This window comes from Roseivirga ehrenbergii (assembly GCF_001593005.1).
GTDB classification, from domain to species: domain Bacteria; phylum Bacteroidota; class Bacteroidia; order Cytophagales; family Cyclobacteriaceae; genus Roseivirga; species Roseivirga ehrenbergii.
The window spans coordinates 115,343-576,715 of sequence record NZ_LQZQ01000045.1; the positions used below are offsets into that span (position 1 = coordinate 115,343).

Here is a 461,373-nt window from a genome sequence, read left to right on the forward strand (position 1 = left end):
GCTGGGTGAAAACGGCCATGGCCTCATGAATGGCGGTGATGGGTACATCGGGGTAAGTTTTTTGCAGAAAGCTTTGCAGCTCGTCTTCCAGCACCACTTTTTTTAAATCACGGCTGAGGCTATTGCCCATACGGTAGGTATAGCCCAAGTTTTCTAGCCATTCAATGGCGGCCTGTTGTACGGTGCTTTCTTTCATTTACTTACATTATGGATGCCAGACTTTGTTCTGCCTCTTTTACCCGCACTTCTCCGCTAATCAATTTGGGAAGTAAGGTGTCGCGGAGAGCCATTAGGGATTCATTTTCTAAAACATTTTGCTTGAGTTGGTCAAATAAAGGGTCGATCTCTCTTTTCAAATTTTCTATAATAGAAGTCGGTGGAACTACAACATTGGTTGATTTAAAAGTTGAGGTAGTAATTGTATCGAAAACGGAACCGTAAGCCATCCTTTTAAACTGTTCTATTAATTCGGAAAACATTAAATAAACCAAACCTTGTGAATACTCACCTTTTGCAAACAGTCCATAACATGATTGATTCATTGCCATTTCCTTAGCGATCATGCCATACTTACCTACAGAACCTCTAGCAACTAATATAACCGTATCCTCAGGTAATATCTTCGTTGCGCTTTTTGACACCCCTAATTCTGTAATCTTCTTTTCAGTATCATTAATGTACAAGCCTCCATTTCCAATATCCTTTGCGGATACCCAGCATATGTCACCATTCCAATATTCATCCATAGTAGTTTTTGGAGTCCCCCCACTTAACAAATCTACTATCTCCAAAATGCCCTTCACTTCCCAACCTTCAGGAATTAAGCCCAATTCAGAGTCTACAAACTCACCGTCTTTAAAAGGCCCAAAATCTACAAACCAATGTTTGTACAAGGTCATGGCCATTTCTTCCAAGGTTTTGTTCATTTGAAGGTTCAGCTCTATTTTATCGTCTAAGGAAGAGAGAATGGACGCGATGGCTTGTTGTTCGGGGAGAGGGGGGAATGGAATATCTAAAGCTTCAAGAACGGGGATCCTTAAATTCGATACAGTTGAACCAGTCCCTTCATATATCATTATTTGATTCTGTACTTCTTTCGCTTGAATCGCATATAATAAAAAAGGGTTATCCACTTTTGAAGATGGTCTTATCAAAACCATTCTTTGCCCAAGACAACATTTTAATCCTTCAGGCAACATACAAACTTCACCCATAGGGGCTTCTCTTGTTATAACAAGGTCACCTCCCTTTGGAATAGCTCTCCGAGTTCGTTGTTTATAATGTTCTTCATCCGTATAAGACTCCTTTTCAAAATTGAGCTTTCCGTTTCTTATGTTGTTGCTTCTTAGAACTGTCACTCCACTATCCTTCCATTTAGGAGTTGAGTGAGGACAGTCTACAATCAAATCGCAAATTTCTTTGAGCTTATGTGTTTTCCAGTTGTTGGGCATTAGGCTAGTTCTTTCTTACTGTATCCTACAAACATTTCAATATCAGTTACCTCCAATATACCACCGCGCTTATTCTCATTATCATGTACTAGTCTTTGCCAATGTTGATTTCCTTTCAGTTCCTTAATTTCTTCAGGTAGGTTACTATCAGTATATATTTTAAAATCTTTCTCTACATGTTCTACATAAAGTGGATAGACATTTTGAAGAACTAGCCAACGAAAAAGCTTATCAGAATCAAATGTTTTTCTTTCTGCAATTAGGGTATCTCTATATACATTATACTGATTGGCTAATCTTTTAATGCTTCTAGGATTTGATTCAATTAAATCGTGATGGCTCTGGAGTATATGTTTAATATCTTCTTGATCTTCATTCAACATTTCTAGGGCATAGTCAGTAACCTCTGATTCTGTGAGCCCTAGTTCATTACCAATTTGCTCATACTGGTCAGTTTTGGCGTAATCTTCTTTGCTGTATTTGTTTTTAAATTCTTGCTTTAGCTCTCTATCTTCTTCATCTGTCCTTTTTAGTTTTGTATTGTCCTCCTCTTCTACATTTGAATTTCCTTCTGGGAACAATATAAAATTCCAATAATCCTTTTTAGTTTTTTCTGAAACATGAGGTAATCTTACTGAAAGTTGAAAGGCTTTTTCAAGGAACAAATACCCTAATTTTTGAGCAGGCTCTTTAATCACTGGCGTGAATTGTTCATAGTGGCATTCAAAACAGGTGCTTATCCAATTTTTATCGCCTGCTACAATGTAGAGTACTTTTCTATCCTTATATAGTGTTTGGATTCCTTCCAATAACTTCACATTAAATTTGGCATCGCATCTGTCAATGTCATCGATAAAAATCACCAACCTATAGCCAAAGACCTCTAAATTATTGACCATTGATTCAAAGTGCTTTTTGACCTTCATCATTGGGTCGGCAACCTCTTCCATGAAAGTTTTGGCTGTTTCAGGAGACCTTAAAAAGAAAGGCCGAATTAGAAATTGAGAAAAGGAATAAAAAAGGCCAACTAAAGCAGCAATTGCCCCAACAATTTTACCAAAATTCAATAAGTCTTCACCCTCACTTGTTATTGCTGCATCACTCGGATTTTCTTTAAAGAAATCTATAACAAGGGGTAGAGACTTGTAACTAAAAAATAGAAGCACCAATAATATTCCTGTTACTAACAATCTACTTTTTAACTTCAGGTTAAAGAGCCGTCTGTATTGCTCAAGAATAAAAAAACTGGCTCTATTAATTCCGAGTTGTTTGATCGATTGTTTATAGACTTGATCTAAAAAAGTCCACCATGGTGGAGAAATGTGCTGATTTTGCCAAGCGTTAAATTCGACAACTACCCATTTGTTATTATCACTTGGTAGGTTTTTTTTAATGAGATTAAAAAATGTAGACTTACCATCACCCCAAGCGCCTTGCAAGTGAATCATAAATGCATGCCTGCTTCTTTTTTCAGTGATTATCTCCTTATGTTTTTTTCTAATCCAAGAAGTAGTTTTATTTTCCACCCACTTCTTTGTTATCCAATTGAGCGACACAATACACCATCTTTTGTGAAAAGGCTTTCTTAATGGGGATGAAAATATTTGCTTGTTCAAAAGTCGGGTAATCGACTTGGCTACGGGCTCTCTATTTAATCGATCCGTATCTTCTACTTGATCAAGATGGAAGGGGATGTTGTCAATAGTGGATTCAACTGTTGGCTGACTAGCAGTTGGTTTGGTTTCTGTTTGAAATAAGGAAGGATTTCCAAGTTCTGTAATATTTATGATTTCATTGAAGACCTCGAATGGTATGATGCTAAGATCTCTCATTTTAACATTTGGAGATAGCCACTCATCAATAACTTTATTTTTGTTAAGCTCATTAGTTATTATTCTATTACTGAACCTGTAAATGGGTGTGGCCTCTATTTCCGAGCCTCTGATGCGTACAACTTCAAAAAGACCAACCAACATGTTATCAAAAAGCGGGCTATAGGCAACTATCAGTATTTCACCTTTTTTTGGTTTTAAATTATCAGAATCTTCATTAGGGAAAATAAAGTTGTTTTGTCCTTTAAGATTATCCTCAGCCCAATTATACCTCATATCACTTATCCACCAAAAACTAGAGCCAGAGGCTTTATTTATCTTAATTTTTGTTTGAATTTCGAGCAGATTTATATTTGTGAATATTCTAGAATCCTTTAATTTTTCAATAATAGAGGACAAGTTTGGATAAGAAGCTAAGACCCTTCCCAATATTTCATTAATATAGTTTTCAGTTATTTTCTGAAATGTGCTTCTATACTGTGAACCAAACTCTAAATCAATCTTTTCAGGAAAACTGAACCAGTTTACTTTTAGATTATGACCATCTCTTGGGTTGTCAAGCACTACACCTATTGCCCTGAAAGTAAGCATGCCTTGAGATTTGCCTTTTACCCAAGTGGTTTTAGCAAAGAGAATGTCACCAACGTTTGCTGAGTTTACAGCATTCGTCTGTTTGTCTGCATGACCATTTTCCCAAATGCTGTTTTCGATAAATCTCGGTAATTGATCGACATTATCCCAGTCATGGCCAGCTACATAGAATGCTCTTTGGAGTTTAGTGAATTGGTTTGTTCGAAGATCTTCAATCTCGAATTCCTGTTCTGAAGACCTGTGTTCATTCCAATAAGCAATTTGAAACTCTATTGAATTTTTTGAATTTTCATCGATTGATTCCGGTAATGAAAAAACGAACTCATAAGGTTGAAATGAAGAATTTATGGTTTTGAGTGCCGAAAGCGTAATTGTAAAACTTGTTAAGAAGTCCAACCCACCTGCTCCAGTACCCATTAAAGGCATCCAAATGGATTTTTCCTTTATAGCTTTTTGATAGTTACTTAATGCTGAGTTTAAGTTTTTTTTTAGATTTTTCTGAGTCGAATCGCTGCCAATGGTTACTATAAAAATGATAATATTGTGCTCTGATTTTTGTAAGATGGCATGCCCGTGTGTAAGGTATTTTTCTGTTGGAAGGTCTTTTTTTGTAAAGCCCCGTGCTTCTAATACGCTAATATTTAAATCACCAGGAGTTCCATATGAGTCTATAGAAACAAAAGCTACTTCCGCTTTACTAGATGGATATGCAACTTGCGAAGAGATTAGAAAAGGAGCTGCCATTTTATATTCTTTCTAGGTTTTCTTTAATCCTTTCCTGCAACTCATTGCTTTTCTCGAACTGCGCCATGAGTTGGCTTTTTAAGCCGTCCATTTTTTCTTCAAAAGGAATTCCATCGTCTTCTTCGGCTTCTGTGCCTACATAAATGCCAGGGGTCAGTTTGTAGTCTTGCTTTTGTACTTCGGCTAGGGTGGCGGCTTTGCAGAAGCCGGGTTGGTCTTCATAACACAGCCCACTACCGGCAACCCTTTCAAGAGGGGGCTCCTCATCAGATGATGTTTGTGAATTGCTTTGAGATTGCTTCGTCATTCCTGCGTCATTCCTAGATTGCTTCGCTTCGCTCGCAATGACGGATCTCCAAGCGTGGTAAGTTTCGCCAATGGTTTTGATGTCATCGTCAGAGAAAACGCGCAGCTTGCGGCTGGCCATGGTGCCCATTTTAGAGGCATCTATAAATAGAATTTCATTGCTGCGTTCGCGGTGGAGGCCGTCACGGCCATCTCGGTTTTTGCTGAGAATAAACAAGCAGGCAGGAATGCCCGTGGTTAAAAAGAGTTTGTCGGGTAGGCGCACAATGGCGTCTACCATGCTATTGTCCACCATATGTTGGCGCACATTCTTTTCTCCTTTGGTATTAGAGGTCATTGCGCCATTGGCCATTACAATACCGGCTGTGCCCGTATCGCTCAGGTGGTGCCAGAAGGTTTGCATCCACATGTAGTTGGCGCTGCCATCGGTGGTGTATTCTTCCTTAGGGCCAAATAAGCGGGGGTCGCCATCTGGTAAATCTTCAGGATGCCAATTGCTCACATTAAAGGGAGGGTTGGCAATGATAAAGTCTGCTTTTAGCGTAGGGAATTTATCGTCTAGTAAGGAGTTGCCCAGCTTAATATCAAAAGACAGCTCGCGCAACATCAGGTTCATTAGGCAAAGCCTTAAGGTCTGAGCCGTCATTTCTTGTCCGTAAATGGAAATGTCGCTTTTATTGCCGCCATGCTCTTTTACAAACTTTAAGCTCTGCACAAACATGCCACCGCTGCCACAAGCCGGGTCGAAGATGCGGCCTTTATAAGGCTCCAGAATTTCTACCAATAGGCGCACAATGCTGCCTGGTGTAAAGAATTGTCCGGCACCGGAGCCTTCGGCCATGGCAAAGCGGCCAATGTAGTATTCGTAAATACGGCCTAGAATATCGCTTTCTGGGTTTTCCTTTTCAGAAAACTTAGGGTGGGAGAGTAAGTTGATAATCCCGCCCGTTTGCTTGGCAGATAACTCACTTTTCACAAAAATACGCGGCAGTAGGTTGGTAAGCTGAGGATTAAAGGCCGTGAGCAGTTCTTGGATGACATCGAAGGCATCATCTACAATTACTTTAATATCGTCTTGCTCGACATTGTCTTTTAGGTATTGCCACGAAGCGGTATTCGGTATTTTAAAAGTATTGCGAGAACGGTACTCATCGGCATCGTCCAATACATAGCTAATCTCTTCCTTGTCGATGGTGTAATACTCTGATTTCGGGTCGTTAAGTAATTCTTTGAGTTCTTCGTGCACCATTTCGTAGCGCTCGCTCATGTGCTTTAAAAACACCAGCGGAAGAATGTAATTCTTATAGTTGTTCTCAGATACTGCGCCCCTTAACTCGTTCGCTGCGTCCCAGAGTTCTTTTTCAAAATCTATATCTGCTTTTGCCATTTAGTAATTGTTCTTATTCATTAGCTGCATTCCACTCTAACCTGAGTTTATTGAATGTGCCTATATCAAAAAATAATATTTTGGTAGTTTCTTCAACAATATAAGCGAATGTATTTATAATTGGCTTATTGAAGTATGTGAATTATGTAATAGGTGTCCTGTTTTTGGGTGGGGTTAGAAGTTGGGAGTTAAGCGGTGGGCACCGCAGTTCATTCCGTCTGTATCGCAGATTAGTTGGATTACGGGATTACTCTGATTATAAGGTGGTGTAGAGAAGGTTTAGGCAGGCATCTGTGCTATCCTTTAATCCTTATCATCTGCGTTTCTACTTTTTTTGTCTGTATCGCAGATTAGTTGGATTTCGGGATTGCTCAAAGTGTTCTACCTAAAGCCCGCCTTTGTTGTGTGTTTCTAATAGTTTTACTTTCCAATACAGAACTTGCTAAAAATATTCGCTAATAAATCATCGGTGGTGATTTCTCCGGTGATCTCACCGAGGTAATGGAGGCTTTGGCGAATGTCCATAGCGACAAAATCATTAGTCACTTGGTTATCAATACCTTCTATAACCGCAGTTAAAGCATTTTTAGTTTGTAGTAGGGAGTCGTAATGACGAATGTTGGTGACTACGGTATCGCCTTTTTTGAACTTATCGAGGTTGACGAGTTCGAGGATACGTTCTTTGAGTTTTTCCACTTGCTCAGGGTCTTTGGCCGAAAGAAACAGCATATCGGAGTGTTGACCTTGAAGCGTTTCAATAAAGGCTGGATCGGCTTTGTCGAGTTTATTGGCGAGCTTTAAAAAGGGCACGCCAGCGTTTTCAAGTAGGTTAATTTCTTTGTTCACTTCCACAATAGATGTATCTGCCAAATCGAAAAGATAGATGATCAGCGAGGCGGTTTTCATTTTCGCTTGGGTACGCTCCACACCCATGGCTTCAATCACATCGGTAGTCTCTCTCAAACCGGCCGTGTCGATAAAGCGGAAAGCGATGCCACCAATAATGATTTCGTCTTCGATAAAGTCGCGGGTAGTACCAGCAATGTCAGAGACTATGGCTTTTTCCTCATTCAGCAAGGCATTCAGCAGGGTAGACTTGCCTGCATTGGGTTTGCCCGCAATTACGGTCGGTACTCCGTTTTTGATCACATTGCCCAAGTCAAAACTTTGGATCAGCGCATTGATCACTTTCAGAAGTCGGTTGACCAAATTCGTTAAATCTTCACGGCTGGCGAATTCTACATCTTCTTCGCCAAAATCGAGTTCAAGCTCAATCATGGAAGCAAAGTGAATCAGCTCTTCGCGCAAGCGTTTAATTTCATCAGAAAAACCACCACGCATCTGGTTAAGCGCGGTTTGGTGGGCTGCTTCCGAATCTGCATTGATTAAGTCGGCTACGGCTTCGGCTTGTGCCAAATCGAATTGGCCGTGCATAAAGGCGCGCTTGGTAAACTCACCCGGTTTGGCAGGTCGTGCCCCTTTACGGATTAACAACTGAATAATCTGGCGTATAATATAACTCGATCCGTGGCATGAAATCTCAATAACGTTCTCTTTGGTAAAGGATTTTGGCGCAATGAAAAGCGAGATAAGCACTTCGTCTAGAATCTTATCACCATCGCGGATTGTGCCAAAATGAATCGTATGTGATTCCTGTTTCGTAAGATCTTTCCCCTTAAAAACCGTATTGGTAATGCTTATGGCTTCTTTTCCAGATAAACGGATTACGCCAATGGCACCCACGCCTTGTGGTGTAGCCAATGCAATAATGGTGTCTTCGTTTTGAGCTAGTGCGCGCATAGGGCAAAGGTAATGTAATTTGATAATTAGGTATGCTCAAGTTGACTTCAAAACGATCTCTTTTGGCAACCTCTATATCTTCTGGATTATGTTGTGAAGAGATTTAGCAAATAACCTTCTCTGAGTTTCTGTTCAACCGTGAGTTTCATTTCCGAATTTTCTTCGAAATGGTCTCTTTATCAATTGTAGCTTAATCAAGCTTCAGAAAGTAAGATATTCTCCGCAACGGTGGGGGAAATGGTAATCGTTTTCTTGCCGTCAATGGTTATGTCTACCGAACCGTCAAACTCCATTCTGTCCACAATCTGTAATCTTGTACCGATGGAAATGCCCACCTTATCCAAATACTTTAAAAACGAAGCACTGGAGCCATTCACGCCTACCACGATACTAGCAGTACCTACTGGAAGTTGAGCTATTGGGTCTTTACGCTTTTCTATCAGCTGACCATTTTCATCAGGAATTGGGTCGCCATGCGGATCGAATTTAGGGAAGCCTAGAAACTCGTCCAGTCGCTGAAAGAGTAGGGGAGATTTGATGTGCTCTAACTGTTCGGCCACTTCGTCCAATTGATCCCATTGAAAGTTGAGTTTTTCTACTAGAAAAACCTTCCAAATTCTGTGTTGACGAATGACATGCAGTGCTTTGATCTTACCCTTTTCCGAAATATTTACACCTCGGTATTTTTGGTAATCCACCATTCTCTTTTCAGAGAGTCGCTTAATCATGTCGCTTACGGAAGCAGGGGCGGTCTTCATTTCTTCTGCCAATGCGTTGGTATTCACAGGGCGCTTCCCAGCTTCTGAAAGATGGTAAATGGCCTTTAGATAATTCTCTTCGACAAAGCTTAACATAAGAGTGTTTGGGGCTAAGGGTAATGATTGATTACAGTGCAAATATAGTATTTAGATTGATCTAATAAAAAAATATGCATCAGCTAAATTTAGTAAAAATGTATATTTGTGACTTATTTACAGTGAGTTGGTTTTTAATAAATTATTATTTCGATTAATCTAAATATTTTAACCGCGAAATTGAGCTATGAAATCGAGTAGCTTATATTCTTCACTTTCCCATAAACTAGATTTGGTGTTTCCTTGGGTATAGAAGCTAGTATTCTTCATTAAAGCGAGTGTCTCAGTAGGGTCGAAATGATTAGGGTTTATTGGTATGGCAGCATTGAATTCATTACAGAATTTAACCCAAGTAGGATTGTTCAAAAGGAGTATAGGGAGCTTATTGGCAGAGTATTCAAATAGACGCGTCAATATTTTGTCATCGTTTATACCATTGTTTGGTTTTTTGAGCACAAAGCCAAAGTCTGCGTTTTTGATTTCTTGAATAATCTGCTGGTGAGGAACAAGGAAGTCACCTCCAATTAGTTCTATGTAGTCTTTGTCCGAAATGGCTTCTTGAAGTTCTCTAAGATCTTTTTTGAGTGCACAGTATCCAATAATTCGCAACCTTATGTTTGAATCAAGCTTATGAAGTTCATCAGTAATTTTAATGGCATCAAATACTCCGTTCGATGCTGAAATCGTTCCTGAATATAGTAAAACGGTATTTTCTGAATTGGTTCTTGACTCGTTGTCAGCCACTTCAACGGGCATAAACTTGTTTTCAATCACGATGGATTTATGGGGAGGAACAAAGCTCAATTGTTTAGTATAAACTCTTTCGGCCATGATAAAACCGTCAAAAAGAGGTTTGGTCATTAATTCTTTTGCTCTCACATAGGCTGCAATAAAAGGCCTAAGTATAGGATTGAAAACGTTAGTGTTTTGAATGTTTTTTACATAGTTTTCCCTCACATCATAGATAATTCGACCGCCAAATAATATTTTGTATATAGATGTAACTATCAGTAATTCATGAGTATTACATATAATTACTTTAGGCTTTACTTTAATGTATGTTTTAAGGGTTTTGAACGGATTTGCAACTCTATCGAAGGACATTCTTCCGAAGGGCCCGTGTGGGAAAAAATGAATTGAATTGTGGGTTAACGTATTTTTTGACGTAAAGCCTATGATATTAACCTCATATTCGTTTGTTTTCGCCAATGAAACGCCAAACTTCTCGTACATGCGAGAATCGTCAATCGGCTTTAACGTAGAAGCAATTAGAAGTTTGGTATTGTTCATGAACATTCGAATTTATTGAAAATTTCTAATTACTAATGGAGGCATTACAGAAGATCATTGAAGCGGCTTGGGACAACCGAGAATTATTAAAGGAGAAACAGACGGTTTTGGCCGTAAAAACGGTGATCGAAGATCTTGATCGTGGCGATATAAGGGTCGCTGAACCGACTGCAGATGGCTGGAAAGTTAATGAATGGATCAAAAAAGCAGTGATTCTGTATTTCCCGTTGCAGAAAATGCAAACTATTGAAGTAGGTCCTTTCGAGTTTCATGATAAAATAAGGTTGAAAACTGGTTATGCGAGCAAGGGTATCCGTGTTGTACCGCATGCTGTGGCACGCTATGGTGCATACATTAGTAGCGGTGTAGTGATGATGCCGTCTTATGTGAATATTGGAGCATACGTAGATGCAGGTACTATGGTCGATACTTGGGCTACAGTGGGTAGTTGTGCTCAAATTGGTAAAGATGTACACCTTAGTGGAGGAGTTGGTATTGGAGGAGTTCTAGAGCCTGTTCAAGCCGCACCAGTAATTATTGAAGATGGCGCCTTTATTGGCTCACGTTGTATTGTGGTAGAAGGGGTGAGAGTTGGCAAAGAGGCTGTTTTAGGTGCAAACGTTACCTTAACAGGAAGCTCTAAAATTATAGATGTAACAGGCGAAAAGCCAGTTGAGTATAAAGGTTATGTACCCGAAAGGTCTGTGGTAATCCCTGGTTCTTATGCAAAAGAGTTTCCTGCTGGAACCTATAATGTTCCTGCAGCTCTGATTATTGGTAAGAGAAAGGAAAGTACTGATAAAAAAACTTCCTTAAACGAGGCCTTACGTGAAAATAATGTTGCCGTGTAAAAATGGGAATATATTTCTCGTTCTGAGAAGAAAATCAACAAATAAAAATATTTAAACCACTGAATTTCAGTGGTTTATTTTTTGGTATCAGCTTTGTATAATAACAGGTGTTGTTTTGAGTTGACCATATTATGGTTGGGTAGAGTGCTTTCACGCTACCTAAAGAAGGGCCTTCGGGCCCTTCTTCTGTTAAAAACATTGTTGTATTCGGTTTAAACAAATACTTTTGCAGCCTTTAAACCATTAATGGCTGAATCAATCTTAAACACTGTTTGAAACGGATTCATTCTTTAAAATTACTTACATCGTATTCAATGAAAAATCGTTTATCTCTTTTGGCCTTAGTTCTCATTACTTTCTTGTTTTCGTGTAACGATGATGTTACTAGAAAGGGAGACCAGCTTTATAATGAAGGGAATTTTAAGGAGGCGGTTGACGCTTACTCTGAATATCTTAAAACCAATCCTAAAGACATTAAATCTCTTTACAATCGTGGAAGGGCGTATGAAGAATTGAAGCAGTTGGATAAAGCAAAAGCCGACTTTATAGCTGTGTTAGATGTTGATGGAGATAACCTAAATGCTAATTTGAGCATGGGTAAGTACTGGTACAATCAAAAGGAATTTAACAAGGCTATCATATTTTTTGACAAAGTGATCGAACTGGATGGTTTGCGCTCGGATGCTTACATGCTTAGAGGTCGAAGCTATCACCAAAAAGGCGACTTTGACAAAGCAATGGAGAACTACAACCAAGCCATCAACTTTGATAATGATAACGCTGAAGCATTTCTTTACAGAGGAGCGCTTAAGATTGCTTTAAATCAATTCAAAACTGCTTGTCAGGATTTCACTCGATCTCAAGCTTTAGGTTCTTCTGAGGCTTCTGAGGCCTTGGCAAAGCACTGTCGTTAATTTTGAAGTAATCAGGTTAAAACCATTTCGAAGTCATTAAACTACTTTCCAATGCGTTTTCCAGTTCGTCTGAAATGCCAGGAAAGAAGTCTAACCCTGTCAGTTGTTCTACACTGTCGATTGTGACAACGAAAGAGGATAAAGGGGCTGAACTTGCTTCATTCTTCATTAAGAAGGCAATGGCTTTAATCTCTGGTTTTCTCATGTCCAGAATAATTTTGTAGTAATATTCAGGAACGGATACCTGATTAGAGCCAATGGTTCTGTATTTCTTGTTTAATACAGGGCCTGTTACTACATAAATCTGATCGTTTTCCATGGCCCAAGTTCTAACTTGGTCTTCTAGTTTCTTCCAAAGCCCGCGATTAAAAGATGGATCTTGCGGACTCATGTTACTCATAAAAAAGGATTGACTCAAGGCAAATTCACTATAAGAAAAATCGGCTGCTGGTGCCAGATGTCCACGGTCATAACCACTTTCTTTATAATCATTTAAGCTAGCTGAGCCTGTTTTTACTCTACTGTCTTCTCTAAAATCATCTTTTCTTTCGAATGTAGTTTGTCTTAAACTGTCAGCAAATAGGGCATAGGCTACCCATACGGCTTGCTCATGTTCTTCGCTATAACGCAAAGTGTAATAAGGTCTTTCTATTATGGCCTGCGATGTCTCATAAGCTGGCCAAGCAAAATCAAAGGCTTTGGTGAAGTAGAGGTCGTAAGTATCAAAATCTACTTTGCTTTCTTCCTGCTTTGAAGGGGGGGCTTTTTCAGTCTTTGGAATTTCCTGTTTAGAATCAAGTTCTTCAGGTGCTAAAACAGGAGTTACTTCTTCATCAAAAAACGAAGGAATTAGCTTTTCTTCTTTAATAGCCAGATAGCCATAACCCAAGGCGATAAGGATAATAAGCCCTAAAGAGAACTTCCAAAGGCTAAAACCTCCTGATTTTCCCTTTCTTCCCGAAGTTGTTTTCTTCTTTGATGTACCCCTACTTGAAACTGCTGCCTTCCTTTTTGCCATGCCCTATTTTGATTTTCCGCAATGATAAAGATATTTTTCTTGAGCGGACTTTTTTTAATTCACTAAATTACTTTCTGCTTTATGAACCAAATTAACCACAATACATGAAAGAAGTTATAATCAAACCACAGACAAAGTGGCAAAAGCACCTGTATTGGTGTCTACTTTGCTTCGTATTTATGTCCTTAAGCTTTACTTTACATGCTAACTATCATTGGCAAGAGAATAAGCAAGATACAACAGGGCAAACTAAGTTTAAAGACTTACCTCTGAAGGCCGAACGAACATTAGAATTTAATACTTCGGAAGGCACTTGGCTTTCTCTAGATATTAGTCCCGATGGCCAAACCATTATTTTTGATATGTTGGGTGATATCTATACCATTCCATTTAAAGGAGGTCAAGCTACTCGACTTACAGATGGAATGGCTTACGATACGCACCCCAAATTCAGCCCCGATGGAAAAAGCATTGTATTCACTTCCGATAGAAGTGGTAACGATAACATTTGGACAATGGAATTGGAATCGAAAGAAACCAAGCAAATCACTAAAAGTGAAAACGAGAATTTCCAGTCTGCTGAATGGTCGCCTGATGGAGATTACATTGTAGCCTCTAGGGGAAGAAGAAATCTAAAACTGTACATGTACCACAAAAATGGTGGTGGGGGATTCGAGTTGATTAAAGAACCTGCGGGATTGAAGCTTGTTGAGCCTGCTTTTAGTGCTGATGGCCGATATATCTACTATTCGCAACGAAATGGCGCTTGGAACTATAATGCTCAATTGCCTCAATATCAGGTAGGAATGTACGACAGAGATAACGGAGAAAGATCAACAATTACCTCGCGTTATGGATCTGCATTTACACCAACTTTATCGCCAGATGGAAAGTATTTGGTGTACGGTTCGCGCTACGAAGAGCAAACAGGCTTAGTCTTACGAGACCTTAAGTCGGGTGATGAGCGTTGGTTGGCTTACCCAGTTCAGCGTGATGATCAAGAGTCTATTGCTCCTTTGGGCGTTTTGCCAGCTATGACATTTACCCCGAACAGCAAAGAATTATTGGCGTCTTATGGAGGTAAAATTTGGAGAATCCCTGTTGCCGGAGGTAATGCCACAGAAATTCCTTTCAACGTAGACGTTGAACTAGAAATGGGGCCTAGGTTAAAATTTAACTATCCAATTTCTGATGATGAAAATATGTTGGTCACTCAAATTAGAGATGCCGTGCCTTCTCCTGATGGAAACACGATGGTATTTACGGCCTTGAACAGAATATATGTAATGGACATTCCTTCAGGAAGCCCAAAACGAATCACGAATTTTGAAATGACAGAAGCCATGCCTACATGGTCGCCAGATGGTAAGTCTATTGCCTTTGTCACTTGGTCTGAAACTGAGGGAGGAAGCATTTATAAGCTGTTGATGGATGGAAAAGCCAAACCAGTGAAACTCACCAAAGAGTCTGCGATTTATACTGCACCCGCTTGGAACAAGAATGGAAAAATTGTTTTTACAAAGGGGAGTGCACAAAACATGAAAGATGCGGAAGGGCCTTCGGCACCAAGAGCTACCGAAGATTTGGCTTGGATTAGCGAGAATGGAGGCGAGGTTAACTTTATCATGAAAACTAATGGACGAGGCAATCCGCATTTCGTGAAAAATGATGACAGAATTTACTTGAGCAGCGGAAAAGGTTTAAGTTCTGTAAGATGGGATGGAACGGATGAAAAGAACCTAGTGGCCATTACAGGGATAACAACTTATGGTTCGAATCCGGTGGATGATCACTTAGGTATGTCGACTGAAAATACCATGTTAAGTGAATCTGATAACTGGCGCGAAAACAATCCTCCTGCCCGTGCTAGCGAAATCTATATGGCACCAGAAGGGGATAAGGCCATGGCGGTAATTAACAATGAAATTTACATCGTCACTGTTCCGAAATTGGGTCAAACACCAACCATATCTGTAGCCAATCCTGAATCTGCTCAATTTCCAGCTAAAAAACTCACTGAAATAGGAGGTGAGTTTGCCAAGTGGTCTGCCGATGCAAAGAAGGTACATTGGAGTTTGGGTAGCGCTCATTTTATTTATGATTTAGAAAAAGGAGAAGCCTATGCCGATTCGGTAGCAGCAGCCAAAAAAGCAAAAGAAAGAGCGGATAAAGAGAAAACCGAAGAAGAAAAGAAGGCAGAGGCCGAAGAGAAAAAAGAGGAAAAGAAGGAGGAAGCTAGCTTTAAACCAACAGAGTTTAAGGTCGAAGTAAACGTAAAGAAGGACATTCCGAAAGGCACGGCCCTCTTAAAAGGTGCTCGAATCATTACCATGAATGGTGATCAGGTAATCGAGAATGGAGATATTCTAATTGAAAATGCCAGAATCAAAGCAGTGGGCGCTTCGGGTACGCTTTCTATACCCAGAGGAACGGAAACTATTGATATGTCGGGTAAAACCATCGTTCCCGGTTTTATAGATACACATGCGCATATGTGGCCAGCGTGGGGTTTAGAGAAAAATGAGGTTTGGGTTTACGCAGCCAATTTGGCCTATGGTGTTACAGCCACGCGAGACCCTCAAACAGCTACTACCGATGTGTTGACCTATGCAGACATGGTTGAAACGGGACAGATTCCTGGTCCAAGAGTATACTCTACAGGCCCAGGAGTTGGTTATTGGGCATATAATCTAAAGAGCCTTGAACAAACCCGAAAGGTCTTAAAGCAGTATTCGGAATATTACAATACCAAAACGATTAAAATGTATTTGGTAGGAAATAGAAAACAGCGTCAATGGGTAATTCAGGCCGCGAAAGAGCAAGAACTGATGCCAACTACCGAAGGTGGGTTGGATTTCAAGCTCAACATGACCCAAATGCTTGATGGCTACCCTGGGCACGAACATTCGTTTCCAATTGCACCATTGTACAAAGATGTAATTCAGTCGGTGGCTCAGTCTAAAATGGCTTATACATCTACTTTACTGGTGTCATACGGTGGGCCTTGGGCCGAAAACTATTATTACTCTAGAGAGAATCCGTATCACGATCCTAAATTGAGTTTTTTCACGCCATACAATGAATTGGCGGCTAAATCCAGAAGAAGACCAGGGTGGTTTATGGACGATGAGCATGTATTTAAAAAGCATGCCGTAGGAGTGAAAGACGTAGTTGAAAATGACGGTTTGGCTGGTGTTGGCAGTCACGGTCAGTTGCAAGGCTTGGGTTATCACTGGGAATTATGGTCGGTTGCTTCAGGTGGAATGAGAAATATTGATGCACTAAAAACAGCTACAATTCTTGGAGCTACAGCCCTTGGTTTAGAAGGTGATTTAGGGTCAATAGAAGCAGGTAAACTTGCTGATTTGGTGATTTTAGATAAAAATCCTTTGGAGAATATTCGTAATACAAACACCATTATTCAGGTAATGAAAAATGGAAGGCTGTATGATGGAAATACTTTAGATGAGGTGTATCCTAGAAAGAAGAAAGCGGGGCCATTTAATTGGCATACTTCCAAACCAGTAAACTTGCCTGGTATCAAAAAATAAAGCGAATGCTTCATTAATTTAAAATCTAAACCCCAGTTGAAAAGCTGGGGTTTTTTAGTGCCTCATCTCTTAATCTTTCTTAATTTCAATTTTTGAAGATGAAGGGGTTGTCTATTCGTTTTTTAAATTGATAGTCGGTTCCTTTTAAATAACCATCGTAAAAAATACACAATGCGAAAAATATCAATTCTGTTTGCCTTAGTCGTACTCATCATCGCTTCACCATTAACGGCACAAACTGATAAAGTCGAGAAGAAACTGATTCAGTATGTAAATGACCATAATGATGAATATTTGAGTTTGCTGAAAGAGTTGATCAACATCAATAGCGGCACCATGAATTTTGAAGGTGTGCGTCAGGTAGGAGATGTGCTCATGGAGAAGTTCAAGGCTTTAGGCATGGAAGTAGAATGGGTAGATGGATCGTCATTCAATCGGGCTGGCCATTTAGTAGCGCGTATTAAAGGTGGAAAAGGAAAGAAGATTTTAATGATCGGTCATTTAGATACCGTTTTCGAACCCGACAGCCCGAATCAGAAATGGTCTCAAGTAGATGAAAACACCATCAAAGGCCCGGGCATTGCCGACATGAAAGGTGGCGATGTAATTATTCTTCAATCGTTGGCGGCTTTGCATAGTGCTGGTTTGCTGAAGGAGATGAACATTACTGTAGTAATGACAGGCGATGAAGAACTTTCAGGAAGTCCCCTTTCTGAATCTAAAAAGGCATTGGTCGAAGCTGCTAAATGGGCTGATGTTGCTTTGGGTTTTGAGAACGGAGATGGAAATCCTGCTACTGTAAACGTAGCCAGAAGAAGTTCTTCAGGTTGGACATTGACAGTAACGGGTAATGCTTCACATTCTTCACAAATCTTCAAGCCAAAAGTAGGGGCGGGTGCCATTTATGAAGCCTCTAGAATTCTATACCAGTTTTACGATGAGTTGGCAGGAGAAGAATATTTAACCTTCAACCCCGGAATGATTGCAGGTGGAACAGAAGTGAGTTACAACAAGTCGGAAAATACTGGAACTGCGTTTGGAAAGAATAACGTAGTGTCGAAAGATGTAACGGTAACAGGCGATATTCGTGCATTAACTCCAGAACAAATTACCAGGACCCAAGAAACCATGAAGCGAATTGTGGCCAATCATCTTCCAGGCACCAACGCTACAATCACTTTTGCTGAAGGTTATCCGCCTTTTGCACCAACCGAAGGGAATTATCAACTTATGAACTTGTTCAGTAAAGTGAGTCAAGATTTGGGTTTTGGGGAAGTGACAGCAGTTAATCCTGCCGATGCTGGTGCAGCCGATATTTCCTTTACTGCAGGTCATATCGAAATGGGAATTGATGCCATGGGAATGTCAGGCGCTGACGATCATACCATTAATGAAACTGGTGACCTTCGTGCTTTGCCAAAGCAGTCGAAAAGAGCAGCCGTTTTGATTTACAGACTTTATAAAGGGGTGGATTTGAAAACGAAGAAATAGGCAATATTGAATTAGCAAGTTTTTGGAGGCTGTAAGAAAAAGCGGCTTCCGAAAGCTTATTTGGCAGTCTTGGGTCTTAACCGAACTAAACCCAAAAATATTATTCCAATACCAATCCCTAAAAGAGCTCCACTGAAAAAGTCTGTCGTAGAAGCAAAGTGTGTTATGAATTGACTAGCAACAATAACAGACATGCCAGCAACAATGAGTATAAGTGATTTCTTTTTCATTTTTCTTCGTTGTTTCTATATTTCAATCTAAAGTAAAAAAGGTGCTGTTCTTTAAAACTGAACCTTTAATCAGGTTCGTCAGCATCGAGCTGACTTCGCCCCATCAGTTTTACAATAAGGTCAGCATCTGGAATCTGTGCCAATATTACTCTGGCCAATACAATTAAAGGCACCGACAGTAGCATTCCAGCAATTCCCCAGATATATCCCCAAATTACAAGTCCTAAAATAACGGCTACCGTATTTAATGCTACTTTAGAACCCATCATCAGCGGTTCTACAACATTACCCCAAACAAACTGTGTGGCAATCAGAAGCAAAATGAAAAACAGATAATTGGAACCATTGTCAATTTGAATAAGGCCTAACAGAACAGGAGGGATGGTGGCCATAATTGACCCAACAGTAGGAATGAAATTCAGCATAAAAGCCAAGAAACCCCAAAATAGGGCGAAATCTACTCCAAAACCCCAACAAATCAGTCCAAAGAAAGCCCCCGTGCTCAAACTGGTGAAAAACTTCACCTTCATATAACTGGCTACAGCATCTTTAATTTCTACAAAGGCCTTGAGCAAACGTTGTTTGCCAATGTCATCGTCACCTTCTAAATAGTTAATGTATTTTTCATACTTCACAATACTACCCAAAACGGCCACCAAATAAATAGCCGAAAGCACAAGGTTAAATACAAAATTACCCACCTCAGTGGCTACCATTCCTGAGGTGTTTAGCATCATTTCAGGAGAAAGAATTTGGTATAAAGTTTCAGTGAAGTCTCGTTCTTTTAAGGCAGAGAATCCCGGAATACTTTCAAACTGAATTACCAAGCTGTTAAGCTTATTCCCAATTTGGGTTAGGAGTTTATCCTTCTGATCTACAATTTGTAAGCCCGTATCGAACACGATTAAGCCGACAAGAAATACAAAACCTAAAGTAAGTACCGTTATTACCGTAATGCTTAGCATGTAGGGCCAACCTTTTCTGTCCAGATAAGCAATAACAGGCTGTAGCAAAATGCCAATGAAAATGGCAAAGGTCAATGGAATTAGGAGCGCAGATAATTCTTTGATTACGAGCACTATGACGATGCCCATAAAAAGTAACAGTATGTTTTTAATCGTTACAATGTTGTTATCGGGAAGCATATAACGGGATTTACCGAAAAGTACGGAAAAATGAAGAATTGACCTGACTTCATCGAAATTTTCATTCTCTTATAAGGTGGGCATGGGTTTATATATTAAATTTGTACATTGAATCAACTAAACTAATGCTTTTGGAATTCGAACAACCAATTGTCAGACTTGAAGAGAAACTTGCTGAAATGAAAGAGCTTGCTGAAAACAGCAAAGTGAATGTAAGCGAGGACATAAAATCTCTAGAAAAGAAAATCCAAACCCTCAAGGAGGAAACTTATAAGAACCTAACCAGATGGCAGAGAGTACAGCTTTCCCGTCATCCAGATAGACCTTATACACTGGATTATATATATAGCATTACCGATGACTTTATCGAACTGTTTGGAGACCGAACGGTGAAAGATGATAAGGCAATGGTGGGCGGTTTGGGTACCGTTGATGGTCAAACAGTAATGTTTATTGGCCAACAAAAAGGTAGAAACACCAAGCAACGCCAGATGCGTAATTTCGGTATGGCCAACCCAGAAGGTTATAGAAAGGCACTTCGTTTAATGAAGATGGCCGAGAAATTCAACATTCCCATTGTTACTTTAATTGACACCCCAGGAGCGTATCCAGGTTTCGAAGCAGAAGAGCGAGGCCAAGGCGAAGCTATTGCTAGGAATATCAGAGATATGTTTATGCTCAAAGTGCCTGTCATCTGCATCATTATTGGTGAAGGTGCATCGGGTGGAGCTTTGGGTATTGCTATTGGCGATAGAGTTTTGATGTTGGAAAACACTTGGTACTCTGTTATTTCTCCTGAATCATGCTCTTCTATTTTATGGAGAAGCTGGGATTATAAAGAGCAAGCTGCCGAGGCGTTGAAACTTACCGCTCAAGACATGAAGGGCTTTGGTTTAATTGACGGAATTATCAAAGAACCGCTTGGCGGAGCACACCGAAATATTCCGTGGATGTGTAACGAACTTAAAAAGAATATTCTGGAAGAACTTAAAGCGTTAAGCGCCATGGATGCGAACGAGCGTATTGATTTACGTATTGAGAAGTTCTCTGACATGGGCTCAGTAATAGAATAAAAAACAAAAATATTCTGATTGAAGAACCACAAGGCCAGCGCTTTGTGGTTCTTTTGTTTTTAGCTACTTTCAGTTGTAAATATTGTTGTATGGCTAAAAGTAAAATCAACTGGCGCAATCATTTTATCGAGCTTTTGGTGGTGGTTATCGGCATAACGATTGCCTTTGGAATGGAGAATTGGGTCGAAAAAAGGCGTGACAGAGAGAGTCAAATTAATTATTTGACTTCGTTAAGGGATGATATTACCAATGATGTTATAGAGTTGAACCATATTATGGATTCATCCAAAGTGCTTAATCGTAATATCGATTTCCTTATGCGCTATGTTTATGCCAGTGGGCCTTTAGAAGATTTAAAATATAGTCACATCACAAGTACTTACTCAGCACCTTATTTCAATGCCAAAGACGGAACCTACCATTCGTTGGTTAATTCTGGTTCATTAGACATGATCAGTAATTATAAGCTGAGGGCGTCTATTACAGATCTATATAATTTTCATTATGACGAAATTTCTAAAGCAGATGACTTTATTCATGACTTGGTCAATGGGCAAATCTATCCCTATATGATTGAAAACATTCAGTTTGGAAGCGCTCAATTTGGTCAAAACGAAATACTCGATGATAAGCCTTTAAAAAATAATAAGGTAAGAAACATGGTTGGAAGCTATACCAACCTACTTAAAGAAAGAGAAGCGATTTACCGTTTAACTTCCGTTAAGTGCGATAGCTTACTGATAGATATAAATGCTGAGTTGGCAAAATTGAAGTAGATGATTTAAGCTTTGAACGAAAGCAAAAAAAGTACGACCTTTAAAAACGGTTCAAATCAAGATTTCAAGAATAAGGCAAAACAAACAACATGCAACTCAACCTCATTGAAGAATTTTTATTAATAGCCCTTGATGACGAAAAAGGTCAATTCGTTATCGACTCCACTCATTTGTACTTTGGCTTTGCAGGAGCCATTCTGCTAGAAATGGCACTTCGCGAAAAGATTGATGTATCAGGAGATAAGCTTAAGCTTATTCATGACGAATATGAAGTAGAAATGGTCATTAACAAAGTGATAGATCAGATCAAGGATTCAAAGCCTCGCAAACTGAAAAAGTGGATTGAGGTTCTGTCAAAACAGGCCAAGGAGCTTAAAGAGGATACATTATTTGGACTTCAGAATAAAGGTATTTTACGGAAGGAGGAGCATAAGATTCTCTGGATTATTCCGAACAATAAATACCCAACCACTAATATTACTCCAGAAAATAAAGTAAGGCAACGCTTGAGTGATGTCATGCTTCGAGGGGCTAAATCAGAAGCGCGTGATGTAATGCTTTTGAGCTTAATTGATGTTTCAGATCTTACCAAAGAGGCTTTTCGAGATAAGGAAGAGTACAATGTGGTGAAGAAGAGGATCAAAGAAGTGACGCAGGATATTAAAATTAGCCAAAGCGTGAACAAAAGTATCCGTGAAATTCAGGCGGCCATTATGGTAGCCATGATGTCGGCTATTATTGTAACGACTGTTACGCCTAAATAATCAAACATTTAGTAAATCTTTTGACGCTTTTACTATGCAATCGCTGAAGTCCGAATTTCCGATTTTTGAGACTGCAAGAAAAGAGGGTAAGCCTCTGATTTTTTTAGACAATGCTTCCACCACCCAAAAGCCTCACTGCGTAATTGATGCTATTTCTGGATTCTATACTGGTTATTATGCGAATGTAGGCCGAGGCTTATATTGGCCGGCCACGGCTGCTTCTTCTAGTTATGATCAAGCCCGTGAAAAGGTGAGATCATTCATCGGAGCCTCTTCTAAAAAGGAAGTGATTTTTACTTCAGGAACCACGGATGCTGTTAATAAAGTAGTCAACTCATTTCTGTTACCACAGTTGAAAAACGGTGATGAAGTGCTGGTTTCAGAAATGGAGCACCACAGTAATTTTGTTCCTTGGCAGCAGGCTTGTGAATCGAAGGGAGCGCAACTGAAAGTGATTCCGCTAGATGCTGAGCTGAACTTAAACCTTAGCCAGCTAGCTTCCATGTTGACAAGCAAGGTGAAAATTTTGGCCATAACAGCAATTTCCAATACGCTGGGGGTGAAGAATGATTTAAAGAGTATCATCAATTTAGCTCATCAACATAACATCAAGGTTTTTGTAGATGCCGCACAATTGCCGCTTTCAGAAAAGATTGATGTTCAAAAAATTGATTGCGACTTTTTGGCTTTTTCCGGGCATAAGGTTTTTGGTCCAACAGGAATAGGTGTATTGTATGGAAAGCAGGCCTTGCTGGAAAACATGTCTCCATTAGCGTATGGTGGAGGAATGGTGCAGAAAGTGAGTATCGATGAAACGATCATGGCGGATCTGCCATCCAAGCACGAAGCTGGAACCCCCAATATCGCTGGAGCAATTGGTTTAGCAGCTGCAATTGACTTTATCAATTTAGTCGGAGTGGAGGAAATCGGTAGGTACGGTGCTGAGTTAAGAAAATACGCAGTGAAGCGTTTATCAGAAATCGAAGGCTTAACTCTTTTGGCCAAAGAAGCAGAGGGTACTGCCATACTTTCTTTTACCATGGAAGGCATTCACCCCCATGATATTGCTGCATTTTTAGCCGAAAAAGGTATTGCAGTTCGTGCAGGCCACCATTGCACACACCCTTTAATGCACAAACTTGATATTGGCGGAACTGTCAGGGTTTCATTCAATATTTATAATTCTACAGAAGAAGTGGATTTGCTCAAAAATACCCTAGACGAAATCAAAAGCTTCTTTTTATGAACGACCGTCTAAAAGCACTTTACAAAACTCAAATACTGGTCCATGCCAAAAGTCATTTTAATGAAGGTGTTTTGGAGGATTATACACATAAGCTTCAAGCTTATAATCCAGTATGTGGCGATCAATTTGACCTGTACTTAAAGTTCGAAGACAATATTATTCAGAATACTTCCTTCAAAGGCTATGGGTGTGCTATTTCAAAGGCCTCAACTTCCGTATTGACAAAACACTTGTTAGGTAAAACTAGGAGCGAAGCAAAAGCATTGATTGAGCTGTTTTTGAAGGTTATTGATCCTGAGAGCAGTGAATCACCCGAATCGTTAACTTCTGACGAAGAACTTTTGGCCTTCGCTTCCGCCCGCGAATTCCCAGAGCGCCTAACCTGCGCCAACCTAGCCTGGAAAAAACTGAAGGAGGTTTTATGAGGTTTGTTTCAGTTGCCTCTTAGCTTCCTTTAGTATTTGTATTTCTTCATATTCTAACTGTAGCCCTTCGTAAGTTTTATTAAGTGGAAGATAGTCATTATAGTAAAGGCTCTTTACCAAGTTTCTATACTGAACTAAATGAGAAGGTGATTCTAACCTAAAGCCAAATTTAAAATACTCGTCATTATATTTGAAAGATATGTAACTATCTACACCGGCTGAATAAGCTGGCCCTCCATAATATCTATATTTGTCAAACAAGATATCGTCAAATAGTAGTTCGTTTAAAGTATGGCCGACTTTATATTGTAAATCTTGAATTTCGGGCCAACTATAGATTTTTTCATTAATGGCAATGCCATCAGTTGTGATGGATAGATATCCTTCTAATTTCCCGTACTTATACTCTTTTGCATGATATCCCCAATAACTAGCAATAGGCATTAAAGAGAAGAGAATAATAAGAGTGAGTGTAACCGTGTAATCATAGTATGCATTTAGTTCAAAATAGGAACTAGTAATTACGATAAGCATAAAACTGAGCCAACTGAAATTCATTAATCTTCGAGAAGTGATTTTCCAAGAGATACCTTTCCCTGGTGTAAATAATTTAGCATTGAAGCTGATAGTTCTCATTATTTAATAAATACAGGTATTTAAGTTTTATTTAAACCAATCAATGAAGTTAATACGATCACCCAACCTTTCCCTATTTCGTCTAACATTTTAATTCATTTCAAGTTAACTTTGGAGCAAGCATAAAACGCATGGATTCAGCAGTAAGCGCAGTAAAGAAATACTGCAACAGCCTAGTAAAATACAGTCGAAGAAAAACCATTCCCGTTCAGGTGGGCAGTGTAACCATTGGAGGCGATGACCCTATTGTGGTGCAGTCGATGACCACGATTGATACCATGGACACCATGGGGTCGGTGGAGCAAACTTTGCGCATGGTGGCTTCAGGTTGCGAACTGGTGCGTATTACAGCCCCAAGCTTAAAAGAAGCCGAAAACCTTCGCGCTATTAAGGAAGAACTGAAAAAGCGCGGTTGTAATGTTCCGCTTGTAGCCGATATCCATTTCACTCCAAACGCGGCAGAATTGGCGGCCAAAATTGTAGAAAAGGTAAGGGTGAACCCAGGCAACTATGCCGATAAAAAGAAATTTGAAAATATAGAATACACTGACGAAACTTATCAGGCGGAGTTGGACAGAATTCGTGAACGCTTTACGCCTTTAGTAGAGATTTGTAAAGCGCATGGAACTGCCATGCGGATTGGGACTAATCACGGTTCGCTTTCGGATAGAATCATGAGCCGCTATGGCGATACTGCTCTAGGCATGGTGGAATCGGCACTTGAGTTTTTGCGTATTTGCGAAGACTTGGAGTACTATAATATTGTACTTTCCATGAAGTCGAGCAATACACAAGTGATGGTGGAGGCCTATCGTTTGTTGGTGCAGAAATTAGATGAAGAAGGCCTAAAACCTTATCCATTGCATCTGGGTGTAACCGAAGCAGGTGAAGCCGAAGACGGTCGAATCAAATCTGCAGTGGGTATTGGTACTCTGTTAGAAGATGGGCTAGGAGATACTGTCCGTGTTTCTTTGACAGAGGAACCAGAATTCGAAGCCCCAGTAGCGCAAAAGCTAGTTGATCGTTATCATAACCGACATGAACATAAAACCATAGCTGAGATTGACGAAAACCCGATTGATCCGTTCTTGTATCACAAACGTCAGTCGAGAGAAGTAGTAAATATTGGCGCTTCTAATGTGCCACGCGTCATTGCCGATTTGAGTCAGTTTGAAGAAATTACCATTAAAGATTTAAAGAACGTTGGACACTTCTATTTGCCAGAACCTGATAAATGGCGAATGAATGACCAAGGTGCAGACTACGTTTATTCAGGCAATAAGGCGATCGATTTTATGCTACCGAATGGCTTGAAGGAGTTGGTCGATTACCCGCAATGGAATGATTTAGAAGATAAGGCAAATCGTTTTCCAGTTTTCACTTTCGATCAATTGGCCGAAGCAGAAAATGCTGATGATCAGCTCAATTTTATAAAGCTAAAAGCCGATGAATTGTCGGAAGATGTAATGTTGGTGTTGGAGGCTTCTAACTTGGTTGTGATCCTCGAAACTGAGAATGAACATGCCATGCCTGCTTTGAGGCGCTTCTTTTTCGAACTGGTGAAAAGGAAGTTGTCGGTTCCGGTCATCGTGTCTAGAAACTACACCGTTACTGATGCCGAGGAGTTCTTGATTCATGCGTCTACCGATTTTGGTGGTCTGTTAGTCGATGGATTTGGAGACGGTGTAATGCTTCAGGTAGATAAACAGTCCGATAAGGAAACTCAACTGGCTGATTTAAAGTTGAAGAACGAGACAGGCTTTGGGATTTTACAAGCGGCTCGTACGCGAATGACCAAAACCGAATATATTTCTTGTCCGTCTTGCGGAAGAACCTTGTTCGATTTACAAGAAACCACGGCTATGATCCGAAAACGCACCGATCATTTGAAAGGTGTGAAAATTGGAATCATGGGCTGTATTGTAAATGGTCCAGGAGAAATGGCCGATGCAGATTACGGTTATGTGGGTTCGGGCAAAGGAAAGATTACCCTGTACAAAGGTCAGGAAGTAATGAAAAGGGGAGTAGCCTCTGAAAAGGCTGTGGACGAATTGATTGACATTATTCGCGAAGATGGTAAATGGTTAGAACCCGAATTGGTAGGTGCTGAACTTTAAAATAGAAATGTGATGAGTGAAGAAATTAAAAATGAAGAGCAAAGGGATTCAAAGCTAACAGCCAAAGAAGCTTTTGATTTTGGCCCTGTTTTGGGATATTTTTTCAGAAAGAAAGATCCTTCGCGGCCTACCAATTTCAATATCAAGGCCATGCACACCATCAATAAAATTTCGATCATTATGTTTTTAATCGCAGTTATTGTGATTGTGAGCAGAGCGATTGGAAGGATGTAAGTATAGTCTCTCCTTATTTTTTAAACTATGTACATTGATGAATTCAGAGAATATTGTATTGCTAAAAAGGGGGTGACGGAACACACTCCTTTTGGGCCAGATACATTGGTGTTAAAAGTGATGGACAAAATGTTTGCACTCACAGGCCTCGATGTATACGAATACATCAATTTAAAATGTGATCCTGAATACGCTGCTGAACTCAGAGAAAGAGAGCCTGGAATTACCCCGGGCTGGCACATGAACAAAAAGCATTGGAATTCTGTAAAAACCGATGGTACAGTTTCAGAAAGCTTACTAAAAGAACTGATAGATCATTCCTATAACCTTGTGGTGGAAGGTTTACCCAAGAAGGTTAAGGAAGAATGGCTGTCGCTAGAGTAAGAGCCTTATTAAGACTATACCATTTTTTTAAAATAACTTTTGCCTAAACCATTTGCTTGGTTACCTTTGCTCTCGATGTTGAAAAACATACATATCGCTTCTACTTATGCACCTCATGTGCATCATTTCCACCATCTCTCGTAAGAGAGATATATATAACACCCTACCCGGCAGGTTCTGTCGGCACATTCGATTCAATTTATTACACCTTTCAGTTTAGCAGTTAGCTTATGCTCGCTTATCTGAAAAAACTCAAATCAATTTCTAAACATTTAGGGTTAGGTATGCTTTAAACTTTGATTTACCTGAACTCAACAAAAACATACAGATGAAAAATACTTTGCGCATAGCAGTACAGAAAAGTGGCAGATTGAGTGATGACTCGCTCGCATTAATAAAAGAATGTGGCATTAAAGTAAATAACGGCATGGGTAAGCTTAAGGCCGAAGCTTCAAACTTCCCTATGGAGTTTCTCTTTTTAAGAGATGACGATATTCCGGGTTACGTACAAGATGGAATTGCTGATATAGGAATTGTTGGTGCTAACGAAGCTGAAGAAAAGGATAAGCAAGTAGATTGGGTTAAGAAGCTCGGTTTTTCAAAATGTCGTCTTTCTTTGGCCATCGACAAAGCGGAAAGCTACAATGGAATTCAAGACTTTGAAGGGAAGAGTTTGGCCACTTCTTACCCGAAAATTTTAAGCGATTACCTCAAAGCGAATAACATCAATGCCGACATTCATGAAATCAGTGGTTCAGTAGAAATTGCCCCGAGTATTGGTTTGGCCTATGGAATCTGCGACATCGTTAGTTCTGGCTCTACCTTAATGAGCAATGGCCTAAAAGAGGTAGAAGTAATTTTCAAGTCGGAAGCTGTTATGCTGGCCAATAAGAATCTTTCAGCGGAGAAAAAGGAAATTCTTGATCGACTTATTTTTAGAATTGATTCTGTACAGACAGCAAAAAACAATAAATACATTTTATTAAACGCACCAAACGATGCTTTGGAGAGCATTATCAATATTCTTCCTGGAATGAAAAGCCCAACAGTTTTGCCGTTGGCGACTGAGGGTTGGAGCTCTGTTCACTCTGTAATACAGGAGGATGATTTTTGGGAGATAATTGAAGAGCTTCGCAATGCGGGTGCGCAAGGAATTTTAGTGGTGCCAATTGAAAAAATGATTCTATGATCGTTTCCATTAACCCAAAAAGAGAGGAGCGGGAAGCTTTATTAAAGCGGCCTACGATGGAATTGGAAACCATTGAGGCCATTGTGAAGCCAGTAATGGAAGCGGTAAAAGCCGATGGAGATCAGGCTCTAATTGACTTCACCAAGAAGTTTGATGGAGTGGAAATCACCAATTTCGAAGTGTCTTCGGCTGAGATCGATGCCGCGGTAGGTTTGGTGCCAGAAGAATTGAAAGCGGCTATTCGTATTGCAAAACAGAACATTGAGACTTTTCACATTGCCCAAAAAGGGGAGGTATTGAAGGTTGAAACCATGCCCGGTGTGAATTGTTACCGTAAATCTGTGGCTATTGAAAAGGTTGGTTTGTACATTCCAGGAGGGACAGCTCCCTTATTCTCTACTGTTTTGATGTTGGCCGTTCCTGCGAAAATTGCAGGCTGCAAAGAAATTGTGTTATGTACACCTCCAGATAAAAATGGAAATGTTAATCCAGCCATCTTGTTTACAGCACAACTGGTGGGCGTAACTAAGATTTACAAGGTAGGTGGAGCCCAAGCCATTGCAGCTTTAACTTTTGGAACCACCACTATTCCGAAAGTGAATAAAATTTTTGGCCCTGGAAATCAGTTTGTCACTGCTGCTAAACAACTGTCAACCAAGTATGGTTTGGCCATTGATATGCCTGCAGGCCCTTCGGAGGTAGCGGTGTATGCCGATGAAACAGCCATTCCAGCTTTTGTAGCTGCCGATTTACTCTCGCAAGCGGAACACGGTGCCGACTCTCAGGTAGTGTTGGTAGCTTCTTCTGAAGAAATTGTTAATGCGGTTCAACAAGAAGTGCAGACGCAATTATTAGCTTTACCAAGAGCAGACTTGGCTTCCAAGGCCTTGGAAAACAGTGTGTCAATTGTGTTAGAGAATAGAGATCAGGCCATTGATTTATTAAATGAATACGGAGCGGAACACTTGATTCTATGTGTTGAGAAACCATGGGAAGTAGCTGATCAAATTATTAATGCAGGTTCTGTGTTTATTGGGAATTATACGCCAGAATCGGCAGGTGATTACGCTTCGGGCACGAATCATACGTTGCCTACCAATGGTTATGCGAAAATGTACAGCGGTGTTTCCTTAGATAGTTATGTAAAGAAGATTACCTATCAGGAAATCACTAAAGAAGGACTTAAGAACTTAGGCCCTGTAGTGGAAATTATGGCCGAGGCTGAATTGCTTGAGGCACATAAGAATGCGGTTACTTTGAGACTTAAATCGTTGAACAATGTTTGATCCGAACGCACTCTTAAGAACGCACTTGCAAAAGTTAGTGCCATATTCGTCTGCCAGAGATGATTACAAGGGTAACGAAGGTGTCTTTTTGGATGCCAACGAAAATCCACTGGGTTCAATTACGGAAGAAGATTGGAACCGCTATCCTGATCCATACCAAAAGGAGTTGAAAGCTAGAATTGCTCAAATCAAGGGAGTGAGGTCAGAAAACATCTTTTTGGGAAATGGCAGCGATGAACCTATTGATTTATTATTCCGAGCTTTCTGCGAGCCAGAAAAGGATAATGTGATCATCAATCCGCCTACCTACGGTATGTACAAGGTAAGTGCCGACATTAATAATGTAGAGGCACGCGAAGTATTGCTGACAGCCGATTATGATTTAGACGTGGAGGCAATTAAATCGGCCGTTGACGAAAATACGAAAATCATCTTTATCTGTTCGCCCAATAATCCCACGGGAAATGATGTTTCCTTGGATAAGATCGAAGAGGTATTGCAGTTTTTCAAAGGTATTGTTTTGGTAGACGAGGCTTATGTAGATTTTACAAGTAGACAAAGTTTTGCGCTGAGGCTTGAAGAATTTCCCAACTTGTTGGTGCTTCAAACTTTCAGTAAAGCTTGGGGTTTAGCGGCCCTAAGGATAGGAATGGCTTTCGCTTCGGAAGAGATATTGGCCATTTTGAACAAAATTAAAGCGCCTTATAACCTAAGTGGTTTAGTTCAGAAAACAGTTTTAAAAGCATTAGAAAACCTTGAGAAGAAGGATAAGATGGTAGATCAAATTCTGAAAAATAGAGAATCTTTAGGTGAAGCTTTAAAGCAAACGCCTATGATTAAAACGATTTGCCCCACCGATTCAAACTTCTTTTTAGTGAAATTAGAGAATGCTTCAGACGTATATAAAAAGCTAATCGAACAGAAAATCATTCTTCGCGATCGGTCTAAAGTGGCGCTTTGCGAAGGTGGAATTAGAATTACTGTGGGCACTGAAAAGGAAAATGAATTACTGATTAAAGCACTCAAGAACTTAAATTAAACCCGTCATTGCGAGAAACGAACCATGCGAAAGCAATGGCTCGTGACGAAGCAATCTCACTGTACCTTATAAAGAGATTGCTTCGTCACCTTTCTTTGCTATCGCAAGAAAGCCTCCTCGCAATGACGAACAACCTATTTAACCAAATGATGAAAAAAATACTCTTTATAGATCGTGACGGTACGATCATCGTTGAACCCAAAACCGACTTTCAAGTAGACTCTTTAGAGAAACTTGAGTTTTTACCAGGTGCTATTTCTAACCTCAGGAAAATTGCCGAGCAGCTAGACTATCTACTTGTGATGGTGACCAATCAAGATGGATTGGGAACAGATTCCTTCCCAGAAGAAACTTTTTGGCCAGCGCAGAATAAAATGCTCAAAACTCTTGAGGGCGAAGGGGTTGTTTTTGATGAAATTATCATCGATCGTACTTTTGCACACGAGAACGCACCAACCCGTAAACCTGGAACGGCTTTGCTTACTCAATTTACTAATGGTGATTATGATTTGGCAAATTCTTTCGTGTTGGGCGATAGGGAAACCGACATTCAATTGGCAGAAAACCTTGGGGCTAAAGCCATTTTTATTGCTGAAGAACAAAATCCTAAAGCAGCATTAACCACAAATAGTTGGGATGAGATTTTCAGGTTCTTGCAGATGCCTCAGAGAAAAGCAGAAGTACATCGTGTAACCAAAGAGACGGATATTTTCATTCAGTTGAATTTAGATGGAACAGGCCAATGCAATAATGAAACTGGTTTGGGCTTTTTCGATCACATGCTCGATCAGTTGGGGAAACACTCTGGTGCAGACTTAACGGTGAAGGTGAAAGGTGACTTACACATTGATGAACACCACACGATTGAAGATACGGCTTTGGCCTTGGGTGAAGCTTATGCGCTAGCCATAGGAGATAAAAAGGGTTTAAACCGATATGGCTTTTTATTACCAATGGATGAAGCTTTGGCGCAAGTAGCCATCGACTTTAGCGGTAGGCCTTGGTTGGTTTGGGAGGCCGAGTTTAAACGTGAAATGGTGGGCGATATGCCAACAGAAATGTTTATGCATTTCTTTAAATCCTTTTCCGATGCCGCCAAATGCAACCTGAATATTAAGGTAGAAGGCGATAACGAGCATCACAAAATAGAGTCGATTTTTAAAGCTTTTGCTAAGGCCATTAAAATGGCGGTAAAACGAAATCCAGATGAAATGGACATTCTGCCGAGTACCAAAGGCGTACTTTAACCTGTCAAAACCGTTTTTTACAACAGCCGAGTTGATCTCGGTTGTTGTATATTGATGATTATGTACCTATTGGCTTTCCATTTTAAAATGACGCCCCAGATTAATGTAAAATTTTGTTATTTCGAGCGATGAAATTTTTAATGACTTTTTTCGCCTTGTTATTGTTTGGGCAAGTTCAAGCTCAGAATTTAGATTGGTGGGATCAACTGCATAATTACCCAGATGCCGCAGGACCAGATCGCTTGGATTACATTTCTATTTCACCGGGTTATTTAGGTCCTAATGCACTTAGAATGCCTGTTTTGGGAAATGTGATTATTGATAATCATATTTCATTCGATATTCGCTATGAATATCATCAGGGCAATGGCGACATTACAAACAATGCCTTTTTACAATTGAACCTTCCTATTAAAAGAGATAAAGCCATGTTCTATGTAAACAGCATTCCTCTTGAAAGCTGGAATGTAGACGCCTCAACACGGGATGAGCGCAGAATGATGGGCATTTCTGGAAAAGGAAAAACTACAGGAGATATCGCTTTCGGAATTATTTATAAAATTTTTACTGAGAAGAAAAACTGGCCATTCAACTTTGCCATGCGGGCTCATGCAAAAACAACTACTGGAGGTAATTTGGCCAATGCGAGGTATACAGATGCAAGCATGTTGTATTGGGAGGGGAGCTTTAGTAGGTCGTTTTTCGAGCAAGAGAACTCTCGTTTTTTAGGTAAAATGATGTTGGGTTTTTACACTTATCAAACTAATGTTAACCGTTTGATCAATGGCGCTACGGAAAGGCAAAATGATGCCCCTTTATACGGTTTAGGTTTAGAGTATCATCACTCAAAGTGGCAAATAGATACTGATTGGTCAAACTATCAAGGTTACCAAAAGCACCGAGATAACCCTTCTTTTCTTCGCTTTAATTTGACTAGGCAACTGAATGGCGGAGCCATAAGTTTAGGCTATCATCACGGCTTGAGGCAGTGGGATTGGGATACTTTTTCAATCAATTATAGAATTCATGTAGCCGAAATTTTAGACTAGTTTCTTGCTCAATTTAAGTCAGTAATCTTAACTGATATAAGTCATCTTTTTATCTAAGCGTCATCAGTCCTGATGCATTGTATTGCCTTTATCTTTGATTTAAGAAAAAGGAAATATGATGGAATATACCACAGCCGAAAAGGCAGTTGAATTGATAAAATCAGGTGATAGGGTGTTTATTCATACCGCAGCAGCTACACCTCAAGCCTTGGTTCAAGCCATGACCAAGCGTTCGCATGAATTGCGTAATGTTGAAATATTTCATTTACATACAGAGGGCGAAGCTCCGTATGCTAAAAAGGAGTTTGCTGGTAGCTTTCATACAAACTCATTATTTGTTGCAGGAAATTGCAGAAACGCCATACATGAAGGGGATGCTGACTTCATTCCCTGCTTTTTAAGCGAAGTACCCATCATGTTCAGAAGAGGGGTGCTTCCTATTGATGTGGCCTTAATTCAAGTTTCACCACCCGATGCCCACGGTTTTACTTCTATGGGAGTTTCCGTAGACGCAAGTTTGGCTGCAGCTGAAAGTGCTAAAACGATAATCGCTCAAGTGAACCCTAATATGCCCAGAACCCATGGTGATGGAATGGTTCATATCAGAAACTTTGACGCGATGGTTTGGAGTGAAGAACCAATTTTTGAAGCTAAAGCACACCAATTAACAGATGCTGAGGTGAAAATTGGGGGTTATATCGCTGAAATGATTGAGGACGGCTCAACATTACAAATGGGAATAGGGTCAATACCCGATGCTGTTTTGGCTTCGCTAGGAAACCATAAGGATTTGGGAGTGCATACCGAGATGTTTTCCGATGGGGTAGTTCCTTTAATGGAGAGTGGAGTAATCAATAATAAGTACAAAAAGAAACATCCTTATGCATTGGTGTCTGGATTTATGGTGGGGTCGAGAAAGTTATATGATTTTGTAGACGATAACCCATCGATTAGAATGCTGGATATTGAATACGTAAACGATACCCGCGTAATTAGGCAAAACCCCAAAGTAATTAGTATCAATAGTGCAATAGAAGTGGATCTTACGGGTCAGGTTTGTGCCGATAGTATTGGTACTAAAATTTATTCTGGAGTAGGTGGGCAAATGGATTTTATTCGTGGAGCCTCGCTTTCAGAGGGAGGAAAGCCAATTATCGCATTATCGTCTGTAACTAATAAAGGAGAAAGTAAAATTGCTTCTTTTCTAAAGCCAGGGGCAGGTGTGGTTACCACTAGAGCCCACGTGCATTATATTGTTACCGAATATGGTGTGGCTAACTTATATGGTAAATCATTAAGGCAAAGGGCCAAGGCGCTGATTGATATTGCGCACCCAGATCATAGAGAACGTTTGGAGCGTGAAGCTTTTACCCGATTTGTGCATTTTTAGATATGTGTAGACTTTAGAGTAAGGGTAATTTTTTCTTTAGGTGTTATTTGAACGAGACATTTTGAGGAGAAAATAGCTTCACATTAACTACCTTGAATTCCAGCTAAACACTGGAATTCGTTTTTTTAAGGCCATTCCGATTATGATCAAGTCCTACTTAACTCTCTTATTTATTTTTATTTCAACTTTTGCTTTTGGCCAAAAAACGCTAAACGAATATTTTCAAGAAGGCCTTGCCGCCTATGAGGCCAAAGATTACAAGCAGTATTTAGAGGCTATGGAAACGATTGATGAAATCAGACCTAACAATCCAATAGTGGTTTATAATCTGGCGGGTGCTTATGCTTTGAATGGAAGGAAAATTAGAAGTATTCAAAAGCTCAATCAATTGCTGTTGATGGACGCCACTTATGATTTCGAACAAAATGAAGATTTTGACAACATAAGAAGGAATAAAGGCTACGAAGAATTAATTGCCCTTCAAGCAAAATTGAACAGAGTAGAAGAGCATGATGAGGTTTTTAGAATTATAGATGCTGGGGAAATTCACCCTGAAAGCTTTGTAATTATGGATAATGGCGATATTCTACTAGGAAGTATTCGCGAAAAGAAAATCATTCGGGTGGATCCCGATGGTAATAAAATTGATTTAGTGAAAACGGAATATGCTGTGTTGGGAATGCACATTGACCCGGCTAATGGATTGCTTTGGGCAGCCACCGCAGCCTTACCCGAAATGCTAGATTACAACTCAACCGATAAAGGTAAAAGTTTGATTATGCAAATAGATCCAACTTCGGGCGAGGTAATTCAAGGTTTGGAATATGATGAAGGCACAATCATCGGTGATGTGGCTATTGATAAAGAATCAAGAGTTTGGCTTTCTAACTCGCTAGAACCTACTTTGGGCAGAGACAATACAGATACAACCGATTTTACTGGTGCTTTTATCAGAAAGCAATTCGACTTATCGAATGGCTTTTTCAACCTACAAGGTTTGGCTTTAAATGAAGACGAAAAGTATCTCTATTTGGCAGACTATATTACAGGAATTCATCGCATTGATACCGAAACGGATGATGTAGTAAAAGTCTTCGCTCCAGAAGAAATTTTGTTGAAAGGAATTGACGGACTGTATTACTATGAGAACAGTTTAATCGCGATCCACAATGGGGTGAAACCATATAGGGTAATGCAATATTTTTTAGACGAAACTGGCCAGTATATTTTGTTCGGAAGAGTGATTAATCAAGGAGGACCCTCATTAGGTGACCCCACTTTGGGACAAGTGAAGGGTGGTTATTTCTATTATTTGGCCAACAGTCCATGGATTGCTTACAATGAAGACAGGGAACTTGATTTAAGCAAAGTAAAGCCCATTGAAATTAGAAGGATTAAGTTGAATTGATAGGAATTAGAGGGAGGGTTGTCGTCATCAACAAACACTAAATTCGATCAACAAAAAAGCCCTGCGTTCTTACAAATACAGGGCTTTTTAGTGAGGTTAAACTCGGTTTATTTATTCTCTGGACCAGAAGTTTTGTTAATCAAAACAGGTTGGCCAAAGCCTAATTGCTCCATTTTCTTCAATTGGGTTTTAGCATCGCCTACCACCAACCAAATCATTTTGTCTGGATCGAGGTATTCTTTAGCCAAACGCTGAATCTCTTCTACAGTCATGTTTTTCACTATTTCCTGCTGCTGTTTTACATAGTCAGCACTCCAGCCGTACTCACTCATGTTTTCGAGCATATTTAGTTTAGCACCCGCGGTTTCAAAAGCCCTTGCTCCACTTTTAATCATAAAGCTTTTGGTGGTTTCAAGGTCTTTTTCAGTATAGGTTTCACCATAATTGGTCAGTATATCCTTTACCAATTGAGATGATTCATAACTAACATTGGTTCTTACTCCGCTAGAGATGGTAAAAGCGCCCCTGGTTTTACTTCCTGAAAAACCAGATCGGATGCCATAAGTATAGCCTTTATCTTCTCTTAACTCTTGAGTTAACCTAGAGGCAAAACCACCACCACCAAGAATGTAATTCATTACCGTAGCAGGGTAGTAATCTTCGTCTGTAACGGCTAAAGCTGGGTAACCAAAGTTTAGTACAGACTGTTTTGCGCCTGGAATATCAAAGAAGTAAAGAGTGGCTTCAGTTGGCCTTGCTGGTGGGTCGTAAGTTGGGATTTGCACCGCTTTAGCTTCCCACTTAGAATTCAAGTCGCGCAAAGAAGTCATTACACCAACTGTATTAATATCGCCTACAACATGCAATTTGGCCACGGAAGGAGAGATGTAACTATCGTAATACTTCTTCAAGTCTTCCATAGTGATCTCATTCACCGACTCTACAGTACCTAAAATATTCTGAGCTCTGATGTTTCCTTCGCCATAAATCAAGCGATTATAAGCGTTTTGAGCCACTGAATTAGGGCTGGCTTCTTGTTGTCTTATTCTGGAAATAACGGCTTGTTTGGCTAATTCAAATTCGCTGGCGTCCCACCTTGGTTCTAACAAAATCTCTTCCATTAAGTCCACTACCGCGTTATAGTTACGCTTTAATGTATTCACCGAGATATTGATGCTCTCCGTTGATGCTGATACTCTGATGGAAGCACCAAGTTGCTCAATGGCTTCTTCCAGCTGCCCCGTAGTTTTAGAGGCCGTGCCTTTCGTCATCATTTGTGCGGTAAGGTTGGCTACACCACCTTTGTTCGGGTCGTCCAATAATTGGCCACCATCGATCACCAAATTGAGTTGAATTAAAGGAACCTCTTTACTTTCAATTCCATACACCTTAAGTCCGTTTTCAAGTGATTCTTGCCATACTTCAGGAGTTTTTACTTCTGGTGCATTGCCACTTGGAGGCTCCTTAGATCGATCAAATGTAGAAGGCGTTTTTTCGTAGGTAGCTGCAATTTTAGGGTTGAAATCATCTTCGGCACCTTCAACGATTTTTTCTTCTACCACTTCAGCCATTTCAGAATTTTCTAGAGCTAAATCTTTTTGTCCTTTAGGTACAAAACTGGTAGCAATATAATTTTTGCCTTTGATGTATTTATTGTAGGCATTCATTACATCTTCAGTAGTTACAGCAAGAATATTCTCAATGTCTTTGCTGATAAAGCCCGGGTCGTTGGCGAAAATGTTGTATTGTGCCAATTGGAATCCCTTACCCAAAACACTAGAAAGGCTGTTATAAAAGCCTGTTTCCTGTCCTGCTTTAATTCTTTCTAAATCCTTTTGCGGAATGCCTTCTTTTTCAAACTTGGCGAAACCTTCTTCTATCGCTGTTAACACTTCGTCCAAATCCGTATCGGCAAAAGCCCTTACAGAAACTTGTAACTGACCTGCCAATTCAGAAGTACGATTAAACATGCTTACACCAGAGGTGAGTTTTTTATTTTCTACCAGTACCTGATAAAGTGGAGCCGATTTACCATTAGAGAGGTAGTTGCTTAATACGTCTAGCGCATAAGCGTCTGCACTGTATTGCTCCACTGTAGGCCAAGTTAAAGTAAGCGCAGGCACACGGGCAAAGTTATCTTCGTGATACAGTCTTTTGGTTACCGCTACTTTTCCCGGACGAGGAGAGAGCGGTTTCACTGGTTCACCCGTAGGAATTTCGTCAAAATATTTTTTTACCCAAGCTTTGGCTTGTTCAGGGTCAAAATCACCTGCAATGGTAAGCGTTACATTGTTCGGTACGTACCAACGGTTGAAAAAGTCTTTTACATCTTGCAGCGTAGCATTTTGCAAATCTTCTAACGAACCGATAACCTGCCAGTTATATGGGTGGTCTTCTGGGTAAAGATTTTTATCGATTACGTAAGAAGTATGGCCATAGGGTTGATTATCAACTCCTTGTCGTTTTTCGTTTTTAACTACTTCTTTTTCTTTGGCCAATACGGGTTCGGTTACGGTGTTGATAAACCAACCGAGTTTATCAGCCTCTGCCCAAATCATTTTTTCAAGCGCATCGTTGGGTACGGTTTGGTAATAATTGGTTCGGTCTCGACTGGTAGAACCGTTCGCGCCAGAGCCTCCAATTCGTGCACTCATTTTATCAAGTCCACCCTTGCCTAGGTTTTCAGACTCTAAAAATAACAGGTGTTCAAAAAGGTGGGCAAAACCAGTTCTTCCCTCCACTTCCCTTGCAGAACCCACATGGGCAGTAAGGGCTACCGCTACAACAGGGTCAGATTTATCTACATGAAGAATGACCTGAAGGCCATTGTCGAGGGTGAATTTTTCATAATCGACTTTAAAATCGACTTTCGGCACTTCGCTTTTTTGGGTACAAGCAAAGGCTGATAAGAGTAATACAGCTACTAGGGTTATTTTTTTCAACATAGTTGTTAAATTATTTAGTACCGATAGTTAACTAAATAATCTGCTCAAAGCAATTTTGAGTACTATGTATGGTGTAAAATATACCTAATTAAATTTCGGTTGAAATTGTCTTGGACGCCTTTCAGTATAGCCCTTCTTTAATTGAAAATAAAGAATTGAACCCATCACAGGGGAGAAAAGAATAATCAAAAGCCATATTAAATTGGCTCTGCCCGACTTAAACCTTGATTTAGACAAGTCCACCAATGCCCAAGCCCATAATACTATAGCAAGCAAAATTACTGCGGGAACTAATATGTCAGTGATTTCCATAGAAGCAATTTAACTATTTATGATTGTAGAGCAAGTGTGTTTAGGAGGATTGCCTAAATATTTATTTTACGAATACCTCTTTTGAGGTACATCGCAAGGTTTGTTATGTACTATATTTGGAAACATGAAACGGCTATTTGTTGAACTATTGTATTGATTGAATTAAACCATCATTTATAAAAGTTTTGACGACTGACTGGTTTCTATTTTTAGAATATTTAATCAACTCAACCAAATTACTATGAAACGATTTACGCTTGGTAGCGCAATGCTTATTGTATTGACTACCTGTTTTTTATCTTGTAAGCCTACAAAAGAAGAGGCCACGCCAATTCCAGAATATGTTGTAAATGTTACTCAGGTAACACAACAGAATGCCCCAGCACTACAATCTTATGCCCATGGTGTAAATGGAACAGATTGGCTGCTTTTTGCAGGTAGAACTAACCGAATTAATGATGATGGTGGACTACATGACTTGAATGCCAATTACACAAATACTTCTTTCTTACCGCTTTCTTATAATGACGACATCTTCGTTTACAATGTGGACAAGGATGAAGTTTCAGCTTTATCTTTTAATGAAATGGTGAGTGAAATCAGCAGTTTTACACCTGCTAGTGGTTCAACCGATGCCGCTGCAATTAGTGCATTGCTCCCTCAAATTGCTTCGGCTTTAAAAGCTAATGGAACTGTATTTAGAGCTACCAATCCATTGGTGATGCAAGAAGGAGAATATATGTATGTAGTAGGAGGGTATGGTACTCCTTTAGATCAAACGGACAATGGTAATGCTTATATTACTTTTGATCAGGTGGCCAAAATTAATGTGCCTTCTATGATTAATGTGATCAAAGGAGACTTGAAATCGTTGACTTTGGCAGACTGGAAAAGCTTAGTTTCTTTCGGAAAGGATAGTAAGCTAGTAAGTACCGGAGGTGAGTTGTTTAAAATAGGCTCCACTTTCTATTTGGCTGGTGGACATAACTTTACGGCCAACAGTCAGCAATATGTAGATGCTGTTTATCCTTTTACAATGTCCGTTTCAGCAAGTAATCCTTTGGCCTTAGATATTACTGTTAATGCTCCCATTACAGATGTGCCTACCACCATAGGAACTCCAGCGGCAGATGCTACTTCAAAATTTAGAAGAAGAGATGGCCCAATTGTTTCGGCCTTGTATATGGATTCTAATAAGAATCTCACTGAAGGTTTAGCCTTTTATGGAGGCGTTTTTCAACCTGATAGCGTGGTGATTGTAAATAAAGATACCACTAGCTATTTACGTGCATGGAATACTGCCATTTACGTAACTCCTAGTTTGTCAGCTAAATACACAATTGATTCAGATTATAATCAGAAGAATTTCAATGTATATGCTTGTGCTGATTTCGAACTTTACGATGCTGTTTCGGGAACAGTAAGCACGTTTTTAATGGGCGGAATTGGTGATGGAACCTACCAAGGTCCGAACACCCTTTCTCCTTTTACCAATAGTCTTACTCAAGTGCGTTATGATTTGAACACTGGAAAGAGCTCGCCAAAAGTAATTGACCAGAATATTTTTGGAAGTAGTTCATTTTACGGTGCCGAAACAGAATTCATCTTTAACAGCAATCAGCCTATTTCATTTATGACGGTGAATGGTGACGCGACTGAAGTGATTGACGCAGATAAGACTTTCCAAGAAGGGCAAGGCTTTGATTTGGGCTTTATCTACGGAGGTATTGAGGCTTTTGAGAATACTCCAGGTACTTTTGGGAGAGGGAAATCCGCTGCTTCGAATAAAATTTGGAAGGTAACGGTGACTAAGAATACTGTAAACAATTAGAATTTTCATCTTAGTTTATAACCCTCCAAAAGTTAAGAATACAACCTCTGCTTGTGCCCTTTTATCAGATAAAAAATGGGTAATAACTTTTGGAGGGTTGACTAAGGTTGTTTAATTCTGAGAGTATATAACAGAGATTTTTCTGCCATATTGAAGGGCCTTTGAGAGCAATCTCAAGGGCTTTTTTTATGCGCCATGTTGAATAAGGGAAATTATGGCTTTGGCTTTTACCATACATTCTTCATACTCTTTTTCGGGTATAGAATCGTAGGTAATGGCACTTCCTGCTTGAAAGGAATAGGTCTTTGAAGCACTGTTTAAAAATAGGCTGCGGATCAATACATTAAAATCGAAATCGCCATTGGGGCTGATATAACCCGCGGCTCCAGAGAAAGCTCCACGCTTAGTACTTTCATATTGTTCAATAAGCTCCATTACTTTTACCTTTGGTGCACCCGTCATGCTGCCCATAGGAAAAGCACTTTTGATGACTTCAAAAGCACTCACATCTTCACGCTTTTCTGAAACAATGGTGGAAATCATTTGATGCACCTGCTGGAAAGAATAGATGCCGAAAATCTCTTCTACTTTAACGCTTCCTATTTTAGACGAACGTGCCAAATCATTTCGGACCAAATCCACAATCATCATGTTTTCGGCCAATTCCTTTTCGTCTGATCGAAGCTCTTTTTTTAGTGCCTCGTCCTCAACTTTAGACTTTCCTCTAGGACGCGTGCCTTTAATCGGTTGTGAAATGATTTTATCACCTTCTTTCTTCATAAACCTTTCTGGCGAAGCCGAAAGAATATAGTGGTCGTTATGTTTTTGAAAAGAAGAAAAGGGGCTAGGGGAAAGTTTATTAAGGTCTGAATAAAGTTGAATTGGGTTAGTGCATTCTATTTCACCATGAAACTCCTGACAGAAGTTGATTTCATAGCAATCGCCTTCTTCAATATGTTGGCGTAGCTTTTCAATAATGTCCAAATAAGCTGCTTTCGTAATGCTGGCTTTTGGTACTGTCAGTTTACTTTGTGGTAAATTGATTTCCGTATTTTCAATTTGCCCTAAAACATCTTCTTCCGACCGGATTTCAACTTCGTTTCCCTTAAATAACAACAGGTGTTGAGCTTCAAAAAATGAGATTTCAGGAAATTGAACATGATCGGAATTACTACTCGATAGGTTTTCGGTATCATTTTTTAGGTCGTAGCCCAAATAGCCAAACAGCCATTTGTTTTGGTGGAATGCGGAAAGCGCCTCAAAACGGTCGTTTTCATTGGGTTTAAAAATGCGCTTTGCTCCAACAGCCAATATTTCATTAAAACCTTGATAAGGGTAAGGAATTCCGTTGGATTGGAAATAGGCACAATGCGAAAAATTATTCGCCCAGTGCAGCGCCTTTTCTAGGAATTGCGGCTTGTTATTAATGGAGGTTGTTTTCAATGCGTTTTACTAAAGCGATGCAAAGTTAGTAAAGCAATGTGCATAAAAAAGGGAGCCAAAAGCTCCCTCATTATTCTGTTTCAATTTTTTAAAGCGCTGGCTTAGGTGCTGTTTCAATTTCAAAACCAACATTAACTGTGTTGTAAATGAAGTCGTCTTTCAATTTTTCAGCAAGAGAAGCTCTTTCTTTGAATGTTAAACCCCATTCGGTTCTGTCGATATTGAAATTAGCTTTGGCTTTCACCATTCCATTTTCCATAGTTACGGTAGCAGGAAAAGAGATGTTTTTTGTAGTGCCACGCATGGTCAAGTTTCCTGAAATGATGTGAGTAGGGTTTTCTACCATAATGTCACCCATTGATGCAGGAGTATTATCAGTTTTAGGCTCATCTAGGTCAGAAGTAACTTTAGAGGCATCAAACTTTTCTGCACCAGTCATTTCGAATGTTGCAGTTGGGTGGTTTTCAGCATCAAAAAAGTCAGCAGACATTAAATGTCCCTTCAATTTACCATTGTACTCAGAATCGGCTGGTAAATCCAACACTACTAAGTTGGTGATGTCCATTTGGAAATTAGCGGCTACAATTTCCGTTCCTTCCACCTTAACTTCACCTTCGCTAATTGGAATAGTGCCATTGTGTTTTCCAGCAGGCTTACTTCCAATCCATGTGATCATACTGTTTTCAGTATTGATGGCCAATGTAGTTGCGTTTTCGGCAGAAGCTACAGCTTTGGCATCAGATGTTTCAACTGTTTTTTCCTTCGGTCCACAAGCTGCTACAAGTAGAACAGCGGCTAGAATTGACAAAGTCGATTTCAAAGTTTTCATTTAGTTAAATTAATTATTGTTAATTGCTTTTCAAGATGTAATAGGTAATCGATTTACTACCCATTTTGTTTATCGAATGCAAAACTACATAAGGAAGGTATAAGTTCAATGTATGTACATATAATTTTATTCAATGGCAGTAATTAAGGCAATAAAGGGCGTACAGCCTGTTTTTGGTGAGAAATGTTTTTTGGCAGACAATGCCACGGTAGTGGGCGATGTGCACATGGGCGATAATTGCAGTGTGTGGTTCAATGCGGTAGTGAGAGGAGATGTTTGTCATATTGAAATCGGAGATAATTGCAATATTCAAGATGGAGCGGTGATTCATGGCACTTTAAATATGTCGAAAACCGTGTTGGGTAAAAATGTGAGTATTGGCCATAATGCCATTGTGCATGGCTGTATTGTGGAAGACAACGTGTTAATCGGAATGGGCGCCATCGTAATGGACAATGCTGTAATTGGCACAGGTTCTATGGTTGCGGCTGGGGCAGTAGTGTTGGCCAATACCGTAATTGAACCCAACTCACTTTATGCAGGAACACCCGCCAAAAAGATCAAAGAAATAGATGAACGACTAAGGATGGTAATCGATAAAACGCCTGAAAACTACATTATGTACAGTGGTTGGATCGAAGACCTTCCAAACCCATGATCATTCATTTATTCTTGTGCCTTTTTCAAAAAATAAATTACCTTGAAGTATGATTTCTCTACCTTCAAAGGGTGAATACGACCCTTTTTATCAGACCTACATTAGCCAACTAGAAGGCCAAAATGTTTTAGATCGCATTAGCGTACAGAAAAGCGAAGTAACCGAATTATTTAACTCTATTTCTGAAGAGAAATCGAATACGACTTATGCTGAAGGAAAGTGGACGGTTAAAGAAGTGCTGAACCATATTAATGATGTGGAGCGCATTTTTACTTACCGTGCTTTGGCCATTGCCAGGGGTGACAAACAAGCACTTCCGGGCATGGATCAGGATACATACCAAGCCGCGGCAGCTAACCCATCACGTCCGTTAACCAGCTATTTGGCCGAGTTTGAGGCCATTCGGGCGGCTTCCATTTTGTTATTTGAAAACCTTAAGGAAGAGGAAACTATGGCGGAAGGAATTGCCAGTGGCAATAAAGTAACGGTTAGGGCGCTTGCCGCCATGACAGTAGGGCATGCAGCTCATCATATTCAAATCATCAAAGAAAGGTATTTATAATGTTTATCATCGATCCCAATTTCAATTATCCTAAAGAGACAGAATCTAGAGTATTGATCCGTTTTCAGGATTGCGACCCGCTTCGTCATCTGAATAATGCCAAATACTTTGATTATTTTTTCAACGCCAGAGAAGATCAAGTTCCGAAAATTTATGGGGTTGAAATGCGGGAAATCATCAAATCATTCGATGCCGTTTGGGTAGTGTATAATCATCATATTGCCTACCTAAAACCGGCAAATATGGCCGAATGGGTTAGAATAGTGAGTAGAGTGATTTGGTATAACAAAAACACTTTGGTTGTGGAGTACTGTATGTACGATGACTCTAAGAGTTATTTGAAAACATTGATGTGGACTACCTTTAAGTATGTAGGTATGAACACCAGTAGAACGGTAGAACATTCAGAAGAAGTAGAGGCTTATTTAAAGGCAATATTGTACCCTGGTGTGGATTATCATTCTGGCAAATTTGATGAACGCGTTTATCAAGTTAAGAATGAGACACGCTCAATCTTTTGATTTCTCAAAATAGAAGATTATCTTATTAAAGATTCGGACTGGCTATTATCTTGCCACCTTAAAATAGAACTGTTAATTTATTAGTACCGTAGCCATGGAAAATCAAGGGTTTGATCCAAAGGAAATCGAAAAGTTTAAGGCCAAAATAAAGGCCACAGGAAATTCATATGTTGTAATCGAGTCGGAAGATAATTCTGATGATTATATGAACTTCAATTTTGTAGGCGACTATGACGGTAAAGAAGTTGTGTATGATGTAGCCTTATATACTTTAAAGATTCAACATGCCAGTGAAATTTATGAGTTGGCTGAACATGAAGCGGCAAAGAAATTCCCTGAGTACAAAGCCATAGCTTATGAAGAAGACGAAAATGGAGATATCGCTCCATTGGGTGATTTGGAAGAAGAAATTGGGCTATACATGGCCGAAGTAATGGAAGAACTAGAAGAGGAAGATGCTGTTAAGGTTCAGGAGCACGTAGATATTGACGAAAATATCGACTTTGGTGTAGGTTTAGATGTAGGCTTGAATGTAGAGAAAATCACACATGAAGTGATTGAGAAATTCATTAAAGACTTCACTAACGATACCTTGGAACTTGACCCAACCTACTTCTCTTTCCAAATGGATAATGAGGACGATGAAGATGACGAAGAATAAGAATTGATTCTTTACTAATCATAGAAAATCCCTAACAGTCGCTTGGTAGACTTTTAGGGATTTTCCTTTTTATCAGCTTTGCAACAAACAATTTAGTTCGGTTTTTACTTTTTGCGGTATGTTAAAAATAGCCTGGAAAGATATTTACGCACACGTTTTACCAGCGAATCATCGCTTTCCGATGGAAAAGTATACGCTGCTACCCGAACAGCTTTTGTATGAAGGAACCATTTCCGAAAGCAATTTTTTCACCCCTGAGTTATTGAGTGAAGCGGCCATCGTAAGAACACATAATGCAGACTATTGGGAAAAGCTTAAGAACCTTTCCTTATCCAGAAAAGAAGAACGTAAAACAGGTTTTCCACTTTCTGCAGCTTTGGTGGAAAGGGAACGTGTAATTATGCATGGTTCGGTAATGGCAGCGCGCTTTGCTGTAGAAAATGGAATTGCGATGAATATGGCAGGAGGCACACACCATTCGTTTACCGACAGGGGAGAGGGCTTTTGTTTACTGAATGATATTGCCATTGCTGCCCATGATTTGCTAGATAATGGATTGGCTAAGCAGATTTTAGTAGTGGATTTGGATGTGCATCAAGGTAATGGAACCGCCCAGATATTTGAGAACGAACCAAAGATTTTTACCTTCAGTATGCACGGGGCTGCCAATTATCCACTGCACAAAGAAAAATCCGATTTGGATGTTGGGCTTAAAGATGGAACGGATGATAATACTTATTTGAGCTTATTAGATGCCAACCTAAAAGCCTTAATGGATACGGTTCAGCCTGATTTCGTTTTCTTTCAGTCGGGAGTAGATGTATTGGCGACCGACAAGCTAGGACGTTTGGGAATGACCCTTCAAGGCTGCAAGCAGCGCGATAGGATTGTGCTAGAAACTTGCAAACAAAACGATATTCCGATTATGGCTTGCATGGGCGGTGGCTATTCCGAAAAAGTAGCCCATATTGTTGAAGCTCACGCCAATACCTTTCGCTTGGCTCAAGAGATTTTTTTCTAGGTAAAAGCAGTAGCCCATTTTCAGCATAACGCTCATTTTTTTCGTCATTGCGAGAAATGAAACCTGTGTTAATAAGGTTTCATGACGCGGCAATCCGTTTACTTTAAGTTCCTTGTAATAGTCTTCACTTACAAGCTCCCTATGAGTAACTTATTGGCATACTCCTTTTCATCCTGAGTGGCACCGCGTTCGCAGGAATTTTAGCGGATGAGAATCAAAGGAACGGAAATAGTCAAACCTCAAACAGATTGCCGCGTCACAGCCTTTCGCTACCGCGAAGTCTGCTTCTCGCAATGACGCTCCGAATTAACTACAGACTTAAAATAACCAGGATGTCTAACAGTCTAAATTTTGATTAGATAGCAAATCAACCAGGTATTCTCTTACTTCTTTTTGGTATTTCTGTAGAAGTAATTAATGCCGTCAGAATTGCTTTCAATAATGTCCAATCTTTTGTCATTATTTAAGTCGGCTAGAATGATGTCATAAGTAGATTGCTTTTCATCTCTGAGCATAATTTCCTTCCACGAAGTCCCATTGTCGAAATTGAGGAAGACTTTGTTGGCTTCTCCTGAATTTGCTACCACAATATCGATACTTCCATTTCCATCGATATCGCCAAAATCTAAAGAATAAGAGTTTCCATTGGAGTTGTCAAAGGCTACTTTTCTGCTGAAATCCATTTTCCCATTACCAAAGTAAATCACATTAGCTTCTCCAATGTTGGCGGTAATAATGTCCAAGTGTCCGTCATTGTCAATATCAATTACCCCCACCGATCTGGTTTCGTCTTCTCCACTTCCAAAAGGGATTTTCTCAGAAAAATTGAGCTTTCCATCATTTAAATAGACAAAGTTTTGCTGCCCGTCTCTATTGGCTAAAATCAAATCTTTATGTCCATCCTTATTGATGTCGACTACATCTACATCAATAGTCGAGTCATCGTTTGAACCAAATGTGAGTGTTTGGGTAAAAACTCCTTTGCCATTGTTCAGGCATATTTCATTTACTTTCCCTCTGTTCGTGATCAGAATATCAATGTCGCCATCCGAATCAATATCAGTTGTTCTTAAGTTTCGGGTGGGTGCATATAAATCACCAAAATGACCCAGTTTTGAAAAGTTTCCAACTCCATCATTCAGGTAAATGGTGTTTGGCGCCATGTCATTGCCCACTGCTATATCTAAATCTCCATCCCCATCAAAATCAGCCAATTCTGTGGCGTAACTGGTCTCTTCGATATTGTCAAGTAATCTTGATACCGTGAATATTCCAAACCCGTTGTTAAAGAATACCTTATTGGCTTGCGGCCAATGCCTGCCGTTGGCCACTACTAAATCTACATCACCATCGTTGTCTACATCGCCAGCACTTATTGAGGCAGACCTGTCCTTGTCGATGCCTAAAACCAACCTAGAACTTGTGACAAAGTCGACCTCTTGTGCAATCAATAAAGATGGCATTAATAGACAAAAAAGGGATATTAATTTCTTCATGGTCGGTTTAGGTTATTCTTTGATGTATGGGCAGTGACCCTAGATTAAAGAGTATTGTCAAAATCTTGTCTTCCAATAATAGTCATGATTTCTACCACGCCATTATTTACTCTGAAGTAAATACTATCCGAACTACAAACGCATAGTCTGTAACCTGGTCTTATAAAATCAACTGATTCAAAATAAAGTGGACGTTCGGTTATCATATCAAAATATTTGAAGAATGTATCGAAGTATTTATCAGCTTGGCTAATACCAAACCTATTTACACCATATTGATGAATTCTAATCAAATCCACTTTAGCTATATTACTTAACTTGTAATTAGCCATTAAGTAATGACTTTGATTCGGCTAGTATCTGGGCTTTATTATCATTTGTGAATCCGCTTTTTTCAGCATTTTCCAATTTTGTAGCAATCCAATCAATTTGCTTTTGTTGCTTTCTGGCCTGTCTAATCAAATCGTTTACAAGTTCACTTTTGCTAGCATACTCTTTACTATCCACTTGGGATTTCAACCATTCATCATTGGGCTCTGTAAGTGAAATACTTTGTCTTGCCATAAGGATTATTTTTGATTCGAATTTACATCAAGTTTGCACCAATGGCAATTGTGTTATAGTTGCAAATAGAAGTAGATAAGCTCGCTTTATAACTATAAGTAACAAAGCTAAAGTTTACTCACCTTAAGAACTTTATACACTTTTTCGCTTTCTGAGTTTGCTTCTTTTAAAGAAAAATGGATGCCTTCTTCGGTTACAAAAGCATTGTTTAAAGCCACTTGATCTATTAATTCTTCGGGTAATTTGATGACCCCAGATTTTTTGGTTTTGGTATCAAAAACGATCAATGACGCCCCAAATACTTTTGGTTCTTCTTTATTGGTTTCTGGGTTAACTCTAGGTTTGGTGCCATGTACCAATACCCTGTAAATCATCTGTTTGTCCGGACTAGTATGCAAATTTCCTACAAAATGAGGCGGCTGAGTAGGGTTGGGGCCAATAGAAACACTATTTTCCGTTCTGGTAACAATGGATAACATAAAAAAACCATCGAGGTCTGTGGATTTAATTTCTGGGTCTCCGGCAAAGTAGGTTTCTTTAAACTCGCTATTTTCAAAATAGTAAAGGCTGTCGCTTATTTGAGATGTTCCATATAGGTTTTGATCGTCTCCGGCAAAAAGAAAGCCTAGCGAGGTAATGCCTCCAGTTTTCGCCATTTCTCTAGTTCGCTCAGCTTTTTCTTCAAAGTCGGGAATAATGGTTCTTTCATCTAAGTAATACTTGTCAACTTCCCCTTTCTCGAAGTCATAATTGGCCCTTAACCAGCTGGTGTCTCCTTCGGCAGTAACAAACGAAGTATTCGATGTGTAGAGCTTTCCATCTTTAAAAGTTGTACTAGCGTCCAAAGAAAGTCTGGAGTCACTAAATGAGAAATTTTCATGAGATTTAACTCTTTTGAGCACTTCGCCTTCTTTGTTGATTTTATAATAAAACTGCATAGTGTTGACAAAAATATTGTCAAAATCATGCACCCAATATTCAAAGAAACCATAAGGATAGATGACTTCGTTGGGGCCATCTTCGGCAAGTTTGATTTTGTGGGCGATTTCACCTGTTTTATAATTGTAAAAATAGATGTGTCGATTAGGCCGATTGAAAAAGCTGTAATAGCCCACGCCATCTACAACAACATATTTGGCATAAATTCCATCAACAGAAGTTTCGTCATCCAGCATAAAGACTTTGTCTTCTAGCTGGGTAAGTTCGTAACTTACATTTTCTGCCTCTGATTCCTTATTTGAGGAAGTGCCACAAGCGGATAAGGTAAATAATAATGCAAATAGGAGTGTTTTGACCGAGTTTTTCATAAGTAGATTTTAACCTTCAGTTAATTCGTTTTCTTCTTTTTCGTCTGGTGAAAAGCGAGCGATTAACATTGGACTTAAGATACAGGCAATTCCAATCACAGTCAAAAAAGTATTTTTTTCAATGAAATTCATAACCACTAAGTAGATGCCGCAGGCTATAAATATGCCTTTCAGCCATTTGTTTGTCCATGCTAATCCAGCAATAAAATAGGCGATACCTAGTAGGCAGAACATGCTGGTATTGAGGATTTGATTTATCTGATCACTGAAATTTAGAAACCAATTCAATACTTTTCCAATCAATACCGTGAACAGCGCTACTTTAAAAATGATAAAGGCTAAATTTTTCACACTTTAAAATAGTTTATTCATGTTTGAACTGCTACTCATTATGAGATTAATTTGTTGTTAGTGGTAGGAGGGTAGTCAGTGTTGAGTATCGGTTAAAAGCCAATTTGTTGTTCATCCTCGATGCAATGGAGGTTATGGTGGGGAGTTCTTCACTTTTGAACACCACAAAAAAAGACCTGCAATTTCTCGCAGGCCTTCATATTCATTAAAGGTTATTTCTAATTAATTACCGTCAGGTAAATCCATATCAACATTGTTTCTGTAATCGCCTAGCAAATGCTCTGCAAAGAAATACCACATCAATTTTTCGTAGTAGTTTCTCTTGCTGCCATAACCATGTCTTGAACCAGGAATTGGCATATAATCGAAACGTTTGCCCTCTTTCATCAACTCATCAGCTACACGCATACTGTTTGCTGGGTGTACGTTATTGTCGATTGTACCGTGAGTAAGTAAAAGATGTCCTTTTAAATTACTGGCCAAAGATTGGTTGGTTTTTACCTTTCCATCCCAAGTAACTGTGGTGGTTTCGTTACCATCTTTGTCTTTCTTCGTTTTCTCCTTTTTGATCACACCATTGTGCGTTTCGCCCCACCATTTATTATAAATGTTGTTATCGTGGTTACCGGCAGAAGAAGCCGCAGCAGTATAGAAATTAGGGTAGGTAAGCAAAGCCGCAGTAGACATAAATCCACCACCTGAGTGGCCGAAAATACCTACGTTATCAAGGTCGATCCACTCGTGTCTTTCAGCCAATTGCTCTAAAGCACGCTTATCATCTGCCAAAGCATAATCTCTTAAATTCTGCCATCCGTAAGTGTGGTAGTATTTAGAACGCATTGGCGAACCACCTCTGTGGCCCATACTTACTACAATAAAGCCCAATTGCGCCATGGCGGTTTGGTAACCACCAGTAATGGTAAAATCATTCGTAAATGATTCTACTTGTGGGCCAGGGTATACATAAGAAATGATTGGGTACTGACGTGTAGAATCAAAATCGAAAGGCTTGAACATTACACCGTAAAGGTCGGTAATACCGTCATCGGCTTTCATGGTAAAGCGCTCAGGTTTTTTCCAACCAGCTTGCTCTAATAAGCTCAAATCAGCAGTTTCTAACTGCATAATTACGTTTCCGTTGTTGTCTTTTAGGGTTGAAGTTGGCGTAACATCTACCGCTGAGTTATTATCGATGTAGAATTTATTAGATTCCGACATGCTGATTCTATGATTACCATTTTCGATAGAAAGCGCTTTAAAGCCTGTGCCATCAAAATTCGATTTGTATATCAAAGAATAATAAGGATCGATACCTTCTTCTTTACCAAAAGCTTCGAAATACACTTTTCTTCCTACCGTATCAATGCTTTGTACGCGGCCTGTTACAAAGTGACCAGAGTTGGTGATTTTATTTTTCAAAGCGCCTGTTTGGCCATCATAAAGGTAAAGCTGTCCGAAGCCAGTTCTTTCCGACCACCAGATCAGTTCTTTTCCTTCTTCAAGAATAATTAATTGCTGATAATCCCAGTTGAAATAAGGGTGGTCTACATCTTGGAATAACACTTTCAGCTCACCATTGGCAGTATTTACAACGCTCACGTCTAGGGTGTCGCTCGTACGGTTCATTCTGGTCAAGAAAAGCTTGTCAGAAGTTTTTCCCGGTAGGTATGCACTAATAGTTTGGTCAATGTATTTGTCAATATCAACGATGATACGCTCTCTCGTTTTTGGATCGAAAATCTCTAATTGCTCTTGCGGAACATTTTGGTCGCCCGGCATGGCATATTTGTAAACCTCTAATTTTGGTCTCGGATTGTTCAATTCATTGATTACGAAAAGCTCTTCCACTTTTCTAGAGTCAGAACGGTTAACGAAGAATTTTGCTTCGTCCTCAAACCATCTTACTCTCGCTCTTGTACGTTTGTCTTTTGTGGTATCACCAGCATCGCCCGCATAGCTAAACCATCTTTCGCCATCTTCAGTCAGCTGAATTTCGGTAGAGTCGGCATCGTCCGCCATCATCATATACAGGTTATGATTTTTAGCGAAAGTGATGTAAGTACTGTCTGGAGAATAAGAAGCCCAGTTGTTTCTTTTTTTACGTTTTTCTGTAGAATCACCTTTAGAAATTACCTTGGTATTTAAGTTGAAGTGGTAGTCGATACTGTCCACCATAAACTTAAGTGTAGTATTGTCATCCTCTAATTTCAAACCCTTTAAATCAAGGTCGTTGTGGTTCCAAGGCTTGCGAGTAAGTTCGCTCAATTGTGCTGCAAAGTCCTTGTTATCGAACATTTGAGTTTTGGTTTTCTTCACTGGGTCTACCACGTAGAATTTCTTTCCAGAAGTAGTGGTGTAAGTGTACCAAAATTTGTCGCTGTCTTTAAACCACTGCGGAGAAACGCGCGTGCTTTTCAGCATTTTGCTCAAGTTATCTGAGCTAAACTTTTCCGCTGCCTTAAAATCAGCTTTGTGCTGCTGTCCCGAAAGCTGTATAACAGCGAAGGTCAGCAGGAGTGTAAAAATCTTTTTCATGCATGTAAGGTTGTTTGTGCCAATAATAAGCCCAAAGCATCTGAAATACAACGGCTTTATTTTACACTCACTATAGAAGGGATAAGCGGAAGGGTGCTGTCAGGATTGATGTGAACTTTGATATAAGAGTCATTGTGCTTTGTCACCTCCCTGACCCTCCTCTAGGAGAGAATGCCTTAGTGGTTGCTTAGAATTAATGGAGCTTAAAATTAGCACGGTACTATTTCCCTCTACTAAGAGGGGTTAGGGGAGTGTTTATATAAATCCATTTCAGTGAAGGCTTAACCGCAAAGAACTCAAAGTAGCGGAAAAGTTAAAAGCCCAATGGATATTACTGTTTTATCAATAAATTTCACTAAAATAGCACTTGTTAAAAGATGCCTATAGCGCAGCTATTTCCGTAGCTAACGAGAACTTTTTACTAACTATTGGAAATATATCGTGCATAAAAGTGCGCGTTACATAACGTTGTGTGTAAGCAAAACAAATAATATGAAATTTAGAAAAATAATAGCATTAGAGCTTACTCACAATAAAAAAGGTGATTTGTTTTGTCGATTAATGTCCGACCTCTTTCATGCTTTGGGCTATGATGAACCTAGGTTTGATGTTCATAAGTCAGGAAGAGAAATTGATTTGCAGACTGTACATAGAATCGAAAATAAAATTGCGATTGCGGAATGTAAGGCTCATAAGGCTACCATTGGAGGTAGTGATATAAATAAATTTGTAGGTGCTCTAGATGCTGAAAAAAGAAAGCACTCTAAATCAGATTTATACAAAGATTATGATGTTACTGGATATTTCGTCTCCCTTTCAGGATATAAAGAAACTGCAATTGAACAAGAATTGGACAATAATAACGACAGATTAATTCTTTTAAAACCAGAACAAATTATTGACGAATTGGTGAAAGGGAGAATAATAGTCCCTTTAGAAAAAGCTGTTGCCTCAGTTAACTCCAATGAACTCACCCTTGAAATGTCAGCAGACCTGATAGCATACAATAAAGGCTGGGTATGGGCTATATATTATTCGAATGGTCAAAGAACAACTCATGTAGCTTTTGTACATGCTGAAGGAAAGCTTTTAGTTAAAGAACTTTCAGATGAAATTATAAAACTCGATAAAAAGTTAGATAAAAATTTTACTGACTTGGAAGTTATATGCAATAATGATAAGCTTCCAAAGATTTTAGAAACACAAAAGAAATATTTTAAATATTTAGAGAATGAATGCGGTGAAATTCATTTTGAAGGGTTACCTACTGATAAGGATGCTGGTTCTGTAAAAGTAAGGTTGGAAAATATTTTCATTACGCCAAGCTTAGAAATCATATCAAATCAACAAAAGGAATTTAATGATATTATAGAAGATGAACGAATCAGTATAGGTAATATCTTAAACATGAATAGTAGGTTAGCCATTCTAGCAAAGCCTGGAGGAGGTAAATCAACCTTAATAAAACGGTTAGCCATTGCTTATGCATTCCCATCTAGAAAAAAACTTATTGACGATAACCTTCCCAAGGAAAAATGGTTCCCTATATTTATTAGATGTAGAGAATTGGGAGAAAAAGTCACTTCTAGTATTACTGAGATTATTCATAATATCCCAAATCGTGCAGAAATAAATGATTGCTCAGAAACATTTGTCAATATCATTTCAAACTCCCTACAAAAAGGAACAGCACTTTTATTAATAGATGGACTTGATGAAATCTCTGATGATCGAAATAGGATTTCATTCGTAAATCAATTACGAACTTTTATAGCTACCTATCCTAATATTCATATTGTAATTACATCTAGAGAAGCAGGATTTAGAGCTGTAGGCGGAATACTGGCAAACTATTGTGCCAACTATAAATTGTCACCACTTAATTCGGAAGAAATTGAAAGTTTATCGATAAAGTGGCATACTGAAATAGTGGATAATTCAGAGAAAACTAAAAAAGAAGCTGTTAACCTAGCTAAGATAATTATTAATGACAATAGAATAAAAACATTAGCTGAAAACCCTCTTTTATTGACAACCTTACTTTTTGTAAAAAGATGGGCTGGATATCTACCAACTAGAAAAAGTGTTCTATATCAAGAAATGATTAAACTGCTAATGGTTACTTGGAATGTTGAGGGACATGAGCAATTAGACATAGAAGAAGCAGAACCTCAATTAGCATATGTAGCCTTTTGGATGACTTCAAAGGGAGAACAAACAATTACATTAAATGACCTTAAAAAGTGTCTTTTAGATGCCCGAAAACAAATGCCTGATATTTTAGGTTATACCAAGATTAGTATACCTGATTTTATCAAGAGAGTTGAGTCAAGAAGTAGCTTATTAATAATGTCGGGGCACAAAAAAGTTGATTCAGGTGAAATTGTACAGATTTATGAGTTTTTACATCTCAGTTTTCAAGAGCATTTAACAGCTAAAGCAGTTGTAGAAAAATTCCTTCCTATTTCCGAAAACAGAAAATCAACTCTTGACATTATCAAACCCCACATAGAAGATGAAAGTTGGAAAGAAGTTATTCCTTTAGTTGCAGTCTTGTTAAGAAGAGATTCAAAAGAGTTAATCGAACATTTAATCGAATTATCCATAATATCGCAAGATGATGATATTCAGCATGTAAATAGAAAAAGAAATTCTATTTCACCTGCCGAGCTTTTAGGAAGCTGTATCGCTAATGAAATTCAAATCACTCCTGAACTACTTGATAATGCAATTGAGTGGTACTCTAAAAACAGATATCGAATCCGAGATAAATCTTCGACAGAAACTATTCTAAATAGTAAATTTAGAGAAGCATTCAAAGATAAAATCCATAATTTATATTTTGAGGAATTCAATGATAAATTCTCAAGCCCTATTGGTAGTTTAATTGGAGAAGTGTACATAAATGAGTTAAAAAAGAGCGAAAAGGAAGTTCATAAAACAATATTAGCGGATATCAAAACCCCAAACAGAGAAACACAGGCCACTTCATTATTTGGATTAATGATTTTTTGTTTTGAAAATAAGTTACATGTTAATCAAACAAAAAATGCTAAAATCAAACAATATGATTTTACAGAAATAGTTGAAAAATTATTGACTATTATCAAGTCTGACGATAAACACCTTTGCTTTCCGGCTTTGTGGAGTATTGCTTGGTTTAATGAATCATTTACTTTTTCAGAAACTTTACGAGTAGATATCCTGAAAAGTCTTCTTGAAATATGGAATAAATATGACGATTCAAAAAACCTTAATAGAGTGTGCACATGGGCAATAAAAACACTTCTTAGCCCGAATATTCAGATCGATAAAAAATTAGTGGGTATTGATAATATAGAATCTATTATCTTAAAAAGATTCAACTCTCCCTTGAATGAATACGACAAATTAGTTTCAGTTTTTCTTAGTGTTCATTTAAGTTTATCCTTTGATAAAACGGAAGTAGAAAAGATATTAATAGAGGAAAACAAAAAGCATAGGAGCTCTAATAATCAGATCGCAGAATATGCTGAAAGACTGGGTGTGAAATTCAATAAAAAAGAAAGCCAACACACAACAAGGGCTAAAAAATCATAGCTGCCCTTTGAGCCAGCAACGTTTTTTAGCCAAACGTTAAACCCCACAAAAAAAGCACCTCTCGGTGCCTTTCAATTCTTAGTTAAGTTTTGTTTACCACTTAATTGGCATTTCGGCAATGGTGTTTTCCCAGCCTACCATAAGGTGCGTACCGCCTTCCACTTCTTTAAATACCATAGAAAGGTATTCAATAGGCTCGTCAGACTTGCTAACTGGGCCATCTACTCTCGCTACTTCTTTGCTGTCTTTTAAAGTGTAATTACCCCAAGTGTTCAATTTGCTATGCAATACAAAAGTCCATTTGTCGGTATTAGGAATTGCAAATAGGGTATAGGTTCCCGCTTTTACTTTGGTATTGCCTACGGTTACATCCTGGTAGAATGTGATTTCATTGGCTTCGTTAGCCCCTAAACGCCACATTTGGCCAAACGGAGCAGCTTTTTCTCCTAGCATTGTTCTGCCTTTCAATTGAGGACGGCTATAGTAAATTTTGATTTTAAGGTCTTTTACTGGCCTGCCCATGACTTCGTCTAATGGTTGTCCGTCAGGAAAATAAGCAGCATCCATTGGGCTTGCATCTGGCCCTGGGAATTTCTGTGCTTGCGCGTTAAAGGTGACCAATAAGGCCGCAATAGCAAAAAGAGTAGTGATTGATTTTTTCATGGTTATGGTTTTGTTTGTTTAATGAATGCTTTGAACTCCAAATTAAGGCAATAGGTTTTCCCAGCCTCAATAGAAAAACAGATAAGCGATAAAAATTGCTGCAATTACGCCCACAAGGTCGGCTATAAGACCAGCGGTAACCGCATACCTAGAGTTTTTAATATTCACCGAACCGAAATACACGGCCAGTACATAAAAAGTGGTTTCGGTAGAGCCTTGGAACACGCTTGATAGGCGGCCAGCAAATGAATCAGCCCCGAAAGTATTCATAGTTTCTACCATCATAGATCTTGAGCCACTACCACTCAAGGGTTTCATCAGGGCGGTAGGAAGTGCGTCAATAAACTCTGTATTTACACCAATAAATGAAAAGCCAAACTTCAGGCCATTCGTAATTAAATCTAAGGTGCCTGATTCTCTAAACACGCCTATGGCAACAAGCATGGCAACTAAATAGGGGATAATTTTAATAGCAATAGAAAAGCCTTCTTTTGCGCCTTCAACAAAACTTTCATAAACGTTAACCTTCTTCTTTAAAGCGAGAATGATAAAGGAGATGATGATACTGAACAATATAAGGTTACTCGAAATGCTTGAAATGACTTGTATTTGAGCTTGAGAAATAGTGTTGAAATACAGAATTAAACCAATGATTCCAGCAGTTAAAGTACCTAAATAGAGAAGTACAGTTTTGTTGAAAAGGTTAATTTTCTGATAAATAGATACGGTAATAAGTCCAGCCAAAGTAGAGAAATAGGTAGCCAATAATATTGGAAGGAATATGTCAGATGGGTTGGCTGCTCCAGCAAGTGCCCGGTAGGCCATAATGGAAACAGGAATTAGCGTTAAACCCGAAGTGTTCAATACCAAGAACATAATCTGGGCATTGGAAGCGGTGTCTTTATTAGGGTTAAGTTCTTGTAATCCGTCCATGGCTTTTAGGCCAAGCGGAGTGGCGGCATTATCGAGCCCTAAAAAGTTCATCGAAAAATTCATGACCATAGGACTAAATACAGGATGGTTCTTCGGGATTTCTGGATATATTTTGGTAAACAAGGGGCTAATGAATTTAGCTACAATGGCCACAATACCGCCTTTTTCTCCGATTTTCATGATGCCTAACCAAAGACAAAGTACGCCAGTTAAGCCTATAGATAGATCGAAACCAGTCTTGGCCATGTCAAAGGTGCTCTGCATCATTGTCGGAAAAACTTCGGTATCACCAAAGAAGATCAGTTTGATGAGCGCGACCACAAAGGCGATTAAGAAAAAGGCAACCCAGATGTAATTTAAAGCCATGGGTGAATTTAGAATTAAGATTGACGATTTACAATTTTGTTGGTCGAGATGCTATTTTGAATATGGAGTTTCAAACCAAATTCATCAAATGCACTGCAGCCATACCAGCCGTTTCGGTACGTAAACGGTTGGCGCCCAAACTCACTTTTACAAATCCCGCGGCCAAGGCCATCTCCACTTCGCGTTCGCTGAAATCTCCTTCAGGGCCAATCATCACTAAGTTTGAAGCCGAACCGACCAGCTTGTCTTTCAATAAAGCTTCGTTTTCAAAATCCACATAAGCGATAAACTTATAGTCGGTTTGAACTTGCTTGATAAAGTTTTTGATGGAAGTCAGTTCATCGAGTTGCGGCATAAACGCCTGACCCGATTGCTTCATGGCACCAATGGCCTTTTTTACGATTCTATCCAGCTTCAATACTTTTCGTTCCGAATGGTCACCCAAAAGGAATGAGATTCGGTCTACACCCAACTCCACTGCTTTTTCCACGAACCACTCGGTGCGGTCCAGGTTTTTAGTAGGGGCGATGGCCAAATGTCTGAAAGTGGAATGTGGCTTGACCTCTTCTTTGCTTATAATTTCGAAAGCGCATTTTTTATGGTTCGCCTCGGTAATGTTGGCGGTATAAAAACTGCCTTTGCCATCGGTAAGTTGAATGCTATCGCCTGATTTTAAGCGCATAACTTTAACGACATGTCTCGACTCTTCGTCATCTAAATGCAAAGTGCCTGCGGGAATATCGGGTTGATAGAATAAGTGCATAACGGGTTTGGTCACTAAAATAGGAATAGATGCCTTGATTTCAATTATATTCGTTGCGAATGAAGGCAGAGAGAATTTTTTCACCCCAACAATACCGCTGGATTCAGTTGGCCATCAACCTGCTTTTTATAGCGGTTTGGTTCTTTGCCAACGAAGGCCTTTCGTTTTGGGACGATTACACTTACCTCAATTTTGCCAATGAAATCAATCAAGGCAGATTTGAAGTAACCACCAACCATTTTACGAGTAGATTAGCCCTGATTTACCCCACTGCTTGGTTTATTGACCTGTTTGGGGTTAATGAATACAGCATGGTGATTTTCCCAATGCTTTGTGGTTTGGGTCTTATAAACCTCTTTTTCTTTTTGGGGAATAGGGTGAATTACTGGATCGGGCTTTTGGGTGGAATGCTCATACTCTGTGATTACCACATGATCAATTTTGCCATTCACCTTTTTCCAGAACTGCCATTAACGTTCTGCATTTTTATATTTCTGGTGGGCTATTATTTGGTACTGAAAAATGAAGCAGATTATCGACTGACTGGATTTATTACGGCCACTGCCTTATTGGGTGCATTTCTGATCAAAACCACGGTGTTTCTGTTGTTGCCGCTGCTGGCCTATCTCTTTATTACTGACAGAATTAATAGAAGGAATAAAGGCTTTTGGCGCATCTTCATCAGTTTAGGTATTTTCTATTTTCTACTCCACGGTTTTTGGTATTTAGAAACCAAAGGCAGCTTTATGTACCGCTTCGAAAATATTGCCAACAACCATGTAGCCACTGTAAAAACCTTCTTCGATAAGGAATCTCTACTTTGGAAGCGCCTGACTTATTTACCGCTGATTACCTTCACCAAGGGCGGTTATTTTATTCCACTGCTGTTGGCTTTGCCTGCCATAATTGGCTTAAAGCGAAAGGATTTCAACCTAAAACAAGCCGATAAATTTTGGCCCATTGCCAGCCTCATTTTAATCCTGAGCTATTGGTTCTTTTCTACCAACTGGCGGTATTATAGTCCGCTACCGCTCGAAACACGACACATCGCTTTTTTCATTCCCGCTTTTATTATGACGGCTGTTACTTTCTGGCCTCAGCATCGGTGGTTCGAATTATTGAAACCCAAAGCGGTTCTGATTGCAACAGTACTTGGCTTTTTAATGATTCCCGCATACACCATTTATAAGTCCGGCAATCGAGGTTTTAAAGCAGAGCAAAGCATTGTACAGCAATATTTGGTGGAAGATAAAGCAGCCCAAACCGTGATTACTGATGGACTTAATTCTTATGGCTATCCTTACTTCTACAACTTCCACCAAGGAGAGGATAAGTATCTCTGGTTCTCAGAAATGGATTTCTCTCAAATCGAAGTTGGTGATTATGTGCTGCTGAATGAGGCTTACTTCAATGAAGAGTATAACGACACCGCCAACTTTGCCGCCTTTAAAAAGGTCGTTGCTGAAAAACAATGGCGCCTTGATTTAATTGAGGAAAAGGGCAGGGTGAAGCTTTATAGAATTGCCGCTAACCTCTAACCCTTTTTACTTTGAGTCGATTTTTGGATTGATATAGAGCCTGAGAAATAAAGCAACAACCCTTTCCCTGCTAAGTAAGGGCTATACTTTTACTCAAATAATTCGTTAATTTGAAATATGGACATTCAAGCAGAAAAGCGAGATTTAATTCAATGGTTGTCAGGACTCAATGATCTTCGAATGATCAAACTTGTAGGGACACTAAGAAAGGCATCTGAAGCAGGTTCAGGTTCAAAACTCACCAAAGCTGAAATATCCGCTATCGATCAAGGCTTGAAATCCATAAAAGAAGGAAAGGTTAAATCTCATGAGGATGTTATGAAACTCACAAAGAAAGAATTCCCAAACCTTTTCGAATAGTCACCATGGAAGTCATTTGGTCAGATGATGCTTTTGAAGACTATTTAGAGAATATCAGATTTCTAATCAGACGGTGGTCTGAAAAATCAGCAATTAATTTTATTGACGAGGTAGATACTATAATTGACCTTTTAAAATTAAACCCTGAAGCATTTCCATTAAGCAATTATAAGAGTATTAGAAGGGCTGTTGTAAGGAAGCAAATCACACTTTTCTATAAGGTAGAAGATGAAACAATCATCTTGGTTCGCTTCTGGAATACTTATAAAAACCCAGAATCCCTTAAAATCTGACTTCATAGAAAAGGGCAGGGTGAAGTTGTTGACAGTTTCATCTGTTTAGATCATATTTTTAGTTTTAATGTCTAAAAAAGTTAGTTGCACTAATTATTTTGGTTTTTCTGTGTTAGCTTTGATTCTACTTTCACAGCAAGCTGCATATGTCATTTGATAGAATTAAGGAGAAGTTGAATATACTGGCCGATGCCGCCAAATATGATGTTTCCTGCTCGTCTAGCGGAAGCAAGCGCACCAATAAAGAGAAAAGTTTAGGGAACTCCTCGGGGATGGGGATTTGCCATAGCTACACTGAAGACGGTAGGTGTGTTTCGTTACTCAAAATCTTAATGACCAATCACTGCATATTTGATTGCGCTTATTGCGTTACGCGCAGAAGCAATGACATTAAGCGAGCCGCTTTTAAAATTCAAGAGGTGGTTGACCTTACCATCAACTTCTACAGAAGAAATTATATAGAAGGCCTGTTCCTTAGTTCTGGAATTTTCAAAGATGCTGATTACACCATGGAAAGGTTGGTGGCTGTGGCTAAGAAGTTAAGGTTAGAGGAGAAGTTTAATGGTTACATTCACCTCAAATCTATTCCAGGGGCTTCAGATGAACTGATGCGAGAGGCTGGCCTTTATGCAGATAGGCTGAGTGTGAATATAGAAATCCCTACCGTTTCGGGTCTCAAACTTTTAGCGCCAGAGAAAGATCACAAAGATTTCTTAAAGCCCATGGAGAAGGTGAAAAATGAAATCATTCAGTATAAATCGGAAAAGAAGATTATTAAAAGCACACCTAAGTATGCGCCTGCTGGCCAAAGCACACAAATGATTGTGGGGGCAACAGGTGAGACCGATCAGCAGATTCTTCTTACTTCAGCGTATTTCTATAAGGAATTTAACCTTAAACGGGTTTATTACTCTGGCTACGTGCCTGTGATTGCAGATGAACGTTTGCCGCAATTGGGCACGCAAGTACCGATGTTGAGAGAAAACCGGCTTTACCAAACCGATTGGTTAATGCGATTTTATGGCTTTGATGTCCGTGAGATTGTTGATAAAAACAACCCTAATTTAGATTTAGAAGTAGATCCGAAACTGGCTTGGGCGCTACGTAACCTGCATGAGTTTCCCGTGAATATAAACAAGGCTGATAAATTCATGTTACTCAGAATTCCTGGGGTGGGCGTCAAATCGGTGAGCAAGATTATTAAGGCCAGGCGATTTAGAAAACTCAATTGGCAACATTTGGCTAAACTTGGGATTGCCTCTAATAGGGCCAAGTATTTTATTACCTGTGAGTCTTCTGAATTTGAAAAGAGAGACCTAACGGCCGAACAAATCAGAGGATTCATTCTTCAAAATTCATCTTCAAAATTTCGCAAACTCGTATCTCCACAATTAAATGTATTCGGATAGTCTCAATTTAAATTTAACGGATTGCATTCTTGAATACGATGGGAGCTTCGATGGCTTTTTATGCGCTGTGCATGAGTTTTACCTTTTAAAGCTTAATCAGGTTGAAATTCAAAAAGAGGGAAGTGCTCAAGTGGCTTTGTTCGCTAAAAGAATCAAGGTAATTACCCAGTTGCCGCTGGCCGAAAAAGTATGGAAACGATTTAAAATAAGGATTGGAGGTTCAGGTTGTAGTCAAATTTTCCGTGCTTTTCTGAGTGAAGAGATAGGGGTTGAAAATACTTTGCTTCGTTATATTCAGCATGCTCTGAGCGCAACTCGGCCAATTCATTCAGATTTCTCTCATCCTGATGTGCTCAAGGTGTCGCAAATGGTAAAAAGTGTGGGCAGAGAAAAACATAGGATGGAAGCCTTTGTAAGGTTTAGACGCACTAAAGATGGAATTTATTTCGCCCATATAGCCCCAGATTTCAATGTGCTTCCATTAATCTCAAAGCATTTTCAAGAGCGCTATGCAGACCAAAAATGGATGATTTATGATGAAAATCGCCACTATGCACTTTATTATGATTTAAATAAAGTGGAAGTTGTTGAACTGCGCTTGAAAGAAAAACTTGAGTTGCATAAAAACCCCGAGGGTATATATGATGAACAAGAAATTGAATTTCAAGAGTTATGGAAGGACTATTTTAAAAGCACGAATATCAAATCGCGTAGAAACGATAAACTGCATACACAGCATGTACCCAAACGCTATTGGCGGTACTTGACTGAGAAGCTTTCTGATATTTAGTTATTATTAAGAGCTGGATTAATCACCCTCTAATCTCTAGCGCTTTATTCTTCAATTCAGTTTTTGCACTGGCTTCTGCTGTGCTCAATGTTCTATTCAATAGGTTTTCGGTTTCATAAGGATCGTTTTCTAAGTCATAGAATTCTTCATTTCCATTGGCATAAACGATCAATTTGAATTTGCTATTTCTAATGGCATAGCCAGCAGAGTTAGCTTCAATAGATTCAGTGTAAATGACATCCCTTCCCTCTTGATTAGCCTGAGAGAACATAGCCACAAAACTTTGACTGTCGTTGATTACCCTGTTTTCAATGCCCGTTAGGTTAGCAATAGTGGCGAACAAATCAGTAGAGTTTACCAATGCCGTTTCGGTTGCTCCAGCCCTGGTTACGCCTTTTCCCGACACGACCATGGGGACATTTACACCGCCTTGGTATAAGGTTCCTTTGGCTTTTTTACGGCTATAAGGGGATTGAGCAACACGGTTCGGAGTTCCGTTGTCGCCAATGAAAATTACGATTGTATTGCTTCTTTCTTCTTCAGGTATTGTGGCCAACAAGCGACCAATCTCCGTGTCCATGGCCTCTAAGGCTGCCATATAATAGGGAAGGGGATTTCTCGCAATAGACCTAGTGTCGGAGGATAGACTTCCTTGATGATGCAAATCAGCGGGCGGTAAATGGAAGGGCGTATGCGGGGCATTGTAGGCCATCCATAAAAACCAAGGTTGGCTTTGAGCTCCAAGCCAGTCAATGGCCAAATCGGTGAGTTTAGTTGTGGTGTATTCTGTGTTGGTGGAAGTTTTACCATTTTCAGTTAACGGCCAGCTGGTGTAAGATTGAACCGTTCCACTTAAGATCCCAGCATAGTAACCTACTCCCATGTCTGTAGGGTTTGACGCATTATTGGACAAATGCCACTTGCCAATTACCGCGTGTGCATAATCGGTGGGGGCTTTTTCGTCAATGTATTTTTGCAAAGAAGTTTCTTTGGTGGTGATTCTATTCCCCACACTTAAAATCCCGGTATTCACTCCATATTTCCCCGTTAAGATGGTCGCTCGGGTGGGGGTGCAAAGGGGTGCAGACCAAAAATTCAAGAAAGAAACGCCCGAGTTCATCAATGCTTCTAGGTTGGGCATATAAGGTTTTACACTTCCTTCGGGAAAACCAGGCATAGCATCTAAACCCATATCATCGGCAATAATCAGCAGAATATTAGGAGGGGAGTCCTGCTGCTTCACCTGAGCATAAGTATCCGCCTTGCAAATGCTTAATACTAGGCCCACAACCAGAATACGAAATGCCTTTGTTATTGTCATGCACATTCAGACCGCAGTGGGTGAATAAGGTTTAATACGGGGTTATGATACCACGATAGGTGGTGTATGCTTAGCTTCCTATGTAATCAAAATGTAGAAATCTGTAGTTTGAAAAATGGAAGCCCTTTCAGTTGAGGTTATACTTTTACTCAAATAATTCGTTAATTTGAAGTATGGACATTCAAGCAGAGAAGCGAGATTTAATTCAGTGGTTGTCAGGACTTAATGATCTTCGAATGATCAAACTTGTCGGGACACTAAGAAAGGCATCTGAAGCAGATTCAGGTTCAAAACTCACCAAAGCTGAAATAGCCGCAATTGATCAAGGTTTGCGATCCATAAAAGAAGGGAAAGTTAAATCTCATGATGATGTTATGGAACTCACAAAGAAAGAATTCCCAAACCTTTTTGAGTAGTTACCATGGAAATCATTTGGTCAGATGATGCATTTGAAGACTATTTAGAGAATATCAAATTTCTAATCAGACGGTGGTCTGAACAATCAGCTACTAATTTCATTGGCGAGGTAGATACAATAGTCGATCTTTTAAAACTAAACCCTGAAGCTTTTCCATTAAGTAATTATAAGAATATTAGAAGGGCAGTGCTCAGAAAGCAAATCACACTTTTCTATCAAGTGGAAGAAGAAACAATCACCTTGGTTCGCTTCTGGAATACCTACAAAAACCCAGACGATATCAACCTTTAGCTCTCTGGTGCTCACTTGCCCACTACGGTAACTGGTGCTTCCCTCTGGCGAGTAACAATTTTATTATGCAATTTGAGCGCATAATTTAGAACATAACAGAAAGACCAGCTTTAGAAACAAGGCTGGTTTTTTATATATTAAGCGTTGATAAGGGGGTAAGACCAGTCCGTACTGCAAGTGCTAATTGGTGGGAATCATTTCGTACTAGTTAGCAGAAAAATTACTACAGAAAAATTAAAGAAACTTTCAAATGAAGATCAAAAATAACCATTACGCCATTTTCATTATATTCTATACACTATTGACTTTAGGCTGTGATTCTTCATCAAGGAATTTAAAAATCAAAGAAGATCTGACTGATAAAGTAGGTACTCGTTTAAATATTTTAGATACTAATTTTAGACATAAACTTGAGGTATATTCTAAAGGAATAACTTCATCTATTAAGGTTGATAGTTTATTTTACTCTCTTAATACTAATCAAAATTTGAGTCTAGAGAAGGTTAATGAGAAAATTTCTGAAATTTCTTTACCTCTCAATCTTAAACCTATCAAAATAACGGAACAGGATGACTTTGAATTGGTTCTCCTTCTAAATGAGTTGTTGATTTTGGATGAACTGATTTTTCGATCACAGGTTTCGAGTACATTTGGCTCTGTGAAAGCTTCGGTCTTCATCAAAAATGAAACTAAAGAAGAAATAGAGTACTACATAGGGGTTACAGCCTATGATGAGTTATTCAATCCAGAAATAGAAGCTTTTTCTAAATCTGATACTTTTCCAGTTTATGTCGATGATGATGGATTCGGTCACTTTACTCTTAAAAAAATAACTCCTAATCAGAAACATTCATTTTCAGGAGATGTAATCATTTATTCCTCCGATGGAAAGAAGGAAAGGTTGCCATTTAAACAGTAAGTACCTCTGACGAGTATCTATTTTGTAATGCACTTGTAGTGCATCATTTCTTTCTAAATAGAACCAAAAAAAGAGTGCCTTTTCAGACACTCTCAATTTCTAATTTGGAAAGTAATTTCCTTATTTCTTAAACTGCTTTGAAACAATCAAGTCTTTGGTGCCGTGGCTCCAAGAGTAGAAACCTTCGCCAGATTTCACGCCTAAATAACCAGCAGTTACCATGTTCACCAATAGCGGACAAGGAGCATATTTCGGGTTGCCGAAGCCTTCGTAAAGCACATTCATAATAGAAAGGCAAACGTCTAGCCCAATAAAGTCGGCCAGTTGCAATGGCCCCATCGGATGCGCCATGCCTAGTTTCATTACTGTGTCAATTTCTTCAACACCCGCCACGCCTTCAAACAATGAAATGATGGCTTCGTTGATCATTGGCATCAAAATACGGTTGGCCACAAAGCCAGGGTAGTCATTTACTTCCACAGGCACTTTGCCCAATTTCTTTGAAGTTTCCATTACCAAAGCCCTTACTTCAGCCGAAGTAGCATAGCCGTTGATCACCTCTACCAGTTTCATGACTGGAACAGGGTTCATAAAGTGCATTCCAATTACCTTGTCAGGTCGGTTGGTGGCGGCACCAATTTTAGTAATTGGAATAGAAGAGGTGTTGGAAGCCAAAATACATTCAGGCTTGGTGAAGGCATCTAAATCGCGGAAGATTTTAAGTTTGATGTCTACGTTTTCGGTAGCCGCTTCAATCACCAAATCGGCATTGGCTACGCCAGTTTTAAGGTCGGTGTGGGTAGTAATATTTGCTAAAGTCGAATTTTTAGTGGCTTCGTCAATTCTTTCTTTGGCCACCATTCGATCCAAATTCTTTTCAATGGTCTTTACGGCTTTCGCTAAAGCGTCAGCAGAAATGTCTACCAAATTTACAGCAAAGCCGCTTTGCGCATAAACATGAGCGATTCCGTTGCCCATTGTACCCGAACCAATTACTGATATATTTTTCATAACCTATGTTTGATTTTTCTATCCTAAGCACAAATATAAAAGGGTGTTTAAGAAAATTGTTTCATCAGCGGGTTTATTGCCAAAGCTATTTCCATATTTGCCCTATGCTACTTGAAATTTGTGCCAATTCCATAGAATCTGCCCTCAACGCCCAAAACGGTGGAGCCGATAGAATCGAACTCTGTTCGCACCTCGAAGCCGATGGACTTACGCCCAGTCACGGTTTGATTAAACTGACCAGAGAACTGCTCCAAATTCCTGTGTATGTGTTGATCCGTCCGCGGGCGGGTAATTTTGTGTATTCCAAAATGGAAATGGAACTGATGAAAGAAGATATTCGCCATTGTGCCGAAATGCGTTGCGATGGCGTGGTGATTGGTTGCCTTAATGAAGACAGAACCATTAACGAATATCAAACGGCAGAACTGCTGGAATGTGCTGGCTTTCTAGATGTTACTTTTCATAAGGCTTTCGACCAAGTGCCCAATCCATTCGAGGCACTGGAAACATTGAAGGAAATCGGGGTTCAGCGTATTCTTACTTCGGGCACTGCCCCAAATGCTTTAGAAGGGCTTGATATGATAGGCGAGTTGATTGAAGAGGCCGAAGGCGAAATGATTATTATGCCGGGCGGAGGCGTAAGGCCTAACAATTTGGAACGCTTATTTGAGACTGGCGCTACGGAATATCACAGTGCGGCCATTCCGAAAAACGAGAACACCACCAGTATAGAAATGGTGAGGGAATTGAAGGAGCTTTTAAGAAGGTCTAACAACGCGCTTTAAAGACTTTCTTAGGTTCTTTGTCAATTGTGAAATTCCACAGCCTCGAAACCTACGGAATGACTTGCAAAACGGGTTATGTTTTACCGCAAAGAACGCTAAGTAACGCAGAGGAGATTTGAGCCCGCCATTGCGGGGGCAACCGAGTAATGGCTAGTTTTGGCCATTATGATTCTATGTTGTTAGCACCAATCGCCTATGTTAAATCATCCTGCTCTGCGACTTCGGAGGTCTTATATAGTAACATAGATGGGTACGACTTGGGAAGCGCGAAATTCCGAAGCTTCTGAGTCAACACATTTATTTGTAAGCCTGAAATGACAGTGGAGTATCTGTTTGCTTTGTCAACCTTACTAACCCCCAATCATTACAGTAGAAGCACCTACTACGATTGATCCGCCATGTGCGGTAGTATCTCCCACACGGGCCGCTGGCATTCCTCCAATCATTACGGTTGAAGATCCTTTTATTATTGTATCATGTGGGCCAACACATACGAGCATATCACCTACACGCGCTGCTGATAATTTTTCAATCAATACAGTTGGTTCTCCCGGGCCTGTAATTGGGCCCCCAACATGAGGTATTGGAGAGGGCACTGCTGGGGTTTGCATTGGGCATTCATGAAAATCTGTTAGTCTTGCTGCTAGTGGCATATTTTCCTTTTTTAGTTTAATTAATCATTACCATCGCTCCTTTAAGCGTCAATTCTCCTCTGGCTTGTACTTGAGCTGTCTGGCTTCCTTCTGCAGAAAATTCCCTTTGAGCAGTGGTGTTTATGTTTATCCCTTTGGTTTGTACATCACCACCAGAGGATTCAATAGAAACTCCTTGTTGACCCTTTATGACCACTTGTTGATCGGCCTCAAATGTGATGTTTTTAGCGCTTTTAATCAAAATGCCGCTGCTTGACATTGCAATGCTATTTTCATTCTGATCTTTGATTTTAATTTGTCCGTCCTTATCGCTGCATACGATTTGATTTTTTGCAGGTGTGTTTAAAGTTAACTCCTTATTTTCATCATCAAATTCAAGGGTGATCCCTGATTTAGATACTATCGCCTTTTTGCTGTTCTTTTTATTTGGATTTAAACCCTCAAAGGGCTTATTACTTGGATTACTATACAAACTGCCTAGAATGATTGGGTATTTTGGGTTGTCATTTAAAAAGCCGACTATCACCTCATCGCCAACCTCGGGCATAAAGAATACGCCAGCACCAGAAGTAGAGTAGAAGTTGGTCAAGCGTGCCCAAATGCCTTCTCCATTTGTATCCAACAAGGGTAAATCAACTAAAATGCGGAGTTGGTTATTTGGGTCTTCATTTATTTGTTTTACGGTGCCGTTAATAAGCCCTTGTACTCTTGGTACCAAGCCTGAAGCTGGTGGTGCGAGTACCTCGGGTTTCTTGATTAACCAATCTGGCGATATACCAAATGATGCTTCTGTCGTCCAGCTTCCACCTGCAATCACGTGGTGAACAGATGAAATGATATGATCACCATTAAAGCGATCGCCAAGGCCGCCCAGCGTGATATATTTCCCTGGGTCAGCTAGGTTTGTGCCTTGGAATTTTACTTCGCCTTGAATTTTAGAATAAGTACTTTTCGCTAAGGTATTTTTCGACCAATCCGCTAATTCAGAGGATGTTAATGAAGCTGAAGTTTGCAATTCATAGGTTGTGAGTCCCACCACCTCAGATAGTTTTTCTGTAGATAAATTTCCTGAGCCAATTATATCATTCGTTACTAGCTCTGAAATCATCTCTTGATTAACATAATCCCATGCGCTTGCTTCGGCACTAGCTATTTGCGTAACAGCGTCTAATGCGGCATTAAACTCTAGTAAATTGTCGCCATACTTAACCTCTAATACAGCAGTAGTATCGGTACTTGGCGGAAATACAGAAATGTTTCCATTAAGTGCAGTAACAATCATTCCATTGGCTTCTGCTCTAGTCAGTATAAAGTCCCAATCAGAGGTGTAGTATTGTACTTGTTCTGGGTATTCGGTGGTGGTTGCAGTTATATTGTGACTTACACCTGAATAGTTTCCTATGATGCTATTAATTATATCGCTGTCTTTCTTTTTGGAATAGGTAATACTTTTTCTTCCTACAGCCATTTTGACGGTTTCGTCACGGCATTCTACTTCCAATACAGACCCCACAGTTTCCGTAATACGGATGCTCTGTTTAGTGACTATTCCCTTAAAGATTAACTGGTTTACGGAATCGTAACCCGCTTCTATGGTGATGGAAACCCCGGGAACAAAAGTATTAGAGGAACTAACCTCAAAATTACTTGTACTTGGTGAACTGTCTAGAATGATGATTTTTACAGTTGGAATGCTGTTAATTCTTTTTTCTACGTCAATAGAAAGAATTTCAATCGTATCAGAAATAGCTTTTCCATTGGTTTTAATACTGAAGGTGACAAGACTGCCATGATTAATATTTGTAGTACTCATATACCTTGATTTTATTAAGGAAAAAATGATAATTCCATGTAATTTATAAAAAAGTGAGTATGATTTGACTTTCAAAACGGGTTATGTTTAACCGTAAAGAACGCAAAGACCATCACTTACCGCCATTCTGATGAGCCCGGAGTGTAACGAAGGGTGAAGTAAGAATCCGTCTGCTTATGGCGGTCGTGCAGACGCTCTGAATTAGCTTTTTAAGGATTCAACGTTTCACAGAAAAGAATTAAAAAGAAGTAATGCCTTAAATTCAAATAATACCCATATCATTGTTTAATATATAAAGCATAGCGCATGAAAAAGTTGTTGATTTTATTCTTGTTTCCGATCCAAATCATGGCACAAGAACTTCCGGGTTCAGTAAAATTTTGGAATACATTACAAGCGCATTGTGGAAAATCTTATGAAGGTGAAATCATTGCCGGAGGGGTAGAGGGAGATGGTTTTATGGGAGAGAAACTCGTAATGCATGTGCGTTCCTGTGAAGAAAACACAATCAGAATTCCATTTTTTGTGGGAGAAGATAAGTCTCGAACTTGGGTTTTTACGATGACAGAAAACAAGCTAATACGTTTAAAACACGACCATAGGCATGAAGATGGTACCGAAGATAAAGTCACACAATATGGTGGGTTAAGCTCCAATACAGGATTGGCCAACATTCAGTTTTTCCCAGCAGATCAAGAAACTTCAGACCTGATTTCTTACGCCTCTAACAATGTTTGGTGGGTGACAGTAGATGACAAAAGCTTTACCTACAACCTAAAAAGGATTGGAAGTGATCGCGTGTTTTCAGTAAAGTTTGACCTTACCAAAGAGGTGAGTACCCCAAGCGCCCCTTGGGGGTATTAAGGGTTTTTGTTTTTTAACTGCAAAGAAAGCAGAGGATAATTTTGAGAAATACCATAATTGCCTGCGATAAGTCACCCTGTAAGGGTCTTTTTCAGTAACAAAAGGAGGTGACTTGTGAGTCGTGAAATTCCAAAGCCACGAAACCTACGGAATGACTTGAGAAACAGGTTATGTTTAACCGCAAAGACCATCACTTACCGTCACCCCGAACTCGTTTCAGGGTCCGTTTGCTACTATTGAAAACATCAGAACTTTAAAACTCGCACGGATGTCCGCCCTCGGGGGCGGTAGGTGGGGGATTTATGCTAAATCTTGACTTTAGAAACGCAGAAGTGATTGACTTAAATAACGTGAAAAGATTCCTACGGAATGACGTGCTAAATGAGTTTGTTTCGCCTTGATCCGGAACTTCAGTATCAGCCTACTTTGTGTTACTCCGTGCCCTTTGCGGTTTAGTAAACTGTGAGATTGCTTCACGTAGGTGCTTACACTTCAATGTGTATTTGCAGGTTTGCAATGACGGTTGAGTAGGTGTTTATGGCACAAATGTTTGAGTTTTGTGGTGAGCCATCGGTCACCGTCATTGCGATGAATTAGCAGCCGCTAGGCAAGAATTCAGAAGCAATCTCTTTAATAAGCTATATGTACGCAGTTCAATTTGCAGTGTATGCATTTTATAAACTTTGCGAAGCTCCGAGTCCTTTGCGGTTTAGTAATCATTGAGATTGCTTCACGTAAGCTTCATCACTTCGATGTGCACTTGCGGGTTCGCAATGACGCTGCGAATAGACCTTTGCGGTTAAAGTAGTCATTCCATTTAATTACCTCATTTGTATTTCAATCTATTACTTATAACTTTGTATAACATACAATGTATATCTTATGAAAAACAAGGGGCTAGGTGAGTTCGAAGAGTTGGTGCTTTTGGCAGTCTGTATTTTAAAAGGGGAGGCTTACGGCATTAATGTAAAACAGGAAGTAGAAAAGCACAGCGGTCGCTCCATACTTTTGGGGGCGGTGCACATTACCCTCTATCGTTTGCAAGACAAAGGTTTGCTCAAATCTGAAATGGGCGGCAACACCGAAAAACGAGGCGACAGACGAAAACGCCTTTTTGAAGTCACTCCTTCGGGCATGCGCCAATTAGAAGCCGCTCAAGATGTTCGCCAAAAAATGTGGCAATTGATTCCGCAACTTAATGCAGGTCACTAATGCCTAAGAAGAAATTCAATACGCCTAGATTCGCCAATTGGTTGGCAGCTAAGTGCATCAATAAAATGTACTTGGAAGAGTTTTTAGGGGACTTACAAGAAATTTACGAAGACAGAATGCTGGTCAAAGGCAAGCGGTATGCGCGGTTCATGTATTGGATCGATGCCCTCCATTTGCTTATAGGATTCTCTTCTTTTTCACTTTTCAAAACTCAAAGTAATAACACCATGATGATCAAAAACATGTTTAAAATTGCCTGGCGGAATGCCATCAGGCAAAAGCAATTTACCGTGCTTAATCTGCTCGGTTTAATGATCGGAATCAGCATTTCGCTCACAATCGGTCTTTTCATTCACCATGAAACTACCTACGATACTTTTCTACCCGAGATAGATCGAGTGTATCGTGTTAACCAACCCAACATATGGTCTGATTGGACCGCACAAATGTCGAATACTGGGCCCAATGTGGCGGTGGCTTTGCGAGAAGAATTGCCGGAATTCGAGGAAGTCACACGAATCATGTCTTTGGGCTCACAAATCACCAATTATAAAGCCGAGGCTAAAAAGGACAAGTCCTTCGAGGAAAGTGCCTTTTTCGCTGTGGAAAACAACTTTTTCGAAGTTTTTCCTTTTGAGTTTTCAGAAGGAAATCCGAAAACGGCCATTGAAGCACCCAATAGTATGGTGATAACTCAAAGCACTGCCGAGCGCTATTTTGGTTATGAAAGTGCCATAGGAAAAACGCTTGAAGTAAAACAATGGGATAATACCTGGCAAAGCTTTGTGGTGACGGGGGTTTTGGTGGATGTACCAAGTAAATCTCACCTACAGTTTGATGTTTTAGTGTCGCTGAACAGCTACCAAGCCCAAATGGACCGTGACGGTTGGAAATGGATTTGGACGGCTTTTGGTACTTATGCAAAGGTAAATGACGGTACGAATATGGCTGCCTTGAGTGATAAGATTCAGGCGATTCCCCCTAAGTATGCCCCTGCAACCACGGAACGAATTTTCAACCAGAGTTTTGAAGAATTTACGGCTGGTAATCCTTGGAAATTGACTTTACAGCCTGTAAAGGAGATTTATTTGTCGGAAGAGCCTCCATATAATGCTTTTGGTCCTGTGGGTAATCCGCAAATAGTAAAGGTGTTTATGGCCATTGGTATTCTGGTCTTGGTGCTTTCCTGCATCAATTTTATGAACCTTTCCACGGCCCGTTCTTCCAATCGCGCCAAGGAGGTAGGCATCAGAAAAGTGCTGGGTTCCGAAAGGGGTACTTTGATCAAGCAATTCATCTTTGAGTCTACCCTGTTTGTGGTGGTAAGCACAGTGGCAGCGCTCTTTATTGTCAATTCATCTTTGAGCTGGTTCAATGCTATTTCGGGGAAAGAATTACTGCTTACACCTTATTTAAGCCAACCCGCTTTTATTGCGGTGCTACTGGTTTTCGTTTTACTCTTGGGTTTTATTGCAGGCAGTTATCCCGCTTTCTATCTATCTTCTTTCAAACCGATTCAGGTATTGAAAGGTAAAATGAGCGCAGGCTTTAAGGGGAAGGGCATTCGAAATGGGTTGGTGGTTTTTCAATTCACCATTTCCATGACGCTGATTATTTGTACTTTCTTCGTACAAAAACAGCTGAATTATACTTCGAACTTAGACTTGGGCTTTGCCAAAGAGAATGTTTTGCAAATCGGCAATATTGAGCAAATGGGCTTCGATACCGAACGCCTAAAGACTGGGTTGGCCACTATGCCAGCCTTTACCAAAGTAGGAAAATCCTTTGGTGTACCGCCTTATGTTGACTCGGGTGATCGGTATAAATCTACGGAGCCAGAGGCACCTGTGGTAGCTTTGAGCAACTTACGTGTAGAAGCGGATTACCTGGATGTATTGGGCTTAGAGTTTTTGGCAGGTCGTAACTTTGATCAAGCACTGACCACCGATCAATACAAAGTGATTTTGAATGAGGAGGCTGTAAAAGTATTGGGTTGGGGAGGAGATGATCCGACTGGTGCCGTAGGTCAATTTGTGGCTTTGGCATCGGGCAGCGAGGATAAATTTGAGGTGATTGGTGTGGTGAAAGATTTCAATTTCAACAGTGTTCGTCAAGAAATTGCGCCTCTAATTTTCATTAATATTGACAATGATAAGGTATGGGATTATGGCGCTGGTCTTTCTTTCTATTCTATGCGTTTGAATCCTCAAGTTGTCGCCAGCCCTGAAGATTTACAGGCTGTACTTGAACAAGTTGAAGCAAGTATTAAGGAGGTGGATGCTACTATTCCTTTCGAATACAGTTTTCTGGATGAAGATTTTGAAAACACATTTCAGGAAGAAAGCCGAATGAGTTTGGTGCTCAATATTTTTACTGTAATGGCCTTAATCATCGCCTGTTTAGGCTTATTCGGTTTAGCTGCTTTCTCTGCCGAACAAAGGCTGAAAGAATTGGGGATTCGTAAAGTGTTAGGTGCGAAAATTTCAGAATTGGTGATGTTGTTTTCTTCTGAATTCACCAAGCTATTTTTAATTGCCATGTTATTGGCATCACCTATTGCTTACTTCTTAGTTGATCAATGGTTGAGTGATTTTGCTAACCGTACGCCTATTCATATTTGGGTGTTTGCGGTGTCTATGTTAGGCACCTTGGCCATCGCCATTGGAACGATTAGTTACCAGTCGCTTAGGGCTGCCCACAAAAATCCGGTGGATACTTTAAGGAGTGAGTAAAGGATAATTTGTATCTCAGGTCTTATTCTTCTCAGATCTGAGATCCAAAATCATTTTATATATGGGAGGTATTTCTTAGCGAAGAGAGCGGTTTGTTCAATTGCTTTATTCAAAGAGATCATCTGTTACATAAAAATAAAACTCTCGAGTACGAGCTGTTCTATCGTCATCCCAAGGTCTAAATTTATTCCAAGCTTTGTAGGCGGATAAATCGATTTTGGCTTTGAGTGTATCCCCATCTATTATCTTGTAAATCCTCAAATAGTGAATTTTCGAGTTGAGTTCATCTGGCGTCATTGCGGTTTGGCTACCAAGAGAAATATGCTCTAGAATCTTATGTTTAGACCCACCACCATACTCATTGTCATATCGCTTTCCAAGTAATACAGAGTCGGCCTTTACGGTACTTAGAATCTTTAAATCACTATTGTCTTCGTTTTCGAAAATTTGATTTTCAGTGCTATATGAGATGTAAATCGTGTCTGGACTCTCATTTTGAATATATGCGGTTTGATCGGTATAAAGTATATCAGGGGATGTGTCTGTGCAGGCACTAAAAAGAAAAAGTGAGAAGCTAAATGCTATTATATTTTTCATTGAGTATAGTTATATCAGTGGTAAATATAATTATTGTATTTCTATTTATGTTAGTTTGAATAGATTGGCCTTCGATTTTTTCTAAATTGGCTATACAAGTTTAAGTGTGATAAATGGGGTGAGAAATTCTTTAGGTCAGAATTATCAATATATGCGGCTGCGATTTTCCTTTTAGACTGTACTTTTATTTTCATTATGGAGGTCTTATCTTGTAAGGTGAGAGAGTTCATTTTTTGACTCATACTAGCTTTTCATAACCTTATAGAATGAGATTTTTTTTACGCCTAAGCCTAATTTTAGTTTGTTGCTTTTTTGTTCAGAGGACTGACGCTGAACAATTGGAGCAAAACCAATTTTCTAAATACAGTCAAAAAATTGCAGGCTCAGATTTAGTCATTCACATGGTCCCGATTACCGGAGGTCAGTTTAAGGCTGGAAGCCTATTGACTGAAAAGGGAAGAAAGGAAGATGAAGGGCCTGTTCATCAAGTTTCCGTAGATGATTTTTGGATGGGAAGCTACGAGGTAACCTGGGACCTGTTTGAGTTATTTTTGTATCGTGAAACCGACCATGAAATTTCGGAAGGAGATAGGGAAGTTGATATTCAAATCGATGGAATTTCTGGAGCAACCATGCCCTATGTAAATTTCAATAAGCCGGGTTATCCATTAATAAATGTGACCCAATACGCTGCTGCCACTTTTTGCAAATGGCTAAGTGCCAAAACTGGGCATTTCTACAGACTGCCTACTGAAGCAGAATGGGAATATGCAGCTAGAACCAATAGTGAAAAGGCATTTCCTTTTGAAGCTAATGCCATTGATGATTACGCTTGGCACAAAGGGAATAGTAGTGAAAATCTACAAAAGGGAGGCCTGAAAGCTTCAAATAAATGGGGTTTGTATGATATGTATGGAAATGCATCCGAATGGGTTTTGGATAGTTACGACCCCAACTATTATAAAGAAATTGGGGGAGCTAAAAACCCAGTTCTATTTACCGATGAATTATACCCAAGGGTAGTGAAAGGAGGCTCTTTTAAAGACGATATCGATAAATTAAGACCAGCAGCACGTGGTTTTTCTGACAAAAGCTGGAAAAAAAGAGATCCACAAATTCCTAAAAGCCTTTGGTGGTTAACTGATGCTACTCATGTTGGGTTTCGCATTGTAAGACCTAAAGTAGCTCCTCCTAAAGCTGAATGGGAAAAGTATTGGGGTAAACCTATTAAAGAATATTAATCGAAATGTTATGAAAGACTTTACTGAAACAAACTTTACTACCAGAAGGAAATTTCTTGAAACTACCGCACGAGTGGCAGGAACGGGCGCCTTGTTAAGCGCACTGCCCATTTCAATGAGTGCCTTTGTGGGCGGAGCAGCTGAAATTAAAGTAGCACTTGTAGGTTGTGGTGGAAGAGGCACAGGCGCTGCTTCCCAAGCCATTGAAGCCGATCCTGATGTGCGTTTGGTGGCCATGGCCGATGTATTTGCCGATCGACTTGAAGAAAGTTTTAAAGGCTTGTCTGCCAAATACGAAGGAAAGGGAAAGATAACAGTAACAGAGGCCTCTAAATTCACAAGTTTCGATGGCTATAAAGAAGCCATTGATATGGCAGATGTGGTCATTCTAACAACACCACCAGGCTTTCGCCCCCAACATTTTGAATATGCAGTACAGCAAGGTAAGCATGTGTTTATGGAAAAACCCGTTGCTACCGATGTAGTAGGGATTAAGCGAGTATTGGAAGCAGGTAAGCTAGCCCGTCAAAAGAAGCTCAATGTGGTAGTAGGACTTCAAAGGCATTATCAGAAGAACTATAGAGAAGTAGAAAAACTAATAAAAAATGGCAGTGTTGGCGATATCGTTTCGGGGCAGGTGTATTGGAACAGCGCAGGTGTTTGGACAAGGCCGCGCGTAGCAGGACAAACCGAACTTGAATACCAAATGCTCAACTGGTATTACTTCACTTGGATTTGTGGCGATCATATTTTAGAACAACACATCCATAACATAGATGTGGCCAATTGGTACATCGGTGCACGTCCAATTTCAGCGCAAGGTATGGGAGGGCGAGAAACTAGAATTGGAAAAGATACCGGCCACATTTTCGATCATCATTTTGTGGAATTTGTATACCCAGAAGGTCAAGTAATCTCTAGCCAATGCAGGCATCAGCGCGGATGTATGAACAGGGTAGAAGAGGTATTCCAAGGCACTAAAGGAAATATTACTGTGAACGGTGGAAACATTGGAATTGTAAAAGGTAGAAATGGTCAGTCCATTTTAAACTACAATGGACAGAACGATATCAATCCATATCAGCAAGAGCATAATGAATTATTTGCGGCTATAAAGGCTGGAGAGCATCGTTTAGATGATGTTGATTATGGAGCTGAAAGTACCATGACTGCCATCATGGGCAGAATGGCAACTTACTCTGGGCAAGTGATTACTTGGGATGAAGCCATGGCCAGCGATTTAAAGTTAGTTCCAGATCTCAATTCATTTAATGATGAAGCCCCAATTTTACCTGACGCCAATGGAGTTTATCCTGCCGCTGTTCCGGGCAAAACCAGATTCTTTTAAATCTAGACTATGAAACGTAGAAACTTTTTTAAGACGGGCCTACTGGGTGCATCAGCCGCTTTGGTTGCAAACCCATATAGTGCTTTTGCCAATACAGCAAGCCAAAATGGAACGTTTAAACTGAATTATGCGCCACATTTTGGAATGTTTAGAAGTTCGGCTTCTGGGGGTGTTTTGAACGAATTAGACTTTATGCATGAAGCGGGTTTTAGGTCTATGGAAGACAATGGAATGAAAGGTCGAAGCGTAGATGAACAAAAGCAAATTGCCAGTAAAATGGAAAAGCATGGAATGACCATGGGCGTTTTTGTGGCGCATACCATTTTCTGGACGGAACCAAACTTGACTTCAGGTAAACAAGACTGGAGAGATCAATTTCTGAAGGAAATCAAAGAATCCGTAGAAGTGGCCAAAAGGGTGAATGCCAAATGGATGACGGTGGTTCCCGGTCATGTAGATTTACGTAAAGACATGGGCTATCAAACTGCCAATGTGATTGAGTCATTAAAACAAGCCGCAGCTATTTTGGAGCCGCACGGTTTAACCATGGTGCTTGAACCGCTCAATTTCAGAGATCACCCGGGGCTTTTTCTTACGAAATCTGCTCAGGCTTTTGAAATCTGTAAAGCGGTAGACAGCCCTTCATGCAAAATTCTATTCGATATTTATCATCAGCAAATTCAAGAAGGAAACCTAATTCCCAATATAGATTTGAGTTGGGACGAGATTGCTTATTTCCAAGTAGGAGATAACCCGGGAAGAAAAGAGCCAACCACGGGTGAAATCAACTACAAGAATGTGTTTAAGCATATTCATTCTAAAGGGTTTAAAGGAGTAGTAGGAATGGAGCATGGCAACTCTATGTCTGGAAGAAAGGGTGAGGAAGCGGTGATTGAAGCTTACCGCCAGAGTGATAGCTTTTGACTTTAGAAGAGGCCTGCTTTGCGTGTAATGGAAAGTGATAGATTGAGTTATGATCTCTTACTTTCCAGAAGCTGCTTTATCTAAAAACCAACTCAGTTCACCATGGGTTGGTTTAATGTAACTGGCAGGGTAATGTTCGCAGTCGCCAGTAAGGTTGAGAATTTCTCTTACTTTTTCAGCTTTGGCTTGGCCGGTTACCAAAAAGCAAACTTCTTTGGCGTTGTTGATGACCGATCCCGTTAGGGTGATTCGCTTTTGGCCAGATGTAGGGTGTTCTGCCACTTCGCATACTTTCTTTGAAGTGATTAACTCCATTTGATGAGGAAAAATTGAAGCGGTGTGGCCGTCTTCCCCCAAACCAAGTATTATCAAATCAAATTGTGGTAAACCGTTAATCGGAGGTAGGTTTTCAGATATTAGTTTTCCATACCGGACAGCTTCTTCATCTGGGTCGCATTCACCGAAAACACGATGAATGTTTTCTTCAGAAATATCTAAATGCTGAAAGAGGTATTCGTGCGTCATTCCATAATTGCTTTCTCCAGAAGTAGGTGGTACACAGCGTTCATCACCCCAGTAGAAATGGAATTTAGGCCATTCAATTTTGTCGGAGTATTTATGTACTAGAATTTCAAATAGAAGTTTTGGAGTTGAACCACCGGAAAGTGCAATATTCAGCCTATTCACCTCTTGCTGTATTTCACTCAGGTAATCTGCAAAGGCTTTAGCTGTAGCTTCGGGGTTTTTAAAGGTTTTTATTTCCATGGAATTAAATCTTAATTCTTATTCATATTGGTAACTTCAATAGCCGCTGAAGCTATTTTTAATTTGCCATTGCTTGCCTTAATGGCTTCTAAAATTTTAATGTAGAGCATATCTTTTGTGGTTCTACGCATTTTGTAATTCACAATGTAGCGTAGCGTAAAAGTCATCCAACTTTCATCAAACGACATACTTACCATAGGTGTGATTTGTGCATTTTCTACATACAAACTCTGGGTCATTTTATTCCATGCATCTTGAGAGTTTTTGGCAAAGTCTCCCAATGACTCTTCCATAATATTTAGGAAAACTTCTTTGGCATATTTGTAATCCGATTCGGTTTTGAGCGGAATCTTCATTTCATCCCATAGAAAAGGAAAATCAGCTGAATAGTTGAAAACAGGCTCTTTGAACACAAAGCTGTTTGAAATTCTTACAATCCTACCGTTGTATAAATCTCCATTTACCCATTGGCCAACTTCCATAAGGGTGGTGCGCAAAACACCAATGTCCATTACATCGCCTTTAATTCCGCCAAGCTGAACACGGTCGCCAGTTTTATAGAAGTTTCCAAATACAATGGCTAACCAACCCGCTACACTTGTAATTACTTCTTGCAAGGCAAAGGCAATTCCAGCCCCAGCAACTCCCAAGGCTACTCCAAAACCACCCAAACGATCGCTGTAGATGGTTGTGATAAGAATGATGGTAAGAAAATAGCCAATGAAGCTTGTAAGTTTCTTAGTTCTGTGTCGATTATCGGCAGCTTTTATTCTTCCAATAAATCTGCTCTGAACAAACTTGATTAAGATCCAGATAACGGCAATACCTAGAAAAAGCATGACCAACTTACTTATTGTAGGGTCATAAAGAAGTTCTTTGATGTTGTTTTCCATAGGGCAGGAACAAGTGCATGGTGAAAATACTTAATGTAAATCAATTTTGGTGAAAATGCCCCGAATCCTTTTTTAGCTGCAATTCAATTCTACTTACGATGGAGGATAATTTGTCTGTAGCGTTAATCTTGATAGCGTTTTTTGGTATTTCTAATGTAGCTAATTGTGATTGAATTAAACTAGCATGCATATAATGTTGCTTTCTATTTGCTAGCCTAGCAGTTGCTTCAAATTCAGTGACCTCCAAAAACACCCAAGTAATTGCTAACCTTTGTGAAAGGTAATCTCTATAGGATTGCTTTAATGCCGAGCAAGCTAAAATGAATTCCGACCGGTGTGCATTTAAAATGTGTTCTACAATAGAGGCTAGCCAAGGCCATCGGTCGTCATCTGTTAATGGAGTTCCGCTGCTCATTTTCATTAAGTTAGCCTTTGAGTGGAAATCGTCTGCATCCAGGTATGGGAGGTGTAGATTTTTAGATAGTGCTTCGCTAACGGTGCTTTTTCCTGCTCCCGAAATCCCCATTATTACAATAATTTGTTTCATATAACCCTTCAAATTTACCGAATATCAGAAATATAAAGGCTGCCCATTCTGTTTGGTTTTATTAAAGATGTATAAATCATTTTTATGCTATAAATTAAGGGTAATGAAGAGCCTGCTTGTAGCCATATTAATTTTTGCCTGTCTGCCTACCAATGCACAGGGTGTTGGAGAGCCTTCTTATATAAGGAGTGTTTTTTTTAGAGGGGGAAGTTCTTATGTTAGTTCTCAGGACTCTAAGCAGTTACTGGCATTCCTTGACTCCATTCCAAGCGTACATAACTTTATGATTACAGTGCATAGTCATACTGATGATGTGGGCGGAAGTGAATACAATGAAGTGCTTTCTGAGGCTCGAAGTCAGTCGGTTATAAAAATACTATTAGAGAATAAAGACATAAAAAAGGAGTCTATAGAAATTAAAGATTTCGGTCTGTTCAACCCTACTTACGACAATTCTACAAACTATGGTAGGCGCATGAATAGGAGGGTGGACATTATTTTTTGGCTCACTATTTAGTACGTTTTATTATCTGTATTCCGGGTTTTCAAAGCTCCATCGGTTGCCATTATCCCAATCCTTTCTCGAGTTACCATAAGCAGAATAACCACCAGATTCTTTTAACATTTTACCCAAATGTAACAGATTATAGGTCATGAAAGTGGTGTTACGATTAGTGAAATCATTTTGACTGGCGTTTGATTCTTTGTCTAAATAACTCGGTCCTGGCCCAATTTCACCAAGCCATCCGCAATCTGATTGAGGTGCTATAGAATAACCAATATGTTGTAAAGCGTAAAGAATTGACATGGCATTGTGTTTTACTCCATCTTCATTACCTGTAATTACGCATCCGCCTACTTTACCATAAAAAAGGTATTGGCCCTTATCGTTTTGCATGCCACTCATGGCGTATAGGCGTTCAATGAGTTTTTGAGCCACGGATGATTTTTCACCCAGCCAAATAGGAGTTCCAATAATGAGAATATCGGCATCTAGAACTCGCTTTACCAATTCTGGCCATTCGTCTTTTTTCCAACCATGTTCGGTCATATCGGGGTATACACCAAAGGCCACATCGTGATCTACCAATCGAATGTGATCAACAGCAACTCCTTCCTTTTCCATAATGTCCATCGAAACCCTCATAAGTCCATGAGTGTGACTTTCTTCTGGAGATTTTTTTAGAGTACAGTTGATATATAATGCTTTTAATGATGTGAAATCTATATCGTTCATAATGGTAGGGGCTTGTGTTAATTAATGTAACTGGTTTGGTAAGGATATGTTAAAAACTTGCTTAGTAGTAGGTGATTTTGCTGATAAATTTGTTTACAGAGTTCTACAATTTGAGCAGTTATCGCCACGTGATATTTTTGCTAAATCATTGATTTACAGGTGTTAAATTTTTGGTATAACAATGGGGTTAACATGATTGAACTAAATTTTATAATGATGAAAAATATGCCAAGAATCAAGAACGAAAAACAATACGAAGCCTTGAGAGACAAAGGAATGAGTAAAGAAAAGGCTGCTAGAATTGCCAACACACCCGATAGCAGTGTAAAAGGAGGTAAAGCAAAACCCTATGAAGAGCGAACCAAGTCCGAACTATATGAGAAAGCCAAACAAGTTGGAATTGATGGTCGATCTAAGATGAATAAGCAGCAATTAATTGACGCACTTCGCGAAGATTGAAAAGGAAAGAGGCACCCTAAAAGCAGAATATTAAACCAAAAACCTGACATCCACTTTACAGGTAGCCCCTTAAATTTTTGATGATAAGCTGTTTAGGCCGTTTGTTCCTCGTGTTTACCTTCAGCCACTTCTTCAACTACTTTTGCATTAAAAGCCTCTAGGTCTTCTGGACTTCTTGAAGTAACGAGTCCTTCATCAACCACTACTTCTTGATCTACCCAGTGTGCTCCTGCGTTTTCTAAATCTTTTCTGATGGAAGAGAAAGATGTCATTTTACGACCTTCTACTACTTCTGCCTCAATGAGTAACTGAGGTCCATGGCAAATGGCAGCTACAGGTTTATGCGCTTTAAAAAAGCTTCTGATAAACTCAATAGCTTTGTCATTTCTTCTTAATAAATCAGGGTTAATAACTCCCCCTGGTAAAACAAGTGCGTGGTAATCGGAAGCATCTACGTTATCCAAAACGGCATCTACATCTACTTCTTTACTCCAATTGCCATCTTTCCAACCTTTAATAGTTCCGCTTTCGGGGGCAATCACATGGGTAGTTGCTCCTGCTTTTTCCAAAGCATTTTTCGGAGACGTTAATTCTGATTCTTCAAAGCCATTTGTAGCTAAAATGGCTACTTTCTTTCCTTTTAAATTTTCCATTTTTTGATTTATTTTTTGGTGTTACGCATTGTTTAGAGTTAAACAAACCGATCGTACACCGTGGGTTAAACATTAAAATATTGATGTCGTTGGAAAGCCCAGTGGATTACTCTACTGGGCTTTTTTAGGTTTAAAGGGAGTCAATGAATTTTTTTACTGATTCTTTTGACTCACCGGTTTTCTCTTGAATTCTGCCAATTAATTCGTCTTCTTGGCCTTCGGCATAAGTCAAATCGTCATCGGTAAGATTACCATATTTTTGTTTCACTTTGCCTTTAAGTTGATTCCAATTTCCTTTGATTTTATCTGTTGTTGCACTCATGATTTTTATTGTTTAGTGATGCTTACCATGTTGCAACAGCCGTTCCGTTATTTAAGAGATGTTCTTAAAAGTCTGATAATTAGTGCGTTGAATATTTTTATTTAAAAAGCTAAACTTATGTTTATGTGAGGCTTTTCTACAAGGCATGGATTTTATTGCACATGTTGTGGGTCATGTGGGTATAAATAAAAGCTAACCTTTGTAACCTTTTAGCAAGTCTTGAGTATATTGTTTACAAAAGTGATGATAATATAAATCCAATGAGAGGAACGCATTTGGGAGAATTCGAAGAACTTGTGCTTTTGGCGGTTGCCGCACTTAATGATAACGCTTATGCTGTGGTGGTGAAAAGTGAGATTGAAGAGAAGGCCAATCGTAAAGTAAACATCAGTGCCATTCACACCGCCTTATATAGGCTGGAGGAAAAGGGCTTTTTGGAATCCAGCGTAGGGGGAGCTACAAAAACAAGAGGGGGGAAGAGTAAGCGTTTTTTTAAGGTCACCGCTTACGGCTTTAAATCCTTGAGAGAAGCCCAATCACTGCGCCAGTCTTTTTGGAGTATTATTCCACAATTATCAACTCACGAATGAAACAACAAGCACCTCCTTTACTACTAAGAAGACTACTGAAACAAATAATTGCCTATGAAATCTACGATGAGGTAGAAGGTGATTTAGCAGAACTTTTTCATGAACGATTGAATGAAATGAGTTTAGCAAAAGCTAAATGGCTTTATTTCATCGATGTGCTTTGCTCGCTTCGCAACTTCAACTTAAAACGAAAACTCACATTTTATAATCCACTGGTCATGTACAAAAACTATTTTAAAATCACTTTTCGCAATTTGCTCAAACAGAAGGGCTATTCTTTTATTAATATTTTTGGGTTAGCCTTAGGTATGGCCTCTTGTCTGCTCATTCTTCTTTTTGTAAACAACGAGCTCAGTTTCGATGGTTTTCATGAAAAGAAGGACAATATTTATCGGTTAGACGAGGTGCAGAGCTTTGGTGCTGTTTCAGAACAGAAAGTAGCCTTATCTATGTATCCCATGGGGCCAAGCCTGCTGCTGGATTACCCAGAAGTGATTGATTTTGCCAGATTTTGGGGAACGAATAGAACTTTGTTGAAACATAATAATCAACCCTATTATGTTGAAAATTTAGCTCGTGTTGATACTTCGTTTTTGAAAATGTTTGACTTCAAACTGGTTGAAGGAAATAAGGTAACTGTTTTTGAAGAACCCAATAATATCATCATAAGCGAATCACTGGCTAAAGTGATTTTTGGTAATGAAAACCCTATGGGCCAACTGATTGATGTGGATGATGACAGAGAAAATCAGATGAAAGTTGCTGGTGTTTTTGCCGATACTCCTGATAACTCTCATTTACAATTCGATGCCTTGGTCAGTACAACACTTTGGGACGAGGAAAATAGAGGAAACTGGGGGTGGAATTTTTTAAATACCTACATTCAGTTGGCAGATAATGCTGACGCTGAGAAACTAGAAGCCAAGCTTGACGATTTCTTAGTGAAGTATTTGGGAAAGGATATTTTGAATGCATACTCTTTATTCCTTCAACCTCTATCTGATGTTCATTTAGGTTCAATGGACATAACCCACGATTATTATAACCATAAGAAATTCGACCGTAGTTCAGTGAATATATTTCTGATACTTGCCTTTTTCGTTTTGCTCATTGCCAGTATCAATTTTATGAACCTTTCTACAGCCAGAGCGGCTACCCGATCTAGAGAAGTAGGGGTTCGTAAATCAATAGGTGCCTTTAAAGGACAAATTACTGGGCAGTTTATGATGGAGTCCATTATGTTATCTTTCATTGCGCTAATTATTGCTTTTTTATTGAGTTGGGCAGCAATAGCTCCACTCAATGGTATTATTGATAGAAATCTTGATCTGAGTCTCATTTTCCAGCCTATTAACCTAGTTCTTGTTTTGATTGTAACTACAACGATAGGGTTACTTTCAGGTGTTTACCCTGCTTTGGTAATGTCTAGATTCAATACAATAATGGCTTTAAAGGGGAGTGGAATGAAATCGGGAAAGTCGTTTTTTAGAAATGCACTGGTGGTTTTTCAATATGCTATTGCCATTACAATTATCATTGGTACCGTTTTGGCCACTGAACAGCTAAATTATATGCAAAATCTAGACTTGGGTTTTAAAAAGGATTTAGTCGTTGCTGTAAATATGTATAGCGATACAAATACTAAATATGATGTGTTGAAAACCGAGTTAATGAGTCAAAAAAACATTACCAATGTAACGGCTACCAAACAACGCTTGGGCAATAATCTACATCAAAACGGAATGCAGTATAGGTCAGATACGGCATTAATAACGGGAGTTACTTCTTCGGTAGTAGTAGATCATAACTTTATGGACTTCTATGAGATGGAAGTGGTAGAAGGAAGGGCTTTGAGTGAAGAGTACGCTAATGATAAAGCAGGTTTAAGTTTTGTAGTAAATGAATCATTAGCAAAAGAACTGGGAGCTGGCGGTAAAGAGGTATTGGGTATGGCCTTTCATTACGATGGTATGGATACTTTGGGGACTATTGTAGGAGTGGTAAAAAATTTCAATTACAATAAACTAAACCTGAAGGTCGACCCGCTCTTTCTTTCCTATCAAGAATGGGGTTGGAGTGAGGTGAATGTTAAACTCAAGGCTGATAATATCCAAGAAGGACTTGCTGAAATAGAGTCGGTATGGTCTACACTATTCCCTCAGCGTCCATTCGAATACCAATTTTTAGACGACCACATTGATAAAATGTACAGGTCTGAGCAGCAGCTTACCAAAGTAATCAGCATTTTGTCTGTCTTGGCCATTATTATTGCTTCTTTAGGGCTTTTTGGTTTGGCTTCATTCACTGTAAAGCAAAGGTTAAAAGAAATGGGAATCAGAAAAGTTTTAGGCGCTTCGGTAAGTGAAATAGTAATGATTCTTTCAAAGAAATTCACAGCCCTGGTTTTGATTGCATTTCTTATTTCTGCCCCAATTACTTACTACTTAATGGAGGGATGGTTAGCAGGCTACGCTTATAGCGTAGGTATTGGAGCTGGTATTTTCTTGCTTGTTGGCGTAGGTTCTTGGTTGATTGCCTTACTCACTGTCAGTTTTCAGTCTTATCGTGTGGCCAGTTCAAACCCTGTTGAAACTTTAAGGATAGAGTAAGGCATTGAATTAGTCTTTATATCTTTGGGCATGCCCCAAAATATAGCTGTTATTGGAGGAGGGGCGGCAGGTTTTTTTGCCGCCTTTTCTTGTAAAACCCATTCACCCGATACTAGGGTTACCATTTTTGAGAAGACCGGAAAGTTGCTCTCTAAAGTAAAGGTTTCTGGAGGTGGGCGCTGTAATGTAACGCATGCCTGTTTTAGTAATGGTGACTTGATTAAATTCTATCCAAGAGGGGGCAAACATTTAAAAAAAGTATTTGGACAATTTACCACAAGCGACACAGTGGCTTGGTTTGAAGAAAGAGGAGTAGAGCTGAAAGCTGAGGCCGATAACCGAATGTTTCCGATTACGGATAACTCGCAAACGATTATTGATTGCTTTTTAAAGGAAGCGAATAAGCTTGGTATTCAAGTGGTAGTTAACGCCAATGTAAATTCTATTCAACCTAAACACCCTGGTTTTGATTTGAAAATTGGAGACAAAACTCAGCATTTCGATAAGGTAATAGTCGCTTCTGGTGGAAGCCCAAAAGCACAAGGCTTTGACTGGCTGAAAGTTTTAGGACATGAAATTATTCCTCCAGTTCCTTCACTGTTTACTTTCAACATGCCTAAGGAGCCTATCAAGAATTTAATGGGACTGTCGGTCCCAAATGCTACGGTGCGAGTTCAGGGTACTAAATTGCAGCAATCGGGGCCATTATTGATTACCCATTGGGGAATGAGTGGTCCAGCCATATTAAAGACTTCTGCTTGGGGAGCTCGTGTGCTTTCAGATCTTAATTATGATTTTAAAATTCAGGTAAACTGGTTGGGTTCAATGAATGAAGAAGAGTTGAGGACTTGGTTTATCAATTCTCTTCAAACCATAGGAAAAAGGAAAATTAGGAATAAGAATCCATTTGAGATACCTAATCGACTTTGGGATTTCTTTTTAGAGAAAGTAGAAATTGATGGAGAGGGTATTTGGGCAGAACTGGGCAAGAAAAGCCTCAATAGGTTAATTAATCTACTGCTCAATGATACTTATGAGGTGAAAGGAAAAACTACTTTTAAGGAAGAGTTTGTTACCTCGGGAGGAGTTGCACTTTCTGATGTTGACTTTAATTCAATGGAGAGCAGAAAGTGCCCCAGTTTATTCTTTGCAGGCGAAGTAATTGATGTGGACGGTGTAACCGGAGGTTTCAATTTTCAGGCCGCTTGGAGTACAGGGTTTGTGGCTGGTAAAACTTCCGAATAGATTTATAAGGCACAAAAAAAGAGCTCCTGATTTTTCAGAAGCTCTTTGAGTTGATAGTTTCAAACTCAATTTAGATTTTCACAAGCTCAGCTTGAATGTTATACTTGTCAATAATACGTTGAGTGAACTGCATGCTACCGTGCGGCACATAAATCTGAAATTCACCACTTTTCATTTTAGCCAATAGCTCAAGTACTTTCCATTTGCTGGCTAATTCGCTAGGGTCAACATCTTTCTTAGAGATTTCGAAATAACCTTTACCTCCCCATTTTTCACCTGTAATATCAGGGATCAATTCAGATTCGTGATTTTGGCCTACGATACTTGCAGGTGCTTCATAAGGTTCAATAGTGGCTTTAATGTCAGTGTAACCTCTGCGCAAAAGCTTACTAATTACTTCTTCAATTTTCTCATCGTACTTTGAACCTTTAGATTCTGCTGTCATAACTTCTTTTTTGGATTAGAAATCCGTTCAATTAAACAATATATTCAAAAAAGCAGGATTGATGTTTGTTAATCAAACCCTACCTTATATAAATTCTAATAGATTTTAATTTCCCTCCGGTGGGGTAATCATAATATGAGCCCGGTGTGTTCCAGGAAACATCAACCAAGGATGGCCAGGGCCATTTGGTCGTAGGGGTAATCCTGTCGAGGCCTGAGTGGCTTTAGGCGTATAGATCACGTATCTATAACTCGCGCCTTCTATCTCCTCCGTATCAGGATTATATTTGGCATTTTGGCCATAATAGATATGAAGTACAGAGCCGTAGTTAGGCATTTTTAAAGTCCCAGCTTCGGCTTCGGCTTCTCTCATTGTCAGTACTTCTGCTCGACTTTTACCTTTCGCCTTTAAATCACGTCCGCGTGCCATAAAGGGCTCCGCATCAACACCGTAACAAACTACCTCAAATCCTTCTTGATTTGGATCGTCTGATCGAACAATGAAACCGTTTGTTCCTTCACGTAGGGTGATAAACTTTCCATCTTTATCAAATCCATATACATGAGCCCCGTCTCTTACTTCAACAGGTGCAGCAAGTAATGCCATTTTTATTTGATCTTCCTTATTGTCTTGAGCATTGCAGCTGACACATAAGGCTAGTAAAAAACAGAATGAGATAAACTTTAGGGGTTTCATTTGCGCAGATATGCCGCAATATACAAATTGTCTAGCATTTAACAGAATATACTGCTCAATAGAATTAATTAATAGTAAATAAATTGTTATGTTGGAAGGTTTTTCTAAAAATAGAAAGCCTGAATTTCGTGCTTTAAACCTTAATAGCACAGAATAGGTGTGGGCTAACTTGAAAAGTTTCCTCATCTTTAGCCCTATTGAGAATATCGTTATATGGAAAGATCAATTTACCGCACTGTTAATTATTCTAAAACTCTGATTACGGAATTAATGATTCCTTCTTACGCTAATTTTGGAGGCAAAATTCATGGGGGAACGATTCTGTCTTTAATGGACAAGGTGGCTTATGCCTGTTCGGCCAAGCATGCCGGTGGTTATTGCGTTACGGCTTCAATGAATGTGGTCGATTTTTTAGCACCTGTTGAGGTAGGCGACTTGGTTCATTTACATGCTTCTGTAAATCACGTAGGTACTTCTTCTGTAACGGTGGGAATAAGAGTAGAGGCGGAGAGTATTATTACGGGGGAAATCAGACATACAAACTCTTCATACTTTACTATGGTGCGCTTGGATGCAACTTCTAAGAAGGCAATTCCAGTTCCTGGTTTGATACTTGAAACCAGAGAAGATATGAGACGATTTTTAGAGGCGATGAAACGCAAAGAATTGGTGCAGGAATACAAGGCCAACTTCAAGAATACTGTGGATAGCTTAGACCTAGATCATATTGAAGAATTGTTGAAGGGGCAGAACTGCCAGATTCAAGGGACTTGAGCCAATTCTACTCAGCAATAAAAGCCGCACAACGTACCGCACTCAAGTTTTGACTTATAGTAGTCCAATGCTGGCCTTTGTCCATCGAGGCATAGAGGTTACCATTGTTTGTGCCGAAGGCCAAAGTATTACCTTTAATGTCCATTGCATCGCGCAAAACCAAATCAAATGCAGGGTTAGGAAGCCCATTTTCGAGCGACCTCCAATTTTGCCCAGCATCTTTTGTATAATAGACGGCTAATTTTTGATGGTGAGGGATCCTTAAATGATCGCTTTGTGCCGGAATTACCCAAGCCTCTAAATCATTGTCATCCGCAATGGCCATCGCAAAACCATACACTGCTTTCCCCATATGGTCAGTAATGTCTTGCCAAGTTTTTCCCAGGTCTTCAGAGCGGTAGATTCCACAGTGGTTTTGTTGCCAAAGCACATTGGGGTTCAATTTTGATTGGTAAATCGTATGCGGATCGTGGCCTACTACACTTTCTGTATTGGGTAAAAAGAAGGCTTTGAGCCCTGTGTTTGTTGGTTGCCAAGTAATGCCGCCATCATAAGTTTGGAAAACTCCCGCACAACTAACGCCCACCGTTAAATGGTTTTCATTTTCCGAATTGGAAAGAACGGTATGTAAAAATGGGGAGTTGCTTCCTTTTCCACCACCTTGCCAACTCGAGCGAGAAGGATGGTTGCTGAGGCCATTCATTTCGTTCCAACTTTTGCCTAAATCATCAGAATAAAATAAGGCAGCGGGTTCAGCGCCAATATAGAGACGTTGAATATTGCCAATATTCTGAGATTCAATCGTCCAAATGGATTTTAGTGTAAAGGGGCTTTCCGTTGAAAATTTGGGGCTGCTCACTTCAGTAAATGTTTCGCCCATGTTTATTGAAACATAAACCTTTGGCCCCCAGTGTTTGTGGTTGATGGCTACCCACCAATGTTGATTTTTATCTGCATGAAAAGCACCAATAGGCATTCCTATAAAGTGGATATCGGCCAAAACCCATTCGCTGTTTACTGCTTGCTTGAAAATAAGCAAGCCCTTGTCTGTGCCTACTGCTAACTTCATTATCCTCCTGATATGGCTTGTATTATATGAATCTGAGCCGATTTCGGTAGTTCTGAATGTACCTTCTCGTTATAAGGTTCATCGTCAATATAGAACTTTACGTGTTCTCTGATCTGACCTTTCTCGTCAACCAAATAGCCTTGTATTCCTTGGTGTTTTTTCTCTAGTTCCGAAAGAAGTGTTTCAATGCTGTCCGCTTCAATGTATTCTTCCTTTAAGTTAGGGAAGAAGGTTTTGAGGGCAGATGTAAACATTAAATGAGGCATAAACTCAAAGCTATTAAAATCTGTAAGAATTCAATTCAAAATTAAGCTTGGCCAAAATCACTTTTCCCGCCTGTTTTCTTGATCAAACGGGTGTTTTCAATTTCGATGTTATGAGAAAATGCCTTGCACATATCATAAACCGTTAAGGCAGCGACTGAAGCGCCTGTCAAAGCTTCCATTTCAACCCCAGTTTTTCCAAAGGTTCTGGCCTCGCAGGTAATTTCAACCCGAAGATTTTCTAACAGTTTAATGTCAATTTCAACTTTGCTCAAAGGTAGATTATGGCAAAGTGGAATCAATTCAGAAGTTCTTTTGGCTCCTTGAATGCCGGCAATAATGGCGGTTTGAAAAACAGGGCCTTTTAAAGTTTTGATTTCACCTTCAGCAATATGAGCCTTCATTTCTTCTGGCAGTTGAACAATACTTTGAGCAATGGCGGTACGTTTGGTCTCCGCTTTATCGCCAACATCTACCATGGTGGGCTTGTTCTTATCTATATGGGTGAATTCTTTGCTCATGATTTAAAACAGATTTCTAAAAGGTACAAAATCGTAGACTTCTCCTGCTTTGAAATCTGACTTTTCAGCAGGTAGAATTACGAAACCATCGGCCACAGCAAGATTAGCGAAATCTCCCGATCCATGTCCGATAAATGGTGAAGCCGTTAAGGTTCCGTTTTCATCAATGGCAATGGCGCATTCTAAAAAGTAGGTAAGTGGAGGAGGGAAGTTGACTTCTTTATTAAGTTTCACTTTAATGCTTTTTGATTCAGTCTTCAGCGAAGCATTTACCCAGGCTTGAATATATACCGAGGCACACATGAATGAAGAAACTGGATTGCCTGGCAAGGCAAAAATGGTGGTTCCATTGGGTGCAGTACCAAACCAAAAGGGCTTTCCTGGTCGCTGATTTACTTTGTGAAAATGCTTCTGAACTCCCAATTCCTCTAAAATTTCTGGTAGATAGTCAAATTTTCCCTTCGACACACCTCCCGATAAAACAATGCATTGATAGGTTTTGATCAAGGCTGCCAAATCTTCTTTCATCACAGCCTTGTTGTCGTTCATGTGATGCATGGAGGTTTCTATGCCATATTGATTAAGCAAGGCTTGCACTCCGTAATTACCAGACCTCCTAATTTGATGCGCTTCAGGTGTGGTTTCTATAGGTACTAATTCATCGCCAGTGGTAATTATCACAGCTTTGGGCGGAATAAGTACCGAAAGTTCAGCCTTTCCAATGGCTGCTGCAATATTCATTTCAGGAGCACCTAATCGGATTCCTTTTTTAAGAAGGGTATCACCCGATTGTTTATCCATTCCCTTGAAATGGACGTTTTGTTGAGGCTTAACCGTTTCAATATTAACGGTTGCCGTATCATCTGTAATCGTTATGTCTTCGTAACGAATAACGGTATCCAAGCCAATGGGCATCATGGCACCCGTCATAATTTGCACACATTTAGCTGCATTCTTGACGGTGTATTGTGGTGTGCCTGCCGGAATAGTTTTTTCGATTTTAAAGCTGCGTTGCCCTTTTTCGAACTCGGAAAATGCAATGGCAATTCCGTCCATTGTTACTCGGTCAAAAGGAGGGAAGGGACGATCGGCTTTGAGGTCTTCGTTTAAAATTAGGCCTACACAGTCCTTCAACTCCCTTTGTTCAACCAAAGGAACGAAAGGGTGACTTTTAACAATATTAAGTGCTTCTGTAAACTGAATGAATTCCATAAGGTGATTTTATCCGCCAATGGTGGCCATTGATTCAAAAGGGTTTGATGATTTTTGTTGAGCTTCGAAGCCGTCTTTTGCTCTATTGTTGAACAGCGTTCTGAATTGATTTCTAATTTCTTCATCCGTAGCACCAGCACGCATAAAGTCTCTAAAACTGAAGCTGCCACCATCGTAAAGACAGGTTTTTAGTTCGCCTTTTGGCGTTAGCCTTATTCTGTCACAGGAATGGCAAATGGTACGTGTATAGGCCGGAATGATTCCGAAACTTCCTTTGGCATTCGGTAATTGATAATTGAGTGAAGTGGAACTTTCTGGGTCAGGAAGTTTTTCAACATTAGGATGATGACCTTGAATATGAGCCAGAATTTGTCGGGCATTCCAGGTGATTGGCGTGAACTTCTTTCCACCCCCGTTGAAAGGCATTTCTTCAATAAAACGAACGCTTACCTTGTGCTGTAAAGTGAGTTCGCACATAGGAATGATGTCATCAATATTGTGCTCTTCCATCACTACCATATTGATTTTGGTGGTAATTCCCGAGTCCATCAGCGCATGAAACGAATCCATTACCTGATCAAATTCGTCCCTTCTTGTGATTTTTAGAAACCGCTCTTTATCCAAGCAATCGAGGCTAAGGTTGATCGCATCAATGCCTATGGCTTTGAGTTTGGGTAAATGCTCAATCAAGCTGGTTCCGTTGGTAGTAATGTTTACGGAATCAATGCCTTCAATAGCGCTGATATTTTCAATCAACTCCATTATGTTCTTACGAACGAAAGGTTCACCACCCGTAATTCTCACCTTATTGATCCCCATTTCTGCCAGAATACGCGTCAGTCTTTCCATTTCTTCAAAAGAAAGAATTTGGCTCCGATGGCTGAAATTCAATCCTTCTTCGGGCATACAATAAAAGCAGCGTAGGTTGCACCTTTCAGTTACGCCTAATCTCAAATATCTGAGTTGTCTGCCGTGATTATCGTAAAGCAAGTGTATCTTCGTTTTTAGGGTGAATAATGGCCAGCAATGATTGATATAGTTTCAAGTATACGCAAATTAAACAGAGAAGGGCAAACTCTTGCCATAGCTTCGGTAATCAATACATGGAAAAGTTCGCCAAGGCCAGTGGGCTCTGCATTGATTATTTCTGAAAATGGAGAAATGACGGGCTCGGTGAGCGGTGGTTGCGTGGAGGGCGCTGTAGTGAAAAAGGCAGTCGAAATTATTAAAAGCCAGAAGGCTGAAGTGCTTCATTTTGGTATTTCCGATGCTGATGCTTGGGAAGTAGGTTTGAGCTGCGGTGGAGCATTGGATGTGTTTGTTCAACCTTTTTATCCCGAAGCCATTTGGCATGAAATGGATGAACTTTTAAATCAAGATGAAGGCTTTGTACTTTTGTCTACTTTGGAAGAAAATCCTCAATATTCCATCGTAAAAGCCAATGGAGAAACCACTGGAGCCGCTTTTGAAAAATCACTTTTGCCTGAACTGGAGCAGGCTTTCTATGAAGGAGACAGCAAAGTGCTAAGTTCAGGGAGTCATTTCGTTCAGGTGTTTCCGAAAAAGCCTGTCATGTTACTAATTGGTTCTGCACATATTACCGTAGAGCTGACGGAGCTCGCGCATATGTTTGGTTTCGAAACCATTTTAATAGACCCCAGAGCTACTTTTGCAAGTAAAACCCAGTATAAGGTAAAACCGCAAACCATACATGTGCAATGGCCCCAAGAAGTGTTGCCTCACTTAAAATTGGACAAGAATACTTATGCTGTAATTCTTTCTCACGACCCGAAAATAGATGATGAGGCTTTAAAACTTTTGCTAAAATCTGAGGTGGCTTATATCGGTGCTTTAGGCAGTCGAAAGACCCATGCCAAGCGCGTTGAAAGGTTAAAAGAATATGGGTTTAGTTCCGAAGAAGTAGATAGTATTCATGCCCCAATTGGAATCGATATTGGCTCCAAACTACCAAGGGAAATCGCTCTGAGTGTAATGGCAGAGGTGATTAAAATGAAGAATGGGAAGTAAATTAAGTCGTTTTCTTTCTAAAGTCTTCCTCCAATTTATTTAGCTTTTTTACAATCAAATCTCGGTTTTTAGAGGACTTGACCCATTGCGGAAGGTTGGTAATCATGGAGTATTTATGTCGGTCATTGTCTTCTCTTAGTTTTGCGCTTACATAGTCCCTTAAGTAGTTAAGGTGTTTGAGGTTATAAAACCACAGTACATTTTCTTTTATATCAACTTGTAGCCAAAGGTCAAAGCCAAAATAGGGGTCGGTAGGTTTATCGGACCTGTACCGGTACCATGCAATCTCATATTCTCTTGTTTGTTGGCAGGTTTCACAAGTCACGTTTGAGTTTTGATAAGGTTTTTTGGTGGGTTCTGTAGAATGACAAACTTTAGTTCCGCAATGGCCACAGCTTTGATTTACAAAACCTTGCAGATAACCAGCCCATTGGTCATTTCCTGATTGATGAAAGCCGCAGGAACTACAAGTGCATTTCGATTGATGATTTAAAGGAAAAGGCATGCTGTACCTCCTAGGTTGGGAACTGACCAAAGCGGGTTCAGTACATTTTGGGCATTTGATCCAAATGTTTTCACTGAAATAGACAGTAGGGTAGGCTGGCTGATTAAATTTCATTCTTTATTAACTCAAGAGGAGAAAAAGGTATGAATATATCTTCAATTGAATGTAAGGAGAAAGAAAAAATGTCCGACAGCAGCTTTGTTAAGCCATTTTCGGACATTTGATGTATAGTTGATTCTTACTTTGAAACCAGCTTATATTTCGATTTTAGCATCCATTACTTTTAAGAATTCTCGGATAAAGCTTGGGTGTGCTGGCCAAGCTGGAGAGGTAACTAGGTTTCCATCTACATAAACGCCATCTGCAGGAATGGATTGGAACTCTCCACCTGCTAATGTCACTTCAGGGCCAACAGCTGGGTAAGCGGTGAGTTTCCTTCCTTTCACTACATTGGCAGCGGTAAGAATTTGAATACCGTGGCAAATTGCTGCAACAGGTTTGTTAGTAGTGAAAAAGTGCTTTGTGATTTCTATAATTCTCTTATTCAGCCTCAAATACTCAGGAGCTCTACCACCAGCAATTACTAAGCCTTGGTAGTCTTCCACATTTACCTCGTCAAAGCTATAGTTCAATGCGAAATTGTGCCCAGGCTTTTCAGTGTAGGTTTGATCTCCTTCAAAATCGTGGATGGCCGTTTTAACTATGTCGCCTTTTTTCTTATCAGGACATACGGTATGCACTTCGTAACCCACCATTTCAAGCATCTGAAAAGGGACCATTGTTTCGTAATCCTCAGTAAAATCTCCAGTGAGGAATAATATTTTTTTCATTGTCTTAGGTTTTAGATGATAAAAATTAATGTCACTATCTTCTCTATGGTTGTTGTAATAGAGAACATTGCAATCCTTAATTTAAGGAAATATTACTTAGTAGCAGAAGTATGTTATTTATGAAATTGTTACGGTTTTGGATACAGAGGATATATGAACAGATTCGAGATTTTATCTGATTTTGATTATTCCATTTCTGTATAAATCCAACGCGCTCTGTAGAAGCGTTTCTATGGTGTCTTTAGGTAAATTTGCATTGGGGTTTACCCTGAAAATTTTCATTCTAGCGCGTGTACCGGTTTCTAACTTTGGGTGATCTAATAATTTCCCTTCCACAAAAAGAATATAGGGTTCGTCTGTTTTTTTATCTGTCCACAAATAGCAAAACATTTTCTTCTTGAAGCAGAAACAAGGCATTCCGTATTTTTTTGTTTCAGTAACATCTACGTCTTGTTTCAGAATAAGGCTTCTTAGAGCCAATAAACAACTTTTGTTCGGCTCTTCTTTGTTCAAATAATAACTATCAAAATCACTGATCATGTTTTTTGCTTTCAATGGCTTGGCGTAAACAAAGTATGGCGAGAGTGGCGGTTACAATGGAAAATGACTTCTCGAAAGAGGTTTCGGCAAGTGCATTTCCTAAAGTATTGAGTACAAATATTACGAATAAAACCCAGAGGCAAATACGTGCTAAATTTTTGAGCTTTGGAGCTTGTATGCGGTTTGAGTGAATAAGCACTGCCATGATGGATAGGGTCGTTACGAAAAATGAAATAAACTCGAAGCCTAAGAGTTGGCTTTTTGTTTCCATTCTTCCACCCCATAAAAACTCAATAGGCGCGTAGTCGAAAAGAACGATACCAATGATGATAGCCAAATGAAAAAGAGCCAGCAGGCTGAATATTACCAGACTTAGTTTTGTGGCTGTTTGAAAACTGATTATTTTATTCATTTCTAAGATGAAGAAGAATGGGGTAGTTACTACGTTTTAGTTGAATAATACAGACCCATATTTTGACAACAATCTAAGAAGTTTATGATTTGATTAAAAGCGGAAGGCTTATAAGCCTTTCCTTTCTCCATTGGCCAATAGGCGATAGTATTGCCCTTCCGTTACGAGTAACCCTTCTGAGTCTTTACCAGGCCAATTTTTATGGTAATCTTTTGAGTGCTTCACATCAATCCCAATGACTTTTCCATTATAGAAATTTTTTACTTTCGACTGAAGCGTATGGCCAACGATAATGGCTTTGGCATTGAATTGAGTCAAAGGTTTTTCGACTTCTTCTTGTGTTAAATCATCTTTGAAATAACCTCGGTACCAGCAAATTCCTGTTTTTGTAGAGAGCAAAAGGTCGGTTTTACTTTTAATGGCTTTAGGGTAAGGGGCGGTATAGTAATTAGCCCTTAAAAAGTCATTGATTTCATCCAAAGACATACCCAGGTTGGCGATGTCTGGGTGCAAGCCGCCATGCGCAAAGAGGTTTCCATTAATCGATTCGATCACATTTTTACTGGCCATCCATTTCCCCAAAACGGAATTTGAATCATATAAATTGGCTTGTGTTTTTCCTAACATAGCTGCCACATAGGTGTATTTAAGTTCTGTAGCCTCATAGTCGCCATGCATGTTTTTTAACTCATGATTGCCAATAATGAAATGCACATTGCCACCCTGTTTTTCAGCGCCTTGCTCTAGTTTATAGATGAACCAAAGTAGCTGTGTGGTAGAGAAACCTCTGTCTACAAAATCACCTACCAATACTAAATGCCCTTTCCCAAATGTCCAGTTAAGGTTTTGATCGATCACCTTGTTGTTAATAAGAAAATCGCGAAAGGTTTTATATCCACTTTCTAAATCAGAAATGGCGAGGATAGGATTGTTATCGTTATAAGTGCTTTTTGGGGTTTCAAAATCGGCCCTGACCGTGAAATTGAATGTTGTAGTGTCCAATGCAAAAAAGGAACTGACAGGGATTTCTTCCTTGGTGGAATAATCCGCTTGGTCCAAATAGAAACCATCATCTTTATTTCCTTTTATATAGTTGACATTCAGGACGCTATCGTTTTTGTAAAAAACGTAAGGGCCTTCACCATCAAAAGACATGCTCAATGGATTATGGCCAAAACTAGCACTTGCGCCATGGTATAAGCCAAATGCAATGGCGAGGAGTGCGAGTACTAGAAAGGTGAGGGATACGTGCTTTAAATAGCGGAAAATTCTTTTTTTCATCTTGGTAAATTTTAATAGATATTGAGTTTTTGATTGGTGAATATCTATTGAAGATGTGTGACACTTAAATTTATGTGATCAGTGTCGTGGATTTGAGGATGTAATGTTCTGTGGTTGATACATAGGTGTTATTTGTGCTTCGTTGGTTGTATGCCCCTGAAAAATGAATGTTCATCACATTTTAGCGCGGTTTTCTTTTAACCTGCTTATTTTTCAAAATGATTTCAATGCTGAAACGGAATAACTGGCTCTTAGCTAAAATTATAATCTTCATTACGGTGGCCATTCCTTTGGGAATCACGGCCTATGAATTGACAATAGGCGGGAAAGAGTCTGTGATTTTTCTGGGTGATTACCCACCTGCTTTGAGCGTTGTCGTGATCATCTACTATGCAATTCTACTCATGGCTGGAATCATTTGGATCATTCTGCAGATAAAATCTGTATTGAAGTTGAAGCATGAAAACACAAAAAACGAGTTACTCCATTTGCAAAGTCAGGTAAATCCACACTTCTTTTTTAACGTGTTAAACAACCTCTATGGCATGGTGGACAAAGACATCGATAAGTCGAAACAGCTGATTCTAAAACTATCCGACTTGATGCGCTACAGTATTTATGAAGGAGAGAAGCGTTTGGTGTCCCTCAAAGAGGAGGTCGCTTATTTAAAGAACTATATTGAACTTCATAAAATGCGTTATCATAAAAGCATTGACATAGAATTGAATACCGATATTGATGATGAAGAGACCAAAGTAATGCCCTTAATCTTCATTATTTTATTGGAGAATGCGTTCAAACATGGGGTAGAAAACCTAAGAGAGAATGCCTTTATCAAAATTCAATTAAATTCGAATAGGGGCGCGGTGGATTTTGAAATAGAGAATAATTTTGATGCTGCCGAACTTCCCGAGCAAAGCGGAATTGGTTTGAAAAACCTGAAACGCAGACTCGAATTGGCTTATGTTAAAAAGCATGAGCTCATATTAAGTAATGAAAACTCCGTTTTCAAGGCACAACTGCAATTGCGAAAATGATTAAATACCTGATCATAGACGATGAACACATGGCCCATGAAATTATCAAGGGCTATTGTGACATGCTGCCGAATATGTCACTGGTCAAACATTGCTATGATGCTTTAGAAGCCCTCGACTGCATGAGGGAAAACACAGTGGACTTAATTTTTCTGGATTTGAATATGCCCAAATTGAAGGGCTTCGATTTCCTGAAAACGCTAACCAATCCACCCAAAGTGATTGTTACGACTGCTTATAAGGAATATGCGCTCGAAGGTTATGAGTTAGAAATTGCTGACTACCTCTTGAAGCCTTTTGGTTTTGAACGCTTTTTAAAGGCAGTGAACAAAGCTACTCAGGTGAAAGCAAGTGTTCCTCCAATCACTCCTCCAGCAGAAAATACGCAACCGGAACATATCTTTCTGTATAGCGATAAGAAGCATGTTCAAGTGAAGGTAGCAGATGTGCTCTATATTGAAGCCGCAGGCAATTATGCCAAGGTTGTTTTAAGAGATAACACCCTATTGGTCAGGGAGAAGATCTCAGATTTATTAGTGCGATTGGCTTCCTCTGATTTTATCCAAGTGCATAAATCCTTTGTTGTCGCTAAAACACATATTCTTAGTGTTGAAGGCAACAGAATTCAGGTAGCAGGCCACTCTGTGCCTATTGGCAAGCTTTACCGCACAAATGTGCTGGAGTTGTTAAAGGAGTAGGGGGAGCGCCTTTGTTGGTGTTGTCACCAACAAACTGTCATGGTTATTCGTCAGCCGAAGAATTATTCAATACAGCATTTTCTTCATCGCTGAGTAACCTCGATTGAATGATGAAACGGAAACCCAAAGGGATTTCCAAAGAGAAACTTGAGCCTCTGCCTTCTGTAATATCAACTGTCAGGTGAGTGTGCTTCCAATACTCAAATTGGTCTTTATTCATATAGTAGTCTACACCAGCTATTTGACCGAGAAACACATCGCTATCATCTAAATACATGTCTCCCTTTTCGAAGATCATGGGGGCAGAACCATCGCAACAGCCACCACTTTGGTGAAAAATAAGTTCACCGTGTTTCTCTTGAAGCTGCTTTACAAGTGCTGCGGCTTTTTCTGTTATGGCTACTCTTTCTGGTTTCATAGTTTTCAATTTTAGGTAATAAAAAGGCAAGCCTCAAATTTGGCTTGCCTTTGATTTTAATGTTGAACTACTAAAAGAAGCCTAATTTATTCTTGTCGTAAGAAATCAACATGTTCTTAGTTTGACGATAGTAATTCATCATCATTAGATGGTTCTCTCTACCGAAACCTGATTTTTTATATCCACCAAATGGCGCATGCGCAGGGTATGCATGGTAACAATTCACCCAAACTCTACCTGCTTTAATGGCTCTTGGAATTTGATACAGCTGATGCGCATCTCTTGTCCAAACACCAGCACCTAAACCATAGAGCGTATCGTTTGCGATTTCCAATGCTTCGGCTTCATCTTTGAATTTGGTTACACAAACCACAGGGCCAAAGATCTCCTCTTGGAATACCCTCATTTTATTGTGGCCTTCCAAAATAGTAGGTTGTACATAGAATCCATTAGCGAACTCTCCATCCAATTTACAAGCCTCACCGCCAGTCAATACTTTGGCGCCTTCTTCTTTTCCAATTTTGATATATGATAAAATTTTCTCGAATTGATCATTAGAAGCCTGAGCGCCAACCATGCAAGCGGTATCGTATGGACTAGATTGTACGATCGCTTTGGTTCTGGCGATTACACGTTCCATGAATTTATCATAGATGTCTTCTTGCACCAATAACCTTGAAGGGCAAGTACAAACTTCACCTTGATTGAAGGCGAATAACACGGCTCCTTCAATGGCTTTGTCAAGGAATGCATCATCTTCATCCATTACACTGTTGAAGAAAATATTAGGCGACTTACCACCCAATTCCATTGTTACAGGGTTGAGGTTTTTAGAAGCATACTGCATTATGAGCTGTCCCGTAGTGGTTTCGCCAGTAAAAGCTACTTTGTCCACTTCTGAGCTAGATGCCAATGGCTTACCCGCTTCTGGGCCAAATCCGTGAATTACATTCACCACACCTGGAGGAAATACCTCAGCAATTTTTTCCATTAATAAAGTGGCTGAAGAAGGCGTTTGTTCTGCAGGTTTTAAAACTACGCAGTTACCAGCTGCCAACGCAGGAGGAAGTTTCCAAGACAACATTAAGAGTGGGAAATTCCAAGGAATAATCTGCGCTACCACACCCAGTGGCTCTTTGATGTTCATTGAAAGCGTATTTTCGTCTAACTCCGTAGCCGAACCTTCTTCTGCTCTAATTACTGCCGCAAAATATCGCCAGTGATCTACAGATAATGGTACATCGGCATTTAGAGTTTCTCTGATAGGCTTACCGTTATCGCAAGTTTCTACCAAGGCAAATTCTTCAAGATTGGCTTCAATAATATCGGCCACTTTATTGAGTAGTGCGGCTCTAGTGGCTGCTGAGGTATTGCCCCAAGCTTCTTTGGCGGCATTGGCAGCGGCTACTGCATTTTCTACATCGGCTTGCTTAGACCGCGGGTACTTTGCTATTAGTGAGTTGTCGACAGGGGAGGTGTTGTCGAAATATTCGCCATCGACAGGGGCAACGAACTTGCCATTGATGAAATTCCCATATTTTTCCTTAAATTTTGGTTTACTGTAACTCATATTGTTTTTCTTTAGATTTAAACACTGTTTAAAACCCAAGCTCGTTTAAAACTATAAAATCTGATAAGACGATAATCTTAGAAAATGAAATGAAAATCTGATTCTACCTTAAACTATGGAAAGACTACTCCAAAAGCATAAGCGGGAAAGAAAATTAGCCACACTGGTTGAGAACTATACGGTATATAACTCGGCCTATTCGGAACTGAATATTTTTGAAACCCACCAAGCAGCTGAAAAGGTTAGTTTAACATTTGATTACCCCGTTTTGGCCAGCATGCTTACGGGTAAAAAGGTAATGCACCTCGAAGACATGACGTCCTTCGATTTTTTTCCAGGCGAATCTGTCGTGATTCCTAGTGGTAAAACGATGCTGATCGATTTTCCTGAAGCCACAAGGAAAACACCTACCCAATGTTTGGCACTCACAATTGATCCGAGTAAAATAAATGAGGTAGTAGACTCTTTTAACGAAATGACAATTATTGATTTGCAGGAGAACGGTAATTGGGATTTGGCAGAAAATTCATTTCATTTAGATAACCACAAGGGAATTCAACAGTTGGTAGACAGGTTGGTGTTTACGTTTACCGAAGATCATACTTCGAAAGATATCTTTATTGATGGCATTATTAAGGAGTTGATCATAAGGTTATTACAGTCTAAAGCCAGAAACTCTTTACTAGAAAGTACTGAAAACTTCTTGAGCGATCATCGAATTGCCTATGCGATTGGTTACATCAAGGCGCACCTTACAGAGAACATCTCTATTGATAAATTGGTAGACAAAGCCTGTATGAGCAAGTCTCATTTTTTTAAGATTTTCAAAAACACCTTGGGCATATCGCCCATAGATTATATTACCTGCGAACGGATTAAGCTTTCTAAGAAGCTTATAAAAAGCACGAACCACCAGATTTCTGAAATAGCTTACCTGTCGGGTTTCAATAATCCGAGTTACTTCGCTAAGAAGTTCAAAGAATATGAATTAATCACTCCTGGTGAGTTTAAACAGATTCTTAGTCAGAAATCTAGGGTCATACATTAAAGAGTAAACCTAATTATCACTTATTGATGACCATACCGTGCCATCAAGGGTGGTTTTATTCCGAATATGCGCCAGAAGAATAAGTCAATTCATAACTGTGCGTATAGATTTCAAACACAATCCCGAAAGGATCTTCTACATAACACATTTTGAAAGGCTTGTCCTTTGGATAATACTCTCTGATGGGCATTCTCTGCTTTCCACCGTGGGCTAAAATCTTATCGATAAGCTCCTCAATATTTGGGTCTTGCACACAGAAATGAAAAAGGCCAGTATTGAAAGGGTTGAATTCTGGGGCTTCTTTAATTCCGTGTGGGAAAGAGAACAGTTCTACTCCAATTCCATCTGAGGTTGCTAAATGTGCAATTTCAAATGTTTCCCAATCCTCGCCAAATACGTCAATGCACATTTGTCCGATGGCAGTTTCCTTTTCCTTTTTAACAATTGAGGGCTCCATAATCACATACCAACCCATTACTTCTGAGTAGAATTCAACTGCTTTATGAATGTCTGGTACGGTAATTCCTATGTGTGAGAATGACCTAGGGTAATTATCTTTTTTCTTCATGGTTTTTATTAAAATTAACGCACTGCTGTTTCAACAGGAGTTTCACCCGATATGATTTCGAAAGTCTGGTTTTGCATTACACCGTCTTCCAATACTTCCACCAAGGTTTGGGCTACATCGGCCCTTGAAATACTGCCCTGCGTGTCTAGTTTTTCTTTAAGCTGAATTTTGCCTGTGCCTTCATCATCCGTAAGGCTCCCCGGCCGTACTATGCTATACTCCAAACCGCTATTGCGTAGATGGTTGTCGGCATTTTGTTTTGCTTTTAAGTAATCTTCGAGATCATCGCTTACCGAAGGATTATCTGCGCCCATGGAGCTTAGCATTACATATTTGTTAACTCCTGCTTTTCTTGCAGCATCCGTCAAGCTTTTGGCTCCTTCTTGGTCTACGGCAATTACTTTTTTGCCTTTAGAACCCGCAGCAAAAATTACTTTATCAACTCCAGTTACCGCATGGCTCAAATCTTTTTCCAGATCGGCCAACACTGCTGCCACTCCCTGTTTCTCAAAAGCTTCTTTTTGGTCTTCTTTTCTAACCATGGCGATAGGTCTATAACGGTCTGAGGTTTGGAGTAATTCAACAATAATTTTACCTGTGGTGCCGTTTGCTCCGGCTATTAATATGTTTTGTTTTTTGTTTGTCATGTCTTTCAATTTTAATCAAAGTGAATATTTGCACTAATCGTTCCGTCTGAATAGGACAACCTTATCAATCTTCCCAATGTCATGTTCCTTAAGTGTTGATTTAGTCAACTAGCTGCTTTGTCAACACAGAATCACCAGATATGTTCCGGGAAATTCTAATAGACTAATAAGGAACGAGGTTCTGGGTGAGCGAGGGTAGTAAATAAAAAAGACATGGATGAATAGTTCATGTCTTCGGCTAGTTTGTCGATGACAACCAACTGTATTTGTTATGAGCAACCGAAAAGCTATTCATTAACTCGAGTAATAGAACTGGACATAACCATCAGCTGACACGCGTTTTAGCTTCAACGGATTTATCTCGTAGCAAATGGCTTGAGTACAAATAGAGAGTGACGCACTTCTCTAATTATCGTCAATCTATTTTTTATTAAAAACAAGGTAAATTAATATTGAATATCTTTTAAATAAAGGTAATGCCTATTATTAATAATACCTATTTAGTAGTATCTATAAAAGATATACTATGTGAATATTTGTAATGTAATTAAAGACAAACTTATTCGATTAAGTAGCTACGATTGGTTTTTGATTACAAAGGCGTTTTCCGAAAGCCTATTTTAAAAGTAGGAAAGTCATATTAAACAAAAATCGTATGTCAACAATTAATGTTTTAATCGCAGTAGATGGTGCTAAACTCGCACAGCAAGTAGCAGATGGTTCAATCAAGCCGGGCTCAGCAAATGCACCAACAAATTTAGGTTCTTATGGTTCATCAGATGTGTATGTATCTATGATAGCACCTAACAGTATGGTGAGTAATGGTACTCAGGGAGACTCTGAATTGCAGATCAGTGCAGATGGAGGTGATAGCGTAGAATGGGCCATAACAACGTTTGACAATAACTTTGATCAAACTCCATTTTTGTATGCAGCATCGTTTAATCCAGCAAATGCTATAAACACACCCTTAAGCTATGCTTCTGGTGAAGCTTACGCGTATTTAGGGACGGGGAACCCTGCTTCAACTACACCTACAAAGTTTGTTAATCAAGTAAGTACAGTTACAGGGACAATTTTGAAAATCGGTCTTAAGATCCAGTACACACTTTCGTTTGTATTGGTTGACAATCACACAGGTAATACCATTGGGTATTTTATGTGGGATCCGTTCATCAATGTAAATTAATTTAACTTAATGGCACACGTTTTTGGCGTGTGCCATTTTATATAAAAATGATAGTTTCATATCTATTGGTATTGTGATTGATACACTGTTATCTATTTCAAAACGAACTAATTGTGTGTTAATAAGTTGAGTTCAAGTTTCCTTTCCCAGGTAGTAGAAAATATTAATTAACATCAATTTACCCTTTGCAGGGTTTTCAGAAGGATGATTTCTTATACTGTTAAAGAATAAATCAAAAGTAGGTTTGTTTGTGTGGCAAATAAGAGAGAAACCCATGTCAGGGCGAAAAATTAGATTAAAAAGAGCCATGAACTTACAGCGCACAGCTCTTCTAATGAGTATATTAAGTATTTCACCAAATCTTGATTCTTTCCTCTACAGGTTTGTAATTGGCATCTCCCGGCTGAACGTCAAATGCTTCGTAAAAAGGAGTGAAGTTCATTAAGGGGCCGTTTACGCGCCACATTGGTGGAGAATGGGAATTGGTTTTTACATAGTTGCGTAAATACTCGTCTCGGGTTTTTACACGCCAAATGCGCGCAATGGACATAAAGAAACGTTGGTCGGGTGTATATCCGCCAATCTTTAATGTGTCTTGGCCTTGCTTGGTTAGTTTAAAGGCATCGTAAGCAATTGAAATCCCACCATTATCTGCCGTGTTTTCTCCAACGGATAATGCACCTTTTAAATGCAAACTGTCCAACACAGTATAAGAACTGTATCGGTCAATGATCAATTGAGTTTTGGCCTGAAACTTCTCGTAATCTTCGTCAGTCCACCAGTTTTTCACATTTCCATCTTTGTCAAATTGAGCACCTTGATCGTCAAAAGCATGGGTCAATTCGTGGCCAATCACCATTCCAATTCCACCATAATTAATGGCATCATCGGCTTGCAAATCAAAGTAAGGGAATTGTAAAATGCCTGCCGGGAACACAATCTCATTGAGGGGAGGGTTGTAGTAAGCGGTTACAGTTGATGGCGTTGTACCCCATTCATCTTTGTTGGGAGCTTTATTCAGTTTATCTAAACCGTATTGATAGTCGTTTTGTCTAAGTGCCACTACGTTTTCAAAGTACTTGTCTTTTTCAATGTTTACATTCCCGTAGTCTCTCCAAACATCTGGATAGCCAATTTTCTTGGTAATTGTGTATAATTTCTCTTTCGCCTTAACCTTAGTGGTATCACTCATCCAGTCGAGTTGATCAATTCTAGTTTCAAAAGCTTTTTGAAGGTTGTTGACCAAATCTAATACCCGACTTTTGGCTTCTTCATTAAAATATCTTTCTACGTATAATTGGCCTAGCGCAAAACCAAGCTGTCTATCAACCTTGTTTACCATGATTTGAGCGCGTGATTGTTTCACCGCTTGCCCAGAAATGATTTTTGAATATTCGAAAGCTGCCGTTTCAAAAGGTTCGCTTAAGATGTCCGCATAATTAGTCAATACTTTTGCTTTTAAATAGGTCTTCCAATCGGCTAAAGGAATGGAAGGAAGCATGGTGTTGAGTTTCGCATAATAAGCAGGTTGAGCGATATCGACAGAATCGGCTTCTGCACCAAAATAATTTAGCAATTTGGACCAACCTACATTGGGTTGATTTATATTAAGGTCTGCTACTGCGATTTTATTATAATTAGCTTTCACATTTCTTCGCTCTATGCGCGTTTTATGCGCTTCTGCCAATTGCTTTTCGATGCCATAAGCAGTTGCAGTACTTTGAGCTGCATTATCATTTCCTGTTAATTCAAAAAGCTTGGTCAAATAGGCCTGATATGCCTCTTGGATTTCAAGGGTAGATTCGTCTGTTTTAAAATAATAATCACGGTCGGGCAAGCCAAGGCCAGTTTGACCAAAGTGCAACATGTTTACGCTGCTGTTTTGATCGTCTGGAGAAACCCCCATACTGATCAATGAACCATTTCCTGATTTGAACTCATTGGCCACAAATTGCATCATTGCTGGAACAGAATTGATGACGTTGATTTGATCTAACAAAGGTTGAATGGGTTCAAAACCACGTTCGTTGATGAGCGCGGTATTCATTCCTGAATTATAAAAGTCGCCCACCATTTGATCAGCGCTGCCTTTTTCATGAGTTCCGCTAGAAACTTCTACTAGAATGTTTTCTAAAAGTACCTTCTGAGGAATATTTAAGAAGCTATAAGAACCAACACCTGATTGGTCGTCTGCGATTACAGCGTTATCGTACCAAGTTTTGTTTACGTGGAGGAAAAAATTGTCTCCCGGTTTGATGCTTTCATCGATTCCATCGAAATCGAATTTATTGGCTTCTGCCTCTTTTTCCTTACCGCAGGAAACAAGGGTAAATAAGGCCAGCGTGAAATAAAGTAGTTTTTTCATAGATCTTTTGTGGTTTCTAATGAGGGTGAATACGATACCGCACTCCATCATTAAATTGATCATTCAATCTAATCGTTTTAATTTAATTGGAGTAACCTACTGTGTAATAGGGGCAGAAGGGTTTCTGAAACCAAGAAGTAATTAAGGGATTTGAATAAGTCTAATACTTATCCAATTCGCCATTGAGCCACGCCCATAATCTGCGTAGCCCTTTTTTAGGTTCTTGCTTTTTAACAGGTGCTTTGACGACTTTTTTAGGTTGCTCTGTAGCTTGGGCAGTTGCTGGCTTTGACTTCTTTTTCTTCGGTGCGGTGGCTTTTAGTTTGGCCTGCACTTTTTCTTTGTAGTGCTTTTCTTTTAGCGCTTTAATACGCTTTTCTTCAGCCAATTTTTTACGCTTGGCTTCTTGTTCAGCCTTTCTTCTTTCTAATTCAACTGAGTTGGGTCTGCTGCGCTGATTTTGTCTTTTTCGGTCGTGGGTAGGGGTATTTCTGTTTTGTCTAGGTTTGCGCTGGGTTTGCTTGTCAGTAGTTTCTTCTACCTCTTCTGTTTTGGCCTTTTCTTTTACTTTAGGTTCAGGTAATTCAATTTTACCCAAAACTTTTAAGCCCTCTAGTTTTAGCTTAGGTGCCTTTATCAATTCAGCATCTTTGTGTTTTTCTTGCGCTTCCTTTTCTAAACTATATACTTTAGGTGTTTCAGTTGGTTCTTTTTGTTCTACTGCTTTTGGCGCTTCTTCAACGGTATCTGGTGTAATAACTTCTTCAGTGGGAGTTTCTATATCCTCAGTTACCTCCAAGGGTTCTTCAACGGCCTCAACTACTTCAACTTCTGCTTTTGGACTTGCTACAGTGTTTGATTCTATAGAAGGTTTGGGCATTGGAACGATTGAAAGAATAAGATTTTCCTGTTCTTCGGTCAGTTTAAAATTAGGGTCGTTTTCAATCTCATGTCCGTTTTTTGATAAAATACTGATCAACTGCTTGGGCTGGACTTGGAGTTTACGGGCTAATTGTCTGAGGCGCATTGTCTTAATTTAAGCTTGCAAATATAGTAAAGTGCCTTGTGGTAATGCAAAAATTATAAGCGTAGTTCCTGTAAGACCTTAAAAAGGAAATGTTTTGATGTCATCCAACTGTAGCAAATCATAAATCTAGGTAGTTGTGAAAGCAATCATACAGGATGATTTGCTTCTTTTTCAGAAAGCAAAATAGTTTTACCGTTCGTGTAGAAACTAGCGCAAAACCTCTTTTTAAGAACTTAATTCAAACACTTCTCATTGTAGTTCTGTTATATAATTTGAACCTTTATACTTGAATTAAACGAAATGGATATGATGAAAAAACAGATCAACGGAATGCTACTAATTTGTGCTGTGGCAGCCCTGACTTTTGGATGTTCTCAGAGTAAAGAAAAATCTGAAGAAAAATTAGATTCGCCTACGGAAACGGCTGAAGAATCGTTGGAAAGCGTGATTGTAGACTTGGAAAGTAAAAGTGATAGTCAATTAAAGGGTACGGTTATATTCAAAGAATTGGCCAACGGAAAGATCAATATTGACGTGAATTTGATGAATATTGAACCGGGCGACCATGCCGTACACATTCATGCTATTGGTGATTGTTCTGCTCCTGATGGAACTTCGGCCGGAGGCCATTGGAATCCTATGGGCGTAGATCATGGAAATAGAGCCGAGGGTGGTGATTTTCACCAAGGTGATATTGGAAACCTTACCGTTAGAGAAGATGGAAATGGTTCTCTTTCTATGGATGTAGAAGGTTGGACTATTGGCGGTGACGAAAGCACCAATATTTTGAACCACGCGGTGATAGTTCATGCTGGTCCAGATGACTTTACTTCTCAGCCTGCTGGTGCTGCTGGTCCAAGAATTGGATGCGGTGTAATCACATTAAAATAAAAATTAAATCGATATAACTTGAAAGAGCTTAGTGTTTATCTAAGCTCTTTTTTTATGCCCTTTAATAGCGTTTTAAGAGCCTTTTTAAGGCTTAATGTCTAATTAGCAAATGTAGCCTGCAACTTTTTAGTCATTATTTCGACTAAGCTTAAAGATTATTTTTTAATGAGGTCTAAGTGTATTTATCATTTCAATCGTCATTAAAGTGGTTAGTCCATTTTAGGTCTAATTTTTTTAAACAAACAACAGGTCAAAACTCTAATTTAATTATGCGCAAATTTTTACTTACGACATGTGTCGTATTGTGTACTGTTCTAGCATCTGCTCAAGAAAAGGTCACCTTGAACGGATATGTACGAGATGCTTCCAATGGTGAGGAGCTGCTCGGAGTCACGGTTTTAATAGTCGAGATAGCGAATGGAGTAGTTTCCAATAATTACGGTTTCTATTCCATTACCCTTGCCCCAGGAAACTACACGGTTAAGTACAGTTTTATTGGTTACAAAACCATTGAAAAGAAGATTACTCTGGACAAAGATATTGAATTGAATATTGCCCTTCCAGAAGAATTAACAGAATTGGAAGAGGTAGTTGTAACAGGGGAGAGCCCAATTGCAAATGTGTCTAGCATCCAAATGAGTAGGAATGATTTGGACATTAAACAGGTAAAGAAGTTACCCGCACTTTTTGGTGAGCCAGATATCATTAAAACCATTCAGATGCTTCCAGGGGTGATTTCTGCAGGAGAAGGTACTTCCAGTTTCTTTGTTCGTGGCGGAAGCGCAGATCAGAACTTGATTTTAATTGATGAAGCCCCTGTGTATGATCCTTCGCATTTATTCGGGCTTTTTTCGGTGTTCAATGCCGATATCATCAAGGATTCAGAGCTTTACAAAGGTGGAATTCCATCTCGTTTTGGCGGAAGGCTGTCTTCTATCTTGGATGTAAGAACCCGTGATGGAAACAACAAGGAATTTGAAGGCGAAGCGGGAATTGGCCTTTTGGCCAGTAGTATTTCGGTGGAAGGGCCAATTAAGAAAGACGAAAGCTCCTACATATTTTCCGCTCGTAGGTCTTATGTGGATCTGTTTTTACGAGCTGCCAACAATGATAACTTGGTCTATTTTTATGATGTTAACGCCAAGGTGAATTGGAGAGCGAATAATAAGAACCGCTTCTTTTTGTCTGTCTACTCAGGGCGAGATGATTTTTCTTTTGGTGAAGATTTTGGATTTGATTGGGGAAATAAAACAGCCACCTTTCGCTGGAACCACCTTTTTAGCGACAAACTATTTTCTAATACTTCGCTGATTGCTTCAAGCTTCGATTACGGTTTAGGGATTGAAGATCCAGTTCAGGGAATTCGTTGGGATTCAAACCTACAAGAATATAGCTTCAAAAATGATTTTAATTATTTCGCCAGTCCACAATTCGAATTAGATTTTGGCTATCACGTAACTTATAAGCGTTTCGCTCCAGGGAAAATCACACCTTCAAGCGATGAGTCTATTTTCAAAGCAACGGAATTGCAGCATGAATACGCTCTGGATCATGCATTCTACTTGGGAGCCCAACACGAACTATCTTCCAAACTGACCATGAACTATGGTGCTAGATTATCCGCTTTTCAGAGCATAGGTAAAGGTGATGTGTATTTATATGAAAACCCGAAAGACAATATTGACCCAACACGCACCGATACGCTTTCTTTTAAAAGTTTCGAGCCTATCAAAACCTATTTCAATTTCGAACCTCGTTTTTCAATGCGCTATATGCTCAATGAATCTAGTTCTATGAAGATGAGCTATAACCGAATGGTTCAGAATACGCATCTGATTTCAAGCGGTACGGTGCCCTTGCCTTTTAATACGTGGGCGCCAAGTAGCTATTACCTTAAACCTCAAATTGCCGATCAGGTGGCTTTGGGTTACTTCAAAAATTTAAATGATAATATGTATGAGTTCTCTGTAGAGGCCTATTACAAAACAATGGACAACGTAACTGATTTTGCGGATAACGCGCAGGTTTTCTTTAATACAGATTTAAGTACAGAGTACCGCCAAGGCGATGCTGAGGCTTATGGTATGGAATTCTTCTTACAAAAAAAGGAGGGAGCCCTTACTGGTTTTATTGCCTATACCTTGTCTAAAACAGAGCGTACGATAGATGGTGTAAATTTGGGAAACACCTTTTTAGCCAATTACGATAGACGACACAGTCTGAACATGCTTGCTACCTATGATTACAGCGATAAATGGTCGTTTGGTGCCGGTTTTACTTATGGAACTGGAAGGCCAACGACTATTCCTTCAGGAACTTACGAATGGGGAGACGGATATTCTGCCGATGTAATTACCGAAAGAAACGGATACAATTTGCCTGCATTCCATAGACTTGATTTGAGTGCTACGCTAACGCCAAAATCGAATGCCAATAAGAAGTGGAAGACCTCTTGGGTATTTTCATTATACAATGCTTACAGCCGTAAAAACCCATTCTCGCTATACACCCGAGTTAAGCAAGATAAAGATGGAAACATCATTGGCGATGGGAATGAAAAGGAAGCGAGAATGATTTACCTGTTCCCAATTCTACCTTCAGTTACTTATAATATCAAATTTTAATCGAGGCATATTAAGATGAAAAATCTATATAAATACATACTATTTTCTTTGACTGTTTTCTTTGTTTCCTGCGAAGAAACCATCGATATCGATACCATTACCTCTGAACCTAAGGTGGTGATTGATGGGGTATTAACGAATAATTCTGAACTCAACTTTATTAAGCTTAGCTATACAAGAGGTTTTTATTCTCTTGATCCAAATCCTGCCATTACAGATGCAGTAGTTACCGTTACAGATGATGCAGATAATGAAGTGGTTTATCTACATAACCCAAACAATGACCCATCGAAGAAAGGTTATTATTATCCGCAAACGCCTTATGCCGGGAATATTTGGACAACATACCGCTTAAAAGTGACTGTTGATGGTGTGGATTATACCGCTTCAGAAACCATGCTGCCCGTAACAGAGATCGATTCACTGACCGTTATTATTGATGAAGAGGAAATGGAAGATCCTGACGAAGAGGGTGAGTTTTATGAGGTATTGTTTTATGCAAAAGAACCTCAGGATAGGGTGGACCATTACCTTTTTAAATTCTATAAGAATGGTTTAACACTCAGGGATTTTGAGGGAGATATTTATTTTGCGGACGATGATTTTTTGGGGGAATCCATTAGTGGTGTTCCCACAGCTGGTTATTATAAATTAGGTCAATATGCTAAAGTGGAAATGTATAGCATTACCAGAGAGGCATTTATTTACTATAATGATTTATCGAACTTGCTCAACAATGATGGGGGAATGTTTACTCCGCCACCTGCAAACCCAAGAACAAACCTTTCGAATGGGGCGTTCGGATACTTTCAGGTAAGTGCAGTAGATATTATGGAGATTGAAATAAAAGATCCGAATTAAAGAAGAACAATATAAACTTAAGTAAAATGGGACTGTCGGATAAGGCAGTCCCATTTTTGGTTTAAACAATCAAATCAAAGTTAAAGCCAACTTCTCAGGTGAATAGGGGAGTCCTTTTTGGTTGGGTGATTAGGCCAACGATACATATACGGGCAAACCTATTTAACTAGATTTAGGCATTTTAGAATTTCCTTCATACTGTTGGATTGTCCAACACTTCGAGGTCTGCTTCATCACTAATTCAAACTTATGTTTTTGTGTAAATAACTGTTATTCAGTTGGTTGTTCTTTTATTTTCCTTATGGCATGTCTTTTTCAATAAGAAGGGTAAAACAATTAATTCAACAAAAATTATAAAGTTATGAAAAAGGCAATTTTAAGTTTACTGGCTATAGCCACTTTAAGTTTCACATCTGTTGCATTCACAAACGTAGGAGAAGCTGCTACGGTGCTTGTTCAGCAAGAGAAGAAAACAGAAATTCTGATGAAAAATCTTCCTGAAGAAGTGAAAAAAGGATGGGAAGAAGCAGAATACAAAGATGAAAACGTAGAGAAAATCTACAAAGTTGAAACACCAGCTCCAGAGAGCGAAGAGTACATCGAGTTCATCGTGAAAAAAGAGACTGGTAAAGTAGCTGTTCACTTTGGAATGGACGGAACGTTACTGAGAGAGGTAGCTATTGACGGAAAACAGTAATCAGTTTTTGGTTGAGTATTCACATAAGTGACCCTTTGTGTTAGTAGAGAAGGTTATCCGGACGGGATAACCTTCTTGATTTTGTACTCAATTTTAACGCATTTTATCACGCTGATTGTATTCCTTAATCTTCACATTCAAAGCCTTGAAATCTAATTTGCCCTGAACCTCAGTAAGGTGATCTAGAATAGCCAACCCTTTGTTCAATTGGCTGTCTATGTTTTTTACTTTCCCCACAATGTAAATGAGGCTACGTTGCTTACCAGGAGTAAGAGAATGGAAGAATTTAGAGCCAACCTCATCTTGATCTAGCAAAACGCTAAAGGTTTCAGGCATTGGCATTCCATATTCTGAATTGTCCTTTTCAAGCGTTACTTCCACCTTATCGCCTTCATTTATATTCAGTTCGGTTCTTATTTTTTGGTTGACGAGAATATAACTTCCCTCATCAATGGGCATCAAAGCTGTATGAATAGTGATTTTGTTATTGATCAGGCACTTTACTCGTCTGTTATTGCCATTGGTAAACTGAGCCGTAATCTCTGGGCTTACAGGCAAATGGTAGCTCCAATGTTCATAATGAAATTGAGCTAAAGTGGTAGTAAAGCTGGCCAATGGTTCAAATTGTGAGTTTAATTTTCTGGGTTGGCCGTAAGCTTCAATACATAAATCAGTGGCCAAAGTTTACCAGTTACGAGTAAAGACTTAGTTGATTCATGCCAAGCAATTCCATTTAAAACATCAGCATCTGGGTTAAGCAATCTGGTACGATAGGTCAAGTCCGAGAGGTCTAAGAAGCCTTGCACTTCGCCTGTGTTGGCATCAATCTTAGCAATTTGGTCTTTTAAGTAAATGTTTGCCCAAATAAAGCCATCAACGTACTCAAGCTCGTTTAGGCTACTTACAGCTACACCCTTATAAGTTACATTCAGCTTTTTTATCGGAGCTAAACTGGCAGTGTCTAAAAACGAAAGTGAGTTCGACCCGTCTGACATAATCAGATTTTTTCCATCATGGGTTAATCCCCAACCTTCATTATTGTATTTGAATTCTCTTAACTGTTCAAAGGTTTCTAAATCGTAAACAAAGCCTACTTTTTGCTGCCATGTAAGTTGGTAGATTTTATTATTCAGAATGGTAATGCCTTCTCCGAAGAATTTGTCGTCTAGTATTACCTTTTTGTCTGGTTTTCCAGTTGAAGGATCTACAATTCCGACCCACGAACCTTCTCTGCCAGTACTCTCGTATATTTTTCCTTTATGAACCAGTAAACCTTGCGTATAGGCAGTAGAGTCATGCGGCATAGTTTGCTCCACCTTGTAGCTGATCAATTCAGGGTTGGCCAAAGAATACTTGTCTTTTTTAGAAGGAGTGCATGAAATAATACTTAGGCTCAGTGATAGGATGGAAAGTTGTAGAAATCTCATGAAGGATCGTCAATGTTTATTTACAAAATAGAAACCAATCGATAATCGATTTGGCTTGAATTTAATAATTGCCTTATTGGCACATAAACTTAACGAACATCCCTTTATTTCTCAGCCAGCTTTAGCAAATATTTCTTGAAACGTTTGGTGTCGTAATTGGCCATTCCTGTTTTACTTACTACAATTTTACCTTCAGGAGAAACTACAAAAGTAGATGGAACAACTTCGGTTTCAAAAACATCGGGTAGAGGAGATGCCAATTTGAATACAGGAAAATCGAATCCTTTGCGCTTAACCCAAGATTGGGCAGTTCGCATTTCATCATCGTGCGAAATCATCAAAAACACGATGTCGTCTTTGTTTTCAATTTTATTGTAGAGGGAATTGATGTTAGGCATTTCAGCAACACAAGGCGGGCACCAAGTAGCCCAAATGTTAATGAAAAGGGTTTTCCCTTTTAAATCGCGAACGTCTATTTTGTTGCCTTCCTCATTTACCAAACGGAAATTGTAATCGGCATCAACCACTTCATCGGCATCTAAAGCAGTGGCATTGGCAACGCCTGTCACTAATACTGCCTGCTGCACTTTCCCGAAAACTTCGGCCTGAGAACCCGTCAAGTAGATCACCAGAAAAACCACCACAACAATGGATAGCTCAATGATATCTCGTTTGGTTACGCCTTTCTTTTTCTTACTTTTTTCCTCCATTGCTGAATTCTTTGCGCTTCAAGTTAACTAAACTTATAAAATAGTATGTACATGCTATTCACTCCAATGTGTTGAGAATGGAATCAAAGGATAAATGGTTCATATAAGTTTTTCTGAAATGGTAATCTCCATAATAAGTTAATGAAAAGCCCCTCCTTATTTATTAGAGAACTTTCTTATGGCTTCTTCTAGTGATTCAGAGAAGTTGATGTGCCCTAATTTATTACTTTCAAAAATGAAATTCTGAAGGCTCTTACTCTGGTGTGTTGCAAAATCTCCGATTATGGCCAGCTTAACCCTGTAGTTGGAGAATTTCTGAAGTATTTCGCCAGCAATCCCAGTTTTAAGATCGAAGAAATTAGGCGTGATGTTGGTCTTGTAAAGAATTACATGATCAAAACCGTGATAGTACAAATTGCCAAGAAGGTCTAAGCCTTCTTCTTTATCATTAATAACAAAGCCTTCGGAGGTTACTTCTGCTATTTGAAACTCTCCGACTTCATGAATGTTAATATCCATTATTAGTAGTTCTATTCTGATGAGCTAGTTATTGAGCATTCCTTTAAGCGACTCGTTTTTGTTTCTTAGGTCTATTCCACCCTCATATACTGACTTTAGATTCAATAGAAAGAAAGCCCAACCAGAAGCACAGCCCAACCTTATTCCTTGTTTTGAGTTATCATCCGTTGGGATATTTTTTTGGGTAAGCTCAACCATTACAGCACCTTCAACTTGGGTGAGATGAATATCTACTAGGCATTCACCCGCGAAAGTGAATTGTAAAAAATCAGTACCGTTGGCTTGGGTGATTCTCCCTTTTTCTATATCGTCATATAAAAACCACTGCCATTTGTAAGAGCCGGCTTGAGTTACTTGCTGGTCAGCCGCTAACGCTTCGCCAGTTGAATTGTAAAAAGTAGCCTCACTTAAAAACCACTTTTCTATTTTCTCCGAAATCGTCCAAGCATCGTATAATTCTGAAATACTTGATTTTACAGCTATTTTCTGTGTGAACGACTCCCAGTTAAAATTTTTCATTGTTGTGTTTTTGATCCTTGAAGTGAATTTGATTAAAAGTTTTGGAACAAGCAACAAAGAGAAGGTTACACGTTTGGTGCTAGGCTTCTAATTTGAGAATATCGTAAGCATGCTGTTTATACTGACCCATGATTTCATCTTTTTTAGCAGCATTTTTTTCCATGCATAAATAATAGTAGGCGCCTTCTAAGATGGTATAAATCAAATTTGCGGTTCGTTTTGGATTTTCTAGTTTCAGTGACCCCTCTTCTATACATTCCACCAAATGAGATTCTAACCAAACTCGCAGAGAGTCATGGAGGTCTTTGTATTTAGAGCGAATCACATTGTTTCTAAAAATCAAGCTGTAACAACTGTAATAGACATCATCGCTAATCAGAGCATTCCATTTTCTGGAGAAAAGGTTGTTGAGTACTTCCCTTAAGTGATCAATTGCAGAACCTTCTTTTCTAATAGTATAGATTTTTTGGTAGCGACTTAGAATATAATCTATAAGGGCAAGCACTAGCTCGTCTTTGTTCTTAAAGTTATGCAAGATTAAGCTAGGGTTAACATCCATGGCTTCTGCAATCTTAGCAATAGAGGCATTTTGAAGCCCTTCTGCCTTGGCGGTTTTATAGAATGCTTTTACTATTTCTTGTCTCCTGAGGTCTTTAATGTTCTTTCTTCCCATTGAATTTGTGTGTGATTCTGAGACTCAAATATGTGGAAAATAAATTGAACGACTATTCAATTAAAATTAAATCGCGGTTAATGATGGGGTAACATGCCGCGCCTACATTTGACAATCTAAAATCTGCTCTAAAACTAAAACAAAACTTATGAAAGGATTAACATCCACGATTTCAACCCAACATAGGCAGCTTCGCAGAACTTGCCTCATGTTGATGTGTTTATGTGTGTCTGCGCTGGGCTTTGCCCAAGAATTAAATGTTAGAGGTCTGGTCTCAGATACTGAAGGACAGCCTATTTTTGGTGTTACAGTTTTTGAAAAAGGAACTACAAATGGAATGGTTACTGGTGCTGACGGAAAGTACAGCATCAAAGTAAAAAGCCAAGAATCTGTAATTGTATTCTCATTCGTAGGTTTTATTTCTCAAGAAGTAACCGCAAATAATCAATCTACAATTGATATTACCCTCCAAGAAGACATTAAAGAACTTCAAGAGTTTGTGGTAGTAGGCTATGGTGTAGAAAAGAAGGTGAACCTTTCTGGTGCTGTAGACCAAGTAGATGCACAGCAATTAGCGAAAAGGCCAATCAGTAGCGTGACTGAGGGGCTTCAAGGGGTTATTCCTAACCTAAATATCGATAGCAATTCTGGTGCTCCGGGTTCTACTCCTAATATTAATATTAGAGGTGTGACTTCAATCAATGGTGGAAATCCATTGATTTTGATTGACGGTGTACCTTCTGATGCCGTGGAGTTAAACCGCATTGCACCTCAAGACATTGAAAGCATTTCAGTAATCAAAGATGCTTCTTCGGCAGCCATTTATGGTGCAAGGGCAGCATTTGGTGTAGTAATCATTACTACAAAGAATGGAGCTGATAAAATGAGAATCAGCTACTCTGGTTATACGTCAATGAATGAAGCCACAGTTATACCCAACAAAATTACTGACCCTTATATCTACTCAAGGTTGTTAGAAACTTCAACCGACAATACACCTTGGGACAATATCAACTTCAGTGATCAGTATTATGCCTGGGCCAGAGATCGCTCTAACGATCCTTCATTACCAGGGGTAAGAAAAAATCCAACTAACGAAGCCGCTTGGGAATATATGGGTGGTCAAGATTGGTCTCGTCATTTTATGAAAGATCAAACTACATCAAGTAACCATCAGCTTTCTATTAGTGGAGGTGACGATCGTGTTAATTATTTGCTTTCAGGTTCATACAGTCATCAAGACGGGGTTTTGGCCATTGCCGATGATTACTTTGATCGATACACAGTCAGAAGCAAGGTTTCATATAAAGCCAACGATTGGCTGACCATTAGCAACAACACCTATTTGACTACTACGGAAAGAAAAGAACCTTCGTATTTCGATATTACGTCAATTTATAATATAGCTCCTACATCATGGAATATTAACCCTGACGGAAGTTGGGCCAATTCTGAAGCCGGAATAATTTCTGCTCAACTAACGGATGGTGGAGAAGACATTACAGAGTTTACTAGTGTTCAGTCGCAGTTTGGCGTACAAGCAACATTGTTAAAGGATATCCTGACTTTTAACACTGACTTCACCTTTAGAAGAGGCAGGCAAGATAGAAACTGGTATCAAACAAAATATAACATTGGTTATGGCCCAAGTGATATTAGAGAACAGGGCAATAATTCAGCTTACCGATCAAGCTCAGTAGAAAACTACTATGTGTTGAATAGCTATTTAAGCTACAAACAACAATTTGGTGATCATGCATTAAGCGGAACTTTAGGTTTTAACCAAGAGCACAACCGCTGGAACTCGTTTAGCGCGCAGCGAAACAATGTTATTTCTGCTTCGCTACCTACCATAGCACTGGCAACAGGCGATCAGTTTGTAGGTGAAAGCGTGTCTGAATGGGCAGTTAGAGGTGTTTTTTACCGATTGAACTATATCTATAATGACAGATATATTTTTGAATTGAATGGCCGATATGATGGCGCTTCTAAATTCCCTTCTGATAATCGTTATGGATTTTTCCCTTCGGCTTCATTGGCTTGGAGAGTAGATGAAGAAAACTTTATGGCTGGAATGAGAGACTGGGTAAGCCAGTTTAAACTCAGAGGTTCTATCGGGTCTTTGGGTAACCAAGCTATTGGCCCTTATGAATACATTTCAACCATGAGCGCATACCAAGGTAATTACCTGATTGACGGAAAGTTGCCGCTAGAAATTTCTTCACCTCAATTGGTATCAAATAACTTTTCTTGGGAAGAGGTAGTAACCAAAAACTTTGGTGTAGACTTAGGCTTTCTTGAAAATAGAGTGTCTGCATCATTCGATATTTACAGGAGAGATACCAAAGGGATGTTGACTTTGGGTAGAGAATTGCCAGATGTTTTGGGTGCAACGGAGCCAAAAGAAAACGCTGCTGATTTGAAAACTAATGGTTGGGAATTCTCTTTAGGTTACCAAAACGAAGTGGCTCTTGCTGGCAAGCCATTAAACTTTAAAGCGGGTTTCAACTTATCTGACAGCCGTTCTTATATCACTAAATTCGATAACCCAACAGGAAGCATAACTCAGTTTTATGAAGGAATGGAGTTAGGCCAAATTTGGGGACTTCAAAACGATGGTTTCTTCAGATCTGCCGAAGAAATCAACGCACTAGATCAGAACTCGATTGTGCCTTGGGGTGCTATTTCAATTGTTGAGGGATGGCCAAAGTACAAAGACTTAAATGGAGACAATAAGATTACAAAAGGATATACTTTAGACGACACCCATGATCTATCAATCATTGGTAATCAATCACCAAGGTACCGTTATGGAATAAACCTTTCTGCCGATTGGAATGGATTCGATTTAAGCGTTCTTTTCCAAGGCGTAGGGAAGAGAGACTATTATCCTTTAGATTACTTGTATTGGGGATTTTATCAGCAGCCTTATGCAGGTGGTTATCCGCATTTGAACGATTTCTACCGAGCTGAATCAGAAACTGGTGCCGATAGAGACAGACATTCACAATCGTATTTAGATGCAGGTTTAGCGGACCAAAATTTGGATGCTAAATATCCTCACTTACAATCTTGGTTGGCCGATAGGAATTTGGGAGAAAGAATTGATCAAGCGCAAGGTTTGGCCATTCCTCAAACAGATTATTTGTTGAGCGCAGCTTATTTAAGGCTCAAAAACTTAACCATCGGATATACTTTACCAGTCGCATTAATGTCTAAAACAGGCCTTTCAAGTGTAAGGATTTATGCCAGTGGCGAAAACCTTTTCGAGTGGTCGGCATTAAAAGACTTCTTCGATCCAGAAGCAGTAAACAATGCTATTCAATATAACCCTGCTGTAAGCGGAGGAAGAGGAGTAGGTAAAGGTTACACTTACCCTTTCCAAAGAAGGTATGTATTGGGAATCAACATCACTTTGTAATCATCTGATTTTTAAACGAATTCAAAATGAAAAATTTTAAAATACTGATTGCACTCTTCTTAATTGGTTTGGTTACAGCCTGTAACGACAACTTCTTAGATGTAGTGCCAGAAACCTCGATTGGCGTAGAGAACTTCTTTAACACAGAAGAAGACCTTAATATTTACGTCAATAGCCTTTACAATTTCCCGGGTTCGGGGATTTATTATGCCGATGGTGGAACAGACAATGCTGCCACTACGGGAAATACTGAAATCAAAACCATGATGGTTAGTACTGCATCTTCCTCTACCATTACATCGGGTTGGAATTGGGGTACGCTAAGGTCAATCAATTTGTTTTTAGAAAACTTTGACAAAGCGAACATCTCTCAAGAAAAGCTGAATCATTTTGAAGGCTTGGGAAGATTCTTTAGAGCTCAGTTTTACTATGACAAAGTGAAAAGGTATTCGGATGTGCCTTATTACGATTATGTAATCGAAACGGGTGATACTGAAGCCTTGAACAAGTCGAGAGATTCGCGTGAAATGGTGGTAGATAAAGTTTTTGAAGATTATCAATTTGCCATTGAGAACATTTTCGAGAATCAGCCTGATGGCGCAGTAAACAGATGGGTGGCAAAAGCCTTTATGGCAAGAAACGCGCTACACGAAGGTACTTTTAGAAAGTATCATAGTGAATTAAATCTTACTGCCTCGGCTGATAAGTATTTGAAGTTAGCGAGAGATATTGCCAAAGACATCATGGATAATGGGCCTTTCAGTATTAAGAATACAGGCAATAGCGCAACTGACTACAGCAGCTTGTTCAATAGCACTGATTTAGAGTCAAATCCTGAAGTCATTTTAGGAGTATATAGCCTAGACCAAGTGAAAAATAGTGGTTGGTCCGAAACCGTATTTGGTAACTATGAAACCAGCCCAGCGAAAGATTTATTGCAGTCTTACCTAATGGCAGATGGTTCTTATTATTCGAACCAAGCCAACTACGATGAATTTAGTTTTGTTCAAGAGTTTCAAAATAGAGACCCTAGACTGTCTCAAACTTACGCTTATCCAGGCTTTGTGTTGGTAAACTCAAGAACTTACAGCCAAGGTGCGGGAATGTATGTTCAGCAATTGGCAAAGAATTTCTCGGGCTATCATCAGCTGAAAGGTTTTGTGAATGTAACAGATCAGGCCACTATTAATAACTTGGACTTTCCGGTATTGAGGTTTGCCGAAACGCTTTTGATTTATGCTGAAGCTAAGGCTGAACTAAATGAAATGAATCAAGCTGTACTAAATGAGTCGATTAACCTGTTGCGCGATAGAGCGGGAATGCCAGCTTTAACCATGGGCGTTACTGTTGACCCAGTGTTGCAGGCAAAATACCCTACGGTGTCAGATCCAGTTTTACTTGAAATAAGACGAGAAAGAAGAGTTGAATTGGCCTTAGAAGGGTATAGGTTCGATGATTTAATGCGTTGGAAAGCGGGTAAGTTATTAGAGGAAGAGCCAAAAGGTTTGTATTTCAGTGGTTTAGGTAGGCACGATGTTACGGGTGATGGAATTGAAGACATTATTCTATTAGATGCTTCAGCATCAATTCCTGATACCAAAGAGCGAAATGCTTTAGATGTTCCTTTTGCTTATTACAGAGTTGGAAGTTTTGGTGAAAACGTAGGGGTGTTTTTATCAGACGGTAACAGCGGACATATTTTAACGGTAATTGAAAGAGGAACATTTGACGATCCGAAGTTCTATTATCGCCCTGTACCAGCTGCTCAAGTAGCATTAAACCCAAATTTGACACAGATTTTCGGATGGAATTAGATTAGGTTGCAAATGTTGAAATACCGGATGAGGCCCTTAGCCTCTTCTGGTATTTTCTTCTTTTCCACTAACTTAAACCCAACCACTCAACTAACCCGACAAAACTAACATCATGTTGAAATCAATAAGTATACTTTTTTTAGCCATTGTAATGGCAGCATGTGGAACTGCACCTGAAAAAAAGGTGATGATCATCTTAGTGGATGGTGTTCCTACTGACGTACTTGAAAGTGTAGATACTCCAATTTTAGATCAAATTGCTGCACAAGGTGGCTATACTCATGCGTATCAAGGTGGAGGAAAGGATGAATACACACAAACGCCAACCATTTCGGCTCCAGGTTATATGAATATGATTACTGGGGTTTGGGGGAACAAACACAATGTTTGGGGCAACAGTGTTAGAAACCCGAACTATAACTACTGGAATATCTTTCGTACCGTTAAGGCGGTTAACCCTGAAATGACCACGGCTATATTTTCAAGTTGGGAAGATAATAGAACAAAGTTAGTAGGAGAAGGAAAAGCAGAGGCTGGGAATTTCATGTTCGATTACTCTTTTGACGGTTTTGAGTTAGATACAGTGGCTTTTCCACATACAGCCGACCGTAGCTTCATGTTTAATATTGACGAAAATGTTTCGAAAGGAACAGCCGACTATGTGCTTACTGATGCACCAAATTTGTCATGGGTGTATTTAGAGTTTACCGATGATATGGGGCATATGTATGGCGACAGTCCACAAATGATTGAAGCCGTAAAAGGTATGGATAACCAAGTGGGTAGAATTTGGGCAGCTATTCAGCAACGCGAGAGAGAATACAATGAAGATTGGATGATTGTAATTACTACCGACCATGGTAGAACTGAATCCAATGGTAAAGGTCACGGTGGTCAATCAGAAAGAGAGCGTACTACCTGGATTGTTACCAATCAAAACAACCTGAACAAAAGGTTCGAAAATAACCCACCAGTAGTAGATGTCGCGGCTAGTGCTCTAAGGTTTTTAGGTATTGAAGCCCCTGAGCAAATCAAGGAAGAAATGGATGGAATTCCCTTCATCGGTGATATTTCAATAATGAATGCTAAAGCTAAAAAAGAAGGAAACGAGCTTATCGTTTCTTGGGAGGTAGCTGATGCATCTGGCAGTGTAGAAATCTACCAATCTTCCACAAACAACTTTGCCAAAGGAGGAAAGGATGAGTACTCACTTTTAGGCAAGGCAGACGTGAAAAATGGTCAGTTTAAAACTGATTTTGTTTTTCCTGTAGGAACTACCAAGCTCTTACTAAAGGCGCCTTATAACTGGACAAATGTTTGGGTAATCGTTGAATAAGCTGAAAAAATGAACAGACGGAATATTTTAAAATCAATAGCCTTAGCTGGTACGGGAGCTTTAATGGGAGGTGATTTAACTTCTATTCAACCTAAAGCGAAAAGAGTTCTACGCCTTGCTCACCTTACTGATGTGCATTTACGTGATGCGGATAATGCGCCTGATAAATTTATCAAGTGCTTACATGTTATGCAGTCGTTGAAGGATAAACCTGACATGATTTTTAATGGGGGTGATACAATTTTCGATGCTTTAGGTACCGATAAAACAAGTGTAGAAAACCAATGGCAACTTTGGGATAAAGTCATTAAAGCAGAAAATGATTTGCCTGTAGTTAATTGTATTGGCAACCATGACGTATGGGGGGCTGGAGAAAAATCAGATCCGCTTTATGGCAAAAAGTATGCTTTGGAGAAAATGGGTTTAGATAAACCGTATCATTCTTTCGAAAAGGCTGGATGGAAGTTTATTATTCTTGATAGCACACATCCCGTAGGAGAGGGCTGGTATACAGCTAAGTTAGATGATGAGCAATTCGATTGGTTTGAAAAAGAATTAGAGGCTACACCTTCAACTACACCTGTTATGGTAATGTCGCATATTCCAATTTTAACGGCTACTGGCTTTTATGAAGGTAATGAGAAGAATGGAAACTGGACAGTGCCTGGTGGATGGATGCATATTGATTTCAATAGAATCAAAAAACTTTTTATGCAACATGCCAATGTAAAACTTTGTGTAAGTGGGCATATGCATTTGTTGGATAAGGTAGAATACAATGGCGTAACCTATTGCTGCAATGGTGCAGTAAGCGGAGGTTGGTGGGGTAACGAAATGTACTACGAAACCCAAGCTGGTTTTGCTACTGTCGATTTATATGAAGGTGGTGAATTTGATGTGCAATACCATACTTACAGCTGGAGTTAATGAGTGTTAATCAGAAATTAAGCTTTCTGGGTGAAATCGTTAAATGCTTCCATAACAAAGCTTTTTTAAAGACTATTGCAATGCTTTAGTTTTTAATAGAATGGTTTATATGGTTTCTCAAACTCTAATAAGTTACAGTGTTCAAACTTTAGGGTGGCTTGGTACGCTACTTTTTATTGTGAGTTACATTCAGCTAAATCGTGGAGTTTGGACCCTTCAGGATACAAGATTTCACGTTTACAATATCTTAGGAAGCGTATTTTTAGTGATTGACACCGTTTATGATTTCTCCTATGCTGCGGCTGCGGCCAATTTCTTTTGGGGAATTGTAGCCTGTTACGGCTTGATTAAATTTAGAAATCAAGAGAAAGTCAAAAGTGACGAATTTATAGAAAGTAAAAAGCCCAACCTCATCTGAAGTTGGGCTTAATTTTTTGGTCTGAATTTCTATCCAAAAACCATTTGATCCTTTACGAAAGGAATTTTATAAAGTCTGTTTCCGGTGGCTTTGGCCATGGCATTAGCCAGAGCACCGCCTGCAGGTGGCAAAGAAGGCTCACCTAAACCAGTTGGATCGTTCAAGCTTTCTACAAAATGAACATCTACGGTAGGTGCTTCTTTAGTTCTTATCAAACGATAATTGTTGAAGTTAGAAGCTTGCGGGGTTCCATTGATGAAGGAGAAATCTCCATAAAGCGCATGTCCCATTCCGTCTACTACGCCACCTTGAATTTGATTAATGGCAGCATCAGGGTTAACTACAATTCCGCAATCTACAGCAACCGTTACATTTTTCACGATCGGATTGCCATCCTTCATAATCACATCAGCCACTTCGGCCACATAGGTATTGTGCGAATAATACGCACTGAAACCTTTACTTACACCACTTTCGGCTTTACCCCAATTTCCTTTTTCGGCAGCCAATTTAATCACCCCAATCATTTTTTCGGGTTCGTAATCAATCTCCCCAACTGGGTTGTTTTTCGCCCGTTCAAGAATGTCTAATCTTAATTGAACCGCATCTTGTCCCATTTCAGCAGCTAATTCATCGAAGAAGCACTGCTCGGCTACGGCCAAAAAGTTGGTGATTGGAGCTCTCCATGCTCCTGTAGTAATATTACTATCTACATAACTCGATTCTATTAAGTAGTTTTCAATGCCGCCTGCCGGAAACCAATCTGGACGAACCCAGTTGTTACGTCCTATTCCTGCACCAGATAAATGGTAGCCCGTAAGCTTTCCATCTTTAATGGCAGCTCTGAATTTATATTTAGACGCAGGACGGTATGTGCCCGCGGTCATGTCGTCTTCCCTTGAAAAAACTACCTGAACAGCTTTGTTGGCTTTCTGAGAAATTTCGGCAGCTTCTAAGGCAAAGTCTCCATAAAGTCTTCGTCCAAAACCACCACCCATTCGGGTCATTTCTAGTGTAATATCATCAGGGCTTTTTTCAAGCAGTCGGGCTATTTGCCCACGCGTACCCGCTGGTGTTTGAATTGGCCCAACCAACTTCACTTTGTCGCCTGTAACATCGGCAAAGAAATTCATTGGCTCCATGGTGTTGTGTGGTAAAAAAGGAGCCTCGTAGGTTTTTTCAAATACTTTATCTGCCGAAGCCATTGCTTTTAAAGCATCACCATCGCTACGACTTGGTCTTTCTGCTCTTTTATTAAGCAGTTTGTTCATTTCACTATCGTGATAAGGCGTGTCTTCAAGCCTTCCACTCATGTCCCAATCGGCCACTAAGGCTTTTTTACCCTTCATGGCTGCCCAAGTGTTGTTACCTAAAACCGCTACTTTATCTCCAAATTGAATTACATCAGTTACGCCATTTACTTTTCTGGCTTCTGTGTCGTCAAAGGATTTTAGTTTAGCGCCAAATGCAGGTGGACGAAGCACCACGGCATATTGCATTCCTTCTTGTTTGTAGTCAATTCCGAATACAGGCTTACCGGTAATGATTTCATCTAAATCAACATTTTTCTGACTCTTACCAATAATGGTAAAGTCTTTAGGCTCTTTTAAAGTAACTTCTTCTGGTATTTCTATACCTACGGCCTTTGAGGCTAACTCTCCATAACTTAATTTTTTATTGCCATTCAGCACATAACCACCTTTGGTGGTAAGACTGTTGACGTCTACTGCCCATTCTTTGGCGGCAGTTTCTATCATGAGCCTTCTAGCAGTGGCACCTGCCATTCGCATGCTTTTCCAACTACTTCTAATGGACTGACTTCCGCCTGCTACCTGACGTGGGAATGCATTATCGAGCGGTGCTTGTTTTACGATTACATCTTTCCAGTCTACATCTAATTCTTCAGCAACAAGCATCGGCATAGATGTTTTTACATTCTGTCCAATTTCCGGGTTTGGCGACATAATCGTGACTTCACCATTATCGGCAATGGTCAAATAAGCATTGATATCGAACCAAGCCGATGCTGGGTCTTTTACTTCTGCCGAAGGCGAGCAAGCCCAATTGAAACCGATCATTAATCCTCCTCCAGCAAGAGCAGAAGTTTTGAGGAATGATCTCCTGTCTACTTTTGTTTTAATAACTGTCATTTTTCCTTGATTTGGAGGTTATAGATTAGATGCAGCCGAAGAAATGGCGGCTTTTATTTTATTGTATGTACCACAACGGCATAGGTTTCCGTTCATAGCGGTTTCAATTTCATCCATAGAAGGGGAGCTGTTGCGTTGAAGTAAAGCTGCCGCATTCATAATCTGACCAGCTTGACAATAGCCACATTGAGGAACATCATGTTCTACCCAAGCTTTTTGTAAAACATGGTCGGCTTTTTTAGAAAGACCTTCAATGGTGGTGATTTCAGCATTTGATACTGCGGATACAGGAATAGAGCAAGAGCGAACGGCATTGCCGTCCATGTGAATGGTACAAGCACCACACTGCGCAATTCCACAGCCGAATTTTGTACCCTTAAGGTCTAGGTGGTCGCGCAAAACCCATAGCATTGGGGTGTCCGCATCAGCCTCAACGGTTTGTTGCTTGCCATTAATCGTAAGTTGGTAAGTTGCCATAATGGATGATTTTGAGTGGTTTGAATTGATGAATATATGATTTATGAGTTCAAAATCATAGTTAAAATTCATGAAGAGCTGCTTCTCTATTTTAATCAATAATGTTAACCTTGTTTTTTTCTGACCTTATGCCTTATAATTCCTTTTTCTACAGAATAGGGGTTACTTTTGCGGCCAAATTAAACGTGACGGAATATGTGGTTCGCGAATGCGATTTTCGCAATTAAGCCGTTACGTTTTCAGAGTGTTTTACCAAATAATTAGAAACGAATGAAATACAGATTTTTAACCGTGTTAGTGCTGATGGTTGCGCTATTGATAACAAATAGGACTCAATCTTTTGGGCAAGAAGAAGTTCAAGAAGAAGTAGTTAAAACAGATTTAATAAGCCAGTTGGAATCGTTAATTGAGTCTTCAGGAACCTATGTAGATAAGAAAATTATTAGAATTACAAGTTTGGACGAATTTAGAAGTACTCTAGGGGATAGCTTGGCTAGCTATACAAATAGTATAGAAAGCTTGAATACCGAGAAAAATAGGATTGAACTTGAAGTTAATGCTTTAAGGTCAGAGTTGGAGTCGGTAAAAGCTGAGTTAGAAGACAGTAAAAAACTGAATGATAATATGTCATTCTTTGGTATTCTTTTGAGCAAGTCAGTATATAATATTATTGTATGGTCTATAGTGGCGTTTTTGATTGGGGTAATCATAGTAATGTTGACCCGAATGAAAAAGGTGGCGCAATCTGCAAAGCGAATTAAGGGTTCATTTACTCAAGTAAGTGAAGAGTTTAGAGCATATCAATTTGAGGCAAAGGAAAGCCAAATTAAGATTAAACGTGAACTTCAAACTGCATTGAATAAACTAGAATTGAATAGATAGTTTCAATTCGACAGAAGAACCATCACTGTCAAATTTTACACCTCACAAAAACACTCATTTAAAATAAGAAAGGCTGCCTCATACGAAGCAGCCTTTTCTGTTTACATTATGTTTTGTAATTCAATTAAACGTTTGCGCTTACTTTAGGCGCTCCCGCTAAAATTTCCTCACTGGCGTTTTCTTTGAATTTCTCAAAATTCTCATTGAATTTAATCGCCAATTTATTTGCTTCTGCATCGTATGCCGCCTTATCCGACCAAGTGTTTTTAGGGTTCAGTATTTCAGTTGGAACGTTAGGGCATTCATTTGGCATTGCCAAACCGAATACATTGTGAGTAGTATACTCTACGTTATCAAGCTTGCCTTCTAAAGCAGCTGTAATCATCGCTCTTGTATATTTCAGTTTCATTCGGCTACCAGTACCATAAGCACCACCAGACCAACCAGTGTTTACTAACCAAACGTTTACACCAGCTGCTTCCATTTTTTGGCCAAGCATTTCGGCATATTTAGTTGGGTGTAAAGGCATGAATGGAGCTCCGAAACAAGCAGAGAAAGCCGAAACTGGCTCAGTAATGCCTGCTTCTGTACCTGCTACCTTTGCTGTATATCCAGAAATAAAGTGGAACATGGCTTGGCCAGGTGTCAACTTAGAGATTGGAGGCAATACACCTGAAGCATCGCAAGTAAGGAAGAAAATATTCTTAGGGTTAGCACCTACAGAAGATTCTTGAATATTATTGATATGGTAAATAGGGTAAGAAACTCTAGTGTTTTCTGTGATTTTACCACTTGTATAATCAGGCTCGTTAGTGCCTTCTTTGAAAGTAATGTTTTCTAATAGAGCTCCTGGCTTAATTGCGTTCCAAATGTCTGGCTCTTTTTCTTCAGAAAGGTCAATTACTTTAGCGTAACAACCACCTTCAAAGTTGAAAACAGTGTTTTCGCTTGTCCAACCATGCTCATCGTCTCCAATAAGTTTTCTGTTCGGGTCGGCAGAAAGGGTCGTTTTACCTGTTCCTGAAAGACCAAAGAAAATTGCAGTATCGCCATCTTCGCCAACGTTAGCAGAGCAGTGCATTGCTAAAGTGTCTTTTTGATGAGGCAAGATGAAGTTTAAGGCAGAGAAAATACCTTTTTTCATTTCACCAGTGTAACCAGTACCACCAATTAAAGCGATTTTTCTTTTAAAGTTTAAGATGGCAAAGTTGTGCTGTCTTGTTCCATCTCTATCCGGAACAGCCATAAAACCCGGAGCACACATTACTGTCCATTCTGGAGTAAAGTCTTTTATTTCTTCTTCCGTAGGACGTAAAAACATATTAAATGTAAATAAGTTTGACCAAGGGAATTCAGTCACTACTCTTACATTAGTTCTGTATTTCGGGTCTGCGCAAACGTATGAATCGCGTGCATAAATTTCTTTTCCAGAAAGGTAATCTGTTACTCTGTCATAAAGCGCATCGAATTTAGCTGGCTCAAACGGGATGTTAATATTTCCCCACCAAACCGAATCTTCGGTGATTTCATCTTTAACAATAAACCTGTCTTTCGGTGAACGACCAGTGAACTCACCAGTATTTACGTTTATGGCACCAGTACTGGTTTCTTGTGCCATTCCTTTTTCCACAGAAATTTTCGCCAGTTCTTCTGAGGATAGGTTCCAATGTACAATTGCATCTTTGATGCCCAATTCTTTCACACTCGCTTCGTTGGATTTAAGCCCGTTTTCTTGCATTTTCTTAGTTTTTAATACTCTGTTTTGCAAACGATTGCATTCTATTTAGGGGTGCAAAAATAGGGAAAAAAACTATTGATTAGAATTACATGCACTAATAATAAAAAGACTCTTATAAGTGGTTCAAAAACTCTGTTCGATGGTCATTAACATAATCACATTTGTAAATACCCTTTTACCGTAGTAGTTTTATCGGTATTGAACTAAACAAAAATCAGAATCTATGTTGGATAAAGGAACTATAGAAGGTCCGCAGATGATGGGGCATCCCAAAGGTCTGTTCTATCTTTTTTTCGCTGAACTTTGGGAAAGGTTTAGCTTTTACGGAATGAGGGCATTGTTGACCCTATACATGGTCAACGAAATTTTTGAAGCTCTTACCTCTAGAGATTTAGCCGCTGCTGCGGTTTATGCTTCTTATGGCTCTTTGGTTTACGCTTCTACTGTAGTTGGCGGAAGGGTTTCTGATACGCTTTTGGGTTTCAGAAGGTCGATTATGCTGGGTGGGGTTTTAATGTCACTTGGCCATTTTGTTCTTGCAGTAGAAAACGAGTATACATTCTATCTAGCACTTGCATTAATTGTAGTGGGGAACGGTTTCTTTAAGCCAAATATCTCAACTTTCGTAGGTTCTCTTTATAAGGATGGAGACACCAGGAAAGATTCTGGGTTCACCATTTTTTATATGGGAATTAATATTGGTGGTTTTGCTGCACCGCTTTTGTGCGGTTGGTTAGGCCGTGAATATGGCTGGCATTATGGTTTTGGCCTTGCCGGTATTGGTATGCTTGCCGGACTGATTGTTTTTTGGCGTGGAATTAAAGCAGGGGTATTCTTAGATAAGGGAATGGCACCGAGTGTTGAAAGGCTTGAATCAAGAGTTTTAGGTATTAAAAGAAAAGTGTTTGTGCCAATTTTGGCTTTCTTAGCAGCACCTGTAATTGCAATAATGCTATCTTCTTACGGAGCAATTGGTGGTGGCGATACCTTTTTAGGTGACCAAAATGTAGTGACATTAATATTCAAATTGCTTGGCTTCGCTATTCTCATCTATATGGCAGTAATCATGTATCAGGCTACCGCTTCTGAAAGGAAGAAGTTAGCGGTAGCATTAATGATTACTGTTTTCATGAGTATTTTTTGGGGGTTTCATGAACTATCGGGCTCTGTAATTACACTGTTTGCTAGTAGAAACGTAAATCTATGGTTGATTGACGCTGCTCAAACCAATGCGCTTAACTCGATGTGGATTATTATTCTTTCTATTCCAATATCGTTGTTGTGGGGCTTTTTGGCCAAGAAGAAGTTAAACCCTAGAACTCCTTATAAGTTTGCTTTGGGGCTTTCTTTGGCAGCCATAAGTTTCTTTGTATTGTCTTTAAGTGGAAATGCTGCTGATTCTGAAGGAATGGTGCCTTTTTTCTATCTGATGGTAATGTACTTCTTGATTTCAGTTGGTGAGTTATTCATGTCACCAGTAGGCCTTTCTAAAATCACAGATCTGTCACCTCAAAGAATCGTAGCATTTATGATGGGTGTTTGGTTCTTGTCTTCTGCTTATGCTTTCCAAATCGTTGGTTTTATCGGTAAGCAATTGGCGGTAGAGAGTACAGATAAGGACGTAAGAGGTTTTGAATCTTTAGACACTTACATTGGTGGCTTTGAACTAATTGCTAAATATGCATTCGGTGCAGCGATTATAGTGTTTATACTAGGTCCAATAATGAAAAGATGGATGCAAAACGTTCATTAGAAAGTTGTGTATGAAATTAGAAGCCGCTCTATGAGCGGCTTTTTTTATACCCTTACCAGCATAGCACCACTGGAATAACCACCGCCAAAAACAGTTACAACAGCCAGTTCACCTTTTTGCATCGAACCGAAGACCTGAGAATAACCGATAGAAGAACTAGCTGAGCCTGTATTACCAAATTCAATCATATTGATAACCACCTTTTCAATAGGGAAATTTAGAGTTTCAGCAACTTTATTGATTATCCTCATATTGGCTTGGTGTGGAATGAGGTAGTTTAAATCCGCTAGTTTGCAGCCACTTTTTTCTAGGATACTCTCCGTTTTTTCTGACATGTATTTAATGGCATTGTAAAAAACATCTCTACCATCGGGCATAGAAATACCGCCATCAAAAGGCTTTAAACAGACACCATTTGGCCCTCGTCCAATAGTGGCATGGCCTTCAGTATTTACCCCAAGAACTTCATGGTCTTTATCAGTAACTCTTTGGCTTGAAAGAAATACAGCAGAAGCTCCATCTCCCCATAGGTGTGCAGAAATAGGGTCTGATTCGTTTAAATAAGCCCAATTGTGTTCTGAAGTTACGATTAAAGCCTTTTTAGCTTTTCCCATGGCGAAATAACCTTCAGCAATTTCAATGGCATTGACAAACGAGCTACAGGCAGAAGAAACGGAAAACACAATAGCTCCGCTGATGCCATACTTTTGTTGAACCACATGAGCCAGTGTACCAACCGTGTCATAGGGTGAATAAGTAGCACCAATGATCAAATCAACTTCGGTGATATTATAAGGTAGATTATTCAATCCATTTTCAATGGCCGAAATGGCCATAGTATTTACATTTTCGTTTGCCGAAGTTCTTCTGCGGTTTTTAATTCCTGATTTACGGACGATAGTTTCATCGTCCATTCCATTTTTATCAAAGAAATAACTGTTGGGAATTATGTTTGAAGGTATATAGTGTGATGCTAGATTAATGTACATGGAATCCTGTTACGGGTGGTTGTTTTAATATGTTGAGTTTTGCCTTCGAAACTAGTACATATTTCGGTAACCTCTGTTAAAATCGGTGTTATTAGGCAATATTGAATGCATTGAGATAGAGGTTAACCTAAAATTGATTTTACACTTTCCTGTAACTTTGGAATGACTTCTTCTTCGAACCATTGATTTTTCCTCATCCAAATTCCATTCCTAGGCGAGGGGTGAACCAAGGGGAAGAATTCTGGTAAATAATGGTCGTAATTCTGAACTGTTTCTGTAAGAGTTTTCTTCTTTCGTTCTCCTAAATAATAAGCTTGGGCATACTGGCCAATCAAGAGTGTTAGTTTAACTTCTTTGAGAAGGTCTAAAATTTGGTTGTGCCATAGTGGAGCGCATTCTGGCCGAGGAGGTAAATCGCCTGATTTTCCTTTTCCCGGATAGCAAAAACCCATTGGTACAATGCCAAAAAGGTTAGTGTCATAAAACTGTTCATTGGTTACACCCAACCATTTTCTAAGGTTCTTACCAGAAGCATCGTCCCAAGGAATTCCCGATGCGTGTACTTTGGTGCCTGGCGCTTGGCCAATCACTAATATTTTTGAATGAGCACTAATAGATATTACAGGTCGCGGCCCAAGTGGTAAATGTTCGGCACAAACCCTACATGCTTTAATTTGGCTTAGTAAGTCTTCAAAGTTTGACATAGAATTCCAATTTAAAACAAAAATGCTAGAGAGAAATAGGCATGGATTATTGACTGTATTGGAAATGACAAATAGATAATGAAGCTGAATTAGTGGCATTCGATTATCTTCGCCCAAAGTTTAATTGAATGAGTACCCAAGAATTAGTTTATTTTATTGATTTAGGAGGAACCCTCGTGTTTGCAATTAGTGGGTGGTTAGCCGCTTCTAAAAAGCAAATGGATCCTTTTGGTGCTTCTGTAATTGCTTTTATTACCGCAGTTGGTGGCGGCACTTTGCGTGATTTGTTAATCGGCAGTCAGCCTGTAGGATGGATGGTAGATCAGAACTATTTACTCATGATCGCTGGTGGAATTGGGCTTGGCTTTTTGTTCAAACGCTATTTAGAAAAGCTTCGAAAAACGATGTTCCTGTTTGACTCTATTGGGATTGGTTTGTTTACCATATTAGGAATAGAAAAAACGCTCTCATTTGGTTTAACCCCCGTAATTGCGGTAATGATGGGTACGGTGTCAGCTGTTTTTGGTGGGGTTTTGCGTGATACTTTGGCCAATGAGGTGCCTTTAATTTTTAGGCAGGAAATTTATGCAACAGCTTGTTTAACGGGAGGTATTCTATTTCTTGTTTTAGGTCAATTTAATGTGAATGTGGATGTAAGAATCATTCTTACAGTGATTTATATTATCGCGCTCAGAATTGTTTCGGTAAAATATAAATGGTCGTTTCCAACTATTAAATAAGACTGGTTATGAAAATCATTCATTCAACCAGCGCCCCAAAGGCTTTAGGGCCATATTGCTCAGCCATTCGTACGGGTAATTTGCTTTTTTGCTCAGGCCAGACGGGAATTAATCCATTGACGAATAAAGTAGAATCAACAACAGTTGAAGGACAAACGAAACAGGTATTAGCAAATTTACAGGCCGTTTTGGCCTCTGAAGGGCTAGGAGTGAAGGATGTTGTGAAGTGTAATGTTTACCTCAGCGATATGGAGCATTTCGAAGTAATGAACTCTGTGTATGGTGAATTTTTCGAAGGCCACACACCCGCAAGAACCACTGTGGCCGTTGCAGGCTTGCCTTTAAATGCCCTTGTAGAAATTGAGTGCATCGCTGAAATTAAATAGCTGTTCTTCCCTTTCTAGGCCTTAGCCAATTTGGGTTGTTTTTTCTTATACAATGCAAAAACATTACCTACAATAAGCATTAGCATTCCAATAATGGTATACTCCGTAATTATAAACCCTTCGAAAATAGTAGAAATAATAACCGCAACAACTGGAACTACAACGATGGTATAAGCTGCCTTTCCTGCTCCAATTTTGCTGATAAGTGTGAGGTACATATTAAAAGCGATGATTGAGCCAAAAATCACTAAATACAGAAGTGAAAATATGTAAGAACCAGACCAGTCGATGGTGAATGGCCTGCCGAGCGCTACGGCAACAATAAGCATTGCAATTGCTCCATAAACCATAGCAAATGCGGTGGATTGCATTACAGGGATTTTCAATTTTGAATTATAACCTGAAGTTACATTACCTAGGCTGGCAATCATTACAGAAGAAACGCATAGAATTAACCCTGTAAATGACTCGTCCGCGGCTGTAAATGCCATTAACTCCCTTTTAAAAATAACCATAGTTCCAAGTACACCGAACAGTGCTCCAATGAATACTTTAGGTATAATGGGTTGTTTTAGGAATATGGAACCGAAAATCATATTGAAGAATATGATGAGCGAAAATCCAACAGCTACTAGTCCGCTAGTTAGGTATTGTTCAGACTGGTAAACCAACCAATAGTTGAAGCTATGGAGAAGGATGCCTTGCAGGGCGATTCTTAAATGAACCTGCCATGTGAAGGAAAGATTTTTCGACCTAATTTTGCAATAGGCCAAAAACAGCAAACCAGCCAAAGCAAACCGATAGCTTACTGACATTATTGGATCAACGCTACCCAGTTGAAAAGTGATGACATACCAAGTAGAGCCCCAAATAAGCGCTGGTATAGCAAAAAGCACAAAATTATTCGATTCCTTCATGAAATTTGAAAGCCCGAATTTAGCGAGATGGTTCAGTTTTCAGTTGCTGGATTACTAGTTTTTTTTCAAGTGGATGAGAGGAGTGGAGCTCGCTTATTTTTTGTTTAAGTAAGCTTTTAAATCAGCAATACTATCGAGTTCGTAAAACGAAAAATCACCAATGGTGTGTTTGTCAATTTTTTCGTGTACCCAAGTATCGTGAAAGGGAATATGAATGGCGTTTCCTCCAATTTCGCAAATAGGAAGAATGTCCGATTTGAGTGAGTTCCCGATCATAAGAAAATCTGACGGACTGATTTGATAACGGTCTAAAATTGTTTGGTAGGTAGATGCGTTTTTTTCGCTTAAAATTTCAATATGATCAAAGTAGTCTGCTAAGCCCGATCTAGCAATTTTTGTTTCTTGATCCCATAAATCGCCCTTGGTAATTACAATCAGCTGATAATGGTCTTTGAGCCATTCGAGATTCTCTTGAATTCCAGGTAATACTTCAACAGGGTGAGTAAGCATTTCTTTACCCAAGTTGATTACATTTTGTATGTCGGCACCGGTTATTTTATGCTGCGTTAGTTCAATGGCCGATTCGATCATGGAGAGCATAAAACCTTTTATTCCGTAACCGAAAAGCCTAAGGTTTTTTAATTCTACTTCGTAAAGTTGATGCTCTAAATTGTTATCAATTTCAAAGTACTTAGAAAGAATAGTTTCAAACTGAAGTCTGGTTTTAGTGAAAATCGGTTCGTTTACCCAAAGCGTGTCATCGGCATCAAAAGCGATGGTTTTAATGTGCTTCATTTGATTTTTATCTAACTGCAATTTACTGTTCAAAATGAAAAATGTCTCCACTGAAAAGCGATTGCCAAATCAGTGGAGACATTGAATAATCTAAGGTGTGTTTTACCAACCTGTTCTATACTCTCGTTTTACGTATTGATTGGCTTCATCAAAATTGGTAACCCTCATGTTTTTAGCGTCCCAATGCAACCTCTTTCTGCCATGGTATTTTGTACCACCCCAGAAACCTTGGTTTTTTGCGTTTGGATCTACTTCAAAATATGCTTTTAAGGCAAGATTCCCTATAAGAATACTTTCAGTGAATGGCCCAGCGTAGTCAAATGAAGAACTTGTTTCAGCGTTTCCGTACCCAGCTATACATGCGTTTACCCACTGTAAATAGTGCCCTTCAGGAACTCTAGCAATAGTTTCTTTTACCGATACCTGCTCATTTAAAGATAAAGGAAGTAGCCTCGGGTTAGCGCCATAACAATCCGCTAAAAGCTTTCCTTTAGTTCCAATAAAGAGTACTCCGCCATCCCAATTGCCAAATGCTTCATCATCACCAAGCTCTTCTGGCCTTTCGGGCATTATGCCTCCATCCATCCAAGCAACTTTTATATTTCCTTTACCATCTGTTCTTGGGTAGTTTAAATGAATTTTACTTGCCGTAGGAAAGCTTTTTGGGAAATCGAGTGTTTCAAAATTAGCTTTGAAAGCATCAACAGCACTACATTCTACTTGGTCTGGATATAGAATTGGTAGAATTCTATACACAGGATCCATAATGTGGCAGGCCATATCTCCTAATGCGCCAGTTCCAAAATCTGACCAACCTCTCCAGTTAAATGGTAAGTAAGCATCATTGTAGTCGCGTTTTTCGGCAGTGCCCAGCCATAAATCCCAATCTAATTCTTTCGGAATATTATCTTTTCGGGTAGGAGTTGCCAGTGCCATAGGCCAAATGGCTCGGTTTGTCCAGCATTGTACAGTATGGACTTCGCCAATTAATCCGGCATCATAATATTCTTTCATCTTCCGAACACCATCTCCCGAAGCACCCTGATTTCCCATTTGGGTGACTACCTTATATTTTCGAGCGGCTTCTGTCAATTGCCTAGCTTCAGCAATATCGTGAGTAAGGGGTTTTTGAACATAAACATGTTTGCCTAATTCCATAGCCGCCATGGCCTGCACTGCGTGCATATGGTCTGGAGTAGAGACGGACACAGCATCAATGCTGTTTTTATTTTCTTCCAGCATCTTGCGGTAGTCTTTGTACATTGGCGCATCAGGGAAATTTTTTACAGACTCCTTAGTACTTCTCTCGTCTACATCACAGAGGTAAGCTATTTTTACATTCGGGCTTTTGGCAAAAGAGGCTAAATCGCTTGTGCCTTTTCCTCCTGCTCCAATCCCTGCTATATATAAAGTATCGGAAGGCGCTACAAAGCCTTTGCCTAGTACATGTCGTGGAACAATGGTGAATGCGGCTCCTGCAAAGCCTAATGTTTTAATAAAATTTCTTCGGGTGGTTGAGGTTGAGGACTCCTTTTTTTCTTCGTTAGCTGACATAATTAAGGTTTATATCTAAAAAGTAAGTTTTGAATCCCTTGAATTTATGAAATCGATTTGAAATTGACTAGATGATTATAAAAACATTGTTTAGCTAGAAAAGCTAGGTTGAGGAGTTTAGTTAAACAAAAAAGGCAGCTTCAATGGCTGCCTTTCTATATATGTGAGGTAAAAGCTTACTTTACTTCTATCAAAGTATGCTTTTTGTCTTCGTCCATTATTTTATAGTGAGTCTGATTTAAAATGAAAATATTCTCACTCGTTTCAAATATTTCGCCTGAGGTGCCAGTGAAATAAATAATGCCTTTGTCGAAGTTTTTGGTTTTGTATTTTCCTTTTTTTAATTCACCAATAGTAATGTTTTCAACTATTTCTCCCTGCCCATAAGCATTAAGCTTTACATCGAATTTTGCTCTAATTTGCCCGTTTGGAAAGTACTCGGTAAAGTTGCCATATAGCTTACTCATATAATAGGTGCGCTCGCTTTTGATTTCACCTTCGGGAAAAAACTCTTTGGCTACACCATTTAATCGGCCATCTAATACGGCATATCGAAATTTCAATGTTTCGTTCTCGTAGTAATCTACAATGTCGCCATTAAATATCTTGTCTTTAAAAAAGTAGACTCCATCCTTATACTCAATCTCGTTAATTCTCACAGAGTCAGCTAGTTTATTGCTTTTAAACGAGGTGAACGATATTAAGAAAGTTAAAACGAAGGTTGTTATTTTCATGTAGTTATTAGGTTAGTTTGCTTCAAAACAATTTCAAAGATACTTTACTATAAAAATCAAGCCAAACTTTGGTAAGAATCTTTTTGAATAATTTCTTCATTTCTTTTCATATACAGTATTTCAAAATTATGTATGTCTATAATTGCTAGACAGTAATTAAAATGAAAGGGTTGGAATGAAGTTAAATTATTAAGGCAAAACACTCAGTTTCTGATTCTCTTTAGAGCTTAGACTTGAGTGATACTAGAAATGTGTAATTTCGCCTGATTTATGAAATTCAAACATTACTCTTCTTGAAAACGAAAACCTTACTTGTTACTTTACTCATTTTGGTTGTGTCTGCGGCAGTCGGCTACATCTATTTTTTTGAGAAAGATGGCGACACCGAAATACAAAAATTGATACCAGCCAATAGTCTCGCATTAATAACAATCGACAATGTTTCGAACGCTATCGATGAGTATTCAGATTTTCCATGGTGGGACGAAGCCGGTTCTTTGCCTTTTGTTAATGCGCTCACCGAGGCCAATACTAAAATCGATTCATTGGTGAAGGCTGGAGTGTTACAGTCTAAAATTAATGAGAACCCTGTTTATGTGTCCTTTCATTTGACTTCAAATAACAGCATCGAACCGCTTTTTTTCATTGGTTCAGATGGTTTTGAATGGTTACCTACAAATATTAAGAAGCTGGCTAATCTATGGTTCAATAAAGAATTACTATTTGAAAGCCGAATATTTAACGAGAAACTCATTTATGAAGCGGAAGTACAGCAGTCGAAATGGGGTTTTATAAGCTTGGGTAATTATCTGGTGATTTCTACAAATTCAGTTTTGCTAGAAGATGTAATACGTGCTGAAGAAGATGAATCTAACCGACTGGTTAAATCAGAAATGAAGGTTGATGAAAACCAAAAAGGAGTGAATTTATTACTCAATACAGACCGAATTGGAAGGCTCAAAAATGTGTTTACAAGTAGTACAGAGCCTTCCCGACATCAACTAAAAGGACTGATAAATATTACCGTAGAGCCGTCAAATGAAGGACTTACTTTCAATGGTATTAGTGTTACAGGACAAAATTTAGATCAGCGTTTGCCTTCCAATGCAATTGTTAATGTTGAAAATTTCATACCTAGTTCTGCAAGTTTTGTTCGTTGGTTTGGTGTCGAAGAAGATCAGAATGCTTCGCTCAATGGTTTTGATATTGCTTCTTTTCAAAAGCTTCAAAACTCTGAACTGTGCGAGGTGAATATAGTACTTGGAGCAAATACCATGTCTCAGGTGCTTTTATCTGAGGTTGCTGATGTACCAGAAATATCGAAAATGCTTGAAGATATTTCGAAAGCCAGCAGGGCAGAAGGTGATACCTTGTTTACCGAAAGTTTTATCAATAATGAGATTAGGTTTGTGAACGATGCCCAGTTTTTAGGAAAAGCCTATGGAGAGCGATATAAGAAATCGGGCAAGCCATACTATGCATTTTTCAATAATGTAATGCTGATTAGCGATAATATTGATGCATTAAAAACGGTTTTAATTGATTACGATGCCGAAAACACATGGGGGCGAATTCCTGAAAAAAGGAGGTACTTAGATAATCTGGTTCAAGAAGCCAATATTACACAACTCAATAATTTTGAATACTATTTAGACCCGCTCGTTAATTCCTTCAACCCTAAATGGAAAGCCTTTTTTAAAGACCATATTCAATTATTTTCTTCATTCGATAATTTCAATTTTCAAATCAATGAGGCTTCTAATCGATTGATTGTGAGTGCAGAACTTACTTTTAACGAGTCGGTAAAAGGCACTGTAGCTCGAAATACCAATAGCGATACGGAGCCAGTCAATCGCGAAGTTGGTCTGAATTTAGTGACCAATGCTTATGGAAACAGTAAGCTGATTACTAAGCCGTATATCGTTAAAAATCATGTGAATAATGAACAGGAAATCGCTTTCCAAGATGAGCTTCATCAACTCTATTTGGTAGATAGAACGGGCAATATTTTGTGGAAGAAACAACTTGAAGGAAAAATTAATGGGGCGATTGAACAAGTGGATTTCTATGCAAATCGTAAGCTTCAGTACCTGATTTTTACCGATTCTGCAGTTCATTTAATTGATAGAAATGGAGATGACGTAGAGGGTTTTCCTGTTCCATTTAATGCGGAGCTTCCTGTGGTTCAATACTCAGTTGTGGATTACGATAACAGTAAAAACTATAGGTATGCTACTACGGATAGAAGAGGTAACGTTTATTTACTGAGTAAAGAAGGTGAAATGCTGGAAGGCTGGGCGCCAAAGGTGATAGGCTCGGCATTGCGTGCTGCACCAGAGCATGTTAGAATTAGAGGAAGGGACTGTTTTGTAGTTGTGGAGACTAACGGAAATGTGCATCTGTTGAATCGTAGGGGTGAAGAATACCCAGGTTTTCCTTACAATACCGACAAACGAATTTCCGGAGATTACTTTATTCAGCAAGGGCCATCGTTTAATGAGTCGTATATTAAAATTTTAAGTGAAGATGGAGAATTGCTCTCCCTTGATTTCAATGGAACTGTTAAAGGGCGAAATCAAATGGTTAAACCGTCAGTATCTAGTCGTTTTATAGCCGTAAGAGATAAGTTGAATACTGGGTTGTTAACCGTAAGAAAAGACAACAATCAGTTTACGGTGTTTGATGAAAAGGCGCAGCGCAAATTTGATCATGACTTTAAGGGCCAAGGAGATTGGGTTTTTGAATATTATAATTTCAGAAATGATAGTGAGTTATATGTTGCTCAAAATCTAGCCACTGGAGATTTGGTAATTCTAGATGATCAAGGTAAGGAGCTATTTTCTAAAGAAGCTTTTTCTACAAATCCAGTGGGTATTCTCTACTATCAGAACAAAAGGGAATATGAGCTTTTTGTTAATTTCGACAATCAAATGGCTATTTATACATTTACCAAATAGGTTAAATCACCATGAAATTAGTTTTTTCATTTCTATTACTAGTTGCAATTTCAGGAGTTTCAATTGCTCAAAACGACAGTTTGCCCGATCGTTTTAATTCTCCTTACGATGCCATTCTGAATCACCTTAAGTATTTGCAGGAGGATAATTATAATCCTACTCAAGCTGCAAAATCTTTGCGTCAAGCTGATATGTCTCAAGAAGAAATTGAGAATGTGTCAGTAGAGCTAAAGCAAATATTTGATGGCTCTGGTAGCTACGTTTATTTAGACGATGTTCCGAAAAATCCTGATTATTTAGATAGTGCCACCATGAAAAAGCGGTATGTGCTTTTTAGCGAGTTTCCTGAAATTTACGTTCAGAAGGAAGCTGAGGGTTGGTTTTATTCAGGTAAAACGGTTCAAAGTATTGACTTAATTCATAAGTCGGTTTATCCTTTTGGTACAGATCGCCTTTTGAATTTGCTACCGAAATTAGGCTCTAAAAAGTACATTGGGCTACACATGTGGCAGTTAATCGGTGGTCTAATCATCATTACTGTTGCTTATGTATTGCATTTGCTACTCACAGTGTTATTGAGGGTTGTTATTTTCAGGCTGCTTCATAAGTACGGAAAAGTCGATTTGGCGAATAATCTCATATTGCCCGTGGCAAAACCTTTTAGTTTGGTCATTGTATTTGCTTTCGTAAGTATTCTAATTCCAACGCTACAATTACCCATTGCTATTTCTAAATACTTGATTTTAGGAGTAGGTGCATTACTTCCGCTTTTCGCTACCATGTTCTTTTATAAAATGGTGGACGTTTTGGGGGCGTATATGAAAAAAGTGGCAGAAAGAACACAAAACACCCTAGACGACCAATTGGTACCATTGGTGCGTAAGATTTTAAAAACATTTGTGATCTTGGTGGGAATCATGGCCATCCTTGACGGGCTTAAATTCGATATTTGGCCTTTAATCACAGGCTTGTCCATAGGAGGATTGGCAGTAGCTCTAGCTGCTCAAGATACCCTTAAAAACTTCTTTGGTTCTGTTATGATTTTCATTGACCGCCCATTTCAAATCGGAGATTGGATTACTTCTGACGATGTGGATGGAACGGTAGAAGAAGTAGGTTTCCGTTCTACGCGAATTAGAACCTTCAGAGATTCATTAATGTATGTGCCGAATAGTGTGATTTCTAACAGAACTGTAGATAATCACGGTAAACGTCAATACAGGAGGTATTTCACCAAACTGGCCATTACATACGATACTCCAACTGATTTAATCGAAGTGTTTGTGAAAGGGGTAGAGAAGATTGTTTTGAATCACCCTCATACTCGCAAAGATGCTTACAATATTTTCCTCAATGATTATGGAGCTTCTTCCTTAGATGTTATGCTTTATATTTTCTTTAAAGTGCCTACTTGGAATGAAGAATTAAGGTGCAGACAAGAGGTGATGTTAAGTATAAATCGTTTGGCTGAAAAACTAGGGGTGAGGTTTGCCTTCCCAACACAAACACTTATGGTTGAACAATTCCCTGGAAAGCTATCTTTAACACCTAACTACAATCAGAGCAAAGAGGAAATGCGCAAAGAAATGGAAGACTTCTTTGCTAAAAACGAAAACAGGGATGAAAAAGGAGATAAGCAATAAGTTTGGGACTAAGGCGGTTCATGCTGGAGTAAAACCTGACCCTGCTACAGGGGCAATCATGACGCCCATTTATCAAACAACGACCTATGTTCAGCGTTCACCAGGCGATAATAAGGGCTTTGAATATTCAAGAACACAAAATCCTACTCGTTCTGCATTACAAGAAAGTATTGCTGCGCTAGAGAATGCAAAATATGGCTTATGCTTTGGTTCAGGAATGGCAGCAATCGATGCCGTAATCAAACTTTTAAGCCCTGGTGATGAAGTAATTGCTGGTGATGATCTTTATGGCGGAACCTATAGAATTTTCACTCAAGTATTCGCTAAATACGGAATCAAATTCAACTTCATCTCTTTGGAAGATGTATCGAATATCGAAAAGCATATTACTCCAAATACTAAATTAATATGGATAGAGACGCCTACAAATCCAATGATGAACATTGTTGGTATCAAAGGAGCTGTGGCCATTGCCAAGAAGCATAAGGTTATGCTAGGGGTGGATAACACCTTTGCAACTCCTTATCTTCAGAATCCATTGGATTTAGGTGCAGATATTGTAATGCATTCCGCAACTAAATACTTATCGGGTCACTCTGATGTAGTAATGGGTGCTTTGGCTACTAATAACGATCAGTTAGCCTATGATTTGGCATTTATTCAAAAGTCGTGTGGAGCTGTGTGTGGTCCGCAAGATTCATTTTTAGTGTTAAGGGGAATTAAAACTTTGCATTTGCGTATGCAAAGGCATTGCGAGAATGGCGAGAAGGTGGCTAAGTATTTGGCTGCTCACCCTAAAGTAGGAAAGGTCTACTGGCCTGGTTTCGAAAGTCACCCAAATCATGAGATTGCAAAGGAACAAATGAGAGGCTTTGGTGGTATGATTTCTTTCGTTTTTAAAGAGGATAATCAACAGCAAGCTTTTAGAGTATTAGAAAGATTGAAATTATTTGCTTTAGCCGAATCTTTAGGCGGTGTAGAGTCGTTATCTAACCATCCAGCTACAATGACTCATGGGTCAGTTCCTAAGGAAGAAAGGATGAAAGTTGGACTGTTGGATTCATTAATTCGATTAAGTGTTGGAATTGAAGATATAGAAGATTTGATTAAAGATTTAGAGCAAGCATTGGCTTGACCAAATATTATGTCTGTTAAAAAGCCCGCCCCAAGCGGGCTTTTTTGTTAATAGCACTTGATTCAGAATATTATTCTGTTAACACTTCTTAATATGTGGGTAATAAAAATATTATACTTTTTTTTCAGCAAATCATAAACTTTTGTTGACCTTTGTCGTCTTAAAGGGAGTAAGAAGAAAACAACAAACAAACTGATAATTCTTACGATCTGACACATAAGTGAAAAAGAGTAGAAAAGTGAAGAAAAAAACAGAAAAACAACAAACACAGGTCATGAAACACGCATTAAAAAAACAAAAAACGCTGTCCGCCTTTGTGGCATTTGGTTTAGCAGCAGTAATTACGCTTTTCGCAGCTTCAAATTCATTTGGAGTTCCTTCTCACGAAGATATTTCAGACATCGATGCTAGAATTGACATGGAGCTTTTAGCAGAGGCAGTTGCTGAAATTGAAAAAGACATGTATGCATTCGATTTCGAAGTTGATGATACCAGAAGCATTAAGGTATTCAATGCTGATAATAAACTTGTAGGTGAAGTGTCATTAAAAGGTAATGAAGTAATCGAGGATAAAGATTTACAGGTACTTGTAAATCGCTCAGAGTTTCTTTCGAGCTACGGAAATACCACTATCTATAGAATTTCAGAATAAAGTTAGTAGTTTATTTGAACATAGTCGAAAAGCTGACCTGAATGGTCAGCTTTTTTTGTTTATAAAAACATTGATTTATAGGTAGTTATATAAACAATGTAGCTCGTTTTACGTAAACGTGAAGACCTCATTAATTCTTAATAGAGGTGAAACTAATTTAGTTGAAAACTTAAAAGGTAATGTCATGAAAGTACGTAATTATAATAAAATACTCTCCGCATTAGCCATAGTAGGAATAACTGTTTTAATGGTTATTCTCATCAAAAACAATAGCGGTTCATCTAAGTCTAAAAATCACAGTTCTGAATCTGTTGATATAGTTCAAGTGGCTGCTAAGGAAGCTTTTGAAACTGTAAGCAATAAAGGGGAAAAGATTAAAATTTTTGATACTTCCGATACTCTAATTGCGGAGTTTGTAGAAGGAGAACCTGTGAATATTGAAACGCTCAAACTTTATAGGCAGGCAGATTTTCTTTCTAAATTCAATAACCTAGCCATCTATAAACTGAGTGAGTAAGATTTCTTAGACTCTTTTCTTTGGAAGATTATATGTATAGCTTGTTAAGTCTATTCAAATGTTCCCATTCATATAAAATGTGAATTGATATCCCTGTTTTTCATTTGTTGTTTTTATCTTTTGCTCTTGAGCAAACCGTCAAAAAATATATGACGGAGAACAAAAACCACAACTATGAACAGATTAAAAACTACTATCAACCATTTTGGCTTGTTGGTTCTTATCGGTTTGGTGTTTTTTGCCTTTGATACACAAGCGCAGAGAAACCGAAAGAACACACCGCCACCACCGCCTAAGCAAGACTTGCAGGCGCAAATCTATAACGATATTCAATGGCGCTCTATTGGCCCGTTCAGAGGGGGAAGAGCATCTTCAGTTACTGGTGTTCCAGGTAAACCGAACCTCTACTATATGGGAGCCACCGGAGGAGGTGTATGGAGAACTGAGAACGGAGGAGAAACCTGGGCGAATATTTCTGATGGTTATTTCGGAGGTTCCATTGGAGCTGTTGCTGTAAGCGAATCAGACAATAAGGTGATTTATGTAGGGCAAGGAGAGCAAACAGTTAGAGGTAATGTGTCTTCTGGGTTTGAAGGCATGTGGAAGTCTACCGATGCTGGTAAAACATGGCAGAACATTGGTTTAAAAGACGGAATGCATGTAGGTCGAATTAAAATTCACCCAGAAAACGCTGATATCGTTTGGGTAGCAGTTATGGGAGATTTGTTTAAATCGTCTGAAACCAGAGGTATTTATAAGACTACGGATGGTGGCAAAAACTGGAAACGTGTATTGTTTGCAAACAAAGATGCTGGGGCTGTAGACATTAGTCTAGACCCGAACAATCCCGATTTTATGATGGCTAGTACATGGAGAGTGAGAAGAACACCGTATAGTCTTACTTCAGGAGGAGAGGGATCGGCAATCTATAAGTCAACTGATGGTGGCGAAACTTGGATGAATATAATTGAGAATCAAGGTATGCCAAAAGGTCCAATTGGAATTAGCGGTGTTACCATTTCTCCAGTAGACCCTAGTCGTGTTTATGCAATGATTGAAGCCAATGATGGTGGAGTGTATCGTTCAGATGATGCTGGCGAAACTTGGAGAAAAGTTAACTCAGATAGAGGCTTACGCCAAAGGGCATGGTACTACACAAGAATTTATGCAGACACCAAAGATGTTGACAAACTATATGTATTAAACGTAGCTTATCATACATCAACAGATGGAGGTAGAACTTTTAGAGGTAGAAATGCACCTCATGGAGATCACCATGATTTATGGATTGCTCCTGAAGATAACGAAAGGTTAGCCATTGCAGATGATGGTGGTGCTCAAGTTTCTTTTAACGGAGGAGATGATTGGTCGACTGATAACAATCAGCCTACGGCTCAATTTTATAGAGTGACTACCGATAACCATTTTCCTTACAGAATTTATGGTGCACAGCAAGATAACTCTACAGTCCGAATTAACCACAGGTCTTTTGGGGGAGCAATTACCGACAACGATTGGGAAAGCACAGCTGGAGGAGAAAGTGCACACTTAGCGCCAGATCCGAAGAATCCCGAGATTGTTTATGGAGGTAGTTATGGTGGGCTTTTAATTCGCCAAGATCATACTAAAGGAATAAGTAGAAATGTGAATGCTTGGCCAGATAACCCAATGGGGCATGGTGCAGAAGATTATAAGTACCGTTTCCAATGGAACTTCCCGATTGTATTTTCTCCAAATAACCCGAACAAGCTTTATACAGCTTCTAACCATTTACATGCCTCTACAAATGAAGGGCAAAGTTGGGAATTGATTAGTCCGGACTTAACAAGAGCAGAACCAGACAAGCTGGGTAAATCAGGTGGGCCGATTACTTATGATGATACATCTGTGGAGTATTACGCAACCATTTTTGCCGTTACAGAATCGCCTTACGAAAACGATTTAATATGGACCGGTTCTGATGATGGTTTAATTCATGTTACTAGAGATGGAGGTAAAAACTGGGAGAACGTAACTTCACCAGACATGCCTAAGTACTTAATGATCAATAGTATTGATGCAGATCCGTTTGTGAAGGGTGGGGCATATGTTGCAGGAACACAATACAAATTAGGGGATTACCAACCATACCTATACAGAACAAAAGATTACGGTAAAACATGGACGAAAATCACCACAGGAATCCCGAATGATTATTTCACTAGGGTAGTTAGAGCCGATCCTAAGCGAGCAGGGTTGCTTTATGCAGGAACGGAACGCGGTATGTTCATTTCATTTGACGATGGAGATACTTGGAAGCCTTTCCAAATGAATTTACCAATTGTGCCTATTACAGACCTTACCATTAAAGATGATAATCTAATTGCGGCTACTCAGGGTAGGGCTTTTTGGATGATCGATGATCTGACAATCATTCATCAACTTTCGGATGAAGTAGCTTCCAAATCAGTACACATGTTTAAGCCGATGGATGCTTATAGAATCGGAGCAAGTTTCAGAAGAAGGGGGGGGGCAGCAGGAACGGATGCAAACTTACTTTCTGGTGAAAACAAACCAGGTGGGGCGGTAATTTACTACAACGTAAAAGAAGCATTAGCGAAAGGCACTAAAGTTTCTATGGAAATTTACCGTAATGGTGAAAAAATTGAAACCGCTACTCTTAGACCAGAAGTTGGATTAAACTCTTACAACTGGAATATGATGTTCGAGAATGCTGAGAACTTCGAAGGGAATATCATGTGGTCTGGATCATTGCGTGGACCAATGGCGCCTCCAGGAGAATATACCGCAAAGTTGATTGTAGGAGATGAGATACAAGAGCAAAAGTTTAAACTTTTGGCCGATCCTCGTTATGGCTCAACAGATGAGGAATTGGTTCGTCAGTTTGATTTCTTAATAACCGTTAGAGATAAACTGACAGAAACGCACAGAGCGATTAAAGACATAAGGGAAGCAAGGTCTCAGATGAATGACCTCATGTCTAAAATCAAAGGTGAAGATCGCTATAAAGAAGTAGTAGATGCGGGTAAAGCCTTAATGGACAAAATGACTAAAATTGAAGAAGCACTTTATCAAACCAAAAATGAATCAGGTCAAGATCCTTTGAACTTCCCCATTAGGTTGAACAACAAACTTGCAGCATTAAACGGTGTAGTCGGAAGTGGCCATTACCCACCAACGGCTCAAGCTGAAGAAGTTCGTGTGGAGCTTACCAAGCAAATAGATGCTGAATTAGCCAAGTTGAAAACGATCATGCAAAGCGATTTGCCCGCCTTTAATGATTTAGTAAAGCAGAAGTCTGTTGATGCTATTGTAATCAAAAAGAATTAACAAGAACAAGACGTTTTTCCGTCTTCATTACCATAATTAAAAATTAAACCCGTTATTTATTGACGGGTTTTTTTATTAATTTTTGAAATAGTTATTTTTATCCACAGAAAACGATGCTTATGAAAAAGATATTAATGCTAATGCTGTGTTTTGGATTGTTGGCTCCGTTAGCGGTTAATGCTGCCGATGTAAATCCTGATGAAATTGAAGTTGCCAAAAATTTTATTATTGTAGTAGGGCAGTATCCAGCAAAAAGCAATGCTGACGATTTGCTCAAAAAAGTAAAGCCTGACTATAAAGATGCGGGTGTTTTTTACGATGATGTTGAAAAGAAATACTACGTTTATATTGAAACTTATTACTCTAAATCAGGTGCAGACTATGCCGTTTGGTGGATGAAGAAAAACCGTCCAGCATTGCCTATTGTGTGGGCAAAGACCATTGAAGTTGATTAATAGCCCTACATTAATGATTTTTTTAAATATTATCCGGTACAAAGGTCAAGTTTACACTTGGCCTTTTTTATTTTGACGAAAATAAATTCAATAAAAATTACCGATAAAAGTTAAACTGCTTGATTTAGAGAAGTTTAAATTACTAGCTTTATTCTCTGAAATTAACTTATTCTATGAAAACACTATTGAAACATCGACTTGTAGCATTCTTGTCGCTCGTATTTGTTCTTTCCGCCTGTACAGGTGGTGGAGAAGAAAAAGAGAGCGCAGAATTTAAATTGGATTATGATAAATACACACTAGACAATGGTCTAGAGGTGGTAGTTCATAAAGATAACTCTGACCCTAAAGTGGCAGTAGCGGTATTGTACCATGTGGGTTCTAATCGTGAAAAGCCAGGAAGAACTGGTTTTGCTCACTTTTTTGAACACATGCTTTTCCAAAACTCAGAAAACGTAGGGGCTGGAAACTTTATTAAAAACGTAAACGACTTAGGAGGAACCTTTAATGGAGGAACTTGGACTGACGGAACCATCTATTATGAAACAGTGCCGAGCGATGCTTTAGAGCAAATGCTTTGGATGGAATCTGATAGAATGGGGTTCTTTATCAATACTATTTCTGACTGGGGACTTGAAAACGAAAAGCAAGTAGTAAAGAATGAAAAAAGACAAGGTGTTGACAACAGACCATATGGCCACAAAGAATATGTGAAACTGAAAAACCTTTACCCTGAAGGACACCCTTATAGCTGGGATGTGATTGGAAGTTTAGAAGATTTACAAAACGCCACCGTTGCCGATGTTAAAGAATTTTACAATAAATGGTATGGCCCAAACAATGCTACTTTAGTAATTGCTGGTGATGTGGATGAAGCTGAAGTTAAAACACTAGTAGAAAAATACTTTGGCGAATTTGAGCCAAGAGCTGAAATAGAAGCGATAGAGCCACAACCAGCTGTTCTTGACCAAACTAAATTATTCTACCACGAAGACAAGTTTGCGAACCTACCAGATTTGCAAATGACATGGCCAACCGTAGAACAATATCATCCAGATTATTGGGCTTTAAATATGCTTGGACAGGTATTAACTGACGGAAAGAAGTCTGCTTTGTATAAGGTAATTGTTGAAGAGAAGAAGTTGGCGCCTAGTGTTTTTGCTTATAATTCTTCAGCTGAAATCGCTGGAACATTTTCGATTGGGTCTAGGGCTTTTGATGGCGTGAATTTGAATGACTTGAGAGCTGCCATTTTTGAAGGTTTACAAAGGTTTGAATCGGAAGGCTTTTCTGACGCTGACTTAGCAAGAATCAAAATCGGTCAAGAAACAGGCTTTTATAATGGTATGTCAAGTGTATTTGGTAAAGCATCGTCTTTGGCTCAGTACAATACTTTTGCAGGCGATCCTGGTTTCATTGTTGAAGATTTGGAGAAATCTCAAAATGTGACTCGTGAGGACATCATGAGAGTGTATAACAAGTACGTTAAAGATAAAAACTACTTAGCTACCAGCTTTGTGCCCGTTGGGCAGACCCACTTGGTTTTAGAAGGCTCAGAAAAAGCTTCGGTTGTTGAAGAAGCTATCGTTCAAGGCGCTGAAAAAAACCCTTATAGCCAAGAAGTAGCCTTTGAAAAAACACCTTCAAAAATTGACCGAAGTGTTGCCCCTCCATTAAAAGGTACGCTTAGTTTCGATCCTCCTGCCATTAATAATGATCAATTGGCCAACGGAATGAAAGTATTCCATATTTATCAAGATGAGTTGCCAATGGTGCAGTTCAGCCTTAGAATTAAGGGAGGGATGTTCTTAGATGAACCTACAAAAATTGGTACGGCAGCTTTGTTAGATAACATGTTGATGGAAGGAACGGCCAATAAAACTGCATTAGAACTTCAAGAGGCTATCGGCCAACTAGGTGCTAGAATCAGTGTTTTTGCTTCCAAAGAGTACATCACCATCAGTGGTAACTCATTAGCCAAAAATTATGATAAGGTATTGGACTTGGTAGAGGAAATCCTTTTCCAGCCAAGATGGGATGAAGGAGAGTTTGACAGAGTTAAAAAATCCGCTTTAAACTCAATTCAGCAAAGTGCTGCAAATCCAAATGCAATTGCTTCGAACGTCTTCAATAAAGTGCTTTATGGTAAAGATCATATTTTTGCTTACCCAACCTCGGGAACGACCGAAACGGTTAGCAATATTACCTTAGACGATTTGAAAGATTATTACAATAAGAACTTCTCACCATCATTGGCTTCATTCCATTTTGTGGGCGCATTAGATGAGCCAACTGTTATGGCTTCTTTAAAGAGGTTCGATAAATGGGAAGCAAAAGATGTGGAATTCCCTGAGTATGAAATTAAAACTGCAGACGAAGGTTCTAGAATCTATTTTGTTGATTATCCAGATGCTAAACAGTCAGTGATTAATATTGGCAACATCAGCATGAATGGTGATAATGAAGATTTTGCTGCTGCTGAAGTGGCCAATTATCGTTTAGGCTCTGGTTCTGGTTCTATTCTCTTTAAGCAGTTAAGATTAGAAAAAGGATATACTTATGGCGCTTACTCTGGTTTCAGTAGAAATATGAATGGAGCACCGTTTACAGCTTCATCAAGCGTAAGAAGTAATGTAACTAGAGAGTCGGTTGAGCTTTTCAAAGAGATACTTGATAACTATGGAGAAAATTTCTCAGAAGAAGACATGGAAAACACAAGAACTTCAATTTTGAGAAGTAACACGCAATCATATGAAACTCTTGGAGGCTTGGTAGGAATTCTTCAGAATATCTCTACTTACAATCTTCCAATGGACTACATTAAAAAGGATGAAGAAAGATTAAAGTCAATGACTTCTGAAGATGCAAAAGAGATCATTGGAGAATATATGAATCCAGATAAATTGATTTATGTAGTAGTTGGAGATGGCAAAACGCAGCTGAACCTTTTGAACAATACAGGTTTAGGAAAGCCAATTGTGGTCAATCCAAAAGATGAAAAATTAGAACTTAAGAAGAAATAGGCTTCTTTAACTTTTACATAGGGCTCTCAAAATCTATTTGGGAGCCCTTTTTTATTTAAAAGATTTCGATATCCATCAATCATTTACTACTCCTTCTCGCAAATAACATTTGATAATTGCTTAAGAACATAGAACTTCGAGCTGAAATATGAAATACTATATCATAGCAGGAGAGGCCTCGGGCGATATGCATGCTGCCAACTTAATGAAGCAGTTAAAGCAGCGCGATACCGATGCTTTTTTTAGAGTTTGGGGTGGCGATAAAATGCAAGCGGAAACCAATGAAATGGTGCGGCATTTTAAGGACTCTTCCTTTATGGGGATTTTCAATGTTCTTTGGAACATCAGAACCATCAAGAAAAACTTCACCCTCTGCGAAAATGATATCATGACTTTCAAACCCGATGTATTGATTTTGATCGATAATTCGGGTTTTAATCTGCGTATTGCTAAATATGTACGGTTATCAAAACTTCCTACTAGAATTTACTATTACATTCTTCCACAAGCTTGGGCATGGAAACAAAAACGCGTACACACCATTCACCAATGGTGCCACAGGGTTTTTGCTATCCTTCCATTCGAAAAGGAGTTTTATAAGTCTTATGGCTATGATGTAGATTATGTTGGTCATCCGATTTTGGATGTTATGGAACAGCGTAAGCCTAGTTTGTTAGGTTCGGACGAACTGAGGAAGGAATTCAACCTTTCTGAAAAACCTATTATTGCCCTATTGCCGGGCAGCAGAAAACAAGAAATAAAAACGAAGCTGCCTGCTATGCTCAAAGTGGTCAAGCATTTTCCAGATTACCAGTTTGTAATTGCCGGTTCAGAAACCATTGATTTGAGCTTTTACAAAACCTATTTGGATACCGATGTGAAAATCATTTTCAGTCGTACTTATGATATTCTCAACAACGCCACAGCCGCCTTGGTGACTTCAGGAACTGCTACTTTGGAAACTGCCTTATTTCGTGTGCCACAAGTGGTGTGTTATAAGCCCGGCTATGTAACCTATCATTTATTATCAGGAATTGTTAAGATCAAATATATCTGTATGGTCAATTTGATTTTAGACCGAATGGCCGTGCAGGAACTTATTGAAAGCGACCTTAATGAAAAGCGAATGGTTAAGGAGCTGAACCTGATTTTAGAAGGGGATAGGCGAGTGCAAATACTGAAAGATTATGATGAACTGGAAGTCAAGATGGGCGGTCCAGGTGCTTCGTCCCGTACTGCGGAGTTGATGTGGGAAGATATTTCACGATAAGGAATTCCACATCATTTGTTTCGAATTTTAGTATTGTCCACCGAGAATTCAATTAGGGCCTATTAGTGAACCAACTGAGTCTTCATGTTCTTTGGATTGAAAAATTAACGATTCTGAAGCCCTTCGTTCCATCTTCTGACAAACTCTTCAGACCAAGCTTCCCAACCAATTGTATATAGTGTCCAAATAGTAACCCCTACAATGATTAGGTTTAAGATAATACCAATAATAGCAAATACCCTTGCCTTCTTGATTTGACGAATATTAGCATACACCTCAGGTTGCTCTTCATTTAGTTTCAGGGCCTTTTTGGCCATAAAAAAAGCGATGACAGCGAATACTATAGCTATGCCTCCAAAAAAGAAAAGCACACAGCTTAACAGTGCTAGAAAATAAGTGAGTCCTGAATACGGTGGTTTTGTAGTAGTCATTTAAGAGTAGTTGGGTTAACTTATTTTTTAAACATAAGGAATTTATTAGAATTGAGGGTAGCAGTCTTTCTGAAATTTATAGCCCTTTTAAATGTTCAGATGGCTTTCATTTTGATTAACAATTGTTTACCGATCATTCAAGCCCTTACCTTCAAATATCCTATGAGTACATTTTTCTATTCTTGACTCACGGGTTTTGGATTGCTTGGGTTGAGAAAAATGGAGTAAGTACCCTCGTTGTCGCCCTGGGGTTAGGGCTTCGAATGCTGTTTTTAGATCAGGGTTTTCGTCCAATGCCTTTTGAAATTCTGCTGGCATGTTATACTCAGCTGTCTTTTTTAGCTCCACTTTCAATCCAGCCTTTTCTATTTCAATCGCCTCATAGATATAAGCCTTTAGAATGTGCTCCATTTCCATGATTTGACACGCATTGGTGAATTTTATTAGACGAGCCGCTTGGGTGTTTTCTCCGGGTTTATCTAAAATGCCATTTGTATCTTCAAGCAACGCCCCTTTGAAAAAGCTAAGTGAAGCGTATTCTTTAAATGCGCTTATCACCCCAATATTGTTTCCCTGAAATATGTAGCATGGAACACCCCATTTCGATTCTTCGGTGAGTCCACAGTCTAGAACAATCCTTCTCAGTTGATTTAACTCTTGCGGCCAACGATTGACTTTACAATCGGGAGTGCCACCTAGTGGGCAGCGGCCACAACCCTCGGTAAAATATAGGTCAACATTAGTATTCATGCTGTTCAAGTATTGTATAAATGGAATTTACCGATCATTCAAACCTTTGCCTTCGAATATCATTGGCTTACATTTTTCTATTCTGGCCTCTCGGGTTTTTGATTGCTTGGGCTGAGAAAAATGGAGTAGATATCCTCTTTGTCGTCCTGGGGTTAGGGCTTCGAATGCTGTTTTTAAATCGGGGTTTTCATTTAATGCCTTTTCAAACTCTTCTGGCATGTTAAACTCAGAAGTCTCTTTTAAAGGAACTTTCAATCGAGCTTTTTCTACTTCGATGGCTTCATAGATATAGGCTTTCAAAATAGTTTCTTTTTCTGTAATCTCTTCAAGGCTTGTAAAACGAATCTGGCGTGCCGATTGCACATTCTCCGTTTGCTGAATGAGAATCTTTTCAGTGTCCTTTAGTAACACACCTTTGTGAAATAAATAGGCACAGTACTCTTTAAATCCATGAATCAAAACAATGTTAGCCCCCTTAAATGTATAACAAGGACATCCCCATTTCAACTCTTCTGTTAAGCCGCATTCGAGTACAATATTTCTCAAATGTTTATACTCAGCCTGCCACTTAGTATCTTTTTCGAAAAACCAATCGACTTCGGGATTCATAATTTTACTTTAGAATTCAAGAAACAATTTTTCATTCTACTGGCCTAAAATACCAAGAAATTACGGTTAGTACTATGAGTAATGTAGGCCCAAAAAGCTCTTTAACACTATCTCCAACAGCGATATGTGAAATTACTGCACCTGACATGGCAAAGAAAAATCCTGCATAAGCCCATTCTTTAATTACTGGGAATTTGGGAAGAAGCACAGCGGTTACTCCCAATATCTTCCAGATTCCGAGTATGGTTAAAAAGTATATGGGATAACCCAAGTTAGTTATCATATCTACTTCTTCTTCCATTCTAATGAGCTGTACAATTCCTGTAGAGAGCATTCCTAATGAAAGCCAAATGGTAGAAACCCAGAAGACGATTTTGTTTCTTTTTTTCATGTGTGCTTATTTTAAAGTTTTGGCAATTTCTTGTAGTCGATTATGGGCCATGTTTAACCCTTGAGCAAATGGCAATTGGAGTATCTGATCCCTAATTTCGACAGATCTGTAAACCACATGCATAGTGAGTTTGCTGGTGTTATTAGTGAGTTCTTCAAACTCCAGAAACTCTAATTGTACTCCGAAATTGGCACTTTCCATTTCAAATGTTCGGGTGATTTTTTGGTTTAAAATAAATTCATGGATTGTGCCATTGAAACCATATTTATTGCCTTTAGGGGCAGTGGTTTCAAACTGATAACTGCCATGGTTCTTGTTTTCAAGCTTCAGTACTTTTGTACCCATCCATTGTTCGACTATTTCAGGGATTTCATAAGCTTTAAAAAGTAGGGCCAAAGGCAAATCAAACTCTCGGGTAATCACTAAATCTTGCTTGCCATCTTGGGCATTGATTTTTGTCTTTGATTCCATGGTTCTTAATTATCTGTTTTATACTGTTTCATTATAGCTTCTAGTTTATTGAATCGGTCGTCCCAAAGTTTACGGAAGGGCTCAATGAAATCTGCGATTTCTTTCACCTTTTGTGGATTGAGATGATAGTTGATTTCTCGTCCAATTTGCTCTTTCTCTAGAAGTTCGCATTCAGTTAGAATTTGTAAATGCTTTGAAACCGTTGGTCTAGCAGTATCAAAATTTGAGGCGATGGCGCCTGCTGTCATCGACTGTGAGGCCACCAAAACAAGAATGGCTCTTCTTGTTGGGTCGGCTATGGCCTGAAATACATCTCGTCTTAAATTCATTATGTAGCTATTTGGCTACAAATATATATGTAGTTATTTAGCTACGCAAATTTTGACAAAAAATATGGATAGTGTGAAAATTAAGAGAGCTCCATTTTCATCAGCGGTAAAAACCTACCTTTGGGTAAGCTTTCTTTTTGAGCATACGTGACAAAGCCTTGACTGGCATAGAATGCTTCGGCATTGGGGTCTGCTTCTACGATAATGGGTTTGTTATTGAATACTACTTTTTCAATGCAGAAGGAGAAGAGCAGTTTACCAAAACCATTACCAATGTACATTGGTTCAACCCAAAGGTTCGTGACATCATAAACTTCGGTTGATTCTTGAATGGCGCAAAAGCCAATAATTCTTTCATCCAGTACCAGTTTGTAAATCTGCTGTTTTTCAAAATCAGTTTCGGTGAGTAAGAGGTCGTCTCTCCAAAGCTCCATCCATTCTTCGGGGTAGCCCCAATGCTTTTTAGATGCAAAAGAGACACAATTGAGTTCATTAATGTCTTCGATTTGGGCTAGTATGATTTCAGTAGAATTCACCGGTAGCTGATAGAGAATAGTAAATCGTTACTTTCTTTAGTGTACTTTTCGTTGTACTGTCTTTCCAATCCGATTTTCTGTAATAGACGTTGAGAAGTGATATTTTTTGAACTTGTAATGGCCAAAATGGTCTTAAATCCCAGTCTATTTTTTCCATAGTCAAGCATGGCTTTGGCCGCTTCGGAAGTGTAGCCTTTGTCTTCGTGTTTGGGCAGAATCGCATAACCGATATCAGGATGATCAAGGAAATCGCGCTGCAAAAACCCACACAGACCAATAGGGGAGTTGTCTTGTTTTAAAATGACTTTGTACAGCCCAAACCCCATCTGCTTATAGCTTTTGGTTAGTGTATTATGAATATAGTTTTCGGCATCGGTTAGCGATTCAATTCCACGGTCACCAATAAATTCAATCCAGTTAGGACTGTTCAATAAAGTGAGAATAAATACTTGATCGTCAGGAGTACCTTCTTCTAAACGTAAACGTTCTGTTTCTAAAACAATCATGTTAAAAATAATGTCGTTTTAATATAACAGATACATTTCAGAAATGTGGTATTCCAGTTATACGCGTTGACACTGTGTCCACTTTTGAATGCTAAATAATGCTAAATATTTCCCTCAATCTTTGAATGAATTGGAGAAGTTAAATGGTTAAAGTAGTTTTCGGTATGAACAGTCGTTTGCCAAAGCTGTATTGGGTGTTTTTCTTTATTACTTTAGGAATACCTGCTTATGGGCAATTGGAGGAATCAATTGAAGCGGATGTAATGATTGAATGGAGTGAGTCTCGTCCGTTAGAATGGAAAGATTACACTTATAGGCGCATTCGACTTAAGGGAAGTATGGCCTTAACTATGGTAAAACATTCTGTGAAGGGATATATGAGAAATGGGTTGCCAGAGTTTGAAATCAAAGTACTTTTTAGAAAACCCCACTCTTGGACATCGGACACTACTAACTTAGAACTTCTAGGGCATGAACAATTGCATTTTGATATAGCAGAGCTTTACAGAAGGAAAATAGAGCAAGAAATCATTAAGCTTCAACAGAAACAAGAAAAAAATGCCACTGTTTATAAAGCAGAGATAAAGCGTATTTTGGCTGAATTTAATGCTTATTCAAGACGGTATGATAGGGAAAGTAACCATGGAAAGCATAAGTCTGAACAAGCCCGGTGGAAACAAGAAGTATTAAACAGTTTGAAGGGTATTCAAATTAATTAATTAAAATATGAATGTATTTAAATATGTTTAATTAATAACTTGTTCTGATTTATTTGTTGAACGCTTTGAACGGTAGGCAAAAAGCGAGGCGATGATATAGCCAGAGAAAATATCCCAAACACCCCACCAAGCAGCAATAAGCGCCATTGGTCCATTTCCGTCAAAGAAATTAAAGATGAGCACCAGCGCAAGACCTCCATTTTGAACCCCGGTTTCTATAGAAATTGTTCTGCAGTCCTGTTCGTTATTTTTGAAGAGCTTTCCAGTGAAATAACCAATTCCTAGAGCCATCAGGTTGTGGAGTAATACCAGCGCAACTACATAATGAATGTAGTTTTTGAAAACATCTAAGTTATCTACAGTAGCAACTGCAATAAAAGCCATTAGGATAACAAAGGAAATTACTTTTACAGGTTTTTCTATCATGCCTGCAATTTTGGGTGCTTTGCTACTTACAAGCAGTCCAAGCAGGAGGGGAAATACTAAAATCAGAAATACCGTTTTAAACATGTCTGTAAAACTCAGGCCTATGCTTTTTATGATTTCAGATGTTTCTGGCGATAAATTACCCCAAAAACTAAAGTTAAATGGAGTAGCAAATGCAGCAACAACGGTAGCAATTGCTGTAAGCGTAACAGATAATGCGATATTTCCCTTTCCTACCATTGAATAGAAATTAGAAACATTACCACCAGGGCAGGCAGCTACTAAAATCATTCCCAAGGCCAATCCCGGATGGGGCTTAATTAAAAAGATCAATAAAAAGGTGAAAGCCGGAAGCAGGATAAACTGACTTGCCAAACCAGTGAAAACAGCCTTTTTGTTATTGATGAGGCTAATGAAGTTGTCTTTTTTAAGGTTTAGGGCAACGCCAAACATGATAAACCCTAGACAAAAATTCAGAAGGCCAACGCTGTCATTGCTAAAGTTAATTCGGACTTGTTCGAGTGTAGACATCCGCCAAAACTAAAGAAGAACACGGTGATAACAAATTTGATTTCGTGAGGTGAATAAACTTAAATTCTACTTTCCTTATAAAGAAGAATTCACCAATTTCGCATCAAATTAAAAAGCTATGTTGATTATCGGTTTTGTATTGGCCCTTTTTGTATTTGCCATCATTTCGCCATCTATTCTTCCTAACAAGAAAGTAAGTAATCATAAGAAAGACTGGGAGGTTTAAATTACACCTCTTTTTCTACTTTATTTCTTCTCTTCCGTCTGCATGTAAGGCAAAGCGACCTCTCCCTTGCTCATGGGTGTGATCGTGTTTAGCCCAAGGCCAACCACCAAATTGAGTGTTTTGGTATTCATTCATGGCCTGCTGAATTTCTGCATTACTATTCATTACAAACGGACCGTATTGTGCTACTGGTTCGCCTATTGGTTTTCCTTGCAACATCAACAGTTTAGACTCTTCTTTTCCATTCAGTAGCGTTGTGGCTTTTGTAGGGTCTAGTTTAATCATGTTGCCTCTTTTCACGGTGCTTCCATCTATTTCCATGTCTTCACCAGCGTAGAAATACAAACTTCTATTGACCCCAGCTGAAGCCGTTGGTAATTGCCACTCCGCATTCGGAGACAACACAATTGTTAAAATAGCTACTTCGTTTTCAGGGTTGGCTGCCCAAGAATCTGGTGCAGGAGAGGGTGATGTATAGTTCCCAATCTTACCATTGATGACATTCACCTTGGTTGTGTTTCCTTGAGAGTCGATATGATTGAAAACGGGAATGTCTTCGTGCCAAAGCATAGCGAAATGCGGCTCCACCATTTTATTGGCTTTTGGCAGATTCAACCAAATCTGAAAAAGCACCAAAGGATTTTCCTCAGTTTCATTCAGCAATGGAAACATTTCTGAATGCTGAACACCTTTGCCAGCCGTCATCCATTGTACATCACCGTTACCAAATCGGCCAGCAGCACCAAGTGAATCGGAATGATCTACTAATCCTTTTTCTGCTATGGTTACGGTTTCGAAACCACGATGGGGGTGAGCAGGAAAACCAGGTACGTTTTGCCCGTGGTACATACTCCAGCCATCCTTTCCTGCAAAGTCCGAACCTAAGTTCCTCCCTGAAAGGTTTGCATTTGGTCCCATTTGACCATTCCCTTTTGGGTAATTGTCTTTATGAAAAGCACAGAAAAGAAAGGGATCGCTTGTTTGCCATGGGAATGTCAAAGCTTGTACGGATAGAATAGAGTTGCTCATAATTTCTTATTTAGATGTACCAACATGTAAATTATTCAGAAGGTTTCCTTTTTGTTTTCAGTAATTAAATTCTGAATGAATACAGTCAATATACGCTGATATCCATGCCTTAAATGATAACAATTGTTATCTTCGCGCCAAATTAAAATCGAATGGACAAGTTAGTTGGGTTTATAAGAACGGCAAGTTATCTCACCTTTTTGGCCGCCCTTATCTGGGCTTATGCTTCTTTGGCAGGTCAGGTCTCTTATAGGTTCGATGGTGATGGGTCGGCCCTACAACTTGTAGATAGAAACACTTTCTTTTTTTCAAGTGTAATTATCTTTCTGGTGGCCAATGTAATCTGTGTGTCATTTATCAAAGTGCTTAAGAAAATTAAGACCTCAGATGAAGGTGTTGGGATTCGAAATAAAGGACTTAAAACAGATATAATCACATGGGTAAGAGGTTTTGCCGGAATCCTGAATATCATGTTCACCACAATTGTATTCTTCATAGGCTACATGAATATGAACGAACTCAAACTAGATGTTTTAAGCATTTATCTTTATATAGGGCCAATCCTGTTGGTGTTTTGGTTTTTCTACTTGGTTAAAATTCTTTCGGTACGAAGAAACTAAAAGATAAAAATAACTCACCTCATATTTATCTTTACTTGACTTTCAATTCCTTAAACTGTTTTAAGGTTTTTATAGGGCAAAGTCAATAGTGACTTTTTAGTTTTTATATTTTAACTTCCGCCTTAATTTGTGCGGAACAGTACAGAATTTCTACTTGAATCTTATTGGAGTTTTTGAATGGCGAATGAAGTAGCAAACTACACCGAGGATAGTATTCGGTCCCTCGATTGGAAAGAACATATCAGACTTAGACCAGGAATGTACATCGGTAAATTGGGAGACGGTAGTGCCCAAGACGATGGAATTTATGTACTAGTAAAAGAAGTAATCGATAACAGTATTGACGAACACATGATGGGCTTTGGTAAAACCATCGATGTGAAAGTATCTGAACTTAAGGTGGAAGTCCGCGATTACGGTCGTGGTATTCCGCTCGGTAAAGTGGTCGATTGCGTTTCAAAAATCAACACGGGTGGTAAATATGACAGTGGTGCTTTTCAAAAGTCTGTTGGACTTAACGGAGTGGGTACAAAAGCCGTAAATGCACTTTCTAGTTTTTTCAAGGTACAATCTTATCGCGATGGCCGCACCAAAGTAGCCGAATTTGAAAGGGGAGAAATTAAGAATGATGAACCCGAAACAACGAGCAGTGGCCGAAACGGAACCCTGATCGTTTTCAGGCCCGATGATACCATTTTCAAAAATTACCATTTCATTCCAGAATACCTCGATGATTTGATTTGGAACTACAGTTTCTTGAACGCTGGACTCACTATAAATTTCAACGGAACTAAATACCATTCAGAAAAAGGGCTTTACGATCTGCTTTTAAGAAAAACCAATGCCGACAGTTTAAGATATCCTGTTATTCACCTTAAGGGAGAAGACATTGAAATCGCTATGTCGCATAGCAATCAGTATGGTGAGGATTACTATTCGTTTGTAAATGGGCAATATACCACTCAGGGGGGAACGCATCAAGCGGCTTTTAGAGAAGCTGTTGTGAAAACCGTTAGAGAATTCTATAACAAGAACTTTGAAGCCACCGATGTTCGCGCCTCTATCGTAGGTGCGATTGCCGTTAGGGTACAAGAACCTGTTTTCGAGTCGCAGACCAAAACCAAACTAGGTTCACAAAATGTGGCGCCTGATGGCCCAACCATGAGAACTTTTGTAAACGACTTTGTTAAAAAAGCACTTGACGATTTTTTACACAAAAACCCAGACACTGCTAACCTGCTACTAAAGAGAATTCTTCAGTCAGAACGTGAAAGAAAGGAGATAGCAGGAATTAAGAAATTGGCGAATGAAAGGGCAAAGAAGGCCAATCTACATAATAAAAAGCTTAGAGATTGCCGTATTCACCTCGATGATAAGAAGGGTGATGATGACTTGAGAAACGCGACTACATTGTTCATTACCGAAGGGGATTCTGCCAGTGGTTCAATTACAAAATCTAGAAATGTGCAAACTCAGGCCGTATTTAGTTTGAGAGGAAAGCCTTTAAACTGTTACGGATATTCTAAAAAGGTAGTGTATGAAAATGAAGAGTTTAACCTTCTTCAACATGCACTAAATATTGAAGATGGACTAGAAGGTTTACGCTATGATAAAATCGTAATTGCCACCGATGCCGATGTAGACGGAATGCATATTCGTCTGTTACTCCTTACGTATTTCCTTCAGTTTTTTCCTGATTTAGTAAGAAGAGGTCATGTCTATATTTTAGAAACACCTTTGTTTAGGGTTCGAAATAAGAAGGAAACAATTTATTGCTATAGCGAAGAAGAAAAGCAGACGGCTGTGGCTAAGCTTGGCAATAAACCTGAAATCACACGATTCAAAGGTTTAGGGGAAATTTCGCCCGAAGAATTCAAAGGCTTTATTAATGCCGAAATGCGTTTAGAACCTATCATTCTAAGAAAGGATACCAGCATTGAGGAGTTGCTTAAGTTCTATATGGGTAAAAACACACCAGATCGTCAAAACTTCATCATCGACCGCCTAAAAGTTGAGAAGGACTTGGTGACAGAAACTGTTTAACGATTTTTTAACCGCAATGAACGCAAAGAGACGCGAAGAATGACTATTGAGGATATTATATCGAACGATGTAATTGGAGCAGCAATTAGAGTCCATAAGGCTTTGGGGCCTGGTTTATTGGAATCGGTTTACCAATCTTGCTTATGTCACGAGTTGAGATTGATGGACTACAAGGTTGAATTAGAAAAGCAATGCCAATAGTCTATGATAGTATTGAACTAGATTGTGGCTATAGGCTTGATCTAGTTGTAGATGAAACTGTAATTATTGAGGTGAAATCAGTTCAAAAGTTAAATGAGATTCATTTAGCACAAGTACTTACTTACCTTAAACTTTCAAATTTGAAACTTGGACTTTTAATTAACTTTAATTCCTTATTGCTTAAAGACGGAGTAAAAAGAGTAGTAAATAACCTTTAACCCTTAGCGGTTCTCTGCGCACTTTGCGGTTAAAAAGAATACCATAAATAAATGACTGAGAATACTGAAGAATTGAACAACGGAGAGGAGAGAGGGCTACAGGAAGTAAGGCCGGTTTCTGGCATGTACGAAGACTGGTTTCTCGATTATGCTTCGTATGTAATTTTAGAAAGGGCTGTGCCGGCCATTGAGGATGGTTATAAACCTGTGCAACGTAGGATTCTCCATGCCATGAAGGAGATGGACGATGGTCGTTTCAATAAAGTGGCCAACGTAATTGGACAAACCATGCAGTATCACCCGCATGGAGATGCTTCCATTGGTGATGCCATTGTAAACATAGGTCAGAAAGATTTACTGATTGAAACTCAAGGAAACTGGGGCGATATCCGTACAGGTGACAGTGCAGCTGCGGCAAGGTATATTGAAGCCAGGCTTTCTAGATTTGCGTTAGAAGTTGTTTTCAACCCACAAACTACCAACTGGCAGCTTTCTTATGATGGACGTAAAAAGGAGCCGGTTACATTGCCTGTTAAATTCCCAATGCTTTTGGCGCAGGGGGTTGAGGGAATCGCAGTAGGCCTTTCTACCAAAATTCTTCCACACAATTTTATTGAGCTTATTCAAGCCACTATTAAGGTATTGCAGGGTAAAAATGTAAAGCTGTACCCTGATTTCCCTACGGGTGGTATGGCCGATTTCTCAGAATACAACGATGGTTTGCGAGGTGGTAAAATTAAGGTAAGAGCCAAAATTCATGAAGAAGATAAGAAGAGCCTAATTATTAAAGATATTCCCTTCGGAACAACAACAACGAGCGTGATTGACTCGATTATTAAGGCCAACGACAAAGGGAAAATCAAGATTAAAAAGGTAGTAGATAACACTGCCGAAGATGTAGAGATCTACATCGAATTGGCACCAGGTCAGTCGCCTAATATTACCATTGATGCACTTTATGCATTTACCGATTGCGAGGTGAGTATTTCACCAAACTGCTGTGTAATTATTGAAGACAAGCCTCATTTTATTGGGGTTACAGAGGTACTGAAAATTTGCACCAATCAGACGGTAGATTTATTAAAACGAGAGCTTGAAATTAGAAAAGGCGAACTCCTCGAAAAGCTTCTTTTCTCTTCATTAGAAAAGATTTTTATTGAAAATAGAATCTACCGCGATATTGAAGAATGTGAAACTTGGGAGGCTGTAATTGCTACAATCGATAAAGGTTTAGATCCATTTAAGCCTGATTTCTATCGTGAAATTACTGAAGAGGATATCGTTCGACTTACGGAAATCAAGATCAAACGAATTTCAAAATTCGATGCTTTTAAAGCTGATGAATTGATGAAACGTCTTCAAGATGAACTGGCTGAGGTAGAATATAATTTGGCTAACCTGGTAGAGTATGCGATTGCTTACCACGAAAAATTACTAGAAAAATTCGGGAAGGGCAGGGAGCGTAAAACAGAAATCAAGTCATTCGAAAGTATTGCAGCAACCGTTGTAGCGGCCAATAATGCCAAGCTCTATGTAAACCGTGCCGAGGGTTTTATCGGTTACGGAATGAAAAAGGACGAGTTTGTTTGCGATTGCTCCGATATTGATGATGTCATCGTATTCCGTAAGGATGGGAAATTCCAGGTGGTTCGAATCTCTGACAAAATATTTGTAGGTAAAGATATTATTCATGTGGCTGTGTTCAATAAGAATGACGAACGCATGGTATATAATATGATTTACCTCGATGGAAAAACTGGCCGAAGTATGGTTAAGCGATTCCAAGTGTTGGGCGTTACCCGCGACAAGGAATATGACCTCACGAAAGGTGAACGAGGATCAAAAGTGCTTTACTTTACCGCCAATCCAAATGGCGAAGCTGAGCTTGTAACGATCTACCTTACCTCTGGTTGCAAAGCGAGAGTCAAAGTGTTCGACTTTGATTTTTCTGAAATTGAGATCAAGGGAAGAGGTGCTGGAGGAAATATAGCAACCAGATACCCCGTGCGCAAAATTCAACTCAAAATGGAAGGTAAATCTACTTTGGGTGGTTTAGACATTTGGTACGATGATTCAATAGGGCGTATTAATCGAGATGAACGCGGAACCCATTTAGGCAATTTCCAAAGTGAGGATAAAATTTTGGTGATCTACGATACCGGAGAATATGAGCTCACTTCATTTGAGTTGACCAATCGCTACGAAGCAGGTAAAATTATGCTGATTGAAAAGTTCGATCCAGAAGGTGTTATTTCGGCTATTCACTACGATCCCGATGCCCAATATCATTTGGTAAAACGTTTTCAAATTGAAACCAGCACAATGGATAAAAAATTTGGTTTCATAAGCGAAGATAAAGGAGCCAAGTTGCTTTTAGCCACTACAGTGCCGCAGCCTCAAGTGGAGGTAACTTACACAGTGAAAGGGGCTAAGGAAAGACAAACCATGACTGTTGATTTGGACATGGTGATTGATGTGAAAGGCTGGAAGGCCATGGGGAATAAAATTTCTCAACATTCAGTGAAAAAAGTGACTTTGCTGAACAGCAAGGATAAGGCGAAGGCCAACAAGTCGGAGGCCAAAACACAAGCGGATAATCCTGACCAAAGCCCAACGCCAAAAGCAGTTGACCAAAATGAGGTGAAAACTGAAGCACCGAAGTCAGATGCTCCAAAGCCAGAACAGACCAAAGAAGATAAGCCAAAGGGTAAAGAAGGCGGTGGTTTTAATGTAGGCGAAACCATCGATCTATTTTAAAGAATAGGGGTAAATCCCTGAACAACTGTTTTTTAGCTGTAAGCATGTTAAAACGTGCCAAAGGTTGAAGGATATTGTTTGTGAAATTAAAAGCTATCAGTAAAACGCTGGTAGCTTTTGTTTTTCATTACTTTTGCGATCTAATTCAATAAGTGTTTTGCAGGCAGAACTTATAAAAATTCTTGAAGAATTCGTTACCGAGAATAAGGTCAACCTTATTAATAAGGTGCTTTCTGAACGTACAAGGCATTTAACCGTGGTGTTAGAAGATGTCTATCATTCGCACAATGCCAGTGCAGTTTTAAGAACTTGCGATTGCTTTGGAGTACAAGATTTACATATCAGTCAGAAACTTCACGACTACCACGTCAACCCAAATATTGTGCGTGGCGCATCCAATTGGGTTACATTGCACAAATACGACAGGGGAGAACAAAGTAGCTCGAACTGCTTAAACGATTTAAGAGAAAAAAAATATAGGCTAGTTGGTACAACCCCAGACCAGAATTCTACATCTATACATGAGTTAGATATTACTGAAAAAACCGCCATCATTTTCGGGACTGAATTGGAAGGTATTTCAGACAATACAAAAAATGAAGTAGATGAACTGGTTCACATTCCCATGTACGGCTTCACAGAGTCATTTAATATGTCGGTAAGTGTGGCTATGGTTTTACAAGATTTGGTCAGAAGACTTCGCGAAAGCGATGTGCAATGGCATTTGACAGAAAAAGAAAAAGAAGACCTTAAATTCGAATGGTACCAACGCATTGTGAAGAGGTCAGATCTCCATATAAAAAACTATATGAAGGAACATTCTATTAATAATAATGGTTGACGACAGAATATGAATAGGTCAGTATACTTTTTAAGCCAACCAGCGTTAAGCACTAATAACCTCAGAAACTCAAGAGTTTGAAATCAAAACATATTTTTACACTGCTGCTCTGCTTTACCACAAGTTTGGTCTTTGCGCAGCAAACCATTATTCGAGGTAAAGTAACCGATGCCGAAACTGGTGACCCAGTACCCTATGCTACTGTGGTTATTCAGGGAACCCAGATAGGAATGGCTACCGATTTTGACGGTAACTATGAACTTAAAGGGGAAGCCGAATCAGATACTGTCCTTTTCTCTTATGTGGGTTACGAAACCCGAAAGAAACTCTACGAGAAAGGGGTTACGCAAGTAATCAATGTTCAGTTGCAACCAAAGGCCACCAGTTTGGCTGATTTCGTAGTGCTGTCCGATAAGGCCGAAAACCCTGCCTTTGAGATTATGCGCAGCGTAATAGATAACAAAAATAAGAATGACAAAAGAAGACTTGAGGCATACGAATACGAGTCGTATAACAAGATTGAAATCGATGTAGATAATATTACAGAAGAGTTCAGAAAGAAGAAGTACATGCAAAAAGTGACTTCAGTACTCGATAGTATCGACATTATTGCTGGCGAAGATGGCAAGCCAATTCTGCCGCTTTTTATTTCAGAATCACTTTCAAAATTCTATTTCAGGTCTAACCCTAGGCTACAGAAAGAACAAATCATTAAAACTAAAATCACCGGAATCGGAATCGAAGACGGTTCACTGATTTCTCAAGTAATAGGTTCATCATTTCAGGAATATAATTTCTACCAAAACCGAATGAACATCGTGGAAAAAGAGTTCGCCTCACCAATAGGAGATGGCTGGCGATTGATCTATGATTATGATCTAACCGATAGCGTGAGTTTAGAGGGTGAGTTCTGCTACGTGCTTGATTTCAAGCCAAAAAATGATCAGGAATTGGCCTTTATAGGCACCATGTGGATTGCCAAAGCAGATTTTGGTTTGAAGCGAATGGACGCGACTATGCAACCTACAGCCAACCTGAATTTTATAGAAAAAATCAAGATACAACAGGAGCTTGAGCGAATGGAAGGCGGAGCTTGGCTTCCTGTAAAGTCAAGAATTTTGATTGATGTATCAGAAATCACAAAGAAATCAGCTGGTTTTTTGGCTAAGTTCTATTCTTCAAATAAAAACCTTGCGCTTACAGAACCTAAACCCAATAAGTTTTTTGAACGAACAATTGAATTAGAAGAAGATGCGCGAATTTCTGATGAACAGTTTTGGATAGAAAATAGACACGACTCCCTGACGACAACCGAGATCAGTGTAATTGCAATGATCGACTCCTTGAAGCAAATTCCCATTGTAAAAACTTGGACAGAGTTGCTCAAAACATTTGCTAGAGGTTATGTAGAAGTGGGACAATTAGACTTAGGGCCTTGGCCAGTGTTGGTTTCTTCAAACGATGTAGAAGGGTTTAGAACCCGCATTGGCGGAAGAACAAATGAACATTTCAGCTTAAAATGGCAACTCAATGGATATTTGGCTTATGGTTTCAAGGATAAAAATTTTAAATATGGTTTAGGAGCAACTCATTTTATTTCCAGAAAAAAATGGACGACCATTTCGGCCAACTATAGAAAGGATATCGACCAGCTAGGCTTGCAACCAGATGGAATAACAGACTTTGATGATGCAAATGCTTTTGTGGCATTAAGCCAGCTGGGGAATCTTATTCGCCCATTTGCCTATGAAACTTTTCAGGTGGATTTGACCAGTCAATTGTCTAAGCCTTTCTCTTTCAGTTTAAGGTTAAAAAACCAAGACTTCACTCCGCTGTATAATGGCTTTAGCTATTATACCGAGCCTTCGGATATTACCTCGCCAACTGGAACCGAGTTTACCAGCACTGAAGCTACTTTAAAGTTCAAATATGCTAAAGACGAAACCTTCATCATAAACGATAACAGTAGAATTAGTTTGGGAACTGTACGTTGGCCAACTTTTATTTTGGGGTACACGCATGGCTTTAAAGGCCCTTTAGGTGGTGATTTTGATTATAATAAACTCGATGTCGGAATTTCTCAACGGCTGAAAATGGGTTTTTGGGGTATTTCGCATTATCAAATTACGGCCAGTAAGGTTTTTGAAGACGTTCCGTATCCTTTGTTAACGGCTCATATTGGTAATGAGCAACCGGTTTATGCCAGTTTTGCTTTCAATACCATGAATTTCTACGAATTTGTAAGTCAGCAATATGTTTCCATGCGTTATCAGCATTTCTTCGAAGGCTTTATTTTAAATAGAATCCCGCTTTTGAAAAAGCTAAAGTGGAGGTTGGTGGCCAGCGGAAATGTGCTGTATGGTGACATCAGTGAGAGTACTTTGGCCGCGCAGCCCACGGTTGATTTCTTGAGCCTAGATCCGAATAAGCCGTATTCAGAGGTGGGAGTAGGGGTGGAAAATATCTTTAAATTTTTTAGAGTCGATTTTTTCCAGCGCCTTACCTATCTTGATAATCCAGATATTAAGAAAAGGCAAATAAAGGTGAGTTTTAATCTTTCACTTTAAACAAGCTCTTCATAAATTCTTTACTAAGAATTGATTGAGATTTGAGGCTTTGCCCAAAGGATTAACCTAAATAATATTGCATATTTGCGATTCGAAAGAATCATGAATCAAATCCAAATGGTTTGTAGCATTTGGTGAAATTAATTATGAGTGCAGAAAGTATAAAGATCACCCTTCCAGACGGAACTGTAAAAGAATTTGCCAAAGGAAGTTCAGCAATGGACGTAGCCTTAAGTATTAGTGAAGGTTTGGCCAGAAATGTATTGGCAGCCGAAGTGAATGGCGAGGTAAGAGATGCCAATAGACCTATAGAATCCGATTCGGATGTAAAACTATTAACGTGGAATAATGATGAAGGAAAGGCAACTTTTTGGCATTCATCTGCTCACTTAATGGCAGAAGCGCTAGAAGCTCTTTATCCTGGTATTAAGTTCGGAATTGGTCCATCAATTGAAAATGGTTTTTATTACGATGTTGATTTTGGTGAAGATCAAGAGTTTGACCATTCTCATTTAGAAAAAATTGAGGCCAAAATGTTAGAGTTGGCCCGTCAGAAAAATGAATACAAAAGATCAGAAGTAAGTAAAGCAGATGCAATTGCTTACTTCAAGGAAAAGGATGACGAATATAAGCTAGACCTTTTGGAAGGTTTAGAAGACGGTTCAATTACATTCTACCAACAAGGTAATTTTACTGATTTATGTCGTGGGCCTCATATTCCAAACACTGGTTTTATAAAGGCTGCTAAGGTGTTGAGTATTGCCGGAGCTTACTGGCGAGGTGACGAAAACAACAAGCAACTCACACGTTTGTATGGAATTACTTTTCCTAAACAAAAGGAATTGACTGAATACCTTCATATGCTGGAGGAAGCAAAAAAACGTGATCACAGAAAACTAGGTCAGGAATTGGAGCTCTTTACTTTTTCACAAAAAGTAGGATTAGGGCTTCCGCTTTGGTTACCTAAAGGAGCTAAGCTTCGCGAAAGACTAGAAACTTTTATGCGTAAGGCACAAGTAAAAGCTGGCTACGATCCTGTGGTTACTCCTCATATCGGTCATAAAAACTTATACGTGACTTCCGGTCATTATGAGAAATACGGAGCTGATTCATTTCAGCCTATAAAAACGCCTAACGAAGGCGAGGAGTTCTTGTTAAAACCAATGAACTGTCCTCATCATTGCGAAATATATAAATCAAAACCACGCTCATATAAGGAGCTGCCAGTTCGCTTAGCCGAATTTGGTACTGTTTATAGGTACGAACAAAGTGGAGAGTTACATGGTTTAACTCGTGTAAGAGGTTTTACTCAAGATGATGCTCATATTTTCTGTACCGAAGATCAGGTAAAAGAAGAGTTTATTAAGGTAATTGATTTAGTGCTTTATGTTTTTGAATCACTTGGTTTCGAGAACTTTACGGCTCAAATCTCTTTAAGAGATCCAGAAAATAAGCAAAAATATATTGGTAGCGATGAAGCTTGGCATAAGGCAGAGTCGGCCATTATTGAAGCAGCTGCAGAGAAAAATCTTAATACCGTAACCGAATTAGGTGAAGCCGCATTTTATGGCCCTAAGCTTGATTTTATGGTGAAAGATGCGCTAGGTAGAAAGTGGCAATTAGGAACAATTCAGGTAGATTACAACCTTCCTGAGCGTTTTGAATTAGAATACACTGGCTCAGATAACCAAAAGCATAGGCCGGTGATGATTCACAGAGCGCCTTTTGGTTCGCTAGAAAGATTTGTAGCGGTATTGATCGAGCATTGTGCAGGAGAGTTTCCACTTTGGTTAACACCAGATCAAGTAGCAATTCTTCCTATTTCTGAAAAGTATGCCGATTATGCTCAAGAATTATACAATAGGCTTCAGTCGGAAGATATTACAGGTTTTGTTGATCACAGAGATGAAAAGATTGGAAGAAAAATCCGTGATGCTGAAGTGAAAAAGATACCTTTGATGCTTATCGTTGGCGAAAAGGAAAGAGATAACAACGAAGTGGCCGTGAGAAGGCATGGTCAAGGTGACGTAGGTACTATGAGCATAGAATCATTTATTGATTATTTTGCCAAAGAGAAAGCCAAGTCGCTAAATATTCAATAATTTTACCTGCTTAATATCGGAGTATTGATTATTAGAAAATTATACCGATATTTGCAGTCATTTTAACAAAAGAAGGAGGTTAACATCGCAAAAATGAGGAGAAAATACCCCCCGAGAGGCAGGGTAGAAGAGCCATACAAAGTCAATCTTAAGATTCTTGCACCTAAGGTGCGGGTAGTTGGCGAGAACGTTGAAGTAGACGTCTATGATATAGATAAAGCACTTCAAATGGCTAGAGATCAAGGACTTGATCTGGTAGAGATTTCTCCCAAGGCAGACCCGCCTGTTTGTAAGATTGTTGACTACTCTAAGTTTAAGTATGATCAGAAGAAGAAGCAAAAGGAAATAAAGGCCAAGGCTTCTAAAACTGTGATTAAAGAAATCAGATTCGGTCCGAATACGGATGATCATGATTTCAACTTTAAGCTTAACCATGCTATAGGGTTTCTAAAAGACGGTTCAAAGGTTAAGGCCTATGTTCATTTTAGAGGAAGAACTATTGTGTATAAGGAAAGAGGTGAGATTTTATTATTGAAGTTTGCCCAAGCCTTAGAAGAATACGCAAAGGTTGAGCAGCTGCCTAAATTGGAAGGAAAAAGAATGTTTCTTTACCTTACTCCTAAGGCCATAAAAAAGTAGAACCAGTATTTATTAAATAAATTTAAAATGCCTAAAGCAAAAACTAAATCAGGAGCTAAAAAGCGTTTCAAATTGACAGGGTCTGGCAAGATCAAAAGAAAGCATGCTTTCAAAAGCCATATCCTAACCAAGAAAGAAACGAAGCAAAAACGTAATCTTACCGGCACAGGACTTGTTCATAAGTCGGATGAGAATAACGTTAAAGCAATGCTCAACATTTAAGACCCATTAAGGTTATTGTTTCACCAGATGTTTGGTTTTAAGTACTCAGTAAAATGAGGCGCCAAAGGTCAAAAAAATTAAAATTATGCCAAGATCAGTAAACGCGGTAGCGTCAAGAGCAAAAAGGAAAAGAATACTCAAAATGGCCAAGGGCTATTTTGGTAGAAAAAAGAATGTATGGACAGTAGCGAAGAACCAGATAGAGAAAGGTCTTCAGTTTGCATACAGAGATAGAAAAGCAAAGAAAAGAGAGTTTAGAAAACTTTGGATTCAAAGAATCAATGCAGGTGCAAGATTGCACGGGATGTCATACTCTCAGTTGATGGGAGCTATTGGTAAATCAGGCATTGAACTTAACCGTAAGGTTTTAGCTGATTTAGCTATGAATCATCCAGAAGCTTTCAAAGCAGTAGTAGAGAAAGTAAAGTAAGTTAAACTCCGTAAGATATATAGAGTGGAAGACCCCGGCCTAGGCTGGGGTTTTTTATTGTCCAATCTTTAATGGGAATTCAACCTCATGACACTTATTAAGTTTGGATAAAAAATAAAGCCCAGCTCATAAATGAACTGGGCTTTTCTGTAGCGAGGACGGGAGTTGAACCCGTGACCTCAGGGTTATGAATCCTGCGCTCTAACCAACTGAGCTACCTCGCCTTCAAAATCGGAGTGCAAACATACGAATTAGAGTAAAGAAAATGCAATAGGAATTGAAGAATTTTACGCAACTTTATTCAAAGGTTTTAGAGTGCTAAAAAACGAGTGATTTAACAACCCAAAAGTGAGGTAAATTAATGCTCAACCTACTTAATTTCCTTTGTCGACTTTTTAGTTTGTGGTATTCCTTTATTAGTTCTATATTATCGAAATAAGTTTTTCAATATGTCAAAGAATAAGTTTGTAACAGAGTTTGAAGTGAATGCCTCTCAAAAGATACTTTTTCCGTATTTGAGTACGGCAAGCGGGTTGGCACAATGGTTTGCTGAAGATGTAAATATCAATGAAGATAAAGTCTATAGCTTTTTGTGGGATGGAGAAGAGTTTAAAGCGACTAAGGCCTCTCAAAAAACAAACCACTTTGTTAAATTCGAATTCCTTCCAGAAACCGAAGAAGATGAAGAAGATCCTTCATATATAGAACTAAGGCTGATGATTGGAGAATTAACCCAGTCTGTATTTATTCAGATCACTGATTATTCAGATATTGACGATCCAGAAGAGCAGCAAGACCTTTGGGAAAATACTGTCCATAACTTGAAAGAGATTATTGGAGGCTAACCCAGTAGGTTTGTTTGGGTATTTGCTTTTGGTTCTGCAAGGCATGATCTTTGTGAGCAAGGCCTGAGATCGCGAAGAATGAAGAAGATTGATAAATTGGTGTTTGGCTCGTTCATTGGGCCCTTTTTACTTACTCTAATTGTTGTAGATTTTATTCTGCTCTTAGTAACTCTGCTCAAGTATTTCGATAAGATCATGGGTAAGGGTTTAGAGTTCTCTGTTTTTGCAGAACTCATCGCATATTTTTCAATATCTGCTTCGCCCGATGCTTTTCCTTTAGCTGTGCTCCTTAGCGCTATTATGACCTTTGGTAATTTAGGAGAACACTCAGAGCTGACAGCTGTCAAGAGTTCCGGGATATCTTTGGTTAGATCTTTAGCATCCATTTTCGTTTTTGTACTCTTCCTTACCGGCTTTACGTATTATTTCAATACCCAGCTTGTTCCTAAAATCAACCTTAAGACTTACAGCCTTCTTTGGGATATGCGTTCTAAAAAACCTGCTTTAGACATACGAGAAGGAGTTTTTTATAATGGAATTCCAGGCTACAGTATTAAGGTGAACAAGAAAATTGATGATGAACGCTTGCTCGATATCATTATTTATGACCATACAAACCGGAGTAAAAGAGGGAATAAGGAAGTGATTTTGGCAGATTCTGGCCGCATGTACACTTTTATGAATCAAAGGTACTTGGCCTTAGAACTCTATAATGGAATCAAATATGATGAAGGGAGTAATGATAAATACGACCAAAAAATTGATGGAGGCCAGTTCGTAAGAAACCGCTTTGAAAAAAGTATTATAAGGTTCGATCTTTCCTCATTTGATATGGGTGAAACCGATCAGAATGCTTTTAGCAGAAGTCGACTGGTGCAAACAAGAGATGATTTGAAGGTTGGAATTGACTCTATGAGTTTGGACATCTTAAGGAGTAAAAAAACGCTTTTTAGGCAAGTGGGAGCTAAGTTTTCGTACCATATTCTCAGGGATGTAGAAACCCCAAGTCAAATAGAAAAGGAACTTAGTTTTTATGACTCTCTTCGAACTGCGAGAAAAAAGGTTGTAGCTGAAAATGTGGATGTTGACACAGGTTTGTCGGAAGTAGAAGACTTGAACTCAAGGGATATTCCAGTGGATGATCTTCCAGAAGTTGCCTTTATGAGAACTCCTGCTCCCCCGAGTGTAGAGAAAAAAACTGAAGTTAAAGGAAGGGCAATGTCAGATGATGAAGTAATTATGGCAGTTGAGGCTTTTTATAATACTCGGGCAAAAAAAATGAATGTCTATGCAACAGCACTCAACAGTGCGAGGGGGAGTAATGCTACTATCAATGCTAATATTAGCACATTGGCAACCGTTCAGAGAGATAAGAACAAGTTTAGGGTTACTAGAACGCAACAAATTTCAAGGTCTTTTGCCTGTTTGGTAATGTTCTTAATTGGAGCCCCAATAGGTGCTATTATTAAAAAAGGAGGCCTTGGCTTACCAGTTATCATCTCAGTAGTTTTCTTTTTAATCTATTATACTTTAAATACTCTCGGAGATAAATGGGGTAAACAGGGAGTTGTAGATCCCTTGTTTGCCATGTGGTTGTCTAATATTATTCTTTTGCCGTTTGGTTTTTTCTTTTTGCGTCAAGCCAGTAAAGATGCCCGTTTATTCGAAGCCGATTTTTATGCGGTATGGATAGAGAAAGCAAAGAAATTCTTCTCAAGGAAGAAGGAATTAAAAACGGCCTAACTTGTTTACTAGTCGCATATAAATTATCTTTGCGGCTGTTTTTAAATTTTAATTATCAAATTTTAGCTAAGCATGTATTTATCAAGCGAAAAGAAAGTTGAGTTGTTTGAGAATCATGGTCGGTTAAAGGCAAAAAATGACACAGGATCTCCTGAGTCTCAAATTGCACTTTTTACCTACCGTATCAATCACCTTACAGACCATTTGAAGAGCAACAGAAAAGATCACTCTTCAAGAACTGGACTACTTAAACTAGTAGGTAAAAGAAGAAGATTGTTGGATTATCTTATCAAAGTTGATATTGAGAGATATAGAGCAATCATTGCTGAATTGAACTTACGTAAGTAATACAAGTAATTTAAAGAAGGGAGTTCAATGTGGATTCCCTTCTTTACTTATTCGCATACTGCTGGTTGTTTTTGATCTCCCCGCGCTGTACTACACAAAAAATATTTTATGCTGAATGTAATAACTAAAACCATCAAAATGCCTGATGGTCAAATCATAACGATTGAAACGGGTAAGCTAGCGAAACAAGCCGATGGTTCGGCTGTAGTAAGAATGGGTGACACCATGTTACTCGCCACAGTAGTATCTGCTCAAGATGCTAAAGAAAATGTCGACTTTCTTCCTCTCTCTGTCGACTATCAAGAAAAATTTGCTTCTGCAGGAAAAATTCCTGGAGGATTTTTGAAAAGAGAAGGTAGATTATCAGACCATGAAGTATTGATTTGCCGTTTGGTAGATAGAGCGCTTCGTCCTCTTTTTCCAGATGATTACCATGCCGACACACAGGTAATGATCTCAATGATCTCTTATGATAAAGATGTACAGCCTGATGCACTTGCTGCACTTGCTGCTTCTGCTGCTCTATCTGTTTCTGATATTCCTTTCAACGGACCTATTTCTGAAATTAGAGTGGTAAAACACGAAGGTCAGTTTAAGCTAAACCCAAGCAAAGAAGTTGCTGAAGCATCTGAGCTTGAGATTATCGTAGCTGCCGATATCAATAATATTATGATGGTAGAAGGTGAAATGAGCGAAGTCTCAGAAGCCGATATGCTTGAAGCAATGAAAATTGCTCACGATGCCATTAAAATCCAATGCCAAGCTCAAATCGAATTAGCTGTTGAAGCTGGTAAAACAGAAAAGCGTGAATATTCTCATGAAAACAATGATGAAGCGCTTTACGAAAAAATGAAGTCTGAGCTTTATGACAAGCTTTACGCTTCAGTAGCAAAACAAACTGCTGATAAGTCAATTAGAAGTAATGATGTAAAAGAAATCAAGACAGAGTGGGTGGACGCTCTTCCTGAAGATCATGAGTATGATTCATTCTTGATTGGCCAATACTTCAAAAAAATACATAAGGCTGCTGCTAGAAACTTCGTTTTAGATTCGAGCAAAAGACTTGACGGTAGAGAATTCAATGAAATCAGACAAATTTGGTCTGAGGTAGATTATTTACCTTCTGCTCACGGTTCCGCAGTATTCACCAGAGGTGAAACTCAATCTTTGACTTCTTGTACATTAGGTACCAAGTTAGATGAGCAAATGATTGATGGTGCTACAGAGCACGGTACAAACAAATTTATTCTACACTATAACTTCCCTGGTTTCTCAACTGGTGAAGTAAGACCAAACAGAGGTCCTGGTAGAAGAGAAGTAGGGCACGGTAACCTTGCAATGCGTGCATTGAAAAAAGTATTACCTCCTGCGGATAAGAATCCTTACACCATTCGTTTAGTATCAGATATTCTTGAATCAAATGGTTCGTCTTCAATGGCAACTGTTTGTGCAGGTTCATTGTCATTAATGGATACAGGTGTTAAGATTTCTGGTCCGGTTTCAGGTATTGCTATGGGTATGATCTCTGATGCTGAAACAGGAAAATATGCTATTCTTTCTGATATTTTGGGTGATGAAGATCACTTAGGAGATATGGACTTTAAGGTAACTGGTACTGAAAAGGGAATCACTGCTTGTCAAATGGACATTAAAGTAGATGGACTTTCATACGAAGTACTAGAGAAAGCCTTGAACCAAGCAAGAGAAGGTAGACTTCATATTCTTAACGAAATGAAGAAAACCATAAGCGAACCAAGAGAAGACTACAAAGCTCATGTTCCTAGAAGTGAGAAAGTAATTATCGCAAAAGACCAGATCGGAGCGATTATCGGGCCAGGCGGTAAAGTGGTTCAAGAAATTCAAAAAGAAACAGGAGCAACCGTTATTATTGAAGAAGAAGCTAACAACGGTGTGGTAACAGTTTTTGCTGATAGCAAGGAAGTTATGAATGCTGCTTTGGCTAGAATTAAGGCAATTGTTGCTATTCCAGAGGTGGGTGAAACTTACGAAGGTAAGGTGAAATCAATCATGCCTTTTGGTGCCTTTGTTGAGTTTATGCCAGGAAAAGATGGTTTACTTCATATTTCTGAAATTAAATGGGAACGCGTTGAGAAGATGGACGGTTTAATGGAAGTAGGAGAAGAAATTACCGTTAAACTTGTAGAGGTTGATAAGAAAACAGGAAAGTATAGATTGTCTAGAAAGGCACTTCTACCAAAGCCTGCAAAAGATTAATTAACTAAAGCAGAATAAAGGCGTTAATAATAGAGGAACTTTTCATAGATTCCGTGATGTTTAGTTCCTTGTCACAGTTTTAAATCACAATTAATTGAATGAGACAGCTTAAGATTAGTAAGCAGATAACGAATAGAGAGTCTCAATCTCTAGATAAATACTTACAGGAAATCGGTAAGGTAGATCTTTTGACTCCCGATGAGGAAGTAACACTTGCTCAAAGAATTCGTGAGGGAGATCAATTGGCGTTGGAGAAGCTTACTAAGGCAAACCTAAGGTTTGTGGTTTCGGTAGCAAAACAATATCAGAACCAGGGCCTTTCTTTGGGCGATTTAATCAACGAGGGTAACCTTGGTTTGATTAAAGCAGCACAGAGGTTTGATGAAACCAGAGGTTTTAAGTTTATTTCTTATGCCGTTTGGTGGATTCGTCAATCTATTCTTCAGGCACTTGCCGAACAATCTAGAATTGTAAGGTTGCCTTTGAACAGAGTAGGTTCTTTAAATAAAATCTCAAAAACTTTTTCGGAGTTAGAACAAAAATTCGAACGTGAACCATCTCCAGATGAGCTTGCGGAAGTATTGGAGGTAACTACCAACGAAATCGTTGACACCATGAAAATTTCTGGCCGTCACGTATCAATGGATGCTCCATTTGTTCAAGGTGAAGAAAATAGTCTTTTGGACGTTCTCGAGAATGACATGGATGAAAAGCCAGATACTGGTTTGATGAATGATTCATTAAGAAGAGAAGTTCAAAGAGCGCTTTCAACACTTACTCAAAGAGAAGCTGATGTTATTTCTTTATACTTTGGTTTGAATGGTGAGCACTCAATGACCCTTGAGGAAATTGGTGAGAAATTCAATTTAACTAGAGAAAGAGTTCGTCAGATCAAAGAAAAAGCAATCAGAAGATTAAGACATACGTCACGAAGCAAAGCTTTGAAACCTTATTTGGGTTAAGTAGAACATACATTATTTTAAAGGTCTCTTGAGAAGGAGACCTTTTTTATTTGGACTAGGGAACAAGGATTGCCCAAGTGCTGTTAATCGTTTAGTTTTGAAAATCAAGCAACAAAAAAATGACTGAAGAAAAAGTAAAAGTATTAATCATTGGTTCGGGTCCTGCAGGTTATACTGCAGCCATTTATGCTTCTAGAGCAGGTTTAAACCCAGTTTTATACACGGGTGGCGAACCGGGCGGCCAACTTACCACTACAAACGATGTGGAGAATTATCCTGGTTACCCAGAAGGAGTGAATGGCCCTCAAATGATGATCGATTTTCAAAAACAGGCAGAAAGATTCAATACCGATGTCCGTTATGGTTTAGCTACAAAAGTTGATTTTTCTGGCTACCCTCATAAAGTTTGGATCGATGAAGGCAAACATTTGATAACTGCTGATGCTGTAATTATAGCTACAGGTGCTACTGCAAAATACTTAGGCTTAGAATCAGAAAAAACTTATGCCAATAAAGGCGTGTCTGCCTGCGCAGTATGCGATGGGTTTTTCTACAAAGGAATGGATGTAGCTGTTGTTGGAGCGGGTGATACTGCTGCCGAAGAAGCTACTTACTTGGCCAATATTTGCCCGAAAGTGCACCTTTTTGTAAGAAGAGACGAAATGAGAGCGTCTAAAATCATGCAGAAGCGTGTATTGAATACTAAAAACATTGAAGTACACTGGAATACCGAAGCAGAAGAAGTTTTGGGCGATGATACTGGTGTAACAGGTGTAAGGGTAGTAAATAACCAAACTGGAGAAAAGAAAGAGATTGATATCAAAGGTTTCTTTGTGGCCATTGGTCATAAGCCAAACACCGATATTTTTAAAGGCTTCCTTGATATGGACGAAACAGGTTACTTGAAAGTGATTCCTGGAACTTCTAAAACCAATATTGAAGGTGTATTCGCTACTGGCGATGCTGCGGACAGAGTGTATCGTCAAGCTGTAACTGCTGCTGGTACTGGTTGTATGGGAGCTTTAGATGCGGAGCGATTCTTGACTGCGAAAGAAGAAGAGCTGGAAGAGGCAAAAGGATAAAAATGAATTGATAAAGAGGGTTTGAGTTTGGTCAATCCCTCTTATTATTTTAAAGATTATGAAGTTAGATATTCTTGCCCTCGCTGCCCACCCTGATGATGTTGAACTTTCATGTTCTGGCACATTACTTAAAGCAATTCTTAACGGTAAAAAAGCAGGCATTGTAGATTTTACCAGAGGTGAATTGGGAACACGTGGTACACCGGAAATAAGGCAACAAGAGGCAAATAAATCGGCTGAGATTTTAGGTTTGAGTGCAAGAGAAAATTTAGGCTTTCGCGATGGTTTCTTTAAAAATGATGAAGAACACCAGCTAGAAGTGATTAAAATGATCAGGAAGTATCAACCAGAAATCGTTTTGGCCAATGCTTTTGATGATAGACATTCAGATCACGGAAGAGCGTCTCAATTATCTAAAGAAGCTTGTTTTCTTTCTGGTTTGAAGAATATTAAAACAGAAATAGATGGTGTAGAACAGGCTGCGTGGCGCCCAAAAGTGGTATATCACTATATTCAAAGCATTCCGACACAACCAGATTTTGTAGTCGATGTTTCAGAAGTTTGGGAAAAGAAGATTGCTTCAATCAGGGCCTTTGCTTCACAATTCTTCGATCCGAATAGCAACGAAGCTAATACCTACATTTCTTCTCCCGAATTTATGAAGATGGTAGAAGCCAGGGCCATCCATTATGGTCATGAAATTGGAGTGCAATACGGTGAAGGCTTCAATGTGGAGCGAATGACAGGAGTGGGAGACGTTTTTGACTTGCTTTAGGAACTACTAAAACACCCTCATTACTCAATGAAATACTATTAATTTGACCGAAACGGCCTGATTTGATCAAAGAACTCATCTCTGTTCTTGTCTTTTTTTATCAAGTAAACACTAATGATAGATGTCTTATGCTCCGTGGCTTCGTCATTATCATTGAGCCACTTTAATGTGTATTTAAAGTCCTTTTCAAAATAGAAATCACATTCGATTAACTTTTTGTTGTGCTTCACATCAGCGCATCCAACGCGAAATTTATCTTCCCACGGCACATCATAGTATCGGGTTTCTAATTGGCCTAAATCTTTGTCTTTTTTTACAATAGTAAAAGAGTTGACGGTGATGGATTGACTTACTAAACTCTCATTTTCAAACATGTCTTTTATAAGCCGCTGACCTTTGGTTTGATTTAAAAGCTTTTGGATTTGAGGATAGCTGCTTGATTGCGCTTTTGATACCCCGCTAAAAGAGAGCAGGAGGATGCAGCATACATAAAGGATGTTTCGGTTCATAATCATTAGGTTAAGAGTAAATTGATTAATCCAGGAAACCTCCCCAATAAATGCGCTACTACATAGCGGTGATAATCTTTAAAATAAAGATGAGTAGAAACTTTGGAATAAAAATCGTTGAGGGTAAGATTATTTACGATCAAGTATTCTTGTTTGATTGTAACTCGGTTTAGAGTTCACGGACATTGAATCAAAGGGAATGGAGTTCTGTACTCAATTGGAATCAGCCCTCATATTGGTAGACTTTTTTGACGATTCCATTCTCAAATTCAATAAAGAGAAAACTAGGATCAATATTGAGTAAACCTGGAAGAACTCCTAACCCATAGGCAAGGCTGTCTTCATTATTCAAATAGTATTTATCGCCTAGAATGGTAATGACCTCTTCTTTCGTTTTACCAACGAGCATTTCGCTTTCGATAATGTTTTTCGACATCTTAAAACGCTCTTCTGTATTTGATTGCCAAATTTCTTGATTGAAATCTATTGTTGAATAATAGGAAATGGAAAATACCCAAAGCGTTATAATTACTACATAAATAAGTGGGCTAAGCACTATCGTTGGTAATACGGCTATGTACTTCCTATTTTTATCGTTTCCAAGCTTTAATCTTCTTAAAGACCACTGACATACCATGTAAATAGGTATTGAAAGGATGAGAATGAATAGAAAAGCCATATAACTCATTTTACTTAATAAAGGGTAATCAAGGCGCCATTCTAAAAGTAGACCAGTCTTCATTCTCTAATTTCTGGTACATAATTCTATCATGAAGTCTGCTTTGGCGTCCTTGCCAAAACTCGAAAGTTTCTGGAACAATACGGTAGCCACCCCAAAAATCAGGTAAAGGTATTTTCCCCTCCATAAATTTGGCTTTCATTTCCTGAAGCTTCATTTCTAAAATACTTCTCGACTTAATCACCTGACTTTGGTGAGAAACCCAAGCACCTAACTGGCTGCCATGCGGGCGTGAAGTGAAATAAGCCAAAGATTCCATTTTAGTAACTTTTTCAATTCTTCCCGTAATAGCCACTTGTCTTTCGAGCGCATACCATGGGAAAAGAATCGAAACTTGAGGGTTCGCATCAATCTGCTGGGCCTTTCTACTTTTGTAATTGGTGTAAAAAACAACCCCAGTATCGTCTAAAGCTTTCATTAAAACTGTTCGCTGAAACGGTTTACCGCCCTCGGCCACAGTGCTCAATACAAAGGCGTTAGGTTCTAAAACCTCACTTTTGATTGCTTCATCAAACCATTTTCTGAATTGGGTAAACGGTGACGGGGCAACGGTGTCTAAATCCAAACTGGCTTTGGTATATTCCTGTCTTAAATCAGCAATGTTAGTCATAGAAAAAAGCTTCTGTTCTTACAAATATAACAGCCTAATGACGAATCTTTGTTTTCTAAATTAGGCATTCCAAAATTCGTTCTATAAATTCAAAACTCACAGCAATGAGATTAGAATACGATAAAAATATTCCCGACCCACAAAACGGAGACCTTCTGATTTCCGAACCTTTTTTGCATGACCCCAACTTTGACCGCACGGTAATTTTGGTGTGTGAAAACGGAGAAGAAGGTACCTTTGGCTTGGTGGTCAATAAAATGACAGACTTGCTTTTGGATGAAGTAATGAACGAAAGTTTTGATCTAAACGGTTTTAATGGCCGGCTGAACCTTGGTGGGCCGGTAGAACAAAACACGCTGCATTATATTCACAGAATTCAAACCCCAGTTGAAGGAGCGATAGAAATAGGAGAGGGCTTGTACTGGTCGGGTAATTACGAGCAAATAAAAGCGATGATCTCTAATGGAGAGGTTGCTGAAAATGAGATTAAGTTTTTTCTGGGCTATTCGGGGTGGTCAGAAGGACAACTGAGAAAAGAGTTGGACAGCCAATCTTGGTTTGTGAAGCCAAAAGCTACTGCCCGCCAAATTTTTGATCTGAATGAAGACGAACTTTGGAAGTCTATTCTGAAAGAAATGGGCGGAAAGTATAAAGTGTTCTCAAATTACCCCGCAGACCCGCGTTTGAATTAATAGTTTTGTTAACTTTGGTTTGTTACGGAGCGACCCTGAGGTCGATTAGAATTTATGAGTGAAGAAAAGAGTATGCAGACAGGTGATCAGAATATCGAAAATTCGAAAACTGATAAGAATACCGAAAATTTAGAAACCCCTCAAACGGAAGCAGTTTCTGAAACAGTAGAGGAAGGTGCTGCCGCATCAGCCACTGAAGTTAAACCTGAGGTTGATGTTCCTCAAGAAGAAACTAAGGTTGAAGAACAACCTGTCGTTGAAGCTAAGGAAGAAGTGTCTGCTGACACTGAAGTAACTCCAACCGAAAATGTAGAGGAAGTTTCCACGCTAAAGGTTGAATCTGAAGACACTGAATCGGCCTCGGAAGAATCTGATGAGGTGGATGCGGAGGAAGATAACGACCATGATGATGAAGAAGATCATCAAATAATTGATTATTCGAATCATACTAGAGAACAGCTGGCCGAGGTGATTGAAGAATTAACTTCTGAAACCAACTTCAAAAAGATTGACGCAATTCTTGCTCAAATTGAGCCATTGTTTCAAGAAACAGAAGATGCTGCTCGTCAGGAAGCACTAGATAAATTCATTGCTGATGGTGGTGAAGAGGCCGATTTTGAATACCGCCACGATAAATTATATAATCGCTTTGATGCTTCTTTGCGCCTAATCAAGGATAAAAAGCATAACTACTATAAGGAACGCGAAGCCACAAAAGAGAAAAATTACCAAAAGAAGACTGAGCTTTTAGACAAACTTCGAGAATTGGTAGACGAAGAAGCGACTACCAGCTTGAATCCAATTAAGGAAATTCAGGAAGAATGGAAAAAAATAGGGCAGGTACCAAATCAGCATAACCGCACACTTTGGGCCAATTACAATGCGCTTATTGACAGGTTCTACAATAACCGTCATATCCTTTTTGAACTTAAAGAATTAGATAGAAAGAAAAACCAAGAGGCCAAGACTGAGCTTTGTGTAAAAGCTGAAGCGCTTGATCAAATGGATAACCTTAAGGAAGCGATCATTCAATTGAACGAATTTCATGAGGAGTACAAAAACATTGGCCCTGTACCAAAAGAGGTGCAAGAAGAACTTTGGCAGCGTTTTAAAGCTGCTTCTGACAAGGTTTACCATAAGCGTAAAGAATATTTAGACAGCCTGAAAGGGGAGCTAAATGAGAACCTAGAGAAGAAGAAAGTGTTGGCAGCTGAGTTGAAAACCTTTACAGAGTTTGATTCAGACCGTATTAATAAATGGAATGCCAAGACCAAAGAAATTCTGGCTTTACAGAAAAAATGGGATGCTATTGGTGGTTTGCCACGAGAGCACGCCAAAGAAGTGAACAAGCTTTTCTGGACAGACTTTAAAAAATTCTTCAGTAACAAAAATGATTTCTTTAAGAAGTTGGAAGGCATGCGCCAAGAAAACTTAGAGAAGAAAGAAGCTTTGATACAGAAGGCTATTGAGTTGCAAGAAAGCACTGATTGGGATTCAACTGCCAATAAGTTAAAGGCGCTTCAACAACAATGGAGAGATATTGGGCCAGTTCCGGAAAAGGTAAGAAACTCAATTTACGAGAGATTTAAAGCGGCTTGCGATGCTTTCTTTAATAACAGAAGAGCAAACCTAAGTAAAGCAGATGCTGAGTATGCAGAGAACCTAAAGAAAAAGGAAGCTATTATTCAGTCTATTTTAGATGCAGCGGCTAAAGGTACAGGCTCCGAAAAAGAAATGGATGAATTCTTAGCCCAATGGCAAGCCATAGGCTTTGTGCCGAGAGGTGCTATGAAGTCTATTGAACAAAAATATTCTGAGGCACTTGCTAAGTACGTGAAAGGACTTGATGTAGAAGGGCAGGAAGAAGAGCAGTTGATGATTAAGGTTGAGCTGGGTGGCTTGCAAAATGGCCCGAATGCCGATCGAAAACTGAACAAGAAAGAAGGAGATTTGCGTAGACAAATTCAAGAGATTGAAAATAACATCGCACTTTGGAATAACAACCTTTCATTCTTTGCCAATTCTAAAACTGCCGATAAATTGAAGGCAGAATTTGATGAAAAAATAGAGAAGGCAAAAGAAGAAATGGACCATCTGAAGAAGCAATTGAGAATGGTGCGCAGCATGTAATTTTGGCCTCTGAAATTAATTTTGAAAAATTTCAGTTTCACTTTTGCATTATAAAAACAGAGGCCTATATTTGCACTCGCTTTGAACGAAAAGCATCTCGGAACCTCCTTAGAAATCGCTAGTTTACTAGTGTTTGAGTACCGAAAAAAAGAGTATTGCCTCCTTAGCTCAGCTGGTAGAGCAACTGACTTGTAATCAGTAGGTCATTGGTTCGATCCCGATAGGAGGCTCAAAAAGGACAAGCGTTAAGCTTGTCCTTTTTTATTTTAGTGTCATTGGTTCCCCCGAAGTTTCGGGGCCGATAGGAGGCTCAAAAGAGTGGTCACGTCCTGAAATAGGTTGACACAATTAATTAATAACTGTCAACTTAAATCAGGACGAGACAGTCGCAGAAATGTGACTCTTTTTTTATGCCCAAAGGTGTATAAGGTCATTGGCTCCTCCTAAACTTCGGAGCTGATAGGAGGCTCATTAAAGTTAGTCATAACAACTAGTTTTTCTAGAGTATTGATTCTCCAAAATTTCACTGTTACTCATTATGAAAAAGTAGTATTTTAAATAACTCAGAGCCTCTTAAAATAACTTTTAAACTAATAGTACATAGGTAGTGTTCCACAACCACAATGTGGCTAGCTTTAAATATTCACTGAGAACCTATCAAATGCAAATAACAAGAAGTTGGAGAGAGCAAAGAGTAATGCTTAAAAGTAGATTTTCTGTGCTAAGCGATGCAGACTTCGAATTTGAGGATGGACAAAAAGAAAGTATGATGGAAAAACTTTCTGTGAAACTCAAAAAAACGAGGTCAGAACTTGAATTGCTTTTTGCTGAACTACAAACTTATTAATTAGATCCCCCAAAATACACGTATTCCTTTAATCACTTTCTAGGAATTAACAGATTACAGTCAAGCCTGTTTCCGTTAATTGATTTCCAAATCATCTGACATTTTACGTCAATTGCCCTATTGAACCTGCCTGTGTAGCTGAATAGCTTTGTTGAATCCAACAAACAACGTAAGGTTCACCATGAAAAGAATACAGCTCACAATTATAATTGCTTTCATTCACTTTAACCTTTTCGCTCAAAACAGTACTGAGTGTGTGAAAGGCGACTGCCAGAATGGTTATTCATTTTCCAAGCTTTTAGGAGCCGATGGCAAAGATTATGGCTATCAGGTAGGTTTCTACGAAAACGGAAAACTCAATGGTATCGCTAATCAGACAGGTGATTTTGGTAAGTTTTGGGGCACTTTTAAAGATGGAAAAAGGCACGGGTTCTTCAGTTATGAAAGTGATGGAAACCTGTATGCCTTTGGTCAATATATAGAAGGGAAGAAGGAGGGACTGCACGTGGTCAGAACTAAGGCGGGTTATGAGTTTAAAGACTATAAAAACGATGTTCACGTGAGTAATAGCCCTTTACCAACAACTGGCACCGCACCTTGTGTTATGGGAAATTGCGCTAACGGAAAAGGAGTTTCAATCAACGGAAATGATGCGGTGTATAGCACTTGGAAAAACGGGAAAATGGATGGAATGACCATGCAATTTCTAATGTCTGAAAGTAAAATCATTTTTGCGGAATACAGCGAAGGGATAGTAAATGGAGTTCAAATGACTTGGTATTTCGACCAAACCGCGGAAATCGTTCAAATGAAGAACGGCCTGAAGCACGGAAATTTATTGAAAAGAAATACGGACAACAAGCACGAGGCGGCAACCTACATGGACGGTGCTCAATTAAAGTCATTCTAAGGTCTCGCGTTATTTACAAAGCTTAAAATTCACTCACTATGAAAAGATATTTCACATCCATCGCCCTTATTTTATTTTGCCAATTGGCTAATGCTCAGGTAAGTGTTCCGCCTGCACAGATAGAAGCTCACCCTAGTTACGCGGCCTTTCAACAAGCCAAGCAGTCAAAAAATATCAGTGCTAAACTCAATGCTGCAATCGATCTGTTAGAGGTTTACCCTGAAAACTCTCAAGCCTTTATTTTGGCTTCTACAGCCCTTTATGATAATAGTAAGCCCACCAATGCAGTCTATTTGGCCCAATGGTCGGTGGCTTATAACAGCTACGATATTGCCAATAGCTATTACGGGTTTATTTACGCTGTTTTTGCAGATCAGCCAATAGAGGCAGAACGATTTTTAAGGAATATGCAAGCGATGGGGGCGGACGCTACGACCATGCAAAGGAATTACGAAAACCTAAGTGCTTATGTAAACTCCCTTTCAAATTATCCTCAATTAACCAATTCGGTGCAAAGGGCCAGGGCTGCACTAACAAACTTTAGCCAAGAAAGTGTGGCAAGGGCCAAAGCTACTTTCGAAAATTTGGCTTCTAGTCTTGGGGCGAGTTACGAGGGTATAGCGAAGAATGAAATTGCGGATAAAACCTTGGCCGATTGGATAGCTGCTGAAGCTGCAGTGAAAGAGGGATTGATTTCCAGGTCATTATATGCAGATGCATTTGTGAGTATTGCCAGTATGGCCGAAAAAGTGAATTTTACTTTCGGGCAAAAGTTAGAACCGCATTTAGAAAAGATCGTTTTCGATCAGGCCAACTATAGTATTGCTTCGCGCTACCGTGCATATGTAAAGTTAGCTAGTCTTCAAGCATCTTTAAAGCGTTGGGATAAAGTTGAGTCTGCCAGCAACCTAATGCTGACCGACTTGAAAGGCAACATTCCTTCTAACGCAGTACTGGCCAAAATTTACTTTTACCTTACTATGTCGCTTACCGAGCAGCGAAAGCTTGCAGACGCTTCGGGAATGGCCGATGCCTATGTGAATATGTTACCGAAGCTAAAATCGCCAGAGTATTTGGCCGAGGCTTATTATGTAATCTTAAGAGCCTATGCTTTCAATAAGGAAGTGGAAAAGGGTAAGGCCATCGTTCAGCGTGCCGAAAGTTTCCTTAAAATTCCAGGGGTCGACAAATACGACTATGTCAATTTTGCGAAAAACGGGATTTCTACCACGGCCAATATTCTCGGAGGAGAAGGAGGCGCGGAACTTACAGGCGATCCTTATAATGATGGTGTTCGCTTGATGGACGCTAAACAATATGCCGAAGCAGTTGTGCAGTTTGAAAAGGCCAGAGCAGAAGAAATTGCTGCTTTGGAAAAGTTAGATCCTTTGGCGCAACGTGGTTACCTCGATAAATTCCAGCGTATCAACGGATTTTTGGCTTCTACCTATTACGAAACCAAGCAGTTCGATAAAATCTATGACATGATTGAATCCAACCGATCTTATTCACTTTTGAATGATAAAAGGAGTGAGAAGAAACAACTCAGTTTAAAGGAACTTCAGGCTATTCTGGGGGGAAAAGAAGCCTACCTTTCTTTTATCGATGTCTCTAAAGGCACCACTTACGAAGGCACCTACTTAATGTGTTTGGTGACCAAGAATGAAGTGTATACCCGATACAACAGATCGGCTGGTGCGTTTGTGGATTTATTAGAGAGTGACCCCGAACTGATTGTTTTAGAGAAGGAACTGGCACAACAAGAGTTTAGAAGTCCGAACCTAGATTATTTAACGGGCGAGAAAACCCGCAAACCCAATATGTTTGCACCGGGCGAATTTAAACTAATGACCCAGTATTTACGCAAGCATATGGAAGCCAAAGTGGTGGATGGCCAGTATGTGTTCTTCCAGAAAGAGAAAATGCCTGACTTATTGAAACGCTTCCACATTACGTTTATCGATGGTTTGGAAGAAAAACTGCAAGGCATTACCAAGCTCACCATCAGCCCAGAAGGCTTAATCAGTACTATTCCTTTCGATGCGCTAATCGACATTAACGGACGCTATTTGGCGGAACGCTTTGAAATTGGTTACATTCCAAATGCTGCATTACTTGCTACTTTGAGAAGTCAACCGAAAAAGAGCTATGAGAAAAGCGTATTGGGCTTTGGTGGCGCAACTTACGCTAACTACACCGCTGCTAAGGCACCTTTAAACTCATTGGGCGATTTGGAAAAACTACGATACCGTGTGCGCGAAGATTTGCAAAAAAACCAACCGCTAGATTATGCTTTTGCCACTTTTCAAGGAGAGGAGCCTATGGCATATTTGCAGGGAGGAAGAAAAGAGGTAATGGTGATTAACGACCTTATTCCAAATGGAGAAACCCGCTTAGACGATATGATGACTGAGCAGGAGCTGAAACGCATGAGTAAGGCGAATGAATTAGGCAGGTTCAAGGCTGTGCACCTGTCGAGTCATGCCAGCGTACACCCTTATGTTTTTGATTTAAGTTCCATTGCCATGACGGTAAAACCAACCCCAGTAAATGGAGAGGACGGAATGCTCGTGGTGGGTGAATTAGAAAAACTGAATTTGCCTGTTGATTTTGTAATGCTCAGTGCCTGCCAAACTGCGCTAGGAGTAGAGTCGCCAGGGGATGGGATCAAAGGCTTGAATCAGGCCTTATTCAATGCGGGTGTAAACAGTAGTCTTACTTCTTTATGGAGTGTAAGTGATATAGGTACCATGTATTTAAGTGTAGAGCTTTATCGCAGAATGTTCAATCAAAAAATGGCCACCACAGCCGCTTTGGCCGAAGTAAAACGTAATTTCATTACAGGTGAATACGGAGATCAAACCCACCCGTACTTCTGGGCACCATTTATTTATACAGGGTATTGAAGTTGGTTTAGGGTTTAACATTTAAGGATTTGCCGTGGGCTTATAGCTCACGGCTTTTTTGATTTGGGTCATTGCGAACCTGCTGCACTTCCTCGGAGTGATGGTGTTTACGTGAAGCAATCTCACTGTCTCGTTAAGCAGTCTCAATTTCATATTGCATAAGCTGCTTGCTAGAGACTGCTTCGTTACAGCCCATTGCTATCGCATGGTCTGCTTCTGCGCCAACGCTGAAGCTAAGGCGTAAGCGTTCGCAGTGACGCTCCGATTGGGCATTTGTGGTGATTTGCATTAAATAATAATGTGTGATTGAGACTGTTGTTAACCGCACATATCTGCGTTCACCGTCATTGCGAACTTGCTGTACTTCTTCGGAGTGATGGTGTTTACGTGAAGCAATCTCACTGTCTCGTGAAGCAATCTCAATTTCATATTGCATAAGCTGCTTGCTAGAGACTGCTTCGTTACAGTCCGTTGCTATCGCATGGCCTGATTCTGCGCCAACGCTGAAGCTAAGGCGTAAGCGTTCGCAGTGACGCTCCGATTGGGTGTTTGTGGTGATTTGGATTCAGGAATAATCTGTGATTGAGGTTGTTACTAACAGGAAATACCTGCGGTTACCGTCATTGCGAACTTGCTGTACTTCTTCGGAGTGATGGTGTTTATGTGAAGCAATCTCACTGTCTCGTGAAGCAATCTCAATTTCAAATTACATGAGCTGCTTGCTAGAGACTGCTTCGTTAAAGTCCATTGCTACCGCATGGTCTGTGCCTCGCAGTGACGCTCCGATTGAATGTTTGCGTAAAGCAATCTCACTGTCTCGTGAATTAATACTAGAGATTGCTTCGTCATGAGCTTTCGCTACCGCGAATCTCATTCCTCGCAATGACGCTCCGAATGAGCTATGTCAGTTGAACCGTCTAGCAATAAAACATTATCCTATTCCCCTGATCCACCGATACCCTGTTTCACAATCCCCAATCCCCAATGACTAATGACCAATTAACCATTGACCAATCCCTAAACTTACGTCAATTGCCTTATTGAACTGCTAGTACTTCCGAAATAGCTTTGTAGAACATTAAATTCTGGAAACTCATGTACAAAAAGCTTTGGTTCATTTGCTTGTTTATCTTCACTTTATCGTTTGTCGCATGCGATACTACCGATGATAGCGACCCTACTCAAGGATCGCTGGCTAATATTTCCTTCAAGAAGATTATGGAGCTTTCTCCCTTTGCTGCTGCTGAAAACATCAGTGTAAGCCCTAATGAGAAATACATGATATTTTCATACCGAGAGAATACCTCAGTAAAGAATTATTATTCCAAAGATGGAGGGGAATCAGTTCAGGAGCTGTTTATCTATGGTAAAGACAAGGACAAGCCGATTCAAACCAATATTAGTAACAGCGGCTTATTTGTAACTTCCGATGGCGGAGTTTATGACCTCAACAATATCAGGTCAGGTTCTGCGGCCGTGCATTATGCCACTGGAGTAACGGATTCTGGAAAGCTAATCTACATTCAGAATGATGGTGCCAATGGCAAAACTTTCTTTATCGACAATAATGGCACTTATGAAAGTACTGGAGTTCAGTTAACCATGAACGAGGATTACTACCTTGGCACTTCGGGTGAGAAAATGGGCTTTTTCGATAGTTATAATAGAGTGATAGGTGAGTTTGATGTAGTTACAAAAACCTTCACCCAAACTACTTTAACCAACCTCAATTATTCACAAGTGTATGGCAATGGGCTCAGTAGAAACAAAGTGAAAACTGCTTATAGCTACGGTCACTTTGCTTACGCAAAAGAGGGCGGAGTAATCATTATTACTCCAAGCCAAGAAATACGGTATTATAATTACCCAGCCGATTATCAGATTTGGCAAAACACCGAAGGCGGTATGAAGCTTTTTGGCGACCATGCTTATGTAAATATTTTCGATAGATGGGGCGCGAAAAAGGTATATGTAGCTTCAGGCACTACGGTAGAACCAGTTGACCATGATTTTGCCGTTTGCCGAGTAGGAGATAAGGTATATAGCCAAGGGTTTTTAGAAAATGGCTCTCGTTTTAAAAGCGGAATTATTAAGGAATCGAATGGGACGAAGTCTTATCTGCCATTGGAGTACGACTTTCAATATGCTTCAAATCAGATGTTTGGAAAAACTTATGTATTGGGCAATTACGCCTATGTGAGCGATAAAGTATACGACATTGGTGCTAAAACTTATGCCACTTCGCCCATAGGTGAAATAGTAAGCATTTATCATGACGAAAGTAAAACACTGGCTTACACTTCAAAGGGGATTTACACCAGTACTGATAACAGAAACTGGACAGAGGAATCTACCGATCTTGTAAGGCCTAACTTGGTGACCAAAGGCACCGATGGAAAATACCATGCGCTAACACTGGTTCAGCAAGTGTACATATCGCCAAGTACCCAAGCTAGAACATATTCGGTCGATATCCGTGCCTACGAGTCTATCAATGGTATTAGTTGGAACTTTGTAACCGGATCGGCCACAAACCTGTCAGGTACCGGGCCACGATTTATGAGCTCTGATGGTAAAGTTCAGGCTATAAACAATAATGTGGGTAGTGCAGGTATGTCCTCTTTTAGTGAAAACTTTGGAGAAAGTTGGGTGAGGATTGTCAACGGTGTGAATACAACAACTGGCGAAGAAGTTCCAGCTGGTTTTAAAACCAGTGAATTTGAGACGAGCAACGGTAAGTTTTTGTCAGTGCAATTTGAATTCAACGGACAGATGTTCCTGAACTCTTGCGCAACTTCTACAGGCAATTGTACCGAAATAGAAATTGTTCCAAGTTTCAATGCCGAAAGTATGTACCAGTTCGATGATGGTAGCACCACTTTAACCAGTAAAGATGAATTGGTTTTCAATACGTTAGATGGTATTTACTTATCGAGCAGTATTCGCTAAGGCTAATGAAAGAACAACTTCCTTTAGCGCCTGAAGACATTAAGAGGCTGAGAAAGCACCTTATTCCCATGATGATTTTTCCAATCATGGTGGTAGTTATGTTTGGCCTTTTTGCCTCCTTTGTTTTCGAAGATATTTTTGAAACTTTCGGTAGCGACAGCAGCGGAAAAATTATACTGGCTGTATTTGGCTTGTTCTTTTTTGGCATTATCGGTTATATGATATGGTCGGCTTCTGTCGATTTAAAAAGAGGTGTTAAATATAGAATTACTGGTAAAGTTACCGACAAGCGCTTAAATGTAACCACGTCAACCACCACAGGCAGTGGTGGTTCAAGAGGGTCGAGCGGAACTAGTACTAAAACCACCAGAAGCTACTTTTTATACATCGATGGAGAGGAGTATTCTGTAGAGTATAAAGAATATACGCGAACCAAAGTTGGTTCTCAAGTGGTACTAGACCAAGCGCCAAAATCTAAACTTACTTTAAAACTGACCGAAGTACAGCCTGTAGATTTCGACCAACAAGTAGCGGAAGAGCAGAAAACCGAGAATAGAAAATTTTTAGAAAGCACAGTTCAAGAAGTTCGCCTCAGCGACCGCGACCTAGAGGCCATAAAGGGTATTTATACTGCCGAAAAGAATAGACGGTTTATGTTTATGGGGCCTGTGCTAATTTTTGACCTGATGCTAATCGCTAATGGTTTATAGACATTCGTGTTGGTGATTTTTCCGCTTCTGCTTGTGCCATTATATCAGTTTTATAGGGTGTTGAGAAGTTACATGAGGTACAACAATGCAAAGCTTTACGGATACAAAATAGGGCACACAGCCTTGGTAGAAGATAAATTGACTTTCACTTCTAACCGTTCGGGCAATGTTAATAGGGTAGTGACTACCAGAGGCACTATTAATGTAAATACCCTTCTTTACGATAAGCTTTCCGTGGGTGATAAAGTTATTTTATTCGCTCCAAAGCAAGGTAAGCGCTACTTAAGTCTGATTACTTTAGACAAAGAAGAGTTTCATTTGGGGTAGAGGGAAGGGTTAAGTACGAGACCCGTACGGCAGGTGGTGGCGTCTATGCTGAAGCTTCAGCGCAAGCATGTGAGAGGCGCACCGTGGGCTTATGGCCTACGGACGTCTATTCGATTATGCAGGGTTTTTTTGTCTTTTTATCACTTTATCCAATCGTTCTAAGTCCTTACTTAATTTCTGTTTCAAACTTTCAACAACATCGAACATTATTGACTGGTCGTCAAAGTTCGAGACAAACTTTTTGTCATTTTTTTCCTGACTTTTAAGGTAATCTATGAAAGATTCAACCGATTCCTTTCGCTGTTGAAGATCACGATTTCCATATTCATCAGAATCAGGAAAAACATTAATTAATTGACCAAATGAATCTTCAGCATAAATAGGAGTGTCTTGAAGAACTAAGTCTATATAGTGAAAACGACTAACTAATGATTTCAAATAGTACACGCCAACCGAGGTAATAGAAATCATTGAGTTGGAGTCTAGTGAAGTTTCTTCTTCAATATCTTCAGTGTATTCAGATGTTGATATTAGTTTATAGTCAAACAACTCTTGAAGCTCTTCTTCAATTACATCTATTGTATAACCAGCTTTTAAGAATTGCTCCGTTACATCCCCAACTTTGAAATAGTCGTACTTTTTTGAAGACTGGCTTAAGCGATTAAATAAATAATTTAAAATTCGTGTTTTAGTGAAATGATTGGTATTGTTCTTACTAGGGTAAAAGAGATTTATAACCTTGCTTTTACTGGCTTCATAGTAATAATTTGAATCCAATGCGACAGATTTGAAAAATTCCCAAATCGGAATACCATCACCTACCCCATAATCAAAGGACATATACTCCGTAATCTTGGAATGGCCTGAAAGAAGAAAGCTTTTGAAATTTTCTAATCCTTGTCTAGTATTAGGATAAGAAGTTTCTTCCAAGAACTCCATGACTTCTGAGTTTTCTTTACTAAACAAAGTATCATATAAGTTTTTGAAGAGGTGTTCTAAACTTCCTTTCTGAAACTTTATACTCTTGTTTGCTGCACTCAGATTTAGTTCTTGGAAATCAAACTTTGTCATCACGTAATTAATTCTCCTTTTCAAAACTTCTCTGTAAGGAGGAGCTGTAATGTGATAAACAATTGATTGATATGCATTAAATGGTGGTTTATCTTTCCATTTGTAGAAATACCCTTCTCTTAAAGAAATAATGGATATACATTTCAAATTTCTATTTAGTCCATTACCGAGGAGAAAAACTTCCTTTTGATCTGCTTCATTGAGCTGATCTGCATTGTCAAATAGAACGCAAATTCTTTTGCTGCACTTGTGAAGCAAGTATTTCGAAATTGCCTCTAAATGTACAAGAGGGTCAGATTGTTTTGATTCAATAAATTTTGAAACTTCTTCATCCAGCCTACTGATATCATTTACAATATGTGCCCAAACACCATCCTTCTTTTTCTCGATATCCTGCTTATATATAGTTTTTAGAATATTTAATTTCGAAAGGTTGAGTTCGGGATATGTGTTTTCAAGTTGTTCAATGATATTTTGATAAATGTACTTAGTATCACGTATGGTTTGACTTGTATATAAGCGAAAATCTAGGTATACAAGAGGGCGATTTTTCTTTTGTTTTTTGGATAGAAGTACTTCCGTAAAATATTTAATGAAAGTAGTTTTTCCTGCACCTGCTGTACCAATCAAAATGATGGGGTCGGGCAAAACACTAGTGTCAACAAATAGCTGATCTGTTAACTGTTCATGAGTGCTATCAGTATTTTGAACTGGAACAATTCTGCTATCAAATGTTGGTGGTGTGTCTGAAAAAATAAATCCCAGTTCAGAGTTGTATTTTTTTACGTCCTTGTTTCGTACGTAACATTCTTCTAGAATCTTTTTTGCTTCCAAGGACTCGGTGTTATAAATCTCCTCAAAAACTTTGTTGATTACAGGAATTAGATGTTGACTGATTTGATTTCTTACTAATTCAAAATTTTTACGCTTCAGGTTAGAGTCTTTCACTATTGTCTTTCCAATATTGGACGACTTAGTAATCTTAATTTTTCCGTATTTACCAACATACTCTCTAGAAAGTAAATCATAGAATTTGTCGAAGTTCTTTTTAATGTCTTCCAAATCTTTGAAATACAAACACTTTTGCTCTTTCCAGTCTGCACCTTGAGTGTTTGAAAATTGGCCTATAATGAATTGTGTTCCATTTGTTATGACACCGAAAGCTAATCCTCTTTCAAACAAATACTGTCTTATTTGATCAATGACATCTCTATTTCCGTCATAGATTGTTTTTGCCTTTACTTCATTACCCTTTGAAGGAAGCTTGAATTCTTGAAAGTTCTTCTTGGCTTCAACTACGAATTGAAAAGTAGCAGTCTTTATTTCATAGTCAAAAAAACCAACTCTAACCCATCCTTCTCTTTCAATGTCAAATTCTGTCCACCCAAGAACATCAATTATTATTTTATCAAGAATCTTGCTTCTAGTGTCAGATTCAGATAAGTCTGACTTCAAAAATTCATTCGACTTCTTCTCAAATTCAACTAGCGCTTCAAAAGATTTATCGTAGTCTGTCATATTGTTCTTTTAATCCTGCACAACGTTAGCTATCGTTCAATTTTATGCATGATATATTTTCAATAATTTACGAAAAGTGCACGATAGCTAACCAACGGGTACTGTATAACGTGCATTTTTTGAATTTTCTAGAAAAGCACAGGGGGTTAAAAAGTATATGTGTGTTTTTCTTCTCGGAAGAAAAGAATTTAAAAGAATAATTACAAGAGAAGGTTGGTTTGTAGGTAGCAATTAGTCGGCTGAGCAATTGTCACCAACACAGTCCTGAGTTTCAGCTCTAAATCCGATTAACCAATAACTAATACACCAATCACCGATTTCCCTAGTCAAGTGCAAGGCTGTGAGAGATGCTGAAACAAGTTCAGCATGACGTGCTGCGGTTGCTTTTGAGGTATCCGTCATTGCGAGAAATGAAACCTTGTGCTAACAAGTTTTCATGACGAAGCAATCTGCCCGCTTGGAAGTCTACTGCCCAGAACTAATAGATTGCCGCGTTACAAAATTCCACTGCGTTCATTTTGTGCCTCGCAATGACGCCTGGAGTTGGTTCTGCTGCTATTGACAGACAATATCCCGAATACCAAGCACTAATTTTCTTGGCAGGCCTCTCCGCTACGGTCGAGGTGAAAAGGTGGGTGACCATGTCTAGCACAGACCTTAACCTCCCCACTTGGGAAAGTTTATATGAAGGCTTTTGAGTATGTGCGAAACTCTTGGAGATTCTTTGCTCCGCTCTGAATGACGTGGTATAGTTGACTTTTGCAGTAACCCCAACTTTTAACCATAAACCATAAACTAGGAACTGTTTCCTGCCCCGAGACTTCGGGGTCCGATTAACTGATAACTGATAACTGATAACTAATCCCCCAATGACTAATGACCATTGACCAAGTTTACGTCAATTGCCCTATTGAATGCCGTAAGCAAGCAGCCTAAGTTTGATTTATAATTTAGATTAAAATAGGAGGTACATTATGAATAGGAAATTATGGTTGTTTATGCTAGTCGCGATGTTTGCTGGCTTAACACTCAAAGCGCAATCAGTTGGTGAAATTAAAGTGAAAAAATTAGGACCCGCTAACCTGAATTATCGCAAGAGTCCTAAACGAGTTGCCATTTCTGATTTTCAGGTAAACTATCAAACAGCACTTACTTTAGAAGATGAGAAAAAGGGCGGAAAAATGTGGCGAGGTGGAATTAAAGGAGATGCCAAAGCCTCACTTACCGTAGTGCTCGATGGTTTGAACCCAGATGATTTGCAAAAACTGACTGACCAGCTATATGCCCAGTATGTGAATGATTTAAAAGCTCAGGGTTTTGAAATCGCTTCCATTGATGAAGTTTGGAACCACAATGCTTTTGTGAAAAACCGTGAGAAAAGATGGGAGTTAAAGGCAGGTGAAGGGCCCGAGCAGGGCAAAGCCTTTGGTGTGATTCTGACCAGACCATCTACGCAAAAGTTTGTTGTTCCGCTTAAAACATTCGATAAGAATAAGCCAGGTATAGCCAGTTTGGCCGATTATGTAGAAGGTACCGAAAACAAAGTGGTTAACCAGAAGCGTGACTTTATTTGGAACAAAGTAGTGATTGAGGTGACTGTTTTTGAAGATGGCCAAGGCGAGATGTCTAAAACGCTAAACAGACATGCAGGTTCGGCACAGGTAAAGGTGGAAACCAATTTTAAGGTGAATGAAGCCAGCACAAACAGATTTGATATGGGGACTTTCATGGCTCGAGGCGGAGTGGAAATCCAGGATGTTTTGGAAAGACAAAAGTTTGAGGCAGGTATGAATGCCGACAGAGATAAATTAGGAACAGATTATGGTGTTTTGAGAGTATGGAGTGTTGAAGATAGAGAGAAAACCAATTTTGCTACCGTGGTTTGCGACCCTTCTAAATACTTAAAAGGTGCTGAAATGGCAGTAGACGCATTCTTAAAATCTACTGTTCAGGAAATGGCCGCTAAAGCCAATTGAGAATACTTTTTATGGTGATGTGCATAAGCTCGTTGGGTTCTCAATTTATTCAGAACTCGCGGGCTTTGCCTTTTGAGTTTCTATCGCCATTTCTAATTTCTCTTTCTTTTTGTATGATTGTGTTTGTGCTTTAAGCGCTTTTTAGGAAGAAATTCAGGCATGTTTCAACCCAAAACTTGTGAATAATCAAATTGGCTACATTCTTATTAAAGACTTGATCTGATTGTGAATAAAAAAATATTTGAAATACTTTAAAGCCTAACTCTTCCAATTAAAATTCTTCTCTATTTTTATTCCATGCGTTCATTCCATAAACTTCGTTTTCTAATAGCCATTTCGCTGTTACTATTTGCGACTGTCTGTTTACAGGCACAGAATACACCTCAATCGGTTATCGATGCCCTTAAAGATTCACTCTCTCTGAAGAGTGGAAAAGAGCGAATTGAGTTTTTAGGAGATATCGGTTTTAAGTACCGAACCATTAATAAAGACAGTGCATGGCATTACGTTCGCCAGGCCTATAAAGAAGCAGAGGCTTTTGGAGACAAAGATCTTCAAGGTAGAATATCAATGAATTTGGCCATTCTGAAAACCGAGGCCGGAGATTACGAGGATGCCATTAAGTCTTATAAACTCGCCATGAATTTGGTAGACTCTACCAATGGTTCGCAAACGCTGAGTTTTGTATATCACAATATGGCCAATGCCTATGAACGCACTGGCGTTATAGATACCGCTATTTACTATTCCTTAAAGGCACTTAGACGATATGAAGTTGCCAATGATTCGCAGAGAATTGCATCGGTAAAGCTGAATATTGCCAGTCAATACCGAACCATTAAAGAGTATGAGTTGTCGGAAAAGGTGAATATGGAATCGTTGGAAATGTATCGCGCTTTGGGCGATGTGTTTTTTCAGGCGGCAATTGAAAATAATTTATCCTTGCTCAATAATGATCAGGAACGATACGAAGAAGCACTTCAGCATGCAGAAAAGTCACTGGAATTATGGCAGTCTATTGGGCAAAGGTTGGTCGTAGCTTACAGTTATACCAATTTAGGTATTGCGCAAAAAGGACTGGGTCAGTTAAATGAATCTGAGCAATCTCTTAAAAACGCCTTGGCACTTCAGCAAGAAAGGGGAGATAGATATGAGGTAATATTCTTGAAGATGCATTTAGCAGATGTATTAAATAAGAGGGGAAATTATACCGAAGCGGCAAACTTAGGTAAAGAAGCATATCAAGGAGCCGTGGATGATGACCTGCTTATCTTTCAACAAAAAACAGCACTCACGCTTTCTAGCATTTATGAAAATGAGCGCAACTACCAAAACGCATTAGTTTACCTGAAAAAGAGTAATGCGGCTCAGGATAGCCTATTTATTACCGATAAGGCCAAAGAAGTTTTAAAACTAAAGCAACAATACGAAACAGAACAAAAGGAAAACGAAATCCTTCGTCAACAAAATGAACTGGTTGAAAACGAGCTGATTATTAAAAAACGAAACAACTTGCTTTTGGCCAGCGGTGGCTTAGTGATACTTATTCTTGTGATAGGTTATGGGGTTTTTAGAGATCAGAAGTTGAAAGCACAAGCGCAAAAACGAGAGGCTGAACTGCAAAAGGCCATGGTAGAAGCCCAAGCACAAGAAAATTTAAAGGAACAACGTATTCGTATTGCCCGCGATTTACACGATAATATCGGATCTCAACTTACCTATATTACCTCAATTACAGATACCGCAAAACGCAATATCGATAAAGGGGAGGTGTTTATGGCAGAGAAACTAACCCAAATGAAGCAGTTCACTTTAGTTACCATTGCTGAATTGCGCGATACCATTTGGGCGATGAATAAAGATGAAATCAGTTTAGAAGATATTCAGGAGCGTACAAATCAATTGGCGGCTACGATTCACGATGCCACCGATGATGCCATTAGCGTACGCACAGTTGGCGAAAATAGCGATAAAGTACTGAATGCTTTTGTGGGAATGAACCTGTTCAGGATTATCCAAGAATCGATCAATAATGCCGTAAAACACTCTGAAACTAGAGAGGTGGTGGTGTCTTTTAAAGAGGTTGGAAGCAAGATGGAAATTGTGATTGAAGACTTCGGAAAGGGCTTTGACACCAAAACACAGTCTGCTGGAAACGGACTTTATATTATGAAAAGTAGAGCGGAAAAAGCCGGGATAGAATTTAAGCTAAGCAGTAAAGTAGGAGAGGGAACAAAAGTAGAATTGACTGTGGAAGCCTAAAATATAGAAATTAAGACAGTTAGAAGTATGAAATTAAGATTGGCTATAGTAGATGACAATACCTTTTTAGCGAGGGCGATTAATGAGAAACTGTCTCCTTACAGTGATTTAGATATTAAATACACTGTACACAACGGAAGCGAATTTCTAGCCAAATTGGAGAAGAACCATAACCTTGATTTGGTATTGATGGACATTGAAATGCCTGTGCTCGATGGTATTGAAACCGTCAATATTGTCAAGCAGAAATACCCACATATCAAGGTGCTTATGCTCACTGTTTTCGATAATGATGAGAATATTTTTAATGCCATTCGTGTAGGGGCAGACGGCTATTTACTTAAGGAAATTGAAGGGGATAAACTTCATAAAGCCATTATAGAAACCATTGAAGGAGGGGCAGCCATGAGCCCATCCATTGCAGTAAAAACACTAAAACTGCTTCGTTATCCCGAAAAACAAGACTCACTCCGAATAGAAGAAGATATTGTAGACTTAAGTACACGCGAACAAGAAGTATTGGAGCAGTTGGCAGAAGGGCTTAGCTATACGGTAATTGCCAATAACCTATTCCTTTCGCCCAGTACAGTAAGAAAGCACATCGAAAACATCTACAAAAAACTACAAGTGCATAACAAGCTAGAGGCCGTTCAAAAGGCCAGAAGACAGAGTTTGATATAGAAAACTTAAAGTCAAAAATTTCCTTATCGTTTAAGGCTTTTGTTACTTTAGAAGCAGATCTAAAGTAATCCAAAATGAACGGTAAAGTGGTTGATAATTCCAGAAGAAAATTTTTGAAAAACAGCGGTTTAGTCACGCTGTCTACCTTTCTACCGCTTTCAATCTATGCCTGTCAACCAGACAAGACTTCGAAAATCAGATTTGGCCTCACTACCGATTCACACTATGCCGATCGTGAAAACTCTGGCACTCGCTACTACCGCGATTCTATTGCGAAAATGAATGAGTTTGTGGAGGTAATGAACAGCGAAAAAGTCGACTTCGTTGCACATTTAGGTGATTTTAAAGATGAAGACCTGAATCAGGAAGAAGCAGATACGCTACGCTATTTAGAAACGCTAGAGAATGCTTATGCAAAATTTGATGGGCCTCGTTTTCACTGTGTAGGCAACCACGATGTAGACAGCATAAGGAAAGAGCAGTTCCTAAATCATACAGAAAACACGGGTATTGATAAGTCGAAGAGTTATTATTCTTTCGATAAAGAAGGCTTCCATTTTGTGGTATTGGATGCGAATTACCATGCCGATGGGAGAAACCAATTTTACAAAGAAGGAGCAGATTGGCAGGATGCCAATATTCCTGAGGTTGAATATGATTGGCTCAAGCAAGATTTAGAAGAGAATGATTTGCCTACGATTGTTTTCTGTCATCACCCGCTTTATGAATTCAATAAAGAAGGTGCTAAGTTTCATGTCAACGATTACCAGAGATTTCAGCAATTGTTCGAAGCCTCAGGTAAAGTATTGGCCGTATTCCATGGTCATGTGCACGCAGAGGAACACACTCAAATCAATGGAATTCATTATGTCACCCAGTTAGGCATGGTTGACTACCAAGGCTTGGAGAACAACAGCTTTGCCATTGTAGAAATTGATGACCAAGCCATCCATATCAAAGGCTATAAAAGGGTAAGCGACCTGACGCTGGAGTTTTAATATTATTGGTGGCTTTTGTAGGGTAGGAAAGTGAGTGCCAGAACGCAGTAGGGTTAATCAAGTGTTGAAGATCAGCAAAGCGAAAATGCTCATTTTCTTTCCCTGAGGTACGAAGGGTCTAAAAAACAAAGAGTGCTGTCTTTGATAATAAGCAGACATACGTTTGGAAAGCCTGCGGCAGTGAAAAGTGTGAAAGGATGCTTACAGCATGACTTAGCTTTGGGTATTGTGCCAACGCCATTTCTGTATCAGGTAAGTTGGCTTGAAAGTCACTCTGCTCCAAAACTTCAGAGGTCTTTTTCAGTAACATAGATAGAAACACTGAACTGAGAAGGATGCCGAGATTTACCGAATTAAATACCCCAAAATGCCATGTGAATATTCAAGTGTTGAAGATCAGCAAAGCGAAAACGCTTGTTTTCCTTCCCTGAGGTACGAAGGGTCTAAAAAAACACCATGTTTAAAATAACGAGTGCAGTTCTTGATCAATAAGTAGTCACAGGTTCGGAGAACCTGCGACAGTAGAGACAGTAGATTCAGAACCACAGAAAGAAACGTTAAGTAGCAAAGGTCACGAAGGTATTAGAACGGTACGTTCAAAATACGGTACCGTTAGGCTCGCTTATACTCCAAATACTAACCTGACTTAAGTCAGGTTATTCATTGACTCCGGTCATTAGGCGAGTAGAATAATCAAGGTACATTTGTTTTAAATAAAATAGACATGAAGAAGATTTTACCCCTGTTTTTACTCTGTTTTCTGGCACTTAGTTGCTCAGAAAAACTATATGTAACCTCCGACCAAGAAAAGGACATTGACTTTACTCAGTATGAAAGTTTTGCATGGGCAGAAGGTCAAGAAAAACCTGGTAAATCGAATCCAATGTTTGATAATGAGCTCAATCGTAAGCGAATTATGGAGGCGGTAGAAGCTGAAATGGAGATACTGGGCATTGAGAAAACAACAGGAACGCCTGATTTAGTACTTGATTTTCATATTGTCATAGATCAGAAAATAAGTTCTCTGACGCATAACGATTACCCCTACAATGTGAAATATTGGTCAGACTATCAGGTGGAGTCTTATACTTTTAACCAAGGTAGTATCGTGATTCATATGGTAGATAATCAAAAAGAGCTTTTGGTTTGGCAGGGCATTGGCAGTAAAACCCTCAATGACGTTCCGCCTAAGGACGCAGAAGAAAGAATCAAAAAAGGAGTAAAAGCTATTATGGCCAAATTTCCTACAGCGAAAAAATAATTAACTCTATTTTAAAAATGCCCTTGTTGATTTTGATCAGCAAGGGCATTTTTGTTACAAATCATTTAGCGCTTACCCTCGATTTTTTTTTAACAATAGTAGAGCGAGCTGATTTTAATCTTTGAACTTATAGGTACTTACATAATCATTGACTTGCCCATTGTATAACTCTATGTGAGTAATCTTCTTCACAGGATGCCCCTTTTTATGATATTGGTAAGTGTAGGTGTTTGTGCTAGATACTTCACCCTTGTTGTTTTTTATTAGCATTTGACCAGGATTATTCTCACTCAACTTTATAAATGGGTTGAATGGATGAATTGAGAACATATTGTCTCCATTGATTCTGTCATCATACCCACTATAAGAGAAGGTGGTGAGCAGTTTGGCTTCAGCTCCATTGGTAGTATAATAGTACAGACGTTGTTCGGTAATATTACCATTTGCATCGTAATCGTAGCTTTCTCCGCTTACAGGAATTACACCACCTTCTTCTGGAATATCTTGATATGTAGTAGACTTGGACAGTCTTCCTTGTTCATTGTATTCAAAAGTATGGAATTGATTGTGTGTAGAGAATACGTATTCATCAGTCCTTACAATCCTATCGCCATCGTAGGTATAAAGCATTCTCCAACCATTGTCAACATGAGATTCTGTTAATACACCTTCATCATTGTAGAAGTAAATTTGAGTAGATTCCCCCCAGCTTTCATCTGAGTATTTGGAAACCATGTAAATTCTGATCAACCTATACTGGCTATCAAAATAAAGTGTTCGACTATAGTTCAGCTCCGAATAGGTTTCTGGTAATAAACGCTTGTCGGGTACCGCACTATCATCTGGTGAGCAGGATGAAATGAAGGCTAGCGTAAATAAAAGCATCAGCCTAAATGACCATTTAGTGGTATGCATAAAAATTAAATTTTGAGTTTTCGACCTGTTAATTCTTGAAAAATAAACTAACAATGATCCCTAGACCCAAAATCGAAATACAAGGTTGGAGAGGAATAAAAATATTTTGTAAAGGTGCTTACAAGGCCAAGGCCTTTTACGTAGCGAAGAAATTGAGGTAAGCAGAATATAATGCTTTCTTACTTTACGCAGTGATAGACCCTTCGTTTCTCTCAGGGAAAGAAACAGACGGATGACTGACATAATTAACTAAATCGGCAAGTTCATCCCCTTATGTACAGAGACTCTAGTGATTCTGGAAACTGATTAAACCTAGTTTTCTCCTGAGTGCAGCAAAGAAACTAATAACACATCTTCGGATTTTTTGTAATGAGGCTACATCAAGGCAATAGAAGAATATTCATTTTACTTCACTTCAATAGAGTCCTCTATTTGAATCTCTTGAACTACTCCGCCTTGCATTGTAGTTATAATACCTCTTATTATTTTAGTGCCTTTAGATTTTGGTGTGTAGTCAAATAGAATATTTGTCTCTGAATTAATATGTTCTTCAATTTCTTTGGTGTCTTGATCTATAATATCAAACTCCACAAGATTTTTTAAGGTAGATAATCCTACGGATAGATAAACTCTTCCGCTTGTAGCTTTTCCTTTTTGTAAACCATTTGAACCAAAATTCACTTGGGCAAAGGCCATATCTGATAGTAAAAAATAATCCATTAATATTTGGCTCGTCTTCGCTATCAGTAGATTCTCCTTAATAAATAATGATTCGTGGTCTGTAACTTTGGCGTCAAAAAAGGTTAAATCCTTGCTTAGGGAAGGGTTTAATTTTCGGACCTGTTCTACAATCAAACTCAATTGGTTCTTATAATCGTTATAATCACCATAAATGATGGCTGCTTTACCTAATTCTCGGGCTTTTTTCAGTGCTTCGATTGGCTCCCTAACAAAATCAATATGGCCAGTGACTTGTTGTTTGTTTAATAAGTAATCTAGTGCTTGTTGGTTTGTAATATCTAGTAGCGATAAGGGTTTACTTGCCGAATCATTTTGACATGAGAAAGCGAATAGACAAAAGGCGATCAGAGAGAGTGTTTTCTTAATCATAGTTTTATTGTTTAAATAACGGCCTCCCACAACACTTCCACCGGATGTTTGGCAATTCTACTCGTACCGTCTTTGATTTGATGACGGCAACTTGTTCCTGCAGCAGCAATAATGACTTCTTTAGGTTGCTGGCGCACGGTAGGGAAGAGCACCAATTCGCCAATTTTCATAGACACCTCATAATGCTCCTTTTCATAACCAAACGATCCGGCCATACCACAACAGCCCGAAGCAATCATATGCACGGTAAAGTTCTTGGGTAACGAAAGCATTTTCTTGGTGGGTACCATAGACGAAAGCGACTTTTGGTGGCAATGACCATGTACTTTAATCAATTTGGTTTCGGTGCCAAACTGCTCGGAAGTAATATTCCCTTTGTCAATTTCTTGTGCCAAAAACTCTTCAATGGTAAATACATGTGCTGAAAGTACCTTTGCTTTTTCCTGCATTTCGCCCCGCGTTAGGCTGATGTATTCATCTCTAAAGGTCAGAATGGCTGAGGGTTCTACGCCAATTAATGGTGCATTAACATCGATCAGCGCACTGAATTGTTCAACGTTCTGTTCTGCCAAAACTTTAGCTTCATCCAATAAGCCTTTAGAAAGCTGCGGACGACCAGAGTCGGCATGAGGAACAAACAGAACTTCATAGCCCAGTTGGCTTAACAGAAGCACAGTGGTTTTTCCAATTTCAGCATCATTGTAATTGGTAAACTCATCGCAGAAAAAATAGACCTTACGATTTGAGGTTCTCGGCTTAAATTCCTTTTTCAACCACTGGGCCAAAGGCTGCTTGGCCAATGCGGGCATGCTTCGTTCTTTCGCAAAGCCCGCAATCGACTTGGCAATATTCCCTGTAAGGCGATTTCCAAACACTAAATTATAAGCCCAAGGTGCCTTGCTGGCCAGTTTCATGCTTTTAGAAAAGTGGGCAATCTGTTTGGTGCGAAAAGGAATTCCGTTGCTTTTGTGGTACTGATGCTGCCATTCTCCTTTTAGCTTGGCCATGTCTACATTAGAAGGACATTCTGAAGAACAGCCTTTGCACGACAGGCATAAGTCCATTACCTCCTTAATCTCTGGATTATCAAAGGGGTTGGCCTCTGTAGAATGGGTAAGGATTTCGCGAAGCATATTGGCCCTGGCGCGTGTAGTGTCTTTTTCATCACGTGTGGCCATGTAACTCGGGCACATCGTTCCGCCACTTAATTCTGTTTTTCGGCAGTCACCCGAACCGTTGCACAATTCAGCGGAGCGCAAAATGCCTTCATGTTCTGAAAAGTCAAAAACGGTATCAAATTCAGGCGTGATTTGATTTTTCTCGTAGCGCAAGAAAGTGTCCATCGGAGGAGTGTCCACAATCTTATTGGGATTGAAAATATTTTCTGGGTCCCAAATGCGCTTCATTTGCTTTACCAGTTGGTAATTATGCTCACCAATCATTTGGGGTAGAAACTCACCGCGCAAACGCCCGTCACCGTGTTCACCCGAAAGCGATCCTTTATATTTCTTTACCAAAGTGGCAATTTCTTCTGCAATGGTGCGGAAGAGTCTTTGGCCTTCTTCCGTCTTTAAATTAAGAATAGGGCGCAAGTGCAATTCTCCCGAACCCGCATGCGCATAATGCACGGCAAACAGTCCATACTTCTCAAGAATTTGGTTGAACTCACGAATGTAGGCGGGCAAATCCTTAACATCTACAGCAGTATCTTCAATCACAGGTGCAGGCTTGGCATCGCCTGGAATATTGGATAACAGTCCTAAACCTGCTTTTCGTAAATCCCAAACCAGTTTAATGGCATCACCTTTTACCACAGGGTAGGCATAGCCATGGCCAGTAGTTTTCAGCTCTTCAATAAGCGTCAATACTTTGGCATCGGCTTCATCCGCTGTTTCTCCATTAAGTTCCACCACCAAAATCGCCTGTGGGTCGCCTTGAACAAAGAAGCGATTGGCCTTGTACATGGCGTTTCGCTTGGTGGCTTCCAAAATATAATGGTCCATCAACTCACAAGCCGAAGGTGCATATTTCAGCGCAACCAAATTTGCCCGAAGGGAATCATCAATAGTTTCGGAATGAATACAGACCAAACGTTTGTGATTGGGTGGGAGTGGAGTAAGCTTTAGTTTGGCTTGGGTAATAAAACATAAGGTACCTTCCGATCCCGCTATTAAGCTGCTAAGGTTAAAGGGGCTACCGTTTTCGCTAAATGGCTGTTGCCGCAAAAGCATATCGAGCGCATAACCGTTGTTTCTTCTGGGTACATCTGGTTTGGGGAAGCCATCAATAATCTCCTTTTGGTTAATGGGTTGCTGCAACATTTCGAGTGTTTCAGCATAGATTTTACTCTGAAGCGATTTGTTCTGCTGCTTTAACTCATTTACCTCCACAGGGCCAAAATGGGCTTCACTACCATCGGCTAAAATGGTTTTCACTTCAAGTAAATGCTCTCTAGTACTTCCGTACACCACTGAATTTGAACCGCAAGAATTATTGCCAATCATTCCACCAATCATGGCGCGATTGGCGGTAGAGGTTTCTGGTGCGAAAAACACCCCATATTGCGCTAAGTGTTTGTTCAGGTCGTCTCGAACAATTCCAGGTTCTACCCATGCATAGCCTTCTTCAGTATTTACTTCTAATACTTTGCCGTAGTGTTTAGACAGGTCTACTACTATGCCATTGCCCACTACTTGACCCGCTAATGAGGTGCCGGCAGTTCTTGGAATCAGTCCTGTTTTATTTTCCCGAGCAAAATTAACTAGGGTGATAAGGTCTTTCTGGCCTTTAGGAACAGCTACTGCTAAGGGAAGCTCACGATAAGCAGAAGCATCTGTGGCATAAAGTTTTCGTGTAGTGGTATCGGTAAATAATTCGCCTTGAAGAGCAGATTGAAGGGTATTCCAGTTCATGAATGCAAATTAATTGATTCGCTTAGAACTGAACTGTTTGTTTGAAGGAATTAATTGAGCCTATTAACTTATTTTTTCTGAGGCTAAACAATTGCATTATACTTTAGTTTCAACCCTATAATCCTTGATTTTGCCAACTCAACTCAAATATCTCACATCAGAAACGCCCATTGAAGAAAGGATAGCAATGCTATTGGCTGACCGTGATAGAACAGCTGTTCGGCTCATATACCAAAACTATTCGCCCATTTTGCTAAATGTAATTTTAAGAATAGTAAAGTATGAGGATGTCGCCAAAGATGTACTTCAAGACGCTTTATTAAAAATTTGGCGTAATTCTACTAATTTCGATGCTTCAAAGGGAAGTTTGTTTACTTGGTTAGTAAGAGTCTGCCGTAACGCTGCAATCGACAAGACGAGGTCTAAAGATTTTAAGCAAAGGCAAAAATCTGAACAATCGGTTGACCTCGTATTTGTTTCGGAAACGTTTGGGAACGAATCAGAGGTAAATGATCAGTCGGTTAGAGAATTAATGTTTCAACTCCCCGAAAAACAGCGTACGCTTATTAGTATGTCGTTTTTTGAGGGATACAGCCATCCAGAAATTTCTGAGCGACTAAGTATTCCTTTAGGAACAGTGAAAACGCGCATTAGAATGGCGCTACAACATTTAAGGTCAGTAGTAGAATGAATATTCAAGAGTACATAGCATCAGGTATTTTGGAGTCTTATTGGGCAGGTGAGCTCAGTGATGAGGAAATGCAGGAAGTAGATGCAATGGCAGTTCGTTATCCAGAAATAGCCGCAGAACTCGATGAATTAAGGAATGTACTTATCAGTTTGGCCAATAGTCAAGCGGGTGCTGAAGATTCAGCCGTACTTGATTTGGTAACGAGTACCATTCGGGACGAGGAAAAGGAAGCTTTTTTAAGGGCTATTGACGAACCTGAAACTCAAATCAAGAAAATTAGAGTAATTCCTAGATGGATAACCGCGGCAGCTGTTTTGTTGTTTTTGAGCATTGCATTCAATGTTTATTTCTTTTTAAGAATGCAAAGCGCAAAAGACGATGTGCGTAGAATTGCTGCAGAGAATTCAAAAATGGCTTATAAAATTGAGTCTACTCAACAAGAATTAGACTATGCCGAATTACGTGTAGCTCATTTTTTGAATGATGATAATATACATGTGCGATTGGATGGTTCTGAACTCTCTCCAAAATCATTTGCCAATGTTTTCTGGAATAAGAACACCAATGCTGTATTTATCAGTGTAGATAATTTACCTGAGCCACCAAAAGGACATCAATATCAGCTTTGGGCCATCAAACCTGGGCAAGCTCCAATCGATGCCGGAATTTTTGACCATAACCAATTGGTGCAAGAATTAAAAGTGATCAAAGGAGAGGTGCAAGCTTTTGCCATTACGCTCGAAGAAGAGGGAGGTACACCTGTTGCTACCGTAGATCAAACCTATGCCAGAGGTTTTTTGAAAAAAAGTTAGGCATCAAAAATCTATAGCCATCTCTTTGGTCGTAGTTAGAGTGAATTTAAACTAAAACACGTTCAAATCATTCTAATTATGAAAACTCAAAAATTAAGAAATCTAATTTTAGGTACAGTTGTAGCTTTATTTGCTACTATCAATGTTGTTAAAGCGCAATCTAACGACATTGTTGATTTAGCAGTAGGAAATGACAACCTAAAAACGCTAGTAGCCGCTGTTAAAGCTGCTGGCTTGGTTGAGACTTTGAAAAGCACTGGTCCTTTCACTGTTTTTGCCCCAACCGATGCCGCATTTGCCGCTTTGCCTGCCGGAACGCTAGATATGTTATTAAAGCCAGAAAACAAGGATAAGCTAGTAGCAGTGTTAACCTACCACGTTGTTTCGGGTAAAGTAATGTCAACCGACCTTTCCAATGGTCAGGAAGCTGCTACCGTACAAGGGGAGAAGGTTAAAGTGATGATGGCCAATGGTAAAGTAATGATTAGTGGAGCTACTGTAGTGGCTGCTGATGTGAAAGCTAGCAACGGAGTAGTGCATGTAATTGATAAAGTGATTTTGCCTCCGAGCATGATGAAATAGTTCATCGTTCATTTTGGTTATGTTGTTTGGCCCTCGATGAAAATCGGGGGCTTTTTTTGGAAATGGTGTATAGCCGATGTTACCAGCTGCCTTTTTTTATTCTTCAAATCTCACATAATAGTGTGACTGGAAATTTTTGTTCTCCAAAGACTTTCATGTGATTGTCAAGGTCATCGAATATACTTTCAAACCTGTCAAATGAGGATTCATAACCATATCCACCATCTTTTTTAAAACTCTCTTTTATCTTTAGTTTGCCGACAACTTCAAACTTGTCCTTAAATGTGATTATATCCCTGTGTGTTACTAAATGATAAGAAAGGCCAAAAAAGAAATTGTCTTGCTTTGTATATCGCCAAATTTCGTCAACGTTGGGTTGTTCGGATAAAGTTGTTTTGGAGTCGTATCCAGACCCAATTTTTAGTCCAGCAATGGAGTAATTTTTTAGTTCATCAATTGTCGGCTTTGTTTTGCCTTTATAAGTTGTTGCTACAAGGCCATAAGTGCATTGTCCACGCTGTTGAGTTACTTTGGCACAAATTACAGCGTAGTAGTTTTTGTCGGAAAGTTGAAAAGTCAAGATATCGTCAGGTTGAAAATAAAAGTTCTTTCTTAGCTTATATTTTTTTCGTTTTCTGATTTTTTGATTCGGTTCGGATATTTTCTTTAAAAGCTTATCAAGTTCGTTTTGACGTTTCTTGCCTTCATTATCATCGCATTCTTCTGTCCAAATTTTAACCCCCGCTTTTAAGTCAGTAACTCGTTTTACTTCATTGAGCATTTCATTTGTTATTTCTCCGATTTCCCAAAAAGCCAAAGCGTAAGTTGTCACAAAAATTTCGTAATAAAAGTCGGTGTTAGGTCCGTAATCGTCCTTTACAAATGGAACTTCCTTTCTTATGGTTTCAATGTTTGCATCACTGTCATACAAGTCCATGATTCGGTCGTATGTATCTCTCGCTAAATCTCCGTCAATTATTTTAACTCCGTCTGTTGCCATTGTCTATGGTCTCGATTTTTTAGGTTGCCGCTAACGGTTTGGCTATGCACAGTGTCCCGAAGAGCACTATTGCTTATAGATTTTGTTGTGTGTAGTTTTTTTTTATTTCATATTCAAATTCGAGAACTTTCAAATTCCATAAAGTCAAGGTCTGTGTCGCACTAATTTTATCATTTATGCTTTTTACGACTAATTTGTCTTTGAAGGACTTGATAAATTTACTCCATAATTGTCCTTTAGAATCCCTAAGCAAGAAGTAGAATCCACTATTTCCAATTCTTTGTCCCGAAGAATCTAAAATGAGTTCTCCATTTCTGCCAACACTCGGAGTCAATATCACTGTTGCGTTTCCATTTGGTAAAGGAAAAATGGCCTTGATACAAATCTGTTTGTTTGGTAAAGAGCAGGTCTCATATACTCCTGAGTAAACAACTTGACCTGTCGATTTCAAAGTCCTGAGCCAAATTGTTCGTTTAACTTCATTTGTCTTAGTGTCGACTAGTTTAATTATTTCATTCGTTAGTCCTGATGCATCTTTGAGGTTTTCAATTGGGACATTAAGTTGTTCAATTCTCTTACTGAAAACACTTTTTACTACGATTCCGAAAACTTTGAAAAATGGGTTCCATTTTGCCTTTAGAAGCAGGTCATAATTTGATGTGCTTTCATAGAAGTTAATTACGTTTGGAGACAATCTTTTAAGTTCATTTTCAGGCAGTCCGAGATTTAGAATTGAATCAAGTAGTCCTTTGTTTTTTCTCTGTGTATCAATTACTAAACTCTCATTTTTAGCTAACTGCTCAACGAATTTTATCCCGATTTCTTTTGTCCCGCCAAATGGGCCTAAAAGCCATTGGTGTTTTTTATTGTTAATTCTTTGTCCAAATAGTATAACCCATTGTTGAGTAATCCAATCCTGTATGCTTTGATTTTCCCTAGCTATTCCCATCTCCGCAAATAAGGGTTAATTCTTTAGAATAAAATTCGATTGACCTTTCCATTCTCCAAACTCCGCTAAAGGCTTAAATCGAAGTGTGGTAAACTCAAAATGAAAGTCTTTTCTTTCCCTTTCTTGCATTGCGTTAGAATGCCTTTTTGGTTTTTCAACTTTACTATGACCATGCACCATATCGGTCATTTCTTTTTCAGATTTCCAAATTGAAAAGGTCGAGACTGTGTTAGGGAACTTAACTGAGGCTAGCGAGAGAGTTGTTCCTGGGTGGTCTCTAACGAGCTTCTCAACGGGTCTTCCCCAATGAATAAATCTAGGAACAGCTAAAGGTTTCATTCTTGCTATCGTAACAGTAACAACAGGAGAGTTTGGACCTTCTAATTGGTCTTTATCATTTGGTAATTTAAATCCGCTAAACTTTCCCCATTCTCTGACAAACGACAAACGCACATGCCAACCTTTTGCTAAAGTTCTTCCAAAACTGTCCTGTTCCAAATAGCTTTCAAGTGCATTTTCATTTTCCCATTGCATAAAGACCGCTACTTGTCCTATTAAAACTCGAGAAGTCGAAAAGATGGGAGACCCTAAGGTCATTGCAGTCATGTATTCGGAATGGATAAGTCCTTTAGTGTCTTTGGCAATTGGACTTGAGAATATTCTCCTTACTGCTTCAAAAAATGGAAGTTCAATTAAATGATAAGAGAATATGCTCACTTTGTCTTTGATTGAATTGTTAGTTCTTTAGGTTTCTTCAAATTACACACAACATATCACTATACGCAACTAGTTGCGTATATATCTTATGTAAGATATTAAAACTTCCTTATAGCACATAAATGAGTCGTTATATGTAAGCCATATAGATGGCTTGCTGTAGAAGAGGACTGTGATCGAGTGTATTTTGGGGGATTTTAATTTTATCGCTAAACTCGAAATTCATAATGAATGGAGTTGGTTCATAAAGTGATCCTTTAATTTCCGAATGATTTGTCTTAAATAGTAAGTTAATTCACACTTATGAAAATAATTGAATGCCCAAGGGATGCCATGCAGGGCCTCCATGATTTTATACCTACAGAAACCAAAGCGGCCTACATTAATCAATTGCTCAAAGTTGGTTTCGATACCATCGACTTTGGAAGTTTCGTATCGCCTAAAGCCATTCCGCAATTGCGCGATACGGCTGAAGTTTTAAGTCGGTTGGATATGTCAATTACCAAGTCGAAATTACTGGCCATTATCGCCAATACAAGAGGGGCGGAGGACGCTGTGAATTTCGAAGAAATCACCTACTTAGGATTCCCGCTTTCTATTTCGGAGCAGTTCCAAATGCGGAACACAAATAAGTCCATTGCTGAAGCTTTGGTGCAGTTGGAAGCCATCCAAAATCTCTGCATCAAACACAACAAAAAACTGGTGACTTACATTTCTATGGGCTTCGGCAATCCTTATGGCGAAACCTTTAATGCCGAGATTGTAGCTGAGTTTGTGGAAAAGCTTGTCCAACTCAAAGTTGAAATTATAAGTTTATCTGATACGATAGGAGTAGCTGAACCACAACTGATTAAAGATATTTTTAAAAATAGTATAACCGCCTACCCAACTACAGAAATAGGTGCGCATTTCCATTCTACGCCTCAGAAGATTGTTGAGAAAGTGAGCTCTGCTTACGAAGCGGGCTGTCGCAGATTCGACACGGCCATGAAAGGTTTTGGCGGTTGCCCAATGGCTACCGATGCACTCACGGGTAATATCGATACTGAAGTTTTGGTCCGTTATTTTGATGAGCAAAAAGTGGAGTTAGGCTTAGGCCGAAAGGCCTTCTCGGAAGCTATGTTGATGGCCAGTAAAGTGTTTCCAGCTTAGCTTAAACTTTCAATAAATTGATGAAGTATTCAAGCTTGATATATTCGAAAATGATCCGTAATATTTTTTTATTAACCAGTTTAGTTCTGGCCTCTTTTTCTTCCATGGCTCGGCAAACAGACTTTCAGGTAAAGGAGAAAACGCCTGTAAAGGTTGAAAGCATTTTCAATAAATTAGTTGATGGCAAACCTGAAGAAGTTGGGATCAATTCGGCTGCTTTGGAGGCAGGTATCCAATCCATCATTCAACAGGCTTTAGATTCTGCTGCTTTTCCTGGCTGTCAGCTATTGATTGCCAAAGATGGTATTGTGTTCTACGAGAAGTCGTTTGGCTATCATACTTACGATCAGTCCATCGAAGTCAAAAACAGCGATATCTACGATTTAGCTTCCGTAACCAAAACTACCGCAGCTACTTTGGCCCTTATGAAGCTTCATGATGAAGGGAAATTCGGTTTGGAAGAAACCTTCGGACATTACTTTCCCAAAATAGCCACAGGCGAAAAGGCTGATTTACCGATACGGAATGTTCTGGCGCATCAGGCAGGATTAAAAGCATGGATTCCCTATTGGTCTGAGGTGCAGCGCAAGAATGGCAAATACAAGTGGAATACAGTGAAATCGGATTCCTCAAGAAGATTTCCATATCGCATTTCTGAAACAGGCCTTTTTCTACACAAGGATTTTAAAGAGAAGAAGATTTATAAAATGATTAAACGATCGAAAGTGAGCGATGATAAGAGCTATCTCTACTCTGGTTTGCCCTTTTATTTATTTCCCGAATTGGTAGAAAGGGAGTCTGGAGAAGCCTTTGACGAATTCTTGAATAACACTTTTTATAAACCTTTAGGGGCGGAAACCTTAGGTTTTAAGCCCAAGGAAAGGTTTTCCTTAGATCGAATTGTTCCTACCGAAGTAGATGACTTTTTCAGAATGGAAGCATTGCATGGAGATGTGCATGACGAGGGAGCTGCCATGATGTTGGGGGTGTCGGGCAATGCTGGTCTATTCTCTAATGCCAGAGATTTAGCTAAAGTGTATCAAATGCTTTTAAATGGGGGAGTTTACGATGGAAAGGAATACTTGAGCGCTGCTACGATCAAGGAGTTTACCGATTGTCAGTTTTGCGAAACCGGAAACCGCAGAGGTTTAGGCTTCGATAAGCCATTGATTGATTACAGCTTCTCGGCTTCTAGTGTGGCGCAACACGCCAGTCCAGCAAGTTTTGGACATACAGGCTATACAGGAACTTTCGTTTGGGCAGACCCTGCCACTGGGCTCTTATTCGTCTTTCTTTCCAATAGAGTCAATCCTACAAGAAATAACAGCAAAATCTATCAACTGAATGTGCGTCCGAATATTCACAACTTGGTGTATAACCTGTTAGAGGAGGGGAGCTATGGTTTAGGGCAGCGGTGATTGAGTTTTATGTTAACCGCAAAGAACGCTAAAGCTCGCTAAGCATAAATTAGGATCGTCACTGCGAGGCGTAGGCCTTTAGTTCGAAAGCCAAGATTCAGGTGGCAACCAGCCTTTGTTTATTTTTTCAATTAATTTGATTAGAAGCACTTTCGTGTTCCTTTTAGTTGCATCAATGCAAACTACCTGATTAAGATCAAATTTATCATCGTGCGCAACTGCAGATGAGAACCAAAAGCCCTCTTCAAAGTCTCGATGTGCAGTCGTTATAAGTATTGAATTATTGCCAAATTCATTTTCATCAATACTCCGCCATAATACTTCTTCGTCAAAATAATCCTCAGTTAGATCAGCTAGTTCTCCTGAACTACATGTGTAAGAGACATTTTTGTCGATACATTTTTTGACAATTGGTGGGATTAATTCTTCATCCTCTTTATGAGCTATAGTAAATGCAATCCAGTCATTTTTAGGTAATGAGTTAGCCCATTCAGGGTGGCTTCTTACTTGTAGGTAATAAATTTTCCTTTTACCAACTCTGCCTAAAAACTCCATTTTATCAAAATTATCATTAACTGAAAATGTCTTGTTTGCAAATTGAGAGTTAAAGTCATCAAGCTCAAACCAACCTAAACTCTTTTCCCGGCAAAGGCTTAATGTAGCCAGCAAACTCCATTTGTAATAGCAGAGAAGCCAATGTGCTCATGTTTAATTGACTTTGCCAACTGAGCTTATCAATGTGCATTTGTTGCCCGTTTTTTAGTAAAACCTCAACGATGGTCTTTTCATCACCTTGTAAATCCTTGTACTTTAATTCTGGGGTCTTGGCTTGCGTACTTTCCTGAACATCCCAATTAAGCGCTTCCACCACGTCTTGAAAAGAAGTGAAAATGGCAGCCTTCATGTTTCTGATCAATAAATTACAGCCTTCGGAATAAGTATTGCCAATTTCTCCAGGTACGGCAAAAACAGGTATGTCATAGCTGTCGGCAATATTCGCTGAAATTAAAGCGCCTCCTTTTTTGGCAGCTTCCACTACAATCAGCGCATCCGACATGCCTGCAATTACTCTATTTCTAGCAGGAAATAATCGAGGGTCGGCTTCGGTGCCAATAGGATATTCGCTTACTAAACCACCATTCTCTAGCATTTTTAGGGCTGTGTTTCTGTTTCCAGAAGGATAGATTTTATCTAACCCACAGGCCATAGCTCCAATGGTAGGCAATTGCTGCTTCAAAGCGGACTCGTGTGCTTTTACATCAATGCCATAAGCCAAACCTGAAATGATGGTGGCTTCCTGCGGTTTTATTTGTGCTACAATGTCTTCAGTGATTTGTGAACCATACTTTGTTGCCCTCCGTGTTCCAACAATTCCAATGGTTCGTGGTGGGTTAAGGTCTACTTTACCAATAGAATACAACAAAATGGGAGCGTCAGATATGTTCATTAACCTTTTCGGGTAGTGCGCTTCTTTGTAGTAATGAATCGATATTCCTTTTTTGATGGAATCTTCAATGATCTTTTCTGCTTTTACCAAAAGCTCCTTTTGGTTTGGAATCAGTGCAGAAAGCTTTGGGCCAACGCCCGGTATTTTTGAAAGTTTGCCCTTGGTAGCATTAAACACCTGCTGAGGGGTAGAAAAATAGTTAATGAGTTGCCTTGATAGAGAAGGGCCAATTTTAGGAATAAGCGACAAGGCTACTTGGTGTAGCTTGTCTTGAGTCATGGCAGTTGGCTTTTCATTTCTTCTAAGAAACCACGGATTTTCTTCAAAGAAGTAATCATTTCGGCATCGGTGCTTATCGTTTCTTTATGGTTTTTAATATGCTCTTGCGCACCTTGTAGGGTATAGCCCTTCTCCTTCACCAAATGGTAAACTAGCTTGATCTTTTTTAAATCTTCTTGAGTGAACTTTCGATTGCCTTTTTTGTTCTTTTTCGGACTGATAAAGGTGAACTGACTTTCCCAAAATCTAATCAATGAAGTAGCCACGCCAAGCTCTTTGGCTACTTCACCAATTGTGAAGTATTTCTTTTCTATAGGTTTCTCTTTGTATGGCATATCAATGGGTTATGAAAAGAAGTAAAAGAATTACTTTAAGCTAAACAAAAGGTCGCTATTTCAAATGTAAGGAATTTGAATTGAATATTTAAACCCAATTAAATTTGAAATAGTGGCCTAAATTTAACGGTAAGAATATGAGCCTAGCGACTGATTTTCTATAGAAGAAAGTCTCAAAATCTCTTCATACTCAGCGGCATTCAAATCTTTAAAGAAGTAGTTCACAGGGTCTTTAGCCACTCCGTTAATGTGTACTTCATAATGCAAATGAGGCGCAGTAGACTTTCCTGAGTTTCCAACATAACCGATCACTTCACCACGTTTCACCTTTTGCCCCGGACGAACTGCAAAGCGACTCATGTGTCCGTAAAGTGTTTCGTACCCAAAACCATGATCAATAATGATGTGCTTGCCATAGCCAATTGTGCTCGATATGGTTTTAGAAACCACACCATCGCCAGTGGCATAAATAGGAGTACCTTGTTCTGCAGAGAAGTCAGCTCCGTAATGCATTCTTTTTACTTTAAAAATAGGATCGGTTCGGTAGCCAAAGCCCGAAGAAAACCTTCTTAAATCTTTATTTGAAACCGGCTGTATGGCAGGCATTGAAGAGTATAAACGTTCTTTATCCAAAGCAAGGGCCATAATCTCGTCATAAGACTTGGTTTGGATGTACATCTTCTTTTTAACGTTATCTATTTTCTCTAACGCGCTAACCACCAAGCTCTTATTTTCCATGTCGCTCTCAAGAAGCTCACGGTAACGCAATGCGCCACCAGTTCCTGCTTCTCTTACTGTTTCAGGAATAGGCTCAGCCTCAAAAACCACGCGGTAAACGTTATCATCTTTCTCTTGAAGTACATCTAGCATGGCATCCATTCCATCTACCTGATCTTTCATCAGGTCATAATAGAGTTTCAGTTCGCTATTTTCTTCTTTTAAAGCAGCTTCTTTTGGAGAATCGAAATATTGACCGAGTACCACAATAATGCCCACAGAGAGCATTAGAGCTAAAGATAGGAAGCCGAGTGCGTTAATAACTACATCGCGCTTTTTGACCTTTATGCGCTCGTATTTACATGTCTCGGTGTCGTAGTAATATTTTATTTTTGACATTAAGAATCCTTTTTGAAATTCTCCTAATTTTGTGCCCTTACGATTGGAAACACAAAGTTTCCTTCAAAGGTACAAAATTAAGCTTTAGCTTAAACGCAAATAATTCATCTGAGATGCAATCCAAAGAAATTAGATCGAAATTTATCGAATTTTTTAAGTCAAAATCACACCAATTTGTGCCTTCAGCACCTTTGGTAATCAAAAATGATCCAACCTTGATGTTTACCAACGCGGGGATGAATCAGTTCAAGGACCTTTTCTTAGGCAACTCAAAGGCTGATTATAACCGTGCGGCCAATAGTCAGAAGTGTTTGCGTGTATCTGGAAAACACAACGATTTAGAGGAGGTAGGAATTGATACCTATCACCACACCATGTTCGAAATGCTGGGGAACTGGTCGTTTGGAGATTATTTTAAGAAGGATGCCATTACTTGGGCTTGGGAATTATTGACCGAAGTTTACAGTCTGCCAAAAGACAGATTGTACGTTACTGTCTTTGAAGGTGATAAGTCTGAAGACCTTGATTTTGACCAAGAAGCATTCGATTTATGGAAGCAATACATAGATGAAGCCCGCATTTTGGGTGGAAATAAGAAAGATAACTTCTGGGAAATGGGAGATACAGGGCCTTGTGGGCCTTGTTCCGAAATTCATATCGACCTTAGATCAGAAGAAGAAATTGCTAAAACACCTGGAAAAGACCTTGTAAACAATGACCATCCACAAGTGGTGGAAATTTGGAACTTGGTTTTTATGCAATACGATAGAAAGGCTGATGGACATTTAGAAAGCCTTCCTGCACAGCATATCGACACTGGAATGGGCTTTGAGCGTCTTTCAATGGCTTTGCAGCAGAAGGAGTCTACCTATGATACTGACGTATTTACGCCACTGATCGATTATATCGCTAAGCAATCTGGAATTGCATATGGCACTTCTGAAAAAACAGACATTGCCATTAGGGTAATCGTAGACCATATTCGCGCAATTTCCTTTGCTATTGCCGATGGTCAGTTGCCTTCAAACAACAAGGCTGGATATGTGATCCGAAGGATCTTGAGAAGGGCTGTGCGTTACGGTTACACTTTCCTCAATTTTAAAGAGCCTTTCTTATACGGCTTGTTGCCAATTTTGGCAGAGCAGTTCACTGGTGTTTTCGATGAACTTGTAAGTCAACAGGAATTTATTGCTAAGGTGATTAAAGAAGAAGAGGCTTCGTTTCTCAGAACGCTTGAAAACGGCCTTAAACGATTAGATCAAGTTCAGGCCAACATGAAGGCTGAAGGTGCTGATGTCATTGACGGCAGAATAGTTTTTGAACTGTACGATACTTTCGGGTTTCCTGTAGATTTAACAGGCTTGATTGCAAGGGAAAACGGCTTGAGTATTGACGAGAAAGGCTTTACAGAAGCTATGGCGGTGCAAAAGCAACGTTCAAAAGCAGATGCAGCTCAAGTAAAGGGCGATTGGATTCAAGTGTCGGAAGAAGAAACCTCTGAGTTTGTAGGCTACGATGAAGTAGCCGTAAAAACCAACATCATCAAATACCGAGAAATCAAAGAAAAGAAAGGGACGGTATATCAGTTGGTGCTAGACCAAACGCCTTTTTATGGTGAAAGCGGTGGACAAGTAGGAGACAAGGGAGTGTTGAAGAATGAGACCGAAACCATTAAAGTGTTAGATACACAGAAAGAAAACGACCTGATTGTTCACTTTGTAGACCGTATTCCAACTCAACCTCAAGCTGAGTTTGAAGCTGTTATCGATGCTTCAAGAAGAGAATTGATAAAGAACAATCACTCTGCCACTCACTTATTGCATTCTGCTTTGCGTCAAGTACTTGGCGATCACGTGCAGCAAAAAGGATCTTTGGTTTCAGATAAGATATTGCGCTTCGATTTCTCGCATTTTGCGAAAGTAGAACCTGAACAAATCGAAGAGATTGAAAGAATTGTAAACGACCATATTCGTCAGAATATCAAGTTGAACGAGCAAAGGAACGTACCGATTGAAGAAGCTAAGAAATTGGGCGCAACGGCCCTTTTCGGAGAGAAATACGGTGAGTTTGTTCGTGTCATCACTTTCGACCCAAGTTATTCTGTTGAACTCTGCGGAGGAACTCACGTGGCCGCAACAGGCCAAATAGGCATGTTTAAAATTACTTCGGAAGGAGCCGTAGCGGCAGGTGTGCGTAGAATTGAAGCGGTATCTGGCCCTAAGGCTTTCGATTTGGTTCAGGAGCAAGATAAGTTGCTAAAGGAAATCAAGGAGATGCTGAAAAGCCCGAAAGATGTGGCCAAGGCCATTTCTTCTCTCATGGAAGAAAGGCAAAAGCTGAACAAGGAATTGGAAACTTTACATGCCAAGCAATCTGGTCAACTGAAAGAGGAGTTGGTGAAGAAGATAATGGCCGAAAAGGGGCTGAATGTGATTATTGAAAAAATCACGGTTCCGAATGCAGATGCCTTGAAAAAAATCTCTTTCGAGCTAAGAAACGAAGTAGATAACCTATTTGCTGTTTTGGCGGCTAATGTGGGTGGAAGTCCGCAAATTGCGATTGTACTTTCCGACAATGTGGTAAATGAAAAAGGCTTGAATGCTGGTGTAATGATCAGAGATTTGGCCAAAGCCATCAAAGGTGGAGGGGGTGGTCAGCCTTTCTTTGCAACTGCTGGTGGAAAAGACTTGTCTGGTTTGGATCAGGTAATTACCGAAGCCAAAGCAAAACTTGCCGGTCTTGAGTAGTATCCAAGAAAAACTATATCAATCAGGTTATAAGTCGGTTATAGGGCTTGAGGTTCATGTTCAGTTGAATACTGAATCGAAGATTTTTTCTTCCGACCCAAATGACTTTGGTGCTGAACCCAACACCCATGTAAGTGTGGTTTCTTTGGCGCATCCGGGTACTTTGCCTGTGTTGAATGAGGCCGTTTTAGAAAAGACGATTAAGATGGGATTGGCTTGTCAATCTCAAATTACCGAAGTAAATCACTTCGCCCGAAAACATTATTTCTACCCAGATTCCCCGAAGGGTTTTCAAACCACCCAAGACAAAACACCAATTTGCGTAGGAGGGAAGATTGAGTTGTTTGGAGAACAATTAGAAAAGCCATTCGTGCAATTGCACCACATTCATTTGGAAGATGATGCGGGGAAATCTATTCATGATGAAGGTCCAGACACGCTAATCGACTTGAACAGGGCGGGCACTCCACTGATTGAAATCGTAACCGACCCAGATATGAGCCTTTCTGAGGAGGCTGCGGCTTGTCTTCAGGAAATCAGACGTTTAGTGCGTTATCTCAACATCAGTTCAGGAAATATGGAAGATGGCGAATTGCGCTGCGATGCCAACATTTCCATTATGCCGATCGATGCCAAGGAGTTCGGAAACAAAGTGGAGGTCAAAAATATGAACTCCATCAGTAACGTAAAGCGAGCCATTGACCATGAGCTTGAAAGGCAATTGGAAATGGCTTTAACAGGTGAAACCATTGCAGTAGAAACCAGAACCTTCGACCCAGTAACAGGAACGACAGCTGGAATGCGTTTTAAGGAAACCATGAACGATTATCGTTATTTTCCATGCCCAGATTTGGCTCCAGCGATTGTCACTCAGGAGATTCTGGATGAAATTACCTCAGACATGCCAGTGCTTCCTTCGGCACTTAGAAGAAAGTTTACAGAAGTTTATGGATTGGCTGCATACGATGTGCTTTTGCTTACAGAAGAAGCCGAAACCGCTTATTACTTTGACGCGTTATGCAATGGAAATTCAGCGTATAAAGCGGCTGCCAACTGGATGAATGGCCCAATAAAAGGCTTATTGAACGAAAAAGGTATTGAACTTTCCCAAACCCATTTGACGGTTGAGCGACTTAGTGGCTTGATTAATTTGGTGGAAAGTAACCAAGTAAGTTTTTCAATAGCCTCACAGCGTATATTGCCGCGTCTTTTGGAAGAAGAAACCACAGCCTTGGAACTAGCGCAGTCGCTTGATTTGTTGATGGTGGCTGATAGTGATGAGCTGTTAGACTTGATCAAAGAAGTCTTACTATCTTTGCCCGACAAGGTGAAAGCCTACCAAAGTGGTAAAAAGGGTTTACTTGGGTTATTCATGGGCGAAGTAATGAAGAAAAGTGGGGGCAAAGCAGATCCTAAAAAGTTGAAACAATTGTTAGAAAAGGAACTTTCATAAGTATGACATTGAAGAAAAATATTGCGATTGTATTGGTATTATTGATCATAAGTGCTTGTTCGGCTTCCAAAAATGATGGAACTGTAAAAGTATCGGGTGTGATTAAAAACCCGATTCCGCAAGGAGAAATCATTTTAGAAAAGTTTGAAGTTGGTCAAGTGGTGCCTGTAAAAACTGTTAATGCAGATACTGACGGAAATTTCGAAATAGAAACCGAAGTAACTGAGCCAGGTTTTTACCGCATTAATGTATATGGCCAGCAATTTGAAATTCTAGTGTTGGATAAAGAAGATATTACCATTACTGCCGATGGCCAAGGCGGACAGATGATTGAAGCTAAAGGTTCAGAAGACCTGAAACATCTAGCTCAAGTACAGGATTATATGGAGCAGTATTCTTACGTAGTACGTGACTTTAACGAGCGTTACAGCAAAGCACAACAGTCGGGTGATAACCTTAAAATGGAAGAGCTTGTTGAAGAAGGAACCGCTTTAGAAGCCGGAAAAGTGAAAAAACTGAAGGCCATGGCTTGGGAAATGGATGGTTCAATTGTGCCTTTAATGGTTACGGATTATTTTCCAGACAAATCAGAAGAGTATAAATTTTTAGATAGTCTTGGGCAGAAATTGCAGAAAGAATTGCCAGGCTCAAGTCAGGTGGAAATGTTTGTGAATAACTTGGCTTACTTTAAACCCGCAGTACAAATGGGTGATGTTGCGCCAGATATTTCATTACCTAACCCTGATGGAACAATCATGAGTCTTTCTGATTTAAGAGGAAAGTATGTTTTGCTCGATTTCTGGGCAGGCTGGTGTGGCCCTTGCCGCAAGGAAAACCCAAATGTGGTGGCCATGTACAACAAGTACAACAAAGATGGATTTGAGGTGTTTAGTGTATCCTTAGATAGAACCAGAGATAAATGGTTGTCTGCCATTGCCGAAGATGGTTTAGTATGGCCTACGCACGTTTCTGACCTTAAGTATTTTCAGTCAGAAGCTGCTATGACCTACAAAGTGAATGCGATTCCTTTTGCATTGCTTTTAGATCCTGAAGGCCGCGTAATTGGGAAAAACCTAAGAGGTAGAGCACTCCAAAACAAGCTTGCGAGCATATTTGAGTAAATAGACTTCTCTTATTAAAAGAAAATATCAAAACCAGTTTTCCCGAATATAGGGAAGGCTGGTTTTTTTAGTTTGAATGAATATCGACCCAAAACCCGCAACAATAATTGTATAAATCGTTAACTTTAAAACGAACAGAAATAGTTGGGTATGGACATATCAGTGAAATACAGAATGATATCAGAAATCATCAACAGCACAGATGACAATGTTTTGAATGCCGTTAAATCGCTTTTGAACATAGAGGAAGAGACTGATTTTTGGGAAGAACTGAGCGCAGAAGATAAGGCTGCTATTAACGAAGGTCTAATCCAGTTGGACAAAGGACAGCATGTTTCCCACCAATCTGTCCGTGAAGAGATCAAAGACCGCTTTAAATTCTAGTTTTGGCATTGCAAGTCCGCTATTCTCTCTGTGCTAGACATGAGCAAATTGAATTGCTAGAATACATTGTCCAAAAATTTGGCAGGACAACAGCACAAGAAGTTTATGAGAGGATCGAAAAAGTACTTGATTCAATCTCTCAGAAACCAGAAATATATCGTGCCTCCAAGAGGCAAGCAGACCTCAGGAAATGTGTCTTAAGCAAGCAGACTAGCATTTACTACCGTATTAATGAAGGTTATATTGAAGTTGTTAGCTTCAGAGCTAACCTAAAAAATCCAAAGAACTTTAAGATATGAGCGTCCTTCGTCTTAATACTCCCTGATTCTTTCCATATCTCAACTTAATAAAAATACACTTTATTAAGATAGTATCAAGATATGAGCGTCTCTCAACTGGTCGTTGCGTCTAGCTGCGAACCTATTAAGAAAGTAGAGAGCCCATTTCCCAAACCATTTAGAAAGACTAATCTCACCGAAATTTGTTAGTCTTCTGCCACTCAAATCATTTTGCTTCACAGACCAAAAGAAATCATCTAGTTTAGTACTAGACCTTAAAAATCAATTATGAAAAAACAATGGAAACCATTACTCCTCGCAGCATTTTTTGTCCTCGTTGCGTGTGAGCCTAAACAAAAAGAGGTAGGAGATATGACCGAAGCCGAACTAACAGAATATGCGAAAGGAATTCACGAGCGAGTGATTACCCTTGATACGCATGATGACATCAATACTTCGAATTTTACCGCTGAAAGGAACTATACACAAAGACTTTCAACTCAAGTAAACCTTCCTAAAATGGAAGAAGGAGGACTGGATGTAGCTTGGTTCATCGTTTACACTGGCCAAGGAGAATTGACGGAAGAAGGTTACGCTAAAGCATATGAGAATGCTGATGATAAGTTTAATGCAATTCACAGGCTAACAGAAGAAATTGCGCCAGATAGAATTGGTTTGGCCCTTACTTCTGACGATGTAAGAAGCATTGTAGCTTCTGGAAGAAAAGTAGCCATGATAGGTATTGAGAATGGTTACCCAATTGGAACCGACATTTCTAGAGTAAAAGAATTCTACGACAGAGGTGCACGCTATATGTCTTTATCGCATAATGGACATAGCCAATTGAGCGACTCGAATACAGGGGAGCGCGATAGCGTTTGGTTACACAATGGCTTGAGCGATTTAGGCCGTGAAGTAATTGCAGAAATGAACAAATGGGGAATCATGATTGACATTTCGCACCCTTCAAAGGCCGCGAATATGGAAATGATGAAGCTTTCAAAAGCACCAGTAATTGCTTCGCACTCGTCTGCACGTGCATTGAACGATGTAAGTCGTAACCTTGACGATGAACAATTGATGATGTTGAAAGAAAATGGTGGTGTTGTTCAAACAGTAGCCTTTAGAAGCTACTTAAATACAGATAAAAATAGCGCTAATAGACAGAAATCTAATGAAGTGAATGCAAGAATAGCTGAGAGAGAGAACTTTGAGATTAAGCCGGGAGGTATGTTTAGAGCAATGACCGGAGGCGCCCAGTCTGATTACTTAGAGGCTTACAGAGCTTTCCAAGAAAAGCATAGTGCGGAAATAACTGAAGCCATAAATGCTGAAGCTCCCCCAGTAGATGTTGTTGACTTTGTTGACCACATTGATTACTTGGTAAATAAAATTGGTTTAGAGCACGTTGGAATCAGTTCTGATTTTGATGGTGGTGGTGGAGTTGAAGGATGGAGCGATGCTTCCGAAACCTTCAATGTGACATTAGAGCTAGTGCGCAGAGGTTATACCGAAGAGCAAATCGGAATGCTTTGGAGCGGAAACTTACTTCGCGTTTTAGACGAAGTCCAAGCCGTAGCTAAGCAGATTCAAGGAAAATAAGAATCATTTTTGGTTTATAATTGTAAAGGGCAACTGTGAAAACGGTTGCTTTTTTTATGCCTCAGTGATTTTGGGATTACTCACCTCCCTGACCTTCCTTTAAGAGGGGATACTTTTACGGTTGTAATGGTTGGTGGATGTTTGCTTGAGTTAGGTCGTAGATACTCTAAAGATGATGAACTATGTCTCGTCCTGAAATAGGTTGACAAGTATCAATCCAGTCTCAAAAAATTAACTCAAAACTAGTTCCTTCGCTGCTCGATTTAACTGCAATACTGCCCTTGTGTAGCCCCATAATCTGACGAGAAAGAGAAAGGCCAATGCCGGAACCGCTTTGCTTTGTGGTGTAGAAGGGTACAAAAATATTATCTAAAACCTCATCTGGAATTCCTGGGCCATTATCTCGAACAGACAGAATCACTTTATCCTGTTCAAGGCGAGTGCTCAATTGAATAGATTTATAAGGTTGATCCTTAATCGCTTCAATGGCGTTTTTCACCAGATTGATCAGCACTTGATCTAAAAGGTTCGCATCGGCATTGACTTCAAGGGTTGGATCTACCTTTACTTTAAAGTCGATATTAGCTGCTTCTAAGTCGGGTTTAAATAAGTTTTCAATGCGATTGACCAAGGGGAGAAGCTGCACTGTGCTGAACTCAGGTTTTGATACTTTAGTGAGCTGATCGTAAGTATTTACAAAATGGGCCAAGCCCTTGCTTCTAGCTTCAATGGTTTCCAGTCCGCCCACAATATCCTGATAAGCTTCTGCCTCGGTTTGGCTGCTGTTCTTGGCTTGTACCTCTGTTTTAAATACCTGAAGAATTACTTCTGAAAGCGTTGAAATAGGGATTACAGAGTTCTTGATTTCATGGGTGAGTACACGAATTAGGCGTTGCCACGATTCTATTTCCTTTTCTTCCAGTTCGCTCTTAATGTCTTGGAAGGACACGAGTTTGTAGTCTTTGTCCTGAAGTTTGAACGTGGTGACTTGTACAGAAAGGTTGAGCAGCGTTCCTCCAACCTTAACTTTTACCAATTCTCTTTCGCCCGATTTAAGTTGCTCAACTTTGCTCGCAACTTCTTCAGATACTTTTGCCAAAGAAGCAATCGAACTGATATGGTCTTTCTGGAAAAGCTCCTTTGCAGCTTTGTTTGACAGGGTCACCTTATCGTCTTCATCGAAACAAAGCACTGCCACCCGAACATGTTCCACCACCGTTTGCAAATAGAGGTAATTCGATGCCTTTTCATTTCTAAGGTTTTTCATTACCTGATTGATTTCATGAAAAGCAAAATTCAGTTCATCGGTTTTTTCATAGGGAAATGAATTACTAAAATCATTCTGTTTGATGGACAGGAGAAAGTAAGTTAAATCCCGTCTGGAGCGCTCTACATAGCGAATAAGGCTAATGAGGACAATGACAAGCGCTAGAAAAAGCCAGAAGGAAACCAGCCAGAAATGAGTTTGGGTAAGAATATAGAAGCCAGAATAACCCAGAACGAGTAGGGCTAAAATACGCAGTACTACGTTTAATCGAAAGTACTTATATCTCATTCAACTTCTTTTACTTGGTAAAAAACGAGCAGTTTTAGTTTGGTTCGAAGCATTTTTGAACAGCCCCATCGCACTCCAAATCGGATAACCATAGTGGCGTCTTTTTCATAAGTGTAGAGCACTGTGGTAGCTTTAAAACCATCTATTTCGGTTTCTAGACTGTTTTTGTCGCTTGAGCCAAAAACGTAACGTGTTTCTGGGTCGCGTACGTCAAAATAAGTAATACAGTCTGTTTTGGCCAGTAAATACATTCTTACCGTAGTTCCAGCTTCTATGTTCAGCCTATAATCACCGGAGTTTTGAGTGCCTGCTACTTCGAAGTTGAGTGTACCGAAATGTTTCCACTTATAGTTTTCATCCGCTAACTGATTGTCTTTAATTCTGTCGTGTATTTCTTCCAAGCTTCGCTGCCCCATGCTATGGGAGCGAATTCCAATCAGACAGATTAAAATTAGAAGAATACGCATATTTCTGAATAACAGACACATCTCAGTTAGATTCATGTATTATTCAACAGTCTGTAAATAAGTATGTTGAATATGTTTTCTTTAATCAAATTCTAACGAGAAGAGTAAGTGACTTAATGTTTAGGTTTATTAAAATTGAGGTGAATCTAATCTATTTATATTGATTATCAGAGTCCGTACTTGGTCATTTTTCTATATAGCGTACTTCGACCGAAGCCTAATTCTTTTGCTGCTTGGGTTAAATTTCCTCCCGCTTTACGCACTGCATTTTGAATGGCCATTTTTTCCATCACCTCAATATTTAATGATTCTGGTTGGTTAGTATTAACGCTATCATCTTTTAAAAGGAAATCCTCAGGGGCTAAAAGGGGAGAATTGGCCATAATTACAGCCCTCTCAATGGCGTGTTGAAGTTCGCGAACATTGCCTGGCCAGCTGTATCCAAGAAGTTTATTCAATGTGGTTTCATTCAATCGCATTTTTTCCTTCTGATACTTTTTGGCATAAACAGTCAGAAAATGTTTGGCCAAAGGAGCAATATCTTCTTTTCTTTCTCTTAAAGGAGGAAGCTTAATTTCCACCGTATTTATTCTATACAGTAAGTCCTGTCTGAACTCATTGTGCTTCACCATTTCGTAAAGCGGCATATTCGTAGCGCAAACCAAACGAATGTTTAAGGGAATTACTTTATTAGACCCAACTCGACTAATTTGTTTGAACTGAAGGGCCGTGAGTAGTTTTGCTTGTAAAGGCAAGGATAGGTTTCCAATCTCATCTAAGAAGAGCGTTCCGTTAGTGGCCAACTCAAACCTTCCCGGTCGATCTTCTCGCGCATCGGTAAAGGCGCCTTTTACATGGCCAAACAACTCAGATTCAAAAAGTGAGGAAGATATGGCGCCCAAATCTACTTTAATGAAATTCTCATTAGCGCGTTTCGATTGGTTGTGAATCTCTCTGGCGATAAGTTCTTTGCCCGTACCGTTTTCACCCAAAATAAGCACGTTAGCATCTGTTTGAGCCACTTTTTCGATGGTATGAAAAATAGGTTTCATGGCAGGGCTTACAGAAATGATATCGCTAAATTCTTTCTGCTGATCCTTCATCAGAATTTTCTGACTCGACTTTAATTCTTCAACTTCTTTACGGCTCTTGCTCAATTCATAAATGGCTTGAACAGTCGCTAATAACTTTTCTTTCTGCCAAGGTTTTACCAAGAAATCAACAGCCCCTTCTTTCATGGCTTCCACTGCAATGTCAATATCGCCATAGGCAGTATTCATCAGTACATGCGCTTTAGGATCCTTCTCCAAAACTCTTTTCAAAAGCTTGATTCCTTCTTTTCCTCCGGTCAAACCATAGGAGAAATTCATGTCCAATACAATTACATCATATTCGTGCTGGTTAAGTAGAAAGTCCAATTTGGCAGGGTCTTTCTCTGTAATTACAGTTTGAAAGTGTTGCTTTAAGATCATATTGGCTGTGTAAAGCACTCCTTGATCATCGTCTAGTACTAGAATCTTGGCGTCAATTTTTGACATTGGTTATTGTGGTTCTGTGATGGAGGTTAAAGGTAAGAAATGTATCATTGTGATACATTCATTTGTTCCATAATGGTACGAATTAAATGATAAGCGGAAGACTTAATTCTGTAAGTCGTTATATTTTAGCGGGTTGTGTATTCGGCATGGTTATAGGCTAATGTCTCATGTGTCCGTTAAGGGTTTGAAGTGATAGATATAAATGAATAACTAAGAGATGATGATCAGGAACCACATCAAAATGTCCTTTAGAAACCTTTCTAAACGCAGGTTATATAGTGCTATAAACTTCGTGAGCCTGTCCATCGCTGTGATGATTGGCCTTCTGGTTTTCGTATTTGTAAAAGATGAGTTGAGTTATGATGGTTTTCATGCCAACGGGGATAATCTGTTTCTTCTCTATAAAACAGATTTCAAAACTGACGACCCAAAATTGGAGCCTGGTTGGTTTGATGCCACACCAGACAAAGGAGTTGAGAAGAGCATTTCTCATAACCTTCCATTTTTGGAACTTGTAAAAGAAAGTGTACCTGAAATTAACAAGGTAATTAGGGTTGAAGGAAATTTTATAAGTATCAAAAAGGATGAAAAGCAATTGTCGGAGTATGTAAACTATGTTGATTCAGACTTCTTTGAACATTTTAGTTTTAATTTTTTGTATGGCGAATCAAGTACGGCACTAAAGGAGATTAAAAGTGCTATAATTACAGATGACATGGCCATGACCCTTTTTGGAAGAGTGGACGTTGTCGGTGAAACTTTTTCGAGTGGGACAGGAGAAGCCAATATTTACCTTATTTCTGGGGTAATAGAAAAGCCAGTAAATTCTTCTTTGGAATTCAATATAGTACTGAACCTGGCGAATTCTTACTATTACAGTGAGCATTCAGATGACTGGCGTTACAATGCCATTTCATGCTTTCTACTTCTTAATAATCCGGAAGATGCCAGTATAGTAAGCCAAAAGATAAGTGAAATTTATACTGAAAGATTTGCGGATGATATTTCCAGTCAACGCAAAATGCTTAAGTTATCAGCATTCAATCCTGTTGTGCAGTATGGCTTAAAGAATATCCAAGGTTTATACCTTGACCCGAGCATAAGTTATGGAAAGAGTTCTTCTCCACTTTATTCTATTGTACTCATTGGCATTGGGCTACTCATCCTCCTAATCGCTTGTATCAATTACCTTTCTATTAACGTGGCTTCTTCGGGCAGCAGGCAGCTTGAAGTGTCCGTAAGGAAAGTGATGGGAGCAAGCGGAACACATTTACACGTCCAATTCTATTTAGAAGCACTGATTATTTCTGCATTTTCCGTTCTCGGTGGATTCACATTGATGCAATTGCTTTTACCGAAATTCAATTTATTAGCTGGTAAAACAATAGGGCTAAGCTTATCTGAGAATATTCAAATACTAAGTATCAGCCTTCTTTTTGCATTAGTGTTGGCTTTTTTGGCTGGAATTTACCCGGCCCAGATTTTATCTCGATTTAAAGTGGTGAATGGCCTTAAGGGGAATACTACCTACAAAATAAAACCGCTTTTGATAAGGTCTATGGTGGTTTTTCAATTTGTGCTTTGCCTGTTCTTTATTTCCATGGGCTTGATGATGACACGTCAATTCAATTATATCAATGACAAAGACTTAGGATTTGACAAAGAGCAGATTGTTTATGTGCGTGGGCTTTGGGGAAAGACTCAATTGATGAAACAGGAGTTAGCTTCGAATACAGAAATTGAATCAGTGACTGGAGTAAATGGAATTTTCACTCCTTCAACCAGCAGGGGTGGTATTGTGATTAACAACATTCAATATTGGGTGCAGAGCGCCAGAGTAGATTTCGACTTTTTTAAAACCTTTAGTATTCCTCTTTTGGAAGGTGAATATTTTAGTGAAGAGATGGGGGTAGATGCATTAGTAAATCGATCAATAATTAACAAAAGGCTCTATGATCTTTATAAGTCTGATACGGCAATGTATAATCTTGTGCAAAAGGACATTCAGGGTGTTGTCAACGATTTTCATTTTGAATCACTTCAGAAATCCATTGGGCCATTTCGCTTCAATGTTGCCAATAGCAATAGTCTTTCAGATTTGTTTGTGAAAATCAGGCCAGGAAAAACTGAAGCAGGGATTGCCGCCATTAAAGCTGCCTCAGAGAAGATTGTTCCTGAAAGGGAAATTGAGGTAAATTTTCTTAATGATTACCTCAATAGCCGCTACAAGGACAGCCAAAAATGGAAAGAGATCATTAATGTGGCTTCAGTATTGGGGGTTATTATCGCTTGTATTGGGCTCTTTGGGCTAACGGGGATAAACATGGCCAATCGAACCAAGGAGATTGGTATTCGAAAAGTATTGGGCGCTGGTTTCTCTGATGTACTCATTCTTTTAAACCGACAAACCATTTGGTTGATTGTATTGAGTACAGCCATATCGCTACCGATATCCTATTATTTTATGGAGCAGTGGCTTTCGGGCTTTGCCTACAGCACTTCTATTACGGCCGATATCTTCTTGCTTTCCACATGCATATGCCTTTTGGTGGTTGCCTTAACTGTTTCTTTTCACTCGGTTAAATCAACCTTATCAAACCCAATCGATTCTCTTCGCTACGAATAAACTCAAAACCGATGTTTAAAAACTATTTTAAAACAACATTAAGGTCATTAAGAAAGAACAAGACTCTTTCCGTAGTGAATATTTTAGGTCTTTCTATTGGCCTAGCTGCTTCCATATTCATTTTAGAGTATGCTTTTTTTCAGCTAAGTTTCGATAAATATCATAGCAAATCTGACCAAATTTATCGGGTAATAAATGAGCGTTTTGAAGGCGATCAATTACTTCAGCGAGGTCAGATTACCTACTCGGCCGTTGGGCCGCAAATGGCAGAAGATTATCCAGAAATTCTGAATCATACAACTATAAACCCCTTTGTAGAAAATGTATTCCTATATGATAATAAGCCTACGAAAATAGCTTCATCATTTTTAGTTGAGCCCTCTTTTTTCGAAATGTTCGATGTAGAGGTGTTGGCAGGAAATCCAGAGACAATGGTGAGTGAGAATTACCAGATTATTTTGACAGAGTCGATGGCAGAGAAGATATTTCAAACTTCGAATGCCAATTGGACGAGCTACTTGGGTACTGTTTTAGAGATGGGTTCACAGAGGTCTAAATGGCAGCTTTCTGGAATTGTTGCGGACCCTCCAGCTAATTCAAGTCTTCAATATGAAGCACTTCTTTCGAGAGTAACACTTTTTAGTCTTTGGGGCGAATCTGCCCGCTTTAGTTGGACTAATTCTGACTATTACCATTATGTAGAACTGTCCAAGAATGTTGACTACAGGAGATTTCAAGAGAAGTTCGTTTCTTTCTCAGAGAAGTACTTGAGGGGCGGTGAAGGAACCCAAACGGTAGAGAAATTTCACCTCCAACCATTGTCAGATGTCCACCTGTATTCAGATTATGAGTATGAAATTCATCAGACATCCGATGGAAGGATGATGTGGATTCTTATCATCATTGCGGGCTTTATTATGATTATGGCTTGGGTGAATTACGTGAATTTGACTACTTCTAAATCGTTGCAAAGAGCTAAGGAAGTGGGGGTAAGAAAGGTAGTGGGTGCAAGCCGACCTCAACTCATCAGACAGTACCTTACTGAATCCATCATGCTCAATTTATTGGCTTTCGTATTGGGCATTACCCTTATTCAAGTCTTTCAAATCCCATTCAATAATTTGATCGGAGAAAGGCTGTCTTTGCTGGAGTTTGCAACCATGGAGATTGGATCACTTTCTATGATTTTTTGGATGATCCTAGTTCTATTACTTGGTGCACTAGGCTCGGGCATTTATCCAGCCTTTGTACTCTCTGGGATTAAACCATCCGAAACTCTAAAAGGAGAGTATGGAAAAAGTACGCAGGGGCGGATTCTGAGAAAGTCCTTAGTCACTTTTCAATTTATTCTTTCCACAGCCTTGATTGCAGGTACTTATCTGGTGATGAAGCAAACACAATTCATGAAAAGTCAGGATTTGGGAGTAAATATGGAGCAGGTAATAACTGTGGAAGGACCTTCATTGGCGAATTTCGATACAACTATTGTATCTCATATGAATGCCTTTCTAAATGAACTTGAACAAAACGCACATATCATAAAAGCAGGCACCTCTTCGAATGTTTTTGGAGGGCGTATGCCACGAGTTTTTGATGTGAGAAGGCTGGGGCAAACGGAAGAACATATGCTTAATCGGCTGGGAGCTAACTATGGATTCTTTGATGTTTACCAAATCAATTTTTTAGCGGGAAGACCTTTCCGACCAGAAGATCATAAAGAAGATCCTAGGCTAATTGATGCCGCAATAATAAATGAGAAGGCATTAAAAGTTTTAGGGTTTAAAACTGCGGAAGAGGCTGTGAATAAAAAACTATTGTTCTTCGGACAAGAGTGGACTATTGTAGGCATAACAGATGATTTTCATCACCGCTCGCTCAAGGAGTCCATCGAGCCTATGCTAATTCTACCTATTTACTTTGGCTATAGCGACACTTATCAAATCAGGGTGAATGCCGATAATATGTCGCAAACAATAGCATATATTGAGCAAACCTACAATGAGTTCTATCCAGAAGATGTTTTTGAATATGGTTTTATGGACGCTCGATTCAATAACCTTTATAAGTCTGACGAGCAATTTGGAAAGATTTTCAACTTGTTTTCATTGTTGGCGATAGCCATTGCTTGTCTTGGTCTTTTTGGTCTTGTAGGGTATACAGCCGTTCAGCGAACAAAAGAAATAGGAATCAGAAAAGTGTTGGGGGCTTCCATTGCAGATATTTTACAAATGCTTTCACGGGAGTTTTTATGGCTGATTCTATTGGCCAATTTTATTGGTTTGCCTTTGGTGTATTTTGCTGCCCAATCTTGGTTAGAAGGGTATGCTTTCAGAACAAATATTGGTTGGCTTTTCTTTGTATTGCCAGTAGTAACAGTGGCAGTTATTTCATTAGGAATTGTCATTGGGCAAACCCTCAAAACTGCCCGTATGAACCCCATTAGGTCACTCCGTTACGAATAAACTCAAACAACATTATTACATATAAAAGTTATTACCATGTTCAGAAACAACCTAATTGTTGCCATCAGAAATATAAAGAAGAGAAAGTCTTTTGCCATTATAAACATCTTTGGTCTTACCGTGGGCATGACTGTCTGTTTTCTGATTCTGACTTACGCGAGGTTCGAAATGAGCTATGATCGATTTCATCCTCAAGCGAAAGATATCTATAGAGTAACAGTTGATTTATATGCAGAAGGTACTTTTCAAACTGCCGATGCACAATGCTACCCTGCCGTAGGCCCAATGGCGATTGAGGATTTTCCAGAGATAGAAGAATTTGCTATGGCGCGCCATATTGGTCGTTTTTTGTTTAAAAATGAAGAAAAGGCCTTTAATGAAGATCGAGTATACTTTGCTAATCCTGGTTGGTTAACTGTTTTTGATTGGGGAATGACTCAAGGCGATAGCGCTTCGGCATTGAATGAGGTGGCTAAAATTGTAATAACTGAAAGTGTTGCGGAAAAATATTTTGGAGATGAAAACCCAATGGGCAAAATTTTAACAGCAGTACCTGGAGGGGCCGAAATTCCCATGCAGGTGACTGGTGTGGTTAAAGATGTTCCAGAAAACGCCCACCTTAAATTTGATATCCTAATCGCTTACCAAACCGGTGTTCAATACCTGAAGTGGGATTACAATAACTGGAATGGAAATAATGAATTCATGTATTTGAAAACGAATGGAGTAAAACTCGATAATGCTTTTGCAGAACGTTTTAATAAGAATTTTTTAGCCAAAACAGAAGAAGACAGGACCGAGAAACTCGTTATTCAGCCCTTAACAGATATCCACCTTCATTCAGACAAAACCTTTGAAGCCGATGTGAACGGAAGCCAAGCAACTGTCAACATCTTATTGGTTGTGGCTTTATTTGTATTGGTGATTGCTTGGGTAAACTATATTAACCTATCCACTGCAAAGGCTTTAGAAAGGGGTAAAGAAGTAGGAGTAAGGAAGGTTTTAGGGTCTAATAAGGGGGCTTTATTAAGTCAGTTTTTGACAGAATCTTTCCTCATTAACTTTTTGTCCTTGATACTTACACTGACTCTGATTCAAGGCGTTTTGCCTTTCTTTAATCAGTTCTCCGGCCTGAGCTTAAGCTTCAATGTGTTTTCAGACCTAGCGCTTTTTGGATTTGTGATGGGGCTACTTTTTATGGGTACACTGGCTTCTGGCGTTTACCCAGCTTTGGTGATATCGAACTATAAACCGCTTGAAGTTTTAAAAGGCAGTCTTGCAAGTTCCAAAAAGGGAGTGTTACTCAGAAAGGGACTGGTAGTATTTCAGTTTATGATTACTATGGTGCTTTTGGCAGGAACCATGGTGATTTATGCTCAGGTGCAAGAAATGCGAGACCAAAAGTTGGGAGTAAATATTGATCAGACCGTGGTAGTTCGGTCGCCATTGCTGGCGGATGCTCACGAAACCCAATTGCACAAACGTAAGGCATTCAAAACCGAACTAAAGAAGTTACCACAGATAACCAATGTGGCTTATTCCGAGACTTTATTTGGCCAAGGTACCGTTGAAATGAATACTGGAACGGGTGTTTACGCGCAAGGCCATGAAGAAGGCAAAAGCAATGTATACTTCTTTTATAGAGTGGATGCTGAGTTTGTACCAACATTTGGTTTTAAGGTACTTGCTGGAAGAACTTTCGACAATGATAGAGATATTTCCGCGAGTGAGGACTTAACCTCTATAATGGTGAATGAAACCGCCAGAAGAATGTTAGGCTTTAATTCAAATGAAGAAGCAATAGGGGCAAAGGTCCATTTCTGGGGTAATGAAGTTAAGGTGTTGGGCGTGTTTAACGATTACAATCATCATTCATTGAAAACAAGTGTTGATCCTACCATTTTTTGGTTCGATAAGGAAGGAGACAATGGTAATTATGCTTCTGTAAAATTGAATGCAGAAAATTCAGGAGGATCATATAAAGAGATGGTGGCTAAGATTGAAAGTGCGTATCGAACTGTTTATCCGAATAGTGATTTCGATTACTTCTTTCTGGATGAGAAATTTAACGAGCAATACAAAGCAGATCAACAGTTTGGAGCCGTTTTCGGGGTTTTTGCTTCCATCACAGTCTTTGTGTCAATACTAGGATTATTCGGTTTAGTGCTTTACGAGGTACAGCAGAAAATAAAAGAGATTGGTATTAGAAAGGTTCTGGGGGCAAACGTTTCTAGCATCATACAAATGCTGTCTACAAACTTTATGAAGCTAATTCTTCTTTCCGTAATAATCGCCCTACCAATCGCATATTTGGGTGCTGAAAAATGGCTTCAAACTTTCTCTTATCAAATTGATTTGGCTTGGTATATCTTTGCTATACCGGCAGTTTTAATCCTTGGCGTTGCTTTTTTAACGGTAGTTTTCCAGGCCATTAAAGTAGCCAGGCGAAACCCAATAGAGGCATTGCGATACGAGTAAAAGTGTTTATTCAAAAACCTAGGCTTAGGCAGTTTTATCCCTAGGTTATATTTAACTCTAATCTTTCTATTCGAAAAATCTTCTGGATTTATATGATAAATTTCGGCCTAGATAGAATGAGATGGATATATATGAATCAATGGGTTTACTAGGAGCAATTTTGAGTAGCCTGACTTTTTTACCTCAAGTTATTCGCACATGGAAAATTAAAAGTGCGGAAGATTTGAGTATGGGAATGCTCATTATTGTTTTTTGCAGCACTATTGTTTGGCTTATTTATGGTTTTGCTTTGTGGCTGATTCCAGTAATTATTGCCAACTCAGCAATATTCGTTCTGAGCCTTACCCTAATTTACTTTAAGGTTTCTTTTAAAAAGAGAAAAGCAATTAAAACAGCATAGTGCTTTCATTGTTGAGCATAAAAAAACCCGATACCATTTAGATAACGGGTTTATAACCACTTAAAAACAAACTCTATTCTTGTCCGCCTCGGCCACCGCCACCGCCTCTTCTTCCTTGAGGTTGAGGATTTTCTTTCTTCCAAGTTTCATATGCAGTCCATTGAGTTGCACTGAATATCTTCTTTAATTCTATGTCTTGCTCTTCTTGCATTTTAGTCATTGCAGCTGTCATAGCTTCACGATCCATAGTGCCGCTACTTCTTAGTTCAGTCATTTTTGCTGTTTGCTTTTCTGAAGAAGCTATAAGAAGATCGTAAACTTTTGTACGTTGTTCATCAGACAGACCAAATTTTTCTTGCCATGTGTCTGCTGTGGTTTTAGCTTGAACTTTAGGGTCAGGTCGTTGTCCACCTTGTCCTTGTCCGCCACCACGTTGAGCGAATGCTGTTGCTGCTACAGCAAAGAATATCGCCACAATTAATAGAGTTCTTTTTCTCATTTTGATTTTGTTTTGGGCATTTGACATACAAAGTTAAAAATGGTTTAATCTAACCTTGGCTTTTACATTAGGGGTTGCAAACGGTTTTGAATCGCAGTTTTCTTATTTGAAGTCAACTTCACTATCCCTGATATTTCTTTCATAAAGCATATGCATTATGCCATCTTTCAAACCTACATCGGGCACCAATATTTTTCGGCACTTTGCCGACTTCATTACATGCATATAAATATGTGAGGCAGGAATGATTACATCGGCCCTATCGGGGTTAAGTTGAAGCTTATGAATTCTTTCTTCTAAAGTAAAGCCCGCTACATAAGATTGGACGTCCAATACTTCTTTTAATGTTAAAATACGATCGATTTTACGCTTATTCGCCAATTCGTAGGTTTTGTTGATGTTTCCCCCCGTACCAATGGCCGTAATTATTTTATACTTACCAATTACATTGGCTTTCACCCAATTGTCTATTTTTTCAAGAATATCAGAAGTGCCCAACTGTTCAATACTTCTTACAGATCCGACTTTAAAAGATTGAGAAGCCACTTTCTTTCCATTGGAAATTAAGTTGAGTTCAGTACTACCGCCACCCACATCAATATGTAGGTAATTCTCATTATCGAGCTTTTTAAGAACTACCTTATTAATGAGCTCGGCCTCCGCATCTCCACTAATGATTCTGATTTTAAGCCCTAAAAGTTGGTTAACTTTCTCGGCTAGCTTGTAGCCATTTTCTGCTTCTCGCATGGCTGAGGTGGCACAAGCATAATAATCTTCTACTTCATATAAGTCGATCAGAAGTTTAAAAGCGTGCATCAGCCTCAAGAATTTATCTTCCTTTTCTGGTCCAATTTTTTTGAGGGTAAAAACATCTTGCCCCAATCTTAAAGGAAACCTCACATATTCGAGTTTTTTAAAGATGTGCTGACCCTCATAACTCAACACATTAGTGACTTGAAACCTTATGGCATTCGAACCAATATCAATTGCTGCTAATCTTAGACTACTCATAGATGGGCATTAAATTAGAGAATATTCTTGTTACAAGGTGCATTCAAGCGATTTTTATAAAAAACGGAACAATAGATTTTTCTGAAATATTTAGATCAAGCAGCTTCGGTTTAATCTTTATTTACTTTCTTTGCATCACTTATCAAGAAAGACTGAGGGACTAGGCCCTGTGACGTCTTAGCAACCTGTAAAAGCTGGTGCTAATTCCTAGCCTCGAATTTATTCGAGGAAAAGATGAGCCTGCAAAACTCTCCCTGCCTTTCTTGATGAGCATTCTAAATGCAAATTATGTCAAGAAATATTAAGGAAATTCTCAAAGAACGAATCTTGGTTTTGGATGGTGCAATGGGCACTATGATTCAAAGGCACCCTTTAGAGGAAGAAGATTTTAAAGGAGATAGATTCAAAGATCATCCACATTCTTTAAAGGGGAATAATGACCTGCTTTCCATCACCCGACCAGAAATCATTAAAGATATCCATCTCCAATATTTTTTAGCGGGTGCTGATATTGTAGAAACAAATACCTTCAGTGGTACTACAATCGCTCAAGCAGACTATCATTTGGAAGATGCGGTGTATGAAATCAACTTTGAGTCGGCCAAAATTGCCAGAGAAGTAGCTGATGAAATTACAGCGCAAGAACCCCATAAGCCTCGCTTTGTAGCAGGCTCCATAGGGCCTACAAACAGAACCGCTTCTTTATCTCCAGATGTAAATGATCCTGGTTTTAGGGCCATTACTTTCGATGAATTAGTTCAAGCCTATAAAGAACAAGTAATTGCGCTTACTGATGGTGGTGTAGATTTACTATTAGTCGAGACGGTGTTCGATACGCTGAATGCTAAGGCTGCACTTTTTGCGATTGAAGAAGTTTCTCAAGAAAAGGGAAAAGAATGGCCGATCATGGTTTCAGGAACGATTACCGATGCCAGTGGCAGAACGCTCTCCGGACAAACCACTCAGGCTTTTTTAATTTCAGTTTCTCATATTCCTTTGCTCTCAATCGGACTTAACTGCGCTTTAGGAGCCAAACAACTTCGTCCATATTTAGAAACGCTTTCAGAAAAGGCTAATTTTTTTACCAGTGCGCATCCCAATGCTGGTTTACCAAATGAATTCGGTCAATATGATGAATCGCCAGAGGAAATGGCAGAGCAGATAGAAGACTTCCTTTCTAGCAATTTCTTGAACATTGTAGGGGGCTGTTGTGGTACCACGCCAGAACATATTAAGGCTATTGCTGAAGTGGCTGCCAAGTATCAGCCGCGAAGTTTGGAACGTCAAGTAATTCAAGATTAATCCAATCAACGACTATTGACTTACATAATATGAATAAATATAATTCAACACTTGAGCTTTCAGGCCTCGAACCCTTAATTGTTACCCCCGAATCTAATTTTGTGAATGTAGGAGAGCGAACCAATGTAACGGGTTCTAAGCGCTTTGCACGATTAATTTTGGAAGAAAAGTTTGATGAAGCCTTAGAAGTAGCTCGTGATCAAGTGGATGGAGGCGCTCAGATTCTCGATGTCAACATGGACGAAGGAATGCTTGATGGAAAAGAGGCGATGGTCAAGTTTTTGAACCTGATTGCTGCTGAACCTGATATTTCCCGAATCCCAATTATGATCGACTCTTCTAAATGGGAAATCATCGAAGCAGGTCTTAAGTGTGTACAAGGTAAGTGCGTAGTAAATTCCATTTCTTTAAAGGAAGGAGAAGAAGTTTTTATTGCTCATGCTAAGAAAGTAAAACGTTATGGTGCAGCCGTTATCGTTATGGCTTTTGATGAAGAAGGTCAAGCCGATTCATACGAAAGAAGAATAGAGATTTGTAAACGTTCATATGATATTCTGGTCAATGTTGTCAAGTTTCCGAAGAACGATATCATTTTCGACCCCAATATTTTCCCTGTGGCGACAGGTATAGAAGAGCACAATAATAATGCGGTTGATTTCTTTAAGGCTACCAAATGGATCAGAGAGCATCTGCCTGGGGCCCATGTGAGTGGCGGTGTAAGTAATGTGTCTTTCTCATTCCGGGGGAATAACCCTGTTCGCGAAGCCATGCATTCGGCCTTTCTATATCATGCCATTCAAAATGGAATGGACATGGGAATTGTTAACCCTACCATGCTTGAGATTTATGACGACATTCCAAAAGACTTGTTAGAAAGGGTAGAGGATGTACTCCTAAATCGAAGACCAGACTCTACTGAGCGTTTACTGGATTTTGCCGAAACGGTAAAAGGCGAAGGAAAGAAACAAGTAAAAGACGATGCTTGGCGGAAGGAGTCGGTAGAAAAGCGACTGGAACACGCTTTGGTGAAAGGAATTATCGAATTTATAGATGAAGACACAGAAGAAGCTCGACAGAAATATATAAGTCCATTGAAGGTCATTGAAGGTCCTTTAATGGATGGAATGAATGTAGTGGGTGACCTTTTTGGCTCAGGTAAAATGTTTTTGCCACAAGTAGTAAAGAGTGCTCGCGTAATGAAAAAGGCGGTGGCTTATCTTTTGCCTTATTTGGAAAAAGAGAAAGAGGAAAAAAGACAAGCTAAGCTAACTCGCCCCAACCCTTCCTTCCCTTCAGGGGAAGGTGATAACTCCACTTTGAGTGAGACCGAGAGGGGGATAATTCCAGAACGAGAAACTGGTCGAAAAATCCTTTTGGCCACGGTAAAAGGAGATGTTCATGATATTGGGAAGAATATTGTTGGGGTGGTTTTGGCCTGTAATAATTACGATATCATCGATATGGGCGTAATGGTGCCTGCCGATAAAATTCTTGATAAAGCCATTGAGGAAAATGTGGATGTAATTGGTTTAAGTGGTTTGATTACTCCTTCACTTGACGAAATGGTGCACGTAGCCAAAGAAATGGAAAGAAGGAAGATGAAGTTACCGCTTATGGTGGGCGGTGCAACCACTTCGAGAATTCATACCGCAGTAAAGATTGACCCAGTTTATTCCGGACCAGTTGTACATGTTTTGGATGCTTCTAAAAGTGTGCCTGTAGCTGGAGAATTGATAAGCGGAGATCGCAAGGCGAATTACAAAACACAGGTGAAAAGCGAATATGCAAAGCTTCGCGAAGATCACGCAAACCGTAAAGAAATCAAGCATTACATTCCTTATAGCAGAGCTTTGGGTAATAGGCTTAAAGTGAATTGGGAAGAAAAAGAATACGTGAAACCGAGCTTTATAGGAAATAAAGTATTCAAAAACTTCGATCTGAATATTATTAGAGAGTACATCGACTGGACTCCTTTCTTCCAGACTTGGATGCTGAAGGGGAAATACCCTAGAATTTTCGAAAACGAAACAATTGGCAAGGAAGCCAAAAAGCTTTTTGACGATGCCAATAAAATGCTCGATGAAGTAATTGAGAAAAACCTGCTTCAAGCCAATGGCGTGGTGGGACTCTACCCCGCCAACAGTGTTGGTGATGACATTGAAGTGTACACAGAAGAGACTCGTAATGAAGTAAAAACTGTGTTTCATTGCTTGAGGCAGCAAGGTAAAAAAGGCACCGGCATTCCTAACTTGTCTTTAGCGGATTTTATAGCACCAAAGGATTCAGGGAAAATTGACTATGTAGGTGGTTTTGCCGTAACGGGCGGTTTAGGGATTGAACCCCTAGTGGAAAAGTATGAGAAAGATCATGACGATTACAATTCTATTATGATCAAGGCCATTGCCGATCGCTTGGCAGAAGCTTTTGCAGAAGCCATGCACGCCATAGTGCGCAAAGAACTTTGGGGTTATGCGAAAAACGAAACCTTGGACAATGAATCCTTAATTAAAGAAAGTTATCAAGGAATTAGGCCAGCACCGGGCTACCCAGCTTGCCCAGATCACACTGAAAAACCAATTCTTTTTGATTTACTCAATGCTCAAGAAGAAACGGGGATTATTCTCACAGAGTCGATGGCGATGTACCCAGCCTCTTCCGTAAGTGGCCTTTATTTTATGCATGAAGAAGCCAAATACTTCGGTTTAGGCAAAATTGAAAAAGACCAAGTGCAAGATTACGCCAAACGCAAAGGAATGACTTTGGAAGAAACCGAGAAGTGGTTGAGCCCAAACTTAACTTATGATGTCTAAGTACTGAAGTGCTTAGGTGTGGAAGTATTGAATGTTAAAATTAAATGATCGAGATATGGCAAAGGTGACAAGATTTGAAGATTTAAGGTGTTGGCAGTTGGCAAGAAAACTGACTCATCAGGTTTATGTAATGTCTAATCAAGGTCAATTAGCCAAGGATTTCGATACACGTTCGCAGTTCAAGAGAGCAGGGCTTTCAATCATGAATAATATTGCCGAAGGATTTGGCCGATTTTCTCCAAAAGACTTTGTTAAATTTCTTGATTATGCTTCTGCGTCTTGTACAGAAGTAAAAAGCATGACCTATTTGATGTTAGACCTAGAGTATTTTCCCTCGGAAGACATTGAAAACTTTCAAAAGCAAATTGAAGAGACAAAGGCCTCAATTTTAGCATTCATTAAATACTTAAGAAATAAAGAAAGCCAATAGTTCGATGTTGCGAATTTCGCCAACACTTCAACACCTAAACACCTAAACACTTCAATACATTAGAAATGAAAGTAACCCAACATATAAAAAGAGCAAAAGGTAAAACCCTTTTCAGCTTCGAGATTCTTCCACCTAGAAAAGGAGAGAATGTAAATGGTATTTTCGATGCGATTGACCCTTTAATGGAGTTTAACCCGCCATTTATTGATGTCACCTATCATCGCGAAGAGTACATTTATAAGCAACACGATAACGGTTTGCTCGAAAAAGTAACTACTCGTAAACGTCCGGGAACGGTGGGGATTTGTGCTGCAATAATGAATAAATACGGGGTAGACGCTGTGCCTCATATTATTTGTGGTGGTTTTAATAAGGAAGAAACGGAGAACGCACTGATCGACCTTGATTTCTTGGGAATTGATAATGTGTTGGTATTGCGTGGAGATGCTATTAAATCGGAGGGAAGGTTCGTTCCAGATCCAGAAGGGCATTCGTATGCTACAGAATTGATGCAACAGGTTTTAGATTTAAATCAGGGTAAATATTTGCACGAAGAAGTGGAAATGGCCAAAACCAACTTTTCTATTGGTGTGGCGGGTTATCCAGAAAAACACTTTGAGGCTCCAAGTCTTAAAAGTGATATGAAGTACTTAAAGCAAAAGGTAGATATGGGGGCGGAGTACATCGTTACCCAAATGTTTTTCGATAATCAGAAATACTTCGACTTTGTTGAAAAGTGCCGAAAAGCAGATATCAATGTGCCTATTATTCCAGGGCTGAAACCATTAACAACGCTTAATCATAGCACTATTCTACCTAGTATTTTCCATGTGGATTTGCCAGATGACTTGGTTGATGAATTGGATAAATGTAAAGACAATAAGGCGGCTAGAGAAGTAGGAATTGAATGGTGTATTCAGCAGTCGAAAGAACTAATGGAAGCAAAAGTGCCATGCTTGCATTATTACACTATGAGCAAATCAAGTGTCATTAAGCAAATTGCTGAAAAGCTATTTTAGAAGTTTTAAGGTTGTTCAATTTGTAAACATTCATAAACCTGGCCAATACCCTCTTGGGTATCAGAAAGTACTACAAGCGTGTCTTCTGCAAGAATTTCAGTAGCTCCATTGGGTGTAATGAATTTATTGTCTCGATTTATCATTGCGATCAGCGCGGTTTTAGGAAAGTTGAGGTCGACTATTTTTTTGTTTACCGCTACACCGTTTTCGGGCATTTTTATTTCAACCATTATCGCCTTGGCAGTTTCTGAAAGCAATTCATCTAATGGTGATTTTGGTTTAGAATCTTCTGGTAAAGCCACATTAAGCCATTTTGCTATAACAGATAAAGTTGTTCCTTGAATTAGTACCGAAGACAGCGAAATAAAGAACACAATATTGAAGATCATACTGGCTTTTTCGATTCCAGCAATTAAGGGGTAGGTAGCAAAAACAATCGGCACAGCCCCTCTAAGCCCAACCCATGAAATATAGAACCGCCTTCTCATTTTCATTTTGAAAGGCGTTAGGCTTAAAAAAACACTTATTGGTCGGGCTACAAATATTTGAAATAGTGAAATGAGTAAACCAATGCCTAAAATTGGAAGTATTTCTGTGGGATAAACCAATAAGCCTAGGGTAAGGAAAAGTACAATTTGCATGAGCCATGCCAAACCATCAAACATTTTAAGAATGGTTTTTTTATGGATTAAGTCTTGGTTGCCAAGGTAAACGGCACATAAATAAACGGCCAAGAAACCATTTCCACCTAGCGCATCGGTACCAGAGAAAGTGATAAACATCAACGAAATCACCAATACAGGATACAGTCCTTCAAACCCAAGCTTGATTCTGTTAATAACATATTTGCTCACCATTCCGAAAAGCAACCCAGCGATTCCTCCAATAATCATCTGTTTCAGAAACAATGGAATAATAGAGAGCAAACTCTGATCTGGATTCACCACTAGGGCTAAGAAAGCAATGGTCAATACATAAGCCATTGGATCATTACTTCCACTTTCTAGCTCAAGGGTAGGCCTTAGGTTATTTCTAAGTGCTAAGTTTTTTCCTCTTAAAATTGAAAAAACGGCTGCCGCATCGGTGGAAGATATAATTGCACCAAGCAGTAGACCTTCATAAATAGTAAAGTCGGTTATGGCCCAAACGAAGGTGCCCATGGTTACTGCTGTGAGTAAAACCCCTAAGGTAGAAAGGGAGATTCCTTGCCATAAAACCGGTTTAATAGACTGCCAGTTAGTATCGAGTCCGCCAGAAAAAAGGATGAAGTTAAGAGAAACTACTCCGATAAATTGAGCGGCTGAAGGATTATCGAAATAAATGCCTCCAATTCCATCGGAGCCAGCTAACATTCCAATCGCCAAGAACAATACTAAGGTGGGAACTCCAAAACGGTAGGAGGTTTTACCCGCTATAATGCTGATAAACAGCAATAGCGAACCAATTAGCATTATGTTCTCTATAGTTAAGCTCAATTAATTTTGATTTGAAGATGATAATGTTATCAAAGCTGCAAAGATAACTTTTGGACGCTCTTTTCAGCAATTACTATCAAATTCATTTTTTAATATGAAGGTCTGGTAAGAATAATTTTACCAGACCTCTCAAGTTTTTTATGATCTTCTATGCCTGAAGTACCTCATTAATTTGTTTCTCCCATTTAGTAAGCAAAGGCAATTCAGTAGTGATCGAACTACTTTCATCCGCATTGTAAAACTCTATGTTTTGAATTTTACTTTGAACATTTGAAGGAGTTAAAGTCAAGTGTAAGCGCTCAATTACCGTAACTGGGCCATCGTTTGTTTTCACTGTTCTGCCTACTTTGTTCACCGTACATTTCTTAAATGGCTTTAAATCAATCAATTGTATTTCGGGCGTTTCACCTTTCTTTTTAAAATGTATAAGTTGTTTTGTTTGAACATCTAAACCCAAACAATACACATAATTCCATACCTCACTGTGGGTGAGTTTTAAGCCCTTTTCTTGTGTTAACTGAAGAAATTCAGCGTATAATTTCTTTTCCTTTTTCTTCTGCATTCCTTGTAAATAAACAATAGGGAGCACAAATGCTGCCATGGCAGCTATACCAAATAGTGTTGTAGATAATTCCATTTTCTTTTAGATTAAATAATATTGGTGGTCACAGAACTCCATAATGAATTCTGAAACCAAAAAAAATACATGGCCAACGGGTGTTAGCCTAAGAGATAAATGGAATGCCTATGAGAAGCTATGGAATGGGAAAATGATGTCTTTAACGGAAAGACTGAGGTCAATTTGTCTAGACCGTTCTAATTCTTTGCGCCAAACGGCTTGCTTTGTGTTATGAGAACCTGAGTTTTGAACGGCTGCCCAGTGTGGGAGATAGTTTGTTTCGGACTCCTGAAAACTTGTTGATGTTTCAGTGACCAACTCATTAAAGACTGGTAAATGAAACAAACTGGAATAAGAAGGAGCAAATGCATCTTTAACCTGATCGGTCTGAGCGTACTCAATTTGGTTTTTAATTAAAGCCTGATGCAGCAAACTGTCTACACTTATGCCATACACCAATAAGGAGAGCGATATTAGTAGGGATTTAAACAGGCTTTTCATTCATGCAATATTAGAATATCAACTGCTATTTTTAATCGGCAAGCGAGAATATTTTTTTAAATTATTGATTATTCAAAGGCGGTGAATATGATATTTGGGCTGCCGATGAACGGATTATTTGCAACCATAAATATAAAAATGAGGTTGAAGTCAATTATTAAGCTCATTTTTAGTCTCAGAAATTAACTTTTCCCTATTATTAGGCCATGAATGTATACAACCTTATCATAGCACTGTCATGTGTGATCATTTTTTCGCACTTGTTCAATATACTTTCTAAGCGTACCAACATCCCAAGTGTTATCCTTTTGATTTTATTGGGTATAGGAATAAAGTTTGGGCTCGATGCTTATGGAATCAATCAAGACAAGCTGATTTTCAGTACTCTAGAGTTACTAGGGGTGGTTGGTCTTATTATGATTGTTTTAGAAGCAGCACTAGACCTTGAATTGAGTAAGGAAAAATGGCCTACCATATGGAAATCGTTTCTTGTGGCTTTAATATCATTAGGGGGGTGCGCATTTCTTATTTCCGTCATCATTAATCACTTTTATCAAGAAACCCCGCTTATTTCTTTAGTATATGCCATTCCGCTTTCTGTTGTCAGTAGTGCCATTGTAATCCCTAGCGTAACTGGCTTAGTGAAAGACAAGAAGGAGTTCATGATTTACGAGAGTACCTTTTCTGATATTCTTGGTATTATGTTTTTCTACTTTCTTACTGGAAATGCCGAAACAGAACAAGCAGGAGAGGTGGTTTATGGAATTATAGGAAACATCCTTATCACGATCGTTATCTCATTTGTTTTTAGTTATGGTCTGGTCGTGTTGTTTCAACGAATAGAAGGAGAGGTAAAGCTCTTTTTGCTGATTGCCATGTTGATTTTGATTTATGCCATAGGCAAGCAAATGCACCTTTCATCTTTGGTAATCATCTTAACATTTGGCTTGGTAATTAATAACAGCAAGCTCTTCTTTGTTGGAAAGCTACAAAAGTGGGTCAAACATGATGTCATAGATAAGATTCTGGATGAGCTCCATCTGGTCACCCGAGAAACAGCATTTGTAGTACGAACTTTCTTCTTTGTGGTGTTCGGAACCACAATTAACCTTTCAGCGCTAGTCAACTTAGAGGTATTGGGTATTAGCTTAATGATTGTAGCTTCATTTTTTGTGGTTCGCTTTATTGTACTCAAGGCTTTCTTTTGGAAGAAATCTATTCTACCAGAATTGATGATTACCCCTAGAGGCTTAATTACAGTACTATTGTTCTTCTCCATTCCTGTTGAACTTCAATCGGAACTGTTTAATGGAGATATTATTTTGATCACCATTCTATCTACCAGTATTATTATGACTTGGGGTTTGGTAAGCTTTAGTAAAAACACAGATAAATTGCCAGAAGGCATTAAAGGAGCTCGAAAAATTTCATATTTCATTGAGCGAATGGAACCGGATTTAAGACCGGTTGTGCCTATAAAAACTCAAGCTAGTTCATCCATTGTTCCAAAGAAAGTAGAGCCTAAGGTTGAACCCAAAGTGGATGATAAACCGGAAACTAAAGACCCATCGCTGGATAATAGTGAAGAATTTGAAGGCGAATAAATAAGTGATTTGATTCTTAATAGGGATCAACATCGGTGATAAACTCTACTTGCGAGAAGTCCTTTTTACGAAGGGCTTCTAAGTAAGCGGCCTTAATCTTTTCTTTAACGGAATTGATATTGTACTTGCGTTCAATTTTGAGGTAAATTTCCATTAAGTACTTGTCTCGTATTTTATTAATTATGGGCTCATGCGGTCCTAAAACACGGTATGTTCCTAAATCTTCTTTTAGGATATTTCCTAAAAATTCAGCGGCATCTTTAGAGAGTTTTTTATCCTTACTTCTCACCAAAATTTTAATCATTCTAGAAAAAGGCGGATAGTTGAACTTCTCCCTTTCCTGCATTTCTAGGTCGAAAAAAGTGTTATAATTCTGTTGTGAAATCAACTTTAGAATCGGCTGTTCTGGGTCACCTGTTTGAATGATTACTTTTCCAGCAATGTCTTTTCTACCTGCTCTTCCACTTACTTGGGTGGTCAATTGGTAAGTACGCTCCATCGATCTGAAATCCGGGAAATGGATCATTCGATCAATATCGAAAACACTCACTAAGCTTACGCGATCAAAATCAAGGCCTTTGCTTACCATTTGCGTACCCACCAGAATGTCTATTTTACCATCCTCAAAATCTTTAATAATGTTATGGTAGGCGTATTTAACACGTGTGGTTTCTAAATCCATGCGCTGGATTTTTGCTTCAGGGAAAATCAGTTTGAGGTCTTCCTCAATCTTTTCGGTTCCAAAACCTACCGTTCTAATACGCTGGCTACCGCAAGCAGGGCAGGTGACAGGGACAGGCTCTTTATGTCCGCAATAATGGCAGTTGAGCTGGTTTTTATATTGGTGATAAGTAAGGCTTACTGCGCATCTTGGGCATTCGGGAGTATAACCGCAGTCATCGCAGGTAATAAAGTTTGAATAGCCTCTGCGGTTCTGAAACACAATGGCTTGCTCTTTCTTCTCCAGTATACCGCCCAAAGCTTCAATAAGTACAGAAGAGAAGTTTCCAGTGGCTGTTTTACGTTTCTTTTCTGTTCGAATATCTGCAAAAACCATTTGAGGCAATTGCGCATCGCCATAACGGTTATTAATAGTCACCAATCCATATTTGCCTATTCTGGCATTGTAGAAAGACTCCACGGAAGGGGTGGCAGAACCTAAAATAGTTTTACCTCCGTGTTTATGGGCTAGAAAAAGGGCAACATCGCGGGCATGATAACGAGGGGAGGGCTCATACTGCTTGTATGAGTTTTCATGCTCTTCGTCCACAATGATTAAACCCAAATCGGCAAAGGGTAAGAAAATGGCGCTTCTTACACCTACAATGAAATCGAAGCGGCCATCCAATAAGCCCATCCAAACTTCCACACGCTCATTGTCAGAGAATTTGGAATGATAAACGCCCATTCGATCACCAAAAACCACTTTTAGGCGGTTTACAATCTGGGCGGTTAAAGCGATTTCGGGAAGTAGATAAAGTACCTGCAAGCCATTGTCTAAAGCCTCTTGTATGAGTGAAATGTAGATTTCTGTCTTTCCGCTGCCCGTAATTCCATGAAGTAAGGTAGTTGATTTCTCTTCAAAAATATCGAGAATCTCCTGCTTGGCTTTTTCTTGAATTTCGGAAAGGGGAGAAGCTTCAAAAACTTCGGTGTTCTCTTCAAAACGAGAAATAATCTCTTCGAATTCCTCAAATATTTTGTTTTTGATTAGGGTGTTTAGTGAGGAAACTGAGAGTCCAGCTTCGTTAATTGTGCTTTTAGGAATACCGCCTTCATTCCGTTCAGGCTTCTGATAAACAGGCACCATTTGAAGGTACTTGAGTAGAATGTCACTTTGCTTTGGTCTTTTCTCAAGTTCAGCAAAAAGTGATTGAAGTGTTTTTTCATCTGTAGCGTAACTTGCCGCCAGACGTATTTTCTTGACAATTTTTGGTTTATACTTCTCCCTTACTTCCTCATAAATAATGATGACATCTTTCTGAATGAGGGATTTAATAAACTTCAGTGCGCTTTTTTGATCAATTACTTCAGCCGCTTCTTTGTAGGTAAGAGAATCGTTGTTCTCAAGTGCTTTCAGGATCAGCAGCTCTCGGTCATCGAAAGGGTATTCACTATCGTTCCAATCGTTGTGTGGGTGCAACTGAATACGCGATTCACTGCTCAGTTTAAGGCCAGAAGGTAAAGCGGCATTGATCACTTCGCCAAAGGTGCACATGTAATAATCCGACATCCATTTCATTACCTCCATTTGCATGCGAGTAATGATGGGCTCTGTATCCAACACTTCTAAAATGGGCTTGGCAGCATAGATTTCTGGACGATTCCCGTGCACCTTTTCTACAATGCCTGTAACGATTCGCTTTTTCCCGAACTGAACGATTACCCTCGTCCGCTCTTTTATATTTCCACGATATTCCGCAGGAATACTATAGGTATAGAGCATGGGCACAGGGACTGGTAAAGCCACATCGGCAAAAAGCACCTGCTCATTTGCATCGTCAATATTGAGTTGTTCTATCGTCAAATCGTTATGGAAACACCTTGGTTTTGAACCTTTGGCAAGGTTAGAAATATTCCTCGTCTGCCAAAACTATTTTATATCCTGAATTAGATTTATTGCATCATTTGCTGAATTTACCGGCAGTTGACACGCTTTATTGAAGCAAACGTAAAAGGTGGTTTCGTCATTAAGTATTCCTCGGTTGGCCAATAGTGCAAGTTTACTCGTGCCTTCGTTTTCTGCACCAACCAACACCTTATTCGGCATAAATTGATCAAAGAAACTAAAGGCTTGTCTTTGAATATCATCACCCACCATTACGATTTCGGCAGTAGGTGTTACCATTTGGGTAGCCAAACAAGCCCAATTGGTCAAATATTGAGGTTCTACCATGACCATTTTCTTCACCCTACCGAGCATTTCGATTGCCATGTCGGTATAGGTTTGATTACTGGTAATCGTACCTAAAGTATATAGATTTTGAGCCATCAATGAATTTGACCCTGGAATAACGTTGTCGAAAATCTCTTTCTTTCTGGCAATCAGTTTTTCAGATTCATCATTGGTAAAAAAGAAGAAGCGCTCTTCTTCATCGTAAAAATGCTCAATCGTATATTCTGTCAATTGGACGGCTTCATTCAGCCATTTTTCATCAAAGGTGACCTGATAGAGTGCATTGAAAGCCTGAGTTACCGCTGCATAATCTTCCAAATAGGCGTCAATACTGGCTTTTCCGCCTTTATAATTTCGGAATAGCCCTTTTCCGTTTTTCATTTTGGCGCAAATGAACTCTGCATTTTTAATGGCCATTTGAAGAAACTCTGGAGCTTGAAAGCTGGCGTAGGCATCTACCAAACCTTTGAGCATAAGCCCATTCCAGCCAGAAAGTATTTTGTCGTCTAGGCCAGGGCGCACTTTGGTTTCTCTTTGCTTGAGCAATTTGAGGTTAGCTGCTTTTACCAAGTCTTGAAGTTCTTCTAAGGAAAGATCATGAGCCTTTGCAAATTCTGAGTCGGTTAGGTTTCTATGTGGAATGTTCTTTTGAGGCTCCCAATTTCCTTTTTCAGTGAGGTTGTAGTAGGCAAACATCAGTTCGGCATCAGGGCCAAGTACCTCGCGAAATTCTGAAGCTGTCCAACAGTAGAACTTACCTTCTTCTCCTTCACTGTCTGCATCTAAAGCTGAATAGAACCCGCCTTCTTCGGTGGTCATTTCCCTTTGAAGCCATTCAATGGTTTGAAAAACGATTTCTTTATAAAGTGGGTCTTTTGTGGCCTGAAAGGCTTCAGAATATAGACTTACAAGTTGCCCATTGTCGTAAAGCATTTTTTCAAAATGGGGAGCAAACCAATCAGCATCCGTAGAGTAGCGGGTAAAGCCACCTCCAATTTGATCATAGAGCCCTCCGAAAGCCATTTTGTTGAGCGTAAGCTTTACATGAGCCAAAGCGGCCTCGTTTTTATTCGCTTCAAATTCGCGAAGCAAAAAGGAATAAATGACAGGCATTGGGAATTTAGGGGCTTTGTTCATGCCTCCCTTTTTCTTGTCAAAATTCTGACTGAGAATCTTAAACATTTGGCTCAAATCTTCTTTACTGAAATCCGCACCGATAGAATTCAAGCCATACTTTTGAATATCACTCACGCTGAGCGAATTCATAAAACCTTCAGCCGATTTTTCTAATTCGGCACGTTGTTCTTTAAATACTTTGGCGATTTGAAGCAGCAAGTTAGCCCAGCCTTGTGCTGGAAAATATGTCCCTCCATAAAATGGGCGTTGGTCGGGTAGGAGAATGGCGTTTAGCGGCCAACCTCCTTGCAAACCCATGGCATGCACGGCATCCATATACACTTGATCCACATCCGGACGCTCTTCTCTGTCCACTTTAATGCAAACGAAATGCGCGTTCATGATTTCTGCAATTTTCTCGTTCTCAAAGCTTTCTCTTTCCATCACATGACACCAATGGCAAGCCGAATAGCCAATACTCACGATAATCGGTTTGTCTTCTTTCTTCGCCTTTTCTAAAGCTTCTTCACCCCAAGGAAACCAGTCTACAGGATTATAGGCATGCTGTAAAAGATAAGGGGAGGAAGAATTGATCAGTCGATTGGCTTGATGGGGCATAAGTATTCGATTTTTGATGTTGGAAGAACGAACCATGAGCCGTTCTGCTTACGAAGATCGCATAGAATTTAGAGCCTAAAAAGTTTTAAGGCTTCTATTCGAAATGAATTTGGATTGGGTGAAATGAAAGTGCTTATATTTCCCTCATCATTGGCCTTGTAAGGCAAGTAGGACCACCACCGCCCTTATAGCTTATTTCATCGCCTTGATAGGTCGTTACCCTGCAACCCGCTGCTTTCAACTGTTCTTCGGTGGAAGGATTTCCGTCCACCATTAAGCAGTTTCTGGGCGAAATGGCCAATACATTACAACCCATGGAGTCAAACTCGTCTTCGGGTACTTCTATAAACTCAAAACCTCTTCTGATTAATTCATTTCTAAAGGAAATAGGCATTAATGGAGAGTAAATCACCGCCAAATCTTTATCCACAGGGCTAAGAATAGACATAAGATGGAATACATCGGAGGGGCCTTTGTAATGTGGTAAATCTACGGTGAGCACCTCAATTCCTTTGGGTTCCAAAAGCGCTTTGAGTTGTCTGATTCCTTCTGGGTTGGTGCGGTAAGTATTCCCAACCGCCAAAGTTTTTTCATCGAGCCAAGCCACATCACCGCCTTCCAATGTGCCTGGCCCTTCAATCTGTCCGAAAATTTTTATGCCAGCCGCCTCATAGTCTTCTCTGTGCGACATGGGTTCATTGACTCTGCCGGCTTTACCCATATTGCAGAGAATCATTCCGTAGTCAGTGGCGATCGAAGCATCTCTACAGTATATGGAATCTATTTTCACGTAATCATTCGAACCGAAAGTCTTTAAGTTCGGCCCAAGAAAATAGAAATTTGCTTTGAAGCTATCGTATTCCTGAAGTGCTTTTGGGTAGCTGGGGCATTCCAGAAAGTTCAAATCTATCCACTGGCTGTCAATCATTTGCTGATCTACAAAACCGTATTTTACAGGCTTGATCCAAAGGGATTTAATTGTTCCGTATTCCGAATGAGAGGTATGCATTTTAGATTTTTCGTTTGCTCCAAATATAGACTGGAATTCCCAATAAAAGACCAATAAACCCAACTGAAACGGCCTCATGGCCCGAGCCAAACATCATCCAGATGGAAAAGCCAAAGCCTATCAGGGTAAGGATGAAATTGGTGAGTTTTGGTTTGAAACCGTATTTCCTTTCAATGGAAAATAAGCCAAATGCCGATACGCTAAAGATGTAAGACACCAGCGTGGCGACTGTGCTTAATAAGATCATATAAGTGTAAACATCTGCCAAGCCTTTGGTTTGATTGAGCAATAATAAAATGGTGACAATTACGCTTGATACAATGATGCTAAAGTAAGGCGACTCATTTTTATTGATTTTGGCAAAAGGTTTGGGTAGAATGCCATCATTGGCCATTGCCATAGGCATTTGCCCGGAAATTAGAATCCAGCCATTTAAGGCTCCAAAAGTTGAAATACAAGCACCTGCTGCTACAATATACTCCGCATTCGCGCCCCACATTTTAGAGGCGGCATCTGAAAAAGGAGAAACGGTATTGGCCATTTCAGCTGGAGGTAACACGCTAAACAAAGCAAAAGAACTGGCCATATAAAGAATGGAAACCGCTATGGTTCCATACATGGTGGCTTTCGGAATTGTTTTTTCAGGTGACTTAATATTTCCTGCTGGTATGGTGGCGGCTTCAATACCTAAAAAGGCGAAGAGGCATATAGCAGTACTGATGGTAATGGCCTGAATAGATGAAACTTCACTCACATTAAATGGGCTGAAGTTGCTCCAGTCAATAAAGAAAAAGCCTCCGACAGTAATCGCTAATAAAGGAACAATTTTCAGCAGCGTAGTTATCAATTGGGTTTTACCGCCTCCTTTAACACTGTAACTGTTTAGCGCTGTCAGTAGCCAAATGGTGATTAAAGCGGTAATTAAGGAGAGAAGTGAATTGTCTTTTAAGATTGGAATAAATACGCTCAAATAGCTTACAAAAGAGATGGCAATGGCAGCGTTTGTCGCCCAAAGTGATAACCAATAGCCCCAGCCTACAAAGAAACCAATGAAGTCTCCAAAGCCCGCTCGGCTATAGGCATAAGGCCCGCCAGTATCTGGAATTACCTTGCTTAACCGACCCAAAATTTTAGCTAAAATAAAGGCACCTAAGGCCGCGAAGAGCCAGCCGAAAAGACTAATGCCTCCAAATTGTGCCAAAGCAACAGGTAAAGAAAAAATGCCCGAACCAATCATTCCACCCACAACGAGTGCGGTGGTAGTCCAAACACCTAATTTTTTACTGGAATTCTTGCTGTCACTCATAGCTGAAAAAATCGAATTAGAATACCTATTTTAGCATATATTCCATTTGAAATATATCGATAAAAGCTGAGCATGCCTAACTACTCCATTCATCCAGAAATAGAAAAAGCACATACGCTTCCTTCTAGTTTTTATCGTGACATTCAAGTATTTGAAGAATTAAAAGAGAAGGTTTTTCTGAAATCATGGCAATGGATTGGGGACGAGTCTTTGGTGAAGTTACCGAAGCAAGTTTATCCATTCACATTATTAGAGGGCTACCTAACAGAGCCCGTTTTATTAACCAGAACCGAGGATGAAGAGATTCATTGTCTGACCAATGTTTGTACGCATCGAGGGAATATCGTGTGTCATCACCCCGGTTCGGAACGAAAGTTAGTCTGTAAATACCATGGCAGAAGGTTTGGCTTGGATGGCGCTTTTGAACACATGCCTGAGTTTAAAGAAGCTGAGAACTTTCCTTGCGCCTCTGACAGTCTGCATCAATTTCCACTGAAGCAGTTAGGGCCTTTACTGTTTATGGGGCTCGATCCCAGTTTCGATTTTGAACCTGTGTTGGAAGGAATGCTAGAACGCATTGGCTTTATGCCCTTGCACGAGTTTAGGCATGATACTCAGCGTTCTCAAGATTACTTGGTGAATGCGCACTGGTCTTTGTATTGCGATAATTACTTGGAAGGTTTCCATATTCCATTTGTGCATAGCGATTTAAACGCAGTGTTGGATTATGGTTCTTACGAAACGGTATTGTATGAGCACATGAACCTTCAAATTGGTTATGCCGATTCAGCCGAAGATACTTTTGATCTGCCCAAAGGGCATATGGATTACGGTAAGAATGTGGCCGCCTATTATTTCTGGGTATTCCCGAATATGATGTTCAATTTTTACCCTTGGGGACTTTCCATCAATATTGTCAAACCAATTTCTGTAAACCGAACCCGCGTAAGCTTTATTACTTATGTGTATGACGAAAGCAACATAGACAGTGGGGCAGGGGCTTTATTGGATAAAGTAGAACGCGAAGATGAGTTTGTGGTAGAAGGCGTTCAGAAGGGGATTAACTCTCGATTTTATAAGTCAGGAAGGTATTCACCTAAAATGGAAAAAGGAGTCCACCATTTCCACAGCCTATTGTGTAAATTCTTGGAAGATTAAGTCTCCTATAAATTTCAGTTCTGCGTTTCGAACACTAAACACTAAACACTAAACACTAAACACTAAACACTAAACCCCCTTTGCCATTAGTTCTTTCAGCTTTTTCTCAATTACCTCTCGGTTTTTGGCAGAAAGCATCCATTTGGGCAATCTACTTTCCAAGCTTCGGTTGCTCCAGCCATGCTCATTAGGCTGACGTTCTCTCGTTTTGTTCGAAATGAAATTGAGTAAGTAGGTGAGGTGCTCCTTGTTATAGCCAAAAAGTACTTTCCCTTTAACTTCTGTTGTATACCATAAGGGATATTTGAAGTAACAATCAATTGGATGTCCCATGAGAATTCCTCCAGAGAAAAATTGACTGCTTCCTGTTTGAAATACGTTCGCTTTACCCATCCAATTTTTTGTAGAACCACAGCTTACACATGTAAACCTTGTCTCTGCTCGGTTTTCTGGACTTGAAGTCACAACTGCTTTGGCTTTGCAACTGGGGCATTCTACATCAATTCGATTGATGAATTGCTCTATATAGGTGAATTCTGGTTTCATTTTTTAAAGAACATATTGCCGCCATTACTATAAACAGGAAAATTGGGAGGAACCACCATAATATTGTTATAACGCATATGACGGAATTCTTCGTAAGGGTTATCAAGCTGGCTCATGATTTCATTGGCCAAATGGGGGAGAGAAAAGAAAACAAATTCCCCAATGCCAAGAATAACCCAATCATCAATTTCATGACGCATTCGTTGGCAAGGTAAAGTATCCGATTTAGACATCTCAGCAAATTCTTCATGTGTCTCTTCGGTCCATTCGTAATAAGTCAGCAGTTCACTAGAAGTCTTATTCAAATAGGGTGCGATAATGCTTTCCCAATGCCTTAATTTCCTGATGTTGGGAATTTCCTCTTTCAAGAATAAAGCAACTGCATGCACTAAACTCTCAATCACCAGAGCAGGATGCTCACCACTTCCGCCACCAATAACCAACTGATTGGTAGTACAAATAAAATCTCCGTCAATATCTTCTAATGGGTGATAAACAGAGATTATCCCTAAATACCCTAATAGTTCGTGTTTAAAAGAATCAATATGGCTCATGCTAGAAGTTTGCCTTGAAAGTGCTTAAAACTTCCCAGATAACAAAAAGGATTACTACCTTCTAAATACTATTTTCTAAGCCCTTGTTAAAAAATGTTATTCAGCGTCTACAGCAGGGTAGTTTAAAGCTTAACCCTTATCTTCGAAGCGAAATATTTTCTATTTCATACGTTGAAAGAAAAGGAAACGCGATAATAGCTTTGAAAACGACTTTATATACCATTCTTCTTGTTCTTTTTTGCAATCAGGTAATACTGTTGGGCCAATCCCAAAGCCATGTCAAAATGGATAGTATTAACTCCAGTTTTGATGAACAAAACCCTGTGCTTACTCCCGATGGAAAGCGTATGTATTTTGTGCGTTCTGGACATCCTCGCAACGAAGGAGGAGTGATTGATCGAGGTGATATTTGGTATTCGGATAAAACGGAAACTGGTTGGTCTGTGGCCAAACATGGTGGTAGCACTATTAATCATACAGGTTTGAATGGTATTGTCGGTTTTTCAGCCGATGGAGAACGTATCTACCTTTTAAATTATAAAGATTCGCAAGGCTATATACATAAAAGAATTGCCATGGCGGAATGGGTGAGAGACCATTGGTCGGTGCCACAACCAGTTGACATTCGCTACTTTGAAAATTTTTCAGAGAATATCAGCGGTTCTATTTCGCCAGATGAAAAAGTAATGATTCTGTCCTATAAAAGTTACGATACTTATGGGAACGAAGACCTCTATGTCACCTTTAAAGAAAGTAATGGCAGTTGGACCCCACCAGAGAACATGGGGGTAGACTTGAATACTTTGGGGGAAGAATGGGCACCTTATTTGGCACCCGATTTAAAAACCTTGTACTTCTCCTCAAATGGTTTTGGAGGACAAGGTGGCCGCGATATTTTTGTAAGCCAGCGCAAAGACGGTACCTGGAAAGACTGGACAGACCCTGTAAACCTAGGTTCTGAAGTAAATACAGCTGGAATGGAGTTAGGCTATAGCATCCCTAAATTGGGTGAATTGGCTTATTTTTCTTCTACCCAAAACAGCGAGGGTTTTGGCGATATTTTTGGTTTCCCATTAAATAAAACAGAAAAGGTGTTGCAAGAAATTGTATCTAAAACAGAAGCTCCAATTTCTCAAGTAACCACTACAAAGACCCCAGAGAAGCCAGTGGTAGTGATGACCATGCAGGTGTTGGATATCCGCAACGACAAACCCGTAAATGGTTTAGTTAAACTCAACTTTGGTGAAAAGGAAGTTGAAGTGAATACTGCCGATTTGGATTCCCCAGACAAGAAATTTTTAGTGACCATTGAGGAAGGTCTTGAAGTAAATGTGGAGATTGAAGCCGATGGTTTTCTCAAGTACAAAGAAACCTTTGTGGCTTCTGCTAAGCCATTGCAAGGTGATATTGAGGCCAAAGCTGTTGAAGGTTTTAGGCTTACACCAAGAGAGGTAGGTACTAAAATTCAAATTCCGAATGTACTTTTTAATGAAGGGACTTCCTCTTTTGCCGATGCAAAAACTACCGAAACTCAACTAGAAATTTTGATTGAGTTGATGAAAAACAACCCAGACTTGGAAATTCGTTTGGAAGGCCATACCGATAATAGGGGTAATCCTAAATTGCTCAAGGAGCTTTCATTAGATCGGGTAAATGCGGTTAAGGATTACTTAGTAGAAAAGGGAATCTCTGGAAAACGCATAGAAACCGTAGGCTTTGGTGGCGAAAAGCCCGTAGGCCAAAACTCAACCGACTCTGGCCGTGAAAAAAACCGCAGGGTAGAGTTTATCATTATTAAGTAAAAATGTCTTTGCGAGGAATGAAACCTGTGAAAACAGGGTTTCATGACGCGGCAATCTGTCAGAGTAAGCCTCATTTTGATAAAGTCACGAAAGCTTAAAACTCGTTAAAAGACCTGTCAGGTTTTCAAAACCTTATAGGTCTGGAAGTGGCATAACGCTCCGATTAAGCTCCTTTTAGACCGTCATCTTGAGCCCCTCTCAGGATCTGGCTGCTACTTCTAACTAAGAGCAGAAGCAAGAATATCCATCCCTCGATTAGCTTCAATGCTTAGGTCTAAACCGTTGAAACGGTTCGTTAGAGTTGTGTATTATATAGCCCACGGTTTAAACCGTGGGCTACTCGTATGTTTAAAGTAAATCTGCAGTTCAGCATAAGACTGTGTCAATTTAGAAAATGAGCTTTTTAACAGACTAAGTTTATCTGTTCCTTTTTCTAGCATTTCCATTGAAAAGCAATTGGTTCTATTTGGTTCTGTTACGCTCTAAAACATCTGTAATTTCAAAATATCCCAAAGCTTAAACGGCTAAAACGAACAATTCAGCCTAAATCAAACATAAAACGAACCAAACAGAAAATTTTGAACGGCTTCAATCACATAGGTTTGTTGAAATTAATAATTACGTAATCAAGACATCATTTTTGAAAAGGTTAGAATTATGACGATCGACTCTATTAACAAATGATATTTTTTGCGATAAAAACAAACAAACAAACAAACTAAATATGGAAGTGAATATTTTACTCGGAGAATTTTTTGGAACAATGACTCTAGTGCTGCTAGGTAATGGTGTCGTTGCAAATGCACTTTTAACGGACTCAAAGGCAAATGGGTCTGGATGGATGGTTATAGCCTCTGGATGGGCTTTTGCTGTTTTTGCAGGAGTATTTGTCGCATTAGCATTTGGTGCCCCAGCACACCTTAATCCTGCTGTAACCTTGGGATTCGCAATCTCGTCAGGTGATTTTTCAAACATGCTGCCCTTCTTTGGTGTACAGTTTTTAGGAGCATTTGCTGGGGCTATTTTGGTTTTCTTGCATTTTGGACCTCATTGGAAAGTAACAGAAGATGCTGGACTTAAGTTGGCTGCTTTTTCTACAGGGCCGGCAATTCGCAAATCAGGTTGGAACATTGTAAGTGAAGCCATCGGTACTTTTGTACTTGTTTTGGGTGTTGCCGCCATTTTTTCAGGAGATGTTGCGGCTGGCATGGGACCATTTTTAGTAGGTGGTCTTGTTTGGGGAATTGGGCTGTCTTTAGGTGGGACAACAGGTTATGCTATCAACCCTGCTCGAGATTTAGGGCCACGTATCGCGCATTTCTTATTGCCTATTCCAGGAAAAGGAGAGTCTGATTTTGCTTATAGCTGGGTTCCAGTAGTAGGGCCACTAATAGGCGGTGCAGCGGCAGGACTCTTTATAATGATCTTACCAGTTTTATAAGCCATTCAAATTTTTTAAATCAAAATAACTTTAGAATCAATATTATGAGAAATATTAAATACTTAATCATACTTGTCGCTATCATTAGCACTAACTTATCAATAGCACAGGAAAACGAAATTGCTACGATAGAAAATGTAATTTCAGAAACAGGTACTGAAATAGTTGAAGGTACTTCTGCAGCTCAACAAGACCCAGAAGAAGTGAAAGGCGAATGGAACGCTAATTTTGATGTCACTGTGGTGAGTCGTTTCATCTGGAGAGGATTAATTTTAGGAGACTATCCAAGTATTCAGCCAAGCGTAACTTTCTCTAAAGGGAATTTCTTTGTAGGAACTTGGGCTTCATATTCTTTAGCCTCAGCAGAACGCGGAGGAGCAGCATCTGGTCAAGTCGCTGCTGCAGAAAATTATAAAGAAATAATACCTTATATAGGGTACAGCTTTAAAGCAGGTGAAGAATCTAAATTAGACCTTATGGTTTTAACCCATTACAATCCTAATGTAGGTGGCTTTTTCGATTTTAATAATACCCCTGTAGGAGGTGGTCCTGCACTAACCAATAGAGTTGAGCTTAGAGCAGTTTATAATGTTGGAAAGCTTGATTTCTTTGGTGGATGGGATTTCTACAACGACCCTTCAGAAAATTCTTCTCTGTATCTAGAAACAGGTTATACATTTGATTTCTCTAATGGCGTAAAAGGGAGACCTTTTATTTCTGGGGTGGCCAATGATAATTACTATACAACAGATGGCAAGGCTGATATAACTCAAGTGGGATGGTACACTTCTAAATCCTTTTCAATAGGAGAAGAAGTTAGCTTATCTGTAAAAGCGGATATGGTTTACAATCCGGATAGAGATCAGTTTAATGCAGCTTTCGGAGCTACATTTAAATTTTAGTAGTACGCCAGATTTTTAACACTAATAAAAAAGCATAACCATGAAAAAACTTATAAATAAGATTGAAAACGTCATTACCGAACAAATGGAAGGAATGGCAGCAGCGCATAGCAGCATCAAAATAAACCTTGAGCCAAAATATATCTATCGTTCTGAAGAAACCAAAAAAGGTAAAGTTGTAATTATTTCAGGTGGTGGTAGTGGACATGAACCTATGCATGGTGGGTTTGTAGGACTTGGTATGTTAGACGCAGCCTGTCCTGGAGAAGTGTTCACTTCACCAACTCCAGACCAAATGTTTGAATGCGCAAAAAAAGTAGAAAATGGTGGGGGCGTATTATTCCTTGTGAAAAATTACACAGGCGATGTTATGAATTTTGAGATGGCGGCTGAAATGCTAAATGCTGACGGAATCAAAACTCAAAATATTCTAATTGATGATGATGTAGCTGTAAAAGATAGTTTATACACCGCAGGAAGACGCGGAGTAGGGACAACAGTGATTATGGAGAAAATTGTTGGTGCTGCAGCTGAAGCTGGTTATGACCTAGAGCAATGTGCAGCATTGGCCAAAAAAGTAAACTCTCGTGGAAGATCAATGGGGATGGCGCTTACCTCTTGTATCGTACCGGCAGCTGGAAAACCAAATTTCGATATTGATGAAGATGAAATTGAGATCGGAGTTGGCATTCATGGAGAGCCTGGCAGAAAAAGGATTCCTCTTACAAATGCAGATGAAATCACAACCATATTAACATCAGCGATATTAGATGATAAGGCATATTCAAGACCATTAAGAGAATGGGATTTTAGCACCAATAGTTGGGTAGAGAAAGAGTTAACGAGTGATGCTTTTAAGGCTGGCGATCAAATGATCGCATTGGTAAATGGATTGGGAAGTACTCCTGTATCTGAGCTATATACAGTTTATCGTAAATTCAACGAGTTATGTGAAGCCAAGAACATAACGATAGCACGAAATCTTGTGGGTTCATACATTACAGCCCTTGACATGCAAGGTTGTTCTATTACTCTTGTACGTGCTGATGATGAAATGATTAAATTATGGGACGCTCCAGTGAATACTGCGGGGCTCAAGATGTAAGTTAAGCGAAATCTAACATTAGGATTGCTACCGATTTTATATGGGTAGCAATCTAAAAAAACAACTGAAAAATGGTAACCATAAAACAAACTCAGCTGATCGAATGGCTGAAGAACATTACCCTTGTTATTAGGGAGAACAAAGATATTCTAACAGCACTGGACTCGGAAATTGGAGATGCTGATCATGGATTTAACATGGAGCGGGGATTTAATAAGGTGTCAGAAAAGATTGATGAACTTTCACGTAGCCAAGATATAGCTATGCTGATGAAAAATACAGGAATGACATTAATCTCCAGTATTGGAGGAGCTTCTGGACCTTTATATGGTACTTTTTTTATGCAAGCAGGTGCTGTTTTAGGTGACAAAACTGAAATAACACTTACAGACTTGAAAAACAGTATTGAAAATGGTGTCAAAGGTGTGAAAGACAGGGGGAGAGCTTCTGTGGGTGATAAAACAATGATTGATGTGCTTGAGCCAGCTGTTCAATCTTTGTCCGAATCTGTAGGTGAAAATTTATCCTTAGAACAAGCTTTATCAAATATGGTTGACGTGGCCAAAAACGGGATGAAGTCTACCATAGATATGATTGCGAAAAAGGGTAGAGCAAGTTACTTAGGAGAACGAAGTATAGGTCATCAAGACGCAGGAGCTACATCAAGTTATCTAATTCTTAAAGCACTAAAAGAGACCATAAATTAGCATGGTAAGTATTGTAATTGTGTCCCATAGTAAGAAGTTGGCTGAGGGCGTTGTAGAGTTGGCGCAACAAATGTCTCAAAATAAAGTAAAGATTGCTGCCGCTGGTGGTCTTGATGATGAATCTAGTCCTATAGGTACTGACGCTTTCAAAATTAAAGAAGCCATTGAATCGGTTGATTCTGAAGATGGTATTCTTGTTTTAATGGACATTGGTAGTGCAGTAATGAATGCCGAATTGGCCACTGAAATGCTTCCAGAAGCAATAATGAAAAGAGTACTGCTTTGCGAAGCTCCTTTAGTTGAAGGCGCTATTGCTGCTGCTGCTCAATCAATGGTGGGGGCTGATCTAAAGGCTGTTGCTAAAGAAGCTAGAAACGGTATTCAAGGAAAAGAAACTTTGTTAGGTGCTCCTGAAGAGGATGTGCATTTAGATAAAACAATAGCGACTAAGGGTAGAGAAATTAGACTAATAGTTCCGAATGATTTAGGACTTCATGCTAGGCCAGCTGTTAGACTCGTAGAAATCACAAACAAGTTTAATAACGAGGTAAATGTAAGTGTGAATGATAAACCGTTCGTCTCTGCCAGAAGTATCAGTCAAGTAGGTACCCTTGGAGCAAAAAAAGGCGATACGCTTATTTTTAAAGTTCAAGGCGATGATTTTTCAGCCTTTGAGAACGCCCTGAAACAATTTGAGTTAGACAATTTTGGCGATCCAAAAGGAGGTACGATCAAAGAAAAAGAGGTAAAAGAACCTGCCAAAACGATAGTTAATAAATGTGGTTTTATCCAAGGAATTCCCGCATCTAAAGGTATTTCTATAGGGAAAGCTAAAGTATTGAAAACCGAAACAATTTCTGTTGATGAAGAGATTGTAGAAGCTTCTTTAGAAGAACTCAATAAGTTTAAAAATGCCGTAGTAAGAGTAGCTTCAGAAACTGAAGAAATACGGCAAAAAGCCATGGGGCACCATGGAAAAGAGGATGCGGAAATTTTTGATTTTCACTTGTTACTACTCAGTGACAAGGAAAAATTAAAAGAGGTAGAGCAGCTAATAGAAAAGAATCATTTCAGTGCGGCTTATGCTTGGTTTAAAGTGTTTTCAGCTTTAGAAGCTAAGTATCAAGAAATGTCTGATGAATATCTTCGTGAACGTGCTTCAGATATTGCTGAGATTAGAAATAAGGTGCTTGATGAAATTTCAGGTGCTCATCAAATGAAAATCGTACTTCATGAGCCTTCAATATTAGTGGTAGACGAAATAGGTCCAGCGCAAACCTTAAGTTTAGATACAGATAAAGTGCTTGGCATAATCTCTAAAACAGGAGGAGAAACCTCTCATGCAACTATTTTAGCAAGATCATTAGGTATACCTTCCATTACAGGTTTAGAAAATCAAATAGATGCCATTAAAAATGAAGACATCATTGGTATCGATGGAAGTACAGGGATTATTTATCTGGAAAAAACGCATCCTGAAAAAATTAACGCGCTAAGAGTAGAACAGCAGGCTGAAGAAAAGTTATTTAAAGAGCGCTTTTCAAAAGCCAAGCTTCCAGCAATCAGTAGCGATGATGTAGAATTTAAAATTCTGGCCAACGTAAGTAGTCCAAAAGAAGCAAAGATAGCCTACACTAATGGTGCAGATGGGATAGGATTATACAGAACTGAGTTTTTGTATATGAATAGAGAAACACCACCAAAAGAGGAAGAACAGTATGAAATCTACAAGCAGGTTTGCGAGAATATGCACGGACTGCCTGTTACGATTAGAACCTTGGATGTGGGGGGAGACAAGCCGATACCATACCTTGGCATTCCGGAAGAATCAAACCCATTTTTAGGCTTGAGAGGGATTCGTTATTGTCTTCAAAATACAGAGATTTTCAAAACACAGTTAAGAGCATTATGTCGAATATCGGCAGACTATAACATACGGATTATGTATCCTATGGTCGGTATGCTTGAAGAGGTTCTCGCTGCCAATACGCTACTCGCTGAGGTTAGATATGAATTGGACCAAGAGAACATTGCTTATTCTAAAGCAATGGAAATAGGTATTATGGTTGAGGTGCCATCGGTAACTTTCATTCTACCACAATTGGCTAAATACCTCGATTTCTTAAGCATAGGTACAAATGACCTGACTCAATATCTACTGGCAATGGACAGGGAAAATACCTTGTTATCTAAGAATTACAGTGCCTTACATCCTTCTGTGATCAACGCTTTGTCAAAAATAATTGATGGTGCCAATAAAGAAGGAATAGAGGTTAGTTTATGCGGTGAGTTAGCCAGTAACCCAGGCGCTACTGCTTTGCTCAGTGCGTTAGGACTGCGGAAATACAGCATGTCTGGACCCGTAATTCCTAGAATTAAGGATGCGATAAGAAATATGGATGTTTCAAATAATAAAGAAGAGTTTAAAGGATTTGCAGAGTGGAGTACATTAGATATGGTGAAAAAAGCAATAAGTTGATAATCTCTTACTGTTTTTAGGGAAACCAAATAGAACATTTTTAAACAGATCTTATCTCTAAATTTATATCATTCAAACTAGTGCAACAATGATAGATCAAGAGCTTAGAAATTATTTTGAAAAAGCAGACGAGTTTAAAGTATTAGAAATTGAAAGTCAATCGACTGTGCAGTTTTCTATAAAGGACTCAAAGGAACGTGATAGGCTTTTTATCAAAGACCACATGCTTATGTTTGTCCTTGAAGGAAATCAAGGTGTTGTAACACCTAATTATTTTTATAAGCTGGAGGCTGGAGAATGTATTTTTGTAAAAAAAGGGTCTGTTATAGTTTGTGAAAAGTTGCGCACTGGGAAGAAGCTTGAATGTCTTTTGGTTTTTTTAACTGATGATTTCCTCAAGAATTTCATCAATGAGTACAAACAAATGATTGCACTTCCAGAATTACTGGATGTTAATTCTTTAGGCGCCTATCAGTTCTACATTGATACCTGGATGAATGCCTATATAAATTCTGTTTTGTCTTACTTTGAATTATCTAATTCACCGCCAGCCAAAGAGTTGATTTTACATAAATTCAGAGAGTTACTATTATTGCTTATTTCAGGACAGGAAAGGAGCTATTTTATGAGTTTTCTTAAAGAATGTTTAGTCGAAAATAATTCCAATTTGGATGATGTGGTTAAAACAAATATGTACACCAGTTTAAACGTAGACCATTTAGCAAGACTTTCTAATCTCAGTTTATCGCAATTCAAAAGAGAATTTAAAAGACGATTCAAAGATTCACCTGCGCACTGGTTAAGGTCTAAAAGATTGGAACATGCATCACATTTACTTGTGACAACGAATAAAAATATAAGCGAAATATGCTACGAATCTGGCTTCAATAATACATCCCATTTTTGCAGAGTATTTAATGAGAATTATAAAATGTCACCATTAAAATTTAGACAAAAAATCCCAGCGTAATGACGAATTAAAAAGAAAACATAACCAAATATTTACGCTTACATATAATCCCATGCGAGTAAACTTTGATAGATAACTCGATTTAATTCAAACAAAAATATAGCATAAAGCAATAGCTGACATATGTCGGCCTAGGCTTTCTATGCTCAAAAATTAAGCTTTAAAAACAACAAAATTATGAAACGCTTTTTTAATGAATCAACCAACGTAGTCACGCAAGCCATAGACGGGGAGTTACGTTTAACAGGCAGTCAAAATTTAGTAAGAGCAAACGGTTTTCCTGCAAGAAAATTTGTCGTCAGAGGCGACTGGGACAAATCTAAAGTAGCCATCATCTCAGGGGGTGGAGCAGGTCACGAGCCAGCTCATATTGGTTTTATTGGTTCTGGCATGCTTACAGCAGCCATATCGGGTGAGGTTTTTGCCTCGCCAAGTGTAGAGGCTGTTTTGGCGTGCATACTCCACGTAACAGGAGATGCAGGATGCCTTTTAATCGTGAAGAATTACACAGGAGATCGATTGAACTTTGGTTTGGCAGCAGAAAGGGCCAAGAAAATGGGCAAAAAGGTAGAAATGGTAGTTGTACAAGACGATATCGCCATTGTAGATGCACCACAGCCAAGAGGTGTTGCAGGCACGCTATTCGTTCACAAAATTGCAGGGTATTTATCAGAAAAGGGAGCTTCGTTAGAAGAAATCAAAATAAAGGCAGAAGAAACTGCACAAGAGAGTTTGTCTTTAGGTTTAGCAATTTCTACCTGTACACTTCCAGGGAAAGAACTGGAATTTTCTGTTGGATCACCAGAGTTGGGTTTAGGAATTCACGGAGAACCAGGCTTGGAGAAAGTAGCCTTTAAAGGAGGTAAGGAGTCTGTTTTAATGGTGTTGTCAAGGCTTTTTGCTGAAACACAAGCAGATGAAGAGTATGCAATAATCATCAATAATTTGGGATCTGTAACTCCTTTAGAGATGTCTATTATAGCCAATGAAGTATTGACATCAAGGTATAAAGACCAAATAAAATTAGTGATAGGGCCAGCCTTACTGATGACCTCTTTAAATATGTATGGCTTTAGTTTTTCATTGTTAAAACTGACTGACGAAAACACTAAGATGCTTTGTGAGCCGGTTGGACCATCCGCTTGGCCAGAAGTAGTGGCGCCAAAAGAACCTCAAGTTTTTGACATTGATTATTTACAATTAAGAAAGAAGTTTGAGCCGAGTTCGAATCCTCAAGTTCAAGATTTTATTCAAACCATCTGTTCTGCCTTATTACGTTCTGAAGAGTCTTTAAATAACTTAGATAAAAGGATAGGCGATGGCGATACAGGGAGCACATTTGCTGCAGGTGCGAATGGAATAATAGAAATGTTGGATTCAAAAACTTTGCCCCTCAATGAGCCAGGAGATTTACTCATTGCCATAGGAGAATTGCTCTCTAGCCATATGGGAGGCTCTAGTGGTGTGTTATCTTCAATTATGTTTACGAATGCGGGAACTTGCCTCATCAACGGTGAAAGTCTAGCTGATTCTTTACATTCTGGTGTAGAGATGATGATGAAGTATGGAGGGGCAAAATTAGGTTCAAGAACAATGATCGATGCATTATTGCCAGCCATAGAAAAACTTAAAGATCACGATTTGGAAGGGGCCGCTAAGGCGGCCAGAATGGGAGCAGACTCCACTTCTAAAATGGAAAAAGCAGCGTCTGGTAGATCATCTTATTTAAGATCAGAAAGTCTTAAAGATGTAATCGATCCTGGAGCAGAAGCTGTAGCCATTATATTCGAGTCTATCGCATTAAAATCAAAGTATAAGCATATAGAAAGAGTTTAAGGTGTTAATTGTTAAGTAGTTATTACAAATTAAACTATTCATCAAAGCGAAAAAGGTATGCATACTAATCCTAGAACTTTAGGAGAGTTTATTATAAAAAATCAAGCTGCGTTTCCCTATTCATCGGGCGAACTGTCTAGTTTAATTAATGCCATAAGATTGGCTGCAAAAGTGGTGAACCATGAAGTGAACAAAGCTGGTTTGGTTGACATCTTGGGTGCAATTGGAGCAACGAACATTCAGGGAGAAAAACAACAAAAGCTGGATGTTTTTGCAAATGAAAAGTTCATTCAAGCACTGGGTAATAGAGAAATCGTTTGTGGTATTGTATCAGAGGAAGAGGATGGTTTTATAACGCTGAATAGTGATGACGAGAAGAACCAAAACAAGTATGTGGTTTTAATAGACCCTTTAGATGGTTCATCCAATATCGATGTAAATATATCCGTAGGCACTGTTTTCTCCATTTATAGGAGAATCAGTCCTGTGGGGAGCCCTGTCCAATTGGAAGACTTTTTACAAGCGGGTAGAGACCAAGTAGCCGCGGGCTATGTTATTTATGGAACTTCTACCATGCTTGTCTATTCAACCGGGGAAGGGGTGAACGGCTTTACGCTGAACCCAGCAATTGGTTCTTTCTATCTCTCACATCCTGAAATGAAATTTCCCGAAAATGGGAGCATATATTCTGTAAACGAAGGCAATTATGAGTACTTCCCCGAAGGAGTGAAAAAGTACATTAAATACTGCCAGAAAAAAGAGGAAGATCGTCCTTATAGTTCGAGGTATGTAGGTTCATTGGTGTCCGATTTCCATAGAAATATGATCAAGGGTGGTATCTATATGTACCCCAATAGTGAAATCGCAAATGACGGTAAACTTCGATTACTATATGAATGTAATCCAATGGCTTACATCGCAGAACAGGCGGGTGGAAAAGCAATAGATGGCCGTCAAAGAATATTAGATATTCAACCTTCTGAACTGCATCAACGGGTTCCCTTCTTTTGCGGTAGTAAAAACATGGTTGAAAAACTTGAGGAGTTTATTTAACAAATATCCCACGGTTTAAACCGTGGGATATATGCATAAATGCTTCTGGGTAACGGTTTTAACCATTTTTTAGGGAAAGACGCCTCTGAAATATCGCAATCTCTTGGTTGAATATTAAGAGAATCACGATCTTGCCATTGAATGAATGAACAATGCGCGAAACCACAGAAACGTACTTCCCAAGCTTAGAGAATATAAAGGCAGCCCAAACCATCCTCAAAGGAATTGTTACGCATACTCCCTTAATGCCCAACTTTACCTATTCAGATAAATTTGGGGCGAAAATCACTTTTAAACGTGAAGACCTACAAGTGGTGCGTTCTTACAAAATCCGTGGTGCTTATAATAAAATTAGTGGGCTTTCGGCTAAAGAAAAGGACAGTGGTGTGGTGTGCGCCAGTGCTGGGAATCATGCCCAAGGCGTAGCCCATTCTTGTTATTTGTTGAAGGTGAAAGCCACCATCTTTATGCCAGCGCCTACGCCAAGACAAAAGGTAGATCAAGTCCGCTTTTTCGGGAAAGAGTTTGTAGAGATTGTACTCATTGGAGATACCTTTGACGATGCTCAAAAAGAGGCCATTTCATTCTGTAATGAGCATTCAAGCATTTTTATTCCGCCTTTTGATGATCAAAAAGTCATTGAAGGACAGGGAACGGTTGGCTTGGAAATTCTAGAGGATTGCGGTAATCCAATTGACTATCTGTTCTTACCCATAGGTGGAGGAGGGTTGGCCTCTGGTGTGGCTTCTGTGTTTAAAACACTCAGTCCGCAAACGAAGATTATCGGGGTAGAGCCTGCTGGTGCGCCAGCCATGAAGAACTCTATGGCTTTAGGCCAAAACACCAAGCTCGACAGTATCGATAAGTTTGTCGATGGTGCGGCCGTACAACAAGTAGGCGATTTGACTTTCGAGATTTGCCGGAAGCATTTAGATGCGGTGGCGACAGTTCCTGAAGGACTGATTTGCAGTACGATGCTCGAACTGTATAACCGTGATGCCATTGTGGTAGAACCTGCGGGTGCATTGTCTGTGGCCGCTTTGGAGCAGTTTGCCGAAGAAATCAAAGGCAAAAATGTAGTATGTATCCTCTCTGGGTCCAATAACGATATTTCTCGCACCGAAGAAATCCGTGAGCGCTCTTTGCTCTACGAGGGCTTGAAGCACTATTTTATTATACGTTTTCCGCAAAGAGCTGGTGCTCTAAAAGAGTTTTTGGTGGAAGTCCTAGGTCCAACTGATGATATTGTTCATTTTGAATACACCAAGAAGACCGCACGTGAAAAAGGGCCTGCCTTAATTGGGATTGAACATCAGCAAAAAACCGATTTTGACGGGCTAATGCAACGAATGAAAGAGAAGGATTTGAATTTTGAGTACCTGAATGAAAAGCCTGATTTATTCGGTTTTATCGTTTAATGGACTCATTTCTCTAACACAGCAACAGCATAATTTCGGTTGATTAGCTCATTGGCTGTACCTTTCACTTTTTCAGTTTTGTCATTAATACTGATAAGCTTGAAGCTTGATTTACTTACTAGATCTGAAAGGTCTTGATTGTTGTAGAGCTGGAATTTCTCCCTAACAAAGGGAAGGTTCTTCATAAATTCCTTTTGCGCAAAAGCGATAACCAATGTGCCATTGGGTTTCATTACCCTATAAATTTCTGCTAAGAACTGAAGTGAGTTTTTCCAGAAGTAAATGGTATTCGCTGTCATGACCTTATCGAAGGAATTGTCTGGAAAAGGAATACTGATACCATCATAGCGTGTAAATTCAACCCTTTGTGGCTTTAGGTGCTCCTTATTCTTAAGCTCAGCTTCGGCTTTCATGGTTTCCGAAATTTCTAGGCCATAGAACTGAATGTTTTCAGCTTGTTCTAAAATTATGGGTAGGTGGTGGCAGTTTCCATGTCCAATTTCGAGAACCTTGTTGCCGTTGGCAATAGCCAAAGCATGGATGGATGAGGTGATCATTCCCAGATTAGTGGAATGCATATTTTGACCTATATCTATTCCAAATTGCCCGTTTGGACAACTTAATTGATTCTCTATTTCGAAGAGCTGTTCTGGGCTGAAATTTTCCAATGTGTGCTGTGTTACCGTAAATGTGTTATAATCGTTACGGAGTATTGAATGGATGGTTTTATTTTAATTATTCATTAATGGTTACAATAGTTGTAAGTTCTACTTATTAGACCATGAGGGTGCTTCGTTTCGAAACTCATTATTTGTCAGTTGCCTCTTTTCACCGCTCTCAACATGAATGATGTAGAGATTATAAACATTCTTACTTCCAGCAGTATACACTATCCACTTGCCATCAGGCGACCAAGCAGGAGAGTAACACTCTATTGTATCATCTGTTAGATTCTTAATATTGCTTCCATCAGGGTTCATTAGAAAAATGTCCCAAGTTTCGTTGGAAGCGCCATAGAAAGCAATTTGCTTTCCATCTGGTGAGAATATAGAACCTGAATCATAACCTTTCTTATTTGTAGGTCTTTTCGGGTTAGAACCGTCTTTATTCATGATGAAAATCTCTCCATCAGCAGAATGGCTAGTATCCGACACATCCCTGATCTGTCGAGTAAATAAAATTTGCTTTCCATCGGGAGACCAAGAAGGACTTTCTTCATACAAATCGTTGTCTGTTAAAAAAGTCACGTTTGAGCCATCTGAGTTCATTAGATATACACTTCGGCTTTTTCCATTTCGGTTACTCATAAATACAATTTGTTCCCCATTGGGAGAAAAATTAGGAAGCACATCTTGTTCTGGGTGGTTGGTTAGCTGTGTTATTTTAAGTCCATCAGTACTAAAAAGGAAAACCTCTGTATTCCCACTTCGGTTTGAGTATGCTGCAATCTGTTTGTTATCATGCGACCATGAGGCTCCATACTCTAATGCGGGGTTATTGGTGATATTTCTAATATTACTTCCATCTACATTCATAATGTAAATGTCATTGTTGCCATTTCGGTTGCTAGTAAATGCAATTTCTCCCTTGGGCTCATAAATGGAATTATCTTCAATTTTTCGCTTTTGTGTACCGCAGCTTGAAATCAAAAGAAGAGTAAGTAAAAGTGGTGCAAATTTCATAGAACTATAAATTTGGTGAAATTGTCAATATGAATTACGTCAATTTACCCTTTGCTTAAAAGAATCAAGATTTGGAAACTGAAATTTAGTTCAGACTGAAAATTGGTGACATTTAGGCTACTATCTTAGAATACCTTATCATTGAAATAGAATGACAAATTTTTCAGCCATAGTCTTAGCAGCAGGGCTTTCTTCGAGAATGGAAGGAGGTCATAAACTTCTAATGCCTATTGAGGGAAAAACCATTTTTGAACGAAGTTTAAAGTCCATTATAGAAGCAGATTTTTCAGAAATCATTGTGGTTTTAGGAAAGGAAGCAGAGAGGATCGAAAGTCTGATTCCAAAAGATGATAGGCTTAGAATTGTAAAGAATGCCAGTTTTGAGCAAGGAATGACTTCTTCCATACAAACCGGAATTGCTGAAGCAACACGCGATGTATATGTAATTTGCTTGGCGGATATGCCCTTTTTAACTGTGGCAGATTATAGCCAGTTGATGCATCGTTTTAGGGAAGAGAATGGGAAGAATATTCTTGTTCCGCTGTACAATGGTCAGAAAGGGAACCCCGTATTTTTTGCCAGCGACTATCAAAAGGAAATTCTAGCGCATACCGATTCCAATGGGTGTAACCAAGTGGTCAAACGAAATACAGAAAAGGTAGACTTCTTTGAAACCAACAACCTTCGTTTTACCTTAGATATTGATACCCAAACCGATTTAGATAAGTTTACGAATGCTGAATAAAGAAGAGCTCATACGCTATAACAGGCAAATCATTCTGCCTGACTTTGGTATTGAAGGACAAGAGAAACTTAAGTCCTCCAGTGTCTTGGTGATTGGCGCAGGTGGCTTGGGCATTCCTAACCTTAGTTATTTGGCAGCAGCAGGAGTGGGGCGAATTGGATTGGTGGAATTTGATGAGATTAGTCTTTCAAATTTGCAGCGTCAGGTGATGTACAAGACTAACCAAGCAGGCGAATCGAAAGGGAAATCGGCTGTCAATGTGATTCAAGAATTGAACCCCAACGTGTTAGTTGATTATTTCGAAACGCGATTGGATGCTGAAAATGCGTTAGAGATCATTGGAGATTTTGACTTAGTGGTAGACGGTAGCGACAACCTGCCTACACGATATTTGGTCAACGATGCCTGTGTGCTGCTGGGTAAACCCTTGGTGTATGCCGCAGTCTTTCGGTACGAAGGCCAAGTCAGTGTTTTCAATGCCCTAAGAAAAGATGGTAGCCGAGGGCCAAATTACCGAGACCTTTTCCCTACACCGCCACCACCCGAAATGGTGCCCAGCTGTAATGAAGGAGGTGTATTTGGCGCGCTCACTGGCATCATAGGCGCCATGCAGGCCAATGAAGCCATTAAGCTTTTAGCAGGGCTAGGAATTCGATTAGATGGAAGGTTGTTTCTGTTTGATAGCCAGTATTTTACTGCTCGTTTTTTAAATGTTAAATCTAATCCAGACAACCCTGTTTCTGGCGACCATCCTACAATTACTCAATTGATAGATTATGAAGCCTTTTGCGGCCTGAGTGAAGTTGAAAACGAAGCCGATGAAATCACAGTTCAGGAGTTATATCAGATGATTAAGTCGGGAAAGACTCCTTTTATTCTTGATGTCCGTGAACCTTATGAATATGCCATTTCTAACCTTAACGGACTGAATATTCCATTGTTTGAGCTTGGGCTTGAGTTAGAGCGGTTGTCTCAAAATGAAACAATAGTCATTCACTGCAAAAGCGGCCAACGCAGTCAAAAAGCTCTTGAATTCCTTAAAAAGGAAGGTTTTTCAAAATTGAAGAACCTGAAAGGTGGAATATTGGCTTGGCAAAAGGAGATTGATCATAGCATGGAAATCTATTGATTAATGGACTACGAATTGATCTTCTTCTTTTTCGCAATTGCTTTTCTGTATTCCTCTGTAGGCTTTGGTGGTGGCTCGAGTTACTTGGCCATTCTATCGCTTTATAGCTTTGAGTATAGATTGCTGCGCACTATTGCTTTGGTTTGTAATTTTATTGTAGTAAGTGGCGGCACCTACCTCTTCGCGAAGCAAGGACATATCAAGTGGAAGAAGACTTTACCACTGGTTTTCGTAAGTGTTCCCTTAGCATTTCTTGGCGCCAGAATTCCCTTTAAAGAAAATGTGTTCTTTATTCTTTTGGGTTCCACCTTGGTCATTGCTGGAATTATTATGTTGCTGGAAGATTACTTGAGAAAGGTGAGTGTAGAGAAAGCATCAAAAGAAAAGAAGGACAGGCCAATCGTCAATGGAGCCATTGGTGGAGGCATTGGTTTGTTGGCGGGTTCCGTTGGGATTGGAGGCGGAATTTTCCTTTCGCCTTTGCTGCACATTATGCATTGGGACAAGGCCAAAACCATTGCCGGTACTGCTAGCTTTTTCATTCTGATTAATTCTGCCTCTGGTTTGGCGGGTCAACTTAGTCAGAACAATTTGGCCTTCGACTTTGAAATGATTTTGTACTTGGGGCTTAGTGTTTTGGTAGGAGGGCAATTGGGTTCCAGGCTTTCTGTTTTTAAGCTTTCTCAGAAAAAGGTGAAAATGCTCACTGCATTATTAGTATTATTTGCTGGCGGACGGTTATTATTGAAGTACCTTGTTTGAAAAGAGATAAGATGAAAATTGAAGTGATTGCTTTTGGCATAGCAAAGGATATTCTGAACGGTAATCAGGTGACGCTGGAAATGAAAGAACAGAGTTCTGTGGCCGATGTGCGCCAAGCTTTGGTTGATCTCTATCCTGCGTTCCAAGGGCTTGCTTCTCTGCAATTGGCCGTCAATGCCGATTACGTGAATGATGATTATTTGATTAAAGAAAATGATGAGGTGGTGCTAATTCCACCTGTAAGTGGCGGATGAAAACACTGATTCATATTACTTCTGAAAAACTCGATCCTCAAGCTTGCTTAGCGGCTGTTTCTTATCCTGAGTGTGGGGGGATTGTCAGTTTTGTGGGTACGGTACGCAATCAAACTAAAGGCAAACGAGTACTCAAACTTGAATTTGAAGCTTATGAGAAAATGGCTTTGAAGGAAATGCAGAAGATTGCCGATCAAGCAAAAATTGAGTTTCAGGTAGAGGAGGTTCTCATTCATCACCGCACAGGATTGGTGAAAGTTGGAGAGGAGGCCGTGGTGATTGTGGTGGCAGCTCCGCATCGAAAAGCCGCTTTTCAGGCCTGTGAATATTGTATTGATACTCTAAAAGAAACGGTACCCATTTGGAAAAAGGAGTTTTTTGAAGATGGCGAAGTGTGGGTTTCCGCGCATCCTTAATTTCAATGAGGCGAATTCTAACTAATTTTCTCTTTTAAGAACCTACGCAAGTCTTTATTTGCCCCATACAAAACTAAAATATCGTCTTTCTCTAAAACTAAGTTGGCTGAAGCTACGCCTTGTACTCTTTGCTCTATTTTGCTTTTGCCAAGAACACTCTTCACCTCCGTTGGTTTAATGGTTGTAAGCACCAGTAAATCGAAATTCTCTCTAAAACGCACTTCTTGAATTGTTTGACCAATGTGTTCTTCAGGTACATTGGCTTCTATAATACTATAGTCTTCGCCTAATTCGTATGAGTCTACTACATTTTTCATACAAAGCTTTTTGGCCCAGCGTTCGGCTGTTTCTTGTTCGGGGTGAACAATTTCATCTACACCTAAGGCTTTGAGTACCTTCTCGTGTAATGGATTAATGGCACGGCTAATCAATCGTTTTACTTCTAAATTCTTAAACAAGGCAGTAACCATCACGTTTGAGCCTTGATCTTCTCCAATCGCAATAATTACGATATCCGTGTCTTTAAGCGGTAATCCCGATACGGTAAATTCATCCGTAGCATCCATACAAATGGTATGGGAGATCCTCTCTTTGAATGAATCAACCTTAGACATGGAAGTATCAATCCCAATGACTTCATTCCCTTGAGCGGTTAGCTTTTCGGCCAACGATGCTCCAAAATTTCCTAATCCAACTATGATGTATTTCATGGTTTCAGATTTTAATTGATTGTAATTTCTTCGGTAGGATACCTGTAACTCTTGTGTTTTACTTTATCTAAAATGGCAATCATAATGGATAACATGCTTACCCTACCTACAAACATGATAACAATGAGCATGATTTTGCTCATACTGCTTAAATCGCCAGTAATGCCCAAACTCAAGCCTACGGTACTGTAAGCTGAAAAGCACTCAAAAGCAATTTGCATTAGGCTTTTGTCATTGTCGAATATTGAAATAACCATTACACCAAACCCAATCACCAAAAGGGAAAGTGATATAATCGCATAAGATCTTCTGACTGATATGTCAGCTATTTCTCTTCTAAACACTTCAATTTTCGTTTTTCCCCTGGCAATACTCAGAATGTTAAGGATGGCAATGGCAAATGTGCTGGTTTTAATTCCTCCACCGGTAGAAGAAGGTGATGCCCCAATCCACATTAAAAGTAATGTTATTACTAAAGTAGGGAAGCTTAGCGCTGCCATATCTACTGAGTTAAAGCCGGCAGTTCTTGGTGTGGCCGCGCCAAATAGGGCCGTCACTATCTTACCGAAAAAGCTGTGTTCTGCCATTGTATTATTGTATTCTAGAATAAAGAACAATACAAAACCAAAGGCCGTCAATGAGATGGTGGTGATTAGGTTAATCCTGCTGTTTAGGTTCAGTACCCAAGGCTTATAATTCTTTAATCGACTTGAAAAGGTAAACACCTGCGACAAACGATATTTCAGATAATTCAGAATGTTGACCACAATAGGAAAGCCTAGTGCACCCAAAAAGAAAGTTGAAATCAAGACAATTTGTAAGAAGTAATTGAATTTAAAATCGACATCATAAATGCCATTGCTGAGGGTTGAAAAACCTGCGTTACAGAAGGCAGAAATAGAATGAAATACAGCAAAAAATATTTGATCGTATTGAGACGCAAAAGTGCTGGCGTCCAAACTAAAGTATATCATTGTGGCTGACATCATTTCGATGCCAAAGGTGATTATGAGTACATATTTTAAGGTAGAGAAGACTTCGCTGAGTTTTTTTGAATTACTCATGTCGCCCAATGCCAATTGGTTTTCATAAGTAGCACCGCCTTTAAAGAAATAGCTGAAGTAGCTAGCAAAAGTCAAAATTCCCAAACCACCAATCTGAATTAGGCATATGATAATAATTTGCCCGAATTCTGTAAAATAGCTTCCGGTGTCTACCACAATAAGCCCAGTTACGCAGACAGCGCTGGTAGAAGTAAAGAATGCGTCAATAAACGAAATTCCGTCATATGTAGCCCGTGGAAGCATTAGAAGCACCGTACCGAGTAGAATGATGACTAAAAAACTGATGATAAAAAGTTGAGCGGGGTTCAGTATTGTACGTTTGTAAATAAGCCTTAGCTCTGAAAATTCCCTAATAAAGGTCAAGATTACGGCAGACTTTATCAGGTTGTCGTTGAATAGTATGGGGTGAAGTTGGTGGTTTGCCCCATGGATTAAATGAAGATAGAGAACAGTAATGGTGATGAGAATACTAAGGATGTCGAAAACGAGTACCTTAGTCTTTTTCTGATTTTTCTTCTCTAAATACCGAAATACGGTAGAAGTGAGCCCAATACCCAGAACAACAAAATAATAACCATTGATGATGCTTTGAGAGAGGTCTGATTGAGTGTAGCCAAAGTCGGCAATAAAAACCACTATTCCTGAAAGGCTAATCCAGAAAGCGAGGTGATCAAGCCGCTTTAAATTGAAATTCATTATAAGAACATCTTCTGCAAACCAGCCCAAAGGGCTTTTTTCAAAGCTACTGTTGCTTCTATTTCGCCAAGGTCGTCCGCTTTCATATAGAACTTCTTACGGTCTTCTTTGACTTCGTAAAGAGGGTTGTTGTTATAACTGTCTAGTTTTTTAGAATTGAAAACTAAGACATGACGGTGATTAAACTCATTCAATACTGCTTCAATCTGTTCAGCAGAAGCTTCTTTTACATTCACCAAAAGCACATCGTCTAAACTTCGTTTTACCGAGGCCATAACTTTAAGAAGAAAGGCCTTTTTCTCAACTTCCAATTGAGGTTGATCAGCTTCGAAAAAGATAATACAATGCTTGAGGTTGTTCCCTTCAGTAGGGAGGGGTTTGATATAAACCGGTTTATCGTCTTCCAAAACTGGCTGTTTTGGAAGTGAAGGGCTGACTGGTTCGGTACTAGTTTCCGCTACGCTTTCAACCAATGGCTCTTGGGTTGAGGTTGACACAAGATCATCCTTGATGAGATAAATTTCTTCAGTAATAAAATGAGAAAGAAATGAGTTATCCTCAGCCATAGCGCCAATGGGTTGTTTTGCTAAATCTAACAATTGTAATGTAAAATTCAGACTAAGATTCGAAGAAAAGACTCTTTAATTCAGTAGCCTCATCTGGTTTCATTCTTTTCGCTAAAACCAATCGTAACTGTCTTCTTCTCAAAGCTCCATCGTACTGTTCTTGTTCTTCGGGAGTTTCAGGTACTAGTTCTGGAACATCAATTGGTCTTCCGCTTTGGTCTACCGCCACAAAGGTGAAATAGGCACTATTACTTTTGAATTTTCGTCCAGAAGGAATGTTTTCAGCCCAAACCTCGCAATATACTTCCATAGAAGAGTTAAATGAACGAGTTACATTGGCGGTAAGCGTTACTACATCACCTAAAGCAATAGGTTTCCCGAAGGAAATATTATCGGCAGAAGCAGTTACAACTATACGGTTTGAATGCTTTTGTGCTGCAATTGCGGTATTAATGTCCATCCAATGCATCAGTTTGCCTCCCATAAGGTTGTTAAGTGTGTTGGTGTCGTTAGGAAGTACCAACTCCGTCATGGTTACACGTGAATCTTTGGTAGTTTTTTTCTTTACTGGCATAACTGTCTTTTGTGTTGCAAAGCTAATACGGTTAGTTGAAAGAACGGAAGGGAATTTGAATTTTATAAACTGATAAACCTATATATTTAAATAGTTAAAAGTATATAAATGAATATATGTAAATAATTACATGTTTATTTTTTCCAACCATCATCGCCCAGAAGGGGTACAAATTTGAAATCGTGGAAAACTTCTTTTCGAAGCTTATTGCCTTCAAGCCTGGTAAGTCTGAGCATTTGCTGGGTTTTGGCATTTCCAACAGGTATAACCAAACAGCCGTTTACTTTGAGTTGATCTATAAGTGCATCGGGAACGGTAGGAGCGCCAGCAGTAACAATTATTTTATCGTAAGGAGCGAACCTTGGCAAACCTAATGAGCCATCTCCAAAGAAGAAATTTGCCTTGTAGCCCATTTCGGGTAGGGCAAATCGTGTACGTTCGTAAAGTTCTTTTTGATATTCTATAGTATATACTTCGGCACCCAGCTCTAAAAGTACTATGGACTGATAACCCGAGCCTGTTCCTATTTCTAAAACCTTATCGCCCGGTTTTACATTGAGTAATTCAGTTTGAAAGGCTACAGTGTAAGGTTGAGAAATAGTTTGGCCAGCGCCAATGGGAAAAGCTTTATCCTGATAAGCATGTTCTACCAAGGCATTCTCAAAGAAAAAGTGGCGCGGTATTTTACCAATGGCGTCTAAAACACGTTCGTCTTTAATGCCCTTAGAGCGAACCACTTTAACAAGTTGTCTTCGCATTCCCTTATGTCTGTAACTATCTTCCATATTGAAGAAACTGCTTTGCAGTTTGAGGTGCTGTATTGAATTGATCTGCGTAAAATGAGAGAAAGCGCTAAAAAAAATCAATTTCTTAACGCTTTCTTTTTGAATTATTTAGCTCAATTTACCCTATTCGGTAATTGAAATCAAGTAGTAATTCTTTTTCCCTTTCTGAACCAAAAAGTATTTGTCTTGAAGTAAACGAATGGCCGGTTTGGCATTCATGTCTTCAATTTTCTCTTTGTTAATGCTCACTCCGCCATCTTGAAGCATTCTGCGGGCTTCACCTTTAGATTTAAAGATCACCTCTTGAGTAACCACAGAAAGCAAATCAATGGCATTCTCTGTTTCATCTAAGTCGGTTTTCGAAACTTGCACTTGAGGAACGCCTTCGAATACTGAAAGTAAAGTGTCTTCATCTAAAGACTCAAGATCTTCGGTAGTAGACTTTCCGAAAAGAATGTTTGACGCTTTAATAGCCGTCTTTAAATCTTCTTCAGAGTGTACTCTCACGGTAATATCTTCCGCTAAAGCTTTTTGTAAGACTCTCAAATGAGGTGCCTCATTGTGCTCAGCTTCCAAAGCTTCAATCTTTTCTTTTGGAAGAAGGGTGAACACACGAATGAAGTTTGATGCATCTTCATCAGAAGTATTTAACCAAAACTGGTAGAACTTGTAAGGGGAAGTTTTCTTAGGATCTAACCAAACGTTTCCGCCTTCTGATTTGCCAAATTTAGATCCGTCTGCTTTTCTAATCAGCGGAGCTGTCATAGCAAAAGCCTCGCCTTGTATTTTCCTTCTAATTAATTCCGTACCCGTAACAATGTTTCCCCACTGATCGGAACCACCCATTTGCAATTTGCAATTGTAGTTTTGATTCAAGTGAAGGAAATCATAGCCTTGAACCAATTGGTAAGTAAATTCAGTGAATGACATGCCGCTTTCCAGCCTGTTTTTTACAGAATCTTTGGCCATCATGTAATTCACAGTGATGTGCTTGCCCACTTCTCTGATAAAATCAAGGAAGCTGAAATTTTTGAACCAATCGTAATTGTTTACGATTTGTGCTGAGTTTTCACCACAATCAAAATCTAAGAACTTACGAAGTTGCTTTTTCTGAGATTCCAGGTTATGGTTTAAAAGTTCTTCCGAAAGCATTGGTCTTTCAGACGATTTCCCCGATGGATCGCCTACCATACCAGTAGCACCACCCACTAAGGCGATAGGCTTGTGACCGGCCTTTTGAAGGTGAACCAAAAGCATTACAGGTACTAAGTTGCCAATGTGTAGGGAATCGGCAGTAGGGTCGAAGCCAACATAACCTGTGGTTTGCTCTTTATCTAGTTGTTCTTCTGTTCCAGGCATAATGTCGTGGATCATGCCTCTCCATTGTAGTTCTTTGATGAGTTCGCTCATAGGTATATTTTGAATTCGGAGCGCAAATATAGAGTTTGAAAGGCGAGGGTGAAAGGCAAGAAACAAAAAAAGCCTTAGATTTCTCTAAGGCTTTTTGCGGAACGGACGGGACTCGAACCCGCGACCTCCTGCGTGACAGGCAGGCATTCTAACCAGCTGAACTACCGCTCCAATATCTTTGTTTTGTAATCCCTTTCGTTTAAGGTGATGCAAAAGTAGTATACTGTTCTTGATTTACAAACATCAGAAGCTAAAAAAACGAACTAATTTTTCGAAATATCTTCAACTGTTTGGCCTTGAGTGAAATAAATATTTATGTAATGCGAATTTATTTTGAAGAAGGGTGGGTTCACCTTCATTCAGCCATAAAAAGATGTGTCTTTGTTGTTATCAGGATTTATCTGAATAGGTAAAACACTTAGTAAATTAATTTAAGTATTTAACGCAGTGTATTCAACCCCAAAACCAACTCCTTTGTATTGGAAGGTAATTGAAGAGGCTCAGTTATTTTCCATACCCTCAACCTAAAAGAATAGAACCCATGTAACGTATTTGCATGGGTTTATTTTTGTGTTTATCTGAAGCGACATTTATGATTTGTCTTACTGTTGACTAACTTGGTAGAGCAAACTTAATGTGGAATCATGGATGCAGTTATACAAGTGCACGAAACAGATAATAGAGGTAGCTTTTACGTAGAAAAGGATGGAGAGCGTTTAGCTGAAATGACTTTCTCAAAAGCGGGTTCCGACAAAATAATTATTGACCATACGGAAGTAAGCGATGCGCTTAGAGGCACGGGCATGGGGGCAAAGCTAGTTGAACGTTCTGTGGAGTATGCACGTAGCAACAAAATCAAAATCATACCACTCTGCCCTTTTGCAAAGGCTACATTAAAGCGTCATCAAGAATGGAATGATGTGCTTTGATTTCACTTAAGCACTCAATTTTGCAATGGGAGAAGTAGGTTTAAGTTCATTAAACTCTTCAATCACTTTATTCACCAAAGATATATCTAACTCATTTTCAAAGTTTTTGTGACACATTTCTACCATTGATTTGAAATAACGGATGATGTTGAGGTAATGGCTTTTATTTTTATCTGCTTTAAACATGTTTAATAGTCCCTGGAGCAAAGCAAGTATTACTAAAGTATCTGTTTTTCCATAAATTCTGATTTGAGTAATATGGTCGTCATAGAGCTGCTCAAAAACAATTTGTTTGAAGAAAAGTCTGTTTACATTCTCGCTATCTTGGATAATATACTTTTCTTTCATCTGTATTTTTTTAATGTATAATAGCGTGAGCAGATGTATTGATTTGATGGCGGTTCCAGGGTCGTTAATTCCAGGGCTAAGGGCTTTCACGGCTATCTCTGAAATTTGCTTGAAACCGAAAACGTAATGGTCGCTTACCCATTCTTGAGGGTATAAAATGAAGCAATTTTCGATTTCATCTTTTAGTTCATCGTCTATTTCCTTGTCGATGCATAATAGAGGGGAGTTTTCGACAAAGAAAAAGCCTACCGGTTGGAGCATTTGAATTTTAATTTGATGGCGCTCGCAAAGTTTAACCAGTTCGGTCACTTTTACTTTTTTAAAATAACCCGCTTTAGAAGTATTTAAAGGATACCATTGTTCTGTATTTTGTTCTTGCTGTACTTCAGAATCCTCCAAAGCCAATCTTTCCATTTCATTTTTTGTTCTGGAGAAAATACTGTTTAAAATGTTGTCTACCTGAATGCTCTGACTAATGGTGTGGATGAAGTACATAAAAAAGGCCAAGCACGTGATGCCAAAAATCATTGATAGGAGTATGCCGAAATCAGGGGTGTTCACGGTTTCATCAGACTGTACATTTACAATAAGAATGAGGCTGTAGATAATGCTACCTAGATAAAATCCAAGGACCACTTGGTTAGATTTGTCTGTAATTAAACCAGGAATAACCCGCGGAGATAGGGTAGAGGAAGCCCTGTTTAATACGATCATTACCATAGAAAAGCTGAACACCATTAATGAAATAATACTACCCACTAAGGTGCCTAGTACTAACCTGGCATCTTCCTTACTTTTTACGAGAACGAACGACAGATCTTTTTTTAAGTCCATCATAAATGGCTCATACTCAATAAGCATGATAATGATTGAGAATAGGAGAAAGCCTACAGCTATTAGTGTGGGGTAAAAAGCAATACTTCCTATAATTGACCTGTAGGTTTTATAGAGTAAGTTTTTGGTTAGTTTCATTTGTGGTGGATCATAGAGAGTGCCAATAACTCGTTTTTTCTTAGTTCTTTTTGATACTTAACCTTTGGTGGCTTCTTCTGTTCATATTGTGCTAGTTCTCCTTGAGTTAAAATGTTTAAAACTTTAGGGTGAATATAATATTCACGACATGTGGCAATGGTGTTGCCAAGTACTTTGGCTACCTTTTTTACTATTGTGGTCTCAAGATTAAGTCTTGTGTTTTCTTCAACTGCTTTCAAGGCAGACGGGTAAGAATCAATGGCGACTACTGTGCCACCCCATGTTCTGAAATCCTTTGCTGTAAAGCGGTTTCCGGTAATATCGTAAAGGTATTCATTGACATCGTTCGAGTCTAGCTTCTGGCTTTTCCCATGTTCATCAATATATCTAAACACTTCATAACCGGGTAGTTCAGAGCTCTTGCGAATTAGGTTGGCGAGTTTTTGGTTTTTAATGGTGATGTTTCTGTATTTACCACTCTTAGCTTTATAGCTTAATTTCAGTTTCGAACCCTCATCTTCAAGGTGCTTTCTCCTTAGGGTCGTTAGTCCATAGGTTTCGTTTTCTTTTCTATAGACTTGATTGCCAATTCTAATGTAGTGTTGATCTAACAGCGATACCAAAACAGCCAATATCTTCTTTTTTGGCCAACCCTTTAGTTGAACGTCCTGTATGGCTTGTCGTCTGATTACAGGTAATATTTGACCAAATTTGAAAAGCTTAGCGTATTTCTGTTTTTGTCTAAAATCAATCCAAAGCGGATGGTAAATGTATTGCTTTCGAAGTTTTTGGTCATATCCAGTGGCTTGTAAATGGCCAAATTCGTGCTCACAAATCCATACTTCTGTCCACATGGGAGGAATTACTAGGCTTTCAAATCTCTTCAATAAAGATTTCTTCTTTACTACCTTGCCATTTTTTGTTTTGTAAATAAACTTGTCACCTTTCGGTATGCGCTTGAAGCCATTACATTCATCAGATATGTATTGAATATTGTGAGGGCAGTTTTCCAAAGGACTCATAAGTTGATGGCTTTGTGGTAAGTATTGTCAAATACTTTTCAGTTGCACCTATTCAACTTTTAAACCAAAATCATAAATACATTCAATCTCTTGATTCTGTAACGGAATGTGGTTTCTGAATACTTAGAGGTGCTTAGTAAACTCAATAGTGTGTATTTTTTTCACACTTTCTTGGGGAAGGTAGTATTGAAATGGACATAAAAAAAGCAGCGAGTTGGCGCTGCTTTCTTATTGTACTGACTCTATTGTTACCATGACGAAGTTTTTAAATCTCTTGTAGCTTGTAGTATGTCTCTTCTACTTACTTGCCCTTTTAACCTTCCGTTTACATCTACTACAGGAAATCTTCTGTAGTGGGTTCTCAGAAACTTTTGAGCGCAATCAAGTACGTCCATATCTACAGAAATTGTGGCAACATTGTTACTCATGTACTCCGCTACTGTTATTTTTCCATGGTGAAGGTTGTGGTAAGCTTCATCTACCATGATTCTCATACAATCAATTTCTGAAAGTATTCCGATTATTTTTCCCTTCTCATCTATAACTGGAGCACCTGAGATGTGTTTTTCTAAAAAAACATCCATGGCATCTGCAATGCTTTGATCTGGGGTGAATGAAATAACCTCATGGGTCATGTAATCCGTAACCGGGCGATACTGCTGAACGCCTTTAGGTACTTCTGGTGCTTTTACTCCTTGAAAATTCATATAGTTTCGATTTATAGATTTTGAGTATGTGTGAATGTAAAGTATAATATACTGTAAATCAATTAAATATCAAAACTATAAACGGCTATATATTGTTTAAGGCAAATGTATGTTCTGAGTTGGTATTCTTCTTTTTTGATCTTAGAAGCACAAAAAAGGAGCTTATCGTCAGATAAGCTCCTTTTAAAATACTGAGTCAAAACTCAATTATCTTTTATCGATTGGTGCGTAAGCCCTTTCGTTATAACCAGTATATACTTGTCTTGGTCTTCCGATTGGCTCCTTGTTTTCACGCATTTCTTTCCATTGTGCAATCCAGCCAGGAAGTCTACCCATAGCAAACATTACGGTAAACATGTCGGTAGGAATACCCAAGGCACGGTAAATAATACCTGAATAGAAATCCACATTCGGATAAAGCTTTCTCTCCACAAAGTAAGAATCGTTCAAAGCTTCTTCCTCTAGGCCTTTGGCAATTTCTAAAATAGGATCGTTTACACCTAATTTGGCTAAAACATCATCCGCTGCTTTTTTAATAATTCTGGCCCTTGGGTCGAAGTTCTTGTACACCCTGTGACCAAAGCCCATTAAACGGAATGGATCGTTTTTGTCTTTGGCTTTTGCCATCCACTTTTTGGTATCACCGCCATCTTTTTTGATGTTCTCAAGCATTTCAATTACCGCTTGGTTAGCACCACCATGTAACGGTCCCCAAAGGGCATTGATTCCACCTGAAATTGAAGCGTATAAGCTTGCGTGTGATGAACCTACCATTCTTACTGTTGAAGTAGAACAGTTTTGCTCATGGTCGGCATGTAAGATCAATAATTTATCTAATGCGTTTGCCACAACTGGATCAACCTCATAAGCTTCGGCTGGGGTAGCAAACATCATTTTAAGGAAGTTGCTACAGTAGTCTAGGCTATTGTCTGGGTAATTTACTGGGTGACCAATTTGGTTTTTGAAAGACCACGCTGCAAATGTTGGCATTTTAGCTAGCAAACGAATAATGCTCATGTCTACTTCTGGAGCGGCTCTGTTAGGATCTAACGAAGCAGGGTAGAAGGCTGTTTGAGCACAAACCAAAGAAGAAAGTACACCCATTGGATGCGCAGTTGAAGGAAATCCTTCAAGAATCTTCTTGATATCTTCGTGTACCAATGTATGATTGGTGATGGTCTTAGTAAACTCTTGGTATTGATCTGGTGTAGGAAGTTCTCCGTAAATCAAAAGGTATGATACTTCAAGGAAGGTAGACTTCTCGGCTAACTCTTCAATTGAATAACCTCTATAACGTAAAATTCCTTTTTCACCATCCAAGAAGGTGATGGCACTTTGGGTTGAACCTGTATTTTTAAATCCTGGGTCGATAGTGATCACGCCACTTTCTCCTCTAAGAGAAGAAATATCGATGGCCTTTTCATTTTCGGTGCCCTCAATTAATGGTAGTTCTAATGTTTTACCGTCAACTTTAATCTCAGCAGTACTTGACATTCTATAAAGTGGTTTACTAGTTTGGGGTGCTTTATTAGGCGAGCGAATTTAATGTATAAAACACTTAAATGAAACTCTTGTTTACGACTTTGGGAATTTTTAATTACTTCCGCCTAAAATAAGTGGTAAACCATCCTTCCCTTGGCCAATTACTACCACTTTTGTGTTAGGAGATTCGGCTAATTTCAAGGTTGCTTCAATACCACGCATCTTTAAAAGACTTGGTGTTAAACTATTGTTAATAATTTTGTTGGCAGCTGATTCACCTTCTGCGGCTATTCTTTTCCTTTCCGCTTCACTCTTTTCTTTGTCTAAACGAAACTGATAGGCCAAAGCTTCTTGCTCTTGTTGTAATTTGCTTTCAATAGCTTGCTTAATTTTATCGGGCAAATTTATTGAACGAATCAAAAGCGCTCTCATTTCTATATTATTAGATTCACTGCCTAATACTTCGGCTGTTTCTGTTCTAATAGCGGCTTCTACTTCTGGTCTTTTTGTAGAATAGATTTCTTCTGCTGTGTACCTACCCATTACCTGACGTACTGTAGATCGCACCTCTGGCGTAACTAAAGTAGATACATAGCTTTTTCTAAAGCTTTCGTAGATATACCCCACACGGTCAAACTTTGGGTAAAAACGAACGGATACATCAACCTTAATACTCAAACCGTTTTTATCGAGTACATCCATGGTTTCCTCTACTTGAGTTTCTGCTACATCGAAAACGATTAGTTCGTTCCAAGGCGCTTTTACATGGAAACCTTGCGTAATAACATTGTCTTTATCTAAACCTCCTGAGAATTTTTTGAAGAGAACGGCCCTTTCATTAGCTTGAATGGTATAAAAAACGCTGCTCGATATTGCAAATAGAATGATCACCGCAATGACGGTGATGACTATTGCGGGTAAATACTTTCTGTTGTCCATAATAATAGTTGTTTATGTTTAAGAGCCAATCTGTTTTAAGTTGGCTTCAATTATGTCTAGAATCTGTTGAGCTATTTTTAAGGCTTTGTACCCATCTTCTATAGTTACTATAGGTTCTGTATTATTGGTAATGGCCTGATTAAAAGTGAAGAGCTCTTCGCGAATAGCGTTTGTTGGATGAATTTTAGGGTTCTCAAAAATGATTTCTTTTTTGCTTTTGCCCTCACCAAGGTCTAAAATCATAGAAAAAGGCCCTTCTTCTCCTGTAGCCTCTTGCATTCTCACTATCTCAGACTTCTTTTCAAGGAAATCTACCGATACATAAGCATCTTTTTGGAAGAAACGTGATTTGCGCATGTTTTTCACAGCTATACGGCTAGTAGTAAGGTTCGCTACGCAACCGTTTTCAAACTCTAAGCGCACATTAGCAATATCTGGTGTGTCGCTTACCACCGCAACGCCACTGGCCGAGATATGTTTCACTGGAGAGCCCACGGCATGAAGAATCACATCAATATCATGAATCATTAAATCGAGTACTACTGGAACGTCCAAACCTCTTGGGTTGAATTGCGCCAATCGGTGGGTTTCGATAAACATAGGCTGCTTAAGATAGTGTTGAGCGGCTACGTATGCTGGATTGAACCTTTCCACATGACCGACCTGAATTTTCAGTCCTTTTGATCTTGAGAGTTCAATCAGCTCCTCGGCTTCGGCAATCGTATTGGTGACTGGCTTTTCAATAAAAACGTGCTTGCCAGCATTTAAGGCTTGTTTGGCACAATCGAAGTGTGATAGCGTAGGGGTTACGATATCTATTACATCAACTACCTCAAGTAATTCAGCAATGGTAGCGTAGGCCTTAATACCATGCTCTTCTGCTACAATCTTTGCATTTTCTTCTGAAGCATCATAGAAGCCTACGAGTTCGTATTCAGGAATGTCTTTGATGCATTTAATATGAATTTTACCAAGGTGGCCAGCACCCAGAACGCCAATTTTAAGCATGGATATGGTTTTTTTGAACTGGGGCAAAAGTAGCCATAAAAACATCAGGCTCTAAGGAAAGGCGCTGTTTTTGGAGGACTTGTATTGAATCTATTACCATGTCATTGCTTAAAATCTACTACGGGAATCAAATGGATGAAAATGCCATGCTTATTGAAATCGAACTGCTTGATTTTTAGGCTTCATTGCTGAAGAGGTAGGACATAGTATTGACTGGAACCTAAACCCTAAAAGTGAGTTCAGTTCTACTAAAAAATAATATCAATCACTCCCCAGGCAATCGCCAATGCAATGGCCAATTTTAAAGATGGCATAAATCCTTTGGTGTCAAAGTCTTTTCTTGATTGGTCTATGATTTCAATAATAATGGCGTTCGCAATGGTTCTAGTGATTATTCCCAAGCCAATAATCCACAAAAGACCAAGCGTAGCCACGTTCAAGAATAAAGTGATTAGCCAACCGATTAAGAAGCTTACTATCATAATCGATATAGAAGTAAGCACTGCCGATTTAAAGTTCTTTATATATACTCCATCCATGACTTTGCTTGCGAGCATCAAGACAATGGGAGTGACGATGAGTTGTAAGACGAGTTCCATATAACTCCTTTCTACAAACGATACTCCATTTTAATAAAGCGTGTAATTAGCATGCTTACTACTCATTCTGTTGGAAAATATGGGCACATTGCTACATTTCGATGTGTATGATTCACCACATTTTAAATACTGGTGTAATTACTGGTAAAACATAAAGTAACAGCGAATTTGTGGCTAAACGTGTTGAAATGGTGTTTTAGGCAATAAAAGTAGATGTCGAGCTTGATAAAACTGATATGAGTTTAGGCTAGGAATAGTTTTGGTATTGAGTGGGTAAAACAGAGCAACGGAAAGTGCTCTATAAATTATTGCTGACTCAAAAATAACCTATCAAATGACCAAAGTTAACGCTATACATAACAGCATTCTTGAATCTATAGGCGATACTCCAATCGTTAAACTGAATAGACTGTTCCACTCACACGAAAATGTATTTGCCAAAATGGAAGGACATAATCCTGGTGGAAGCATTAAAGACCGCACGGCAATACAGTTACTTGAACATGCATTTTGTACTGGAGAATTAAAAGAAGGGGATCATGTCATAGAATCGAGCTCTGGTAATATGGCCATTGGGCTAGCGCAGGCTTGTTTATATTATGGTTTATCTCTTACCGTGGTTGTTGATACAATGGCGAATAAGCATACACTTAAAATTCTGAAAGCTTACGGAGCTAATATTGATATGGTAAAAGAGCCTGCCCCACTCGGGGGATTTCTTACCGCAAGGTTAAACCGAGTTCAGGATTTGGTTGATAAAACCCACAATAGCTTTTGGCCAAACCAATATGGTAATCCGCAAAACCCATTGGCCCACAAGCAAACTATGAAAGAGATTTTAGACGCTCTTGATGGAAAGCTTGATTATATGTTTGCTGCAACCAGTACTTGTGGTACGCTAATGGGCTGCGCCAACTATATTTTAGACAATAATTTAGATACGAAAATAATTGCTGTTGATGCCGTAGGAAGTGTAATATTTGGAGATACTCCACAAGAGCGAAAAATACCTGGGCATGGAGCTGGCCGGCCTTCTACATTTTTATGCAAGTCGATTGTAGATGACGTAATACATGTAAGCGATGCTGATTGTGTTGATGGTTGCCGAAACTTATTGAATAAAGAAGCCATCTTATGTGGCGGTTCTTCGGGAGCCGTTGTCAGTGCTGTTGGACGCTACTTAACTCAAATTCCAACCGAAGCCAATTGCGCTATGATTCTTTGCGATCGAGGTGAACGTTATCTGGATACCATTTACAACGATGAATGGGTTAATGATAACATTTTTAATCCACAAATGATTGCTGTTTAAGTTGCTCAGAATGGAAAATCATAAATCAATTAATACTGAAACACCATTTCGAGTAGCAATAATAGGCGCTGGGCCAAAAGGCTTGTATGGTTTAGAAAGACTTTTGGCCAACCTTTCAGAAGTTCCTCTTGAGGGGGAGGTTGAAATTCATATGTTTAATAGATGTTCATTTTTTGGTGCAGGGGATATCTACAGGCATGATCAACCTGAATACCTCATGATGAACTATGCCAATGGGTATATTAATGCATGGCCTGACCAAGCACCAAAACCCATTGTTGATAACCCCTTAAGTTTTGTCGAATGGCTAAAGAAACAAGAGGAAAAGGTGTCTGGAAATGAATTTTCATCAAGGTCAAGGGTGGGGGAATACCTTTGTTCTGTTTTTGAAGAACTAAAGAAAAATTTACCTAGAAATGTTCGCTTGCTCCAGCATACACAGGAAGTATATGATATTGAAAAGAAAGCCGGGTCGTTTTGGATAAAAACAGAAAACGAAGCGTATGTAGGTATTCAACATGTACTATTGGCTACAGGACATTCAAGGCCACAAAATGAAGAGATCAGTGAACAAAAAACTTTTGTAGATTTCGTTTATCCTGTTCAAGAAAAACTTTCAGAGATTGCCCCTAATAGCAAGGTAGCCATTAAAGGAATTGGCCTAACCTTTATTGATGCTGTATTGACTCTAACTGAAGGTAGGGGCGGTCGATTTAATCAAACAGAAGCTGGTTTTAAATATGTGAAATCTGGAAATGAACCCCTTGTACTTTATCCCTTTTCGAAGTCTGGATTACCCATGATGCCACGTAGCGGAACCTTCGGATTGCCCAGTCAGCCTTTGTATTACTTCACTCCAGAAAACTTGTGTGCTAACAAAGGTGATAAAGATAAATATGATTTTGAAAAGGACATTCTGCCCCTGATTAAAGCAGAGATAAAATATGCTTACTACAGAATGTTATTTCAACAGTACAATCAATACTTACACCCTTTTAAAGATATTCAGAAAATTGAAAGTGAGATTGATGCTTTTCATGAAAGACATCCTATTGAAAAACCATTTAGCTTCAATACCTTATTTAACCCATTGAACGACTGGAAAGCTGATAGACATGAGCAAACCCTCGATTATATTCGTCTGACGATCAGAGAAGGTGAAAAAGGTGAGGAGGGAAGTCCGTTAGCACATGCAGCTGGAACTTGGCGAAGAATCAGTAACGATTTTAATGAACTTTACTCATTTGGTGGTTTATCTCCTAAATCACACCGTGTTTTTCTGAGCGATTTTATGGGGCAATTTAATAGAGTTGCCTACGGTCCACCCATCGAAAATATGAAGAAAATAATGGCTTTGGCTGAGGCGGGGCTGATTGATTTTAGCTTTGCTCATCAGCCTAATGTTAATGCGTATAACAGCTTTTATTTGCTCACATTAGAAAATGGTTCGGAAGTCAAGGTGGACTTTTTAGTTGACGCTAGAATACCAAAGACTGATATGGCGGTAAATCCACCTAAGTTATATCAGAAGTTAATTGATAATGAGCTAGCTACAATTTACAATAACGAAAGTGATGGCTGCGATCCCTTTACCCCAGGATGCATACATATTTCGCGTGAAGGTCATCCAATTAACGCCTTAGGAGAAGAAATCAAGCAGATTACTTTAACAGGCACACCTACCGAGGGAATCACATTCGATAACGATACTCTTTCACGAAATCGAAATGATTTTGTATCTCTTTGGGGTGCCCAAGTCGCAAACGATATTCAAGTATTTACCCAATCAAAACAATATAGTAACTAAGTATGGAACAGAAGAACGAACTGCCGCCATTAATGCCACTTACTTCACCATGGATGCACAAAGTGATGCAATCACCCACAACTATTTATCAGTTGATGGAAAAGTATGGCTCTCCATTAAATATTCATCGCACAGCTCCCTTTTTCGATAATTATACCGAATACAAAACGGTTTTTGAATCCTACGACTTGAAACATTTGGTTCTTTTTGCCCGCAAGGCAAATAAGTGCAAAGGCTTTGTAGAGGCTACAAAATCCTCAGGTATGGGGGTGGATACTGCAAGTTATCAAGAGTTAAAACAATGTATTGAACTTGGAATACAACCAGAAAAGCTAGTAGTAACTGCGGCCATCAAAAGCAGAAAATTGATCGAGCTCGCGATTAAGAATAGAATAGTCATTATTCTCGATAATAACGATGAATGTGAACTGGTGCAGTCGGTAGCAGAACAACTAAATATGGATGCAAAAGTGGGGGTTCGAGTAAGCGGTTTTTCCTTTAAAGGCAGCAAGCTATACAGTCGTTTTGGCTTTGATATAGAGGGAGTTACCGACTTAGTATTGAATCACTTTGGTAAAGCTAAGTCCCTTAATCGACTTGTTTATTGCGGAATTCACTTTCATCTCAATGGCTATTCAATTGATCAAAGAGGTGAGGCTTTGCATCAATCTTTAGATCTAGCCCTTAGTCTTGGATTAAATGGCTTTAAAACCCATTTCATTGATATGGGGGGAGGGCTATTAATGAATTACCTCAAGGAAGAAAATCAATGGACGCATTTTAATCGAACACTCCAGTTGGCTGTACAGGGTAAACACCGCGAAATCACCTTTCAGAATCAAGGACTAGGCTTTAGTATGATTGAAGAAAAATTACAAGGTGAGTTAAACACTTACCCTTACTTTAATGACAAAGCAAAGGCAGTTTTCCTAAAAGGAATTCTATCGTATTCAAACCGGGCGGGGCAAAGTTGTGCCGATCGGATTAAAGCGCAAGGAATCGAAATAAGAATGGAGCCAGGTAGATCGCTTTTGGATCAAACAGGAATGACGATTGCCAAAGTAATCTTTAGAAAGAAGGATGCCTTAGGTAACTGGTTGGTAGGTTTAGAAATGAATATGACTCAAATGCATAGCTCAAGCGCAGACTTTCTACTTGACCCATTCATTCTCAACCAAAATCAAAAAGATAACGAAGAAACTACAGAGGTCTTTTTTACGGGGGCTTATTGTTTAGAACGTGACATTTTGCTCAAACGCAAAATAGCTTTAAAGCAACTTCCAGCAATAGGAGACTTAGTAGTATTTGTAAATACTGCGGGTTACATGATGCACTTTTTTGAAACGGAAGCGCATCTTTTCGACCTAGCTACAAATTTGTTTTTCAAACCGAACAACGAAACGGTAAAGTTTTCAGATTTTAAAATAGACTAGCTTAAAAGGGGTGAAAAATATATTGAATCGAACCAAATGATATGCTTCGATAGTGTTGGGTCGGATAGTATTTAGTTTGAAATTAAATTTTGGGATATGGAAATATTTAAAAATCCTTCGTGGTTATATAGTAGCTCATCATCCATTTTGATTACAGTTATATCTGCTGTAGGAATATATTTGGCTGTTCTGGTTATTACTAGATTGAATGGGCTTAGGACTTTCGCTAAAATGTCCAGTTTCGATTTTGCCATTACGATAGCTATTGGTAGCGTTATCGCTTCAACATTAATTTCACAGCAAAACAGCTTGATTAAAGGTATTGTGGCACTTACTGTACTAGTTGTGCTGCAAGCCGCTGTTGCCAAGTTAAGAAAGAAGAGCAATGTCTTTGAAAATGCAGTTACCAATACACCTGTATTGCTCATGTCAGGTTCAGAGATTTTATGGCATAATTTAAAAGCGAATAGAGTTACCGAAGCAGACCTCTATGCTAAACTGAGAGAAGCGAATGTATACGACATGCGTCAAGTGTTGGCTGTGGTGCTAGAAACAACAGGTGATATTTCAGTATTACATTCTGAAGATCAAGAAAAAAAACTAGATAACGATTTACTTAAGAATGTTAGACAATGAATCCAGAGCGCTATATACCTGAACAGACTACTGGAAGCCAACATAATGTTGTACGTAGAAGAAATTTCTCCAATGACAGAATAGCATCTAAAATGTACCATCAAGCTTGTCGGCTTTTACTCAATATTTCTAATTGGAATTCTCTTACAGAAGGCTTGGGAGGCGATTTTTCTTATGTTAATTCCAAAGCGGAACTAGTTAACTCATTAGCTGAGGAAGGAGGTTATATCCGAGTAAAATTGCCTGGCCCTAAAAACCCAAGTGGGAACGGGTTTGATTGGGTTATTATTAGGCAATTAGAGAAAATAACTATGGGAAAGAACTTGTCAACAGTTTTAATAACAGAGCCTTGCCCTTTACCTTACAATCCCGAAGAAGTAATATCTCATTTCTATGCTTCTGGTTCTTCAAATACTTTTGTCCTGTCACTTAAAGGTAATAACGTAGAATTTGGGATTTATGGTAGAAATGAAAAACCAAATATTTCTCAACCTCCATTTAAAGATATAATCCGGAATACTTTAGTAGCAATAATGGGGATGATAGGCTTAGGGAAAATACAGTGGGAAGTTCTTGCTGAAGGTCTTTTAAATCAATTATCTGATTTGAGCCCCAATAATTTTGATAAGTAAAAAGCTCTAAATCGAGCTTTTTACTTATTGTTCTTAGGGTCCTGTTGATATTTCTTTTTATTATAAGGTTCAACATACCCTTCTTTTGGTCTTACATCCTTATCTGTATCATCTCCCTTCGGAGTTCGATTTGGATCTTCTGATACGTGCTTATTTCCATAGGGTATTCCCGAGTTATCTTTCTTGTTTTTATCACTCATAATTCTAATTGTTTGATTCATAACATTAACAACTCAGACATTTTATTGTTTATGAATAGTTTTTTTCAAACTCTGGTTATTAGTATTCTTAAAGCCAAATCGGAGAGAGGGTTTATAGGATAAAAATGTATTTCATGTCGGGCACGATAGGGTCACAGTTACAAGGAAAACATAGGGGTTGTCATCAATTCCGTAACCCATTTTTAAAAAAAAAATAGCCCCATACGTGACGTATGAGGCTATTCGTGGGCCCACCTGGGCTCGAACCAGGGACTTTCTGATTATGAGTCAGATACTCTAACCAGCTGAGTTATAGGCCCAAGATCTTATTTAAAGCGGCTGGTTTTCTGATGAACTTGTTCTAAAAAATAGAACAGGATACATTGTGCTTTAAACCCTTTGATTTTGGGAGTGCAATGTTACATATTTGCGATTAATTAAACAACAAAACATGGCGCCAGATTTAAGCAATATAGATTCAATTATTTTCGATCTAGGTGGGGTAATCATTAATTTAGATGAAGCCGCAACTATCAAGGCTTTTGCTGAAATTTCTGGGCGTACTGAAAATGAAGTACTTGAACTGTCGAAAACGGCAGAATTCTTTAAACTGTATGAAACGGGCCAGATTGACGACCCTACTTTTAGGGCACATTTAAGGGAGTCTTTAAATGTTTTTTCTGACGATAATATTCTAGATGGTGCTTGGAATGCGATGCTAGGCCAAATTCCTGTTCATCGCTTGCAGAAATTAGAGGTGCTTTCTAAAAAATATAAGCTCTTTGTAATGAGCAATACCAACGATATTCATATCAGGTTCTTCCTCAAACTTGTCGACTTAATTTCTCCTAATAAACCGTTCCATGAGTATTTTACCCAAGTTTATTTTTCGCAGGAAGTAGGGGAGCGCAAGCCTAATTTTGGTGCTTGGCAGCCTATTCTTAACGATCATCAACTGGACACTTCACGTACTTTGTTTATAGATGATAAGCTGGAGAATATTCAAGCCGCTATGAATATGGGTATGAATGGTTTCCATAATATTACTCCGGATGATTGGGTTAATGTGATTGAGTAGCTGTGAGGGAGTAGTCCTTGCTAAAAATGATTAGTAGGGATCCCTACAAGTTACCGTCACTCTGAGGTTGACGTTTGAAAAACGAAACAGTGAGAGTCTGTCTGTTCGGAGAGGATGCTTACAACATGACTTAGTTAGACGCTTATGCTATCAATTTATTTTCAGTGGCTCTGCTTGCTTTCCTGTCATCCTGTAAGGGTCTTTTTCAGAAACACATAGCGCATCAGTTGGAAGCCTGAAATATAATGTAAGCTTTGGTGCTAAATCCTCGTTACAAACGAGGTTTAGTGGGTTTTATCACTATACAGCTTTTCAACAAGAAAAGTGAAATCGGATTTAGTTTCTTTAAAATTATCTTTTATGAATTTTATTTTATCTTCTTTTGATTTTAAGTTTTTAAGAATTATGTCGGCTAAAATGTACGTTTTCATTTCGTCCATTTTTGGGATGCAAAAATCAAACACATCTTGTTGTATTTTAAGTATTGATTCCTTAGTAAAAGGAATTAATTTTTCGTCAATAAATTTTTGGTCGTATTCCTTTTTGATGATTTCAGTTTTTAAATCAGCACGTTTGTCTAGAATATTAACATAGTCGCTAACTTTGGCTAAATCAAATATCTCAATAAATGATTTCATTGAGATTATTAAATCGTTTTGCTTGTCAATTTGTTTTTTTTGTATGATAAATACAATTACATAAACTAACGTATAAACTCCAATAATCCCTAATGTTAATTCATTACTCATATTTTGGTTTTTCAAATGTGGCACAACGGTCAAGTATAAGCGTAGTGCGGGATTTCAGAGCGATTCAATGTCCGCTCACCGCAAAGTTTGTTAGGAGCAAAAATGCTCAATTTTAGCCGCTGAGCCCAAATTACGCTTATACAATGTTGTAGCCCGTTTTTCTATTTTTTCCTTAAATTCTTCTTCAACTTGTTTAATCACCAACGTCATCTTGTCTTTGTATTTAATATCTGCAAATTCAATTTCAATGTCATTGCCGACATCTTTAATATTTTCAATTAAGACGTGTCTTGGTTTGAATTCATTTCCATCCTTGTCAAACTCAAAAATAGTTGGAGTCAAAGATTTTTCTTTCCCTAGAAATTTCGTTTTGCCAATCAAAACAATATTCTTGTCATTTAGTATCAGGTCACAGCTGTTGAAAGAGTAGAGTGTATCGTATGGGTCTAAGTCAAGCTTTTGCTTCTTTTTAAACACGTCAAAGTTCTTGAACCAAACTTTCAAGTCAGTAATAATTTCTGAAGAATTGTCAGAGTGCTCTTGAATTATCTTTTTTGTTTTCTTTTCAAGACTTGTCATGTAAATCCAAAAGAACACTATCGGAAATGACAAAACCGATACGCTTAATATTATTTGGATGACTTGGTTCATTGTTCGGTTCTTTCAAATGGGCTACAACGTGTCTGTATACGCAACTAGTTGCGCATATATCCCATGTAATTTATCAAAACATCTTTATAACGCACTATTGATTGAGTATATAAGTTGGTGGGCTAGGGCAATTATTCGCTAAGGAGGATTGATTTGTGTGTAGCGAAAGGGTTAGTAATTTCCTTAGTACTAATGGGAATTAATGCAGCATAAAACGGGAACACCCCCAAACTTATGGACTTACAACATGACTTAGTTAGACGCTTATGCTATTAATTTATTTTCAGTGGATCAGTTTACTTTACTGTCACACTGTAAGTGTCTTTTCTGAAACACATAGCGCAACTGTTTGAAGTCTGAAATATAATGTAAGCTTCGGTGCTAAATCCTCGTTATAAACGAGGATTAGTCGAGTGATTAAAGGAAAGTTCCCCAAAACATCTGACTTAACCAACACAAAAAAAGCCTGACTCTCACGAATCAGGCTTTTCAATATTTCTAGTGAATAATCTAATGTCTAGACTCTAGTATCTAAATACTAGCCTTTTTTGCTTTCTTCTTTAATCAAGTTAAGGGCAGAACCAGCTCTAAACCAACCAATTTGAGCTTCGTTGTATGTGTGGTTAGCTGCAATAACATCTTTGCTGCCGTCTGCATGTACAAACTCAATCATCAAGGGCTTACCAGGAGCGAAGTCAACTAAGTCTAAGAAGTTGATGGTGTCATCTTCTTGTACTTTGTCGTAGTCTGCTTCGTTAGCAAATGTCAAACCTAGCATTCCTTGTTTTTTCAAGTTGGTTTCGTGAATTCTAGCAAATGATTTTACCAATACTGCTTTCACGCCCAAATGTCTTGGTTCCATGGCTGCATGCTCACGAGAAGATCCTTCGCCATAGTTATGGTCACCCACCACAATAGACGGAACGCCTGCCGCTTTATATTGACGAGCTGTAGCCGGTACTGGACCATATTCGCCTGTCAATTGATTTTTTACTGAATTGGTTGATTGGTTGTATGCATTTACTGCACCAATCAAACAGTTGTCAGAAATGTTATCCAAGTGACCTCTGAACCTCAACCATGGACCTGCCATAGAGATATGGTCAGTAGTACACTTACCAAATGCTTTAATCAAAAGCTTGGCGCCTGTAATATTCTTACCATCCCAAGGAGCAAACGGCTCAAGCAATTGTAAACGCTTAGAATCTGGCTTAACAACAACTTCTACGCTGCTGCCATTTTCGGCTGGTGCTTGGTAACCATTGTCTTCTACCGCAAAACCTTTGGCTGGTAACTCAGAACCTACTGGCGGGTCTAATTTTACTTGCTCACCTTTTTCGTTTGTTAGGGTATCAGTTAATGGGTTAAAACCTAAGTTACCAGAAATCGCAATGGCCGCAACCATTTCTGGAGAGGTTACAAAAGCATGGGTGTTAGGGTTACCGTCTGCTCTTTTAGAGAAGTTACGGTTAAATGAGTGAACGATAGTGTTTACTCTTGTATTGTTGCCTGCTCTTTCCCACTGACCAATACATGGTCCACAAGCGTTGGTAAAGATAGTGGCGTTTAAGTCTTCGAAAATACCTAAAAGGCCATCTCTTTCGGCAGTGTAGCGTACTTGTTCCGAACCTGGGTTAATTCCGAATTCCGATTTCGTTTTTAAGTTCTTATCTATGGCCTGTTGGGCAATAGAAGAAGCTCTTGATAAATCTTCGTATGAAGAGTTGGTACAAGAACCAATCAATCCCCATTCTACGTCCATTGGCCAGCCGTTTTTCTCAGCTTCCTCTTTCATTTTAGAAACTGGAGTAGCTCTATCTGGCGTAAATGGTCCGTTGATGTACGGCTCAAGCTCGTCCAAGTTAATTTCGATTACTTGGTCGAAGTATTGTTGTGGATTAGCATAAACTTCATCATCACCAGTAAGGTGTTCTTTGATTTCGTTGGCTAAATCGGCTACATCTGCTCTATCCGTTGCTCTTAGGTAACGATCCATAGATTCGTCATAACCAAAAGTAGAAGTAGTAGCACCAATTTCGGCACCCATATTACAGATGGTTCCTTTACCCGTAGCCGACATTGATTTAGCACCTGGCCCGAAGTATTCTACAATTGCACCAGTTCCACCTTTTACAGTTAGAATACCAGCTACTTTCAAGATTACATCTTTAGGGGCTGTCCAGCCATTCAATTTTCCAGTAAGATGAACACCAATTAGTTTAGGGAATTTAAGCTCCCAAGGCATACCTGCCATTACATCTACAGCATCAGCACCACCTACACCGATGGCTACCATACCTAATCCGCCAGCGTTTACCGTGTGCGAATCGGTACCAATCATCATTCCGCCAGGGAATGCATAATTTTCTAATACCACTTGGTGAATAATACCAGCACCTGGTTTCCAGAAACCGATACCGTATTTGTTAGAAACTGATTCTAAGAAGTTGAAAACTTCACCAGATGCAGTCAATGAATTTCTTAAATCATCTTTAGCGCCTTCTTTGGCAAGGATAAGGTGATCGCAATGAACGGTAGAAGGAACTGCTGCGGTAGGCTTTCCTGCTTGCATAAACTGTAGCAAAGCCATTTGTGCCGTTGCATCTTGCATGGCTACGCGGTCAGGAGCAAAGTCTACATAAGACTTACCTCTTTCGAATGCCGTGTTGGCGTCTCCGTCCCAAAGGTGTGAATAAAGAATTTTTTCAGATAGGGTTAGGGGTTTCCCTACCGCTTTTCTTGCCGCTGCAATACGTGAAGGGAATTTCGCGTAAACAGCTTTAATCATGTCTATGTCAAATGCCATAATGGAATTTTAGGGTTCTTGGGTAAATAATATATAACTCGTCAAGGGTTGACAAAGTTATCACTTTTCGTAAATAATAAAATTAACAAAGCAGACTAAAAAGCCTTAATAAGCAGTCTTTTTGAAGTTTTTCTATCAAAGTCTAAAAGAGCAACAGCGAAATCAGAAAGATGACCATTCCTATGAGCATGATTAAGAAAGAATAGGGGAGAATATCCTTTGCTTTTAGTTTGGTAATGCCCAATAGTGGCAAGGCCCAAAAAGGCTGAAGCATATTGGTCAGTTGATCGCCATAAGAAAGTGCCATAATGGTTTTAGGAATAGAAGCGCCAAGGTTTTGGGCAGCTTCGGTGACTATTGGCCCTTGCACCACCCATTGGCCACCACCGCTAGGAACAAATATATTTACAATGGCTGCGCTGAAGAAGGTGAAAATCGGCAATGTAGTGGCGTTTGATATTTCCATAAAGCCCTGAGAGAATAAGGCGCCAAGGCCAGAATAGGTCATAATACCCATAATACCAGCATAAAGCGGAAATTGGATGATGATTCCAGCCGAGCCTCCAATGGCTTCTTCAATCGCAGAGAGAAATTTCGCAAAGGAACCGTGAAGCAAAACTGCTAAACCGAAAAAGAAGAAGTTGATATAGTTTAAGTCTATAAATGACAAGCCAACCAGCGATGGGCTGACCCATATTTTACGCAAGGCAATAAAACAGATGATTCCACCTAAGACAATGGCTGCAATTTTAGAGTTATCAATTCTTTCTGCGCCTTGACTTTTTTCCCCAACATGATGTGTTTCTTTTTTAAACACCACATTAATTTCTGTATCGTGACCTCTTTTTCCTAACAGATAGAATACTGAAGGAACGATAATAAGGAGTAGGACAAAAGTGATAATGTTAGGGGTGGCCAGCAGCGTTTGCCCAATTCCTATTTGTCCAATTTCTTGAATGAGGAAGTGATCTCTACTGGCTACGGCCAAAGGGGCCGAACCTGAAAATCCTCCATGAAAGCACATCATACCACTATAACCAGCAGCACCAAGCAATGGGTAATTCATCTTCCACCCATGAGCTTTTGCCCTTTCTGCTACTTTTCGAGCGAAAATAGCCCCAAAAACCAAACACAATCCCCAATTGATCATGCTTACTAATATGGTGAGTAAACTAATGGTAAAAGCAGCCTTGGCCGATGTATTACAATAAATGGTAAAGCGGTCGATGATATTATTAACAAATGGGGTGAGTGCTAATGCATGTCCTAAAATAAGAATTAAGGCCATTTGCATGGTGAATTCTAACAGTTCCCAGAAGCCTATTTCCCAATAGCCTAAAATGACCATACTGTAAGTAGAGCCCGAATTTTCTGGTCGTTCAGTAAAAACTAAAGCCAGAATAAAGGTGACCAAGGTTAGAATAACTGCAATAGAAAATGGAGAGGGAAGAATTTGACGGACAAAACGGAGGTAGAGACTGTTTCTAGACATAACTCAAAGCTAGCAAAATGATAAATGCTTTACGATTTCATAAATAGGAATTTTAAGCCTTTGGTCAATTCGTTTAAACATTTTTGCCCTTTATAAGATTTATCATGAAGTATAGTTTGAATACATATATGCATAGCGCAAAGCTATGCGTTGGTACAAAACACACATTTTTTATTTCGCCCAATGCAGAAAAGAATTCTTGTAGTTGATGATGACCCTTCATTTAACAAAATGTTATCCGCTTTTTTAGGTCGGCATGGCTTTTTGGTAAATTCAGTTTATACCTCAAAATCGGCCATGGAAAGTATGGGCAATGAAATGCCCGATTTAATATTGACTGATTTCAAACTTCCTGATTTAGATGGACTTGAGTTGATTGAGCTTATTAAAGCTAAAGTTCCTGAAATGGCCATTATTCTAATGACTAATTACTCTGATATTCGTACGGCAGTAAAGTCAATTCAGCTTGGGGCTTTTGAGTTTGTTACTAAGCCAGTAAACCCAGACGAACTGTTAATTACTATTGAGGCTGCTTTGAATCAGAAGGAAAAGAAAGTGGCCATAGCAAAACCTGAGAAGAAGAGAAATATAACGTCATCGGGTAAAAAATACATTATTGGCCAGTCAGAAGCTTCTAAGCAACTTTGGGAACATATTAAGCTTGTGGCGCCAACTCAAATGAGTGTTTTGCTTTTGGGTGAAAGTGGTACAGGGAAGGAGTATGCTGCAAAAATGATTCATGAAAGCAGTAAAAGGGCTGATAAAACTTTTATAGCAGTAGACTGTGGAGCACTTTCAAAAGAGCTCGCGGCAAGTGAATTGTTTGGTCATGTAAAAGGGGCTTTTACTGGGGCGCTTAAAGATAAAAAAGGACAGTTTGAGCTGGCTGAAGGTGGAACTTTGTTTTTAGATGAGGTAGGAAATTTACCTTATGATGTTCAGGTACAATTGCTAAGGGCGTTGCAAGAGCGAAAAATTAAACGGGTGGGGAGCGAAACGGATATTTCTGTGGATGTTAGATTGATTTCGGCAACGAATGAAAAAATGCAGCAAGCCATTGATGAACAGCAATTTAGACTTGATCTTTTTCATAGGCTAAATGAGTTTGAACTAAAGCTAATGCCACTTAGAAAGCGTTTGGGCGATTTAGATGAATACTTGAACTTCTTTTTAGCCCAAGCCAATAGTGAGTTAGAAAAAAAGGTGAATGGGTTTTCTTCGGCTGTAATTCAGGTTTTTCAACAGTATAGTTGGCCTGGTAACTTAAGGGAATTAAGAAATATTGTGAGACGAGCGGTGCTATTGTGTCAAACCGATCAGATAGAATTGGCTCAAATTCCAAATACTTTAATGAATGAAAATGAGGTTTTGGAAGAAAAAAAACACGAAAAACCGATAGCCACCAAACCCGAAAGCGGAGGTTTGTTACACAATTTGAAAGCTATGCAAGAACTTCAAGAGAAGGAAACGATCGAGAAGGTACTGCTAGAAACAAAGTATAATAAATCTAAAGCCGCAGAACTGTTAAATATCGATCGATCAACGCTTTATAACAAAATTGCTAAGTATAGCATTGAGATTTAAGCGCTAACAATTCCTTGTTCATCTGAATAAGCGTAGGAAGCAATTCATGCGCTGTTTCAAGCATTTTTTCGTGTTTACCTAACTGATGATAAACTTCAATGCTTTTTAGTGTTTCGGAAATTGGAGTATGGTTTATGCTGTCATAAGTTTGCACCATTTTATGGGCCGTATTGGCCAAAAGCACTAGGTTTTTAGATTCAAGAAATTGATTGAAGTCAGTAACGTTTTTATGATTACTTCGGATTAACTCTCTCACCAAATCAGCCAACAATTCCTCGTCATCGCCTGAAAACTGTTTAATACGGTCGAAATTAAATTTTGTCGTTACGGAATCGGGATTGTTTTGCGTATTATTATTTGCACTGTTAGAATGATGAAGCATGTCTTTCAGGATTTGGTCAATGGCTAGTTCTTGATAAGGCTTTGTAAGCACAGCCGAAAAACCCATTTTTTCAAACTCTTTCAATTGTTGGGGCAGAGAATGGGCTGTTACAGCAACTATAGGTAGTTCATTATTAATTTTACTCACTTCTTTTAGTATTTCTATACCGCTCAATTGGGGCATATTAATGTCGGTGAGAATAAGCTGTATGGATTGATGTTCATTTCTAATATAAGCCAAAGCTTCGGTTCCAGATTCAAAAACGGTTAATCTATTTACTTTAGGCTGAAGTATGGTTTTGAGCAAAGTGGCGTTCCAATGATCGTCTTCAATAATTACTACATGTATATTGGCTATATCTGTTGATAAGTTTTCTGAGTGCAGTTTCTGTGCCTTTACAATATGCTTTTGGTACGGTAATTTTAGTTTAAGGGTGAAAGTAGTTTCCTGATTTGGATGGCTTTCAACGCTTATTTTGCCCTTCATTGCTTCCACCAATTTTTTTACAATGGCCAAGCCCAAACCGGTGCCACCATATTGCTTGGTCACAGAGGCATCTTCTTGCTCGAAAGAATTGAAAATACCTTTAAGCTTGTCAGGAGCTATTCCTTTTCCGCTGTCCTTAACCCTTATGGTTAAGTCATATTTATCATGCTTTTTTTGGGCAGAAACCTGTAAGGCCACTTGGCCTCGATGGGTGAACTTAACAGCATTAGACAGCAGATTAATCAATATTTGCTTTATCCTAAATTCATCTCCAATCAAATCAATGTGTTGTAATTCAGGGTCATACGAAACCAGAAAATTCAATTCCTTTTCTTGGCATTGCAAGGCATAAATATCTTCCATTTGATTAACCAAATCTGGAATAAAAAATGGCTTTTTCTGTAGGCTTATCTTTCCCGAATCTAGCTTCGAAAAGTCGAGAATATCATTCACGAGCGTCATTAAATATTCTGTACTTTCCGAAAGTGCGTTGGAATATTTTCGTTGGGTTTCATTCAGTTTGGTGTTCTTTATAAGGTCTGAAAAACCAAGGATACTGTTTAGCGGGTTTCTTATTTCGTGGCTCATATTGGCCAAAAACTCTTCTTTTATTTTGGCCAATCGATTTGCTTTGTTCTTTTCTAATTCTAACCTTTTACTTAAGTAGTAAGAGTTTGTCAAATCTTTGCCAATGGCGACTAAGAAAAATCCTCCAAGTCCGATTCCTAAAATGCCAATAATGAGTACAGCAAAGGTAGAATCACGAGAAATCTGATAACTCTCTTGTCTTTTTTTTGCGGAAAGTTGTTGCTCATAAGTCTGTAGCTGCTGAATTATTTCATCAATTTCAGCTCGTAAACGCATGTCTTGTCGCAGTAGATTTAATTCCTTAGAAGAAAGGTTGTATTGACTTCTGAACTCTTGATTTGCCACCTGCTGAAGGATTTCTTTCACTTTAAGCAACATGCTGTCTGGGTTATAATTCACCAAGGTGAGCGTGTCGATAACCACTTCTGTTGTGCGAAGTGTATCATTTTGAACTGTAGTAATGGTGTCCACTCGAATGTTTTTGGCTCCAAAAAGACGTTTGACACCTTCCCATAAACCTGGTTCTTTATATTCAGTTTCTACCAAATCTTGCTTAATCGTAGGCTTTGTTTCTTCTGTGGTTTTAATTTTGGCGAGCACTTTTGATTCAGTACTTGCACTGTCTACTGTAGATTCTGTAATTTTTTCGAGGGCCTCATTGCTGAAATTCTTGGTTTGCCTATTCTTTTTGGTGAGTAAGAAGTCGCTTAGATAATTGAGTTTTTGAAGAAAAAGTATTTCTAGTGAATCTATTCTCTGTATCTGAAGACTATCTTGAGTCATTCTCTTTTTTAGCTCATCAATACTGAGTTGTGTTTGCTTTATTTCATTCTGATACGCTGTATAGGCGTTATCGTCATTGGATAAGATATAATACTGAATATAGTTTTCAGCTTTAGTTATGCCCTGAATGGTTTTCTGAATAAGAGGAGTTTTCTCATCAGGTTGAGAAAGTAGGTTAATGGAATGACTGAGCTTTTGATAGCTTTCATAGCTCCAATAAATTCCACCTCCAATCACCAGAATAATGATAATGAAGGTTACCCATACTTTCTTCTTAATACTAAAATCGGAAGATGTATTCATATGCTATAAACCCATTTTCTCCCTAATGTTCTTGAAGCTCAAATAAAATCTGTTAAAATTATCAGTATATGGATTTTACAACTCATATACACTTGGGGGTGTCTATATGAATGTTTACCAATTGAACTATGAAAAAGCTACTAGTTGCAGTCATCCTGATTCCCTTGTTTTTTTGTTACTGTGAGAATTCAGATGAAGAGGCTTTAGTTTATTTGATGGTAAAGAATGAGGCAACGCTACCTTTAGATGAGGTAACCATTTATTTAGGTGGATATGTCCACACGTATGGAACGGTTGGTAGCCTAGAGTCTTCAAATGTACGCCCATTTAAGAATACTTATATAGCAGATTCCATTACATTTAAATACGATTCTCAGTCAGCTGTTATTAAGCCAAATAATGCCCTTGTTCAATGGATTGGCGTGGAAATGGGGGCGACATATCAATATGTGATTAGCTTAGATGAAAATGAAAATTTTCAATTTAGTGTAACTCAAACAAAGTAATCCGAACCAAAAGAAAAAGGCCACTCAAAAATATTGAATGGCCTTTTCGCTAAATAAACTATACTAATCTTTATTCAAAGTCCTTGAAGAAACTCAAATCGGCTTTGTCATAAGCGGCTTTAAATTTAGGCCATGCAGTATTGAAAAACTCATTCGTTTTCTCTTCTGTTAGCTTTATCATTTGCTCTGCTTTTCTTACTGCATTTCTTTCTGTTTCACCAGGGGCTCCCATACGAGAGTTGTTGTATCTTCTGGCTTCCTGAATATAGTTATTTGCAGTTGTAAAACGCTCTCTTACTACGGCTTGTCCTCTTTCTCCAGGTACGCCAATAGTAAGTTTTCTAACTGGTAAGAAACTCTCTTTTACTTCTTCAACAGCCTTTTTCAAATCCTTCACTTTGTCAGCATCAACGTTTTTCATTTGCGCTTCTACTTTCTCAATGATTTCGTTCGCAGATCTAACCTTGTTTGTGATTTCAGCAAAAGACTGAGACATTTTCAGTACTTGATCCTCAAAAGCTTTATTGGCTTGTAGCTCAGACATGCTGATTTCCATTCTTGGGTCAAGGTGTACTTTCACCATTTTAGAAACCTGCTGATCACCAAACTCTAACACTATTTTGTAAGTGCCTGGCAGGGCCGATCCAGCAGATTGCTCACGGTCTTGTCCTCCGCCACCGAAGCCACCAAATCTACCTCCACCGCCAGAGAATTCAACTGGGTAAGGGTTTCTTCTATCTAAATTCCAAGATATGGTATTGATTTCTCCTTTCTTAATATTTGAAGTTCTAGTTCTAACGGTATCGCCACTAGCATTTAGAACAATCATTCTCACTCTAGTAGGCAGCTTCTTTTCAGGAGTTTCTGTTGTTTCAGCTTCTTTGCTATTACGCTTTCTACGTGATGATTTGTCATCTACAGCCTCTTCTTTTTTGGCGTCATCTCTTACCCAGAACTTCACGTTAGCAGAGCTTAAATATTTGTTTTCACCTTCGAATGGGCCACCATCAGCAGGGAAACGCATCCCTGGAGGCTGACGGTAAGTCATCTGATATGCATCAGCTACATCAAACATTATGATGTCAGAATTTTTCACCGTTTCAACTCCTTTAGCAGCAAACTCTCTCAAAGGTCTTAAGTCGTCAAGAATATAGAACGCTCTACCGAAAGTACCGATTACTAAATCATCTTCTCTTTCTTGCCAAGCCAAGTCCATAGTTGAAGCATTTGGATAACCGTGGTTCCATTTGTTCCAGTTTTGAGCTTTATCGAAACTTACGTACAAACCATTTTCAGTACCTAAGAAAATCAAATTAGGCTCTCTTTCGTCTTGAAGAATAGAAAGTGTGTAACCAAATACATCGTTATCATCTACAATTCTGGTCCAAGTTTGACCATAGTCTGTAGTGTGATATGCATAAGCAGTAAAGTTATTTCTTCTGTAATCATTAGCAATTACGAAGGCTTCACCCGCATTATGATGTGATGCTTTGATCTGCGGAATCCAACTACCTGCAGGTAAACTAGGAAGTTTAGCCGCTACATTAGTCCAAGTTTTTCCTTTGTCTTTGGTTACCTGTACATTTCCGTCATCAGTACCAGCCCAAATTACATTTTTGTCGAGTGGGCTAGGAGCTATGGCAATAATAGTAGTGTGATTTTCAGCACCAGTTGCGTCTAGCGTTAAACCACCACTTTCGTTTTGCTTTTGTTTTTCAGGGTCATTCGTAGATAAATCTGGAGAAATGATTGTCCAGTCATCTCCTCTGTTTGTGCTATAATGAACAAACTGAGACCCAAAATATACAGCGTTTGAATTGTGCGGATCAACGGCTACTGGTGAGTTCCAGTTGAATCGAAGGCTTGTAGCAGTATCTGGTGCTGTTGGCTGAATGGTCTTAGTATAGCCGCTTACTTTGTCGTAGCGTGTAACACTTCCTTGCTGCGACATAGTGTAACCATACCTTGAGTCACCTGGAATTGGAGCAACGTCAAAACCGTCACCAAAGCTTAGTTCTTGCCAGTCGTGGTTTCTGATTCCTGCACGGTTAAAGACATATGCAGGCCCAACCCATGAACCGTTGTCTTGCATTCCACCATACACATTGTAAGGCATTTCGTTATCTACATTTACATGGTAGAATTGACCCACAGGAAGTTTTTCAGTGAACCTCCATGTTTTAGCCATATCACGCGTAATGTTCAAACCTCCATCATTACCGTCAATCATGTAAGAAGGATCTTCTGGGTGAATCCACCATGCATGGTGATCTGGGTGAACCCCAGAGTAAGGAATGATTTCTTCCCAAGACTTTCCGCCATCTTCAGACCTAGAAACCCTAGAGAAAAGGCTGTATATTCTGTTTTCGTTTTTAGTATCTACAAAGATGTCAGCATAATAGAATGGACGATCTCCAATGTTTTGAGTGTTGGCAGAAGCTGCTCTTAGTTCCCAAGTGTTACCTCCATCGGTAGAACGATAAAGACCATTGGCCTTTGATTCGATCATGGCATAAACATAATCAGGTCTGCTTCGTGAAATCGCCAAACCAATTCTACCATAATCGCCTTTTGGTAATCCTTTTTCTCCAGTTAGATTTTTGAAAGTGTCTCCACCATCGTTAGTCACATAAAGTCCTGAACCTGGGCCGCCAGATTTGAAGAACCAAGGCCATCTTTTGTGTTCCCACATGGCAACAAAGATCTTGTTTGGGTTAGAAGGGTCAGCCACCATATCGGCCACACCAGTAAGGCTATTTGTATAAAGTATTTTCTCCCAAGTCTTTCCGCCATCTTTGGTTCTGAAAAGGCCTCTTTCTTCGTGTTCGCCCCAAGGAGAACCGATTGCGCCAACATAAACAATATTAGGATTATCTGGGTGAATGTAGATTCTGTGGATGTTACGGGTTTTTTCTAGCCCCATCAAATCCCAAGTTTCACCACCATCTATAGAACGGTAAACGCCATATCCACCGCTCACAGAGTTACGCGGATTTCCTTCACCTGTTCCAACCCAAATAATGTCTGGATTTTTCTGGTAAATAGAAATGGCACCAATTCCAAGCACGGCTTCATCGTCAAAAAGAGGCTCCCAGTTAAGGCCACCACCAGTTGAACGCCATAAACCACCTGATGCAGCTCCTGCATAGATGATCTCAGGATTACTTTCCACTACATCAATGGCCGTGATTCTGCCACTCATAGCAGCTGGTCCGATGCTCCTGGCTTTCATGTCTTTGAAAAGATCCATGTCTACTTTTTGGCCATAGACCAAAGCAGAGAGTAGCATGAATGTTAGACCCAAAATCGATCTGATTTTTGAAGGCCTAAATAGCTTTAAATGCTGAATACTCATTAAGTTGTTGATTTGATTGAAAATGAAATTTTGACAATTTAAACCAAGAACTTAAAAACCGAAATTCAATTCGTAAGAACGCAAACAATGCTGTATGAATGGTTAGTATTTCAATTACCATTCACTTATCAGAAGCTTAATACCTAATCCGAAATTTAGGTGATCGAAACGTGATTTTTTCACGGTCAAATCATACACTTCATCGGTTTTGTTGTAACTCACGCTTTGTGGGGTTAGGTACTCTACAGTAGAGGATTTAATGGCTTTTATGTTAAAGTCTAAGCTTAAAAACTCGTTGATAAAAACTTCTAAACCACCACCCAAGCCGTAGTTCATGGCAAAGTCATCAATGTCTCTAACTACATCCCATTGTTCTTGCAATGGGCCATCTCTGAAATGAGCCGTAGTGGCAATGTAACTAAAGCCTCCAAAGAAGTCAGCATAGGGTTGAAGGCCTTCTGAAACCGGTGGCTTAATCCTGATGAGTCCGAGCATATAGGCCATTTCATTATTTCTTCTGATTCTGACATCACCTAAATCATCACCATGCCATCCATCTCGAACTTCGGAACCATAACGAGTTACTCCGAGCATGCCGCCCAAGTGAATAGGAGAGCCGTTGATTTGAAAAGCGATATCTGAACTGATACCGCCACCCCAGATTTCGGGAGCGTCTTTTTTTAGGTCGCCCATAGGGGCAAAGCCATTTAGGCTTAAACCGAAAGTAGATTGACCTTTAGAAAAAACAGGGAAAAAGAGAAGTAATGCAGGTATTAAAAAGTATTTTGACATGTTGTTGGTTGTTTTGACTGCTGTTTTCTATACCAATAATGTGCCAAAAAAACGCACCACAACCAATGCTAAAATATTTTGAGGCACATCTAAAATAATTAGTATTTTTGGTTTCAAAATCTTTGACATGAGTATAGTTTCAGAAAACATAAAGCACCTTAGAAAACTTAAAAATTGGACACAAGGCGATTTTGCAGAAAAAATCGACATTAAGCGATCGCTAGTTGGGGCTTATGAAGAAGGCAGGGCAGACCCTAGGCTGAATAACTTGCTGAATATGTCAAAGGTATTTAAGGTGCCCGTAGATTTTCTAATATCGAAAGATCTTTCGAGCCTCAGTGAAGAGCAAATCTTGAAATTATCAGCGCCAAGAAAGCCGTCTTCAAAAGTGCTTTCTATTACAGTGGATAAAAATAACGAGGAATTAATTGACCTGATTCCTCAAAAGGCTTCTGCTGGTTACCTGAACGGTTATGCAGACCCAGAGTATTTGGAAGAACTTCCTAAGTTTCAGTTACCAAATTTACCAAAGTCGGGTACTTACCGTGCTTTTGAAATCACGGGTGATTCTATGCTTCCGTTAAGGCCAGGCACGATTGTGATTGGTAAGTACTTGGAAGATGTGACGGATATTAAAAACGGACGCTGTTATGTTATTCTTTCCAAGGAAGAAGGAGTGGTGTATAAACGTGTTTTCGATTATACGCTGGAAAATGGAAAGCTATTTTTGGTGTCGGATAATAAAGCTTATTCGCCTTACGACATTCCGGTAAGTGATGTTATTGAAATTTGGGAAGCAAAAGCTTACTTGAGCATGGATTTACCCGATTATTCTGATGACACCATGGACTTTGAGCAATTGAAGAGTATTGTTTTAGATCTTCAACAAGAGGTAATTAAGTTGAAAGATCATCATCCAAGGTTGAATTAAGGTTTTTCAATTTTAAGTTTTTCGTAAAGAGCTATTCTATCGGTTTTTTCTGAAGCAGTTCTAGTTAATGCATCAATCAAAAATAACTCATTTGGTTTATAGTACTTGGTCAAGGAGGATTCTATGACCGATTTAAGTGTTTCAATTGTACTACCATGTTTCTTTACAATTGCCGCCACATAGGTTTCGCCAAGTTGCGGATGCGTTTTCTTTAAAAGGACTACTTCAGTAGCTAATAACTGACTAAGTTGGTTTTCTAGTTGATCAAGGTGTATTTTTATTCCCCCAGAATTAATTACAAAATCGGCCCTTCCCAACCATTTAAACTGCCTTCCTTTGAGCTCCACTACATCATTGGTTTGAATCCATTCGTTAAGTGTTACATCCGCTTTTATACGTAAGCAATCACGGTAATCTGTTTCTACCGAAACACCATCCAATACTGTATAATGGTCGCTTTTGTTGGCTCCATTTATAGGCTTGAGGGCAATATGCGAGACGGTTTCCGTCATGCCATAAGTACTGAAAACCTTTGTGGAGAGTGATTGTATTTCTTTTTCCAATTGAGCACTAATTGGAGCGCCACCTACAATAATGCTTTCAATGTTATTGAGTTGCTTTCTTCCTTTGTCAGTCTTCAACATGCGTTCAAGCTGAAGAGGAACCAGTGCGGCAAAAGAGAACTTTTGGTCTGCTTCCAAATATTCTTCAGGATTTGAACTTGGGGGAACCAACGTAAGATTCCAATCAAATTCCATAGCCCTCACTAACATCATTTTACCACCAATAAATTCAGGGTTGATGCATAGTAATGCTGAAATGTCTTTTTCGAGGTTTAGCGTTTTGGCGGTTCTTTTAGCACTAGCAATCATTTGTGCTCTTGAGATGTATATGGTTTTAGGTTTCCCAGTAGAACCGGATGTTTCTTGGGCAAAAGTCTGCTTGCCAGTGTGCCATTCATTTATGAACTTAGTTGCCGAAATATAGGCTTGGTCGTGGCTTGATTCTTGCGCTAAAATCAATTTTGAAAAATAACTTTTTGTACCATTCCATATCAAACTGCCGCTCATAGACCAATTTTAGTTCATTATGATTAGAGTTCAAACCCTTACACTTGCCTTTCTTTTCATTGTTACACTTTCAGTTTTTGGCCAAAACGCTTCACAGTTTGTGATTAAGGGAAATGTAGCGGATAAGCAGACAGGAGAAACGCTTCCATATGCCTCTGTTTTTTTAGCCAATACTACCGTTGGAACGGTCTCAAATGATCAAGGAGATTTTGTTTTAAATGTACCAAAATCAGGCTCATATGACTTAATTATCAAATTTGCTGGTTATAAAACCTTCACCCAATCTATTCAGTTTTTCGAGCCTCAAACCATTGAGGTTACAGTGAAACTGGATGTGGATACTCGGCAGGTGAGTGGTGTAACCGTTATGGCGAAGAAAGATGAGAAATGGAGACGTAATCTGGAAGATTTCAAAATTGGCTTTTTAGGTACTTCTCCTTTTGCCGAACAATGTAAGATTCTTAATGAAGAAGTAATTGATTTCTACTTTGATGAGGAGAATAATATTTTTGAAGCCTTTGCCAGCGAACCACTTATCATTGAGAATAAGGCACTTGGGTACAGAATTAAATATGTATTGGAAGGATACTACGTCTATTTTAATGAGAAATACTCTTCTTATTGGGGTTACCCATCATATGAAGAATTAAGAGGAGATAAGAAACCAAGAGCACGATGGTTGAAAAATAGAGAAATAGCCTATTTAGGCTCTGTCGACCATTTTTTTAGTAGTTTGTTTAATAATAACCTTAAGAAGGATGGTTACGTGGTTCAGATGGCAAGGGATATAGAAGGCAAAAGGTATTTAGATAGAAATGAGCTTGATTTGTATCAGTTTGTGAAGCCAGGGGCTACAGTAAACTCAAAACGTTTAGAGTTTGAACACATACTTTATGTTACTTACACTAAAGAGTTGGTTTCAGAAGAAATAGGCTCGGTTATTAATGTATCAAAAGTACCAGTGAGTGGCAATAAGCAGCGTTCGCAGTTTTATCTTCTGGAAGGAAAAACATTTATTGAGTTTGAGAAGAATGGCTACGTTTATAACCCACTTGATTACCTTGTTGCTGACTATTGGGCCATCGAAAAAATGGGAGATTTAATGCCTATCGATTATATAAATACTCGCTCAACTGACAAATAACTCATTAGGCCTTAAACGCTTCTAAAATTGCTCTTTTATATTCAGCAAATACCTCTGTATTGCGCTCCGAATTGGTTTGTATTTCCAGAATTTTGGCATTCTTAGAAGTGGTGAAGAACGCTTCTAAGTAATCTTTTAAATCTTTTAGGTTCGAGCAGCAATGGTATTCAAAACCAAAGTCTTTTGCCGTATTTTCAGCATTTAGCTTTTGCTTAGTTTCGAAGTATTCTTCTAGCTCGGGTTGACGTTTTGGACCGTCAATCATTCTGAAAATTCCGCCTCCATGATTGTTAAAAACAATAACACGCAAATTCTTGAGGTTGTAATTGTGCCAAAAAGCATTGCGGTCATAGAAGAAGGCCATATCGCCCGTAAACAATACGACAGGCGATTTTTGAGATAAGGCAGCTCCAACGGCAGTACTATTACTACCATCTATTCCACTCGTTCCTCGGTTCGCGAAAATCTCTACCTGCTTATTTTTTGGTGCACCAATAATGTTTGCGTAGCGAATTGCCATACTATTTGCGAAGTGCAGTTTTGCCTTGTTTGGAACTACATTTAGCACAGCATTAAATGCCTGAAATTCGCTGAATTTCTTCATTTTTATGAAACTAGCCTTGGCTGTTTCAACAACTTGGTTTACCTGTTGCCATTGATTTAAGTAGCTGAAGCTACCTTTACCATCTACATGCTGAACAAATTCACCAAAGAAAATTTCTGGATCAATTTTTATCAATTCTGTTAGGTGCTGCAGGCTGTCGTTTAATTTTTCTGAAGAAGAAATATGCCAGTGTTCCGTAGGAGGGTTGTTTCTTAAGTACAGCTTTAAGTTTTTGGAAATTAGAGACTTGCCTAGCGTAATTAGTAGCGTTGGAGCTAATTCTCTATTGATAGTATTGAGCTGAGGATTCAAGAAAGAATCTTGGTTGGAGATCACTCCAGGTAAGTCATGTTGATTAGAGATGACGTCTGCGATAATTGGAATGCCAGCTTTTTCCGCAAAGCGATACAGAGCAGTATGCAACGGTTTAGAATATTCCATTTGCCCTAGCACAATTGCTTTTCTTGTATGATTTTGCCATTTTTTACCAAGGCTCATCCATTGTGCGAGATGAATATTTCCTTGAAATGGAGTGTTCTTGATTACCCTAACTTCGGGAAAGTTTACAAGCTCATTTGAATCAGGATAGAATGGTTCTCTAATTGGTACATTGATATGAACAGGGCCTTTTCTGCCAATGCTGGCATTAATGGCTTCATTCACAATTCGATTGCAATGCCATTTGGCATCTTCATGATTTACTTCAACCGGAAGGTCATAACTTGCTAAAACATGCTTTCCGTAAATATTTGATTGCTGAATGGTTTGCCCATCATACTGATTTGTCCATTCAGGAGGACGATCTGCGGTAAGGATCAACAAAGGAATTTCCTGATAAAATGCCTCAGCTATGGCAGGGGCATAATTATAGGCTGCTGAACCTGAAGTGCAGATTAGAGCTACTGGTTTGTTTTGTTGCTGCGCCATTCCCATTGCAATAAAAGCAGCAGAACGTTCGTCAGGAATTATTTTAGTCTCAATTTCTGGGTGACGTACAAATGCCAAAGTAAGCGCAGCCGACCTCGAGCCCGGTGAAATGATAGCCGATTCAATGCCATGTGCGGCACAAACACTTGCTATATCGTAGATGTGTTGAAGGATCAAGATTGTGAATTCAAGATATTAAGTAATGTATTGAATTTCATTTCAGTTTCTTCAAATTCCTTTTCAGAAACAGAGTCTTCTGTTACTCCAGCACCAGCATAAAGGATTGCACTGTTTTCAAGTAACTGCATACAGCGAAGGTTAACGAAAATAGAAGTCTTTTGGTCATTTTGAACTGGCCCTAAAAAACCTGAGTAAAACGATCGGTCAAAGCCTTCATGTTGCTGAATAAAGTTTAAAGCTGCTTCTTTAGGCATTCCGGCAATAGCAGAAGTAGGGTGTAATAACTCTAACATTACGGTACCAAGCTCAGGGAAATTCGTTTCCTTCATGTTTACTTCAAACTCTGTTTTAAGGTGAAGTAAATTCCCGGCAATAATCGTTTTTGGCCCTTTCTCCTCGTATTCTCTAAGCCTAATTTTCTTAAAGCAGTTAATGATGTATCGGCTTACCAGCGCCTGCTCCTCGATCTCTTTTTGTGTCCATGCAGTGTCAGAAATGGGTTTAGCGATATCTCTTCTTTGCGTTCCTGCCAAAGCCACAGTCTTAAACTGCGAGTGATTGACCTCTAAAAGTAATTCCGGAGTAGCGCCCAACCAAGTTCCTGTTTCGGGCATAGAAACAATTGAAACGAAGGCGTTTGCATAAGCATCGCACAATTGAAGGTACTTGGTGATTAAATCAAAATCGACATTAAGAGAAATAGCTTTCGACCTAGCGGGTACAACTTTCTGGAATTCGTTATTCTTGATGGCTTCAACCCCAAGCTGCACTAAATCTTTATAATCAAGGTCAGCACCTTTTATGTCCTGATCTTTTACATGGTATTTTAGTTTCTCCTCTGGCTTTTGGAATTGTTGTTTTAGTTGCATGAAGAACTTTGCCTGAAGCGCATTTTCCTCGCTAGTTAAGTCTTCATGCTGAATGATTTCATCAAAATCAAAGGAGACGTGGAAATCACTTTTAATAAATAATGTGGCACTACTTTTTGGGTCGAAAGGAGAGAAGATAAAGCCTTTCTCGGAAGTTTCTAGATCGGGTCTTTCAACTTCCTGGGCGCTGCTAAAAGACACCATTAGATTGACTTCCTTTTGATGCGGTGCTCGCCAAACGGCCAATGGTAGTCCTAAATTTACGGCTACCTGAAATATTGATCTTAGCGTATGAGTCTTTTCAAATCCCGTAAAATCAAGGGATGATATTGCTGATTGCTTTTGATTCATTTCTTACTTTTTATCCATCACCGCCATAGTGATTCTACTGATACAGACCAGGTCATCGTTTTCGTTGGTAATTTTAATTTCCCAAACCTGTGTTTTTCTTCCAACATGATGTGGTCTTGCCACTGCATAAACCCAGCCTTCTCTTACAGACTTAATATGGTTCCCGTTGATTTCTAAACCTACACAATATTGTTTTTCAGGGTCTACTACAGAATGCGCAGCAATACTACCAAGTGTTTCGGCCAATGCCATAGACGCCCCGCCATGTAACAGACCCAAAGGTTGTTTTGTTCTATGGTCAACAGGCATTTTGGCGCGCATAAAGTCAGCACCTATTTCTGTAACCTCTATACCCAAATGTTCAACCATGGTATTCTTGCTGAACTGATTAACTATTGAAATATTAACTCCCGGATGAAACATGAAGGTTCTGAATTAGTTTCTAGATTTGTGCCTGAATTGGGCAAAAATAGAACAAAATTGATGATCAAAAAAATCTACCTTACCCGCCACGGACAGACAGATTTTAACAAACAGGGAATTGTGCAAGGCAGAGGTGTAGATTCTGACCTAAATGAAATGGGAAGGGCTCAGGCTCAGGCATTTCATGAAGCGTACAAGCATATTCCTTTTGATAAGCTCTACATTTCTTCGCTTAAAAGAACCGCACAGTCTATGGAGAATTTTATTCAGCAAGGCTTACCTTATGAAGCGCTGCCTGAGTTGGATGAGATTAGCTGGGGTATTCACGAAGGGGCAGAAGTAAACGAAGAGCAGCACGCTTATTACTTCGAAATGATAAACAGTTGGCAAAGAGGCGAAACGCACAAGGCTATTGAAGGCGGAGAGAGCCCTGAGGGTTTGGCGCAGAGGTTACGTGCTGGGCTATCTTATATTATGGCCAAAGAGAACGAAAATAACGTTTTGATTTGCATGCACGGCCGAGCTATGCGTTTAATGCTGGCCACTATTTTTAATTACCCAATTAGCGGAATGGATTATTTTCTACACAATAATTTGGGCCTTTACGAGATTACCTACACCGGAAAAACCTTTGTGTTAGATAGGTATAATGAAATTAGTCATTTGCGCCATCTATAGTGGCCAAGGCTATTTTGGCTTTACTATCTAAGCTGTTTTTATAAGGATGCTTTTTAAATTCTAATACCTTATTGAAATATGCTTTTGCTTGCTCATTGTCTTTTTCTTCCAATTTTATGTAGCCCATTTGAAGGAAAGAATTGGGTATGAAATAAGACTCTGGGAGTATGTTTGCGTTTGAAGTTACCTCCTCATAAAGCTCCATAGCTTCAGCGTAATTCGACTTGAGCTGCGCTAATCTTGCCTTTCTATAGGTGATTTCATGAACCTCCATAATGGTTAATTTCTCAAGGTTCAGTTTAGAAATGGCTTTGCTGGCCAATGTATAGTAGCCACCATCAATAGCGTATCTGATTTGGAGTAGTTTAAAATTAGGCAACGCGTCTGCTTCCAAAATAGCTGAGGCATTTTTATCTGCTTCTGAGGTAGCACCTTCCGTGGTCTTTGCTTCTTCCCAGTATTGTTTAAATGAAGTGTTTTTCCCTAAGAAGTATTCACACATCGCCACCTTCATTCTCGAGTCTTTTAGCTGGTTTCTTCCTTTAAATTGATTGATATACTCTAAATAATGCGTTTTGGCTTGATTGTACATTCCACCCTGAAAAAGTGCTTCGGCCAGTAAGTATTCAAATAATAGGGGAGCTCTGGCTTCTTGGTTTTCTAAGGCTTCTGCTAGTAGCTGGGCAGCTTCATTTGCATTGTGTGCTTTCATCAAAATGAGAGAAGAAATATACACTTCAGCCATTGTTTTCTGGTTAGAAGTATTGTTTTTAAGGTTCTCTAAAGCTTCTTCATGTTGCTCTAAAAGGTAAGATTCAATCATGGAAGAAATGAGCGTTGCTTCAAGTGTAAAAGGAGTAGATTCTTTAGAGAGCTCCTTCAAATGCATTAATCCATTTTCCACATCACCTTCAAGCCCCAATACATTTAATATCCATTGTTGATTATCGGGAACAGCCCCGAAAATAACCTGAAGCAAACCCATGGTTTTAAAATTGAGTTTGAAATCTGGGTATTTATCAATGTTGTCTTCCGTAATTTTGTAAGCATTTCTTAACCCCCATACGCCATTCAGCGTGTTTCCGAATTTAAGTTTTACAAACGCCCATTGCATTTTGATTTCCGCTCTGAAGAAATCGATATATGGAGATTCAGTTGAAGTATTTTCAAGTTGTTTTAATCTTTCGCTTTCATTCTTTTTCAGAACATCATAGCGTTCTTCATCTTCACTGAAAATAAGTTCTAATACATCGTTAAGGTTAGCAATATATAGCTCACTCATCGGTATTTCTGTGCTTTCCAAAGACGATAGGATAGATTTTGAGGCTTTGAAGTTTAAATTCAAAGTGGTATGGTAGGCCAAGTCAAAGTTGGGAGTTTGACTCTGGGCAAAGCTACTTACTTGTGTTAAAATGAAAAATGGATAGACGAAAACGCCTATCCATTTTTTTATTTTTGGATACATTAATATCAAATTAAGCTTTAGTTGCAGCTCTTCTGCTTCTTTTTGGTTTCGCTTCTTCTACAACGATCTCGTCCGTAACGTCTGCTAAAATTCTTCCACAGTGCTCACATACAATAATTTTCTTACGCTCACGAATATCAGCTTGTCTTTGAGGAGGAACAACATTGAAACATCCACCACAAGCACCTCTATCTACAGGAACTACTGCTAAACCGTTTCTTGCGTTATCGCGAAGTTTGTTGTAAGAAACTAAAAGTCTTTCTTCGATGTCTTTAGTCGCTTTTGTTCTTGCGTTCATTAGCTTCTGCTCGTCATCGTGACTTTCTTTGGTCAAAGTTTCGAGTTCGCCTTTTTTGCTACTCAAATCTTTAGCTCTTTCGGCTAATTCCTCTTCAGTCTTGGCGATTTCACCATTCTTGATTTCGATTTTTGCGAAGGCTTCTTTGATTCTCTTTTCAGAAATTTGAATCTCTAGGTTTTGAAGCTCAATTTCTTTTGTAATGGCATCATACTCACGGTTGTTACGCACGTTCATTTGTTGCTCATTGTATTTTTTGATTAGCGCCTCAGAGTTTTTAATCTGGGTCTTATAATCTGCAATACTAGTTTCAAGATCTCCAGCCTCAGACTTGAATTTATCAATTCTTGTCTGGTATCCAGCGATCTCATCTTCTAAATCAGCTACTTCATCAGGTAGGGCACCTCTTACTTTTTTGATTTCATCCAATTCAGAATCAATTCTCTGAAGATTAGTAAGGGCGTCAAGTTTTTGTGCTACAGTCTTTTCCATTCACGTTTTTTTAGAAGTACAGTACGGGGTTCGTATTCACCTCTGTCAAATAGGTTGCAATATTAGCAAATTTTTCTGTCAATAATGAATGCAAAAGCTCTTTTGTAAACTTTTCGCTTTCATAATGCCCAATGTCTGCAATCATTGTTTTCCCCTCACCATCAAAGAACTCATGATACTTGAAATCTCCGGTCACAAAAGCATCGGCATTTTGGATCATAGCAGCAGATAAAAGGAAGCTGCCGGCTCCACCGCAAAGTGCTACTGTCTTGATCGAGTCTGTATTTTTGGCGGTGTAACGAATGGTATTCAGTTCCATAGTTTGTTTCAAATGCGTTAGGAATTCTTGGCTTGTCATTTCCTTTTCTAGTTGTCCAATCATTCCAGAACCCACTTCTTGGTTTTCATTTTCTAACTGGCTGATATAATAAGCTACTTCCTCATAAGGATGGTTTTCCTTTAAAGTGCAAATAACTTTACTGCTTAAATAACTCGGATACATGATTTCTACCCGGTCTTCATCCACATGTTCTAGCTGACCTCTTTCACCAATTACCGGATTGGCTTTTTCGTTGGGTTTAAAGCTGCCGGTTCCATTTACTTTAAAACTACAGTGTGAATAATTTCCTATTTCCCCAGCGCCAGCAGAATAAAGTGCATCGAGTACCTTGTTTGTATCTTCCTTGGGAATGAACACCACGAGCTTTTCTAAAAGTTGATTTTTAGGAGCTAATATTCGTGTATTAATTAGTCCAATTTTATTAGCAATTTTTTGATTCACACCCAAATACACATTGTCTAAATTGGTGTGAATGGCATAAATAGCGATGTCGTTTTTTATGGCTTTAATAATGGTTCGCTCCACATAATTTTTTCCATTGAGCTTTTTAAGGCCTTTGAAAACGATTGGATGATGGGCGACAATCAGATTGCACTTTTTGTTAATAGCATCGTCAATAACAGACTCAATGCAGTCCAAGCTCACCATTATTCCACTTACATTCCAGTTTTTATCTCCGGTGATTAAACCTGAATTGTCGTAAGACTCTTGATATGCTGGAGGTGCAAGTTTTTCCAGTTCTTCAATGATCTCCTTGATTTTTACCATCTTTGTAACTTTTAGAATGCTAAGATAGAAACCTGAATAGAATGAAACTCTTACGATGGATATTATTTCCCATTTCTGCCCTTTATGGTGGGCTAATGAGTTTCAGAAATCACCTTTACAATATAGGCAAGAAGCCTCAGGTTGAATTTGACCGTACCGTGATTTCGGTTGGTAACCTTTCTATGGGTGGAACCGGGAAAACGCCTATGGTGGAGTACTTAATCAGGTTACTACAAAAGGATTATCGATTGGCCACTTTAAGTAGAGGCTACGGAAGGAAAACTAGAGGCTATAGAATGGCTTCCGAAACCGATACTGCTGAAACAATGGGGGATGAGCCCTATCAATATTATAGAAAGTTCGGAACAAATATCTCAGTGTGCGTTGGTGAAGAAAGAGTTATAGCCATTCCTTCTGCGCTTATGGAGAAGGAGGATATTGAGGTTTTTCTTTTAGATGATGCCTATCAGCATAGAAAAGTAGCCAGAGATTTCAATATTCTTTTGAGCGATTTTAATCACCCTTTTTACGAAGATTATATTTTGCCTACTGGTGAATTACGCGAAAGTAGAAGTGGAGCCAAAAGGGCAGATTGTGTTATTATCACCAAAAGCCCAGAAACTATTGATGAACAGGAGCGAAGGGAAATTAAGGTGAATGTAAAAGTCTATTTAGGAGAAAAGCCAGTGTTCTTTAGTAGGATTATTTATGATGAACCAAAGCCAGTGTTTAAGGAGCAGTTAGGTGAATTAATAAAAGGAAGCACTGTGTTATTGCTAACAGCTATTGCCGACAATAAAATGTTCAAAACTGAGGTTGAAAGAAACTACAGTATAAAACAGGAGTTTGTTTTTCAAGATCATCACGGTTTTACTGCAAAGGACTTAGACGGTTTACTGACTTATTTACAGACACAGAAAGAAGAGATAAAGATTGTAACGACAGAGAAAGACATGGTACGACTTTTGACACTTGCCGAGCATCCACTTTTTAAGAAGACAACGGCTTTTTATATTCCCATTCGCTTTGAACTGGAAGAAGAAGAGAAGTTTACCAGTCGGTTGTTTAAAGTGCTAGAACAAAAGAAAAACCTCAATTGAATTGTTAATTTTGGGCGTGCTGAAGAGGGTATTATTTATTTCATGTTTTTTGGTGTTAAGTGCTACGGCTTTTTCTCAAGGTAACACCACGTTTAGTGTCAATAGAGATTCACTGAAAAGTCAGAGAGAAAATCGACTTTTAAAAGATACTGTTGAGAGTGTGTACGGTCCCTTGACCACTCGCTACACTTACGAGAAGAATTTTAAGTTCAATAACCTTGTTTTCAATTATCCAGACACCATTCCTGATAACCTTCATCGCTATACTGATATTGAAAGAAATGGCAATCTTGGTCAAAATTTGGGCAATCTAGGGACAGCCTACCGAGGTTTGTATTATGAGCCATCTATGACTATTGGAAGGCGGTCAGGTTATAATGCTTATGATGAATTTTATGTTGGCCCTGACGATATTAAGTATTTCGATACCAAGTCTCCATTTACAGAAATCAATGTGGTATATGGAGGTGGTCGAAGAGGTCAAACAGATATTGTCTTCGCTCTAAACGACAGTGTTTATTTGAATTTGGGCTTTCAGTATAAAAGTGTGAGGGCCGAAAAACAGTTGGCATTTTTAAGCACTGGCGATTTTCAGTCCAAAGGAACCAATTATAACTTCTTCGGTTTTATTCGCCCCAAAAAGCTGCCTCGCTATTTGGCTTTGTTTAATTTTACCCAAATGAAATTTAGTGTGGATGAGCAGGGAGGAATTCTTGATCCTGCCATCGACCCTGCTAATGATGAGGACGGTGCAGAGGCTACCTATTTTAAGTATAGAGATGCTAACGTGTTACTCGATGATGCCGAAAGCTATGATAAGCGTGGTGGAGTGCATATTTTTCAGCAATACAATTTAGATTCAGTATTACAGGTGTATCACTCTGGTACTTATTATAATCAAATAGTGAGGTATACTGATGAATATAATTTGGCCGGCTCCGACTCTTTGATCTATAAACCTGTGGGGCGTAATTTGGTGATAGACTCCATCTTGGATAGAACTACTTATAATGAGCTCTCAAATGAATTTGGAGTTAAAGGTTATACCAAAAGTTTCTCATACACAGTATTTTATCGCTCTCGCTATTTGAAATACGACAATAGAATTTTAGGTGGCGAAGGTGCTGATTTAGAAAGTTATTTGGGTGGTACTTTGAGGCAGAAAATCACGCCAAAAATTTTCTTGAAAGCTTCTGGAGAATATTTAATAGGAGGTGGCTTTTTTGTTGAAGGAGATTTTACCAGTAGTTTCTTCGATGCTAGAGTTTCTAAAGTATCTAGCCAACCCTCTTACCTTTCAGAACTTTACGCTGGTCAGCAAGGCTATTGGATCAACGGGTTTAAAAACGAGCAGTCCGAAAATCTCTATGGAGAAGTTAAAATTAATACTCAGGGCATGAGTTTTAGGCCATTGATCAGGTTCAATAGAATCGCTAATTACCTCTATTACGACCAAGATAAGCGCCCAAACCAAGCGGTTAGCGATATTGTCATTTTGGCTCCTGGTTTCCATTTTGATTTCAATCTGTCGCCAAAATGGAAATGGTCGAGTAGTTTTTATTATAATACAGTTTCTGGAGGTTCTTCAGATCTTTATCGCCTTCCAGATATGTTGGCGAATGGGCAACTGGCGTATAAAAATGTAGTTTTTAACGGTAAAATGATAGTTCATACTGGAATAGATTTGCACTACCGTTCGGCCTATTATGCCAATGCTTATAACCCTATTGTTCAGCAATACTACCTTCAAAACGACTTTGAAAATGATGCTTTTATTAAGGCCGATTTATTCTTGAATTTCAAAGTTGAGAATTTTCATTTCTTCGTTAAGTCGGCTCATATTAATCAAGGTATTACTTCCGATGGTTATTTCTTAACACCTTATTATACTGGCGTTAAGCGTACATTAGACATGGGCGTTCGTTGGTCATTCTACAATTAAAAATGTTCGGATTAAGTAGCCTTAAAATAGAAAAGTCATTCTGAAAGCGGTATCAATTAATTTGATTAGGCTTTCCAGAATGACTCTCTGAATTGGGTTGAATATACCTTAGTTACCTGTGCTAAATAGTTTAAAGTTAACGCCAAGGTTTAACACGTGTTTGAACTGAATTTCTCTAGACACATTTCCGTCCTCACCCTTGATTAAAATATCGTCATCGTAGATCAATTGCGTACCAAAGGTAGCGTTGAACCATTTGTTCACTTTCATCACCAATAAAGTTTCCCAGTTAGTATCAACATTACCGAAACTATCATAAGCTGTAAAGAAGTTTAGGTTAGATTGAAAAGTAATGTTGTCCATTAACTTCAAGTTTAATGTAGTGAGCATGTTTGCACCAAATTCAGCTCTAACTTTATCGCCCGGGTCGACACCATAAGCACCTGCGGCTGAAAGTTCATCGTCCATTACAAAAGTGAATTTACCCGCTGCAGGGGCAAAAGAAACAGTAAGTACGTCACCGCTACTGTATTCCATGCCTAAGTTTACAGAAAGGTAACCAGGCGCCATAAAATTGGATATTTTCTCAGCAATTTCTTCTCCAGCATTTAAAGGATCAGCCACATAATTATTACCTTCAAGTAGTTGTGTTCTCAAAATACTAGACACGCTGTAGCCAAATTTCTCGTTGATCTTTCTTTTGTATTGACTTAATAGAATGATCGCATCGTCAGTTTTTCTAAAGTCTTTGTCGCCCAATTTAGCACCGCCAAGAGCAAAGTCAATCTGATTTTTCCATGTAGAATGGGTAGCTTTTCTGATTGCTGCTGCGTTAAAAATTGTACCCAACGATACCGAGCTTTCGCCCCCTCCAGCCCAATTAGATAGACCAACGTTTGCGAAGGTGAATCCTAAAGAGCCATTTCTTTCCCATTTTACGGAGTCAGCCGTTGTTTGCGACTGAGCAGTATACGCCACCAAGAGGGTAAGGCAAATGAGTAGTGTTTTCTTCATAATGTCAATGTTTGGAAATTGAAATAATCAAATTGATTTTAAAATGCGTTGCAATTTAGCAGGTTCGATAAAAATTAAGGGCGTAAAGGTACTACTTTTTAATATTTGAGTAGTAGCCTTAACTTTGTAGAATGACTGAAGAACTGAGCAACCACCTTTTAGGATTACAATTACCAACTGATCCTCGTTGGGTAAATATTGCCCAGATGAACATTGAGGAGATTCTCGTTGATCATGCCTATTGTGAGCAGAAAGCAGCTTCTTCGTGCATTTCGTTGATCGTTTTGTTTCCAGAAAAAACAGAAATGGTTGAAATGATAACGCCTGTTGTGGCGGAAGAATGGAATCATTTTGAAAGGGTTTTGGAGCAACTTAAGAAAAGAGGAATGTCATTTGGTCAAGCTAGAAAAGATGAATATGTCATTCAACTTCAAAAGGTGGTTAGAAAAGGAGGTAGCCGAGATCAGCAATTAGTAGAAAGATTATTGATGAACGCATTAATCGAAGCAAGGAGTTGTGAACGGTTTAAGATTCTCTCTCAAAACATTCAAGATCAAGAGCTCAAAAACTTCTATTATGAACTTATGGTCTCAGAGGCAGGTCATTATAAAAACTTTATAAGTTTAGCCAAACACTATATGCCTGACGACTATGTGCTTAACAGGTGGAAAGAATTCTTAATTGAGGAAGCAAAGATTTTAAAGTCTCTCGAAGTTAGAGGAGATAGAATGCATTAAGAATACACCTTTTACTTCTTCATTTAAGTCTTCCTCTTCTTTTTCTTAGCTGCCGGAAACAGAATGTTATTCAGAATTAATCGATATCCAGGAGAGTTAGGGTACAGGTTTAAATCGGTTGGTTCTTCGCCTACTCTGTGCTGATAATCCTCTGGGTCGTGGCCGCCATAAAAAGTCCAGAAGCCATTTCCGAAAACTCCGTGAACATATTTTGCTTCTTCAGCCGCATCGTTTTGCCCCATGGTTACCACATCGGGCTTGATTACTCTGGTTTTAAATGCTGTGGTTTGGCCATAAAAACCCTTAATTAAACGCGTATGGTTTTGGGTCAACATGGTTGGAATCGGATCCCATTTGGCCGAAAACTCAAAAAGTTTGAAGAAATCGTTGCCTTCGTTTAATGATCTTGAACGTCTTGCATCGGTATTATCAATATCGGAGAACTCGTATTCGAGAGGGTCTTTTTTTAGTTTGAAATTTTCAAAAGCCAAAGTTTGAGAGAAATCGAACTGCGATTCGGCAGCTGGGTTGGCAGGGTCTCCATCATACATAGCTTCAATAAAGTCGAGTCCATTGGCAGCTAGCGCAATATCGAAAGAATCGGTGGCAGAACACATAGCAAAGAGAAAGCCTCCGCCTGCTACAAAAGTTCTTATCTTTTGAGCAATGGCCAGTTTAAGTTGCGACACTTTTGCGAAACCATGCTTTCTGGCAGAAGCTTCATAATCTTTTTGTTGCTGTTGGTACCAGCTATAAGGAGAGTAGGTGGCATAAAACTTACCGTACTGGCCTGTAAAATCTTCATGGTGTAAATGCAGCCAATCATATTTCGGAAGTTCATCGGCCATCAATTCATCATCGTAAATAATATCGTAAGGAATTTCGGCATAGGTTAAGGCCAAGGTTACGGCATCATCCCATGGCATTTTTGTTTTAGGCGAGTATACTGCAATTTTTGGCACCTTCTCTAATTTCATCATGTCCATGTTAGAAGAAGGAGAGGCGATCTGACTTTCGTACTGCGCAGCTGTGGCATCCGATATTACTTCGTAGCTCACTCCGCGAATCACCAATTCCTTTTCTATAGCTGCTGAAGAGGGTAATAAAAAACTTCCGCCTCTAAAATTTAACATCCAGTCGATTGTTGCGTCTTTACTGAGAACCCAGTAAGCAATGCCGTAAGCTTTTAGGTGATTTGATTGTGAAAGATCCATTGGGATCAAAATTTTGGAGGCGTAGCTGGAAAGGCTGAACGTAGCCAAAATCAATAAAATCGAAAGTCTTCTCATAGTGAACTGGATTATGAACCGTTTAACAGAACGATCGTTGAATTTATAAATTTGTTGGCAATATGTGACCAATGGTTGATTAAATTCGTAACGATCAAAAACTCATTTTATCTCAATGAATTTCAGAGAAAACGTCAGGGAAGGAATAAAGTCGATTAAATCGAACACCCTAAGAACCATTTTAACAGGTTTAATTATCGCTATTGGTATAACCTCTTTGGTAGGAATGCTTACCGCAGTAGATGGTATTCAAAGTGAAATAGAGGCCAGTATGTCGGGCTTAGGCGCTAATAGTTTCGATGTAGAAAGTCGTACTTCTGCCAGAAGAAATATGAACGGGGTAAGGGAGAAATCTTATGCGCCAATTAAATATGATGAGGCTGTTCGTTTCAAAGAAGACTTCAATTTCCCATCTACTGTAACAATTTACACAAGGGCTTCTGGTTCGGCTGAAATTAAATATGAAGAGAAAAAGACAAACCCAAATACGAGTATCACCGGTGGAGATGAAAATTACTTTTCTATTAAGGATATAAAAATTGAACGAGGTAGAAATTTCTCTGCATTAGAAATCGAATTCGGAAATTATGTTTGTATTCTGGGTACTGAAGTAGTTAATGCTCTTTTCGATAAAAACGAAGATCCTTTAAATAAGACAGTGAAATTCTACGGTAATAATTATCGTGTAATTGGCATTTTGGAAGAAAAAGGAGGCTTTGGAGGTGATACTGAAGAAGATAGAAATATCATCATTCCACTTTTGAATGCTAAAAGGCTAGACAGAAGCGGTAGAATGCGTTATAACATCACCGTAATGATTGATGATCCGGAGCAAATAGACTACGCTATGGGTGAGGCCACGGGCTACATGCGTAAAATCAGAGGAAACAAATTAGGCGAAGAGAGTTCTTTCGAAGTCGTTAGGTCAGATTCTGCTACGGAGGCCTTAGACGATATGACCAATGGTTTACGAATTGGCGGTTTAGTGGTTGGAGCAGTTACGCTTTTAGGTGCAGCTGTAGGTTTAATGAATATTATGATGGTTTCTGTAACTGAAAGAACCAGAGAAATTGGGATTAGAAAAGCCTTAGGAGCAACTCCAAATAGAATCCGTCAACAGTTTTTAATTGAAGCCATTGTAATTTGTCAGATGGGAGGTATTGCTGGGGCTTTAATGGGAATAGGAATAGGGAATATTTTGGCTACAGCCCTTGGTGGTGCCTTTGTTATTCCTTGGTTATGGATTATTGTGGGCTTAATTGTTTGTGTGTTTGTAGGCTTGGCTTCTGGAGTTATTCCAGCGAATAAAGCATCTAAGCTCGACCCGATTGAAGCTTTACGATTTGAATAAGCGGTATATGCTGCTGACGAAAGAGCCTCGATTTATCGGGGCTTTTTTTATATTGAAGTAAATTTAGAAACTATGAATTTTAACGAATCTTCGCACAAGAAAATCTTAGGTATACTTTTTATTGCTTTCAGTGCTCTAGGGTTACTGGGGTTAGTTTTCTATGACTTCTTCATGGATTTTGTACTCAATATGGCTGCTATGGATAACGATCCCTTGCCTCCAGAAGCGCTATGGATTTTCGATTTTATAGATTCCATATTATGGGCAATCGCCATCCTGTTCCTCATTCCTAAAATCGTAATTGGCTTTGGTTTGGTGAATGGACGTAGATGGGCAATGATGCCAGCTTTGGTTTATGGAATTATCGGCATTATAAGTTTTCCAGTTGGTACATTAATAGGTATATACAGTATCTTAATTTATACTGCGAAACCTCGTGAAGAAGATGATTTTGAAAGAAGAACAAACTAGTTACTGTCGGGGAACGAAAACCACTTTTTTGGTTTCGAAGAATTCTGGTTCAAAGAATTTTTCGAGGTTGTGAACACGCACTTTCACCAGTTTAGACTCTTTGATTTCGGCAGTTAAATCGCCACCTTTTAAATAAAGCAAGCCACTTTTATAAGCTACTTCTGAAGCGGGTTTAAACTTATGTTTTACCCACGGATAAAACTCTTTAAGTTGGGCTACTGCACGACTTACCACAAAGTCATACTTTCTATGCTTAATGGCTTCGGCACGAACTTGTTCAGCAACTACATTTTTAAGACCCAGTGCTTCGCTAACGTTTTTCACCACTACTATTTTCTTTCCTATGGAGTCTACCAAATGAAAATTAGACTCAGGAAACATTATGGCCAATGGAATTCCAGGAAAACCACCTCCCGTTCCTACATCTAGAATATCGGTATTCTCAGGAAACTTAAAAACCTTAGCAATGCCTAAAGAATGCAATACATGGCGTTCGTAAAGGTTTTCAATGTCTTTTCTAGACACCACATTTACCTTTTCATTCCATTCGGTATATAAAGGTTTTAATTGGGCAAATTGAGCAATTTGCTTTTCTGTTAGTAAGGGGAAATGCTTTTTGATTAATTCCATTTGAGTGCGAATTAACAAAAAAGAATTAGATGTGTTCCTTTTTACCCTTTACCAGGTCGTACATTAATTCACGAGCCCTGTGCAATTGAGCCTTAACTGTGCCTAAAGGCGCATTTAATTCTTTCGCAATTTCGTCATAGCTGAGCTCATCAAAGTAACGCAGCTTTACTAATCGCTGATATTTGGCAGGAAGCTTCGTAACAAACAGCTGAACTAATTCAATCTTTTGCGCTTTAATTGCTTCTTCTTGTGGGTTCAGGTTTTTGTCTTGAACATCAATATTGACTGACTCACCATTGTCATCACTAAAACTCGTGTTCAAACTCATGGTGTCGAGCCTTTTTTTACGAATAAAGTCTATGGTGTTGTTTGTGGCAATTCTAAAAAGCCAAGTACTAAAGGTGAAATCCTTTTTGAATTTATGAAGGTTCTTGAAAGCTTTTGCAAAAGCCTCAATTGTAAGGTCTTCTGCATCATCAACGTTCCGAATCATCTTCAAAATCATATGATAAACAGGTTTACGGTAACGTTGTAATAACTCCGCAAACGCTTGTTGATCATGATTTTCAACTGCCAGGTCTATTAACTTAAAATCTTTGAGTGCCTTTTCAGAAAACTGCTTACCTAACTCCATTTAACCTTTTTTGCTATTAGCGCCACTAATCCCACCATTGGGTAATACAAATTTAAACACAGATCGAGGAATGGAAGTGCCCAGTAGGCCATGTTCATTTTCAGCTTGCGACCTGAACGGGTAAAGATAACATAAAATGACAAGCTCTTGATACCGACAATCACCAAAATGAGTCCGATATTGAAGCTTGCTAAAATTGCCCAAAATAGCATTATCCATCCTGTCAGCGAGCTTAACGCAAAAAGGCCTAGTCTCGTTTGATCTTTTTTACGATAGTTTTTGCCAACCGACAAATGCCTCACTTTTTGTCTGAAATAATCACGCCAATTAGACTTCGGAATAGACGAGACATGAGCGTCTGGGTGAATACAGATTTCAGTATTTGCAGCAGTAGCATGTGCATTCACAAATAAGTCATCATCACCTCCAGTTTTAGACTCATAACCTTGAAATGAGTGTTTTAAAAAGACCGACTTACGGTATGCTAAATTTCTTCCAACACCCATATATGGCTGCCTTTTAATTGCAAATGATAGGTATTGAATGGCAGTGAGTAAAGTTTCAAATTGAATCATCTGATTCAGAAAACCATTTTTCTTTTCGTAAGGAGAAAAGCCCAATACAAAGTCCGTATTCTCTCTAAAACTGCTAGCCATTCTGCTAATCCATTGGTTTGAATTAGGAATGCAGTCGGCATCTGTAAGTAGAATAATCTCATGCTGAGCAGCTTCAATGCCTAATTGTAAAGCGTTTTTTTTACCGTTCCAGCCTTCTGGTAAATCGTGAACATGAATAACTTTAAGCCTTTGACTCAATTGCTCAAGTGAGTTGAGCAAAGCTTCTGAACCATCAGATGATCGATCATTAACTATGATAACTTCAAATGATGAATAGTCTTGGCTGACCAATTTAGTAATCAATACAGGTAGCAGTCTTGCTTCATTTCTGGCGGCAACAACTATAGAAACGGGCGATGGTGTAGTGTTTTTATTGTCTGAAATCACACAGTTGGGCAACAGACTGAAATACGCCCAGTGGTAGTACAGTTGAACGGCTGTAGACAGAATAAATATGGAAAAAAAGATAATTTCTAAACTCACAGAAAATGAAATGATGCATGAATGAAATAAGAATAAATGATTCCTGCTATTTTTGTGCGATCAAAAATGAGGAATGAAGTTTAATTTAGCTGGAGTAGACAAACAATCTAAGGCCCGAGCAGGGGAAATAATCACAGATCATGGTGCAATAGAAACACCTATTTTTATGCCTGTGGGTACTGCAGGGTCGGTTAAAGCGGTTCATCAGCGCGAATTAAAAGATGATGTTCAGGCGCAAATCATTTTAGGAAATACTTATCATTTGTATTTAAGACCTGGCCTAGATGTAATCGAGGCTGCTGGCGGTTTACACAAATTCAATGGCTGGGACAAACCGATTTTGACCGATAGCGGTGGTTATCAGGTTTATTCGCTTTCGGGTACCAGAAAAATAAAGGAAGAAGGGGTAACCTTCAAATCTCATATTGATGGCTCCAAACATATCTTTAGTCCAGAGGGAGTAATGGATATTCAGCGCACCATTGGAGCCGATATCATGATGGCTTTTGACGAATGCACGCCATATCCTTGCGATTACGAATACGCACGTAAGTCTATGGAAATGACACACCGTTGGCTCAAGCGCTGCTGCGATAGGTTTGATGCTACCGAAGGAAAATATGGTTATAGCCAAACGCTTTTTCCGATAGTGCAGGGGAGCACTTACAAAGATTTAAGAGTAAAATCGGCAGAAACGATTGCATCGTATGAGCGTGAAGGGAATGCCATCGGAGGATTGTCTGTGGGGGAACCAGCAGAAATGATGTATGAGCATACCGAGATCGTCTGTGATATTCTACCTAAAGACAAACCACGTTATTTAATGGGAGTGGGAACACCCGAAAATATTTTGGAAGGAATTGCCTTAGGAGTAGATATGTTCGATTGTGTTATGCCAACCAGAAATGCCCGTAACGGAATGCTATTTACCAGCGAAGGTATTTTGAACATGCGCAACGAAAAGTGGAAAAACGATCATAGCCCAATTGACCGGAATTTGGGAGGCTATAATAGTACCTTTTACTCAAAAGCTTACTTAAGGCATTTGATTACCAGCAAAGAAATTTTAGGGGCGCAGATTGCCAGTATTCATAACCTAACTTTTTATTTATGGTTGGTTAAGGAAGCACGAAAACAGATATTAGCAGGCACGTTTGTTGATTGGAAAAACCGAATGGTCAAAAAAGTGACACAACGCCTCTAAATGAAAATACTGGACAAGTACATATTAACAAAGTTTCTCACAACTTTCCTTTTCGTAGTAGGTATTTTAGTAGCCATTGTGCTCATTCTTACTTTTTCAGAAAGGAATGAGAGCTTCATTAAAAATGAAGTGGGTACTTGGTTGATTATTAAGTACTTCCTCTATTTCGCCCCCTATATTGCCAATTTAATTACGCCCATTACAGTATTTATAGCAGCAGTATTTGTCACTTCAAAAATGGCCAGTCATACTGAGATTGTTGCTATTTTAGCCAGTGGAGTGAGTTACCCAAGAATGTTGAAGCCATTCTTAACTGGGGCGGTAATTATAGCCGTTATCAGTTTTGTTTTCACGGGTTGGATTATTCCAGAAGCCAATAAATTCAGGGTGAAATTTGAACAACAATTCTTTGCCGATAAGCCCTATCAGTATACAGGTGAGGACGTTCATTTTAAAGTGAGCCCTACCACCTATGTTTATTTGCGCAGCTATAATAGTTACCGAAATTCTGGTAGAGATTTTACCCTTGAAGAGATTGTTGATAAAGAGATGCTGTATAAAATTTCGGCAGACGAGATTTTTTGGGATTCAACTTCTACCTCATGGGTTTTAAGAAAGTGGAATTTGAGAGAGTTTAACGAGGTAGATGAAGAATTCCAGTATCAGAGTGTAAATGATACTTTAATTAAAATAAACATGAGTCCCGATGATTTTTCTAGTCAAACCGGACTGCAAGAAACGCTTACCATTCCAGAGCTATACAGCTATATAGACGATCTGAAGCTAAAAGGAGCTGACAACATACCGATTTATCATATCGAAAAATTAATTCGGTTTATGTCTCCATTTACGGCCATAATTCTGACTTTTATTGGTGTGATTTTGTCGTCAAAAAAGACAAGGGGAGGGGTAGGTTTTCAGATTGCATTAGGATTTCTTTTGGCTTTTATTTACATACTTTTGTTTATCGCTACAAAGAGCATTGCTGAGGCAGGTTCAATGGATGCGCTGCTTGCAGTTTGGATGCCCAATATTATTTTTGCTATGCTTGGTTTCTCTATCTATCGCTTTGTTCCTAAGTAATGGAAGCCTCTCCTAAGGATTTTCTCAAACTCCATTTTATCGTTTTTCTATGGGGTTTCACCGCAATTCTGGGTAATGAAATGACCATTCCGGCTACCGATGTAGTGATGTATCGCACCGCCTTGGCCAGTATAGTGTTGGCGGGTTTCATGTATTTTAAGTCAAAAACATTTCAGGTGAACCGAGTGGACATGATGCCACTCGTACTTACGGGTTTTATCATTGCCATTCATTGGTTCTTGTTTTTTGAATCGGCCAGGGTATCGAACGTTTCGGTTTCTTTGGCAGGAATGGCCACCACCACCTTTTGGACGAGCCTTATTGAACCACTTTTCAATAAAAGGAAGATCAGGATGTTTGAGGTAATTCTTGGTTTGGTGGTTATCAGTGGGCTTTACGTCATCTTTCGTTTCGAATTCAATAATGCTTTGGGCTTAGGCTTGGCGATGGCTTCGGCATTTATGGCTGCTCTTTTTTCGGTTTTGAATGGTAAAATGACTCATAAGCTATCTCAATATACCATTACCTTTTACGAGATGGCTGCTGCAGCCATTGGAATAGCCATTTTTATTCCATTCTATAAATATTTCTTTTTGGCTGAAACTGCTACTTATGCCTTACCTACCACCAGAGATTGGGGACTGTTGCTAATTCTTTCTGTAGTTTGTACGGTATATGCCTTTTCTGCTTCTGTAGAGTTAATGAAGCGTATAACCGCATATGTGGTTAATCTTACCATTAATTTAGAACCGGTGTACGGAATCATATTGGCCGTTATTATTTATGGAGAAAATGAAGAAATGAGCGCAGGTTTTTACTACGGAACCCTCATCATTTTGGGTGCTGTTTTGAGTTATCCGGTGATTAGACGCAGCCAACGCAAAGCCCTAGAGCGCAAGAAAAAATTGGGTTTGGGTTAGATTTTAGAGGGATTAGTTGGGGCGTGGGTATTTTGGAAGAAATGAGACTTAGAGCCTTTTGGTTTGTCAGTCCCATATTTTTGGTCGATTAATTTTCATTGCTCTTAAATAGGAGAGAAATTGTCCTGCATGAACAGATTCGTGATACCCGATTCGCAATAAATATTGTCCAAGAATTTTCCTCTCTCCATTTGCGGGATGAATGATTTTAGTTTCATTTAATTCTGTTTCCGAAAATTGACGGATAGTTTCTAAAAAGGTTTTTCTATAGGGTTTGGCAAACTCAAGTTCGTCAGTAACGCTAATAAAAGGTCGATTTTCCCAAGGCGTTTTATAGTTTGTCATGCTCCCATTATTGATAATAATGTTCCATCCATAATCGGCCTCTAAAACATGCCTGACCATTTCTATCGCAGTCATTGCTTTTTCATCAGGTTTCCAATTGTAATAATTTTCAGGAAGCCCTTTCCAAAGTTTGATGCTTCTTCTTCTTATTTCTTCAAAGTTTAAAATGATAAGTTCGGATTGAGTCATTTTCCTTATCGCAATTTTTTCGCTTACAATTTTTTGAAAGTTGCCATGCCTGACAATAGTTAGTTATGCTTTATTTCAAAATTATGACTTGTGGCGAATTTTCCAATCGGGAGCCTATAGCTTCAGTTGTATGTTTGAATGTTTGGAAGAATTGCGTTACCACCTTTATAGGCTAATAATTAACGGAGTGATGCTGATAAATAGGGCTAGTCTGCAATGGGGTTCAGGCTCAAATCCCTACTATAAACGAAAATTATAATAAGGGATTTGCTTGATTCTAGCTTTGAAAATGTTTTTTAACCCTTGACTATCTTTTTTGTTTCAGCAATTAATAGCGCGATTTTTTCATCGTTATAGGCGTCAGTATGAGCATTGCTGAAAGCTTCTTGATCGTTGTCAAAATATTTACCGACACCACTGATATGGTCTTCGAATAGCGTTAGTTCGTATAAGATGTTAGAGCCTTTATCTGCTGGAGCCCAATGGCGGCCATAGGCTTCATTTGCCATTTTTGTATTCAACAAAGAGCCTGGGTTTACCGCAACCGTCATTACCTCAGGGTACAATTTTGCGAAATAGAAACTCCACATTGTTAAGGCTAATTTACTTTGTGCGTAAGTTTCATGAATAGATGGCAGTTCCTTGCCATAAAGTGCCTGAATGGAAACCGTGGATTGAGCTGCTGAACTTACATTAATCAATTTGGGCGAGTTAGCTTCTTTCATCAAGGAAATCAAGCCGTTGGTTAAAACATACGGGGCAAAAAAATTGACAGCGAAGCGCATGTCTAAACCTTTATCATTTTTTTGAATGGGGCTTGTGAAAACTCCAGCATTATTGATAATAACATCGATGGTGGAAACTTCTTGAGTTATTTCACCTACCATGTTTTTGACACTTTCTAAGTCTGAAAAATCTGAAATAAAGCTTAATATGTTTTTATTATTTGAAACTGCCTTTATTTCAGAAACAGCTCGTTCTAGTTTTTCTTTTGTTCTTCCGTGTACTATAATTTGGTGCCCCTCTTTTGCTAACTGGATTGCTGCCAATTTGCCGATACCGTCAGTACTTCCTGTTATTAGAATGGTTTTCATAGTGAATTGACTTTAAGTTTACCGTTTGTTCTCATATATAGGATTACTTCCTCTTCTGACTTTACCGTAATTTTATGATAAGTATCATTGGTTGACCCAAAATAGCTCCCTGAGTCTAATAATTTTTGCTCTTGATTTTGAGGCAATAGGTACTGTATTACTCCGCTTATTACAACCGTATGGACTACAGTTCCTGTGGTTCTAATTTCGCCATTAAACCCTATTGGAAGCTTCACAAAAAGGCTCTTCATTCCATCACTGTTTTCATTCCTTATAAGAAAATTGATTTTAGCTTCACTTTTTTTGTGAAGCCAGTTGGTCACTTCATTGTCGATCCATACCACATTTGAAGCGTCAATATTGATTGACCTTTCTCCGGTATCAAATGCCTCTGCTGGTGGGTTCACCAGATAGGGGCCATTACTTATTTCTACTAAGGCAATATTTTCTTCTCCTTTCGCAGCTGTAATATGTGATTCTCCATTTGATTGTGTCCAAAACGATCCATTCTTCATCCACATATTCTCTGCTTTTGGATCATCGTTATGAATACTCCCTTTTATCACTACAGCTCTGTAAGTGACATTATGAATATGTGGTGGGGAAGAAAAACCATTGGCGAATTTTGCTAAAAACCCTGTTGCTTCAGTTTCATTTCTATCGCCCCAAATGGTAGCAGCTAATGGACTCTGTTCCCCCCTTGTAGGGTTTAGCTTGTTCCATACGAGTTCCGAACTCAATATTACTTTATTGGTTGGTTCGAAGGTTTTTTCAGAATTACTGAATTTGCTACAGGATTGAACTAAAACCAACATAGCAATTAACGTGAATTGAATTTTTCCTTTAATCATACTAGTCCAGTTTCTACTACTACTTTACCAATTGCGTTTCCACTTTCAAGTCTTTTATATGCATCGCCCACATTGTCTAAGGAAAAGACTTCTTCATCAAGTATAGGTTGAAGTTTTCCAGCTTCAATTATTTTTGTTAGTTCACCTAAGATTTCTCCATGCTTTTCTCTGCGGAAATCATGTATCATTGGGATGAGCATAAATACTACATGCAAAGACAATCCTTTAAAATGTACAGGACTTAGGTCGAGTTCGAGTAAAGAAACCGTGGTAGCAATTTGACCATTGAGTGCAGCGGCATCAAAGGAGTTGAGCAAGTTTTTTCCACCTACTGAATCGAAAATCACATCGAACCCAGTATTATTAGTGTACTTATTTACATATTCTTGTACTGTTTCTTTGGTAAAGTCAATAGGAATGGCGCCCAAACTTTTAATCACTTCTAGCTGCTTTTGGCCAGCTCCCGTGGAGTATACTTTAGCACCAAAAGAATGAGCCAGCTGAACTGCCACATGACCTACACCGCCAGCCCCTCCTTGTACTAGTACTTTTTGACCACTTGTAATGTTCGTACGAGTCAACCCTTCATACGCAGTGATTCCAACTAAAGGTATTGCAGCAGCTGCCCTCATGCTTAAATTTTTGGGTTTACGGGCTATCAATTTTACATCTGCAGCAATATATTCGGCTAAAGAACCAGGCAAGGTTCCTAATCCTCCTGCACAGCCATACACCTCATCACCCACTTTAAACTCAGTTACTTCAGCTCCTATGTCCTCAATAGTTCCGGCAAAGTCCATTCCTAAAATGGCTGGATTGGCTGGGGAAAATGGTAATTCTGTACCCATGTTTTTAATCATGGTATCTACAGTATTGATACTTGAAGCAGAAATTCTGATTAATACTTGGTTAGTATTTAAAGTTGGAGTTTCTACTTGAGATGCTTCAAAATTAGTTGTAGCACCATAGTCCTTTAATAACATTGCTTTCATGACGTTTATTTATACTATAAAAATTATAGTTGCAAACCTAAGTATAGTACTCTACCTTTGCAATAACGGTCAAAAATGATAGTACAGATATATGGAAAAATTAGTACAGAAAAAGCTGAAGTTTAGGGGTAATGAATACCCATGTTGTGCGAGCCTTACTATGGGTATAATTGGAGGGAAGTGGAAGACTGTTATTTTGTATCATTTGATGGATAAAACCCTTCGATACAATGAATTGAGAAAGGAAATGCCTACGGTAACCGAAAGAACATTGAGTTTACAGCTTAAAGCACTTGAAGAAGATGGATTGATCGTTAGAAGAGTATATACTTCAAAACCTCCTTTGAAAGTTGATTATTCGTTAACTGATTTTGGTAAAACTTTAATTCCCTTAATTCAATCTATTGCTGATTGGGGTGACTTAGTTGCGGAAAAATATTCGAGGTAGCATTTCTCCGCTAGTCTTAATTGCTCGCTCGTATCTTGATCCCATCATAATAAAGTGTAACTTTTATTAAGTTGAGATATGGAAAGAGTTAAAAGGTGATAAGACAGTACCTACGATGAGAATAGACGAAATTAGTTCCATTTACTGAAACAGCGATTTCCACAAATCAACAATAACCGTATTCGGTAACCAAGAAGTAATGTCTGTAAATGAGTTGTTAAAACCAGTAGCAGCTACTTTTCCAGTGCCTATTTCGCCTAGAAAAGCCTTTTCGCTTAATGGTTTTAAGCTGCCGTTTTCATCAAGTCGAATAGGAATGATTTCGTCAAAGTATTTCAAGGTGAATGCTTCCGATTTAGCGAACTCATGTCCTTGGCCGGGTTCTTCTGCAAAAATCCATTTGGCGCCAAACCTGCGGTTGACGGAATAAATGCCCTTTACAATGTTATTGCGATATGGATTATCAATTTCACCTGTGAGGAAAACGCCCGGCACTGCCCGTGTGGCTTCAGAAGCTAATGCGGTGTAGTAAACACCGCCCTTATTCACGATAAACGTAATGACCCTTTCTGGCTTCCAGCAAGCAAATTCATAGTTGAATTCACCACCAGCCGACATGCCCCATAAAGCAAATGGGACAGTATTCAGTTCGGGGTGACCACTTTTTGTTGCCAATTGGCTCAGTACGTCTAGCATGGCCTGACCCGTTCCGTTTTTTACATCGGCATATTGCTCAATGGCCATGTTCGGACTGCGTTTGTCCTTAATGTCTGCCGCCAAGATGGCCATGTTGTGCTTCTTGGCCAAGGCTTGCCACTCCGGTTGGTTCACCATATCACGACCATTGCCATTCGAGCCGGGAACCATCACGATTATTCCTCTTACTTTTTGAATGTCCTTTCCAATCCATAAGCGAAAAGCTGCTTTTTGGAAGTTGTTTCCATTCATTACACTGTCTTCAAGAATGGTTTGTCCATTGGCGAATGAGAAACTGAGAAGTAATAAGCTGAAAATGATAAAGTTTTGAGTAATCTTCCTTTTGGTCATATTGCTATTGTTTATCCCTAATTTAGTAAGCCATACGGATTTTAAAAATTGAAGCCACTAAACAAAGATCATTTTTGTCTGTCGTGTTTCGCAGTTATATTGTGCTTTATTAAGCAATTTGTTATCTCATTTTTTATAAAAACTCATACAATGATAAAACGCCTCTTTACTTTTCTCATGCTGGTCACCACCACGATGGTGATGGCTCAGAATCCGCTTCCCCTCAGGAAGTCGGTGGAAACTTCAAAGCGTGCTATCCGAATGGACGTACCGCTTCCCAACCCAATTATGAATGCTTTCGAGGCTAAAACGAGAGATTTCTCAGGGAAACCCGGCCCAAACTACTGGCAATTAGAAACCGACTATACCATCAAAGCCACTTTAAACCCGCAAACTCAGACCATTTGGGGCAGCGAAGTGATTAAAATTCATAATAATAGCAATCAGCCTATGGACAGAATTGTACTGAGGTTAGATCATAATATTTTCCGTGCCGATGTACCAAGAGGTTCTTCTGTTCCGGCAGAAACTACTGAGGGAATGGTCGTTACGCGTATAGTGGTGAATGGCGATCAGGTAGATTTAGGTGCTCGTACTAGCTTTAGAAGAAGAGGTGGGGAACCGAAGTTACAGGTTACGGGCTTACAACAAACCGTAGCGACTATTTTTCTGGCTGAGCCAATTCCTGCTAAAAGTACTGGTACTTTAGAAATTGATTGGAATACCAAATTGCCAGGAGGAGAAAACGGTAGAGGACATAGAATGACCCAACGTTGGGGAAGCAATGTTTTTCAGCCTACACAGTGGTTTCCGCGTTTGGCTAAATTTGACGATATGCGTGGTTGGGAAACGAATGTTTACTTAGGCCCAACTGAGTTCTTCAATAACTTCGGTCGTTTTGATGTAAGTATTGATGTGCCTGCAGGTTGGATCGTAAGCGGAACAGGAATTTTGCAAAACCCTGAAGAAGTACTTTCGGCACAAACCAGACAGCGCTTAACCAAAGTGCTTGATTCTGATGATGAAATTGTAATTGTGGGCGAAGATGAAAGAGGTGCTGGAAAAGCTACTGCAGAAGGAGAAAGCCTGGTTTGGCGTTTTGTAGCCGATAAAGTGAATGATTTTGCTTGGGCTGCTTCACCAGACTTTATGTGGACAGCCAGAAGAGCTACTATTCCTGAAAAAGGACCAATTCCAATTCATATGGTATACTTACCAGAAAGAGCAAGACTTTTCGAAAGAGCCGGAGAGATTACAAGACATGCTTTGGAATTCTATTCTGAGCTTTGGGCGCCTTACCCTTTCCCTCAAATGACCATGCAAGATGGGCCAAGTGCAGGAATGGAATATCCGATGGTGATTAACTCTAACCAAGGAGCAGCCGATCATGAGGTAGCGCACCAATGGTGGCCAATGATGGTGGGTACCAACGAAACCCGTTATGGCTGGATGGACGAAGGTTTTAATACTTACATGAACATTCTTTCTGCTGCCGATAGTAGAGGCCAGCCTGCTAATTTGAATGGAAGAGGAGCGAGCTATGGCCGTAGAAGTGGAGATGACGATGAAGCGACAATGATGTGGTTGTCAAACTACGCTGGAGACGGATATAGCTTTCAAACTTATAGTAAAGCGCCTTTAATGCTATCAATGTTAGGTGGGATTGTAGGGGATGAAGCTGTAATCAACGCCATGAAGAAGTATACTAAAACCTGGGCTTTTAAACACCCTTCGCCTTGGGATTACGTGTTCTTTATGAATAATGAATTAGGGCAAAATCTTGAGTGGTTTTGGTACTATTGGTTATGGACTACCGAGTCGGTGGATGGTTCAATACAGAAAGTGAGTACAGGATCAACTACTAATGTTACGGTACATCAAGCCGGTCAAATGCCTTCACCAGTGGTGCTTAAGGTTGAATTCGAAACTAGTGGTCCGGCCATCAAGTCAATGAGCAATGCAAAAATGATTGATGCCAATACAGCGATTGTTACTTGGCCAACCAGTGTTTGGTTTAATGGCGATCGTACTTTCAATGCTGAGTTGAAATTTGGTGGAAGAAAGATTAAGAAGATCACGCTTGACCCTGACGGCAGATTCCCAGATAACAATGCTGCGGACAACGTTTGGGAGAACAAATAGGAGATAGTATTTAGTGCTCCGTGCACAGTAGATTTTAAAAAGGCTTGCTAATTGATTTAGCAGGCCTTTTTTATCGTCATGAGAAATAGGCTTCGCGATAGTGAAAGACTATGACGCGGCAATCTGTTCTCTCTACATAACCAGTTTTTTGCTGAAAATCGAAAGTGAGACTGCTTCGCTTTAGCTAGCCTTTTGTGGTTTCTAACTACGCTTTGTGCTAGATCATAGTGAATTTAGTCTTTCTCTATTTCATTCATTCGCTTTATAGCTTCGGGCTCTCCCTTTTTCACTGCCATCCTTAAGTATTCCATTCCAGTTTCCGTTTTACCTTGATCTATAAGAAAACTTCCATAATAGAATTCTAAGAGGTCAACAGAAACTGTCTCGTGTTCAAAGGCTAGTTGAAAGTTTAATTCTGCCTTTTCTATTTCCTTTTTTGCCAAATAATACAAAGCAAAATTTCTATGCGTGTAGGCATTATCATTATTCTCCGTTTGCAAAGCTTTTTCGAGATATTTCTTACCTTCTTCTATTTGACCAATTTTGATAAAGGCATATCCTAAATTGTCATATGCAAATCCATAATCAGAATCTATTTTTAAGGCTTTTTTCAAATTTAAAACACCCTTTTCGTAATCTCCTTTTCTTAGCTGGTAGTATCCAATATTGTTATAAATACTGGCTTTTAATAATTCATCTTCCGTTAGGAATAGTGTTTTCTGCAGAGTAGAAATGGCAGAATCAAAATCGCTATTTTGGTATTCTAAGCTCGCTTGATGGAATAGGTCACTGGCATCTAACTCGGCCTTGTTGAAAAGCTTAGAGGGGGAGTTAGTTAGGAAAATAATAGCACTTTCAAATTGAAGTTTTAGCTCTTGGGGTAGTTCACTTTTCCATTCTGGGTTGTCCTGTCCAATGAGCATTGAATATGTAGCTAAACTGAACGCTAATACTTCATTTGGTATTTCGGAAACGTAGTTCCAGTTGGTTTCCCAAAACCCATCATTAAATCTTCCAGTATCCGTTAGGTTTTGCGAAAGAATAACCCCAAAGCCTAAATATACTGCTGCAATGTATAAGAACAGGTCAGTATCTTCTCCTGTGTCAAACTGTAGCTTGTTTTCTGTTAATCTAATTTTAACAAACTCATGAATGAGATTAAATACAAGTCGATTTGGCCTTTCAGATATGCTCTTGGCTATGTGTATAATGTAGAAACCTTCATTGACTTCTAATTCAGTTTCAAACGGTTTTTCTTGTATTTCAAAAGGTATACCATAAAGGTCTCGTAAATCTTCATGCAGTTTATACTTGATCATTTTAGAATTAACTCCTACCAAGTCGGAAAGATCTTCTATTAAGTTTTGGACTTTAAAATCACCAATTGAAAGGGCCTTTGGGAAGTGTTTGTCAGTAATTAAAACCTGTTCACTTTGGCTATTAGGATAGCCATAGGCTTGTATGAGCCACTTGAAATTATCCTCAACCCAATTTCTATCAGGTTCGGTTATTTGAAACTTCGTCTCTTTAGCCTTTTTATTGAATCCGAATAGCTTCATCTCATATAGTTAACCTTGATATTAAATATATGAAGTCTAGCCTTTTGGGTTACTATAATTTTGAGTAATTCGCTAAATGATGCAGCAATCTGTTCTCTATACGATAACCAGTTTTTTGCTGAAAATCGAAAGTGAGACTGCTTCGTTGCAGGCCATTGCTATCGCATGGCCTGCGTCTCGCAGTGACGTAACTAAACACTAAACACCAGAACTAACTCTTACGCTCCACTTCTCTTAAACTCTCAAGTTTCTTATTTCTTAAGAATCCTGTTACATCTTCGAAGTGTTCTTTGATTCGCTGGTTGCCAAATTCAAATACTTTAGTAGCTAAACCGTCTAAGAAATCACGGTCGTGAGAAACAAGAATTAAAGTGCCTTCAAAAGCTTTAAGCGCATCTTTTAGAATGTCTTTGGTGCGAATGTCCAAGTGGTTGGTAGGCTCATCGAGAATCAAAACATTCACAGGTTGAAGCAGTAATTTAATCATTGCCAAACGTGTACGTTCACCACCTGAAAGTACTTTTACTTTCTTTTCAATGGCATCGCCAGAAAACATAAAAGCGCCTAGAAGGTCTTTAATTTTTGTACGCACATCACCATGCGCAATTTCATCTATGGTTTGAAAAACGGTAAGGTTTTCGTCTAAGAGCGAAGCCTGATTTTGTGCAAAGTAGCCAATCATCGAATTGTGCCCCATTTGTAAGCTGCCATCAAAATCGATTTCGCCCATCATGGCTTTTACAAAAGTGGATTTTCCTTCACCGTTTTTACCAATAAAGGCCACTTTTTCGCCACGAGCGATGGTGAGTGATACATCTTTAAAAACCGTATGGTCACCATACTTTTTGGTCAGGCCATCTGCAATTACTGGGTAATTACCAGAGCGGGGGGCAGGAGGGAACTTCAAGTTTAAAGAAGAAGAATCTACTTCATCAACTTCCACAATTTCCATTTTCTCTAGCATCTTTACCCTAGACTGAACCTGCAAGGTTTTGGAATACGTACCCTTAAATCGATCTATAAACTGCTGAATTTCTGCAATTTGCTTGGCTTGATCGTCAAATTGCTTTTGCTGTTGTTCGCGTCTTTCTTTGCGTAACTCTAAGTAATGTGAATAGTTGGTTTTGTAATCGTAAATACGACCACGGGTAATTTCTATGGTTCTGTTCGTGAGGTTATCGACAAAGGCCTTGTCGTGGCTGATAACGATTACCGCCTTAGCACTGGTTTTTAAGAAATCCTCTAGCCATTGTACTGACTCAATATCTAAGTGGTTTGTAGGCTCATCAAGAAGAATAAGATCAGGTTTCTGTAAAAGGATTTTAGCCAATTCAATACGCATTCTCCATCCACCACTGAACTCGCTGGTAGAGCGGTTTAAATCGGAACGGACAAAGCCCAAGCCCATTAAGGTTTTTTCTACCTCAGCATCAAAATTGATTTCTTCAATGCTGTAGTATTTTTCGCTGAGTTCAGAAACTTGCTCAATAATCTTGCTGTAAGCATCAGATTCGTAATCGGTACGTGTTTCCAGCTGATGAGTTAAATCATCCATCTGTTTTTTCATGTTGATGATTTTTGAAAAAGCTTTAGAAGCCTCTTCAAAAACAGTACACTCGTCTTTAGTCAGTAGATGCTGTGGTAAATAGGCCACAATTGCATCTTTTGGGGCTGAGATTTTTCCTTGGGTAGGTTTACTTTCTCCAGCAATAATTTTTAGCAAAGTGGATTTTCCTGCACCGTTTTTTCCCATCAAGGCAATACGGTCATTGTCGTTTACATTAAAAGTAACATTGCTAAATAGGGTGGTGCTACTAAACTCAACACCAACAGCATCTACTGAAATCATAGGGGATCAATTTGGCCGCAAAGATATAGATTTGAAGTATTTAAGCGCCAGTAGATAGAAATATATCTATTGAAATAAGCTGCTGCGAAGTGGATTCACTATAAATGACTTAGGGGTTAAAGTGAGTCTATCTATAAGAAGTTGCGAAGAGTGATCTTTTGCATATTGAAATTCATCTTGAGTTATGCCTACTAGCTGAAGCAAATCAACTTTTCCGGAAACTAAATTAAAATGTGATGGAAAATGAATAGGTTGAGCAAGTACTATATGACTAAGGTTAGGTATAATGGAGAATGGAACTCTATGTCCATAGTCTAATGGTGGTTTTTCTCCATATCGACCAGCGGAGAGTAAAATATTAAAAGCCATAACGTTTTGTACAGCTAGGATTCCCCAATCATCATCCGTATTAGATTCGAGAATGAACTCAATACCTAGGCCAGAATATTCTTGTACATTATCTGTTTCCCATGGGTTTGACATTCCTGATGAAACATAAGCCCATGTCTTCCTTTTTGAAGTTGGCGGATACTTAATAACACCATAATTTAACCATCTAGGGTCAATCTCTTCAAGACCAAAACTAATTCTGAAAATTTCAAATGAGAGGGGGTAGATATGGTTCTCAGACTCTCCGAAAATGTCCTTATAAATAGTTTCTTCTCTTTCGTACCAAGCTTGCTCAAGGAGAGTTGTTTTCATTTTTTTGAAAATCTACTTAAGTGATTATATAACTGATTGAGATTTTATGTACCCGGAACACAGGTGTTTTTAATAAACTGATCTTTCAATACATAGGTTTTATTGTAGTCTACTGAAAATCGACTAGTGGTCATTTGACAATCAAAACTGATTTTATCTCCTTCAGCAATGAGATTAAAGTCTGCTTTGGGGAAATCTGCTAGATTGCAGGAGATAGGTCTGGAAAAATCTTCTAATCGGTTAGCAATAATAGCATTTACTTGAGACAAGGCATCTCTCATTAAACCCTCGTCTGTAAATTCTGTTTTCAAAATATCTTCAGAAACGAACTCGACATCACGCCCTACAACTTTCCCGCTGCGACTTATTCCGTCTGTTTCTAAATTAAATTCATTTCTAAAAAAAGTATGTATTACGGCCAGCTTAACAAAGGTATCTTCATCTTCGAAATTCGAGTCTTGATACGATTGTTTTAACTGACTTTGGTTTGAGGCTACCATAAAAGAATCAATAGGTAACTCTCGTTTATCGTACCAAATTTCATGTCTTTGATATTCGTAGGCCTCGAGCGTATTACCTGATGTGTTTTTTTCATTCATGCTTCTAGCGTACATATTTACTTCAGTCGCTATGTAATGAAATCCGTTTCTTTCGCGGAAAAATGGGATTTTGTAAGGCTTTTCTAGCTCCCATTTGCCTTGGTATTTATAGGAAGGATAAGAGCAGTCTGAAGGTAGATCGTCCAATTCCATAAAGGGGTTGACATAAGGGGTTTCAAAACTCCACTTTAACATTCCATCACGTGACTCTTTACTGAAAAAGTTATCTGTTTTTTGAATAGTACTTTGATAGGCAAAATAGACAGAAAGTATGCCTAGAATTAAAAGTAGGGCATAAAGTATGGTTACTTTGCGTTTGTAATTTGGATATTGACCTGCAAGCTGATCATCTTTTAATTGATTGAGCTCCTTTTCTAGGCCTAGTAATTTAAGTATTCTATCGGTATTCTGTATTGCTCTAACATACTCGCCTTCAGTGGCGCTAGAGTTGATGAGTCTGGAAAACTGCGCATCACTGTATCCTAACTTCCTTGATATTTCAGAGTTACTGGCTTTTTTAAACCGTTTTAAATCATAATCAAACTCACCATAAAGTTTGATGAGTTTTGCTACAAATTCCTGATTCTTATCTTCTGCCATTGGCTGCGTTTCTTAGATTAACATTCGTTGAAATCCGTTAAAATCCGTTAAAATAGAATATAATTCCATAAATGACATAAAAACGAAATAATATTTTGTAAGATGCAAAACGGTTGCGAGAGTTAACTACTCTATTTTAGCTAATCGTTGTCCTTCTTTGACTCAAAGGATAAAGTAAAATTTTTAAGAAACAAATAATTCTATATGATCAAGTTTTCTAAAATAGCATTCTTTTGCCTTTTGTGCATCATTAGCCAGCAAGGCTTTGCACAAATTAAGGTAACTGGAAAAATTGTTGATGATACCGGTCTATTTATGACTGGAGTATCCATTTTGGAGCAAGGAACCTTAAATGGTGTTGCTTCTGGCCCTGATGGCACATACAGCATTACTGTAAAAGATGCCAACTCAATTCTACGGTATTCATTTTTAGGTTTTAAAACCGTAACACAAACTGTAGGAAATCGAACCAATATCGATATTACACTAGAGGAAGAGGTTTCAGAACTCGAAAGTGTAGTAGTAACTGCTATTGGATTAAAAGAGAAAAAGGATAATCTCGGCTATGCCAACACCACAGTTGAGGGAGATGTAGTTTCCAAGGCAGGAGAGCCAACCCTACTGAATGGACTTTCAGGTAAAGTTTCGGGGGTGCGGATATCAAGAACTTCTGGAGACCCTGGGGCTGGTTCGTTTATTCAAATTAGGGGGCTTTCGAGTATCACACGTGATAGCCAGCCTTTAATTGTAGTGGATGGAGTTCCCATTAGTAATGACAATAGAGGTGATGGTGGTACAGGAGGAGTAAGCAATGAGTCAAGACTCAACGATATTAACCCTAATGATATTGAGAATATTTCTGTGCTAAAGGGAGCCTCTGCTGCCGCTCTTTGGGGCACAAAGGCTTTGGGTGGTGTTATTTTTATCACCACTAAAAAGGGCGACTTCAATAAAAAATTAAGCATTACTTATCGTACGAGTTATTCACTCGATAAAATTAGCCGGAAATATCCGTTGCAGACCGCATATGGTCAAGGAGATAATGGTGTCTATAACCAAGCGGCTAGAGATTCATGGGGAGATAAAATTTCTGATCGTTCAGGTGGATTAGATGAGTTTAACACCTCCGGTAGTTTTTTCGTTGGCCAAAATGGAGTGACTTACTATCCGATTATTTCAAAAAACTCCACAACCATTTATGATGATCAAAACTTTGATCAGGCTTTCCAAAATGGTCAGTTTTTAGAAAACAATATAAGTCTTACTGCTGGTAACGATAATAGTAGAATTTATTTCAGCTTAAGTGATTTAGACCAACAAGGTATAATTCAGAAAAATTCTGACTACCGAAGAACTACCGCAAGAGTAAATGCAGAGTATTTGCTTTCTCAAAATGTAAGTATAACGGCTAATACAACCTACTCAAGAACCACGTCAAACAGAATTTTGAAAGGGGCTAGTTCTTCAGGTTTTTACCTTGGATTGCTAAGAACCCCAGCCGATTTCGATCAGTCGGGTTATAGAGGTGACTATTATGCGAGTAGTACTTCGGCTCCAATTTCTAACAGACACCGCTCATACAGAGAGCCTTTAGGTGCCGATAACACCGCAGTTTATAACAATACGCTTTGGACTTTGAACGAACAGGAGAACCAAGCGAATACCGATCGTTTTATGACGAACTTTACTTTATCTGCCGACCCGCTTGATTGGTTGAACTTAACGGCTCGAGTTGGATTAGACCATTATACTGAAAAGAAGGAAGAGTTTTTCACACCGGGCTCAGCTGCTGGTGCATATAGCACAGGTTTGTTTGGTACTAATATAGCATCTAACACCATTTTCAATATGGATTACATTGCTACAGCTACCAAAACTTTCAATGAAAACTTTAACGGTTCATTGTTGGTAGGGCTGAATTATAACGCAAAAAAATTAGAGACTAGTGGAAATGAAATTACCAACTTTACTTTGTTTACAGATGTACAAAGTCCTGTAAGAGATATTGACAACGCATTCCCAGAAAACCGAATTTCTACAAGTACTTTTGGACAAGAAAAGACAGCCGCTATTTATACGTCTGCCAACTTCTCGGCATATGACATGCTTTATTTTAGTGGTTCATTAAGGGCAGAAAAGGCTTCAACTTTTGGTGATGTTTCAAATAAGCCATTTTATTTTCCATCAGCTTCATTGGCCTGGCAGTTTTCGCAGCTTGACGCTTTACAAAATGATTTGATGTCGTTTGGTAAGCTCCGTGTTTCTTACGGAGAAGTGGGAGTACAGCCAGCGCGCTACAATACTTCAAACGTATTTGTTTCACCAACATATGGCGATAGCTACGGTGGTGGTTTGGGGCTTGGTTTTTACGGTAATGGTGGTTTTGTGCCGAGTACTAACCGTGGAAATTTCAGTTTAAAACCAGAAAGAAAGAAGGAGACAGAGATAGGGATGGACCTTAGGTTTTTAAAAGACCGACTGTCATTTAGTGGTACATATTATACAAATACTACTAGTGATGTACTATTGAACTTTCCAATAGCAAATTCAAGAGGATATGATGAAATCTATGCTAATGGAGCTGAAATTAGTAACAAAGGATTAGAGTTAGACCTTGGCTATACCATCATCCAACAGCAAGATTTTATTTGGCAAGCCAATGTGATTTTTAGTAAAAATAAGAACAATGTAGAAAACTTAGCAGGAGTTCAATCTATTGAATTGGGCGGGCTTGCTGCCGTAAACTCTAGAGCAGTAGAAGGTAAGCCAATAGGTATTCTTTGGGGGTCGAGAACTTTAAGAGATGCTGAGGGTAACATTGTATATGATGATTATGGTTTCCCTGAGCAAGATCAAACCGAAGGTATTATTGGTGATCCTAATCCAGACTGGCAAGGAAGTCTAGTTACTCAAGTTTCTTACAAGAACTGGTCGCTTTCAGCGCTTTTCGAAACTTATCAGGGTGCCGATATATACGCAGGAACAAAGTCTGTACTGTCTGATTTAGGTCGTTGGGTAAGCACAGGCGATGAAGTGACAACAGACCAAAACTTGCTAGATAGCCAAGGTAACCTTATTCCTATAGGAACTACTTTTAGAGGTAATATCTACGACTTTGGTGCAGGGCCAGTAGCCTTAACAGAATCATGGTATAATGGTGATGGAGGTTATTTCAGTGGTGGCAATGACGAGCTCTATATTGAAGATGGTTCATGGACGAGGTTAAGAGAGTTGACTTTATCGTACCGCATCAAACCAGATTGGTTAAGCAAATTGGGAATCAGTTCAGCCTCTCTTTCAGCAACGGGTAGAAACCTCTTTATATGGACAAAATTTGAGGGTAACGATCCTGATACCAATTTAACTGGTGTTGGTTCTGCAAGAGGTATTGATTACTTCAACAATCCAGGCACTAAATCTTATGTGTTTACGCTTACTGCTACATTTTAATTCTCATAAAGAAGAAAACGATGAAAAAGATATACTACATAATTTTGGTTTCCCTTCTCATAGTCTCATGCGAAGACCTATTTGAAGGCGTCAATAATGACCCCAATAACCCTATAAGTGCTCCTTATGATAAAATTTTAACAGGTGCTGAAGTAGGAAACATAATTCTGCAAACGGGAGAAACTGCTAGAAGAGCAGGCATATTTGCTGGTTATTATACAGGAATAGACAGACAGCATTTAGGCTTTAGCCAGTATACAGTAACTACAAGTGATTTTGATGCCATATGGGATGACGCATTTGTAAACACTCTTCGAAATGCTAAAGTAGCAAAGCAAAGTGCGATTGATGCGGGGATTACTGGTGTAACCATTGGAATAACCCAAATTTTAGAGGCTATGGCATTTGGTACAGCCACTTCCTTATATGGCGACATACCTTTTGATGAGGCAATTTTTGAAATAGAAAATCCAGTATTTGAAGATCAAACCGCTGTGTATGGTAAAATTCAAAACTTGTTAGATGAGGCCATTACAAATCTACAATTAGGAACAGGAAGACCACCTAGTGGGTCTGATATCTACCTTGATGGCGATCCACAAAAATGGATTCAAGTAGCAAATACCTTAAAGGCTCGATATTACATGCATACGCGTGAATATCCTCAGGCTTATGCTGCTGCTCAAAATGGAATTAATGCCAGTGCCAACGGTCTTTACGGCCCACATGGTTCAGGGTTGGATGAGTCTAATTTGAGTTATCAGTTCTTTGGTGTTTATTCTCGAGCTGCCGATTTAATTGTTTCTGATTTCATGACAAGCTTGGTAGCCCCGAGTGCAGGTCTGAATCCTGATTTTGCTAATTATAGAGGTAATGCTAAGACTGATGAAACTGGCCGCTATGGTTATTATTTTCAGGTGCAAGGTGTAGGAGTACAACCAAACACAGTAGATGGGCTGGCTGCTCAAACCGCTTCGGCTGCTTTGGTTACTTATGAAGAGAACATGTTGATTTTAGCTGAAGCAGGTTTCAGGTCTAGTGGCTTTAATACTGGTTTGCAACACCTAAATGAGTTTAGGGCTTATATGGATGCGGGTGGCTATTTAACCAATGCCAATGCAAGTAATGTTCAATATGACCCATACACAGCTCTTGATTTTGCTAACGGAGGTATTGAAAATCCTGACAATCAGTCTGCTGACAATGCTTTGTTAAGAGAGATTTTACAAGAAAGGTATATAACACTGTTTGGTCAGGTAGAAGGCTTTAATGATACCAGACGAACAGAGAATGAATCCATTGTAAGGGTGCCCGTAGAGCCTAATGTAGGTGCACAGTTACCTCAACGATTTATTTATCCTCAGTCAGAAATCGATAGGAACAGTAACATTCCAAATCCGATACCTAACTTCTTTTCACCTACAAAGGTGAATCAATAACCGAACAAAAAATCTTTTCATAGATGAATTGTAATCATAGAAAACGGATATGCCAGTTGTTTTTGCTGGCTATCCTTTTACTTCCAACTTCTCTTTTCGGTCAACAAGATACGCTGAGGGTGTTATTTGTGGGCAATAGTTATACCTACTTCTGGAATTTACCGCAACTAGTAACGGCCATGGCCGAATCTCAAGGTATTCCTATAATCACCCGTCAGTCTACTGTTGGCGGAAGCACTTTAGAAGAGCATTGGAAAGAAGAGAAAGAAACTAAAACTAGAGCATTATTAGAAAGTGGTGACTGGGATTATGTTGTAATGAATAATCACAGCCTGAGTACTATTAATACTCCAGCTGACTTTGATAAGTACGGAAAACTGTTTGCAGAGCTTATCAAATCGAAAGGAGCAAAGCCAGTTTTTTATATGACTTGGGCCCGCAAAGGAGATCCTTCTATGCAGCCTACAATAACTAAAGGCTACAACGCACTTGGTAAATCAACCCAATCTAATGTAGTGCCTGTTGGAGAAATATGGAAAAAGAGCATTGGGCTAAAGCCTGAAGTTGATTTGTATTTTCCAGATGGTAGTCATCCGTCTCCAGAAGGAACTTACTTGAATGCCCTAGCTTTTTATAAGTTCTTAACCGGAAATGCTACGGCCGATATTCCACATAGATTGACCAGAATTGATAAAGACGGAGAGACCATGTATTTGGCCATTTTAATGGAAGATGTGGCGGACTATTTTCAGGATTTAGTAGATAGTTTCGAAATTAAAAATCTGCCATATGACCGATAGACGTAAATGGTTATCACTCTTATTAGGGCCTTTGGCCTTTGTGGTACTTGAAATTATCGGTGGCCCTGAAAGTATGTCGGAGAGTGCGTTTCATCTGTTGGCCATTACCATATGGATTGCGATTTGGTGGGTTACAGAAGCTATTCCAATTGCTGTAACCGCTCTTTTGCCTATTATTCTATTCCCAATTTTTAATGTGATGGACTTGTCCAGCACAACGGCTTCATTTGGTCATAAATATGTATTCCTTTATGTAGGAGGCTTTATTATAGCCATCGCCATAGAAAAATGGGGTTTACATAAGCGTATTGCATTGACCATTATCAATGCCATTGGTACCAATATGGTAAATATCATTTTGGGTTTTATGCTGGCAACAGCATTTCTGTCGATGTGGATTTCTAATACAGCTACTTCTGTAATGATGCTGCCGATTGGTATGGCCATTGTAAGCCAGCTTAACCAGAGTGAGTTGGCCGATAAGAAAGTGTCTGACATGTTTGGTAAGGCGCTCATGTTGGCAATCGCCTATAGTGCATCTATAGGAGGAATGGCCACGTTAATAGGAACCCCACCGAATTTGGTTTTGGTGGGTGTAGTTGAAGAAACATATGGTGTTGAAATATCATTCTTGAAATGGTTTAAGTTTGGTTTTCCAGTAGCGGTAGTACTTCTCATTGTTTGTTGGAAATACCTTACCAAACATGCATTTAAACTGAAGAAAGCTGAGTTTCCTGGTGGAAAGCAAGAGATAAGTCGATTGCTAAAAGAGCTAGGGAAGTTAAGTAGAGAAGAGAAATATGTTCTGGCAGTATTCGTTACCACGGCTTTCTGCTGGATAACACGTTCGTTCATTTTACAGAAGTTTATTCCTGCTATTGACGATACCATCATTGCAATAATAGCAGGTGTGGTACTTTTTATTCTGCCTTCGAGCAAAAAAGGAGAACGGATAATCAATTGGGAAGAAGCTGTAAAAATGCCTTGGGGCATTATATTACTGTTTGGAGGTGGAATGGCCTTGGCCGAAGCATTTGGAACTACAGGGCTTGCTCTATGGATTGGCTCTCAAATCACTATTGTTGATGGGGTTTCAATGATTTTAATCATTCTTATTCTTGTAGCAGCCGTCAACTTCCTGACAGAACTTACCTCAAACTTAGCAACAACCGCAATGTTATTACCTATTCTCGCACCTGTTGCTTTAGCCTTTGACATGAACCCATACATGCTGATGGTTTCGGCTACATTAGCCGCTTCTTGCGCATTTATGCTTCCCGTTGCTACTCCACCCAATGCAGTGGTTTTCGGCTCGGGTTACTTAAGAATCCCTGACATGATGAAAGCGGGTGTTTGGATGAACCTCATCTCGATTTTCTTTATCACAGCAATGATTTATTTCCTGCTGCCTTCTCTTTGGGGCATTATCCCCGATGAGTACTCTAACCTAGTAGGAAACTAAAAATTAGAATGACGAACAAATTTTAAAATTATTAACATGAAAAATATACGACTGAAAATTACCATGCTCGTTCTTTCAACATTTTTTGTTGTAATAACCGGCTGTCAGGACGATGATACGCAGATTATTTCTGATTCACTTCGTGTTTTAACAGCAACAGTTAATGAGCAAAACCTTAAGGATGAGCCTACAGGAGTTGATACTGATATTAGTTTAGAGCTAATACTCAGTCATTCACTGAATACGGCCGCTTTTGAAAGCGCTTTGTCAATTTCCTCGTCAGCAGGTGAAGTAAGCAAAAACTTTAGTTATTCCAACTCCAATTCTATAGTGACTATCACTAATACAGAAGAGCTTGACTTCGAAACCGAGTATACAATTTCTATAGCCGCTGGCGAGTACGGTGAAGATGGAAACACTTTGGATAAACCAATATCATACACTTTTACGGTAAGGGAATTTGTTCCACCTAACGTTACTTTGTCAAGAGATCTGTCGAGTATTTCTGAAGCTGGAGGTGTGGCTACCATTACAGCAACAATGAGCGAAGCAGTACCTGATGAAGTAACGGTAAATCTAGTTTTTGCAGGATCTGCTGGTGCCAATGACTATACAGCTAGTGGTACTTCAATCACGGTTCCAGGCGGGCAGCTTACAGGAACGATTACGATTACGGCAATAGATGATGCAGAAACTGAAGGTTTAGAAGATGTCATAGTTTCTATTGAAAGTGTAACCAATGCCATTGAGTCAACTCCCCAAGAGGTATCTTTTAGAATAGAAGATAACGATGCGGGCGGAAGAGGTTTTATTATTAATGAAGTCCTTTTCGATCCGGCTTCTGGTGATGCTGGTGATGCGAATGGCGATGGTACGAGAAGTGCTTCTGAAGATGAATTTATTGAGTTTATTAATGACAGTGATGTAGCGATTGACTTAAGTGGCTTTACCGTTTATGACACCGATAATTTTGCAACACTCACCCCAAGACATACTTTTCCGAATGGAACGATTGTGCCAGCACATGGTGTGTATGTGCTTTTTGGTGGAGGAACACCTTCAGGTAACTTTGGTGGAGCAGCCTTTGGTGTTTCAACTACAGGGAATCTAAACCTCAATAATGCAGCGGATAAAATTATTATCCTTGATGCTTCTGGTAACGAGTTTTTGACATTTGATACGGAAGTAGAAGGAGCTGGTATCGATTTTGGTTCTGATCAGTCTGTAACCCGTTCCCCAGATATAACCGGTGACTTTACACTACATACCACCGCTAACGCAAGCCTTATTTACTCACCAGGAACTATGGCAGACGGGTCTGCTTTCGATATGGGCGGAGGCGCTAATACAGGTTTAGGGTTGATTATTAATGAAGTATTATTCGACCCAGCTTCTGGAGATGCAGGAGACGCCAATGGAGATGGCACAAGAAGTGCTTCTGAAGATGAGTTTATCGAATTTATAAACGATAGCAACAGTTCAATTGACCTTAGCGGTTTTACATTATATGATGACGGCAATTTTGCCACACTTACTCCTCGACACACATTTCCTAACGGAACAGTAATTCCTGCCCATGGAGTTTATGTATTGTTTGGTGGAGGAGCACCAGCAGGCGATTTTGGAAATGCTCAAGTAGGCGTTTCCACTACCGGAAACATGAACCTAAATAATGCATCGGATAAGATTATTATTTTGGACGCATCTGGTAATCCATACTTGTCATGGGATTCAGCTGTGGATGGAATAGGTCTTGATTTTGGCGCTGATCAGTCGATCACTAGGTCGCCAGATATAACAGGTTCATATGTATTACATCAAACTGCTAATGGTGCACTGTCCTTCTCGCCTGGAAAGAAAGCAGACGGAACAGATTTTTGAATTGAGATAAGTAGTTCAATTAGTTAGTTCAAGTTCTGGGTTGTTTGGGTTTCATGTTGGCTTCAAACAATTCCAGAACTTAATTATAAAGTGTATATGAGAAGAATAGGAAAGTGGTTTTGTATAGTGTTATCTGTAATGGCTTTAGTGGCCTGTTCTGGTGGTGGTGAACCAACGCCAGAGGAGTTGTCGCTTTTGGCAATAAACGTAAACGGAGGGGCTTTAGTAGATGGTGCTGAAAATGTACCAACGGATGTTCAATTAGAACTTGCTTTTTCAGCGGGGTTAAATACTGCTAAATTCGAATCAGCTTTTAGTCTTACTGGAGGAACTGGAAATCCATCTTATACTATTACTTATGCCAATGCTTCATCAAAAGCTGTCGTTTCAATCAGCAACTTGGACTATAATACAAGGTATGATCTACAGCTATCGGCTGGAGTTTTAGGAAACAACGGTCAGTCGTTGCAGAATGGGCTTAATGTGTCTTTTACTACTCAGGAGGATGAAGTAATAAGAGACATGGCGCCATGTACCTCTGCTTCTCAAGATTGTTATCGCTCTGTTTCTTTGCAAGATGCCTCTCAGAATACTGGTAATTTTAAATTTTACAGTACTCACCCAATTTATCTGGAAAATGCTGAATGGGAAAAGTTGAAGTATGCCGTTATCGTAGTTCATGGAGCCAATCGTGATGCTGATAATTACTACAATTGGTTACTCAGTCCTTTAACCAATAGTGGGTTGCTGGAAAACACTATTCTTATTTCTCCTGAATTTATAAGCAATAGTGGAGCAGCCACGGATGATCTGTATTGGAATAGTGATTGGCGAGAAGGACAGAAGTCAACCAGTAATGCAAAGATTAGCTCCTTTGAGGCTATTGACGCTTTGTTAAATCGTTTATCTGATAAAACTGTATTTCCAGTTTTGGAAAAAGTAATCGTTACTGGCCATTCATCGGGTGCTCTTTTTACTCAGGTATATGGAGCCGCCAATGTAGCTGAATCTAGCTCAAATCATTTGAGCTTCGATTATGTGGTGGCAAACAGTCAATATTTTTACTATCCAGATAATCAGCGCTATAACGAACAGAATAATGAGTTCTACACGCCAACTGGATGTGGTACATATAATCACTGGCCTTTGGGTTACGCAGGTGCTCCATCATATGTAACTTCAAGAACTGAAACAGAAATTGATGCCAATTTATTAGGTAGAAGTTTTACATATTTTTTAGGTAATGGTACTGGAAGTGATTCAGCCTTAAATACTTCAGATTGTGGAGCGGTGCTGTTGGGCTCATCACGATTTAAAAGAGGAGAGCATATTTACAATTGGCTGCAAACAGAATATAGTGGCCAAAACAATTCCACCAAAGTAGTAGTGAATGGCATTGGTCATGATGGTCAAGGAATGTATCAATCAAACAGCTTTGAGAGTCTATTAGAGACATTATTCAATTGATGAATATCTAATGTTCAATATCTCTCTGTCTAATTTTCGAGTGTAATCAAAAAAGCTCTTGTAATTTCTAATTGTTGCAAGAGTTTTTTATGTCTAAATTTCTTTTAGAAGGCGAAAAGAGTATACTGCTTTATTAAGTTGTACTTTTGTATTCCTCATTACCAGAACGACTAATAACTATTCATTGCTCCATCGAGTTACGTACACATTAACCGCGTGCAAATATGAATAGAGTTAACACCATTATTTTTCAGGCTTCATCTTTTTTTCAAAAGGTGCACGAATGAGCTTAGACGTGAAAAATGTAGAAATAAAGCCTATTGAGGGCTATAAATACTTACACATTGTGAGTATGCTTTTCGTTACTACACTTTTAATATCCAGTATATTATCGATGAAAGTAGTCACCCTCGGCTTTTTAGATGCACCAGCCGGTATCATTACTTTCCCAATTGCATTTATTTCTGGTGATATTCTAGCAGAAGTATATGGGTTTAAGATTACACGCAGAGTGATTTGGACAGGTCTTTTTTGTCAATTATTAATGAGTGTTATGTTTTTGATCGGTGAAGCCCTGCCTTATCCTGAATACTGGGAGCTTCAGAGTGAATTTTCAGCAATCGTAGGCTTTGTGCCTAGAGTTGTGGCCGGAGGGATGATTGCCTATTTTATTGGTGAGTACCTGAATGCCATGGTAATGTCGAAAATGAAAATATGGGATCAAGGAAAACGCTTTTGGCGAAGGGCCCTGTTTTCTTCCTTTATAGGGCAAGGACTAAACTCTATAGTATTTACCCTGGTGGCTTTTTATGGAATTTATTCGATTAATCAACTATTTATTATGATTGGTTCGGGCATATTGACAAAAATGGTTTACGAAATTATCGCCTTGCCACTCACAAATTATGCTACCAAATGGCTAAAGCGAAACGAAGGAGTGGATGTATTTGATTATGGCGAAGAATATAGACTGATAGGCGCTAAGAAAACCAATTAAAAGTTGGCTAAGCTTACTAAATCAATAGCTCATTAATTCTAGGAATCACTTTTTCAATGAGGTGAGCCTTGTCAAACACTTCAACTTTCAAGTCTGGGTTCAAGCTTATATCCTTAGCATCAGCACCAGTAATTATTAGAAATTTATCGGTTTTAAACTTGCCAGATTTGCTAAGTATTGAAGCCAACTCAGTACCTGATAATGTAGGCATATTCTGATCGGAGATAATTAAATCATACTTTTTTTTCTCTATAAGTAACAATGCATGGTCTCCGTCTTGAGCCTCATCAATTTCAATTTCACCATCGACCAACATACTCAGAAAGTCTGCAGTTGTTTTACGCATGTCTTCATGGTCATCAATGATCAAAACGCTTTTCATAAATCTAAATATATGATTGTATAGGGTAACAGTATGAAAGTTAAATGAGGAGAAAGGTCCTGTATCATAATCTTAAATATACTCACGTATATGATTGTGCTCAGGTTTGTGTTAGTTGAGGTTTGGAAAGATACAATCAATCCTTGATAAATCAAGAAGGTAAAGTTTAAAGATTTATTACAACTTCAGTGTTTATCTCTTACAATAAAACGATTTGTGCTTTAATTCTATACTGCTAGAGGTTGGTCTAATTGATTGGTGACCAATTGAATAAAGTAAGGATTATGAAGATACTCCCATATAAAAGAAATAAGATAAAAAAGAGAGGTGAAATTAATCCACCTCTCCGAACTTCTCACCTCCACACATTCTTACCACTTTAGGGGTAAAAGTGCCAAGCACTTCTACTAAATCGGTCTGATGTGCCATTACCTCATGTATGTTTTTATATACTTGAGGTGCCTCATCCAAACCTGAGCCAATAAGTGTTACTCCTGCTTTTTTGATGTGCTTCTTCACTTCCTTTTTAGAAAGTGTTTGCTTGGCTCGGGTTCTAGAAAGTATCCTTCCAGCTCCATGCGAAGCTGAATTGATGGATTCCACATTACCTTTGCCTTTTACAATAAAGCCAGGGGAGGTCATCGAGCCGGGGATAATCCCCAAAACTCCTTCACCCGCAGGAGTAGCTCCTTTTCTGTGTACAATGACTTCATTTCCATCTAAATCTTGCTCTTTCCAGGCAAAGTTGTGGTGGTTTTCAATCATTGCCAGTGGCTTTTCTCCCAAAGCAGCGGTCAGTCTTTCATGAATTTGATGGTGACAAGCCGAAGCGTAATCACCAGCCAAATTCATGGCCAACCAGTATTCCTGCCCAGCTTCTGTGGCTAAATCCAACCATGCCAAATGTTTGGCTTCTCCCGGTAACTTGGTCATATCCATGGCCAGCTTGGTGTAATGTCTCGCGATATTCGCACCAAGTCCCCTCGATCCCGAGTGAGAAAGTACCGAAAGGTATTTGCCAATTGGCAGGTTAAATTCATTGTCACTATTCAGGATTTCAGCAATACCCAATTCCACAAAGTGATTGCCACCTCCTGAAGAACCAATTTGCATCCAAGCCCTGTCTTTCAATGATTTCAGAATTTTGATTTCATCGAAAAGTGAGCTTTCAAGCACCGCATGATCCTTCGGTCTCTTAAAAACCGCCTGACCAAATTTGGTGTTCTCCAAAAGCATGTTCTTCAAAGCTTCAATACTTTGATGGGCAAAAGCAGGAGGAATATCATAAATAGTCATACACATTCTACATCCGATATCGACACCGACAGCATAAGGAATTACTGCATTGTTTGTGGCCAATACCCCACCAATCGGTAATCCATAGCCTTGGTGCGCATCGGGCATTAAGGCTCCATGCTTGGTTACTGGCAGCTTCATTGCAATCTCCATTTGGTTGATTGCGCCCTGCTCAATCCCCTCTGCACCATATATACTATAAGGTATGCGCTTTTCTCTCAAAGCTAAAGTTTCATTGTGCTCTGTTTTAATGATTAAAGCCATTGCCACAGGGCCAAGTACTTCATGCTTTAAATAAAGACCAGGGTTTCCAACCACTTTCTTTAAAGCAGCTTTCTTATGTAGAATGGATTTTCCCTTGAAATGCTCTTCCAGTACCTTCATGGCTTCACCAATGGCTCTGCCTTCAGGAAACCCGAGCTTTCTCAAGTCTTTTCCAGTTAATTTTCTCGTTGCCATAATTTCCAACGGTTTTTAATTCTCTTGTACTTATTTCTCTTAATATGCTTTTTCAGTTCATCCACATTGTCATTGTCGAATGAAGCGAAAAGACCTTTTCGGTAGTGTTGAATGGCTTCTTTATAATTGCCAAGCGCCTCTTCAACCATCCCGATTTCTTCATGTACAAAGGCTTTATCAATGCTATCTACCTTGATTGCTTTCTTCATAAGCATCTTAATTCCTTCGTATTTTTTATGATCCAGATAGAGCATAGCGAGTTCTTCATATACCTCTTTATAATCTGGTTTAAAACGTAAGGCCAATTGATAATGCCTTTCGGCCAATGCCAGATTAATATGATGATAATGATACATGTCACCAAGTTTAGCGTGTAATTTTGGGTAGCCTGGTTCTTCCATCAGCCCGTTTTCATACAGTCTTTTGGCTTCCTCATAGCGTCCATCATACATGGCATCTTCTGCCAACTGAATCACATTTTCGATGTATTCTTCGTAAATGTCCATTGTGTTTAAATTCAGAGGGCAGGGGATACCTGCCCTCAGGTTTTTAGTTTATTCATAATCAAATTCTAATAGCGAATCTATTTAAATCCACCCCCTTCAGCGGGGGGAAGCAGGCATTGTCGGTTTTACCGAAACGTTTTACTCACCTCTACCGCTGTCCTCCCTTGGGGGAGGTTGGAGGGGAATTTTTCACCTAGAGAAAATCTCCTTCAATTGATCTACCACTTGGTTACCACCAGAGAGTGAGATGTTGTTGATCTTATCCGCGATCTTTTCAACATATTCCATCTCTTTCAACTTGAACAACATTTCGTTGTCTTCCATCAATTTAGCGGTGTTCAACAAGCTTCTGGTAGAAGCCGTTTCTTCCCTTCTGGTGATTACGTTGGCTTGCGCTTGCTTTTGAGCTATCAATACTTGGTTCATGATGTTTCTTAATTCTCCAGAAAGGATGATGTCCTTGACACCACAGTCTCTGATTTCAATTCCCAATGTATCGGCTTTGCTCTTCAAGAATCCTTTTACATGTTCCGCAATAGCAGATTTTTGTTCTAGTAATTCATCAAGCGAGTAGTTACCAATGTATTCCCTTAAGGCCATCTGCATCAATACATAGAGCTGCTTATCAGCATCTTTGTTATCGATGAGGTATTTTTCAATATCAGCCACCTTGTATTGGCAGTTGAAGTTGATTCGCAAGCCAGCTTTGTCGCTGGTCAAGATTTCCTGACCAGAAATTTCCATCTGCAATTGCCTCATGTCAGCTTTTAGCACAGTAACGGCAGTGGTGTTTTTCCAGAAGTAGTAGATGCCTTTGTCTAATACTTTGTCAAATTTTCCATCCACCATCAAAAGGCCTTTTTCATAAGATTCAACCACAAATACTCTGAGGTATTTTAGCACTTCGGTAGTGGTAAGTATCGCCCTGCTGATGTCCTGAGTGATATTGAAGTCACTCAAGTCAACTCTGGTAAACGTGTGTTCTACAAGCCCTTTCCAGAAAGCGTATTTTCCTACAGTTAGTACTGATTTAAATCTACCGTCAGCGTATTGAATTACAATCTCATTGTCCTTCACATCTACTACCATTAACATAGAAGCTAGCGTTGTGTCTTTCAAAAGAAGGTTCAAGTCTTTTGAAGTGTAGAATTGATCGGTAAGGCTATATACCATTACGGTTTCCGATAGCGATATCCAGGTTGTGCCCGCAGTGATCACTCTTCGGTAATCGCCATTTTTGAAAACCAAACCGACTTTTCCTTCGTTGATTCGTACTCTTTTCATTTTCAAATTGGTTGTGAGGTTGCCCCCTGTTAAACATATATTTATCGCTATTGGCCAAATAGTTTTTTTCTTAAGAAAGGGGAGAGGGCAAACCTTTTGTCGAAAACGGGAGCTCCATTGAGTCTGAATTCACCAATGAGTTTTTGAAAGTTTGAATCATGAGTGGAGAAATTATCTTCTTTTCAATCATCTCTTTTTCAGAAAGTCATCAGTTGCATCAGGCGGTATCCTGTTGCCCTGGTCTTTTTCAAAATGCTCCATAGTTCTCCCTAAGGTTACTATGGGATTTGCCCGACACCCCCCTTTCAGGTGTCACCGTTTTTTAAGAAGTCGGTACTTCTGAAATCAATAGAACCAAAATCTATCGCGTTTAACCACTCCGCCATCCCTTATTCAGGGAGTGGGATTCGAACCCACATGATTGATGTGTCACTCTAACCACTGAGTTATCTCGAATGTATCGAGAGAGGGATTCGAACCCTCGTCCTACACGTTATGGTGGGATTTTCACCAAATAATAAGCAGCATACCGTGGCCTACTGGCTCGGTACTATGAGGGCTCTACTGAAACCCACATCAGGTCTTATACCCGATGGTCATCCCGTGGAAATGGTAGGATTCGAACCTACTCAGCCTTAGGCATCGGTTTTACAGACCGATATAACTCTCCTGCTTTATCGCATTTCCATATAGTTTATTCATTCATCGTTTAGGCGACCTATGGCCATAAAAAAAGCCCGACCTTATACAGATCGGGCTTTTCAATGCCGTGAGTACGGTATTGTCAAGTCATAATTCCCCGATCTTTTTGCAAAAGATATATTTTACCTGCTCCAGAGTCATAATGACTCAGGTTATCCATAGGTGAGATCCACATGTTTAATCCTTCTATTTTCTTCTGCATATTCAAACCTTTTTAAAACAAAAAACCCGAACCAAATGGCCCGGGTTTCGATATTTCGTTGTGTTGAAATTAACGTATATTCCCAAGCCTAATTACATCACTATCAAAGCCAAATAATGCTTCCATTGGCTGTGCTATAAGGATATGTGAGTAATTGCTTTTCATTTTCTTTTCTGTGCTGCAAATGTACTGAAATTGATTTCTGATATCCAAATAAAATTTTTTGTTCATTTGTTTTTACGGCTTAAATTAATTATTTAAGTGTCTGTATATCAGCACTATGTCCTTAAAATAAAAAATTGAAAATTGACTTGGGATATGTCCGCTTTCATAAATTAAATTGAATAAACGGTTTTACGGGTTTACGGAATGTTCATTCAATTTTTCGCCTGAACTCTTTATTACTTGGTCATATCTAATAGCACTTTTCCGCTTCTTCCTGGAGCTTCCATATGCTCAATGGCTTTGGCGATTTCATCAATACCATAATAAGCCTCAACATCTGCTTTTAATTCTTGCTTGGTTAGCATAGTCAATACTTCAGGAATAATGGTGGAACGCTGTTCTCTGGTCAAGCTGGCCATCCATGTACTTAGCCAAAAGCCTTTGATGGTCAAGTTTTTGAAAATCAAAAGTCCTGAATTCAGCGGAATAGGCTGAAGGCTCAATAGTCCGTAAACAAACATTTTTCCATTGGTTTGCATGGCATTCAATACCTTGTCGCCAAGCTCTCCACCCACGGCATCAAAAGCGGCTTTCACCATTACACCCTCGGTTGCAGCTTTTACAGTTTTATAGATGTTTTCTGTTTTTTCATTGATAATGGCTTTAGCTCCCAAATCGAGTAAAGCTTGCTTTTGCTCATCGCTGCGTACTGTGCCTACTACATTGATTCCACGTTGCGAAGCCAATTGAATGACAAATTTGCTGAAAGCTGAGTTGGCCGCTGTTAACATTAGCCAATCTCCTGCTTGTAAATCGGCTTCCATGAGCATGCCATAAGCGGTAAATGGATTTACAAAGGCTTGACAAGCTACATCATCGCTCATGGTCTGTGGTTTTGGAATGGCAGTTTTGGCTGGGATACAAACATACTCTGCCCAAACACCCGAACCTGTGAAAATCACGCCCGTACCCAATGGCATTTCTACGCCTGCACCACAAGCATCTACCGTTCCGGTACCTTCAAAACCGCCAATTTGAGGTAATTCTGGTCTGATGCCATACTTGCCCTGAATAAACATAATATCGGCAGGAATAATATTCGCCTTGGTAACTTTTACTCGAATCTCGCCTTCGGCTGGTTCCGGTTTTGGGAGTTGAACGACTTTAAGTACTTCGGTGGGTAGGCCTAGGGTGGTAAATTGGACTGCTTTCATGATTTTTCTATTTATTTGAAAAGACTGCTTCGTTCCTCGCAGTGACGAAAGGTAAATACTCGTCATGCATAACAAATTAAATTATTTATCTTGGCTATGCATAACAATAGCTGAAAAACCCATGCAGATATCTGAGAAATTTGAATTAAAAGGAAAAGTTGCCATTATCACAGGTGCCAGTAAGGGCATCGGAAAATACATTGCAATGGCTTTGGCACAACAAGGCGCAACGGTTGTGGTGTCGAGCAGAAAGTTAGAAGCGGTGGCCGAAGTAGCTGAAGAATTTAAATCGAAAGGTTTGGAAGCGGTGGCTTTTCCTTGTCATATGGGGGATGATGAACAAATTAAAGCTTTGGTGGACAGTACCATTAAAAACCTAGGCGGTATCGACATTATTGTGAACAATGCGGCTGCCAATCCAGTATTTGGACCTGTGCAAGAAGCTGGTGATGACGCTTTTGACAAAATTATGGACGTGAATGTAAAAGGCCCTCTCAATTTGGCCAAATACGCTTACGAAAGTATGAAGAGTCGCGGGGGCGGTTCTGTCATCAATATTTCTAGTATCGAAGGAATTACCCCTGGGCATGGTTTGGGACTGTACTCTGTCAGTAAAGCGGCTTTGATTCAACTGACCAAGGTTTTGGCTAGGGAATGGGGCCGAGACAGTATCCGTGCAAATGCGATTTGTCCGGGACTGATTGATACCAAGTTCAGCGAAGCACTTACCAGTAATGAAAAGATTATGAAAGTGGTGATGATGAAACAAGCCTTGCCTATGCTCGCCCAACCAGAAGATATCGCGGGACTAGCGCTGTTCTTGGCTTCTGATGCCTCCAAGTTTGTTACTGGTGCTGTGATTTCAGCCGATGGAGGGTATACGGTTTAGTTAATTAGTATATTGGTTATTAGTTATAAGTGTTGAAAATCAATCAATTTCATGGATACTTTTCTTGCTGAACTTGTGCCTTTTATAGGTGGAGTGGTTAGGTTCTTATTTTTGTCTCTATTTAAAAAGCAGTCTTTCAAATCATTTTATAATTCTGAAAGAAAGTATCACAGTTTATATAATTGGATTGTTGGGATACTTACTCTTGTAGCCATACTTCTGATAATTAAGTTGATTGTATAGTTGTCAATCCTCTTGGGTATCTCCTAAACCTCCTTCGTTATCTCAATAGCATTTTTGATGATAGCGCAGCCTCGTTGGATATCTGCTTCTGAAATGGTGAGGGGTGGGGCTAAGCGGAAGCTTTCTGGGCAAGAGAGAAACCAAAAAGTGATCAGCCCATCTTCTAAACATTGATTTACGATTCTGGCTACGCGTTCCGCACTTTTAAATTCTACCGCGAACATCAAACCGATTCTGCGGATTTCGATAATATCAGGGTGACCGATCAATGATTCAATCAACTGACCTTTCTTTTCCACGCCTTCAATCAGATTTTCATTTTCAATCACTTCAAGGTTGGCCACCGCAGCAGCGCAGTTAACAGGGTGTCCGCCAAAGGTGGTAATGTGGCCTAAAACTGGATTGAAAGTGAGCTGCTGCATATTCGCTTTGGAAGAAATAAAAGCACCCATTGGCATTCCACCACCCATGGCTTTGGCAATCGTCAATATATCGGGAATCACATCAAACTGCTGAAAAGCAAAGAGGGAACCCGTACGTCCGTAACCCGTTTGTATTTCGTCAAAAATTAAAAGCGCACCAGTTTCTGTACATCTTTGGCGTAATGCTTTCAAATAAGCTTTGGAAGGAATGCGTACTCCCGCATCGCCTTGAATAGGCTCAATTATAACACAGGCTGTTGCTTCTGTAATCTGTGCTAAATCTTCAACATTATTGAACTCAATAAAGTAAACATCGGGCAATAGAGGTCTGAAAGCGTATTTTTTCATTTCATTACCCGAAACGCTCAGCGCGCCATGTGTGCCACCATGATACGATTTTTTGCAAGAAATAATCTGAGTTCTGCCTGTTACTCGCTTGGCTAGTTTCAATGCTCCTTCATTGGCTTCGGCTCCAGAATTAACAAAATAACTAGTGCTAAGTTGCTCAGGAAGGAGTGAAGCGAGCTTTTCAGCCAATCGGTTTTGTGCACTTTGGATAAACTCACCATAAGCCATTACGTGCATGTATTTGTCAAGTTGATCCTTGATGGCTTTCACCACATGCGGATGACGGTGGCCAATATTAGAGACCGCAATGCCTGAAATAAAATCGAGGTATTCCTTTCCATCCGTATCGAAAATGCTCGTGCCTTCCGCACGCGCCACTTCTACCTTAAGTGGATAAGGGGTAGTTTGTGCTACGTGATTAAGGAATATGCGCTCAGAATCCATGTGCGAAAGTAAGCAGTAATCGTTTAAACTAAAACAGTAGATGAACGCATCTGCTTTATGTGAATACAAATTGATTGGCTGATTCTACTTCCGTTTGAACGGATTATCGCAGAAAGCACTAATTTTGAGCAATGTTAATTAAGGAGGGTGATTTTAACCGTAATGAGCGATGGGTGCTGGCTGGCATGCTGGTGTTACTGCTTTGTGCTCTGTTTGTTAACCTTGGTATTTATCCGCTTTATTTAGAAGAACCCAGACGCGGTTTGATTGCCTTGGAAATGATGTTTCAAGATAACCTTTGGGTACCTACGCAAACGGGAGATTTATACTATAGGAAACCACCATTTTACAATTGGCTGATCATCCTTTCCTATCAAATTTTTGGTGGCTATTCAGAGTTTGCCACTCGCCTTGTTTCTGTGCTGTCAGCCTTGGTTACGGGGGTAGTGATTTACAGATTCTTCAAATTTAGATTGGGGAAGAGACTGGCAGTTTATGCTGCTTTAAGCTATGTAGCTTGCGTAGATATACTCTTCTATTTCAGTATGATAGGAGAGATAGATTTATTTTATGCTTTAATTACTTTTTTAGTTTTTGTTTCAATCTATCATTTCGGAAAACTAGAACAGTATTGGCCTTTGTTCTTATTCGCTTACCTACTTACCGCTATAGGTTTCTTGACCAAAGGACTTACTTCATTGCCGTTTCTGGCTATATCATTATTGGTATTCTTTATTTATGAGAAGAAGTTTAAGGTGCTGTTCTCTATTCAGCACATTGTGTCAATTTTGGCCTTCTTTATTGTATTAGCGGGTTATTTCTATGCGTACTCGCTTCATGAAGATCCAAGTGGTTGGTACACCACACTTTTCTCAGAGTCAGCAGATAAGGCAGTTGGAGGTGGTTTTTCAGCTTTATTAAAACACATTGCTCTTTTTCCGTTGACCACAATGGCCAACCTGCTACCAGTTACCTTATTCATTCCAGTTCTTTTTATTAGGAAGGTAAGAGGAATGCTGATGTCAAATCGGTTGATGGTATTTTTGGTATTGTTATTTGTGGCCAATTTTGTGGTGTATTGGTTTTCGGCCGAAGCCAAATCGAGGTATTTGTACCCGTTATTCCCCTTAATAATCGCAATTGTGTTGTATGGTATTCAAAAAACAGATGCCATTTGGCTGCGAAAATACGCTAAAGTGATCACTGTTTTTTTGGTGTCGGTAGCTACGTTGACTTTTCCAGCCATGCTTTTTGTGAAGGAACTCGAAGTAGTGGACCACTTGCTATTCATTGTTATAGGTTTGGAACTGTTGGTGGTTCTACTGTGGTGGTTGTACCTTAAAAAGGGAATTGAAGCCTATATGATTATTATAGGCGTACTGTTGGTACTGCGCTTGGGTTATTCGTTTACTGTGCCTGTAACGCGTCAAAAAACCACGGGAGCTGCCGAAGACAAAGCTTTAGGGTTAAGAATTGCTGAAACCACCAAAGGAGAGCCTTTGTACAGATTGGGCGATGTGCGAATGTCGCTTACGATTGTTTATTACTTGGAAGCAGAACGAGAAGCCGTTTTATACCAAACCGATGAACTGAAGGAGGGCTACTATTTTGTGTATACCGATGATTTGCCTGAAACGGGCTATTCCCTAATTGAAGAGTTTCATTACCACAACGAACCGATCTATTTGATTCGAATGGACATAAATGAATAAATGGTAGACATACTAACCATAATGAACGCTTAAGTTTAAAATAGTGATGAATTTCCTGCCCAAAGGGAAGTAGTAAGGGGATTGTCAAAGAAAACACACTTTATAGTTTACTAGCGAAGAATACCTCAAAAGGCTATATGTCGGGCTTATTGGGTTACGCTAATGGGATAAGTAATGTAGGACAATCTATCTGATGTTAGAGGAGAGTCTACCTGAGACCTATCAGAGCTCGCTTTGATAAGTCCTCGGTTAAAATCACTTCTGAATTTTATTGTAGCGATTGAAGTTGTGAAGTTGGCTGTGAGAGTGGTCTTTATATCTAGAATTTCCATTTCTCCATATTCTACAGTCCAATTAACAACTTCATTTATGTTATTTCCTTTCTGCGTACTGCTGATTTTAAATGCATAGGTATATGTTTCTCCTGGAGTTACAGTTTTAGGTCCATCAAGACATATACCTATACCGGTTAGGCTTAAATAACAGTCAGTTGCACCTTCAAATTCATTGCTAATTTGAATTTCCTCCTGGTTAATTTGAGTTTCATCATCACATGAGAAAGTTAAAACTAGGGCTAAGGCAATTAGGGTTTTAAGTGAGGCTTTCATCTTGAAGGTGTTTAGTTATATGTTTTAATTTGTAGTAATAACTAGATTCTTTATAAAGGTTACACTTTATGAAACTCCTTTTATTAAGTTAGGGATCTTTTTAAAACAATAGAAAAGTTGTTATGTAGTGAGATAACATTTCACCGTCATCCTTTTGAAAATTAACTTTGACGGAGAGTGAAGTTACCCGTTTAGAAGAGTAGTAGGGACTTTAAATTAGCATGAATACTTCTTAAACTGGGCGAGGTGCACATATGGTTTATTACCTAGAAGCGGTTTTATACCAAAAAGATGAACTGAGCTACTATTTTGTGTATAGCGATGATTTGCCTAAGACGGGCTATTCCCTAATTGAAGAGTTTCATTACCACAACGAACCCATTTATTTGATTCGAAAGAACAGATGATAAATCTATGCTGCCATTTTTTTCAATTTCAGCATGTTGATTTTCTCTTTCAGCACCATAGGATCGTAAGGCTTTAAAAGCACATCCATTTCCGTGTCTTTCATGCTGTCCATACCTGTAAGGTAAATTACGTGGCTCTGACTGCCTGCCGATTTAATCTTTTCTACCACCTCAATACCACACATATCGGGTAACTGAACATCCATGAGAATCAGCTCATAGTTGGTTTTTTCAGCCAAAAGAAGTGCCTCTGTGCCATTGGTAGAAAGGTCGAAATTTAGATTCCATTTTTTTGCAAAAATAGAAAGCAGCTTTAAGTTCAACGGGTTATCGTCTACAATAAGAACTTTGAAATCAGTGTGGTTAGGTGCAGTATTCATGTATCAAAACTCTACATTAGTCAGCACGTTTTTAGAGAGTTTCGATGAATGGTAAATATCAGTCGATGAAAATAGTAATAGAAAAGATAAAGGCGACTGGGACAATTAAATGCCCACAAGTCGCCTAAACAACACAGCCTATGCTTTTTTATACTTGTTCAGTACCTTACCCAATACAAGGTCTTTATCGAGCTTTTTAGTACAGAAGAACCAATCCTTACAATCAATATCGCTGTCTTCCATTCTGTCTTTTGCTGTTCCGCAAGAGCCAGCAGGGCCAATAATTACATCGTTACCAGGATACCAATCTGCCGGTGTTGCCACTCCAAATTCATCTGCGGTTTGTAAAGCGATAATCACCCTGTACAGTTCTTCAAAATTTCTTCCCAAGCTAAGCGGGTAATAAATAATTGTTCTTATGATTCCTTTTGGATCGATAAAGAAAACGGCCCTAACTGCTTTTGTCGAGTCTTCATTGGGTTGAATCATTCCGTATTTCTTTGCAACATCCATTGTGATGTCTTCTATCAAAGGAAAGTTCACTTCTACGTTCTTCATTCCCTTGTATTCTATCTTTTCTTTGATGGTGCGTAACCAAGCAATATGGCTGTATAAACCATCAATAGATAAACCAACCAGTTTACAATTGGCTTCTGCAAACTTATCTTCCATAGTAGCGAAAGTCATAAATTCCGAAGTACATACAGGGGTAAAGTCTGCTGGGTGGCTAAATAAGATTACCCAATTTCCTGCATAATCCGCAGGGAAATTGATTTCGCCTTGCGTAGTGACAGCTTTAAACTCTGGTGCGGCATCGCCAATTCTTGGCATGCTAATCATTTCTTGCTCTTGAATCTGTTCCATAATTTTTTCTGTAAGATTATGGAGGAAAGGTAGCGAGGTAGATTATAATTATTTGTGACTATTGTTACACAGGAGCGAGTCAATTCATAGGAACTGCTCACAACTTACGATAAGCAGAATGGGGGAGATGACTCTAGTTATGGTCTTTTTATTATGAATTTGAAATCACCTTTTCTACACGCTCACTGGTATCGAGTTTGGAAAGGGTTAAACGCACTATACTGTCTTGCAGGGCGGTTAAATCATGAGGAATATTAGCCTCCAAGGTGATGATATCCCCCTTTTTTAATGGATACACACTGCCTTGTACACCGAAATCTATTTGACCATCGATAATATGCACAATGATGGGAAAAGGAGCTTTATGCTCTTTCATCATTTGTCCTTGTTTTAATAGAATTCTAATTTCTTTGGAAAAGGAAGTTTCCAAAAGGACTTTAGTCACGATCTTCTTTTCGTTAAAGTCTAAGTTTTCATTAAAGGACTCAATTTTCATATTGGGGTGGGTTTTTGGTGGTGGGGAAGATGCTTTTGTTTAGTTGATTTTGAGAGATTTAATAGGTTATAGAAGTAGCGTGTTGAATTAAAGGTTTGAAGCTTTCAAAACCTCACGGAGTAATCTATTTTTTAGAATCACCGAAGTCAATTTGAGTTTGATTGCTTAATTCATCTCTTTCTCGTTTGATTCTTTTTGAATGGTTTGTTTCGATTCTTTGGTCAGAATTTAAAAATGTACTTACTAATACGACTGAATATGTCTGATTCTCAATTTCACCTATTTCGTTTATTTTTCTCTCGATCTCTAGCTCACAGACTATTTGGCTACCATTCTGAAAAGGTATAGCGTCAGAAACTACCTGTTGTTTGAATTCGTGATCCTTCATGTAAAAGGAAATGGTCTCATTAGTTTTCATGTAGATTCCACGCCATTTATATTTCCCTATTTTCAGTACTGGGGAAATAATTTCAATTACAGCTTGGTCGTCAAATTCAGGTGCAAGGTGGTCAGATTGTAAAATGAATTTATCGAAGTCTGCTTTTTCGACTATCGAAGTAGTACCCTTTTCGTCTTTATCTTTAAATGCAGTAGTCTCGATTTTATAAACCTTAGGATATTGATTTAGCCTGCTATAAAAATTCGAGCGATACTTAACAACTTTAATATCGAAATTGAAAATTGCAACAGCAGTTCGGACAAGTTCTTCGTTTGGTTCATCTTCTTTTACTTGTTCTAAGTCTATTTTTAATTTTTCTATTTCAAGTTTGATTTTTTCCTTTTCTAGAGCTTCCATTTCGAAGTCTCTTGTTGCATGGTGAGATAGAACTGTTATGATAACTCCTGCTACGATACCCGCTAAAAACTTATTCTTCTTTCCTTTTTTAGCTACGAGTTTGAAAAACTCTCTTAGTCCACCCTCTTCAAAGGCAAAAGACTCAAGCTCGAAATCAATTTCAAGTTCTTCTGCGATTCTTTCAATTAGTTGTAGAAGTTCCTTTTCAGTGCTGTTACGAACCAATGCGTTCATACTATGTGAATCATTCTCTAAAAAGTAATGAAGCTCTATTCTGTCAAAATCCGGTTTATAATAGTAGTGCATTGTCTATTTCAAATTGCAGGTAACGTTGAATAACGTTCACCATCATGACCGTTATATTTCCAAAATTGTACAAAAAGTAAGCGTTAGTTACCAAATATGGTGTGCTATACGCAGCTTTTAACCAGCTATAAGTTTAGTGAAATTATCTTATAAAACAGTAATATATACTGTTCTTGATGTTTATAAAGTGAGAAAGTCTGCGTTAACCGTCATTGCGAACCTGCCGCTGTTCTTCGAAGTGATGACGTTTACGTGAAGCAATCTTAATGTTGGATTGTAGTACTAGAGATTGCTTCGTCATAAGCTTTTGCTGTCGCAACGCTTATTTCTCGCAGTGACGCTTCGATTGAGGGTTTGCGGTTAGGAGCGGTTACGATGAAGTGAATCAATCTCAATTTCATATTACAGAAACTGCTGTCTAGAGACTGCTTTGTTAAAGCCCATAGCTACCGCATGGACTACGTCTCACAGTGACGGCCAATTTTGTCGTCATTGCGAACCTGCCGCAGTTCTTCGAAGTGATGACGTTTACGTGAAGCAATCTTAATGTTGGATTGTAGTACTAGAGATTGCTTCGTCATAAGCTTTTGCTATCGCAACGCTTATTTCTCGCAATGGCGCTTCGATTGAGGGTTTTAAGTAGCAGGTAGGTTATCTTCACAAAAAAAGACCTGTCAGGTTTTAAATCTGACAGGTCTGGAATGCTTTTTAGTTCTCTTTACTTCTTCTTGGCTCTTGTAGTTTTTTTCTTTGGAGCGGCCTTTTCTATTTCGGCTTTGGCTTGTTCTAGCGTCATGTCGGTAACATCTACGTTTTTAGCAAGCTCAACCTTGGTTTTTCCTTTAATGATGTTGTGCCGTCCCCAACGGGCTTTCTCTACCCTGATTCCGGCATCTTCCCAGTTATGAACCACCTTGTCAATTTCCTTCTGGATTTTATCTTCAATCAATTCAACAATGTCATTATCAGATAAATTATCCCAGTCGTACTTCTTGTTGACATTGATAAACATATCGTTCCATTTGATAAATGGCCCAAAACGCCCTTTCCCTTTCTGAACAGGCAATCCTTTGTAAGTATAAATAGGGGCGTCCGCGTCCAGTTTTTCCTTAATGTACGAGATGGCTTCATCCAATTCAACATCCAAAGGATCAACACCTTTTGGCAATGAAACAAAACTATCCTCATACTTTACATAAGGCCCAAAACGCCCAATGGCGGCAATAATTTCTTTGTCCTTGTACATGCCTACCGTGCGTGGTAGTTTAAACAAGTCGAGCGCTTCTTCAAACGTAATGCTTTCGATAAACTGGCCTTTTCTAAGGCTGGCATATTTTGGTTTTTCGGCTGATTCATCGTCAGGGTCGGCCTCTCCAATTTGAGCCATAGGCCCAAATTTACCCATACGAACGATCAAGGGTTTTCCACTCTCTGGATCGATACCCAATTCGCGAGATGAGCTAATGTCTGACCTGTTCAGCTGTTCAGTGTCTTCTACTTTTTGGTGGAAATCTCCGTAAAAGGCCGCAATCATCTTTGGCCATTCCTGCTTACCACTAGCAATTTCATCAAATTGCTCTTCTACCTTAGCCGTAAAAGAAAAATCGATCACATTCGGGAAATGCTCTACCAAAAAGTCATTTACAATCATGGCCATATTGGTAGGGAAGAGCTTCATTTTTTCGGCTCCAGTAATTTCTGTCCTGGTTTTTACTTTGATGTTATCGTTCGCTAAAACCAATTCCTGGTAATTTCTTTCTACGCCCTCACGGTTTTCCTTCACTACATATTCTCTTTTTTGAATAGTAGAAATAGTAGGGGCATAAGTAGACGGACGACCAATACCCATTTCTTCTAACTGCTTTACCAAACTGGCTTCTGTAAACCTGGCCGCATGACGAGAAAAACCTTCTTTGGCTGTCATATGACTTAGTTCCAAAGTTTGACCTACTGTTAATGGAGGCAGCATTCCTTTGGCTTCGTTGGTGCCATCTTCATCGTCTGTCGATTCGATGTAAACTTTTAAGAAGCCTTCAAATTTGATTACTTCACCATAAGCAGAAAGGGTTTCTTTTCGGGTAGAAATGGCAATTGAAGCCGTAGTTTTTTCCAATTGAGCATCGGCCATTTGTGAGGCAATGGCGCGTTTCCAAATCAGGTCGTAAAGCCTTTGTTCGTCATAATTTGCGCCAGCGGTGTGCGTAGCAAAGTTCGTTGGGCGAATAGCTTCGTGGGCCTCTTGGGCCGATTGCGACTTGGTTTTGAATTTTCTGGTTTCTACGAATTCTTTACCATAGGCAGAAGAAATTTCACCTACAGCGCTTTTTATCGCATCATCAGAAAGGTTCAATGAATCTGTTCTCATGTATGAGATCTTACCTGCCTCATATAGCTTTTGTGCTAACGACATGGTTCGCGACACCGAATAGCCGAGCTTTCTACTGGCTTCTTGCTGAAGTGTAGAAGTAGTAAATGGAGGCGCTGGTGAACGCTTGGCTGGTTTTTTCTGTAAGTCTAGAATTGAATATTTCGCACCTACACAACCTTTTAAAAATTCGTGGGCTTCGTTTTCGCTATTGAATTTTGAAGGAAGTTCAGCTTTTAATTCAACGCCATCGCCTAAGTTGAAAATGGCGGTTATTTTATAAGAAGAAACCGGGGTGAACTGTTCTATTTCACGCTCTCTTTCTACCACCATGCGCACAGCAACCGATTGCACACGACCGGCAGAAAGGCCACGTTTTATTTTTTTCCAAAGCACTGGCGATAGCTCAAAACCCACGAGTCGGTCAAGGATTCTACGGGCCTGTTGCGCATCTACTAAATCAATGTCAATTGTTCTGGGGTTGTCAATTGCCTTTTGAATAGCGGTTTTAGTAATTTCACGAAAAACGATACGTTTCGTGTTATCATCTTTAAGTTTTAGGGCTTCTTTTAAGTGCCAGCTAATGGCCTCTCCTTCGCGGTCATCATCACTCGCTAGATAGATCATTTGCGATTCTTTGACCAATTTCTTCAAGGTTTTTATCACCTCTTTTTTGTCGGCCGTTACCTCGTAAGTTGGCTTAAAACCATTGGCTATGTCTATGGCTTTATTACCTTTAGGTAAGTCACGTATATGTCCATAACTTGATACAACTTTGTAATCTTTTCCAAGGAAACCTTCGATGGTTTTGGCCTTCGCTGGGGACTCTACAATGACTAGATTTTTAGACATAAATTGGTGATTTTTTAATTTTGACCGCGCCAAAGATGGGCATAAATGTTTCAAAAAAACAAACGAAACCATTTTTACCCTACATGTATTTATATGAAGAAGGTAAAAAACACGTTGTAGCAACCGTAACTAAGGAGGAGGAAGAATGGTTAAGAATCTTTTATTAATTAGACATGCCGATGCGCAAATGCCGCAAAGAAACGAGCGTGATTTCGAAAGAAGGTTAAGTGAGAAAGGGAAAAGTGAATCGGCTTTGTTGGGCGAGTACTTGCAAAGACTTCCTTTTAAAATAGATACTATATATACTAGTCCATCGGTGCGCACTTTACAAACCTGTGCCGAAATCATACAGCAGTTAGAAATTTCGCCACGCATAATATCGTCTGAAGAATACTATGAAGCCACCCGTAATGTGATGATGGCGGCTGTAAACCGAGTAGATAATATTTTTCAAAATGTGGCGATTTTGGCTCATAATCCATCCATTAGCCATTTGTACGAATACCTTACTGGCGACTCGCAAGGAGGCTTTGTAACGGCAGGATGCGCGTGGCTTCAAGTGTCGGCAGATCAATGGGAAGAAGTGTCGGGAGGAATGGCCGAAACCAAAGATTACTACTATCCTGGAATGAACTCGAAGTAAGTTTTTTTATTTTGTTTTAGTGCGTTTAAAATGAAGACCTCATATTTGTGCAAAAATTATATTAAATGGCTTCATTGGGTAGACACATCATTGTCGAGTATTACAACTGCTCATCAGAAATTTTAAACGATGTAGTACACATCGAAAAAAGTATGGAAGGCGCTGCGGAAGATGCAGGTGCAACCATTATTAATTCTACGTTCCATCATTTTTCGCCCTATGGCGTATCGGGTGTTGTGGTTATTCAAGAAAGCCATTTGGCTATTCATACTTGGCCAGAATACGGTTATGCTTCAGTAGATATTTTTACTTGTGGCGATACCGTAAATCCTTGGGTAGCTTATCAAATTCTTAAAGAAAAATTTGAAGCCGGGCATGGTTCGGCCGTTGAGTTATTAAGAGGAGAGAAGGCGCTTTTGAAAGAAAGAGATTTCGATATAAAGGCCATGCGCGATGAAAAAAGCAGCGAAGAAGGCAGTCCAATCCGTACCAGAGATGTATGGTTTACGGAACGTGACGATAAAATAGCGCTTTCTTTAAAGCATGATGGAAAGCTTTACGATGTACAGTCTGATTTTCAGAAAGTAGAAGTATATAAAACACAGGCTTACGGTAACCTACTTACTTTGGACGGCATGGTAATGACCAGCGAAAAAGATGAGTATGTGTACCACGAAATGATTACACACATTCCTACTTTAACACACCCTAAGCCAAAAAGAGCTTTGGTGATTGGTGGTGGAGATGGGGGTACTGCCCGCGAATTATTGCGCCACGATGGCTACGATGAAGTAGTAATGGTAGAAATTGACGACAAAGTAATTGAGGCTTGCAAAGAGCATTTACCGGGCATCGCTTCGGCTTTCGATAATCCAAAATTGAACCTGATTGTAGATGACGGAATCAAATATGTGAAAGATGCTGCAGATGGTTCTTTCGATATTGTAATTGTAGACTCTACCGATCCGGTTGGGCCTGCAGAAGGTTTGTTTACGGTTGAATTCTACAAAGAAGTGTACCGTATTTTGAGCGATGACGGAATTATGGTTACGCAAAGTGAATCCCCTCGATTCAACAGCAAAGTATTCAGAGAAATTTACCAAGTGTACCGTTCTATTTTCGGACAAGATCAAGTGCATTGCTACTTGGCTTACATCCCGACTTATCCAACGGGTATGTGGTCGTTCTCTTATTCTTCTAAAGGAAAAGCACATCCATTAAAGGATTTCAACGCAGAGGAGAGCAAGGCTTTTGCTAAAAAGCATGGTTTGAAATATTATAACGAAGGCATTCACCAAGCTGCCTTTGCTTTGCCTAGTTTTGTAGCTGAAATGATCAGTTAATTTATGGCCGATATAGACAATTTTAATCCTAATGATGTAGGCGTAAAGGGCACCCTTTTCGGGTTGCCTTTTGATACCGATTCTGCCAAAGTAGTGGTGATTCCAGTGCCTTGGGACGTTACCGTATCTTATGGAGCGGGTACAGCAGATGGGCCAGAAGCCATTTTAGAAGCTTCTTCTCAAATCGACTTTAGTCAGTTAGACATTGCAGAACCTTGGAAACTGGGAGTGGCCATGGCCGATATTCCTGAAGTTTGGTACTCGTTAGGAAGCGAATTGCGCGAAAAATCGGAAGAATATATTGCTTGGTTGGAAGAAGGCAGCGATGAAGCAGAGCGTGAAGAGATGGAGGCTATTTTGGCCGAAATCAACAAGGAAACGCATCAGTTGATGGAATACGTAAAGCAACAGTCGGAATATTGGCTGTCGCAGGGAAAAACCACCATTTTAGTCGGTGGCGACCACAGTACTCCATTGGGCCATTTCCAAGCTTGCGCGAAACACTATGGCGACTTCGGTTTGCTTCAAATCGATGCTCATGCCGATTTACGTGAGGCCTATGAAGGTTTTGAGTTTTCTCATGCCAGTATCATGACGAATGCGCTTAAAATTAAGGAGTTAACCAAATTGGTGCAGGTAGGTATTCGTGATTTCTGTGATGAAGAACAGCAGCTTATCGCCAATTCAAATGGACGAGTGGTTACATTCTTCGATCAGCAGTTAAAACACGACCAATACGTAGGAAAAACTTGGGCCTCGCAGTGCGAAGAGATCATCAATGAACTTCCGCAGCAGGTTTATATTTCATTCGATATAGATGGCCTTGACCCAAAACTTTGTCCGAATACGGGAACGCCAGTGCCAGGAGGTTTTGATTTGGAGCAGGTAATGTATTTAATCAAGCAGGTGGTCAAGTCAGGGCGTACAATCATTGGTTGCGACCTGAATGAGGTTTCACCTAGCGAAGATGAATGGGATGCTAATGTGGGCGCCAGAGCGCTTTACAGAATGATCAACCTGATGGCCGCGAGCAAAGAAATGCTAAAATTGAATTGATTATACCAAATACAATTCTTGGTTTAAGAGTTTAGAATCCCTTACTTCAATAAGTTTGGGATTTTTTTATGTCTTGAAGTGAGAATCATCTGTATCATATTCCTCTTGTTGATTTCTTTAAAGGTTAGTGCTCAAACCTCAGTCGAACTGTATTTCTACGATGCCTGTAAGGATTCCGTTCTGAGTTTAGAGTTCGAACTTTATAGTTATAGTGAAGAATGGGGTGATTTAAAATCAGAAGGGTCAAAGTTGATGGTTGAAAAGAAGGGTGAATATTTTGGTAGCTCTTCTATTCTCAGATGGGAATGGTACTCTGTCTTTTCTATTCCGATTGATATTTCTGACTCTCCAATTTTAGACACTTTAGAGATTCCAAATATTGGAATGGCCACAACTGGGGCGTTACACTCTTCAGAATTTACTTATTTAAACTGCTCCGAAATCGCCAATGGTTATGAAGAAGACTACCGTAAGGACGGCTCTTTAAGGATGATAGGCGAGTTTTCGGATGGCTTGCCATCATTGATTTCAGATTATAATTCGAGTGGAGTTTTAAAAGAAAAGCGATTCTATAGTGAGAATGGGAGTGATTATAAAAGGGTCGAACACTATGATGACAACGGTGAACTCTGGTTTTACGAAATTCACAAGAATCGAAAAAGAAAAACAATCATCCGAACCTATGATGAAATGGGTAAATTGGAAGATAGAGAAGTGATTAAGCATTAATACTTCGCTTGATGAAAAGCAAACATTCAATATATGGCTTAATGTTTTTGCTGCTGCTTTTCAGCAACACTGGCTGTTCATCTCAAAAACCAGATTCCTCTGTCGAAGTGATAAGTGAGGTTTTTGAAGAGCTTATCGAGTCTAATTTGTCTGTCATCAAACGAGCCATACCCCCTTATAGACCTATTCATCCTGATTCAATTAACAACGAAGCACTTTTTTCGAATCGTTTGGAAATCAGCTTTGATTCTGTGGAAACAGAGAGAAGTCAATTATTAGAAGCATATGAGGCGTTTGATTGGGCTAAATATGAAAGAGATTACAATGACCATCTTCAGAGTTTAGAACTATCAGAAGCCGACTCTAGCCTCATTGTTGTCGTAGCAGATTCCTTATCCAACTTTCCAGAAAGGTATCTTTCTGAATCAGGCAAGGATATTTCAACCAATCAAGACTTGATTAGAAATTATAGCCTAGATAGTACTTGGCGATCAGTTCTGAGATTTGAAAATTTAGATAAGCGTAAGCCTATATTTTTTGACCTTAAGAAGGTCAAGCTGAAGTTTGATTTGGTCTATGAATCAAAGAGTTTAGGTATTAATGCTGATTCGTCTATGTCATTTTCAAAAGTGGTTTTCAATGATGCTTTTGACCGAGGATGTTTTTATTATACCCTAAGCTGTGGTAGGCTGTGTGGAAAAGGTAATTTGGTTTTTGTTGAAAAAGTGGATGGTCGCTGGACAATTATCCAAACCGCGACCGTATGGATATCTTAATGAGAAACGAGTTGTTTTTGTTAAGAAACGAAAGATCAACTACCTTATAAAATATTCCCTGATCACCGATTTACTGATCCCACTTAACTAATAACGAATAACCAATAACTAATAGCAGATGACCGAACTATTCGCTACCGATAAATTAAAAGCCCTTTACCCTAAAGTAAAGCAGTTTATAGAGGAAGAATTGTACCCTTCGGAACTCTATTTTTTGAAAGACCCTTGGGATGAAGTGAACCATATTTTGAAAGCCAAGCGCGAAAAGGCGAAAGAATTGGGACTTTGGGCACCTTATCTTTCTGAAGAAGAAGGCGGAGCGGGTTTAACGCTCACTGAATTTGGACAGTTATCAGAACTGTTAGGCAGAACTCCGTTGGGGCACTATGTGCTCAACTGCCAAGCGCCAGACATTGGTAATATTGAACTGATGCATCAATTTGCTTCGGCCGAATTGAAAGAAAAATACTTAGCGCCTTTAATGAAAGGTGAAATCAGAAGCTGCTTTTCCATGACCGAGCCAGATTTTGCGGGTTCAAACCCCGTGAATATGGGCACCACAGCCGTTTTGGATGGAGATGAGTTCATCATCAACGGCCATAAATGGTTCACCACCGCGGCTGATGGGGCTGCTTTTGCTATTGTAATGGCAGTGACCAATCCCGATGCGGAACCGCACAAAAGGGCCAGCATGATTGTAGTGCCTACAGATACGCCAGGGTTTGAGCTCACCCGAAATATACCCATTATGGGCGATATGGGAGAAGGCTATTTGAGTCATGCCGAAATCCACTATGTGAATTGCCGTGTACCAAAAAGTAATCTGATTGGCGAAATGGGTAGTGGCTTTATGTTGGCGCAGCAGCGTTTAGGCCCAGGCCGAATTCACCACTGCATGCGCTGGATTGGTATCTGCGAACGTGCCTTCGATATGATGTGCAGTAGGGCGGCTTCAAGAGAATTAAGAGACGGCAGAATGTTGGGGCACCAACAAACTGTTCAAAACTGGATTGCAGAAAGTAGGGCGGAGATAAATGCTTCAAGGTATATGGTACTTCATGCTGCGCAAAAGATTGATAATGAGGGGTCTAAAGGATCGCGTTTAGAGATTTCTACTATCAAATTTTATGTGGCGGATGTGCTGATGAAAGTGCTCGATCGTGCCATTCAGGTACATGGAGCTTTGGGCATTACCGATGATACTTTGCTTTCGTTTTGGTACAGACATGAGCGTGGTGCAAGAATTTACGATGGCCCAGACGAAGTGCATAAAGCCAGTTTGGCCAAGGCGATTTTGAAGGGGTATGGGATGTGAACAAGCTGGAAGTAAGAAGTGGGAAGACCGAAGGCAGAAGTTAGAAGACCAAAGTATAAAGTAGCCGACATTGCGAGAAATGAAACCTGTGTTAACAAGGTTTCATGACGCGGCAATCTGTTTGTTCTATGAGATTGCTTCGTCACTTTTCTTTGCTATCGCAAGAAAATTTTCTCGCAATGACGGTTCAATTGGCGTTTTCTTGAGTTTTCATTATTGACTATTGACCAATAACCAATAACTATTAAACCAACCAATAACTATTAAACTAACCAATGATTGATAAGGCAAAAGACATCAGGAAAGGAGAGGAGTTAGACCTCACAAAGCTGACAGAATACTTGGGTGACCACTTAACAGGGTTTTCTGGAAATCTAGAAGTCTCTCAATTCCCTAGTGGTTTTTCTAACCTTACCTATTTGATCAAAACAGGCGAAAAAGAATATGTATTGAGGCGTCCGCCATTTGGAGCGAATATCAAAGGCGGACATGATATGCACAGAGAGTTTCGGGTACTTTCTGCCCTCAAACCGGTGTATTCCAAAGTACCCAAGCCTGTATTGTTTTGCGACAACCATTCGGTGATGGGAGCGGATTTCTACCTTATGGAGCGTGTGAAAGGCGTGATTTTACGCAGTCGACCACCAAAAGACATTGAGCTCAAACCTGAATTAATGCGGTCCATTTCTGAAGCCTGCATTGATAACTTGGCAGATCTTCACACCATGGATTTAACTGCTGCTGGTTTGGCTGATTTCGGTAAACCTGAGGGCTATACCCAACGACAGGTGGAAGGCTGGGTTGGACGCTATTATAAATCCGAAACCGATAAGCTGCCTCATATGGATGAGGTGGCCGAATGGCTGCAAAAGCACATTCCGGAGCAGAAGTATGTTAGCTTTATTCACAACGACTATAAATACGATAACCTCGTATTGAACCCCGATAAACTAGACGAAATTATTGCGGTACTGGATTGGGAAATGTCTACTGTGGGCAATCCGCTAATGGATTTAGGTACTTCCTTGGCCTATTGGGCACAAGCCGATGATTCTGACGCTTTAAAACCTTTCAGCCTCACTTGGTTGCCGGGCAATTATACCCGAAATGAATTGGTAGAACGCTATGCGGAAAAAACAGGCTTCGACCTGAAGGATCAAGTGTTTTACTATGTTTTTGGAGCATTTAAAATCGGTGTGATTATTCAGCAGATTTACGCCCGCTATAAAAAAGGACTGACACAAGATCCACGTTTTGCAAATTTGATTTATGCCGTTAAAGCCTGTGGTGCCAATGCGGTAAAGGCTTTGGAAAAAGGGAAGATCTAGAATTGTAATTCTTTGAACATTATACATTGAACTGACAACATGCAACTAAAAATAGAAGACATCAATAAAGTGCTTATTCTGGGTGCTGGAACGCTTGGTTTAAGGGTAGGGCTGCAATGCGCCATCAGTGGTTTTGAAACTACCATTTATGATATTTCAGAGAAAGCACTCGATACTGCCATTAAAACTCAGGCCAGCATTCTTAAAATGTTGATTAGGAATGAAAAGCTTACTGAGGCACAAGCTGAGGAAGCCAAAGGCCGTTTGACTTTCACTACTGACCCTGAAGCTGCGGCAGATGATGCCGACTTCCTGAGCGAATCTGTGACTGAAAACCTCGAACTGAAGCGTAAAGTTTGGGCGAAGTTTGGTGCGCTCTGCCCTGAAAAGACGCTTTTCACGACCAATACTTCCTATTTACTTGGTTCACAAATAGCAGATGCTTCTGGCCGACCTGAGCGCTTCTGCAACTTCCATTTCCATGATGTATTTTATTCCAATGTGGTGGACGTAATGCCGCATGCGGGTACAGCATCTTGGATCAATGATTTATTGATGGAATTAGGCGAGAAGCTTTGGCAAACGCCAGTCTTCGTTCAAAAGGAAAACACGGGTTACATCTTCAACTACATGCTGATGGCGCTTTTAGGGGCCGCAGGTTCACTCAGAACTTTGGACATTGGTTCTATTGAAGATATTGACAGAAGTTGGATGGGCAACTTTAAAATGGAAATGGGGCCATTTGGAATTTTAGACACGGTGGGGCTAGATACGGCTTGGCATATCACCAGCAGTCAACCCGATAAAAAAAGTCAAGCCTTTGCTGCCTTGCTGAAAAGCTATATTGATGCCGGTAAACTGGGCGTAAAAACAGGGGAGGGCTTTTATACTTATCCGAACCCAAGGTTTAAGGAAGAGGGGTTTGTTTGACAGCATCCTGTTTTCTATAGGGTAGAAGTTTTAGATCCTTCGTACCTCAGAAAAAGAAAATAGGCAGTTCACTTTCAATCAACGATTGGAGCTGAAGTAAACGCTTAACTACGTTTTGCTAGAATGAACTGGACAAGGTAAAAACGAGTCCAACCATCATTAAACGCACAATGCTTTTCATCCTGAGGTACGAAGGATCTAATATGTTCGAGATGTGAAGTTGTTTCTACTTCCTTCGTCAAAATCAAAAGGGATGTTCCTAACTCATAGGTTTCAGGTCAAGATACTTTTCCAGTTTCCTGATTAGGAACTCTCTTGAAACTCTCTCAAAAAGACCAATCATCTTTAGAAATAGAAAAACACAAATTGGAAATACAATAAAAATAAACAGTAGTCTAGTCATCCAAATATCGATTGAGACTAATAATATTCCCAGTCCACAGCTGGCTCCAATTAACCAGAAAAAGAAGAGTACCTTAAAACCATTATTAACTCTGAACAAGGCTCTTATTGAGTTCTTCTCTAGTGTTAAGTTTAATTCGCAAACAGAAATAGCTCCGAAACCAGGTGTTGATGATACAATTCTATAAATATTACCTTCTTTATATCCGGTGAATGGTTTTCCTGTATAGCTAGAAACCAGATTGGTACTATTTTTTAAGTTTGTATTTAAGCGCTGATCCAGTTCTTGCTGATCAAGTAATGTTTCAAATTGATAAGATTTTTTTTGGAATAACTTCATCTCTAAGCCTAAAGTAACGAAAAGAAAAACCGTTTGTGAACAGTTTCAGGCTGTGGTGTGCAGAAATGATTGCTATGACACTTGAAAGATATGATTATAAGGCAGTATGATGAAAAACCATTCTAAAAGTAGCACCTTTACCCAGTTCAGTTTCTAGCTGAATATCTCCACCATGCAACTGCATAATCTGTTTAGAAAGGCTGAGACCAATACCCGAACCTCTGTTTTTGGTAGAGAAGAAAGGCATGAAAATCTTCTCAGTGGCTTCAGGGGTAATGCCCGCGCCATTGTCGCTAATTGATACAGTCACTAATCCTTCATTCACGCTCGTTTCTAGTTTCACTTTAGCATTTTCTTTGTTTTCAACTACTTCTAAGGCGTTTTTCAGAATATTAATCAGCACCTGTTCAATCAACTGATAATCGATATTCAGTTCAATTGAGGTGTCAGCGTGAATTACTTCCAAGGCTACATTTGCTTTAATGAAATCATTTTTGAGTAAGGCTGTCGTGTTTTGCACTAATGACTTGATATCCGTTGGACGCTTGTCGGGTTCTGGTAGGTTGGTGTAATCGCGATAGGCGTTTACAAAATTGATGAGGCCTTCACTACGGCTAGAAATGGTGCTCAAGCCTTCGGTAAGATCCTCCAAGCTTTCATCTTCAATGGTGTTGAGTCCGTTTTTCTTAATTACGTCTTCCTTCAACACCTCGCTTAGGGTAGAAGTAAGCGAAGAAATAGGGGCTATGGAATTCATGATTTCGTGCCGAAGCACTTTGGTCAGGTTCTGCCAAGCTTCTAGTTCTTTGGCTTGTAATTCCGCCTTAATGTCTTGCAGGGCGATCAATCTGTAAAGCTCGCCACCCAGTTTGTACATGGTTTCGAGAATTACCAATTCCTGTCCTTTTTCATTTTTGTAAGCTGCTCTTTTAGAGGAGTTAAGATGGGTAATGGTAAAGTGAAAGTTAGGTGCTTTTTGTCTAAGGTCATCAAGGCTTCTTAGGCTTTCTAACTGCAATAAATGAAGCGCAGAACGGTTGATCAGTTTCACTTCTCCGGTCTCGTTGATGGCGATGATTCCTGTACCAATATTTTCAACAACTACACGCAACTGCTGAAAAGACTGTTCGCTCTTTTTACGTTCCTCCAAAATGGCGTCAATTACATCTTTGAAAGCCAGATTCAATGCTTTAAAGGTTTTCCCCAGTTTATTATCGTGGGTAAAACTCATGTTAAAGTCGTTGTATTTGATGGCATCGAAGAAGCGAGCCAGCTTTTTATTGGTACTTTCTATGTAATTAAAAAGTTCAAATACCTCGAAAATGATTAAGAAACCAGTGACTACTGTGGTAACATACTTCTGATCGAAGAAGAGCAAATAAACGAAAGTGGCTACCGTAACAAACAATACGATAACGCGAATCAACACGAATATTCTAAAGCGATTAAAGCCCATATTTCTCTAGTCTTCGGTACAAGGATGAGCGAGTTAAACCCAGTTCCTGAGCTGCATGGGTAATATTTCCGTTGTGTTTGGCCAATACTTTCCTGATTAGAATTCGCTCGACATCTTCCAAGTTGAACTGTTCCAGATTAATGTCATCCTTGTCGCGAACAGGCTGATTATTATTGAAAAAGAAGTCTTCGGGTTGAAGAATGTTATCACGACTCATGATGACCGCGCGCTCTACGGCATGTTGTAACTCACGCACATTCCCAGGCCAACTGTATTTTTCCAAGCGCTTGAGGGTGGCTTCACTAAATTTGTAAATGTCTTTGTTATACTTCTTAGCGTAGTCTTTTAGGTAATGCTCAGCCAGTAGGGGAATGTCCTCAATTCTTTCCCTCAAAGCGGGCAACTTCAGTTCTATGGTGTTAATCCGATAGAGTAAATCTTGCCTAAATTCTCCTTTTTGCACCATTTCGTAAAGCGGCATATTGGTGGCGCAGATCAAACGAATATCGACATCAATCGTCTTATTCGATCCCACTCGATTCACTTTTCTGTTTTGCACTGCGGTTAAGAGTTTGGCTTGAAGTGGGAGCGAAAGGTTGCCGATTTCATCCAAAAACAAAGTGCCTCCATTGGCGATTTCAAACCTACCTGCACGATCAGTTTTGGCATCGGTGAAAGATCCGCGAACATGACCAAAGAGCTCGCTTTCAAATAAGTTCTCTGAAATAGCCCCTAAGTCGACACTGATAAATGGCTTTTCAGCTCTTTTTGAATTTCTGTGAATTGATCTGGCTATCAGTTCCTTACCTGTGCCATTTTCACCCAATACTAAAACGTTGGCATCTGTGCTGGCTACTCGATCAATGGTATCGAAAACCTGAATCATCGATCCGCTTTGGCCAATAATTTCCTTGAATTTATGATCGAGGTCTTGGGTCAAAGTATCTTCTCGGTCTTTCATCAATTTTAGCTCTTCTTTAGACGACCTTAAGCGGATGGACGAAAGGAGAGTGGCCAAGAGTTGTTCGTTTTCCCATGGCTTCATGACAAAATCAGAAGCACCTGCTTTAATGGCTTTTACGGCCAAATCTACCGAACCAAAGGCGGTAATGAGCACTACCACTGCGGATGGATCGATCTCTAATATTTTATCCAACCAATGAAAACCTTCTTGCCCTGAGTTCACATCTTGAGTGAAATTCATATCGAGCAGAATCACATCATATGCATCATTCTGGAGCAGGTCAGGAATCAGCGTTGGATCTTTCTCCAAATCAATTTGACCAAAATGCCGCTTCAGATAAATTCTAGCAGCTTTTAGTAAATCTTCATTGTCGTCTATGATTAGTATTTTTCCTTGTTTCATTATGTCTATTTTTCAACCTGTCTCATCCTGCAACTGGTTTACATTAGTCTTTGAATCTTGTGCAAATCAAAAGCTTGTCGAATATACTAACAAATATAGCCGTCCGCTGGCGGACGGCAAAGTGCGATGGCGACCAATTAGCAAGAGGTTGTTTGTGTTAATTTATTGATATATAGTTAATTAACTTTGGTATGACAGTTGGTTAACTGCTGACGTTATTTACAGATTAATTTTATAGCTCTAGTTTTAACCTAAATAAAATTTATGTTATCCTCCTTTTTTAGAATTGCATTTCGGTACCTGGTAAAGAACAAGCTTTACTCTGTTCTGAATATATTCGGACTGACCGTAGGCTTGATCTGCTTTGTCATTCTAAGCTTATATGTGAGGGAGCAATTTGATAAGGATTCGTATCACACTCATTCTGAAGAAATCTATAGAGTTTTAGTCGCCAGGGATGATACTACCGAAGTTGAACCCAATTGGGAAATGATGACGCAATTTCCCGTGGCCGAGTTGTTCAAAGAGGGTATTCCAGAGGTGAAAAACACAGTGAGATTTGGCCAAACTTCTGAGTTACTTATTGAAGCTGGTCAACGAAAGTTTAAGATTCAGTCTCTTCATTTTGCTGACCCTTCCTTATTCGATGTATTTGATTTTGATGTGCTCGCACAATCTAAGCCGTTGGATCAGCAAACTGTAAGTGAGCTCATAATAGTGAAGTCTGAGGCAGAAAAACTCTTCGATACTGCGGAAAATGCCATTAATCAAACTGTGAACCTGAATGGTTATGGAGTATTTAAAATCATTGGGGTGATTGATGATCTTGGTCAAGAGACTCACATGGACTTCAAGTACATTCTTCCCATACAGCAATCAGATAAAGCGTATGGTGAAGATGGACGTTATAGAGATTGGGGTGTGTTATCTGGTTTTCCTTTGTACGTTCAGGTTGATAAAAATGCGGACATTGTTTCTGTTGAAGGTAAAGCCAAGACACTTCTTCAACCCCATATTAAGAACATGAGTGTTCGTTTAGAACCTGTGAGCGAAGTTTACTTCAGTAAATTATATTCATTTTTTAAGAAAACGGGCGATAAACAATTTATAAGGCTATACTTACTCGTTGGGCTTCTGATTCTGTTTATTGCCTGTATTAACTACACCAACTTATCAACCGCCAGATACCTAAAAAGGGCCAAGGAAGTAGGGATTAGAAAAACAGTAGGAGGCTACAGAAGTCAGATTATAACGCAGTTTTTTATCGAGTCCATTGCGCTTGCCTTTATAGCTGTGGTACTTTCAGTTTGTTTTACCGAAATACTTCTGCCTTCATTTAATGCTTTTGCGGGTGCTTCCATATTTATTGATTACCAGAGCCCTTTTACCTACTTATTTATGGTATTGGCTGTTTTGGGAATTGGCATTTTTGCTGGGCTTTATCCCGCTGTTTTCCTTAGCCGTTTCAGTGCTACTCAAATCTTATCGGGAAGTGTCACCAAAGGTAAGTCTGGCTTGCTTTTCAGAAATGTATTGGTGGTGGTTCAGTTCTTTATTTGCATTGGTTTGTTTATTTCTACCAATGTTATCTATCAACAATTCAAGCATTTAAAGGGGCTAGACTTGGGCTTTGATAAAGAACAAGTGATTATGATTCCATTGAATGACCAAGCAATCAAACAATCATACAAAGCTTTTAAAAGTGAACTGAGTTCAAACCCATCAATTGAATGGATGACAGGAGCAGGACCAAAAGTGTTTGGCGGACAGGCTCAGTTTTATTTAGAAATTGATGGAAGCGAAGATGTTACTCCAATTTCTATTTTTCCAGTGGACGAAGATTTCTTTCAGAAATTCGATATAAAACTGCTTGAAGGAAAGCTCTATCAACCTGAATTGGGTAAGGAAGGGAATGATTTTCTAATTGTAAATGAAGCCTTGGCCAAAGTAGGTGGATGGAAGATTGAAGATAAAATGGGCAAGAATGTTTTTAAGGATGATGTGGGCGTTCCAAATTTGGGTGGGGTAGTGGAAGATTTTGTGTTCTTTTCGGTGAAGGATGAAGTAACACCAGCCGCTTACCTTTATAAACCCAATGATAATAATCTGGCTTATGTAAAAGTAAAGCCGGAAAACATGGAAGCTACTATTGCGTCTATTCAAGCCACTTACGAAAAGTTCGCCAACCTTTATCCTTTTGAATACTCGTTTTTAGATCAAGAATTTGCTGCTCAATATGCGCAGGAGCAACGTTTGGCCAACATATTTACCACATTTAGTGGGGTGGCTATTTTAATCGCATTGCTTGGTTTGTTTGGACTTACCATATTCTTGGCCGAACAACGCCTAAAAGAATTCAGCATTCGAAAAGTACTAGGCGCTTCAAACATTCATTTGATTTGGTTAATGAACAGTGGCATAAGTCGTATGCTACTGATCAGCACCGCATTGGTGATTCCATTGGTGTATTATTTCCTTGAAGATTGGATCAACACCTTTGCTTTTAGAATTAAGCTTGATTGGCCGCTTTTTGCATTGCCAGTGGTCTTGGTAATGCTTTTTGCTTGGCTTACTACGCTTTATCAGTCCGTTAATTCGGCCAGAAAAAACCCAGTAGATTCATTACGAAACGAATAAACTCAACCATTAAAACAACAAGGTCATGTTCAGAAATTACATCAACATTGCGATAAGAAGCCTAAAAAGACAGAAGGCTTATTCACTGATTAATATCTCAGGATTGTCGGTAGGCATTATGGCTTGTATCATCATTTTGCTCTATGTTAGAAATGAATCGTCTTACGAGAAGTTTTACCCCGATGCTGATAAAATTTATCGAGTCACTTCCATTTATGAGACTTCTGGACAAACAGAGCATATTGCAATCGCCCCAAGTAAAGTTACTCAGGTGGCATTAGAGCATATTCCAGAAACGGAATTGGCCACTTTTGTTTTTGACTGGAGCGTAGGCCGAGAGTTTTTGGTGAGGTATGAAGACAAAACATTTACGGAAACAAATGTCTTTTATGCCGATTCAAGCTTCTTTAAGGTATTTCAATATCGCTTCTTGGATGGTAATGCTGGCAATGCACTTTTGGAGAAGCAGTCCATTGTATTGACCGAATCGATTGCCCAAAAATATTTTGATAACGCAGCCGATGCCTATGGTAAAACGATAAATGCCAACGGGAGTGATTTCGTAGTAACGGGCGTTGTAGCAAATGCTGCGGGAAACACCGCTTTGGATTTTGATATGGTCATATCTATGAATTCAATTTTTGGCCAAATTGATAATACTAGGTGGTTTCCTATGAACTATTATAGCTATGTAAAACTCAATGATAAATCAGCTGCCGAAAGCTTTAAAAGTAAGCTAAATCAATATATCGAAGATGATTTTGGCGATGAAATGACGGCTGGAGGTTTTAAGATGTCATTCACTATTGCGCCTATTTCTGAAATGCATTTTGATACAAGCCTTGGCTCCGATTATCCTGAGAAAATTTCTAAAGAGCTGTTATACTCTTTAGTGGCTATCGCTGCTTTTATTCTGCTTATCGCTTGTATCAATTATGTCAATCTAAGTACGGCCAAGTCTGAAAAGCGAGCCAAGGAAGTTGGTATTCGCAAGGTAATGGGCGCCCATAGAAGACAGTTGATTCTACAGTTCTATGGAGAGACATTTATGGTTACGCTTTTGTCCGTGGTAATAGGGGTAGTATTGGCCGAAGTTTTGATGCCTTTTTTCAACCAAATGGCAGGTACTCAACTGTCTATTGATCTTCAAAGCGACCCTAATTTAATGCTCATATTGATCGGCTTTGTTTTGGTGGTCAGCTTTATTGCGGGCAGTTATCCCGCTTCATTCCTTTCTTCATTTCAGCCTGTAAAGGTGCTTAAAGGTACTTTCAATGTCAAAGGGGGGAATATGTTCCGAAGAATTCTAGTGACCCTTCAGTTTACAGTGAGTGTTTTTCTTATCACTGGCACTTTAGTGATTTTCTATCAGCTAAAATATGTTCAGAATACCGATATAGGCTACGACCAAGATCAGGTAGTGTATCTCAAACTTCCAGATCGCGCAGCCCGAAATGCCTATAAATCTTTAAAAACTCAATTCCAAACCATTACGGGAGTAGAGGAAGTAACGGGAAGTAATAACGAAATTTCTAATGTGCTTTCTGGCTGGGGAGCAGTGATGGATGGTCTGCCTAAAAATGTCAGTATTTCCTTTAGAGGAATGTATGGTGACCAAGATTTTCTAGAAACTTTTGGTTTCGATCTTTTGGCTGGTGAAGGTTTTAAGAACAAGTCGGATTGGGATTCTACGGTTTATTATTTGGTGAATAAAACTGGTGTTGAAAAGCTGGGATTAACGCCTGAAGAAGCAGTTGGGAAACATTTTGGAATAGACGAAAGTATGATGGGCACCATCGCTGGAGTAGTTGACGATTTCCATTTTACTAGCTTCCACAGTGATATAGAGCCTTGGGCGGTTTATACGGGGCCTCAAGACTATAAGCAATTACTATACGCCAAGGTCAATATGTCGCGAATTGAATCAGTTAAGGCAGAAATGGCTAAAGTATGGACTTCACTAATTCCCAATCGTCCATTTGAATTAAGATATGTAGACGAAGCCGTAAAAGAACTGTATGAAAAGGATAAACAACTGAGTCAAATCATTCTGACTTTTACGGTTTTAGCCATAGCAATAGGCTGTTTAGGGCTGTTTGGCTTGGCTTCTTACTTAGCCGAAAAACGCACCAAAGAAATTGGTATTAGAAAAGTGCTGGGGGCCGATGTTTCCAAAATCGTGATGATGCTTTCCAAAGAGTACGTCCGAATTATTTTGATTTCTAACCTCATTGGCTGGCCAATCGCTTATATCGCCATGAGTCGTTGGTTGGATGGTTTTGCCTATAGTATCAACCTTAGTTGGTATTACTTCCTCATGGCAGGTTTGGTCACTGTGATGGTAGCCATGTTTACGGTTTCTTATCAATCTGTGAAGGCAGCATTTTCAAACCCAGTGGATTCATTAAGGAATGAGTGAGATAACGAGCTAATGAGTGAAGGGATTAATGAATTAATGAAGGAATGAAACAAGGTTGGAAGACCGTAGACGGAAGTCAGAAGTAGATTTTCGTTTTCACCAATGACCAATAAACCATAACGTCTGATGAGATACTTTAAAACCATATTCCGAAGCCTAAAGCGCGAAAAGGGCTTTACTCTAATTAACCTTTTGGGCCTAAGCATTGGAATGTTCTGCTTTTTAGTGACAGCTCTTTATGTTCGAGATGAAGTGACCTATGATCGTTGGCATGAGAATGCAGATCAGATTTATATGGCAACTTTCCAGATGGAAAGAGAAGATGGTGAACCATTTAACGTTTCTCCATCTTATGCCTTATTCAATGCATTGAAGAAGGAAAGTACTGAAGTGATCAATGCAGTGAATATTGATCGTAATAGTTGGGATAACTATCAGTTAGGAGAAGAATGGATACAGACAAAAAACTTATACTTCTCTTCCTCAGAACTATTCGAAGTCTTTGATTTTGGATTAAAGTATGGTGATTCAAAAACGGCATTAAATGAACCTTTAGGTGTTGTAATTTCTTCTGAAGTGGCTCAAAGTCTATTTCCTGATGAAAACCCTATTGGTAAAAATGTAAACCTCAAAAACCTAGGAGAGCTTTCAGTATCGGGTGTTCTGAAGCCTATTCCTAGAAATTCCCATTTGCAGTTTGATTTCATCGCCTCAATAAATCACCCAGAATCACGATATAACTATGTATTGGATGATTGGGTATACGGTAAGGGTTTTAGTTACTTTCTTCTTCGTGAAGGCTATAGCTTGGAGAAATTATTTAGAGATACTGAGGAGCTGTTAGAAAGAAATGGTCAAAAGGATCTTGCAAAGAATTACGACTTTCTCAAATTCTCCAATTTATACTTAAGTCAGAAGACAGGCCGCTATGGTAACTATATGTTCGGTGGTCAGAAAAAATATATTTACATTTTCTCTTTAATCGGTGGTCTAATTCTGTTCGTAGCCTGTTTTAATTATATCAACCTTGCTACAAGTAGCTCTATAAACACCACTAAACAAATGGGAATCAGGAAGGTAATAGGAGCTTCTCGATCAGCCCTTATTGCCCAAAAAATGCTGGAAACCATTTTTGTTGCTTTCTTTAGTCTGGTAATTGCCCTTATTGGAGTGGAGGTTACTCTGCCATATGTGAATACTCTTATTGGTAAAGAATTGTCTTTCAATTTGATACAGTCTCCCGATCTAATCGTTCTCCCCGCATTGGTATTGATAGTTGTAGTGGTTATTTCAGGAATTTACCCTGCAGTAATACTTAGTTCATTCAATCTATCTTCAGTTTTGAGGGGCATTTCTCCAACATCTAAATCGGGCGTATTCAAAAAGTCACTGATCGTACTTCAGTTTACCATATGCTCAGGGCTTTTAGTGGCTGCTTTGGCTATCCGTGGCCAAGCTGACTTTCTCATTAATATGGACAAAGGATATAATGAGGAGAATATTATGTCGATGAGCCTTTACCAAGTGGATCAAAAACTTAATTATGAAACCTTAAAAAATAAACTTCAAACTATTCCACAAATTGAAGCAATCACTTCCTCTCCACTTCCTGTTTTTCCGCCACCACCACCTCCAAGTATTGTCGAAATAGAAGGTAAAAAGTTTGCCATTTTCTTCTTAATAGGTGCTGCAGATAAAAACTTCAATGAAATGTTTCAATTGGAAGTATTAGAGGGGACAGACTTTTCTCAGGTGCCCAACTCTAAATTGTCTGAAGCGGCAATCATCAATGAAACAGCGAAGAAGAAATTGGGATTGAACCCAGCAATTGGCGCCAAATTACCTAGCGGTAAAAGAGTTGTTGGCGTTGTTAAAGATTTCTTCTACCAATCTGCTAAAAGCGAAATAGATCCAGCTTCTATAGAATACAGACCTAGAGACTTTAACAATATTCAATTCTCATATAGAGAAGGAAACAAGGGTCAGGTACTAGCGCAAGTTGAATTGGCCCTTAAAGATTTTGGATTAAAGTCTAGTCCAACAATCTCAGAAGTAGAAGGTGTTTTTGAAAGCCAAAGTTATTATGAAGCGGAAGCCACGCTCAAGAAAATTTTCAATCTACTCACTGGAACTGTGATTCTTGTGGCTTTCTTAGGTCTATTTGCTTTGGCATCATTTGAAAGTAACGCGCGTGAAAAAGAAATAGGCATTAGGAAAGTATTGGGAGCCAACTACCTCCATCTCTTAAAAGCCTTAAACAAGCATTTTTTGTGGCTGATGTTTTTGGCTTTTACGATCTCTATTCCTGTCACATTCTATTTGGTTGAAAAATGGCTCCAAGCTTTTCCTTATAGACTAGAAAGCTTAGGGAGTTTTGGGCTTACATCAGTCTTAACCATAACTACCATTGCAGCAATTATTCTAGGGTTTCATAGCTACTTCAGTGCTCAAAAGAATCCTGTGGATGTTTTAAAGAATGAGTAAGCAAATGAAATAATGAGGGTGGGGATTAATAAAATAATGAAGGAGTTAAACAATGAATAAATGAAACAAGACTGGAAGACAGAAACAGGTTTTCGCTTTCTTCAATGACCAATGACCAATGACCAATTAACTAATACACCAATAACCAAAGAGCTATGCTAAAGAACTACATCACCACCACGCTAAGAGGAATAAAGAGAAACAAGGTCTTTACGTTGATTAACCTGACAGGGCTTTCAGTGGCTATGGCCTGTTTTATTTTGGTAGGGCTGTATGTTCGTTACGAGCTTTCCTATGATCAATTTCATGAGGATGTAGAAGATATTCATTTGGTTAAAATGAAGAAGACCGAACAGTTTGGGGGCTCCTACGATCCATATTTGCCACCTCCTTTTGGCAAGCTGATCAAAGAAGGAACTCCTGGGTTAGAAGAGGTGACTACCACCGTAGCTGGAGCTGGAGGTATGTATGTTGTTAAAAACGGGACGGATTACATACGAGAGAATTTTTACACCATAGAAAGCTCCTTCTTCAATGTTTTTACATTTCCGATTCTTTACGGAGATAAGTCTAATTTATTTGACGATCCAAATTCAGTTGTGATTTCGAGAGAAATGGCCTTAAAGTACTTTGGGAGTGAAAATGCAATTGGCGAAACGCTGTCGGTAGATGGTAAAGGTAATTTTAGAGTTACGGGCGTTCTTAAAGACTTTCCAAACAACTCTCAGTTCCAACCTCATTTTTCTTTCTCATTGAACGATATGGAGAGCTTAGATTCATGGGGGTACAACACGTTCTTTATTTATATAAAAACACTACCTAACAGTGATCTCACTGAGATAAGAAAACGAATCGCTACTATATACAACACTAACAAACCCGAAGAAGCAATGTATGAGGGGAGCGAGGCAGAGTTAGGTTCTTTTGCAAATTCATATTGGCAATTATCAGGCAGTGGAGCATCATTGAATAACCGCGATAGAGGATTGGGGGCAAATAAGGACGTCATTTATTTGTGTTCAGGATTGGCTATTCTTCTGCTTTTTATTGCCTTGGCCAATTATGTAAATATGGCGACTGCTAAAGCCATGGAAAGAGCCAAAGAAGTAGGGATTCGTAAAGTGAATGGGGCTACTCAGAATCAACTGATCAAACAGTTTTTGGGTGAAACGCTCTTTTTCGCCTTGCTCTGTTTGGTGGTGGCCGTTATTATGGTAGAAATCCTTTTGCCTTCGGTATCCCAAATTATGGGCATCAGCCTGAAGATGGACTATGAAGACATTACCATTTTAGGCTACTTATTGGCCTATGCATTGTTTTGTGGTCTTTTGGCTGGTATTTATCCAGCGGTGCTATTGTCTCGTTTCAACCCAGTTAAAGCACTAAAAGGGCAGAAACAGCAAGGTCATTCTCGTTTTTCTCATCGCAGTGTTTTGCTCTTTTTTCAGTTCACCATTTCAGCTTTTATGATCATCGTGCTTTTGGTGGCCAATAAGCAAATCAATCATTATATCAATTTCGATCTTGGTTTTAATAAAGAAAGGGTGGTCAGTATTAGCATGACGAAGGAAATGTCTGAAAGGCATCAGGTTTTCTTGCAAGAGATAAAGAATATTAGCGGGGTTGAAGGGGTAACAATGGGGCCGCTTCCGGGAGGTGCGTTTGGCTTTAATACCTTAGAGTACAAAGAAAAAACTTTTAAAAATGTCCCTCGGGTTGAGACTGATGAGAGTTTCATCACAATGCTTGAAATTCCCTTATTGGCGGGTAGAAATTTCGACCCTGAAATTGCATCTGATTTCGACAATTCAATCATAATTAATGAATCCTTAGCCAAGAAGTTGGAATTGGTGGATCCAATAGGGGCAACGCTGATCTTTGAAGGGAGTACTAAAAGAGTGATTGGCTTGATCAAGGATTTCCTCATTACGGGTTCTATGTCGACAGCTGGAGATCTGATGTTAACACCGCTACTCAGTGGAAGGGTCAATAATCTATTGATCAAGGTGAACGCTCAGAACATGGCCAGCACCTTAGGGCAGATTGATGCCATTTGGGATCAGTTTGATTATAAGGATTCGTATCAATACCAGTTTTTAGATGACGCATATGAGGAAAAACTAAGTAGACTGCAAAACCTGACGTTAATCATTAATGGAGTTACCTTTGCTATTGTGGTGATTTCTCTCTTTGGGCTATTCTCTTTGGTGGCTTTTCAAACTTCACAGCGCATTAAGGAAATTGGCATTCGTAAAGTACTTGGCGCGAGTGCAAATAACATCCTCTTTATTTTAGCAAAACCCTATGCTTGGTTGATTCTTTTATCGTCTCTGGTGTCCATACCATTGGCCTATTACTTTATGGGCAACGCACTCAATCAATACCCGAACAGGATTGATTTGGACGCATCTTTCGGAGTCATTACTGTGATCAGTATTCTCGGTTTTTCAGCACTGGTTTTACTGAGTAGGGCACTTTCAACCATTAGAACGAATCCAGTAGATATTTTGAGGAACGAGTAAATGGGTAATGAATTAATGAGAGAGGGGATTAATGAATTAATGAGGGAAGGGATTAATGAAATAAGGGTTTGGAAAACCGAAGAGGTAACTTGGAAGAGCCCGCATAACTAATAACTCATACACCAATAACTAAACAAGCCATGCTACGAAACTACATCAAAGTTGCTTTTAGAAATTTGAGACGAAACAAGCTCTATGCTGGCCTGAACATTCTCGGTCTGAGTATCGGTTTGGGATCATTCTTTATCATCTATCTCTTCCTACAGAATGAATTGGCCTATGATCAGTTCCATGAAAAGAAGGATAGGATTTATAGGGTAGTAACAATTGCTGAAAGCGATTTTGGGGTAGAGAAACAAGCAAGTATGAGTCATGCCTTTTCTCAAAAGTTTGTTGAAGGGATACCAGGTATTGAAGCTTTTAGCAAAGTAGATAGAAATTCTGCTGTATTCAATTTTCATGAGGCAACGGAGACGGGTTCTCCAACAGAGACCTTAATTGTTGATCGTGATTTCTTGAATTTCTTTACGATCCACTTTATGTATGGTAATGCTAAGAGTGTATTCGATTCTCCCAATTCTTTGCTGATTAGCGAATCAATGGCCTTGAAGCAATATGGTACAACTGATGTTTTGGGTAAAACTGTCGGCTATTATGAAGACAGTTATATTATTAATGGAGTGTTTCATGACCTACCCAACAGTTCATCTATTAAGGCTGATGTGATTGTACTTAATGAGAAAATGAATGCTCGTCATGAGGTAGGGGCTTGGAGCGTAAGAATGAATAACCTACAAGCCTATATGCTGTTGAATGAGAATACGGAAGTAGCTGATGTTGAAAATAAACTCACTGAACTTTATTTAGAAAAGAATAAGTATGGGGCGGGAAGTAAACTCAGCCTACAGCCCATTTCCGAGGTTCATTATTCCTTAGATGTTAGGGATGAAGTGAAGGAAAAAACTGATCGTCAGTACGTTTCGATCTTTGCTTTGGTAGCCATTTTCATTTTAGCAAGCTCCATTTTTAACTACATCAGTTTATCTGTCTCCCAGTCTATTGAAAGAGCAAAGGAAATAGGGGTAAGAAAAGTGGCAGGCGCCAGCAGCAGAGAACTACGCAAACAATTTATAATTGAGTCATTATTGCATGTCCTAATCAGCTTTGTGCTTTCCATGATTTTAGTGGAATTACTTATTCCTCAATTAGAGGCTTTAGTAGAAAGGAATTTAGGCATCAGCGTTTTAGTACAGCCTATTCTTTTGCTCAAAGGCATTATGTTCGCCTCGCTTATAGCCCTTGTTTGCTCGTTTTATCCCACTTATTTGAGTACAAAATTAAAGGTGGTTCAAGTCTTTAAAAATGGTAAAGGTATTTTCTCTTCCCAACGATTGATTGGAGCGATCGGTATTTTTCAAATTCTGGTATTTGTGGTGCTTATCTGTGTTTCGGTCACGGCCAATCGACAAATGCGCTTTATGCGTAACGAGAATTTGGGTTTTGATAAAGATTATCAGTTGGTACTAGAAAATATTCCATACAGAGATTGGAAGGCTTATAAAAATGAAATATTGAAAATATCTGGGGTCAGAGCAATCAGCAGTGGCAGTCAACTTCCATATGATGTTACTGCTGCTATGAGCTTTAAAGAGTATGACTTTAATCTCAGTTTCTTCGAGATTGATGAAAACTACTTTCAGACATTGGGGATACCGCTATTGGAAGGACGGAATTTTTTACCTGAAGATGCTGATTCCACTAAATTGGTAGTGATTAATACAACAGCAGCTAATAAGCTAGGTTACAAAGAAGGTTCAGTTGTAGATAAAAAACTAGGAACTGGCTCTTCAGCCTATAAAATCATTGGTGTGGTCAGTGACTTTCATTTTGCGTCTAAAAAAGAACTTATAGAACCAATAGTATTTAAACACCATCCATCTCAGGGGTTTAACGGTCAGTTTATTGTTAGACTTGAGGGTGCCAATTGGGCTTCTACCTCCAAACGAGTTTTAGATGCTTACAACAAGATACCAAACCTTTATGCGTCTTCATATTTCTTTTTGGAAGACCGGGTTGATGCGCAGTACAAACAAGAAAATGTAATGATTACCATGTTAAACACTTTTACAGTGATAGCAGCTTTGGTGGCTTTTATTGGCTTGTTCGGCATTGCAGGTTATTCAGTAAAACGTAGGTTGAAAGAAATGGGCATTCGGAAAGTACTTGGGGCTGGTTTTATGAGTATTCAGAAAACGCTTAATGTTTCAAGTGTATGGAAGCTATTAATTGCGGTTGTTATTGCAGTCCCCGTTGTTGTGTATTGGATGGACAATTGGCTGAGTTCTTTTGCTTATCGCATTGAAATGCCTGTTTTCCTGATCTTCGGAGCCATTGCCGTTGCCTCAATCGTGATTTTTATTACCGTTTCCATTCACAGCATAAAAGCTTACTTAATTAACCCAGTGGAGATATTGAAAGATGAATGAAGCAATGAATTAAAGCATTAATGAAGGAATGAGAGAAGGGATTACTGAAACAAGGCTGGAAGTCAGAAATAGGTTTTCGTTTTCACCAATGACCAATGACCAATGACCAATTAACTAATAAACCGATACGTTATGTTACGGAATTATATAAAATCAGCTTTTACTAATCTAAAACGAAATACGGGTTACACGCTGCTCATGATCTTTTCATTGGCTTTGGGCATGTATTGCTTTGTAATGGCGGGGCTCTATGTACGCTATGAATATTCCAGAAACCTCAATCACGCCAATGCGGATAGGGTGTATAGGGTGATGCTAGATTATGAGCGATATCATCAATATATATCAGCGGATATGGTAGCAGAAATGCCGAATGTAAGTCCAGATATTGAGGCAGTCAACGTGATTAACTCCTATAACGGAGAAGTCTATTTAAGTAAGGATGATCAATCTTTCATTAGACAAGCAAAGGCTTTTTATACTGACGCCAATGTGTTCGATGTGTTTAGCTTTCCGCTTAAATATGGAAATCCTGAAAATGCTTTGGAGGGTACAGGTAAAATAGTGATTTCAAGCTTTTTGTCAGAAAGGCTATTTCCAAATGAAAACCCAATTGGCATGGAAGTTTTGGTTCATGAAAAGGGAGCATTCTTAATTAGTGGAGTGCTCGAAGAAGTTTCTGAATTATCAATATTAAATCCTGGAATCTTCTTTTCAATGGATCAGTTCGTAGCGGATACTAAAGCCAGTGGTGATACTGATGCGCTGTTAACTCATATCTTATTAAAGGAGGGTGCTGATATCAATCGATTTAAAGTGAGTTTGCTAAGGACTGCCCAAACAATGGTGTCTACAGAAGGGCTGAAAGGAATATACACCGAAAAACTAGCGGACGCCTACTGGGGGAACTCTCATTATGATTATGGAGCACAGTTTTATTCTCTTTTTGGAGCCTCCAAAAAAATGATAAAGACGATACTATATGTTAGCATAGGTGTGTTGCTTTGTGCTTTTTTGGGCTACGTAGCCATTGCGTTGAGCTTATCCTTAAAAAGGGCGAAAGAGGTAGGGGTTAGAAAGGTAAACGGTGCAAATGTTAGCACCATTCGAATTCAATTCTTAGTCGAATCAGTAGTTTATGCGGCAGTATCTTTACTGCTAACTGTTGTTGCTTTAGAGGTTTCTGGGAAGTGGGTTTCCGATTTGCTTCAAGTCCCCATTGGTCTGCAGATGGATCAACCTGAAGTGATTGTATTCCTAATCGCATTTACACTTTTTACAGGTCTTATTGCGGGTTTATATCCTGCATTCATAGTTTCTAAATTAAACCCTGTAAAAGTACTTTCTGGTTTTTCAAGTCCAACAGGTTCTGGCTTTGTGATGAAACGGGTTTTGCTTACAGCACAATTCGTGATTACCATCTGCTTGGTCTTCGGAGTTTATGTTCTGAAACTTCAAGTTTCCGAAATGGCCCAATTCGATAATGGCTATACGACTGAAAACATCCTGTCTTTCGACAATACAAATCCAGAAATGAAGAAGAATAGCACAGTGCTTTTAGAGTCGTTGCGTTCAGTGTCTGGAGTAGTAGAAGTAGCCAAAGGGCCATTTCCTCTTAATTTCAATGGTTTCTCTAAAGTAAAGATTCAAATGGGCGATAGTCTTATTCAAGATAACCCATCTAGAATATTTGTGTCGGAAAACTTCTTTGAAACTATGGGGATTAAGCTTCTAGAAGGAGGTTCTTTCAATGGAGTATCAGATGAAAACTCTTGCTTAATTAACGAGAGTTTTGCGGCTCAGCATGGTTTAGCAAGCCCATTAGGAATGACTTTGAGTGTTGATGGAAAGCCAAGAACAGTCATTGGCGTAGTGAGTAATTATGCAGACTGGGGGGTAAGTAATCCCACTCCGATGAGTCATGTGTTTCTGCCGGCTGTTGATAGCAAGTTCCATAGTTATTTACTGAAGATTTCTGACAATAATCAGGCTTCAGTTATGGCGCAGTTAGAAACGGTTTGGAAAACTTTTGACCCAGTTAAAGACTCGCGTATCTATGCATTAAGTGATAGGGTACAAGGTTCCGTTCAGAAGGTATCTAAAATTTCAACGCTCTTTAGCATTTTGGCGGGAGTAGTGCTTCTGCTTTCCTTTATGAACCTTTTCGGGATGGCCATTATGTTTGCTAATTCTAAAATGAAGGCTGTGAGTATCCGTAAGATTCTAGGTGCAAGTGTTCCTGAATTACTTGGAAGGTTGTCACTTCCTTTCCTTTATAGCCTTATTATCGCTTTACTGATTGCTTTACCTATTGGCTATTATTTGATGGAACAATACCTACAAGACTATGCCGTGAGGATAAGTCTTAATGCGGGTCAAGGCCTTATCGCTGGAGTCTTTATGATTGTACTGCTATTCGTAGTTATTGGCTTTAAAATGCTTCAATTCAGTAAAACCAATCCCGTTGAAGTGTTGAGGAAGGAGTGAGACAGTCAATAGTCAATGGACATTGGTCAATAGTTTGAGTTGACTAATTTACCAATGACAAATGACCAATTAACTAATCATAGACCATAAAAAAAGCGACTATCACTAGTCGCTTTTTTTATGGTATTAGAAATGTGCTTACTTCTTAATGATTTTAATCGCAGGGTCATTCTTTTTAACACCTGGGGTTCTGTCTAAGAATTCGTCATACAGTCTGATTTGCTGAGAAGTCATCGGTACTTTATAGCCATCAATGAACAAGTCAGTAATCTTAGAAGCCGTTTCGAATGGGTCGCCAGTAGAAACAAATACGTTTGCTTTCTTACCTACTTCAATTGATCCGATACTATTAGAAACGCCTAAAATTTCGGCTGCGTTGATTGTGATTGCTTTCAATGCTTCTTCTCTTCCCATTCCATATGAAGCAGCGAAACCTGCATGGTAAGGTAAGTTTCTCACATTTTCAGTATCACCAGTACGCAAAGCTACTTTAACGCCAGCTGCACTCATGATTCCTGGGTTTGCATAAGCTGCATCATATCTATCCGATCCACGTGTTGGAATGGCCTGAATAGGACCAGCGATTACAGGAATTTTAGATTTAGCAATTTCTTCCGCTACTCTCCAGCCTTCAGAAACACCAGTTAAAACTACTTTTTTATATCCTCTAGTTTTTACCCAGTCAATAGCAGCAAGGATATCCTTAGCTGCATTAGCCTCAATGAACAATTGCATTTCGCCTTTTACAACAGGTACTAATGCTTCAATTTCAGGGTAATTTCTTACGTCATTAGCTCCCTCAATTTTGGCATAAAGCTCAGCTTTGTCCCAAGCATCGTTTACTGTTTTTAGAGCTCTTTCAGTAGCCTTAGCTTGTTCTTCAGGAGATCTTCTTCTGAAACGTCCTCCACCAGCGGTAGAAGGGAAGTTCATGATGATTCCTTTAGCACCAGCAAACATTTGATCTGGAGTGTAACCGAACAAGTTGATTGCAGCAGCCGTACCTGGTAAAAACCCTCCGCTAGGAGTTGTCCATACTGTAGTAACACCGCTTACTCGAGTTACTGGAATAACAGCAGAATTAGGGTTTACCGCGGTTAAAGCTTGCATTTGAGGAGTTAAAGCACCGCTTTCGCTGTAATCTTGAGATACATCAATACTTTCGATTTCCTGTAAACCTACTTTGGTACCAGAATCAATCATACCTGGGTAAATTTCTTTGCCCTTGCAATCAATTACTTCCGCGTCATCTGGAATGGTAACATTGGCACCAACGGCTTCAATTATTCCATTGTTGATGATTAATGTACCGTTTTCAATAATACCGTTTGTAACAGTATAGATTTTAGCATTTGTAAGCGCGAACTTACCTGCTCTTGCTTTCATCACTTGGTCGTCTTCTTGCCCAAAAGAAAGAAGAGGGACGATTAAAGCGATAATGAGTATTTGAAATATTCTTTTCATAGCTTCTTTCTATTTTTTGTTGGAGAATAATGCTTCGAAACTAACTACGCCTTCTTCCATGCATCTGTCCTCATCATGACGGTTGAAAATTGAAATGTTTTCAACTGTTTCTTCAGGGTTGATATAGATGCGCTGATCGTCAATATCTGTGGCTCTGTCAAAATATTTAACACCGTCCACAAAAGTCATTACTGGAATGGCATAAACAGATAGGGGATGACCTTCAAAAATTGCGATATCGGCATCTTTTCCTACTTCAATTGATCCAACTCTATTGTCGATACCTAATTGTTTGGCAGGGTTTAATGTGATTAAAGAAAGGGCTTCATCATCGCTTAAGTCACCATACTTTTGTGTTTTAGCCGCCTCGTGAAATAAGTGACGGATTAACTCGCCTGAATCAGAGTTAATTGAAGTCAATACACCGTTTCTTGTAAGAATGGTTGCATTGTAGGCTGTAGACCAGTATACTTCTAACTTATAAGCCCACCAATCTGCAAAGACAGAAGCACCTGCACCAAACTCTGCCAATTCTGAAGCTACTTTGTAAGCTTCATTAGCATGCTGGTAGGTAAGTTTTTTGATTCCAAAATCAGTAAAAACTTTCATTAACATATAAATCTCATCGGCACGGTAAGAGTGGCAATGAACAAGTACTTTTCCATCAAGAATGTCTACTAATGTTTCCATTCTTAAATCATACTCAGGAGCTACTTTTCTAGGGTTTTTATCTGCTTTGTATGCATCCCACTTTGCTCTATAGGCAACAGCATCGTTAAATGAATTTCTCAACATGGCCTCCACACCCATACGGCTAGACGGCTGTATACCACGAGAACGTCCACCTCTAGTTGGGTTTTCACCCAAAGCGAATTTGATCGTTCTTGGTGCATCTTCAAATTTCATTTCCTCCGGGTTGGTAGTTCCGTAACGAAGCTTTAAAGTTTCGCTTTCACCACCAATTACATTGGCCGAACCATGAAGTGCGTGTGTAGAAGTTACACCTCCAGCCAATGCTCTATAAATAGAAACATCGAACGGATCGATAACATCACCCATGTTCACCTCGGCAGTTACCTGACTTGTTCCTTCGTTTACTGCACTAAGGGCAATATGAGAGTGAGCATCAATAATTCCAGGCATTACAAATTTACCTGTGGCATCAATCTCTTGAACTCCATTTGGAGCTTTTAGATTTTTACCAATTCTAGAGATTTTGCCATCGCGAACCAAAACATCTGTATTCTCCAAAGTACCTTTCGTAATGGTTAAAACAGTTGCGTTCTTAATAAGCACATCTCCCTTCTTTACCTGAGCATTTGCAACAAAGCCAGTAAAGAGAATAAGGGTTAGTATTAAAATATTCTTTTTCATGTTTTCAGATTTTATTGGCCGTCATCTTTAGTAGCAGTTAACGGAGTAGAGAAATTGAATGCAGAAACAGAAACCTCGGCATCGTACTGCTTGCCTGTAACAGTTCCAGTAACCACTAGTTCAACAGACTGACCTCCTGCGTCAATTGAGAACGAAAAGCTAAGCGTACCATTAACGTAGCTCACTTCTTGCATGTCGTTATCTGGGCCACCGTCATTGCTGGTTAATTTTCCGGTATATTCCGTACCTTCTTTTCCGATAATCATTTTACCAGTAGTAGCACCTTGTGGTGTTTCGAAGTTATAAGTCCAGCTACCTACAACTGGGTCGTTTCCAGCAGCAGCTGCTCTATTGCCATTTCCAGCAGCACTTTTTTCTTTGATTTCGAAATCATATTTGTCACCGTCTACAAACATAAATTTGATTTGAGAGTCTTTGGTGAAATATGGTGCGTTACTGATCATGATGTTGGCAATTTTGCCAGCCTCTACTGTCCCAGCAATTTTATCGATTCCTAAGATTCCAGCAGGGTTAGTAGTAAGTGCAGCAAGTGCATCATTTTCGCTCAAACCATTTTCAATCATAGTCAAAAGGTTGGCTTTTATTTTATTGCTGGTTACATCAAGCGAAGAAAAGCCAAACTTTACTCCTGTATTAGCAAGAGAAGCTGCTTGACCTGCATATTTCTTATAGAAGTCCATTTTTCTGGCTTCTAACCTTTTGGCCTCTTCAGTCATTTCATCTTTATCCTTTCCTTTGGCTTCTTTAGGCGCATCAGGTAAATCAAGAGATAAGAATACATTGGTGCCATTTTCTTTAAAGGTTTGGCCTAAATCCCATGCTTGTTTTACGTTACCCACCATTAGTTTAAAGCCTAGGTCTTTCTGTAACCTTATAGCTCTTTGTACTTCAAGAACCCCAGATACATCAAAAATAACCGGACGTTGCTTAGTCACAACAGGGAAGAATGCCTCTGTTACTCTATCTCTTTCTGGTCTTTCTAATCCGCTTGGGTTTTGAGCGTAAGAATCGAAATGCTTTTTGTCGTTTTCAGCATTGCGATACAGATTTCTAAATTTCGCCATAATACCCAATACATTACCAGGGTAAGCACCAGGAGCACCAGCAAATTGAGTGAACATTGAAACATCTTTAGACAAAACAAGGTCATCAGCATGTTTTTTATCACCCAAAAGAATGATAGAACCCGAACCTGGTAACATTCTACCGAATGGTACAGAGTGTGAGATAGCAAAACCTTCTTTTCTCAATGAGCCAATGGTATTGCTTTCTATGTCCAGTTGATCTACAAGACTGCGCTCAGGAGTAATTCCAGCATAATCATTTGGAGGGTCTGGGCTAAAAAGGTTGTTAGGGCGAGGCATGTTTTCAGGGCGTTTTGCTCCTGTGTTAGACAAACCATCAATAAAAGCAGCATAAACAAATAAGTCTTTGCCATCAATTAGTTGAGCGTTTTTAGGTACCGTTACATTGGTTCCTACGGCATCGATTAGGCCGTTTTTAATCACTACGGTGGCTCCTTTTAATTCCTTACCAGGTGCCTGAATCACCGTAGCATTGGTGATGGCGAAGGTTCGGGTTACTGCCGATTCTCCAGTAGGGTCACTTTGAGCATTTAAGCCAATTGTGCTTACTGTAAGCAGCATAAGGAAAACCGCGCGAATGGTTTTCATTAATAGTAGTTTCATTCTTAGCGCTTTGAATTGTTGAAAATAAAAAATGTAATATATAAGAAACTGTTGCTGTTTTCAAAGGCAAATATAAGAGTGGTAACTATGCTATTTAAAGGAGTAGAGAAGCCAAATTACGGATAATCTTGAAATACAATTTTTAAGGAGGAAGTGAATATGGGGCTCAAATGCAATAAAAAGGTCATGTCGAAAATATCGACATGACCTTTCAATATAGGCTAACTAGTTAGTGCTTAGTTGTTGTTGATCACAAAATCAATATCAACTCTTCTGTTTAAGGCTCTTTCTCCAGAGGTAGCGTTGCCTGTTTTTGGTGCTTTTTCTCCAAAACCTTCAGACATTAATCTGTTTGCGGCAATACCTTTATTGATGAAGTATTGTCTCACCGTTTCAGCTCTATTTTTAGATAACTGGTAATTGTAATCCGCAGACCCTGTGCTATCAGCATGACCATTGATGTCAAGTTTGATACCTGGATTTTCTTGTAAAACTTTCAAAATATCATCTAGTGCTTCGTATGAACCTTGAGTCAAGGTTGCTTTATCTAATTCGAAAAGAATATCTTGAGCTGCTTCAATCAATTTCACTTTAATAGTTTCTTCTGATTGTGGATTCATTGCGTCAATAGCTTGTTGAGTACATCCGTTTACTGTACCGTAAGTATTTGGACAAGGGTCTTGAGCATCTGCAACACCATCGTTATCTGAATCTGGGCATCCACCTAGGGCAGGGCTACCTGCTGTATTTGGACAAGCATCATAAATGTCTGGTACTTTATCTCCATCGCTATCAGGACAACCGTTCATTGTTCCAGCAACATTCGGACAAGCATCATAAATGTTTGCAACTCCATCATTATCATCATCCTCTAATGGACAACCGTTGTTTTCTCCAACACCGGCTACATCAGGACAAGCATCTTTTCTATCAATTATACCGTCACCGTCAGAGTCTGTATCCTTCTGGAATGAGAATTTAACACCGATATTATATTGTAAATAGCTATAGGTGTCATCAATAGTGTTTTTGTAAGTAGCCTGCGTAACAAGACTGGTTTTATCGTTTATGTTAAGGTTAAAACCTGCTGCCAATGGAATTAATGCATGTGTACCGTCATATTCACCGTAAAAATACTCTTGGTCTTGCATATTGGTGATACCAAAACCTGTGGATAAGAATGGTGCAAAAAATGCATCTTCTTTCATAATGTATCCATTATTAAACTTATAAGTTAAACGAGTTACAACATCTGTAATTAGTGCTCTAAACTCATTTTCGTGTTGCATTTTACCACGTGATAAAGCCAACTCTGCGTTCAAGCTAGGGTTAATGTAATAATCAGCAGCAACTCTAAATCCTACATGGTCTATATCGCTGAAGTTGAACATACCGTCATCGTAATTCTGACGTAGTTTATTATGTGTGGTTCCGATTTCAAATCTCCAACGGTCGTAACTTGTTTGACCCATGGCCATTGCACCGATGCAGAGGAATGTTAGTAGTATAATTATCTTTTTCATGTTTTTAAATTTTTGGTTTTGACCTCAGAGTGACTATAACCTTGCCGACAATGGATTATAGCTTAAAAACACGTATGTTATAATTATAACTTATAATAGTTATAATATAAGACGAATTGGTGTGTGATTTTTCTACACAACTGTGTAACTAAGTGGGAATTTCGGTGGACAAGCATAGTGAGATGCTAGGCCTGAAAAGGAAAAGGCCATGCCAGAATTAACTGAGATGGCCCTTAATTAAAATTCTTGATCCGATTTACTTCGGATCAAGAATTTTAGCTATTCGATCTAGCAAGTCCTCCAGATGAATTGAGCTTGCTCTATCAGTAAATTTGCCTTTGTTGCTTTTAATCTCTTGTTGAAGGGTTTTCAATTCCGATTTCACTACTGGACGAATATCTGATTGTGCAACATTCACCTGTCGTGCTTGGAATGAATTCGAGTCAGTAGTCATCAATGATTCAAGTTTTTCAACAAATGCTCGCTGTAAGTTTCTACGGTAAGTATCTATTTGAGAACCCGATTTAAGTTCTGAAAACAAGCCAGTTCTCATATCACCAAATAGTTGATATATAGTATAAGTGTTTCTTCCCTTAAAGGCTTCAGCTTCTATTAATCTTTGGGCTCTAGTTGGGTCTAAGACTGAATTAAGGAAAGAAGATTGAGTTCCACTGATACGATTAACGGCCCCATAACTTTCTAGCCTGCGCAGCAATTCTTCATCTAATAACCAATCTGGTGTACTGAAAGCATATTTCTGCATCCATGCCATGGCTTCCTTTTGGTATGCTTCAGGAACTACATTATAAACAGCCCCTGATTGATCGGCTGATTTTAAATCTTCAGTAATACCGCCTATTACCGTAGTAACATGCCCTGTAAATCGTCTCCATTGGCCGATAATCTCATTATAAATTTCGTTGGTTTCGGTATAATCTTCACCAGCAGTGGTTGTCCAAGTCAATAAGTTAGGTACTACCTTTTTAAGGTTTTCCATTCCGTACATACTAGCTTTCACTGCATTGTCGCCCAAGTCTTCTGTTTGAGCTTCTGGGTTACTTCCATTGCTGCTGCCAAAACGATACATTTTGTCATTGGCTTTTTCCATAATCCATTGGTCTAATATGCTAGACTCGGCTTCGGGTGTTTTGGCAGAAGGAATTACTCTGTAGCCCCAGTTGATAGAATACTTATCATATGGGCCAATTTTACGAATAAAGCGCGTTACGCCATCACCAGGCTGTGCAATGTAGTTTACTCTAGCGTAATCCATTATTGTTGGTGCTACACCGTATTTTTCGGTAAACTCAGGGTCTCGCAGTTTTTCAACAGGGTAGGCCGAACTTGCTTTCATATTATGAGGCAAACCTAAAGCGTGACCAATTTCATGCGCTATTACCGCTCTCATCATTTCACCAATTTCATCTTCAGGCACATCAAGACTTCGGGCCAAAGGATTGGCAGCCCCCGTTTGAATCATATACCAGTTTCTGTATGATCTTAAATGGTTGTGAAACCAAACAATATCACTTTCAATGATTTCACCTGTTCTAGGGTCGGCTGTGCTTGGCCCAACCGCATTTCTTGTCATGCTGGCCACATAGCGTACTGTTGAATAACGTGCATCTTCTGGAGACCAATTTGGATCTTCTTCTTTGCTTGGAGCTTCTTTAGCAATAATGGCGTTTTTAAAACCAGCGGCTTCAAAAGCCACTTGCCAATCTTCAATTCCGAGTTTAAACCATTTTACGAATCTTTCTGGAGTAGCAGGGTCTAAATAATAAACAATTGGTTTTACGGGCTCAACCAATTCGCCTCTAGCATATGCAGCTGGATCCTTTGGCTCTAATCTCCACCTTTTCAAAAAGGTTTGTTGGTCACCTTTTAATTTTAGTGAGCTGTAATTGATATTACTTTGCGTAAACCAGCCAACACGTTCATCAGCTAATCTCGGCATCATTTTATTTTCAGGTAGCTTAATCATCGACTGACTAACCTCCACTGTCATTAACCCTATTTCTGAATCAGAAGGAGGTCTGCCAGCATCATATGTCATTACTTGACGTACTTCCACATTGATTGGGAAACTTTTTACAGAGGATAAATAACTCTTTTCGGTATCTAGCCTACGCACCTGAAATTGTGAACGCATGCTATTACTGATGGCACTAATTGCTTTTGTGTCCTGAGTAAAGAATTTACTTACATCCACTAAGTAAGCCTCCTTATCATCGGGTTGTCCTTCAATTTTAAAAGAACCAATAATAGGAGCCAGGTTATTATCTGCTACCGATTTGGATATAGCATCTGTAGTATCGGCAACATTATTAAATGAAATAGACCTTAGTAGAATATTATCATTTACTTTCTCCCATTTTACCACTTGCTCGCTCATTTTCCAGCCGCTACCAATAAAGCCACCGAAATTTTCAGGTACAGCTACTACTCGTGTTACCCAAAGCATGTCTTTTCCTAATTCAGATTTAGGAATTTCAAACATGACTTTATCGTCTTTCTGATAAAGCTTGAATAGGCCTTCATCTTCGTTTAATCCTTTGACAAGGTCTGAATACCCTTTTTCTTTTGTTTCTGGTTTTACTTCTGGAACCGACTGCTCTGTGGTTGTAGTGTTCCTATTTCTTTGGGCATTGAGTTCCGTAGGCAATACCCCAATTGTAGCGAAAGACAACGCTAAGATTGCTGTGTTTCTTAATTTCAATTTCATATTAATGTGGTTAAATGAATTTTTGACCAATTAGTAAATGAACACTGAAAGAGATAATTGTGGAACTTTTATTTAACACAAAGGGTAAATGGTTATGTTAGTGGTTGCAGATAATATTCAAATGAACAGATACTGGGAATTAGCAAGAGAGTCTTATAGCGGGTATGCGAATTATATTTGGAACGAAATCACCTTTCAATACGATTATAAGCCACTTTGGCAAAATTATTTTTGGGGATTGATTCTTCTTTCAGTGTTCTTTTTTATATGGGAATGGGTGAGGCCTTGGAGAAAAGAACAGCCAAAGTTTAGAAAAGATTTTTGGCTCGATGCTTTTTATATGTTCTTCAATTTTTTCCTTTTTTCGCTCATCGTTTTTAATGCTCTTTCTGATGTATTTGTAAATTTATTCAACGACTTTTTAGGCATTTTTGGGCTTACCAATGTAGTGGCACTAAAGATTGAAACCTGGCCTAAAATTGCTCAACTGTTTATGCTTTTCATCATTCGTGATTTTATTCAATGGTGGGTGCATAGACTTTTACATACTTCACCAAGGCTTTGGGAATTCCATAAAGTACATCATTCGGTAGAGCAAATGGGTTTTGCTGCCCATTTACGATACCATTGGATGGAAACGATTGTATACCGCACCATTGAATACTTGCCATTGGCCATGATTGGTTTTGGTATCGATGATTTCTTCTTCGTTCATATGTTTACATTGGCAGTGGGGCATTGGAACCACGCTAATATTAATGTGAGGCTAGGTTTTTTAAAATACATCTTTAATAACCCCAACATGCACATGTGGCATCATGCACACGATTTGCCAAAAGAAAGGAGAACAGGGGTTAACTTTGGGCTGACTTTAAGTTTATGGGACTACATTTTTGGTACTGCCTATATTCCTCATAGTGGACAAAATATCAAGCTCGGTTTTCCAGGGGTACAGAAATTTCCTAAAGGCTTTTGGAGGCAAGTTTCTTACGGTTTCAATAAAAGGAATAATTCTGAAAACAAGTGACTGTTTCATATTGAAACAGTCTCAGTATAGCTCTAAAAGAGTTTTTTCGATTTTTTTCACCTGTTTTAGATCAATTTTTCAATTTTTTGGTTTATCATGGCAGACAGAACGACATGAACAAACAAATAATCAGAAACGCCCAAAACGAGATTTTCTACGAAGCTAACCTCGATCAAGAGAACGGTTGGATCTATATCAACTGGATTGGAGACATTGAGCTAGAGGATGTCAAAAAAGGAACTCAAGCTTTCTTGGACCTGCTCTCCATTTCTGGCTGTAGAAAACTGTTGAATGATAATAGCTTACTCACCAGTAATTTTCTGGAAATTAATGAGTGGATAGAGACGAATGTTGTACCTGTGGCGGTTCAATCTGGCTTGCGTTATATGGCTCATGTACTATCTCCTAAATTTATTACACGTTTTTCAGGTATCGATTTAGGTTTACGTATGAAACCAGTAGAATTTCAGGCCTTTAAAGAAAGAAGGAAAGCTGAAAAGTGGCTTAATTCTAAAGATTGAATAGTATTTCTTTTTGATAAATTTCAAATCAAACTTCACATATGAGATCACACGAAATAGATTATGAATTGCATGGCGATGACATGCAGATGGTAGAAATAGAGCTTGATCCTCAAGAAACGGTTATTGCAGAAGCAGGAGCCATGAATTGGATGGAAGAAGACATTGATTTTCAGGCTAAAATGGGTGATGGTTCTGAACCAGATAATGGTATTTTCGGAAAATTATTAAGCGTAGGAAAACGGGTGCTTACTGGAGAATCCATTTTTATGACCCATTTCACCAATATGGGTTATACAAAACGTAAAGTAACTTTTGCCGCTCCATACCCTGGTAAAATCATTCCGATTGATTTAAACGAAATAGGTCAAAGCATTATCTGTCAGAAAGATGCATTTTTATGTGCTGCTATGGGAACGAACGTTTCTATTGCCTTTAACAGAAAACTAGGTGCTGGTTTTTTTGGTGGCGAAGGCTTTATTCTTCAGAAACTCCAAGGTGATGGAATGGCTTTTATGCATGCTGGCGGTACGGTAGTAAAAAGGCAATTAAATGGTGAAACCTTACGTGTTGATACGGGCTGTATTGTAGCATTTTCTCCTGGTATTGATTATGACATTCAGCGTGCAGGTAATTTAAAATCTATGTTCTTTGGTGGAGAAGGCTTGTTTTTGGCCACTTTAAGAGGTACTGGAACGGTTTATTTACAAAGTTTACCATTCTCTAGGTTGGCCGATAGAATTATTCAACACGCGCCAAGAGCAGGCGGTTCTTCCAAAGGAGAGGGCTCTATTTTGGGAGGATTGGGAAGAATTATTGACGGAGATTAATATCGATCAAAAAAGGCATTAAATGGAGGTTTCCACTTAATGCCTTTTTACTTTTTGTTATCTGTTGCTATTAACTAATAATCAAAATAGGGATGCTTACTTTGTGACGCACCACATCTAAAGTGGTTCCGAAAACCAAATCTTTAAGGCCTTTGTGGCCATGAGCACCCATTACAAGCATATCGATTTTACTCTCCTGCACAATTTTAACAATCTCTGTTGGAGCGCTACCAAAGCCGATTTTTTGCTCTGTTTTATAACCAAGCTCTTCCAACATTTCCTGATATTGTTTTAGATTATCAATATCCAGCTGGGTTTCGTTGTCTAAGGTATTCTTACCTAAATAACGCGCTGCCGCACTTTCCACTACGTGTATAAAAATATAAGTAGCCGATTTACCTCCTTGCTTTAAAGCGTTTTGAATTACTAGTTGGTCATTCCCAGAGAAATCAATGGTGATTCCTATGTGCTTGTATTCTATCATTTTTCCTTCAGAAAAATCTTCGGCTTTTCCGTGAGGCAAATGATTGGTTTCTGTTTGTTCATTCTGCTCATTCTTTTTGAGGAATGGATAAATAAATACATATACTAACAGGGCAAGGCATGCCACAGCAATTGGAATAACAATGGTGTAGATATATACCTTATTGTCGCCTGAGTTTACTGCCCAAGAGGTTATTTCATCAATAACTAGAGTAATGTTTAGGTAAACAATGATAGCGGCAATTAACCATGCAAGTCCTTTTACCCATGGTTTGATGGCAAATTCACCCATCATTTTTTTATCTGAATTAAAATGAATTAGAGGAATTACAGCAAAACCTAGCTGTAAACTCAAAACTACCTGACTAAGGATTAAAAGACTACCTAGGGCTTCTTCTCCAAAATAGATTATAGTAAATAGGGCGGGAGCAATGGCCAGTAAACGCGTGATTAATCGCCTGAGCCAAGGCTGAATTCTTAAGTTTAAATGACCTTCCATTACAATTTGACCAGCAAGCGTACCCGTTATTGTAGAGCTTTGACCTGCGGCAATTAATGCTATAGCGAAGAAGGTTGGCGCAACATTGCCAAAGAGGTTTTCTAGTAGTAAAGAAGCGTCTTGTATTTCGGCCACATTATAAAAGCCGTTGGTATAGAAGGCTGCTGCGGCCAACACTAGAATGGCAGCGTTTACAAAGAATGCCATGTTTAAGGCAATGGCAGTGTCTATAAAATTGTACTTAATGGCCTTTTTTAAACCTTGAAAGGAACGGTCTATTTTACGGGTTTGCACTAATGATGAATGCAAATAGAGATTATGTGGCATAACCGTAGCCCCGATAATTCCTATGGCCAAGTACAATGCGTTTCCACCAAGATCTGAAGGAACAAAACCTTTCACTACATCACCATAAACAGGTGCTACAATAACCATTTGTATGATAAAGGAGACCCCTATGATGAAAACTAATGAAATGATAAACACCTCCATTACTCGCATTCCTCTTTTGAGTAGGAAAAGGAGTAGAAAAGTGTCTAGTGCAGTAATACTTACTCCCCAAATCAAAGGCAAGTCGAATAGTAAGCTTAAACCAATCGCCATACCGACAATTTCAGCTAGATCACAAGCGGCAATAGCGATTTCAGCTAGAATATAAAGTGGAATGTTAGCCCATTTTGGATAAGCATTTTTTGAAGCTTGTGCCAAATCTAATCCTTTCACAATTCCCAATCGGGCACTAAGCGACTGAAGCAACAGAGCCATGATATTGGACATGAGTAATACCCAAATCAGCTTGTAGCCAAATTCAGAACCACCGGCAATATCGGTTGCCCAGTTTCCTGGGTCCATGTAACCTACGCTTACTAAATAGGCTGGGCCTAGAAATGCCAAAACCTTTCTCCAACCTTTTTTGTCGGTACGTACCGAAGAGTGGACTTCGCTTAACGATTCTGAGTTCATATATTGGTCAAGTATATTCTAATTTTTTAATATCTCAAGCATTTGTTGAGCATCTAAATATTGAAAGTAGCGGGCTTTAGCCTCGAAACTCTCATCTAACAAAACCATTGCAGGCAAAGAAAAGGGTTTTCCTTTTCTGCTGGCCATCATTAGAGGGATTTCATGAACAGACTTCCGCTTATTGATATTTTTATTCTTGAATTCGGTATTGCCAAACACAATAGTTTCCTCCGATTCAATATCCATTTTCACTACGTAATAGTCGTTCTGCAAAGTCTCAACTACCGATTCATCCTCAAAAGCAACGCGCTCCATTTTATGACAATAGGTACACCAATCTGCATAAAAAAAGACGAATACTTTTTTAGGCTTCACTTGAAGAGAATCTTCTAACTGCTCAAAATTAAGCCAATTCACCTGACTTGCCCTTTGTGCAAACAGCCCATTATGTGTGATGCTGGTTGTGCCGAAGCAAATCAAGAATATGATGAATATGTTGAGAGCCTTCTTTACCATTCTCACCTAATTGGATTTTACTTTTAGTCCGAAGAATAAGGTACGAGGTAAGCTTGGTCCATAAACGTAATTGCTATCACGGTTTTTACCAAAGTCGAAATCACTTTGATAGGCATCGAATACGTTTTTGATTCCCCCAAAAAACTCGATACCTGTTTTGATTTTAGGCAAGTCTACCATATGCCCAAGCCTTATTCCTAACTCTGTAAAAGTAGGAGAGGTGAAGTATTTGTCTTCATTGTTTCCTGTTGCTGCACCACCAAAATGAATCAATTCCATAGTGCCTGTATAAACTAGGTTTCCGCTTAACGACCAATTTTTGACGGGTGTATAAGTAAGTGTAGCATAGCCATAATGGTTTGGAGTTCTTAAAAATTCTCGCTTTTCAGGCAAGCCTTGAATGTTTTCAACGGGCGAAGAAAATAAGCTCGACTGGAAAGTATACCCAGCATCCACTTCAAAAACATAATCGAAATTTGCCCTAGCTTCTAGAGTAATTCCGCGTACGGTGGCGCCATCACCATTCCGTTTTTCGAAACGTTCACCAAATGTGTCTGTTCCTAATGGGGCAAGGAAAAATGCGTCATTTAAATTGGTGTAAAAACCTTCAAGAGTGAAACCCGCAATAAAATGTTCGGTAGCTTTATCGTAATTGAAAGAAGCGGTTAGGCTATTTGATCGTTCTTCTTTCAGATTATCGACCAATGAAATTCTTGAAATTCCGCCACCAGCAAATGCGATATGGAGGTCGGCATCAAAGGCCTGAGGTGCTCTAAAGCCGGTTCCCCAACCCAACCTAATTTGGGCAGTAGGCTGTAATTTATACAGCAGCGATAGTCTTGGACTAAAGATGGCTTTGTTCAGCATATTGTGCTTGTCGAGCCTAAATCCTGAAAGGAAATTCAACTTTGGAGTCACGTCCCAGTCATGCTGAACAAAGGCGCCAATGTTTCTGGTGGTTTGATTTACGAGGTAATTATAAGCCTCAATTTCATCATAGACCTTGTCATAAACATATTCGGCACCAAAAGTTAAAATTGCGTTTCCACCCAAGAATTCATCGAATCTATTATTCATTTGAAAGCCTCCTTGATGAGTGACTACATCCGAAACTCCATAAGGCGGGTTGGCTAGAAACTCATTTAATTCTTCCTCATCATCAGGAATGATGCCCGTGTAATGTTGCCGATCAGTTTTCTGACCACCATAGTAAACGATGAAAGAGTTTTTATTGTCGTTGAAGTTGATCTGATAATCGAGGCTGCCCATAAAAACATTATGCGTGCGCTCTTCAGATTGTTGAGCCAAATGTGCAGGCTTATTTACCATTTCTCCACCATAGCGAAATTCATTAATGCTGCTTAGGCTTATGGAAAGCTTTTGATCTTCAGTAGGTAAATAGAAAAGATTTGTGCCGAAGGAAGTATTTTTCAATTCAGGTGCTTCCGAAAAATTGTCATCATTGGCATCAAATGCCTGCCTGGTTCTGTTATTCACAAAGAATGTTGCTCCAGCGTTTTCATCTTCATTAATTAAAGTGGCGTTTCCGGAAAGAATATTGTCGGCAGCTAGGCCATCAATACTTTGAAAGGTATTGGTCAGGGTATATTCATTTCGATCTGGAATTTTGGTAATCACGTTTACTGTGCCGCCAATCGCACTTGAGCCATATAGGGCCGAAACACCGCCTCGCACCACCTCAATCCGTTCTATCATATTGGCCGGAATCTGTTCCATTCCATAAAGGCCAGTTAATGGACTAAATATTGGGCGACCGTTGATGAGGATTTGAGAATAGCCGCCTTGTAAACCATTCATTCTGAGTTGAGTATAGTTGCAGGTTTGGCAATCGGTTTCGATACGCAGTCCTGGTTGAAAGCGCAATCCTTCCGATAAATTTGTCGCAACAACCCTGTCCAATTCCTTACTGTCCATTAAGTTTACAATTACAGGCGTATTGATTTTCCTTTTGGCGGTTCTAGTACCCGTTACTACTACTTCGTTAAGATTTAATTTACTTTCTGTTAAGAATACCTCAATTGTCAGTGTTTTTCCCTCAGTGATTTCAATGGCTTGGTTAAAGTTTTCATAGCCAACAGAACTAACAGTTAAAGTGTATTGGCCATTTGGTACTTTTTCCAATTTGAATTTACCGCGCGCATCTGTACTTGTGCCAATATTGGAATCTCCTAGGATTACGGTGGCGTATGGAAGCACGTCATATTGATCGCGAACAGTACCAGAGATCGTTCCTGTTTGCGCAAAAGAAGTTGATTGTAAGCAAATTCCTAAAAGCGTAATCAGTATATAATGCTTCATAAAATGGAGGTGCTAGAGTAATCGATTATATTAATTCGATATGCAAAACTAATATGTTAGAGTCTTCTAACAAATATTATCTAAACAAATTTTATACTTTTGCTTTCACAGAGACGAAAAGACATGGCTTCACAAACTGAGGAAAATTATTTAAAGGCATTATACTCGCTATCTGTTGGGAAAATTGAGGTCAATATTTCCGAATTAAGCGCTGCCCTTAACGTGAGTAATCCCACCGTAAACAGCATGGTGAAAAACCTTAAAACTAAGGGCTTGGTGAAGTATGAAAAGTACAAGCCACTTTCGCTAACTGAAAAGGGGAGAAAGGCTGCTGCGTTAATCGTTCGTAAGCACAGACTTACCGAAATGTTTTTGGTAGAGAAAATGGGCTTTGGTTGGGAAGAAGTACATGAGATTGCTGAGCAACTAGAGCATGTTAACTCGTCCAAACTGTTCGATCGAATGGATGAACTAATGGATTTTCCTTTGGTAGATCCGCATGGTTCGCCAATACCCGATAGGAATGGTAATATATCCGAATCGGCTTATGAACCACTGAGTAAATTTAGTGTAGGTCGAAAAGTTAAACTTGCAGCCCTTGGTCATTCTTCTACTGAATTTTTAAAATATCTGAACAGCCGTGAACTTAGTTTAGGCACGGAGATAGAAATCAAATCTATTGAGCCTTATGACGGAAGCATGGTTTTGAGCTATCAAAACCATGCCTCTGAAACCTTTACAAAAGCCGTTTGCGAAAGTTTATTAGTAGAAAGAGTGGGCTAAACCCTACTCCTTGACTTCATTTTTTGTTACGTAATAGTTTCGATCTACTTCTACTGTTTGAATAGCGCTATCGAACTTTTTAGTCTGTGCTTTTGTGGATGGCTTTACTCTTACCTTTTTGCCATTGACTATAATATCAAGTGGCATATCAAACCCGCTAACACCATTCTTCCATTGGTATCTAAGCTGGCTTCCTTCGATACTATATTCAAACTCAGGAATTTTAGTATCTCTTAAATATTGGTCAAAGACTTTCGACAAGTCTGTTCCTGCCTCTTTAGAGATGTAACTTTCAATTTGCGCTGTGGTTACGGTTTGGTGGTAGAATTCTTTATTCAAGCCTCTTAATATGCCTCTCCATTTTTCATCATTGTCAATAATGGTTCTGATGTTGTGGAGCATATTGGCGCCTTTGTAGTACATATCGCTAGAACCAGAGGCATTCACATTATATGGACCAATTATCGGTTTATCGTTCGCTATGTTTTTACGAATTCCAACTACATATTCTTGGCTCGCTTCCTTTCCAAAATGATAATCAACATATATGTTTTCTGAATAGGAGGTAAAGCTCTCGTGAATCCACATGTCGGCTATGTCTTTATAGGTTATATTGTTGGCAAACCATTCGTGACCAGACTCATGAATAATTATAAAGTCAAATTTCAATCCCCAACCACTTCCGCTTACATCACGCCCTAAATATCCATTTGCGTATTTATTGCCGTAGGTTACCGAACTTTGGTGTTCCATACCCAAATAAGGCACTTCTACCAGTTTGTAGCTGTCTTCATAAAAAGGGTAAGGACCAAACCAGTGCTCAAAGGCTTCTAACATCAGTGAAGCTTGTTTAAACTGTTCTTTGGCCTTGTCTAGGTTTTCGCGCAGCACATAGTAATCACAATCCAATGGGCCATTTTCTCCATTGTAAACTTCAGAAAAGTGAACATAGTCGCCAATGTTCATATTCACTCCGTAGTTGTTAATGGGGTTATTCACAAACCAATTATAGGTTTTGGTTTTGTCTGCATTTTGATCTACCGACCTTAATCTACCATTTGAAACATTCATTAAATGTTCTGGCACGGTAATACTGATTAGCATGCTGTCTACTTCATCGTACATATGGTCTTTATTTGGCCACCACAGGCTAGCTCCATCGCCTTGACAACTCGTAGCGATAAAATCTAAACCATTACTATCCTTCTTCCATGTTACACCACCGCTCCAAGGTGGGTTTTTACTGACTACAGGGTTACCTTCAAATTCGATTAAAATCTCGTTTACGCTATTTTTAGTTTGCTTTCCAACAAGTTCTATGAAATAAGCATTGCCCTCTTGTTCTACCTTAAGTGGTTTTCCTGCTTGGGTTACTTTTGTGATTCGCATAGGAGATTGCAAGTCGATTTGCATGCGCTGGGCGGGTTTCAATACCTTGTATTGTACCAAGTTTGTACCTTTCAAAAACTTATTGTCAATATCGGTTTTAATAGAAAGATGATAATAGGTCAAATCCCACCATTCTCTTTCGGGTGTTATGCTTCCGCGAAGGGTATCTTGTCTGGTGAAGTTTTGAGCATTCAGCGATACGCAAAGCACAAGACTGAAAATTAGAAAAGTAAATCTCATGGGTTCAATTTTGTCTCAATTTAAGAATTATTGGGCTTATTTTTCAATTCAACTAAAGTGTAAAAATGGAATTAAGTAATTGTCAATTATTCTACCCAATTTGGAACGGGTCCTCACATGTTTCATGTTAATGAGGAAATTTATTAAGCCCTAACTGCTGATCTTACTATGCTTACTTCTTTCGAAACTAAAATTCATGAATGCTTCAGTGCTAAGCAGTTTTCCAAAATCACTTTTTTCAATGAATACCGAGAGTTCTATTCTGTAGATGCATTAATAAAAAGTATAGGTCAGAGCGAAACAGGAGAAACTATTATTCTAAGTACTGGCGATGAAATTCCATTAGACAAAGTGATTAGCATTAACGGATGCTACGCTGAAAATTATAAGCATATTGAGGATTTTACTTGCGACTGTTAGCGCTATGTAACATAGGTTACATAGCCAATTCATTTCTTTTAACTTTGGTTATCTTTGTATGGTAATCGAGTAATTTAACACTCGACAAACTAGCATTCAGTGATTAGAAGATTATTTCCCATTCTTAGTTGGCTTCCAAATTATCAGAAAGAAAATCTGAATGGTGATGTTTTCGCTGGATTAGCGGTTGGTGTAATGTTAATTCCTCAAGGCATGGCTTACGCTATGATTGCAGGTTTACCACCAGTGTATGGTTTATATACTGCTATTTTCCCTCAACTGATTTATGCCATTATGGGTACTTCACGCCAATTGGCAGTTGGGCCCGTAGCGATGGATTCTTTATTGGTAGCTTCAGGTATTTCTATTTTAGCCACAGAGGGTACAGAAACCTATTTAGCCTTCGCCATTCTTCTTGCCTTTTTTGTAGGGGCATTACAGTTTCTATTAGGGGTTCTAAAAATGGGTTTTATCACCAATTTACTCTCCAAACCAGTAATCAGCGGCTTTACCTCTGCAGTGGCTTTCATCATCGCACTTAACCAGCTGAAAGATTTAATAGGAGTGGAGTTGGTAAAGAGCAATCGCAGCCATGAAATTCTGATTTCGGCAATTAAGAATATTGGGAGTACACACACTTTGACCTTAATTATTGGGATTTTAGGCATCATTTTAATTAAGGCAATTAAAAGTTGGAACAAGAAGTTGCCAGGTGCTTTTCTGGCTTTAGTCCTTGGAATTGCAGCCGTTTACGGTTTGGGCTTACATAACCAAGGAGTAAGTATTGTAGAAAATATACCCTCTGGTTTACCTCAATTTATAATTCCTGACATTACATTAACACATTTCAAAACACTGGTGCCTTTGGCGGGTACATTAGCTGTTATTTCATTTATTGAAGCTTATTCTGTGGGAAAAGCCATGGAGTCGAAAGCGAAAAGCTATAAGATCGTTCCAAACCAAGAACTGATTGCCTTAGGAGCTTCCAATATGTTCGGTTCATTCTTTCAAGCCTTCCCTGCAACAGCAGGCTTTTCTCGATCAGCTGTGAATTACGAATCTGGTGCTAAAACACCGTTGGCAGGGATTATCAGTGCGGTAATTGTAACACTCACATTGCTATTCCTAACTCCTCTATTTTACTATTTACCCAAGGCCATTCTTGCTTCTATTATTATGATTGCGGTGGTCAATTTGATAGAATTTGCTTACCTGAAATACCTTTGGCGAACAAGTAAAATGGAGTTTGCGCTAATGCTAATCACCTTTTTGGTCACTTTCAGTTTTGGTATGGTAGAAGGTATTGTTACGGGAGTGGCTTTGTCAATTTTGTTATTGCTTTTTAAAGCCGCCAACCCGCATATGGCTGTTTTAGGTAGAATAAAGGGCTTTACAGAATACCGAAATGAAAAAAGATTTAAAGATTTAGAATCATGGGAACACCTGCTTATCATCAGAATTGATGCCCCCTTTGCTTTTGTAAATATTCAAACCATTAAAGAATGGATTTTGAATGAAATACAAAAAAGAGAAGGAAAGCTAAAAAAGGTAATTATAGATGCAGGCCCTGTATCATACATTGATGCCACTGGCATTGATGGCATTCGTGACTTGATTGATACTTTGAAGAAGAAAGAAATAGAGTTGATTTTTTCCGAAGTAATTGGCCCAGTGCGCGATGCCTTCCACAGAAATCACTTGTTCAGTGAGAAGGCTTCTGAAATTTTCTTTATGACTACCGATGAAGCTGTTACATATTGTATATCAGAGGATTTTAAAAATCAGCACGCAAATTTAGCTGTGCAAGCGAACGAAAAATCATAGTAATTGTTAAAAATATAGTACTGATTAAGTACCAGAAAAAGAAAATATAAAGAGATGAAAATAGATCAAATTTACACAGGATGTTTGGCTCAAGGAGCCTACTATATTGAAAGCAATGGAGAAGTGGCAATTATTGATCCGCTTCGTGAAACTCAGCCTTATATTGACAAGGCGACAAAAGATGGAGCAAAAATTAAATATATTTTCGAAACGCATTTCCATGCCGATTTCGTTTCTGGCCATTTAGATTTGGCCAATAAAACAGGAGCTACCATTATTTATGGACCGAATGCAAAAACTAGTTTTGATATCCATGAGGCCACAGATGGGGAGGTTTTCGAATTGGGAAATGTGAAATTCAAAGTGCTTCATACCCCAGGCCATACCCAAGAAAGCTCAAGTTATTTATTGATTGATGAGAATGGAAAAGAGGTAGCGCTATTCAGTGGCGATACTCTTTTTATTGGTGATGTAGGTAGGCCTGACTTGGCGGTTAAATCTGATTTAACCCAAGAAGATTTAGCCAGCATGTTGTTCGATAGCCTTCGAAATAAAATCATGACTTTACCTGACGATGTAATTGTTTATCCAGCACACGGTGCAGGTTCAGCTTGTGGTAAAAACATGAGTAAAGAGACATCGGATACATTGGGGAATCAAAAGAAAATGAACTACGCACTTCGCGCGAATATGACACGTGAAGAGTTTATTAAGGAAGTTACCACAGGTATTTTACCTCCACCTCAATATTTCCAGAAAAATGCAATGTTGAATAAAACTGGAGTTTCTGGATTAGACGAAATCCTTGAAAAAGGAAGTGTTCCTTTAGATGTAGATACTTTTGAAGCCATTGCTAATCATCAGGAAGCATTAATTTTAGACACTAGAAATCAAGTTGATTTCAAAGATGGATTTATTCCTAATTCTATCTTCATTGGTATAGATGGAAGTTTTGCCCCTTGGGTAGGCGCTCTAATTACCGACTTAAAACAATCTATCATTTTCTTGGCCGATGAGGGCAGGGAAGAAGAAGTGGTAACTCGTTTATCAAGGGTAGGTTATGATAATACATTAGGTTATTTAAAAGGCGGAATTGAGGCTTGGAGAAATGCAGGAAAAGAGATTGACACGATTGAATCTATTCCGGCTACCCAATTGGCAGAGGAGTTTAAGTCTGGTAATTTGAATGTACTTGATGTTAGAAAACCAACAGAGTATTCTGCTGAACATATTGAAGGTGCTGAAAACGTAGCTCTTGATTACATTAATGAGAATATGGATAAAATCAGCAAAGACAAAACCTATCACATTCATTGTGCGGGAGGTTATCGCTCTATGATTTTCTCTTCAATCCTTAAATCTAGAGGTTTTGATAAAGTGATTGATGTGGCAGGTGGTTTTAAGGCCATAAGCGAAACCGATTTACCAATTACAAATTTCGTTTGCCCTACAACGCTTAAATAACTAAATAAAGTTTAAAACAGTATTCTTCCGGCTACTTTTGATCTCTACTGGATCAAGGGTAGCTGGTTTTCTTTTTTACTCACGTCTAGATTTCTTATGAATAATATTATTGAGATTGTTAGCTCTCCTTGGCCATGGTGGATTGCAGGTCCGGCTATTGCATTATTAATGTTTGCATTGATTTATTTCGGAAACAGCTTTGGTTTTTCTGCAAACTTCAGAACCATCTGTTCCATGTTTGGCGCAGGCAAGTCATGCGATTTCTTCGATTTCGATTGGAAAAAACAAACCTGGAACTTGGTGTTTGCCATAGGAGCTATTTTGGGCGGTTTCATTGCAAGCCAATATCTGTCTTCCGGTGATGCTATTGCGCTTTCAGAGAAAACCATAACTGAACTTCAAGGCTACGGATTAGAAAACCCAGGTGCCGACATTGTGCCAATGTCCATCTTTAGTTTCGAATCTCTGTTCACACTGAAAGGATTGATATTTATTGTTTTGGGTGGCTTTTGTGTTGGCTTCGGAACACGCTATGCGGGCGGCTGCACCTCAGGACATGCCATTTCAGGTTTGAGCGATTTACAGCTTGCTTCTCTAATCGCTGTCATTGGTTTCTTCATCGGTGGTCTCTCCATTACCTACTTTGTTCTTCCTTTAATATTACCTGCTTAAATTACTGATAATGAAATACTTTAAATATTTAATATTAGGGACTGTATTCGGTATTGTACTTACCAAGGCTGAATTAATTTCATGGTTCAGGATTTATGAAATGTTTCGTTTTCAGTCTTTTCACATGTATGGAGTTATAGGCTCTGCTGTAGTTTTAGGGGTGATAATCACTCAAATCATAAAGCGGACAAACATGAAAGATGCTAAGGGCGAACCTATTATCATAGCACCAAAGAAGCTCTCTGTTTGGCGCTACTTACTTGGCGGAATCATCTTTGGTTTTGGTTGGGCGCTAACCGGAGCCTGCCCGGGTCCAATGTTTATTTTGGCTGGTAATGGTGTGTTTGTTATTTTCGTGGCCATCGCATCGGGGCTTTTGGGCACTTTTGTTTACGGAAAAATAAGACATAAACTACCACATTAGAAACTATGAAACGAACTCGTTCTTTATTTTTGATTTGCTTTTTTAACCTTCAATTTATTACTGCTTTTGCTCAAGAAGGAGAAAAGGAACGTGGTTTTTGGTCTGGAGCTGTTACCACTCGTTATATGCAAACCTCTAATAAAGGAACGCTTGAAGACTTCTCTATTTTGGCTTCGTATGGCAAAGTTGGCTATCATATTAAACTGCGCGACTGGCTTAAATTTGGGGTTTCCGGAAATGGATTGATTCATTATGGTACAGGCGGAATTGACAAAAGGGATCAAACAACCGGTTCAGGGCCAATTTATGAGGCCAACCTTTGGAACAGTAGGCTGATGTCTGGTTCAGCAGAATTTAGTTTACCTGAACTTTATCTCGATTTTAAGTTTGATAGTCATTTGATTAGAGTGGGAAGGTTTATCGAAGACTCACCAACCATAAATGGCGAGGGCTGGCCATTTCCAAATGCACTAAAAGGGCTTTGGTATAAATATCAACCCCTAGTAGGTTTTAACGCAGAAGCCGCATTCATTGACAGAATTGCATCTCGATTTTCAGGAGATTTTGAGAATATTGGTAATACCATAGGGGCTGGAGGTCTTGGTGTAGGAACAGATGGCAGCGGTAGTCAATACTGGGCAGCTACTAATTCCAATTTTGTAGCCATCACAAAATTAGGCTACCGATTCTCGGGTGGTCTAGATTTAGCATTTTGGAATTATTACACCGACAATATTTCGAACACAATTTTTACTGAAGCTAAATTTGATGTAGGAGAGGATAAGGATTGGCATATTGCTGGTCAGTTTATTTATCAAACCAAAATAGGAGATGGAGGTAATAATTCTGGTATTCTTCAGTACAAGCAAGATGAATCTGCGAGTGGTTTTGGGTTTATGGTAAAGAAGGACATTTCAAAAAGCGCTTTGTCTTTAGCCTTTACAAGAATTGCAGATGGAAGTCGACTACTTTTGCCTAGAGAATGGGGAAAAGAGCCTTTCTATACTTTCCAAAGAAGAACTAGAGTGGAAGGGATTAGTGATGTTACAGCCGTAGTTGTGAAATGGGAAAGTAGTTTAGATAAAGAAAACCATAAGCTCAATATGTTTTCAAGTTTAGGCTACCACAGTTTGCCAAATCCAGCAGATGCTTCTAAAAATAAATATCAAGTACCATCTACTGCTCATTTAGATGGTTCAATCAAGTATAGTCCTAAAAATAAGTTGCGTGGTTTTTCCGCAGAACTCTATGTAGCCGGACGATTTTTAGCCGGAGAAACGGTTTCAAATTCCGCTTATCTAATTAATCGTGCCGATTTCTTTCATTCTGACTTGATTTTGAGTTACATTTTCTAAAATTGGAAAATGAACCTTATTGAAGGAATAAAAGCGATTAGTCAAATACTGAAACTGATACTGTCGGTTTTAGTAGTTCTAATTGCTTTTGTTTTGATGCTTCAATTTAATCCAGAAGCATTTCACTCAAAAAAAGTAGACCCCGCCAATTGGAAGCCCCGCTCAGTACTTACTGACTTAGAAGGTGAAAGTCAGGCTTCATTGATTAGGTTTGGTCACGAATTGATCACGAAAACGCCACAGTATATTGGGCCACTGTCCGCTGACGAAAAAAAACGTTTAGCAGGTAATAATCTCACCTGTCAGAATTGTCATTTAGAGGCTGGCACCAAACCTGGCGCTGGCTCTTTTGTTGGGGTTTTTAATCGTTTCCCTCAGTTTAGAGGAAGAGAAAACCAAATAGGCTCACTCGAGGAACGTATTAACGGTTGTATGCAACGTAGCATGAACGGTGATTCGTTACCTGAAACCAGCTTAGAAATGAAAGCCATGATTGCTTATATCAAGTGGTTGAGTGAAGATGTGCCTGAAGAAAAAGTTGATATCTATAAAGGCTTTGTTAAGGTCGAATTACCTAACGTAAAGGCTGATCTGTTAACGGGTAAATCTATTTATGAAAAAAACTGCGTAACCTGTCATGGTGCCGATGGTCAAGGAGTGAGACTTAATGAAAACAGCCTTTATCAATACCCGCCACTTTGGGGCAATGATACCTTTAATGATGGTGCTGGAATGCACCGAGTAATTACCGCAGCAGAATTTATAAAGGGCAACATGCCATATTTACAAGCCACTTGGGACAACCCTGTTTTATCCGATGAAGAGGCTTATCATGTAGCGGCATATATCAACAGTTTCGACCGACCAGAGAAGGCGAATAAAGAGCTCGATTTTCCTGATAAAAAGCTTAAACCTGTTTCCACACCTTACGGCCCATGGACAGACACTTTTTCTGCTGAGCAGCATAAATATGGCCCATTTCAACCCATTATGGCTTATTACGAAAAAGAGTTCGGTATAAAGAAATCGAAATAATAGATTGATTCTTCAGACTACAATGAGTTTGAGTTTTGTGTATAGTCGAAATCTGTATAGCTTTAGGAAACAACCTTGAACCATGAAGAAATTCCTGACACTTGCCTTTCTGGCCTTTGCCATCTTATCTGCACACGCTCAAGCTAATAGTACTCACATTCTGTCTATGAAAGATAGGGCCGAAACTATTGATCGCTTATTGGAAGATAAAATTCAGAATTACCTCCCAGGCATCATGAGAAGAGAGGGAGTGGACATGTGGGTGGTGATGTCTCGTGAATACAACGAAGATCCCGTAATCAAGACTTTATTGCCAGCAACTTGGCTAGCGGCCAGAAGAAGAACAATTCTAATCATGTTCGATCGTGGTGAAAAGGAAGGAATTGAATCGATTGCCGTAGCCCGTTACGATGTGGGTCCTAGTTTTAAAAGTGCTTGGAATCCTGAAGAACAACCCGACCAATGGGCAAGAGTGGCTGAAATTATTCGTGAAAGAAACCCAAAGAAAATTGCTGTCAATAAATCCAAATATTTCGGAATTACCGATGGGGTAGTGGCCACCGATTTAGAAGAATTTACGGCAGCTCTAAATAAGAAGGATCAAGCAAAAATCATTTCGGCAGAAAAAGTGGCTATTGGTTGGTTAGAAACCAGAACAGAGGCGGAAATGGCAATTTATCCGCATATCGTACGGATTTCACACATGATTATTCAAGAAGCCTTTTCCGACAAAGTAATTACTCCTGGAGTAACAACTACTGAAGATGTAGTGTGGTGGATGCGCGATAAAGTGGTTGAGCTAGGGCTTCAAACATGGTTTCACCCCACAGTTGATGTTCAAAGGGCCGATCCAGAAAGCTTTGATCATTTACGCACTTTTACAAAACGACCAGAGAAGAATGTTATACTTCCGGGCGACCTTTTGCACTGCGATTTCGGGATTACTTATTTAAGGCTCAACACTGACCAGCAACAACATGCTTATGTTTTACGTCCGAGTGAAACAGAAGTGCCTTCATTTTTGCAAGCAGCATTTAAAAATGGAAATCGCCTTCAAGATATTTTCACCAATAATTTTGAAGAAGGAAGAACGGGCAACGAAGTACTAAAAATGTCTCGCGAACAAGCCATTGCTGAAGGTATAAAACCTTCAATTTATACCCACCCAATTGGATATCATGGCCACGCATCAGGTACTACCTTGGGTATGTGGGATTCGCAAGGAGGCGTACCAGTTACAGGAGATTACCCTTTGCACCTTAATACAGCCTATTCCATTGAGTTGAATGCTGCTACGTATATTCAAGAGTGGAAAAAAGAAATTCGAATAATGTTGGAAGAAGAGGCCTTTTTCGATAAATCGGGTGTTTGGTACATTGATGGTCGTCAGAATGAAATAATGACCATTCCAAGGCTACCAGCAAGATCTAAATAAGTCTTAAGTTGATTAGTTTCAGCAGATGAAAAAGCAGAAAAAGGGTTTCTATAACTACTTTACTAAAAACCTGATTAAGGGCTTTTTATATTTGGCTGTTCTGGTTCTCGCCATTATACTTTTTAAGAGTTATTTTCAAGAACAGCATGACGCCATCGAGCATTGGGTTTCAGATGATTATGGGCTTATGCTCGTTATTTTCCTTATCTCCGAAATTTTCGTGGGCATATTGCCTCCAGAACTTTTTATGATATGGTCCATTGATGATCCAATTATGGTTTATACGGGAATTGTAGCTACAATGACGGTTATTTCACTCTTTGCCGGTTGGGTTAATTATTGGGTTGGAAAAAAGATCAGTACCAAGAAGTTCTTTCACCGTATTTTTAAAAGACGACTACGCAAATTTCAGAGGCGCTATGAACAGTATGGGGGAGGATTTATTATCGTTGCCGCTTTAACCCCACTTCCATTTTCACTCATCAGCTTGTTTACGGGTTCAATGTCGTATCCAGCTAAAAAGTATTTCATGTACTCCTCATTCCGAATTTTAAGGTTCGTGGTATATGGAATTATAGTTTGGCAATTGGATGGTTATATTTAACACTAATAAGCCAATATTAAGTCTAGAATGATGGGCAGGTGATCACTATAACCTCCAATGTACTTTGGCCCTTGATAGGTTCTAAATGGTCTTCTTGCCCCAGTAGCGCCTTCCATAATTAAGAAGTCCATATCGAATATTTGAGCCGTTCGATCACGAACGCGGGTTCTAGATTGTTTCAGTAATAAATTGCCAGAAACCACAAACTGATCCAGTATTCCCCATTTGTTTTCAAAACTATGAGTACCAGCTATAAACCGTAGGTCGTACATTAAATTGAAAAGGTCTGTAGGTTTAAGCGCATTAATGTCAGTATTAACGCCTAGTCCATTCAGCATACTTTCCTCTCCAGGTTCATCATTAAAGTCACCAGTAATCACAATATGAGTATTGGGGTTTAATTTGAGCAATGAGTCTGCCTTTGCTCTTACAAATTGAGCAGCGAACATACGCTTAGGCTGTGTTTCAAATTCACCTCCAAATTTAGAAGGCCAATGATTTACTAAAAAATGCAGGGTGTCTTGATTTGGCAACTCCATTACCGTATGTAAAATATCGCGTGTACGACTAGCAGTGTCGAAAGGAAAGTCAAGTTGATAGTACTCATAATTTAATAATTTGAGCTTATCGGGCCTGTAAATAGCAGCGACATCAATGCCTCTAGCATCTCTAGAGTCCTTATGTATAATTTCATAACCTAACGACTTGAGCTGAGTAAACTGAGTCAGCGACTCTAATACATACCTATTTTCAACTTCGCAAAAGCCAATTAACTCAGGGGCGTCCCATCCACCCATGGCCAGAATTGTTTTGGCTAACTTATTCTGTTTTTCAGTGTAGCGTGCTTTGGTCCAATAATGATCCCCTTGAGGTAAAAACTGTTCGTCTATCGTTAAGCTATCATCAAAGTAATCGAAAAGGTTTTCTACATTGTAGAAGGCAAGTCTGACCCTATCTTCATTTCTCGGACTTGGATCAAAGGATTCGCTGGCCAAATAAGCTTTTTGGCCATGTATATGCATAGGGATTAGAAGTAAGCAATAAAATATTACTGCGTTTATTTTTTGTCTATTATACCTAAAACACGATGGGTTAATCATAACTTTGTCGATCGGTAAACCAAATTAGTTAAAAGATAAATCATAATGGGCATGGAAATAGGTAAAAATCACATATTAAAAGTAGCTCGTGAAGTAGATTTTGGTCTATACTTAACTAATGGCGAAGAAGATATCCTTTTGCCAATGAAATATGTGCCTTCAGATACCAGTATTGGAGACGAAATAGAAGTGTTCGTGTACGTTGATTCACTCGGTCGGCCTGTAGCGGTTACTGCTCAACCCTTAGCTAAAGTAGGTGATATTGCTAGTTTGGAAGTAAAACAAGTTACAAGCGTAGGTGCATTTATGGACATAGGCTTAGAAAAGGACTTAATGGTTCCTTTTAAAGAACAAGGCCAAAAAATGGAGACGGGTAGAAAGTACGTTGTTAAGGTGCTTCTAGACTTTAAAACCAATCGTATGATTGGAACCTCTAAGATCGGCCCTTTTCTTAGCCAGCATAATGATGAATTACAAGAAGGAGAGAAGGTCAATATCCTAATTTGGCAAGAAACAACTTTGGGTTATAAGGTAATCATCAACAAAACCTTTCAAGGTTTGATTTTCCATAACGAAATCTTTGACCATGTTGAGCTTGGTGACGAGCGTACTGCCTATGTAAAGGCCATTAGAGAAGATGGTAAAATAGATATCTCACTACAAAAACAGGGTTACGAAGCCGTAAAAGATATGAGCCAGGTTGTCTTGGATAAAATTAAAGCCACTGGTAGCTTGGCATTAGGAGATAAAAGCAGCCCAGAAGAAATCAAGTATAAGCTGGGTATGAGTAAAAAGAACTTCAAGAAAATTTTAGGAGGCTTGTATAAAGCTGGTCAAGTAGAAATTTTTGATCACGAGGTGCGTTTAAAAGCGGAAGGTTAGCCTGAGGAGAGACTAACCTTCACATAAACTACCTATAAAACTAAAACTAACTTAAACTTAGTTTAATTAAACTAACACACTCCATTCGAAAACAGAGGGCTTAAAGCTTGTTAGCACCTACCGCTGTTAAACTGATAGGCACCATTAAATTAGGTAAATTTCCCGAGTTGTAAAATATTATTTTACAATAAATAGATTAACGGATTATTTAGGTGGTGATATTACGTTTTACAACCGTTTTTAGGATAATCCATTTATTGCTACTTAATATCAATTTCGTTGGCTATGCCCATTGCAGTAAAACGAATCGATAATTTTCTAGGGTTTTCCGAAGGTTGGTTACACTTAGGAGAAGGATCAATATAGTACCAATAATAAGTTTGACTTCGTTCGTAAAGTTCTTCAGCATCAGGCTTACCCAACACTTCTATTATTGATTTATGATATAAGGCTAATAGGTTCGGTTTGATTTTAATTAAGTCTTGAATCATTTCAGCCCTTTGATTCAAACAGCCGCTTTGATCTCCAATCCATTTTGCAGAATCGAAATCACCAACATCTGCTTTTTTAGTGCAAGCTGTGATAAGTAATGGGAGAGAGAGAATAATTACTAACAGTTTTGATGACTTCATTTCAATTGGGCTTTGGCTGGCAAAGGTACTTTGCGCACCAGCATCAACCAAATTTGAAACATGATAAGAATAGTGGCTGCTACTGTAATCATTATGGGATCAGGATTAAGGCCAAAAAATGCATAGAACGCTGTGAGGACTAAAAAAATCAGTCTAAACGACTCCATGGCGAAACCCCAGTTTCGATTTTCAAACAAAGCACCAAAGCTTACTACCGAGTAAATGATGACCCCTGCAAAAATTAGTTTATCTGAGGTATTCATCTTATCTAAATTGAAAAGGAACATGGCCGTTCCCGCAAGTAATACGATGTACTGCACCAATACATAAACATTCAGTTTGGCAGCAGTATGCGTATCAAACTTTCTATAATTATCTGTATTAACTTCTTCTGGAGCTCTATATCCACCCATGTAATCTGGTAACCAGCCTGGCTTTTCGAAAATATACCTGAACTTATCACTCCACTTTGGAATAGTTTTGACATCACTCCACATGTCAGAATAATGCGCAATATTTGCCCAAATAGGGTTCCAACTGTTAAGGTTTTTTGTGATACCGTAAACAGGTCTTTCTTCTTCGGCTTTAAATGTGCCGAATAGTTTATCCCAAATTATAAATGTTCCAGCATGGTTCTTATCAATGTATTTTGGGTTTCTGGCATGATGAACCCTATGGTGTGATGGCGTATTAAAAACTGCCTCAAACCAGCGAGGAAGTTTGTTGATCGACTCGGTATGTATCCAGAATTGATACAACAGATTAAAGCCTGATACAGAAACTAAAATAATAGGATCTACACCAATTAAGGCCATCGGAATATAAAAAGCAAAAGTCCAAATGGTTTGGGTTGAACTCTGTCGCAACGCAACAGAAAGGTTATATTCCTCGCTTTGGTGATGCACGCTGTGGCCACCCCAAAACAAATTCACTTGATGACTCATTCTGTGAGCCCAGTAATAGAAAAAATCGTAAGCTATAAATGCCATTATCCAAACAAGAGCTGTGTTGGGCAAGTCTATTATTCTAAACTTCTCAAATATTAAAGTGTATACCCCTATGCTCAATACTTTCAGAAAGGCTCCTGTTACTTGAGAAGTTACACCACAATTAATATTTGTTATGGCATCATTAAGGCGGTATGACTTTACCGCTTGAACACGGTGCACAATGAGCTCAATTCCTATAAGAAGAAAGTACACGGGAATAGCAATAACGGTCGGGTCTAGTATCATTCTGTAACTATCAGTTTCTCAATGTATAACCTTCCGTAATAAGTTTCAAGTGTTTTTTAACATTAAGAATTTTGAATTAAAGAGGTAATTATGAAGCTAAATAAATTGTGAATTTGTGCATAATAATACTTATGTTTAGTTTGATTGATTATGCCAAGACATTGATCAGTACTTTTTATGAAAATCATTTTTGACCAAATCTTTAACAACCCGGTAATAGGCATTGCGCTGGTTAATAGTGATGGCCAGATTATAAAAGCGAATAAGGCATTTTGCGGTTTACTAGGCTACCCAACCGATGGTTTAGTAGGGATGAATTTTACAGAAATTACTCATTCTGAAGATATAGATAAAGATTGGAAGCTCTTTGTGAAGTTGAAAAATCATGAAATAAGTCAGTATAAGATTAATAAAAGATATATAACTAAAGCAGGTGAAGAGTTATGGGCTGAGCTTAGTGTGTTTATGGGAGAAAAGGTGGATGGGCATGAGACTGTTATTTCTTTTGTTAAAGATATTTCCGAAGCCAAATTACTCCAAGATGAACTAAAAGATCAGCAGACGAAAATTCAGGGCATTTTTGATAATACCTTTCAATTTATTGGATTAATGAAAACTGATGGAACACTCATTGAAGTGAATAAAGCCATTACTCGATTTTTAGGAAAAACAAGAGAAGAGCTTATTGGAAAAAAAATATGGGAAATTTCTGACTTATATCAACATGATGAAGATAGAAACAGGCTTATTTCATCGGTTCAGAGGGCAGCAAATGGAGAATTTATAAGATTTGACTCACAGGTGATTGGAGCTAAGATAAGAGAGACAATTGATTTTTCCATTCGCCCTATTATCAATGAAAAAGGTGATATAACTCTACTAATACCTGAGGGACGGCTAATTACCGATCGCTATAGGCTTCAGCATAAGCTCAAAAGTAAAACCCGTCTGCTTGAAACAACCGAACAACTATCAAAAGTAGGAAGTTGGGAGTGGTTTGTACCTTCGGATGATTTGTATTGGTCTAAAGGCACCTACGATGTATTCGAATGCGAATATCAGCCTGATAACATACTCTCTGTACAAAAATATGTTGACTATATTCATGAAGAAGATTTAGAAAGAGTTCAAAAAGCCATTGAAAAAACCGTGACAAGTGGGGTGGACTTCAATGTTGAACATAAAATAAAAATAGGAGAGAAGGTAAAACATATTCACGTAAAAGGAGAGTGTGTTTTTGATAAATCGGGTAATGTTATAGTTGTCAGAGGAGCCGTGAAAGACCATACATTAGACATCCAGATTCAAGAATCTATGATGTTATATAATGAGCTTCTAGAAAAGAAAAATGACGAACTAAAACAATTTGCCTATGTTGCCTCGCACGATCTTCAAGAACCTTTAAGGACCATTACCAGCTTCATTCAATTGCTCAGAATGGAAATTGGTGAAGTTGACGAGAACTGTGAAAAATACTTAGAAATTATTGAAAAAGGGGCTGGACGCATGAAAAGCCTGATTTCAGATTTACTTTCTTTTTCCAGACTCGAAAACAATGAACTGATAATCGAAATGACCGATCTCGATGTCATGTTTAAAGAACTGGAACAGGATCTCGCTACAAGTATCAAGGAGTCTAAAGTCAATATTATCATTAAAAATAAGCTTCCTACTTTACAGTGTGATTCGAGAAGAATGAGCATTCTTTTTCAGAACCTGATTTCAAATGCCATTAAGTTTAAAAAAAACAATTGTACTCCTGAAATACGAATAGATTGGAAGCTGACAGAGGGAGTGTATTTATTTGAAATAACCGATAACGGAATTGGAATTGACCCTGAATTTCATGAATCGATTTTCGAACCATTCAGAAGGCTTCATTCAAGGGCTCAATACGAAGGAAACGGAATTGGTTTGGCGCTATGTACAAGAGTCGTTAATCAACACAATGGCGAAATCTGGATAAACTCTGAAAAAGGAGTAGGAACAACTTTTTATTTTACCATACCAAAAGCATAGAAAGAGAGCTAAGAGGCAAAATCTCTTGAGCTACACTAAGAACTTAAAATAATAAACTATGGAAATTTTACTCATAGAGGATAATGAAAATGATGTGTTTCTTTTCAACGAATACCTGCGCTTGATTGGGCTTTCAGATTCCAATGTGACAGCACTTTCCACTTCATCAGAAGTAAGAGAATTGCTAAGGAATGAAACTTTTGACTTGGCTTTTCTGGACTTAACGCTACCAGACACTACTGGTATTCAGAGTTTTGAGTCACTTATGAGTTGTTCACCGAAATTTCCAATTATAGTTCTTACTGGGCTTGAAGACCAAGAAACAGCAAAAGAGATTATCAAGAGCGGTGCCCAAGATTATTTAGTCAAAGGAGTTTACCAACCAAAAGACCTAATGAAGTCTATTGAATATTCAATCGAACGACATCAATGGTACATGGATAGGTATAAAATGGAGCGGAATTACGTTAATGCCATTATTAAAGGGGCGGAAACAGAAAGAATAAGGATTGCCAGAGATTTGCATGATGGAGTGGTTCAAACCCTAACAATAAGCTTGCTGACCTTAGATTTACTGATCAAAAAAAGCCAAGACATAAATGAAGAGTACAGTGCTCTTATGGATAAAACCAGGAAGCATTTAAAGAATTCAGTAGACGAGGTTCGAAATATAGCTCATTCATTGGTTCCAAATGCTTTTCAGAATATAGGAATGAAGCTAGCATTGAATGAATTGATGGAAGATATTCGTTCACTGGCCAGTATAAAGGTTGATTTTGAATACCAGATTGATTCCGACCAAATATCGGATGATAAATACATGACCATCTATAGAGTTATGCAGGAAGTGTTCAATAATATGATTAAACATGCTCAAGCCACACACTGTCTCGTTTCGATGACTCAACAAGAGAATATTGTCAACATTCTGATTAAAGATAACGGTTGTGGGTTCGATTTGGACACCATTAAAAAAACTAAATCGTCATTTGGAATCGATAATATTGACAGCAGAATAAAACTGCTGAATGGTACTTGTAATCTTAAGTCGAAAAAGGGAGAAGGCACCTCTTATGAGATCAGCTTTCCAATGTGTTAAAGACTAATAGTATTGATAACGCAATTACTCGTTTGCTTATCAATTGTGCTTACTAGTATTTTATGTAATTTCGAAGCTTAACCAATCCTTCAAATGACCATAAAAATCACTAATGCACTGAAAGAACTCACTGGCGAGCTAAACGACAAAAGCTTCAACGCTTCAAATTACTTAGGAAGTATCGGTTCTGAAGAAGTAGTAAATGCAATGATTGCTTTGCTCAACGATCCTAACCCTGAAACACGCTTTATGGCTGCTAGAACCTTAGGTTTGGTGGAAAATAATTCAGCGGCTTTATCCCCACTTTTCGAAGCATTTGATAAAAAAGAAAACAAAGAGATTCTAGGCGACCTTCTTATGGCACTTGAAGGCTTTGATGTAAGCAACAATTACGTAGACCTTTTTAAACTCTATCTTTTTGGGAGTTTTAAGGTGTCAAAAATAGCAGAAGACTTACTCGATCATAAAGAATTTAATATCACACCTCGTGTGCTAAAAAAGGCGCAGAAACACTGGGCACATTATTCTAATAATGTAAAACAAGACGAAGCTTTTGCACTTCAAAAAATAGAAGTCGAAGAAAGGTTAAATGACCTAAAGGGATTTTTAGAGAATTCCGAAGGTTAGTGTTGATGGATTGAGATTCAACCAATCAGTTAATTTATTTCGTTTTTAATGGAGTTATTTTTTACATTCAGCGCTAGATATTTTTTCACACGTGCCATTAGACCAAACTAGATACGCTTTATGAGATTCAATCCCAAATATTCAATTGTTGCAATCGTTTTGTCACTCTTTTTTGCAGGGTGCGCTCCAAAATCGAATACTATCGAATTATTCAATGGTCAAAATTTAGATGGTTGGGTGAATCACGGTGAAGAAAAATGGTATGTAGAAGATGGACTTTTGGTTTGTGAAAGTGGCCCTGCTGCTCAATACGGGTATCTTTCTACGGAAGACTTTTATGATGATTTTGAATTGACACTTGATTTTAAACAAGATGCGAATGGTAACAGTGGAGTGTTTATTCGATCGACTGTTGAAGGTACTAAAGTGAGCGGATGGCAAGTAGAAGTAGCTCCCCCTGGTGACAATACAGGTGGTATTTACGAATCTTATGGGCGTGGTTGGTTAATTCAACCTGATCCAGAAAAAGACAAAGTATTAAAAATGGGAGAGTGGAACACCCTGAAAATTAGAGTGGAAGGGCCTGAAGTTACCACTTGGCTAAATGGCACTCAAATGGTACACTTAGTAGATGAAAAAATTGGTGCTGGAAAGGGCGCAGTAGCACTTCAAATCCACGATGGCGGAGGAATTAAAGTAAGTTGGAAAAACATAAAATTAACTCCGATAGTGGCAGAATAAACTTCTTGGCATTGTTTCCTCGGAAACTAATCAAAACTATAATTTCAAATTCAACAACCTCAAATATGAAAAAACTCTTTCTACTTACATTTTTAGCAGCCACTGTTTCGGCTTGTAGTAATAGTTCTCAAACTGAAGACGATGGCTGGATTCACCTATTTGACGGCACCACCACAGAGGGTTGGAGAGCATATAATGGAGATAAACTTCCTGCGCAATGGGTCGTTGAAGATGGTGCACTGACCTTCGACACTGAAAAACGATTAGAATCTGACCACCAAGGAGGAAAGGATATTATTTATGCTGCAGAAGAGTTTGACAACTTTGAATTGTATTTAGAATGGAAAATTCCAGAAGGTGGAAATAGTGGTGTTTTCTATCATTTGAAAGAAGGTATTGAAGGAGGCCCAGCAGCCGTAGCCCCTGAATACCAATTACTGGATGACCTTAAATGGGAAGAAATTAATAATGCTAAGCTCCAAGAGTGGCAAAAGACAGGTGCAGATTACGCCATGCATTTACCTGATACTACTCAGAAAATCGTAAAGCCAGCAGGAGAGTGGAACACAACAAGAATTATTTTCACACCAGAGCGAGTAGAGCATTGGTTGAATGGAAAAATGATTGTGTCTTTTGTGCCATGGTCAGACGATTGGTATGAGCGAAAATCTGCTGGAAAATGGAAAGATTATCCAAAATACGGTTCGTTCAAAACAGGCTATATCGGTTTACAAGACCACGACAGTCCGCTTTGGTTTAAGAACATCAAAATCAAAAAACTATAACCCATTTCTTTATTGGCTCATTCTTTCATTTATCCATTATTTAATTCCTTCTTTCATTATCCCTTTAACACATTGTTATGAACAAAAGAGACTTTTTAAAAAGCGCTGCTATAATTACCTCAGCTTCTATGTTGCCCTCATCTCTTTGGGCTTTAGCTAAGAACGACAAACTTAGAACTGCTCATATTGGAGTAGGAGGAATGGGTATGGAAGACTTGAAAGCCATCGCATCGCACCCCGCGGTAGAAGTTACTGCCCTTTGCGATGTAGACGCTAAAAATCTGGCAGCTGCACTTAAAATGCATCCTAAGGCTAAAACCTATACTGATTACCGACAAATGCTGAAGGAAATTGGTAATGACATTGATGCGGTTGTGGTTTCAACGCCAGATCACACTCATGCACCAGCATCAATGATGGCCATGGAAATGAACAAACCTGTGTATTGTCAAAAACCATTGACACACCACGTTACTGAGGCCAGGGCCATGCGTAAAATGGCAGAAGAGAAGAACTTAGTTACCCAAATGGGGATTCAAGTGCATTCTTTCTACGATTATAAATTAGGAACTGCCCTTATTCAATCAGGTATTATCGGGAAAGTAAAAGCCGTACATGCTTGGTCTCCAAAGAACTGGGGCTTTGACGGCCCAGCACCACAAGGAAGCGACCCCGTACCCGACACTTTAGATTGGAACCTTTGGTTAGGAACAGCGCCTGAAAGACCTTATAAAGAAGGAGTTTATCACCCAGGAAATTGGAGAAAGATAATGGATTATGGCTGTGGTACTTTAGGAGATATGGGCGTACATATTTTTGATACTCCTTACAATGCTTTGGCCTTAGATATTCCAAAAACTATTCGGACTAAATGCCGAAAACCAACAGGTTTTGGTTTCCCAGAAAACAATATTGTTACTTATGAATTTCCAGGAACGGAGTATACCACCAAGAAATTTAAATGGGTTTGGTACGATGGCCCGGGTGCGCCTAAAAACCATAAAGACTTGAAGTTGCCAAATGGCGACCAGCTTCCTGACCAAGGAGCTATGTTTGTTGGTGAGAAAGGGAGACTGTTATTACCGCACTTTATGCAATTGCCAAAGCATATTGTTAAGGGTGAATATGTGGATATAGACTTGGAGCCGTTCTCAAATGTAGGTAGCCCTACGGAAGACTATGGTGCGGAGAGTAAGAAGCACTACCACCAGTTTGTAGACGCCTGTATGGGGAAAGATCAAGTCAGTGCACCATTTTCATACGCTGCTCGATTAACAGAAACCATACTCTTAGGAGTGATTGCAGGTCGTTTTCCCAATAAAAAGCTACACTGGAACAACGAAACAGCACGTTTTAAGGAAGAGGAGGCCAATGCCTTTTTAGATGGTGAGTATCGGAAGTTCTAATTGACTTCGGTTCATTTCCTAAAAACTTATTTTATTTTATAAAATACCTTTCTGGTTAGTAAATGGGAACCCAGTGGTTTGCATTCGATAATTGTTAATTATTGAAACCAATTGAGATGACCAAGGTGTTCAATGACCTATTAAACTATTTTGTTTTCTTAGTAAACGCTATTGGCAAGGACTGTCCACCTATTGTACATCGTTGTTACCCTCTTAATTTTATATAACTATCACATCGTTAAGGGAATGTGAAGAAATTTGAAAGATTGATTTACAGTGCAAAGGGGTATTATGATTAATGAAAATCAGAAATAGCAAGAAAAAATAACTTTTCTGTAAAAATTTCTTGACACCCATAAATCTCTGTATTCTGGGCAGAATAACACTTTTTATTTCGCAACACTCTAAAATATAGAGGTTTTGATCCGTCCACTCCCGTAATTCCTACTCCATTTCTTTTTAAATTAATTTATTCCTTTTAAATTGGTCGACCAGTTGTTGGTAAACTAGTTAAGCATGGAGATCGATTTATTAAATAACTTTAAGGAAATAGTAATTGAAAAGCCGGTTGATAAAATCATCAACCAGATCAAAAAACTCATTTCCTCAGGACAGTTAAAACCTGGTGACAAGCTTCCATCTGAAAGGATGTTAAGCGAACGCTTTGGTATTGGAAGAACGAGTGTTAGAGATGCCATTAGAAAACTCGAGTTCTACGGTATTCTTAAAACTCTTCCTCAAAGTGGGACTATTGTTGCTGGTTTCGGAATCAGAGCATTAGAAGGTATGATTACGGATGTACTCGAATTAGAGGGTACAGACTTTCATTCATTAGTTGAAACTCGTTTTCTTTTAGAATGTAACTCAGCAAAGTTTGCTGCTGTAAGACGAACCGATGAAGATATTGCAGCTTTAGAAAGCTCATTGCTTTCTTATAAAGAAGCAGTATTGGACGGGAGCGAGGCAGTAGAGGAAGATGTAATGTTTCACCTGAAAATTGCTGAAGCCGGAAAGAATTCAGTTTTGAAATCACTAATGCTCATCATTACGCCAGACATTCTAAGTTATTTCAAGCAACATGATGTTTGCGGAGACGGTAGATCGGTAAGAGCTATTGCTGAACATGAATTGATTATTGCCAAAATTAAAGACAAGGATGTTAAGGGAGTCGAAGAAGCAATGCGAGAGCATTTACAAGACTTGATGGATTTTTCAAAGAAGCTCTAATCAATCTAAGAATTAAATGAATCAACCAAACAAACACTCATCATTATGAATACTTGTTAAAAAAAATGGATTAGCCAGTAGGCCAATCCATAATCGGTAGGAATGTCTCAAACTACTTTCGAAATATCAATTTGGCGATCGGTATCGAAATAGCTCTGAGGAAATTCTAGGGACAAATGTAAAAAATATTTCCCGGAATACCCCTCCAATGTCGTTCCTGCAAATCTGACATTCAATATTTTGAAATCTAACAATCAAGAAATGAAAATTTTTCACTCACTCGATTCCCGTTTGAAACGGAGTATCGTACTAAAGAGCATCATGCTACTTTTTCTAGTAGTCTCTATGCAAACGTTCGGACAAACGGGCGATAAAATAGCAGGAAAAGTTGTTACAGATGACGGTTTACCACTCCCAGGAGTTACAATCAGAGTTCAAGGAACGCAAAAAGGAGCAATCTCAGATGCCGATGGTAAGTTTACCATTGATGCCCAATCTGGCGAAGTTCTCAGTTTCACATTTATTGGCTACACTGAGGTTATTATTCCTGTAAATAATCAGACACAGGTTGATGTAACCATGTATGAAGAAACAACGGAACTTGGTGAATTTGTAGTTGTGGGTTATGGAACGCAGCGCAAATCACTCGTAACGGGTTCCATTTCAAAGGTTACAAACGAAAAGCTTGATCAAATCCCACTTTCACGTGTTGATGACGCTTTAGTAGGTCAAGTTGCAGGAGTAAATATTCAACAAACAAACCCAGCAGCTGGTGAAGCACCCACTCTACGAATCAGAGGGCCTGGTTCTATCACTTCATTCTCCGATCCACTTGTAGTGGTCGATGGCCTTGTTGTAGATAGTGACTACCTAGGCAATATTGACATGAATGATGTAGAATCTTTAGAAATACTTAAAGATGCTGCCTCAGCTGCTATTTACGGATCTCGTGGAGCCAATGGAATCGTAATGATTACTACGAAATCAGGAAAAGAGGGACCAACTGTATTTTCTTATAACAGTTATGTGGGTTTTAAGTCTGTTCCAAAAAATGATGTGCTTTCAACAGTTGATGACTGGACAAGCATGGTAAGAGCAAACAACAATGGAGAACTTACCGAAAAGCTAAAATACATTGAATTATTAGGGACATCTACAGACTGGGAAGATGTAATGTATGATGGCGGTATTATTAATAGCCATAGCTTATCTGTTAAAGGTGGTACAAAAAACACCAAATACAGGTCGTCAGCTAGTTACTTAAAAGATGAAGGTGTATTGCTCACTGATGAATATGAGAAAGTCAATTTCTCATTGAACATGACCACCAAAGTGAATGAAAAAGTAGAGTTCGGGATAACCCTAAACCCTTCATTTACTAATCAAAGAAGATTCCCAATAGGCCTTCATGATGCAATGAGAAGTGCCCCATGGCTACCTCTATATCTTGACGAGAATAACATTCAGTATGTAAATAGAGAGCGTGAAAACGGACGTTGGGCAGATGCGAAAGTAGGAGATTATGCCATGGAACGAATGTTTGATAATTATGACATGGATCTTGGAGCACCAGTAGCTTCAGGGGGTACATCAATTAGCACTACCTCAAATGCATCTTCTTTAGCGAAGGTATTGGAAAGAGAATACAGAAAAGTAGAGTCAAAAATATTTTCTAACATCTTCTTGAAGTTCAATTTAACAAACGACCTTTTCTTTAAAACTTCATTTGGTGGCGATTTCCGTTACAGAAAATACCAAAACTGGACTGGTGTTAAAGCAAGTAGAAATGGTGCAGCTGATTCAGAATCTACCATTTCAACACTTTCTCAAACACATATAGTTAATGAAAACACCTTTAACTATGTTAAAGACTTTGACAAACATAGCATAAGTGCTGTTGTTGGATTTGCCTATGAAAAGTACGATGGACAAACTACAGGTATTCAAGCAGCTGGTTACAACTTCGATTACATTCAAACTATTCCAGCTACAAATGTAGTAGGTGCAGAAACTGCTGAATTTGAAGAATCGCTAGTTTCATTCTTTGGAAGATTCAATTATTCTTATGCCGACAAGTATTTGGTTTCTCTGAGTGCTAGAGCTGACGGTAGTTCAAAATTTAGCCCAGATAATAAGTATGGTGTTTTCCCTGCCGTATCTGTGGGCTGGAGAGCTGCGGAAGAAGATTTTCTAAGAAATAGTGATGTTATTTCAGATTTGAAATTCCGTTTTAGCTACGGACAAACAGGTAGCAACTCCGGCATTGGCCGATATGCTCATATTGGTTTGATTGAGCCTGCTGGAGCAGTGTTAGATGGTGGGGTAATTACAGGTTTTAATGCCGCAAATATTTCTAATTCAGACTTACGTTGGGAGAAACTTGTAGAAGTAAACCCAGGTGTAGATGCTGCTTTCTTAAATGGCAGACTAACACTGGGGCTTGATTACTATGTAAGAAAGAGTAAAGATTTACTTCTAAATCAGCCAATACCTTCAGTAACGGGCTTTACAGAAGCACTTGTGAATTTAGGAGAAGTAGAAAACAAAGGATTTGAAATCGAATTTGGTTCGAAGAACTATAGTAATTCAAACTTCTCATGGAGTACAATTGGTATTCTAACTCACAATAAAAATACCTTGGTGAATTTTGCAGGAGCAAATGGCCTTATTAGCGTGGTAGATGAAAAGAGACCTGCAGAGTGGATTGCTCTTGAAGGACACCCTATTTCATCTTTCTATGGCTATGTGGTGAGCCGTGAAATCGCTCCAGATTACATTAGTGATCCATTCTATCCGATTGCTGGCCAAAGCCAAGATATTTATGTGAAGGATTTGAATGGAGACGGTGTAATCGATACTGATGATCGTACCATTTTAGGATCTCCTTTCCCAGATTTAATTTGGAGTATCACCAATAACTTCACTTACAACAATTTTGATTTCAGCTTTATGTTCCAGGGTTCTCACGGAGCGGAAGTAAGAAATATTGATTCGCAGTATATCTATAATGAGTTCGCTTCGGCACAAGACTATGTGTCTAGCTTCCCAGATGCCGATTTAGTTCGTGAAAGAATATACACTAGCGATGATGTACAAGATGCATCCTACGTGGCTTTAAGAAACCTAAATATTGGCTATAGAATACCATTCAAGGTGATTGAGCGCACAGGATTGAAAAGTGCTAGAGTTTATGTAGGTGGTCAGAATCTAATATATAAAATGTCTAAAAGCTATGAAGGTTGGAACCCAGAAGGTATTAACCAAGGCCTAGATAGCCCTCTTACTTACGGATATCAAAGAGGTGCTGCACCGCTTTATAGAACATATTCAGTAGGCTTGAACATCGAATTTTAATCATGAAGACTATGAAAAAAATATATACAATTGTGTTGACAGGGATTATGCTTTCCTGTTTCACTGCATGTAAAGACCAGCTTGATTTACAGCCAATTTCGGCTATTGGAGATAATGCATTCTACAATACTCCAGATGAAATCAATGCTGCAGTAGTTGCCATTTACGATGGACTTCAAAATGTTGTCTTGCGCGAATTTGCCTTAACTGAAATGCGTTCTGACAATACCAGAACAAAAAATAGTGAAGGAGATTGGGCTCAATTTCAAGAATTTGATGTTAGACCAACCAACTTGGCTATCTCAAGCTATTGGTCGAGTAATTACAATGTGATTTTCAGAGCCAATAAAGTACTTGAAAACTTAGACGTAGTTACCAATGATACACAAAGAGCTCAATATGAAGGTGAAGCAAAATTTGTAAGAGCTTTAGCTCATTTCAACCTTATGCGGGCTTATGGAGCAGTTCCCTACATCGATCGTGTAATCATTCAAACCGACTCTGAGTATATGAGTCGTGATCCACAGTCTGATGTACTTGCGGCCATCATCGCAGACTTGACAGAAGCAATGGGCAAATTACCATCTCGATCTGGAATTGCCGAAGGCCGTGCAACTAGTGGTGCAGCTGCTGCTTTGTTGGCAAAAGCTCAATTAACAGCAGGTAATTATCCTGCAGCTGAAACTTTGCTTAGCCAGCTACTTTCTAGCCCTGACTACGAATTAGTTGACGATTACCGTGATGTATTTTACTCTGAATTAAATTCAGAAATCATTTTTGCTATTCAGTTCTTAAATGACAACACCAATGAAAGCCAAGATTTCTCTTTTGAAATGACGGCTGGTGGACTTGCTAGTGGTTTAAATTATGTAACCAATAATTTTATTGCCGCTGTTGATCCATTAGATACAGAAAGGTCAGCCACATTATTCAATCCAAATGTAAGTTTAGAGGTAGGGAAATTTATGACCACTTCAAATGATGCTAGGCTTTGTGGTAATGATTGGATCGTATTAAGATTGGCTGACGTATACCTAATGCATGCTGAAGCTATTATGGCTGGCGGTACATCCACAAACGATTTAGATGCCATAGCATCCTATAATGCCATTAGAAATAGAGTAGGGCTAAGCACACTACCGTTAGACGGTAGTGCAACATTGACACGTGATATGCTTCTGAAAGAAAGAAGAATAGAACTGGCTTTCGAAAACCACAGGTTATATGATTTGGTACGTTTTGGTGTAGCTGAAAGTGTACTGTCTGCCTTTGCGGTGAGCGAAGGGTATAATTTCGCTGCAACGGACTTGTTGTTACCAATTCCGCAAAGAGAAATCGATACAAGCTTTGGTATTTTAACACAAAATCCAGGCTACTAAAACGAAACTTCATGTAAAAGATATTTTGCTCTTCGGGCATGCATAGCATAAACGGAGAGCAAGAGTATCTGAATTTGAAACCTCATGTTCCCAAATTTTAAAAAGTAAATCATGAAACTTAATCAAAAAACAAAGTCATACAACGCTAGGCTATCTGGACTTCTAAGCATATTGTTTCTGGTATTCATTACTATTTCATGTGATGAAGAATTGCCTGGTGAAGGCAGTATTCCAGATTTGACTCCGCCATCGGCAGACTTCAGCTACTCTCCATCAGATGGAGAGTATAAGGAAATACTATTCAGTAATTTATCAATCAGTGCTTCGGGCTTCGCTTGGGATTTTGGTGATGGAGCAACTTCTACCGACAGAAACCCAACTCATTCTTACGCTGTAGATGGTACTTATAATGTAAAATTAACGGCATCTGATAATAATGGACTAACCAGCGATTTTACCAGTACAGTAGAAATAGTACAACCGATTAGTGCTTTTGAACCTGTTATTCTCAATCCTGGCTTCGATATTCAAGGCTCTGACGATTACAGAGATAATTGGACAAACCCTAATGGGGATAGAAGTAGATTGCTACAAATTACGACTAGTCCTGTTCACACAGGAACAAGAGCTGCTAAACTACCTGCAGATGGAAGTAGAGAGTTAATTCAAGTGATTACTGTAGAAAGAAATAGTGATTATATCCTTTCATTCTATTACACTTTAAAAACCTCTCCAGCGGGCTCTGTCACTATGGCTATTTTAGCTTCTGATGGAACCACCGAGATAATATCAGAATCATTCAATGACCAATCTGATGCTAGTTCTTATGTGCTGGCTTCTATGTCATTCAATTCTGGCGATAATACTCAGATTGTTATTTACGGCACTAACCAAGGAGCCGAAGCGCGTTTTGATTCATTTACAATTGTAAACGATTAATGAATCAGAAACCGACATACGGCATTCTAGCGCTACTCTTTTGCTTAACAATTCTATGTAGTTGTGCAGAAAAGGTGCTGGTAAATCCAGACGGTTCTTTGGCAAAATATAAGTTGCCGAATGTAGACTTATCCCACTGGAAAGTAACTCTTCCAGTGGGTGATTCTAAACCCCTTGAAGTAGATCCGCCTCAAATTATAGCTTATGCAACGGATGAAACGCTTCAGCCTTATATGTATAACGACTCAATCGATGGGTCATTGGTGTTCTATGCATTTCCAGGAGGTGTAACCACACAGAACAGTAGCTACCCCCGTACGGAGTTGAGAGAGCAAATGGTTCCTGGCAATAATAGTGTTAACTGGACATTTGCTCAAGGCGGAAGAATGAAGGGACAATTGGCAGTTTCTGAAGTGACTAAAGACCAAGAAGGCAAATATCATAAAGTGATTGTGATGCAAATTCACGGTAGGCTTTCTAATGAACAAAGGGACCTTTTAGGCAGAGACGATAACGATGCTCCTCCAATTTTAAAAATTTATTGGCAGGATAGAAAAGTTAGAGTAAAGACTAAAGTATTAGAAAACTTGAATGCCAATGCCACTGAAATTCTTCAAAAAGACGCATGGATAGATGACAAAGGACACACTTTTAGTCAAGATGTAGGTTTTGGGAAATTCACATTAGAAGTAATTGTATCTGAGGGTAGGCTAGAAGTGGTGCTCAACGGATACGAAAGGATAGTTTACGGTAGTGATCATATTGAAAAGTGGGGTGTTTTTGAAAATTACTTCAAGGCTGGTAACTACTTTCAAACTAATGATAAAGGCGCAAAAGCTATTGTAAAATATTATAGTCTAGAGGTGTCTCATAATTTAGATAAATAGAAGTAAAACAGTAATACACTTTTCATAAACATAAAGGGGCTTTGGCCATGGTCGATATCCTGATTTTAAAATATGTATAAATCATTGAAACAATTAAAACTAGTTGCCTTAGCAATAACCTTAACAATTGGTTTGGCTAGCTGCGGAAATAACAACCTTGTTAATAACTTCACTGAACTGGAACAAGCAATTTCTGCTGCCCAGCCTGGCACTGAGATAGTAATGGCCAACGGAGTTTGGACCGATGTGGAAATTGAATTTAAGGGAGTTGGTACAGCAGACCAGAAAATCATTTTACGTGCTGAAACACCAGGCAAAGTCTTTATTGAAGGAGAGTCTAACTTAAGCCTTTCTGGTGAATTTCTCGAGGTTTCAGGGTTGGTTTTTAGAAATGGTTTTACACCTACAGCCGAAGTAATTTCATTTAGAACATCAAGTGAAGATTTGGCAAACAATAGCAGAGTTACCAACTGTGTTATCGATAATTTCAATATAAAAGAACGATTCGATTCAGACCTATGGGTAGCTATGTATGGCAAAAACAATCGATTCGACCACAATAGCTTGATCGGAAAAAGGAATCAAGGGGTAACTATGGCTGTTCGACTTAATACTGAAGCAAGCCGTGAAAACAATCACCTTATTGATTACAACTATTTTGGCCCACGCCAAAACCTCGGCTCAAATGGTGGTGAAACTTTGAGAATTGGAACAAGCCATTACTCTCTTACAAACTCTCGAACTATGGTGAGTAAAAACTATTTCGACCGTACGAATGGAGAGCATGAAACGATCTCTAATAAATCAGGAAACAACACTTACAAAGACAATGTGTTTTTTGAGAGTAGGGGAACACTCACCATGAGACATGGGCAATATACTTTAGTAGAAGGAAATTATTTTTTGGGAAATAGAAAGTCTAACACAGGTGGTATTAGAGTAATTAATGAATACCAAACTGTAAGAAATAACTACCTCAGCGGACTTACAGGGTATCGTTTTAGAGGTGCATTGGTAGTAATGAATGGCGTTCCAAACTCACCTATCAATCGTTACAACCAAGTGGTAGATTCTAAAATTGAAGGAAACGTAGTGGTCGATTCAGATCATATTCAGCTTGCTGCGGGTAGCGATGAAGAACGTTCGGCTGTTCCAATAGGATCGAGCTTTACGAGTAACATTATCATGAGCGAAACCAACCTCAATCCATTTACAGTGTATGATGATGTTTCAGGCATATCATTCGAAGGCAATATCATTAATGACAACGCTGAGATTCCATTTAAATCAGGTTTCGACAAAGTACCTTTTAGCCTAACGACTAACGCTGAAGGACTTTTAGTACCGGATCAGGCGTTGCTTGCCAAAATAGGCATGGAGAAAATCAGTCTTCCTGTATCGAAAGAAGAAACAGGAGCGAGCTATTATCCGAAACCAGGTCCAGAGCCAACTTTTAGAACTGGTGAAGTAATTAAAGTAGCACCAGGCACAAACACTTTACTTGAAGCTTTTGAACAAAGTAGTCAAGGAGATGTGCTGGAATTAGAAAATGGGAAGGATTATTTGATCACGAAAGATTTCAGAATAAATCACCTCATCACAATCAAAGCACCAACAGGTGATAAACCAATTATAAAATCAAGAAAGTCAGCGTTTTTCCATATTGAGAATGAAGGTGGACTTGAGCTTGATAATATTAAAATTGATGGAGCAGAGTCGCCAGATGAACCGGGCAATAGCGTGGTAAGTACAAGCAAGTATTCAATGAATCGTAACTATAAGCTCTTTGTGAAGAACTGCGAAATCGTTGATCTCGATGTAAACCATAGTTTCAACTTCCTTAAGATTGCCCAGCACACCATGGCAGACACGCTCTTGATCTCCAATTCACACTTTAATAATGTGACTGGATCAATTTTCTCTCTCGATAGAGAAGTGGAAGATCTCGGTATCTACAATGTGGAAGACGTAATTATTGAGAACAGTAGTTTTTCGAAAATTCAAGGAGCCATCGCCAATATCTACAGAGGTGGAACAGATGAAAGCACCTTTGGCCCTATTGTATCAGTGAAAGGAAACACATTTGAAAATAGTGGCCTTGGCGACCGTAACAAAACCAGTGCTTCATTAAAATTCCATGGAGTTCAAGACTTAAGTGTAGAAAACAATATTTGGACGAGCAGTGCACCTTTAACGCTTTACCTCACAAACGGAGAGCCTGTTACAGTAATAAAAAACAATACCATGAAAAATTCTGGTGGTATAGTATCCAATAACAACGAATACAAATCAGAGAGCAATACAATCTCTAAATAGAAATAGATTGAAAGCAAGAATCATCATATTCATCCTAAGCTGCTTTTCTGCACAGTTCCTAATGGCACAGCACCCTTCGCTTATACTTACTAAAGCGGGAGTAGAGCAAATGAGAAGGGAAGGCACTAAGTCTCCACTTTTCAGTGCCTCATTAAACGAAGTACAGAAAGAGGTGGACGAATACATTGCTAAAGGAATAAAAGTACCTGTACCCAAGGATTTAGCCGGAGGCTATACTCATGAGCAGCATAAGTCAAATTTTCTAATGCTTCAGAAGGCTGGTGTGCTATTTCAGGTAACTGGAAATGAAGACTATGCTCGTTACATCCATGAGACATTAAAGGCGTATGCATTGTTATTTCCAACATTCGACAGACATCCATCCGAAAGATCATATGCCCCTGGTAAGTTCTTCTGGCAGTGTTTGAATGATGCGAACTGGCTCGTTTATGTAAGCCAGGCTTACGACTGTATTTATGATTGGATTTCGGAAGAAGAAAGAAATGCCTTGAACTCAATGCTTTTCAGACCAATGGCTGATTTTCTCTCTGTAGAAACTCCGCAATTCTTCAACCGAATTCATAACCACAGTACTTGGGCGAATGCCGCTGTAGGTATGATTGGACTCGTAATGGACGATGAAAAACTTGTTCAAAGGGCCTTATATGGCTTAAAGTCGTCTGATTTAAAGAGTACACAAGTGGATAATGATGGGGGCTCTATTCTTCAAGAAGGCCAAGAAGAAGCGGGCTTTATTGCTCAGATAGATTTTGCTTTTTCACCTGATGGTTATTTTACGGAAGGGCCTTATTATCAGCGTTATGCCATGTATCCATTTCTGATTTTTGCGCAAGCATTGGCCAATAAAAAACCTGACCTTAAGATTTTTGAGCATCGTAATGGACTATTGATAAAAGCTGTGTATGCTTTGTTATATCAAACAAACTCAGAAGGTGAGTTCTTTCCTTTCAACGATGCCCAAAAAGGAATGTCTGTTTACTCAAGAGAGTTAATTACAGCAGTAAGTACTGCTTTTCACTATGGACATAAAGATGAGGCTTTACTGGCCATTGTTGTCGACCAAGGAAAGGTTTCGCTTGATGATGCAGGACTAGAGGCTGCTCTGGCTTTGGAAAAAGCGAATGTAAAACCTTTTGTTAAGCCTAGCATTATGTTTACTGACGGGCCAAATGGAGATGAAGGTGGAATAGGGATACTCAGACAATACGCAAATAAAGATGAGCTAACCTTGGTGATGAAATATGCCAAGCACGGCATGGGACATGGTCACTTCGATCAACTTTCTTTTCTCTACTATTTGAATGGTGATGAAATCATTCAGGATTATGGTGCAGCACGATGGGTGAACATTGAGCAGAAATCGGGAGGTGGTTACTTGAACGAAAACAAAACGTGGGCAAAACAAACCGTTGCGCATAATACACTCGTCATCAATAACGCTTCACAATTTGGTGGAAATGTTACCGAAGCAGATAAATACCATGGTGAGCCATACCTCTTTAACGCTACGGATGAAAACATAAAGGTTGTCAGTGCTAAAAACAATCAGGTATATAAAAACACGGGATTGCATCGCAGCATGGTGATAATAAAGCATCCATCGTTTGAAAATCCAATTCTACTCGATCTATTTAGAGTAACAGCAAAAGGACAAAACAATTACGATTTGCCTTTACTGTATCAAGGCCAACTAATGAAAACGAGTTTTGACTTTGAAGTCCATGAATCCATGGAAAAACTGGGTAATTCAGATGGCTATGAACACCTCTGGAACGAAGCAGAAGCAAAACTAACAAAAGGAACAAGCCAGATGAGTTGGTTCAGTAAGAACCGATTCTACACTCAATCCTTTGTTTCAACAGCAAAAGACAAAATTATTCATGCAAGATTGGGAGCCACTGACCCTGAGTTCAATCTCAGACGCGACCCCATCTTGATAACAAGGAGAACAACAACTGGTAATACGCTTTTTGCTAGCATTTTAGAAGTACATGGTGCCTATTCTACTGTATCGGAAATAGCCACGAATACTTATAGTCAGATCCAACAACTGGAAATTTTGAGAAATGACGAACAGTATTCATTGGTTGCATTCACACATAAGAATGGCGGATCATGGGTATTCGCGATATCCAACAACGACAATGCTGCGGAAGCAAAACACGAAGTAGTACAGAACGGGGAAAAGTTTGCCTGGAAAGGCAGCTTTCACCTGTTCGATCAATCAAGTAATCAGAAATAAATATGGAAAAAGTATTTGCAAGCAAAGAATTTCTCTTTGGTAATGAGCTGGAATGGGAAGATGTGGGGCCGGGCCTAAAAAGGCAGATTATGGGCTATGATAATAAGATTTTGATGGCCAGAGTACTGTTCGAAAAAGGAGCAATAGGAGAGGTGCATGAGCATCATCATAGTCAAGCAACTTATGTAGTGAGTGGTGCTTTCGAACTTCAAGTAGGTACAGAAAAGAAAATAATAAAAGCAGGTGATGGTTTTTACATTCCACCTCATGTTGATCACGGAGCTATTTGCCTAGAAAAGGGTGAACTTATTGATGTATTTAGCCCTATAAGAGAAGATTTTTTCAGTTCAAATATCCAACATGAAAGTTAAAGGACTTAGGTGGTGGATCATCACACTGATCGGTATAGCTACGGTAATTAATTACATAGATCGGTCTGCATTGAGCATTATGTGGCCAAGCATTTCAGAAGATTTGGGCATGGACAAAAATGACTATGCACTTATTCTGAATGTCTTTATGGTGGCTTACGCCATAGGACAATCATTGTCTGGCAAAATGTTCGATAAGATTGGTTCCCGTTTTGGGTTTGTAGTTTCAATTACCGTATGGGGCCTTGCAACTATGATGCACGCCATGGCAAAAGGTATTTTCTCATTCTCGGCTTTCCGCGTAATACTGGGCTTGGGAGAAGCAGGAAATTGGCCGGGCGCTGTTAAAAGTAACGCAGAATGGTTCCCGGTAAAGGAGCGGGCAATGGCACAGGGCATTTTCAACTCGGGTGCTGCATTAGGCTCTGTGGTTGCTCCGCCTCTTATCGCTATTCTATGGATTGCCTACGGTTGGCAAACTACTTTTATTCTTATCGGAGTTTTGGGGCTTATTTGGGTTATTCCATGGCTTATAATTAATAAGGCAAAACCAAATGGTCACCCTTGGATTACCGAAGAAGAAAAGGAATATATCAAAAACGGTCAGTCAGAGGCAGATAATGCTGAAGGCAAAGGGCTCAGTATGAAAGAAATTCTCTCTCATAGGGCCTCATGGGCAGTACTCATTTCTAGGTTCTTTATTGAACCGATTTGGTGGTTGTTCGTGGGATGGATGCCTATTTATCTCGCAGATGTTTATGGCTTTAATGTTAAGGAAATTGGCTTTTTTGCTTGGGTACCTTATGTAGGAGCAGCCCTTGGTAGTCTTTCCGGAGGTTACTTTGCAGGCCGATTAATGCTAAATGGAGCCAGTGTAGACCAAGCGCGAAAGCGTACAATACTGATTGGTGGAATCATCATGTTCGTTGGTCTCATCATGACCATCATGTTTGCCGATACAGCACTTAAGTTTGTGCTTATAGTAGCGCTAGTACTTTATGGTTTCCAGTTTGTTATCAGTAACATTCAAACCTTAGCCAGTGATCTTTTCAGTGGCAAATCTTGTGGCTCTTTAGCCGGGCTTGGAGGGACATTTGGACTGTTTTCTGTCTTTATCATGAACTTTCTAGTACCAGTAATTACAGATTATTCTTACACACCAATTTTTATAATGATCGCTGTTTTTGTTCCGCTTGGAGTAGGTTCAGTGTATTGGTTTGCTAAGGAAATTAAACCGATTAGTTAAAAAATTAATAAAACGATTAACAATAAAATTTTAAATATGACACTTAAGAACAAAGTAGCAATAGTAACAGGTGGGGCAAGAGATATAGGCCGTGCAGTTTCAATCAAATTAGCACAAGAAGGTGCACGCGTGGTTGTTAATTATTTCGATAATAAAGAACAAGCAGAAGATACATTAAAAGAAATTGAGTCTTTCGGGGGTACTGGTATCATTGTATATGGTGACATGACCAAGGCGTCTGATGTTGATGCTGTAGTAGCCGAAACAATTAAGGCTTACGGTGATGAAATTAATGTTTTAGTGAATGTAGCAGGTGGATTGGTTGCCAGAAAAACCATTGAAGAAATGGATGAGGAATTCTTCAGTTTTGTAATGAAATTGAATATGAATTCCGTGTTCTTAATGACTAAAGCTGTTGTTCCACACATGAAATCAGGCGCTTCTATCGTCAACTTTGCATCTCAAGCAGGTAGAGATGGTGGTGGTCCAGGTGCTTCTGCATATTCTACTTCAAAAGGTGCTGTTATGACCTTTACTCGTTCAATGGCCAAAGAATTAGGTCCAAAGAATATTAGAGTTAATGCATTATGCCCAGGTATGATTGCTACTACTTTCCACGATACATTTACCAAAGACCAAGTTAGAACCAATGTAGCCAATGGTACTCCATTAAGAAGAGAAGGAGAAGCTGTAGAAGTTGCTAATTTAGTAGCTTGCTTAGCGTCTTCTGCTACCTCTTTTGTAACAGGAACCAATATTGATATTAATGGAGGCTTAGCCTTCTCATAATTCTTATTAGAAAGAATGAAAATTGTAACCTTTGGAGAATTATTAATGCGCCTGACCCCTCCGGGGAATTTCAGATTTGCACAAGCAGACACTTATCGTGTTGTGTATGGTGGGGCTGAAGCCAATACGGCAATTAGTTTAAGTCAAATGGGACATAAACTACATTACGTAACGCAGTTACCAGACACCATGATAGGGCGAACTGCCATCCGTGAGGTAATGAAATGGGGTGTGAACGTAGATAATGTCAAATTCTCAGGAGAGAAAATGGGAATTTACTTTCTAGAGCGGGGTATTTCAGTGAGAGGTGGTCAGATTATTTATGACCGTAAAAACTCTTCTTTCAGTGAAGTAGATGAAAACAGCTTTGATTGGGAATCTATTCTTGATGGAGCTGACTGGTTTCACTGGACAGGTATTACACCTGCTTTATCTGAAGGAACCGCCAGAGCATGCCTTAAGGCTATAACAGTAGCACATAAAATGGGAATTCCCATTTCATGCGATCTTAATTACAGAGGTATGCTTTGGAAGTATGGTGCCGATCCTAAAGATGTAATGCCTGAACTGATTTCAATGTCTACGGTGGTATTGGCGAACGAGAAAGACGTAGCTAACTATTTAGGAATAGAGCCTACTGAAGACGATTATCAAGAAGTAGAAGGTTTTGGTAAGCGATGCCATGAATTTGTTAGTAAAGCGTTGGTAGAACGGTTTCCGAATATTAAAACGGTTGTTACCACGCTAAGACAAACCATCAATGCTACCCATAATAGGTGGTCGGGGGTGGTTTATCACGAAGGCAGTTTTATCACAGGTAAGGTTTACGATCTCAATTCTATTGTAGAGCGTATAGGTGGTGGCGACTCATTTATGGGGGCTTACTTACATGGTGTACTTGAGTATAAGGATCAGCAAATGGCTCTTGATTTTGGCTTGGCTGCATCAAGTTTAAAGCTTACAGTTCCAGGTGATTACAATATCGCTACTGAACAAGAGATTAATCACTTTATGAACAGTAAGTC

394 protein-coding genes, 6 tRNA genes, 1 pseudogene and 1 riboswitch (2 of these 402 only partly in view) are annotated in these 461,373 nt (G+C 39.2%); of the genes and pseudogenes, 219 read left to right on the top strand and 182 right to left on the bottom strand.

What is annotated here, in order from left to right; genetic code table 11:
• From MB14_RS10750 to MB14_RS10780, 7 genes are all read right to left on the bottom strand, one after another.
• Nucleotides 1–196, bottom strand: partial view of a type I restriction endonuclease subunit R gene (locus tag MB14_RS10750; RefSeq protein ID WP_062591538.1) — the 5' portion only. 2,798 nt of this gene lie to the left of the window's left edge; the window shows 196 of its 2,994 coding nt (coding positions 1–196); its start codon is at nt 194–196; its stop codon lies beyond the left edge, outside the window.
• Between the two features lie 4 nt (nt 197–200).
• Complete coding sequence (locus tag MB14_RS10755) at nt 201–1,451, bottom strand: restriction endonuclease subunit S (protein ID WP_062591539.1); 1,251 nt, start codon at nt 1,449–1,451, stop codon at nt 201–203.
• Nucleotides 1,451–4,618 (bottom strand): KAP family P-loop NTPase fold protein, encoded by a 3,168-nt coding sequence (locus MB14_RS10760; protein WP_062591540.1) that lies wholly within the window; start codon nt 4,616–4,618, stop codon nt 1,451–1,453. The genes MB14_RS10755 and MB14_RS10760 overlap by 1 nt, the downstream gene beginning before the upstream one ends.
• A 1-nt stretch (nt 4,619) precedes the next feature.
• Complete coding sequence (locus MB14_RS10765; protein WP_062591541.1) at nt 4,620–6,311, bottom strand: type I restriction-modification system subunit M; 1,692 nt, start codon at nt 6,309–6,311, stop codon at nt 4,620–4,622.
• Nucleotides 6,312–6,731: 420 nt separating this feature from the next.
• Nucleotides 6,732–8,111: a tRNA uridine-5-carboxymethylaminomethyl(34) synthesis GTPase MnmE gene (gene mnmE, locus MB14_RS10770; RefSeq protein ID WP_062591542.1), complete on the bottom strand. Its 1,380-nt coding sequence runs from the start codon at nt 8,109–8,111 to the stop codon at nt 6,732–6,734.
• A 194-nt stretch (nt 8,112–8,305) separates the two neighbouring features.
• Nucleotides 8,306–8,965: a metal-dependent transcriptional regulator gene (locus tag MB14_RS10775; protein WP_062591543.1), complete on the bottom strand. Its 660-nt coding sequence runs from the start codon at nt 8,963–8,965 to the stop codon at nt 8,306–8,308.
• Nucleotides 8,966–9,133: 168 nt separating this feature from the next.
• A complete protein-coding gene (locus MB14_RS10780) occupies nt 9,134–10,255 on the bottom strand; it encodes a glycosyltransferase family protein (protein ID WP_132644010.1) in 1,122 nt (373 codons plus the stop codon).
• 35 nt (nt 10,256–10,290) lie between these two features.
• On the opposite strand from MB14_RS10780, the gene MB14_RS10785 reads away from it, so the two are divergent.
• Nucleotides 10,291–11,106, top strand: a complete 816-nt coding sequence (locus MB14_RS10785) for a 2,3,4,5-tetrahydropyridine-2,6-dicarboxylate N-succinyltransferase (protein ID WP_062591545.1) — start codon at nt 10,291–10,293, stop codon at nt 11,104–11,106.
• Nucleotides 11,107–11,420: 314 nt separating this feature from the next.
• Nucleotides 11,421–12,020: a tetratricopeptide repeat protein gene (locus MB14_RS10790; RefSeq protein WP_062591546.1), complete on the top strand. Its 600-nt coding sequence runs from the start codon at nt 11,421–11,423 to the stop codon at nt 12,018–12,020.
• A gap of 16 nt (nt 12,021–12,036) precedes the next feature.
• On the opposite strand, the gene MB14_RS10795 is transcribed toward MB14_RS10790, so the two are convergent.
• A complete protein-coding gene (locus tag MB14_RS10795; RefSeq protein WP_062591547.1) occupies nt 12,037–13,038 on the bottom strand; it encodes a DNA/RNA non-specific endonuclease in 1,002 nt (333 codons plus the stop codon).
• Nucleotides 13,039–13,142: 104 nt separating this feature from the next.
• On the opposite strand from MB14_RS10795, the gene MB14_RS10800 reads away from it, so the two are divergent.
• Nucleotides 13,143–16,589: an amidohydrolase family protein gene (locus MB14_RS10800; RefSeq protein WP_246032586.1), complete on the top strand. Its 3,447-nt coding sequence runs from the start codon at nt 13,143–13,145 to the stop codon at nt 16,587–16,589.
• 171 nt (nt 16,590–16,760) lie between these two features.
• Entirely contained in the window at nt 16,761–18,080 is a 1,320-nt protein-coding gene (locus tag MB14_RS10805; RefSeq protein ID WP_062591549.1) for a M20/M25/M40 family metallo-hydrolase, read from the top strand.
• Between the two features lie 295 nt (nt 18,081–18,375).
• Here the strand turns inward: MB14_RS10805 and MB14_RS10810 are convergent, their stop codons facing one another.
• The gene (locus tag MB14_RS10810; RefSeq protein ID WP_062591550.1) at nt 18,376–19,455 is read right to left on the bottom strand and encodes an AI-2E family transporter; all 1,080 of its coding nucleotides are present in this window, start codon (nt 19,453–19,455) and stop codon (nt 18,376–18,378) included.
• Nucleotides 19,456–19,580: 125 nt separating this feature from the next.
• On the opposite strand from MB14_RS10810, the gene MB14_RS10815 reads away from it, so the two are divergent.
• The 5 genes from MB14_RS10815 to sufU all read left to right on the top strand — a co-directional run bounded on the left by MB14_RS10815 (nt 19,581) and on the right by sufU (nt 23,739).
• Nucleotides 19,581–20,528 (top strand): acetyl-CoA carboxylase carboxyltransferase subunit alpha, encoded by a 948-nt coding sequence (locus MB14_RS10815; RefSeq protein ID WP_062591551.1) that lies wholly within the window; start codon nt 19,581–19,583, stop codon nt 20,526–20,528.
• Nucleotides 20,529–20,617: 89 nt separating this feature from the next.
• Nucleotides 20,618–21,304: a DUF6090 family protein gene (locus MB14_RS10820; protein ID WP_062591552.1), complete on the top strand. Its 687-nt coding sequence runs from the start codon at nt 20,618–20,620 to the stop codon at nt 21,302–21,304.
• A gap of 89 nt (nt 21,305–21,393) precedes the next feature.
• Nucleotides 21,394–22,068 (top strand): GOLPH3/VPS74 family protein, encoded by a 675-nt coding sequence (locus MB14_RS10825; RefSeq protein WP_062591553.1) that lies wholly within the window; start codon nt 21,394–21,396, stop codon nt 22,066–22,068.
• Between the two features lie 34 nt (nt 22,069–22,102).
• Entirely contained in the window at nt 22,103–23,314 is a 1,212-nt protein-coding gene (locus MB14_RS10830; RefSeq protein WP_062591554.1) for an aminotransferase class V-fold PLP-dependent enzyme, read from the top strand.
• On the top strand, nt 23,311–23,739 hold the full coding sequence (sufU, locus tag MB14_RS10835) for a Fe-S cluster assembly sulfur transfer protein SufU (RefSeq protein ID WP_062591555.1): 429 nt from the start codon (nt 23,311–23,313) through the stop codon (nt 23,737–23,739). Before MB14_RS10830 ends, sufU begins: the two co-directional genes overlap by 4 nt.
• On the opposite strand, the gene MB14_RS10840 is transcribed toward sufU, so the two are convergent.
• Nucleotides 23,734–24,375 (bottom strand): hypothetical protein, encoded by a 642-nt coding sequence (locus tag MB14_RS10840; protein ID WP_062591556.1) that lies wholly within the window; start codon nt 24,373–24,375, stop codon nt 23,734–23,736. The genes sufU and MB14_RS10840 overlap by 6 nt on opposite strands.
• 131 nt (nt 24,376–24,506) lie before the next feature.
• Between MB14_RS10840 and ispG the strand changes: the two genes are divergently transcribed.
• The 10 genes from ispG (at nt 24,507) to MB14_RS10890 (ending at nt 35,718) form a co-directional block, all read left to right on the top strand.
• The gene (gene ispG, locus MB14_RS10845; RefSeq protein WP_062591557.1) at nt 24,507–26,492 is read left to right on the top strand and encodes a (E)-4-hydroxy-3-methylbut-2-enyl-diphosphate synthase; all 1,986 of its coding nucleotides are present in this window, start codon (nt 24,507–24,509) and stop codon (nt 26,490–26,492) included.
• Nucleotides 26,493–26,504: 12 nt separating this feature from the next.
• Complete coding sequence (locus MB14_RS10850; RefSeq protein WP_062591558.1) at nt 26,505–26,726, top strand: DUF6728 family protein; 222 nt, start codon at nt 26,505–26,507, stop codon at nt 26,724–26,726.
• Nucleotides 26,727–26,753: 27 nt separating this feature from the next.
• On the top strand, nt 26,754–27,110 hold the full coding sequence (locus MB14_RS10855; protein WP_062591559.1) for an MmcQ/YjbR family DNA-binding protein: 357 nt from the start codon (nt 26,754–26,756) through the stop codon (nt 27,108–27,110).
• 328 nt (nt 27,111–27,438) lie between these two features.
• Nucleotides 27,439–28,299: an ATP phosphoribosyltransferase gene (gene hisG, locus MB14_RS10860; RefSeq protein ID WP_062591560.1), complete on the top strand. Its 861-nt coding sequence runs from the start codon at nt 27,439–27,441 to the stop codon at nt 28,297–28,299.
• Nucleotides 28,296–29,585, top strand: coding sequence for a histidinol dehydrogenase (gene hisD, locus MB14_RS10865; RefSeq protein ID WP_062591561.1), 1,290 nt, complete (start codon nt 28,296–28,298; stop codon nt 29,583–29,585). The genes hisG and hisD overlap by 4 nt, the downstream gene beginning before the upstream one ends.
• A complete protein-coding gene (hisC, locus tag MB14_RS10870; protein WP_062591562.1) occupies nt 29,578–30,624 on the top strand; it encodes a histidinol-phosphate transaminase in 1,047 nt (348 codons plus the stop codon). Before hisD ends, hisC begins: the two co-directional genes overlap by 8 nt.
• 149 nt (nt 30,625–30,773) lie before the next feature.
• A complete protein-coding gene (gene hisB, locus MB14_RS10875) occupies nt 30,774–31,871 on the top strand; it encodes a bifunctional histidinol-phosphatase/imidazoleglycerol-phosphate dehydratase HisB (protein WP_062592712.1) in 1,098 nt (365 codons plus the stop codon).
• A gap of 140 nt (nt 31,872–32,011) precedes the next feature.
• Nucleotides 32,012–32,920 carry a hypothetical protein gene (locus MB14_RS10880; protein ID WP_062591563.1) on the top strand — a complete coding sequence of 303 codons (909 nt, stop codon included), beginning with the start codon at nt 32,012–32,014 and terminating at the stop codon, nt 32,918–32,920.
• Between the two features lie 115 nt (nt 32,921–33,035).
• On the top strand, nt 33,036–34,310 hold the full coding sequence (locus MB14_RS10885) for an acetyl-CoA hydrolase/transferase family protein (RefSeq protein WP_089082168.1): 1,275 nt from the start codon (nt 33,036–33,038) through the stop codon (nt 34,308–34,310).
• A gap of 142 nt (nt 34,311–34,452) precedes the next feature.
• Nucleotides 34,453–35,718, top strand: a complete 1,266-nt coding sequence (locus tag MB14_RS10890) for an SMP-30/gluconolactonase/LRE family protein (RefSeq protein WP_062591564.1) — start codon at nt 34,453–34,455, stop codon at nt 35,716–35,718.
• 107 nt (nt 35,719–35,825) lie between these two features.
• Here MB14_RS10890 and MB14_RS10895 read toward each other — a convergent pair whose 3' ends face one another.
• Entirely contained in the window at nt 35,826–38,663 is a 2,838-nt protein-coding gene (locus MB14_RS10895) for a M16 family metallopeptidase (RefSeq protein WP_089082169.1), read from the bottom strand.
• Between the two features lie 84 nt (nt 38,664–38,747).
• Complete coding sequence (locus MB14_RS19230) at nt 38,748–38,975, bottom strand: PLDc N-terminal domain-containing protein (protein ID WP_062591565.1); 228 nt, start codon at nt 38,973–38,975, stop codon at nt 38,748–38,750.
• Nucleotides 38,976–39,216: 241 nt separating this feature from the next.
• Between MB14_RS19230 and MB14_RS10905 the strand changes: the two genes are divergently transcribed.
• Nucleotides 39,217–40,806, top strand: coding sequence for a hypothetical protein (locus MB14_RS10905; RefSeq protein ID WP_062591566.1), 1,590 nt, complete (start codon nt 39,217–39,219; stop codon nt 40,804–40,806).
• 186 nt (nt 40,807–40,992) lie between these two features.
• Here MB14_RS10905 and MB14_RS10910 read toward each other — a convergent pair whose 3' ends face one another.
• Nucleotides 40,993–42,249, bottom strand: coding sequence for an anthranilate synthase component I family protein (locus MB14_RS10910; protein WP_062591567.1), 1,257 nt, complete (start codon nt 42,247–42,249; stop codon nt 40,993–40,995).
• Nucleotides 42,250–42,337: 88 nt separating this feature from the next.
• Nucleotides 42,338–43,078 carry a YceI family protein gene (locus tag MB14_RS10915; RefSeq protein ID WP_062591568.1) on the bottom strand — a complete coding sequence of 247 codons (741 nt, stop codon included), beginning with the start codon at nt 43,076–43,078 and terminating at the stop codon, nt 42,338–42,340.
• Nucleotides 43,079–43,211: 133 nt separating this feature from the next.
• Here MB14_RS10915 and MB14_RS10920 point away from each other — a divergent pair, with 133 nt between their 5' ends.
• The 5 genes from MB14_RS10920 (at nt 43,212) to MB14_RS10940 (ending at nt 46,501) form a co-directional block, all read left to right on the top strand.
• Nucleotides 43,212–43,736 carry a gamma carbonic anhydrase family protein gene (locus tag MB14_RS10920; RefSeq protein ID WP_062591569.1) on the top strand — a complete coding sequence of 175 codons (525 nt, stop codon included), beginning with the start codon at nt 43,212–43,214 and terminating at the stop codon, nt 43,734–43,736.
• Nucleotides 43,737–43,785: 49 nt separating this feature from the next.
• Nucleotides 43,786–44,298, top strand: a complete 513-nt coding sequence (locus MB14_RS10925; RefSeq protein ID WP_062591570.1) for a DinB family protein — start codon at nt 43,786–43,788, stop codon at nt 44,296–44,298.
• A complete protein-coding gene (locus tag MB14_RS10930; RefSeq protein WP_053224558.1) occupies nt 44,298–44,819 on the top strand; it encodes an acyl-CoA thioesterase in 522 nt (173 codons plus the stop codon). Before MB14_RS10925 ends, MB14_RS10930 begins: the two co-directional genes overlap by 1 nt.
• A 94-nt stretch (nt 44,820–44,913) precedes the next feature.
• Nucleotides 44,914–45,480, top strand: coding sequence for a hypothetical protein (locus MB14_RS10935; protein WP_062591571.1), 567 nt, complete (start codon nt 44,914–44,916; stop codon nt 45,478–45,480).
• 118 nt (nt 45,481–45,598) lie between these two features.
• On the top strand, nt 45,599–46,501 hold the full coding sequence (locus MB14_RS10940) for a histone deacetylase family protein (RefSeq protein ID WP_062591572.1): 903 nt from the start codon (nt 45,599–45,601) through the stop codon (nt 46,499–46,501).
• Nucleotides 46,502–46,884: 383 nt separating this feature from the next.
• On the opposite strand, the gene MB14_RS10945 is transcribed toward MB14_RS10940, so the two are convergent.
• The 6 genes from MB14_RS10945 to MB14_RS10970 all read right to left on the bottom strand — a co-directional run bounded on the left by MB14_RS10945 (nt 46,885) and on the right by MB14_RS10970 (nt 52,754).
• Nucleotides 46,885–47,997 carry an FG-GAP repeat domain-containing protein gene (locus MB14_RS10945; protein ID WP_221405484.1) on the bottom strand — a complete coding sequence of 371 codons (1,113 nt, stop codon included), beginning with the start codon at nt 47,995–47,997 and terminating at the stop codon, nt 46,885–46,887.
• 44 nt (nt 47,998–48,041) lie between these two features.
• Nucleotides 48,042–48,329 (bottom strand): type II toxin-antitoxin system RelE/ParE family toxin, encoded by a 288-nt coding sequence (locus tag MB14_RS10950; RefSeq protein WP_062591573.1) that lies wholly within the window; start codon nt 48,327–48,329, stop codon nt 48,042–48,044.
• Complete coding sequence (locus MB14_RS10955; protein WP_062591574.1) at nt 48,322–48,561, bottom strand: ribbon-helix-helix domain-containing protein; 240 nt, start codon at nt 48,559–48,561, stop codon at nt 48,322–48,324. The genes MB14_RS10950 and MB14_RS10955 overlap by 8 nt, the downstream gene beginning before the upstream one ends.
• Nucleotides 48,562–48,668: 107 nt before the next feature.
• Nucleotides 48,669–49,868 (bottom strand): DUF4221 family protein, encoded by a 1,200-nt coding sequence (locus tag MB14_RS10960; RefSeq protein WP_062591575.1) that lies wholly within the window; start codon nt 49,866–49,868, stop codon nt 48,669–48,671.
• Nucleotides 49,869–49,877: 9 nt separating this feature from the next.
• Nucleotides 49,878–50,219 (bottom strand): hypothetical protein, encoded by a 342-nt coding sequence (locus MB14_RS10965; protein ID WP_062591576.1) that lies wholly within the window; start codon nt 50,217–50,219, stop codon nt 49,878–49,880.
• A 222-nt stretch (nt 50,220–50,441) separates the two neighbouring features.
• Complete coding sequence (locus MB14_RS10970; RefSeq protein ID WP_062591577.1) at nt 50,442–52,754, bottom strand: S9 family peptidase; 2,313 nt, start codon at nt 52,752–52,754, stop codon at nt 50,442–50,444.
• A 492-nt stretch (nt 52,755–53,246) separates the two neighbouring features.
• Between MB14_RS10970 and MB14_RS10975 the strand changes: the two genes are divergently transcribed.
• Nucleotides 53,247–56,333 carry an NACHT domain-containing protein gene (locus tag MB14_RS10975; RefSeq protein WP_084376048.1) on the top strand — a complete coding sequence of 1,029 codons (3,087 nt, stop codon included), beginning with the start codon at nt 53,247–53,249 and terminating at the stop codon, nt 56,331–56,333.
• 93 nt (nt 56,334–56,426) lie between these two features.
• Here MB14_RS10975 and MB14_RS10980 read toward each other — a convergent pair whose 3' ends face one another.
• The 3 genes from MB14_RS10980 to MB14_RS10990 form a co-directional block, all read right to left on the bottom strand.
• Complete coding sequence (locus tag MB14_RS10980; protein ID WP_062591579.1) at nt 56,427–56,996, bottom strand: DUF2911 domain-containing protein; 570 nt, start codon at nt 56,994–56,996, stop codon at nt 56,427–56,429.
• Nucleotides 56,997–57,062: 66 nt separating this feature from the next.
• Nucleotides 57,063–58,295, bottom strand: a complete 1,233-nt coding sequence (locus MB14_RS10985) for a spore maturation protein (RefSeq protein WP_062591580.1) — start codon at nt 58,293–58,295, stop codon at nt 57,063–57,065.
• 70 nt (nt 58,296–58,365) lie between these two features.
• On the bottom strand, nt 58,366–59,058 hold the full coding sequence (locus MB14_RS10990; protein ID WP_062591581.1) for a 16S rRNA (uracil(1498)-N(3))-methyltransferase: 693 nt from the start codon (nt 59,056–59,058) through the stop codon (nt 58,366–58,368).
• A 59-nt stretch (nt 59,059–59,117) separates the two neighbouring features.
• Here MB14_RS10990 and MB14_RS10995 point away from each other — a divergent pair, with 59 nt between their 5' ends.
• The 5 genes from MB14_RS10995 (at nt 59,118) to MB14_RS11015 (ending at nt 63,448) form a co-directional block, all read left to right on the top strand.
• The gene (locus tag MB14_RS10995) at nt 59,118–60,596 is read left to right on the top strand and encodes an ArnT family glycosyltransferase (protein WP_062591582.1); all 1,479 of its coding nucleotides are present in this window, start codon (nt 59,118–59,120) and stop codon (nt 60,594–60,596) included.
• Between the two features lie 117 nt (nt 60,597–60,713).
• Entirely contained in the window at nt 60,714–60,956 is a 243-nt protein-coding gene (locus tag MB14_RS11000) for a hypothetical protein (protein ID WP_062591583.1), read from the top strand.
• Nucleotides 60,957–60,961: 5 nt separating this feature from the next.
• Nucleotides 60,962–61,249, top strand: coding sequence for a type II toxin-antitoxin system RelE/ParE family toxin (locus MB14_RS11005; RefSeq protein WP_062591584.1), 288 nt, complete (start codon nt 60,962–60,964; stop codon nt 61,247–61,249).
• Nucleotides 61,250–61,395: 146 nt separating this feature from the next.
• Complete coding sequence (locus MB14_RS11010; protein WP_062591585.1) at nt 61,396–62,658, top strand: putative DNA modification/repair radical SAM protein; 1,263 nt, start codon at nt 61,396–61,398, stop codon at nt 62,656–62,658.
• A complete protein-coding gene (locus MB14_RS11015; RefSeq protein ID WP_062591586.1) occupies nt 62,645–63,448 on the top strand; it encodes a TIGR03915 family putative DNA repair protein in 804 nt (267 codons plus the stop codon). The genes MB14_RS11010 and MB14_RS11015 overlap by 14 nt, the downstream gene beginning before the upstream one ends.
• Nucleotides 63,449–63,470: 22 nt before the next feature.
• Here the strand turns inward: MB14_RS11015 and MB14_RS11020 are convergent, their stop codons facing one another.
• Nucleotides 63,471–64,769: a sulfatase-like hydrolase/transferase gene (locus MB14_RS11020; protein ID WP_062591587.1), complete on the bottom strand. Its 1,299-nt coding sequence runs from the start codon at nt 64,767–64,769 to the stop codon at nt 63,471–63,473.
• Nucleotides 64,770–64,942: 173 nt separating this feature from the next.
• Between MB14_RS11020 and MB14_RS11025 the strand changes: the two genes are divergently transcribed.
• From MB14_RS11025 to MB14_RS11035, 3 genes are all read left to right on the top strand, one after another.
• Nucleotides 64,943–65,185: a hypothetical protein gene (locus tag MB14_RS11025; RefSeq protein ID WP_062591588.1), complete on the top strand. Its 243-nt coding sequence runs from the start codon at nt 64,943–64,945 to the stop codon at nt 65,183–65,185.
• A gap of 5 nt (nt 65,186–65,190) precedes the next feature.
• Nucleotides 65,191–65,478, top strand: coding sequence for a type II toxin-antitoxin system RelE/ParE family toxin (locus MB14_RS11030; protein ID WP_062591589.1), 288 nt, complete (start codon nt 65,191–65,193; stop codon nt 65,476–65,478).
• A gap of 250 nt (nt 65,479–65,728) precedes the next feature.
• On the top strand, nt 65,729–66,397 hold the full coding sequence (locus MB14_RS11035) for a hypothetical protein (protein WP_062591590.1): 669 nt from the start codon (nt 65,729–65,731) through the stop codon (nt 66,395–66,397).
• A 120-nt stretch (nt 66,398–66,517) separates the two neighbouring features.
• On the opposite strand, the gene MB14_RS11040 is transcribed toward MB14_RS11035, so the two are convergent.
• A complete protein-coding gene (locus MB14_RS11040) occupies nt 66,518–67,408 on the bottom strand; it encodes a 3-hydroxybutyryl-CoA dehydrogenase (protein ID WP_062591591.1) in 891 nt (296 codons plus the stop codon).
• Nucleotides 67,409–67,512: 104 nt separating this feature from the next.
• On the opposite strand from MB14_RS11040, the gene MB14_RS11045 reads away from it, so the two are divergent.
• Nucleotides 67,513–68,193 carry a copper homeostasis protein CutC gene (locus MB14_RS11045; protein ID WP_062591592.1) on the top strand — a complete coding sequence of 227 codons (681 nt, stop codon included), beginning with the start codon at nt 67,513–67,515 and terminating at the stop codon, nt 68,191–68,193.
• Between the two features lie 350 nt (nt 68,194–68,543).
• Here MB14_RS11045 and MB14_RS11050 read toward each other — a convergent pair whose 3' ends face one another.
• Both MB14_RS11050 and vgrG read right to left on the bottom strand, forming a co-directional pair.
• Nucleotides 68,544–68,846: a PAAR domain-containing contractile injection system baseplate protein gene (locus MB14_RS11050; RefSeq protein WP_062591593.1), complete on the bottom strand. Its 303-nt coding sequence runs from the start codon at nt 68,844–68,846 to the stop codon at nt 68,544–68,546.
• Between the two features lie 16 nt (nt 68,847–68,862).
• Nucleotides 68,863–70,659 (bottom strand): type VI secretion system tip protein VgrG, encoded by a 1,797-nt coding sequence (gene vgrG / locus MB14_RS11055; protein ID WP_062591594.1) that lies wholly within the window; start codon nt 70,657–70,659, stop codon nt 68,863–68,865.
• A gap of 306 nt (nt 70,660–70,965) precedes the next feature.
• Between vgrG and MB14_RS11060 the strand changes: the two genes are divergently transcribed.
• From MB14_RS11060 to MB14_RS11070, 3 genes are all read left to right on the top strand, one after another.
• Nucleotides 70,966–71,523, top strand: coding sequence for a hypothetical protein (locus tag MB14_RS11060; protein WP_062591595.1), 558 nt, complete (start codon nt 70,966–70,968; stop codon nt 71,521–71,523).
• A gap of 882 nt (nt 71,524–72,405) precedes the next feature.
• Nucleotides 72,406–72,735 (top strand): PadR family transcriptional regulator, encoded by a 330-nt coding sequence (locus tag MB14_RS11065; RefSeq protein WP_053224537.1) that lies wholly within the window; start codon nt 72,406–72,408, stop codon nt 72,733–72,735.
• Nucleotides 72,735–75,467 carry an ABC transporter permease gene (locus tag MB14_RS11070; protein WP_062591596.1) on the top strand — a complete coding sequence of 911 codons (2,733 nt, stop codon included), beginning with the start codon at nt 72,735–72,737 and terminating at the stop codon, nt 75,465–75,467. Before MB14_RS11065 ends, MB14_RS11070 begins: the two co-directional genes overlap by 1 nt.
• 105 nt (nt 75,468–75,572) lie before the next feature.
• Here MB14_RS11070 and MB14_RS11075 read toward each other — a convergent pair whose 3' ends face one another.
• Nucleotides 75,573–76,064 carry a hypothetical protein gene (locus MB14_RS11075; protein ID WP_062591597.1) on the bottom strand — a complete coding sequence of 164 codons (492 nt, stop codon included), beginning with the start codon at nt 76,062–76,064 and terminating at the stop codon, nt 75,573–75,575.
• 266 nt (nt 76,065–76,330) lie between these two features.
• Between MB14_RS11075 and MB14_RS11080 the strand changes: the two genes are divergently transcribed.
• From MB14_RS11080 to MB14_RS11090, 3 genes are read left to right on the top strand one after another with little or no spacing between them, the layout of a single operon-like run.
• On the top strand, nt 76,331–77,305 hold the full coding sequence (locus tag MB14_RS11080; protein WP_062591598.1) for a formylglycine-generating enzyme family protein: 975 nt from the start codon (nt 76,331–76,333) through the stop codon (nt 77,303–77,305).
• A gap of 10 nt (nt 77,306–77,315) precedes the next feature.
• Complete coding sequence (locus MB14_RS11085; RefSeq protein WP_062591599.1) at nt 77,316–78,653, top strand: Gfo/Idh/MocA family protein; 1,338 nt, start codon at nt 77,316–77,318, stop codon at nt 78,651–78,653.
• Between the two features lie 9 nt (nt 78,654–78,662).
• Nucleotides 78,663–79,577, top strand: a complete 915-nt coding sequence (locus MB14_RS11090) for a hydroxypyruvate isomerase family protein (protein WP_062591600.1) — start codon at nt 78,663–78,665, stop codon at nt 79,575–79,577.
• A 57-nt stretch (nt 79,578–79,634) separates the two neighbouring features.
• Here MB14_RS11090 and pgl read toward each other — a convergent pair whose 3' ends face one another.
• From pgl to MB14_RS11105, 3 genes are read right to left on the bottom strand one after another with little or no spacing between them, the layout of a single operon-like run.
• Nucleotides 79,635–80,342 carry a 6-phosphogluconolactonase gene (pgl, locus tag MB14_RS11095; protein ID WP_062591601.1) on the bottom strand — a complete coding sequence of 236 codons (708 nt, stop codon included), beginning with the start codon at nt 80,340–80,342 and terminating at the stop codon, nt 79,635–79,637.
• 11 nt (nt 80,343–80,353) lie between these two features.
• Nucleotides 80,354–81,235 (bottom strand): mechanosensitive ion channel family protein, encoded by an 882-nt coding sequence (locus MB14_RS11100; protein ID WP_062591602.1) that lies wholly within the window; start codon nt 81,233–81,235, stop codon nt 80,354–80,356.
• Nucleotides 81,236–81,275: 40 nt separating this feature from the next.
• Nucleotides 81,276–81,782 carry a gluconokinase gene (locus MB14_RS11105; RefSeq protein ID WP_084376049.1) on the bottom strand — a complete coding sequence of 169 codons (507 nt, stop codon included), beginning with the start codon at nt 81,780–81,782 and terminating at the stop codon, nt 81,276–81,278.
• A 103-nt stretch (nt 81,783–81,885) separates the two neighbouring features.
• Between MB14_RS11105 and MB14_RS11110 the strand changes: the two genes are divergently transcribed.
• Nucleotides 81,886–82,299, top strand: a complete 414-nt coding sequence (locus MB14_RS11110; protein ID WP_062591603.1) for an OmpA family protein — start codon at nt 81,886–81,888, stop codon at nt 82,297–82,299.
• Nucleotides 82,300–82,308: 9 nt separating this feature from the next.
• On the opposite strand, the gene MB14_RS11115 is transcribed toward MB14_RS11110, so the two are convergent.
• Entirely contained in the window at nt 82,309–83,019 is a 711-nt protein-coding gene (locus tag MB14_RS11115) for a flavodoxin family protein (protein WP_062591604.1), read from the bottom strand.
• A gap of 225 nt (nt 83,020–83,244) precedes the next feature.
• Here MB14_RS11115 and MB14_RS11120 point away from each other — a divergent pair, with 225 nt between their 5' ends.
• Nucleotides 83,245–83,478 (top strand): DUF7218 family protein, encoded by a 234-nt coding sequence (locus tag MB14_RS11120; protein ID WP_246032585.1) that lies wholly within the window; start codon nt 83,245–83,247, stop codon nt 83,476–83,478.
• Between the two features lie 92 nt (nt 83,479–83,570).
• Here MB14_RS11120 and MB14_RS11125 read toward each other — a convergent pair whose 3' ends face one another.
• Both MB14_RS11125 and MB14_RS11130 read right to left on the bottom strand, forming a co-directional pair.
• On the bottom strand, nt 83,571–84,131 hold the full coding sequence (locus MB14_RS11125) for a type 1 glutamine amidotransferase domain-containing protein (RefSeq protein WP_062591605.1): 561 nt from the start codon (nt 84,129–84,131) through the stop codon (nt 83,571–83,573).
• Between the two features lie 130 nt (nt 84,132–84,261).
• Nucleotides 84,262–84,453, bottom strand: coding sequence for a CsbD family protein (locus MB14_RS11130; RefSeq protein WP_053224525.1), 192 nt, complete (start codon nt 84,451–84,453; stop codon nt 84,262–84,264).
• 260 nt (nt 84,454–84,713) lie between these two features.
• On the opposite strand from MB14_RS11130, the gene MB14_RS11135 reads away from it, so the two are divergent.
• Genes MB14_RS11135 through MB14_RS11145 form a run of 3 tightly spaced genes read left to right on the top strand, consistent with a single transcriptional unit; the run spans nt 84,714 to nt 88,897 of the window.
• Complete coding sequence (locus MB14_RS11135) at nt 84,714–85,043, top strand: PadR family transcriptional regulator (RefSeq protein ID WP_062591606.1); 330 nt, start codon at nt 84,714–84,716, stop codon at nt 85,041–85,043.
• On the top strand, nt 85,040–87,652 hold the full coding sequence (locus MB14_RS11140; protein WP_062591607.1) for an ABC transporter permease: 2,613 nt from the start codon (nt 85,040–85,042) through the stop codon (nt 87,650–87,652). Before MB14_RS11135 ends, MB14_RS11140 begins: the two co-directional genes overlap by 4 nt.
• A 30-nt stretch (nt 87,653–87,682) precedes the next feature.
• A complete protein-coding gene (locus tag MB14_RS11145) occupies nt 87,683–88,897 on the top strand; it encodes a BaiN/RdsA family NAD(P)/FAD-dependent oxidoreductase (RefSeq protein WP_062591608.1) in 1,215 nt (404 codons plus the stop codon).
• A 70-nt stretch (nt 88,898–88,967) separates the two neighbouring features.
• Here MB14_RS11145 and MB14_RS11150 read toward each other — a convergent pair whose 3' ends face one another.
• Nucleotides 88,968–89,342 carry a hypothetical protein gene (locus MB14_RS11150; protein WP_062591609.1) on the bottom strand — a complete coding sequence of 125 codons (375 nt, stop codon included), beginning with the start codon at nt 89,340–89,342 and terminating at the stop codon, nt 88,968–88,970.
• Between the two features lie 105 nt (nt 89,343–89,447).
• Nucleotides 89,448–90,038, bottom strand: a complete 591-nt coding sequence (locus MB14_RS11155) for a hypothetical protein (protein ID WP_062592721.1) — start codon at nt 90,036–90,038, stop codon at nt 89,448–89,450.
• A 213-nt stretch (nt 90,039–90,251) separates the two neighbouring features.
• Here MB14_RS11155 and MB14_RS11160 point away from each other — a divergent pair, with 213 nt between their 5' ends.
• Nucleotides 90,252–90,812 carry an acyl-CoA thioesterase gene (locus MB14_RS11160; protein WP_062591610.1) on the top strand — a complete coding sequence of 187 codons (561 nt, stop codon included), beginning with the start codon at nt 90,252–90,254 and terminating at the stop codon, nt 90,810–90,812.
• 7 nt (nt 90,813–90,819) lie between these two features.
• On the opposite strand, the gene MB14_RS11165 is transcribed toward MB14_RS11160, so the two are convergent.
• From MB14_RS11165 to moaA, 5 genes are read right to left on the bottom strand one after another with little or no spacing between them, the layout of a single operon-like run.
• Nucleotides 90,820–91,881: a WD40/YVTN/BNR-like repeat-containing protein gene (locus MB14_RS11165; protein WP_062591611.1), complete on the bottom strand. Its 1,062-nt coding sequence runs from the start codon at nt 91,879–91,881 to the stop codon at nt 90,820–90,822.
• Nucleotides 91,881–92,135, bottom strand: a complete 255-nt coding sequence (locus MB14_RS11170; protein ID WP_062591612.1) for a ubiquitin family protein — start codon at nt 92,133–92,135, stop codon at nt 91,881–91,883. The genes MB14_RS11165 and MB14_RS11170 overlap by 1 nt, the downstream gene beginning before the upstream one ends.
• 53 nt (nt 92,136–92,188) lie before the next feature.
• The gene (moaC, locus tag MB14_RS11175; RefSeq protein WP_062591613.1) at nt 92,189–92,665 is read right to left on the bottom strand and encodes a cyclic pyranopterin monophosphate synthase MoaC; all 477 of its coding nucleotides are present in this window, start codon (nt 92,663–92,665) and stop codon (nt 92,189–92,191) included.
• 3 nt (nt 92,666–92,668) lie between these two features.
• The gene (locus tag MB14_RS11180) at nt 92,669–93,877 is read right to left on the bottom strand and encodes a molybdopterin molybdotransferase MoeA (RefSeq protein WP_062591614.1); all 1,209 of its coding nucleotides are present in this window, start codon (nt 93,875–93,877) and stop codon (nt 92,669–92,671) included.
• 9 nt (nt 93,878–93,886) lie between these two features.
• Complete coding sequence (moaA, locus tag MB14_RS11185; RefSeq protein ID WP_062591615.1) at nt 93,887–94,867, bottom strand: GTP 3',8-cyclase MoaA; 981 nt, start codon at nt 94,865–94,867, stop codon at nt 93,887–93,889.
• A gap of 36 nt (nt 94,868–94,903) precedes the next feature.
• Here moaA and MB14_RS11190 point away from each other — a divergent pair, with 36 nt between their 5' ends.
• On the top strand, nt 94,904–95,905 hold the full coding sequence (locus tag MB14_RS11190; protein WP_062591616.1) for an XdhC family protein: 1,002 nt from the start codon (nt 94,904–94,906) through the stop codon (nt 95,903–95,905).
• Nucleotide 95,906: 1 nt separating this feature from the next.
• Here the strand turns inward: MB14_RS11190 and MB14_RS11195 are convergent, their stop codons facing one another.
• The 5 genes from MB14_RS11195 to MB14_RS11215 all read right to left on the bottom strand — a co-directional run bounded on the left by MB14_RS11195 (nt 95,907) and on the right by MB14_RS11215 (nt 99,473).
• A complete protein-coding gene (locus MB14_RS11195) occupies nt 95,907–96,524 on the bottom strand; it encodes a hypothetical protein (protein ID WP_132644009.1) in 618 nt (205 codons plus the stop codon).
• A 140-nt stretch (nt 96,525–96,664) separates the two neighbouring features.
• Entirely contained in the window at nt 96,665–97,240 is a 576-nt protein-coding gene (locus tag MB14_RS11200; RefSeq protein ID WP_062591618.1) for a DJ-1/PfpI family protein, read from the bottom strand.
• 171 nt (nt 97,241–97,411) lie between these two features.
• Complete coding sequence (locus MB14_RS11205; protein ID WP_062591619.1) at nt 97,412–97,780, bottom strand: DUF1801 domain-containing protein; 369 nt, start codon at nt 97,778–97,780, stop codon at nt 97,412–97,414.
• Entirely contained in the window at nt 97,770–98,192 is a 423-nt protein-coding gene (locus MB14_RS11210; RefSeq protein ID WP_062591620.1) for a hypothetical protein, read from the bottom strand. Before MB14_RS11210 ends, MB14_RS11205 begins: the two co-directional genes overlap by 11 nt.
• Nucleotides 98,193–98,300: 108 nt before the next feature.
• Nucleotides 98,301–99,473, bottom strand: a complete 1,173-nt coding sequence (locus MB14_RS11215; RefSeq protein ID WP_062591621.1) for a metallophosphoesterase — start codon at nt 99,471–99,473, stop codon at nt 98,301–98,303.
• Between the two features lie 227 nt (nt 99,474–99,700).
• Here MB14_RS11215 and MB14_RS11220 point away from each other — a divergent pair, with 227 nt between their 5' ends.
• Complete coding sequence (locus tag MB14_RS11220) at nt 99,701–100,510, top strand: sensor histidine kinase (RefSeq protein ID WP_221405485.1); 810 nt, start codon at nt 99,701–99,703, stop codon at nt 100,508–100,510.
• Complete coding sequence (locus MB14_RS11225) at nt 100,507–101,208, top strand: LytR/AlgR family response regulator transcription factor (RefSeq protein ID WP_062591623.1); 702 nt, start codon at nt 100,507–100,509, stop codon at nt 101,206–101,208. The genes MB14_RS11220 and MB14_RS11225 overlap by 4 nt, the downstream gene beginning before the upstream one ends.
• Before the next feature lie 43 nt (nt 101,209–101,251).
• Here the strand turns inward: MB14_RS11225 and MB14_RS11230 are convergent, their stop codons facing one another.
• Both MB14_RS11230 and MB14_RS11235 read right to left on the bottom strand, forming a co-directional pair.
• A complete protein-coding gene (locus tag MB14_RS11230; protein WP_062591624.1) occupies nt 101,252–101,626 on the bottom strand; it encodes a DUF779 domain-containing protein in 375 nt (124 codons plus the stop codon).
• Between the two features lie 70 nt (nt 101,627–101,696).
• On the bottom strand, nt 101,697–103,196 hold the full coding sequence (locus MB14_RS11235) for an aldehyde dehydrogenase family protein (protein ID WP_062591625.1): 1,500 nt from the start codon (nt 103,194–103,196) through the stop codon (nt 101,697–101,699).
• Nucleotides 103,197–103,311: 115 nt separating this feature from the next.
• On the opposite strand from MB14_RS11235, the gene MB14_RS11240 reads away from it, so the two are divergent.
• Complete coding sequence (locus MB14_RS11240; protein ID WP_062591626.1) at nt 103,312–104,244, top strand: AraC family transcriptional regulator; 933 nt, start codon at nt 103,312–103,314, stop codon at nt 104,242–104,244.
• 55 nt (nt 104,245–104,299) lie between these two features.
• Here MB14_RS11240 and MB14_RS11245 read toward each other — a convergent pair whose 3' ends face one another.
• Both MB14_RS11245 and MB14_RS11250 read right to left on the bottom strand, forming a co-directional pair.
• Complete coding sequence (locus MB14_RS11245) at nt 104,300–104,812, bottom strand: VOC family protein (protein WP_062591627.1); 513 nt, start codon at nt 104,810–104,812, stop codon at nt 104,300–104,302.
• Nucleotides 104,813–104,826: 14 nt separating this feature from the next.
• The gene (locus tag MB14_RS11250) at nt 104,827–105,459 is read right to left on the bottom strand and encodes an SDR family oxidoreductase (RefSeq protein WP_062591628.1); all 633 of its coding nucleotides are present in this window, start codon (nt 105,457–105,459) and stop codon (nt 104,827–104,829) included.
• A gap of 655 nt (nt 105,460–106,114) precedes the next feature.
• Here MB14_RS11250 and MB14_RS11255 point away from each other — a divergent pair.
• Nucleotides 106,115–106,648, top strand: coding sequence for an AidA/PixA family protein (locus MB14_RS11255; protein ID WP_062591629.1), 534 nt, complete (start codon nt 106,115–106,117; stop codon nt 106,646–106,648).
• Nucleotides 106,649–107,000: 352 nt separating this feature from the next.
• Here the strand turns inward: MB14_RS11255 and MB14_RS11260 are convergent, their stop codons facing one another.
• Both MB14_RS11260 and MB14_RS11265 read right to left on the bottom strand, forming a co-directional pair.
• On the bottom strand, nt 107,001–109,013 hold the full coding sequence (locus MB14_RS11260) for a M13 family metallopeptidase (protein WP_062592723.1): 2,013 nt from the start codon (nt 109,011–109,013) through the stop codon (nt 107,001–107,003).
• 160 nt (nt 109,014–109,173) lie between these two features.
• Nucleotides 109,174–110,040, bottom strand: a complete 867-nt coding sequence (locus tag MB14_RS11265) for a hypothetical protein (protein ID WP_062591630.1) — start codon at nt 110,038–110,040, stop codon at nt 109,174–109,176.
• Between the two features lie 306 nt (nt 110,041–110,346).
• On the opposite strand from MB14_RS11265, the gene MB14_RS11270 reads away from it, so the two are divergent.
• From MB14_RS11270 to MB14_RS11285, 4 genes are all read left to right on the top strand, one after another.
• A complete protein-coding gene (locus MB14_RS11270) occupies nt 110,347–110,931 on the top strand; it encodes a superoxide dismutase family protein (protein ID WP_084376085.1) in 585 nt (194 codons plus the stop codon).
• 269 nt (nt 110,932–111,200) lie between these two features.
• Nucleotides 111,201–113,555, top strand: a complete 2,355-nt coding sequence (locus MB14_RS11275) for a TonB-dependent receptor (RefSeq protein WP_062591632.1) — start codon at nt 111,201–111,203, stop codon at nt 113,553–113,555.
• Nucleotides 113,556–113,570: 15 nt separating this feature from the next.
• Nucleotides 113,571–114,416 carry a DUF4249 domain-containing protein gene (locus MB14_RS11280; RefSeq protein WP_062591633.1) on the top strand — a complete coding sequence of 282 codons (846 nt, stop codon included), beginning with the start codon at nt 113,571–113,573 and terminating at the stop codon, nt 114,414–114,416.
• A 361-nt stretch (nt 114,417–114,777) separates the two neighbouring features.
• Nucleotides 114,778–115,113, top strand: coding sequence for a hypothetical protein (locus MB14_RS11285; RefSeq protein ID WP_062591635.1), 336 nt, complete (start codon nt 114,778–114,780; stop codon nt 115,111–115,113).
• A 93-nt stretch (nt 115,114–115,206) separates the two neighbouring features.
• On the opposite strand, the gene MB14_RS11290 is transcribed toward MB14_RS11285, so the two are convergent.
• The 6 genes from MB14_RS11290 to MB14_RS11315 form a co-directional block, all read right to left on the bottom strand.
• Complete coding sequence (locus MB14_RS11290; RefSeq protein WP_246032584.1) at nt 115,207–115,794, bottom strand: YdeI/OmpD-associated family protein; 588 nt, start codon at nt 115,792–115,794, stop codon at nt 115,207–115,209.
• Nucleotides 115,746–116,540, bottom strand: coding sequence for a glutaminyl-peptide cyclotransferase (locus tag MB14_RS11295; protein WP_062591639.1), 795 nt, complete (start codon nt 116,538–116,540; stop codon nt 115,746–115,748). Before MB14_RS11295 ends, MB14_RS11290 begins: the two co-directional genes overlap by 49 nt.
• Before the next feature lie 104 nt (nt 116,541–116,644).
• Nucleotides 116,645–117,250 carry a TlpA family protein disulfide reductase gene (locus MB14_RS11300; protein WP_062591641.1) on the bottom strand — a complete coding sequence of 202 codons (606 nt, stop codon included), beginning with the start codon at nt 117,248–117,250 and terminating at the stop codon, nt 116,645–116,647.
• 156 nt (nt 117,251–117,406) lie between these two features.
• On the bottom strand, nt 117,407–117,769 hold the full coding sequence (locus MB14_RS11305; protein WP_062591643.1) for a DUF4180 domain-containing protein: 363 nt from the start codon (nt 117,767–117,769) through the stop codon (nt 117,407–117,409).
• Between the two features lie 24 nt (nt 117,770–117,793).
• Complete coding sequence (locus tag MB14_RS11310; protein WP_062591645.1) at nt 117,794–118,288, bottom strand: SRPBCC family protein; 495 nt, start codon at nt 118,286–118,288, stop codon at nt 117,794–117,796.
• 79 nt (nt 118,289–118,367) lie between these two features.
• Complete coding sequence (locus MB14_RS11315) at nt 118,368–118,961, bottom strand: TetR family transcriptional regulator (protein ID WP_062591648.1); 594 nt, start codon at nt 118,959–118,961, stop codon at nt 118,368–118,370.
• 148 nt (nt 118,962–119,109) lie between these two features.
• Here MB14_RS11315 and MB14_RS11320 point away from each other — a divergent pair, with 148 nt between their 5' ends.
• From MB14_RS11320 to MB14_RS11340, 5 genes are all read left to right on the top strand, one after another.
• On the top strand, nt 119,110–122,382 hold the full coding sequence (locus MB14_RS11320) for a SusC/RagA family TonB-linked outer membrane protein (protein ID WP_062591650.1): 3,273 nt from the start codon (nt 119,110–119,112) through the stop codon (nt 122,380–122,382).
• 26 nt (nt 122,383–122,408) lie between these two features.
• Nucleotides 122,409–124,196 (top strand): RagB/SusD family nutrient uptake outer membrane protein, encoded by a 1,788-nt coding sequence (locus MB14_RS11325; protein ID WP_062591658.1) that lies wholly within the window; start codon nt 122,409–122,411, stop codon nt 124,194–124,196.
• A 112-nt stretch (nt 124,197–124,308) separates the two neighbouring features.
• On the top strand, nt 124,309–125,532 hold the full coding sequence (locus tag MB14_RS11330) for an alkaline phosphatase family protein (RefSeq protein WP_062591660.1): 1,224 nt from the start codon (nt 124,309–124,311) through the stop codon (nt 125,530–125,532).
• A 9-nt stretch (nt 125,533–125,541) separates the two neighbouring features.
• The gene (locus tag MB14_RS11335) at nt 125,542–126,459 is read left to right on the top strand and encodes a metallophosphoesterase family protein (RefSeq protein ID WP_062591662.1); all 918 of its coding nucleotides are present in this window, start codon (nt 125,542–125,544) and stop codon (nt 126,457–126,459) included.
• Nucleotides 126,460–126,568: 109 nt separating this feature from the next.
• Nucleotides 126,569–126,877 carry a CBU_0592 family membrane protein gene (locus MB14_RS11340; protein ID WP_132644008.1) on the top strand — a complete coding sequence of 103 codons (309 nt, stop codon included), beginning with the start codon at nt 126,569–126,571 and terminating at the stop codon, nt 126,875–126,877.
• Between the two features lie 29 nt (nt 126,878–126,906).
• Here MB14_RS11340 and MB14_RS11345 read toward each other — a convergent pair whose 3' ends face one another.
• A complete protein-coding gene (locus tag MB14_RS11345) occupies nt 126,907–129,027 on the bottom strand; it encodes a xanthine dehydrogenase family protein molybdopterin-binding subunit (protein WP_062591666.1) in 2,121 nt (706 codons plus the stop codon).
• A gap of 18 nt (nt 129,028–129,045) precedes the next feature.
• Nucleotides 129,046–129,504: a (2Fe-2S)-binding protein gene (locus MB14_RS11350; protein ID WP_062592725.1), complete on the bottom strand. Its 459-nt coding sequence runs from the start codon at nt 129,502–129,504 to the stop codon at nt 129,046–129,048.
• A 270-nt stretch (nt 129,505–129,774) separates the two neighbouring features.
• Between MB14_RS11350 and MB14_RS11355 the strand changes: the two genes are divergently transcribed.
• Entirely contained in the window at nt 129,775–130,386 is a 612-nt protein-coding gene (locus MB14_RS11355) for a hypothetical protein (protein ID WP_062591668.1), read from the top strand.
• Between the two features lie 124 nt (nt 130,387–130,510).
• Here the strand turns inward: MB14_RS11355 and pckA are convergent, their stop codons facing one another.
• Nucleotides 130,511–132,124 (bottom strand): phosphoenolpyruvate carboxykinase (ATP), encoded by a 1,614-nt coding sequence (gene pckA / locus MB14_RS11360; protein WP_062591670.1) that lies wholly within the window; start codon nt 132,122–132,124, stop codon nt 130,511–130,513.
• A 223-nt stretch (nt 132,125–132,347) separates the two neighbouring features.
• On the opposite strand from pckA, the gene MB14_RS11365 reads away from it, so the two are divergent.
• Entirely contained in the window at nt 132,348–133,877 is a 1,530-nt protein-coding gene (locus MB14_RS11365; RefSeq protein WP_062591673.1) for a peptide MFS transporter, read from the top strand.
• Between the two features lie 44 nt (nt 133,878–133,921).
• On the opposite strand, the gene MB14_RS11370 is transcribed toward MB14_RS11365, so the two are convergent.
• Both MB14_RS11370 and MB14_RS11375 read right to left on the bottom strand, forming a co-directional pair.
• Nucleotides 133,922–134,866 carry a 3-oxoacyl-ACP synthase III family protein gene (locus MB14_RS11370; protein WP_062591674.1) on the bottom strand — a complete coding sequence of 315 codons (945 nt, stop codon included), beginning with the start codon at nt 134,864–134,866 and terminating at the stop codon, nt 133,922–133,924.
• Between the two features lie 122 nt (nt 134,867–134,988).
• Complete coding sequence (locus MB14_RS11375) at nt 134,989–135,570, bottom strand: uracil-DNA glycosylase family protein (protein WP_062591676.1); 582 nt, start codon at nt 135,568–135,570, stop codon at nt 134,989–134,991.
• A gap of 128 nt (nt 135,571–135,698) precedes the next feature.
• On the opposite strand from MB14_RS11375, the gene MB14_RS11380 reads away from it, so the two are divergent.
• Together MB14_RS11380 and MB14_RS11385 are read left to right on the top strand one after the other, a co-directional pair.
• The gene (locus tag MB14_RS11380) at nt 135,699–136,310 is read left to right on the top strand and encodes a trimeric intracellular cation channel family protein (RefSeq protein ID WP_062591678.1); all 612 of its coding nucleotides are present in this window, start codon (nt 135,699–135,701) and stop codon (nt 136,308–136,310) included.
• An 8-nt stretch (nt 136,311–136,318) separates the two neighbouring features.
• On the top strand, nt 136,319–136,696 hold the full coding sequence (locus MB14_RS11385) for a RidA family protein (protein ID WP_062591680.1): 378 nt from the start codon (nt 136,319–136,321) through the stop codon (nt 136,694–136,696).
• Between the two features lie 14 nt (nt 136,697–136,710).
• Here MB14_RS11385 and MB14_RS11390 read toward each other — a convergent pair whose 3' ends face one another.
• The 4 genes from MB14_RS11390 to MB14_RS11405 form a co-directional block, all read right to left on the bottom strand.
• Entirely contained in the window at nt 136,711–137,613 is a 903-nt protein-coding gene (locus MB14_RS11390; RefSeq protein ID WP_062591682.1) for a DMT family transporter, read from the bottom strand.
• A gap of 93 nt (nt 137,614–137,706) precedes the next feature.
• Nucleotides 137,707–138,408, bottom strand: coding sequence for an HAD family hydrolase (locus tag MB14_RS11395; RefSeq protein WP_062592729.1), 702 nt, complete (start codon nt 138,406–138,408; stop codon nt 137,707–137,709).
• A gap of 102 nt (nt 138,409–138,510) precedes the next feature.
• Complete coding sequence (locus MB14_RS11400) at nt 138,511–139,962, bottom strand: Gfo/Idh/MocA family protein (RefSeq protein ID WP_062591684.1); 1,452 nt, start codon at nt 139,960–139,962, stop codon at nt 138,511–138,513.
• 176 nt (nt 139,963–140,138) lie between these two features.
• Nucleotides 140,139–140,696 carry a toxin-antitoxin system YwqK family antitoxin gene (locus MB14_RS11405; RefSeq protein ID WP_062591687.1) on the bottom strand — a complete coding sequence of 186 codons (558 nt, stop codon included), beginning with the start codon at nt 140,694–140,696 and terminating at the stop codon, nt 140,139–140,141.
• A gap of 293 nt (nt 140,697–140,989) precedes the next feature.
• Between MB14_RS11405 and MB14_RS11410 the strand changes: the two genes are divergently transcribed.
• The 9 genes from MB14_RS11410 to lpxB all read left to right on the top strand — a co-directional run bounded on the left by MB14_RS11410 (nt 140,990) and on the right by lpxB (nt 155,678).
• Nucleotides 140,990–143,653, top strand: coding sequence for a hypothetical protein (locus MB14_RS11410; RefSeq protein ID WP_062591690.1), 2,664 nt, complete (start codon nt 140,990–140,992; stop codon nt 143,651–143,653).
• Between the two features lie 11 nt (nt 143,654–143,664).
• A complete protein-coding gene (locus tag MB14_RS11415) occupies nt 143,665–145,296 on the top strand; it encodes a mechanosensitive ion channel family protein (protein ID WP_084376051.1) in 1,632 nt (543 codons plus the stop codon).
• The gene (locus MB14_RS11420; RefSeq protein ID WP_062591694.1) at nt 145,274–146,431 is read left to right on the top strand and encodes a cystathionine gamma-synthase; all 1,158 of its coding nucleotides are present in this window, start codon (nt 145,274–145,276) and stop codon (nt 146,429–146,431) included. Before MB14_RS11415 ends, MB14_RS11420 begins: the two co-directional genes overlap by 23 nt.
• Nucleotides 146,432–146,705: 274 nt before the next feature.
• Nucleotides 146,706–147,083 (top strand): hypothetical protein, encoded by a 378-nt coding sequence (locus tag MB14_RS11425; RefSeq protein ID WP_132644007.1) that lies wholly within the window; start codon nt 146,706–146,708, stop codon nt 147,081–147,083.
• A gap of 184 nt (nt 147,084–147,267) precedes the next feature.
• Nucleotides 147,268–147,600 carry a hypothetical protein gene (locus MB14_RS11430; protein ID WP_132644006.1) on the top strand — a complete coding sequence of 111 codons (333 nt, stop codon included), beginning with the start codon at nt 147,268–147,270 and terminating at the stop codon, nt 147,598–147,600.
• Nucleotides 147,601–147,774: 174 nt separating this feature from the next.
• A complete protein-coding gene (locus MB14_RS11435) occupies nt 147,775–150,930 on the top strand; it encodes a WD40/YVTN/BNR-like repeat-containing protein (RefSeq protein WP_062591700.1) in 3,156 nt (1,051 codons plus the stop codon).
• Nucleotides 150,931–151,049: 119 nt separating this feature from the next.
• On the top strand, nt 151,050–151,385 hold the full coding sequence (locus tag MB14_RS11440) for a hypothetical protein (RefSeq protein ID WP_132644005.1): 336 nt from the start codon (nt 151,050–151,052) through the stop codon (nt 151,383–151,385).
• Nucleotides 151,386–151,558: 173 nt separating this feature from the next.
• Nucleotides 151,559–154,408: a M16 family metallopeptidase gene (locus MB14_RS11445; protein ID WP_062591705.1), complete on the top strand. Its 2,850-nt coding sequence runs from the start codon at nt 151,559–151,561 to the stop codon at nt 154,406–154,408.
• Between the two features lie 148 nt (nt 154,409–154,556).
• The gene (gene lpxB / locus MB14_RS11450; protein ID WP_062591706.1) at nt 154,557–155,678 is read left to right on the top strand and encodes a lipid-A-disaccharide synthase; all 1,122 of its coding nucleotides are present in this window, start codon (nt 154,557–154,559) and stop codon (nt 155,676–155,678) included.
• A 104-nt stretch (nt 155,679–155,782) separates the two neighbouring features.
• On the opposite strand, the gene MB14_RS11455 is transcribed toward lpxB, so the two are convergent.
• From MB14_RS11455 to MB14_RS11490, 8 genes are all read right to left on the bottom strand, one after another.
• On the bottom strand, nt 155,783–156,109 hold the full coding sequence (locus MB14_RS11455) for a CCC motif membrane protein (protein ID WP_062591708.1): 327 nt from the start codon (nt 156,107–156,109) through the stop codon (nt 155,783–155,785).
• Nucleotides 156,110–156,235: 126 nt separating this feature from the next.
• Entirely contained in the window at nt 156,236–156,859 is a 624-nt protein-coding gene (locus MB14_RS11460) for a YdeI/OmpD-associated family protein (RefSeq protein ID WP_062591710.1), read from the bottom strand.
• A 27-nt stretch (nt 156,860–156,886) separates the two neighbouring features.
• The gene (locus MB14_RS11465; RefSeq protein ID WP_062591712.1) at nt 156,887–157,468 is read right to left on the bottom strand and encodes a YdeI/OmpD-associated family protein; all 582 of its coding nucleotides are present in this window, start codon (nt 157,466–157,468) and stop codon (nt 156,887–156,889) included.
• A 31-nt stretch (nt 157,469–157,499) separates the two neighbouring features.
• Nucleotides 157,500–157,859 (bottom strand): DoxX family protein, encoded by a 360-nt coding sequence (locus MB14_RS11470; protein ID WP_062591714.1) that lies wholly within the window; start codon nt 157,857–157,859, stop codon nt 157,500–157,502.
• A 6-nt stretch (nt 157,860–157,865) separates the two neighbouring features.
• Entirely contained in the window at nt 157,866–158,330 is a 465-nt protein-coding gene (locus MB14_RS11475; RefSeq protein WP_062591716.1) for an SRPBCC domain-containing protein, read from the bottom strand.
• A gap of 5 nt (nt 158,331–158,335) precedes the next feature.
• Nucleotides 158,336–158,659, bottom strand: coding sequence for an ArsR/SmtB family transcription factor (locus tag MB14_RS11480; protein WP_062591718.1), 324 nt, complete (start codon nt 158,657–158,659; stop codon nt 158,336–158,338).
• 80 nt (nt 158,660–158,739) lie between these two features.
• Complete coding sequence (locus MB14_RS11485) at nt 158,740–159,195, bottom strand: GNAT family N-acetyltransferase (RefSeq protein WP_062591720.1); 456 nt, start codon at nt 159,193–159,195, stop codon at nt 158,740–158,742.
• Nucleotides 159,192–159,701, bottom strand: coding sequence for a GNAT family N-acetyltransferase (locus MB14_RS11490; RefSeq protein ID WP_062591722.1), 510 nt, complete (start codon nt 159,699–159,701; stop codon nt 159,192–159,194). The genes MB14_RS11485 and MB14_RS11490 overlap by 4 nt, the downstream gene beginning before the upstream one ends.
• Nucleotides 159,702–159,844: 143 nt before the next feature.
• On the opposite strand from MB14_RS11490, the gene MB14_RS11495 reads away from it, so the two are divergent.
• Nucleotides 159,845–160,420 carry a DUF922 domain-containing protein gene (locus MB14_RS11495; protein WP_062591724.1) on the top strand — a complete coding sequence of 192 codons (576 nt, stop codon included), beginning with the start codon at nt 159,845–159,847 and terminating at the stop codon, nt 160,418–160,420.
• 27 nt (nt 160,421–160,447) lie between these two features.
• Here MB14_RS11495 and MB14_RS11500 read toward each other — a convergent pair whose 3' ends face one another.
• Both MB14_RS11500 and MB14_RS11505 read right to left on the bottom strand, forming a co-directional pair.
• Nucleotides 160,448–161,377, bottom strand: a complete 930-nt coding sequence (locus tag MB14_RS11500) for a bile acid:sodium symporter family protein (RefSeq protein ID WP_062591726.1) — start codon at nt 161,375–161,377, stop codon at nt 160,448–160,450.
• 241 nt (nt 161,378–161,618) lie between these two features.
• On the bottom strand, nt 161,619–162,632 hold the full coding sequence (locus tag MB14_RS11505) for a pirin family protein (RefSeq protein WP_062591728.1): 1,014 nt from the start codon (nt 162,630–162,632) through the stop codon (nt 161,619–161,621).
• A gap of 152 nt (nt 162,633–162,784) precedes the next feature.
• On the opposite strand from MB14_RS11505, the gene MB14_RS11510 reads away from it, so the two are divergent.
• The 10 genes and pseudogenes from MB14_RS11510 to rplT all read left to right on the top strand — a co-directional run bounded on the left by MB14_RS11510 (nt 162,785) and on the right by rplT (nt 175,272).
• Nucleotides 162,785–163,252 carry a hypothetical protein gene (locus MB14_RS11510; RefSeq protein WP_062591730.1) on the top strand — a complete coding sequence of 156 codons (468 nt, stop codon included), beginning with the start codon at nt 162,785–162,787 and terminating at the stop codon, nt 163,250–163,252.
• Nucleotides 163,253–163,429: 177 nt separating this feature from the next.
• Nucleotides 163,430–165,295 (top strand): DNA topoisomerase IV subunit B, encoded by a 1,866-nt coding sequence (locus MB14_RS11515; RefSeq protein WP_062301759.1) that lies wholly within the window; start codon nt 163,430–163,432, stop codon nt 165,293–165,295.
• A 39-nt stretch (nt 165,296–165,334) separates the two neighbouring features.
• Nucleotides 165,335–165,714, top strand: a pseudogene (locus tag MB14_RS11520) (GxxExxY protein).
• Nucleotides 165,715–165,765: 51 nt separating this feature from the next.
• Entirely contained in the window at nt 165,766–168,471 is a 2,706-nt protein-coding gene (locus MB14_RS11525) for a DNA gyrase/topoisomerase IV subunit A (protein ID WP_062591732.1), read from the top strand.
• Nucleotides 168,472–168,628: 157 nt separating this feature from the next.
• Nucleotides 168,629–169,312, top strand: a complete 684-nt coding sequence (locus MB14_RS11530; RefSeq protein ID WP_246032583.1) for a TrmH family RNA methyltransferase — start codon at nt 168,629–168,631, stop codon at nt 169,310–169,312.
• Nucleotides 169,313–169,389: 77 nt separating this feature from the next.
• Entirely contained in the window at nt 169,390–171,879 is a 2,490-nt protein-coding gene (locus MB14_RS11535; protein ID WP_062591736.1) for a DUF5686 and carboxypeptidase-like regulatory domain-containing protein, read from the top strand.
• Nucleotides 171,880–172,025: 146 nt separating this feature from the next.
• Entirely contained in the window at nt 172,026–173,981 is a 1,956-nt protein-coding gene (thrS, locus tag MB14_RS11540) for a threonine--tRNA ligase (RefSeq protein WP_062591738.1), read from the top strand.
• A 93-nt stretch (nt 173,982–174,074) separates the two neighbouring features.
• Nucleotides 174,075–174,620, top strand: coding sequence for a translation initiation factor IF-3 (infC, locus tag MB14_RS11545; RefSeq protein WP_053224449.1), 546 nt, complete (start codon nt 174,075–174,077; stop codon nt 174,618–174,620).
• A 27-nt stretch (nt 174,621–174,647) separates the two neighbouring features.
• A complete protein-coding gene (gene rpmI, locus MB14_RS11550; protein ID WP_053224448.1) occupies nt 174,648–174,842 on the top strand; it encodes a 50S ribosomal protein L35 in 195 nt (64 codons plus the stop codon).
• A gap of 85 nt (nt 174,843–174,927) precedes the next feature.
• On the top strand, nt 174,928–175,272 hold the full coding sequence (gene rplT, locus MB14_RS11555; RefSeq protein WP_053224447.1) for a 50S ribosomal protein L20: 345 nt from the start codon (nt 174,928–174,930) through the stop codon (nt 175,270–175,272).
• 150 nt (nt 175,273–175,422) lie between these two features.
• Here the strand turns inward: rplT and MB14_RS11560 are convergent.
• Nucleotides 175,423–175,496 (bottom strand) — tRNA-Met (locus MB14_RS11560).
• Between the two features lie 225 nt (nt 175,497–175,721).
• Here MB14_RS11560 and MB14_RS11565 point away from each other — a divergent pair.
• The 7 genes from MB14_RS11565 (at nt 175,722) to bshB1 (ending at nt 183,262) form a co-directional block, all read left to right on the top strand.
• Nucleotides 175,722–176,117: an START-like domain-containing protein gene (locus MB14_RS11565; RefSeq protein WP_062591740.1), complete on the top strand. Its 396-nt coding sequence runs from the start codon at nt 175,722–175,724 to the stop codon at nt 176,115–176,117.
• Between the two features lie 78 nt (nt 176,118–176,195).
• Nucleotides 176,196–177,860: an LptF/LptG family permease gene (locus MB14_RS11570; RefSeq protein ID WP_062591742.1), complete on the top strand. Its 1,665-nt coding sequence runs from the start codon at nt 176,196–176,198 to the stop codon at nt 177,858–177,860.
• Between the two features lie 72 nt (nt 177,861–177,932).
• Nucleotides 177,933–178,208: a 30S ribosomal protein S15 gene (gene rpsO, locus MB14_RS11575; protein ID WP_062591744.1), complete on the top strand. Its 276-nt coding sequence runs from the start codon at nt 177,933–177,935 to the stop codon at nt 178,206–178,208.
• 108 nt (nt 178,209–178,316) lie between these two features.
• Complete coding sequence (gene pnp / locus MB14_RS11580; protein WP_062591746.1) at nt 178,317–180,443, top strand: polyribonucleotide nucleotidyltransferase; 2,127 nt, start codon at nt 178,317–178,319, stop codon at nt 180,441–180,443.
• Nucleotides 180,444–180,541: 98 nt separating this feature from the next.
• The gene (locus MB14_RS11585; protein WP_053224442.1) at nt 180,542–181,405 is read left to right on the top strand and encodes a sigma-70 family RNA polymerase sigma factor; all 864 of its coding nucleotides are present in this window, start codon (nt 180,542–180,544) and stop codon (nt 181,403–181,405) included.
• 119 nt (nt 181,406–181,524) lie between these two features.
• Entirely contained in the window at nt 181,525–182,487 is a 963-nt protein-coding gene (gene trxB, locus MB14_RS11590; protein WP_062591748.1) for a thioredoxin-disulfide reductase, read from the top strand.
• A gap of 58 nt (nt 182,488–182,545) precedes the next feature.
• Nucleotides 182,546–183,262: a bacillithiol biosynthesis deacetylase BshB1 gene (bshB1, locus tag MB14_RS11595; RefSeq protein ID WP_062591750.1), complete on the top strand. Its 717-nt coding sequence runs from the start codon at nt 182,546–182,548 to the stop codon at nt 183,260–183,262.
• A 38-nt stretch (nt 183,263–183,300) separates the two neighbouring features.
• Here bshB1 and MB14_RS11600 read toward each other — a convergent pair whose 3' ends face one another.
• The 3 genes from MB14_RS11600 to pdxH all read right to left on the bottom strand — a co-directional run bounded on the left by MB14_RS11600 (nt 183,301) and on the right by pdxH (nt 185,120).
• The gene (locus MB14_RS11600) at nt 183,301–183,771 is read right to left on the bottom strand and encodes a hypothetical protein (RefSeq protein ID WP_132644004.1); all 471 of its coding nucleotides are present in this window, start codon (nt 183,769–183,771) and stop codon (nt 183,301–183,303) included.
• Between the two features lie 223 nt (nt 183,772–183,994).
• Entirely contained in the window at nt 183,995–184,450 is a 456-nt protein-coding gene (locus tag MB14_RS11605) for a hypothetical protein (RefSeq protein WP_089082177.1), read from the bottom strand.
• A gap of 28 nt (nt 184,451–184,478) precedes the next feature.
• On the bottom strand, nt 184,479–185,120 hold the full coding sequence (pdxH, locus tag MB14_RS11610) for a pyridoxamine 5'-phosphate oxidase (RefSeq protein ID WP_062591756.1): 642 nt from the start codon (nt 185,118–185,120) through the stop codon (nt 184,479–184,481).
• Nucleotides 185,121–185,224: 104 nt separating this feature from the next.
• Between pdxH and MB14_RS11615 the strand changes: the two genes are divergently transcribed.
• From MB14_RS11615 to MB14_RS11640, 6 genes are all read left to right on the top strand, one after another.
• Nucleotides 185,225–185,812: a YqgE/AlgH family protein gene (locus MB14_RS11615; RefSeq protein WP_053224437.1), complete on the top strand. Its 588-nt coding sequence runs from the start codon at nt 185,225–185,227 to the stop codon at nt 185,810–185,812.
• Nucleotides 185,813–185,866: 54 nt separating this feature from the next.
• Nucleotides 185,867–187,942, top strand: coding sequence for a DUF349 domain-containing protein (locus tag MB14_RS11620; protein ID WP_246032582.1), 2,076 nt, complete (start codon nt 185,867–185,869; stop codon nt 187,940–187,942).
• 157 nt (nt 187,943–188,099) lie between these two features.
• Nucleotides 188,100–188,172 (top strand) — tRNA-Thr (locus tag MB14_RS11625).
• Between the two features lie 431 nt (nt 188,173–188,603).
• The gene (locus tag MB14_RS11630) at nt 188,604–188,789 is read left to right on the top strand and encodes a hypothetical protein (RefSeq protein ID WP_062591758.1); all 186 of its coding nucleotides are present in this window, start codon (nt 188,604–188,606) and stop codon (nt 188,787–188,789) included.
• Nucleotides 188,790–188,970: 181 nt separating this feature from the next.
• The gene (locus MB14_RS11635) at nt 188,971–189,699 is read left to right on the top strand and encodes a toxin-antitoxin system YwqK family antitoxin (RefSeq protein WP_062591760.1); all 729 of its coding nucleotides are present in this window, start codon (nt 188,971–188,973) and stop codon (nt 189,697–189,699) included.
• A gap of 38 nt (nt 189,700–189,737) precedes the next feature.
• Nucleotides 189,738–192,605, top strand: coding sequence for a CHAT domain-containing protein (locus tag MB14_RS11640; RefSeq protein ID WP_062591762.1), 2,868 nt, complete (start codon nt 189,738–189,740; stop codon nt 192,603–192,605).
• Nucleotides 192,606–192,738: 133 nt separating this feature from the next.
• Here the strand turns inward: MB14_RS11640 and MB14_RS18960 are convergent, their stop codons facing one another.
• A complete protein-coding gene (locus MB14_RS18960; RefSeq protein ID WP_132644003.1) occupies nt 192,739–193,041 on the bottom strand; it encodes a hypothetical protein in 303 nt (100 codons plus the stop codon).
• Between the two features lie 659 nt (nt 193,042–193,700).
• On the opposite strand from MB14_RS18960, the gene MB14_RS11645 reads away from it, so the two are divergent.
• From MB14_RS11645 to MB14_RS11655, 3 genes are all read left to right on the top strand, one after another.
• The gene (locus tag MB14_RS11645; protein ID WP_062591764.1) at nt 193,701–195,554 is read left to right on the top strand and encodes a hypothetical protein; all 1,854 of its coding nucleotides are present in this window, start codon (nt 193,701–193,703) and stop codon (nt 195,552–195,554) included.
• A gap of 5 nt (nt 195,555–195,559) precedes the next feature.
• Nucleotides 195,560–196,264: a hypothetical protein gene (locus MB14_RS11650; RefSeq protein WP_062591766.1), complete on the top strand. Its 705-nt coding sequence runs from the start codon at nt 195,560–195,562 to the stop codon at nt 196,262–196,264.
• Between the two features lie 72 nt (nt 196,265–196,336).
• Nucleotides 196,337–196,591: a hypothetical protein gene (locus tag MB14_RS11655; RefSeq protein WP_132644002.1), complete on the top strand. Its 255-nt coding sequence runs from the start codon at nt 196,337–196,339 to the stop codon at nt 196,589–196,591.
• A 114-nt stretch (nt 196,592–196,705) separates the two neighbouring features.
• On the opposite strand, the gene MB14_RS11660 is transcribed toward MB14_RS11655, so the two are convergent.
• Nucleotides 196,706–199,180, bottom strand: coding sequence for a Cdc6/Cdc18 family protein (locus tag MB14_RS11660; protein WP_062591770.1), 2,475 nt, complete (start codon nt 199,178–199,180; stop codon nt 196,706–196,708).
• Between the two features lie 518 nt (nt 199,181–199,698).
• On the opposite strand from MB14_RS11660, the gene MB14_RS18965 reads away from it, so the two are divergent.
• The 6 genes from MB14_RS18965 (at nt 199,699) to MB14_RS11685 (ending at nt 206,358) form a co-directional block, all read left to right on the top strand.
• The gene (locus tag MB14_RS18965; RefSeq protein WP_221405486.1) at nt 199,699–199,878 is read left to right on the top strand and encodes a hypothetical protein; all 180 of its coding nucleotides are present in this window, start codon (nt 199,699–199,701) and stop codon (nt 199,876–199,878) included.
• Nucleotides 199,879–200,154: 276 nt separating this feature from the next.
• The gene (locus tag MB14_RS11665; protein ID WP_062591771.1) at nt 200,155–201,156 is read left to right on the top strand and encodes a hypothetical protein; all 1,002 of its coding nucleotides are present in this window, start codon (nt 200,155–200,157) and stop codon (nt 201,154–201,156) included.
• A gap of 297 nt (nt 201,157–201,453) precedes the next feature.
• Nucleotides 201,454–203,418 carry a tetratricopeptide repeat-containing sensor histidine kinase gene (locus MB14_RS11670; protein ID WP_062591773.1) on the top strand — a complete coding sequence of 655 codons (1,965 nt, stop codon included), beginning with the start codon at nt 201,454–201,456 and terminating at the stop codon, nt 203,416–203,418.
• A 27-nt stretch (nt 203,419–203,445) separates the two neighbouring features.
• Nucleotides 203,446–204,099: a response regulator gene (locus MB14_RS11675; RefSeq protein ID WP_053224421.1), complete on the top strand. Its 654-nt coding sequence runs from the start codon at nt 203,446–203,448 to the stop codon at nt 204,097–204,099.
• A gap of 74 nt (nt 204,100–204,173) precedes the next feature.
• Nucleotides 204,174–205,097, top strand: coding sequence for a metallophosphoesterase family protein (locus tag MB14_RS11680; protein ID WP_062591775.1), 924 nt, complete (start codon nt 204,174–204,176; stop codon nt 205,095–205,097).
• 724 nt (nt 205,098–205,821) lie between these two features.
• A complete protein-coding gene (locus MB14_RS11685; protein ID WP_062591777.1) occupies nt 205,822–206,358 on the top strand; it encodes a DUF4136 domain-containing protein in 537 nt (178 codons plus the stop codon).
• Nucleotides 206,359–206,472: 114 nt separating this feature from the next.
• Here the strand turns inward: MB14_RS11685 and MB14_RS11690 are convergent, their stop codons facing one another.
• The 3 genes from MB14_RS11690 to MB14_RS11700 form a co-directional block, all read right to left on the bottom strand.
• Nucleotides 206,473–207,273 carry a hypothetical protein gene (locus MB14_RS11690; RefSeq protein WP_132644001.1) on the bottom strand — a complete coding sequence of 267 codons (801 nt, stop codon included), beginning with the start codon at nt 207,271–207,273 and terminating at the stop codon, nt 206,473–206,475.
• A gap of 405 nt (nt 207,274–207,678) precedes the next feature.
• Nucleotides 207,679–208,383 carry a hypothetical protein gene (locus MB14_RS11695; RefSeq protein WP_062591781.1) on the bottom strand — a complete coding sequence of 235 codons (705 nt, stop codon included), beginning with the start codon at nt 208,381–208,383 and terminating at the stop codon, nt 207,679–207,681.
• 11 nt (nt 208,384–208,394) lie between these two features.
• Nucleotides 208,395–211,295 (bottom strand): FAD-binding and (Fe-S)-binding domain-containing protein, encoded by a 2,901-nt coding sequence (locus tag MB14_RS11700; RefSeq protein ID WP_062591783.1) that lies wholly within the window; start codon nt 211,293–211,295, stop codon nt 208,395–208,397.
• Nucleotides 211,296–211,425: 130 nt separating this feature from the next.
• On the opposite strand from MB14_RS11700, the gene MB14_RS11705 reads away from it, so the two are divergent.
• From MB14_RS11705 to MB14_RS11715, 3 genes are all read left to right on the top strand, one after another.
• Nucleotides 211,426–211,986 carry an RNA polymerase sigma factor gene (locus MB14_RS11705; protein ID WP_132644000.1) on the top strand — a complete coding sequence of 187 codons (561 nt, stop codon included), beginning with the start codon at nt 211,426–211,428 and terminating at the stop codon, nt 211,984–211,986.
• Nucleotides 211,983–212,798, top strand: a complete 816-nt coding sequence (locus MB14_RS11710) for an anti-sigma factor (protein ID WP_062591785.1) — start codon at nt 211,983–211,985, stop codon at nt 212,796–212,798. The genes MB14_RS11705 and MB14_RS11710 overlap by 4 nt, the downstream gene beginning before the upstream one ends.
• Before the next feature lie 78 nt (nt 212,799–212,876).
• Nucleotides 212,877–213,380: a fasciclin domain-containing protein gene (locus MB14_RS11715; RefSeq protein ID WP_062591787.1), complete on the top strand. Its 504-nt coding sequence runs from the start codon at nt 212,877–212,879 to the stop codon at nt 213,378–213,380.
• 103 nt (nt 213,381–213,483) lie between these two features.
• Here the strand turns inward: MB14_RS11715 and MB14_RS11720 are convergent, their stop codons facing one another.
• From MB14_RS11720 to MB14_RS11730, 3 genes are all read right to left on the bottom strand, one after another.
• Nucleotides 213,484–214,380 (bottom strand): hypothetical protein, encoded by an 897-nt coding sequence (locus MB14_RS11720; protein WP_062591788.1) that lies wholly within the window; start codon nt 214,378–214,380, stop codon nt 213,484–213,486.
• Between the two features lie 73 nt (nt 214,381–214,453).
• Entirely contained in the window at nt 214,454–215,329 is an 876-nt protein-coding gene (locus MB14_RS11725) for a hypothetical protein (protein ID WP_062591789.1), read from the bottom strand.
• Nucleotides 215,330–215,344: 15 nt separating this feature from the next.
• Nucleotides 215,345–216,046: a hypothetical protein gene (locus MB14_RS11730; protein ID WP_062591790.1), complete on the bottom strand. Its 702-nt coding sequence runs from the start codon at nt 216,044–216,046 to the stop codon at nt 215,345–215,347.
• A gap of 303 nt (nt 216,047–216,349) precedes the next feature.
• On the opposite strand from MB14_RS11730, the gene MB14_RS11735 reads away from it, so the two are divergent.
• Together MB14_RS11735 and MB14_RS11740 are read left to right on the top strand one after the other, a co-directional pair.
• Nucleotides 216,350–217,198, top strand: a complete 849-nt coding sequence (locus tag MB14_RS11735; protein WP_062591792.1) for a hydroxymethylglutaryl-CoA lyase — start codon at nt 216,350–216,352, stop codon at nt 217,196–217,198.
• A 50-nt stretch (nt 217,199–217,248) separates the two neighbouring features.
• Nucleotides 217,249–218,616, top strand: coding sequence for a serine hydrolase domain-containing protein (locus tag MB14_RS11740; RefSeq protein WP_157716585.1), 1,368 nt, complete (start codon nt 217,249–217,251; stop codon nt 218,614–218,616).
• Nucleotides 218,617–218,694: 78 nt separating this feature from the next.
• Here MB14_RS11740 and MB14_RS11745 read toward each other — a convergent pair whose 3' ends face one another.
• The 4 genes from MB14_RS11745 to MB14_RS11760 all read right to left on the bottom strand — a co-directional run bounded on the left by MB14_RS11745 (nt 218,695) and on the right by MB14_RS11760 (nt 221,793).
• Nucleotides 218,695–219,285 carry a DUF7684 family protein gene (locus tag MB14_RS11745; RefSeq protein WP_246032581.1) on the bottom strand — a complete coding sequence of 197 codons (591 nt, stop codon included), beginning with the start codon at nt 219,283–219,285 and terminating at the stop codon, nt 218,695–218,697.
• Nucleotides 219,236–220,342, bottom strand: coding sequence for a DNA-processing protein DprA (dprA, locus tag MB14_RS11750; protein WP_062591795.1), 1,107 nt, complete (start codon nt 220,340–220,342; stop codon nt 219,236–219,238). Before dprA ends, MB14_RS11745 begins: the two co-directional genes overlap by 50 nt.
• Nucleotides 220,339–220,677 carry a MerR family transcriptional regulator gene (locus MB14_RS11755; RefSeq protein WP_053224189.1) on the bottom strand — a complete coding sequence of 113 codons (339 nt, stop codon included), beginning with the start codon at nt 220,675–220,677 and terminating at the stop codon, nt 220,339–220,341. The genes dprA and MB14_RS11755 overlap by 4 nt, the downstream gene beginning before the upstream one ends.
• Nucleotides 220,678–220,800: 123 nt before the next feature.
• On the bottom strand, nt 220,801–221,793 hold the full coding sequence (locus tag MB14_RS11760) for a M23 family metallopeptidase (protein ID WP_062591797.1): 993 nt from the start codon (nt 221,791–221,793) through the stop codon (nt 220,801–220,803).
• 113 nt (nt 221,794–221,906) lie between these two features.
• Here MB14_RS11760 and alaS point away from each other — a divergent pair, with 113 nt between their 5' ends.
• From alaS to MB14_RS11790, 6 genes are all read left to right on the top strand, one after another.
• A complete protein-coding gene (gene alaS / locus MB14_RS11765) occupies nt 221,907–224,540 on the top strand; it encodes an alanine--tRNA ligase (RefSeq protein ID WP_062592734.1) in 2,634 nt (877 codons plus the stop codon).
• Entirely contained in the window at nt 224,533–225,993 is a 1,461-nt protein-coding gene (gene gatB / locus MB14_RS11770) for an Asp-tRNA(Asn)/Glu-tRNA(Gln) amidotransferase subunit GatB (protein WP_246032580.1), read from the top strand. Before alaS ends, gatB begins: the two co-directional genes overlap by 8 nt.
• A 2-nt stretch (nt 225,994–225,995) precedes the next feature.
• Nucleotides 225,996–227,114 (top strand): peroxiredoxin family protein, encoded by a 1,119-nt coding sequence (locus MB14_RS11775; protein ID WP_062591798.1) that lies wholly within the window; start codon nt 225,996–225,998, stop codon nt 227,112–227,114.
• A 150-nt stretch (nt 227,115–227,264) separates the two neighbouring features.
• The gene (locus MB14_RS11780; RefSeq protein WP_062591799.1) at nt 227,265–227,498 is read left to right on the top strand and encodes a hypothetical protein; all 234 of its coding nucleotides are present in this window, start codon (nt 227,265–227,267) and stop codon (nt 227,496–227,498) included.
• A gap of 8 nt (nt 227,499–227,506) precedes the next feature.
• Nucleotides 227,507–227,797, top strand: coding sequence for a type II toxin-antitoxin system RelE/ParE family toxin (locus MB14_RS19235; protein WP_375596896.1), 291 nt, complete (start codon nt 227,507–227,509; stop codon nt 227,795–227,797).
• 267 nt (nt 227,798–228,064) lie between these two features.
• Nucleotides 228,065–229,378 (top strand): dipeptidase, encoded by a 1,314-nt coding sequence (locus tag MB14_RS11790; RefSeq protein WP_062591805.1) that lies wholly within the window; start codon nt 228,065–228,067, stop codon nt 229,376–229,378.
• Nucleotides 229,379–229,601: 223 nt separating this feature from the next.
• Here the strand turns inward: MB14_RS11790 and MB14_RS11795 are convergent, their stop codons facing one another.
• From MB14_RS11795 to MB14_RS11805, 3 genes are all read right to left on the bottom strand, one after another.
• A complete protein-coding gene (locus MB14_RS11795; protein ID WP_062591806.1) occupies nt 229,602–230,933 on the bottom strand; it encodes a sensor histidine kinase in 1,332 nt (443 codons plus the stop codon).
• On the bottom strand, nt 230,930–231,349 hold the full coding sequence (locus tag MB14_RS11800) for a hypothetical protein (protein ID WP_062591807.1): 420 nt from the start codon (nt 231,347–231,349) through the stop codon (nt 230,930–230,932). Before MB14_RS11800 ends, MB14_RS11795 begins: the two co-directional genes overlap by 4 nt.
• 218 nt (nt 231,350–231,567) lie before the next feature.
• Entirely contained in the window at nt 231,568–232,938 is a 1,371-nt protein-coding gene (locus MB14_RS11805) for a sigma-54-dependent transcriptional regulator (protein ID WP_062591815.1), read from the bottom strand.
• Nucleotides 232,939–233,155: 217 nt separating this feature from the next.
• Here MB14_RS11805 and MB14_RS11810 point away from each other — a divergent pair, with 217 nt between their 5' ends.
• The 4 genes from MB14_RS11810 (at nt 233,156) to MB14_RS11825 (ending at nt 240,904) form a co-directional block, all read left to right on the top strand.
• On the top strand, nt 233,156–235,564 hold the full coding sequence (locus MB14_RS11810) for an ABC transporter permease (protein ID WP_084376054.1): 2,409 nt from the start codon (nt 233,156–233,158) through the stop codon (nt 235,562–235,564).
• Nucleotides 235,565–235,575: 11 nt separating this feature from the next.
• Complete coding sequence (locus tag MB14_RS11815; RefSeq protein WP_062591818.1) at nt 235,576–238,026, top strand: ABC transporter permease; 2,451 nt, start codon at nt 235,576–235,578, stop codon at nt 238,024–238,026.
• Nucleotides 238,027–238,062: 36 nt separating this feature from the next.
• Nucleotides 238,063–240,504 carry an ABC transporter permease gene (locus MB14_RS11820; RefSeq protein WP_062591820.1) on the top strand — a complete coding sequence of 814 codons (2,442 nt, stop codon included), beginning with the start codon at nt 238,063–238,065 and terminating at the stop codon, nt 240,502–240,504.
• Between the two features lie 121 nt (nt 240,505–240,625).
• Nucleotides 240,626–240,904 carry an SWEET family sugar transporter gene (locus MB14_RS11825; RefSeq protein ID WP_062591822.1) on the top strand — a complete coding sequence of 93 codons (279 nt, stop codon included), beginning with the start codon at nt 240,626–240,628 and terminating at the stop codon, nt 240,902–240,904.
• 73 nt (nt 240,905–240,977) lie between these two features.
• On the opposite strand, the gene MB14_RS11830 is transcribed toward MB14_RS11825, so the two are convergent.
• Both MB14_RS11830 and MB14_RS11835 read right to left on the bottom strand, forming a co-directional pair.
• Complete coding sequence (locus MB14_RS11830; RefSeq protein ID WP_062591824.1) at nt 240,978–241,430, bottom strand: DUF4890 domain-containing protein; 453 nt, start codon at nt 241,428–241,430, stop codon at nt 240,978–240,980.
• Nucleotides 241,431–241,505: 75 nt separating this feature from the next.
• Nucleotides 241,506–242,414 carry a Ppx/GppA phosphatase family protein gene (locus tag MB14_RS11835; protein ID WP_062591825.1) on the bottom strand — a complete coding sequence of 303 codons (909 nt, stop codon included), beginning with the start codon at nt 242,412–242,414 and terminating at the stop codon, nt 241,506–241,508.
• A 136-nt stretch (nt 242,415–242,550) separates the two neighbouring features.
• A riboswitch (SAM riboswitch) is annotated at nt 242,551–242,655 on the top strand.
• Nucleotides 242,656–242,702: 47 nt separating this feature from the next.
• On the opposite strand from MB14_RS11835, the gene MB14_RS11840 reads away from it, so the two are divergent.
• From MB14_RS11840 to metF, 4 genes are all read left to right on the top strand, one after another.
• Nucleotides 242,703–243,716 (top strand): homocysteine S-methyltransferase family protein, encoded by a 1,014-nt coding sequence (locus tag MB14_RS11840; RefSeq protein WP_089082178.1) that lies wholly within the window; start codon nt 242,703–242,705, stop codon nt 243,714–243,716.
• Nucleotides 243,717–243,745: 29 nt separating this feature from the next.
• The gene (gene metH, locus MB14_RS11845) at nt 243,746–246,526 is read left to right on the top strand and encodes a methionine synthase (protein WP_062591829.1); all 2,781 of its coding nucleotides are present in this window, start codon (nt 243,746–243,748) and stop codon (nt 246,524–246,526) included.
• A gap of 55 nt (nt 246,527–246,581) precedes the next feature.
• Entirely contained in the window at nt 246,582–246,956 is a 375-nt protein-coding gene (locus MB14_RS11850; protein ID WP_062591831.1) for a four helix bundle protein, read from the top strand.
• Between the two features lie 65 nt (nt 246,957–247,021).
• Nucleotides 247,022–247,975, top strand: coding sequence for a methylenetetrahydrofolate reductase [NAD(P)H] (gene metF / locus MB14_RS11855; RefSeq protein WP_062591833.1), 954 nt, complete (start codon nt 247,022–247,024; stop codon nt 247,973–247,975).
• A 5-nt stretch (nt 247,976–247,980) separates the two neighbouring features.
• On the opposite strand, the gene MB14_RS11860 is transcribed toward metF, so the two are convergent.
• From MB14_RS11860 to MB14_RS11870, 3 genes are all read right to left on the bottom strand, one after another.
• Entirely contained in the window at nt 247,981–249,450 is a 1,470-nt protein-coding gene (locus MB14_RS11860; RefSeq protein ID WP_062591834.1) for a potassium/proton antiporter, read from the bottom strand.
• Between the two features lie 148 nt (nt 249,451–249,598).
• Nucleotides 249,599–250,087 (bottom strand): hypothetical protein, encoded by a 489-nt coding sequence (locus MB14_RS11865; RefSeq protein WP_062591835.1) that lies wholly within the window; start codon nt 250,085–250,087, stop codon nt 249,599–249,601.
• 108 nt (nt 250,088–250,195) lie between these two features.
• The gene (locus tag MB14_RS11870; protein ID WP_132643998.1) at nt 250,196–250,570 is read right to left on the bottom strand and encodes a hypothetical protein; all 375 of its coding nucleotides are present in this window, start codon (nt 250,568–250,570) and stop codon (nt 250,196–250,198) included.
• A 206-nt stretch (nt 250,571–250,776) separates the two neighbouring features.
• On the opposite strand from MB14_RS11870, the gene MB14_RS11875 reads away from it, so the two are divergent.
• The gene (locus MB14_RS11875) at nt 250,777–252,174 is read left to right on the top strand and encodes a cation:proton antiporter domain-containing protein (protein ID WP_084376056.1); all 1,398 of its coding nucleotides are present in this window, start codon (nt 250,777–250,779) and stop codon (nt 252,172–252,174) included.
• Between the two features lie 16 nt (nt 252,175–252,190).
• On the opposite strand, the gene priA is transcribed toward MB14_RS11875, so the two are convergent.
• From priA to MB14_RS11895, 4 genes are all read right to left on the bottom strand, one after another.
• Nucleotides 252,191–254,701 carry a replication restart helicase PriA gene (priA, locus tag MB14_RS11880; RefSeq protein WP_062591837.1) on the bottom strand — a complete coding sequence of 837 codons (2,511 nt, stop codon included), beginning with the start codon at nt 254,699–254,701 and terminating at the stop codon, nt 252,191–252,193.
• A 66-nt stretch (nt 254,702–254,767) separates the two neighbouring features.
• Nucleotides 254,768–256,804 carry a thioredoxin domain-containing protein gene (locus MB14_RS11885; protein ID WP_062592737.1) on the bottom strand — a complete coding sequence of 679 codons (2,037 nt, stop codon included), beginning with the start codon at nt 256,802–256,804 and terminating at the stop codon, nt 254,768–254,770.
• A 133-nt stretch (nt 256,805–256,937) separates the two neighbouring features.
• Nucleotides 256,938–257,813 carry a dimethylarginine dimethylaminohydrolase family protein gene (locus tag MB14_RS11890; RefSeq protein WP_062591838.1) on the bottom strand — a complete coding sequence of 292 codons (876 nt, stop codon included), beginning with the start codon at nt 257,811–257,813 and terminating at the stop codon, nt 256,938–256,940.
• A gap of 1 nt (nt 257,814) precedes the next feature.
• The gene (locus MB14_RS11895; RefSeq protein ID WP_062591839.1) at nt 257,815–259,119 is read right to left on the bottom strand and encodes an amino acid permease; all 1,305 of its coding nucleotides are present in this window, start codon (nt 259,117–259,119) and stop codon (nt 257,815–257,817) included.
• A gap of 72 nt (nt 259,120–259,191) precedes the next feature.
• Between MB14_RS11895 and MB14_RS11900 the strand changes: the two genes are divergently transcribed.
• Entirely contained in the window at nt 259,192–260,277 is a 1,086-nt protein-coding gene (locus MB14_RS11900; protein ID WP_062591840.1) for an aromatic ring-hydroxylating oxygenase subunit alpha, read from the top strand.
• Between the two features lie 69 nt (nt 260,278–260,346).
• Here the strand turns inward: MB14_RS11900 and MB14_RS11905 are convergent, their stop codons facing one another.
• A complete protein-coding gene (locus tag MB14_RS11905; protein ID WP_062591848.1) occupies nt 260,347–260,823 on the bottom strand; it encodes a hypothetical protein in 477 nt (158 codons plus the stop codon).
• The gene (locus MB14_RS11910) at nt 260,820–261,377 is read right to left on the bottom strand and encodes a hypothetical protein (RefSeq protein WP_062591850.1); all 558 of its coding nucleotides are present in this window, start codon (nt 261,375–261,377) and stop codon (nt 260,820–260,822) included. The genes MB14_RS11905 and MB14_RS11910 overlap by 4 nt, the downstream gene beginning before the upstream one ends.
• Before the next feature lie 284 nt (nt 261,378–261,661).
• Between MB14_RS11910 and MB14_RS11915 the strand changes: the two genes are divergently transcribed.
• The 10 genes from MB14_RS11915 (at nt 261,662) to ilvA (ending at nt 275,090) form a co-directional block, all read left to right on the top strand.
• A complete protein-coding gene (locus MB14_RS11915) occupies nt 261,662–263,179 on the top strand; it encodes an OmpA family protein (RefSeq protein WP_132643997.1) in 1,518 nt (505 codons plus the stop codon).
• Between the two features lie 724 nt (nt 263,180–263,903).
• Nucleotides 263,904–264,620 carry an MIP/aquaporin family protein gene (locus tag MB14_RS11920; RefSeq protein ID WP_062591854.1) on the top strand — a complete coding sequence of 239 codons (717 nt, stop codon included), beginning with the start codon at nt 263,904–263,906 and terminating at the stop codon, nt 264,618–264,620.
• A gap of 44 nt (nt 264,621–264,664) precedes the next feature.
• Nucleotides 264,665–265,522: a TorF family putative porin gene (locus tag MB14_RS11925; protein WP_062591856.1), complete on the top strand. Its 858-nt coding sequence runs from the start codon at nt 264,665–264,667 to the stop codon at nt 265,520–265,522.
• Between the two features lie 40 nt (nt 265,523–265,562).
• A complete protein-coding gene (gene dhaK / locus MB14_RS11930; protein ID WP_062591857.1) occupies nt 265,563–266,627 on the top strand; it encodes a dihydroxyacetone kinase subunit DhaK in 1,065 nt (354 codons plus the stop codon).
• Between the two features lie 71 nt (nt 266,628–266,698).
• Complete coding sequence (gene dhaL / locus MB14_RS11935) at nt 266,699–267,334, top strand: dihydroxyacetone kinase subunit DhaL (RefSeq protein WP_062591859.1); 636 nt, start codon at nt 266,699–266,701, stop codon at nt 267,332–267,334.
• Nucleotide 267,335: 1 nt separating this feature from the next.
• Entirely contained in the window at nt 267,336–269,813 is a 2,478-nt protein-coding gene (gene ptsP, locus MB14_RS11940; RefSeq protein ID WP_062591860.1) for a phosphoenolpyruvate--protein phosphotransferase, read from the top strand.
• 88 nt (nt 269,814–269,901) lie between these two features.
• Nucleotides 269,902–270,783: a helix-turn-helix domain-containing protein gene (locus tag MB14_RS11945; protein ID WP_062591862.1), complete on the top strand. Its 882-nt coding sequence runs from the start codon at nt 269,902–269,904 to the stop codon at nt 270,781–270,783.
• Between the two features lie 177 nt (nt 270,784–270,960).
• On the top strand, nt 270,961–272,619 hold the full coding sequence (locus MB14_RS11950) for a dihydroxyacetone kinase subunit DhaK (RefSeq protein ID WP_062591864.1): 1,659 nt from the start codon (nt 270,961–270,963) through the stop codon (nt 272,617–272,619).
• Between the two features lie 57 nt (nt 272,620–272,676).
• Nucleotides 272,677–273,672, top strand: a complete 996-nt coding sequence (fbp, locus tag MB14_RS11955) for a class 1 fructose-bisphosphatase (protein WP_062591866.1) — start codon at nt 272,677–272,679, stop codon at nt 273,670–273,672.
• Between the two features lie 152 nt (nt 273,673–273,824).
• On the top strand, nt 273,825–275,090 hold the full coding sequence (ilvA, locus tag MB14_RS11960) for a threonine ammonia-lyase (protein ID WP_062591868.1): 1,266 nt from the start codon (nt 273,825–273,827) through the stop codon (nt 275,088–275,090).
• Between the two features lie 5 nt (nt 275,091–275,095).
• Here the strand turns inward: ilvA and MB14_RS11965 are convergent, their stop codons facing one another.
• Both MB14_RS11965 and MB14_RS11970 read right to left on the bottom strand, forming a co-directional pair.
• Nucleotides 275,096–275,668: a class I SAM-dependent methyltransferase gene (locus MB14_RS11965; RefSeq protein ID WP_084376087.1), complete on the bottom strand. Its 573-nt coding sequence runs from the start codon at nt 275,666–275,668 to the stop codon at nt 275,096–275,098.
• 189 nt (nt 275,669–275,857) lie between these two features.
• Entirely contained in the window at nt 275,858–276,772 is a 915-nt protein-coding gene (locus MB14_RS11970) for a TolB family protein (RefSeq protein ID WP_062591870.1), read from the bottom strand.
• 151 nt (nt 276,773–276,923) lie between these two features.
• On the opposite strand from MB14_RS11970, the gene MB14_RS11975 reads away from it, so the two are divergent.
• Genes MB14_RS11975 through MB14_RS11995 form a run of 5 tightly spaced genes read left to right on the top strand, consistent with a single transcriptional unit; the run spans nt 276,924 to nt 280,078 of the window.
• Entirely contained in the window at nt 276,924–277,517 is a 594-nt protein-coding gene (locus tag MB14_RS11975) for a nucleotidyltransferase family protein (RefSeq protein ID WP_062591872.1), read from the top strand.
• A complete protein-coding gene (moeB, locus tag MB14_RS11980; protein ID WP_084376057.1) occupies nt 277,507–278,646 on the top strand; it encodes a molybdopterin-synthase adenylyltransferase MoeB in 1,140 nt (379 codons plus the stop codon). The genes MB14_RS11975 and moeB overlap by 11 nt, the downstream gene beginning before the upstream one ends.
• Nucleotides 278,647–278,649: 3 nt before the next feature.
• Complete coding sequence (locus MB14_RS11985) at nt 278,650–279,408, top strand: sulfite exporter TauE/SafE family protein (RefSeq protein ID WP_062591875.1); 759 nt, start codon at nt 278,650–278,652, stop codon at nt 279,406–279,408.
• Nucleotides 279,405–279,662, top strand: a complete 258-nt coding sequence (locus tag MB14_RS11990) for a MoaD/ThiS family protein (RefSeq protein ID WP_221405487.1) — start codon at nt 279,405–279,407, stop codon at nt 279,660–279,662. The genes MB14_RS11985 and MB14_RS11990 overlap by 4 nt, the downstream gene beginning before the upstream one ends.
• Complete coding sequence (locus MB14_RS11995) at nt 279,659–280,078, top strand: molybdenum cofactor biosynthesis protein MoaE (RefSeq protein WP_062591880.1); 420 nt, start codon at nt 279,659–279,661, stop codon at nt 280,076–280,078. The genes MB14_RS11990 and MB14_RS11995 overlap by 4 nt, the downstream gene beginning before the upstream one ends.
• A gap of 17 nt (nt 280,079–280,095) precedes the next feature.
• Here MB14_RS11995 and MB14_RS12000 read toward each other — a convergent pair whose 3' ends face one another.
• The 7 genes from MB14_RS12000 to MB14_RS12030 form a co-directional block, all read right to left on the bottom strand.
• The gene (locus MB14_RS12000; protein WP_062591881.1) at nt 280,096–280,788 is read right to left on the bottom strand and encodes a potassium channel family protein; all 693 of its coding nucleotides are present in this window, start codon (nt 280,786–280,788) and stop codon (nt 280,096–280,098) included.
• Between the two features lie 11 nt (nt 280,789–280,799).
• Nucleotides 280,800–282,548 (bottom strand): TrkH family potassium uptake protein, encoded by a 1,749-nt coding sequence (locus MB14_RS12005; RefSeq protein ID WP_062591883.1) that lies wholly within the window; start codon nt 282,546–282,548, stop codon nt 280,800–280,802.
• Nucleotides 282,548–283,114: a hypothetical protein gene (locus MB14_RS12010; protein ID WP_165899463.1), complete on the bottom strand. Its 567-nt coding sequence runs from the start codon at nt 283,112–283,114 to the stop codon at nt 282,548–282,550. Before MB14_RS12010 ends, MB14_RS12005 begins: the two co-directional genes overlap by 1 nt.
• A 52-nt stretch (nt 283,115–283,166) precedes the next feature.
• A complete protein-coding gene (locus tag MB14_RS12015; RefSeq protein ID WP_053224152.1) occupies nt 283,167–283,688 on the bottom strand; it encodes an acyl-CoA thioesterase in 522 nt (173 codons plus the stop codon).
• A 134-nt stretch (nt 283,689–283,822) separates the two neighbouring features.
• Nucleotides 283,823–284,473: a protein-L-isoaspartate(D-aspartate) O-methyltransferase gene (locus tag MB14_RS12020; RefSeq protein ID WP_062592741.1), complete on the bottom strand. Its 651-nt coding sequence runs from the start codon at nt 284,471–284,473 to the stop codon at nt 283,823–283,825.
• Nucleotides 284,474–284,596: 123 nt separating this feature from the next.
• Nucleotides 284,597–285,883: a tyrosine--tRNA ligase gene (gene tyrS, locus MB14_RS12025; RefSeq protein ID WP_062591887.1), complete on the bottom strand. Its 1,287-nt coding sequence runs from the start codon at nt 285,881–285,883 to the stop codon at nt 284,597–284,599.
• A 97-nt stretch (nt 285,884–285,980) separates the two neighbouring features.
• A tRNA-Asp gene (locus tag MB14_RS12030) sits at nt 285,981–286,054 on the bottom strand.
• Nucleotides 286,055–286,527: 473 nt separating this feature from the next.
• Between MB14_RS12030 and MB14_RS12035 the strand changes: the two genes are divergently transcribed.
• Nucleotides 286,528–286,812, top strand: a complete 285-nt coding sequence (locus MB14_RS12035; RefSeq protein ID WP_062591889.1) for a GNAT family N-acetyltransferase — start codon at nt 286,528–286,530, stop codon at nt 286,810–286,812.
• 6 nt (nt 286,813–286,818) lie between these two features.
• Here the strand turns inward: MB14_RS12035 and MB14_RS12040 are convergent, their stop codons facing one another.
• The 7 genes from MB14_RS12040 to MB14_RS12070 all read right to left on the bottom strand — a co-directional run bounded on the left by MB14_RS12040 (nt 286,819) and on the right by MB14_RS12070 (nt 293,889).
• Nucleotides 286,819–288,132, bottom strand: coding sequence for a DUF2254 domain-containing protein (locus tag MB14_RS12040; protein ID WP_062591891.1), 1,314 nt, complete (start codon nt 288,130–288,132; stop codon nt 286,819–286,821).
• On the bottom strand, nt 288,129–289,154 hold the full coding sequence (locus MB14_RS12045) for a DNA topoisomerase IB (RefSeq protein WP_062591893.1): 1,026 nt from the start codon (nt 289,152–289,154) through the stop codon (nt 288,129–288,131). Before MB14_RS12045 ends, MB14_RS12040 begins: the two co-directional genes overlap by 4 nt.
• A gap of 248 nt (nt 289,155–289,402) precedes the next feature.
• Nucleotides 289,403–289,861, bottom strand: a complete 459-nt coding sequence (locus MB14_RS12050; protein WP_062591895.1) for a CBS domain-containing protein — start codon at nt 289,859–289,861, stop codon at nt 289,403–289,405.
• A gap of 207 nt (nt 289,862–290,068) precedes the next feature.
• Nucleotides 290,069–291,355, bottom strand: coding sequence for a citrate synthase (locus MB14_RS12055; protein WP_062591898.1), 1,287 nt, complete (start codon nt 291,353–291,355; stop codon nt 290,069–290,071).
• Between the two features lie 99 nt (nt 291,356–291,454).
• A complete protein-coding gene (locus MB14_RS12060) occupies nt 291,455–292,282 on the bottom strand; it encodes a prohibitin family protein (protein ID WP_053224144.1) in 828 nt (275 codons plus the stop codon).
• An 18-nt stretch (nt 292,283–292,300) separates the two neighbouring features.
• The gene (locus MB14_RS12065; protein WP_062591901.1) at nt 292,301–293,290 is read right to left on the bottom strand and encodes a Gfo/Idh/MocA family protein; all 990 of its coding nucleotides are present in this window, start codon (nt 293,288–293,290) and stop codon (nt 292,301–292,303) included.
• Nucleotides 293,291–293,538: 248 nt separating this feature from the next.
• The gene (locus tag MB14_RS12070; RefSeq protein ID WP_062591903.1) at nt 293,539–293,889 is read right to left on the bottom strand and encodes a phage holin family protein; all 351 of its coding nucleotides are present in this window, start codon (nt 293,887–293,889) and stop codon (nt 293,539–293,541) included.
• Between the two features lie 334 nt (nt 293,890–294,223).
• On the opposite strand from MB14_RS12070, the gene sbnA reads away from it, so the two are divergent.
• From sbnA to MB14_RS12095, 5 genes are all read left to right on the top strand, one after another.
• A complete protein-coding gene (sbnA, locus tag MB14_RS12075) occupies nt 294,224–295,201 on the top strand; it encodes a 2,3-diaminopropionate biosynthesis protein SbnA (protein WP_062591905.1) in 978 nt (325 codons plus the stop codon).
• A gap of 10 nt (nt 295,202–295,211) precedes the next feature.
• Entirely contained in the window at nt 295,212–297,008 is a 1,797-nt protein-coding gene (locus tag MB14_RS12080; RefSeq protein ID WP_062591907.1) for an FAD/NAD(P)-binding protein, read from the top strand.
• 2 nt (nt 297,009–297,010) lie between these two features.
• Nucleotides 297,011–298,441: a type III PLP-dependent enzyme domain-containing protein gene (locus MB14_RS12085; protein ID WP_062591909.1), complete on the top strand. Its 1,431-nt coding sequence runs from the start codon at nt 297,011–297,013 to the stop codon at nt 298,439–298,441.
• A gap of 96 nt (nt 298,442–298,537) precedes the next feature.
• Nucleotides 298,538–299,077 carry a DUF421 domain-containing protein gene (locus MB14_RS12090; protein ID WP_062591911.1) on the top strand — a complete coding sequence of 180 codons (540 nt, stop codon included), beginning with the start codon at nt 298,538–298,540 and terminating at the stop codon, nt 299,075–299,077.
• The gene (locus MB14_RS12095; protein WP_062591913.1) at nt 299,074–299,709 is read left to right on the top strand and encodes a hypothetical protein; all 636 of its coding nucleotides are present in this window, start codon (nt 299,074–299,076) and stop codon (nt 299,707–299,709) included. Before MB14_RS12090 ends, MB14_RS12095 begins: the two co-directional genes overlap by 4 nt.
• A gap of 20 nt (nt 299,710–299,729) precedes the next feature.
• Here MB14_RS12095 and MB14_RS12100 read toward each other — a convergent pair whose 3' ends face one another.
• Both MB14_RS12100 and MB14_RS12105 read right to left on the bottom strand, forming a co-directional pair.
• Nucleotides 299,730–299,930 (bottom strand): hypothetical protein, encoded by a 201-nt coding sequence (locus MB14_RS12100; RefSeq protein WP_062591915.1) that lies wholly within the window; start codon nt 299,928–299,930, stop codon nt 299,730–299,732.
• A 225-nt stretch (nt 299,931–300,155) separates the two neighbouring features.
• Nucleotides 300,156–300,229 (bottom strand) — tRNA-Ile (locus MB14_RS12105).
• Between the two features lie 131 nt (nt 300,230–300,360).
• On the opposite strand from MB14_RS12105, the gene MB14_RS12110 reads away from it, so the two are divergent.
• Nucleotides 300,361–300,987, top strand: coding sequence for an HAD family hydrolase (locus MB14_RS12110; RefSeq protein WP_062591917.1), 627 nt, complete (start codon nt 300,361–300,363; stop codon nt 300,985–300,987).
• Nucleotides 300,988–301,271: 284 nt separating this feature from the next.
• Here MB14_RS12110 and MB14_RS12115 read toward each other — a convergent pair whose 3' ends face one another.
• The 4 genes from MB14_RS12115 to MB14_RS12130 form a co-directional block, all read right to left on the bottom strand.
• Nucleotides 301,272–301,736, bottom strand: a complete 465-nt coding sequence (locus MB14_RS12115; protein WP_062591919.1) for a hypothetical protein — start codon at nt 301,734–301,736, stop codon at nt 301,272–301,274.
• 90 nt (nt 301,737–301,826) lie between these two features.
• Nucleotides 301,827–302,315: a hypothetical protein gene (locus MB14_RS12120; protein ID WP_062591921.1), complete on the bottom strand. Its 489-nt coding sequence runs from the start codon at nt 302,313–302,315 to the stop codon at nt 301,827–301,829.
• A gap of 610 nt (nt 302,316–302,925) precedes the next feature.
• Nucleotides 302,926–305,193 carry an aconitate hydratase gene (locus tag MB14_RS12125; protein WP_062591923.1) on the bottom strand — a complete coding sequence of 756 codons (2,268 nt, stop codon included), beginning with the start codon at nt 305,191–305,193 and terminating at the stop codon, nt 302,926–302,928.
• A gap of 142 nt (nt 305,194–305,335) precedes the next feature.
• Nucleotides 305,336–306,685 carry a short-chain fatty acid transporter gene (locus tag MB14_RS12130; protein WP_062591925.1) on the bottom strand — a complete coding sequence of 450 codons (1,350 nt, stop codon included), beginning with the start codon at nt 306,683–306,685 and terminating at the stop codon, nt 305,336–305,338.
• A 183-nt stretch (nt 306,686–306,868) separates the two neighbouring features.
• Here MB14_RS12130 and MB14_RS12135 point away from each other — a divergent pair, with 183 nt between their 5' ends.
• Entirely contained in the window at nt 306,869–308,269 is a 1,401-nt protein-coding gene (locus MB14_RS12135) for a sigma-54-dependent transcriptional regulator (protein WP_062591927.1), read from the top strand.
• Here the strand turns inward: MB14_RS12135 and MB14_RS12140 are convergent.
• Nucleotides 308,247–310,811, bottom strand: a complete 2,565-nt coding sequence (locus MB14_RS12140; protein ID WP_062591929.1) for an ATP-binding protein — start codon at nt 310,809–310,811, stop codon at nt 308,247–308,249. The genes MB14_RS12135 and MB14_RS12140 overlap by 23 nt on opposite strands.
• A gap of 128 nt (nt 310,812–310,939) precedes the next feature.
• Between MB14_RS12140 and MB14_RS12145 the strand changes: the two genes are divergently transcribed.
• Nucleotides 310,940–311,317 carry a hypothetical protein gene (locus MB14_RS12145; protein ID WP_062591931.1) on the top strand — a complete coding sequence of 126 codons (378 nt, stop codon included), beginning with the start codon at nt 310,940–310,942 and terminating at the stop codon, nt 311,315–311,317.
• Nucleotides 311,318–311,387: 70 nt separating this feature from the next.
• On the opposite strand, the gene MB14_RS12150 is transcribed toward MB14_RS12145, so the two are convergent.
• Nucleotides 311,388–314,672 carry a VPS10 domain-containing protein gene (locus MB14_RS12150; protein WP_246032579.1) on the bottom strand — a complete coding sequence of 1,095 codons (3,285 nt, stop codon included), beginning with the start codon at nt 314,670–314,672 and terminating at the stop codon, nt 311,388–311,390.
• Between the two features lie 114 nt (nt 314,673–314,786).
• Complete coding sequence (locus tag MB14_RS12155) at nt 314,787–315,464, bottom strand: hypothetical protein (protein WP_062591933.1); 678 nt, start codon at nt 315,462–315,464, stop codon at nt 314,787–314,789.
• Nucleotides 315,465–315,591: 127 nt separating this feature from the next.
• Here MB14_RS12155 and MB14_RS12160 point away from each other — a divergent pair, with 127 nt between their 5' ends.
• Nucleotides 315,592–316,395, top strand: a complete 804-nt coding sequence (locus MB14_RS12160) for an XRE family transcriptional regulator (RefSeq protein WP_062302224.1) — start codon at nt 315,592–315,594, stop codon at nt 316,393–316,395.
• On the opposite strand, the gene MB14_RS12165 is transcribed toward MB14_RS12160, so the two are convergent.
• Nucleotides 316,392–317,465, bottom strand: coding sequence for an AMP-binding protein (locus MB14_RS12165; protein WP_062591934.1), 1,074 nt, complete (start codon nt 317,463–317,465; stop codon nt 316,392–316,394). The genes MB14_RS12160 and MB14_RS12165 overlap by 4 nt on opposite strands.
• A gap of 19 nt (nt 317,466–317,484) precedes the next feature.
• Here MB14_RS12165 and MB14_RS12170 point away from each other — a divergent pair, with 19 nt between their 5' ends.
• Nucleotides 317,485–318,609 carry a carboxypeptidase-like regulatory domain-containing protein gene (locus tag MB14_RS12170; protein ID WP_062591937.1) on the top strand — a complete coding sequence of 375 codons (1,125 nt, stop codon included), beginning with the start codon at nt 317,485–317,487 and terminating at the stop codon, nt 318,607–318,609.
• Nucleotides 318,610–318,613: 4 nt separating this feature from the next.
• Here the strand turns inward: MB14_RS12170 and menD are convergent, their stop codons facing one another.
• From menD to MB14_RS12185, 3 genes are read right to left on the bottom strand one after another with little or no spacing between them, the layout of a single operon-like run.
• Nucleotides 318,614–320,317: a 2-succinyl-5-enolpyruvyl-6-hydroxy-3-cyclohexene-1-carboxylic-acid synthase gene (gene menD, locus MB14_RS12175; RefSeq protein ID WP_062591939.1), complete on the bottom strand. Its 1,704-nt coding sequence runs from the start codon at nt 320,315–320,317 to the stop codon at nt 318,614–318,616.
• Complete coding sequence (locus MB14_RS12180; protein WP_084376058.1) at nt 320,314–321,540, bottom strand: chorismate-binding protein; 1,227 nt, start codon at nt 321,538–321,540, stop codon at nt 320,314–320,316. The genes menD and MB14_RS12180 overlap by 4 nt, the downstream gene beginning before the upstream one ends.
• Before the next feature lie 3 nt (nt 321,541–321,543).
• Nucleotides 321,544–321,909 (bottom strand): hotdog fold thioesterase, encoded by a 366-nt coding sequence (locus MB14_RS12185; RefSeq protein ID WP_246032578.1) that lies wholly within the window; start codon nt 321,907–321,909, stop codon nt 321,544–321,546.
• Between the two features lie 114 nt (nt 321,910–322,023).
• Between MB14_RS12185 and MB14_RS12190 the strand changes: the two genes are divergently transcribed.
• The gene (locus MB14_RS12190; protein ID WP_062592745.1) at nt 322,024–322,641 is read left to right on the top strand and encodes a histidine phosphatase family protein; all 618 of its coding nucleotides are present in this window, start codon (nt 322,024–322,026) and stop codon (nt 322,639–322,641) included.
• Here MB14_RS12190 and MB14_RS12195 read toward each other — a convergent pair.
• The 3 genes from MB14_RS12195 to MB14_RS12205 are packed head-to-tail and all read right to left on the bottom strand — an operon-like array spanning nt 322,619 to nt 326,004.
• Nucleotides 322,619–324,106 (bottom strand): tetratricopeptide repeat protein, encoded by a 1,488-nt coding sequence (locus tag MB14_RS12195; RefSeq protein WP_062591945.1) that lies wholly within the window; start codon nt 324,104–324,106, stop codon nt 322,619–322,621. The two genes, MB14_RS12190 and MB14_RS12195, sit on opposite strands and share 23 nt — an antisense overlap.
• A 10-nt stretch (nt 324,107–324,116) precedes the next feature.
• Nucleotides 324,117–324,896: a zinc ribbon domain-containing protein gene (locus MB14_RS12200; RefSeq protein ID WP_062591947.1), complete on the bottom strand. Its 780-nt coding sequence runs from the start codon at nt 324,894–324,896 to the stop codon at nt 324,117–324,119.
• 10 nt (nt 324,897–324,906) lie between these two features.
• Nucleotides 324,907–326,004 (bottom strand): Nif3-like dinuclear metal center hexameric protein, encoded by a 1,098-nt coding sequence (locus MB14_RS12205; protein ID WP_062591949.1) that lies wholly within the window; start codon nt 326,002–326,004, stop codon nt 324,907–324,909.
• A gap of 41 nt (nt 326,005–326,045) precedes the next feature.
• Between MB14_RS12205 and lpxK the strand changes: the two genes are divergently transcribed.
• The gene (gene lpxK / locus MB14_RS12210; protein WP_062591951.1) at nt 326,046–327,104 is read left to right on the top strand and encodes a tetraacyldisaccharide 4'-kinase; all 1,059 of its coding nucleotides are present in this window, start codon (nt 326,046–326,048) and stop codon (nt 327,102–327,104) included.
• 16 nt (nt 327,105–327,120) lie between these two features.
• The gene (locus tag MB14_RS12215; RefSeq protein WP_157716586.1) at nt 327,121–329,046 is read left to right on the top strand and encodes a putative porin; all 1,926 of its coding nucleotides are present in this window, start codon (nt 327,121–327,123) and stop codon (nt 329,044–329,046) included.
• A gap of 108 nt (nt 329,047–329,154) precedes the next feature.
• Here the strand turns inward: MB14_RS12215 and MB14_RS12220 are convergent, their stop codons facing one another.
• On the bottom strand, nt 329,155–330,060 hold the full coding sequence (locus MB14_RS12220) for a DUF3078 domain-containing protein (RefSeq protein WP_062591954.1): 906 nt from the start codon (nt 330,058–330,060) through the stop codon (nt 329,155–329,157).
• Nucleotides 330,061–330,191: 131 nt separating this feature from the next.
• Between MB14_RS12220 and MB14_RS12225 the strand changes: the two genes are divergently transcribed.
• Nucleotides 330,192–330,797 carry a MiaE family protein gene (locus MB14_RS12225; protein ID WP_062591955.1) on the top strand — a complete coding sequence of 202 codons (606 nt, stop codon included), beginning with the start codon at nt 330,192–330,194 and terminating at the stop codon, nt 330,795–330,797.
• A 23-nt stretch (nt 330,798–330,820) separates the two neighbouring features.
• On the opposite strand, the gene MB14_RS12230 is transcribed toward MB14_RS12225, so the two are convergent.
• On the bottom strand, nt 330,821–332,086 hold the full coding sequence (locus MB14_RS12230) for a hypothetical protein (protein ID WP_062591956.1): 1,266 nt from the start codon (nt 332,084–332,086) through the stop codon (nt 330,821–330,823).
• A gap of 115 nt (nt 332,087–332,201) precedes the next feature.
• Here MB14_RS12230 and MB14_RS12235 point away from each other — a divergent pair, with 115 nt between their 5' ends.
• Both MB14_RS12235 and MB14_RS12240 read left to right on the top strand, forming a co-directional pair.
• The gene (locus MB14_RS12235) at nt 332,202–333,437 is read left to right on the top strand and encodes an ABC transporter permease (protein WP_062591958.1); all 1,236 of its coding nucleotides are present in this window, start codon (nt 332,202–332,204) and stop codon (nt 333,435–333,437) included.
• A gap of 72 nt (nt 333,438–333,509) precedes the next feature.
• Entirely contained in the window at nt 333,510–333,908 is a 399-nt protein-coding gene (locus MB14_RS12240) for a hypothetical protein (protein ID WP_062591960.1), read from the top strand.
• Here MB14_RS12240 and rsmG read toward each other — a convergent pair whose 3' ends face one another.
• The 3 genes from rsmG to MB14_RS12255 are packed head-to-tail and all read right to left on the bottom strand — an operon-like array spanning nt 333,909 to nt 336,272.
• A complete protein-coding gene (gene rsmG / locus MB14_RS12245) occupies nt 333,909–334,538 on the bottom strand; it encodes a 16S rRNA (guanine(527)-N(7))-methyltransferase RsmG (protein ID WP_062591961.1) in 630 nt (209 codons plus the stop codon).
• Nucleotides 334,539–334,563: 25 nt separating this feature from the next.
• On the bottom strand, nt 334,564–335,172 hold the full coding sequence (locus tag MB14_RS12250; protein WP_053222691.1) for an RNA polymerase sigma factor: 609 nt from the start codon (nt 335,170–335,172) through the stop codon (nt 334,564–334,566).
• Nucleotides 335,163–336,272: a glycosyltransferase gene (locus tag MB14_RS12255; RefSeq protein ID WP_157716587.1), complete on the bottom strand. Its 1,110-nt coding sequence runs from the start codon at nt 336,270–336,272 to the stop codon at nt 335,163–335,165. Before MB14_RS12255 ends, MB14_RS12250 begins: the two co-directional genes overlap by 10 nt.
• 73 nt (nt 336,273–336,345) lie before the next feature.
• On the opposite strand from MB14_RS12255, the gene tgt reads away from it, so the two are divergent.
• The 3 genes from tgt to MB14_RS12270 are packed head-to-tail and all read left to right on the top strand — an operon-like array spanning nt 336,346 to nt 339,479.
• Nucleotides 336,346–337,476, top strand: coding sequence for a tRNA guanosine(34) transglycosylase Tgt (gene tgt, locus MB14_RS12260; protein ID WP_062591965.1), 1,131 nt, complete (start codon nt 336,346–336,348; stop codon nt 337,474–337,476).
• A complete protein-coding gene (locus MB14_RS12265; RefSeq protein WP_062591967.1) occupies nt 337,477–338,559 on the top strand; it encodes an LptF/LptG family permease in 1,083 nt (360 codons plus the stop codon).
• On the top strand, nt 338,559–339,479 hold the full coding sequence (locus MB14_RS12270) for a DMT family transporter (protein ID WP_062591969.1): 921 nt from the start codon (nt 338,559–338,561) through the stop codon (nt 339,477–339,479). Before MB14_RS12265 ends, MB14_RS12270 begins: the two co-directional genes overlap by 1 nt.
• 66 nt (nt 339,480–339,545) lie before the next feature.
• Here the strand turns inward: MB14_RS12270 and MB14_RS12275 are convergent, their stop codons facing one another.
• The 4 genes from MB14_RS12275 to MB14_RS12290 form a co-directional block, all read right to left on the bottom strand.
• Nucleotides 339,546–340,013, bottom strand: coding sequence for a DinB family protein (locus MB14_RS12275; protein ID WP_062591971.1), 468 nt, complete (start codon nt 340,011–340,013; stop codon nt 339,546–339,548).
• A 296-nt stretch (nt 340,014–340,309) separates the two neighbouring features.
• Complete coding sequence (locus MB14_RS12280) at nt 340,310–341,107, bottom strand: SDR family NAD(P)-dependent oxidoreductase (protein ID WP_062591973.1); 798 nt, start codon at nt 341,105–341,107, stop codon at nt 340,310–340,312.
• Complete coding sequence (locus MB14_RS12285; protein WP_062591976.1) at nt 341,104–341,958, bottom strand: DUF4437 domain-containing protein; 855 nt, start codon at nt 341,956–341,958, stop codon at nt 341,104–341,106. Before MB14_RS12285 ends, MB14_RS12280 begins: the two co-directional genes overlap by 4 nt.
• Nucleotides 341,955–342,950 carry a zinc-dependent alcohol dehydrogenase family protein gene (locus tag MB14_RS12290; RefSeq protein ID WP_062591978.1) on the bottom strand — a complete coding sequence of 332 codons (996 nt, stop codon included), beginning with the start codon at nt 342,948–342,950 and terminating at the stop codon, nt 341,955–341,957. Before MB14_RS12290 ends, MB14_RS12285 begins: the two co-directional genes overlap by 4 nt.
• A gap of 91 nt (nt 342,951–343,041) precedes the next feature.
• On the opposite strand from MB14_RS12290, the gene MB14_RS12295 reads away from it, so the two are divergent.
• A complete protein-coding gene (locus MB14_RS12295) occupies nt 343,042–343,398 on the top strand; it encodes a winged helix-turn-helix transcriptional regulator (protein ID WP_062591980.1) in 357 nt (118 codons plus the stop codon).
• A gap of 141 nt (nt 343,399–343,539) precedes the next feature.
• Here MB14_RS12295 and MB14_RS12300 read toward each other — a convergent pair whose 3' ends face one another.
• Nucleotides 343,540–344,445 (bottom strand): hypothetical protein, encoded by a 906-nt coding sequence (locus MB14_RS12300; RefSeq protein WP_062591982.1) that lies wholly within the window; start codon nt 344,443–344,445, stop codon nt 343,540–343,542.
• 150 nt (nt 344,446–344,595) lie between these two features.
• On the opposite strand from MB14_RS12300, the gene MB14_RS12305 reads away from it, so the two are divergent.
• Nucleotides 344,596–346,587, top strand: a complete 1,992-nt coding sequence (locus tag MB14_RS12305; protein ID WP_062591984.1) for a M1 family metallopeptidase — start codon at nt 344,596–344,598, stop codon at nt 346,585–346,587.
• 233 nt (nt 346,588–346,820) lie between these two features.
• On the opposite strand, the gene MB14_RS12310 is transcribed toward MB14_RS12305, so the two are convergent.
• From MB14_RS12310 to MB14_RS12325, 4 genes are all read right to left on the bottom strand, one after another.
• A complete protein-coding gene (locus MB14_RS12310; RefSeq protein WP_062591986.1) occupies nt 346,821–348,146 on the bottom strand; it encodes a tetratricopeptide repeat protein in 1,326 nt (441 codons plus the stop codon).
• Between the two features lie 211 nt (nt 348,147–348,357).
• A complete protein-coding gene (locus tag MB14_RS12315) occupies nt 348,358–349,995 on the bottom strand; it encodes an ABC-F family ATP-binding cassette domain-containing protein (protein WP_062591988.1) in 1,638 nt (545 codons plus the stop codon).
• Nucleotides 349,996–350,061: 66 nt separating this feature from the next.
• Nucleotides 350,062–350,697 carry a suppressor of fused domain protein gene (locus MB14_RS12320; protein WP_062591990.1) on the bottom strand — a complete coding sequence of 212 codons (636 nt, stop codon included), beginning with the start codon at nt 350,695–350,697 and terminating at the stop codon, nt 350,062–350,064.
• A 44-nt stretch (nt 350,698–350,741) separates the two neighbouring features.
• On the bottom strand, nt 350,742–351,896 hold the full coding sequence (locus MB14_RS12325) for a hypothetical protein (protein WP_062591992.1): 1,155 nt from the start codon (nt 351,894–351,896) through the stop codon (nt 350,742–350,744).
• Between the two features lie 204 nt (nt 351,897–352,100).
• Here MB14_RS12325 and MB14_RS12330 point away from each other — a divergent pair, with 204 nt between their 5' ends.
• The 7 genes from MB14_RS12330 to MB14_RS12360 all read left to right on the top strand — a co-directional run bounded on the left by MB14_RS12330 (nt 352,101) and on the right by MB14_RS12360 (nt 363,392).
• Nucleotides 352,101–355,346, top strand: coding sequence for a SusC/RagA family TonB-linked outer membrane protein (locus MB14_RS12330; protein WP_062591994.1), 3,246 nt, complete (start codon nt 352,101–352,103; stop codon nt 355,344–355,346).
• 20 nt (nt 355,347–355,366) lie between these two features.
• A complete protein-coding gene (locus MB14_RS12335) occupies nt 355,367–356,785 on the top strand; it encodes a SusD/RagB family nutrient-binding outer membrane lipoprotein (protein WP_062591996.1) in 1,419 nt (472 codons plus the stop codon).
• A 23-nt stretch (nt 356,786–356,808) separates the two neighbouring features.
• Nucleotides 356,809–357,585 carry an SGNH/GDSL hydrolase family protein gene (locus tag MB14_RS12340; RefSeq protein ID WP_062591998.1) on the top strand — a complete coding sequence of 259 codons (777 nt, stop codon included), beginning with the start codon at nt 356,809–356,811 and terminating at the stop codon, nt 357,583–357,585.
• On the top strand, nt 357,575–359,047 hold the full coding sequence (locus MB14_RS12345; protein WP_062592000.1) for an SLC13 family permease: 1,473 nt from the start codon (nt 357,575–357,577) through the stop codon (nt 359,045–359,047). The genes MB14_RS12340 and MB14_RS12345 overlap by 11 nt, the downstream gene beginning before the upstream one ends.
• Before the next feature lie 36 nt (nt 359,048–359,083).
• Nucleotides 359,084–360,928, top strand: coding sequence for a lamin tail domain-containing protein (locus MB14_RS12350; protein ID WP_062592002.1), 1,845 nt, complete (start codon nt 359,084–359,086; stop codon nt 360,926–360,928).
• Between the two features lie 96 nt (nt 360,929–361,024).
• Nucleotides 361,025–362,395: an Ig-like domain-containing domain gene (locus tag MB14_RS12355; RefSeq protein ID WP_084376061.1), complete on the top strand. Its 1,371-nt coding sequence runs from the start codon at nt 361,025–361,027 to the stop codon at nt 362,393–362,395.
• Between the two features lie 283 nt (nt 362,396–362,678).
• Entirely contained in the window at nt 362,679–363,392 is a 714-nt protein-coding gene (locus MB14_RS12360; RefSeq protein ID WP_062592006.1) for a queuosine precursor transporter, read from the top strand.
• A 16-nt stretch (nt 363,393–363,408) separates the two neighbouring features.
• On the opposite strand, the gene MB14_RS12365 is transcribed toward MB14_RS12360, so the two are convergent.
• The 7 genes from MB14_RS12365 to MB14_RS12385 all read right to left on the bottom strand — a co-directional run bounded on the left by MB14_RS12365 (nt 363,409) and on the right by MB14_RS12385 (nt 369,602).
• Nucleotides 363,409–363,774 (bottom strand): response regulator, encoded by a 366-nt coding sequence (locus MB14_RS12365; protein ID WP_062592008.1) that lies wholly within the window; start codon nt 363,772–363,774, stop codon nt 363,409–363,411.
• A 333-nt stretch (nt 363,775–364,107) separates the two neighbouring features.
• Nucleotides 364,108–365,529, bottom strand: a complete 1,422-nt coding sequence (locus MB14_RS12370; RefSeq protein WP_062592009.1) for an RtcB family protein — start codon at nt 365,527–365,529, stop codon at nt 364,108–364,110.
• On the bottom strand, nt 365,511–366,035 hold the full coding sequence (locus MB14_RS12375; RefSeq protein ID WP_062592011.1) for a tetratricopeptide repeat protein: 525 nt from the start codon (nt 366,033–366,035) through the stop codon (nt 365,511–365,513). The genes MB14_RS12370 and MB14_RS12375 overlap by 19 nt, the downstream gene beginning before the upstream one ends.
• Nucleotides 366,036–366,224: 189 nt before the next feature.
• The gene (locus tag MB14_RS12380) at nt 366,225–367,319 is read right to left on the bottom strand and encodes a slipin family protein (protein ID WP_062592013.1); all 1,095 of its coding nucleotides are present in this window, start codon (nt 367,317–367,319) and stop codon (nt 366,225–366,227) included.
• Between the two features lie 392 nt (nt 367,320–367,711).
• Nucleotides 367,712–367,774: transfer RNA gene (locus tag MB14_RS18970), tRNA-OTHER, on the bottom strand.
• 149 nt (nt 367,775–367,923) lie between these two features.
• A tRNA-Tyr gene (locus tag MB14_RS18975) sits at nt 367,924–368,006 on the bottom strand.
• A 618-nt stretch (nt 368,007–368,624) separates the two neighbouring features.
• Nucleotides 368,625–369,602: a zinc-dependent alcohol dehydrogenase family protein gene (locus MB14_RS12385; protein WP_062592016.1), complete on the bottom strand. Its 978-nt coding sequence runs from the start codon at nt 369,600–369,602 to the stop codon at nt 368,625–368,627.
• A gap of 121 nt (nt 369,603–369,723) precedes the next feature.
• Between MB14_RS12385 and MB14_RS12390 the strand changes: the two genes are divergently transcribed.
• Nucleotides 369,724–370,491, top strand: coding sequence for a glucose 1-dehydrogenase (locus MB14_RS12390; RefSeq protein WP_062592018.1), 768 nt, complete (start codon nt 369,724–369,726; stop codon nt 370,489–370,491).
• A 266-nt stretch (nt 370,492–370,757) separates the two neighbouring features.
• Here MB14_RS12390 and MB14_RS12400 read toward each other — a convergent pair whose 3' ends face one another.
• A complete protein-coding gene (locus MB14_RS12400; RefSeq protein ID WP_062592022.1) occupies nt 370,758–371,948 on the bottom strand; it encodes an aspartate aminotransferase family protein in 1,191 nt (396 codons plus the stop codon).
• 131 nt (nt 371,949–372,079) lie between these two features.
• On the opposite strand from MB14_RS12400, the gene MB14_RS12405 reads away from it, so the two are divergent.
• Nucleotides 372,080–373,660, top strand: a complete 1,581-nt coding sequence (locus MB14_RS12405) for an ArnT family glycosyltransferase (protein WP_062592024.1) — start codon at nt 372,080–372,082, stop codon at nt 373,658–373,660.
• Between the two features lie 146 nt (nt 373,661–373,806).
• On the opposite strand, the gene MB14_RS12410 is transcribed toward MB14_RS12405, so the two are convergent.
• From MB14_RS12410 to topA, 6 genes are all read right to left on the bottom strand, one after another.
• Nucleotides 373,807–374,268: a hypothetical protein gene (locus MB14_RS12410; protein ID WP_062592026.1), complete on the bottom strand. Its 462-nt coding sequence runs from the start codon at nt 374,266–374,268 to the stop codon at nt 373,807–373,809.
• Between the two features lie 412 nt (nt 374,269–374,680).
• Entirely contained in the window at nt 374,681–375,055 is a 375-nt protein-coding gene (locus MB14_RS12415) for a response regulator (protein WP_062592029.1), read from the bottom strand.
• A 138-nt stretch (nt 375,056–375,193) separates the two neighbouring features.
• On the bottom strand, nt 375,194–375,919 hold the full coding sequence (locus MB14_RS12420; protein ID WP_062592031.1) for a peroxiredoxin: 726 nt from the start codon (nt 375,917–375,919) through the stop codon (nt 375,194–375,196).
• Between the two features lie 151 nt (nt 375,920–376,070).
• On the bottom strand, nt 376,071–376,415 hold the full coding sequence (locus MB14_RS12425) for a cupin domain-containing protein (RefSeq protein WP_062592033.1): 345 nt from the start codon (nt 376,413–376,415) through the stop codon (nt 376,071–376,073).
• Nucleotides 376,416–376,539: 124 nt separating this feature from the next.
• Nucleotides 376,540–377,517 carry a hypothetical protein gene (locus MB14_RS12430; protein ID WP_062592034.1) on the bottom strand — a complete coding sequence of 326 codons (978 nt, stop codon included), beginning with the start codon at nt 377,515–377,517 and terminating at the stop codon, nt 376,540–376,542.
• Nucleotides 377,518–378,235: 718 nt separating this feature from the next.
• Nucleotides 378,236–380,734, bottom strand: a complete 2,499-nt coding sequence (topA, locus tag MB14_RS12435; RefSeq protein WP_062592036.1) for a type I DNA topoisomerase — start codon at nt 380,732–380,734, stop codon at nt 378,236–378,238.
• 145 nt (nt 380,735–380,879) lie between these two features.
• Between topA and MB14_RS12440 the strand changes: the two genes are divergently transcribed.
• The 8 genes from MB14_RS12440 (at nt 380,880) to MB14_RS12475 (ending at nt 388,854) form a co-directional block, all read left to right on the top strand.
• Nucleotides 380,880–381,377 (top strand): SixA phosphatase family protein, encoded by a 498-nt coding sequence (locus MB14_RS12440; RefSeq protein ID WP_062592038.1) that lies wholly within the window; start codon nt 380,880–380,882, stop codon nt 381,375–381,377.
• 65 nt (nt 381,378–381,442) lie between these two features.
• Entirely contained in the window at nt 381,443–382,720 is a 1,278-nt protein-coding gene (gene speE, locus MB14_RS12445; RefSeq protein WP_062592041.1) for a polyamine aminopropyltransferase, read from the top strand.
• Between the two features lie 3 nt (nt 382,721–382,723).
• Nucleotides 382,724–383,776 (top strand): agmatinase family protein, encoded by a 1,053-nt coding sequence (locus MB14_RS12450; protein ID WP_062592043.1) that lies wholly within the window; start codon nt 382,724–382,726, stop codon nt 383,774–383,776.
• Between the two features lie 108 nt (nt 383,777–383,884).
• Nucleotides 383,885–384,505, top strand: a complete 621-nt coding sequence (locus tag MB14_RS12455) for a toxin-antitoxin system YwqK family antitoxin (RefSeq protein WP_062592045.1) — start codon at nt 383,885–383,887, stop codon at nt 384,503–384,505.
• An 11-nt stretch (nt 384,506–384,516) separates the two neighbouring features.
• Nucleotides 384,517–385,281 carry a hypothetical protein gene (locus tag MB14_RS12460; RefSeq protein WP_132643996.1) on the top strand — a complete coding sequence of 255 codons (765 nt, stop codon included), beginning with the start codon at nt 384,517–384,519 and terminating at the stop codon, nt 385,279–385,281.
• Between the two features lie 118 nt (nt 385,282–385,399).
• On the top strand, nt 385,400–386,596 hold the full coding sequence (locus MB14_RS12465) for an acyl-CoA dehydrogenase family protein (protein ID WP_062592049.1): 1,197 nt from the start codon (nt 385,400–385,402) through the stop codon (nt 386,594–386,596).
• 275 nt (nt 386,597–386,871) lie between these two features.
• Nucleotides 386,872–387,924 carry a phosphotransferase family protein gene (locus MB14_RS12470; RefSeq protein WP_062592051.1) on the top strand — a complete coding sequence of 351 codons (1,053 nt, stop codon included), beginning with the start codon at nt 386,872–386,874 and terminating at the stop codon, nt 387,922–387,924.
• 39 nt (nt 387,925–387,963) lie between these two features.
• Nucleotides 387,964–388,854, top strand: a complete 891-nt coding sequence (locus MB14_RS12475) for a 3-hydroxyacyl-CoA dehydrogenase (protein WP_062592053.1) — start codon at nt 387,964–387,966, stop codon at nt 388,852–388,854.
• Nucleotides 388,855–389,113: 259 nt separating this feature from the next.
• On the opposite strand, the gene MB14_RS12480 is transcribed toward MB14_RS12475, so the two are convergent.
• From MB14_RS12480 to MB14_RS12490, 3 genes are all read right to left on the bottom strand, one after another.
• Nucleotides 389,114–389,596, bottom strand: coding sequence for a hypothetical protein (locus MB14_RS12480; RefSeq protein WP_062592055.1), 483 nt, complete (start codon nt 389,594–389,596; stop codon nt 389,114–389,116).
• Between the two features lie 94 nt (nt 389,597–389,690).
• The gene (locus MB14_RS12485; RefSeq protein WP_062592057.1) at nt 389,691–391,052 is read right to left on the bottom strand and encodes a sensor histidine kinase; all 1,362 of its coding nucleotides are present in this window, start codon (nt 391,050–391,052) and stop codon (nt 389,691–389,693) included.
• Nucleotides 391,042–392,427, bottom strand: coding sequence for a sigma-54-dependent transcriptional regulator (locus MB14_RS12490; RefSeq protein ID WP_089082044.1), 1,386 nt, complete (start codon nt 392,425–392,427; stop codon nt 391,042–391,044). The genes MB14_RS12485 and MB14_RS12490 overlap by 11 nt, the downstream gene beginning before the upstream one ends.
• A 255-nt stretch (nt 392,428–392,682) precedes the next feature.
• On the opposite strand from MB14_RS12490, the gene MB14_RS12495 reads away from it, so the two are divergent.
• From MB14_RS12495 to MB14_RS12520, 6 genes are all read left to right on the top strand, one after another.
• Nucleotides 392,683–395,055 carry an ABC transporter permease gene (locus MB14_RS12495; RefSeq protein WP_062592059.1) on the top strand — a complete coding sequence of 791 codons (2,373 nt, stop codon included), beginning with the start codon at nt 392,683–392,685 and terminating at the stop codon, nt 395,053–395,055.
• Between the two features lie 25 nt (nt 395,056–395,080).
• Nucleotides 395,081–397,474, top strand: coding sequence for an ABC transporter permease (locus MB14_RS12500; RefSeq protein WP_062592060.1), 2,394 nt, complete (start codon nt 395,081–395,083; stop codon nt 397,472–397,474).
• 126 nt (nt 397,475–397,600) lie between these two features.
• Complete coding sequence (locus MB14_RS12505; protein ID WP_062592063.1) at nt 397,601–399,958, top strand: ABC transporter permease; 2,358 nt, start codon at nt 397,601–397,603, stop codon at nt 399,956–399,958.
• 155 nt (nt 399,959–400,113) lie between these two features.
• A complete protein-coding gene (locus MB14_RS12510; RefSeq protein ID WP_062592065.1) occupies nt 400,114–402,480 on the top strand; it encodes an ABC transporter permease in 2,367 nt (788 codons plus the stop codon).
• 140 nt (nt 402,481–402,620) lie between these two features.
• The gene (locus tag MB14_RS12515; protein ID WP_084376062.1) at nt 402,621–404,966 is read left to right on the top strand and encodes an ABC transporter permease; all 2,346 of its coding nucleotides are present in this window, start codon (nt 402,621–402,623) and stop codon (nt 404,964–404,966) included.
• A 132-nt stretch (nt 404,967–405,098) separates the two neighbouring features.
• The gene (locus MB14_RS12520) at nt 405,099–407,453 is read left to right on the top strand and encodes an ABC transporter permease (RefSeq protein ID WP_084376063.1); all 2,355 of its coding nucleotides are present in this window, start codon (nt 405,099–405,101) and stop codon (nt 407,451–407,453) included.
• A 138-nt stretch (nt 407,454–407,591) separates the two neighbouring features.
• On the opposite strand, the gene MB14_RS12525 is transcribed toward MB14_RS12520, so the two are convergent.
• The 5 genes from MB14_RS12525 to MB14_RS12545 all read right to left on the bottom strand — a co-directional run bounded on the left by MB14_RS12525 (nt 407,592) and on the right by MB14_RS12545 (nt 416,248).
• On the bottom strand, nt 407,592–408,917 hold the full coding sequence (locus MB14_RS12525; RefSeq protein WP_062592072.1) for an amidohydrolase family protein: 1,326 nt from the start codon (nt 408,915–408,917) through the stop codon (nt 407,592–407,594).
• A 9-nt stretch (nt 408,918–408,926) separates the two neighbouring features.
• On the bottom strand, nt 408,927–410,291 hold the full coding sequence (locus MB14_RS12530; protein ID WP_062592074.1) for an amidohydrolase: 1,365 nt from the start codon (nt 410,289–410,291) through the stop codon (nt 408,927–408,929).
• Between the two features lie 11 nt (nt 410,292–410,302).
• Nucleotides 410,303–412,000 carry an amidohydrolase family protein gene (locus MB14_RS12535; RefSeq protein WP_062592076.1) on the bottom strand — a complete coding sequence of 566 codons (1,698 nt, stop codon included), beginning with the start codon at nt 411,998–412,000 and terminating at the stop codon, nt 410,303–410,305.
• A gap of 236 nt (nt 412,001–412,236) precedes the next feature.
• Entirely contained in the window at nt 412,237–413,523 is a 1,287-nt protein-coding gene (locus tag MB14_RS12540) for an OmpA family protein (RefSeq protein ID WP_084376065.1), read from the bottom strand.
• A gap of 256 nt (nt 413,524–413,779) precedes the next feature.
• A complete protein-coding gene (locus tag MB14_RS12545; RefSeq protein WP_084376066.1) occupies nt 413,780–416,248 on the bottom strand; it encodes a zinc-dependent metalloprotease in 2,469 nt (822 codons plus the stop codon).
• A gap of 121 nt (nt 416,249–416,369) precedes the next feature.
• Between MB14_RS12545 and MB14_RS12550 the strand changes: the two genes are divergently transcribed.
• The 3 genes from MB14_RS12550 to MB14_RS12560 all read left to right on the top strand — a co-directional run bounded on the left by MB14_RS12550 (nt 416,370) and on the right by MB14_RS12560 (nt 418,626).
• Entirely contained in the window at nt 416,370–417,275 is a 906-nt protein-coding gene (locus MB14_RS12550) for a sterol desaturase family protein (protein WP_062592748.1), read from the top strand.
• Between the two features lie 113 nt (nt 417,276–417,388).
• On the top strand, nt 417,389–417,796 hold the full coding sequence (locus MB14_RS12555; RefSeq protein ID WP_062592081.1) for a hypothetical protein: 408 nt from the start codon (nt 417,389–417,391) through the stop codon (nt 417,794–417,796).
• Between the two features lie 41 nt (nt 417,797–417,837).
• A complete protein-coding gene (locus MB14_RS12560) occupies nt 417,838–418,626 on the top strand; it encodes a TIGR00266 family protein (protein WP_062592083.1) in 789 nt (262 codons plus the stop codon).
• A 70-nt stretch (nt 418,627–418,696) separates the two neighbouring features.
• On the opposite strand, the gene MB14_RS12565 is transcribed toward MB14_RS12560, so the two are convergent.
• From MB14_RS12565 to MB14_RS12575, 3 genes are read right to left on the bottom strand one after another with little or no spacing between them, the layout of a single operon-like run.
• Nucleotides 418,697–420,571: an Nramp family divalent metal transporter gene (locus MB14_RS12565; protein ID WP_062592085.1), complete on the bottom strand. Its 1,875-nt coding sequence runs from the start codon at nt 420,569–420,571 to the stop codon at nt 418,697–418,699.
• A gap of 18 nt (nt 420,572–420,589) precedes the next feature.
• Nucleotides 420,590–421,087 carry a thioredoxin family protein gene (locus MB14_RS12570; RefSeq protein ID WP_062592087.1) on the bottom strand — a complete coding sequence of 166 codons (498 nt, stop codon included), beginning with the start codon at nt 421,085–421,087 and terminating at the stop codon, nt 420,590–420,592.
• Nucleotides 421,088–421,093: 6 nt separating this feature from the next.
• Nucleotides 421,094–423,406: a TonB-dependent receptor gene (locus MB14_RS12575; protein ID WP_062592089.1), complete on the bottom strand. Its 2,313-nt coding sequence runs from the start codon at nt 423,404–423,406 to the stop codon at nt 421,094–421,096.
• Between the two features lie 99 nt (nt 423,407–423,505).
• On the opposite strand from MB14_RS12575, the gene MB14_RS12580 reads away from it, so the two are divergent.
• Nucleotides 423,506–424,189 carry a metal-dependent transcriptional regulator gene (locus tag MB14_RS12580; protein WP_246032577.1) on the top strand — a complete coding sequence of 228 codons (684 nt, stop codon included), beginning with the start codon at nt 423,506–423,508 and terminating at the stop codon, nt 424,187–424,189.
• 3 nt (nt 424,190–424,192) lie between these two features.
• Here MB14_RS12580 and MB14_RS12585 read toward each other — a convergent pair whose 3' ends face one another.
• Nucleotides 424,193–425,818, bottom strand: a complete 1,626-nt coding sequence (locus MB14_RS12585) for a M1 family metallopeptidase (protein ID WP_062592093.1) — start codon at nt 425,816–425,818, stop codon at nt 424,193–424,195.
• Between the two features lie 168 nt (nt 425,819–425,986).
• Between MB14_RS12585 and MB14_RS12590 the strand changes: the two genes are divergently transcribed.
• From MB14_RS12590 to MB14_RS12630, 9 genes are all read left to right on the top strand, one after another.
• Complete coding sequence (locus MB14_RS12590; RefSeq protein WP_062592094.1) at nt 425,987–426,238, top strand: hypothetical protein; 252 nt, start codon at nt 425,987–425,989, stop codon at nt 426,236–426,238.
• 99 nt (nt 426,239–426,337) lie between these two features.
• On the top strand, nt 426,338–428,062 hold the full coding sequence (locus MB14_RS12595; protein WP_062592097.1) for a SulP family inorganic anion transporter: 1,725 nt from the start codon (nt 426,338–426,340) through the stop codon (nt 428,060–428,062).
• A gap of 54 nt (nt 428,063–428,116) precedes the next feature.
• Nucleotides 428,117–429,526 carry an MBL fold metallo-hydrolase gene (locus tag MB14_RS12600; protein WP_062592098.1) on the top strand — a complete coding sequence of 470 codons (1,410 nt, stop codon included), beginning with the start codon at nt 428,117–428,119 and terminating at the stop codon, nt 429,524–429,526.
• 96 nt (nt 429,527–429,622) lie between these two features.
• On the top strand, nt 429,623–430,198 hold the full coding sequence (locus MB14_RS12605) for a YeeE/YedE family protein (RefSeq protein ID WP_062592100.1): 576 nt from the start codon (nt 429,623–429,625) through the stop codon (nt 430,196–430,198).
• A 10-nt stretch (nt 430,199–430,208) separates the two neighbouring features.
• Nucleotides 430,209–430,622, top strand: coding sequence for a YeeE/YedE family protein (locus tag MB14_RS12610; RefSeq protein ID WP_062592102.1), 414 nt, complete (start codon nt 430,209–430,211; stop codon nt 430,620–430,622).
• A gap of 5 nt (nt 430,623–430,627) precedes the next feature.
• Nucleotides 430,628–431,977, top strand: a complete 1,350-nt coding sequence (locus tag MB14_RS12615; RefSeq protein WP_062592103.1) for a hypothetical protein — start codon at nt 430,628–430,630, stop codon at nt 431,975–431,977.
• A gap of 9 nt (nt 431,978–431,986) precedes the next feature.
• Nucleotides 431,987–433,012: a c-type cytochrome gene (locus MB14_RS12620; RefSeq protein WP_062592105.1), complete on the top strand. Its 1,026-nt coding sequence runs from the start codon at nt 431,987–431,989 to the stop codon at nt 433,010–433,012.
• Nucleotides 433,013–433,094: 82 nt separating this feature from the next.
• Nucleotides 433,095–434,447, top strand: a complete 1,353-nt coding sequence (locus tag MB14_RS12625; protein ID WP_062592107.1) for a M24 family metallopeptidase — start codon at nt 433,095–433,097, stop codon at nt 434,445–434,447.
• 25 nt (nt 434,448–434,472) lie between these two features.
• Complete coding sequence (locus MB14_RS12630) at nt 434,473–435,051, top strand: YqaA family protein (protein ID WP_062592109.1); 579 nt, start codon at nt 434,473–434,475, stop codon at nt 435,049–435,051.
• Nucleotides 435,052–435,053: 2 nt separating this feature from the next.
• Here MB14_RS12630 and MB14_RS12635 read toward each other — a convergent pair whose 3' ends face one another.
• On the bottom strand, nt 435,054–436,073 hold the full coding sequence (locus tag MB14_RS12635; protein ID WP_062592111.1) for an endonuclease/exonuclease/phosphatase family protein: 1,020 nt from the start codon (nt 436,071–436,073) through the stop codon (nt 435,054–435,056).
• 129 nt (nt 436,074–436,202) lie between these two features.
• Between MB14_RS12635 and MB14_RS12640 the strand changes: the two genes are divergently transcribed.
• Entirely contained in the window at nt 436,203–437,033 is an 831-nt protein-coding gene (locus tag MB14_RS12640) for a CvfB family protein (protein ID WP_062592750.1), read from the top strand.
• Between the two features lie 260 nt (nt 437,034–437,293).
• Here the strand turns inward: MB14_RS12640 and MB14_RS12645 are convergent, their stop codons facing one another.
• Nucleotides 437,294–437,665: a hypothetical protein gene (locus MB14_RS12645; RefSeq protein WP_062592113.1), complete on the bottom strand. Its 372-nt coding sequence runs from the start codon at nt 437,663–437,665 to the stop codon at nt 437,294–437,296.
• A complete protein-coding gene (locus MB14_RS12650; RefSeq protein WP_062592115.1) occupies nt 437,662–438,900 on the bottom strand; it encodes a sterol desaturase family protein in 1,239 nt (412 codons plus the stop codon). Before MB14_RS12650 ends, MB14_RS12645 begins: the two co-directional genes overlap by 4 nt.
• A 177-nt stretch (nt 438,901–439,077) precedes the next feature.
• On the opposite strand from MB14_RS12650, the gene MB14_RS12655 reads away from it, so the two are divergent.
• From MB14_RS12655 to MB14_RS12735, 17 genes are all read left to right on the top strand, one after another.
• Nucleotides 439,078–440,919: a PAS domain-containing sensor histidine kinase gene (locus MB14_RS12655; protein ID WP_062592117.1), complete on the top strand. Its 1,842-nt coding sequence runs from the start codon at nt 439,078–439,080 to the stop codon at nt 440,917–440,919.
• A gap of 58 nt (nt 440,920–440,977) precedes the next feature.
• The gene (locus MB14_RS12660; protein ID WP_062592119.1) at nt 440,978–442,018 is read left to right on the top strand and encodes a hybrid sensor histidine kinase/response regulator; all 1,041 of its coding nucleotides are present in this window, start codon (nt 440,978–440,980) and stop codon (nt 442,016–442,018) included.
• Between the two features lie 93 nt (nt 442,019–442,111).
• Nucleotides 442,112–442,645, top strand: a complete 534-nt coding sequence (locus tag MB14_RS12665) for a HEAT repeat domain-containing protein (protein WP_062592121.1) — start codon at nt 442,112–442,114, stop codon at nt 442,643–442,645.
• Nucleotides 442,646–442,765: 120 nt separating this feature from the next.
• Nucleotides 442,766–443,386, top strand: coding sequence for a 3-keto-disaccharide hydrolase (locus MB14_RS12670; protein ID WP_062592123.1), 621 nt, complete (start codon nt 442,766–442,768; stop codon nt 443,384–443,386).
• Nucleotides 443,387–443,451: 65 nt separating this feature from the next.
• A complete protein-coding gene (locus MB14_RS12675) occupies nt 443,452–444,171 on the top strand; it encodes a 3-keto-disaccharide hydrolase (protein ID WP_062592125.1) in 720 nt (239 codons plus the stop codon).
• Between the two features lie 77 nt (nt 444,172–444,248).
• On the top strand, nt 444,249–445,577 hold the full coding sequence (locus tag MB14_RS12680; protein WP_062592127.1) for a Gfo/Idh/MocA family protein: 1,329 nt from the start codon (nt 444,249–444,251) through the stop codon (nt 445,575–445,577).
• Nucleotides 445,578–446,093: 516 nt separating this feature from the next.
• Entirely contained in the window at nt 446,094–446,804 is a 711-nt protein-coding gene (locus tag MB14_RS12685; RefSeq protein ID WP_062592129.1) for a FadR/GntR family transcriptional regulator, read from the top strand.
• A 261-nt stretch (nt 446,805–447,065) separates the two neighbouring features.
• Nucleotides 447,066–450,158: a SusC/RagA family TonB-linked outer membrane protein gene (locus tag MB14_RS12690; protein ID WP_062592131.1), complete on the top strand. Its 3,093-nt coding sequence runs from the start codon at nt 447,066–447,068 to the stop codon at nt 450,156–450,158.
• Nucleotides 450,159–450,169: 11 nt separating this feature from the next.
• On the top strand, nt 450,170–451,537 hold the full coding sequence (locus MB14_RS12695; RefSeq protein ID WP_165899462.1) for a RagB/SusD family nutrient uptake outer membrane protein: 1,368 nt from the start codon (nt 450,170–450,172) through the stop codon (nt 451,535–451,537).
• A gap of 111 nt (nt 451,538–451,648) precedes the next feature.
• Entirely contained in the window at nt 451,649–452,476 is an 828-nt protein-coding gene (locus MB14_RS12700) for a PKD domain-containing protein (protein ID WP_062592135.1), read from the top strand.
• Nucleotides 452,476–453,363 carry a polysaccharide lyase family 7 protein gene (locus MB14_RS12705; protein ID WP_062592137.1) on the top strand — a complete coding sequence of 296 codons (888 nt, stop codon included), beginning with the start codon at nt 452,476–452,478 and terminating at the stop codon, nt 453,361–453,363. Before MB14_RS12700 ends, MB14_RS12705 begins: the two co-directional genes overlap by 1 nt.
• A gap of 72 nt (nt 453,364–453,435) precedes the next feature.
• Nucleotides 453,436–455,679: a polysaccharide lyase 6 family protein gene (locus MB14_RS12710; RefSeq protein WP_062592139.1), complete on the top strand. Its 2,244-nt coding sequence runs from the start codon at nt 453,436–453,438 to the stop codon at nt 455,677–455,679.
• Between the two features lie 7 nt (nt 455,680–455,686).
• Nucleotides 455,687–457,942 carry a heparinase II/III domain-containing protein gene (locus MB14_RS12715; RefSeq protein WP_062592141.1) on the top strand — a complete coding sequence of 752 codons (2,256 nt, stop codon included), beginning with the start codon at nt 455,687–455,689 and terminating at the stop codon, nt 457,940–457,942.
• A gap of 2 nt (nt 457,943–457,944) precedes the next feature.
• Nucleotides 457,945–458,313, top strand: coding sequence for a cupin domain-containing protein (locus tag MB14_RS12720; RefSeq protein ID WP_062592143.1), 369 nt, complete (start codon nt 457,945–457,947; stop codon nt 458,311–458,313).
• Nucleotides 458,303–459,559 (top strand): MFS transporter, encoded by a 1,257-nt coding sequence (locus tag MB14_RS12725; RefSeq protein ID WP_062592145.1) that lies wholly within the window; start codon nt 458,303–458,305, stop codon nt 459,557–459,559. The genes MB14_RS12720 and MB14_RS12725 overlap by 11 nt, the downstream gene beginning before the upstream one ends.
• Nucleotides 459,560–459,595: 36 nt before the next feature.
• Nucleotides 459,596–460,348: an SDR family NAD(P)-dependent oxidoreductase gene (locus MB14_RS12730; RefSeq protein WP_062592148.1), complete on the top strand. Its 753-nt coding sequence runs from the start codon at nt 459,596–459,598 to the stop codon at nt 460,346–460,348.
• A gap of 15 nt (nt 460,349–460,363) precedes the next feature.
• Nucleotides 460,364–461,373 carry the 5' portion of a sugar kinase gene (locus MB14_RS12735; protein ID WP_062592150.1) on the top strand. The gene runs 22 nt beyond the window's last position, so the window shows 1,010 of its 1,032 coding nt (coding positions 1–1,010); the start codon lies at nt 460,364–460,366; its stop codon lies beyond the right edge, outside the window.

Bases quoted from the DNA above. Each gene is read 5' to 3' on its own strand.
- MB14_RS12330 (WP_062591994.1), top strand. From the start codon at position 352,101: ATGATCAAGTTTTCTAAAATAGCATTCTTTTGCCTTTTGTGCATCATT.
- MB14_RS12050 (WP_062591895.1), bottom strand. From the start codon at position 289,861: ATGAATTTTCAAGGAGTAAAAGCACCAGAAGTACCTAAAGGCGTTCAG.
- MB14_RS11315 (WP_062591648.1), bottom strand. From the start codon at position 118,961: ATGGGAAGAAAGAACATTAAAGACCTCAGGAGACAAGAAATAGTAAAA.
- MB14_RS12625 (WP_062592107.1), top strand. From the start codon at position 433,095: ATGAAGAAATTCCTGACACTTGCCTTTCTGGCCTTTGCCATCTTATCT.
- MB14_RS11685 (WP_062591777.1), top strand. From the start codon at position 205,822: ATGAAGAAGATTTTACCCCTGTTTTTACTCTGTTTTCTGGCACTTAGT.
- MB14_RS11085 (WP_062591599.1), top strand. From the start codon at position 77,316: ATGAAAGACTTTACTGAAACAAACTTTACTACCAGAAGGAAATTTCTT.
- MB14_RS10760 (WP_062591540.1), bottom strand. From the start codon at position 4,618: ATGGCAGCTCCTTTTCTAATCTCTTCGCAAGTTGCATATCCATCTAGT.
- MB14_RS10920 (WP_062591569.1), top strand. From the start codon at position 43,212: ATGGCAGTAATTAAGGCAATAAAGGGCGTACAGCCTGTTTTTGGTGAG.
- MB14_RS12315 (WP_062591988.1), bottom strand. From the start codon at position 349,995: ATGATTTCAGTAGATGCTGTTGGTGTTGAGTTTAGTAGCACCACCCTA.
- MB14_RS12225 (WP_062591955.1), top strand. From the start codon at position 330,192: ATGACTGAAGAACTGAGCAACCACCTTTTAGGATTACAATTACCAACT.
- trxB (WP_062591748.1), top strand. From the start codon at position 181,525: ATGACTGAAGAAAAAGTAAAAGTATTAATCATTGGTTCGGGTCCTGCA.
- MB14_RS12295 (WP_062591980.1), top strand. From the start codon at position 343,042: ATGGAAAAATTAGTACAGAAAAAGCTGAAGTTTAGGGGTAATGAATAC.
- MB14_RS11790 (WP_062591805.1), top strand. From the start codon at position 228,065: ATGAAAAAACAATGGAAACCATTACTCCTCGCAGCATTTTTTGTCCTC.
- MB14_RS12415 (WP_062592029.1), bottom strand. From the start codon at position 375,055: ATGAATACTGCACCTAACCACACTGATTTCAAAGTTCTTATTGTAGAC.
- dhaL (WP_062591859.1), top strand. From the start codon at position 266,699: ATGGTAACCATAAAACAAACTCAGCTGATCGAATGGCTGAAGAACATT.
- MB14_RS11605 (WP_089082177.1), bottom strand. From the start codon at position 184,450: ATGGCTTTTCTATTCATTCTCATCCTTTCAATACCTATTTACATGGTA.
- speE (WP_062592041.1), top strand. From the start codon at position 381,443: ATGGCTTCATTGGGTAGACACATCATTGTCGAGTATTACAACTGCTCA.
- MB14_RS12240 (WP_062591960.1), top strand. From the start codon at position 333,510: ATGAATTTTAACGAATCTTCGCACAAGAAAATCTTAGGTATACTTTTT.
- dhaK (WP_062591857.1), top strand. From the start codon at position 265,563: ATGAAAAAACTTATAAATAAGATTGAAAACGTCATTACCGAACAAATG.
- MB14_RS12725 (WP_062592145.1), top strand. From the start codon at position 458,303: ATGAAAGTTAAAGGACTTAGGTGGTGGATCATCACACTGATCGGTATA.
- MB14_RS12310 (WP_062591986.1), bottom strand. From the start codon at position 348,146: ATGAAGCTATTCGGATTCAATAAAAAGGCTAAAGAGACGAAGTTTCAA.
- MB14_RS11850 (WP_062591831.1), top strand. From the start codon at position 246,582: ATGGCAAAGGTGACAAGATTTGAAGATTTAAGGTGTTGGCAGTTGGCA.
- MB14_RS12340 (WP_062591998.1), top strand. From the start codon at position 356,809: ATGAATTGTAATCATAGAAAACGGATATGCCAGTTGTTTTTGCTGGCT.
- MB14_RS12190 (WP_062592745.1), top strand. From the start codon at position 322,024: ATGATCAAAAAAATCTACCTTACCCGCCACGGACAGACAGATTTTAAC.
- MB14_RS12620 (WP_062592105.1), top strand. From the start codon at position 431,987: ATGAACCTTATTGAAGGAATAAAAGCGATTAGTCAAATACTGAAACTG.
- MB14_RS10825 (WP_062591553.1), top strand. From the start codon at position 21,394: ATGCAACTCAACCTCATTGAAGAATTTTTATTAATAGCCCTTGATGAC.
- MB14_RS12070 (WP_062591903.1), bottom strand. From the start codon at position 293,889: ATGGAACTCGTCTTACAACTCATCGTCACTCCCATTGTCTTGATGCTC.
- rpmI (WP_053224448.1), top strand. From the start codon at position 174,648: ATGCCTAAAGCAAAAACTAAATCAGGAGCTAAAAAGCGTTTCAAATTG.
- MB14_RS11570 (WP_062591742.1), top strand. From the start codon at position 176,196: ATGAAGAAGATTGATAAATTGGTGTTTGGCTCGTTCATTGGGCCCTTT.
- MB14_RS10970 (WP_062591577.1), bottom strand. From the start codon at position 52,754: ATGAAAAAGATTTTTACACTCCTGCTGACCTTCGCTGTTATACAGCTT.
- MB14_RS12430 (WP_062592034.1), bottom strand. From the start codon at position 377,517: ATGCACTACTATTATAAACCGGATTTTGACAGAATAGAGCTTCATTAC.
- MB14_RS11210 (WP_062591620.1), bottom strand. From the start codon at position 98,192: ATGAATAAAATAATCAGTTTTCAAACAGCCACAAAACTAAGTCTGGTA.
- MB14_RS11695 (WP_062591781.1), bottom strand. From the start codon at position 208,383: ATGATTAAGAAAACACTCTCTCTGATCGCCTTTTGTCTATTCGCTTTC.
- MB14_RS11375 (WP_062591676.1), bottom strand. From the start codon at position 135,570: ATGTCAAACTTTGAAGACTTACTAAGCCAAATTAAAGCATGTAGGGTT.
- MB14_RS12040 (WP_062591891.1), bottom strand. From the start codon at position 288,132: ATGAAACTAACCAAAAACTTACTCTATAAAACCTACAGGTCAATTATA.
- MB14_RS10905 (WP_062591566.1), top strand. From the start codon at position 39,217: ATGAAACGATTTACGCTTGGTAGCGCAATGCTTATTGTATTGACTACC.
- MB14_RS11130 (WP_053224525.1), bottom strand. From the start codon at position 84,453: ATGAGTGCAACAACAGATAAAATCAAAGGAAATTGGAATCAACTTAAA.
- MB14_RS12465 (WP_062592049.1), top strand. From the start codon at position 385,400: ATGACCGAACTATTCGCTACCGATAAATTAAAAGCCCTTTACCCTAAA.
- MB14_RS11275 (WP_062591632.1), top strand. From the start codon at position 111,201: ATGCGCAAATTTTTACTTACGACATGTGTCGTATTGTGTACTGTTCTA.
- hisB (WP_062592712.1), top strand. From the start codon at position 30,774: ATGAAAAAAATACTCTTTATAGATCGTGACGGTACGATCATCGTTGAA.
- MB14_RS12095 (WP_062591913.1), top strand. From the start codon at position 299,074: ATGAATCCAGAGCGCTATATACCTGAACAGACTACTGGAAGCCAACAT.
- MB14_RS12235 (WP_062591958.1), top strand. From the start codon at position 332,202: ATGAATTTCAGAGAAAACGTCAGGGAAGGAATAAAGTCGATTAAATCG.
- MB14_RS12380 (WP_062592013.1), bottom strand. From the start codon at position 367,319: ATGAAAAGAGTACGAATCAACGAAGGAAAAGTCGGTTTGGTTTTCAAA.
- MB14_RS11260 (WP_062592723.1), bottom strand. From the start codon at position 109,013: ATGAAAAAACTACTTTATTTCACGCTGGCCTTATTTACCCTTGTTTCC.
- MB14_RS12265 (WP_062591967.1), top strand. From the start codon at position 337,477: ATGAAAATACTGGACAAGTACATATTAACAAAGTTTCTCACAACTTTC.
- MB14_RS12120 (WP_062591921.1), bottom strand. From the start codon at position 302,315: ATGACAAGTCTTGAAAAGAAAACAAAAAAGATAATTCAAGAGCACTCT.
- MB14_RS11650 (WP_062591766.1), top strand. From the start codon at position 195,560: ATGAAAGAACAACTTCCTTTAGCGCCTGAAGACATTAAGAGGCTGAGA.
- MB14_RS12010 (WP_165899463.1), bottom strand. From the start codon at position 283,114: ATGGCTGAGGATAACTCATTTCTTTCTCATTTTATTACTGAAGAAATT.
- MB14_RS11475 (WP_062591716.1), bottom strand. From the start codon at position 158,330: ATGGAATCAAAGACAAAAATCAATGCCCAAGATGGCAAGCAAGATTTA.
- MB14_RS11495 (WP_062591724.1), top strand. From the start codon at position 159,845: ATGGTTAAAGTAGTTTTCGGTATGAACAGTCGTTTGCCAAAGCTGTAT.
- MB14_RS11875 (WP_084376056.1), top strand. From the start codon at position 250,777: ATGAATGTATACAACCTTATCATAGCACTGTCATGTGTGATCATTTTT.
- MB14_RS10985 (WP_062591580.1), bottom strand. From the start codon at position 58,295: ATGGCTTTAAATTACATCTGGGTTGCCTTTTTCTTAATCGCCTTTGTG.
- MB14_RS10975 (WP_084376048.1), top strand. From the start codon at position 53,247: ATGAAATTTAGAAAAATAATAGCATTAGAGCTTACTCACAATAAAAAA.
- MB14_RS12100 (WP_062591915.1), bottom strand. From the start codon at position 299,930: ATGAATCAAACAATTAGAATTATGAGTGATAAAAACAAGAAAGATAAC.
- MB14_RS11775 (WP_062591798.1), top strand. From the start codon at position 225,996: ATGACATTGAAGAAAAATATTGCGATTGTATTGGTATTATTGATCATA.
- MB14_RS10885 (WP_089082168.1), top strand. From the start codon at position 33,036: ATGATGGAATATACCACAGCCGAAAAGGCAGTTGAATTGATAAAATCA.
- MB14_RS10945 (WP_221405484.1), bottom strand. From the start codon at position 47,997: ATGAAGAAATTAATATCCCTTTTTTGTCTATTAATGCCATCTTTATTG.
- MB14_RS12590 (WP_062592094.1), top strand. From the start codon at position 425,987: ATGCTTACTTCTTTCGAAACTAAAATTCATGAATGCTTCAGTGCTAAG.
- MB14_RS12055 (WP_062591898.1), bottom strand. From the start codon at position 291,355: ATGTCAAGTACTGCTGAGATTAAAGTTGACGGTAAAACATTAGAACTA.
- MB14_RS11075 (WP_062591597.1), bottom strand. From the start codon at position 76,064: ATGAAAAATATAATAGCATTTAGCTTCTCACTTTTTCTTTTTAGTGCC.
- MB14_RS12610 (WP_062592102.1), top strand. From the start codon at position 430,209: ATGAAATACTTTAAATATTTAATATTAGGGACTGTATTCGGTATTGTA.
- MB14_RS11010 (WP_062591585.1), top strand. From the start codon at position 61,396: ATGTCATTTGATAGAATTAAGGAGAAGTTGAATATACTGGCCGATGCC.
- MB14_RS11115 (WP_062591604.1), bottom strand. From the start codon at position 83,019: ATGAACGATATAGATTTCACATCATTAAAAGCATTATATATCAACTGT.
- MB14_RS11070 (WP_062591596.1), top strand. From the start codon at position 72,735: ATGCCTAAGAAGAAATTCAATACGCCTAGATTCGCCAATTGGTTGGCA.
- MB14_RS12375 (WP_062592011.1), bottom strand. From the start codon at position 366,035: ATGGACATTTACGAAGAATACATCGAAAATGTGATTCAGTTGGCAGAA.
- MB14_RS12485 (WP_062592057.1), bottom strand. From the start codon at position 391,052: ATGGGCTTTAATCGCTTTAGAATATTCGTGTTGATTCGCGTTATCGTA.
- MB14_RS12090 (WP_062591911.1), top strand. From the start codon at position 298,538: ATGGAAATATTTAAAAATCCTTCGTGGTTATATAGTAGCTCATCATCC.
- MB14_RS12470 (WP_062592051.1), top strand. From the start codon at position 386,872: ATGATTGATAAGGCAAAAGACATCAGGAAAGGAGAGGAGTTAGACCTC.
- MB14_RS12135 (WP_062591927.1), top strand. From the start codon at position 306,869: ATGCAGAAAAGAATTCTTGTAGTTGATGATGACCCTTCATTTAACAAA.
- MB14_RS11345 (WP_062591666.1), bottom strand. From the start codon at position 129,027: ATGACAGTTATTAAAACAAAAGTAGACAGGAGATCATTCCTCAAAACT.
- MB14_RS12550 (WP_062592748.1), top strand. From the start codon at position 416,370: ATGAACAGATACTGGGAATTAGCAAGAGAGTCTTATAGCGGGTATGCG.
- MB14_RS11065 (WP_053224537.1), top strand. From the start codon at position 72,406: ATGAAAAACAAGGGGCTAGGTGAGTTCGAAGAGTTGGTGCTTTTGGCA.
- MB14_RS12020 (WP_062592741.1), bottom strand. From the start codon at position 284,473: ATGGAAGATAGTTACAGACATAAGGGAATGCGAAGACAACTTGTTAAA.
- MB14_RS11800 (WP_062591807.1), bottom strand. From the start codon at position 231,349: ATGGGGCAGCGAAGCTTGGAAGAAATACACGACAGAATTAAAGACAAT.
- MB14_RS12555 (WP_062592081.1), top strand. From the start codon at position 417,389: ATGAACAAACAAATAATCAGAAACGCCCAAAACGAGATTTTCTACGAA.
- MB14_RS12045 (WP_062591893.1), bottom strand. From the start codon at position 289,154: ATGAGTCCTTTGGAAAACTGCCCTCACAATATTCAATACATATCTGAT.
- mnmE (WP_062591542.1), bottom strand. From the start codon at position 8,111: ATGCGCGCACTAGCTCAAAACGAAGACACCATTATTGCATTGGCTACA.
- MB14_RS12425 (WP_062592033.1), bottom strand. From the start codon at position 376,415: ATGAAAATTGAGTCCTTTAATGAAAACTTAGACTTTAACGAAAAGAAG.
- MB14_RS10795 (WP_062591547.1), bottom strand. From the start codon at position 13,038: ATGGCAAAAAGGAAGGCAGCAGTTTCAAGTAGGGGTACATCAAAGAAG.
- MB14_RS12700 (WP_062592135.1), top strand. From the start codon at position 451,649: ATGAAACTTAATCAAAAAACAAAGTCATACAACGCTAGGCTATCTGGA.
- MB14_RS12515 (WP_084376062.1), top strand. From the start codon at position 402,621: ATGCTACGAAACTACATCAAAGTTGCTTTTAGAAATTTGAGACGAAAC.
- MB14_RS10775 (WP_062591543.1), bottom strand. From the start codon at position 8,965: ATGTTAAGCTTTGTCGAAGAGAATTATCTAAAGGCCATTTACCATCTT.
- MB14_RS10930 (WP_053224558.1), top strand. From the start codon at position 44,298: ATGTTTATCATCGATCCCAATTTCAATTATCCTAAAGAGACAGAATCT.
- MB14_RS11120 (WP_246032585.1), top strand. From the start codon at position 83,245: ATGCCAAGAATCAAGAACGAAAAACAATACGAAGCCTTGAGAGACAAA.
- MB14_RS11030 (WP_062591589.1), top strand. From the start codon at position 65,191: ATGGAAATCATTTGGTCAGATGATGCATTTGAAGACTATTTAGAGAAT.
- MB14_RS12505 (WP_062592063.1), top strand. From the start codon at position 397,601: ATGAGATACTTTAAAACCATATTCCGAAGCCTAAAGCGCGAAAAGGGC.
- dprA (WP_062591795.1), bottom strand. From the start codon at position 220,342: ATGACTCAAGACAAGCTACACCAAGTAGCCTTGTCGCTTATTCCTAAA.
- MB14_RS12185 (WP_246032578.1), bottom strand. From the start codon at position 321,909: ATGGTTGAACATTTGGGTATAGAGGTTACAGAAATAGGTGCTGACTTT.
- MB14_RS12410 (WP_062592026.1), bottom strand. From the start codon at position 374,268: ATGAAAGCCTCACTTAAAACCCTAATTGCCTTAGCCCTAGTTTTAACT.
- MB14_RS11900 (WP_062591840.1), top strand. From the start codon at position 259,192: ATGCCTAACTACTCCATTCATCCAGAAATAGAAAAAGCACATACGCTT.
- MB14_RS10890 (WP_062591564.1), top strand. From the start codon at position 34,453: ATGATCAAGTCCTACTTAACTCTCTTATTTATTTTTATTTCAACTTTT.
- MB14_RS12180 (WP_084376058.1), bottom strand. From the start codon at position 321,540: ATGAATCAAAAGCAATCAGCAATATCATCCCTTGATTTTACGGGATTT.
- MB14_RS10935 (WP_062591571.1), top strand. From the start codon at position 44,914: ATGGAAAATCAAGGGTTTGATCCAAAGGAAATCGAAAAGTTTAAGGCC.
- MB14_RS12615 (WP_062592103.1), top strand. From the start codon at position 430,628: ATGAAACGAACTCGTTCTTTATTTTTGATTTGCTTTTTTAACCTTCAA.
- MB14_RS12360 (WP_062592006.1), top strand. From the start codon at position 362,679: ATGAGCTTAGACGTGAAAAATGTAGAAATAAAGCCTATTGAGGGCTAT.
- MB14_RS11300 (WP_062591641.1), bottom strand. From the start codon at position 117,250: ATGGAGGAAAAAAGTAAGAAAAAGAAAGGCGTAACCAAACGAGATATC.
- MB14_RS12345 (WP_062592000.1), top strand. From the start codon at position 357,575: ATGACCGATAGACGTAAATGGTTATCACTCTTATTAGGGCCTTTGGCC.
- MB14_RS12450 (WP_062592043.1), top strand. From the start codon at position 382,724: ATGGCCGATATAGACAATTTTAATCCTAATGATGTAGGCGTAAAGGGC.
- MB14_RS11050 (WP_062591593.1), bottom strand. From the start codon at position 68,846: ATGCCACTAGCAGCAAGACTAACAGATTTTCATGAATGCCCAATGCAA.
- MB14_RS11080 (WP_062591598.1), top strand. From the start codon at position 76,331: ATGAGATTTTTTTTACGCCTAAGCCTAATTTTAGTTTGTTGCTTTTTT.
- MB14_RS11645 (WP_062591764.1), top strand. From the start codon at position 193,701: ATGTACAAAAAGCTTTGGTTCATTTGCTTGTTTATCTTCACTTTATCG.
- MB14_RS10850 (WP_062591558.1), top strand. From the start codon at position 26,505: ATGAGTGAAGAAATTAAAAATGAAGAGCAAAGGGATTCAAAGCTAACA.
- rsmG (WP_062591961.1), bottom strand. From the start codon at position 334,538: ATGGAATTAATCAAAAAGCATTTCCCCTTACTAACAGAAAAGCAAATT.
- hisC (WP_062591562.1), top strand. From the start codon at position 29,578: ATGTTTGATCCGAACGCACTCTTAAGAACGCACTTGCAAAAGTTAGTG.
- MB14_RS12400 (WP_062592022.1), bottom strand. From the start codon at position 371,948: ATGGATTCTGAGCGCATATTCCTTAATCACGTAGCACAAACTACCCCT.
- MB14_RS11280 (WP_062591633.1), top strand. From the start codon at position 113,571: ATGAAAAATCTATATAAATACATACTATTTTCTTTGACTGTTTTCTTT.
- MB14_RS11000 (WP_062591583.1), top strand. From the start codon at position 60,714: ATGGACATTCAAGCAGAAAAGCGAGATTTAATTCAATGGTTGTCAGGA.
- topA (WP_062592036.1), bottom strand. From the start codon at position 380,734: ATGTCTAAAAATCTAGTCATTGTAGAGTCCCCAGCGAAGGCCAAAACC.
- MB14_RS12125 (WP_062591923.1), bottom strand. From the start codon at position 305,193: ATGGCATTTGACATAGACATGATTAAAGCTGTTTACGCGAAATTCCCT.
- MB14_RS11445 (WP_062591705.1), top strand. From the start codon at position 151,559: ATGAAAACACTATTGAAACATCGACTTGTAGCATTCTTGTCGCTCGTA.
- MB14_RS11195 (WP_132644009.1), bottom strand. From the start codon at position 96,524: ATGAAATTTAATCAGCCAGCCTACCCTACTGTCTATTTCAGTGAAAAC.
- lpxK (WP_062591951.1), top strand. From the start codon at position 326,046: ATGAAACTCTTACGATGGATATTATTTCCCATTTCTGCCCTTTATGGT.
- MB14_RS10990 (WP_062591581.1), bottom strand. From the start codon at position 59,058: ATGCACTTATTCTATCAACCCGATATTCCCGCAGGCACTTTGCATTTA.
- MB14_RS11190 (WP_062591616.1), top strand. From the start codon at position 94,904: ATGATTGATATAGTTTCAAGTATACGCAAATTAAACAGAGAAGGGCAA.
- MB14_RS11830 (WP_062591824.1), bottom strand. From the start codon at position 241,430: ATGTCAAATGCCCAAAACAAAATCAAAATGAGAAAAAGAACTCTATTA.
- MB14_RS12500 (WP_062592060.1), top strand. From the start codon at position 395,081: ATGTTCAGAAATTACATCAACATTGCGATAAGAAGCCTAAAAAGACAG.
- MB14_RS11015 (WP_062591586.1), top strand. From the start codon at position 62,645: ATGTATTCGGATAGTCTCAATTTAAATTTAACGGATTGCATTCTTGAA.
- moaC (WP_062591613.1), bottom strand. From the start codon at position 92,665: ATGAGCAAAGAATTCACCCATATAGATAAGAACAAGCCCACCATGGTA.
- MB14_RS11515 (WP_062301759.1), top strand. From the start codon at position 163,430: ATGGCGAATGAAGTAGCAAACTACACCGAGGATAGTATTCGGTCCCTC.
- MB14_RS11170 (WP_062591612.1), bottom strand. From the start codon at position 92,135: ATGTTTACATCTGCCCTCAAAACCTTCTTCCCTAACTTAAAGGAAGAA.
- MB14_RS11600 (WP_132644004.1), bottom strand. From the start codon at position 183,771: ATGAACCGAAACATCCTTTATGTATGCTGCATCCTCCTGCTCTCTTTT.
- ptsP (WP_062591860.1), top strand. From the start codon at position 267,336: ATGGTAAGTATTGTAATTGTGTCCCATAGTAAGAAGTTGGCTGAGGGC.
- MB14_RS11090 (WP_062591600.1), top strand. From the start codon at position 78,663: ATGAAACGTAGAAACTTTTTTAAGACGGGCCTACTGGGTGCATCAGCC.
- MB14_RS12540 (WP_084376065.1), bottom strand. From the start codon at position 413,523: ATGAAAAAGATAATTATACTACTAACATTCCTCTGCATCGGTGCAATG.
- MB14_RS12475 (WP_062592053.1), top strand. From the start codon at position 387,964: ATGCAACTAAAAATAGAAGACATCAATAAAGTGCTTATTCTGGGTGCT.
- ispG (WP_062591557.1), top strand. From the start codon at position 24,507: ATGGATTCAGCAGTAAGCGCAGTAAAGAAATACTGCAACAGCCTAGTA.
- MB14_RS12665 (WP_062592121.1), top strand. From the start codon at position 442,112: ATGACCATAAAAATCACTAATGCACTGAAAGAACTCACTGGCGAGCTA.
- MB14_RS10995 (WP_062591582.1), top strand. From the start codon at position 59,118: ATGAAGGCAGAGAGAATTTTTTCACCCCAACAATACCGCTGGATTCAG.
- MB14_RS12370 (WP_062592009.1), bottom strand. From the start codon at position 365,529: ATGGCAACGAGAAAATTAACTGGAAAAGACTTGAGAAAGCTCGGGTTT.
- MB14_RS11125 (WP_062591605.1), bottom strand. From the start codon at position 84,131: ATGGAAAATTTAAAAGGAAAGAAAGTAGCCATTTTAGCTACAAATGGC.
- MB14_RS11805 (WP_062591815.1), bottom strand. From the start codon at position 232,938: ATGTCAAAAATTGACGCCAAGATTCTAGTACTAGACGATGATCAAGGA.
- MB14_RS12645 (WP_062592113.1), bottom strand. From the start codon at position 437,665: ATGAAGTCATCAAAACTGTTAGTAATTATTCTCTCTCTCCCATTACTT.
- MB14_RS10915 (WP_062591568.1), bottom strand. From the start codon at position 43,078: ATGAAAACTTTGAAATCGACTTTGTCAATTCTAGCCGCTGTTCTACTT.
- MB14_RS11370 (WP_062591674.1), bottom strand. From the start codon at position 134,866: ATGTACATTAATCTAGCATCACACTATATACCTTCAAACATAATTCCC.
- MB14_RS11040 (WP_062591591.1), bottom strand. From the start codon at position 67,408: ATGAAAAATATATCAGTAATTGGTTCGGGTACAATGGGCAACGGAATC.
- vgrG (WP_062591594.1), bottom strand. From the start codon at position 70,659: ATGAGTACTACAAATATTAATCATGGCAGTCTTGTCACCTTCAGTATT.
- MB14_RS12160 (WP_062302224.1), top strand. From the start codon at position 315,592: ATGAGTATAGTTTCAGAAAACATAAAGCACCTTAGAAAACTTAAAAAT.
- MB14_RS11105 (WP_084376049.1), bottom strand. From the start codon at position 81,782: ATGAAACAAATTATTGTAATAATGGGGATTTCGGGAGCAGGAAAAAGC.
- MB14_RS12710 (WP_062592139.1), top strand. From the start codon at position 453,436: ATGTATAAATCATTGAAACAATTAAAACTAGTTGCCTTAGCAATAACC.
- MB14_RS10810 (WP_062591550.1), bottom strand. From the start codon at position 19,455: ATGCTTCCCGATAACAACATTGTAACGATTAAAAACATACTGTTACTT.
- MB14_RS11380 (WP_062591678.1), top strand. From the start codon at position 135,699: ATGAGTACCCAAGAATTAGTTTATTTTATTGATTTAGGAGGAACCCTC.
- MB14_RS11435 (WP_062591700.1), top strand. From the start codon at position 147,775: ATGAACAGATTAAAAACTACTATCAACCATTTTGGCTTGTTGGTTCTT.
- MB14_RS11270 (WP_084376085.1), top strand. From the start codon at position 110,347: ATGATGAAAAAACAGATCAACGGAATGCTACTAATTTGTGCTGTGGCA.
- MB14_RS10820 (WP_062591552.1), top strand. From the start codon at position 20,618: ATGGCTAAAAGTAAAATCAACTGGCGCAATCATTTTATCGAGCTTTTG.
- MB14_RS11335 (WP_062591662.1), top strand. From the start codon at position 125,542: ATGAACAGACGGAATATTTTAAAATCAATAGCCTTAGCTGGTACGGGA.
- MB14_RS11310 (WP_062591645.1), bottom strand. From the start codon at position 118,288: ATGAAAAATTTTAACTGGGAGTCGTTCACACAGAAAATAGCTGTAAAA.
- MB14_RS12200 (WP_062591947.1), bottom strand. From the start codon at position 324,896: ATGGAAAAGACTGTAGCACAAAAACTTGACGCCCTTACTAATCTTCAG.
- MB14_RS11155 (WP_062592721.1), bottom strand. From the start codon at position 90,038: ATGAAACCCCTAAAGTTTATCTCATTCTGTTTTTTACTAGCCTTATGT.
- MB14_RS10940 (WP_062591572.1), top strand. From the start codon at position 45,599: ATGTTAAAAATAGCCTGGAAAGATATTTACGCACACGTTTTACCAGCG.
- MB14_RS11180 (WP_062591614.1), bottom strand. From the start codon at position 93,877: ATGGAATTCATTCAGTTTACAGAAGCACTTAATATTGTTAAAAGTCAC.
- MB14_RS12605 (WP_062592100.1), top strand. From the start codon at position 429,623: ATGAATAATATTATTGAGATTGTTAGCTCTCCTTGGCCATGGTGGATT.
- MB14_RS11240 (WP_062591626.1), top strand. From the start codon at position 103,312: ATGGAAAGACTACTCCAAAAGCATAAGCGGGAAAGAAAATTAGCCACA.
- MB14_RS12440 (WP_062592038.1), top strand. From the start codon at position 380,880: ATGGTTAAGAATCTTTTATTAATTAGACATGCCGATGCGCAAATGCCG.
- MB14_RS11635 (WP_062591760.1), top strand. From the start codon at position 188,971: ATGAAAAGAATACAGCTCACAATTATAATTGCTTTCATTCACTTTAAC.
- rplT (WP_053224447.1), top strand. From the start codon at position 174,928: ATGCCAAGATCAGTAAACGCGGTAGCGTCAAGAGCAAAAAGGAAAAGA.
- MB14_RS12140 (WP_062591929.1), bottom strand. From the start codon at position 310,811: ATGAATACATCTTCCGATTTTAGTATTAAGAAGAAAGTATGGGTAACC.
- MB14_RS12065 (WP_062591901.1), bottom strand. From the start codon at position 293,290: ATGCTTAAAATTGGCGTTCTGGGTGCTGGCCACCTTGGTAAAATTCAT.
- pdxH (WP_062591756.1), bottom strand. From the start codon at position 185,120: ATGACTAACATTGCTGATTTAAGACAGGAATATACCAAAGCCAGTTTG.
- MB14_RS11660 (WP_062591770.1), bottom strand. From the start codon at position 199,180: ATGACAGACTACGATAAATCTTTTGAAGCGCTAGTTGAATTTGAGAAG.
- MB14_RS12685 (WP_062592129.1), top strand. From the start codon at position 446,094: ATGGAGATCGATTTATTAAATAACTTTAAGGAAATAGTAATTGAAAAG.
- MB14_RS11640 (WP_062591762.1), top strand. From the start codon at position 189,738: ATGAAAAGATATTTCACATCCATCGCCCTTATTTTATTTTGCCAATTG.
- MB14_RS11470 (WP_062591714.1), bottom strand. From the start codon at position 157,859: ATGAAAAAAAGAAACAAAATCGTCTTCTGGGTTTCTACCATTTGGCTT.
- MB14_RS12600 (WP_062592098.1), top strand. From the start codon at position 428,117: ATGAAAATAGATCAAATTTACACAGGATGTTTGGCTCAAGGAGCCTAC.
- MB14_RS11255 (WP_062591629.1), top strand. From the start codon at position 106,115: ATGTCAACAATTAATGTTTTAATCGCAGTAGATGGTGCTAAACTCGCA.
- MB14_RS11835 (WP_062591825.1), bottom strand. From the start codon at position 242,414: ATGAGTAGTCTAAGATTAGCAGCAATTGATATTGGTTCGAATGCCATA.
- MB14_RS11250 (WP_062591628.1), bottom strand. From the start codon at position 105,459: ATGACAAACAAAAAACAAAACATATTAATAGCCGGAGCAAACGGCACC.
- MB14_RS11480 (WP_062591718.1), bottom strand. From the start codon at position 158,659: ATGAATTTAAGACGAGATGTATTTCAGGCCATAGCCGACCCAACAAGA.
- fbp (WP_062591866.1), top strand. From the start codon at position 272,677: ATGCATACTAATCCTAGAACTTTAGGAGAGTTTATTATAAAAAATCAA.
- MB14_RS12115 (WP_062591919.1), bottom strand. From the start codon at position 301,736: ATGAGTAATGAATTAACATTAGGGATTATTGGAGTTTATACGTTAGTT.
- pckA (WP_062591670.1), bottom strand. From the start codon at position 132,124: ATGCAAGAAAACGGGCTTAAATCCAACGAAGCGAGTGTGAAAGAATTG.
- MB14_RS12585 (WP_062592093.1), bottom strand. From the start codon at position 425,818: ATGAGATTTACTTTTCTAATTTTCAGTCTTGTGCTTTGCGTATCGCTG.
- MB14_RS11455 (WP_062591708.1), bottom strand. From the start codon at position 156,109: ATGACTACTACAAAACCACCGTATTCAGGACTCACTTATTTTCTAGCA.
- MB14_RS11500 (WP_062591726.1), bottom strand. From the start codon at position 161,377: ATGTCTACACTCGAACAAGTCCGAATTAACTTTAGCAATGACAGCGTT.
- MB14_RS10895 (WP_089082169.1), bottom strand. From the start codon at position 38,663: ATGTTGAAAAAAATAACCCTAGTAGCTGTATTACTCTTATCAGCCTTT.
- MB14_RS12635 (WP_062592111.1), bottom strand. From the start codon at position 436,073: ATGCATATACATGGCCAAAAAGCTTATTTGGCCAGCGAATCCTTTGAT.
- MB14_RS11020 (WP_062591587.1), bottom strand. From the start codon at position 64,769: ATGACAATAACAAAGGCATTTCGTATTCTGGTTGTGGGCCTAGTATTA.
- MB14_RS10925 (WP_062591570.1), top strand. From the start codon at position 43,786: ATGATTTCTCTACCTTCAAAGGGTGAATACGACCCTTTTTATCAGACC.
- MB14_RS11220 (WP_221405485.1), top strand. From the start codon at position 99,701: ATGCTGAAACGGAATAACTGGCTCTTAGCTAAAATTATAATCTTCATT.
- MB14_RS12320 (WP_062591990.1), bottom strand. From the start codon at position 350,697: ATGAAAACAACTCTCCTTGAGCAAGCTTGGTACGAAAGAGAAGAAACT.
- MB14_RS11890 (WP_062591838.1), bottom strand. From the start codon at position 257,813: ATGCATACCTCTCATTCGGAATACGGAACAATTAAATCCCTTTGGATC.
- alaS (WP_062592734.1), top strand. From the start codon at position 221,907: ATGCAATCCAAAGAAATTAGATCGAAATTTATCGAATTTTTTAAGTCA.
- MB14_RS11680 (WP_062591775.1), top strand. From the start codon at position 204,174: ATGAACGGTAAAGTGGTTGATAATTCCAGAAGAAAATTTTTGAAAAAC.
- MB14_RS11665 (WP_062591771.1), top strand. From the start codon at position 200,155: ATGAATAGGAAATTATGGTTGTTTATGCTAGTCGCGATGTTTGCTGGC.
- hisD (WP_062591561.1), top strand. From the start codon at position 28,296: ATGATCGTTTCCATTAACCCAAAAAGAGAGGAGCGGGAAGCTTTATTA.
- MB14_RS12355 (WP_084376061.1), top strand. From the start codon at position 361,025: ATGAGAAGAATAGGAAAGTGGTTTTGTATAGTGTTATCTGTAATGGCT.
- MB14_RS12110 (WP_062591917.1), top strand. From the start codon at position 300,361: ATGGCGCCAGATTTAAGCAATATAGATTCAATTATTTTCGATCTAGGT.
- MB14_RS12695 (WP_165899462.1), top strand. From the start codon at position 450,170: ATGAAAAAAATATATACAATTGTGTTGACAGGGATTATGCTTTCCTGT.
- MB14_RS12420 (WP_062592031.1), bottom strand. From the start codon at position 375,919: ATGGAACAGATTCAAGAGCAAGAAATGATTAGCATGCCAAGAATTGGC.
- MB14_RS11505 (WP_062591728.1), bottom strand. From the start codon at position 162,632: ATGAGCAACTCTATTCTATCCGTACAAGCTTTGACATTCCCATGGCAA.
- MB14_RS11675 (WP_053224421.1), top strand. From the start codon at position 203,446: ATGAAATTAAGATTGGCTATAGTAGATGACAATACCTTTTTAGCGAGG.
- MB14_RS11325 (WP_062591658.1), top strand. From the start codon at position 122,409: ATGAAAAATTTTAAAATACTGATTGCACTCTTCTTAATTGGTTTGGTT.
- MB14_RS12680 (WP_062592127.1), top strand. From the start codon at position 444,249: ATGAACAAAAGAGACTTTTTAAAAAGCGCTGCTATAATTACCTCAGCT.
- MB14_RS11895 (WP_062591839.1), bottom strand. From the start codon at position 259,119: ATGAGTGACAGCAAGAATTCCAGTAAAAAATTAGGTGTTTGGACTACC.
- MB14_RS10955 (WP_062591574.1), bottom strand. From the start codon at position 48,561: ATGGCAAGACAAAGTATTTCACTTACAGAGCCCAATGATGAATGGTTG.
- MB14_RS12150 (WP_246032579.1), bottom strand. From the start codon at position 314,672: ATGAGTATTCAGCATTTAAAGCTATTTAGGCCTTCAAAAATCAGATCG.
- MB14_RS11820 (WP_062591820.1), top strand. From the start codon at position 238,063: ATGTTCAGAAACAACCTAATTGTTGCCATCAGAAATATAAAGAAGAGA.
- MB14_RS12535 (WP_062592076.1), bottom strand. From the start codon at position 412,000: ATGAAACTACTATTAATGAAAACCATTCGCGCGGTTTTCCTTATGCTG.
- MB14_RS11985 (WP_062591875.1), top strand. From the start codon at position 278,650: ATGGACTACGAATTGATCTTCTTCTTTTTCGCAATTGCTTTTCTGTAT.
- MB14_RS12270 (WP_062591969.1), top strand. From the start codon at position 338,559: ATGGAAGCCTCTCCTAAGGATTTTCTCAAACTCCATTTTATCGTTTTT.
- MB14_RS10780 (WP_132644010.1), bottom strand. From the start codon at position 10,255: ATGAACAATACCAAACTTCTAATTGCTTCTACGTTAAAGCCGATTGAC.
- pgl (WP_062591601.1), bottom strand. From the start codon at position 80,342: ATGGAAATAAAAACCTTTAAAAACCCCGAAGCTACAGCTAAAGCCTTT.
- MB14_RS11630 (WP_062591758.1), top strand. From the start codon at position 188,604: ATGCAAATAACAAGAAGTTGGAGAGAGCAAAGAGTAATGCTTAAAAGT.
- MB14_RS11395 (WP_062592729.1), bottom strand. From the start codon at position 138,408: ATGAAGCACATTAAAACCATCGCTTTTGATGCCGATGACACGCTTTGG.
- MB14_RS11215 (WP_062591621.1), bottom strand. From the start codon at position 99,473: ATGAAAAAAAGAATTTTCCGCTATTTAAAGCACGTATCCCTCACCTTT.
- MB14_RS11970 (WP_062591870.1), bottom strand. From the start codon at position 276,772: ATGAAATTTGCACCACTTTTACTTACTCTTCTTTTGATTTCAAGCTGC.
- MB14_RS12205 (WP_062591949.1), bottom strand. From the start codon at position 326,004: ATGGTAAAAATCAAGGAGATCATTGAAGAACTGGAAAAACTTGCACCT.
- MB14_RS11670 (WP_062591773.1), top strand. From the start codon at position 201,454: ATGCGTTCATTCCATAAACTTCGTTTTCTAATAGCCATTTCGCTGTTA.
- MB14_RS10840 (WP_062591556.1), bottom strand. From the start codon at position 24,375: ATGAGAACTATCAGCTTCAATGCTAAATTATTTACACCAGGGAAAGGT.
- ilvA (WP_062591868.1), top strand. From the start codon at position 273,825: ATGCGCGAAACCACAGAAACGTACTTCCCAAGCTTAGAGAATATAAAG.
- rpsO (WP_062591744.1), top strand. From the start codon at position 177,933: ATGTATTTATCAAGCGAAAAGAAAGTTGAGTTGTTTGAGAATCATGGT.
- MB14_RS11285 (WP_062591635.1), top strand. From the start codon at position 114,778: ATGAAAAAGGCAATTTTAAGTTTACTGGCTATAGCCACTTTAAGTTTC.
- MB14_RS11885 (WP_062592737.1), bottom strand. From the start codon at position 256,804: ATGCCCCATCAAGCCAATCGACTGATCAATTCTTCCTCCCCTTATCTT.
- MB14_RS12000 (WP_062591881.1), bottom strand. From the start codon at position 280,788: ATGAAATACATCATAGTTGGATTAGGAAATTTTGGAGCATCGTTGGCC.
- MB14_RS11265 (WP_062591630.1), bottom strand. From the start codon at position 110,040: ATGCGCCTCAGACAATTAGCCCGTAAACTCCAAGTCCAGCCCAAGCAG.
- MB14_RS12630 (WP_062592109.1), top strand. From the start codon at position 434,473: ATGAAAAAGCAGAAAAAGGGTTTCTATAACTACTTTACTAAAAACCTG.
- lpxB (WP_062591706.1), top strand. From the start codon at position 154,557: ATGAAATACTATATCATAGCAGGAGAGGCCTCGGGCGATATGCATGCT.
- MB14_RS11925 (WP_062591856.1), top strand. From the start codon at position 264,665: ATGAGAAATATTAAATACTTAATCATACTTGTCGCTATCATTAGCACT.
- MB14_RS11965 (WP_084376087.1), bottom strand. From the start codon at position 275,668: ATGCATTCCACTAATCTGGGAATGATCACCTCATCCATCCATGCTTTG.
- MB14_RS12460 (WP_132643996.1), top strand. From the start codon at position 384,517: ATGAAAAGCAAACATTCAATATATGGCTTAATGTTTTTGCTGCTGCTT.
- MB14_RS12650 (WP_062592115.1), bottom strand. From the start codon at position 438,900: ATGATACTAGACCCGACCGTTATTGCTATTCCCGTGTACTTTCTTCTT.
- MB14_RS12250 (WP_053222691.1), bottom strand. From the start codon at position 335,172: ATGGAGTTAGGTAAGCAGTTTTCTGAAAAGGCACTCAAAGATTTTAAG.
- MB14_RS10960 (WP_062591575.1), bottom strand. From the start codon at position 49,868: ATGAAAAACTCGGTCAAAACACTCCTATTTGCATTATTATTTACCTTA.
- MB14_RS12575 (WP_062592089.1), bottom strand. From the start codon at position 423,406: ATGAAGCATTATATACTGATTACGCTTTTAGGAATTTGCTTACAATCA.
- MB14_RS12060 (WP_053224144.1), bottom strand. From the start codon at position 292,282: ATGGACAACAGAAAGTATTTACCCGCAATAGTCATCACCGTCATTGCG.
- tyrS (WP_062591887.1), bottom strand. From the start codon at position 285,883: ATGAGCGAACTCATCAAAGAACTACAATGGAGAGGCATGATCCACGAC.
- MB14_RS11340 (WP_132644008.1), top strand. From the start codon at position 126,569: ATGGTTTCTCAAACTCTAATAAGTTACAGTGTTCAAACTTTAGGGTGG.
- MB14_RS11950 (WP_062591864.1), top strand. From the start codon at position 270,961: ATGAAACGCTTTTTTAATGAATCAACCAACGTAGTCACGCAAGCCATA.
- MB14_RS12035 (WP_062591889.1), top strand. From the start codon at position 286,528: ATGGATGCAGTTATACAAGTGCACGAAACAGATAATAGAGGTAGCTTT.
- MB14_RS11795 (WP_062591806.1), bottom strand. From the start codon at position 230,933: ATGAGATATAAGTACTTTCGATTAAACGTAGTACTGCGTATTTTAGCC.
- MB14_RS12510 (WP_062592065.1), top strand. From the start codon at position 400,114: ATGCTAAAGAACTACATCACCACCACGCTAAGAGGAATAAAGAGAAAC.
- MB14_RS12565 (WP_062592085.1), bottom strand. From the start codon at position 420,571: ATGAACTCAGAATCGTTAAGCGAAGTCCACTCTTCGGTACGTACCGAC.
- MB14_RS12675 (WP_062592125.1), top strand. From the start codon at position 443,452: ATGAAAAAACTCTTTCTACTTACATTTTTAGCAGCCACTGTTTCGGCT.
- MB14_RS11915 (WP_132643997.1), top strand. From the start codon at position 261,662: ATGGATAGTATTAACTCCAGTTTTGATGAACAAAACCCTGTGCTTACT.
- MB14_RS10950 (WP_062591573.1), bottom strand. From the start codon at position 48,329: ATGGCTAATTACAAGTTAAGTAATATAGCTAAAGTGGATTTGATTAGA.
- MB14_RS11060 (WP_062591595.1), top strand. From the start codon at position 70,966: ATGAAAAAGTTGTTGATTTTATTCTTGTTTCCGATCCAAATCATGGCA.
- MB14_RS10765 (WP_062591541.1), bottom strand. From the start codon at position 6,311: ATGGCAAAAGCAGATATAGATTTTGAAAAAGAACTCTGGGACGCAGCG.
- MB14_RS11865 (WP_062591835.1), bottom strand. From the start codon at position 250,087: ATGGAATTATCTACAACACTATTTGGTATAGCTGCCATGGCAGCATTT.
- MB14_RS11165 (WP_062591611.1), bottom strand. From the start codon at position 91,881: ATGAAGTTAGCAGTAGGCACAGACAAGGGCTTGCTTATTTTCAAGCAA.
- MB14_RS11735 (WP_062591792.1), top strand. From the start codon at position 216,350: ATGAAAATAATTGAATGCCCAAGGGATGCCATGCAGGGCCTCCATGAT.
- sufU (WP_062591555.1), top strand. From the start codon at position 23,311: ATGAACGACCGTCTAAAAGCACTTTACAAAACTCAAATACTGGTCCAT.
- MB14_RS11295 (WP_062591639.1), bottom strand. From the start codon at position 116,540: ATGAGATTTCTACAACTTTCCATCCTATCACTGAGCCTAAGTATTATT.
- MB14_RS11150 (WP_062591609.1), bottom strand. From the start codon at position 89,342: ATGACAGCAGAATCTAAAGGTTCAAAGTACGATGAGAAAATTGAAGAA.
- MB14_RS11005 (WP_062591584.1), top strand. From the start codon at position 60,962: ATGGAAGTCATTTGGTCAGATGATGCTTTTGAAGACTATTTAGAGAAT.
- metF (WP_062591833.1), top strand. From the start codon at position 247,022: ATGAAAGTAACCCAACATATAAAAAGAGCAAAAGGTAAAACCCTTTTC.
- MB14_RS11825 (WP_062591822.1), top strand. From the start codon at position 240,626: ATGGATATATATGAATCAATGGGTTTACTAGGAGCAATTTTGAGTAGC.
- MB14_RS12155 (WP_062591933.1), bottom strand. From the start codon at position 315,464: ATGTCAAAATACTTTTTAATACCTGCATTACTTCTCTTTTTCCCTGTT.
- tgt (WP_062591965.1), top strand. From the start codon at position 336,346: ATGAAGTTTAATTTAGCTGGAGTAGACAAACAATCTAAGGCCCGAGCA.
- MB14_RS11815 (WP_062591818.1), top strand. From the start codon at position 235,576: ATGTTTAAAAACTATTTTAAAACAACATTAAGGTCATTAAGAAAGAAC.
- MB14_RS11245 (WP_062591627.1), bottom strand. From the start codon at position 104,812: ATGAAGAAAAAAGATAATTACCCTAGGTCATTCTCACACATAGGAATT.
- MB14_RS12015 (WP_053224152.1), bottom strand. From the start codon at position 283,688: ATGCCAGTAAAGAAAAAAACTACCAAAGATTCACGTGTAACCATGACG.
- MB14_RS12365 (WP_062592008.1), bottom strand. From the start codon at position 363,774: ATGAAAAGCGTTTTGATCATTGATGACCATGAAGACATGCGTAAAACA.
- pnp (WP_062591746.1), top strand. From the start codon at position 178,317: ATGCTGAATGTAATAACTAAAACCATCAAAATGCCTGATGGTCAAATC.
- MB14_RS12080 (WP_062591907.1), top strand. From the start codon at position 295,212: ATGGAAAATCATAAATCAATTAATACTGAAACACCATTTCGAGTAGCA.
- MB14_RS11995 (WP_062591880.1), top strand. From the start codon at position 279,659: ATGAAAACACTGATTCATATTACTTCTGAAAAACTCGATCCTCAAGCT.
- MB14_RS12085 (WP_062591909.1), top strand. From the start codon at position 297,011: ATGGAACAGAAGAACGAACTGCCGCCATTAATGCCACTTACTTCACCA.
- MB14_RS11305 (WP_062591643.1), bottom strand. From the start codon at position 117,769: ATGGATATTAACATTCATGAAGTCGGAGAGTTTCAAATAGCAGAAGTA.
- MB14_RS12720 (WP_062592143.1), top strand. From the start codon at position 457,945: ATGGAAAAAGTATTTGCAAGCAAAGAATTTCTCTTTGGTAATGAGCTG.
- MB14_RS12690 (WP_062592131.1), top strand. From the start codon at position 447,066: ATGAAAATTTTTCACTCACTCGATTCCCGTTTGAAACGGAGTATCGTA.
- MB14_RS11160 (WP_062591610.1), top strand. From the start codon at position 90,252: ATGGAAAGATCAATTTACCGCACTGTTAATTATTCTAAAACTCTGATT.
- MB14_RS12170 (WP_062591937.1), top strand. From the start codon at position 317,485: ATGATTAGAGTTCAAACCCTTACACTTGCCTTTCTTTTCATTGTTACA.
- MB14_RS11035 (WP_062591590.1), top strand. From the start codon at position 65,729: ATGAAGATCAAAAATAACCATTACGCCATTTTCATTATATTCTATACA.
- MB14_RS11620 (WP_246032582.1), top strand. From the start codon at position 185,867: ATGAGTGAAGAAAAGAGTATGCAGACAGGTGATCAGAATATCGAAAAT.
- MB14_RS11870 (WP_132643998.1), bottom strand. From the start codon at position 250,570: ATGAAAAGCCTGTTTAAATCCCTACTAATATCGCTCTCCTTATTGGTG.
- MB14_RS11710 (WP_062591785.1), top strand. From the start codon at position 211,983: ATGAATATTCAAGAGTACATAGCATCAGGTATTTTGGAGTCTTATTGG.
- MB14_RS11400 (WP_062591684.1), bottom strand. From the start codon at position 139,962: ATGTCAGCTAACGAAGAAAAAAAGGAGTCCTCAACCTCAACCACCCGA.
- MB14_RS11700 (WP_062591783.1), bottom strand. From the start codon at position 211,295: ATGAACTGGAATACCCTTCAATCTGCTCTTCAAGGCGAATTATTTACC.
- MB14_RS10980 (WP_062591579.1), bottom strand. From the start codon at position 56,996: ATGAAAAAATCAATCACTACTCTTTTTGCTATTGCGGCCTTATTGGTC.
- MB14_RS12385 (WP_062592016.1), bottom strand. From the start codon at position 369,602: ATGAAAGCAGTCCAATTTACCACCCTAGGCCTACCCACCGAAGTACTT.
- MB14_RS11755 (WP_053224189.1), bottom strand. From the start codon at position 220,677: ATGCCATACAAAGAGAAACCTATAGAAAAGAAATACTTCACAATTGGT.
- MB14_RS11525 (WP_062591732.1), top strand. From the start codon at position 165,766: ATGACTGAGAATACTGAAGAATTGAACAACGGAGAGGAGAGAGGGCTA.
- sbnA (WP_062591905.1), top strand. From the start codon at position 294,224: ATGACCAAAGTTAACGCTATACATAACAGCATTCTTGAATCTATAGGC.
- MB14_RS11615 (WP_053224437.1), top strand. From the start codon at position 185,225: ATGAGATTAGAATACGATAAAAATATTCCCGACCCACAAAACGGAGAC.
- hisG (WP_062591560.1), top strand. From the start codon at position 27,439: ATGAAAAATACTTTGCGCATAGCAGTACAGAAAAGTGGCAGATTGAGT.
- MB14_RS11330 (WP_062591660.1), top strand. From the start codon at position 124,309: ATGTTGAAATCAATAAGTATACTTTTTTTAGCCATTGTAATGGCAGCA.
- MB14_RS12005 (WP_062591883.1), bottom strand. From the start codon at position 282,548: ATGAATTTCAATTTAAAGCGGCTTGATCACCTCGCTTTCTGGATTAGC.
- MB14_RS11725 (WP_062591789.1), bottom strand. From the start codon at position 215,329: ATGGGAATAGCTAGGGAAAATCAAAGCATACAGGATTGGATTACTCAA.
- MB14_RS11945 (WP_062591862.1), top strand. From the start codon at position 269,902: ATGATAGATCAAGAGCTTAGAAATTATTTTGAAAAAGCAGACGAGTTT.
- MB14_RS12305 (WP_062591984.1), top strand. From the start codon at position 344,596: ATGATAAAACGCCTCTTTACTTTTCTCATGCTGGTCACCACCACGATG.
- MB14_RS11420 (WP_062591694.1), top strand. From the start codon at position 145,274: ATGAAAAAGGAGATAAGCAATAAGTTTGGGACTAAGGCGGTTCATGCT.
- MB14_RS12520 (WP_084376063.1), top strand. From the start codon at position 405,099: ATGTTACGGAATTATATAAAATCAGCTTTTACTAATCTAAAACGAAAT.
- MB14_RS10790 (WP_062591546.1), top strand. From the start codon at position 11,421: ATGAAAAATCGTTTATCTCTTTTGGCCTTAGTTCTCATTACTTTCTTG.
- MB14_RS12290 (WP_062591978.1), bottom strand. From the start codon at position 342,950: ATGAAAGCAATGTTATTAAAGGACTATGGTGCTACAACTAATTTTGAA.
- MB14_RS11715 (WP_062591787.1), top strand. From the start codon at position 212,877: ATGAAAACTCAAAAATTAAGAAATCTAATTTTAGGTACAGTTGTAGCT.
- MB14_RS12525 (WP_062592072.1), bottom strand. From the start codon at position 408,917: ATGAAAAGAATATTTCAAATACTCATTATCGCTTTAATCGTCCCTCTT.
- MB14_RS11415 (WP_084376051.1), top strand. From the start codon at position 143,665: ATGAAATTAGTTTTTTCATTTCTATTACTAGTTGCAATTTCAGGAGTT.
- MB14_RS12230 (WP_062591956.1), bottom strand. From the start codon at position 332,086: ATGAGAAGACTTTCGATTTTATTGATTTTGGCTACGTTCAGCCTTTCC.
- MB14_RS12530 (WP_062592074.1), bottom strand. From the start codon at position 410,291: ATGAAAAAGAATATTTTAATACTAACCCTTATTCTCTTTACTGGCTTT.
- MB14_RS11655 (WP_132644002.1), top strand. From the start codon at position 196,337: ATGAGGTACAACAATGCAAAGCTTTACGGATACAAAATAGGGCACACA.
- MB14_RS11355 (WP_062591668.1), top strand. From the start codon at position 129,775: ATGAAATACAGATTTTTAACCGTGTTAGTGCTGATGGTTGCGCTATTG.
- MB14_RS12325 (WP_062591992.1), bottom strand. From the start codon at position 351,896: ATGGCAGAAGATAAGAATCAGGAATTTGTAGCAAAACTCATCAAACTT.
- MB14_RS11205 (WP_062591619.1), bottom strand. From the start codon at position 97,780: ATGATCAGTGATTTTGATAGTTATTATTTGAACAAAGAAGAGCCGAAC.
- MB14_RS11405 (WP_062591687.1), bottom strand. From the start codon at position 140,696: ATGAAAATAACAACCTTCGTTTTAACTTTCTTAATATCGTTCACCTCG.
- MB14_RS18960 (WP_132644003.1), bottom strand. From the start codon at position 193,041: ATGCAATATGAAATTGAGATTGCTTCACGAGACAGTGAGATTGCTTCA.
- moeB (WP_084376057.1), top strand. From the start codon at position 277,507: ATGCTGAATAAAGAAGAGCTCATACGCTATAACAGGCAAATCATTCTG.
- MB14_RS11425 (WP_132644007.1), top strand. From the start codon at position 146,706: ATGAAACACGCATTAAAAAAACAAAAAACGCTGTCCGCCTTTGTGGCA.
- MB14_RS11440 (WP_132644005.1), top strand. From the start codon at position 151,050: ATGAAAAAGATATTAATGCTAATGCTGTGTTTTGGATTGTTGGCTCCG.
- MB14_RS10880 (WP_062591563.1), top strand. From the start codon at position 32,012: ATGACTTTTTTCGCCTTGTTATTGTTTGGGCAAGTTCAAGCTCAGAAT.
- MB14_RS11460 (WP_062591710.1), bottom strand. From the start codon at position 156,859: ATGAATACTAATGTTGACCTATATTTTACCGAGGGTTGTGGCCGCTGC.
- MB14_RS11350 (WP_062592725.1), bottom strand. From the start codon at position 129,504: ATGGCAACTTACCAACTTACGATTAATGGCAAGCAACAAACCGTTGAG.
- MB14_RS11780 (WP_062591799.1), top strand. From the start codon at position 227,265: ATGGACATATCAGTGAAATACAGAATGATATCAGAAATCATCAACAGC.
- MB14_RS11140 (WP_062591607.1), top strand. From the start codon at position 85,040: ATGAAACAACAAGCACCTCCTTTACTACTAAGAAGACTACTGAAACAA.
- MB14_RS11760 (WP_062591797.1), bottom strand. From the start codon at position 221,793: ATGTCAAAAATAAAATATTACTACGACACCGAGACATGTAAATACGAG.
- MB14_RS12405 (WP_062592024.1), top strand. From the start codon at position 372,080: ATGTTAATTAAGGAGGGTGATTTTAACCGTAATGAGCGATGGGTGCTG.
- MB14_RS11390 (WP_062591682.1), bottom strand. From the start codon at position 137,613: ATGAAGGAATCGAATAATTTTGTGCTTTTTGCTATACCAGCGCTTATT.
- MB14_RS11320 (WP_062591650.1), top strand. From the start codon at position 119,110: ATGAAAGGATTAACATCCACGATTTCAACCCAACATAGGCAGCTTCGC.
- MB14_RS12280 (WP_062591973.1), bottom strand. From the start codon at position 341,107: ATGAAAACCATTCTAATAACAGGAAGTACTGACGGTATCGGCAAATTG.
- MB14_RS11465 (WP_062591712.1), bottom strand. From the start codon at position 157,468: ATGAATCCCGAAGTCGATTGGTTTTTCGAAAAAGATACTAAGTGGCAG.
- thrS (WP_062591738.1), top strand. From the start codon at position 172,026: ATGAGTGCAGAAAGTATAAAGATCACCCTTCCAGACGGAACTGTAAAA.
- MB14_RS11225 (WP_062591623.1), top strand. From the start codon at position 100,507: ATGATTAAATACCTGATCATAGACGATGAACACATGGCCCATGAAATT.
- MB14_RS11585 (WP_053224442.1), top strand. From the start codon at position 180,542: ATGAGACAGCTTAAGATTAGTAAGCAGATAACGAATAGAGAGTCTCAA.
- MB14_RS11565 (WP_062591740.1), top strand. From the start codon at position 175,722: ATGTCAAAGAATAAGTTTGTAACAGAGTTTGAAGTGAATGCCTCTCAA.
- MB14_RS11975 (WP_062591872.1), top strand. From the start codon at position 276,924: ATGACAAATTTTTCAGCCATAGTCTTAGCAGCAGGGCTTTCTTCGAGA.
- MB14_RS12145 (WP_062591931.1), top strand. From the start codon at position 310,940: ATGAAAAAGCTACTAGTTGCAGTCATCCTGATTCCCTTGTTTTTTTGT.
- MB14_RS12390 (WP_062592018.1), top strand. From the start codon at position 369,724: ATGCAGATATCTGAGAAATTTGAATTAAAAGGAAAAGTTGCCATTATC.
- MB14_RS11025 (WP_062591588.1), top strand. From the start codon at position 64,943: ATGGACATTCAAGCAGAGAAGCGAGATTTAATTCAGTGGTTGTCAGGA.
- MB14_RS12130 (WP_062591925.1), bottom strand. From the start codon at position 306,685: ATGTCTAGAAACAGTCTCTACCTCCGTTTTGTCCGTCAAATTCTTCCC.
- MB14_RS12560 (WP_062592083.1), top strand. From the start codon at position 417,838: ATGAGATCACACGAAATAGATTATGAATTGCATGGCGATGACATGCAG.
- MB14_RS10800 (WP_246032586.1), top strand. From the start codon at position 13,143: ATGAAAGAAGTTATAATCAAACCACAGACAAAGTGGCAAAAGCACCTG.
- MB14_RS10805 (WP_062591549.1), top strand. From the start codon at position 16,761: ATGCGAAAAATATCAATTCTGTTTGCCTTAGTCGTACTCATCATCGCT.
- MB14_RS12730 (WP_062592148.1), top strand. From the start codon at position 459,596: ATGACACTTAAGAACAAAGTAGCAATAGTAACAGGTGGGGCAAGAGAT.
- MB14_RS11365 (WP_062591673.1), top strand. From the start codon at position 132,348: ATGTTGGATAAAGGAACTATAGAAGGTCCGCAGATGATGGGGCATCCC.
- MB14_RS12335 (WP_062591996.1), top strand. From the start codon at position 355,367: ATGAAAAAGATATACTACATAATTTTGGTTTCCCTTCTCATAGTCTCA.
- MB14_RS12275 (WP_062591971.1), bottom strand. From the start codon at position 340,013: ATGACTCAATCCGAACTTATCATTTTAAACTTTGAAGAAATAAGAAGA.
- MB14_RS10755 (WP_062591539.1), bottom strand. From the start codon at position 1,451: ATGCCCAACAACTGGAAAACACATAAGCTCAAAGAAATTTGCGATTTG.
- MB14_RS12545 (WP_084376066.1), bottom strand. From the start codon at position 416,248: ATGAAATTGAAATTAAGAAACACAGCAATCTTAGCGTTGTCTTTCGCT.
- MB14_RS11135 (WP_062591606.1), top strand. From the start codon at position 84,714: ATGAGAGGAACGCATTTGGGAGAATTCGAAGAACTTGTGCTTTTGGCG.
- MB14_RS12655 (WP_062592117.1), top strand. From the start codon at position 439,078: ATGAAAATCATTTTTGACCAAATCTTTAACAACCCGGTAATAGGCATT.
- MB14_RS12480 (WP_062592055.1), bottom strand. From the start codon at position 389,596: ATGAAGTTATTCCAAAAAAAATCTTATCAATTTGAAACATTACTTGAT.
- MB14_RS11200 (WP_062591618.1), bottom strand. From the start codon at position 97,240: ATGAAAAAAATATTATTCCTCACTGGAGATTTTACTGAGGATTACGAA.
- MB14_RS11235 (WP_062591625.1), bottom strand. From the start codon at position 103,196: ATGAGTTACAGTAAACCAAAATTTAAGGAAAAATATGGGAATTTCATC.
- MB14_RS12705 (WP_062592137.1), top strand. From the start codon at position 452,476: ATGAATCAGAAACCGACATACGGCATTCTAGCGCTACTCTTTTGCTTA.
- MB14_RS11045 (WP_062591592.1), top strand. From the start codon at position 67,513: ATGCTACTTGAAATTTGTGCCAATTCCATAGAATCTGCCCTCAACGCC.
- MB14_RS19230 (WP_062591565.1), bottom strand. From the start codon at position 38,975: ATGGAAATCACTGACATATTAGTTCCCGCAGTAATTTTGCTTGCTATA.
- MB14_RS10815 (WP_062591551.1), top strand. From the start codon at position 19,581: ATGCTTTTGGAATTCGAACAACCAATTGTCAGACTTGAAGAGAAACTT.
- MB14_RS12300 (WP_062591982.1), bottom strand. From the start codon at position 344,445: ATGACCAAAAGGAAGATTACTCAAAACTTTATCATTTTCAGCTTATTA.
- MB14_RS11740 (WP_157716585.1), top strand. From the start codon at position 217,249: ATGATCCGTAATATTTTTTTATTAACCAGTTTAGTTCTGGCCTCTTTT.
- MB14_RS12195 (WP_062591945.1), bottom strand. From the start codon at position 324,106: ATGTATCCAAAAATAAAAAAATGGATAGGCGTTTTCGTCTATCCATTT.
- bshB1 (WP_062591750.1), top strand. From the start codon at position 182,546: ATGAAGTTAGATATTCTTGCCCTCGCTGCCCACCCTGATGATGTTGAA.
- MB14_RS11690 (WP_132644001.1), bottom strand. From the start codon at position 207,273: ATGCATACCACTAAATGGTCATTTAGGCTGATGCTTTTATTTACGCTA.
- MB14_RS12220 (WP_062591954.1), bottom strand. From the start codon at position 330,060: ATGAAGAAAACACTACTCATTTGCCTTACCCTCTTGGTGGCGTATACT.
- MB14_RS12165 (WP_062591934.1), bottom strand. From the start codon at position 317,465: ATGAGCGGCAGTTTGATATGGAATGGTACAAAAAGTTATTTTTCAAAA.
- MB14_RS10855 (WP_062591559.1), top strand. From the start codon at position 26,754: ATGTACATTGATGAATTCAGAGAATATTGTATTGCTAAAAAGGGGGTG.
- MB14_RS11430 (WP_132644006.1), top strand. From the start codon at position 147,268: ATGAAAGTACGTAATTATAATAAAATACTCTCCGCATTAGCCATAGTA.
- MB14_RS12640 (WP_062592750.1), top strand. From the start codon at position 436,203: ATGGAAATAGGTAAAAATCACATATTAAAAGTAGCTCGTGAAGTAGAT.
- MB14_RS11905 (WP_062591848.1), bottom strand. From the start codon at position 260,823: ATGAAACCAGAATTCACCTATATAGAGCAATTCATCAATCGAATTGAT.
- MB14_RS11840 (WP_089082178.1), top strand. From the start codon at position 242,703: ATGTCAAGAAATATTAAGGAAATTCTCAAAGAACGAATCTTGGTTTTG.
- MB14_RS12350 (WP_062592002.1), top strand. From the start codon at position 359,084: ATGAAAAATATACGACTGAAAATTACCATGCTCGTTCTTTCAACATTT.
- MB14_RS12570 (WP_062592087.1), bottom strand. From the start codon at position 421,087: ATGGTAAAGAAGGCTCTCAACATATTCATCATATTCTTGATTTGCTTC.
- MB14_RS11490 (WP_062591722.1), bottom strand. From the start codon at position 159,701: ATGATTGTTTTAGAAACAGAACGTTTACGTTTAGAAGAAGGTACTCCT.
- MB14_RS11920 (WP_062591854.1), top strand. From the start codon at position 263,904: ATGGAAGTGAATATTTTACTCGGAGAATTTTTTGGAACAATGACTCTA.
- MB14_RS11510 (WP_062591730.1), top strand. From the start codon at position 162,785: ATGGACAAGTTAGTTGGGTTTATAAGAACGGCAAGTTATCTCACCTTT.
- MB14_RS11720 (WP_062591788.1), bottom strand. From the start codon at position 214,380: ATGGCAACAGACGGAGTTAAAATAATTGACGGAGATTTAGCGAGAGAT.
- MB14_RS11110 (WP_062591603.1), top strand. From the start codon at position 81,886: ATGAAGAGCCTGCTTGTAGCCATATTAATTTTTGCCTGTCTGCCTACC.
- MB14_RS12285 (WP_062591976.1), bottom strand. From the start codon at position 341,958: ATGATTAAAGGAAAAATTCAATTCACGTTAATTGCTATGTTGGTTTTA.
- MB14_RS11230 (WP_062591624.1), bottom strand. From the start codon at position 101,626: ATGAAACCAGAAAGAGTAGCCATAACAGAAAAAGCCGCAGCACTTGTA.
- MB14_RS10830 (WP_062591554.1), top strand. From the start codon at position 22,103: ATGCAATCGCTGAAGTCCGAATTTCCGATTTTTGAGACTGCAAGAAAA.
- MB14_RS10785 (WP_062591545.1), top strand. From the start codon at position 10,291: ATGGAGGCATTACAGAAGATCATTGAAGCGGCTTGGGACAACCGAGAA.
- MB14_RS12670 (WP_062592123.1), top strand. From the start codon at position 442,766: ATGAGATTCAATCCCAAATATTCAATTGTTGCAATCGTTTTGTCACTC.
- MB14_RS11385 (WP_062591680.1), top strand. From the start codon at position 136,319: ATGAAAATCATTCATTCAACCAGCGCCCCAAAGGCTTTAGGGCCATAT.
- infC (WP_053224449.1), top strand. From the start codon at position 174,075: ATGAGGAGAAAATACCCCCCGAGAGGCAGGGTAGAAGAGCCATACAAA.
- MB14_RS11910 (WP_062591850.1), bottom strand. From the start codon at position 261,377: ATGAGCCATATTGATTCTTTTAAACACGAACTATTAGGGTATTTAGGG.
- MB14_RS12660 (WP_062592119.1), top strand. From the start codon at position 440,978: ATGGAAATTTTACTCATAGAGGATAATGAAAATGATGTGTTTCTTTTC.
- MB14_RS12495 (WP_062592059.1), top strand. From the start codon at position 392,683: ATGTTATCCTCCTTTTTTAGAATTGCATTTCGGTACCTGGTAAAGAAC.
- MB14_RS11145 (WP_062591608.1), top strand. From the start codon at position 87,683: ATGCCCCAAAATATAGCTGTTATTGGAGGAGGGGCGGCAGGTTTTTTT.
- MB14_RS11810 (WP_084376054.1), top strand. From the start codon at position 233,156: ATGATGATCAGGAACCACATCAAAATGTCCTTTAGAAACCTTTCTAAA.
- MB14_RS11100 (WP_062591602.1), bottom strand. From the start codon at position 81,235: ATGGAAAACAACATCAAAGAACTTCTTTATGACCCTACAATAAGTAAG.
- metH (WP_062591829.1), top strand. From the start codon at position 243,746: ATGAATAAATATAATTCAACACTTGAGCTTTCAGGCCTCGAACCCTTA.